Here is a 461,373-nt window from a genome sequence, read left to right on the forward strand (position 1 = left end):
CGCCTCGGCGATGGACTTGTTGCCGAGGGCGTTGATCTCGGCCACGCGCGCGTCCGCCTCGGCCGCCTCGGCCGCCGCCTCGGCGGCCTCCACGTTGGCCTCGGCCTGCGCGAGCTTCGCCCTGGCGCTCGCGTCGTCGAGCACGGCCAGCGTATCGCCGGCCTTCACCTGCTGGTTCTCCGTGAAGAGCACCTGGGCGATGGTCCCGCCCGCCCGCGCCGGGACCGCGATCACCTCGCCGTCCACCTGCGCGTTGTCCGTGCTCTCCACGGTGCGGTGCGTCCACCAGTACCCGCCGCCCGCGATGGCCACGAGCAGCAGGGCGAGCACGAGCGCGGGGGCCTTGCTCTTCGGCTTCGCGGCGGCGCTTCCCTGCGCGGCGGGGGCTTCGGCGACGAGGGCGACGTCGGAGGGAGAGGTTGCAGTGCTCATGCGGGATCCTAAAGGCTACTAACTTTCGCCATAGTATCCACCCCGACCTGTTGAGGCAACAGGAAGTTGCCTTTGCGCGTGCGACAGGCAAGATCTGCCGGGGATCGCTGGTAAGAGGTCTGCCCATGGATCGCGAGAGCGCTGCCCCGTCCGCCCGTCGAAGCCGCCGCACCGAGGGCACCCGCGTCGGTGGGCGCGCGGAGCGCGTTGTGTCGGCCGTGCTGTCGGCGACGCACGAGGAGCTCGGGCGCGTGGGCTACGGCGCGCTGCGCGTCGAGGACGTCGCCGCGCGCTCGGGGGTCGCGAAGACGACAATCTACAGGCGCTGGCCGACCAAGGCGGAGCTCGTCGCGGCGTCCCTGCGCGCGGCGAACGAGGAGCAGGAGCCGCCGGACACGGGCACGCTGCGCGGGGATCTCCTGGCCGCGGTGATGGGGCCCGTGCGGATGTACCAGACGCCGACGGGCCGGGGCATCGTGCGGATGCTCCAGACGGAGCGCGCGGACCCGGAGGTCGAGGCGATCTTGAGGGCCCTGCGCGATCGGAGCCGGCAGGTGCGCAGGGCGCTTGTCGAGCGAGGCATCGCGCGCGGCGAGCTGCCCGCGGGCGTGGACACGGAGCTCCTCCTCGACCTGATCTTCGGCGCGACCCATGGGCGCCTCGTCCACCGCGGCGAGGACGTGAGCGAGGCCTACGCCGCCGCGGCGATCGACACAGTGCTCGCAGGCGCCCGCGCAGGGGCGGCACGCCTGCCGGAAGCGCCACGGCGGCCGTAGCGGGGTCGTGCCGCCGGCGGGCGCCGCGAGCAGCCGAGGCGCCTCTCCTGCTACGACTGCCGCACCGGCAGCTCCACCACGAACCTCGCCCCCTGCCCCGGCGCGCTCTCCACGGTCACCGCCCCGCCGTGCGCCTCGACAACGCTCTTCACGATGGCGAGCCCGAGCCCCGTCCCGTTCCGGCTCTCGTCGGTCGTGAAGAACCTGTCGAAGATCCGCGCCTGATGCTGCGCCGGGATCCCCGGTCCTTTATCGCGCACCGAGATCCTCGCCGTCTTCCCCGCCTCCCCGGCTCCCCCGCCCTCCACGGTCACCACCACCGCCTCCCCGGCCGGCGAGAACCTCACCGCGTTGTCCACCAGGTTGAGCAGCGCCGTCTCCAGGTCCGTCTGCCGCGCCCGCATCAGCCGCCTCGGCATCTCGTACCGCAGCACCACCGGCTTCTCGCGGCTCGTGCACCGCTCGACCACGCGCCCCACGAGCGCCTCCAGATCCAGCACCGTCATCGCCTCGCTCGAGGCCTCGATCCGGCTGAGCTCCAGCAGCCTCGACACGAGCCGGTCGAGCCGCTCCACGTCGAGCTCGATGTTCCGCAAGAAGCGCCGCCGCGCCTCGGGGTCGTCCGCCGCCCCCTCGTCGAGCAGCTCCGCGGCCCCACGGATCGACGTGAGCGGCGACTTGAACTCGTGCGCAACGTCCGCCGCGAAGTCCGAGATGTACCGCAGCCGCGCCCCCAGCCGCTCGTTCATCGCCGCGAACGACGCGCCGAGCTCCCGGATCTCGCCGCTCCCCGAGACAGGCACCTCGATGTCGCGCTCGCCGGCGGCGATGCGCTTGGCCGCGCGCGAGAGCCTGCCGAGCGGCCTCGAGATCGTCCACGCGAGCGCCAGCGTCACGAGGCCCGTGAAGAGGCTCGCGACGACGAGCACCCGGATGAGGCCCGACCGGATCCGGTGCAGCTCCACGAGCACCGGCTGCGTCGAGCGGACCACGTAGACAGCGCCGAGCACCCCGCCGCCGCGCCGGATCGGCTCGGCAAGGAACAGGAAGACAGCCGGCGGCTCCTCCCGGACGCGCGTCCGCGCGGCGCGGCGGCCGGCGAGCGCCTCGCGCACCTCCGGTCGATCCGGGATCTCGGACCAGCCCACGCGCGCGCCCTTGCCGATCGGCTGCACCCGCTCGGCCAGCTCGATGAGGTCGGCCGAGCTCGGGCCGTGGCCGCGATCGCCGCGCGACGGGATGAGCACGGGGCGCGCCGGCTCGGGCCCCTCGGGCGGGCCGTTCGCGTGCGAGTCGGCCACGACAGCGCCCGCCCCGTCGAGGATCCGCACGCGCGTGCGCGTGTGCCGCGCGGCCTGGGTCAGCACGTCGCCGTGCTCCGGCGCGTCGAGCTCGAAGCCCCTGTCGAGCCCCGACGCGAGCATCGCCGCCACGAGGACCGCCTGGTTCGCCATGTCGCGCTCGAGCGAGCCGAGGAGCTGCCGCTCGTAAAGGCGCGCGAACTCGAGCCCCGCCACCGGCACGAGCAGCACCACCAGGTTGACGACGAGCAGCCGGACGCGGATCCGGCCGAGCTCCCGGCGCAGGCGCTCGATCATCGCGCGCATCGTACGCCCCGGCGCCGCGCGGCCCGGCTACGCCCCATTCACCTTGTAGCCGACGCCGTGGACCGTCGCGATCGGATCACCGCCAACTGCCCGGAACTTCGAGCGAATCCGGCGAACGTGGGTATCGATGGTGCGCTCCGTGATCAGGTTGTCGTACCGGTAAGCGCGCTGCATGAGCTGACCGCGCGACAGCACCACCCCGGGCCGCTCGAGCAGGGCGCCGAGCACGCCGAGCTCCGTCGCTGTGAGCGACACGAGCTGCCCGAGGTAGCGCGCCTCGTGGCGGTCGGTGTCCACCTCGATCGGCCCGTGGCGGAGGACCGCCGCGCGCGCCTCCGCCGGCGCGGGCGGCGGCGCCTCGGCCCGCCGCAAGAGCGCGCGCACGCGCGCCACGAGCTCGCGCGGCGAGAACGGCTTCGTGAGGTAGTCGTCGCCGCCGAGCTCCAGGCCGACGATGCGGTCGACCTCGTCCGCGCGCGCCGACAGGAACAGGATCGGCGTCCGGCTCCCGGCGCGCAGGCGCCGGCACACCTCGAGGCCGTCGAGCTCGGGCAGCATCACGTCCAGCACAACGAGGTCGACCTTCCCGGGCGCCGCCGCCTCGATCGCGGCGCGCCCGTCCGCCACCGCCGTCACGGTGTAGCCCTCCTTCTGCAGGGCGTAGAGCAGGACCTCGCGGATGCGCGCCTCGTCGTCGACGACCAGGATGTGCTTGCTCACGTCTCGATCGGCTCCTCGGATGCAACGCCGCCGTGCGCGTCGATGGCCGCGCCGAGGCCCTCCACGCGCGCCCAGACCTCGGACACGATACCACCGACGCCCTCGACCGAGGATCCGGCGAAGCGCGCCAGGACGAGCTGCGTGCGGAGCGCCTGCACGAGATCCGCGAGCTCCTCGAGCGCGCGGGCGTCGCGGTCGCGCATCGCCCGCAGGCGCCGGATGTTCTCGAGGTGCAGGTGCGCCGTCGCCAGCGCGCGCCCGGAGCCCGCGCCGCCGCGCTCGATCTCGGCGACGCGCGCCGCGGCGGCGGCCTCGTCGAAGCCGCTCTGGCGGAGCAGCGCGTCGAGCTCGGCGTGGCGGGCGGCGGCGCGCGCCACCTCGGCCTCGATGCGCGAGGCGGCCTCGCGCGACAGGAGCGCCTCGAACGAGGTGCCCGCGCACGCGCTGACCCCCTCGCGCAGCGCCCCCTGGACGCGCGCGGCGGCCGCGGAGGTGCCCGGGGTGCCGCCGGGCTCCGCGCGGCGCGCTGTGAGCGCGACGGGCGCCCAGATCGGCCAGAGCGGCATGCAGAGCGCCGCGGAGAAGGCGGCGCGGCGGCGCTCGCCGCCGCCGACAGCGCGCGCGGCGCGGTAGACCGCCACGGCGCACGCGAGCCCCGCGATCAGGTACAGGACCGAGAGGTCGCGCAGGCTCATCGCTCGCCCCCCGCCGGCCCGTCGCCCGCGGCGCCCTCCTCGTACGGGGACGGGTAGCCGTACCGGTAGTCGTCCGCATGGGGCGGGCACCCGTCGTCGTAGATCCCGAGCGCGGAGCGGAAGCTCCGGACGAGCGCGTCGGAGAAGCTCCCCTCGCGGGCGCGCAGGAACGGGACCGTCTTCTCGCTCGGCCGCCCCAGGTAGGGCCGGAGGATCCACGCGGCCTGGCCGCCGACCGCGAAGAAAACGGCCATGAACGCGATCGCGGTGAGCACGCGGCCCGGGCCCGCGCCGATCCCGCGCACGAGCACGCCGAGCGCGGCGAGGCCCGCGACGGCGTAGGCGAGCCAGGCGACGACCGAGGAGGCGTGGTACCCGAGCCCCAGGTCGATGAGCAGCCAGAGCACGGGCGCGAACGCGAGCAGCACGAGCGAGGAGCGGCCCGCCGACGCGAGGGCGAGGGCGATGACCGACCGCATCGGCCGGGGGCGGCCGAGGACGGCCGCGAGCGCGTGGAGCGCGGGGGCGCTGAGCGCGAGCGTGATCAGCATCGCGAGCGGCACCTTGATGGCCGCGTAGAGGATCTGCTCCCCGCCGCGGAAGCTGCCGATCACGCCGCCGAACACGGCGGAGCCGAGGGCGATGGCGCCGAGCGACGCGAGCGCGATGGCGCGCGTGTCCCGGTCCTCGCGGCAGCTCGCGGCGATGTCGGAGGGCGCCCGAAGGAGGCGGCTGATGACGGCGGCGCTCACAGGGCACCTGCCTTCAGGATCGGGAGCGTCGCCCACCAGACGCGCAGGGCGAGCGCGACAGCGAACCCCGCGAACCCGAGGAGCGCGGCGCCGTGCCCGGCCAGGAGGGCGAGGCTGCCGTTGCCCCGGAGGGCGGCCCGGAGGTCGCGCAGCAGGACATGGACGCCGAGGACGCCGCCCGCCGCGAGGCCGAGCAGCCCCAGGAGCGCCGCTGTCAGATCCGACCCGCTCGTGACGACGAACAGCGCGGCGGCCGGCGCCAGGCCGCCGAGCACGAGGCCCGTCGCCGCGGCGGCGCGCGCCGTGGCCGAGAGCGCGCGGGGCGGGTCGAGCGGCGCGTCGAAGAGCGTGAGGACGATGAGGAGCGCCGGCACGCCGAGGCCCGCGACGGCGACAACGGCGGCGGGTACGCCGGCGGCGTGCTGGACGAGCGACACGCCGCCCTGCCGCGCGCCGAGCGCCAGGCCATAGAGCGACGCGAGGCCGACGCCGATCCCGAACCGGGACATGTCGTCGCGGAGCAGCGAGGGCGACCGCTCGGCGAGGAGCGCGGCTGTCCAGCCGGGGTGTCCGCCGTGCGCCGTGGGCTCGGCGGCGGCGCCGGTCGAGGAGACGGCCGGAGCGCCGTCACGACGCTCCGCGGGCCCGGGAACGCCGGCTTCCGCGCCGGACGCCGGCGATGATGCGATGGGGAGACAGGGGGCTTGCGCCTGCACGAGGACCTCCGTGGGGGTGAGCGCTGGGCGGCACGCCCGGCGGATCGCGCTGGAACAACCGATCCCGCGCGGTCCGCCTGCCCGCCGCCGCAGGCATCGATGGGAGTACCCCCCACCCGAGGCGCGCCCGCGCCCGCGACGAGGAACAGGCGCGGAGAGGTTGTGGCGAAGTTGTGGCAGGTCGCCCGCAGCGGCAGGGGCGCCCGGCGCACAGGGATCAAGCGCCGCGCCGTGCCTCGGAGAGAGGCCGGCCGCTGTCGGCCTGCAGGCCAGCGTCGCGCGCTGTATGCTCGCCGGATGTCGGTCGCCGTCAAGCTGGGGCCCCAGGCCAGTCTCGCGGAGCTGCTGGCCATCCCGGAGGAGCAGCGCTTTCACGAGATCGTCGACGGCGAGCTCGTTCGCAAGGCGGTGCCCAGCGGCCCCCACGGGAGAGCGCAGCGCGTCCTCGGCGGTCGCATCGGCGATCCTTACGACCGGCGGCCTGGCGGGCGGCTCCCGGGCGGGTGGTGGATCGTCACCGAGACCGAGGTGCTGCTCGAGGAGGAGCAGGTCTATCGACCCGACGTGCTCGGATGGCGGCGCGAGCGGCTGCCCGAGCTGCCGGAGACGACCCCGATCCGGATCCGGCCCGACTGGGTGTGCGAGGTGCTCTCGCCCACCACCGCGCGCAACGATCGGGTGAAGAAGATGCGCGTCTACCAGCGATGCGGCGTACCGCATTACTGGATGGTCGATCCCGAGGACCAGACGCTGATGGTCTACCGGTGGACATCCGAAGGCTATCTGCTGATCCTCACCGCCGAGCGTGGCGAGCGGGTCAGAGCAGAGCCGTTCGTGGAGGTGGAGCTGGACATGGACGCGCTCTTCGGGGACGAGGCCGCGTAGCACCGCTCGACTCGTCGAGGCCCGCGAGCTCGGCGTCCTCGGACACGCGGTTGCCGACGAGGCGGTCGAGGAGCTCTCGCGGCAGCGGGCGCATAGACGCCGTATCGTAATGCCACAGTCGGGCCATAATGTCTCACACCGGCCCCGGCGCGCGCGGGCTTTCCGCTGTTCCGCTTCGGCACAACATCTGCTGAGCCGGCATCCGTGATCATCCATGACGTCCGCTGAGCTCGCGGCCCCGAGCGCAGCCTTGATACCCGATCAGGGGTCCTCGGCGAGACGGCTGATTCCGCTCCACGGCGAGCTCCGCATGCGAGACGCCGACGCGCTCTGGCCCGAGCTGTCCTCGGCCGTCGCGGACATCCACGACGGCACCGTGACGTTCGACCTCACGCGCGTCAGCGTCATGGACGGCGGCATCCTGTCGCTCCTTCTGCACCTGCGCGCCGTGCTCGCGGAGCGGGGCGCGCGCCTCGATCTCTCCGGGGCGAACGAGCGCATCGCGGCCCTCATCGAGCTTTACGGCGGCAACGATCGCGTCGCGCGCCCCGCGCCGAGGAAAGCGGAGGGGCTCGTCGTCCAGGTGGGCCGCGCGACCGTCTCCGTGCTCGCGGAGGCCAGGCTCGTCGTCGAGTTCCTCGGGCAGATGGTGGTCGCCGCCGTCAACGTCGCGCGGCGGCCGAGCAGGGGCAACTGGCACGACACGCTCCCGTTCGTCGAGAAGACAGGCGTCGACGCGCTGCCGATCGTCCTCCTCATCAACACGCTCGTCGGCTTCGTCATGGCATTCCAGGCCGCGAAGCAGCTCGCGGCCTACGGCGCCAACATCTATGTCGCCGACCTCGTCGGCATCTCCGTGACGCGCGAGCTCGCGCCGCTCATGACCGCGATCATCGTCTGTGGCCGCTCGGGGGCCGCCATCGCGGCGGAGCTCGGGACGATGAAGGTCTCCGAGGAGATCGACGCGCTGCGGATCATGGGCTTCGGCACGGTCAGCTACCTCGTCCTGCCGCGCGCGCTCGCGCTCCTCGTCGTCGTCCCTGTGCTGACCCTGCTCGCCGACCTCGTGGGCATCGCGGGCGGGATGCTCGTGGCGTCGACCTCGCTCGGCGTCAGCCGACAGGCCTACCTGAACGAGACGCTGATCGCCGTCCACCCCCTCGACGTGGGGACCGGGCTGATGAAGAGCGCGGCGTTCGCCATGACCATCGCGCTCATCGCGTGCCAGCAAGGGATCGCGACCTCGGGCGGCGCCGAAGGGGTGGGGCGCCGCGCCACGTCGACAGTCGTCGCCTCGCTCTTCTGCATCGTCATCCTCGACACCTTGTTCACCGTCATCTTCAGGGCGCTCGACATATGAGCTTCAGGGCACTCGACCGATGAGCGGACCGATGATCGATGTCGTCGATCTCACCGTGGGCTGGGGCGACGCGCGGCTCCTGGAGAGCGCCTCGTTCCGCGTCGAGCGCGGCGACGTGTTCGCGATCCTCGGCGGGAGCGGGTGCGGCAAGTCGACGACGCTGCGCTTCCTCACCGGGCTCGAGCAGCCGCTCTCGGGCAGCATTCACATCGACGGGATCGGGGCGCCGCGCCTCGGCGAGGGCCGCCCGCCGTTCGGCGTCATGTTCCAGCACGGCGCGCTGTTCGGCTCGATGACCGTCGTGGAGAACGTCGCGCTCCCCCTCCGCGAGTGGACGAAGCTGCCGCCGGACGTTGTGCACGGCATGGCGCGCGCCAAGCTGCGCCTCGTCGGCCTGGAGGGAGCGGCCGACAAGCTCCCCTCCGAGCTCTCCGGCGGCATGAAGAAGCGCGCGGCGATCGCGCGGGCCATGGCGCTCGAGCCCGAGCTCCTCTTCCTCGACGAGCCGTCGGCCGGGCTCGATCCCGTCATGTCCGCCGGGCTCGATGAGCTCATCCTCACGCTGAAGCGCGTCGTCGGCCTCACCGTGGTCGTGGTGACCCACGAGCTACAGAGCATCTTCGCGATCGTCGATCAGTGCATCATGCTCGACAAGGAGACGAGGAGCATCATCGCGCGCGGCCGCCCCTCCGAGCTGCGCGAGAGCGATGATCCGCGGATCCACAGCTTCTTCAACCGCACCCCCGAGGCCACCTGATGTTCTCCACGACGAACTACTTCAAGATCGGTCTCTTCGTCCTCCTCGGGCTGGCCGCCGCCTTCGCGACAGCGGTGGCCTTCGGGGCAAACCAGGTCGAGCGGCAGACGCTCGCCTACGCCACGTACTTCAACGAGTCTGTCCAGGGGCTCGATCTGGGCTCGCCGGTGAAGTACCGCGGCGTGACCATCGGGACGGTCGCCGCGATCGAGATAGCGCCCGATCGGCGGCACGTGCAGGTCGTCGCAGAGCTCGATCTCGAGGGCATCCGGCGGCTCGGCCTCACGGAGACGTCGCCGCCGGGCGAGGCGGGCTCCGTCCGCTTCTCGGTGCCGCCCGACCTCCGGACGCAGCTCCAGTCTCAAGGCATCACGGGGATGAAGTTCCTCGCCATCGACTTCTTCGAGGTCGAGACCACCCCGCTCCCCGCGCTGCCCTTCGAGACGCCGTCGAACTACATCCCTGCGGCGCCGTCCCTCATGAAGAACCTCGAGGACAGCATCGTGCGGGCCGCGGACAGCCTCCCCGAGATGGGACAGCAGATCTCGTCCGCCCTGAATCACATCGACGTCATGCTCGGGCAGCTCCAGGACGAGAACCTGGCGGAGAAGACGGTCGCCACCCTGGCGAACATGAACGAGATGCTGGCCGACCTCCAGGGCACCGTGAAGGGCATCAACCAGGCGAAGATCCCCGAGAAGGCGGCGAGCACCCTCGCCAAGATGGATACAGTCGTCTCGCGGCTCGACGGCGTGCTCCTGCGCTTCGGCGGCGACGACGGGCTCGTCGCGAGCGCGACGCGGGCGACGGACGCGTTCGGCGAGGTCGGCCGCAGCGCCCACGGCACGTCGCGCGAGCTCGACGCGACGCTGCGCGAGTTCCGCGAGGCGCTCGAGGCGGTCCGCGATGTCTTCGAGTCGCTCGACAAGGAGCCCGACATGCTCATCAAGGGTCGCGCCGGAAAGAAGCAGCCGTGAACACAGCAAAGGCGCTCTGGTTCGCCGTGCTCCTGGCGGTCCCGGGCTGCGCGCTCACCTCCAAGGCCGAGCCGCTGGCGGTCCGCTACTTCACCCCGGGATGGCAAGCGTCGTCACGAGCGCCCGATCGCGCGAGCGCGGACGGGCCGCGCCTGCGCCTCGGTCGCATCTCGTCGAGCTCTCACCTGCGCAACCGCATCGTGTACCGCTCCTCCGACGTCGAGGTCGCGATGTACGAGGACCGACGCTGGACGGAGAAGCCGGAGGAGTACGTCCGCCGCGCGCTCGCGCGGGCGCTCTTCGAGGAGCGCCCCCTCGTGCAGGCAGTGTCCGGCGGCGGACCGGCGCTCGACGTCGAGCTGCTCGCCTTCGACGAGGTGCACAGCAACGGCGGCCGCGCCGCGCGCGTCGCGCTCCACTACGCCGTGCAGGACGATCGCACCGTGCTCGACACCCGGAGCATGACGGTCGACGTCGAGGTCCGCGGGGACGTCGAGGATCCCGAGAACATGGCCGCGGCGATGGGCGCGGCGCTCCACGAGATCGCGGAGCGCCTCGCGTCGCTCGTGGCGTCGCGGCTCACCGCCGCCGGCGCGGGCGATGCGCGGGCGAGCGCGTCCCCCTGACGGCCTGACCCGGCCAGGCGCGGGCGCTCGACCTACAGCGCCGGCGCGAGGACGGGTCATCGATCCTCTCGTGGTGTGTCCCTCCTCGCCGGCCAGCCCGCGGCTCCGGCGCGGACGTCCGGGCAGGAGGAGGCGCTGCTCCTCGCCGATGCTGCCCCTGGAGTGCGACGCGCGGAGCGCGTTATCGTGGCGCCCGCAGGGAGACCCACGGCGTGAAGGCGAACAGCGACGCGCCCGCCGGCGACCCCGGCGGGCCGAGCGGGGACGAGGGCCGGACGCTGGAGTTCGCCGGGGACCCCAGCGTCCGCGCGCCTGCCCTGGACCGCGCCGCGGCCCGTGGAGCGCCTTCCGCTGCGGCGCTCGCCACCCCCGTGCCCGCGACCCCGGCTTCCCCCGGCCCACACCTCCCGGGCGACACGACGAGCCAGGCGGCCGAGCACGGCAAGCGCGCCTTCGACCAGCCGACGCGGGAGGACGCCGATCTCGCGGCCATGGTGGGGCGGCGGATCGGCGCGTACGAGATCACCGGGCTGCTCGCGCGGGGCGGCATGGGGATCGTCTTCACCGGGCGCGACACGCGCCTCCAGCGGCCTGTCGCGATCAAGGCGCTCCCGCGGGCGGTCACGGACGATCCCGGGCAGCGCGCGCGGCTGCGGCGCGAGGCCAAGCTGCTCGCCTCGATCTCCCATCCCAACATCGCGACCGTCTACGGCCTGGAGCAGGACGACGCCGACTACCTCGTCATGGAGCTCGTCGTCGGCTCCACGCTCTCGGAGCGGCTCTCCCGCGGCCCGCTCCCGGTGATGGAGGCGCTGCCGCTCGCGCTCCAGATCGGCCGGGGCGTGGAGGCGGCGCACGAGGCGGCGCTCATCCACCGGGATCTCAAGCCCAGCAACGTCCTGCTCACGCGCGACGGCAAGGCCAAGCTCGTCGACTTCGGGATCGCGCGGGCCGTGAAGCCGGACGCCGACGACGGCGCGCCCCCGATGTCGTCCACGACGCTCACGCTGCCGTTCATCATCCTCGGCACGCCGGGGTACATGAGCCCCGAGCAGATCCGGGGCCGCGGCGTCGATCGGCGCGCGGACATCTTCGCGTTCGGGGTGCTCCTCTACGAGTGCCTGACAGGTGAGGTCGCCTTCCCGGGCGAGACCGTGGCGGATCGGCTCGCCACAACGCTCGAGCGCGAGCCCGACATGGCCCTCGTGCCGCCCGAGGTCCCCCCGCGCGTCCTCGACCTGCTGCGGCGCTCCCTCGCGAAGGATCCGGCCCGGCGGCTGCCGGACATCGGCCAGGCCTGCCTGGAGCTCGAGGAGGCGCTGCTCGAGCTGCGTCAGACCCGCGCCACGCTGCCGTCGTCGCCGGCGCATCCCGCGCGCGCCGGCGGCGCCGCGGTCGCCCCCGCGCCCGCCGCCGCCCCCGCGCCCGCCGCGTCGGCCCGCGCCCCTGCCGCCCGCGCCGCCGCGCCGGCCGGTCCTGCCGGCCGTCCTTCAGCCGCGGCGCCTCCGCCCGCCGGCCGCCCCGCCTCCGTCCCTCCCCCGCCGGCCAGCCGCGCCGCCGGCCGCCCCGCCGCCGCCCTCGCGCCCGCCGGCCGTCCCTCGGCCGCTCCGCCCCAGCCCGCCCCCGCGCGCGCCGCGCCCCCTGCTGGCCGCCGGCGGCTCGCGCTCGCCGCGGCCGGCGCCGCGCTCGTCGGCGCCGGCGCCGGCGCCGCGGCCTCGGTCGGGCTCCTGCGCGCCCTGGACGCCCCCGCGCCCGCCGCGCCCGCGCGCCAGTTCGATCTCCTGTACCCGGCCCCCCAGGCGCCGCTGACGAGGCTGCGCCTCGCCGTCGCCGACGACGGCAGCCGCGTCGTCTTCGGCGCGGCGGGCGCGGACGGCGTCTTCGGCCTCTGGTACCGGAACCTCGGGGAAGGGCGCGCGTCGCTGCTCCGCGGCACCGAGGAGGGCTGGGATCCGACCCTCTCCCCCGACGGCGAGTGGGTTGCCTTCTACCGCGGCGGCGAGCTCTGGAAGCGCAGGCTCCTCGGCGGCAACAGCGAGCGGCTCTCCAGCGCCGCGTGGTCGGCGGGCGCCGCGTGGGGGACGGACGGGTTCGTGTCGTTCTTCCCGGAGTGGGGCCGCGGGCTGGCGCGCATCCCCGCGCAGGGCGGCGACCTCCGGTTCGTCACCGAGGTTCGCCCGGACCTCGGCGACTTCGCGCAGGTGCTCCCGTGCGTGCTCCCCGGCAACCGGGCTGTCCTGTTCACCTCCTGGGGCGGCAAGAAGGACACCCGGATCGAGGCGATCGACCTCTCGACCGGCGCCCGCGCCACCGTGGTCCAGAGCGGCTCCACCCCGCGCTTTGCCCGCACGCCGCGCGGCGATCACCTCCTCTGGGAGCGCAAGGGGACGATCTACGCGGCCCGGCTCGACGTCGGCGCCTTGCGGCTCGACGGCCCCGAGCACGCCATCGTGGACGGCGTGCTCACCGACGGCACCGATCACGCCTCGTTCTTCGATGTCTCCGACGAGGGAACGCTCGTCTGGGTGCCCGGCGCGGTCTTCCACGAGGAGAGCCAGCTCGCGTGGCTGGGCGACGACGGCAAGGCGGCGCCGTTCATCGACGATCCTCTTCCCTTCGGCGAGCCGCGCTTCTCGGCGGACGGCAAGAAGCTCTCGGTGATCCTCAAGGAGGACACCTACACGGCCTACGTGCGCGAGGAGGGCCGCGGCATCTTCGATCGTATCGTGTTCGACAACGAGGTCGAGTCGGCCGCGATCTCGCCCGACGGCGCCTGGCTCGCGTTCAGCGGCATGCGCGACGGGCGCTTCGGCGCGTGGGTGAAATCGCTCGCCACGGGCGAGGAGCGCCGCCTTGCCGACGGCCTGGACAATTTCGCTCTCGCGGTCGACTGGTCCCCTGACGGCCGGCACGTCGCCCTGTCGATGTCGCCCGACGGCCGCTCCCCCCGCGACATCCGTGTCTTCTCCGTGGACGACCCCGCCCACCCGCGCGACCTCATCGTGGGCCCGTCCGACGACCGTTACCCTCGCTTCTCCCGCGACGGCCGCTGGCTCGCGTACACATCCGACGAGGCCGGTGTCCGTCATGTCTACGTTGTCTCGTTCCCTGACGGCAAGGTGAAGCGGCAGATCTCGCCCCGCGAGGGCACCGAGCCCGCCTGGGCCCCCGACGGCACGCGGATCTATTACCGCGCCGAGGGAAAGCTGTACGCGGCGCCCGTCTCCCCCGTCGACGCGCGCCCTGTCGGGCCGCCTGTCGTGATCCACGACAGGCCGTTCGGGCAGGCCGATCCGGATCTCCAGAGCTACACCGTGGCGCCGGACGGGAGGATCTTGCTCGTCGCGCCCTCGCCGCCGAGGACGCAGGTGACCCACATGCGCGTGATGCTCGGCTGGGACCAGCGCCTGCCCTGAGCGGCCCGGCCCGCGGGACAGACGGCCAGCGGGACAGAGACATCCAGAGGAGGACAGAACTCGCCGCCTCCCTGCGCTGCCCGAGCGGGCTTGGCCCTGCTTCCCCGTCGCCCGGCCTCATGTCGTTCAAAAATCCACTCCTGATGACAAGCCTGTGGGCGTTCACACGATTGGATTGCATCCAGGGATGACCGCGGTCCACCTCTACCCCTCTTGACGCGACGCACAGGAGAACCGCCTCCAGCCTGGTCATCCCCTGGGCTTGACGAGATCCGCGGGCCGGCCGATTGGAATTGACACATCACATGTGATCGTTCACATTCGAACCGTTAGGATATCCTTTTGCTTCGCTCTCGTGGTCTCGTCGCTTCCACCGAGACCTTCGTCATCTGAACGATATCGGCAGCAATTGCGTTCGCTCTGCCGTCCCGGAAGCGAGCGCCGATCGATGGAACGCGGCGTGTTGAGAGGGGTTTCCGCAGAAGAACACGACCGGCCTCGCCTGCTCGGCGCCTGTCGTGAGCTCTGTACATCGGTCACCACATCGGTCACCGAGAACGATGGCTTCATCATCCGGAGAAGCGGCCGGATGGCAACCGCAGGCTGTGGCGTGAGGCGGCGTGCCATCGAAGGGGACCACGCGCCCCGCTCCGGCGAGCACGATGGTCGTTGCAGCGCTGGTCACCCGAACGGAACTGCCCAGTCACCAGAGGTCAGTCAGGAGACAATGATGACCCTACCGTCATTTTCGATAACCAGCATGACGCGCCGCAGTCGGGTGCTAGGCGCGGCGCTCTGCGTCACGACGCTCCTGCTCGCGGGGTGCACGGGCTCCCTGGGCCACGGCGAGGAGGACGAGAGCCCCAGCCCTGCGCCGAGCGGCGGCGTGGCCCGCGGCATCGACATGCCGGGCGCGCCGCGATACCACCGGCTCGTGCGCCTCACGAACTCGCAGTGGGCGAGCAGCGTGCAGGTGGTGCTGAACGTCGCCCCTCCCTCGTCGCTGGCCGACGGGTTCGAGAAGCCGGTCGCCGGCACGACGGACTTCACGAACAACGAGCACCTGCTGAGCGTGAACCAGCGCTCGTGGAGCGACTACCAGTCGGCCGCGGAGGAGCTCGCCGAGGAGGTGACGGCGTCGGATGATAAGCTCGCCGACGTCTACCCGGGCACGGACGCGGCCGGCTTCATCGAGACCGTGGGGCGCCGCGCGTACCGCCGTCCGCTGACGGACGCCGAGGTCGCCGGGTACACGGCGCTCTTCGAGACAGGCGCGGCGATGTCCGGCACGAAGAGCACCTTCGCCAAGGGCGCGCAGCTCGTGATCCGGACGATGCTCCAGTCGCCGCACTTCCTCTACCGCACGGAGCTCGGCGAGGCGCGCAAGCCGCTCGACGGCTACGAGATCGCGGCGAAGCTCTCGCTCTGGCTGCGCAACGCCGCGCCCGACGACGAGCTGCTCGACAAGGCGCCCACGCTCACGACGCCGGAAGCGATCGCCAAGGTCGCCGAGTCCATGCTGGAGGAGCCCGCTGCGGCCAAGTCCATGCGGTACTTCCATCGCGAGCTGCTCCACTTCGACCGCTACGCCACGATCAGCAAGCTCGGCGTGCCGAGCTACAACGAATCGTTGAACGCGGAGTACGAGGAGAGCGCGTACCTGTTCTTCGAGAAGATCTTCACCGACGGCCTCGGTGTCAGGGACATCCTCACATCGACCAAGGGCTTCGTCGGGCCGGGGATGGCGAGCCTCTACGGCCTGTCGGCGAGCGGCCGCGACATCGTGGAGCGGGACCTCGGTCCCGATCGCGTCGGCTTCTTCTCGCAGCTCCCTTACCTGACGCTGAACGCCCTGAACGACGAGTCGGACTCGATCCACCGCGGCGTCAGCATCAACCTCGACGTGCTGTGCACGCCGCTCGGCGCGCCGGCTCCCAACATTCCGCCGGTCCCGCCCCTCGAGCCCGGGCAGACGAATCGTCAACGCATCACGCAGCTCACCTCCGCCTGCGGTGGCTTGTGCCACAACGAGCTCATCAACCCCGTCGGCTTCGCCTTCGAGCACTTCGACGGCATGGGGCAATACAGGGACGAGGAGAACGGAGGCTTGCCGATCGACAGCAGCGGTGTCTACTCCTTCTCCGAAGGAGCGAAGCCGTTCGCGGATGCCGGCGAGCTGATGCACTACATGGCGGACGGCGAGCAGGCGCACCTCTGCTACGCCAAGAAGCTGGCGAGCTTCGCGCTCCAGCGCGACGTCATCCCGTCGGACTTGCCGCTCGTCGAGACGCTCGCCAAGGTGAGCCGCGGCGCCAGCGGCTCGGTGAAGGAGATGATGCTCGAGCTCGTGAAGGACGAAGCATTCCGTACTCGCGTGGGAGGCCCGCTGTGAACTCCAAGATCGTGACGAACCTCAATCATCCGCACGTCGCGCCCCGGCGCGGCATCAATCGACGCGCGTTCCTGCGCGCCGGCGGCGTCGCCATCGCCCTTCCGTTCCTCGAGGGCCTGCCGTCGCGCTCCGCCTGGGCCGCGGACAGCTCGCCCGTGTTCAGCCTCTACATCGTGGCGGCGTGCGGCGTGGTGGGTAGCAAGTTCTTCCCGGAGAAGACTGGCGCGCTCACGACAAACGGGCTCGCCGCCATGACGGAGAAGGCGACGCACGTGCTCGCGCCTCACGCCTCGAACCTGCTGTTCATCCGCGGGATCAACTTCCCCATGTCGGGCCCCAGCAACTGCGGCCACGCGCAGGGGCTGTGTCAGGCGCTCACCGCGCGCCCGGCGTCAGGCGGCGGCAAGACCGCATCCTCGAGCGGGGTGTCCGCGGACATGGTGATCTCCGAGCTGGTGAACGAGGGCGGCGCCGAGCCGCTCACGCTCTACGCCGGCAACCGGAGGAACGGGTACATCGCCGAGCGCATCTCCTTCAAGGGCGGTGGCTCCGGGCAGGTGCGCTCGGCGGACGACAACCCGTACACGCTCTACGCCAAGCTCGTCGGCCTGACGGGCAACGGTGGAGGCGGTAACAGCGGCACGCAGGTCGCGGATGAGCTCATCCGCAGCCGCAAGAGCGCGAACGACTTCGTGAGGGAGGAGCTGAACAGCCTGATGCGCATGTCGGCCCTGAGCTCCGCGGACAAGCAGCGCCTCCAGCAGCACTTCGACTCCATCCGCGACGCCGAGGTCACGATGGGCGAGATGGGCGGGACCTGCACCCAGGCGGGCCTCGCGACGTCGGAGCTCGAGGCGCTCAAGGGTGGCCTCGCGTTCAAGACGGACGGCATGATCGAGGACGTCGCGAAGCTCCACCTCGAGCTGGTGGCGCTGGCATTCGCCTGCAACTTCAACCGCGTGGCGACGCTGCAGCACGGCGACGGCACGGATCAGACGAAGTATGCGGTGCCGTCGAACGCGTCGCTCGGCTGGCCCTTCCACCACCTCAGCCACCGCGTGCAATCGGACGCGTCCTCGGGCAACAACCCGACGGCCGAGCAAGCGCACGCCGAGATCGACGTGCTCCGCATGCAGACGCTGCTCCACGGGCTCGATCAGTTCAAGGCGCGCGGCCTGTTCGACAAGTCCATCATCATGTGGACGAACCACGTCGCGGACGGCCCGTCGCACAGCTTCCGCAACGTGCCGACGATCATCGCCGGGAGCGGCGGCGGTTACCTGAAACAGGGGGAGTACATCGACGCCGGAAACGTCACGAACAACCGCCTCTTCAACGGCCTCATCGCCGCCGCCGTTCGGGACAAGACCGAGTGGACCGAGAACTTCGGTGAGGGTCAGGGCTCCGGGCCCATCGACGGCATGCTCGCCTGAGCGCCATCGCCGGACGGCGAGCAAGCTCCAGACGAACAGCGAGCTCGGGCGAGCCGGGCGCCGGACGCGGCCGTCGCCGGCCCGTCCGGCCGGCATCTCATCCGATCCAGACCGTTCCGCACCCCCCAGCCAACCCGACGTGCCCGAGGCGTCCGCGCCCCATCGCCCCGAGGCGACGGTCCTTCATGGGCTGGTTCGAGAGACCTCGAATCGCTCAGGTTCCTCGAGGAGCGCCCCGCCGAGGAGCGGTAGCCCTCGGCAGGATGGCTGAGCGCGCCTCGAGGGCTCCAGATTTCCGTCCACCAGCGCCCCGCTGAAAGCGCCGAGCTCGGTGCAGCCGGCCGGCCCGGTCGTGGGCCACGCGTGGTGATCCGCACCGACTTGCGCAAAGCGCACGAGTCGTCGTTCGCGCCTCGAGACCGAGATCGTTGTCGGCTCGACTAGCACCGCAAGCTCGGCGTGCGCTGGCGATGGAGCGGAGCGCGTCGGCGCAGCGTTCGGCAGCGCAGGCGCAGCAGGCCCAGCAGCGGCAGACTCAGCAGCAGGCCTGGCAGCAGCAGGCCCAGCGGGCCGAGGTGCAAGCTCTGCACACGGCTTGGGCTGCCTCGCTGCGCGGCTCGGCGGCTCCGGCATCACGAGCGCCCGCCGTGACGGCGAGGCGCGAACACGCCGTTGTCGTTTGGAATTGACACAGAAAATGTGAGCGCTCACAATGCCTCACCGCTACACTTTCACTGTAATCGTTCACGGTCCAAACCGTCAAATGCAATGATTCCGAACACTTGCAAGGCCGAGCGGGCTTATGAGGCCAAGGGGCGATGGGCTCGTAAGTGCCCGAAATTGCGCATGAACGCTATCCGCCACGTGAACGATCACATGTTGCTCGGCCCTGGATGGGTCGTCATGTGCACCGAGACCTCCGTCCCTCCGATCGATGTCGATCTCGGCCTCGGCCCTCGACCTCGGCACGGATTCCATTCGCTCGACCGTCTCGGACACTGTCGCTGATGAGCCCTTGATGGGCCGGGCTGTGATTGCGGCGGAGCGCCCCAACGAGAAGCGCCGGAGCGTCATCGCCTGAGCGCTCCACGACCTCTGGCAACACCTGACGATTCTTCAGGAGAGCAGCGAGGACCAGGAATGGCCATGATTACAAGATCCCTCCAGCACAAGCTCCTCATCGCGGGACTGCTACTTTGTAGCACGACCGCCATCCCGTCTGAATCCATGGCGGACAACCCCATCGTACAGACCATTTACACCGCCGACCCTGCCCCCATGGTCCACGACGGGATTCTGTACCTCTACACCAGCCATGACGAAGACAGCGCTTCGACGTTCTTCGGGATGAACGACTGGAGAGTATATTCGTCCACGGACATGGTGAACTGGACCGACCGCGGATCACCGCTGAAATACAAGGATTTCAGCTGGTCGAAGGCGGATGCCTGGGCAGGTCAGGTCACCCACAGGAACGGGAAGTTCTATTTCTACGTCCCCACGACGAGCAGGACGCTCAACAGGATGGTCATCGGCGTCGCCGTGTCGGACAGCCCTGTCGGTCCGTTCGAAGACGCCCTGGGGCGGCCGTTGATCACCGCCAATTGCGGCGACATCGATCCGACGGTGTTCATCGACGACGACGGCCAGGCCTATCTCTACTGGGGAAATCCCAACCTGTGCTACGTGAAGCTGAACGAGGACATGACCTCCTACCAGGGAGACGTCGTGCGCGTGCCCATGACCGCGGAGAGCTTTGGAGAGCGCACCGGGAGCGCCGAACGACCGACCCTGTACGAAGAAGGTCCGTGGCTCTACAAGCGCGGTGAGATGTACTACCTGGCGTATCCGGCTGGCGGCATCCCCGAGTACATCGCCTACTCCACGAGCAGCAGCCCCACCGGCCCATGGACGTACCGGGGGGTCATCATGCCCACAGAGGGCGGCAGCTTCACCAATCACCCGGGCATCATCGACTACAAGGACAGCTCGTACTTCTTCTATCACAACGGCGCTTTGCCGGGCGGAGGAGGTTATCACCGCTCGGTGGCCGTCGAGCGATTCACATACAACGCCGATGGTACCATCCCGACGATCACGATGACCGAGGCGGGCCCGCCTGGCGTCGGCACCCTCGATCCGTACGTCATGACGGAGGCCGAGACCATTGCCTGGGGATCCGGAGTCGAGACCGAGGCATGCAGCGAGGGTGGAATGAACGTCACGTCGATTGAAGACGGGGACTACATCAAGGTGAAGGGCGTCGATTTCGGTCCCGGCGCGGCGTCCTTCGATGCAAGGGTGGCCTCGGCGACCAGCGGCGGCAGCATCGAGCTGCGCCTCGACAGCGCGACCGGCACGCTGGTGGGGACCTGCAAGGTTCAGGGGACCGGCGGCCTCCAGACCTGGGTTACGGAGTCCTGCGCGGTCGACGGTGCGACAGGGGTCCATGATCTGTATCTGACGTTCACCGGCGGGAACGGTCCCCTGTTCAATTTCAACTGGTGGAGATTCACTCCGCTCGACGCCTCGGATCCGGCAGGCAGCGGGGGCGGTCCGAGCACGGGTGAAGGGGGAGCGACGGGCAGCGGCGGCTCGGGTGAGGGTGGGAGCGTCAGCAGCGCAGCAACGACCGGCAGCGGCAGCGGCACGGGCGGCGCTGGCGCCGCCTCACCTGACGGCGCCGGCGAGGACGAGGGCGGGTGTGGGTGCCGGGTGCAATCGGGGCCCAGCTCCCCGGCGGGCGTGCTCGCCGCCTTGACCGCGCTGGGCGCGATCGTCGCGCGGCGTCGTGCGCGAAAGGCCGGGCGGAGCGGGGCCGCTGCGAGCTGACAGCGCAGGTGCCCGCAGCGACGATGCAGCGGGCGCGTCCCGGCACGTGGTGAGAGCGCCGGGGTCGGACAGGGTCGCGGTCGGTGCGGCTGGCTTGGAGAGAGCCGGGACAAAGGGGAGCAGGCACGGCGAACGCCGGCCCGAACCGCGCGCCATCGCGTGGGACAGAAGAGCAGAGCGTGGAGAGGATGCGATGAGATCAGTTTTTGCTTTGACAATGTGCGGCTTGCTGGCTGGCTCGTTCGTCACGATGGGCTGCAGCGATGACGACGGCGGGGGCGGGGCCGGTGGAGGCGCCACGACGAGCAGCTCGAGCAGCGCGTCGACGAGCGGTACCGGGAGCGCGAGCGGCACGGGAGGATCGGGCGACGCGGGCGGCGGAGGCGACGCGGGCGACGCGGGCGGCGCGGGCGGCGCAGGCGGAGCGGGCGGCGCAGGCGGCACAGGCGGCGCAGGCGGCGCGGGCGGCGCGGGCGGCGTCGAAGAAGTGGACATCGGTCCCGGTCCGGACGAGAGCTGCTCGGGCTGCGCCCGGCTGGCCGTGCCGCTCACCGAGGTCGACACAGGGACGCTGTTCCAGTTCGACATACCGGAGCTGATCGACCTGACCGGCGCCACCGTCACGTTCCGTGTGAAGGTGTACGCCGGCACCGGCGGCGGCGTGCAGACGTTCGTACAGAATGGAGGCGCACAGGCCTGGATAGGCATCCCCTGGGCGTGGACGGACCTCAGCAGCCTGCAGGAGTGGACAGAGCTCACCATCGACGTCGATGCCGCCGCCGCTGCGGATGAGTCCAAGACGTTCGACAAGGCCCAGGTAAGGCGCATCGGCCTGAGGGTCGACGCAGGTATCTCAGGGCCCTGGGCCAACCCGACCGTTGTCTACGTCGACTCCATCACGGTCACGAGGCCCGGCGGCGACGGCGGCGCAGGCGGCGCAGGCGGCGACGGCGGCGCAGGCGGCGCAGGCGGCGCAGGCGGCGCAGGCGGCATGAGCGGCGACGGCGGCGCAGGCGGCACGAGCGGCGACGGCGGCGCAGGCGGCACGAGCGGCGACGGCGGCGCAGGCGGCACGAGCGGCGACGGCGGCGCAGGCGGCGCGAGCGGCGACGGCGGCGCAGGCGGCACGAGCGGCGCCGGTGGCACGAGCGGCGAGGTGGTCCACGTGTTCGGTCCGTTCGAGTTCACGAGCGATCTGCAGGGGTTGGGGGTCGGTGACTACAGGATGGTGCCAGGCTCGAGGCTGGATCTCCTGGGCGAGTGAACCAGGTTGCCTGTGGCGCTCGCTCTCGCGCTGCTGCGCGGGGCGAGCGCCCGCGCCCGCCTCATCGCCGATCGAGGGAGCGCGCATTTCGGTGCGCCCCTATGCGCGCTCTCAGACGCGGGCTGCAGAGGCGGCGTCCTGCTGCAAGCGGGCGATCAGCGTCACCAGCACATCGAACGACATCACGGCATTCGAGTGCATGGTGTGGAACACCCCGCCATCCACATCCAGGATCTGCGACCGCTCTGCCCAGAGATTGGATGCGACGTCGGCAATGCGTCCGATCGCGATGGACTTCCCCTCGATCGTGAGGTGGCCGCGCGTGTGCTCGATCCTCTGCATCCCTCTGCATCGGGTGGTCCATGTTGCGGGACGCGAACAGGGTCTTGGACAGCGCCACGCTGTCGGGCAGAGCCCGGATGCCAGGCCGCCCTCGCGGGCATGAACTCCCCCGATGAACGACATTCGCGACATCAGCCACGACGAGGCGCGCGTGGCGGAGCTGGTCCGCTCGGCAAGGCGCGTCGCCGTGCTCGCCTAGAGTTCCTGCGGCGGCAAGGTCTGGCCGTATTGGTTACGGCCCCAGCAGTACACGGTACCGTCCGTCGTCCTCCCGCACGTATGACGACCGCCCGCGCGGATCGTGAAGAAGGTCCCCGGTGGGTCGGTGCTCTGCCCATAGTCGTTCAAGCCCCAGCAGTGCACCGTGTAGTCCGTCCTCAACCCGCAGGTGTGCGCTTCGCCCGCCGTGACGTGGAAGAAGGAGCCAGACGGCTCCGTGGCCTGGCCAGAAGTGTTTCTCCCCCAGCAGTCCACCGTGTAGTCAGATTTCACGCCGCAGCTATGATCGCCGCCCGCGCTGACCTGGAAGAAGGAGCCGGCCGGATCCGCCGCCTGGCCCTCTATGCTGTTCCCCCAGCAGTCCACCGCGCCCCCCACCTTCACGCCGCAGGTGTGGTAACCGCCTGCGCTGACCTGGAAGAAGCTTCCCGACGGGACGTCGGTCTGGCCGAATGCGTTGTCCCCCCAGCAGTCCGCCGTGCCGTCGGTCTTCATGCCGCAGGCGTGGGAGTACCCCGCGTCGATGTCGGAGAAGGTTCCAGAAGGCTCGGTGGACTGGCCATGATCGTCCTTCCCCCAGCAGAGCACCCCGCCGAGCGCCTTCAATGCGCAGGTATAGCCGATGCCGCCGGTCATCTCGATGAAGTTGCCAGGGGGCTCCGAGGATTGGTTCAGGTCGTTGCGCCCCCAGCAATCGATGCTGCCATCCGACCTGATACCGCAGCTGTGCTCGTCGCCCGTACCGACGGCCGTGTACATCTTGCTCGGCGGCGCGGACTGCGCCGAGAAGTTGTACCCCCAGCAATACACGCGTCCATCCTCCGCGAGCCCGCAGGTGTGGTTGTTGCCCGCGTTGATATGGGAGAACTTGACAGCAGGCGGCGAGGACTGGCCGTAATTGTTACGCCCCCAGCAATACACCGAACCATCCGCCTTCAGCCCGCAGCTGTGGTCATCGCCCACGCTGACCTGCGTGAAGGTGCCCGTCGGGTCCGCTGCCTCACCATCGGCGCCGGTCCCCCAGCAGTCCACTTCGCCGTTCGTCTTCAGCCCGCACGTGTGGTCCGTGCCGGCGCTGACCTGCGCGAAGCCGGCCGCCTGGTCCGTGGCCCGGCCGCCGGTGTTGTTGCCCCAGCAGTCGACCGTGCTGTCCGTCTTCACGCCGCAGCTATGCCAGTAGCCCGCGCTGACCTGCCTGAAGGTGCCCGTCGGATCCGCGGCCTGGCCTGCGGTGTTATTTCCCCAGCAGTGGACCGTGCCGTTCGTCTTCACACCGCAGTTATGAATCCCCCCCGTGCTGACCTGCTTGTAGGTGCCCGAGGGGTCTGAACCCTGGCCGTCCAAGTCAAGTCCCCAGCAGTTCACCGTGCCGTTCGTCTTCACGCCGCACGTGTGATTCCTGCCCGTGGCGATCTGCCTGTAGGTTCCGGTCGGCTCCGTGGACTGGGCATGAGCGTCGCTCCCCCAGCAGCTCACTGTGCTGTCCGGCCTCAGCGCGCAGGTGTGCTGGTCGCCCGCCGAGACCGCGACCTCGAGGCGACCGAAGATTTCCGAGCTGCCCGGAGCGGACCACGTCGGCCCCCAGCAGGTGATCTTGCCGTCTGTCTGCAGCCCGCAGTGGAGCTCCGTGCCCGGGTTGATCTGCGTGAAAAGCCCCGCGGGCTCCGTGGTGCCCCCCGTGACGCCGTTCCCCCAGCAGTCGACCGTGCCGTTCGTCCTCACGCCGCAGGTGCTGACTTCGCTTGCGGCGACCCGGATGAAGGTGTCCGACGGATTCGCGGGCTGGGGGGTGACGCTGGTACCCCAGCAGAGGACCGTGCCGTTGGTCCTGATCCCGCACGTGTTGGCGATGCCCGCGGTGAGCAGTACAAAGGTATCCGTGGGCAATATCTCGTTGTGCTCGCTCGGGCTCAGGTTCACCCAGTACGCCCCCCAGCAGTCTACCGTGCCGTCCGTCCTCAGCCCGCAAGAATGACTTGAGCCCACGACGACCTGGACATAGGTGGCCGTTGGATCCGTGGCCATGGCAGAAGCACCGAGCCCCCAGCAATGGATCGTGCCGTCCGTCCTGAGCCCGCACGTGAGACTGGAGCCCGCGCTGACCTGGAGGAATGTACCGACCGGATCAGTGGCCCTGCCAAATGCATTATTCCCCCAGCAATGGATTGTGCCGTTCGTCTTCACCCCGCAGCTGTGAGCCCAGCCCGTGCTCACCTGGAGGTACGTACCGGTCGGGTCGGCGTCTGCATCCTCGCCGTCGCCGTAGATCCCCCAGCAATTCACCGTGCCGTCCGGTCTCACCGCGCAGGCGTGCTCCCCATCCACGCTCAGGACAGGCTCGTCGGTCACGGCGTGGATCGCCGTGTCGTCGTCGCGCAACTCTTGTGCGATCGCCGCGACCTCGGCGCCGTCAGCGTCCTGCTCGCTCGCCAGCTCTCCCGCACACCCGAGCAGGGACAGCGCGACGGAGTTCAACGCGAGCCAGGAGCCGATCCTCCGGCCCCCCGCCTTGCGCAGGCTCATGGACAAAGGTCTTCTATTCTTCATCATCATCTTGACATGAATCCTTATTGTGCTCTTTACGATTCAGCGCGGTGAACGCGGCATCTGGCCGCCATGCTGGGTGCGAGGGTTGCGGGCTCACCGCCGGCGCGCCTCGAGGCGAGCTGCCCGCTCCGCGCGAACGGAGCCGAGCCACCTTGGACGCGCGGCGCCTGCCCGCCTTCCTTGCAGCTCCTGCGAGTAAAGCAATTTGCACACCAGCTCATGAAGGGAGCGAACCGAGCGGAATTGCCGAAGTTTGCCTCTGTCAGCGTAGACCCGGCCCGCAGCGTTGCTTTCCTCGGGATCGACGTTGGTCACGAGGTCATCCCCGTGGTCTCTCCCGGTCGCCGGACGGGCCCGCTGAGTCCCGCTCGACCCGGAGCACGGGACCATGAGCGACGTCGACCTCGCCTTCTCGGGCGTGCCAGCGTGCCAGCGTGCCAGCGTGCCAGCGTGCCAGCGTGCTACCAACATGGGGCGACGGCCAGGGAGGCCGCGAGCACGGTCAGGAGGCGGACCAGCTCCGGGGGTACTGACGGACGGCCGCCGAACCGGTGGATCTGCCTCCAGCCCGCGCCCGGCGAGGCCAGGGCCGCCGCGCTGCGCGGCGCGTGGCCAGTCCTACTCGAGCAGCGCGAGCGTTCGCGGATAGGGCTCGCCACCGCAATACTTGTCGAGCGCCGCGAGGAATGTCTCCTTGTCCGGCGCCACGCGAGCGAACAGGGTCATCGACGAGCAGAATTTGACATCATCCGGGATGTCGAAGATGTCGTGCAGCGAACACCCCTCGATCTGGTTCACGAGGCGAGTGCACTCGAGCAATCTCGGGCCGAGCGTCGGGTGCTGCGGATAGCCTTCGGCTTCGGCCTTCGAAGCGATACCATACCTTCTAGCCATGGCGCTGAAACCCAGGCCGTGTAGCTGCGGAAAATGAACCACATCCAGTGGCTGGTCTTACGTCCCCGGCGCAGCTCGGCCAGGACGCGATCATAGACCGGAGCCTGGCGCGTCCACGAAACGTTATAGGTTGTAGGTAACGTCACGCCTTACGCCGAGCGACGGGAACATGCGCGACGGCGCAAAGGGGTGACCTCTGACGGAGCCGCCGGGGGCGCCGCCCTGCCGGCGCCGAGCGGCGCGCTCTCAGCGATGTTCGTGGTGGCGCGCGACGGGCAGATCGCGAAGTTCGGGGGGACCGTCGACAGGTTCCACGACACGAGCGCGTGTCATGGCGGCGTGGGGGGAGTCAGACCAGGAGATGGGACCGGCCAGCCGGTGACGGTCCGAGAGCATGGGTGAGTGGAGGGGACGTTTGCTCGAACGCCGACCCGGATGATCCGGAGTCGCTCGCGCTCGAGCAAACGCTTATTCGGTCATGCGCTCTGTCTGCGAGGCTCCAGCCCCTTACGATGGCTCAACGAAACCCCAGCACTTTCTCGCGTACTCCACCACCACCTGTGCGATCCCATCCTCAATCGACGACACGTCCACGCGAATAAAATCACCCTTGAGCGGCCCACCTGAAGCAAGGATGGTGTATGGGCCGTTGTCGGACAAGCCTCTACCACCATCAATCTTTAGGAGGACCATCGCCCCGTCGCGGCGCATGCGCTCCAAGATCGGGAGAACCACATCGATTCCTTTCCACTGCGCTGGAATTGGACTGAGGCCGAGGCGTCTTGCCACCACTGGAATGAGCTTGTAGTCATCTGTGTCCATTAATATCCTCGCAGTCTAGCCGCGATCTCCTCGATGGTCCTGAGTTCGCGACGCGCCACTTGACCAATAACCGCACGAACCCGGTCATTGGACACACCGCTCATAATACCATTTCGGGTCGCCAATGTCTCGTATACCGCCAGGGCGGTTCTCTTATTTGCGTCGTCGAACATATGCCCCCCAGCGATATCCCTGATCATCGCAGCGGCCTTGTTGAAGAAACCTTGCTGTCGAGCGGCGGCTGCGAGCGCCGCGGATGGGTGCCCCGCAAGGGTCGTCGACCCGCCAAAGCCCCGATTGATCGCTTGGATCTCGTCGACACTTATTCCTCGAGCGAACCCGCCAAGTTCCGGCGCTCCCCTTGCAGCCCTGCCCGCGCTCGAGATCTGTGCGCCCCACCGGGTGACCTGGTTGCCGTAGCGGCGCGCGCCCTCGCCGACCACGCCGGCGACACCCGTGACCGCCCGCGATGAGGTCGCCCCGAAGCTCGCCACGCGGGCGCTCATGGCGGCGAACACGCCGGCCTCGGCCGCCATGCCGTACGTGGCGACCGTCAGCGCGACGTACGAGACGCCGAGCGAGACATTGATCGCGGTGTCGCCGTTCTCCTGCAGCCAGGCGTCGACGCCGTAATCGATGAGCATCCGCGCGACCCTGTCGCCGCCAGCGTACCCCGGCCCGGTGTATTGCGGGCCCGCCGGCGTGGCGCTGCGGTACGAATCCGGCGTCACGTCGGGCAAGCTCGCGCGCGGCTGGAACTGCGGCAGCGGACTGCCGCCCGAGTAGGCCCCGAACGAGAGCTGGATCGGGCTGACGTAGCCGCACAACCAGGCAGGCGGGACCGGTCCCCACGGGCCGCCCGGTGAGTAGCCGGTCGGGTCGGTGAGCGTCGCCGGGTTGTTGTGCACGTAGCTGTAGCGGTGCCTCGCCTGGTCGAAGTACGGATCGCTCACCAGCGGGTCCGGGCTGAGGAAGCGGCGCTGGACCGGATCGTACGCCCGGCCGCCCATCTGGATGAGTCCCAGACGGGCCTGCTCGACGCCCGCGAAGCCGAGCGTCTGCGCCCCCCATGAGCCCGCCCACGCGCTCCCGTCGGCCCCGATACGGCGACCGAACGGCTCGTAGTGGAACCGCTCCGGCGCTGCGCCCGGGGCGAGCGTCTCGTCGAACCGCACGGCGGTGCTCCCGAGCGCGTCGGGTACCACGTAGCTCACGCGGCGGCCGCTGGCGTTGACGATGATGTCGGCCACCGGTCCATCAGGCCCGTGCACGTGATGGATATGGGTCTGGCCGTACCGCTCGTACAGGCCGCCGACGTAGATGCGCTCCAGAAAGCCGAGCGAATCGACCTCGCGGAAGCGCTCGCCGGACGCCGTGTACTGGTAGTACCATGTGGTTCCACCCTGCGTCACCTGTCGCGGCAAGTCGAACGCGTTGTACACGATGGTGCGATTGCCAGCCCGGGTCTGGCGCCCGCGGTGGTCGTAGTCGTACGTCACGCCGCCAGTCGAGTGATCCAGCTTCTGCGGACCAGCGACGCCTCGATCGACGAACTCCTCGAGGACGGTCGCGCCGCTCAGCACCTTCTCGAGGTTGCCGATCCGATCGTACACGAAGCTCCGCGAGAGCGACGTCGCGCCGCGCGTGTTGGTCCACTGCCGCAGCCGGTGCAGCTCGTCGTACCCGAACGTCTCGACGCGGCCCACGACGTGATCCTCGCGCCGCTCGACGTTGCCGTTCGCGTCGGGCGTGTACTCGATGTCCATCAGGTAGTCGCTCGGGCTGCGGTAAGCCTGCAGGCGAGTCGGCTGCCCCATCTCGTCGTACTGGGCCGCGTAGTAGGCGAGCCCGTCGCCGAACTCGCCGGCGCTGAGCGCTCCGTCGGCCGCGCGCTCGGTGATCGTCCAGAGCCGCTCCGGATTCGCCGGATCCGTCACGTCCTCCACCCGCTCCACGTACGCGCCGTCATACACGTTCGCGATCGTGAGGCGTTGCCCGTTCGCCTGCGGGTAGATGGTCTTGATGACCCGACCGTATTCGTCTCGCTCCACGTCGAGATCGAACCATTCGCTCCCATCCCCTTTCCACCACCTGCTGCCGCTGACCCGCCCCGCCTCGTCGTAGCTATACACCACCCGCATGCCGTCGGCGCTGAACTCCTTGTCGAGCTTGCCGGTGCCGTTGGGGGCGTCCCAGGTGAGGGTCACGATGCCGCCGACCGTATTCATCGTGTGGATGCGACCGAGCACATCGCGGTTCATGACCGTCGCGTCGACCGTGCCCGTGCCGCGCTCGGCGCGGCGGATCTCACCGAAGCCGTTGTAGAACAGCCGCGTCGTGCCGGCGTTCGGGTCCTCCTCGCGGATCCTGCGGCCAAGCTGGTCATAGAAGAGCTCGGTCGCATTGTCGTCGGCGTCGCGGGTGATCCCCGGAAGGTCGAACGGCTTGTACACGACCTGCGACGACAGGACTTCCACCCCATCGACGACGGCATACGTCTCGATGAGGCGGCCGTCTTTGTCCACGACCTGGCGCTTCGCGGCGCCCTTGGCGTCGTGGTGAGTCGCCTCGAACTGGCCGGGGTACGTCGTCTCGATCTCGGTACCGCCCGGACGGTCGATGCGGCGCGGGCGCCCGAGCGTGTCGTACCAGTGCTGCGTCAGAGGGGGATTTCCCAGGCCGTCGTTCCAGTTCGAGCGGCCGTGCAGGTACCCGAGCACATTATACGTCATCGTCATCTGCTTGACGTTTCCGTCCATGCCACGGACGGTGCGCATCGTCGGCCGCCCGACCTTGTCGAACACCGTCGAGCGGACGTCCCCGGACGCGGTCGTCGCCGTCACCTCGAGCGTCGGCATCGTCAGGCCCATCCGCTCGGCGTAGGTCAGCTCGACGCTGTCTCCTCCCTCGACCGCCTTCCCGCGCGGGCGCCCGAGATCGTCGTACTGGTACAAGGTCTCGACCCCATCGGGGTTGGCCTCGGCGAGCAGCAACCCGTAGGCCGGATGGTGGACGAACGTGGTCGTGTGCGCGAGCCCGTTCCACTCCCGCGACGGGAAGATCTGCTCACCGGTCCAGTCGTGCCAGTCGACGCCGATGAACCGCGGCTCGACGACCCCCGGTGCGGTCCGCGTCACGCCCGTCACCTGGCCGTAGCTGCCGTACGCGGGATCGCGTTCGTACGTGATCGTCTGCTTGATGTCGTCGTCCGTGCTGGTCGGCTCGATCCACTGCGTGGTCAGCCGTCCCTGCGGGTCGTGCTGGAACCGCACGTGCCGGTAGGACGGCGCGTTGTGCAGGCTCGGTGTCCACGACCGGAAGCGATAGTCCTTCGGCAGATCGACCAGCCACGAGGTCGTGTTCGCCGTCTCGTAGCCGAGCGTGAACTCGCTGCGGACCCCACCCTCGGTCGTCGCGACCTGCGCGATCACATTGCCGTAGTCGTCGAACGTCGGATCGATCGTGCGCATGCGAGGCGCGGACTGGGGGGTCACGACGCCGCCAAGATAGTCCACCATGCCGACGTTCGTCGGATCCCAGACCACCTCGACGTCTTCTTCCCACTCGAGCTCGGTGGTTATCTCCTTGTTGACGACGTAGGTCTGTCCGCCATTGAGAGCACGATACGTCAAGCTGTGATCGGTCTTGACGACGCGCGCGAGCGCCGTCGATTCCGGGAGCTGCTGCCCGAATAGCTCGACGTCGAGGATGAGCGTGGTGGTGAGCGTCGACGAGGGGATGAACGCGAACGGATATTGGGTAACTACGCGGTCCGTGTTCCTGAAGTGAACCTCGCTCTCGACGGCCAGCTCGGGCTCCCACGACCGGATCATCTGGAACCCGAGGAAGCCACGGCCCAGCGCATCGATGTACGGGTAGAAGTACGAGTACCGCGTCCGCCGCTCCGACGGGAAGGCCCACATCGTCGGCTTGTAGGTGGCGTGCTCGGCCACGACGGTGATGCCGCGATTCATGCAGACGACGGGATAGGAGGACGAGCAGTCCGCCGCCGCCGCCGGAGCGTTGGCGCTCTCAAGCACGTCGGACACCATAACCGTCGGCGTATCGTTCCGGTAGACGATGTCCTCGCGCTTCAGGAACGCGCCGTCCGTATCGCGGACGCTGATCAGCAGATCGACGTCAAACGTCGCGATCCCGACGTTCTGCCACTCGTTGAACTGGGGCCAGATCACGAGCTTGCTGTCGGCGCCGCTCTCGATGCCCGCGATGTCGACGCGACCGTCGCCATCGAAGTCGCCGGTGACGACCTTCGCGAGATCTCGGTTGTGGGTCAGCGTCTTGGACAGCGCGTACACCGGCGCCGACGAGTTGGCCAGGGTCTTCGACAGCAGGATCGAGATCGTGTCCGCGTTTTTGTCGTGGAGGACGACATCCTCGCGCCCGTCGCCGTCGATGTCGGCGCGTATCGGGATGAGGTGGCTCGGATACCAGGGATCGGTCGCCGCCAGCCACCGGAGCTCGCGCACCCCGTCTCCGTCGGGGTCCATGTCGGTCGGCTTCGGCCCGGTGGTTCCATCGTGCCATGGGTCATCGCCGAAAGGGAGCGTCTCGGCTGTTCCGTCGGCGCGCAGTCCCACGATCCACGAGTCATACTCCAGCGTGCACGAGGCGCAGTCGTGGTAGCGCAGGTAGCGGACGAAATGCCGCCCGTCGCGGACAGTCGCGTGGAACCAGGTATGATACGCGAGCCGCTGATGCGGTGCGAGCGCGAGCGGCAGAGTCGCCGGCGGACCGAACGTGCCGCCGATGTTGATGTAGATCTCGAAACTTGTCGGCTGATATACCCCGTCGACGGATGCGTCCCACGGTTTGACGATGTCCGGGAGCATGTCTCCGTTGAGGTCAGCGAAGAACAGGTGATCACAGGCCCCGAATATGTCTCCAAAGCGGCACGTCGGGTCGGTGTAGGCGTCAGGGGCGACCGTCGCGGCGTTCGGCGGGAGCACGCCCGGGACGAGCTCGAAGTCCAGGGCGTCCTTGTTCCACCGCCAGATCTCGTAATGGTAGAGCGCCTGGAACTCCGCCGCGGTGTCCGCCTCCTCGATATCCTCCTCGGTCCCGTGCAGCACCAGCACGGCGATCTCGCTCGCGCCGTCTCCGTCGATGTCGACGGGCTGCGACTGCCCCATGAAGCCGATGTTTGACACGTCGAAGGAGCCCGAGAGCGGCAGCTCGCCGGCTCCGATGTGGATGCGGTGCTGGCCCGTGGCATCCTGGTACACCACGTCATCATCACCGTCGCCGTCGACGTCCGCTACCAGCATCGGCGACGCAGGGTCCAGCGGATCACCAGGGAACGACGTCACCTTGTCTTCGAACCGCTCCCCACCGAACTCACTCCACCTGGAGTAGTCGAACTCGCGCGCATACGAGCAGCCGCCCGCCGCCCCGCAGCGCGCCACCGTCGTCAGCCGCGAGTAGCCGGTGTCGGGGCTGGTCTCGTAACCCAGGGAGTAGGTCCATACCGTGGCCTTGGCGTCGGGGTTCGGCGCCTTCATCACGATCGTGTCGACCAGCTCGTCCCAGCGAAACGCCTCGCCGCTCACGCGGCGCGCGATCGGATCGGGGCGTGCCTTGTAGTTGAACACGATCTCGCGCTGCGCCGCGGCGCCGCCGCTGTGAAAGGTGTACTGGATCGACTGGACGAGGGGAGGCGCAGTGTCCTTGTACAGGTAGCGCGCGATGTTCCCGGAGCGATCGTGCTCCTCGGCCAGCGGGAAGCTGTGCACCTTGTCGTCGTTACCATCGGAACTGTATGTCCTTCCGTAGTACCGGATCCGATGATCCTTCAGGTACACCTTCCAGTTGAAATCCGAGTCGCCGAGGCGCACGATCTTGGCGATCATGTCGTTCTCGGTGCGGAACTCGAACGCTCCGATCTGCACCATCAGCGCGCCGTCGAGGCAGAGCCGGTCGCCTTCGGCGGCGATCCCATCGGTCGCGACGATCGCGTCGCACGGGTGGATCGTCGAGAGCCCGCCGACATTCCATCCAACGCCGAGCGGGCCGTTGCCCGAGCGGCTCGAGTACCCGAGAGAGAGCTGCGGCGTCACATCGCCGCGCCCCGGGGGAACCTCGAGCGGCAACGCGTAGTGGTAGGCGCCATCCGCCCCGACCTCGCCAGAGCCCGGCAGGTAGTCGCGCGCGGTCGCCGGCAAGATGTGCGCGGCGGGCGCGAGGTCGGTGAAGACATGCGCGGGGTCGGGCGGGACGTAGGTCTGCTGCTGCCCGACCTGTGCGACCTGCTCGACCTGCGGAATCTTGCTGTCGCCATGACAACCCGCGAAGCTGGCCATCGCGACGCATGAAACCACGAGAGCTGCCGCGGCGCGCGCGCCCACGAGCGCCTCACGCCTCGATGCCATGGAGCGCGTCGAGGATCGCGTCGCGCGCGGCTCGACTCCGGCACCGTCCCGCGAAGCCATGGACGGCTCGGGCGGTCGAATTTTCGATCTTGGTTTGTTACTCATCACAAGACTCTCCTCATCAAGGCACATGCTCATCAAAAGCAAAAACGAGCGAACGGTCACGCATGTGGCCAGTCCACGAACTCTCGCCTCGCTGCGAAGGAGACCCCGCGCAGGCAGATCCCGTCGCACGCCGGCTCGCTCTCACACGGGCCGGCGCGATCCGCGCTCAGGGCAGAGCAGCCTACGTGCCAGCGCTCGAAGCTGTGTCGATCGAGAGGGTCCAGGCGGCGGCTCCTCGCGGACCGTTCCCCGGACGGTACGTGGACGGTCCTCGATCCGCCCGCGGACGGTTCGCCCCCGTGCGCAGGCTGGCGGAGCTACCTCTCGCGCCCCTGTCTCGTAACGACGCTGAGGGATCCCCCCCTTCTGACGCACGAGCTACTCGCTCGGCGCTGCGCGTCCCTCCATCTCCGTGCGCGGAGGTCCCTCCATCTCGCGGTCATGCTCACCCCGGTCGGCTGGCACGTGGCACGTGGCACGTGCCACGTGGCACCGCGACGAGCGGGCGTGCCATCACGCCATCGACGAGCCAGCGGCTCCGGCGCCTCGCGCCGAGCACGCCGTCGCCCATGGTGGCAGCTGCTCCGCTGACCGCGTTCCGAAGCGTCCTTGAGGAAGACAGCCGAGTGCGTAGAGTCGCCTGGCAATGGCGAAACGACGGCTCGAACAGGCAGGTGGTGACGTCCCGAGCACGACGGCGAGGGTGCTCGAGCTGTCAGCGCCGCATGTCGCCTGGCAAGCAAGCGAGGGGGATGCTCGAGCCTGCCGACGTCGTGGATGCGGACGATGTGATCGCCCTTCCGCTGCACTGCAGCGCGCGCCTCACGCAAAAACAGCTCCGTTGCCTGGGCATCGGCGATGCGCCCGGGCAAGAGGAGCGAGGGTCGCCGTTTCGCGAGCGGCGAGCTGCGTCCGGTCGCGCACGGTGTAGATTGACAGTCGTCTGGAGATCCGGACGTTCCTCCAGAAGACAACTGGAAAGGGTCCATGTCATGCACAGAGGTATTCCTCGTGGCCCGCTTGCCCTGTGCCTCGCGCTCGCGTCGGGGTTGTCGGCGCTCTCGTCGCTGCCCGGCTGCGGTGGCAAGGTGTCCATGCCTGGCGATGACGCGGCCGGCGCGGCGGGCGGCTTCCCGGAGACCGGCCCTGGATCGGGCCGCCCCTCGGATCCTCCGCAGCATTGGGTCAAATCCTTCGGCTCACCGTCATCGGACGACGAAGGCGAGATGGCTGGCACCGAGCATCTGGCCGATCTCGCGGTGAACCGAGCGGGCAACATCGTGCTGGGAGGGAATTTCGCCGGGACCTTCGACCTCGGGGCGGGTCCGATCACCAACGTTTCAAGCGTGTGCTCCGGCTTCGTCGCGACGCTCGACCACGACGGCAACGGCCTCTGGAGCCGGGTGTTCGGCAGCCTCATCGGAGCCACGTCGATCAGGGAGGTGGCAACCAACGCCGCGGGCGATGTCTTCGTCGTGGCGACCTTCACCGGCAGCGTCGACTTCGGTGTCGGGCTGCACACAGCGAGCGACCGGTCCCACGACTGGGCGGTCATCAAGCTCGACCAGCGCGGGCACCCGGTCTGGAGCAGGGCTTTCGGCCTCGGGTTCGACGGCGCGGCTCACCTCGCGGTGGATGACGCGGGCAACGTCATCCTGGGCGGCACCCTCTCTGGCACCGTCGATCTGGGCACCGGCCCGGTCACTCCGCCCGGGAATTTTCCGAGCCCGTACGTGTTGAAGCTCGACCCGACCGGCAAGACGATCTGGGCCCAACCGCTCACGGAGGACATCTTCGGCGAGGTGTTCAGCGTCGCCGCCTCTCCCCGCGGGGACATCGCGGTCGCCGGTTGGTTCTCCGGCTCGTACGATTTCGGCTGCGGGCCGCTCGCAGGCACCTTACTCTGGAACTCTCGACATCTCGGGCAGCACCCTGGTCGGGGACCGCAACCGATCAGACATCTTCGTGGCCGAGTTCGCGCCCTGACAGGGCGATCGCGCCCTGATGCGTGTGCGCCCCCGAGCCCGCCTCTCGGAACGCCGTGTGCGGCTCGCCCGGCTCCAGGCGAACGGTGGGGGCGAGGTCGCCGCCATCGAGGCCGACGGCTCGGTGCTCTTCGAGGGCCTGCGCCGCGGCTCCTACGAGGTGCTCGTGGGCTGCGCGCAGCACGTGTCCGAGCCGACCTACGCGGCCCTGGAGGTGGGCGACTCGGACATCGAGGACCTCGTGTGGACCGTGCGCGCCGGGCTGACGATCCGCGGCCGGGTCGTGGACAGCGACAAGAACCCGGTCCGCGCCGCCGTCCGCGCGTACGCGCCCGCGATGATGGGATCCCGAGGGGCCCCCGGAGCGCTCGCCTCGACCGAGGCCGACGGGAGCTTCGCGCAGGCGGGGCTCCCGCCGGGCGATTACCGCGTCTCCGTCAGCGAGGGGCCCCCGGTGCCGCGCCCGCTCGACGCGGAGCCTCCGGGAGTCCGCGCGCGCGTGGAAGCGGGGAAGAGCGCGTCGTGCTCCTCTGCATGCCGTCGGATCCGATGAGCTCGCCCCACGACGCCGCGACGCTCCCGGGGGACGCGCAGCCGGGCGCGGTGACCGACGTGGGGCGCGTCGTCCTGCCGAGGCGCCGCATCAAGCCGGGGGACGAGGGCCCATGGGATCCCCGAAGTCCTGCCTAGCTTCCAACGGGCTGCCTTTCTCGCGCTTGCCTCCGGCCGTGTTTCAACGGCCTGCGAGACGCCACGACGTCACGACGCTCCTCCCTTGGCGCCCAGGGTGACGAGCACCTCGTCCAGCTGGCCGAACGTCTCCTCCATCCCGTCGTACGCCCCCGAGGCCAGGCCAGCATCGCGAGCTTCCTTCGTGCGGTAGAGCTCGTGCAGCACCAGCAGCGTCTTGTCGCCCTTCTCCTCGAGGGTCACCGTCGTCACGGCCCCGTCCTCGCCACTCTCGTCGTTCGTCCAGACGATCCGGGAGTGCGGTGTCACTTCGATGTACTTGCCGAAGAACGCCATCGTCTTCGTGCCGTCGACGCTGAACACGAGGCGGTAGCCCCCTCCAGTACGGATATCCGCATCGTAAGAGAGCAGGGAGCACGGCGCCGACTTCGGTATCCACCACTGCTTGAACAGCGCGGGCGTGGTCCACGCCTGAAAAACGATGCGCGCCGGCGCGTTGAAGGTCCGCCTGACGACGACCTCGCGCTCGGACTTCGGTTCCACGGTGGTGGGGTTCCTGGTGGCGTTGAGCTCACTGTCATTTCTTGCGTTCATCGACCTTCTCCTTCTGTTTCAGTGCCTCGATGACCTTGTCCAGCTCGTCGAAGCGTGAGGCCCAGACCTGTCGGTACCCTTCGATCCAGGCCGTCTCTGCCTCGAGCCGACTCGGGCCGAGCCTGCAGGTCCGCACGCGCCCGACCTTCTCGGTGACGACCAGCCCGGCTCGCTCCAAGACGCCGACGTGCTTCTTCATGCCCGTGAGGGTCATGTGGAACTTTTCGGCAAGCTCCGTGATCGAAGCGTCCGCACGTCCGAGCTGCTCCAGAACGCCGCGCCGAGTTGCGTCGGAAAGCGCGGCAAACGAGGCGTCGAGGCGGGCGACAGAATGCTGAACCATCTGGTTCACATTCTACCCGGCGGGTTCGCCGCACGCAAGGCAAGACCGAACGCGCGCGGCGTCGACGCTGCCGTGCGCCTTCGACGCCAGCAAGGGAGCGGCTCCGATGGGAGCCACCACGGACGATGCGCGCCGCCGACCTCGCGGTAGCCCTCCCTGAGGCGGCCAGGTCCAAGCAGCGATCCCGCGGTCATCAGGATCGCCCCAAGCGGGTTACGGAGGTCGGCGCGCGCTGCGACGCTCCCCGCACGAGCCGATTCTAGTCGACAACGCTGCAAGTTCGCAGGAGGACCCAGACGATGCCCCCCAGAACGGAGAGAAAGACCACGAGCTCGACGGTCCAGCCGATGATGTAGATCAGCCTCGGTGCCCTGATCTCTCGTTCGATGTCGCTCACCTCCACCCTCTCTGGACGTCGCGCGGGCGGGCCAGAGGCCGAGCTCCCCGCTTCCTCTTGCTCGCGCTCGCCGTTCATGGCCATCTTCGTAGCATGCGGCGTCGCCGCCGTACCCGTGCGCGGCCCGACGTCCGGCATCACGCCAACAACCCGACCCAGGTGGGGCAACCCGACGTCCTGGCGGCGGGCCGAGACAGCGAGGGCGTGGACCAGCAGCCAGCGCGATCCAGGCGACCGCTCCGCGCTGCCGGCGTGGGACGAGGGCGCGCGTCCGGCAGGGTGACCCGCACCTGCGCCGCTGGTACGAAGGCCTGCGGCAATCGCCCGCCGCCCGCGGCGCCATCGATGTCCCCCTGAGCTGACACCGTGCGCCTGTCAAGAAAATTTCGTTTCAGCCTCTGGGTCGGAATCGAGTGGACATCATCTCCCCTGTGCGATCTCGCTCGCGTGAGGGAATCCACAAAATTGAGATGTTGGCCGATCTTGGCGTGAGCGAGGTCACCACCGTGAGCTACCGTGGCTGCCTTCAACCACCCGCTTGACGGGCGGGCGGCCGTCCCACAATCCTTGACGTCCACGTCACATGAGCGCTGCGCATGTCACTGCCTCTCGCCCGGCTTCCTTCGCTGGATCTCGTCAAGGGCTTCGTCGCCGTCGGCCGGCGCATGAGCATCACCCTCGCCGCCGAGGACCTGTGCCTGACCCAATCTGCCGTCAGCCGCCAGGTGTCGGCCCTGGAAGAGGCGCTTGGCGTGAAGCTGCTGGTGCGCGGCCACCGGTCGATCCGCTTCACGGCCGACGGCGAGAGGTTCTTCAAGGTGGCCGATATGGCAGTGCAACAGCTTCAGGACGCGATGGCGGCGATACACAAGCGCCACGAGAGGCAGCCGGTGACGATCACCGCCAGCATCGGCGTGGTCGGCCTGTGGCTGTTGCCGCGCCTGGGCGCCTTGAACGAAGAGCTGCCGGACGTGGACGTGCGCATCGCCACCAGCAACAAGCTGATGGACCTGCGCGCCGAAGGCGTGGACATCGCCATCCGCTACTGCGCGCCCAGCGCCGCGCCGGAAGGCGCGGTGCCCCTGTTTGGAGAGACGCTGGTGCCCGTGGCCCATCCGTCGCTGCGCTTGCGCGGCCGGCCGGCGGCCGAGGTGGTCAAGCAGCACGTACTGCTGGAGCTCGACGAGCCGAAGCAGCCCTGGCTGCAATGGAACGAGAAGCTCAAGCTGATGGGGCTGGAACGGCTGAAGCCCCGGGGCATCATCCGCTTCAACCAGTATGACCAGCTCATCCATGCCGCCACCAGCGGGCGGGGCGTGGCGCTGGGCCGCTCGGCCCTCGTCGCACCGCTGGTCAAGGCCGGCAGCCTGGAGGCGCTGGGATGGGACCAGGGGCAGTGGACATCGTCCTACCAGTACTGGCTGGTCCAATCCGAGCCCAGCCCCACGCCCGACGTGCAGCGGGTGTGCCAGTGGATACGCCGCCAGGCCGCCTCGGACACGCATTGACTTGCGTGCCAGGAATGCGAGACCGTCCGAAATCTCACTTGAGGCCCATCGCCGGTGAGCTGAAATGGACGTGTGCCGCGCCCCTGCGGTCCATTCACGAGGAGAAGTCCTTGACGTCCATGGCCTCCCTTCCCGCCACGCTTGCCGCCCCAGCGCCCGCCTCCTCCCCGCGTGGCAGCCGAGGGCCGGCGTTCACGCCATCTCGCCCGCGTGTGCCATTCGTGCGCGGCACGGTGGGCTATCTGAAGCCGGCAGACGCCCGGCCGGTCATCCACCTTGATGACACAGGCCCGGAAGTGCCCCGGGAGAACTTCGAGCACGACCTGCGCGAGGTGCCGATCGTCGACGCGCGCCTCGCGCCCGCCCCGCCCCGCATCCACCACGAGGGCTTCGAGCTGTGGGACGCGCCTTCGCGCCTGCACAACTTCGATGATGATGAGGAGGCGCTCCAGGCCGTCTACTACCCGGAATGCGTGGAGCTGGCCTGCCTCGTCACCGGCGCCTCGCGCGGCTTCGTGTTCGACCACCTGCGGCGAAAGCGCGAGGAAGGCCGCCCGCCCCCCCTGACCTTTGGCCGCAGCGGCGCCGCGAGCGCGGCCGCGGCGTTGGGCCGGGTGCACAACGACTACTCGGAAGACAGCGGCCGCAGGCGCCTGCGCCTGGTGCTCAACGATCCTGAGGCCGCTGCCGCGGTGCGCCGCTACAGCATCGTCAACATCTGGCGCTCCATCGGCGGCGTCGTGAGGGATACCCCGCTGGCGGTGTGCGACGCCACCAGCGTGAACGTGGGTGACCTGGTGCCCGCGGAGCTGCGCTACCCGCGCCGGGTCGGCGAGATCTACCTGTCGCACCACGCGCCCGGCCACCGCTGGGCCTACTTCTCGGAAATGGACACCCACGAGGCGCTGGTCTTCAAGCAGTTTGACTCGCAAGCGAGCGGCACCTCGCGCTTCACGCCCCACGCCGCCTTCGACCTGCCCCACATCCCGAGCGGCGCGCCCTTGCGGCGCAGCATCGAAGTGCGCTGCCTGGTGGTCTACGACTGAACGCCACGAACAGGAGAACCCATGACAAGACAGGTCGAGTGCTGGTTCGACTTCGGCAGCAACTACAGCTACATCGCGATCTCGCGGATCACGCCGCTGGCACGGGATGCGCGCGTCGACATCGTCTGGCGCCCGTTCCTGCTGGGCCCGGTCTTCAAGCGCCTGGGATGGGACACCTCGCCCTTCGTGCTGCAGAAGGAAAAGGGCGAATACGCGTTCATGGACACCGCCCGAGCATGCGCCAGATACGGCGTGCCATGGCGCCGCCCCACCACCTTTCCGCGCGCGGCGGTGCACACCATGCGCGTGGCCGCCGCCTTTGCCGAGCAGCCCTGGGTGGGCGACTACTGCCGGCGGGTGATGCAGCTGAACTTCGCCGAGGACAAGGACATCAACACCGACGAGGTGGCGGCGCAGGTCCTCGATGAGCTCGGGCTGGACGGCCGCAAGCACGTGCAAGAGGCCCAGGCAGAGGCGCGCAAGGCCAGGCTCCGGGCGTTCAGCGAAGAGGCCATCCGCCGCAAGATATTCGGCGCGCCCACCTTCTTCGTCGGCGACGAGATGTTCTGGGGCAACGACAGGCTGGAGGATGCGCTGGCCAAGGCGAGCGCCGGGTGACCCCACGCCCGCCGGGCACGCGGGGCCGCGGTGTTCGCCGGCAACGAGGTGCCGGCCGGCGCCACGCCGATCGCACAGGCCTGCGCCGGCCACCAGCTCGGCGGCTTCTCGCCGTCGCTGGGCGATGGCCGCGCGCTGCTGCTGGACGAGGTGATTGACCGCCACGGGCGCCGGCATCCGGCGACCGCCCCTCATCGATCGGTTTTTTGGCAGGATCCCTGACGCGCGGACCTAGTGCGGTATCGGCGGCGCCACCACGTCGTTGATGCTCTCCACGTTCCCGCCCGCCGGATACCCGTACGAGGCGAAGAAGTCCGTCCCCCAGACAGTGACCCCGAACGCCCCCGCGCTGCTCGCCTCGTGCTGGCTCGTCTCGCACGCCGGGGTCGCGCCGACGAACCCGCGGCTCAGATCGACGTGCGCCACCTCGAACTGCCCGCCGGTCCCGACCGGCTGCCACCCGGTCACCTCGCCGAGGCAGCTCAGGTCCACCTCCGAGAAGCCGCTCGGCCCCTTCACCCGGGTGATCACCAGGTTGGTCGTGCCGTAGGTCGGATCGGTGAAGAACGCATAGCGCTTCAGGAACTGCGCGGGCGGGAGCTGGATGACCCACTCCTCGTCCCCGAGCGCGCACGACTGCCCGGGGAGCGGGATCTCGTCCACGCAGCCCGGCCGCGTCGAGGACGGAGCGCCCGGCATGTAGTGCGTGAGCATGAACGGGTGCTCGCCGTCCTGCGAGCGCACCGAGAACAGCGATGTCGTCTCGAACTCGCTGACCTCCCCCGCGTCCAGGGTCGTCGGCGCGTCCGCGGGCGGCGCCGGATCCCAGGCGAGCGTCGTGCCGTCGGCCACGCCGAGCAGGCGGTAGACGACGCTCTCGGGCTGCAGATCGTGCAGGCGCGACACCACCCCGGCGCCGATGTACTCGCTGCCGAGGGCCCGGATCGGCGCGATCTGCTGGTGGGCGGCGTCCTGCCCGCCCCCGCTCGGCGACGTGTCGGACGGCACCTGCAGGTACGTGTTGCCGGTCCACACCCCGATCGGCTTGCTCGACTGCAGCACGGCGCCGCTCGGGTCCGCGCCCACCCACTGCACGACCTCGCCGGCGCCGAGCGTCACCTGCGTGGCGACGTTGGCCGGCGCGGCCGGCACCCCGCCGCCCTCGGGCAGGGACGCGCGGGGCACGAGCTCCACCGTCGTGTCGTCCTCGGCGGCGACCAGCATCATCCACAGCACGCCGGTGCCCAGCGCGTGCGGCGCCAGGGCGTAGTAGTTGGTGCCCCACGTGCTGCGCGGCAGGAGGAGCGACGCGCTCGGGAGGAAGCTGATCGCCCCGCCGTACGGCATGATGTCGTACGCGGACACGGGCGTATCCGACGCGACCTGGAACGCGGTGCCCACGCCGCTCTTGTGGACCGCCACGTCATCGAGCACGGCGGGGCGCCGCGGACACTCGAGGGTACCGTACGAGGTCGACGTCCCCGGCAGGTGCGAGAGGAACAGCACAGCCACCTCCCCGGGCGGGATCCCCTCCGCGGGCAGCGGCGTGTACGTCGTGCTCGGGCCGATGCCGCTCGGGAGGTACGCGAACCTGGCCGGGTCGAGCGCCTCGCCGGCGCGCTCGACGCGGATCCTGGCGTGGCGAGCCCAGGTGTTCGAGAGGAAGACCGCGTGGCACGCGCCGCTGTAACGGGAGCGGGTGCGCTCGTTCTCGAAGAACGGCGGCGACGGCGCGAGGTAATCGCAGCCGATGGAGCCGCCCGCCTTCGCCGCGGCCTCGCACGCGGGGATGCACCTCCCCTGGTAACACCCCAGCTCGGGCGGGCACGCCTCGAGGACGTTCCCCTCGGCGTCCACGGTGTCTCTCATGTCCGCGGAGCAGCCGCTCGGCGTCACGCCGCCGCTGCCGCTGCTGTCGCTGCCGAGCTCCGGGCCTCCGGCCCCCGAGCTGCCCGGCCCCGGCGCCCCCCCCACGCCGCCCGCGTCGGAAGACGTGGACGGCTTCCCTTGAGGCCCGTTCTGCAGGTCCGACGTGGCGGAGCAGCCGGCGGCGAGCAGGGCTGAGGGCAGCAGCGCAACAAGCGGGTGGATGTGGGGCGACCTCATCCTCTGAAGTCATCGTGTCGCGGGGGACCTGTCAAGCGCGGCGCGGCCCTTGTCGAATGAGGTGTTCGATGGCCTGGCAAGGCTCCCTCAATTTCATCTTCTCGTGTCCCTGACGGAGCGACACGCAGCGCGCCTGCGCGGCGCCGGGTGCAGGCGGCGCGCAGGCGCGTGAGGCTCACCTCAGTTCGAGCGGGTCGGCGCGTACCTGTAGAACTTCTGCGCCCACTCGATGGTCCAGATCGTCGGCTCCAGGTACACGTTCTTGTCCGTGCCGAGGTTCATGCCGCGTGGCAGCCGATGCAGGCGCTGCCCGTGTTCAGGCGGCGGTCCGTGCTGGCCAAGCCGATCCGGCTCGTGATCACGGCGCCGGCGTCCTCCCGGGTGATGCGCGGGTCGCGCACGATGTTCACGAACGCATCGACGCGGTGCTGGTTGAAGCCGCCCCACAGCCGAGCCGGCCCACCTGTGATGGAATGAATGCCCGCCAGCCACGCGCCTGATCACAGCTTGCGTGCGCGTTTGTGGCTCTCGAGAAACACGCGCGTGCTCCACCGATGGCCATGTCCGAACCTGTCCCACATGAGCCCGGAGAGATGCTGCGCGTCCAGGAGAACCGGGCGGCCCCTCGACCGGCCAGGACCGTCACCGGAGAGAGGTGGATCCTGCACTACCCAGCAGCATTCCCGGACATGGGTGGATCTTGCATTGACCGGGACCGCTCCGGGATTGGGTGGATCCCGTGCTGCTCATGTCTGCTCCCGGGCGAACAAAGGGTGGATCCTGTCTCATCCAGGGCTGTTTCGATGATCAAACCGGGCCACCGCCCTCACTGCGCATCTCAGCTTATCGCACCTTCATGAGGGGCAGGCCGGCGCGCGACGCACAATCGTCTTGACGGACACGCCAGTTCCGAACCATAAGTGTCTTCACCGCGTCGCCTTACACCCACAGAACGAACTTATCCGCTCCGCGCAGCGGGTTCATCCTGGACGAGAACAGCACGGGCGCCACGCTCGAGAACAACATCGGCTTCCGCAACGGCGGGTCGTGCATTCGCCTGACGAGGAGCCCGAACGCCGTGATCACGAACAACACCTGCTCCGGCAACGGCATCGACCTTCGGCGCGACGGGCGTCACGCAGTCGAACAACCTGCTCCTGAACGACGGGGCCGCGGCGCCCTTCTTCGCCAGCGCGTCGGGCCTGCTCGACTTCCACGTGGCCGACGGCGCGACGCAGCTCGTCGACGCCGGCACGAGCACCTCGGCCCCCACGGACGACATCGGGTTCGATCCGAGGTGCCTGAAGCAGCAGTCCGGGCAGCCGGTCGCGTGGTGGCAGTACGCGCCCGACTACGCGTACATCGCCAGCGTGGGCGGCGTCGAGGGCTGCTTCCGCCCGGTCGCGCGGCCCCAGGGCTCGGCGCCGGACATCGGCGCCTACGAGCGCCCGAGCGGCGGGTAGAGGCCCGGAGGGTCGCAGGACACGTCGACGTCGCGGTTCGGGATGCCCCCTGGCCCGTCCGGCGGGTGAGCGACCCCTGGAAGGAGCCCGATCGGCCTGCGCAAACGCCACGCCGACCCGTTCCCGGAAGCCCTGGGGCATGCCGGGGCGGGTCGGCGACCCGTCGGGGATACCTCCCGGCCTGCCGGGCGGGTCGGCGACCCGTCGGGGATACCTCCCGGCCTCCCGCACGGGTCGGCGACCCGTCGGGGATACCTCCCGGCCTCCCGCACGGGTCGATCGACGATCAGAAGCGGCCGACGAGGCCGAGGCCGGCGCTGCTCGGGCCGAACGACATGGGCACCGGGACCACGAAGGCCTTGCCGACGTCGTCGCGGACAAGCACCGTCTTCGGCACGAGGAGGCCGGGCAGGAGCAAGGCGGCGCCCGTGATCTGGACGAGCCCGTCGAGGACGAGCGCCATCGTCTCGAGGTCGTCCTGCCGGGTCGTGGCCAGGGTGAGGAACGGGCCCGCGACCGGCACGAACAGCGCCGCGTAGCCCGACGAGCCGCGGTACACGGCGTCAGCGCCGCCGATCGCCGTGAACAGGTAGACGGTCCCGAAGACGATCGCGCCGCTGATCACGAGCCCCTTCCTGACGCGCGTCTCCGGATGATAGCCGGGCGGCACCGGCTCACCCTCCCTCCAGGGGAGCACCTTCGGGCCCGCGGGCGCGACGCCGGGCGCGGCGTGGAAGCCCGGCGGCGGAGGAGCTTGCGGCGCAGGCAGGGGTTGCTGCTGCATGGGCGGCGGCGCGGGCGGCGGGGCGTCGTCCGCGCGCGCCTGCCCGGCGCCGGCGAGGGAGACGATGATCCCGATCGCGACGGCGAGCGGCCCGCGTCGCAGCGACAGTCGATTCCCCACGTCAGCTCGTTCGCGCTCGCGTCCTCGCATGCTCTTCACCTCGCGCCGGGAGTGCCCAGCGAGCGATCGTAGTTCGATCGCCGTCACCTCGAGGCGCGATGCGCCGGGCGCCGGCGCGTTTTTCCCCGACATCGCCGCATGCGGTAGACCCGATGTCAGACGCGCGCCCGCAGGGGCAACATGGCCGGCCACCGTCGCCCGCGACGCGCCGCTGGACAAGCCAGAGGACGTTCGCTAGATTGCACCCCGATGTCGATCCACCGCGCGCCCTCGCTTCGCCCCTGCCTAGGCCTACGGCCTCGGGGGCTGTCCGCGCGCTGCTGACGACGTCCATCTTCGCAGCTCGGCCCCCGCCCGTTGCTTGGCCCGGTGGGGGTTCTCGCGTCGTCGTCGCGACGGCTCCCATCCTCAGCTTTCTGGGAGTCCCGTCATGTCCACGATGCCTGTCCACAAGTACAAGCCTTTTCAGCCCATCCACCTGCCCGATCGGCGCTGGCCCGGCCGCGTGATCGAGAGGGCGCCGCGCTGGTGCAGCGTGGACCTGCGCGACGGCAACCAGGCCCTCGTCGAGCCCATGGGGCCCGAGCGCAAGCTCCGCATGTGGAACGAGCTCCTGCGCATGGGGTTCAAGGAGATCGAGGTGGGCTTCCCCAGCGCGTCGCAGCCCGACTTCGACTTCGTGCGCCGGATCATCGACGAGGGGCTCATCCCGGACGACGTGACCATCCAGGTGCTCACCCAGGCGCGCGCCGAGCTGATCGAGCGCACGTTCGAGGCGATCCGCGGGGCGCGCCGCGCGGTCGTGCACCTCTACAACTCCACCTCGACGCTCCAGCGACGCGTCGTGTTCGGCCTGGATCGCGCGGGCATCGTCGATATCGCCGTGCGCGGGGCGAGGCTCGTGAAGGAGCTCGCGGCGCGCACGCCGGAGACCGAGGTCGTGCTCGAGTACTCGCCCGAGAGCTTCACGGGGACAGAGCTCGATTTCGCGAAGGAGATCTGCGAGGCGGTGATGGACGTGTGGCAGCCCAGCCCGTCGCGCAAGATCATCCTGAACCTGCCGGCCACCGTCGAGATGTCCACGCCCAACATCTACGCAGATCAGATCGAGTGGATGGACAGGAACCTGAAGCAGCGCGACAGCGTCGTGCTGAGCGTCCACCCGCACAACGACCGCGGCACGGCGGTCGCGGCGGCCGAGCTCGCCGTGATGGCCGGCGCCGACCGCGTCGAGGGCACGCTGTTCGGGAACGGCGAGCGCACGGGGAACGTCGATGTCGTCACGCTGGCGCTCAACCTGCTCTCCCAGGGCGTGGATCCGGAGCTCGAGATCCACGACGTCCAGGCGATCAAGGAGACGGCGGAGCACTGCAATCGCCTGCCGGTCCACCCGCGCCACCCCTACGTCGGCGAGCTCGTGTACACCGCCTTCTCGGGCTCGCACCAGGACGCGATCAAGAAGGGCTTCAAGGCGCTGCGCGAGGGCGGGAGCGCGCTGTGGGAGGTGCCGTACCTGCCCATCGATCCGCAGGACGTCGGGCGCAGCTACGAGGCGGTGATCCGCGTGAACAGCCAGTCGGGCAAGAGCGGCGTGGCCTACGTGCTCGAGCACGATCACGGCTACGCGGTGCCGAAGGGGCTCGCGGTCGAGCTGAGCCAGGCCGTGCAGCGCCGGGCGGAGCGGACCGAGGGCGAGGTGCAGAAGGCCGAGATCCTCGCGATCTTCGAGCGCGAGTACGTGAACCGCGGCGGGCCGCTGCGCGTCACCGAGCACCGGAGGAGCGGCCAGGGCGCGGGCGAACGACACGAGTTCCACGTGCAGATACGCGGCGTACCCCACGCGCTGAGCGCCGCAGGCCAGAGCCCCGTCGAGGCGTTCGCGAGCGCGCTCGCGCGCCACGCGGGGATCGCGATCGCGGTGGAGGAGCACGCGGAGCACGCGATCGCGCGGGGCGCAGGCGCCGAGTCCGCGGCGTACGTGGCCCTCTCGATCGGGCGCAAGCGCTGCTTCGGGGCGGGGACGCACCCGAGCGGCGTCATGGCGTCGCTCGCCGCTGTCGCGTCCGCGTGGAACCGCGCGCGGCCGGCCGAGCCGGCGCGGATGGCGCTCTCGCCCGAGTGATCGGCGTGAGCGGGCGCGGCCCGCCGCCGGCGCGAGGCGAGCGGCTGGCCTCTCGCGCGCGGCGGCGTGGGCGGGCGCGGCCGCGCCTGGCGATCGGGCGAGGCCGCGCGCCGCTCACCGCCCGGCGCTGTCGTCGCTGACCAGCAGCGCGGCCGCGTTCTGCTCGATCTCCGCGGCGGTGAGCGCCTTTGCGTAGAGCGCCGCGTAGTACATCGCGCCCGAATACGACCGGCCGCCGAGCTCGCGGTTGCCGAGGACGAGGTGCCGCCCCTCGGCGAGATCGAGCGCCGCGTCCAGCGGGGGCACGCGCTTGTGCATCGCGCAATAGCCGACGATCGGGTCGCTCCGCGGGGCCAGGGCACCGTTGACGTAGAGCCGGACCCGATCCGCCGCGGGCTCCTGGACGGTCGTATCGAGCACGCCGTGCACCACCGCGCGCTCCGGGAGCGCTGCGTCCCACGCGCCGCCGCAGTTCGTGCCGTTCCACCAGAGCTCGATCTGGCCCGGATGCTCGGAGCGGAGCGTGAAGCGACCGGACTCCGTGCCGCTGCCGATATGGACGATGCGCGAGCCGTCGAGGACCACCTCGGCGATGCGGAGCACGGCCTCGATCGTGCCCGTCGTCGACCCGTGCAGCGCGGCGTGGATCTTCGTGCCGTCGATCGCGGCGGAGGCCCGGCTGTCGGCCGCGACCGCCGTCCAGGAGAGCCCGCTGTGCGCAGCGCCGTCGTCCGCGAAGCTCATCTCCGGCCCGTACGTCAGCGCGAGCGGCATCGGCGCCTCCGCGGCGTCCTCGACCTGCGTGGGCGCGCTCCCGGCCTTCGCCTCGTCGAGGAAATACCGCGCGACGAGGCCGTCGTCGGTGAGGCACGACGCGTCGCGCGTGCAGTCGCTGCCGCCGGCGCCGCCGGCCCCCGCGCCGCCCTCCCCGCCCCCGCCGACCCCCGCGCCGCCCTCCCCGCCCCCGCCGGATCCCGCGCCGGAGACGGAGGTCCCGCCGCCTGCGCCGCTGTCCGACGCGCCGGCTGTGCGCGGACCGGCCCCGCCGCCGCCGCCCTCCGCGCTGCTGCTTCCGCCGGCGCCGGAGCCGGGGAGCTCGCCGAGCCGCAACTCGGGGGCGCACGCCGCGAGGAGCAGGAGCGAGACAATCAGCAGGCGCACCGTCATCGGCCGCATCCTACCGTCGCGCGCTCACGGCGATGCGGTTCACTCGCGCGCGCCCGGCGCCGCCTCGGATGGCGACGCGAGCTCGGCGAGGAGCCGCTCCAGCATCGCCTGGGTCACCGGCTTCGTGAGGTGCGCGTCGAACCCGGCGGCGTGGGCGAGCCGCCGGTCGTCGTCCTGGCCATAGCCGGTGAGCGCGACCATCAACGTCGCCCTCGTGGCGCTCTCGCTGCGCAGCGCCCGGGCCACACCATAGCCATTCATGTCCCCCGGAAGGCCGATGTCGCAGAGGATCACGTCGGGCGGCGCGTCGCGCGCGGCGGCGACGCCGTCCGCGCCGCTGTGCGCCACGGACACGGCGTGGCCGCGGCGCTCGAGCAGCATGCGCAGGCTGTCGGCCGCGTCATGGTTGTCCTCGATGATCAGGATGCGCCGCGCGCGGCTCGCGCTCGCCGCCGCGACCGCGGGGCGCAGCGCCTCCGCGGCGCGCGGGGCGGCGACGTCGGCGAGCGGCAGCGTGATCGCGATCTGCGCGCCGCGCCCGACGCCGGCGCTCGCCGCGCGCACGCCGCCGCCGTGGAGCTCGACCACCCCCTTGACCAGCGCGAGCCCGAGGCCCAGGCCGCCGCGGCTGCGGGCGAGGCTCCTGTCGGCCTGCGTGAACGGCTCGAAGATGCGCTCCAGGATCGCCGGATCGATGCCGATGCCGGTGTCCGCGACCTCGACGGCGACGACGCCGCGGCCGCGATCGGGCACCACCGAGAGCCGGACCGAGCCGCGGTCGTCGGTGAACTTGTTGGCGTTCTGGAGCAGGTTCCCGATCGCCTGGGTGAGCCGCGTCGCGTCCGCGCGGATCCATACCGGCGCGGCCGGCAGCGCGAGCTCGAAGCGCACGCCGCGCGCGTCGAGCAACGGTCGATAATCGAGCGCGGCGGCGCGGGCGAGCTCGACGAGGTCGAGGCGATCGGCGGAGAGCGCGATCTTGCCCCGGGAGATGCGCGAGATGTCGAGCAGATCGTCGACCATCCGGGTCATGTGCCCGATCTGGCGATCCATGATGGCGCGCGCGCGATCGATCACCGGCGTGGCCGGGCCCGCGATCTTGAGCAGCTCCACGGCGTTGAGCAGGGGCGCGAGCGGGTTGCGCAGCTCGTGGGCGAGCATCGCCAGGAACTCGTCCTTGCGCCGATCGGCCTCCCGCAGGGCGTCCTGGGTCTGCTTGAGCTCGGCGACGAGCGCTGTGAGCTCCCGCTCGCGGGCGCGCAGCGCCTCCTCGGACGCCCGGCGGTGCGCGATCTCCTGCTCCGCGACCTCGTGCCAGCGCACCCGCTCGATCGCGAGCGCGCATTGCTGGGCGATGGAGAGGACGAACGCGTGGTCGTCCGCGTCGAACGCGCGCGACGCAGGGAAGCAGAAGCCGAGCGAGCCGACGATCCGGGCCTCGACGACGAGCGGGAACGCGACGACGGCGCCCCCGTGCTCCACGCCGTGGACGCTGGCGAGGACCGGATAGCGCGCGTTGCGCTCCTCGCGCGTCGGCACGATGACGGGCGCGCCGAGGCGCGCCGCCTCGGCGACGGGCAAGGGGGAATCGACCGGAACCTCGACCCAGTCCACCTCGGTCTCGATGGGGACCCCCTTGAAGCCGAGGTTGCGGAGCGTGGCGCCGTCGGTCGACAGCAGCGCGACGACGCCCACCTCGGCGTCGAGCGCCGGCATCCCCTGATCGATGATGGTGCCCGCGATCTCGGCCAGGGTGCGGGCCCCCGCGAGCGCCGCGGTGATCGCCTGCAGGCGCTGGAGCCGCTCGACCCCCTGATCGAGGCGGGGCGCGGCGCCCTCGAAGATGGACCGTGCAAGGATGGGCTGCGCATCGAGTGCTCGCATAGAGGCTCCGGGCCGCCGACGAGCGTAGCGCAGACCGGCGCGCGAGCATGCCGGTCGCGCGGAGGTCACGCAGGAAAACACCTTGATACGCGCCAGGTTATTTTTCGCGGCGCAGGCGGATCGTGGCCTGGCCATCTCGTGTCCGTTTCGGCCCGGCGTCGCGCGTGGCGGGGAACGCAGGCCGGAGGAGGTCGGGCGACGCGACAGGGTGGCGGGGAGCGCTGGCTAGAGAGGCGGTCGAGCGCGAGCCGCCGGCCCTCCGGGTCGTTCACGATCCAGGACGGCGGGATGCTCGCGAGGGCGAGGTGCCTGACGAGCGATCTCGGGGGCGGCGGCCCGGGCTCGTCCGGGCCGAGCTGGTAGGCGGTGATGCGCGCCTCGCCCCGCGTGACGAGCGACAGAATTCGAGGGGATTCCTCAGGGACGCCACGCCACGTCCCCTCGCCCGCTTGCGCGGGCGCGGGTTGCGGCGCCTCGCGCAGCGCGCCAGCTTCCGGGCGCGGCCAGCGTGGGCCGACGTGGCGGCGAGGCGCAACGTGCCTGGCCGCAGGCACCCGGAGGAGGGATCGATGAAAGCCGTCTGGAAGGACAAGGTCATCGCCGAGAGCGACGACACCGTGCTCGTGGAAGGCAACCACTACTTCCCCGCGAGCTCGCTCGTGCGCGACCACGTGATCTCCAGCGATCATCACACCGTCTGCCCGTGGAAGGGCACGGCCAGCTACTATTCGCTGCTCGTGGACGGTGAGCTCAACCCCGACGCTGTCTGGTACTACCCCGACCCCAGGCCCGAAGCCGCGATGGTGCGCGACCGCGTCGCGTTCTGGAAGGGCGTGAAGGTCATCGACTGACACGGCAGCGCGCGGCGCGGGCACGCCCGCCCGCCGCGAGATAAGCTCGCGGGCGATGGAACTCACGCCCGCCTTCACCTACCCCGCGCAGGTGCCCGTGCTGCTGCGCCAGCAGGGCTATGCGGTGCTCAGCCCGCAGGGCGTCGCCGAGCTCACGGGCTGCGACCTGCGCGAGCTGCGCGCGCTGCGGCCCTCCTGGAGCGACCTGCCGCCGGACCACTACCTCAAGGACGGCGGGCGCTATCGCAGCCGGCGGCATGCGTGCTTCGTTGTCGAGGGCGGCGCGGCGCGAAGGGCGCCGCACCGCGCGCACTGGCAGCCCGTCGAGTACAACGCGCTGCACGGCGGCATGCACCGGTGGTTCGAGCCGATAGCGCCAGAGGTGGCGGGCCAGCCCGCCTGGTCGTGCCTGCTGGGCGCGCTCGGGCAGGTCGCTTCCGGCCTCAAGGGCGAGCGGCCCTGGTTCGTCGAGGCGCACCAGTTCCGCATCGACACGCAAGGGGGCATCGGCCGCCCCACGCCGGAAGGCGCGCACCGCGACGGCGTGGATCTCGTGGCGGTGTTCCTGGTCGGACGCGAGGGCATCAAGGGCGGCGAGACGCGCGTGTTCCAGGCCGACGGGCCCGCGGGCCAGCGATTCACGCTCACCGAGCCGTGGAGCCTGCTGCTGCTGGACGACGAGCGCGTGATCCACGAGACGACGCCGATCCAGCCCGCCGGCGAGCGCGGCCATCGCGACACGCTGGTGCTGACGTACCGCGCGGGCGGCTTCCAGGGCGACTGAAGCGGCGGGCTCCCTCCGGGGCGACGGCGGCGCGACCGCCCGGCGTGGCACACCCGCGACCGCTGTGTCGCTCCACGCCGGCCCGTCGCAGCGCGAGATCTCTGCTGCACCCGCTGGTACGCGCGTTGCGTTGAGCGCTGGCCGGAGGGACGAGATGCAGAACATGATGGTGGGATTCGGCATGCTCCTCGCGGTCGGGTGCGGCGGGGCGGACCTGCCCGAGGGTTGGGAGGATGCGGAGGCGATCGAGGGCCTCACCCAGAGCGAGTGCATGGCGAGCGCGTACGACGAGACGGTGAAGGAGACGCTCGCGGCGACGCCGGAGCGCGGGGCCGTTCACCTCGACTACGGCGCCGCGCATTTCCGCTGTGAACAGGCGGTCGAAGGGTTCGTCCGGATCGCCGGAGGCAAGGTGGACGTGCTCGTACAGCCGGCCGACATGGACCCGAGCGCCGTCGCCGGATGCGACTGCCGCTACGACATCGGCATGAAGATCAAGGGGCTGAGCAAGGGGACTGTCGGCGTCGATCTGTACCGCCGCTGGGACAACATGAATGAGCCGAACGATCCGGTGAAGATCGGCTCCGCGGATGTCGAGATCCCCTGAGGCTGTGGACGCGGCGACGCTGCGCCCCCACGGAGCGCTGGTCGGACTGGGAGCCTCAGAGCGCATGCAGGCTCAGCGGTGAGCGCGTGGCGCGCAGGCCTGTAAGGCAAGCCCGGACGGAGTCGTCTCGCGCGGGCAGCGACTGCGCGCTGGGCAGCAATCATGCGCTGCCAGAGGGTGCTTCCCTGCCGGCTCAGGGTTGCCCTGCTACCGTCCTTGCCCATGGCCCAACGCAACCATCACCTCCCCCTGCTCGGCCTCCTCGTCCTCTGCGCCTCGTGCAGCCCGAGCGAGAAGCTCGACCCGGCGAGCCAGGTCGAGCCCGCTCCGGGCGACGCGGGCGCGGGGCCGGACGGCGGTGGGAAGGGCAACGACGGCGACCTCTTCGCCGCGCTCCCGGAGATCGCGCCGACCGCCACCGGGCGCGGCGGCGCGGCGGCGACAGTCGACCTCCGCGGCACCCTGGCGGCGATCGAGATCCTGAAGAAGGGCGGTAACGCCGTGGACGCCGCTGTCGCCGCGGCGAGCGTGCTCGGCGCGACAGACCCGTTCTCCTGCGGCGTCGGCGGCGGAGGCTTCATGCTCGTCTACCTCGCCGCCGACAACAAGGTTGTCGCGATCGATCACCGCGAGACGGCGCCGGCGGGGCTCGCCGCGAGCGCCTTCTATGAGAACGGCGCGCCGATCGAGTTCGAGGAGCTCGTGACAAGCGGCCTGTCGGTCGGCGTGCCCGGCACGGTGCGGGGATGGAGCGAGGCGCTCCGCCGGTACGGGACCCTCGGGCTCGACGACGTGCTCCAGCGCGCCATCCGGGTCGCCGAGACGGGGTTCGACGTCGACAGGACCTTCTTCGAGCAGACAGGCCGGAACCTGGCGCGCTTCCAGGCGATCACGAGCAGCAAGGCGCTCTTCCTCGGGCCGGACGGCGAGCCGTGGCCCGTCGGCACCACCTTCAAGAACCCGGACCTCGCGAGGACGTATCGCCTCATCGCCAGGGGAGGAGAGAAGGCCTTCTACGAGGGCGAGGTCGCCGAGGCCATCGTCGCGGCGGTCCGCAATCCCCCGGTCGAGCCCGGGAGCACGCTCACCGTCCGCCCCGGGGTGATCGCGGCCTCCGATCTGCAAGACTACGAGGTCCGCATCCGCCCGGCGATCTCGACGACGTACAGGGACACCACGATCCACGGCATGGGCCTGCCGAGCAGCGGCGGGATCACTGTCGCGCTGGCGCTCAACCTGCTCGAGGGCTTCGATCTCGAGCTCCTCACGCCCGTCGAGGTGCTGCACCGGTACCTCGGCGCCTCGCGCCTCGCGTTCGCCGACCGGGGCGCCTTCCTCGGCGACCCCGAGTTCGTGGAGGCCCCCGTCGCAGGGCTGCTCTCGAAGGACTACGCCGACGCGCGACGGGACCTGATCGACCTGATCAAGGCCCCCACGGAGGCGGCCGCGCCCGGCGATCCGTTCGCGTTCCAGACGGACCCGAGCCCCTCGCCGGGCCGTGGCCAGAGGACGCGGGGCGGGAGCGCCGGCCCGAACGACGCGGACGACAACGAGACGACGCACATCACGATCAGCGACGCGGCCGGAAATATCGTGTCGTATACGTGCACCATCGAGGCCGAGGGCGGCAATGGCATCGTCGTCCCCGGCCACGGCTTCCTGCTCAACAACGAGCTCACCGATTTCAACATCCCGGACGACCCGGCCGCGCCGCACCCGAACGTGGCCGAGCCGGGCAAGCGGCCGCGCAGCAGCATGAGCCCGACGCTCGTGATGAAGGACGGCAAGCCCGAGCTCGCGCTCGCCTCGCCGGGCGGGTCCACCATCATCACGACGGTGCTGCAGATCCTCGTCGGTCAGCTCGACATGGGCTTGCCGATCGACAAGGCGCTCGCGGCGCCGCGCATCTCGCAGCGCAACGCCCGCGACGGCTCGAGCGACGCAGAGACGGCGTTCCTGGGCACGCCGGAGGCCGAAGGGCTCGCCGCCCTGGGACACGTCTTCTCCGATGAGAACACGTCGGGAGGCGAGATCGGCGCGGCCACCGCGCTGCGCTTCCACGGCGATGGCACCGTGACAGCGGTCGCCGAGCCGGTCCGCCGCCAGGGAGGGAGCGCGATGGTCGAGCGGGCGAAGTGAAGCCCCGGGGGCGCAAGCGGCCCTGAAGCCTCCCGGAGAACGAGAGGGCCTGACCAGGACTCCCGTCCTGCGGCCGAGGCGCGCCCGGTCAGGGCCGGGCGCTGTACGGGCAGCCGCCGGACCTCACGGCGGCCGCGACGGGCGCCGCGGCCGCGGGCTCCGCGGCCGCGGTCTCGCCGCGCGCCGCCGGCGCCGCGCGCGCCGCCCTCACCGGCTCGCGCCGCTTCAGGATCATGCGCATCCCGTTCACCGGCTGCAGCGAGATGAAGCCGCGGCAGCGGGGGTCGAAGCCGGGCACCAGCCGGAGCTGATACCGCTGGAGCGCCATCGCCACCATGATCTTGCCCTCGAGCTGCCCCATGAACTCGCCCAGGCAGATGCGCTGTCCGGCGCCGAAGGGGATGAACGCGAGCTTGTCGTCCGCGCTCCGGCGGGTGTTCGCGAAGCGCTCGGGATCGAACCGCAGCGGGTCGCGCCAGAACTCCGGGTGCCTGTGCGTGACCCACGGGACGATCGCCACCGTCGACCCCGCGGCGACGTGGCAGCCGCCGAGGACGTCGTCCTCCAGCGGGCTGCGGAGGATGAACGGCACCGACGGCAGGAGGCGGAGGCTCTCGTTGAAGACCATGGCGAGGTAAGGCATCGACTCGAAGTCCTTCGCCGTCGGGGCCCGGCCGCCGAGCACACGGTCGATCTCGTCGGTGAGCCGGGCATGGACCTCGGGGTGCTGCGCGATGTGGTACAGCGCCCAGGAGGCGGTGACGCTCGACGTCTCGTGCCCGACCATCAGGATGGTCTTGATCTCGTCCCGGAGCTGCGCGCGGTCCATCGTGGCGCCGGTCTCGGGGTCGACCGAGCCCATGAGGCGCACGAGCACGTTGTCCGCGTCGCCGGCGCCGCGCTGGTATCCGTCGATGATGCCGTCGATCACCGTGTGCACGCGCTCCATGGCCCGGCGAAAGCGCACGTGGCTGGGCAGCGGCCAGGACAGGGGCGGGTTGACCAGGGAGTACATGCGCTGGAGCGCGATCGAGAGCGCATACTTGAACGCCTCACGGACGGTGTCCGTGTGCTCTTGCAGCGCAGCGCCGAAGAACGCCTCGCCCGCGATGCCGAACGTCACGTCCATCATGTCGTCGTTGATGTCGCGCTCGAACTCGCCCGGCTGAGCGTCCCAGCGCCGCAGCGCCGCCTCCATGTGGTCCACGATGATGGGGACGAACTTGAGCGTGTTGGCGTGGTTGAACTGCGGTTGCACGTGCCGACGCTGACGCCGCCAGAGCTCGCCCTCGCTGTTCACGAGGCCCCAGCCGAGCACGTGGGCGAGCTCGTGGTATCGCTTGCCCTTGGGGTAGTTCCGGACGTTCGTGCGGAGCACGTGCGCGATGTCGTTCGGGTGAAACGCCATGACGAAGTCCTCGGCGCCGGGCGCCCGAAGGCGCACGACGTCGCCGTACCGCGCGAACAGGTCCTCGTAATGGCGCATGTCGCCGGTCCTGAAATTCGCCAGGTACCGCAGGCTGGCGAGCGGGCCGGGGCCCGGGGGCTGCCGATAGTCATTGGCACTCATGATTCCTCCTTCTCCGCAAGCTGACCCAGGCACACGCGTGATGAAGCCACGTTGACGCAGGCCGAACGCACGCCAGCGCCGGCCGTCGCGGCCGTCAGATGCACAGCGAGCCCCCGCCGTCGACAGTGAGGGTCGCGCCGTTGATCATCCGCGCCCCGTCCGACAGGAGGAGCAGGACGGCGTCGGCGACGTCCTCCTCGGTGCAGAGCCGGCCGCCCGGCGTGCGCGACTCCCAGTACGGGAGGATCCGCTCGTGATCCGGGTAGTTGCTCGTCACGTGGCCGTAGATCGGCCCGGCCGACACGCAGTTGACCTGCACGTTGCGCGGCGCGAGCTCGACGGCGAGCGCGCGCGTGAGCGACTCGACAGCGGCCTTCACGGCGCCCATGGCGCCGAAGTGCTCGAGGTACCGCGACGAGCCGTTCGACGACAGCGCGACGATCCGCCCGCCGCCGTGGCGCTCCATCAGGCGCGCCGCGCGGAGGGCGCACAGGTGGTAGCCGATGACGTTCGTGCGGAACGCCAGCTCCCAGTGCTCGGGGGTCGTCTGCTCGAGCGGGCCGAACCGGCCGTTCGACGCGTTGCTGACAAAGTGGTGCAGCCTGCCCACGTCGCGCGCGATCTCGTCGAAGAGCCGGTCGACGTGCGCGGGGTTGGCGACCGAGCCCCAGACGTGCACCGCGTCGCCGCCGGCGCCGCGGATCTCGTCGGCGACAGCCTCGCCGTCGTCCCGCGAGTGGAAGCTGTTGACCACGACCCGCGCGCCGGCCCGCCCGAGCCTCGTCGCGATGGCGCGGCCCAGCCCGCGGCTCGATCCGGTGACGAGGATCGTCTTGCCGGCGAGCGCGGCCGCGGGGGCCGGCGTCGGGCGCCGCGCGGCGAGCGCCGCCGGGGCGACCGCGTGGCCGTTGGTGTACCTCGCGGGCTCCGCGTGGCCGTTGGCGTACCCGGCGGGCTCCGCGTGGCCGTTGCTATACCGGGCAGGCTCCGCGTGGCCGTTGGCGTACCCGGCGGGCTCCGCGTGGTTGTTGGCGTACCCGGCGGGCTGCGCGTGGTTGTTGGCGTACCCGGCGGGCTCCGCGTGGCCGTTGGCGTACCCGGCGGGCTCCGCGTGGCCGTTCGCGTGCCTGCCGCCGTCCGCGCGGGCCGCGATGGTGCGCGCCAGGAAGGCGCTGACGCTGGCCACCGTGCGCAGCTCGTCGGGCGTCGCCTTGAGCGCCTCCGGGAGGCCGAAATCCGCGCGCAGCGTCGCGAGGATCTCGCCGCGCTTCACCGAGTCGATGCCGAGGTCCTGCTCCAGGTCGGCGTCGGCGACGACGACCTCGTCGGGGTAGCGCGTCATGCGCACGAAGACGGAGCGGACCTGTTCGAGAAGATCATGAGCTTGCATCGTCGATACCTCGTGTTCGTTGAGTGCCATTCATCCAAGAGCGACGACCGGCGGGACCGGGACGGTCGCGACGAGCGCGAACGCACCGGTCAGCACGGCCCGGCCGAAGAACTGCCCGCCGCGCGCGCGCAGCGCGAACGAGCGGATCGAGGGCTGCGCGAGGCGCCCGCCCCCCGGCGGGAACGGGACGTCGATGTCCTGGAACGAGAACCGCGCCGGCAGCGCGAGCGCCCCCGTCTTGTAGAGCGCCTCCTTCGCGCTCCAGAGCAGCGTCTCGAGGGCGGCGCGATCCAGGCCCGCCGCGGCGCCGCGCGCGAGGGCCTCGCGCTCGCGCGGCGTGAAGTGCTCGTCGGCGAACGCCGCCGCGCGCGCCTCGACCCGCTCGACGTCCACGCCGACGGCGCCCGCCGCCGTGACCGCGGCCGCCGCGAGGTCGCCCGCGTGCGAGAGCGACAGCGCGAGCGCCCCGTCCTCGAAGCGCGGCGGACCGCCGCCGGGGCCGGAGACCGCGCAGGCCAGGTAGTCCGCGCGCGGGTGCGACTCCAGCGAGGCCGCGTCCAGCGCGACGAGCGGCGCGCTCCGGCCCGCGGCGAGCTCCAGGCGGAGCCACTTCGCGGCGACCCGCGCGCACGCGGACTGCGCCCGCCGGGCGGCGACGCGCAGGGCGGCGCACGCGCGCCGCTCGCCGGCCGTCAGGTAGGGCGCGAGGCGCTCCGCCGCGCCGGCGTCCGCGCGCACCACGGCGATCGCGAGCGGCGGCGTCACGGCGCCCCCAGCGACAGCGAGGCCGGCGCGCCGTCGACGAACGCGCGCGCGTCCGCGGCCACGCGCCCGATGACGCGCCCCTCGAGCCCCTCGACGTCGAGCAGCACGCCGCCCGCCGGGTCGATCGCCTGCGCCCACGCGCCGAGGACGCGGTCGTCCGCCGCCGCAGGCACCGCCGCGAGGAGCCGGACAGGGCCGCCCGCGTCGCGGAGCGCGAGGTCGTTCGCTGCCGATCCGAAGCGGATCCGGTCGACGCCGGCCGCGGCGCACACAGGGAACGCGCCCGCCTCGTCGCGGCGCAACGTGCCCAGCGTCAGGAGCGCGTCGAGCAGGAGGAACGGCGTCGCGGCCCCGCGCTGCCGCTCGAGGGCGCGGTCGGCCGGGAGGCGGAGCCAACCGGATTTGAGCGCGGTCCCGAGCACGAAGGAGCCGACGTGGTCGAACCAGCCGGCGTGCCGGACCGGCGCGCCGGGGCTCGCGTACGGATCGCGGACCGAGGGGCCCTCGACGCGCCCCGCGTGCCGCGGCGCGAGGCCGTCGCGGCGGACGTGGACCGCGCCGAGCTCGACGACGCAGGTCGCGAAGACGACGTCGGGGCGCAGGACGACGCCCGACCGGTGGACGAAGTCGCCGCGCACCTCGACGGCGCACGCGACGCGGCCGCCCGGGAGCGGCTCGCGGCGCGCCGTCACCGTGCGCACGTCGCGCGCGGCGTCGTCGGCGAGGCGAAGGAACTCGCGGAAGCGCACGTCGCGGACCTCGCGGACGACAGCGGCGCCCTCCGCCGCCGTCGCGAGCGCGTGCCGGACGGCCAGCTCGACGAGGAAGGCGCCGGCCGCTACCGCGCTCGAGCGCGCCCGGTGGTCGGAGAGCCACGGGTCGACGCGCGGGTCGAGCGTCCACGTGCGGCGCGGCGCGACCTCGGGCGAGCCCGCCGCCGCGGCGCGCTCGGGCGCGCCCGCCGGGGCGATGGCCGCCGCGCCCGCCGCCGCGATGCGCGGGGCGAAGCGCTCGATCTCGCTGTCGGTGAGCAGGACCTGGGCCGCGCCCACCGGGCTGTCGGCCGCGAGCTCCAGGAAGAGGCGCCGGCCCTCCTCGGCCTCGATGCCGCGGAGCCCGCGCGCCGCGCCGAGCGCGCTGTACTCGGACCCGGCCGTCATGCCGACGCCGTTCCAGCCGAGCCACGCGATGGTGGACCACGGGCCGGCGTCCGGCTCGGCCGCGAGGCACGCGGCGGCGCGGTTCATCGCCTCGTTGGCCGCGCCGTAGTCGGGCTGCCCGTCGTTGCCGAGCACGCTGAACGCCGACGTGACGAGGTGGACGTGCGGGCGGGCGTCGGGCAGGTGGCGCGCGAGGGCGCGGCGGAGGTGGGAGAGGCCGGCGAGCTTCGTGTCGACGATCCGCTCGAACAGCTCCAGCGACTTCGACGTGAGCCGGCTCGACACCTGGATGCCGGCGCCGTGCACGACCAGGTCGACCCGGCCGTACGCCGCCGCGACGGCGGCGACGGCGCGGTCGACGTCCTCGCCGCGGGTCACGTCGACGGCGTGGTAGTCCACGCTCCCGCCCCGCCCGCGCAGGTGGGAGAGGACGCGGTGCGCCTCGCGCGCCGCCCGGATGCGCGCGTAGCGCTCGCGCAGCGCGGCCATCTTCACGCCCCGCTCGGCGCGCAGCGACTCGGCGTAGAAGTCCCGCTCGTACGCGTCGAGCTCGGCGTCGGTCATCGCGAGCGTGCGCGGCGGGGCGTCCTCGATCCGCGAGCGGCCGAGGAGCACGGCGCGGCAGCCGAAGCGCTCGAGCAGGCCCTCGACGAACTGCGCCGTGATGCCGCGCGCGCCGCCCGTCACGAGCGCGACCGAACCGGCGCCGAGGGGCGGGAGCGCGCGCGCCGGGGGCGCCGACGAGGCGCGGGCGAGCTGGACCGAGTGCCGCGCGCCGCCGAGATCGACCACCTCCTCGGGCACGGCCGGCCGGGCGCGCCGCCACTCGTCGGAGAGCGCGCGGAGCGCCGCGGCGGCGTCCCGCGCGTCGGTGTGGACGACCCGCACGTCGCCGCCCGGCAGCTCGCGCGCCAGCGACTTCACGAAGCCGCCGACCGCGCCGGTGAGCGGCGCGAGCCGCGCGGCCGCGTCCACGGCCCCGACGACGACGGCGGCGAAGGACACCTCGCCGCGCGCGATGGCGTCGTGGTAGCGGCGCGCCGCGCCGAACAGCGCGCGCAGGGCAGGCCTGTACGCGCCGGGCGCGCCGTCGACGAACGCCCGCGCGTCCGCGGCGCGGGTGAGCACGACGACCGCATCGACGTCGTCCGGGGAGAGGGCCGCGAACGACGCGCTCAGCCGCGCCTCGTCGCGGCCGTCGAGCGACGGGATCCCCGCGCCGTCGGAGCCGGCGTCCGGGGCCGCCTCGACGGCGAGCGCGAGGACGCGCGATCCGGCGGGCGCGGCGCGGCGCACGTCCGCCGCGAGGGCCGCGTCCGTGCAGACGTGGACGACGCGCGACGGGACGCGCGCCGCGGGCCCGGTCGCCGGTGCGGGCGCGATCCGGGGGACGAAGACCTGGATCGGCGTGCCGGTCGTGAAGCCCGCGGGCGCGGCCGCCGGCGCGCTCGGAGCCGCCGCGGGAGGCGCGACGCGGCTCTCGCGGCTCGGCGGCGCCTGGACGTCGCTCGACGGCGCGACCCGGACGTCGCCCGGAGGCGCGACCTCGACAGCGCGGGCGTCCGACGGCCAGCGCACGACCGCGGCGCCGCCCGCGCGCGCGTCGCGGATCGCCGCGTGGAGCTCGACGACGCCCTCGGCCCCGCGCAGCCGCGCGCCCGGGCAGAGCGCGCCGCCGGCCGCGAGCGCGCGGCCCGGGGGGCCGCCCTCGGCCGCGTCGGCGGCGACGTGGAGGCGCGCGAGGACCGGCCAGGCGTGGCGCGCGGCCGTGTCCTCGGTGCAGAGCGCGACGAGCAGCGCCGCCTCGCCCACCGGCCGCGGGTCGTCGGTCGCGGACGCGCCGCGCGCGACGTCGTCGCTGAACGCGTTGACGGCCCCCGCGAGCACGACCTCGCAGTCGTCGTCGAGCACGAGATCCGCGGCCGCGAGCGCGTCGAGCAGCGAGGTCGCGGACGTGTCGACGACGAAGTTCGGCCCGCGCAGGCCGAAGACGTTGGCGACGCGCCCGGAGATGATGTTGGGCATGTTGCCCGGCTGCGTGTACGGCCCTGTCGCGGGCGAGCCCGCGCGGAGCGCGTCCACCACGCGGCCCGCGAGCGCCGGGCTCACGCCGCGCGCGCGGAGCGCCCGGGCCACGCGGTCGCCGAAGAGCCGCTCGTTCGCGCGCGCGCCGCGGCCGGTCTTGCCCTCGTGGCCGACGACGACGCCGACGCGCTCGGCCAGGTCGCGCGCGGGCAGCGCCGCGAGCGCCCTCTCGGCGGCCATCACCGCGAGGAGCTGCGCCGGGTCCATGGCCTCGAGGGCGTCCGGGAGCACCCGCGCGCCGGTCGGGAGCCGCAGCGCGCGCTCGTCGAAGGCGAGGGCCTCCGAGGGCGCGTCCGCGGGCGCGCCGCCCGCGCCGGGGAACACGGCCCCGAGCCCGACGACGCACAGCGCGCGGCGCGCGGCGGTGCGTGTCGACGAGCGCTGGGCGGGGCGCCCGGGCCGGTGCTCCTCGACGACGAGGTGGGCGTTGGTGCCGCCGAAGCCGAAGCTGTCGAGCGCGGCGCGCAGGGGGGCGCCGTCCCCGGCGGTCCCCTCCGTCGTCCACGGCGCGGCCGCCGTGGAGATGGCGAACGGCGAGCCCTCGAGGTCGATGCGGGCGCTCGGCGCCTGGAACCCGTGCTGCGGGAAGAGCGTGCGCTCGCGCATCGCGAGCACGACCTTGATGAGCGACGCGACGCCGGCGGTCCAGCCCGTGTGGCCGAGCAGCGACTTGACGCTGCCGAGGGCGATGCGCGGCGCGCCCGCGTCGCCGGCGAACACCTCGGCGAGCGCCTTGAACTCGGTGGCGTCGCCGACAGGCGTGGCCGTGGCGTGCGCCTCGACGTACTGCACGGAGCGCGGCGCGACGCCCGCCCGCGCGTAGGCGCGCCGCATCGCGAGGCTCTGCCCGCGGCTCTGCGGCACGGTGACCGACGGGCTCGGGCCGTCGCTCGAGAGGCCGCTGCCGAGGAGCACGGCGTCGATCCGGTCGCCGCGCGCCGCGGCGTCGTCGAGCCGCTCGAGGACGACGACGGCGGCGCCCTCGCCGAACACGACGCCGTCGGCCGAGGCGTCGAACGGGCGGCTGCCGGTCGCGGAGAGGCCGCCGAACTGCGAGAACTGGCACGCGTTCGTCGGGCCCGGCTGGTAGGCGCCGCCGGCGATCACGACGTCGGCGAGGCCGCGGCGCAGCATCGCGGCCCCGAGGTGCACCGCGTGCATCGAGGAAGCGCAGGCCGCGTCGACGACAACGGTGCGCGCGCCCTCGCCCACGACGTCGCGCACGACGCGCGCGAGCGGCTCGAGGTGGCCGCGGCACGCCGCGCGCCGCTCCGCGTCGAGGCCGAGCTCGCCCGCGAGCGCGTCCACCACGGCCGCGCGGTCCGCCGCGCCCGCGGCGAGGCCGGCGAGCGCCCGCTCGACGCCGAGCAGCAGCGTCGCCTCGTCGTGCTCGATCGAGCCGTCGGCCGTGGACCCGAGGAGGCACGCGATCCGCAGCGGCGCGCGCTCGCGGAGCACGGCCGCGCGCGACCTGGCCTCGGCGAGCGCGCAGGCCAGCATGCGCGCCGTCTTGGGTAGCCGCTCGAGGGCGCGGGCGTCGTAGCCGGTCTCGGCGGCGTACGGACCGAGCGCGTCGACGGTGCCGGTCAGCAGGCTGTAGGTCTTGTCGGCGACGCGGCCGCCGGGGCTCAGGAAGTCGGTCGCGAGCTCCGGGTGTCGCTCGCCGCTGTCGACGATCCCGCACGTGCCGGCGAGGAGCTGCGCGAGGTAGGCCTCGACGCCGCCGGCGCCCGGGAGCACCGCGCCCATGCCGACGATCGCGATCGGCGCGGCGGCCGCCGGGGCGGCGCCGTCGTCCGGCGCGCTCGCGGCGGGCGCCGCGCGGGGGGCGTCGACCGGGAGCGGCGCGACCTCCGTCAGCGCGTGCCCCGCGGCGCGCAGCGCCTCGACGACGCGCCGGTGCTCGGCCACGACGTCCTCGCCGGCGCGGAACGTCGAGATCACGCGCAGGCCGGGCTCCGCGGGCGCGTTCCGCCGGACGAGCGCGGTCAGGGCGCTGCCGCCGCCGCACTCGACGAACGTGCGGCAGCCCGCCGCGTGGAGGTCGCGCACCGCCGCGCCGAAGTCGAGCGGCGTCACGAGGTGCATGGGGAGCAGGCGCGCGGGCGCGAGCGGCCCCTCGCCGTGGTAAACGCGGTCGATCGGCGAGTACGTGGCCAGCGCCGGCCGCGCCGCGCCGGCGCGCGCGAGGGCGCCCGCGAACGGGCCGACCGCCGGCGCGAGCAGGGGCGAGTGGAAGGCGCGGCGGCTCGCGAGCACTGTCGCGCGGAGGCCAGCGGCCGCGAGCCGCTGCTCGAGCGCCGCGATGCCCTCCGCCGTCCCCGAGGCGACCGCCTGGTCGGCCGCGTTGACAACGGCGACGAACACGTCGTCCCGGCCGAGCGCCTTCACCTCGTCGCGCAGGCGATCGGCGCCCGTGTGCGCCGCGAGCATCCGGCCGGGCGGCGCGTCGCGGAGGGCGAGCACCCGCCGGCACACGATCTCGGCGGCGGTCGCGAGGGAGAAGGCGCCGCCCGCGGCGAGCGCGGCGATCTCGCCGAAGCTGTGGCCCGCCACGACGTCCGCCGCGAGCCCGGCGGACCGGAGCAGCGCGACGGCGACGTGGTCCTGGACGAGGATGCCGAGCTGATCGAGGTCGGGGCACGCCTCGAGCGCGGCCCGCGCCGCCGCCTCCTCGCCGGCCACGAGCGCCGCGAGCGACGCGCCGAGCAGCGCGCGCGCCGCCGGCTCCGTCGCGGCGACGGCCTCGCGGGCGGCCGCGAAGCGCGCGTGGAGCGCGCGCAGGAGCCGCAGATCGAACGAGCCCTGGCCTGGCAGGAGCAGCGCGACCTTCGCGCGGCCGCCCCGCGCCGCCTCGCCGTCCCGCGCCGCCTCCGCTCCCCGCTCCGGCGCCGCCTCCGCTCCCCGCTCCGGCGCCGCCTCGCCCGCCGCCCCCCACGCCTTGTGGTGCGGGCGCGACGCGTGCAGCGGTCCGCGCGCGACCTCGACGGCGTGCCGCAGGAGGCGCTCGGGGAAGAGCTCGCGCAGCGCGGAGCCGCCGCGCAGGGCGAGCTCGACGAAGCGCGGGTGCGGCAGGCGCTCGTCGAGAGACCCCGCGTGCATCGTCACCGATCGGGGCAGCGGCGCGAGCTCGTCGCTCGCCGCGGCGACGGCGACGATGCGCTGGTAGCCGCACGCCACGGGCTCGCCGTCGAAGCGCACCGTGCGGAAGTAGCCGTACGCGCTCGAGCGCGTGACGGCGCCGAGGGTCATGAAGATCGCGACGCGCTCGCCCACGCGGACCGGCGCGAGGTTCCGGCTGTATCCCTCGGTGGTGAGCAGCCGGATCGCGGCGCGATCGTCCTCGTAGGGGAGCGAGCCGTCAGCGGCCTCGGCGAAGTAGAGCGTCTCGCGCGCGATGCACTGGAAGCGGAAGTTGGTGAGGTAGTGATGGCTGCCATACGCCATGCTGTCCTCGAACTTCACGCAATAAGGAACGACGAAGAACGCCTCCATGGACCGTCTCCTGGAGGTCCGCCGCGCGCGGCGTCGCACACGCTCGGCGCCGCGCGCGGGCGCGACGTCTCGTGCGACGCTCACCGCTGCGCCGTCCGGACCTTCAAATAGGTGTACCTGCACGTAAACGACCGCGCGCTGACGACGAGCGCACGGCCGCCGGCCTTCCGGGCCGCGGGCGCGCGCAGAGGCGCCACCGCGGCCCGGAAGGCCGGCAGGCCGTTCGATCGTCGTCAGAGCGCGTCGTCAGCGCGCGCCGCGGCCATCAGGGCCCGACGCGCAGCCAGCGCGCCGGGCCGATGAAGCCGCGCCGCGTTGACGAGATAGGTGTACCTGCACCTGTACAGATGTCAAGCAGTCCAGGGCGGCTCGATTTGACGGACTTGCCTTCAACAGTGTATATACACTTTTGTGGTTGAGTTCTCGTCCGCGGCCCGGACCATCGCGAGCCAGTGCGCGCTCGTGCGCGTGCGCCGCGCGTCGCGCGCGCTGACGCGGCTCTACGACGACAGCCTGCGGCCCCTGGGGCTCCAGTCGACGCAGCTCACGATGCTCGTCGCGGTGGCGACGTGCGGCGAGCAGGGCGTGCGGCTCAGCGCGCTCGCGGACGGGCTGGTCATGGATCGCACGACGCTCACGAGGAACCTCGTGCCGCTGGAGAAGGCCGGCCTGCTCCGGGTGGCGCGCGCGCCGGACGACGCGCGCGTCCGCCTCATCCTCCTGACGCGCCAGGGAGAGCGCGCGATCGAGGCGGCGTTCCCGCTCTGGGAGCGGACCCAGAAGCACGTCCGCGAGCGGCTCGGCGCCGGCCGGGCCGACGCGCTCCGCGAGGAGCTCGGCCGCGTCGTCGAGATGGCCACGCGGACCGAGGGGGCGCCGGCGCCGGAGCGACCGACGCAGCCTGCGCGGCCGGGCAAGCGCAGGGCGACGTGACGCGCGCCGGAGGCGCCGCGGCGCCGTCGATCGGCCGCGCGGGCTGACGCGCGCCGCGCCGGAGCGGGCGGGCACCTCCGGCGCCGCGGCGCGCGCCCGTGGAGGGGCTGCGCGGATTGACGGGCAGCTCCGCGGGTTCGAGAGTCGCCGGGCGCGGGCCCCCTCGCGGCGCGCACCAACGAGACAAGGAGGACAGGATGAATTTCGAGGTGGCACCGCTCCCCTACCCCAAGGAAGCGCTGGAGCCGGCCATGAGCCGGGAGACGCTCGAGTTTCATTACGAGAAGCACCACAAGGGCTACATGGCCAAGCTCAAGAGCCTGATCGAGGGCAAGCCCGAGGCGAGCGGGAGCCTTGTCGACGTCGTTCGCGCGAGCTCTGGCGCTGTGTTCAACAACGCAGCTCAGGTCTGGAATCACACCTTCTTCTGGGAGGGCATGAGGCCGAGCGGCGGCGGCCCGCCGCCCTCCGGCGACGTGGGCGAGCTCATCGCGGGGCTCGGCGGCTGGGAGAAGTTCCGCGGCGACTTCATCGCGGCCGGCGTCGCGCGCTTCGGCTCAGGGTACGCGTGGCTCGTGCTCGAAGGCGGCAAGGGCAAGATCGTCGACACGCCGAACGCAGAGACCCCGCTGACGACCGGCGCGGTCCCGCTCCTCACGTGCGATGTGTGGGAGCACGCCTATTACCTCGATCACCGCAACAACCGTCAGCGCTTCCTCGAGGTGTTCCTCGACAGGCTCGTGAGCTGGGACGCCGTCGCCAGGAACCTCCGCGCGGCGCGGTAGCTCGCAGGAAGCGACGCTAGGAGCGCTCCACGCACCGAACGTACGCTTCCTGTTCGGCGTCGCAGGCGCCCTCCTTCAAGGAGGGCAACCCGTCTTCACCGCACTCCCAGGCGCTCGCCGGCTGCCGCGCGAAGCAGGCCAGAGCTACCTGCATCCTGGCGCTGCAAAGCTCCTGTGGTGAACATGGCATCTGTCCCGTGGGGAGCGAATGCTGGGAGCTCGAGCGCTGCGAGGGCACGGTGTGCACCACGATGGAGGCGGCTTGCGCCATCGAGTGCGGAGTCGAGCCGGCCGTCGTGTGGCGAGCCGCCGACCCGGATCAGGTGCGCGCGCCGCGCATGCCGATGCTCGTGAAGCACCTCGGGCAGGACGGCGCGCAGATGGCCGGGCCCGCCCTGGCGGCCGCGGGCGGGCCCGTCGAGGGGTCTTCACCTGGGGAGACAATTCCTTCATCCACGTGACTCAACTCAGTTACAATATCTCCACGGACAACGCGAGCACGGGAGAGACTCCATGGAGAATAGATTCCTTACAACCGCGGCGGCCCTTGTGCTGGCCACCGCGGCGCTTCAGGGCTGCGGTGAATCGGCCCCCGACAACGACGCGAGCGGGGGCGCGACAGCCGGCACGGGCACGGCTGGAGGAGGCGCGGGAGGAAGAGACGCGGGAGGAGGAGACACGGGGGGAGCAGGCACCGGCGGCGACGACGACGCCAAGGAGGAGCCCGACTACGCTGCTGCGTTCCCGCAGGACCGCGTGCCGCGCCTCGACATCACCATCACGCCGGAGAACTGGCAGGCCATGCGCGACGACATGACCGAGCTGGTGGGCGCCTTCGGCGAGGGCGGCCCCGGCGGCCCCGGCGCCGGCCCGCCCGAGGAGCTCTTCGCCGCGTGTGAGGGCCTCGCTGTCGACGACGCGTGCACCGCGCAGCTCTTCGGCAACGAGCTCGCGGGGACGTGCGCCGAGTTCAGCGGCGACCGCCTGTTCTGCATGCCGATGGGCGGTGCGGGCGGCCCGGGCGGCCCGGGCGGCGGCGACGTCGATCTGATCGACGGCACGCCCGTTTACGTCGAGTGCGACGTCGCGAGCGAGGACGGGGTGTGGCGTCACGTCGGCATCCGCTTCAAGGGCAACTCCAGCCTGGCCATGTCGTGGTCGCAGGGCATCTCGAAGCTCCCGCTCCGCCTCTCGTTCGACAAGTTCGAGGACGAGCATCCGGAGATCAAGGATCAGCGGTTCCACGGCTTCAAGAACCTGAGCCTGTCGAACGGCACGATGGATCCGTCGCTCCTGCGCGAGAAGCTCGCCACCGAGATCTTCGGCAAGGCGGGGGTCCCCGTGCCCGCGACCGCGTTCTACCGGGTCTTCATCGATCACGGGGACGGGCCCACCTACTTCGGGCTGTACACCGGGGTCGAGCTCCCCTCGGACAAGGTGTTCCTGAGGACCCAGTTCGGCAACGACGAGGGCAACCTCTACAAGCCCGACGGCGCCGGCGCCACCTGGGCCGCCTGGGAGCCGGACACGCTCGGCAAGGAGAACAACGAGGACGAGGCCGACTTCTCGGACGCACAGGCGCTCTTCGACGCCCTCCACGCGGACCGCGCCGACGCCGCGGCGTGGCGCGCCGGGCTGGAGGCCCGCTTCGACGTCGAGGGCTTCCTGCGCTGGCTCGCCGTCAACACCGTGATCCAGGACTGGGACCAGTACGGCCGGATGCCGCACAACTACTACCTTTACGCGGACACCAAGCGCGACGGCCAGCTCCGGTGGATCCCCTGGGATCACAGCTTCGCGCTCTCGACTGGCGGGTTAGGCGGACCGGGGATGTCCCTCTCGCTCGAGGAGATCACCGACGACTGGCCGCTGATCCGCTTCCTGCTCGACGATCCGGTCTACGCCGAGACGTACCGGGGTTTCGTCGCCCGGACGGCGCAGGTCGAGTACGAGGCTGTCGCCGCCGAGCAGCGCTTCCGCGAGGCGCACGCGCTGATCGCGCCGTACGTCGTCGGCCCGGAGGGGGAGATCGAGGGGCATACCTTCGTGGAATCGGAGGCCTCCTTCAACGAGGCCCTCGACGCGCTGATCGCCCACGCCACCGCGCGCCAGCAGGACGTCGCCACGTTCCTCGGGCAGTGACGCACACAGATCGCTGACACGCGACCGCCGCCTCGCTCGATCGGTTCGAGCCTGTCATCACAGGGAACGCCTTCGAGCGGCGCGGGGCCGTGGTGGCCCGCTCGCCTCCGGGCTGGGCCAGACGATCGCCGGGGTGTCCATCGTGACCTCCCGCGGCCTGTCGCACGCGCGCACCGTCGTGCACTGGATCGCCGTGGGCAGCACCATAACGCGTCGCATCATACCGTGCGCGGATCGAACGTCAGCCGCCCGGACGGCGCGAGCGCGCGGCGGTGCGCCTCCCGCTCGTCCCCGAGGAGCACCGGAGTTGCACTTCTTCAACGTACTTGTTCGGTTGAACCGACAGTGGACCTCCCAGGCGGCTGAGCCGACCTCCGTCGCCGACTTCCATCCTTCGCGCGGTTCAACCGGTTCTTTGTGAATGCTTGCGCGCGTTGACGCGCCCGGCGGCGACGGGTTAAGCCGTGGCCATGGGATTGACCCGCGACGCTGTCTTCTTCGACGCCCTCGCCGAGCACGCGCAGAAGAGCGTCACCGCGAGCGAGCTCCTCCTGGACATGTTCGACAGGCTCCAGGACGCAACCGAAATTGCCAAGAAGATCAAGGAGATCGAGCACGAGGGGGACCGGATTACCCACCGCTGCCTGGCCGCCCTGCACAAGACCTGGATCACCCCGCTCGACCGGGAGGAGATCCACGCGCTGATCACCCGGCTCGACGACGTGCTCGATTGCATCGAGGCCGCCAGCGAGCGCATCGTCCTCTTCGAGATCCAGACCGCGCTGCCGGAGGCGCGCCAGCTCGCGGAGTCGGTGGTGACCGCGTGCGTCACCATGAGCGCGGCGACCAGCTCGCTCCGCGACATGAAGGACCGCGACCGGCTGCTCCAGCTCTGCGTCGAGATCAACCGCCACGAGAACACCGCCGACGCGCACTACCGCGTGGCGCTGGCGGCGCTCTTCAAGCAGGGCAGCGATCCGCTGCTCGTCATGAAGTGGCGCGACATCTACGATCAGCTCGAGAACGCCACCGATCGCTGCGAGGACGTCGCCAACATCATCGAGGGCGTGGTGCTCGAACACGCATGACGAGCTACGTCATCGCCATCATCGTCGTGGCGCTGGTCTTCGACTTCATCAACGGCTTCCACGACGCCGCCAACTCCATCGCCACCGTGGTCTCGACGCGGGTGCTCTCGCCGCGCACCGCGGTGGTCTGGGCCGCGGCCTTCAACTTCATCGCGTTCGCCCTGTTCGAGCCGACGGTCGCCCGCAACATCGCCAAGGGCGTCGAGCCGGCCTTCATCACGCCCAACGTGATCCTCGGGGGCCTCTCCGGCGCGATCGTCTGGAACCTGCTCACCTGGTGGTGGGGCCTGCCCTCGTCGTCCTCGCACGCGCTCATGGGCGGCTTCGCGGGCGCGGCCGTGCTCAGCGCCGGCCGCGTCTCGGTGCTCGACGCGAAGATCTTCGGCATGACCGCGGCGTTCATCGTTGTCGCGCCGCTCCTCGGCTCCTTGGTCGGGTTCGCGCTGATGCGGGCGATCCGGTGGCTCGCGCGATCCTGGACGCCCGGGATGGTCGACACCCGGTTCCGGCGGCTGCAGCTCCTCTCGGCGGCGGCCTACTCGCTCGGGCACGGCGGCAACGACGCGCAGAAGACCATGGGCATCATCACGGCGCTGCTCGTCTCGGCCGGCGTCCAGGATGGCGGCACGGGCATGCAGCCGATGCTCTGGGTGGTGCTGGCCTGCCACGCCGCCATGGGCCTGGGCACGCTGTCGGGCGGGTGGCGGATCGTGAGGACGATGGGGATGAAGATCACCAAGCTGAAGCCCGTGGGCGGCTTCGCCGCGGAGACCGCCGGCGCGGCCACGCTCTTCGGCGCGACCGCGCTCGGCGTCCCGGTGAGCACCACGCACACGATCACCGGCGCGATCGTCGGCGTGGGCGCCGTGGACGGCCGGCTGTCGGCCGTGCGCTGGGGGGTGGCCGGCCGCATCGTCTGGGCCTGGATCTTCACCATCCCTGCCTCGGCGCTGCTCGCCGCCCTCCTCTACGCCGCGGCCCGCGCGCTGACCGGCGCGCCCTGACGCCGCCGCGCCGGCCGGCGCGCCCTCCCCCTCACGGCTCGCCCGGCGGCCGCTCGACGTCGCGCCCGAGCCACGCGCGCGCCAGCTCCCTCACCCGCACGCTCCCCTGCGCCTGCTCGACGTACCGGAGCCTCGCGGCCGCGTCGGGGATCTTGCGGGCGCGCACCTCGACCGCGCGCAGCGCCTGCTCGATCGCGGCGCGCGCGCCCGCCGCGTCCCCGGCGGCGACGTGCGCCTCGCTGACCGCGAGGCGCAGCGGGATCTCGCTGTACCCGAGCGAGCCGCCGAGCGCCTCGAGGCAGCGGAGCCCCTCGTCCGACGCCTGCCGCGCGGCCTCCACGCTCCCTTCCCGGAGCAGCACCTCGATGAGCGTCCGGTAGACGAGCGGCCGGTAAAACCTGTCTCGCTGCAGGATCTCGAGCGCCCTCTCGGCCTCCTTCCGCGCCTCCGCGAGGCGGCCCCGCGCCATCAGCACCCGCGCCAGCGCGCCGTGCGCCGGCCCCATCGTCGCTTCCATGGCGCCGATCTTGATGAGCTGGTCCGCCAGCTCCGCGATCTCGTCGAGCTGCTCCGGCGCGCACCACTCCGCGAGGAGGATCATCAGCCAGACGCGGGCGCTCGAGAGCGCGAAGGCGTCGTTGATGCGCAGCGTGCGCTCCAGCGACTCGCGCAGCTTGCGCTCCGCCTCGGCGCGCTCCCCGAGCTCCGCCATGGCCAGCGCCGTCGAGCTCGCCGCGAACTCGCGCCAGCGCCAGGGGCTCACCTGCGCGAACACCTCCTCCGCGCGCCGCGCGTCCTCGTACGCCTGCCAGGGGTCGTCCCCGAGGAGCCGCAGGAACGTGGAGCGGCTGAAGCGGAGCTGCGCGTGCGCGAGCTGCTCGCCCTCGGGGACGCGCGTCGCGAGCTGCTCGAGGCGCGCCAGGAGGCGCAGCGAGAGATCGCGCATGCCCCAGTGGCTGAGCGCCGTGATCGCCGTCGAGACGGGCATGCAGCACGCCGCCTCGCCCCCGGGCTCGGGCTCGCTGCTCATGATCGCGTTCACGAGCGACTCCAGCTCGCCCGCGAGGCCGAGGTGGCCCGCCATCACGACGAGCCGGCCCACCGCCCTGCTCCAGGCCACGCTGCCCCGCGGCAGCAGCGACAGGGCCTCCTTGCCGATCTCCAGGCCGACCCGCCAGTCCTCGCGCAGGAAGCAGACGTCGAGCTTCATCCCGAGGAGCCGGCCCAGCACGTCGCCGCGCGGCCCGCAGCTCATGCCGCGCTCGACGCGCGCGAGCATCCCGCCGTAATCGTTGCTCCTGTACGACTGCTCGGCCGCGCGCAGGTAGTGGAGCGCGGCGCGCTCGAGCTCCCCGCCGAGGTGCGCGTGCTCGGCGAGCACCATGGGATCCGCCTCCCCCGCCTGCTCCAGGTGCGCCCCGGCGATGCGGTGGCCGACGACGCGATCGTCCGCCGTCAGGAGGCCGTACGCGGCGTCGCGCACCAGCGCGTGGCGAAACCGGTACTCGGTGTCCCCGGGGAACCGGCTGCTCCACTGCGCCTCGACCATCTCGGAGCGGACCAGGCCGTCCATCCAGCGGTCCGCGCCGTCCCCGCCGGTCGACGCGCGCTCCTGGCCGAGCAGGGCGAGCACGCCGCTGCGCCAGAAGGTCTGCCCGAACACGCTCGCGCTGCAGAGCACCTTGCGCGCCTGCGGCTCGAGGCACGACAGCCTCGCCTGGAGCATCGCCAGCACCGTCGCGGGCTGCCCCTCGGTCTTGCCCTCGACCACCGCGCGGATGAGCTCCTCCAGGAACAGCGCGTTGCCGGCGGCCTGCTCGACGATGCGCGCCACCAGGCTGGCCGGGACCTCGGCGCCGAGCACCGCGGTCACCAGCCGCTCGGCCGCCTTCCGGGTCAGCCCGGCGAGCGGGATCCGCTGCACGACCCGCCCCTCCCACAGCTTCGGGAAGGCGTCGTGCACCTCGCGGCGCGCGAACGCCAGCACGAAGAAGGGCCGCTCGCGCAGCTCGAGCAGGGCGGCGTCCACGAGCTTGACCGTGGCCGCGTCGCCCCAGTGCAGGTCCTCCAGCACCAGCAGGCAAGGCCGCGCCGCGGTCTCCGCGCGCAGCAGATCCAGGAAGGCGCGGCGGATCTGCTCGCTCATGATCCTCGGGTCGCCGCGCGCGGCGCGCAGCGAGGCGCTCGGCTGCTCGACCGCGACGCCGCACAGGGCCGCGATGAACTCGCTCACCCGCTCGGCGTCGGCCGGCGCGGCGTGCCGGCCGACGCGCAGGCGGATCTTGGCCTCCTGCGCCGCGGGAGGATCCCCGACCTCGACGTCGCAGAGGCGGCGCAGCGCCTCGCCGAGCAGGCCGTAGGGCGAGCCGGCTGTCATCGGCGCGCCGCTCCCGAACAGCAGCCCGACGCCGGGCGCCCGGGCGCCGAGGCGCCGGAGCAGCTCGTGCCGCAGGCGCGATTTGCCCATGCCGGGCGCCGCGATCACGATCGCGCCGGCCGGCATCGCCTCCTCGATGCACCCCTCGATCGCGCCGAGCAGCATCGAGAGCTCCTGCTCGCGGCCGACGCAGGGCGTCGGGCGGCCGAGCAGCGGGCGCGACTCGTCGACGCTCGCGCGCTCGCCCCGCAGCACGAGCTGCCCGCCCATCGTCGTGACGAGGAAGCGCGACTCGATCAGCCTCGAGCTCAGCTCGTCCAGCCAGATCCCCGGCGCGATCGCCGCGTAGGAGGGCTCGGCGTCGGCCGTCAGCGTCGGCTCCGCCCCCACGCGCAGGAGCGCCACCGCGCGATCGATGGCCTCACCGGCGGGGACCCCGCCCTGGAGCAGCCCGCGGCCGGTGGTCAGCGCGATGCGGGCCTCGGGCCAGATCTGCTGCACCTCGAGGGCGCAGCGGGCGGCCGCCGAGACCTGATCGAGCGCGCTGCTCGACGGCGGCACGATCACGACAAGCGAGCCGTCCGCCAGCCACTCGGCGCGGCCGCCGATCCGCGCGAGCCGGAATCGCACGGCGTCGCGCGTCGGGCGGGCCCACGTCTGGGACGAGGCGGGCGGCAGCGTCTCGCGGGGGTCGCCGGCGGACCGCATCGCGAGGACGACGCTGAGGAGCTGCATCGCCTCGCCGGTGATCGCCCGGGGCGTTGGCGGCGACGCGAGCGAGGGCGCCGGCGCCTCGTCGTCCCACGCCGGCAGCGCCAGGGCGGCGAACTGCTCGCGGAGCGCCGCGGCGTCGCGCGGGCGCCCGAGCGGGTCCTTGTCCAGCATCCGCGCGAGCAGGTCGGCGAGCGCGGGCGGCGTGTCGGGGCGGAGCAGGGAGACCGAGGGGACCTCGTCGAAAAGGATCTTCGCGAGCACGCCCACCAGATCCCGGCCGCCGAACAGGTGCTTGCCGGTCAGGCATTCGTAGACGACGCACCCGAGGGCGAAGATGTCGGTGCTGGGCGCGAGGTCGCGGTCGCCGCGCGCTTGCTCCGGCGCCATGTAGCCGGGGGTGCCGACGAAGCGCCCGGTCCGCGTGAGCGTCATGCCGGCGACCGCGTAGCGCGCGATGCCGAAATCGAGCAGCGTGACCCCGTCGACGCGCTCGTCGCGCAGGAACAGGTTGCCCGGCTTGATGTCGCGGTGAACCAGGCCCCGCGCGTGGGCGACGGCGAGCGCGTCAGCGACCTTCGCCAGCAGCGTCACGCACTCGGAAAGGCGCAGCGGCCCGTGGTCGAGGCGCTCGCCGAGGTCCTTGCCCGACAGCCACTCCATCGCGAGGAACGGCCGGCCGTCCTGGGCCTTCCCGTGCGCCAGGTACTCGACGATGCCAGGGTGCTTGAGGTCGGAGAGGAACCGCGCCTCCCGCAGGAAGCGCTCGGTTTCCTCCGCGCGCTCGGCGTCGGCGTGCAGCAGCTTGAGGGCGACCGGCGCGCCGGTGGTCGTGTCCCGGGCGCGAAACACCTCGCCCATGCCGCCCTTCCTGGCCAGCGCCTCGATCAGGAACCGACCCGCAACCAGAGAACCTTCGAGGAACGACACGAATCGAGCCCTCCACCAGCGGCCACACAGGGCGTGCGGCATGAGCGCCCTGTGCGCGAGCGAGGATACCAACTGGCCGGCCGAGCGGATCGCTTTTTGCTTTGTTGCTCGAGCGGCGTCGCGCTGCGACGACAGGCGCGCAGGTGGACAGCGCTGCGCTCAGGTGTGCGGCTGGCGGCGTGCGCGCACAAGCCCCCAGCGTGCGCGCACGCCGGGGCGCGCGGCGCGGGGACGGGCGCGGCGCGCGCCGCGGCGTGCGGCGCGCGGCATGAACGATGCCTGGCCGCGGGCGCGATGCTCACACAGTGACGGAGGAGCGGCCTCTCATGTCATCCCAGGATGCCGAGTTGCTGCGCGACAGCTTCGAGCTCGTCGTGCAGCGTGATCACGAGTTCCCTCGCCTCTTCTACCGGGTCCTGTTCGAGCGGCACCCGCAGGCGAGGCCGCTCTTCACGCGCAACAGCCCCGGGGCGCAGGGCACGATGTTCGAGCGGACGCTCATGGCCGTGCTCGACCATTACGAGGACGACGCCTGGCTCTCGGAGAAGCTCGCGCCGCTCGGCGCGCAGCACGTGGCCTACGGCGTGACCCCGGAGATGTACGACTGGGTCGGCGAGGCGCTCGTCACGGCGCTCCGCGAGGTGAGCGCCGCGGACTGGACCGAGGCGCACCGCGCCGCGTGGACCAGGGCGTACGGCGTCATCGTCGCCCGGATGCGCGCGGGCGAGCGCGCTCCGGCGCCGATCGCGTGAGCCGCGTGAGCCGAGCCCGGCGGCGCGCGCGGCTCAGCCCTCGCTCACCTCGTCGTCCGGCCCGGCGATGCCGTGGCGCTTCATGAGCCGGTAGAGGGCGAAGCGGTTCTTCAGCCCCAGCGAGCGCGCCGCGCTTGTCACGCTGCCCTGGGCCTCCACGAGCGCGGCCTCGATGTCGGCGCGCCCGAGCGGGGGGCCGGAGTCGGACGGCTGGGGCGGGTTGGAGGACTTGCCGGGCTCCGACCTGGCGCCGACCCGGGGATCCGTCTTCGGGTCGGTCACCTCCGGGCGGAGCGCGGCGCGGACCTCGGGCGTGAGGGCGAGGAAGCTGTCCGGGCTCGACTTGAGGGCAATCCACATGAGCCGCTGCAGCTCGCGCAGGTGGTGCGTGTAGGCGTGGCGGAGGAGCGCCTCGACGAGCGCCGGCGCGATCCGCGGCTCGGCGAGCCGCTCGCCGCGGCGCTCGAAGAAGCGATCGGTCAGCTCCGGGCTCTCGCGCGCGGCGGTGGCGAGCAGGTGCCGCAGGAGCAGCGGGATGTCCTCGCGGCGATCGGGGAGCCCGGGGACGCTCACGGTGATCAGAAAGCGGGCGGAGAAGTCGTGCTTCAGCGACTCGGCCGGGCGGTTCGTCGCCGCGATGACGCGCAGATCCGAGCGGCGCACGCGCGGCTCGCCGAGCCGCTGGTACTCGCCGTCCCGGTCGAGCACGCGCAGCAGGTGGGCCTGCAGGTGCGCCGGGAGCTCGCCGATCTCGTCGAGGAAGAGGGTGCCGCCGTCCGCCTCGCCGATGAGCCCGGGGCGCTCGGGGCTGCCGGCGTTGGGGTAGCCCCTGGCCGTCCCGAACAGCTCGGCGTCGACGAGGCCCTCGGGGAAGGTCGCGGCGTTGCGCGCGACGAACACGCCCGCGCGCCGGCGGGAGAGCGCGTGGATGGCGCGGGCGGCGAGCTCTTTCCCGGCGCCGCTCTCGCCGCGCACGAGCACGTGGTTGCCGGACTGCGCCGCGAACGCGAGGCTGCCGCGCAGCGCCCACACGGCCGGGCTCTCTCCGACGATCCCGTGGGCGTCGGCGTCGCCGAACGAGAACCGCGGCGCCTCGCGGAGCGACTGGATCACCTCGAGGCTCCACCGCCGCCGCACGACGAGCAGCACCAGGGCGTTCTGCAACGTCAGCGTGTCGCCGGCCTTCAGGAGGCCTTGCGTCGCGGGCAGGCCGTTGATGAGGAGGGGGCAGCGCCCGACCGATCGGACCGCGAGCAGCCCGTCCTGGGTGGGCTCGATCTCGAGCTGGAGGCGCGAGATCCGCGGCCCCTCGAGCGGCGGCATCGCGGCCCAGCCCATCGGGCGCTGCCTGTGGAACGTGAGGCGCGGCGCGCCGTCCTGCGACTGCGGCCCGCCGCGGCCGAGCACGCATCGCCCCTCGACGAGCGCCGCCTCCCCCAGGCGGCTCGGCTCCTCGCGCGACCAGGCGATGACCAGGTGAAGGAGCTCCGGGGGCGGCTCCTGGTCGTTCCGGTCCCACAGGAGGCTGGGCTCGGTCAAGGTCGTGGAGGACGTCACGGATGAAAATTCCGGAACGTGAGTTTATCACTTCAGGGGGGCACCGACATCGGTAACGTTCCGGGGCGTCGTGTCAGCCCGCGCCGTACGACGCAGTGTGCGACGCGGGCAGCCGCGCTGCGCGCCGGTCCTGCCCGGCCCTCGGGCGCGGGCGGGGAGGCTGGGTGACGATCTCACGCGCACCCGGGCCGCGCCGTGCGCGCGCCCCTCACGCGCACCCGGGCCGCGCCGGGTGCTCGCTCGACGGCGCGCGCCCGCGCCACGGGCGGAGGGCCCTCGGCTCCTCGCGGCGAACGCCGTTCCTCTCGTGGCGGAGCTTCGATATCACCTCGTAGACAGCGCGCCGGGCGCGGTTCAGCCCGCCGAGCGGCCGGTGCGCCGGCAGGGCGTGCCAGGGCGTGAACGAGAGGTTCTCCTCGAACTCGGCCCGTCCCGGCTGGTCGAGGCGCTGCGCCGGGATCACCATCGTCGCGACCTTGTGGAACGGCGCCACGTCCTCGCTCCAGCGGATCGTCGGGTCCTCGATGGGCGTCCGCGTCGGGTGCGTCTGGAGCTGCACGAGGAAGTCGAACATCCAGTCCCCCCGCTCGAGCTGCCGCGCCACGGCCTGCTTGAGCGCGTCGTCGCCCGGCTCGACATCGACCCAGGGCGCGCCGCAGGGGCGCGGGACGACGGAGAACTTCATCGCCCGCTCCCCCAGCCGGAACGGCGTCTGGCTCCAGTAGCGGGCGTGCAAGGGGTTCTTCAACGGCTTGCGCATGACGGAGAGGTAATTCATGAGCTCGCGCAGCCGGAGGCGGGGCGGGCTGCACGAGAAGAAGAACGAGAGGGGCTTGCCCGCGCTCGTGGCCGTCATGAGCGCGGCGTAGTCCGCCACGCTCCGCGCGAAGAACACGTCCGTGTTCGCCATCAGGAAATCCTGCGTCGTCGCGTCCTTCTCGCCGTCGAGGATCTTCTCCCCCGGGACGTCGAGCAGCTTGATCGACATGCCGCGCGAGTCGCGCCGCATGTCCGACTGGACGCGCGAGGAGGTCGACGAGAAGCGGACCCACGCCGGGTAGACGCGCGGCTCCCGGAAGACGCCTTGCCGGAGCTCGTCGGGCAGGCCGTCATCGATGATGAAATGGGCCCTCACGCAGCCGTTCGACTTCGGGTGCACGCCGCGGAGCGCCGGCGACGCGCCCGCCGGATACGCTCGCTCGTAGCTGCGCTTCATCATCTCGGTGAGCCGTCGAACGCAGTCTTCCTCGCCGGGCGGCGGGCACTCCTCGTTGAGATCGAGCCTCGTGTTCATGACCAGGATCCTCTCTGTCGTTGGGAGCCTCAGGAAGGCCTCGCGACGGCGCGCTCGCGCGCGGGGAGCGCCAGGGGGCCGCTCGCGGGCTTCGCGCCGGACGCGCTCTCCTGCCGCTTGCGGTGCTGCACCTCGTTGCGCAACTGGATGAGCTGCGAGAAGGTGGTGACCCAGAAGGGCGCGCCCAGGGAGAGCATCCCGCACGTAAACGCGAGCCCGGCGAGCCAGAACAGCGTGTCGCGCAGGAGCTGGAGCGCCGTCGGCGAAGCCGCGGGGCTGTCGCCGCGGTACGCGCAGAACCGCTGGACGATCCAGCTCTCTTGCCAGCCGATGCCGAGGCTCGCCTCGTCGAGCAGGGTCGCCGTCTTCTGCATCTCGAGCCGGAAATCCTCGAGCGTGGCGTCGCGGAGCTCGTCCGGCGGGCGCTGCGTGGACGGGCGCTCGCCCAGGCGGTCGGCGGTGATCATCACGGTGTCCGCCTGCGCGACGACCCGCGCGCGCGAGGCGCCGTTCTCGTGGAGCCGGGCGAGCACCCGGAACCCGTCGAAGTTGAAGAGGAGGACCACCATCATCGAGACGAGGAGGGTGAGCTGCCGCGCGCGCTGCTTGAACGTCTGTGACGCCGTCCCTTCGAGGGTGGGAAACCAGCGGCGCACGTAGGCGGAGAACTGCTCGAGCGTGGCGTAGCGCTTCGTCTCGACGGCGCCGCCCTGGCCGCAGCTCACCCAGCGGCCGGGCAGCAGGCGCTCACGCCCTTCCGCGTCGACCGCCACCGACGCGCCGGCGGCGATGGTGATCAGGTCGTCGGCGTCGATGTACTCGACGAGGAGCGCGAGCCGCGCGGGGTCCGACCCGGCCGCGAGCTTCGCGCTGCGCGCGTGCAGGACCGGATCCGCGAGCACCTCGTGCACGAAGCGCATCTCGCAGGCCTCGCTCCTGGAGAGCGCGTCCTGCGCCGGGCGCCCGGTCACCGGGTCGACGACCTCGGGGTCCCTGTGGAACGTGCGGAACCCGTGGATCAGCGATCGCAGCATGTGGATGAGGACGCAGGACCGGTAACGCCCGACGTTGATGATCACCTGCACGACCGCGCTCACGAACAGGCTCGCGGTGAGCATGATCAGCGCGAACGCGAGCGCGGTTTCCAGGAGGGGGAACATGGCTGTGCTCCTTGGGTCCGGTTCGTTCAAAGGGTCTTGAGGTAGTCGACGAGGGCCTCGCGGTCTGCCGGCGGGAGGCCGGTGCCGTACGTGTGCCCCGCGTTGCTGTTGCCCGGGATCGGATCGTCGTTGGCGTCGACGGTGCGGTAGAGGAAGAGCGCGCGCTCTCCCTCCATCGGCTCGGTCGAGAGCCAGCCGACGTTCTGCTCGTCGAAGCGCCGGCTGCCCCGGTGGAACTGCCTCGGCCGGAACGCCTGCGCCTCCTCCGGATCGAGCTCGCCGGGCGGCGCGGGCGGCTTGAGCAGGTCGCCCAGCGTGGGCACCGCGCCGTTGTGGAGGTAGGGGGCGCGCGCCCAGATCCCGTCGAGCGGGCCGGCGAGGTACTCGCCCGCCGCCTGGACCGGGCGGAACGCGTCCTTCTCCCAGAGGTGCCGCCGCTCACCGAACGCGTTGAGCGCGTCGGCGGCCCGCTTCATGAACGCCCTGGAGCGCTCCGGATCGGTCCCCACATCGACGCGCTGCATGTAACGGCTGCCCGCGACCTGCGCGACCGTCCGCGTCTGCCGGTCGTAGAGCCCGTGGCACGAGGCGCAGTGCACGACGAAGAGCGCGCGGCCGCGCGCCGCCCGCTCGGGCGGGGGCGCCGTGAAGGGGTATTCCGGCGCCGGGAGGTCCCGGTCGAGCCAGCGCCCGATCGCGTCGACGTTGTCCTTGTGGAGCGACAGCGCGACGGCGCCGACGCCGATGGCCGAGCCGCGGTTGCGGGCCATGGAGCTCCTTGTGTTGCCGTCGACGTGGTGCCAGGGGCGAATCTCCTCGCGCTGGTTCCACAGCGAGGGGAAGTCGATCTGGGCTGCGGTCCTGTCGTCGGGCGCGCCGAGGACCTCGAGCTTGACCGCGTTGAAGGGGTCGATTCGCCCCGGGCCGTTGTCGGGGCGGAGGTCCATCCAGGCGCTGACAGCCGCGCGACCCCGCTGCTTCAGCTCGGCGAGGATGACCCGGTAGACGAGCTGCTCGCGGACGGTGAGCGGGGGCGCACCTTCCTCGTCGAGCGCGGCGTTGATCTCCTCGATGAGCCGCTCGCCGGTCATGCGCTCGTCCAGGAAGGCGCGCGAGAAGAAGCGCTTGAATCCCTGGAGGTCGGCTGTGTGGTTCGGCATCCCGTCGACATGGGCGACCTCGCCGTCGGCGCTCAGGTACTCGCCGCGGTGGCACCCCGAGCAGTTGATGGCGACGCGCTTCAGCGCAAAGCTGGTGCGCAGCAGCGGGACGTGCAGGGTGGAGTCGGCGAGGACGAGCCCGCGGCCCACCGGGCGCGACGTGTAATAGGTGGTGTCGTCGTCGCCGAAGCCGAAGCGCTCGTAACCGCCCCCCTTGAACTCGTCCTCGAAGATCTTCGGCATCACGCGGAAGATCCAGTAAGGGACTCCGCCGCCGAACTCCGTGCCCGTGGCGCCGTACCGGAAGCACCACACGAGGTCCTCCTTGCAGTCGAGCTTCCTGCCCGGCACGGGCTTCTCTGCGGGGATCGCCCCTTCCGAGGGGAGGTGGAGATCGACCGCGACGGTCGCTGCGAGATGGCGAGGCCGGAAGACAAGAACGGTGAGCAGCGCAACAAAGGTGACGAGGGGGATGCAGAAGGCGGCGTGGCTCGTGCCGATCCAGCCGGCGGCGCCGAGGGTGATTCGCCGGAGCCAGGCGCCGCCCTCGCCGGAGCTCCGGGGGGCGACGTCGAGCTCTCCCGGCTGCGGGGGCGCTGTATCGATCACGGTGCGGGACACCCGGTCGTAATGCCGGAGGGTCCGCGGAGACATGCTGCTCGGAACCAAGCGGTCGTCATCGTTGGGCATCGCGGAGCTCTCCTTGGCGGCACGGGCGAGCCAGGCGTCAGTCCTGCGGGACCGCGCCGGGCGGGTACGCCTCGGCCAGCAGGGGGCGTGGCGACAGCGGGTCGCATCACGCCGCGGGTCAACCTCGGCCCAAGCACGGGGTGGGCCACGGTGTGCGGGGGCGAAATGCCGGAGTTTTTTGGGAAATCCGGCGGTGCGAGCGCACGGGGCGTGCGCGCACGCACGCACGTGCCCGCACGCTCGGTGGACGCCCGGGTCCATGGCCGGACGGCACAGCCCTCCTCTGTCGATGACAGGCCTGAACGGCCGCGGTGCGCCCGCAGGACCGTCGCCTCGTCGATCCCCTGTCCTGGCGCCCCTCCCCTTCCGCGGTGTCCAGCGGCGGCCGGCCGGCGTTCACTTCCTTCGATACGCGCCGGGCGTCGTCCCCGTACGACGCTTGAACGCCGTCGTGAGGTGCCCCTGGTTGGAGAAGCCACAGGCCAGAGCGATCTCGGCGATGGACAGCCGCTCGTCCCGGAGCATTGTCATCGCCCTTTCGATGCGGCGTGAGAGTACGTACTGATAGGGGCTCTGGTGAAAGGCGTGCTTGAACAGGCGCGAGAAGTGGTCCGGCGAGTAGCCGACCAGCGCCGCCAGGTCCACGAGCCCGAAGTTCGAGGAAAGCTCGCCGTCCACGAACTTCTCGATCTGGGTGCGCTGGCTGGCCGAGAGGCTCGCTGTGCGCAGCGCGATCTCCGCCCTGGCCCCCGCTCCGTACCGGGCCGTGAGGTAGGAAGCCAGCGCCAGGGAGAGCGACTGCACGTAGACGGCACCCAGGTACTCCTGCCCCACGGCCTGCGCCTGCAGGCGATGAACCAGGTCGACCACATGGGCGTCGACAAGACCGAACCGCGGGCCACGCTCCGGAACCAGGACGGCGGACGGAGACGAACAAAGAGCCCGCATGGACGCCTCGGGAAAGTTCACCGACGTACACACCGACGGCCGCCCCCGCCAATCGACGCTCTGAAGCGTGGTCTTCCGCGGCAAGAGGTCCATCATGCCCGAGAGCCGCTCGAAGGAATGCTCCCGGACTTCTCCCGAGGTCGGCTCCACGAAGCGAATGTCGACCTGCGAGGGGCCTCCCGCCCAGACCAGGACCGCATCCGACGCGTTCGAGAGGCTCTCGAGCCGGCCGCTCTCGGGCACGTGCCCGATCCGGAGAGGCAGCCCCACCCAGTCCGATCCGGTGAGCGCCGACCCGTACTTCGCTGAAAACTCCGCGGTCATGCTCGGGGTCGCCCCAGAACATCGTCGACGTCGAGGAACAAGGGGTCAAGCCTTTCTTGCACGGATATTGCACCGGGCGTGCCCCAGCGCGCACCTCGGCTGGCTTGCGTCGCGCGGATCCATGTCGCGCGCCGAGATCCTGAAAAGCTACGCCGAGAACTTGAACGACGTCTCCGCGGACGCCTCGTACCGTTCCCCCACTTCCTCGCAGAGGTCGGGCGGGCAGCGTGGAATGGCTCCAAGCGCCGTCGATCTTCTGTTCGAGACGTAAACATTCACCCTATCGGTCAACCATGACCGGGAGCTCTGCATCCATGTTGCCCTTGACCTCTTCGCGCTTCGTCCGCCGTGCTGTCTCTGGCACCTTGGTCCGCGGGATCCCCCTCGCGAGCCTTCTCCTTGTCGGTTCCCTGGCCTGCTCCAGCGCTCCTGATGGGTCGACCGACGGCTCCGGCGGGTCCGGAGGCGCGTCTTCCGGCGGCGCCCCGACGAGCGGGAGTGGGGTCTCGGAAGGCGCCTCGACAACGGGTGGACCGGGCGGCACGGGGACCGTCGGCTCGGGTGGGCAGGCGCCCACGGGGAGCGGCGCGACGGGCACCGGCGGGGACGGCGCCGGTGGGGACCCGTCCGGGGGCGCGACGTCCAGCAGCTCCGGCGGGACTGGGGGTTCTCCCGCAACAGGGTTCCAGCCTTGCCCCGAGACGGGCCCCTGCAAGGTCCTGCCCCTCGGCGACTCGATCACCTTCGGTCTCGGCTTCGACGGCGGGTACCGGGTCGAGCTCTTCCGCCTGGCCCGGCAAGACGGCCACGAGATCACCTTCACGGGCACGCAGGCGATGAACGGCCCCACGATGGTCGATGGCGCGCCGTTCCCCCGCAATCACGAGGGGATCAGCGGAGAGACCATCCAGCAGATCGCCAATCGCGTGCCGACCCCGGCGCTCAGAGACGCGCCGCACATCGTGCTGCTCCACGCGGGCACCAATGACATGGTGCGAGAGGCCAATGGCGCCAACACCCGCCTGGCCGCTCTCCTGGACGAGCTGATCGCCGAGGCGCCCGATGCGCTGATCGTCGTGAGCAACATCATCCCTCTGCCGTTCTCCCCAGGCTCGGTCGACGCGTACAACGCCACCATCCCCGGGCTGGTCGAGGAGCGCGCCAGCGCGGGCGCGCACATCATCTTCGCCGATCAGTTCACGGGTTTCCCCACGTCCGAGCTCGGCGACCAGGTCCACCCCAATCAGGCGGGCTACGCCCGGATGGCGGGCGTCTGGTACGACGCGATCGCCGACTACCTGAGGTGAGCCGGCCCGGGGCCGGAGCTCCACCGTGAGGGGTGGGGCTCTGGCCCGCGTTCGACGCCCGCGCTGTCCATCCGCGAGCTCGCCCTGCGCGTCACGCGCGTCCGTACCGTCGCTGTCCGTGCACCACGACGGCGCGCGCCTCGCGCTCGGCGTCTTGCGCCTTGATGGCCTCGCGCTTGTCGTAGATCTTCTTCCCCCTCGCCAGCGCGATCTCGACCTTGGCCAGACCGCACTTGAAGTACAGCCGGGTAGCGACGGCGGTCATCCCCTCGCGGGCGATCGACAGATCGATGCGCTCGATCTCGCGCCGGTGGAGGAGGAGCTTGCGCGCGCCCTTCGGCAGGTGGCCGAAGGCCGCGCCGGACATCTCGGCGATGCTCACGCCTTGCAAGAACACCTCGCCCCGAGAGACAGTGCAGAACGAGTCGGTCAGGTCGGCCTTGCCGGCGCGGAGCATCTTCACCTCGCTCCCCTTGAGGACGATCCCCGCCTCGAACCGGTCGCCGAGGTCGTAATCGAAGCGCGCGCGCTTGTTGCGCACGATGAGCGTCTCGCCCGGCCTGGCCTTTTCCTTCTGCACGAGGGGACCTTAGCACGACGCGCCCGTGCCCCCGCGACCAGCGCCCGCGGGGCCATGCGGGCTCAACCGCTGAACGCATGCGACACGCTCGCTGCATGAGCAAAATTCACGCCCCGGTGCACTGACCTCTTCCGCGCGGCCGCTGCGGCCGTCAGTCGATGGTGATGTCGACCGGCCCCGCGACGGGGAAGGAGAAGGTCTGCTCCTTGGTCTCCTCTCCGGTCGGGGAGCATTCGCCACCGGAGCAATCTTGCCCGCTCCAGAAGCGAAGGTGCACGGTCAGCGTGCTTGCCTCGATCGCGACGAGCTGGCTGCACAACGCGGGCGAATCGGGTCCTCCTCGGCACTCGGCGGGCAGATCGCGCCGCTCGAAGACCAACCTGTCCCACGTGAGCTCGAGGGTGCTGTTGGGATCGAGGGTGCTGAGCTCCTCCGTGATGCAATCCGCCGGGCCCATGCCGTCGTTCTCCATGTGCCAGCCACAGGTCGACCACCCTGTCAGATAGGGCTGTTTCCGTGGAGCTTCGCCCTCGCTGACGGTGAAGGCTCTGGTGCACTCGCGGTTATCATCGTAGTACACCGGTACGGCCCGCTGGTTCGTGATGCGAAAGACCACATCTCCCGGCGACGCCTGATTCTCGAGATCGCTGCACTGCGCCGCCACCCCGCCGCCCTGGCCGCCGCCGCCCTGGCCGCCGCCCTGGCCGCCGCCGCCCTGGCCGCCGCCGCCGCCCTGGCCGCCGCCCTGGCCGCCGCCGCCCTGGCCGCCGCCGCCGCCCTGGCCGCCGCCCTGGCCGCCGCCCTGGCCGCCGCCGCCGCAGCCGAGAAGTGCAAGTAGCGCAACACCGAGTCCTCTGACAAAGCGCTTGTTCATGAGGAAATGCCATCAGCACGAGTCGTGCCAGGATCCCATCGGCACATTGGCAGCTAAGGGAGCCACAGAACTCGCTGCGCGCATCGGCGCTCGCCGACTTTGGCCCCGCGCGCTCAGTGACCAGGCTGTGCCGGCGTGCGCCAGATGTCACAGCATGCGACACCGTGGATTGACGGAGCGCACGAGCTGGTCAGCATCGCCGCCGATCTGAAGGACGGCGGCGCCCACGGGGCACTTGACCGTATACGCCGTGCTATGGGCGTTGCCGAAGCCGGGGACGGTGTTGGTTGTACCGTCGCTCATCTTCCACGCTTCGACTGTCTGGCACAGCAGTTCGATCCTGTACACAAGCGAGTCGACCCAGATGTTGATCCCGACCAGGACCTGGCTCGCAGGGCAGATCGCGCTGGCCGGCGATCCGCCGTTGCCGCCGGCGGTCACTGTCTGGAAGGCGGTGCCCAGGGTGCCGTCGCCGGCGAGCGGCGCGCAGATCAGGCCAATACTGTCAACCGAGCCGCCGCTCCGGCCGTGGACGCCGACGGCCACGTTGCTGCTCCCACAGGAGACCTCGTACGAGATGTCGACGGCCGCGCCGCCAGCGCCGCCCATTCCCCCAGCGCCGCCGGCACCGCCCATACCCCCAGCGCCGCCCGTGCCCCCGGCGCCGCCCGCACCCCCTGCGCCGCCCGTACCCCCGGCGCCGCCCGTGCCGCCGCTCCCCGCGTCGCCGCCGGCGGAACCACCGGCGCTGCCGGCCGCGCCGCCGCCTGTCGTGCCGGCGGTGCCCGAGAAGTCGAGCCCGTCGACCCCCGAGATCGCATTGCATGCCGCGCTCCCGCACACGAGGGCGAGCGCCGCGGCCGCCACCGTCGCGAGAGTCTCTGTCGTCCGGACTGCTGCGTGCTCTCTCGTCAAAAGCTTCCGTGGCTTGTGATCTGGCAAGGCCCGAAGCTCGCCTGGAGGGCTGGCGCCGGCAAGCTCCCGGTGCCGCAGCGCTGCGGCGGCGCCCCTGGGCGAGGCCGAGCGTGAGGAGCGCGGGGTGGATTCAACCAGGGTGGGTCGGGTGGGCGGCATGAGGTCTCCGCTTCGGGGATCGACGTCTCGGTGCGGGCGGTGGTTGACCATACCTGCGAGGGTTGCCGGAAGGAACCCGATCCGAGAGCTCGCGCTGCCCTCGTCGCGGTGGCCGGGGCCTGGGCCTCGGGCACGCGGCGAGTCGGCCACGCCGCGCGCTTGACAACCCTGCGACGCGCGTTCATACATGACGCCGCGGGCCGACAGTGCTCGGTTTTCGTAACTATAACGGTCCTAAGGTATCGACCCTCGGGCGACCGAGGTGAGAGAGCTGTCGCTCCTCTCCCCGAGAGAAGCGCGGCGTTCCCGCTGCCGTCCCTCCGAGCCTCGGTTCGGAGAGCGGTGAGAGAGGCTACCGAGCACGCCACCTTGTCCGCACCCTCTCTACATCCCCGCGCGCAGCGCGCGAGCAGGCCGCCGGAGGCGCCTGGGATGCCGTCCCCCCCTGGAACGACAAGCCGCGATGGGTGGCGGATGACGGCCGTCACTCCAGCGCGGGAGTATCCCAGTCGATCCATGCCGCCAGATCGGCCGTGGCGACCGGCTGCGGCTCCATCCTTCCATCCGGGTCAGCCGTCCGCGTCAGGTGGGCCCGGATGGCCCTTCTCAGCGGCTCCGCCTGCTCCGGATAGAACCCGCAATGATTGTGCGGGTCCGAGGGCCTGCCGCCGTGATAAGCGACGTTCTTCTCCACGCCGAGCGCCTTGTACACCTCTCCACCGGCCGCGGTGGCCGCGTGCTGGGCGACCGACCCCAGCTCACCGATACGCGAGTTGTCCAGGACGAGCAGCCCGCGCGGCGCGTACATGGCGACCAGCGAGTGCGTGTCTGCCGGGATGACATTCACCTTGTCTCTATAGCTGCCAAAGGCGGTCCCGAACCATCCCTGCGCTTCGCTCCAGGCGGAGCTCAGCGACTGGGCCGGCTTCCCGTTCGGGCCCACCGGGTTGGTGTTCACGACCCGGAACGCGGATACGCCGCCGGTCCCGGACTCCTGCGGGATCCCCAGCGCGATCCGCTCATCGAACGCACCGATGGTGAAGGCGCCCTTCCCCAACCTGGAACAACCGGTAACGCCGATGGCCGTTGGATCGATGATATCGTTCCGCCCCGCATCGCGCTCGTCGACCAGCACGTCGATGATGCGGCTCACGCCCCAGGCCCAGCCGACTTGAGCGCTGGCGCCGGTGTTCCCGTAGATGCTCGAGAACAGGCCGGTTCTGCCCGTCTCGCTCGACATGGCGTTGTTGTTGTAGTTGATCGTCGCGACCCCCTCCTCTGCGAGGAGGGATTTATCCAGGCTCCCCCCGCCCAGCCCGATGATGGCCGGAACGGGGCCGCTCGCGCCGCTCGGCAGGCTCACCGACACGCTGAACTCGATGCTCTTGCCGCCGTGCTCCACGCGCACCGCGATGGAGGTGCTGCTCACCGACCCGGTCACCTTGTCAGGCCGGCCGGGCTTCTCACCGTGAATGTACTTCTCGACGGCTTTCTTCAGCTCGGCCCTGCGGCAGCGCCACTGCGACTTCTTGGACATGCGTGAGCCATCGAGAGACGCGAACAGATCTGGCAGCTTGCTGTTGTTCGCCTCCTCGGGCTCACCGACATCACAGTCCTCGCCATAGAACTCTTGAAAGTCAGGATTGTAGACGCCATCCGCTGTGTCATCGCTGCCACCGGCGCCGTCGCTGCCACCGCTCCCCGTCTGCCCGCCCGTGGCGGGGCTCCCCTCGCCGCCGCTGCTGCTGGTGCTGCCAGCCGCGGAGGCTCCCCCGGCAGCGGCAGCCCCTCCAGCGCCCGAGCTCGCGCCGCCGCTGGACGCGGATGTCCCGTCCGTCGACCCGGGCGCCCCGGTCCCCTCCGCCGGTCCGCAGGCGAACCCCATGAGGGAGAGACCCGCTGCCAAGACTGTCCAATCCGCCGCTCCTGCGCGCGCGAGCTTTGCCATGAGCTCCAATTCCCGCGATCGCGCGTTTCGATCTCCAGTTCAGCGCCGCTCCTCTCGCCTCCAGCACCACCCGCTCAACTCCGCTTCACAGGATCCAGGTGGACTGATGGTTTCTACCTTCAACGCGCCGGGGCACGTGGGCAGCTTCCCGCCCGCGCCTGCCGCCGCCTCCGCCCGCTCGGTCGCCTCGTTGTGCCGGAGCGCCTCCGGCCAGGCCGGCGCCGGACTCAGCATTGCCGCGCTCCAGCCCGCCTGCCACGGGCCCCCGTCCGAGCCGCCCGCCCCGGCATGCAGCGCCGCCGCCTCGTCGAAGCGCCCCTCGATCTTGTGTTGGCATCTTTTCGCAGACTCACCGTACCGGCGGCGGCTGCGCGGCGGCGGCTGCGCGACTGCGCTCGCGGCCTGGCCGGGGTCGCGCCCAAGGGCTGGCCCTCGATCGGCAACGGGAAAACCCCTCCGGGTCGCTGGGGCACCAGATATTGGTGCGAGCCATGATCACGAAGTCGGTTTCCGGGAATAGGAAACAGATAGGCAAGGAGGAGACGTGCGTTCAACTTCACTTCAAACTTTCGCTCTCATCTTAGGATTCGCCGCGGTGGGCTGCTCGGGGGCGGACGATTCATCCGCGGACGCCGGGTCCGGCGGCGGCTCGGCCGGGACGAGCGGCGCGACGACCGGCGGCGCGACGACCGGCGGCGCGACAACCGGCGGCGCGACAACCGGCGGCGCGACAACGGGCGGCGCGACGACCGGCGGCGCGACAACCGGCGGCGCGACAACGGGCAGCGGCACCGGCACGGCCGGCGGCGCGAGCGGGTCGACCAGCGGGGCCACGAGCAGCACGACAACGAGCAGCGGGGCCACGGGCGGACCGGCGACGACAGGGACCGGGGGCTCGGACGCGACCGTGGGCTCAGGAGGCGGCGGGGGCTCGGAGGGGCCCGCTACCTCGAGCTCGACCGGCGGCACGCCGGGCCCGTGCACAGAGCCCGACCGGGAGGTGTGCAGCGACGGCATTGGCATGCATTGCGGCCTCACCTACGAGTACTGGAAGGACCGAGGGGAAGGATGCCTGACCAACACGGCTGACGGCTTCCGCGTAAACTGGAACAACATCAACAACCTGCTGGGCCGCAAGGGCGTGAGGCCGGGCGGGAAGGATCATGTCGTCACCTACGAGGCCGACTACCGGCCCAACGGCAATTCATACCTGGGTGTCTACGGGTGGACGACGAGCCCGCTCATCGAGTACTACATCATCGATAGCTGGGGCACCTGGCGTCCGCCGGGCGGCGAAGGGTTCGTGGGCACCGTCACCAGCGACGGAGGCACCTACGACATCTACAAGACCCAGCGCGTCAACCAGCCTTCCATCGAAGGCAACAAGACGTTCTATCAGTTCTGGAGCGTCCGCAAGGAGAAGCGCACGAGCGGGACCATCACGGTCGCCAACCACTTCGACGCGTGGGAGCGCCAGGGCCTGACCCTGGGGACCTTCTACGAAGTCTCGTTGGTCGTGGAAGGATACCAGAGCAGCGGTAGCGCTGACGTGAAGGTCTCGATCGAGTGAGCGCTGGGCGTGACCATCGCTCCGTCCAGCGGCTACTACTAGAAGACACGACGTAAGCGTTCGCGGGCTGGGAGGGGCTCTGAATCGCCGGCGCCCGGGAACTACGAACGGCGCCTCCCCCGAATGTCATGTGGCAGGTCACGGTGTCCGGCGGCGTGCAGCGACAAGCGGCACGACCGACGGCGCCGGCGACCTGCAGTTCGTGGAGTCAACGCTTTTCCCTTCTCCTCGGCTCATCCAAAGTCGGCGACGATCTTCTCGTAACAATTTTTGACCCGCTTAGCTGCTCGGAAGCCACCTGCCATGCAGCGCGACCAGCCGTTGGCCGGGGCCCATCCGGGTCTTGTCCAGCGGATGCGCGGGAGCATGCACCCGGCATCCAGCGGTCACCAGGAGCACCATGCGAATCAACGATCAGGCAGGCTTGTCCACCGTGTCATTCGGCAAGATCTCGCAACGTACGTTCGGTTTCCTCTCGTGCGCTACGGCCCTCCTGCTAGGAGCCTGCAGCGGCGGCGATATCGACCCCGGAGGCACCGGCGGGACCCCGGACGTGGGCACCCCGGGATCAGGGGGATCGGGCCCGACCCCCTCCGTCACCAGCGGTGGCGCCCCGTCCACCTCCGCCGCGACCACGGGCTCCTCGTCCACCGGAAATGCCGCAGGTGGCACCGGCGGCTCGAGCGGAACGGGCGACGTACACCCGAAAGATCATTGCGTGGACGGCTTCGACCCTCATCCCAGCGACGCGATGATGAAAGACGGTCCGGCGGAGTTCTCCAAGAACGGCCAGATCGATCTCACCGTTCAGCCGGAGGTCATCGCCTGGATGGAGCAGAACGAATGGCAAGCTGCCCACTTCGAGTGGCACAGCATCCGGCGCTGCGGTGCCGGTGGGTTCGGGGGGATGAGCCGGGTCAACATCTGCAGCTCGTCGGTCCCGGTCCCGTCGGACCAGGAGTGTAAGACCACGGGCGATGGCTTCCAGTTCCTCGCCATGCACCGGCACATGATCCAGTCGCTGAAGCAGCTCTGGCCGAACCACGCGGAGCAGTTCGACGGCTTCAAGAAGTTCCCCACGACGGCGGAGGAGGTGCCCCAGCAGTGGAGGGCGGACTTCAGGCCGTGGAGCGCCACGACGCTCGCCAACGCCAAGATCGCCGACGAGATCGACAAGCCGGAGAACCTGAGCCGCTTCCCGGACGAAGGCGCGCTGGGTATGTGGCTCCAGTGCTTCGCCGGCCAGGCCATCCCGGGTTCATCGCAGACGGCCAGCGGCCTGCACGGGGATCTCCACTTCAAATGGGTGCGCTCCAACAACACCGACCACGGCCTCGGCAACCAGTTCACGAACATCGACAACTACATGTTCTGGAAGCTGCACGGCTGGATCGACAACGTCTGGGAGAAGTACCGCGTCGCCAAGGGCTTGTCGCCTACCGACCAGGAGCTGAAGGACGCCGTGGCGGCCCAGTGCTACGAGATGGACGCGATCGCTCGGGTCATCAATCCTGAGCTGACTCCGGATCCGGAAGATCCGCTGCCCACGGAGTCCGGCGTGTTCCACACCACGGTCCGTCCGATCTTCGAGAGCGCGATCCACAAGTGCAGCGGCTGCCACGCTGCGCCATCGACCGGTCCCCAGGCAGGTCTGTCGCTCGGCGGCGACATCAGCTCGGCGGACATCGTGGCGGGCCTCGTCAACAAGCCGTCGCGTGCCGGTGGGCAGTTCAAGCTCGTGGTGCCGGGAGATCCGGAGCAGAGCTGGCTCTACCGCAAGGCCGCAGGGACGGCCGCGACCGCGGGATGCAGGCCTTCCGCCACCGCCAGCTGCAACACGGGCGTCATGCCGCAGTCGGCGGAGAACAAGCCGACCCTGACGAACGCTGAGCTCGCGACCCTCCGCCAGTGGATCCAGGACGGCGCGCCCGCCCCGGCGAAGCCGTAGACTCGCCCCGATCCCCCACGGTCCGCTCGCCCCTGCGCGTGAGCGGCCCGTGGGTGGCAGCTCGCGCAACCCACATCGAGCACGCCGCTGTGCGCTGACGACCTCGGCCGTCTGTCGCGACGATCGGGTCCGACCTGGGGTGCGCTCACGGCACCCCGGCGCGTCCGCCCCCGAGACCGTCGCGGTCAAGGAGACGAGCGCCATGATCGGGCTCGCTGGTTGGGGAGCTAGGCCGATGGGGACGGCCTGGGGTCGGGAGGCGTTCCTGATCGTGATCGCCAGGATCGGTGGGGGGAAGGAGACCCAGGCGCTCCGGAGACGTCAAGCCCCGACGGCGGGACCTGACCTGGGTTGACAGGACGTTCTTTTATGCGCTCCGCCCCCCCTGCGTCGCGCCACCGGGGCAAGCAGGTACATGGTACCTACCGCCCGTCCGTCCGTCGGTGGGCAGGAACCCCTGCCCACCGACGCGGCTCAAGACCCGGTGCTCATCGGATGGACACGTTCACATCAGCAGACCCGCTGCTCTGATACCCTTCCACGACCATCGAGACCTCGTACAGGCTCCCCAGGTTCATCCCCGCGCGCGCCCACGCATCGAAGTGGTTGCCGACAGTGATGGTTCCGCTCGTGCGCTTCGACGTACGGACGCTCCAGTACTGATAGAACGTCGCGTTGCCATCGATGGAAGGCTGGTTGACGCGCTGGGTCCTGTAGATGTCGTAGGTGCCTCCATCGCTGGTGACGGAGCCCATGCGACCCTCACCGCCCGGCGGACGCCAGTTGCCCCAGCTATCGATGATGTAGTACTCCACGAGCGGGCTCCTTGTCCACCCGTAGACACCCAGGTACGAATTGCCGTTCGGCCGGTAGTCGGCATCGTAGGTCACGATCGAGTTCTTCGATCCCGGCCTCACGCCCTTGCGACCCAGCAGGTTGTTGATGTTGTTCCATTCCACGTTGAAGCCGTCGGCCGTATTGGTCTGGCATCCGGTCCCGGAGTCCTTCCAGTACTCGAAGGTGAGGCCGCAGTGGGTGCCCGTTTGATTGGCGCAGACCCGCTGATCGGCAGCCGTGCACGTGCTGCCGCCGCCGCCGGCCCCGCCGCCGCCGCCGGCCCCGCCGCCGCCGCCCGCGCCGCCGCCCGTCCCCGAGCTGCTGCTCGACGACGCGCTCGTGCTGCTGCTCGACGACGCGCTCGTGCTGCTGCTCGACGAGGAGGACGAGGAGGAGGAGGAGGAGCCCGAGGCGCCGGTGCCGCTGACCGATGCGATCGAAGGCCGCCCGGAGCCGCTACCGCAGAACCCCCACTCCGCCGTCTGGCCCGCGGCCAGCGTTCCGTTGAAGCCCACGTTCTTGGCAGTGAACTGCCCGCTCCCCGGCGTGACGTTCACGTTCCACGGCGCGGGGTTCGTCGACCCGTTGAGCGCGACGACAACGCTCCAGCCGGTGACGGCCCTGAGGCCCTTGACCTTCACGCTCGCGCAGTAGCCGCTTCCCCAGTCCGACTGAATTGCGAGCACCGCATCCACCGAGCCGTCCGCGCTAGCCACGCCGGCGCTGAGATCACCGAACTCTTCTTCATCCTCGATGGGTACAGCGTTGCACGCGAGCACACCGAACGCGATCGAAGCCGACATGTAGCCAAGCAGGCGAGTAAAGCTCATTAAGGTTCTCCATGACAGGGTCGGTCGAATCACAGGCTGATTCTCGAGGCAGATTTGTGAAGAAGCGAGACGCCTGCGAGCTCCACCGATCCGTAGGTTAGAGTTCAAGATTTCCGGCAACCGTGCTCTTGATCACGGCTGCATCCGCGGGAGTTTGCCGACGAGATGCCTGGCGTACACCGACGATTATCGGAGATAATATCTCACACGCGGACACCCCGCACGACGGGTGCCTACACCAGAGAAAGTAAGCGCAACCTGGACGCTCAGCCGCAAAAAGCAAGTCATCCGGCAGGTACCCCCCCACCGAGTCGGTCGTTGTGCGTCCGTCGACCGACCCCGGCGGCCGGCCGAGGATGCTCCGGACCGCCGAGGGGGATAGAGTATTCATACAAATGCTGGAGGAAAGTCAAGACTCTTTTCTATCTCCTGGGTTGTTTTGGCGTGCACCGTACAGCCACGTTGCGCGCGTTGGGTCGGACATGGAACCGTGCGCGGTTCGTTCACTCTCCTGGAAAAGCAACGACGTATCGATAATCGGTCCGGGCGTAGACAAGGCCCTCTTCATGCCACACCCGCGAGCGCTCGTCCTGTTCGACTCGGCATCGCCACGCGGCGCGGAGCGGCCTTCCGCGCACCGCCCGGGCTCGGGGCGATCGAGGTCATCCGTTGTCGCGGTGAAACCCCACGAAGAACCGCATTGGACAGTCGGGGTCGACCTGACGCAGCACCTCTGGCACGTCCATATCAGGGCGCGCCGGTTCGAGCAGCGTCTCTCGACCGTTGAGCCCGTCGATGCGATAGCGGAGCCATCCGGAGACAATGTGGTTCACGCCCCACACACCGGGCCTCGTCGCGCCGTTCTTCGCAGGCAGCTCGGGATCGAGCCCTCGTCGAACTCTGCCGTTCGCTCCACGCGACCAGCCCGTCGGGCGCCTCGCGCCGATCGCAGCGCACGCGATCGAGCGCGGAGCGGAGTCATGCGGGGGCAGCGCCGCCGCTCGTGGTCCCGCTACCGCGCCGGGGTGATGGTCACCTTCAGCATCTGGTTGGACGCAGGATACAGATAACCGTCATCGACGGAGCGCACATGGTCCATGGGATCGTCGGCGCCCATCTGCGGCCCGGCCTGGCGCGGCGCCTGATCGGGGCCCACGCCGGGCCACTGGTTGGCCTCGGTGCCCGTGTCCCAGATCGAGACCTGGTCGGAGACATCGCCGCTCACCGGCTCGCCGCTCGCGTCGAACAGCGCGATTCCCTCTTCGCTCGGCGCGAAGAACAGATCGTTCGATTGGCCCAGCATCGACGCGAAGCTCAGCCGCTCGCCGGGCCGCGCGGTCACCGTGAAGCTGAACTTCGCGCCGGGCAGCAGCGGCCCCGGCATCGAGGCGTGCACGGGCGTGTCGTAGACCAGCACCGACGAGATCCCGCTCTCCCCCCCGACCTCGGCCTCCAGCGACTCCGCGAGCGTGGTCGGGTTCCCATCCTCGGCCAGCATCTCGAGGCCCTTGCCCCGGTCCGCCTCGCCCGACCTGAACAGGGGCGCCGCGGCCCCGTGCACCACCGCGACGCCCGGCGCCGCCGGCGAGGTCAGCCCCGCGCGGGGCGTGGCCCGCTCGTGCAGCATCATCGGGTTCCCGTCCTCGGCCTGCGCCTCCAGCCCATCGCCGGGGTTCGCCTGCCCGATCGTGAACAGCGGGTCTTCCATCGTGTGCACCACGAAGAGCCCCGGCGACAGGGGCACGGCGGCCGGCTCCCCGCCCTCGGGCATCAGCGTCCCCACCTCCGACATGTTGGTGATCCGGATCGTGAACTCATTGCCCGGCTCCGGCGTCACCGTCACCTGGAGGACCTCTTCGACCTGCGGGTAGGGATACCCATCCTTGACCAGCCGCACCGTGTTGTCCGGGTCCGGAGCGCCCGTGTTCGCTCCGCCCTGCCGGGGCGCCTGGTTCGGCCCCGCGCCCGGCTCCTCGTTGGCCTCGGTGCCCGCGTCCCACAGGATGACCTGGTCGGTCACGTCCCCGCTCACCGGGTCGCCCGCCTCGTCGTAGAGCGCGATCCCGGCGCCATCGGGCGCATAGAACAGATCATTCGATTGTCCGAACATCGTCGTGAACGACAGCCTGTCGCCCGGCAGGGCGCCGACGCGGAACTCGAAGCTCTTCTCGGGAAAGAGCGGTCCGGGCATGCTCTCGCCCACGGGCGTGTTGAACACGCCGGCCACCCGGTAATCCCGCGCGGGCGTCACGTTCTCGATGGTCACCTCGAAGCGCGCGGCCGCGTCCCCGCCAGCGGGCCCGCCGGCACCTCCCCCGCCCATGCCACCGGCGCCGGTGGTATCGCCTCCTCCGCCATCGCTGCAAGCAGCGGCGAGGGTGAGGACGAGGGGCAGTGCCGACAGCGCGCGACTCCGAATCTTCATGACGATCCTCCAGAAGCGGTGAATGAGATGACGCGACTTGGATCGCCGCCGCGGCGGCGAGCCGCGTGGCAGCGATCGTTCCTCCGACGCGCCCCGGAGACAGGTGCGGCCGCGGGCGCCGGCATGGCGCCCGCCTCGGCCCGCGATGCCCCGCGGCGTGTCGTTCGGTGGTGCTACGCGGCGGGTGCACGTCGGTTTCGCGCCCCCGCACAGGCCTGATTGATCGCGCACGAGAGGAATTTTCCATCTTAACGGAAGACCTCCTCGAGCGCCTGGGCCCTTCGCTTCGGACCCCTCTGCGGCCGGCCCGGCGACGCCGCCCCGCTCCGCACGCCCGCAGCGCCGGCGAAACCGCGGCGCGGCGCGCGCGTAGAGGGGTCAGCGTGGCCGCAGCCTTCGCCCGATCGCCGCGAGCGTGCCCCGAGCGACCGGAGAGATTCAGCAGGATGACGAGAATGCGCGATGAACTCACCCCCTCTTCCCGCCTTCCCTCGTTCCTGCTCAATTGGACGACGGCACCACGGCGGCCACGGGCGGCGCCTCGACCACAGCGATCCAGGAGGGCGAGCGTGAAGAAGATCTCGACAGCGACCCTGCTCCTCGCGGCGCTCGCGATCGCAGGCGCGAGCACCGCTGCGTGCCAGGGAGAGAAGGCGCCCCTCGCGCCCGCCGCGACCGAGCTCGAGGCGCCGGAGGCGAAGGCGCCCGCCGCGGCGACCTTCGCGATCGACAAGGCGGGGAGCAAGGTCGAGCTGATGATGGACGCGCCGAAGGAGAAGACCCGCGGGCGGATCGAGGGCTCCGCCGAGGGGACCTTGCAGGTCGATCCCTCCGACATCACGAGGACGACGGGCCTCATCACGGTCGACCTCTCCCCCCTCGAGCTGCTCCAGACCGAGGTGCTGTCGCCCAAGGTCGCCAGAGAGGCGATGGTGTCGCTGGAGTTCACCGCGGGGGCGACGGCGCCGGCCAGCGCCGCGGCGCCCGCGGATGAATGAGCTCGCCCTGAACGCCGCGATGGATCGGTACGCGTGCGGCGACGCCCGCGCGTTCCCGGAGCTTCACCGCGCTCTTCACGCGCGCCTGTTCGCGTACCTCACGCGCATGTGCAGCTCCACGACGCTCGCGGGCGACCTGACGCAGGAGACGTTCCTGCGGCTGCACCGCGCCCGCTCGACCTTCGCCCCGGGCGGCGCCGTCACCCCGTGGGCCTACGCCATCGCGCGCAACGTCTACCTCGATCACACGCGCGCCCAGCGGCACCGCAGCGCCGAGCGCCTCCCGAGCGACCCGGGCGCGGAGCCGCCGGACACGCGCGGCGCCGACGGCGAGGCCGTCGCGATGGCCTCGCAGACAGCGCGGGCGGTCGAGCGGGTGCTGTCGAGCATCCCGGCGGCGCAGCGCGAGGCGTTCATCCTGCTCCGCTACGAGGGGCTGAGCGTTCAGGACGCCGCGGCCATCCTGGGAGCGACCCCGAGCGCGGTGAAGCTCCGCGCGTTCCGCGCCTACGAGGCGCTGCGGGCCGAGATCGAAGAGCTCCAGCGGGGGCCCGAGGCCGGGACGGGCGCGCAGACCGGCGCGGAAAAGCGCGTGAAGAAGCGCGCGGCGACGGGCGCTGCCGCGGAGCCGGAGCGGAGCGGCCGCCGCGGCAGGGCTCCGGGAGACGTCCGAGGAGGTGCGGATGACGGATGAGCGCGATCTGCTGGAAGGGCTCGAGGACATCCCCGATCCCGCGGCCCACCTTGCCGGCCGCCCGCCGCCGCCCCTGATGGCGGCGCCGGCCGAGCCGTCGCTCACGCGACCCGCGCGCGAGCGCCGCGTCGTGGGCGCGGTCCTCGCCGGGCTCGCCTGGGTCCTGCTCCTGGCCTGGATCGCGGGCTTCCGCGCCGATATCGGCTCGCCCCGGGTCGCGATCCCGCTCGCCCTCTGGGCGTTGCTCGCCGGCCTCGGCCTGGTGCTCGCGCGGACGCCGCGGGCGCGGGGTCTGCCGGCCGGCGTGAGGGCGCTCCAGGCGCTCGTCGCCGCTGTGCCGGTCTGGTTTCTGTCGGCGGCCGTCGCGACGTCGGGCCTCGCCGGCGGTCCGGTGTCCGTGATGTCGCACCTCAGGTGCAGCGCGATAGCCCTCGGCATGGCGCTGCTCCCGCTCACGCTGGCGGCGTTCGTCCTGCGCCGCTCGTTCCTCTCGGCGCCGGCATGGCGCGGCGCCGCGATCGGCGCCCTGTGCGGGCTCGGGGCCGTGATCGGCATCCAGGCGCATTGCTCGTACGACGACCTCCTCCACGTCCTCTTCGCGCACGGCCTGCCGATCGCGGCCGGCGCGCTCCTCGGCGCGGCCGCCGGGGCGCTGCGCGGGCGGGCCTGAGATCACGGATCGGGTGAACTTTCGACAAGGAGCCTTCGATGGGTACGCGTCTGATTCTTGGTTCCCTCGTTTCGAGTGCGACGCTTCTGTTCACCCTCGCGGCGAGCCCGGCGGCCTCCGCGGCGACGCTCTCGGTCGGGCCCGGCAAGACGTACGCGACGCCGTGCCAGGCCGTGTCCGCGGCGGCGGACAACGACGTCATCGAGATCGACGCGGCCGGCGACTACGATGGCGACGTCTGCGCGATCCCCAGGAACGGCCTCACCCTGCGCGGCGTGGGCGGGCGCGCGAAGATCGACGCGGCCGGGAAGAGCTCCGGCGGCAAGGCGATCTGGGTGATCCAGGGCGATGACACAGTTGTCGAGAACATCGAGTTCAGCGGCACCACGGTGCCCGATCAGAACGGCGCCGGGATCCGCCAGGAGGGCGTGAACCTCACGGTGCGCGGGTGCTACTTCCACGACAACGACGACGGCATCCTCGCGGGCGACAAGCAGGGGAGCACCATCCTCATCGAGTACACCGAGTTCGCGAACAACGGATTCGGCGACGGCCAGTCGCACAACCTGTACATCAACCGCGTCGACAAGCTCGTCTTCCAGTACAACTACTCGCACCACGCGAAGATCGGTCATCTGCTCAAGACGCGCGCGCTCGAGAGCCACATCCTGTACAACCGGCTCACGGGCGAGGACGGCAACAACAGCTACGAGATCGACGTGCCCAACGGCGGCAAGACGATCATCCTCGGCAACCTCATCCAGCAGAGCCCGAACACCGACAACGGCGGGGTTATCACCTACGCCGTCGAGGGCGCCTCCAACCCCAGCAAGTCGCTCTTCGTGGTGAACAATACGCTCGTGAACGATCGCCAGAACGGCGGCACGTTCGTGAACATCGCCGACGGCGTCGCGCCGGCGCTCGTCCGCAACAACCTCTTCGTCGGGCCCGGGACGATCGTCACGCAGGAGGATGCGGTGCAGGAGGGCAACGTCCAGGGGGACGCGATGCTCGTCGACAAGGCGGGCTTCGACTACCGCCCGCAGGTGGGCTCGCCGGCCGTGGACAAGGGCGTCGCGCCGGGGCAGGCCGAGGGGTTCGACCTGACCCCCAGGTATCACTACGTGCACCCCGCGAGCGCCGTCGGCCGCATGACTGTCGACACCATCGACGTCGGCGCTTACGAGCTCAACGGCGATGTCGAGGGCGGCGGCGTGGGCGGCGGCGTGGGCAGCGGCGGCGCGGGCAGCGGCGGCGTGGGCGGCGGCGGCGTGGGCGGCGGCGGTCCGGGCGGCGGCACGCCGGGCAGCGGTGGCGCAGGGGGCGACACCTCGAGCGGCGGGAACGACGCCAATGCGGGCGAGGAGGGCGGCTGCGGTTGTCGCGCGGCCGGGTCGGATCGAGGCGCGGGGGCCGGCTGGCTGGCGCTGGCTGCGCTCGCGCCGATCGCCGCGCTCCGCTCGGCACGCCGGCGTCGCGGTTAACCCCTGTCCAGAGAGCAGCAGAGAAGACATCGGACGACCCTGCTCGCCCCTCCGGAGGCCTCTTCGCCTCTCACGCCCAGGCCGTCCAAGCACAGGCCGTGATCCCGGCAAGCCTGTTCCTCGGCCAGGCGCCGTCCTCCACCGAAACTCCACGAGCTGCTCCACCAAGCTCCACGGGTTGCTCATGCCGCTCACCCGTCGTGTGAGCTAGGTTGAAGGCCTCACGCATGGACGGAGGCAAGGCAATGGCAGGAACGACGGACGACGGAGGCGGACGGCGCGGAAACCCTCGGAGGATGGCGATCTGGGGCGCTGCAGCGCTCGTCCTGCTGCTGCCCTTGGTCGCGATGCAGTTCACCGGAGAGGTGGCCTGGGACCTGGCGGATTTCGCCATCTTCGGCGCCATGCTGGCCGGCGCTTGCGGCACCTACGAGCTGGCGGCGAGGGCGACGGGCAACAAGGCGTACAGAGCCGCCGTCGGCGTTGCGCTCGCGACAGCGTTCATCCTCGTCTGGATGAACCTCGCCGTCGGCATCATCGGGAATGAGGAGAACCCCGCCAATTTGATGTATGGCGGCGTCCTCGCCGTCGGGGTCGTCGGGGCCTTCATCGCACGCTTCCGGCCCCATGGAATGGAACGCGCGCTCGTCGCGACGGCGCTCGCTCAGGCGCTGGTCGCCGCGATCGCCCTGATCGCCGGGTTGGGGTACACCTTGATCCTGACGGGGTTCTTCGTCGCGCTGTGGCTCACATCGGCCCGGCTGTTCGGGCAAGCGGCGCGGGAGCGAGCCCCCGCGGGCGCAGCGCCGTAGGTCGACCCGCGCCGTCCGCGTTCGGGCGGCCGCCTCAGCCCGCGCTCTTCGGCGCCTCCGGGGCATGGACGCGGGTCCACGCCTCGCCGTCGAAGCGCGCGACGTCCGTGGGGCCGACGCACCAGAGGACGCCGCCGGCCTGCTCGATCGTGTGAATGTAGCGCAGCTCCTGCTCCAGGCCGGTGCGCACCCGCACGACGCGCCGGCGCTCGAGGTCGTAGCGGAAGAGGCCGAAGTTCGACCCGAGATAGAGGGTCTCCTTGTACATGGCGACGGCGTGGAAGAGGTGCGGGCTCCTCTCCTTCGACACGCTCAGGAAGCCGTCGCGGTGATTGCCGACGAGCAGCGCGCCCTCGTGCCCACACACCCAGATGCGCTGCGCGCTCTCGACGTGAACCGCGTTGAGCCCGCCGATCGACGGCACCACGAGGCGGCGCCACCGCAGGCCGCCCAGGTGATACAGGCTCCCTTCGAGCCCGAGCGGGCCGAGCTGCTGGGCGGCCAGGTAGATGTCGTCCTCCGCTGGCCCCTGGAGGTCGATGGGCCTCACGAGGTCCTTGAAGTCCACGCCGGGCGCCTGGAGGAGGCCCGCGTCCGCGTGCGCCCAGCGGCCGGGAGCGAGCCTCCGGTACACCTGCCCCGCGCTCCCGCAGGCGAACAGGCGGTCGCCGACGCGGCGCAGCGCCGTGAGGAAGCCGTATCCCTTCGACGTCGGCCGGTAGAGCCCGGCCTCCGGGATCTGCTCGAGCGCCGCGCCCCGCGGAGACCAGAGCTCGACCTCGCCGTCCAGGGAGAGCGCGCACAGCGCGACCGCTTCCCCGGGGGCCGCATGCTTCTCCAGCCCGACAGTGAAGAAGCCGGCGTCATGCGCCGTCCACGGCGGGGCGCTGCCCTCGTCGTACAGGAAGAGCCTTGTATGTGGGGTGTAATCCCCCGGCGTGGAGAAGGTCGCCGAGAGATAGACGCTGGAGGCGCTCAGGGCGAGCGCGCCCGTGATCGTCATCGGGGTGTCGCCGGGCTCGTCCGGCATGGCTCGGGGATCCGCGCCGCTCGGGTTCATCTGATCTTGACTCGCTGGGTGGTGTCGACCCCTTGAAACGCCCTGCCCACCTCGCGGATGATCTGGGCAGTACACTCCGGCTTGTACGCGACCGTCACGCGGAGCGACGATCCGATCACCTCGGAGAGCGGGAGGGTGCCGTCGGTCGACTCGCCGGCGGCGACCTTGCTGTTGAGGATGTTGTTCAGGTCCGCGTGGATGGCGTTGTGCAGCGTGCCCTTGATGAAGGCGTTCCCGGGGATGCAGATGGCGGCGCCGTCGTCCTCGGAGATGATCCTGTACGCGGAGCCGTTGCGCGTGCCCGACCGCACGAACTCGTCGGGGACGATGTGGTGCGACTGAGAGCCCTCGCCCGGCAGCAGCTTGCAGATCCTCTTGAGATCGCCGTGCCGCCCCACGAGGCACGGGGGGCGCCTGACCTGGACGTTGCTGTCGAGCCTCGGGGTCGCGCGGGTGCTGAGGCCCATGTCCAGGCCCAGGAAGGGCGTGCGCATCGGCCGATGGTACGGATCGGTGAGCGCGTCCTCGGTGAGGGCCTGGGTCCGCGAGATGCCGACCAGGCCGATGGCGCCGGCGAGCATGCCCCACACCCCCGCGCCGGCGGCCGCTCCGCCGGCCGCCGGGCCGAGGGCGGACAGGGCGCCCGGCGCCGCCCGCTTGGCGGCATCCTCCGCCGCCTTCCTGGCGGCCTCCGCCGCGAGCTGGCGGGCGAGCTGCTCGTCGAGCAGCGCCACCTGCGTCCCCTCTCTCTGTGTCGTGTAGACGCGCCCGAGCGCGTTGGCGGGTGGGTTGCCATCGCCGGGCGTCTCGCCTCGAACGGCTGCGTCGATCTGCGCGCTGGGAGGGAGGGCCACGGCGTCAAGCCTTCACGTTCATCCAGCAGCGATCGCCCCTGCGCACGATGCGCCGGCCGTCGGCGCGGACGTTCGTCGACGCCTCGTGCGCCCACACCTTGCCCTTGTTCACGCCCGACTTGACGCCGCCGCCGGTGCCGGGCTCGTCCCCCTGGACGGTCGGCGCCTGGCTGTGATCGTAGACGTAGCTGGGCTTGCCGTTGAGGTTCACGTTCTCGATGCACTTCATGCTGCCGTCGAAGCTGGCGTAGAGCATGTACGGGACCGGCACCATCGCGCCGCCCACCGGGGTCAAGCACACGTCAGGGGCCATGGTGACCGCGTAGAAGCTGCTGTCCTTTCGAGCTCCGATCGGCATGTTCTTCCTCCGTGCCTCGACTAGGCCTCACCCGTCTGTTTCATGTACCCGAGCGCCAGGAGGCTCGTGCCCTCGACCTCGAGCGACGCCGGGATGCGCGCGCGCCACACGAGCGACAGGCGCATCTGGTCGAGGTCGACGATGACCGTGTCGATGGGCACGGCGGCGAAGCTCACCGCGTCGTCCTTGCCGGTGAGCCGGACGACAACGGCGGCCTCGGGCACGTGGAAGCGGCAGGCCGTGCCCGCGGTCTCGGGCGCCACGCCGGGCGCGCTCCGCGGCAGCAGATTCCACAGCTCCGCGAGCTCGCCGCCAAACAGGTAGTCGCACTGCATGTCGGGGTGCGCGCCGTTCCAGTAGGCCATGTCGAAGTCGGGCGGCATGTACGGCCAGCGCTCGGCGAGCCAGCGATCATCGAAGGTGCCGGCCAGGTTCAGCCGCGGCTGCCACGGCTTGGCGATGACGCCGACCCCGCGCGGCGACAGCTCCGGCACCTCGCCGGCGCGCACCTCGCCCGCCACCATCCTCGCGAAGATCTCCGCCGTGATCCCGGCGCCGGGCGCCTCGATCCGCGGGGCCGGCCAGCGCTTCACCTCGGCCGCGTCGGCGTACCAGCCCTCGAGGAAGCCGACGCCGAGCGGATTGTACGCGCAGGTCGCGTGCGCCACCGGGGCAGCGCCCACCTCCGGGTGCGCCCGGCGCGCCTCCTCGCTCAGCCGGTGCGCGTCGTCGAGCCGCTTCGCGGCGTCGTCGTCGGCGTACACCTTGAGCTGGCCGCCGAAGGCGTGCTCGTAGCGGAGCGGCAGCGCCTCGAAGGGCTCCGGATCCGTCAGCGCCCATCCCTCGTCCTTGCGCTCGAACGAACGCGCCCCGCGGACGGCCAGGCGGTGATCCAGCAGCGTGCAGGCTCCCGCCAGGTTGGGTATCGCGGCCAGGCGCCGGACGCGGACGCGCACGTCCACGCGCGCCACGGCCTCGCCGGCCGGAGCGTGCGCCGAGCCGATCACGATGACGTCGCACCTCGGCTTGCTCTGCGCAAGATCGCTCTCGTACTTGACGCTGCTCCGGTTCATCTCGCCGTGAGCCACATCCGAGACGACGAGCTCCCCCTCGGTGAGGGCGGCGACGTGGGTGATCCTCGCGCCGTCGCTCTCCCCCGCCTCCGGCGCGGCGCGCAGCGCGTAGCTGCCCCGCGCGACGACGACGTGCGATTCGTCGCCCCGAGCGTCGACGACGTCGTACTCCAGCGCAGGAAACGGAGTTCGGTTCTCGAGTTCCATCGCGGCGCGGCAGGATACCCGCCCGCTTCGGGGCGGAGCAAGCAACGCGCCGGGATGCCTGTGGCACCGGCGGGGGGTTCACGGGCTGGCGCGCTCTGTCCCTCGACCGCCATCCGGCGCGGCCGGCGCGCTCGCCTCGCCCTCGCCCGGCGTCCCCGCTGGCTCCTTCTGCTGCTCGACGACGAAGAGGACCCCATCGATCGTGTACCCGGCGACCCGGTTGACGAGGCGGATCGCCACGTGGACGCCGGACACCAGGGTGTTGTGGACGAGCCGGATCCCCTTCACCGGCGTCGCGATCGGAGGGATCTGCTCCAGCAGGTCGAAGGGCAGCTTCGCCGCGTGCTTCTGCAGGCGCTCCACGGCCCGCGAGCCGTTGTCGACCGCATCCTGCACGAGGTCCTTCAGGCCGCGCCACCGCTCCATCACGCCGCCTCCTCGCACCACGCGCGGATCTGCGCGTAGACGCCCGGGTCGCGGGCCAGGCGCAGGTGGCCGAGCGCCGGCATGATCCGCACGTGCTCCTGCGGGAACGGCGAGCACCGATCCCTGGCCACCGCCCTCCCCGTGGCGCTCCTCAGCGAGACGACCGCGTCCCCGAACAGGAGCGAGAGCCGCGGGTCGGCCGTGAGCGCACCGGCGATGAGGTGGTGGCGGACGTGCGGGAGCAGGGGCACGGGGTGGCGCCGGTTCTGGAGCAGGGCGTCCGCGCCGGCGCCCTCCCAGTCCTCTCGGCGCAGGTTGGCATAGGCCAGGTCCTTGATACCGCTGCTGCGGAGGTTCGCGATGTCGGCGATGAGCTTCGTGTACGGATTGTCGATGCGCCCGAGCGCCCACGTGACGACGCTGCCAACGCGCTCCAGAGGGGCGCCGAGGTGCGGTGTGCCGAGATAGAAGGCCCGCTTCAGCACGGGCAGCCACCTCCGCCCCTTGTCGCTCGCCGCGTGCGCGGCGCTGCGCGCGACAAGGCCGCCCATGCTGTGGCCGATGATGGCCAGCTCCTCCACGGGAACGGGATAGCGACGGACGAGCTCCTCGAGGAGGCCATCCAGGACCTCCCCGTTCTCGGAGACGCGGAGGCCGCTGTTGTACCGTACGTAGAGCGGCGTGTAGCCGAGGTCGCGCGCGAGCCGCGATCCGTACGTCTCGCCGTCCGGCATCGTCCAGACGCCCTCGGTGCTCATCAACCCGTGCACGAGCACGACGACGCGCGGCGTGGCCGACGCCGCGGCGTCCGCGGGGAGCGCCGCGGCGAGCGGCACCGGGCGCCCCTCGCGGACGAGCTGCATCGTTGTCTCGAGGCCGTTGGTCGTCCGCCTCAGGTAGTCGCCGAGGAATCCATTGAGGACGGCGATGGCCGATTCCAGGTTGCTTCCCATGCGACGAGCCAGCCCGCGTTCTACCACGGTGCCGCGTCGGGCGCCCCCTCGGAAGCTTCTGAAGACGGTTGGGCCAGGAACAGCGAGCCGGCGCCGTCGCCCGCCGCGGTGCGCTCCGCCGCGCGCGTTCAGCGCGCCAGCGCGGCGGCGGCCTGGCCGCCGGCCGCCCGGCGCAGCGCGAACCGGTTCTCCGGCCGGGGGAGCCCGTAGTGGTCGCGCAGCGTCGTGCCCTCGTATTCGGTGCGGAACAGGCCGCGCCGCCGCAGGATGGGCACCACGTGGTCGACGAACGCCTCCAGGCCGGAGGGGAGCAGCGGCGGCATCACGTTGAAGCCGTCCGCCGCCCCGTGCGTGAACCACTCCTCGATCGTGTCCGCCACCTGCTCCGGCGTGCCGGTGAACGTGCGGTGTCCGCGGCCGCCCCCGAGCCGCGCAAGGAGCTGCCGCACGGTGAGGTCCTCCCGCCGCGCGAGGTCGGTGACGAGGGCGAAGCGGCTCTGCATCCCCCGCACCGCCTTCACGTCGACAACGGGGGGCAGCGGCCTGTCCAGGTCCGCTTCGGTCAGCTCGACGCCGATCAGCCCGGAGAGCTGCTTCAGGCCGTAGGCGGGCACCTGGAGCTCCGCCAGCTCGTCCTCGCGCCGCCGGGCCTCCTCCTCGGTCCCCCCGAGCACGGGCACGATCCCCGGCAGGATCTTCACGAGCGCCGGGTTCCGGCCGAACGCGGCGACCCGCCGCTTGAGGTCCGCGTAGAACACCTGCCCCTCGGCCAGCGTCTGCTGCGCGGTGAACACCGCCTCGGCGTACTGGGCGGCGAACTCCCTGCCATCCTCCGAGGAGCCGGCCTGCACGAGGAGCGGGTGGCCCTGCGGCGTGCGCGGCACGTTGAGCGGGCCGCGCACGCGGAAGAACCGGCCCTCGTGGTCGATGCGGTGGATCCTGTCGCCGTCCGCGAAGCGCCCTGTCGCCTTGTCGCCGATCAGGAAGTCGTCTTCCCAGCTATCCCACAGCTTGAGGCACACATCGACGAACTCGGCCGCGCGCTCGTACCGGTGCCGGTGCTCCGGCACCTCGTCCAGGCCGAAGTTCTGGGCCGCGTCGCTCCCCGCGGTGGTGACGATGTTCCACCCCGCCCGGCCCCCGCTGATGTGGTCTATCGTGGCGAAGCGGCGGGCCAGGTTGTAAGGCTCGTTGTACGTTGTCGACGCCGTGGCCACGAGCCCGATCCGCTCGGTCGCCGCGGCCAGCGCCGGCAGCAGCGCTGTCGGGTCGAGCCGCCCGACGGGCCTGTACCGGATGTCGCCCTGCAGCGCGGGGCCGTCGCCGAAGAAGATCGAGTCGAAGGTGCCTCGCTCGGCCACGCGGGCGAGGTGCCTGTAGTGGGCCACGTCCCACGTGCCGGTCAGGTTGCTCTCGGGGAACCGCCACGCCGACTCGTGGTGTCCTATCGTCATCAGGAACGCATTGAGGTGCAGCTTGCCGGGTCGGCGTGAGGCGGTCACGGGAGACTCCTTGTCCATCGAGCTCGCGGGTACGTGCGGGGTCGGAGCCGCGGAAGGCGCGACGCCATGAACGGCGGATTGCGAGCGCGGGGCGAGGAGCAACTCCCGTACCGCAGGTCGGTCGGGAGCGTGTGCGGAGGCTCGCCGGCGATCGCGCGGCGGCTCTCAGGCGGCGCCGGGGCGAGGCGGGACAGGAGCGCTGCTGTCGCGCTGCTGCTCCAGCAGCACGCCGTGGGGATCCGCTGCTCCGGCGCGCGCAGGGGGCGCGTCCGTCGCGCGGGCCGGCCGGGACGGTGGATCCGTCATCCCTCGCGCGGAGAGCGTGGCGTCCTGACGCCGACCCGCGGCGAGCGCGACGTTCAACCCGGGCAGGTGCGCCGATCCGCGGGCGCCGCGTCGGTGAGCTCGTGTTCGGGCTCGACGACCTCGACGTCCAGCGCCGGGGGCGCGGTCTTGCGGGCGCCCTTCTCGGCGTCGGCCATGCGCCGCGCGTCCTCGGGCGCCTCCACCCAGGGGCGGGTGAAGCGCTCGGGGCGCACCAGCGGCATCGACGGCCGCGGCCCCGCGGTCGCCTGGCGCGCCTCCTCGGCCGCGATCTCCAGCAGGCTCTCGCGGCTGATGCTCACCAGATCGAAGCGCAGCGCCTCGGGCATCGATCCGGGGCGCGCGGGCTGCTGCAGCTCGGCCTCGATCGCGGCCAGGCTCTCTTGGCCCACCGGGGCCGCGCCGAGCCGGATCTCGGGCAGCGACGGCGGCGCGCCGACGAGCTCCCGTGGCGCGCCCGCCGGCGGCGGGGGCGCGTCCCGGAGCAGCACCGGGCGGGCCAGCGAGCGGGGCGGCCCACCGTTGGCGAGGAGGATGAGGCCCGCGACGGCGCTGCGCCTGTGGGCCGGCGGCGGCGGCGGCGGCGGCGGCGGCGCGGCGCGCCTGGAGGGCGGCGGCGGCTCGCAGGGGGCCGCGACAACGCAGGTCGACGGCGGCGGCTCGCGGACCTCGGCGCCCGGGCGGCGCGCCAGGGAAGTCGCCGCCTCCCCGCGCGGGCGCGATCGGGTGCGCCGGTGCCCCGCGCGGACCGGGCGCGGCTCCGCCGTGGCGCCCTCGTCGATGGAGCGAAGGCCGCGCTCGATCGCGGGCAGCACGCCCTCCCGATCCGCCCACGTGGGCATGACGACGCAGAGGATCGCCTCGGCGGCCACGCCGAAGTACACGTCGATGGGCGCCGCGCCCCCGTACGGGACCAGCTCCTCGCGCGGCAGCTCCACATGCCCGAGCCGGCCGCGATCCCCGAGGCTCAGCGCGGCCTCGACGATCCGGCTGCGGCCCTCCTCGGGCATGTCGCTCGGCGCTCGGCGGGTGACGAGCCGCCCCCGCCGGGTGATCACGAACGCGAAGTCTGCCCCCGCAGCCACATGGGTTCGATCCGAGATCGCGTCGAGATCCGCCACGCTTGCATCGTACACGATCGAGAGCAAAGGCGTCCGATGATCGTGGTTGTCGGGGCCAATCCCACCCCGCAAGAGGAGTTGCGGACGCTGGCTGGAAGATTGCCAGTGGAGCGCAAGCTGCGCTCTGGCGCGCCCGGCGTCCGCCGCAAGCACTGCCTCGCTGTGGTCGCGCGCGAGTGCGGCTTCACGAGCTGGGAGCGCGCGCGGCGCGCCCTCGAGGGAGAGCCCGGCGCGCCCGAGCTCGGGACGCTGCTCTACGGCCGGGACGCCGGCGCGCTGCACCACTGGTTCGCGACCCACGACGAGGCGCGCGCCCACGTCGCGGCGCTGCCGGAGGCGCCGCGCAGCTACCTCCTCGCGTACAAGCACCACGTCTTCGTCGCCGACCGGGCGTTCGTCGCGAAGCGCTGCGCGCCCGATCCGGGCGAGCCGGAGCGCGCCGCGCGCGAGATCGCGTGCCTGCGCCACGCGCTCCAGGCGGCGGAAATCTCGCCGCCTCCTGGAGCGCCGGACCGTTTGAGCGCTACCGGTCCTGCGGGGAGCGGCCAAGGGCACGCGGTTGAGTTAACATTTCACCCCGGGCGCTGTCGCGTCCTGCCCGGGCCTGGACCGGACGCCCCTCCTCGCCCGCAAGAGCACCCCCCTCATGGCCGATCTGAACGACCCCGCGCGCCTCACCGAGCTGCATCACGTGCTGATGCACGCCGACACGGACGCCCTCCTCGACACCTGCGTCGCGCGCGCGGCGCAGCTCGCCGGAGCGCCCATGGCGCTCGTGAGCCTGGTGGTCCGGCACATCCAGCTCTTTCGCGCGCACCACGGGCTGCCGCCGGAGCTGTGCGTGAGCTGCGCGACCTCGCGGAGCAACTCCTTCTGCCAGCTCGTGGTGCGCCACGAGGCGCCGCTCGTCATCGAGGACGCGGAGAGCGACCCTCGGGTGCCCAGGGAGCTCGTCGAGCGCTACGGCATCCGCGCCTACGCCGGGGTGCCCCTGCGGGTGCGCGGTCACGTGCTCGGCTCGCTGTGCGTGCTCGACGGCGTGCCCCGCAGCTTCGGGCCGCGCGTTGTCGAGGGGCTCGAGGCGCTCGGCGGCGAGGTGGGGGCGCGGCTCGAGGCGCTGGTGGCCGACGCAGCGCCGCGGAGCAGCGCCACGAACGAGCGCCTCGCCCGGCTCGAGCAGACAGCGCGCACGCTGGAGCACGCGCTCGCGGCGATCGCGCCCGCGATCGCCGCGGCGCACAGCGCGGCGGCGGCGCTGGGGGACGCGCCGCCGGACGCGCCGGGCCCGGACGACCTGAGCGCGGCGGTCGACTGCTACCGCGACATGTTCGCGATCGCGGAGGAGCTGGCCGACGACGCCATGGCCCTCGCGCGCTCCGCCCCGGCCGAGGTGGCCGCCGAGATCGCCCAGGCGACGCGCTCGCTCGCGACGGACATGGTCGAGATAGGCCCGCTCGTCCGCCTCGCCGAGGGCGTGCTGCAGGGCACGCTCGACCAGGGCGCCGCCGCGAGGGCGGCCCACGTCGTGCGGGACGCGTTCGCCGCGCACGAGACGGCCTCCGCCGCCGTGCGACGGATCATCACCACCGCCGCGCGCATGCGGGCCGCGGAGGCGTCATGAAGGGCCGTGCGTACCAGCTCCTCCGCTCCTGCCTCGGCCACCAGGACCCTCCGAGCGCGCGCAGCGCCTTCATCTACGCGCGGGTCATCATGCGCGCGCGCGTCGTGCCCGGCGAGATAACGCCCACGCTCGACGATCCCGAGGTCGAGCGGCGCCTGGAGAGCGCGCTGCAGGAGATCCTCCCGCGCCGAGGGAAGTAAGGGTCGACGGCGCGCCGCTACGCGGCCTGCCGCGCCGGCCGGGCCGCCTGCGGCGCACGGCGGAGGTCGAGGGAGAGGCGGAGCCGGAAGAGCGGGCGCTCGATGAGGTGATAGGACGCCGCGGCGCAGAGCCCAGCCAGGACCAGGTTCTGCGGGAAAGCGGTCCACCAGGCGTTCGAGCGGGCGTCGAGGAAGGGCTGCTGCCAGAGGTAGATCGAATAGCTGGCGACGCCGACGAGGGCGACGGGGCGGCGATCGAGGAAGCGGCCGATAGGGCCGTCGGGGAAGCGCACGACGCGGTCGACCACGAGCGCGACGGCGGAGTTCACGAGGCTGGTGCCGACGAAGAAGGAGAAGAGAGGGTGCTTGCCGCCCGCATGGGCCACGAGCGCGACGAGCGGCACGGCGATGAAGGCGGGTGAGCCGAGGAAGCGGCGGTAAAGCGGCCACCGCCAGAGGGCGTCGCGCGCGAGGGCGAGAGCGCAGCCGGCGGCGAGCGCGTCGACCACGGTGGGGAAGGTCTCGCCGATGCCGGCGTGGGCCGCCGGGAAGGCCAGGTAGGTCGTCACGCGCACGAGCGGCGCGGCGAGCATGGCGAGCGCGGCGACGGCGAGGCCGCGGCGGAATCCGGCGAGGGCGAGGGCCGCGGGCCAGAGCAGATAGAACTGCTCCTCCACGGCGAGCGACCATGTGTGGCCGAGGATCCAGCCGCGATCTGCCGTGTTGTAATTCATGGTGTACGTGGCCGCGTGGGCGACGTCGGACCAGGGCAGCGCGACGACGCCCGCGGCGCGCGCGGCCGCGACGGCGAGCACGAGGGCGTAGAACGGCGGGAAGATGCGCAGCGTGCGCCGCAGGTAGAACGCCGAGAGGGAAATTCGCCCGGTCGCCGCGTGCTCGCGCGCGAGCAGCGTGGTGATGAGGAATCCGGACAGGACGAAGAAGACGCGCACGCCGAGGTTGCCCAGATCGAAGCGCGCGAAGACGCCCGTGTTCCTCGCGAGGTGCGCAATCACGACCATGGTCACCGAGACGGCACGAAGGCCGTCGAGCGACCGGATTCGCCCGCTTTGATCCATGATGTTCCCCCCAGCACGCCGCCCGCCTGGAATCCCATGATGAGATGGGCGAAGACAGCAGGCCAGCGCGATCGAAGTCGCTGGAGAGCCGCGCGCTCGACCGCGACACACGCGAGTGTCCCGCGCGCCCGTGCGGTCGACGGGCTCGACGCCCGGGGCGGGCTTGAACGCGCCCGCGAAGCGTGCGACCGTGGCCGCGGCGCCGAGAAGCGCGATCTGGCCCGCTCCTCGGCACCTGCTCATCGAGGAGGGTTCCATGGCGACGATCGCTGTTCTGCAGTTCTTCCCCGGGTGGCTGCACGCGCAGCAGGGCGAGATCGAGCGCGGGGGGAGGCTCAGGATCGACTACGCAACTGCCCGCCTGTCGCGGTGCTTCACGACGTGGCGCGGCGCCGAGATCGGCGACATCACCGCGGTTGTCCGCTTCCACCCGCGCGGCGAGATCGTGCAGGGGAGCGTCGTCGAGGAGCAGCGGACTCCGGGGGATCCGCCCGGGGCCGTCGTCGCGCACACGCCCGCGCCGCTGGAGATCTCCGTGCCGGACGACGCCACGCACGTGGAGATGTGGTTTCACAACTTCTCTCAGACCAGCGCGCGGTGCGACGCGTGGGACAGCCGCTTCGGCGACAACTACTGGTTCGACGTGGGCGGCCCGCCGCCGCGGGTCCCTGCGCAGCCGGTCGTGTACCGCGCCGGGGCGCAGCAGCGGCCCGAGCTCGTCAACGTGCGCTCCGCCCGGATCTCGAAGGTGAACGCGTTCCCGAGGCCCGCGGGTGGGCCGAGCGTCGGCAAGGACATCCAGGTCCACCTCGACCTCGTGGCGTGGGTCAGCCGCTCGGCGTGGGGCGCGAACGCCTGGATCGACGTCCATGTGTTCGACGGCAGCGACTCGCTCGTCCACGCCGAGACGCTCACGCTGGCGTATACCGGGTGGGGCCCGGTTCAGCAGTACGGCTTCGACGGCAAGCTCTTCCAGGGCTCCACGGCGACGCCGGGCTCGGTGTCACCACGGCCGGACGCGCGCAAGGTGCAATATCGGCTGTACCACGAGATCGACGGCCAGGTGTTCACGGATGGGATCCTGCACCAGGCGGAGCTCCCGGAAGACGCGCTGATCTGAGCTGCCGGTCGTCAGTGGACGCGGGCCGGCGCCGCCGGGACGGGCGCCGCGCCGGGGCACCTGCCGTTGCAGAGCGTCTGTCGCAGGAAGCGCTCGCGGGCGGGAAGGTCCGTGTCGAGGAGGAACGGGGAGAGCCTCCCCGTGCCGTCCGCGCCGCCGGACGTCACGGGCGACACGTGATAGAAGCCATCGAGGCTCGGCTGCTCGGACTCATGGCATCCGTTGCATGTCTGCGTGGCGAACGCGTGGCGCAGCGCCTCGCTGACGCCGGGCACCGTCCAGCGGAAGACCTCGGCGTTGGACTCGCCGCCCAGCATCGCCGCCGGAAAGAGCGCTGTCCCCGCGAGGACGCCGCTCGCGTTCGCGTTGATGAAGCTGGCCAGCGCGCGCGAGACGTCGAGGCTCTCGTCCGGGTTCTGCTTCGTTGTCGTGATCTGCAGCCGTGCCGGGCTGCCGGCCACCAGGTGGAACTCCCTGAGCTGCCACGGCCTGAAGTCGAGCTTCTCGTTCGTGCGGAGCTGCCCGAGCGCGCTCCCGTTGACGCCCGACGGGCTCGCGCCGCGCGCCGTGAACTCGTCGGTGATCATCTGGAGTCGCGCGCCGAGCTCGGGGCCCATGGCGACGGCGCCGAGCGCGTGGAAGCGCTGCGCCCACAGCTCGCGCGACGCGCTCGCCGGGAGCTTGTACTCGAAGATCACGGTCATGGGCGCGCCGAAGCTCCCCTGCTTCAGCCCGAAGACGAAGCGGCCTTCGCCGGCGCCGCCGCCCGACGAGAGATCGACCCGGTTCACGATGGCGAGCAGCTCGAAGGGCGACCGCGAGAGGTCGAGCCGGCCCGTGCCGGGGATCTTCGGCCACGAATCGACCAGGGCGCGCACGGCCGGGCGGTCCTCGACGGGGAAGCCGTTGACGGAGCCGGCCGAGAACCCCGCCGACAGCCACTGCTCGACGAGCGCGGAGGGATCGGCGCCGGGCGACGCGAGCTGCTCCATCAGCCAGCGGAAGCTGAAGTGCCCGCCCGCCGCGCTCGAGGCGCGCTCGCCGCCGACGATCGCGGGGTCGACGATCATGAGCTCCTTGAACGGCGCCACCTCCTCCTCGGCGCTCCGCGGGCAGAACTCCCCCGGCCCGAGCGGGTCGCACGCCGACAGGACGCCGCCGTCGAGCGCGTTGTCGTCGAAGAGCACGTCGGGCGAGTCGAACGCGCTCCCGTCCCGGTGCACCACGCGGTCCATGGCGATGACCGGCGCCGACGCGGTGATCTCGACCCACCCGGCAGAGCGCCTGCTGGCGGCGTCCGTGAACGGCGCGTTGACCCAGCTCGGATCGCCGTACGCGTTGTAGAGGCCGCGCGCGGGGATCTGCCGCGTGAAGAACGTCACGTCGCCCGTGCCGTCCTTTCGCAGGATCCGGACGGTGATGGTCGTGGGGTAATCGTTCGGGTTGTTGACGATGACGTTGCTCCACTGCGTGTGCCCGCTCGTCGTGGGCCAGTTGTTGAGGTAATACGGGGCGAAGAGCTTCCGCGACGTGGCCGTCTGGAGCGGGCCGTCGTCGAGGTCCCTGAGGGGCGCGGACGCCGCATTGCCGTCGCGAAACGTCACCCGGTTCATCCCGAAGACAGGCTGGCTCGACGTGATCTCGACCCAGCCGACGGAGCGGTTGTTCGCGACATCGCTGTTCTGGACGCCGGCCCAGCTCGCGTCGCCGCTCGCGTTCCAGTACCCCATGGCGGGGACTGTCTTCGTGAAATCACCGAGGACCGCGCCGTCCTTGCCCCGCACGACGACCCGGAGGGACGCGGCCGTCGCGCCCGGGTTGTTGACGACGACGCTGGACCACTGCGAGAGCCCGCTGTTCGTTGGCCAGTTCTTGACGAACAGGTTGGCGCGCAGGGTCGTCGACGTCTCCGACGTGAGCGCGTCGTCCTCGACGTGGACGGCCGGCGCGCTGTACGTTGTGCCGCTCCGGAGGGTGAACCGGTTCATCGCGACGACGGGGGCTGTCGAGAGCACCTCGACCCACCCGATCGAGCGCCCGTTCGCCGCGTCGGAGTTCGCGACGCCGAGCCAGCCCGCGTCTCCGTAGGAGTTCCACACGCCCTTCGCCGGGAGGGTGCGGCTGAGCGACGACAGCACGCCGCCGCCGTCGGTCCGGTGGACGCGCACAGTGATCGTCGCGGCCTGATCACCGGGGTTGTTGACGATCAGGTTCGTCCATTGCGTGGCGGCGCCGCCGCCGGCGGGCCAGTTCTTCAGGAACAGGCTCGAGAAGAGCCGGGTGGAGGGCGATTTCACGAACGCCTCGTCGTCGAGCAGGGCGACGGGCGCGTCGAACGTGCTCCCGTCCCGCAGCGCCACCCGGCTCGTGGCCGCCACAGGGACGTCGGAGGCGAGCTCGATCCACCCGATCGAGCGCTGGTTCGCCGGGTCGCTGTCGTCGATGGCCAGCCAGGCCGCGTCGCCGAACGAGCCGTACGCGCCGCGCGCCGGGATTGTCTTCGTGATGACCTCGAGCGGGTATCCCCCGCCGGTCCGGTGAATCGTGATCGTGACCTGCGCGGGGACCGGGTTCGGGTTGTTCACCGTGATGTCGGTCCATTGCTTCCGGCCGTTCGTGTCGGGCCAGTTCTTCACGTAAAGGGACGCGTACTGGCGCGTCACGGTGCCTGTCGCGGCCCTGGCCAGGGCGTCGGCGGCGCTCGCCGCCTGCTCCTGACTCGCCTCCTCGCCCCCGTCCGCGTCTGCGTCGCTGTCCGCCGCGCTCACGCCGCATCCGCCGAGGATCATCGGGATCGCGAGCGACAGCATCATCCGTTTCGTGTGCACGAGCATGCTCCTTGGGGGCTTTGCCCCTCAATGACCTCTCCAGGGAGGAGCGGCGCCGGCGCTCCGCGCCGCGGCGCGGAGGACCTCAGGCGCCCTCTCCTGCCCTGCCGCTGTTCCTGAGGTTCCGGATAGCAACCGATGTACCGCCCTTCGCCGCGCCGCGCGGAGGGGGCGGTCAGCAACGGCTGCGCGGCGACGCGGATCCGCCGCGCGCAACGCTTGCTGAGTCGGCAAACGTTGCCGAGCCTCGCCTGCGAGCTGGCCGGACTGGCCGCGCGCTGGCCGCGCCCTGGCCGCCGGTTGTGAGGGTCGCCCCCCTGAGCGATACTCCGGGCCAATGTGTCCGCGGCCGGACCCGAACCTCGAGACGCAGACGCTCGCCGGCACGTCCGCCGCGCCGACAGGCGTGCGACCCCACCTGCTCGTGATCCAGGGGGGCTCGTCGTCGCGCGTCTGGCTGCCGTCCGGCGGGGCGCTGCTCGTGGGGCGCGCGGCGGAGGCCGATCTCCGCATCGACAGCAGCGCCATCTCGCGGCGCCACGCGCGGTTCGTCGTCGCCGACGGCGAGGTCAGCGTCGCCGATCTCGACAGCCACAACGGCGTCTGCGTCAACGGCGAGCGGATCACGGGGGCGCGGACGCTCCGCCCCGGCGACGTGATCGCCCTCGGCGACGTCGCGCTCATCCTCCGGTGCGAGCCGCCGGCGCGCAGCCGGAGCGCCGTCGACGCGGGGCAGCTCCGCCAGCGGCTCGAGGAGGAGGTCGAGCGCGCGGCCGATTACGGCCGCCCGCTCGCGGTGCTCGCGCTCCTGCTCGGCGACGGGGCGGAGCTCCGCGCCGCGGGCCAGAGGGCGGCGGCCGCTGTGCGGCGCATGGACGTCGTCGCCTGGGGCGGGGACGCGCAGCTCGTCGTCGTCTTCCCCGAGCTCGCCGGCGAGGCCGCGCGGTCGGCCGCGGCGGAGCTCGTGGAGGCGCTCGCCCCGGTCGCGCCCGCCGCACGCGGCGGGTTCGCGTGCCTGCCGGACGACGGCTGCGACGCCGACACGCTCCTCTGCGCGGCCCGCGCCGCCGCCGAGGTCGCGGCCCCGGGCGGCGTCGCCGCGGCCGCCGAGGCCACCGTGCGCCACGTCCTCGGGGACGAGGCGGTGCTCCTCGCCGACCCGGCCATGATCCGGCTCTTCGACCTCATCCGGCGGCTCTCGCAGAGCGACCTGCCGGTGCTCGTGCTCGGCGAGACCGGCGCCGGCAAGGAGAACGCGGCGGCCGCCGTGCACCGCTGGTCGCGGCGCGCTGCCGGGCCGTTCGTGGCGCTCAACTGCGCGACGCTGCCCGAGACGCTCGTCGAGAGCGAGCTGTTCGGCCACGAGCGGGGCGCCTTCTCCGGCGCCGTGGCCGCGAAGCCCGGCCTCCTCGAGCGCGCCAGCGGCGGCACGATCTTCCTCGACGAGGTGGGCGAGCTGCCGCCCGGCGCGCAGGCGAAGCTCTTGCGCGCGCTCGAGGTGAAGCGGATCCAGCGCCTCGGTGACGTGCGCGAGCGCGAGGTCGACGTGCGCATCGTGGCCGCGACGAACCGGGATCTCGAGGCCGAGTGCAAGGCCGGGCGCTTCCGGCAGGATCTGCTGTTCCGGCTCGGCGCCGCCGCGGTCGACCTGCCGCCGCTGCGCCAGCGGCCGCGCGAGATCCCGATCCTGGCGCGCGCGTTCCTCGCCCGGGCGCGCGCGCGGCTCGGCCTGCCCGAGGTCGAGCTGTCCGACGCCGCCCTGCGGGCGCTCGCGGCGCATCCGTGGCCCGGCAACGTGCGCGAGCTGAAGCACGCGATGGAGTTCGCCGCCGCGACGCTCCAGGGCGACGCTGTCGAGGTGTGGGATCTCCCGCCGCGCGTGGCAGGCCGCGCAGCCGAGGAGCCGGCGGCGGCTCTCGGGGCGCTCGCGGCGGCTCCCGGGGCGCTCGCGGCGGCTCCCGGGGCGCTCGCGGCGGCTCCCGGGGCGCCCGCGGCGGCGCCGGGCGCCCCGCGCCGCTTCACGCCGATCGCGGAGGAGGTGCGGCAGCTCGAGCGCCGCCGGATGGAGGAGGCGCTCGAGGTGACGGGCGGCGTGCAGACGCGCGCCGCGGAGCTCATCGGCATGCCGGTCCGCACGTTCGTGCTGAAGATCAAGCAGTACGGCCTGTCGCAGCGGGAGACGAAGCGCCGGCCGTGAGCGTCGCGGCGGAGCGCGCGGATCCGGCGTGGAGCCCCCCGGACGAGTTCGAGGAGTACCGCGTCCTGCGCCCGCTCGGGCGGGGCGCCATGGGGCAGGTGTACCTGGCCGAGGACCGGCTGCTCGACCGGCTGGTGGCGGTGAAGTTCATCGCCGCGGCGTCGCCGTCGGAGACGGCGCGCCAGCGCTTCTTCGCCGAGGCGCGGGCGGTGGCGCGGCTCTCGCACCCCAACGTCGTCGCGGTCCACCGCTTCGGCGAGGTGCGGCGGCGACCGTTCCTTGTCTCCGAGTACGTGCGCGGCACGGGCCTCGACAGGCTCGACAGGCCCCTCCCCTGGGCCGAGGCGCTCTCCATCGGCGTCGGCCTGGCGCGCGGGCTCGCGGCGGCGCACCGGCGCGGCGTGCTCCACCGCGACATCAAGCCCGCGAACGCCGTCCTCTCCCACGAGGGCGAGGTCAAGCTGCTCGATTTCGGCCTGGCGAAGCTCTTGCCTGGGCCGGAGGGCGGCGCGGGTCACGGGCCGGAGGGCGGCGCGGCGCCCCCACCGCCCGCCACGGCGGAGGGCGGCGCGGCGGGCGCGCCCGACGAGGCCGCGACGATGTCCGTGAAGCTGGGCGAGCCCCCGCCGCCGCCGGCCAGGGGCGCCCTGCCAGAGGACGGCGGCGCGACGGCGTCGTTCGCGTCCGGCCCTGCCACGGCGCCGCTCGCGCGGCCGGCGTCGTCGCGCAACGGCGGCGCGCGCACCGGCGGTGACGCCACCCGCGCCGGCGACGCGCCGCCCCCCGGCGCCCCTCGCCCGGAGGGCGCGCCTCGCCAGCCCGAGAGCGTCGTCGGGACGCCGCTCTACATGGCGCCCGAGGTCTGGCGCGGCGAGCCGTCGAGCCCGCGCGCGGACGTCTACGCGCTCGGCGTGCTCCTCTACGAGCTCTGCGCCGGGCGAGCGCCGCACCACGGGGTGCCGTTCGCCGAGCTCCCGCGCGTCGTCCAGGAGACCGATCCGGCGCCCGTCGCCGCCTTCGCGCCCGGCATCGATCCGCGCTTCGCGGCGGCGATCGACCGCTGCGTGGACCGCGACCCCGCGCGGCGCTTCGCGTCCGGCGACGAGCTCCGCGAGGCGCTCGAGCGGCTGCTCGCCCGCCGCGCCGACGCCGCTGTCCCCGAGGGCAACCCGTACCGCGGGCTCCTGCCGTTCGACGCGGAGCACCGCGGGCTGTTCTTCGGCCGCGACGCCGACGCCCGCGCCGTCCTCGACCGGCTCCGGGCGCAGCCGTTCGTGCTCGTGGCGGGCGACTCCGGCGCCGGCAAGTCCTCGCTCTGCCGCGCCGGCGTGCTCCCCGCCGTAACCGAGGGCGCGCTCGACGCGGGCGCCGGCGCGGGCGCCGCCGGGCGCCCGAGCGGCGTCGGGTCGGCTCCCGGGCGCCCAGGCGTCGCGTGGCCGGCCGAGCGCCCGGAAGGCGGCGCGTGGACCGTCGTCTCGACCCGGCTCGGGCGGCGCCCGCTCGCCGCCCTCGCGTCGGCGCTCGCCGGCCTCCCGGGCCTCCCGGGAGGCCTCGCCGACGTCCGCGAGCCCGCGCTCGTCGAGCGGCTCCGCGCCGAGCCGGCCGCCCTCGGGCGCGAGCTCTCGAGGCACGGCCGGCGCGTGCTCCTCTTCGTCGACCAGCTCGAGGAGCTCTGCACCCTCGCGGACCCCGCCGAGGCCGCCCTCGCGGCCGACGCCCTCGCGGCGCTCATCGGCCCGGGCGGCGGCGTGCGCCTGCTCGCGACAGCGCGCAGCGACTTCCTCGCGCGGCTCGGCGCGCTGCCCGGCCTCGGCGACGAGGTCCCGCTCGCCCTCTACCTCCTGCGCCCGCTCTCCCCGGAGCGGCTGCGCGACGTCGTCACCGGCCCCGCCGCCGCCAAGGGCTTCCGGTTCGCCTCCGAGGCGACGGTCGAGGCGCTGGTCCGCGAGGCGGCGCGGCCCCAGGGCGGCCTCGCGCTGCTGCAGTTCACGCTCGCCGAGCTCTGGGACGCCCGCGACGAGGCGCGCCGCGAGATCCCCGCCTCGGCGCTCGACGCCATCGGCGGCGTCTCCGGCGCGCTCGCGCGCCACGCCGACGGCGTGCTCGCCGCGCTCTCGCCCGCGCAGCGCGACGAGGCGCGGCCGCTGCTCGCCGCGCTCGTGAGCCCCGACGGCACGCGCGCGCGGCGGACCGACGGCGAGCTCCTCGGCGGCGGGTCGCTCGCGGCCCGCGGCGGCGGCGCCGATCCGCCGCGCGCGCAGGCCGCGCGCCGCGCCGCGCTCGACGCCCTCGTGCGCGGCCGGCTGCTCGTCGCCCGCGAGGCGGAGGCGGGCGAGCAGAGCGCCTACGAGCTCGCGCACGAGGCGCTCCTCCACGGCTGGGACACGCTGCGCGGCTGGCTCAGCGGCGACGCCGAGCGCCGCGCCGTGGCGCACCGGCTGGAGCGCGCGGCCGCCGAGTGGGACCGCCTCGGCCGCGCCTCCGAGGCGCTCTGGAGCGAGCGGCAGCTCGTCGAGGCGCGCGCCGTCGACCCGGCGGCGCTCGGCCCCCGGGAGGCCGCCTTCCTCTCGGCGTCGCGCCGCGCCGCGCTCCGGCGGCGGCTCGGCCGGTGGGCGGCGGCGCTGGCGATCCCGCTCGTCGCCGGCCTCGGCGTCGCCCTGACGCGCGCCGCGGCCGCGCGCGCTGTCGACCGGGGCGTCGCCGCGCACGCGGCCTCCGCGCAGGCCGCGCTCGCCGAGGCGCGGGCGGCCGGCGCGGAGGCCGAGGCGCTGAAGCGCGGCGCCTCCGGCCGCTTCGGGGCCGGCGACGCCGACGCCGGCGAGGCCGCGTGGCAGCGCGCGCTCTCTGTCTCGGCCGGCGCGGATCGCGCCTACGCGCGCGCGTCCCAGGAGCTCGAGGCCGCGCTGCGCCTCGGCGGCGACAGGGCGGACGCGCGCGCCCTGCTCGGCGACGCGCTGGTCGAGCGCGCCGCGCTGGCCGAGCGCGAGCGGCGCTTCGTCCAGCGCGACGAGCTGATCGCGCGGCTCGCCGCGCACGACGACGGCGGCGAGCGCCGCCGCCTCTGGGACGCGCCGGGCCGCGTCGCCGTTGTCACCTCCCCGCCGGGCGCCGATGTGTCGCTCCGGCGGTTCACGGCGGAGGGCGGCCACCGCGTCCTCTCGGCGCCGCGCGCGCTCGGCAGGACGCCGCTCGACGAGCGCGACGTCGAGCAGGGCTCGCTCCTGCTCACGCTGGCGGCCGAGGGGCGCGCCGAGGTGCGGCTCCCGGTGGTGATCGCGCGGGGCGAGCGCGTGCGCCTCGACGTCGCGCTCCCGCCGGCGGGCGACGTGCCCGAGGGGTTCGTCCACGTGCCGCCGGGCCGCTTCCTGTACGGCATGGGCGAGGAGGGCCAGCTCCGGGGGATGCTCAAGGCGCAGCCGCTCCACGCCGCCGAGACGGGCGCCTACCTCATCGCGCGGCACGAGGTCACGTTCGCCGACTGGATGGAGTACCTGCGCGCGCTGCCCCCGGACGAGCGCGCGCGGCGGACGCCGGCGGCCCACAAGGACTGGCACGTGCTGGAGCTCGCGCAGCCCGCCGGCGGCGCGTTCGAGCTGCTGCTGAAGCCCACGGTCGAGGCGTACCGCGCGCGCGAGGGCGAGCTGCTCCGCTACCCGGGGCGCGCCCGCCGCGCGGCGCAGGACTGGCGCCGCTTCCCTGTCTCGGCCATCTCGTTCGACGACGCGACCGCCTACGCGGCCTGGCTCGACCGGACGGGGCGCGTGCCCGGCGCGCGGCTCTGCACCGAGGCGGAGTGGGAGCGCGCCGCGCGGGGCGCCGACGATCGCGTCTTCCCGGGCGGCGACCGGCTCGAGCCCGACGACGCCAACCACGACGCCACGTACGGCCGCGATCCGCTCGGGTTCGGCCCGGACGAGGTCGGCGCGCACCCCGCCTCGGCGAGCCCGTTCGGGGTGCACGACATGGCCGGCAACGTCTTCGAGTGGACCGTCTCGGCCGACGGCGCCCGCGAGCCCGTGCTGCGCGGCGGGAGCTGGTACGAGAACGCGCTCACGAGCGTGAGCAGCAACCGCGAGGCCTCCGAGCCGACCCTGCGCGACGCCCTCGTCGGGGCGCGGATCTGCGCGACGCCCCGGCCCCACAGCGACTGAGCCGCGCCTGGCGTCGAGGCGGCAGCGAACATCGACAAAGGAATTTTCCGCTGCACATGCACACCGCTGGCGCAGGGCGAGCGCGACCGCCGGGCGCTGGATACGTGCAGCAGCGCACGCCGCGCGGCGCGATGACCAGGTGGTACGTCGCTTGCGAGGACTTGCGGGCACAGGCGCGCGCAGGCGTGGCATCGCGCGCGCCGGCGGGTCGCTCGCGCTGTCGCACGCTCGTGCGCGCGCAGAGCACGGAAAGGTGAAGAGAGCTCGATATGCAAGGTTCCGAGAGGCGTGGGACTCCCTGGCTTGGCGTTTCGACCCGGCGGCGCGGCGGCGCCCGGCGCACCGCTGCGAGATTGAGCTTTTGCGCCGTCATCGCCGCGGGCGCCGCGTGCACAGCGGTGGACGTGGACGTGGACGTGGAGGAGACGCTCGCGGGCGAGAGCGAGCTCGGCGCGAAGGGCCCGGCGAAGGACCCGCCGATCGAGGTGGTCGTGTCGTGGCCGATCGCGATACAGCTCGTTCCGCCGCTCGGAACATCGCTCGCGACGTGCACGCGGCCGCGCTCGAAGCCGGCCGATCCCTCGGTCGACTCGCCCGCTGGCGACCCGATCCTCCAGTCGCCCAACCACCGGTCCCGTAACGGGATCGATCTGCACGGGCGCTGGGATCCCGGCTCGTCGTATGACGAGCTCGAGCAGTCCGAGGTGCCCACGCATTTCCGCCTGGCGGAGATCACGAAGGGCGGCAGGCGCGTCGGCGCCCACGTCGAGAAAGGCAAGCTGATGGGCAGCTTCGATAACGGCGCTCGTCTCGTCGACGCGGACTGGGCCGGCGCCGAGCTGAAGGTCGATCTCCTCTGCGTCGACGGCGGTTGGCAGACGTTCCCCGCGCGCATCGGCGGCGTGAGCGCGACAGGCGATGGCTACGATGTCGAGATCCAGGACCCGGACAGGGCGGAGCGGGGCGAAGCCTCGTGGAGACCGGCGTGTCGCGCGACGCTGGAGATGCCCGAGGCGAGCTGGGCGACTCCCTTCGCCGAGGTCTGGGACGAGCGCGGGACCCGGAGCTCCTCGACGGCTCACTTCACGTTCGCCTGCGCGACGTCGGCCATCATCAAGTGCGACAGGATGGGTTACATCGACGTACCGGACAACGACGACGCGCAGCGCCTCCGGCAGGCGTGCACCCGCATGGTGCGGGCCGACTTCTCCGGCAAAGACCGATCTGCCACGGCGGAAGGGACCCTGATCGACGTCGAGGACAACAGGGGGATCCAGGTCCGTGAGCAGGGGGACCACGTCCCCGTGCTCCCCCTGGAGGCCGTCTGGAGCCCCGACGGCGCGATTTGCCAGAATCACTGGCGCATCGCCGGCCATCCCAACAATTACGGGGGCGCGCCGACGACGTGCTCGGCCGAGGACGCGGCGCTGGACCCCTCTCGCCCCCACCTGATCCGGAGCTGGTCTTGCCGTCCAGGCTCGCTGTGCGAGCGCCAGTACTCCTCGGTGTTCCTCAAGAACTGGCCCGCGCCGGGGGGCCTCACGCAGTGGTCGAACGTCACGGTGGTCAACCCGAACGCCGCGGAGGCCACCGTGAAGCTGACCGTCTTCCCGACCGGCGGGGGGGCGCCGCTCGGCGCCGTGCTGATCAAGATCCCGGCCGCGGGAGCCTACAGCACGTACGGCGATCCGCGCTGGAACGCGATCGACGACGGCGATCTCCTGAGCGATCGCGCGTCAGGGTGGATCGCGCTGTCGTCCGACATGCCCGTCGTGGCGACGCACCGCACCTCGCTCCGCGCCGGGAACACGTGGAACGCGCCCGCCCGGCTCGTCGAGGACGAGCCTTTCCTGACGTCGCCCTCCAGGCGGCTCTTCTCGAGCTACTACCTGAAGAGCTGGCCCGAAGCCGGCGGCCGGACCCAGTGGTCGAACGTCGTGGTGAACAACCCGGCGACAAAGCCGGTATCCATCACGGTGCGGATCCATGGAGTCGACGGCAGCCTCCACGAGCTCGACCGCGCCCTCCCCGCCAGGGGGGTGTGGAACTCGTATGGCGACAGCGACTGGCTGGCCGTGCCCAACACCCCCACGAAGACAGGCGCGCTCGGGTGGGTCGAGATCAGGTCGGACGAGCCTGTCGTCGCGACGAACCGCATCGTTCACCGCGACGGCGCGACGTACGACGCGCCCGTGGCGCTCCTCGACGACGTGGGCTTCGCGGGGGCGACGTCGGCGGCGAAGGAGCTCGCCGCGAGCTCCTTCCTGCGGAACATCCCCGCGACGGGCACGATGACCCAGTGGTCGAGCCTGATCGTCAACAACCCCCATCCGGAGCAGGTGACGCTCACTGTCACGGTGCACCGCAACGGCGGAGGCGCGGCGCTCAGGAGCTTCACGAAGGTCATCCCTTCGTTCGGCGCCTGGAACGCCTACGGCGACCCGGACTGGACGAGCGTCCCGGCCACCGGCAGCGGCGGGCGCTCCGCGGGATGGGTCGAGATCAGCGCCGACCTGCCCGTCTTCGGCACGAACCGGGTGGTCCTGCGCGACGGATCCACCCTGAGCTCGCCGGTCGCCCTGTTCAACGACGAGCCGCTCGTCGCTCCCTCCTCCGACAGCCTGGTCAGCTGGCCTTACATCAAGAACTGGCCCGGCGGCGAGGGGCTGACGCAGTGGAGCGCGCCGGTCGTCAACAACCTGGGCGGGCAGTCCGCGACGATGAGGGTGAAGGTCTGGACGACCGACGGGGACCTTCTCGGCGAGCTCACGCCGACGATCCCCGCGAAGGGCTCGTGGGACGCCGCGACCGATCTGGACTGGGACGCGCTACCGCACACCGACGGGGCCAATCGCCGCTCGCTCGGATGGATGACGCTCATCCCTTCGACGCCGCTGATCGCCACGAACCGCCTCACCTTGCGCGAGGGGACCACGGCGGACGCGCCGATCGTGCTCTACGACGCGACGCCGTTCGTCCGCCCGCGCAACTGAGCGCGACGCTCCCCGTCGACCGCGGGTCGACTATCTCCCCTTCGAGAACGACGCGCCCCACGTCGGCGCCACGTCCAGGAGGATGTCCCTGAAGCGCGGCGGGATGTCCGAGAGATCCGTCATCTGCTGGATCGTGAGCACCTCGTCGCTGCCGAATCCGACGGGGCAGCGCAGCGCCCATGCGATCGCCTCCTCCTTCGAGCTCACCTCGATCAGGTAAAAGCCGCCGACCAGCTCCTTCGTCTCGACGAAGGGCCCGTCGAGCACGGCGCGCTTCCCGCCGGCGATCCCGACGCGCGCGCGGGCCCCGGCGGGGTTGAGCCCCTCGGACGCGATCAGCACGCCGGCCTTCGCCATCTCCTCGTTGTATTTCATGTAGGCCGCGAAGAGCTCCTCGTCCGGAGCCCCCTCCGCCTCTGTCGTCGCCTTGTCGTTCCCGGGTGCTGCGGTGATGATGAAGCGCATCGTCGTGTCTCCTTGGGGTGTCGTGAGGGGCGCCGGACGGTCGTCCCCGCCGGCTGGGCCCTGGCTCCACCGTCACGACGAACGAGGGGGCGCGCGATCGACACGCCGGGGGAGCTTTTTCTCGGTCCCGCCAGGTGTCGGAAACTACACGATTTTCACGCCGGCGAGCGCCGCCGGGCGCCGCGGCCGCGCGGCGGCGGGATCTGCGCGGCGCAACCTCGGTCGGGTCGGGTCGCGGCGCAGGCGGTTGGCGCTTGACATTTCGACACGGGTTGAATCTTCTCCTGAGAAAACCTTTGACGTCCAACCTTCTATCAGGACGACGCCGCATCACGCGTGAGCCGATGCGCGCCGGTCCATAGGTCTGGGAGCATGGATCTATTCCAAGTCTCAGCGGCCCTGCTCTCGCTCGCTGCGATCTTCAGCTATCTCAACCATCGGTTCCTCAGGTTGCCGACAACGATCGGCTTGATGCTGATCGCGATGACCACGTCCATCGCCATGGTGGCCGTCGGCGTGCTGTTCCCGGCCGTGGAGGCGTCGGCGCGGGAGCACCTCTCGGGCGTCGACTTCAACAAGACGTTGATGCAAGGGATGCTCGGCTTCCTGCTCTTCGCCGCGGCACTGCACGTCAACCTCGCGGATCTGAAGAAGCAGCGGCTCGTCATCGGCATCCTGGCGACCGGGGGTGTGCTCATGTCCACGGCGCTGGTGGGCGGCATGACCTACGGCCTCATGACGCTGATGGGCGTGGAGGTCCAGCCGATCTACTGCTTGCTCTTCGGCGCGCTGATCTCCCCCACCGATCCCATCGCGGTGCTCGGCGTCCTCAAGCACGTGGGGGCGCCCAAGGAGCTCGAGATGAAGATAGCCGGGGAGTCGCTCTTCAACGACGGCGTGGCCGTGGTGGCGTTCATCGGGCTCCTGGAGATGGCCTCGGGGACGTCGGGCTTCGACCTGCAGAGGCTCTCGCTCCTGTTCGTCCAGGAGGCGATCGGCGGCGTGCTGTACGGCCTCGCGCTCGGCTTCGTGGCGCTCGCCATGCTGCGACAGGTCGACGACTACAAGGTCGAGGTCCTGATCTCGCTGGCGACAGCGGCGGGCGGGTACGCCCTGGCGTACGCGCTCCACGTCTCCGGTCCGATCGCCATGGTGGTGGCTGGTCTCTTCATCGGGAACGAAGCGCGCGCCGGCGCGATGAGCGAGAAGACCCGCGAACACCTGGACGACTTCTGGGAGTTGATGGACGAGATCCTGAACGCTGTGCTGTTCGTCCTGATCGGCCTCGAGCTCTTGATCATCGCCTTCAACGGTCAGTCCGTCCTCGCGGGGTTGCTCGCGTTTCCTGTCGTGCTCCTGGCGCGGTTCATCGCTGTCGCGCTCCCTGTGAGCCTCATGAAGAGGCGCCGGCCCTTCACCCCGGGCGCGATCCGCATCCTCACCTGGGGCGGTCTGCGCGGCGGCGTCTCGGTGGCCCTCGCGCTCTCGATCCCGGCGAAGCTCGCGGACGGCTCGCTCGTCCACGAGCGCGAGATCGTGCTGTCGATCACCTATGTCGTGGTGGTCACCTCCATCGTGGTGCAGGGCCTGACGATAGGCCCCTTGCTGCGCCGGACGATCGCCGCCGCTGCCGCCCGTGAGCCGGACGAACAGCTCCCCGTGGCAGCCGCCTGACGGGCGCGATGACGACGCGCCGGCTCGGCCGCCGATGCTTGCCCGTCATCGACAACCGGCGCGTTGGTCGTCCGCATGGAGACCGCGCAGCACGATCGCCAGCCCGCCGAAGAACTCCTGGTCCGGGGGCACGCGCCGCGCGTCGCGCGCCGTCGCCGAGAGAAACGGGTACGCCTCCTCGGACAGCGCAGCGAGCTGCGTGGTCCCGGGACCTGATAGCGGTCCGAGGTGTTCGGCCTGCAGCGCGCCGATCACATAGCTGTTCAGGCAGCGAAACGCGATGACCCGCCGCGCTCCGGAGAACCCGGCCTCGGTGAGCACCGCGAGCAGCGCCTCTCCGAACCGGCGCACCCCCTCGGAGCTGTGCCGATGGGCCAGCGTCAGCGGCACCACGGACGGGTGCGCGCGGATGGCGTCGCGCACCCGTTCGACGAGGATCGTCACCCGCTCGCTCCATGCGCCGCGCGCCGGCACCTCGACGTCGACAGCGCCGAGCACCAGGTCGACCACCAGCCGCTCGAGCTGCTCGCGGTCGTTCACGTAGCGGTAGAGCGCCATCGTGCTCATCCCCAGCTCGCTGGCGACCGCGCGCATCGAGAGCGCCGCGAGCCCCTCACGGTCGATGACGGCGAGCGCTGCGGCAGCGATGCCCGGATGGGAAAGCGAGCGCGGGCGCGGCATGGCCTTGACAGCGTACACCGCACGCTCATACTTTGGTAAGTGTACGACGTACGCCTAAAAAGGAAGGAGGGCTGATGTCCAGGCAAGTGAGGCCCGGCGCCATCGTGACCGGACGCGAGCTCGTGAGTGTCACCGGCGTTCCGCTGCGCGTCCCGGACCCGGCGTTCCTGACGCACCTGCAGTTCCGGCGCTTCGCCGGCTGCCCCGTCTGCAACGTGCACCTGCGCTCGTTCGTCCATCGACACGACGAGATCAGCGCCGCAGGCGTTCGCGAGGTGGTGCTGTTCCACTCGCCCGCCGACGAGCTCCGCGAGCACGTGGCCGGCCTGCCGTTCGCCGTCGTCGCGGACCCGGACAGGCAGCTTTACAGCGAGTTCGGTGTCGAGTCCGCGCCCCGCGCGCTGCTCGATCCGCGGGCGTGGTGGCCGATCGTCAGGGCGATCGCGCTCAGCCTCCCGGCGGTCATCGCGGGGCGGCAGCGACTCCCCTCGCGCGATCCGCACGGCGGCCGGCTCGGGCTGCCGGCCGATCTGCTGATCGCGAGCGACGGGCGGGTGCTGGCCGCAAAGTATGGCGAGCACGTCGACGACCAGTGGTCGGTGGACGATCTGGTGACCCTGGCGCGACACGCGACAGCGACGGCGAGCGCGACGACGGCGAGGAGCGCGTCCTCGATCGCTGCGTGAGCGTGGACAGCGCCGATCCCGGACGTCTGATGTTCCTCACGTCGCGACGAGGCCACCGTCGACCGTGAGCGTGTGCCCCGTCATGTACGGGTTGGTCATCGAGAGCTCGATGGCGTGCGCGATGTCCTCCGGCTGCCCGAAGCGCCGGGCCGGGAGGTCCTTCAGTGCACGCAGGGTGTTCTTCACGCCTCCTGCCAGGCATCGCGGGCCCGGCCCTGCGGACATTCCATGCTACTTTGCCTCCCATGCATGACCGTTCGTCCGGCGAGGCCGCCGTGCGGCTCGGCTACGACTCCGAGGCGGCCTTCAGCCGCGCCTTCAAGCAATTCTCGGGCGTGCCGCCGAGCGCCCTGCGGCGGCTGGGGCGCGACGAGGGCTCGCGCGCGTCGCGCGTCGAGGATCCCTGGAGCCCTGTCGCGCGCTCCGATCGTCGCGCGCGCCGCCGGCGCCTCACGCCTGCATCGTGAACGTGGCCAGGATCTCCTGCAGAGAGCTCGGCTCGATCGGCTTGATCAGGTGCATATCGAAGCCAGCCTCCCGCACCCGCCGCCGATCCTGCTCCTGGCCATAGCCCGTCAGCGCGATCATCAGCGAGGGCGAGACGCCCGCGTCCTCCTTCGCGCTCTCCTTCAGCTCCTTCAACGCCCGCGCCACGCCGTATCCATCCATGCCGCCGGGCAGACCGATGTCACACAGGACGACCTCCGGCCGGAACGCGCGGGCCGCCTCCACACCGGCGCGCCCGGACAGGGCGACCTCGACCCGATAGCCGTCCATGGAGAGGAGCGCCTGCAACATCTCGGCGGCGTCCTCGTTGTCCTCGATGATCAGGATGCGCAGCGACCTCGGGTCGACGCCTGGCGGCGGCGCGGCGCGCTCGGGGGACGACTCCGGGTCACGCGAGAGCGGAAGACGGAGGACGATCTCCGTCCCTCGACCGACGCCGGCGCTCTCGGCCGAGACCACGCCGCCGTGGAGCTCGACCAGGCCTTGGACGAGCGCCAGCCCCAGCCCGAGCCCGCCCCGGCTGCGATCCAGGCTCCGGTCGGCCTGGCTGAACGGCTCGAACATGCGCGCCAGCATCGCCGGATCCGTGCCGATGCCTGTGTCGCGGATACGGATGGCCGCGGCGCCGTCCGACGTCGTCGAGAGCATGACCGTCACCCGGCCGCCGGCGTCGGTGAACTTGTTGGCGTTGTGCAGCACGTTGCTGACCGCCTGCGAGAGCCGGGTGGGATCGCCGGAGACCCAGACAGGGCCGTCCGGCAGCTCCAGATCGAGCGACAGGCCGCTCGCCTCGAGCGTGCTGCGGTAGTCCTCGGCTGTCTGCCGGAGCAGCCTGCACAGGTCGCAGCGCTCCTTGCGCAGCGGGATCCTCCCCCGCGCCACGCGCGAGACGTCGAGCAGGTCGTCGACGAGCCGGGCCATGTGCGACACCTGCCGCTCGATCACGCCGCACGCCCGCACGAGCGGCGGTAGCTGCCCGGCGACCCGCCGCAGGATCTCGACCGCGTTGCGGATGGGCCCGAGCGGATTGCGCAGCTCGTGCGCCAGCATCGCCAGGAACTCGTCCTTGCGCTGGTCTGCCTCCTTCAGCGACGCCTCCGCGCATTTCTGATCATGGATATCCGTACAGGTGCCATACCACCGCACGATGTCGCCCTCCGGCCGGCGGACGGGCACGGCGCGGCACAGGTACCAGCGGTGCTCGCGGCCGGCGGCGCTTCCGAAGCGGTATTCGACCTCGTAGGGCTCGCCGGTCGCGACCGCCCGGCGCCACGCGGAGAGGCACCTCTGGCGATCGTCCTCGTGCACGAAGGAGGCCCAGCCCTCACCGGGGGCATCGCCCTCCTTCATGCCGGTGCGCTCGCGCCACTGGCGGTTGCCGTAGTCGATGCTGCCGTCGGGGCCGGCCGTCCACACGACCTGCGGCATCGCGTCGGCGAGCTCCCGGAACCGCGCCTCGCTCTCGCGGAGCGCGTCGTCGCTTTGCTTCCTCTCCGTGATGTCGTGGGCAGCGCTGATGACGAGCCGCCTGCCCGTCGCGTCCCTCCCGAGCGGCGCGCCGCTGAACACCCACGTTCGCTGAGCGCCGCTCGCCGTCGTGACGTTGAACTCGCTCTCGATCGGCCTGCCCTCCAGCCGATAGACGGCATCGATCGCGGCGCGGGCGGCGCCCTGCAGCGGGCCGTGGGCCTTCGCTGTCCACTCCTCGATGGTGGGGATCTGCTCGCGGGTGTACCCGCTGAGGTCGAGCCACGCGCGGTTGACGATGATGATCTGCCCGTCCTCGGCGTGAATCATCATGGGGAACGGAGCCGCCATCACGGCGCGGCGGAGCCGCTCCTCGCTCTCCTGCACCAGGAGCTCCGCGTTCTTCCGCTCGGTGAGGTCGATGATCGAGCCGATGTAGCCGAGGAACTCGCCCCGCGGGCCGAGCCGCGGAGAGGCCGAGTCGACGCACCAGCGGTAGGCGCCGTCGGCGCGGCGCACGCGGAAATCCATCCTGTAGGCCTCGCCCCGCGCCCAGGCCCGCAGGAAGGCCTCCGCCACCGCCTGCCGATCCTCGGGGTGGACGGCATCGAGCCAGCCAAAGCCGAGGGCGTCCGGCTCGGGCTGCCCCGTGAAGTCGATCCAGCCCCGGTTGGTGTAGGTGCAGGACCCGTCGGAGCCCGTGATCCAGATCATGACGGGAGAGTGATCGGCCATGTTGCGGAAGCGCGCCTCGCTCTCGCGCAGGGCCAGCTCCGCGAGCTTCCGGGAGGTGATGTCTCCGATGACGCCCGTCATCCGGATCGGGCGCCCGTCGTGGTCCCGCTGCACCAGCGCGCGGCTGTGGACCCAGCGCTCGCGCCCGCCGGGGTCGACGATGCGGAACTCGCAGGAGTAGTCCGTCTCGCCGCGCAGCGCGCTGTCGACCTGCGCCCGGACAGCGTCCCTGTCGTCGGGGTGCAGCAGCCGGGCGAAGCCGTCCATGCTGCTGCCGAGCTGCGCATCGCTGACACCGACCTGATCGAACACCTCACGCGACCAGAAGATGTGTCCGCTCGGCAGGTCCCACTCCCAGATGCCGAGCTGGCCGCCCGCGAGGGCCAGCCGCAGCCGCTCCTCCCCCTTGCGCAGGCCCTCCTCGGCGCGCCGGCGGACGGTGATGTCGCGACCCGTCTCCAGGACGAGGCGCCGGCGCTCGCCCCCCTCGACGAGCTGCATCCGGCTCTCGAGGACGATCTTCCGGCCGTCGCAGGCCGTGTGCTGGAGCTCGCCCGCCCAGCGGCCTTCGCGCTCGAGCGCCCTCTCGATGTCCGCGAGCGGCACAGGGAACACGGTGGACAGGAGCTCGTGGCTCGACCGCCCGAGGGCGTCACGCGCGGAGAAGCCGTAGAGCCGCTCGGCTCCAGGGCCGAAGTACACGATCCCGCCCGTGCCGCCGTGCTCCCAGACGAAGGCCGCCTCGCTGACCTGATCCAGGAGGGCCGCCTTCAATCGAAGCTCGCCCGCGACCTGCCCCTCCTCGCAGCAGCCGCCCGCCGGGAAGGTCTCGGGTACGAGAGGGCTCGCCGCCCCGCGGTCGGGCCCGCTGCAAGCACGCTCCGGCTTTGCCTTCAGCACGTCGCTCCTTCGGTCGATCTTCTGTCGGCCTTCAGCGCATGCTGCAAGCGCTGCGACGTGTGTTCCTCAGGATGAGGTCCACGGAATGACAGGCAACCTGAGCGGCCCTGGCGAAACGGAGATCAGGCAGCCTGAACCAAGCCGAGCAGACAGGCGCGCTGTGCACCGCGGCCATGTCGCCGCCCGCCTGGTACGGCCAGACGTCTGGCTGCCGGTGGCCAGACGTCTGGCCACGGGTGATGCGGCCCCTCGAGAGCAGAGCGGCGGGTCGGAGGATCATGGGACCGCATCCTGTCGGACGAGGAGGCGGCCACGCACGAGCTGGAGCGTGGTCTCGGCGACACGGCGACCGAGGTGCTCGGCGGTGCGCAGATCCGCCTCCGGGGGCGCGACGTCTGGGCCCTGGTCGACATTCGACTGAGCACCGGCGCCGAGCCAGAAGCCGAGTCGATTCAGATTCTCCTCCGATCCCTTTGTAGAATTGTTCGCGGGCGGCAGACCGAGGCTGACCCAGTGCATGCCGTGCTGGGCGGCGAAGAGGGCGATCTGGATCAGCGTGGCCAGCTTGTCGCCGGACCGGGAGCCCGAGTTCGTGAAGCCGGCGGCGATCTTGTCGCTCCATGCGAATCCCCTGGCCATGACCGCGCGGGACGTCGCTTCCTGGAACGCCTTGAACTGAGCCGTCGCGCTGGCCATGTACGTCGGCGCGCCGAAGATGATCGCCTCGGCGCAGGCCAGATCGTCCCAGCGCGTCTGCGCCTCCTCGACGGTCAGCAGCAGGGCATCGGCGCCCTCCACCTGCTCCACGCCTGCTCTCACGGCCTCCGCCTGACGCCCGGTATGACCGTAGCCGCTGTGATAGATGATCGCGACGCGAACGCTCGGCATGCATCTGCCTCGCGTCGACGCGGGCGGCGCGCTCTGCCGCGCCGTGGAATGGCCCCTGTGCACGCTCACGTACTGCCTCCTTTGCTCTCGCCGCCGGTCGCGGTGGTCGGTTGTCCCGTCTGCTCTGACGAAGCGCGGCGAGGAAAGGTGACCGCCCGGACGATCACATCGCTCCGCGGAGCGGATCGATGACCTCCGCTCTCCCTGGGGCGGCAGCCGCCTACCGGAGGCTCGGCTCGTCGAGCGACGCGGGCCGCGCCGTGTGGATGCCGGTCGGGCTGTTCGACCCGTCGCGCGGCGGGGTGTCGACGACCGCGAGCTGGAGCTGGCGCAGGCGGGTGGGGTCGCCGATGACGTCGATCGCCGCGATGCGGCCGCCGTGGATCGCGACCTCGAGGACGAGTTGCAGTCGCCCGCGCGGTGCGACGGCGATTCCCAGGGCGCCGTTCACGAGGACGGGCCGGGCGAAGCGCGCTCGACCGGCGTTGGTGACCGTCTCCTCGGCCACGCGCCGGGCGCCGCGCACCTCGGTCTCCACCCCTCCTCGCAGCGCGACACGGTCCGCTCGCCGGACGATGTCGGGGGCCAGCACGGCGAGGAGGGCGCTCAGGTCGCCGGCCCGTGCCGCGGCCAGGAAGGCTTCCACCACCTCGCGCTGCCTGGCGAGGTCGGCAGCGGGAGCGGCGGCCACGCCGTGCACGCGGTGGCGGGCGCGGCTCGCCAACTTCTTCGCGGCGGCCGGTGACCGCTCGACGATCTCGGCGATCTCGTTGAACGGCACGGCGAACAGGTCGTGCAGCACGAAGGCGATGCGCTCGGCGGGTCCGAGCGTATCGAGGACCACCAGCAGGGCGAGCCCGACGGCGTCGGCCAGCGCCGCTTCGTCCTCGGGACCGGTCGCGTCGTCGTGGGCGACCACCCGATCGAGATCGGCCAGCTCGGTGAGCTCCTCACGCCGACGCCGGCGTGAGCGCAGCATGTCGAGGCAGACGCGACCGACGATCGTGGTCAACCATCCCGTCACATTGCCGACAGCGCTGGCATCGACGCGACTGGCTCGCAGCCAGACCTCCTGCACCGCGTCCTCCGCCTCGTGCGCTGAGCCGAGCATGCGGAACGCGACCCCCCGCAGATGGCTGCGGGACCGGTTGAACTGCTCGGCCAGCTCGGTCTGGCTGATCATCGGTCACCTTTCGCGCTCGCGGTTCGTCATACCCCCGGCGAGAGGATCACGCAAGATCGACGAGGCGTGCGGGTGTGTCGACCGGCCGGCGCACGACGCCATCAGCCCCCCTGAGCGTTAACAAGATATCACAGGCCGAAGCTCGCCTTGATCGCGTCGAACTCCGCGAAGGCGTCGCTGTTGGCCCTGTACGTTCCGCCCTGCGACGTGAAGAGGGACGAGCCCCATGAACCGCTCTGCGTCGGCTCCCAGAAGAACGTCCCGAGCCCCCTGCCGTCCGGCAGATCGCGCATGATCTGATTGGCCTTCGTGCGCTCGGGGTTGTACTCCGCGATCGCGAACGACAGATCCGGGAATGTCTCGGCCAGGGTATTGAACGTGTTCTCCCATACTTCGGGCTCGCCCTGAAATGCCGTGTAGCAGGAGAGCCCGAGGACGTCGAACGCGACGCCTCGCGTCTTTGCGCTGTTGACCCACCACGTGACGCCGTCGACGTCCTCTGTGTTCTCGACGTGCAGCATGATCTTGATGCTGTCATCGACCTCCTTGACCCCGTCGATGCCTGCCTTGAGCAGGGCGGCCAGGTTGTCCCAGCTCTGGTTCGTCGCTCGCCCCGTGAGGCCCTGCGGATTGACGACCGAATCGTTGCCCCAGCAGTCCGTGCTCGCGGACGGCACATGGATGAGCATGCCCGGCGTGATCTCGTTGCCGATCTGCACCATGTCAGGGCGCGCGCCCGCGCTGACGAGCGCGCCGACGACGTCCCTTGTGTACGCCTTCAAGAGGCCCGTCATCTCGTCGATCGATCGGGCGCTCCGCCAGGCCTCGGGGATGATCTGTTTGCCAGGATCGGCCCAGGTGTCGCTGTAATGGAAGTCGAGAAGGAACCCCATGCCCGCGGCCTTGATCTGCTTGCCGAACTCGACCGTGTGGTCCTCGTCGCAATAGGTCTCCTCCTTCGCGCAATCGCCGCCGGTCCCGAAAGCATACCCGTAGGAAGCGCCTGGATCCACGAACGTCCGGAGCCGGACGTAGTTGAATCCATGATTCTTCAGCAGCTCGAGCATCCCTTTTTCGCTTCCGTCCGTGTCCGTGTACCTCGCGCCTTCATCGACCGCCTCCTGGACGCTGGAGATGTCAGCGCCCAGGATGAAGCTGGGCTCGAACACCGGCATGCCGCCCATTCCGCCCGTCCCGGAGCCGCCCATACCCGCCGAGGTGCTAGAGGACGAGCTCGTCGCGACGGATACGCCTCCCCCGCTCGAGCTCGCTGCCGTCGCGCTGCCGCCGCCTCCGCCCGAGGTGGCTCCCCCCTGACCAGCGCTGCTGGGATCACCTCCCTCCGGGCCTGGCTCGGTGCAGTGACAGAGAAAAAGTGGGATGCACAGCGCGCCAATCGCGGCGCAGGAGGATACGGAGGAGCGAATCGTGGCCTTCATGCCACCATCCTACCCGAGCCCGACCGCCAGCGTCATGCGGCGATCGCTCCGCTCGCCGGCGAGCCATCTCGATGACCATTTGCATCCGGCGCGGTCACGATGCAGCCGCCACGCTCGACGGGCACCAGCCCCCCCGGGTCAGTCCCTCCCCGCGCCGTCGCGCCCTCAGGTCTCTCCCGCCGTGAACGTCGCCGTACCCTCCTGGCCGAACGTGTCGACGCAACGGAGCACGACCTCGGCTCCGACGAGCGCCTCGGGGGCGAAGCGCACCTCGACACGGAGGACCTCGGCCGCGCTGCAATCCACCGCGTCGCTCTTGACGGACATCACCCGATCGATGATCCCGAGCGCCGGCTCGACGATCGCCGCCTGGCTCCGGTCCGGTTGCGAGGCCTCGACCACGCAGTAATCGAGGTTGCCGCGCGTCCGCACCGTGGCGAGGTACGACGTCCCGAGAGGGATCGTCTTGGCCGAAGGGGTGATCTGCGGCGGGCCGCTCACGAGGACGCTCCTCGGCGCGGCCGAGGCGCCGCCGGCGGAGACGGAGAGCAGCGCTGTTCCCGGCGCCGTCGAGGCGAAGTACGCGAGCGCAGCCGCCCTGTCCCCGTCGCGCGCCAGCGTGAGATCGAGCGTGGGGGCCGTGCCCGAGAAGCTCCCCTGGCTCGCGTGCAGCTTGACGGAGGAGCCGGCCGACCTCGCGTCGGCAGCGACCTTCACGATCGCCGCCGCCTGGCCGTCGGCCGGCAGGTAGCACTCGCCTCCCGGCAGCTCGATCGGCAGGAGCTCGAGCCCGGTGACGGACACGCCGGGCGCGTCGCCGACAGGCAGGACGACCGTCCCGATCTCGTGCGGGTTACCGCAGTAGTCCCAGGCGACCACCTCGATCTCGGAGACCCCCTCGCCGGGCGTGCGGCCCCCCTCGAGATCTTGCCGCTCGAGCGAGGCCGACCACGAGGCGAAATTGCCAGCGCCCTTGTTCTCGGCCAGGACGCCCCCGACCATGACGCGATCGATGAGCACGTCCGATCGCAGCGTCCCCTCGATCTTGTGCGGCGAAGAGACGATCACGTCCGACGCGCCGCGGGTGATGGTGCCATCGACGGAGATCGCGGAAGGATCCCCGCAAGGCGACTCCTCGGTGGACGCCACGCAGCTCGGCGCAGAGAGCGCAGAGAGCGTGACCAGCACGAGGCAGCGAGCGCTCGTTCTTCTCGGATCCAGCATGGCTCAGGTCCCCCCCGCGAGCGGCAGGCCCGCCGCCCTGAAGAAGGCAGGTACGAAGTTGATCATGAGGCCGACGTGCGGCGTGAGGCCGAACGTGGTGTCCACCTTGGTCGCGCCGTCGGGAGCGACCCGCCCCGGCCGGAAGCTCTCTTTCGGGGCGTCGTGGCGGTGCACGCCGGCGGCGAGCCCTATCGAGAAGTCGCGCCCGATGGCGAGCTCCGGGCCCACCACCAGGGAGGTAAACGGATTGATGCCTTCCGAGCTGGCGCCGAGGACGCCGAGCCAGGCGCCGAGCCCGCCGCACACCTTCGCCGAGAGCTGCGGCATGTCGCAGAAGAAGTGCGAGTAGCCGAGAAACAGCTCGGCGCTCGTCAGGCCCGATATCGCCCCCTCCCCGGCGGTGACGTCGACATACTTGCGGCCGTCCGCGGCCGTGACGATGTCGACCTGCCGCGCCCACGGCGACCAGCCCAGCCCGAGCGCGACGCGGAGCGCGCCCCGATAGAGGTTCTCCACCACGTAGAAGTGCTTGACCGACTTCACCTGCTTGTCGCCGCTCTTCAGCGTCACCGTGAGCGTCGCGTCCTTGCCCGAGCGAGGCGCGAAGGCCAACCGCGATCGGGGGGGCACGGGGGCGTCTGGCTTCTCCGGTGCCGGGGCGACCAGAGCGGCGCCGAGCGCGTCGCCGACGGGGTGCCCAGCGGGGACGTAGGTCCACGGCGCCATCCCCTGATCCCCGTCCAGCTGGATCTCGGCGTCATGGTCCGAGTGCCACACGTACACCACGATCGGGCGACGCACATGGAGGACATGCCCCACGACCTCGCACGTCTCGCCGGAGCACTTCTCGCCGGAGCCCTCCTCGCCGGAGCCCTCCTCGAACGCCAGCGTCATCACGTAGGGCGAGCTCAGCTCCCTGAAATTGACGCAGATCGCGTAGAACTCGTGCTGCGTCACGAGCTTCTGCTTACGCTCCTCCTGGACCCACCCGGCGCAGTGCTTCTCGAGGTCAAACTGCTTCTGCTTGAGCCTGACGGGGACCCGTCTCCACGCGCCGGCCGGGCCGGAGGTCGCGTCGATCGCCTGGACCACGAGGACCGGCATCTCCCCCCGGGCGACGCTGGCCTCGATCATCTTCTGCAACGCGGGGGGCGGGGTGACCTTGCCGCCTTTGCACGGGACCGACGACCAGTGCCCCGCGTGCACGAAGCACTGGGGCGGTGCGGCCTGACCGATGTCCGAGGGGAGCGTCCAGTCCGGTTTCAGCGCCTGCCCCCCCTCCGCGACGGCCTCTATCTCCACGGAGGTGGTCGGCGATGCGGCGTACGCGGCGGGCGCCTGGAAACGCACGAGGGCGTGCGCGGTCGAGCCGGGGACGCTCACGGCGCGCTCCCAGGAGTCGCGGGAGGTCAGGAGCGCCTCGCAGTTGTGGTTCCCCGCCTTCAGATCGGCCGCCCGCGCGGTGGCGAGATCGAAGAGCGCGACCTGCTTGACGGCGTCGACGTCGAGCTGGCAGGCTTTGCTCGCTCGATCCGCCACGCTGCTCGACAGCGGATACAGCTCGATCGGGCCGCCACCCACGCCCGCGACCTGGAATGAGATACTTTGGTTCCCGACATCTTCGAAAGGCACCGTGGCCACGGCTGGAGGGGACGGCGCCGACGTCACCTGGATAGGGATGGGCGCCGCCGAGGAGTATCGAGGGAGGAGAAGGAGCCCACCTGCGATCAGCACCGCAGGGGAGAGCAAAGACCATCGCATGACGTTCACCTTTCCAGGGCGCGTGCCCTGGTGTTCAGCGGGAATTGCGCCGGATGAGCCGAGGATGAGCCCCGGCGTCAGCCGTTCATGGCGGCCGCCGCAGCGACGGCCTTCGTTGCGTTCACCTTTCCGTGACCGAACCAGAGGCTGAACCCGCGCGCGTCGAAGTGGCCGGGGCGACGCACCTCCGTCTCCGAGTCGATCACGAGGTCCTTGTCGGCCGTCTGGCAGAGGATCTGCCGGACCTGCGTCGCCGTGAGGTCGGGGTTCGCCGAGATCATCAACGCGCACACGCCGGCCACGGTGGGCGTGGCGCTCGAGGTGCCGCCGAAGCGCGACGTGTACCGCGACCCCGGCGTGTATTCTCCCCGTGGCCCTGTCCCCTCGTTGTCCGTCGTGGTGATCCCGCGGCCGCGCACCACGACCCGCTCCAGCTCATCGAAGTTGCTCGACGGCGCGCAGACGCTGACCTGCTCCCCCCAGCACGAGTACGCCGCCCGCGCCTTCAGCGACGTCGAGGCGCTCACCGTGATCACGTCCGGATGAGCGGCGATCCAGCGGTGGATGGGGCCGCTGTAGTCGACGATCCTGCCCTCGGAGGTGCGGAACGTGTACGTCGACTGGTTCTCCGGCTCCTTGATCGGGCAGTTGTTGTTCCCGGCCGCGACGCAGAAGACGAGCCCTCTCCCCCGCCGGCCACCCGAGCGCGCGAGGCGCGCGATGAGACCGTGGAGGTAGCTCGACACGGGGCGGTTCGTGGGCCCGACGGCCCAGGAGCATGAAACGACGTCCGCCTTCGCCGAGATCTTCTCGAACATCTCCGCGAGCTGCGCGTCGCTCATCTGCTTGAGCGGGAAGCGCACGGCGAGGAGCGAGCACCCGGGCGCCACGCCCACCGTGCCCTGGCCGTTGGCCTCGGCGACCGCCACCCCCGCGCAGGGCGTGCCGTGGTAATCGCCCTCGCGCGGCATGACGTCGTCGCGAACATCGAGTTCGCTGTTTCCTCGAAGGACGATGTTGAGGCGGCCGCGGATCTTGTTCGGGGCGTTGAGATCGGGGTGGGTGAGGTCGAACCCGTCGTCGGCGATCGCCACGACCACCTCCCTCGACCCGCGCGTCACCGCCCACGCTCCCAGCACGGCGATGTCCGCGCCCTTCACCAGGTCCGGACCGTCCTCGGGGGCAGCGAGGTGCCACTGATGCCGGAAGAGCGGATCGGTCGGCGCCGGGCTTGACGGCGAGAGGTCGTGGACGATGTTGGGCTCGGCGTACTCGATCTCCTCCCGCTCGGCCGCGGCGTTGGACGCCTTGATCGCGTTCCTGCCGGTCGCGTCGGTGACCCGGACGAGCAGCGTCTCCTCGCCCAGCGCCCGCACGACGTCGAGGCTGTCGTCCCGGAGGATCTGCGCGATCCGCTCGTCCCCGGTGCCGGGCTTGAACTTGAGATAAAACGTGTCGGTGATGATCACCTCGTCTTCAGGCTGACCCGCCGTGTGATACAGGTGGTGGACCACGTGGTCTGTGCGCAGCCGCGCCATGGCGTCGTCGAGCTCGCTCCGGATCTGCAGCTTCACGAGCCCTCCTCCCAGCGACTTCAACGACCCGATGTTCACCCTCGCCTTCTCCGCCGCGCGGAACGCAGACTCGACGTCCGGCGCCCGGAGGACGGCGGTGTCGTCCTTCTTCTCGATGCTGATCTTGTTGCCACCCTGCCAGAAGTGCATCTTCGCCACGCGAACCTCCATCGTCGACGCGAGGTGCGGCTGCTCGGCCGGACGCCTGCTCGACCCGTCGAGGCGCAGTCCGGCGGCGACGCCGGCGCCGCCGCACCCTGCGCGTCTCACCTTGCAATGCGCAGATAGCAATCGCCGCACCAACGCCCAGGGCGCTCACGCCTTGCGCCTTGCCCCTTCTCGTCCTTCTACGTGGCGCTCACCGCAGGCCGGCGATGCCCCCAGCGCGATCCGCTCCGGCGTCCACTCCTCCGGGCAGCGTGTCCGGCGGAGTGGACACGCTGCCCGCTCCGCTCGAGCGGGGCGCTCTTCCGACGCACCAGCCTCGGGCGAGGATCGCATCTTGCAGCGTGCATACGAAGCCTGCAGAGACGACGTCTCGCAGACGCGTAGGGAGCAGGACGAAGATCGAGGTGGTCCCCTGCGGAAAGCGCCGGCGAGAGCGGCGCGTCCGAGCTCCACGCGCCGGCCCTCCCCCCCCACACACCTCCACCACCCTGAGGCCCGATGTACATGTCGTTGGTCATGAAGCTGAATCGTTCACGAAGATCGTCCCTCGCCGGCGCTGCCCTCATGGCGGCCGCATCCACGGCGGTGGCGGCGGGCTGCGGCCAGCAACCTCCGACGGGACCTGTCCTTGTCAACGCGTCGCCCCCCGCGGCGCCGCGCCCCGAGCCGCCGACGCCCGCCGCCCCCCTCGCTCCGGAGGAGAGCGCGGTCACCCCGGTCCCCCGGCCCCAGGCCCCGACGTACAACGGCGGAGGGCTCGAGGAGGTCGCGTACATCGAGGGCCGAGTCCAGGATCTCGAGGGCTCGAAGGATCCGGTGTTCAGGGCGACCGCGCTCTCGAGCGATGGCAACACGATCAAGCTCGCCGTGCAGAAGGTGGCGACCGATCCTTGCGTCCAGGTGCCGCTCTACACGGTGAAGAAGCTGAAGGCGGACGGCAGCGTCGACGAGAAGACGGATCTCTGCGAAGGCGAGAGCTACCCGGAGTCGCCTCGGGAGGCGTGCGACAGCGACTCGGTCCTGACCGGCAAGGCGATCGCCGTCCCGGGCTACTGGGATCGACGCGCGGGAAAGTACCAGACGGAGTGCCCGACAGGACAGTGCCGCTTCACCCTGTCGTGCATCACCGGCTCCGTCGCAAAATGCGTCCACTGGGGGTACGTGCCCGGACGCACCCACGGGACGACACAGCTGCTCCCTTACTTCCAGGCATGCGTTCACGCCTCCCGGGCACACTACCTCGACGGAAAATCCTTCACGTGCAACGGCACGACCGTCGAAATGTTCGACAAACTCGGCATCCAGCGGCCGCGCCCCCAGCAAGGGATGCGCTTCGAGTCCCTCTGGCACAAGGAAGGCCTCGACTGCTTTGCCAAGACGAGGTACGCGCACTGCGATGACGAGCTCGCCGGCGGTCCCAAGCCCGATCCATCGAAATGTCTCGACCCCTCCGGGAAGCCGCCGGAGCTCTGGCCGGAAGACGCCCTCGTCGGGATCTCCAGCCGCCTCCACGAGGCCGCCGATTGCCCGTTGAACTCGAAGCATTGCCCTCGATGAGGTGGCGCGAAGGGCGGGCGCGCGGGCCCGGTATCCGGCGGCGCGGTTCGCTCAGCGTGGAGGGAAGTCGGCGCAGACGCGGAGGCCTATCGTGACGTCCCGGGTCTCGGGCTCGACGACTGTCCGGTTCGGGATCGAGACCGAGAGCTGATCGTAGTACCAGGCGCCCCCGCGGACGATGGCCTCGTCGGGCGCGGCCGCCGACCGGGTCCACTCGTACACATTGCCGGTCATGTCCAGGACCCCGAACGGGCTCTCCGAGGCCGGGTGCGATCCGACCTCGTCCGGGCCGAACGACTGGGGCTTCCGGCCGTAGGTCTCGTCGAAGTTGGCGTCGTCCGGCGCGAGCGCGTCGCCGTGCGGAAACCTGCGATCGTCCGCGCCGCGGGCGGCGCGCTCCCACTCGTGCTCGGAGCAGAGCCGGGCGCCGCGGAGGCGCCCTGTGCGATCGAGCCAGTGAACGTAGGCCTCCGCGTCGGGGAGCGAGATCGCGGCGACGGGGAAGCGCTGCCAGTCCTGGCGCTCACGGAGCGAGCGGCCCGTGAACCAGGCGAGCTCTCCCCGAGGGACCTGCCGGCGAGCGGCGTTGAGCTCCAGCGCGAGCTGCCAGTCGCCGTCAGGGAGGCGCTCGAGCTCCTGCGCCCATTGCCGAGAGCGCGCGCCGGGCGTGTGCTTGTCCCGGAGCGACGGCGGCAGATCGTCGAGGAACCGGATCCACGCCGCATACGTCACCTCGGTCCGCCCGATCAGGAACCCTCCGGTGCGCATCTCGTGCATCGGCTGCGCGGCGAGCAGGCCTCGGCGGAGCTGCTCGACATCGGCGCTCCCGAAGAGGAACCGCCCGGGCGGGACGTAGACATACCCCTCCGGCACTGCGTCGCGCGCCGGCAGATCCACCGCCACGCGGAGCCGCTCCCCGCGGGCGAGCACGAGAGGCCACCTCACCTCGGCGCGCCCCTCGGCGACGAACGTGAGGCGGTAGGAGCCAGGCCCCGGCGTGATGTCGAGATCGTGCAGCGGGGCGCGGCCGAGCGATCCGAGCGGCACCAGGCGGCGAGCGCTCCCCGCGCGTTCGTATCGCTCCAGGCGCACCTCGGCGCCCGCCGGTGACGCCTCGACGGACAGGCGCGGCACGCGCGCGAGGCCGCCTCGCCGTGATCGGTCGTCGTCGTGACCGTCGAGCTGGCGCACGAGCTCGGTGCGCCGCTCGTCGGCGTGAAACAGCTCGGCCAGCCCGATCCTCTCGACGAGGACATCGCCGAGGAGGTCGCGCAGGTCGGGCCGCGCGGGCTCGACCCGGAGGCCGTCGTTGAACAGCTGCTCCGCGCGCGAGAGCGCGTCGTCCGCCCGCCTGGAGGCCTCGATGGCGCTCGCCCACGTGGCCTCTGCCTGCGCCTGCGCGGCCCCGGCGTCCTCCGCGCGCGCCGTGCCCGCGGCGTCGAAGCGCGCGAAGGCCTCGCGGCGCAGCTCGTCTGCCTCCGCCTTCCGGCGCCGTCCATCCGCGAACGCCGTGCTCCCGGCCTCCAGGTATCCAGCGATCGTTCGATCCAGCTCGTGACGTGCCTGGATCCGTAGCCCTGCCGCGGACAGGCCGATCACGAGCGGGACACCCACGATCAGGGCGCGCCGCCACCGGCGCCGACGGGCGGCGATCTTCCGGGAAGTCCGGAGAAACTCGCCGGTTTGCGCCGGGAGCTCGTCCTCGCCGATGACCGCCGCCTCCGCGAGCTGGCGATCGCCCCAGAGCGCCTCCTGGGACCGACCCAGGCGTATCCACTCGGCAGCGGCGGCCGCGACGCGCTCGCGAACCGGGCGCTTCTCCCCGTCGGCGTCGAGCCAGCGGCGCAGCGAGTCCCAGCCCTGGACCAGCGCCTCGTGCGCGACCTCGTAGGCTGTCTCGCCGCTCGCCTCGCTCGCCACCAGCAGCCGCCCCCGGACGAGCGCGTCGATCGACGCGCGCGTGGCCGGGTCGTCGCCGTCGAGCTCCGCATCGGTGCGCCGCGCCCGCATGCCTTCGGGCGTCACGAGCTGGAGCAGCACGCGCCGGGCCGCCCTGCGCTGCTCCGGCAAGAGACGGGAGAGAACGCCGTCTGCGTGGCGCGCGAGGGCGCCGGCGACGCCGCCGATCGCGTCCAGCGCCGAGGCGGTGATGCGAGAGCGCGCGAGATCCCGCGCGTCCCAGAGCTCGGCCATGGCGAACTGGAGCAGGGGGAGACCGCCAGGCGCGCGGATGGCCGACGCCACGAGCTCGTCGACAAGCTCCTCCGGATCGAAGGCGAAGCCCTTGCTCCGGGCGGGCCCGGTGATCGCGGTCCGCATGGCTTCAGGCGAGAGCGGGCGCAGCAGGTAAAGCGCGCGCGAGAGCTCCTCGCCCAGCCCGGGCAGCGCCGCGATGCGCGTGAAGAAGTCGCCTCTCACGGCGGCGAGGACCCTCGCGCCCGTCGCGTTCGCGCTGACCCGCGCGATGACCTCGCCGAACCGCGCCGCCTCTTCAGGGCTGGCCAGCGTGCTCAGCTCCTCGAGCTGGTCGACGAAGATCAACGCGCCCCGCTCCTTGCCGAGCGAGCGCTGGAGGGAGCGCCCGAGCGCGCCCGGATCGTCGTCCGCGCACAGCTCCACCGCCGCCTCGTCGCCCCCGAGGAGCGGAGCGAGCGCAGCCGCGAGGGCGGCGAGCGGTCGCCTCCCCGGGACGAACGACAGCGTGGCGTAGCTGCGGCCGTCGCCGAGGCTGCCCTCCGCCGCGCTCGGCAGCACGCCGGCGCGGCAGAGCGAGGACTTCCCGGTGCCCGAGTCGCCCACCACGACGACCAGCCTCTCGGCGCGCAGGCGATCGAGCACGGCGTGGATCTCCGGCTCGCGCCCGAAGAAGACGCCGCGGTGCTCTGCCTCGAACGGCCGCAACCCACGATAAGGATTGCCGTCGGGCACACCGCCGGCGCGCCTGTCGCCGATCTGCTCGAGCGCGTCGGCGAGCGCGTCCGCCGAGGAGAAGCGGCGCGCCGGGTCGACGTGGAGGCAGCGGCCGATGACGTCGGCGAAGCGCGGATCGACGAGGAGCGTGCCTGCGGTGAGCGGCGCGGGCTCTGCGATGATCCACTCGTCCCAGGAGAGGTCGTCTGGCACGGTCTGGCGCGGCGGTGAGCCCGTGCACAGCTCATAGAGCAGCGCGCCGATCGCATAGAGGTCGCTTCGACAGCTGGCCTGCTCTCCGCTGAGGACCTCGGGGGCCATGTAGAGCGGCGTGCCGATGATCTTGTCCGCCCCGGTGAGCTCCACCGCCGACCGCGACCGGCCCGCCGCCCCCTCGCCGAACGGAGGCGCAACGGCGCCTGGGGTCGAGGTCGCCGAGCCGCTCGACGGCGCGGCGTCTGCCGGTGAGGCCTCTGGCGCGAGCAGCTTGGCGAGCCCGAAATCGAGGAGCTTCACGTCGCCGGATTCGGTGAGCATCACGTTGGCGGGCTTGATGTCCCGATGGAGCACGCCGTGACGGTGCGCGGCCGACAGCGCGCGGGCGAGGCTCAACCCGATCACGAGCGCGCGCTCCCAGGGGACCGGACCGGGGAGCTGCGCGAGCGTCTGGCCGCGGACGAACTCGGTCACGAGGTAGGGACGGCCCTCGAACTCGCCGATACGGTGGACGGCGACGACATTGGGGTGCTGGAGCCGGGCGATCGCGCGGGCCTCCATCGAGAACCGCCGCCGCGCAGGCCCGTCCGGCCGGACGGAGGCGATGAATTTCACCGCGACCGGGCGCTCGAGCAACGTGTCCTCGGCCAGATAGACCTGTCCCATTCCTCCCTGGCCGAGGAGGCGAATCAGTCGATACTCTTCGATGACCTGCGGGGGGCTCCAGCTCGGTCTGATCAGCGGCTGCGCCACACGCCCCTCCGCCGTGCAATGCCCGGTCGCCGCCGTCCCCCGTTCAGCGACGCCGGGTGACCTCCGGCGTCGACGGTCGCCTCCGCTCGCCGTCCGGGGGCGAGGACCGCCGCCGCTCGAGCCCGAAGGCGTGGATGAGGTTGTATGCATGCGAGCGGGCGAGATCCAGCCGCTCCGCGGCCTCGGTGACGTTCCACGTGGTCTCCTCGAGCGTCTTGCGCAGGAGCTGCGCCTGGAATCTGCGGGTCGCTTCCTGGAAGGTGAGCCGCGTGTCGCTCGCGTCGTCCTGGCCGGGGAAGAGATGCCGTATCTCCACCTGGAGCACCTTGTCGGCTGCAGCGAGGATGACGGCCGCCTCGACGGCGTGCGCGAGCTGCCGCACGTTGCCCGGCCACTCCGCTGCCTCGGCCGCGCGCACCGTGCCGGCCGAGAGCCGGAGCGCCGGTAGCCGGTGGACCTCGCACGCGCTCGCGCAGAAACGTTCGGTGAGCGGCGCGATGTCCTCCGGGCGCTCGGCGAGCGCGGGGATACGGATGCTCATGACCTGAATGCGGTAGAAGAGATCCTCGCGAAACTCCCGTCGTGCCACCGCGCCCTCGAGATCCGCGTTCGTCGCGGCGATGATCCTGACGTCGGCGCGGAGGGGCTTCGAGCTGCCGAGGGGGTAGTACTCTCTTGACTGGAGGAGCTGAAGCAGCTTTGCCTGCGCCGAGAACTCGAGCTCGCCGATCTCGTCGAGAAAGAGCGTCCCCCCCTCGGCCGCAGCGACCTTGCCGAGGACTCGCTTTGCGGCCGTCGAGTGCGCGCCCGGCAGCGCCCCGAAGAGCTCGCTCTCCAGCAACGTTGAAGGCATCGCCGCGCAGTTGAGCTCGACGAAGGGCCCGCCCCGTCGAGGGCCATTCTGGTGAATGATGCGGGCGACTTCGGTCTTTCCGGTCCCGGAGGCGCCCGTCAGGAGGACATTGATGTCATGCGGCGCGACCGCCTCGACCCGCTGGAGCACCTTGGCGAGCGCCGCGCTGCGTCCGACCAGCCCCTCCACGCGGAGCGCCTTCCGGAACGGGAGCGTCGGATCCGTCTCGTCCTGTTGCCGCCTGCGGAGCAAGAGCCGATCGGCGAACGCGGCGATATGCGACGCGAACAGCTCGACGTGGAGCCGGTCGTCCTCGGAAAACGGGCCCGAGGGGGTGCGGTCCTGGAGGTACACGACCCCGAGCGGCGGGGCAGCGCCGATCGGCGCGCAGACCACGGCCTCGGTCCGATTTCGCTGGACACTGCCGCGTTTGAAGAAGCGAGGATCCCGGAGCGCGGACTCCGTGACGATCGTTCGTCCGGTGGCGATCGCCTCGGCGATGATACCGAGAGAGAACGCCTCCCGGATCCTCGCGACATCCTCGTCGTAACAGCCCTGCGCGATCCAGAAGCGCGGCGGTCCCTCCGCGTCGCGATCGTCGCGCAGCTCGATGTACCCCCGCTGCGCGCCGGCGAGATCGACGATCAACGCCAGCGCGTCTTCCAGGAACGGCTCAATCTCTGTCCTCCGCCCGAGCTCCAGGAGGCCACGGTAGAAGTCGCGCTCCCTTTGCAGCCTGTCCCCGTCGCTTTGCTCGCACGGCATCCGAGATCATCGTAAACCTTGCCGTGCCTGTAGTGAAGCACCCCCGCTTCAGGGCTGCGCCGCCGCGCCGCCGTGGAGGCGCATGCGCGCGTCAGGTCGCCTCGGGGGCCTATCACACAGGAGCGCACCGCGTGACGAGCATGCTCACCGGAGGGCGGGCAGCTCGGCCGGTCGTTCCCGTCATTCCTCCCCGTCCGCCTCCCTCCGCAGCGCCGCGAGCCTCGACGGCCGCGCCAGCAGCCCGCCGACCGTCTGGTCCGCGACGAGCTCCGCGATCTGCTCCGGCCGGTACCCGAGCGCCGCGCGATCGCTGGCGGCGAGCGGGTGGACGCGCCCCGCCCCCTCGGGCCGATACCAGTTCTGCACGCTCTCGTCCTGGGCCAGCACCGTCAGCGCGCACAGGTAGGCGTCCACCTCGCGGAACGTCCCCTCCCCCACCCCGCGGCCGACAATCGAGGCCACCGCCTCGGTCAGCGCGCGCCGCTCGGCCCAGTACGTCGCGAACGCCGCCGGATCCCGCTCGCTGAAGCGGTGCACCTCCGTGATCTCCAGCGGGAAGCCGCACACAGTCTGCACGTCGAAGCGCACGAACCGCCAGAGCTGCACGTCCGCCGACTCGCCGCCCGCCGCGAGACGCTGCGCATACGAGAGCGGCAGCCGGTTCACCTGCTGCAATATCTCCGCGACGATCAGCTCCTTGCGCCGGAACCAGTAGTACAGCGACGACTGGCGCAGCCCGGCGGTCTCGGCGATCTCGAGCATCGACACATCGACGACCCCGCGCTCCGCGAACAGCCGGCCCGCCACCTCCAGGATCTGCTCGCGCGGCGCCAGCGCGCTCCGCTGCGGCTTCTTGCGCGGCCGACCCATGCGGCGCGGCCCGCCCCCGGCGCTCTGCCCCTCTCCGGCGCTCTGCCCCTCTCCGGCGCTCTGCCCCTCTCCGGCGCTCTGCCCCTCTTCGGCGCTCTGCCGTCCATCGATCTTCCGAGGGGGCATCTCTGTCTTCATCATCCTTCCAGGCTGGCAATCACGTCGTCGCGCTGAGCCATCGGGCCGCGCTCGCGACCTCACGCTATCCGCGCCAGCGCAGCGCTCGGACGGGAATAGTACAAACCGTCAGGATGCCAAGGACGCCAGCGGAGACTGAAAGCAAGAAATTTCTTGCCCTGGCGTACTTGGCATTTCTGGTGTCTCGGCGGCTGTCTTGATCAGCGCGCCGCCCCCGACGCGGCCCATCACCGCGCCCGCGCGGCCGGGAAAAAACGCGCGCACCTTGCATTTTACCCCCGGGAAACAGACCGGAAACCCGGCCCCCGGATAGTCCACTCAGCAGTTTCGATTCTCTATCGAAAGTGAGGCGGGCGATGTCTGAAACGGCCACAACGTACGCCGCGCGCGAGCACGCGCGCGCCCAGGAAGGCAGCGTCGTCGAGACGCAGCCGACGGTACCCAGCACCTCGATCGGCGACCCGCCCCCGGGCGTGGAAGCGCGCGACGTCCTCTGGGACGAGACCCTCGGCGCCGGCGGCTACGCCGCGCGCACCCTCCCGGCCGGCAGCCGGCTCCGGCTCGTCGATATCGAGGGCGACACATGCGTCGCCCTCCTGCTCCACCGGGCCGACCGCCCCATCGAGCGGCTCTGTCTCGCCGACACAGTGAAGCTCCAGTGGCAGGCCTATCCAGGCCCGGGATACCTGCTCCTCTCGGACATGGGGCGCGTCCTCGCCTCCCTCGTCGAGGACACAGCCGGCCGACACGACACCTTCTGCGGCACCTCGCTCCCCGGCGAGATCGCCGCCCGGTACGGCAGCGACGCCCACGGCGGCGCCCTCCGCTCCGGCCGCGAGCGGCTCCTCCTCGCCCTCGCCAAGCACGGCCTCGCCGAGCGGGACCTGCCCACGCCGATCAACCTCTTCAAGGGCGTCCGCGTCGAGGCCGACGGCGCCATCACCTTCCTGCCCGACGCGCCCCGGCCCGGCGCCCACGTGCTCCTCCGCGCCGAGCAGGACGTCCTCGTCAGCGTCGCCGTCGTGCCCCACCGGCTCGACCCGCGCCCCGACTACCGCGCCGGAAAGGTCCGCCTCACCGCCTGGCGCGGCCGCCCCGCCTCCGCCGACGACCCCGTACGCAACGCCACGCCCGAGGCGCGCCGCGCCTTCGAGAACACCGCCGAGGAGCTCGCCCTCGGCCTCCGCAACGGAGGTGCCCGATGATCCCCGCCGCCAGCTACAGGCCCGTCGCCGCCCTGCGCGACCCCGCCCTCGCCGGCCTGCCCGGCTCCCTCGTCTCCGACGAGGTCGTCCCGGCGCGCGCGCCGTGGGCCAGGGTCGTCCGCGCCGGCGAGGTCCTGCGCTTCATCGACATCGAGGGCAACCAGGCCGTCGACTTCCTCGCCTACGTGCTCGCCGACACGGCCGAGCGCTACAGCGCCGCCGACACGATCGTCGCCCAGCGCAACATCTTCCTCACCACCGGCGCGCAGCTCCGCTCGAACCGCGGCCGCGTGATGATGACGATCACCGGCGACACATGCGGCCGCCACGACACGTCGGGCGGCGCCTGCTCGTGCGAGTCGAACACCGTCCGCTACGGCCACCACACAAAGCACCAGCACGCCTGCGTCGAGAACTTCCTCATGGCCGCGGCGCCGTACGGCCTCGGCAAGCGCGACCTCGTCGGCAACATCAACTGGTTCATGAACGTGCCCGTCGAGGCCGACGGCACCCTCGGCATCGTCGACGGCCTGTCCGCGCCCGGGAAGCACGTCGACCTCAGGGCCGAGCTCGATCTGCTGCTGCTCGTCTCGAACTGCCCGCAGATCAACAACCCCTGCAACGCCTTCAACCCGACGCCGATCCGCGCCGTGGTGGTGCGGCCATGAGCGCGGCCGCCGCCCCGCCGTTCCGGCGCGTCCTCGTCGCCAACCGCGGCGAGATCGCGTGCCGGATCCTCCGCACCCTCCGGCGCCTCGGCGTGGAGTCGGTCGCCGTGTTCTCCGACGCCGACCGCGCCGCGCTCCACGTGCGCCTCGCCGACAACGCCGTCCGCCTCGGCGGACAGACGCCCGCCGAGAGCTACCTGCGCCTCGCCGCCGTCGTCGACGCCGCCCGCAGCGCCGGCGCCGACGCCGTGCACCCGGGCTACGGATTCCTGAGCGAATCCGAGGATTTCGCGCGCGCGGTGGAGGACGCGGGGCTCGTCTTCATCGGGCCGACGCCGGCCCAGATGGAGGCCTTCGGGAGCAAGCACCGGGCGCGGCAGCTCGCCGTCGAGGCGGGCGTGCCGCTCCTGCCGGGCACCGGCGTGCTGCGCGACGCGGACCACGCCGCCGCCGAGGCCGCGGCCATCGGCTACCCCGTGCTGCTCAAGGCGAGCGCGGGCGGCGGCGGCATCGGCATGGCCCGCTGCGACGGGCCGGCGGAGCTCCCGGCGGCGTTCGAGCGCGTCCAGCGCCTCGCCCGCGCGAACTTCGGATCGGGCGAGGTCTTCCTCGAGCGCTTCCTCGCCGCGCCCCGGCACGTCGAGGTCCAGATCGCCGGCGACGGCCGCGGGAACGTCCTCGTCCTCGGCGACCGCGACTGCTCGGTGCAGCGCCGCAACCAGAAGGTCATCGAGGAGGCGCCCGCGCCCGACCTGCCCCCGCGGCTGCGCGCCGCGCTCGCGGAGTCGGCCCGCGCGCTCGCGGCGAAGGTCGCCTACCGCAACGTGGGCACTGTCGAGTTCCTCGTCGATCCCGCGCGCGCGGAGCACTACTTCCTCGAGGTCAACACGCGCCTCCAGGTCGAGCACGGCGTGACCGAGCTCTGCACAGGCGTCGACCTCGTGGCGTGGATGCTGCGCATCGCCGCGGGGGACACGGCGTTCTTCGCGGACGGCGACCCGGCGCTGCGCGGCCACGCGATCGAGGCCCGGCTCTACGCCGAGGACCCGGCGCGCGGGTTCCTGCCGAGCGCGGGGCTGCTCACCGAGGTGCGGTATCCCGAGGGCGGGCGCGGGCGCGTGCGCGTCGACGGATGGGTCGAGACAGGCACCGAGGTGTCCGCGCTCTACGACCCGCTGCTGGCCAAGCTCCTCGTGCACGGCGCGGACAGGGCCGCGGCCGTCGCGGCGCTGCGCGAGGCCGTCGGGGAGACGCGGCTCGGCGGGATCGAGACGAACAGGGAGTGGGTCGCCGTCGCGCTCGACCACCCGGACTTCCGCGAGGTCCGGCACCACACGGGGACGTTCGCGGCGCTGCCGTTCCGGCCGCCGACGGTCGAGGTGACAGCGGCGCCGGGCGCTGTGACCGTGCAGGAATGGCCCGGGCGGCTCGGGCTGTGGTCGGTGGGCGTGCCGCCGAGCGGGCCCATGGACGACCTGTCGTTCCGCCTCGGCAACCGCGTCGTGGGCAACCCGGCGGGCGCGGCGGGGCTCGAGTGCGAGGTGCACGGGCCCACGCTGGTGTTCCACCGGCGCGCGCTGGTGTGCGTCGCGGGCGCCGCGATGCGCGTCTTGGTCGACGGGGTCGAGATCGCGCCGTGGACGCCGGTCGAGGTCGCGCCGGGCTCCACCGTGGCCTGCGGGCCGGTGCGGGGGCCGGGCGCGCGCGCGTACCTGCTGCTGCGCGGCGGCATCGACGTGCCGGCGCACCTCGGCAGCCGCGCCACGTTCACCCTCGGCGGCTTCGGCGGCCACGCCGGGAGGCCGCTGCGCCCCGGTGACGTGCTGCGGCTCGGCGAGGACGTCGACGCCGCGATCGACCCGGGCGCGCTGCCGCCCGAGGCGCGGCCGGAGATCGGCAGGTCGTGGGAGCTCGCGGTGCTCGACGGGCCGCACGGGGCGCCGGACTTCCTCACGCGCGAGGGGATCGAGGAGCTCTACGACGCCGCGTGGGAGGTCCACTACCACTCCGCGCGCACCGGCGTGCGGCTCGTGGGGCCCGCGCCGCGGTGGGCGCGCACCGACGGCGGCGAGGCGGGGCTGCACCCGTCGAACCTGCACGACAACGCGTACGGCATCGGCGCTGTCGACCTCACCGGCGACATGCCCGTCATCCTCGGCCCCGACGGCCCGAGCCTGGGCGGGTTCGTCTGCCCGCTGACTGTCGCCGCGGCCGAGCGCTGGAAGCTCGGCCAGCTCAGCGCCGGGGACAAGGTGCGGTTCCGGTCGATCGCGGCCGCCGAGGCCGACGCGCTGGCGCGGCGGAGCGACGCGCTCGTGGCGCGTGGCGGGCCCGCGGCCAGGGCGAACGGGACGAGCGGCGCCTCGGCCCACCACGCGCCGCCCGCGGCGGCGGGCGCCCCGCGGCGGCCGCGCGGCGAGCCGGTGCTCGGGCGCGTGCCGGCGCGCGATGACCGGCCCGCTGTCGTCTTCCGGCAGAGCGGCGACCGCTACGTGCTCGTCGAGTTCGGCCCCCCGGTGCTCGACATCGACCTGCGCGTGCGCGCGCACCTGCTCATGACGCGGCTCGAGGAGCTGCGCGTGCCCGGCGTCGTCGACCTGACCCCGGGGATCCGCTCGCTCCAGGTGCACGTCGACGGGGCGAAGCTCACCGTGCCGCGGGCGCTCGACCTGCTCCGCGAGGTCGAGGCCGACCTGCCCGCCCCGACGGAGGTCCGCATCCCGAGCCGCGTCGTCCACATGCCGCTGAGCTGGGACGACCCGGCCACGCGCGAGGCGATCGCGCGCTACGAGCGCACGGTCCGCGACGACGCGCCCTGGTGCCCGAGCAACCTCGAGTTCATCCGCCGGGTGAACGGGCTGCCCGACATCGCGGCCGTGCAGGAGATCTTCCTCGCGGCGAGCTACCTCGTGCTCGGCCTGGGGGACGTGTACCTCGGCGCGCCTGTCGCGACCCCGCTCGATCCGCGGCACCGGATGGTCACGACCAAGTACAACCCGGCGCGCACGTGGACGCCCGAGAACGCCGTCGGCATCGGCGGGGCGTACCTGTGCATCTACGGCATGGAAGGGCCGGGCGGGTACCAGTTCCTCGGCCGCACCGTGCCCGTCTGGAGCCGCCACCGGCCGTTCCGGCAGACGACGCGCGAGGCGCCGTGGCTGCTGCGGTTCTTCGACCAGCTCCGCTTCCACCTCGTGTCGCCCGAGGAGCTGCTCGAGCTGCGGGCCGACATGGTGGCCGGGCGCGGCGAGGTGCGCATCGAGGAGACGACGTTCGACCTGGGCGCGCACCACCGCTTCCTCGACGACAACGCGGAGGGCATCCGCGCGGCCCAGGCGCGGCAGCGGGCGGCGTTCGACGCCGAGCGCGGGCGCTGGGAGGCGGACGGCGAGTTCGACCGCGTGCGCCGCGCGGGCGCGCGCCTCGAGGGCGCCTCGCCCGCCGCCGAGGACGCGATGCCGGCCGGGATGCTGCCGGTGGCGGCGCCGCTCACCGCGTGCGTGTGGAAGGTCGACGTGGAGCCCGGGCAGCGCGTCGCGGCGGGCCAGCGCGTGGCCGTGCTCGAGGCGATGAAGATGGAGTTCGCCGTGGTGGCGGACGTGGCCGGCGCTGTCGACTGGATCGGCTGCCGCCCGGGCCAGATGGTCAGCGCGGGCCAGGCGCTCGTGGGGGTGTCGGCCGATGCGTGACGCGATCTCGACAGCGGCCCCGCGACGGGGCTGCGACGCGGGGCTCGCGGGCCTCGCGGGCGTCGCGGCGGAGGGCAGCAGCGACGCCGAGGACCTCGCCCGGCTGGGCTACCGCCAGGAGCTGCGGCGGGACCTGGGCAGCCTGTCGGCCTTCGCGGCGGGCTTCTCGTACGTGTCGATCCTGACGACCGTCTTCCAGCTCTTCGTGATCGGGTACGCCTTCGGGGGCACCCGGTTCTTCTGGACGTGGCCGGTGGTCTTCTTCGGCCAGCTCGCTGTCGCGCTCAACCTCGCCGAGGTGGGCTCGCACTACCCCGTGGCCGGCTCGGTGTACCAGTGGGGGCGCCGCGTCTCGGCCGGCTACCCCGGATGGCTCGCGGGGTGGCTGAAGCTCCTCGGCGACGTCGTGAGCGTCGCGGCGGCGGCCATCGCGCTCCAGGCGATCTTGCCGAGCGTCTGGAGCGGGTTCCAGTTCCTTGGAGGCGACCCGTCGCTCACGTCGCGCGACGGCGCCGCGAACGCGGTGCTGCTCGGCGCGGGGCTCATCGTGCTGACGACGGCGATCAACATGGCCGGCGTGAAGGCCATGGCCTGCGTCAACGACATCGGCGTGATGGCGGAGCTCGGCGGCGTCGTCCTGCTGGTCGCGGCGCTGTTCCTGCACGCGGTGCGCGGTCCGGGCGTGGTGCTCGAGCCCGTCTACGGGCCGCCGTCGTCGCTGGGCACGGGGGCGGCCGGGCTGCTCGCGGCAGCGCTCATGCCGGCGTACGTGCTGTACGGCTTCGACTCGGCCGGGGCGCTGGCCGAGGAGACCCAGAACCCGCGGCGGATCATCCCGCGGGCGATCCTGAAGGCGATCGTGGCGTCCGGGGTCGGCGGCGCGCTGCTCATCGTGGCGGCGCTCATGGCGGCGCCGAGCCTCACGGACGGCCGCCTCGCCACGGAGGGCCTGGCCTACGTGGTCCTCAGCGCGCTCGGCCCGACGCTGGGCAAGGTGTTCCTTGTCGACGTGGCGCTGGCCGTGTGCGTCTGCACGCTGGCGATCCAGACAGGCGCCTCGCGCCTGGCCTTCTCGATGGCGCGGGACGGCGCGCTCCCGTGCGCGCCCGCCCTGTCGCGCGTGTCGGCGCGCACGAAGACGCCCGTCGCCCCGGCCATCGTGGTGGGCGCGCTCGCGTGCGGCATGCTCGTCGTGAACTACGGCGAGGCGCAGCTCTTCGTGCTGATCACCGAGACGGCCGTGCTCCTCGTGAACCTGTCGTACCTGCTCGTGACGGCGGGCATGCTCGCCCGCCGGCTGCGCGGGTGGCCCGGCCGCTCCGGGTCCGCGGCCGGGGTGTTCTCGCTCGGGCGGGCCGGGCTCGCGCTGAACGTGGCGGCCGTGGCGTGGGGGGTGGCGCTCATCGCCAACATCGCGTGGCCGCGGCACGACGGCGGCGGGCCCGCGTGGCTGGAGTATTTCCCGCTGATCGGGGTCGCCGGCGCGACGGTCGCCGGGCTCGGGCTGTTCGTCGCAATGCAGAGGCCGCGCGAGGGGGCGATGGCGCCGGGCGGAGAGCAGGGCGTCCTCGCGGAAGGGGAGACGCGACCGGCACAGATTGACCTCCTGACGTAATGCGAGGTCCACGGGCGGGGCGCGGGCCCGGGCCCAGGGCTCCGCCTGGCGCGGGCCCCGCACTTCACGGACACCCGGCGGGTCTTTCCGTACGTCGCTCGCGATCGCTCGGGCCCCCCCTTCAAGATCAAGAAGGGATCCCCTGAGAGTGAGCGGTGAGGCCGTGCTAGGGTGGCGCCCGTGTTGATGGAGGCTGGAGAGACACGCGCATCCCACACTCCGCACCAGGGGCTCGCGTGTCTGCGAGCGGCCGGCCCGGATGGAGATAGCGCATGACCAAGCTCCGCATCTTCCTGGTCGACGATCACCCGATCGTGCGCGACGGACTGAAGGCGTTGATCGAGGCACAACCCGACATGACCGTCGTCGGCGAGGCGGCGGACGGGCTCTCGGCGGTCGAGGCCGTCACGCAGGTCGAGCCAGACATCGTGTTGATGGACATCTCCATGCCGAAGCTCGGCGGGGCGGAGGCGACAGCGCGCATCAAGAAGGCGCGCCCGGCGGTCCAGGTGGTGGCCCTGACGGGCTACGAGGACAAGACCAACGTGCAGCCGGTCCTGCAGGCCGGGGCCTCGGGGTACGTGATCAAGCTGGCGAGGGCCGCGGACCTGGTCCGGGCCATCCACGCCGTGGCCGAGGGGGGCGTGTACCTCGACCCGTCCATGGCGGCGCACGTCCTGTCGAGCGTCGCCGGCCGGGCGATCGGGGACGCCGGCGCGGGCGCCGACCTGAGCGAGCGAGAGAGCGAGGTGATCCGGATGGTCGCCGAGGGGCACGCCATCAAGGAGATCGCCGCCCGGCTCGACCTGAGCGCGCGCACGGTCGAGACCTACAAGGTCCGTGCGATGGAGAAGCTCGGGCTGAAGAGCCGCGCGGACACCGTCCGCTACGCGCTGCAGCAGGGCTGGCTCAGGAGCGGATAGCGCCCGCGCGGCGCGGCCGGCGGGGGAGACGGCGGCCCGCTCGGCGTATGTCCGCGCTCGCGCCGGTGAGCCATGATCTTACCACAGCCCGGGTGCGCAGCGCGGCAGCTTCATGGCCTGTCACGAGCCCGTCGCCAGAAGCAACGAGCCCGACAGACCCAGGGAATAAAGAGGGGCGCCGGCGACATCTCCTGTGTTCCTGCAGACCGCCGAGAACGCCAGGAAGGAAACGGACCATGCCCACGATCGAACCGGTGAACCTCGCGAGCCCAGAGTTCAAGTCGAACGCGTACTCCATCTATGCCCGCCTCCGGGCGGAGGAGCCCGTGCACCGCACGACGCTGCCGGACGGGCGGGTCCTCTGGCTCGTCACCCGCTACGAGGACTGCGTGGCCGCGCTGAAGGACGAGCGCCTCGTGAAGGACTGGAGAGCCATCGGGGTGGACCTGTTCGGCGCGGACGGCGAGCGCATGCTGCTCGAGCGGCACATGCTCAACATGGATCCGCCGGACCACACGCGGCTCCGGGCGATCGTGAACAAGGCGTTCACGCCGCGGCTGGTCGAGGGGCTGCGGGGCCGTATCCAGGCCATCGCCGACGGCCTCCTGGACGACGTGCAGGAGCGAGGGGAGATGGACATCGTCGCCGACTACGCGTTCCCGCTGCCCATCATCGTCATCGCCGAGATGCTGGGCGTCCCCGTCGAGGACAGGCACCGGATCCGGGCGTGGTCGGACGCGGTCATCGGCGGGGTGCCGACCCGGGAGAAGGTCGAGCGCGTGGGGGGGATGATCAAGGAGTTCAAGGACTACCTCCTCGCCATGGTGGAAGAGCGGCGCAGGGCCCCGAGGGAGGATCTGCTGAGCGCGCTCGTTCATGTGGAGGAGGAGGGGGCCGGCAAGCTCAGCGAGAAGGAGCTGCTCTCGATGGTGTTCCTGCTGCTCATCGCGGGGCACGAGACGACGGTGAACCTCATCGCGAACGGCATCCTGGCGCTGCTCACGCACCCGGCCGAGCGAGAGAAGCTGCGGGCGGACCCGTCGCTGATGAGGTCGGCGATCGAGGAGCTGCTGCGCTACGATAGCCCCGTCGAGACGGCGACGTTCCGGTTCGCGCGGGAGGACGTGGAGCTCGGGGGCGCGGTGATCCCGAAGGGGGACGTGGTCGTCGTCGTGCTCGGGTCGGCGAACCGCGACCCGGAGCTCACGCCGTCGCCGGAGGGGCTCGACCTCGCGCGCGAGCCGAACCGGCATATCGCGTTCGGCCTGGGTGTCCATTATTGCCTGGGCGCGCCGCTCGCCCGGCTCGAGGGGCAGATCGCCATCGGGACGATACTCCGCCGGATGCCGGACCTGGCGCTCAAGGTGGCGCCGGAGGCGATCCAGATACGGCCGAGCCTCATCGTGCGCGGGCCTGCCGCGCTGCCTGTGTCGTTCTGATGTAGTGTGCCGGACGGCGGCAGCGTTACCATCTCGGCGTGCACGGCGCGGGTCCGCAGAAGCTCGTCGGCGGCCGGTTCGAGCTCGAGCGCATCGCTGGCAGCGGGGGCATGGGCGACGTCTACCGAGCGCGCGATCGGCAAGACGGAGCGCTTGTCGCGCTCAAGCTCCTGAGGAGCTCGGACGCGCAGCTCGTCGCGCGCTTCCAGCGGGAGGCGCGGCTCCTGGCCGAGCTGCGGCACCCGGCGATCGCGCGCCACGTCGCCCACGGCGTCTCGGAGCAGGGACAGCACTACCTCGCCATGGAGTGGCTCGAGGGTGAGGACCTCGCCGCGAGGCTCGCCCGCGGGCCGCTCGACGTCGACGAGGGGCTCGCCCTCGTCCACCGCGTGGCCGAGGCGCTGGCGCTGGTCCATGCGCGCGGCGTGATCCACCGCGATCTGAAGCCGGCAAACCTGTTCCTGCAGGGCGGCCGGCTCGACCTGGTGAAGATCCTCGACTTCGGGATCGCGCGCGACACGGCGGCGACCGGCGGCCTCACCGAGCCCGGCGAGGCCCTCGGCACGCCGGCCTACATGGCTCCCGAGCAGGTCCGCGGCGAGCTGCACATCGACGCGCGCGCGGACGTGTACGCGCTCGGCTGCATCCTCTTCGAGTGCCTCACCGGCCAGCCCCCCTTCTGGGCCGAGCACGCGTTCGCGGTGCTCGTGAAGGTGCTCTTCGAGGACGCGCCCCGGCCGAGCGCGCTGCGCGCCGAGGTGCCAGAGGCGATTGACGTGCTCACCGCGTGGCTCATGGCCAAGGAGCGCGGAGACAGGCCGGAGGACGCGGCCATGGCCGCCAGCGCGCTCGCGGCGCGCTCGCCGAAGCGCACGACCGTGCCTCCACCCGCGCTGACGCGCCGCGAGCGAGGGCTCGTCAGCGTCGTCCTGGCGAGGGTGGAGGCCCCGCCTCCAGCCGCCACGGGCCCTGGGGCGTGCGCCGAGGCCGCCACGCTCCAGGCGCGCGGGAAAGCCGCGATGCCGACCGTGCCTACGCCGTTGCTGCCGGACCTACGCCGCGCGGCGGCAGAGCACGGCGGCCGCCTCGATCCGCTGCAGGACGGCGGGGTCGCCGCGATCCTCATCGACGCAGCGCCGCCGACCGATCTCGCCGCGCGCGCCGTGCGCTGCGGTCTCGCGCTGCGGAAGCTGTTGCCCGGGACCCGCCTGGCCGTCGCCACCGGCTGGGATTCGCTGGGAGGTGGGCAGCCTGTGGGCCCTGTCATCGACCGCGCGTCAGCGCTGCTCGTCGACGTCGACGCCGGGCTGTCAGGCGGCGTCGACGGCGCGCCGGAAGCGCAGGCCTCGGTGCTCGTGGATGCGGTCACGGCCACCCTTCTCGGGCCGGGCTTCGAGACCGTGCGGGGGCCTCGGGCGCACGCGGTCCTCGGTGAGCGTGACCCGTTCGATGAGGCGCGCACCCTGCTCGGCAAGCCCACCCCGTTCGTGGGGCGCGACCGGGAGCTACGTGCCCTGGAGGACCTGTTCGACGAATGCGCCGGCGAGCCCTGCGCGCGGGCGGGGCTCGTCATGGGGGCGGCGGGGATGGGCAAGTCGCGCCTGCGCCTGGAGCTCGTGCGGCGCCTCAGGGCACGCGCCGAGCCGGTCACGATCTGGGTCGCGCAGGCGGATCCGGCACGCGTAGGGGCCCCCCTCGACTTGCTCGGACAGGTGGTGCGCCGCGCAGCGCACCTCGTCGACGGCGAGCCCCTCGAGCGCCGCCGCGAGCAGCTCGCCGCACGCGTGGCCCGGCATGTGGAGCCGGCCCTCCGGGAGCGGGTGACCGAGTTCCTGGGCGAAATGGTCGGCACACCATTCCCGGATGAGGCGCGCGTACAGCTCCGCGCGGCGCGGCGCGATCCGCTGCTCATGGGCGACCAGGTCCGCCGGGCATGGGTGGACTTCATCGACGCCGAGTGCCGAGCAGGCCCGGTGCTGGTCGTGCTGGAGGACCTGCACTGGGGGGACGTCCCGACCGTGCAATGCATCGACGCGGCGCTGCGCCAGCTCCTGGAGCGGCCGCTGATGGTGCTCGCCCTGGCGCGGCCCGAGGTCCGGGCGACCTTCCCCGCCCTCTGGGCCGATCGGGGCGCGATGGAGATCGGGCTGCCCGAGCTGCCTCGCCGCGCCTGCGAGCGCATGGTGAGGGCAGCGCTGGGCGATCACCCCGACGACAATCACGTGACGGAGATCGTCCAGCGCGCCGCGGGCAATCCGTTCTTCGTCGAGGAGCTCGTGCGCGCAACCGTGGAGGGCCGAGACGCGCGCGAAGCGCCGGAGACGGTCCTGGCCATGGTGCAGGCGCGGTTCAAGGATCTCGACGCCGAGGAGCGGCGGCTGCTGCGCGCTGGAAGCGTGCTTGGAGAGGTGTTCTGGCAGGGCGCGGCGGCGCGCCTGCTCGGGCTCGAACAGGAGCAAGGCGCGGCGCTCGGCGCGCGGCTCGCGGCGCTGGAGCGACGCGAATGGATCGTGCGGCGTCCCGAACCACGGTTCGCCGGCGAGGAGGAGCTCGCCTTCCGTCACGGGCTCGTGCGCGAGGCGGCCTACAGCATGCTGACCGACGTCGATCGACGGCTCGGCCACAGGCTCGCCGGCGCATGGCTGGAGGAGGCCGGCGAGCGCGACGCGCTCGTGCTGGCGGAGCACTTCGAGCATGGCGAGGCGCTCGCGGAGGCCGCCCGGCACTACGAGCGCGCGGCAGAGCAGGCGCTGGAGGCGAGCGATCTCGACGGCGCGCTCGCCCGGGTGGAGCGGGCGTTCGCCTGCGCGCCGGAAGGCGAGGCCGCGGGACGACTCCACGCCCTCGCGGCGACCGTGCACAACTGGCGGGGCACGTTCGCCGAGGCGGAGCGCGCAGCGAAGAGCGCCGTGGCCCTGGTGCCCGCGGGGAGCAGAGCTGCCCACACCGCCCTGGCGATGCTCGCCTGGGCGAGCGGGGCGCTCGGGAAGGTGGAACAGATCGAGGCGGTGGCATCGTTGCTGCCGCGCGACCGGAAGGGCGCGGCGCTCGACCGGGAGTTCCTCCTCGCATGGTACAGCACCACCGTGTCGCTACGGGATCTTGGGCGCCACGCCACGGCCGTAGCCCTCGAGCGAGTCATGGCTGGAGTGCAGCCCGAGCATCTGGAGCCCGGCCTGGCGGGGCACATCTACCTGACGAAGAGCGCAGCAGCGTGCTTTCCGCCCCGCCGACCCGAACTCGCCCTGCGCTTCTCCGAGGCTGCATGGGAGGCCTACGAGCGCGATGGCGCGCTGCGAGACGCATGCCTGACGCGCACGGCCCTCGGCGTGGCGCAGAGGCGGCTCGGTGCTTACGAAGCAGCAGAGTCGACGCTCAAGGAGGCGAAGCGCGTCGCGATCCAGCTCGACCTTTCCTATGTGACCAATACGGCCACTATCCATCTAGGGCATATCGACGTGGCGCGGGGGCAGAGCGCCGCGGCAAGGACGACGGCAGCCCGGGTCATCGAGGAGGCGCGAGCGGTCGGCGATGGCAGGCAAATGGGCCAAGCTCGAGTTCTGCTCGCGCAAGCTCTGATCGAGCTCGGGGATCTCGCACAGGCGTGCGCGCAGGCAACCACCGCGATCGATGAGACGCGGGCGTACCCCGCAACGCAGTCCATCGCGCACGCCACCCTCGCTCACGCCCTGCTCCGAGAAGGGCGCGCCCTCGAGGCGCTCGCGGCGGCGCGAGCAGCGATCGAGATCGTGACGCGCGTCGGAGGTCTCGATGAGGATGAAGCGCTCGTGCACCTCGCCTGGGCCGAGGCGCTCGACGCCTGCGGCGACGAGGCCGCGGCCAGGGCAGCGCTCGCCGCTGCCTTCAATGAGCTGCGCGCCGAGGCGGACGCCATCGAGTCACCCCCGCTGCGCCGCAGCTTCCTCGAAGGCGTGCCGGAGCATGCGCGCATCCGCGCGCTCGCGGAGGCGTGGGGCGTGGCGGGCACGTGATTCCCCGGTTCGATCTCTGAGGGCCACCGCCGCGCACATGGATCGGTTCGCGTCGCCTACCCACCCGGGGGTCGCTTGCCCGGCTGCCGCCAACCTGGGTGGGGTGGTCGGGTCGAGCTGCCAACCCGGGTCGGGTCGGACATGTTACCCTGGCTCGGGTCGCGCACTTCATGCAGGAGACACGCACCATGCGATACATGATCATGTTCAAGGCCGATGCGGACACCGAGGCTGCCGCTCCCGCGTGCATGGTGCTACCCGAGATGGGGCAGCTCATCGAAGAGCTCAAGAACGACGGCGTGCTTGTCGCGACCGAGGGGCTCAAGCCGAGCTCGTCCGGCGCGCGCCTTCGACATTCGGGGGGCAAGGTCAGCGTGATCGATGGCCCCTTTGCCGAGGCCAAGGAGCTCGTCGCCGGGTTCGTGCTGGTCGACGTGGCGTCCAGGCAGGCGGCTGTCGAGCTGGGCGAGCGCTTCCTCCGCGTGGCCGGCGACGGCACGGCCGCTGAGGTCCGCGAGGTGTTCGATGCCCCGCACGACGTCGCCCACGTCGCAGAGCGGTAGGCGCAGCCCCCGGCCCCTTCCGCGTCAGGGCTACACCAGCTGGATCCACGCGCGCAAGATGGCCTCCAGCGCCGCCTGCCGTTCACGGACATCCTTGCTGTCGCTGAACGTCACGAGACAGCGGTCCTTGGCGAGCCACTCCAGCAAGCCCGCCGGGTCCGCGATCTCGACGCCCTTCGTCGCGGTGCCCTTCACCTTGGCTCCCGTGTGGAGGATGATCCGGACGCGGTCCTTCGTGCGCAAGTTGAACGTCGCGAAGTGCTCCGTCGTGCGGAAGCTCGGCGCGTTCCATTTGATCTCCTCACGGATCTCCGGGCTCACGCCGAGGATGATCTGACGGAGGGCCTCGATCTCCTGCTTCAGCGGGTGGTCCAGCTCGCGCAGGAACGCGATGACGGCCGGGCTCGTCTGCGAGCTCCCCGGCGCGACGACCGCGACGGCTCCTCCGGCCGCCTCGCGGCGCGCCGCCCCGGCGGACGGCCCGTTCTTCGCGTTCGCGCGGGGCTTGCGCGGCTTCTCGTCGGTGTTCTTCATGAACGAGTCCTGTCTGCCTGAACGGCGCCGCTAGGCGCCTCGCTGCCGCTCGAGCCGCTCCCGCATCACGTTGGGGATCCTCCCCGCCACCTCGATCGCCCGCTCGAGCGCCGCGCGCGCCTCTTCGTGGCGGCCGCGCCGGGAGAGGGCGCGCGCCCGCGCCTCGATGAGCTCGATCTGCTCCTGCCCCACGGAGAAGCGCGCCGATCGCTCCTCGAGCTCGTCCCACGCCTCGTCGCTCGCGTCCCGCGTCGCCAGGTCGATCATCGACCACTGCACCTCTTCGGAGGGGACCATCCCCATGCCCTCGCGCCCCTCCGCGACGGCCTTCGCCTGCTGGATCTGGATCGCCTCGATGATCTCCCGCGCCCTGTGCTCGTCGCCCTTGTAGAGGAGCAGCCGCGCCAGGAGGAGCTCCACGACCGGCCGCGCCTCGTCCCCTCGGAGGTGACGCTCCAGCGCGACGGCCCGCTCCGCGTGCGGCATCGCCGTGTCCAGGTTACCCATCAGGTAAAGGTACTCGCCGAGGTTGTACTCCCCCACGAGCTCCATCGTCCCGAGACCTAGCTCACGCGACATGGAGAGCAGGCGACAGAGATCCAGGATCATCCCCTCGCTGTCCCCCAGGCATGCGCGCAGGAGTGCCCGGTTGCTGATCGCCGGTCCGAGGTGCAGGAGATCGCCACGGGCCTGGCACATCTGTATCGCCCGATCCAGCGCCGCCCCTGCCTCGTTCAGCTTGCCCAGCCCCTGGTAGATGAAGCCGAGGACGATCAGCGACACGACCAGCGTCTCGTAGCCCTCGTCGCTCAGGGCTTCGGCCTGCGCCGCGGCCGCCTCGAACTCCTGCGCGGACTCCTCCTCGTGGCTCTCCCGGTGCAGGGCGAGAGCCGCCCCCATGGTGAGGCGCGCCGCGAGCGCGGGGGGGAGCTCGCCGACAACCAGCGCCTTCGCTGCCGAGATCCGCTCCCCCAATTGCCCGTAGTCGCCCATCCAGTCGAGCACCGTGGCCTCGTCGAGCAGGATCTCGATCTGCTCGGTCACGTTGCCCTCCAGGACCGCCATCGCGCGCGCGCGCCCGAGATCGCCGAGCGCGTCGTGGTAGCGCCCCAGCCGGTAGCGCATCAGCCCCCGGCCCCGGTACGCTGCCCTGCGCCGCGCGCCGCGGTCCTCGGCCGGCTGCGCGAGCGCCCGGCTGTAGTGCAGCTCCGCCTCGACGTAGGCGTGTCGCGCCCGCGCCCGCTCGGCGAGCTCCACATAGGCCTCCTCCGCGACCTCCGCGAGGCCCGCCTCGGCGGCATGGGACGCGATCTTGAACCGCCGCTGCTCCGGGCTCTCGTGGGCCGCGTCGCGGTGGTATTCGTACGCCGCCAGGTGAATCCGCCGCCGCTCGGCGTCGTCGGCACCGCGCGCGATCGCCTCCCGCACGAGGGCATGGCGGAAGCCGAGTCGGCCCTTCCGATCGGTGGCCAGCACGCCGGCCGTCAGCAGGCGCTCGGTCCCGACGCGCGCGTCGAGCGGGAAGGCCTCGCCCTCGCCGCGCCGATCCAGGAGGCGCAGCACGCCCGCGATCTCGTCGAGCACCACCTCGGCGCCGAGCAGCGAGAGGAGCCGCGCGTGCGCCCCGAGCGCCGCCCCGAGCGCCGCGATCTCGCTCTGCGCGAGCGGGTCGATGAGCGGCAGCACGGGCAGCCGATCGAGCTCATCGGTCGCCAGGTACCACGCGTCGCCCCGCGGGTGCCGCCGCAGGATCCCCTCTCGCTTGAGCCCGTGCACGAGCTCGACGAGCAGCAGGGGCACCCCCTGCGAGCGCTCCAGCAGCCGCTCGATCGCCGACTCCGGCACGTCGCGCGCGGGCAGGAGCAGTCGCCGGCACAGCGCCCGCGCGCTCTCCGGATCGAGCGGCTCGAGCCGCACACGCTCGCGCCGCGCGGCCCGCTCGCCCCAGGACGGGTGCGCCTCCGCGAAGGCGGGGCGCCCCATCGCGCAGATCCACAGCGGCGCGGACGCGTCCGCGAGCGCCGCGTACTCAAGCGCCGCGAGCGTCGCGTCCTGGGCGAAGTGCGCGTCGTCGAGGATGACGACGACCGGCGCGGCGGCCGCGCGCCGGCGCAGGCACTCGCCCGCCGCCCGCACGCGCGCCGAGCGCAGCGCGCCGGGCGCGGCCTGGAGCGCCTTGAGGTCGGGGTAGAGCTCGCCGCCGGTCCGCTCATCCACCCAGCCGAGCGCCATCGCCAGCCCCGAGCCGAGCTCGTCGCCAAGCGCCGGACCGAGCCGCTCCGCGAGCGCCGCACGGACGCCGCTCTGCGGGGGGGCCTCGCCCACGTCGAGCGCCTCGCGCACGAGCTCGTGGAGCGTCGCGTCCGACACGCCGCTCGTCGGCTCCTGTCCGCGCAGCTCGATGAGCTGCGCGTGCGGCAGGAGCGCCCGGAGCTGCTTGCCGAGCTCGACGAACAGCCGGCTCTTGCCGTAGCCGGGCTCGCTGACGACGGACACCACCGTGGGCTGCCGGAGGCGCAGCGCCTCATCCGCGCTGCGCAGGAGCTGATCGAGGACGTCGCGGCGGCCGATGAACGCGTCGGGGCTCGTCGTCTCCCGCGCGTCCTCGTCGCGCGCCTGCTCGTCGGGCCGGCGCCCTGGCCTGCGCTGGTCTCCCGCCGCGAGGGGCGCCTCGGGGAGCGCGGCCACGGCCGCGGGCGTGAGGAACGCGCCCAGCGGGCCGGAAGCGGGCGGCCAGCGGTCGGCGCGCGAGAAGAGCGGGCTCAGGAAGCGCCTCGCCCCGCCCGGCCGGACCTGCACCGACACGGGCGACAGGTCGATCATCACCCGCGCGCACAGCCCTCCTCGCAGCAGCTCGTCGGCCGCGCGCTGCGCGTGCCGCGCGGGGCTCGCCGCGCCCTCGTGCCCGAAGACGGCCACGTAGCGCGAGCCCGAGGCGTGCGCGAGCTCGCCGCCGAGCGCGCGGATCCGGCGCTGCACGGCCATCCGGTCCGCCGCGCCCTCGAAGAACAGGAGCCCCACCGCGCGCCGCTCGGCGCCTGCCTCGGAGCGCGGCCCCTCGCGCTCGCTGGGCGCGAGCTCGTCTCCGAGCGCGCGCTCCAGGGCGGCGCGGAGCTCGGTGGCGCTCGCGAACCGCTCGCCGCGCTCCTTGGCCAGGCAGCGGTGCACCACGTCCTCGATCGCCTGGGACACGGCGACGCGCGACGACAGGCGCGGGGGCCTGCGGCTCTTGTGATCCTCCAGCACCGCCGCGCGAGGCCCCCAGAACGGCGGCCGCCCCGCGAACAGCTCGTACAGGATCACGCCCATCGCGTAGATGTCCGCCCGCGCGTCCAGGTCTGCCCGTCCCGCCGACTGCTCGGGCGCCATGTACTCCGCCGTCCCGATCCCCAGGTCGTCGTCCGGCGCATCGCCGAGGCGACCCACCACCCGGGCGATGCCGAAGTCGATGATCGTCGCCTGCCCCGCGCCATCGACGAAGAGGTTCTCGGGCTTCAGGTCGCAGTGCACGTAGCCCCGCGCGTGCACCGCCTCCAGGGCCGCGAGCGTCGCGAGCCCGAGCCGCGCGGCCTCCTCCACCCGCGGAGCAGGGCGCGACGCAAGGCGCGCGGCGAGCGTGAGCGCCGCGATGCGCTCGAGGACCGCGTACGGAGAGCCGTCGTCCAGCGTGCCCGAGGCGTGCACGGCCGGGGCGTGGGGGGCGCCCACGGCCGAGAGCGCCTCGATCTCGCGCTGGAGCTGCGCGCCTGCGCCGCGGCGGTCGGCGCGCGCGAGCTTGATGGCCACGGGCGGCCCGCCGTCCTCGGGCTCGGCCTCGAAGACGAAGCCGAAGCCGCCCTGCCCCAGCACCCTGCGGGTCCAGTAGCCGGCGAACCGCGGCAGCGACACCGGGACGACCGCGGTGATGTCCGGGGGGCTCGACTCGCCGGGCAGCCGCCGCTCAGACGGCGCGCACTCTGGGCACGATCCCTGGTTCCGCCGTCCGCAGGCCGGGCAGCGCGCGGCCTTCAAGGCCGCGCGTTCCGTCGCTTCGCCTGGCAGGGCTTCCGAACGCATTCATTACCCTACGGGGTCAAGAACGACGTGACCACCACGTCCGTGCGTACCCACGCCGAGGTGGCGGGGTTCTCGAGACAGCCGGCATAGAAGCCGGCATTGGTGTCCACTCTGTTGCACACCGCATCGCATGAGCCCACGATCGTCATGGGACCGCACTGCTGAACGGTCGTGGCCCCGGTCGCGGGGTCGACGCTGAGGTGGCCTGCCGCACAGTCGCGCTGCAGCTGGCGCGCGCGCGCCACGCCGGTCGGCGAGTAGCAGGCCCGCACGTAGGGCGCCGAAGCGAACAGGTTTCCCCAGAACGCCCCCTCCCTCACCGTATAGGCCGCGCGCTCCGAAGGCGACGAGGACATCGACGACTCCGAGTTGCGCAGGGAGATTGTCACATGAGTGCCGTACCAGTTCGTCCGCGCGGCGATGCAGGCCGTGATCTGACGCTGTACATAGGTATCGTTCGCGATGCCACCGGTCGCCCACCAGTGCGCCATCCCGAGATCGCCCCGGTACGCCTCCGTGTGGACGACCCCGGCGCTGTCGGTCCAGGAGAACGAGAACGTCTGGTCCGGGCGCAGCGCACAGCTCACGAGGTAGCGCATGAGCTCTCTCGACAGCGCGCCGTTCGGCCCCGGATTCTTGATGGACGCGAGCGCGGTCGTGCTGAGCGAGGCCGGGTTGAGCGCGTTCAGGTTCAGCCCGTTCAGGTTCAGCCCGTTCAAGTTCAGCCCGTTCGCCTGCAGCGCGTTCGGCAGGTTGCCGTTCTCGCTGATGATCGCGCTCTGGTCCTCCCCGACCAGCTCTTCCGATTCTTCGTCGATCTCTGCGCCGATGCAGGCAACGGTCATCAGAGGAACTGCGCAAAGCCCAACGATTCGTGCACAGGAAAACACCATGATGGTCCCCCTTTCGGTGCTGGGTCCCAGCCTCAAGGTCGAGTAGTGGCAAAGTTTAAGATACCATCTCGAAACGTTCTTGTATACGGCTTTATCGAACTACTGCTCGCCTGAAAAACTATCGTGGGATTGGGAGAGCGCTCGCGGGGGTGGCCTCGCTCGGCGTCTTGCGCCTGATGCCGCTGGTCCCTGGTATCGCCCCCAGCATCTTAGAAATCTGCGAAGTAAGTGAGATGAGCACCATCATGCCTTCTTACACGAAGGTGCGCCCGGATGGCTAGACACTCGGCGCGAGCATCAGGTGAAAACGGTCTCACACCCGGCGAGACGCTGGAGCGGATGGGTCCTGTGTGCGCGGCGCTCGCCTCGGCTCGCACAGCCGGGGATGAGCCGCCCAGATACCGCGGCGAGCGCCATTTCCATCGGCGCGGGTCAGCCGCACCGGGGAGCTGGACGCGCTCGACGCCGCGGCGCCGGCGTCCCCGAGAAAGCTTCAGCGCGGGCGCTCCGGTGGAGCGTATGCCCTGGACGATGCCATTCGCGGCGCATCTCTGACGTTGGGCTTCCGGCGATCCGCAGGGCGGCAACCCGCCTGCCCCGGCGAGACAATGACGAGGTCGCGGAGCAGGCGGGTGTCCAGCGCGCCCGGCGCGGCGCCGCGCGCCCCTGGGCCGCCCCGCCGAGATCGCGGTCGCGCACGGTCTGGAGCGTCGCCCCGAGCTCGTCGACGGCGAGGGCGCGGAACGCCTCGTACCCGCGCAGAAACGCGCCGGCGTACGCGCCGTGGACGTGGCCGAGGCCGAGCGGCAGGGGCCCCTCTTCGCCGCGCCGTCGAGCGCCACGTCGCGGAGCTGCCGGAGCAGGAGCTTGTCCCGGATCTCCTCGGAGAGATCGCGGCGCATGTCGAGGCGCCGCGACGCGACGAAATCAGGGTGGGTGCCGCGCCAGGAGGTGTGCTCCTCGGCGAAGGCGACGATCGCGCGGCGCAGGGCGCGCTCGCGATCGCGGTTGGCCGCGGCCGGGTTGTCCTGCTGGAGCGCGTCGTGCGCGCGCCCCCTGCCCGCGCTCCGCTGGCCTGTGGCTCTTGATCAAGAGGACGACGTCCCGCGCGCGCTTCGCCTCCGGGCGGAGCACGCGCTCGAGCATCCCCTCGCGCTGCGTGAAGGCCACGTAGGGCACCGTCTGCGCCGGGCCGCGCGGCACGGAGATCACGCCTGGACTGCAGCCGGACACGATCACGTTCTCCGTGAATGGCCGTCCGCTCGACGTCGTGATCAGCGCGAAGGAGGCGTACCAAGCGGTGATCGAGAAGACCGACTTCTTCCGCGCCGGCGTCACCGGCCCGGACGGCTTCCCCGATCCGTTCACCGGCCAGATACTGATGCACGGAAACGAGGCAGCGGTGCTCAAGGAGATAAATACAGCGGGTCAACGGCACGACGTTCGTCCCCCACGCGCACCATGACAGCGACGAGAGCCAACCTGTCGCTCGGCGTCCAGAGCCTCGTGAACCGGTTCGACGGAGAGCTCAACACCGTCGAGTTCTTGCTGCCCACGCAGGTGGCGAGCACGCTATGAGGTAACTTCACAAATTGCCGCGTGAGCCTGGCGCTCGACGTGAACCCGGCGGGGCAGGTTCGCCTCGACAACATGGGCTTTCATTGACGCCCGGCCGAGCGTCGAAGGTCCCCGGGCGACAGGGGCCTTCGACGCTCACCCTCGTCCCGTCGCCGAGCCGAGCCGAGCAGACAGGCATTGCGGCGAACGACATGGGGTGCTAGCAAACTGGCCCAGTAGCTTCTGGCACGATGCCCGCCGCGCTCCGGCGCTTGCCAGTACAAGCCGCGCTGGTGCCTGCTGGGCGGACCTCTTGAAGACGGATGGTCTGAACGATGAACCCGAGAACGAACCGTGGACACGCGACTGGGTTCTTTGGCGGCGTGTCGCTGGCAGGGCTCCTGCTCTTGAGCCCGTTCATGATGGGGCAACAGCAGCGAGCAAGGCATGCTTTGCGAATTCCATGAGTTCGACGGCGGGCTGGAGGCCCGTTGCGACGGCGGGGAGCTCGACTGCACGGCGCATCTGCAAGCGCAGTGAGCCGCCGCGGCATCCACAGCACCGTCCGGCGCTTCGACATCTCTGCTTCTTCTGCTTCAAACGACAAGCAGCTCCACTCACATCGATTCCACCGCTGCCGGGGCGCCCGCGAACCCGACGCGGGCTGCGAGGCAGGGTCGCCTCGGCGGCGCCAGACGGCGAGGTTACGTTCCATGATGGCAATCACGATGTTCCAGCGCAGCACCTTGCAGATGGCCTGCGGCGCCGCCGCCTTGCTCGGCGGCGTGCTGCTCGGCTGCGGCGGCGATGAGGTTGACAAGAAGGATCCCATCTACATCGGTGGGACCGGCCCGATCGCGCTCGACGACTTCTTCAACGCGGAGGGCGAGACCTACTGCCGCCTCTCCTATGAGTGCTGCTCTCCCGTTGCCCTCGACAACCCTTTCCTGGCGACCACGGAGGAGACCTGCGCGGAGTTCAGGTCCGTCCTGCAGAACACGACCGCGCTGCCGGTCCTGCGCGCGTCCATCGCGGCAGGGCGCCTCGTCTATCACCCCGACAGGATGCGCGCCTGCATCGATCGGCTGAACGGCGCCCGGTGCGCCGCGACCGATGCCGACTGGCGCTGCCTCATCGACGCGTTCGAGGGGCAGGTGCCGCTCGGAGGAGAGTGCACCATCGAGCACGACTGCGAGAACTGGCACTGCGTCAAGCCGGACTCCGACGCCGACGTCGGCACCTGCGCGCCGTGGGCGCCCGACGGCGCGACGTGCGAGACGTTTGTCGAGTGCGACAGCGGCCGGTGCGACATCTTCGGGAGCGACACGTGCGGGCCGCGGCTCCCGGAGGGGAGCGAGTGCGTCCTGGGTCCCGACTGCGAGACATTGAACTGCGTGGACGAGACGGGGCTGTGCGGGCCATCGCTCGACGACAACGGATGTGTTGCCGACGGGCGGATGCTCGACAACAAGACGCCGGCGGGCAACTGGTACCGCTGAGCGCCCGCCGGCGGCTCGCCGGGTTCAGGGCAGAGGCTCCACCCCCACGGTGACCGGCGCACGGGAATCCCGCCAGGGACACGCAAACCGTCGCCAGGGACACGCAAACCGTCGCCAGGGACACGCAAACCGTCGCCAGGGACACGCAAACCGTCGCCAGGGACACGCAAACCGTCGCCAGGGACACGCAAACCGTCGCCAGGGACAAGGGAACAGGCCCGCGGGCGACTGGCGGTTCGGCGCCAGGGACACGGAAATCACCATCAGGGACGCGAGGTAAGGCGCCAGGGACACCGAGCCCGCCGCCAGGGACAAGACGCAAGGCGCCAGGGACAAGACGCAAGGCGCCAGGGACGTCCCGGAGCGCCTTCGCCTGTCCCTGGGCTGCTCCCACGGCGAGCGGGAGACGAGGCGCTTCGCGCCGCATCGGGGCGTCCCCGTCCCGGACCGGGATGCGGTGGACGACCGTCGTGCCCCCGCCGGGGCCGGCGCGGCGTCCAGCTCGCCGCCGACCAGGCCGCCGGCTCCCGCGTGCCCAGCAGCCCGAGCCGGCTGGCCAGGGCGCGTCGCCGGGTGGCCTGGGCGCGTCGCCGGGTGGCCTGGGCGCGTCGAAGGCGCGCCTCTGCCTCGAGAGAAACGGGTAGCGCTGAAGCCCCGTGTGTCCGTACAATGACGATTTCTTGCACTTCGAATGAGGTGGACAGTGAAAAATACCATCATGGGCAAACGCACGCGCTTTACCGGGCTGCTTCAAGGATCCATCTCGCTCGCCCTCCTCGCCCTGTGCGTTGCCTGTGGCCAGGCACCGGACGGCCAGAACGCGTCAGGCGGTGACACAGCGCCGGTGAATCCGTCCTTGCTCGGGGACGTCGCGTTCTCCACACCGAGCCAGACATTCAGGGATCAGATCCAGGTCGGGATGACAACGACCGTCGACGGGGCCGAGATCCGCTACACGGTGGACGGGCAGCCGCCGACAGCGGCCTCCACGCTCTACACGGGCGAGCCCCTGACCCTCACGGCCACGACGCAGGTCCGCGCGCAGGTGTTCGCGGGGGGCGCCGCGGCCGGCGCGGTGAGCACGGGCCTCTACATCGCGCGCACCATCGACGCGACGTCCGACATTCCCATCATGATCGTGGACGGCTACGGCAAGGGCAAGCCGGGCGACAAGGAAGTCTACTTCGACGCGGCGGTGATGATCTGGGAGCCGGTCAACGGCGTGGCCTCGATCGCCTCGCTGCCCACGATGGCGATGCGCGCTGGCTATCACGTGCGCGGCCAGTCGTCGGCGAACTTCCCGCAGACGCCGTACAAGCTCGAGCTGTGGGACAACGAGGGCAAGGACCTCGACTACAGCGTGCTGGGCATGCCCGCCGACTCGGACTGGGCGCTGATCCCGCCCTACTACGACCGCACGTTGATCCGCAATCCGTTCACCTACGCGCTCGGCCGGGAGATGGGCCTCCAGACGCCGCGCACCGAGTTCGCCGAGGTCTATCTGAACTACGAGCCGCACGCGATCGGTGAAGCGGATTATCAAGGCGTCTACTGGGTCTCGGAGACGATCAAGAACAACAAGGTCCGCACCGATCTCAAGCAGCTCGAGGGGGAGGACCGGGCGCTGCCCGACATCAGCGGCGGCTACATCTTCAAGTTCGACCAGGCGGCCGCCGAGGAGCCGCAGCTCACGTGCACGGGCTCGGAGCCCCTCCCGGGGTTCGGCGGCTTCGGCGGCGGCGGGTGGCCCGGCGGCGGGCCCGGCGGGCCCGGCGGGCCCGGCGGGAACGACGAGAGCGGCACGTGCTGGATCGATCTCGAGGTGGTGGATCCCGATCCCCTGAACGACGAGCAGGCGACATGGCTGACGCAGTATATCCAGCAGTTCCACGACAGCCTCCATCAGACGCCCATCGGCGATTACGCGACGTACATCGACCTGCCGTCGTTCATCGATTACCTGATCATCAGCGAGCTGACGCTCAACGTGGACGCGTACGTGCGGAGCGCCTATTACTTCAAGGATCGCGATCAGAAGCTCAAGGCTGGCCCGCTGTGGGACTACAACTTCGCGCTCGGCGGCGTGGGCGCCCAGAACGCGACGCCACAATCGGCGAGCGACACCGGCTGGCGCTTCAGCGGCCAGAGGAACGTCAACAACTGGTACCAGAAGCTCACCGGCGACCCGGCGTTCATGGCGCAGGTGAGGACGCGCTACACGGCGCTCCGCCAGACGCTGCTGTCCGAGGCCGCGATCGAGCAGCGCATGGATAGCCTGAGCGCGCCGCTGGCGCAGGCCGTTGTCCGCGACTACGCGAAGTGGCCCGTGCCGAGCGTCATCGAGTCGAGCACCGGCTTCGTCGGCGGCCCCACCGTGCCCACGTGGGAGGGCCAGCTCCAGGTCATGCGCGACTTCCTCCTGGCCCGACTCGCCTGGATGGACGCCAACTTGCCATGACGCGGCGCGAGCCGACAGGGGCAGGATCAGACGGGCATGCGGCCGCGCATGCCCGGGAGGGCGACGCGGCCCATCACGGCAAGCGATGCTGCGTCGCGATCATCGATGGCCGTTGGCCGACGACGTCGAACCAGCGCGCGAGGCCGCGCCGGCCGTCTCGCCAGCCTCGGCCGGGCCAGCGGAAATCGAGGTAACCGAGCGCGCAGGCGGCCGAGATCGCGCCGATGTCCGCGAGTCCGATCGACAGCGCTCCGGCGTCACGCTCCAGCCTGTCGAGGCCGGCCTCGATGGCGTCCGCCTGGCGCCGCATGACGCTGCTCGATCGTTCGCTGGACGGGCGATGTTCATCGGCAAAGAGCCGTCCGGCAGCGGCGTTGATGCCGTCCGCGATGCCCTGCCGGAGCAGAGCGCTCCACCGCGCGTCTCCCGCCGCCGGATAGAGCCCCCCGGCCGCGAGGTGGTCCAGGTACTCGCAGACGAGCGCGGACTCGAAGAGCACCTGCCCATCGTCCCGGACCAGCGTCGGGACCTTGGCCAGCGGGTTCAGGGAACGCAGCGCCGCGTCCGACCAGGGATTGACCAGCACGAGGTCGATCCGGTCGCCGAGCTGCAGCTCGTGCGCGGTGACGCGCACCTTGCGGGCAAAGGGGGAAGTGGGAGCGTAGTAGAGCTTCATGGAGGTCCAGCGCGCCGGGAGGCGTGAGCAAGAGCCAACGATTCGAGGAGCCAGCGCGCCCCCGCCGCCCAGGCGCTCGCCGCGAGGGCCAGCGCGAGCGGATCGCTCGAGACGCGGACGCGCGGGTTGCCGTTGTACGCATAGAGAACGACGACCACGCTCGCGAGGATCGCCCACGCGATCCCGCGCGCGCGAGCCCCGGCGTCCGCGCCCGGGCCTCCCTCGCGCGCCGCGCCGCCCTCCCCGCTTCCCCCGCCCCGCCCGCGCCGCGCGCCCCACGCGCGCGCCATCGCGTGGACCACCGCGGGCAGCAGCACCAGCGGCACGAACAGCCGCGACGACGCGTCGAGCTCCGCCTCGTGCTCCACCGATCCCGGCCAGAACGGCTGGTTCGGCCACGCGCGGCGCGGCGCCAGGCCGAGGCCCTCGGCCACGCCCGTCCACGCGCGCAGCAGGCGCCCCGGGTGCTCGGCGATCTCCGCGAGACCCGCACGGTAATACGCGCCCTCGTCGAGGAATGGCCGCGGGAGCTCGCACCGGCGCTCGAAATGGGTCCTGTTGTAATGGGTGCTCACCTCGACGACCTCGCCGCCGGCGGTGGAGCGCACCGAGCGGCACGCCGAGTGCGCGAGGTAGAAGTTCACGCCGCCGTTCGTCGCCACCAGCGCCGGGCGCCCGAGGAGCCAGCTCGTGTGGGCCGACACGGGCGCGATCACGAGCGCGCACGCGAGCAACGTGGCGCCCGCGACGCGGCGATCGAAGCCCGCGCCCCTCGCCGCGCGGAACGCCACCCACGGGAGGAACGCGAGCAGGCTCGGGCGGACGAGCACGGCGAGCCCGAGGACCCCGCCCGCGGCGAGGCCGAGCGCCGCGCGGCCGCGAGCGCGCCCGTGCTCGAGCGCGCGGAGCTCGAGCCACGCGAACAGCAGCAGCAGGAAGGCGAAGGCCGTCTCGGTGAGGACGAAGCCCGCGTAGAAGACGAGCGGGAAGTACAGCGCCGTCGCGAGCCCCGCGAGCGCCGCGACGGCGAGCGAGCGATCGAGGCGGTACGCGAACAGCGCGGTGAGCGCCGCCGTGAGCGCGCCGAGCGCCGCCTGGCACGCGCCGACGAGCGCGAGATCCCCGGGCGCCGCGGCGTGCAGCAGGGCGAGGAGCGCGGGATAGCCGGGGGGCGTGAACGTGTCCCACGCCGCCCGCGCGCGCTCGGTGAGCGCGACGCCCCGCTCCAGGTAAATGGCCATGTCGCCGAAGACGTAGAGCCGGAGCGGGTGCTCCTCGACAGCGAAGCGCCAGCGGGGCACGAGCGCGACGAGCCCGACCAGCGCGGCGAGCGCGGCCGGCGCGCGGGGCGAGCGCAGCGCCGGGGCAGCGCGCGCCCGGACGCCGTCGAGCCGCGCGATCCACGCAGGCAGGCGCCGCATCGCGCCGTCAGGCGAAGCCGAGGCGGCGCAGCGCCACCTGGCGCACCCCGGGGATGCGGAAGCGGTAGATGAACGCGTCGGCGAAGTAATGCGCCATGACGAGCGCGTTGACGACGATCAGCGCCTCCTCGGCCCAGCCGGACGGGAGCGACGGGCGCACCGCGGCGAACGGCGCGATCGCCAGCCCGACGAGGAACAGCGGCGCCATCGACAGCAGCATGAGCGGCCACACCCAGCGGGCCGAGGGCCCCGGCGCGGCGTCGCCCTCCCGGGGGCGCATCATGCGCGCGCAGAGGAAGTAGTATTCGAGCCCGTGGATCGCGCCCCACACGATGCTCCCCCACAGCGGCGCGACGACGGCGAGCGTCACAGCGGCGCCGTGCGTGCCGACGTGCAGCATCTTCGGCGCGCTGCGCGGGCTCGCCCGACCGAGCTCGACGAGCAGCGCGGCCACGAACGCGAGCCACGCCGCGGCGAGCAGGTACGCGGCCGCGTGCGGCAGCATCGCCGGCTCGCGCGGGATCGCCTGCAGCAGCGGGAACATGCGGCCCGGCCCGGAGGGCACGAACAGCCAGGCCACCATCACGACGACAAGGCCGACCGAGACCCAGTGCTGCTGGAGCGCGCGCTCCCGCCCCGAGGGCGCCGGGCGCGAGAGCTGCGCGCCGCGCAGGTTGTAGAGCGACCAGATCCCCTTCGCCTGCGACAGCCGGTGGTGCGTCCCGAAGATCGCGGCCACCGCGAGCGCGAAGTCGGTCCAGTCGGGGATCGCCGCCTTGACGCCGCGGAAGAGCGCCCACGAGAGCGCGAACGTGAGCAGCGAGCCGGCGACCACGATCCTCGCCTGCGAGGGCGTCGCGCGCAGCACGTCCGCGCGGGCCGCCAGCAGCACGAACGTGAGGACGACGTGCGTCGTGTTGCCGAGCACGAACTGCGACCACCAGAGCGCCGTGGACGCACCGTCGCCGCCGCGCGCCGCCCAGAGCGCGGCCACGACGATCCACGGGCCAAGGAAGATCCCGAGATCCAGCGCGGCGCCATGGATCCAGCCGCGCTCCGCGGAGATGGTGTGTGGCAGCGTGGTCATGCCCCTGGCCCGCGCGCGCGATCTCTGCGGAGCCACGGCCAGCGTACACGCCGGGGATCAGGCCAGCAAGGCCCCTCCCCGGCCGGCGCGCCTGACGCGTCGGTCCGTCGATGGAGTCAATCCGTCGATCTGCGCTGGTGTCGCCGCCGGCCTCCGTCAGCCCGCGGACTCGAGCTTGCGCGCCTCGAGGCCGAAGACGCGACAGCAGAACTCAGCCGCCCTCTTGTGATCGCGAGTGTCGACCTCGTGCCAGATCATCGCGCCTGGCTCCTCGATGGCCTGCGCGCCTGTGTGGTTCTTCGGCTCCCAGACGCGCCTCCCGCGCCCTGCGCGGGATCGCATTGCCCCCCTCGCGATCCAGCGCAGGGCGCGCTCGCGATCGAGCCCACATCCGGGGTAATGTCTCGCCATGAGAGCGCCCCTCGTCCGGGTCGGCGCGGCGGCGCTCGCGGCGGCCCCGGAGGACGTGCGCGGCGTGGGTTCTTTCTTCACCCCGCGATGCGCGCCAGGCTCGTATAAGGGACCTGCACGATGAAGATCTCCGAGTACACCGCGTTCGACGCCCTGGGCCTCGCGGAGCTTGTCCGCCGGCGCGAGGTCACCCCCTCCGAGCTCCTGGACGTGGCCTCGGCCGCCATCGAGCAGGTGAACCCTGCGCTCAACGCGGTGATCGGCTCGCTGCGCGACGACGCGGAGCGGGCGCTCCGCGCGGGGCTGCCGCCCGGGCCGTTCACCGGGGTGCCGTACCTCGTGAAGGACCTCGGCATCCTCGTCGCGGGCACGCCCACCGGCATGGGCTCTCGGCTCTTCCAGGGGCTCGTGTCGCCCGCGGACGACGAGCTGATGACGCGCTTCCGGCGCGCGGGGCTCGTGGCGATCGGCAAGACGAACACCCCGGAGCTCGGCCTCAACGTTGTCACGGAGCCGATCGCGCACGGGCCGACGCGCAACCCGTGGCGGCTCGATCGCACGCCCGGCGGGTCGAGCGGCGGCGCCGCCGCGGCGGTGGCGGCGCGGATGGTGCCGATGGCCCACGGCAACGACGTCGCCGGGTCGATCCGCATCCCGTCGTCGTGCTGCAACCTCTTCGGGCTGAAGCCCACCCGCGGCCGCATCCCGACCGGGCCGATCGAGGGCGAGGTGCTGATGGGCTTCGCCACCGATCACGCGCTGACCCGCTCGGTGCGGGACTGCGCGGCGCTGCTCGACGCCATCGCCGGGCCCGACCCGGGCACGCCGTACTTCGCGCCGCCGGCCGCGCGGCCGTTCCTGGAGGAGGCGCGCACGCCGCCGGGGCGGCTCCGGATCGCGTTCACCGACGCGGCCTGGCACGGGGTGCAGGTGGACGACGAGTGCAAGCTGGCCGTGCGCCGCGCCGCGGCGCTGTGCGAGGAGCTGGGGCACGAGGTCGTGCCGGCGCGGCCGGAGATCGACTGGGAGCGCGTCCGCATCGCGTTCCGGATGCTGCTCTCGTACCACGCCCACCTGCTCGATCGCGTCTGCCCGCTGTACGGGCTCACGCCCGGGCGCGACACGGTGGAGGCAACGACGCTCACCATGGCCGAGGCCGGCCGGCGGATGAGCGCCATCGACCTGCACGACGTGCTCGTGGCGCGCGACCAGATATCGCGGCAGGTGGGGCAGTTCTTCACGCAGTTCGACGCCCTGCTCACGCCGACGTTGACGACGCTCCCCATCCCGTCGGGCACGCTCGACGCGAACGACCCGACCCTGAGCGCCGAGGACTGGCTCGATCAGATCTTCGCCTTCGCGGCGTTCACGCCCCTGTTCAACGTGACCGGGAGCCCGGCCATGTCGGTGCCGCTCCACATGAGCGCCGACGGCCTGCCGGTGGGCGTGCAGTTCGCGGGCCGCTACGCGGACGACGCCACGCTGCTGCGGCTCGCGGGCCAGCTCGAGCAGGCGGCGCCGTGGGACCGGCGCCGGCCGCGCGTCTGCGCCGTGTGAGGCGCGGCGCGCGCCGCCCCTGGCAGCGCGGCCGCGCTGGCCGGTCAGTAGGCGCTGTTGCCCGACGTGGTGATGTTGGATGAGCTCACGCCCATGAAGAGCTCTTTGCCGATGGCGCTGTAGCGGGTGTTCGTCATCTTCACGGTGCTGGAGCTGCTGTCCGTCCTGAAGATGGATTCCTTCATCTTCGAGATGTCGCACCTGTCGATGACGACATCGACCTTGAAGCCGGTGCCGCCGTTCTGCCGGATGAACTTGCCGGCGTTCTCCGCCTTGAAGTTCGAGACCCTGAACGTGCTGGCCGCGTTGATCTGGAACACCTTGTCGGCGCCGTTCTTCGCGGAGCCGCCGTTCAGGACCACGGTGCCGGACTTCTTGACCGTCAAGGCGTCCTCGCCGATGTCCTCCCAGACGATGTTCTCGAGCGTGACGTTGCCGTAGGTGTGGATGCCGTCGGCGGCCGGCGCGCCGAGCACGACGTTCCTCAGCTTCGCGCCGTCCTCGAGCTTGAACACCGGCTTCTGCCCCTCGTCCTGGCTGCCGTCCCCGAGCGTCCCGCTGTCGGCGATGAACCGCTTGCCGCCGCCGTCGAACGTCTCGCCGGCCTTCACGACGATCGTCGAGCGCACGACGCCGCCGTCCCCGACCGTCGTGCCGCCGCCCGAGTCGCCGCCGCCCACCGGCACGAGCTCGATGGTATCGATCTTCAGATCGTGGCCGGAAGCGGAAGAGTTCTTGCCCTTGCACGTGAACTTGAACTCGACGTTGCCCGAGAGCGATTTCTCCCCGAGCGTCGCGGTCGTCCAGCTATCGCCCGTGGTGGATGTGTAGGCGTCGAACGACGTCACCGAGGAGCCCTTCACGCTCAGCTCGTACTTGCCGTACACGTTGCGCTTGGCGTACCGGAGGACGATCTTGTACGTGCCCGACGCGACCGAGGTGGAGAACTTGAATGTATCGCCGCTCTGGTTGGCGCGGAACTTCACGTTGTCCGCGTTGTCCTCGATCCTGTCGCCGGAGGAGATCGACCACGACTGGTCTTCGGCCTGGATCTTGACGGCGCTGAGCGCGTCGCTCAGCGAGTCCACCGCGTCCACGTCCACCGCGTCGTCCGCCGCGAGGCAGCCGGCGAGGCCGAGCGACAGCAGCGTTCCCAGAGCACATCTCCATTTCAAGCTCATGATTCCATCCCTCGTTGGCAACCGTTGTACAGCGCGCTCCACCTCGATGCGGCGGCGTGCCGCGCGGGTCGCAGCGCAGCATTGCAACGCTCGCGCCACGGAGCGCCGCCGTCGCCGGCGCGCGAACCGCGCGACTTCACTGCATCATTCCGTGGAGAGGCCGCGCTCCGTCGCCCCCTGGCGAGCGCCGCGCGCGTCGCCGTCACGCGGGAGTGTACACAACGTCAACCGGGCGTTGACACAAGGAGCCCGCCCGCAGCGCGAGAGGCCCGGCGGGCCCGGCCGCGATCGGCAGCGGCGGCGCGAGCATTGCGGAATCACGGTTCAGATTGCCAGCCCGAGCGGAGCGAATCGACGTCAGGCGCGCAGCCCGCCGGCGCAACCTCGGTGATGGTGAGCTGCACCCCAGCCGCAGGAGATCCTGCCTTTTCCGCGGGCAGCGGACCTGTTAAACACGGTTGCGATGGCTGACCTCCCGCCCCCGAGGAAGCACGCCGCCAGCGCCGACGTCGGGCACGCGACCGCCCGCCACCTCGACGAGCACCGCGCCGCGCTGACCGGCCACTGCTACCGCATGCTCGGGTCGGCCGCCGAGGCCGACGACGCCGTGCAGGAGACGATGCTGCGCGCCTGGCGCAGCATCGACCAGTTCGAGGGGCGCGCGTCGCTGCGCAGCTGGCTGTACCGCATCGCCACCCACGTGTGCCTCGACGCGCTGAGCGAGCGCACCCGCCGCGCGCGCCCGATGGAGCTCGGCCCCCCCAACGGGATCGACGGGCCGCTCACCACGCTGCCTTCCTACCGGTGGGTCGAGCCCATCCCCGACGTGCTGGCGCTGCCCGCCGACGCCGACCCCGCCGAGCTCGTGGCCCTGCGCCAGAGCATCCGGCTCGCCTTCGTGACCGCGCTCCAGCACCTCCCGCCGCGCCAGCGCGCTGTGCTGCTGCTGATGGAAGTCCTCGGCTGGCCGGCCGCCGAGGTCGCAGAGACGCTCGACACCTCGGTCGCCTCGGTCAACAGCGCCCTCCAGCGCGCCCGGGCGACGCTCACGACCCGCGACATGTCGGACGCCCACGCCCCGCTGTCCGACGCGCAGTCCGTGCTGGTCGACCGCTACGTCGAGGCGTTCGAGCGGTACGACGTGAACGCGCTCACCAAGATCCTCCACGAGGACGCGACGATGTCGATGCCGCCGTACGCGCTGTGGCTGCGCGGTCACGAGCCGATCCGCTTCTGGCTCCTGGGCCCTGGCGCGGCCTGCCGCGGGTCCCGGCTGGTGCCGACAGCGGCCTGCGGCTCGCCCGCGTTCGGGCAGTACAGGCCCGGCGGCCCCGGGGAGAGCTACAAGCCGTGGGCGCTCATCGTTCTCGAGCTCTCGGACGCGCACATCGTCGCGCTGAACTACTTCCTCGACACGGAGACGCTCTTTCCGCGGTTCGGCCTGCCGCCGGAGCTCCCGCCGGAGCCGCAGGGCGGCGCGCAGGGGCCGCAGGCGCAGGGCGGCTGACGGGCGCGGCGTCGATCTTTCCTGGAGAGCCGTCGATTTTTTTGGACGGGACCGATGAATCCGGCGCCCCGCGGGCGTCAGTAGGTTCGAATTCACCCCACGCTGGAGGCGCACATGACCACGAACCGTTCCCGGAAGCTCTTCGTCAATCTCCCCGTCAAGGACCTGAAGCGATCGGTCGAGTTCTTCACCAAGCTCGGCTTCTCGTTCAATCCGAACTTCACCGACGACAAGGCGACTTGCATGATCCTCAGCGAGGACGCGTACGTGATGCTCCTCGTCGAGGAGCGGTTCAAGGACTTCACCAAGAAGCGTATCTGCGACACCAGCACGTCCACCGAGGGCATCTTCGCGCTGACGGCCGAGAACCGGGCCGAGGTCGACGAGCTGGTGAAGACAGCGATCGCCGCCGGCGGGACGCACGCGGAGGAGCCCACGGATCACGGCTTCATGTACACGTGGAGCTTCTACGACGTGGACGGCCACCACTGGGAGGTCTTCTACATGGACCCGAGCGCCATTCCGCATCCGCAGCAGTGAGCGACGGGCCCGCGGCGGGCGCGCGCCCGCCGCGGCGGCCCTCGCGCCCCTCCAACGCCCGCAGCGCGCCGTTCAGAGCGCCAGCTCGATCTCGTAGCGAGCGAGCCAGTCGTTGAGCACGAGCACCTGCTCCACGCTCGACCGCGACACCTCGTCGACCGGCCCGTCGGTGTCCGCGGCGACGGCGCGGGCGCGGGCCACGTCGACAAGCGGCAACACGGGCGCGTCCCGCTGCGCGAGGAGCGCCGCGAGCTGCGCGCGCAGCGCCCGCGCATACGCGGGGTCCTGGGTCGCGGGGTACGGGCTCTTGCGGCGATCGAGCACCGAGCGCGGCAGGAGATCCCCGGACGCGGCGCGCAAGAGGCTCTTCTCGCGCCCGTCGAAGGTCTTCATCGACCACGGCGCGTTGAACACGTACTCCACCAGCCTGTGATCGCAGAACGGGACCCGGACCTCGAGCCCTGTCGCCATGCTCATGCGATCCTTGCGGTCGAGCAAGAGCTGCAGGAAGCGCGTCAGGTGCAGGTAGCTGATCTCCCGCATGCGCCGCTCCTTCCCCGTCTCGCCCGGCAGGCGCGGGACCTCGGCGATCGCCTCCCGGTAGCGCTCGGCGACGTAGCCCTGGAGATCGAGCCGCTCGAGGAGCTCGGGCGCGAGCAGCGTCGAGACGGAGCTCGAGCTCCTCAGCCTGGTGCGCATGGCGCTCCACGGGAACGTGTCGGCCGCCACGACGTCCGGGTCGTGGAACCAGAGATACCCGCCGAAGATCTCGTCGGCCGACTCGCCGGACAGCGCCACCGTGGAGCGCTCCCGGATGGCGCGGAAGAGCAGGTGCAGCGAAGCATCCATGTCCCCGAAGCTGAGGGGGAGATCCCGGGCGCGCAGCACGACCTCGCGGAGGGCGGGATCGGCGAGCTGGGCCGCGGAGAGCACGATGTTCGCGTGGTCGGACCCGACGTGCCGCTGGACGTCGACGACGTACGGCGCGTCCGGCGTGCTCCGCAGCTCGTCCGCCTTGAAGTTCTCGGCCTGCCCGACGAAATCGACGGAGAACGAGCGCACAGGCCCCGCGTCCGCGAGCGCCCGCTGCGCGAGCGCTGTCACGAGGCTGGAGTCCAGCCCTCCGGACAGGAGCGTGCAGAGCGGCACGTCGGAGATGAGCTGGCGAGCGACGATGTCCTCGAGCAGCCCGCGGACGGCGCCGATCGTCGTCTGGAGATCGTCGGTGTGAGGCCTCGACTCGAGGGCCCAGTAGCGGCGCTCGGTGATCCCACCCCTGCGCACGTGGACGACGTGGCCGGGGCGGACCTCGCGCATGTCGCGGAACACGGCGTGCCCCGGCGTCTTCGTGAAGGCGAGGAGCTCGCGCAGGCCGCCGTCGTCCACGGCCGGCGGGGCGAGCGGGTTCGCCAGGATGGCCTTGGGCTCCGAGCCGAAGAGCGCGCCCGATCCGGTCGGCTGGTAATACAGCGGCTTGATGCCCATCCGGTCCCGGACGAGCAGGAGCTCCTCCGCGCGGACGTCCCAGAGGGCGAAGGCATACATGCCGTTGAGGCGCGCGGGGAAGCCCGCGCCCCACTCCACGTACGCGCGGAGGACGACCTCGGTGTCGCTGTGCGTCCTGAAAGGGTGACCGCGGCCTTCCAGCTCGCCGCGCAGCTCACGGAAGTTGTAGACCTCCCCGGTGTAGATGAGCACGGCCACCGGCTCGCCGTCCTCGTCGGCGATCATCGGCTGTCGGCCCCCCTCGAGATCGATGACGGCGAGCCGGCGGTGGCCGAGGGCCGCGCGCGGGGAGAGCCAGATCCCCTCGTCGTCCGGCCCGCGGTTCTTCATCGTCGTCGTCATCTCGCGCACGACACGGCGCTCCCGCGTCAGATCGCGCGCGTGATCCACCCATCCAGCAATGCCGCACATGGAAAGCCGCCTCCTCTCAGCGCTGCCGCGATCCGGCGGCGGGCTCGACGGCCTCGCCGCGGCGCTCGCGGGCCGCTCGTGGTTCTGCGGCCGAGCGTAGGCAGAGCAGCGGTATCGCGCAACCAGCCTGGCCGGCGCGGCCTTCGGTGAATCAGCCGGATCCCGCGGAGCTCGCCGCGCCTCCTCCGGAGCGCGCGCTCACCCCTTCGCCGGGAGCCACGCGACGATGAGCGACGCGAGCGCCTCCGCGGCGGCGGCCTCGCTCGTCCGCTCGCGGAGCATCTCGCCCGCGATCGCCTCGGCGGCGCCGACGATCCCGACGCAGCGGAGGTGGAGCTCGCGCCTCGGCAGCTTCGCGTACGGGGCGAAGGTGTCCCTGTAGATCGCGACGTACTCGTCGAGCAGGCGCTGCCGGAACGCCTCCATCTCCTCGTCGCCCTTCAGCGCCGCCGTGATCGCGTACCACTCGGGGCCGACCGAGTTGTAACAGCGCATGTACGCGCGGCCCGCAACGCGCGCGACGTCCGCGAGCCGCGCGGGCGCGCGCTCGAGCGCCTCGAACAGCGCCGCGCGCTGCCGCACGTCGATGCGCTCGCACAGCGCGATGAGGAGCCCCGAGCGGGTCCCGAAGTGCTCGTAGGCGATCGGCTTCGTGACGCCGGCGCGCTCCGCCACGCGCCCGAGCGTCAGGGCGTCGGTCCCCTCCTCCCGGACGATCCCGAGCGCCGTCTCGAGGAGCTGCTCGCGCCGCTCGGCCCTGGAGAGCCGCCCTCTGGGTACCTCGCTCATGCAGCCCTCATCTTAGGACCGGCGCCCCCGGCGCGCCTGCCGGTCGCCCCGCCCCCCTGCCCTACCGCGTCGCGCCGCTCGCGGGCAGCTCCCCGCCGCGATGGCGCACGACAAGGGGCTCGTCGCCGGGGATGCGCAGGGGGTTCGGCAGGTACGGATCGAGCTCGCCGGGCTCGAAGCGGCAGAGGCCGATCACGTGCCAGAACGAGCCGCCGATGTCGCCGCCGAGCTTGTAACGGCCGTCGGGGCTGAAGGCGGCCCACCCCTCGGGGCAGGGCAGGAGGATGGCGAGGCAGCTCCCCTGGACCACGTCCCAGAGGCGGAGGGTGCCGTCGGCGGAGGCCGAGGCGAGGAGGTGGCCGTCGGGGCTGAAGGCGACGCCCTGCACGGAGGCGTTGTGGCCCTCCAGGGTGCGGAGGACGCGGCCCCGGCTCACGTCCCAGAGGCGCACCGTCTTGTCCGAGGAGCCCGACGCGAGCACCTGGCTGCGCGGGCAGAACGCCACGCCGCGGACCCCGCGCGTGTGCCCCTCGAGGCAGAACAGGGCGCGACCGCTCCCGACCTCCCAGACGCGCACCGCCCTGTCGTCCGACCCCGACGCGAGCAGCAGGCCGTCGGGGCTGAACGCGACGCCGCGGATCCCGTCGGTGTGCCCCTCGAACGTGCGGATCACGCGGCCCCGGGCGACCTCCCACAGGCGCATGGTCCTGTCGTCCGACCCCGACGCCAGCGTCAGCCCGACAGGGCTCCACGCCACGGTGCACACCCGGTGCGTGTGCCCCTCGAACGTGCGCAGCGGGCGGCCGCTCTCCACCTCCCACAGGCGCACCGTCCTGTCGTCCGAGGCCGACGCGAGCGTCTCGCCATCCGGGCTGAACGCCACGCCGCGGATCGCGTGCGCGTGGCCCTCGATCGAGCGCAGGAGCCGCCCGCGCGCGACCTCCCAGAGCCGGATGGTCTTGTCGTCCGAGGCCGACGCGAGCACCTCGCCCTCGGGGCTGAACGCCACGCTGCGGATCCCGAGCGTGTGCCCCTTGAACGCCCGGATCGCGCGGCCGCTCCCCACGTCCCAGAGGCGCACCGACCTGTCGTCCGAGCCCGACGCGAGCGTGTGCCCATCCGGGCTGAACGCCGCGCCGAGGACCCAGTCGGTGTGCCCCTCGAAGCTGCGCAGCGCGTGCCCCCGCGCGACCTCCCAGAGGCGGATGGTCTTGTCGCGCGACGCCGACGCGAGCGTCTGCCCGCCCTGGCTGAACGCCACGCTGCACACCCCGTGCGTGTGCCCCTCGAACGCGCGCAGCGCGCGGCCCGTCCTGACCTCCCAGAGGCGCACCGACCGGTCCAGCGACCCCGACGCGAGCGTGAGGCCGTCGGGGCTCCAGGCGACCCCGAAGACCCAGTCGGTGTGGCCCTCGAACGCGCGCTGCGCGCGGCCGCCCGCGGCGTCCCACAGGCGCACCGTTTTATCCGACGACGCCGAGGCGAGCGCCTGCCCGTCCGGGCTCCACGCCACGCCGAGCACCCAGTCGGTGTGCCCCTCGAGGCAGCGCAGCGCGTGGCCGCTCCGGACCCGCCACAGGCGCACCGTCTTGTCCGACGACGCCGACGCGAGCGCCTGCCCGTCCGGGCTCCACGCCACGCTGCGGACCCCGAGCGAGTGGCCCTTGAACGAGCGCACCGCGCGCCCGGTGCCGGCCTCCCAGACGCGCACCGTCTTGTCCGAGGACCCCGAGGCGAGCGCCTGCCCGTCCGGGCTCCACGCCACGCTGCGGACCCCGTGGGTGTGCCCCTCGAACGTGCGCAGCGCGCGGCCCGTCCTGACCTCCCAGAGGCGCACCGTCTTGTCCGAGGACCCCGAGGCGAGCAGGAGGCCATCCGGGCTGAACGCCACGCTCATCGCCGCGCCGAGGTGCCCGTGCATCGCCCGGATCGCCTGCCCGGTGACGGCGTCCCAGATCCGGACCGAGCCGTCCTCGTGGCTCGCCGCCAGGAGATCGCCCAGCGGGCTCCACGCCACCGCGTTGCACGGCGAGACAGGCGCCCACATCGGCTCGGCGTCGCGCGGCCGGGGCGGCGCCGCGCCGTCAGCGGCCAGCGACGCGACAGGCACCCCCCGGGCGCCGACGAGCTTGGCGCCGCGGAGCTGCGCGCCCGCGAGGTTGGCGCGGGTCAGATCCGCCCCGACCAGCCGGGCGAACGAGAGATCCGCGCCCCGGAGATCCGCGCCCTCGAGGTCGGCGCCGGTGAGGTCCGCCCGCGCGAGCTGCGCCGCGCCCAGCGACGCGCCGGCCAGCCGGGCCTCGACGAGCGTGGCGCCCCAGAGGTTGGCCTGCGTGAGATCGGCCCGCCGCAGGTCGGCGCAGGCGAGGTTGCACCCGCTCAGGTCCTGCCCGGCCAGGTTGACGCCGGCCGCGTCGAGGTCGTCCAGGAAGGCGCTCCTCCCCTCCTCCGTGTCCGTGTCCTCCTCGTCCCTGGCCAGCCAGCACGCGACGCGCAGGGCGTTGTCCTTCGCGTTCCCCTCGGCCGCCCCGCGGAGCACCCGCTGCGCCCACGCCGCCGCCGCCGCGCGCCCCGCGAGCGACACGAAGAAGTCGACCATGAGCTCGCTCATCTCGTCGGCGCCGAGCGCCGCGCTGTCGCCCGTCTCCTTCACCTCGCGCGCGGCCGCGTCGGCGACGAGCCACTCCAGCGCCGACCGGTGGACGAACGAGAACGCCCCCTCCGCGTCGCGCACGAGCAGCGAGCCCGAGCCGATCAGGTGCTCGATGATCGCGCGGTCGATCGGCGGCGCGTCGGGCGGCTGCGCGCCCCGGATCAGGCTCTCCGGCAGCTCGCCGAGCCCGACAGCGCGCGCGCTCCGGTCCCAGAGCAGCCGCGCCAGCCCGGTCATCGCGGCCCGCAGCGCCTCGCGGGGGATCCCGCGCGGCGCGCCCCGCGGGTTGGCGCGCGCGTGCTCGTGATCGAGCCACTGCTCGACGAGCACCTCGTACAGCTTCGCCGCGGTGATCGTCCCTGTCCGCGCCTTGGCCTGCCGGAGCTTGTCCGGCTCGATCTTCGCGATGAACCCCAGCATCCGCGGGTTCTCCGAGAGCCCGAGCAGATCCTTGACCTCGTGGAGCAGCCGGTAGCGCGCCTCGGCCTCCGCGGGCTCCGGGCTCAGGTTGCCGAGGAAGCGCCGGATCTGCTTCTCCCCGAAGCCCTGGAGCTGCACCAGCCGGTAGCCCCGCAGCAGCTCGGCCCGCCGGGCGAGCTCGCGCTTGATCGGCGGATCGGTGAGGAAGTGCTGCGCGCGGCTGGTCACCACGACCTTCGCGATCCCCTCCGCCGCCTGGACCACCGTGTCGAAGTGCTCGAGCGCGCGATCGTACGTCAGCCGCAGGGCGAGCTCGTCGAAGCCGTCGAAGAGCAGCGCGACGCGCCCCTCGGCCAGCATGTAGCGGAAGGCCCGCAGATCGACGGGCTCGTTCGCGAGCGCGAAGTGCTGCGCGAGGAGCGAGTCGAGCGAGCGCTGCTTCTCGATGCGGCCGAGCTCGATGAGCACCGGCACGAGCGGGTGCCGCTCCCGCGCCATCCGCCGGGCGAGCTCGCGCAGCAGGAACGTCTTGCCGGCGCCGAAGTCGCCGAGCACCAGCGCGAAGCGCCGGTGGGGGGCGTCGAGCAGCCGGAAGAGGGCGTCGATCGCGCTCTCGGTCGCGCTCTTCTCGCGGTCGCCGAGGCTCACGACGGCCGGCTGCTCGACGTAGAGCCACGGCGGGTACGACGGGTCGGACTCGATGCGGTCGGTCTGCCACGCGAGGTACCGGCCGAAGTCGATGAGCCCCTGCGCCTCGGAGAAGCTCTTCAGCACGACGCCGCGGCGCGCCGCGCTCCGGACGAGCTCGGGCGGCGCGGGCGGGTCGGTGTGGATCAGGGTGGAGCGCAGGTACGGGTCCTGCTGCCGGAAGCGGTGCTCGACCTCGGTCACGTACCGCGTGACGAGCTCCTCGGTGATCGACCGTTCGAGCACGCCGATCACGCGGACGTCGACGCGCCGGCCGTCCTGCACGGCGACCTCGAGCGCGCCCGCGAACGGCGGCGGCGCGCGGTGCTTCGTCACTGTCGCCCCGGGGTCGCGGAGGAGCGCCACGCGCTCGACGCGGTCGAGGAAGGCGTCGCGCCGGTCGTGCCTGTCGTCGGAGACGAGGTCCCGCCCGCTCGGGTGGCGCTCGCCGTCGTCGGCCGGCGCCGGCTCGCGCAGATCGGGCGCCGAGGGGCGCTCGAGCCGCGGCTCGGGCGCGAGGTGCTGCTGCAGGAACGCGAGCAGCGCCGCCGCCGAGGCGCGGCAGGCGAACGCGCGCAGGCCGTCGTCGTCGCCGCGGCCTTCGTGGCCGCCCACGGCGCGCATCAGGATCGAGCGCCTCTGGAAGCGCGCCGCGAGGTCGCCGATCGCGGCGCCCTCGGCCTCGAGGCCGAGGGTGCCCGGCACGACGCGCTGCAGCCGGTCCCAGACGCCCGGGTCGCGCGCGGCCGCCGTGAAGCTGGCGATCGCCCCGACGTGCACGCGCAGCGGCGGATCGGCCGGCAGCGCGTCCGGGTAGAGCAGCCGCTCTTCCAGCACCTTCTCGCGCCCCGCCTCGGTGAGGCAGAGCGCGCCGCCCTTCATCGAGACGAGGCCGTCGTGGAGCGCCTCCTGGACCCGCGCTGTCCACCCCGGGCAGGCGCGCCGCCGCTCCGGGTGCGCCACGGGGCTCGGCGCCCCGTCGACCTCGTGCGCGTGGAGCGCGTGAAGGAGCCACCGCCGCTCGGCCGCCCGGGAGGGAGGGCGCGCGCGGGAGAGCGCGGACAGGTCGAGGTCGCGCGCGAGGTAGCCGGCGTCCATCTTCCACGCGGCCTGCAGGTTGAAGGTGCGGAGGTCGTGGAAGAGCTCGGCCTCGTCGCCGGGCTGCGCGGGGCCCGCGGGCGCCGGCTGCGCGCCGCGCTTGCGCTGCTCGAAGCTGTAGAGCTGGTCGGCGACGATCACGTCGCCCGGCGCGACCTTCCTCGGATCGCCGGCGCAGACGCCGCACATCGCGAGGCACGCCGGGTCGAGCTCGGCGACGAGGTGCTGCCCCCGGATCGCGGCTGTGCGCAGCCCCGCCTCGCCGATCCACGCGGCGGTGACCACGAGGGGGCCGCCACGCGCGCTCGGGAGCGCGCGCCGGTGGTAGCGCAGGCCGCCGAGATCGCGGAGCTCGCGCCACCCTTTCTCGCCGCCCTCGCCCTGCGCGAGCACGGCGTCGAGCTCGTCCTTGTGCGCCGTGACGACGAGCACGTCCACGGGCCCGACCTCGCGCTCGGCGCCCGCGTCCATGCCCGCGGCCGCGTCTCGCCGCGCGTTCGCGGCGTAGAGCGCCTTGGCCTCGGAGATCCGCTCGCGGCCCTTCTGGGCGTCGTGCCGCCCGATCGCGGCGAGCGCCTGGGCCGCCACGGCGGAGGCCTCGAGGGCGCGGTCGCCGAGCCGCTCGGCGATGGCGCGCGCCTCGGCGAGCGGCCCCTCGGCCTCGGCGGCGCGGCCCGTGCGCGCCGCGATCGCGAAGGCGCCGATGATCGCGCGCGCCTCGGGCTCCGGGTCGACGATCTGGCGCGCCAGCGCGAGCGCCTCGCGGTAGCTCGCCTCGGCGCGCGCGAGGTCGCCGCCGTCCTCGAGCAGGCCGGCCATCTCGAGCTCGGCGCGCACGCGCACCGCGGGCGGGGCCGCTGGCCGCGCGAGCAGGGCGCCCAGGGTCGCCGCCGCGGCGACGGCGTGGCCCCGGCGCCGCTCGGCCGTTGCCTGGCGCAGGAGCAGCTCCGCCGGAGGCTCCGTCGCGCCGCCGGGGCGGGCGGGGTCGAGCGCGTCGGCGACGGCGCGGAGCGCGTCCGGCGCGGGCTCCTCGACAACGCGGAGCTCGGCGGCGCGGATGGCCCAGAGGTCGGGCGCTTCTTCGCGGCACAGGCTCAGGAAGCCCGGCGGTCCGCACCAGAGCAGCGGGCAGCCGAGGCGGCTCGACAGCGTGTCGCGCCGCTGGTGCTGGTTGAGGCGCCGGAGGCCCTCGCGCGCGGCCGGGGGCGGCGTGTCGGAGCCGACGAGGAGGACGACGCCCCGCGGCTCGGGCTCGGCCCTGGTGAGGGCGGCGACGAGGTCCTCCCAGGTGGCGTCGCGGTCTCGCGGCGCGATCACGAGCGCCCGGCGCCCCTCGCGGGTCAGGAAGTCGCCGAGCGCGCGGGCGACGTCCGGGCCGGGGATCTCGACGGGGAGCAGGGCGAAGCCGGGGGCGCGCTCGAGGGCCCGGAGCACCTCGCGGAAGCTCCCGAGGAACGGCGACGTCGAGGCCGGGAGCGGGGGGGTGGAAGCGCTCATGATGCGGCGTCGAGGCGATCGGCCAGCTCGGGCGCGCGCCCGACGCGCAGCGCGGCGGTGGCGGCGGCGTCGAGGTGCGGCGAGATCGCGGAGATCCCCGAAGGGATCTTCTTCGTCGGCGAGATCAACAAGATGGCCATCCCCCCCCCGGGCGAGACCGGGCCGGGCCGGTCTGGGCCCGCTGCCCACGTCAGACGGGCCATGGTGCGGCCAAAGCCCGGGGGCCTGCAATAGGGCTCTCGCTGGCGCCGACGTAGGTGCGGCACCGGGTGCGTCGGCGGCGCAAAACGGGGCCAGCGCTGTCCTCGTGCGGGCGCTGATCCCGCCGGGCGCCCCACAACATCGGCGCCACCCCGCGGGCCGTGGTCGCGCGTGGTTCCGGCGCGATGACATGCCGCAGAGACAAGCTGTCGCATGCGACCGAGTGTCGCGACACGACGACGCGCACGAACCGATGTTCCGGTTCCATGGGATCGGGCCTTACGGCGGCGAGGATCCATCCTCGCTGGGACGATGACTGAGCTCGCGCTCACAGCGCCTCTCACGGGAGGCGCGGGCGCTACCCGATGCGCAGCTCCCGGATCCTCCGCAGAAGCGCCCGCTTCGAGACCTCGAGCCGATTGACCATCTCCTCGATATCACCGTCGCACTCTCGGTAACAGCGAGCTATCTCCTCGGGCCTGAGATCCCCGGCCCGGCGGACCCGGTGACAGTTTTCCATGAGCGCGTAGAGCGATGTCCGCGAGACGCGGAGCAACCCCGCCGTGGCCTTGAGATCCCACCGGCTCCGGCGAAGCGCGTCGATCAGCTCCTCCTCGGGCACCTCCGAAGGCTTGCGCCAGCCCGGGCCATCGCTCCTGCCGGGGTCGCTCGAGTGGTCCTCTTCGTCGGCGCTCTCCGGCCGCTGCGGCTCCGCGGCCGTCGCGCCGCCAGCCCGCCCGCGGCGCCGGTCCTCGCCCCGTCTGTCGTCGAGCGTAGCCCGCCCGAGCAGACGCTCGAGCGCCGGCCCGCCCTCGAGGCACGCCGCCCCCCGGCTCCCCACGACGAGCTGCCGGATCACGTTCCTGAGCTGGCGCACGTTGCCGGGCCAATCGTACCGCACGAGCCGGGCCATGAGTGACGCCGGCAACCACGGTCGATCGTTCAGGGGGTCGATCGGCCCCGATCGATCGAGCGCGCGCGGGTCGCCGAGCTGCGCGAGCTCCGCGCGCAGGATGTGGAGCGTCAACCGCCCGATATCGTCCCTGCGCTCCCGGAGCGAGGGGAGCGCGATCTCATAGCCGGCGAGGCGGTGAAGCAGCGGTGCCCGGAAGCTCCCGTCGGCGATCTTGGCCTCGAGGTCGGCGTCCGTCGCGGCGATAACGCGGACGCGCGCCCGCCGCGGCTGCTGGGCGCCCACGGCCTGGATCTCGCCTGTCTCGAGGGCGCGGAGGAGCATCACCTGGACGTCGAGCGGCGCCTCGCCGATCTCGTCCAGGAAGAGTGTCCCCTCCTGCGCCAGCCCGAAATACCCCGGCTGGCTGCGCACGGCGCCGGTGTACGCGCCCCGCTCGGCACCGAAGATCTCCGCGGCTGCCAGCGAGGGAGGGATGGCCGCCATGTTCACGGCGATGAACGGTCGCGCGCGGTCGGCACCCGCCGCATGGATCGCCCGCGCCACGAGCTCCTTGCCCGTCCCCGTCTCCCCGCGGACGAGGACCGGCACCGCGAGGTCCGCGATGCGGCGGATGTCCCGGCGCACCTGCTCCAGGAGGTGGCTAGCGCCGACGAGGCCGAGGTCATCGCCAGGCTCTGGCGGGGAAGAGTCCGCCACGTGGAGGAGGAGGACGATCCGCGCCGCGAGCTGGAGGATGACGCCGCGCGCCACCTCCTCCGCGGAGACGTCGCGCCGCCCCTCGAGCGGCTCGCCCTCCACCACGACCGGCGTGCGGCTCGCCGACGCGTCCAACCGGATCTGCCCGCCGGGCAGCGCGATGAGCCGCAGCGGCGCGCGGCTCAGGTGCGTGTCCCCGAGCGGCGCGCCCCCCGCCGCCCCCGGCGGCGAGAACCCGGGCTCCAGCCGCGATACCCCGATCGCGTCCCGGAACCTCAGCTCCCCGAGCGTGCAACGCTCGCCGATGCGCTCGAGGCGCGGATGGCACAGGATGGTCAAGACAGGCACGAGGCCCGAGCGCGCCTCCCTCTCAGGGCACAAGCCGGGGCTCTGGGTCGTCACGCTGCCGAGCGTAGAAATGCCCACCTCTTCTGCGGCCATGCGACACGCGCACTCTATCCGTCAAGGGAAATGACCGCAAGACGGGCCATCGTCTTTCCAGCCGAGCCCAGCAGCAGCCTAACGCACCTTGCCACACATCAAAACCTGCCCGCGTTCGCCCTTTTGATCAGCGCTTCGCCGCTCCCCGTTGACACTCGTGCCGGCGCCCGTGTACCCCTGAGTGGTCGTATGTCTGGCCGCACGATAGGCGGAAAATACGCGCTTGTACGCGAGATCGGCCGGGGCGGAATGGGGGTCGTCTGGGAGGCCTTCGATGAAGCGCTACGGCGGCCTGTCGCACTCAAGCTGATGACGCCTCACACCATCGCTTCGGTCGAGGCCCGGCGGCGCTTCGAGCGAGAGGCGATGACCATCGCCCAGCTCCGCAACGAGCATATCGTCCAGGTCTACGACTACGGCGTCGACGATGGCTCTCCCTACATCGTCATGGAGTTGCTCGACGGCGAGGACCTCGACGCCCGCCTCCAGCCCGACCGGCAGCTCTCGAGCGCGGCGCTCCTCCCCCTGCTCCGGCAGGTGGCCAAAGCGCTGGAGGCGGCGCACGCGGAGGGCATCGTCCACTGTGATCTCAAGCCGGCGAACATCTTCCTCGCCCGGAGCGGGTCGGGCGAGACCGTGAAGCTCCTCGACTTCGGCGTGGCGTGGACGCTCTGCGACGGGCCCGACGCGCCGGAGCGGCCGTGCGGCACGCTCCTCGGGACACCCGCGTACATGAGCCCGGAGCAGGTGCGCGGGGTCGCCCCTCATTTCCTGAGCGATCTCTGGTCGTTCGGCGTCATCGCCTACAGGGCGCTGACTGGCCGCCTGCCCTTCCCGTCGGAGAACATCCAGGAGCTCATCATCGGCGTCTGCACCGACCCGTTCCTGCCCCCCTCGAGCGTCGTCCCCGAGCTCCGGTCCGACGTCGACCGGTTCTTCGAGCGCGCCCTCGCGAAGGACCGGACGCAGCGGTTCCAGTCCGCGCGCGGCCTCGTCGCCGCCTTCTCGGCGCTCTGCAGGGAGGCGAAGGTGCCAGTCAAGATCCTGGTCGTCGACGACGAACCGGACATTCATCTGCTGATGAAGCTCCAGTTCAGACAGCAGCTCCGCGACGGCGTATACGAGCTCGTCTTCGCCGAGCACGGGGAACGCGCGCTCGAGGAGCTCAGGCGGAACCCCGACATCGACATCGTCCTCACGGACATCAACATGCCCGTGATGGACGGGCTCACCCTCCTCGGGCACATCCCCGAGGTGAACCCGATGGCGAAGACCGTGATCGTCTCCGCCTACGGCGACATGGCCAACATCCGGCACGCGATGAACCAGGGCGCCTTCGACTTCCTGTTCAAGCCGATCGATTTCGAGGATCTCGAGGCCACGATCCAGAAGACCATCAGGCACGTCGCGGAGCAGCGCAAGAACGCCCGGTCAGACGAGGAGAACGCGTTGCTCCGGCGGTTCACGAGCGCCTCGCTGGTCGAGCGGGTCCGGGCGCTCGGGCCCTCGGCGGCGCTCGCGAGCGAGGCGAGCGACGCGACCGTGGCCGTCGTCGGTGTCTTCCAGTTCACCCCCGTCACGACGGCGAGGCCCGCCGGCGAGGCCATCCGGCTATTGAACGCCAACTTCGAGGTGATCCTCCCGGAGCTCGTGACCAGGGAGGGAATGGTGGACAAGTTCTTCGGCGACGCAGTGATGACCGTCTACCGAGGGCCGGATCACGTCGACAGGGCGCTCGCGGCGTGCCTTGCTGTCCGCACCCAGCTCGCCGCGCTCGTGCAGCGCGCCGGCGCGGGCTCGCCCTACGCGCAGGGGGTCTGCATCGGGCTCGCCACAGGCCGCGTCCTCTCAGCGGGCGTCGGCTCGCAGGCGTGCGGCCAGCTCGATTACGCGACCGTCGGCGAGGCGGTGGACATCGCGGCCCACCTCGCCAGGGCCGCCCTGCCGGGGGAGATCCTGGCCGACGCCAGGGTGCGCGAGGCCGCCGTCGGGGGGTACGCGTTCGAGCTGGTGGACGCGAGGGACGTCTGGCCGAGAGGTGAGCGAACCACCGTCTACAACGTACACCGGCACGAGCCGCCGGCCCCCCGCCTCGTTGACGCGCCGACGGTGCAGGTGAGATCGTACCAGCCGAACGATCCGTCGCTCGCATGGGCTGAGCGCGCGACGTGAAGGCGCCGCGGGCGCATCGCTCCCCGCGGCCTGCCGTGTCGCCGACATGTCGGCGACGTGTCCGTGAGACCGCGAGGGCACCCGCGCGGCCGGCGGCGTGTCGGCGCCCCCCGTGCCGAGCGCCGTCACGCCCTCGGCGGGCGAGCGCTGGCCGCGGCACGCGCCGTGCAACTCCAGATCACCGTCGACGGGGCTTGCAGGTCATGCGCCGCCGGCACCGGGGCCGTCGCGTCGGGCGCCCGTAGGCTCGCCAGATCGCGCGCCGGGACCGCCCTCGATTTGCGATCGCCTCGCCAGGCCGGCGGCCTTCGGGCGTCGCGTGCACCACGGCCATCGGATGCTCTCGCGCTTGCAGCCCAGACCAGATCTCGGCGACGGCGCGGTCAACACCACCCAACCGAGGCAGACTCAAGGAGACGACGTATGGCAGGCAAGTCCGAATCCGAAAAGTGGTACAAGCTCCTCAAGGACCTGGTGCGCGACGACGGAGACGAGCGACGCGCGCAGGGCGTGGACGCGCGAGGCCGCACGTCTCTCCTCGAGGATTACGCGATCGTCCCCCGCGGCGACCGCCCGCAGCCCGACACCATCGAGCAGTTCTTCGTGGACTATGACAATACCGAAGGGGACAACTTCAACGCGTTCGTCGAGGAGCTGGCCAAGATGGTCGTACGCACGCTGACCAGGCAGGACGTGAACGCGAAAGTGACGCGGAGGGATGTGCCCGATGGCGAGTACTGGCAGGTGCCGGGCCTCTTCAAGTTCCTCCGCGCGCTGAAGAAGGACAAGGACCTGGACAGGCAGTTCCGAACGACCTTCTCCGAAGGCACGGAGGCCGAGAAGCGAGCGTTCCTGAAGCAGCACCTACAGGGCGAGGAGGACGATCCCTATCAGCAGCAGGAGGCCGTGCTCGCGCTCTTCGAAGAGCCCGAGGGCCAGGGGAGCCACGAGCAGATGGTGGTCACCGTGAACAAGATCGTGAGCAGCTTCTACGAGAAATACCGGCTCTGCTGCTGACGGTCGAGGGCGGCGACGGCCAGGTGCAGCGCGTGAGGAGGAGCGGAGGTACAACCATGGCGAGCGCGACATGTCACCCCGGGAACTGCTGATCACCGCCCTCTCCGAGGCGGCGGAGATCGAGCACAGCATCACGTGCCAGTATCTGTACGCCGCGTTCTCCCTGAAGAGCCACCCCGAGGAGGGCGGCGTCGACTGGCCGAGGCTGGAGCGGATCCGCGCGTGGAAGTCCGAGATCCTGAGCGTGGCTCGGCAGGAGATGGCCCATCACGGCCTCGTGTGCAATCTCCTCATCGCCCTCGGCGGGGCGCCGCATTTCGGGCGCGCCCACTTCCCCCACCCCGTCCGTTATTGCCCGCCTTACACCACCTTCGAGCTGCTGCCGTTCTCCGAGGAGGCGCTCGACCGGTTCGCCTGCTACGAGCGGCTCCACGCGCCTCCGCCGGACGGCTGCGCCCCCTCCGGCATGAGGAGCATGGGGGACTTCTACCGGGCGATCCGGGGCGCTCTCGAGCATGCGGATCGCAGCACGCCGAACCTCTTCATCGGCCCGCTGGAGCACCAGATCACGAATCGGGAGCTGCGCATCGGGAAAGGTCAATTCGACGTCGTCCTGGTGCCGGTGACCGATCTCCCGTCCGCTCTGGCGCTCCTCGATCTCATCCGGGAGCACGATCATCATGAGCGGTTCCTGGCGATCCAGCGCGAGCTCGCCGAGCTGAGGCGCCAGGATCCTGCCTTCGAGCCGGCGCGGCCCGTCGCGCGGAACCCTCGAGTCTACCTGCCCCAGGGCGGCTCCGGCACCGCTACAGCGCTCCGTCACCCGCTCACGCGCGCGGCCGCGGAGCTGTTCAACGCGGCGTACGAGGTGATGGTCCTCATGCTGACGCGCATCTACGGCCGCTCGAGCGAGACCGCGGCCGAGGCAGATGGGCTGCTCCGCGTCGCGTTCTTCCCGCTGATGACCGCGGTGATCCGACCCCTCGGCGAGGTCCTCACCCGCATGCCGGTCGAGGACGACGCGGCGGTCACGGCGGGGCCCTGCTTCGAGCTGCCCTTCGGCCTGCCGCTCCAGCCCTCGAAGCGCGGCGCCTGGGTCTTCCTCCACGAACGGCTGGAAACCCTGGCCGCCTCGTCCGCGCGCCTCTCGGCCGAGGTCGGGGCGTCCATCGAGCCGTGGGCGGCCCCCATGGCGCCGCGGCTCGCCTTGCTCCACGAGAACCTCGATCGTCTCGCTCGGCGCTTCGCGCAGCAGATGGGCCTCGAGCGCGAGCCCTCACAGCAGACGATGAAGAGGATGCGCTGAGCGATGCTGATCCTCGACTTCGCAGGCTGGTTCCAGTGCCGATTGCCGACCGATCCCGATCCGACAGACGAGGCACGCGGCGTCAGCGGCTTCACGTTCGCCGTGGCGGGGGAGCCGGACCTGGATCGGATCATCCGATTCCAGCGCCCCGTCGCGCCCCGCACGCACGGCCCGACCGTCGGCGTCCGCGTGACCGCGGTCAGCCTCGACGGACAGCCCATGCCCGACCACCCGCTGGTCGGCGCCGCCGTCGACCTCCTGGGAGAGCCCAAGTTCGAGTCCCGCAACTACGTCCTGCGAGACTCCGCGCAGGGCGCGATCGTCCCGTTTCGCCTCGGGATCTTCGGGGACGGGGTCGAGATCGAGCGCGAGGACGTCCTCTACCCGCCGGATCCGGAGCGGAGGATCCATGAGATCCCGGCGCTCTTTCACGAGCGGCGCGGTTCGTTGATCCCGCTCACGATCGATCGCCTCAAGATCGCCGACGCGACCGGGATCGTCGACCCGCTCGCGTACCGGAGGCGGCGGAAGGCGCTCCTCGAGGCCGATCTCCAGCAGACCGACGATCCGGTCGCGAGGGCGGCGCTCGGCAAGCGCATCTCCGAGCTATCGATCGTCGCCCCCGAGAGGCTCCAGGTCGCGACGCTCATGGTCTACAACGATTATCGATTCGACATCAACGGGCCGACCAGGATCGCCGATGCCACGCGCAGCCTCGGCGTCCAGGTCGACACCACCCGTGACTGGCCCATCGCCTTCTGGATGGGCGCCTGGGACGCCGACGCCCTGTGCGGCTACGTGCGCGGAATGCTTTCCATCCCCCTGCTCTGACAGCGGATGCGCGCAGGCGCCTCCGCGCGGCGGGGCGAAGCGGGTCCGATGGCACGTTCTACCTGGAGGGAGCCATGACTGTCCGTGTTGTTGCGAGGGTCTTCCCGTATCTGATGGCCGGCGCGCTCGGCTGTTACAAGTCCGACGGGGCGCCGACGCCGGCGCCATCGCAGTCGGCGATGTGCGGCTCGTCGTTCCCGTGCGCCGAGGTGCCGAGGCCGGGGAGTAGCGCTGACCGGTCCGCACCAGCTCTGACCCGGTTGCTCTGGGGGACCTTCGTCGCGATCAACTGGCCGGCAGACACGGGCGCCGGACGAGGCATTCGCGCGGACAGGCCCTACACGGACACGACCGGCCCGCGCGTCTGGGAGACCTGGAAGCAGGAATGGGAGAGCTCCCCCAAGAACCTCGACGACTGGGATAGCTACGCCGCGAAGCGCCCGCCGTGCGACTACGTGGAGGAAGAGCCCGGAAACCGGCAGAGCGTCACGGCGGCCGACTGGCCCGGCATCTACAGGAAGTACGGGACCGTGCTCAACCTGATCAACACCGCCTCCCGTGATGATAAGAAGTCCGCTCGGAGGTCCGGCGGGCCGCTCATCGACGGGAACGGCGAGTACGTGCGCTACGAGATCCGATACAACCGCGAGCTGTACGATTGCCTGCACCACGGCGCCGGCGATGGGTGCGTCAACAAGCCCGGCGAACAACTCACCTTTCCGGCGGCGAACGCCAGCAAGGTCGGCGCGATCAGCCTGAAGGCCGCGTGGCGCAAGATGACGCCGATCGAGGAGGCGGAGAAGGGGAGCGTGTACTACATGCGCAGAGTCCTCGTCGTCGAGTTCGAGAGCGCTCCAGGAGAGACGAAGGCGAAGAGCGTCTGCCGCGCTGAGACCATGGGCCTCGTCGGCATGCACATCGTCTACAAGCACGACCACCTGAAGGGCCCTGACGCAGCGAGCCCCTCGAACGCCTGGACCTGGTTCACGATCGAGCACAAGGACAATCCGCCGCCGTGCCCGAAGCGCAGGTCGAAGGGCCGCTCGTCTTCGTTCGGCCGGCCCTGGGACAGCTCGTTCAGCTACCGCCCCGAGCCCAGGACGCCCGAGAGCGCGCCGCCGGCGGAGCCCCAGCCGGTATGGCTCTGCCGGGAGACGGCCACGGACGAGGTCACGGCGGACGAGAACAGGAAATTCCAGGAGATCCTGAGCGCGTACCCGCCGTGGGGCAACTACGAGTTCGTTACCGGCCAGTGGCGGGCCGGCAGCACGGCCAACATCACGAGGATGGCGAACACGATCATCGAGCCGTATGCCCAGCGCGACTCGTGCATGGATTGCCACACGGGCAACTCGCAGAAGACGGATTTCGTCTGGAGCCTCTGCATACAGCGCGATTGGTGCAACCGACGCGACAACCCACGCACGAAGCACGTCACGCGCCTCTTCGCGACGCCTGGGCCCAGCTTGGCGTCGCCCGAGGCCGGCGCCCCGCCGGGTGAGCCGCCCGACGCCTACGCCGTGCCGGATCCGTGGCACTTCGGCGAGGAGTGACGGCGCGCGCCGCCAGCGGTCGCGCCGCGGCGGGACGGACGACGCCCCGCGCGGCGGGGAGCGTACCCTGAAACGAACGTACACGAGGCAATCCATGGGGAGCACGACGGGTTTCCAGGTCGTCGAGAGCCTGCACGCGAGCACGAACTCGCTTGTCTACCGCGCCCAGCGGGAGGAGGACGGGCGTCCGGTCGTCATCAAGATGCTCGAGGAGGCCTACCCGTCACCGGCCAGGATCGCGTGGTTCCGGCGTGAGTACGAGATCACGAGGAGCGTCGCCGACGTCGACGGCGTGATCCGCGCCCACGGCCTGCTCACCGAGCAGGATCGATGGTTCATGGTGCTCGAGGACTTCGGCGGCGCGTCGCTCGCTCGCCACATGCGACAGCGCCGGTTCAGCACGGACGAGGTCCTCGCGCTCGCGCCCGCCATCGTGGACGCCCTCGGGCAGCTCCACCAGCGTCACGTCGTGCACAAGGACGTCAACCCGTCGAACATCGTCCTCAACCGCGACACCGGGCAGATGAGGCTCATCGATTTCGGGATCTCGTCGGTGCTCGCGCGCGAGGAGGCCGCGCTGCGCGCCCCGAGCCGGCTCGACGGGACGGTCGCTTACATGTCGCCCGAGCAGACCGGGCGGATGAACCGGTTCATCGACTACCGTACCGACTTCTACTCCCTGGGGGTCACGCTCTACGAGCTGCTCACAGGGCGGCTCCCCTTCTCCAGCTCTGACCCGCTGGAGCTCGTGCACGCCCACATCGCCAGGCAGCCCACCGCCCCGCACGAGCTCGGTGAGGACGTCGATCCGGCGCTCTCGGCCATCGTCATGAAGCTCCTGAGCAAGAATGCAGAGGACCGCTACCAATCGGCCCACGGCCTGCGGCGGGATATCGAGGAGTACCGGAAGCGACGCGCCCAGGAGGGGCGGGTCGGCTCGATGACCCTCGATCGAGCGGGCGCCTCGGATCGGCTCCAGGTACCGCAGAAGCTCTACGGGCGCGATCTGGAGAGGCAAGCGCTCCTCGAAGCGTTCGAGCGCGTCGCGGCCGGGGCGAGCGAGATGCTGCTCGTCTCCGGATACTCGGGGGTCGGCAAATCGACGCTGGTGCGGGAGCTCTACCGGCCTGTCACCCGACGGCGAGGATACTTCATCTCCGGCAAGTTCGATCAGCTCCAGCGAGACGTGCCGTACGCGCCGCTGCTCCAGGCGTTCCGGGGGCTCTGCCTGCAGATGCTCTCGGAGAGCGACGAACGGATCGCGAGCTGGCGGCGGGAGCTCCTGGCCGTGCTCGGCCCGAACGGCCGGCTCATCACCGAGGTCATCCCGGAGGTCGAGCTGATCATCGGGCCCCAGCCGCAGGTTCCGCCGCTCGGGGCGACCGAGGAGAAGAACCGGTTCCACCTGGTCTTCCAGAGCTTCATCGGGGTCTTCGCGAGGCGGGAGCACCCGCTCGTGCTCTTCCTCGACGATCTCCAGTGGATGGACGGCGCCTCGCTCGATCTGTGCTCCGCGCTCATGTCGGAGCCGGGTAGATATCACCTCTTCATCCTCGGCGCGTACCGCGACAACGAGGTGAGCGCCTTGCACCCGCTCATGCTGTGCCTCGCGAAGCTCCGGGAGGCGGGCGCGGTGGTCCGCGAGATCGCGCTCCGTCCGCTGAGCCTCGCCCACGTCGCCGAGCTCGTCTCGGACACCTTCGACCGCGATCCCGCGGCCACGGCGCCGCTCGCTCAGCTCGCACACGCCAAGACAGAGGGCAACCCGTTCTTCCTGATCGAGCTCCTCAGGCACCTCCACGGCGAGGGGGTGATCCGCTTCTCTCATGACGAGGGAGGTTGGACCTGGAGCGTCGCGCAGATCGAGGCGTGCGGGGTGACCGAGAACGTCGTCGATCTCATGGCGGGCAAGGTGAAGAAGCTCGGTAGCCTGACCCAGCGGGCGCTGGAGCTCGCCGCGTGCATGGGGAGCACGTTCGACCTCCGCACGCTCGCGGCCGTCTCCGATGCGACGCCGAAGCAGACCGCCGCGGCGCTCTGGGACGCCATCATGGAGGGCCTGGTCGTTCCCCTGGACCACAATTACATGCTCACCGGCATGGACGTCGACGGGCTCCTCGACACGGTGAACGTGGAGTACCGCTTCGCTCACGATCGCGTCCAGCAGGCGGCGTACTCGCGCTTCGACGACGAGGCTCGGCGCCGCGTCCACTTCAGGATAGGCAGGCTGTTCCTGGAGAGCACCCCTGTCGAGGAGCTCGGGCGGAGGATCTTCGATATCGTCGATCAGCTCGATCATGGTCTCGAGCACGCGCGCGATCTGGCCGAGCGCGACAAGCTCTCGCGGCTGTACCTCCTGGCCGGCCGCAAGGCCAAGGCGTCCGCCGCATACGGACCTGCGCTGCATTACCTTCGCGTCGGGATACAGCTCCTGAACGCGCCCGGCGCCGTCGGGCCGGCCGCCGTCCCGAGCGTCGACGAGGCACGGGAGAGCTGGAGCCGGCAGCCCCGGCTGAGCCTCGACCTCTTCGACGAGGCGGCCGAGGCCGCGTGCCTGCTCGGCGAGCACGAGCTAGCGGGGCAGTTGAACGACGTCGTCCGCGCGCTCGCCGGTTCGGTGGTCGACAAACTGAGGAGCTACAAGATCGAGATCCAGTCGTACTCCGCGCGCGACCAGCTCCTCCAGGGCGTGGAGGCCGGGTTGCGGGCGCTGCGGCTCTTCGGCGTCGACATCCCCGAGAGGCCCGGCCCGGGTGACATTGGCCGCGCCGCCGCCGAGGCCGCGGCGGCGTGGGCCGGGCGGGACATCGAGGAGCTCGTGGAGCTCCCGGAGATGAATGGGCCCGAGCAGCTCGCGGCCATGGATATCATGGCGCGGCTCTACATCCCGGCGTTCAATGCGGCGCCGGACGTGTTCACGCTCGTCGTCTTCCACGAGGTCATCCTGTCCGTCCGGCACGGGGTCACGGCGAGCTCGTCGCGCGGCTTCTCGGCGTACGGGTTCATCCTGTGCGCGCAGGGCCAGATCGAGCCGGGCTACCGGTTCGGCCAGCTCGCGCTACGGCTCTCCGATCGCTTCGGCGGAGCGGAGAAGTGGAGCGCGCTCTTCATGTTCAACTTCTTCGTCCACCACTGGCGGGAGCACGTCGAGGAGACGATCGAGCCGTTCATGCACGGCTATCGGCTCGCGCTGGAGGCCGGCGATCTCGAGTACGCCGGGCTGAACATCATCGGCGTCACCCTCCAGTCGTTCTGGTGCTGCAAGGAGCTCCCCGCGCTCGCCGAGCGGGCCGCGGAGAACAGCCGTGTCATCCGCCGTCTGAAGCAGGACCTGCCCCAGGAATCGAACGATGTCCACTGGCAGACCATCCTCAACCTGCTGGGACGGAGCGACGATCCTTGCACGCTGACCGGCGAGGCGATGGACGAGGGGCGGAAGCTGCGCTTCTACATGGAGACGGGAAACGTCACAGAGATGGCGTTCCTCCACCTGAACAAGCTCATCCTCAATTATCTCTTCGGCCAGCACGCGCGCGCCGTCGACCATGCGCTCGAGGTCGAGCGGAACGTCGCGGGAATGACGGCGATGATGGGGACCGCGGTCTTCCGCTTTTATGACGCGCTCGCGTTCCTGGCCCGCTATCGGGATCTCGACGAGGCGGACCGGCAGCGCGCCCTCGCGCGGGTGGACGCCGATCTGGACAAGCTGAGCGCGTGGGCCGAGCAGGCGCCGAGCAACTTCGAGCACAAGGTGCACCTCGTCGCGGCCGAGCGCGCCCGGGCCCTCGGCGACATGCTCGCGGCCCGGGAGCTCTATGACCGGGCCATCGCGAGCGCGCGTGAGCACCGGTTCCTCGCCGAAGAAGCGCTGGCCCACGAGCTCGCCGCCGCTTACCATCGCGAGCACGGGTATCGTCACCTCGCGCGCAACTACCTCCGCGACGCCCGCTACACCTACGAGCGCTGGGGAGCGCTGGCCAAGGTGCGGCAGCTCGAGGCGGCGTTTCCGCAGGAGCTCGGGCACGCGGGGGCTCGCGCGGCCGAGGACCGGATCGCGGAGGAGCCGTCCAGCGCGAGCCGCCCGCGGAGCGGGTCCACGGGCGAGCTGGATCTCCTCAGCGTGCTCAAGGCGTCGCAGGCGCTCTCCGGCGAGATCCGCCTCGAGAGGCTGCTCGCGAGGCTGCTCACGACGGTGCTCGAGAACGCCGGCGCGCAGAAGGCGCTTCTCATCCTCGACGAGGGCGGCGAGCTCGTCATCTACGCCGAGGCGGCGGTGGACGCCCCGGAGCCGCGGCTGCTCCACGCCGTCCCGGTGGCCACGAGCGACAACCTGCTCCTCTCCGTGGTCAACCTGGTGGCGCGCCGCGGCAGGCCCGAGGTCGTGAACGACGCCTCTCGCGAGGGCATGTTCGTCGACGAGCCTTATGTGCGGAGGAATGTCACGAGATCGATCCTGTGCATGCCGCTCATCAACCAGGGCAAGCTCACCGCCGTGCTGTACCTGGAGAACAACCTCATCCCCAGCGCGTTCACCTACGAGCGCGTCGAGGTCCTGAACCTGCTCTCGGCCGAGATGGCCATCGCCATCGACAACGCCCGGGTGTACCGCAAACTCGAAGCTGCCCACCAAGCGCTCGAGGGATACAGCCACACGCTGGAGCAGCGGGTCGCGGATCGGACCCGAGAGCTCGCGGAGAGAAACGGCCAGCTTCAGCTGGCGCTGGAGGAGCTGCAGGCGACGCAGAAGGAGCTCATCACGCGCGAGAAGATGGCGTCGCTCGGAGCGATCACCGCGGGGATCGCTCACGAGGTCCGCAACCCGCTGAATTTCATCATCAACTTCGCGCGACTCTCCAGGCAGCTTGTCGGCGAGCTGTCGCACGAGCTGGAGGCGTGGCACGCGACCGCCAGCGCCGAACGCATGGACAACGTCAGGGCGCTCGCCCAGGATCTCTCGAAGAGCACCGCGTCGGTCGAGCAGCACGGCAAACGGGCGAATGAGATTCTGAGCAGCATGCTCCTGCACTCGCAGTCAGGCACCGACGAGCAAGTGGCGACGAACGTCAACGACCTGCTGAACCAGTCGATCCAGCTCACCTACAACGCGATACCCGCCGGAGACACCTCGCCGCGGATCGAGATCATCAGGTCCTATGACGGCGCCATCGAGCCTACGCCCGTGCTGCCGCACCACCTCTGCCGAGCGCTCATCAACATCATCGAGAATGCATGTCACTCGACATGGCAGAAGAGCCAGCAGGCCACGGCCAGGTACACTCCCAGGCTGTGGGTCACCACGGCGAACCGAGAGCGGGAGATCGAGATCAAGATCCGCGACAACGGCACCGGGATCTCCAAAGAGCACGTCGGCAAGATCTTCAACCCGTTCTTCACGACCAAACCGGCGGGCCAGGGCACCGGTCTCGGGCTGTCGCTCGCCTACGATGTCATCGTGCGCAAGCATCGGGGCGACATCAAAGTCGACACGCGGCTCGGCGAGTACACGGACTTCACCATCATCCTTCCGAAGGCCAGGATAGGCCGTTGAAGCCCCCTCGCGAGCCGGTTTCCGCCAGCCGCGAGCGCGCTCGCCGCCCTCAGGTCGCGCTCGCCCGCCCGCCGCGCCGGCGCCGCGCGGCCATCGCGATCGCCGCCGCGCTCAGCCCACCGAGCCCGCCAGCGCAGCCGCCTCCGCCGCGGGGCATCGCGGCGAGGCTGCAGCCCGTGACCTGCTCCGCGCCGCACTCGGGCGAGAACCCGTGCCTCGGGATCGGGTTGCACGCCATCGGGTCGATCTCTGCAGGCGGGAACAGGGCGCAGATCCCGTTGATGTCGTCCTGCTCGATCGAGCGGAACGCGGGCTCGTCGCCGCCGAAGGAGGTGACCATCGTCGCCCCTGCGTGCTTCGTGTGCGAGAGCCCGAGAAAGTGCCCCATCTCGTGGGTCACGACAGCCAGAAAATCGTGGCGCGATCCCCGGGAGGAGCCGCACCCGTCGTCGTCACCGCGGCTCTCCCGATCGAGCGCGATGTCCGGATTGAGCTGGTAGCACGCCGTGTTCATCTCGACGTCCGCGTTGTAGACCTCCCCGTCCACGGTGCTGAAGATCTGCGTCGTCAGCGCGATCTGCTCCGGGTTCCGCGGCCAGCGCGCATCGCGGAACGTGAACACGTTCGCGTTGCCCGCCCGGACGTTGTACTCCACGTCGCCGCACGAGACCTCGCCCATGTACTGCACGGCGAAGCCGGGCTTTCCCCCGCCCGGGCACTCCGCGTTCGCCCAGGTGGCGAACGCCTCGTCCACCGTCCTCCGGATCGTCTCGAGATCGAAATACTTCGAGCCGTCGTCGTCAATGGCGTACCCCATGCACGTGCGATTCCACCGGATGGTCGAGCACGTCCACTTCGCCTCCGGCGGGCTGGTGCACGGCTTGTCGTTGGGCGGCGTCGAGCAGGCCTGGCCCCACTGGCACGTGCTCGGGCAGGTCTCGATCGGATCGCACCGGTAATACGAGGTGACGCAGCCCGGCTTCTTCTGTCCGATCTCCTCGTCCGTGCACTCGGAAGAGACGCACGTCTCCGTCACGCAGTAGGCGCGCGCGCTCGATGGCCACGCGGCGATGCCGGCGGCCGCGAGCGCGGCGACAGTGAATCGGTCCAGCGCAGGCGAGCTCATGCGGAACATGCGGAGAGGAAAGCCCGGGATAGCCTCCGGCGCAAGCGCTCCACGCCTTGCCGGCGGCAAATCTGCCGCGAATGTCTGCGTCCATCGTATCGTGGGCGTCGTGCGGCCTCGCCCCCTCCCGTCCTCGCGAGTACCTCGCCCTCCTCGCCGGCGCCCTGGCCGCGGGCGCCTGTGGGGCGCTCTTCGATCAGGTCACCGCCCTCGTCACCGGTGTTGGCCTCGTCCGCGCCGCGCGCAGCGACCGGTTCTCGTGGCGCGCCTGGCTCCGGAGAGAGCGGGAATGAACCGCCGCGGCCGTGCGTTCCGGCGGCCATGGCGCGACGCGTGATGAGCTGGGTCCTGATCCTGTTCACGGTGGCCCTGGTGGGGTGCGATCATGCGACCAAGGCGGTCGCGCAGGCCGCGCTCGAGCGGCGAGGGCCCCTGTCGATCGTGCCGGGGGTGCTCGACCTCCGCTACGCCGAGAACCGCGACATGGCCTTCAGCCTGCTCCGGGGCATCCAGTCGCCGTCCAAGGTGGCGTTCCTCTTCGCGTGGTCGATGATCGCCCTCGGCGTGGTGCTCCTGGGCTGGTGGCACAGCCGCCGCGCCTCGGTCGCCGAGCAGGCCGGGTACGCGCTCATCGTCGCCGGCGCGATCGGGAACGCGATCGATCGCGCCGTCCGCGGGTACGTCATCGACTTCATCCACCTGCATCGCTGGCCGGTGTTCAACGTCGCCGACATCGCCATCGTGGCGGGCGGGATCCTGCTCGGCATCGTGATGTTCCAGCGTGCGCGCCAGGAGCCGCGCGAGGCGTCCTGAGCCTCTCCGCTGGCGACCCGGCGTCACGCAACCCGCACAGCGCTCGCTGAAATCCCCCTCTTGTGATCGTTCACGCCCCGGTCGGCTCACGCCGTGTCACGGCATGTTGGCGTCCATCCAGGCGAGTCGGGCCAGGAGGAAGTCGTGCATGACCTGGAGCTGCCCCTCCCACGTGGGCTCGGTGGGGCCGCCGACGAAGCCGGTGCTCGACGTGATGATGCTCGACACGGGCCATCTGGCGAAATCGCGGACCGCGGCCCGCTCGAGCGGCGCGCTCAGGGTATCCATGCGCTCCTCGATCGCGGTCTCGGACAGGAGCGTCTCGCGGAGCTCCGCGTAGCGCGTCCGCACCTGCGCCATGAACGCCGGGTCTCCGGTGAGCTTCTGGTACCAGTTGTTGACGTTCCTCCGGCCGCTGAAGCGCCAGCCGGTGTCGCTCGCCGATTGCGGCGTCGCGCTCTGGGCGCCCACGCCGCCGAGCGCGAAGTTGTAGTCCCACAGCGGGCCGGCCTTGAGCTTGTCGTTGCGATCCTTGTGGTAATAGGCGCTCCGCACATAAGCGTCCACGTTGAGCGTCAGCTCGTTGATGATCAGGTAATCGATGAACGACGGCACGTCGATGTACGCCGCGTAATCGCCGATGGGCGTCTGATGCAGGCCGTCGTGGAACTGCTGGATGTACTGCGTCAGCCATGTCGCCTGCTCGGCGTTCAGGGGATCGGGATCCACCACCTCGAGATCGACCCAGCACGTGCCGGCCGGACGCCCCCCGCCGCCGCCAAAGCCGAACCCCGGGAGGGGATCCGAGCCCGTGCACGCGAGCTTCGGCTCCTCGGCGGCCGCCTGGTCGAACTTGAAGATGTAGCCGCCGCTGATGTCGGGCAGCTCCCGGTCCTCCTCCTCGAGCTGCTTGAGATCGGTGCGGACCTTGTTGTTCTTGATCGTCTCCGAGACCCAGTAGATGCCCTGGTAATCCGCTTCGCCGATCGCGTGCGCCTCGTAGTTCAGATAGACCTCGGCGAACTCGTTGCGCGGCGCCTGGAGGCCCATTTCCCGGCCGAGGGCATAGGTGAACGGATTGCGGATCAACGTGCGGTCGTAGTAGGGCGGGATCAGCGCCCAGTCCGAGTCCGAGGGCATGCCCAGCACCGGGTAGTCGAGGTCCTTGCCCCTGTTGTCCCACAGCTCGAGCTTGTACGGCGTCTGCGGAAAGGACCGCGACGACTGGCCGCGCACGTGGTAGCCCGCGCGCATCGCCATCGTGGGCAGCGAGGCCATCGAGGCGACGCCGTCGACCGGTTCCCAGATCATCACCGCCGCGTCGAAGTAGACTTCTTTATCGGTCGGCTTGCCCTTGCCATAGCCGTCCACGATCATGATGGGGATGTCCGATGTCGCGTCGATGGTGCGCGCGATGTAGAGGCCCGTGCTCACCGCGCCCGCCGCGGCGCCCCCCGCGAACGCCTGCGCGCGAACCTGCGTCGTGGCCGTGAAGATCACCGGCTCGCCCGTGTAGAGCGTGGAGGCCACGGTCGGTAGCTGCCCGTCCACCGTATAGCGGATCTCGGCCCCCTCGATGGTCGTTGTCATCCCGACCTGGATCTGGTCCCTGAATGTCTGGCTCGGCGTGGAGAACGCGACATCCCCGATCAAGGGCGAAGTCTCTGACGGGGTGTCATCGCCGCCCGCGCCGCCGGTCCCGCTCGCCTCGCCGCCCGCGCCGCCGGTCCCCGTCGTCGCGCCGCCAGAGCCGCCGGTCCCCGTCGTCGCGCCGCCAGAGCCGCCGGTCCCGGTCGCCTCGCCGCCCGATCCGCCGGTCCCTGTCGTCTCACCGGTCCCTGCCGCGGTCCCGCCGCCCGGGCCGCCAGACGACGCGGAGCCGCCCCCCACCGCGCCTGAGGTGCTCGATGAGCTTGCCACCGTCGCGCCTCCGGCGCCGTCCTGCGGTATCGCCTCCGGTGCTGGGGCACAGGCGACGCCCAGCGCGAGGATCGCGACCGAGATGGATCCGTGAAGCCCGGCAAAGCTTGTGCGTTTACCCAAGATGGTATTTTCCACAGTTAACCTCACCCAAAGTTCAATATCTCGTCATCCTACTGACGCACAGGGTTCCAGCGCTACCCGTTTCTCGCCCGGTGCAGGATGAGGCTCCTTCAATGCGCGGGGGAGTTATTGATACAGCGTCGCTTTCCCAGGAGGACGGAGAACCTCCCCTTCCGCCGGGCGAGCGCGGGCGCAGGGTCCTCGAGCTGGGCGGCTGGACGAGGGCGCGTCCGGGGATCGCCCTCGTGGACGACGCCCGGAGCAACGAGCACAACGGCGGCGCACGCTCGACGATCACGCGCGCTGCGGGCGTCGGAGGAGCGGATCACCGGCCTGCGCAGGCGCAACACGGGTGCAACAGGCGCAACGCTGCGGAGAGCGCTGCTCCCTCGAACCGCCGCTGAAACGAGCTCCGGCCGCGTGCGTCCGGGACTGGCACGAGCCGTGTACTGGCAGAAGGCGCTCCTCGGGGGCGACTCGCCGCCTCGCGAGGCCGAGCCGAGAGGTATGACCATGAAGCGAGTCCTGAAGGGATCCCGATTCCCACAATCGGTTCCGCTCCTGCGGGAGGCGGCGCGCGCCTCGGGGCTCCGGGTGCCGTTAGCCGACGCCGTACCTCACGGACAGCGCGGAGCTGTGTACTCGCCGCTCGGATCGACGTCCCAGAACGCGTCGAGGGTGACCCGGAACCGCACCTCGGACGCGTCGATCGAGAGGATCTCGAGCGTGCCCGGTCCGATCGACCCACCTCCTCCCCCGCACTCGTCCGATCCCGGAGCGTGGGGTTCGCCTGTCACGCTCATCCCGCTGTAGTACATGAGCCCGGGATCCTCCAGGTCGTAGACGCCGACATGCTGGTAGGCGCTCGGCAGCACGAGGCGCATCTCCCAGTGCCCGCCGCAGGTCAGGCGCGCCATCGCCGAGCCGCACGACTCGCCGAGATCCGACACACGCAGAAAGAGATCGTTGGGATCGAGCGCCGCGCCGCCACCCCCGACGCTCGAGCTCGTCCCGACGTCATCCTGGCTCGCCCAGTACTCGTCCCAGAGCACGTCCTGCTGCGCGCGCGTCAGCGCGATGGCCGGCAGCGGATCGCCCGGCACAGCGCCGCCATCCGAGCCGCCGCTGCCCCCGTGTACCGCCGAGTCGTCCTCGCCGGACGGGTCGCCGGGGTCGGTCGCGCCGCCCTCGTTCGTGCCGCCATCGATGAAGGTCACATCGCAGGCGGCCAGCAGGAGCGGCGCCAGGACACAGAGAGTCGAAGTGAGTCTGGTCATCGCGCCCTCCAATGCAGGACCAGCGCCAGCCTGGAGGCGGGGAGAAGCCGCGGCAAACGGCGTCGCGGAGCGGGTGTGTGTGCCACGGTTGTGCCAGCGTGCGCCTTGGCGCGCCGGTGCCGGCAGCCGATTGTGCGCTGGCGCCCCTCGGATGCGCGCCGCTGCGGTGCGGCCGGCGGTCCGGTCGTCCGGTCGCCTGCGCGACCGGGCGACCCTGCGCCAGGAGCGTTACTCGAGGCGCGGCGCCGTCCACCGCATCCACCGGGCCAGGTCGGCCCGCGCCCCGTCGCTCTTCAGCACGTTGGTGTCGCCGGTGCCGCCTCCGACGAGGAACTTCTTCACGTACGCCTCGAGCATCGCCCGCTGCGCGGAGGGGAACTGGCAGTGCTGGTGGCCCCCGAGCTGCCAGTAGCCCATCCTGTCGGGCACGCCGAGCCCCTCCCAGATCGCGTGGGCGATGGACCCGGCCGTGAAGGTGCTGTCGATGCCGAGCCAATCGATCTTGTTGTCGAGCACGAGCAGCGCGCGCGGCGCGACGAGCCCCATGACCATGTGGTGATCGAAGGGGAGGTTGTTCACCCTGCTGCCGAAGTTCGACCCGAAGTTCGCGCGGAACCAGGGCTGCTCGCCGGCCGCGCTCGACAGGGTCTGCACGTTCTCCCCGGCGTTCTTTCCTGCCTGCGAGACGCGCCAGCTCGCCGAGCCACCGGCGCCCGACTCCTGGGGGATCGTCAGCGCGATGCGCTCGTCGAACGCGCCCGCCGTGAGCGCGCCCTTGCCGTTCCGCGAGCACCCCGTCACGGCGATGCGCTTCGGGTCGATGTTGGCTCCCGGGGTCTTCTCCAGCGCGTCGATGATCCGGCTGATACCCCAGGCCCACGCGATCATCGAGCTGGCCGCGTGGCTGCTGCCGTACAGGTCATAGAACTTGCCCGTCCCGCGCGAGCCGCCGCCGCTCTGGGCGCCCATCTCGTTGTTGTTGAAGTCGGCCGTCGCGACGCCGTTCGAGGTGAAGACGCTCTGGTCGAGGTTGTTGCCGCCGATGCCGATGACGAGCGGAATCGGGCCCGAGGGCGCGCCGGCAGGCCGGTTGATGTCGACGCCGAAGGAGATGCTCTTCGATGCCTCGCTGACGTTGACCGTCAGCCTCCTGCCCGAGAACGTACCCGTGACCTTGTCCTTGGACGTCATGGGCTTCGGTCCGGACTCGTACTCCTCGACCTGCGCCTTGATCTCCGCGCGTCGGCACGCCCACTCCGACTTCCTCGTGATCCGCGAACCGCTCACGTTCAGGAACGGATCCTGATGGGTCTCGAAGGCCGGGAGGGACGACGCCGCAGGCAGCGTCGGCCTGGGGCAGCTCGCGCCGCTGTCCTCGACGGCGCCTGAGCCGCCACCGCCGCCGCCGCCACCCCCGCCCCCGCTTCCACCCCCGCCGCCGGAGCCGCCGGCCCCGCCGGAGCCGCCGGCCCCGCCCGCGCCGCCGCCGCCGCCCATCCCCGAGCTGCTGCTCGACGACGCGCTCGTGCTGCTGCTCGACGACGCGCTCGTGCTGCTGCTCGACGACGCGCTCGTGCTGCTGCTCGACGACGCGCTCGTGCTGCTGCTCGACGAGGAGGAGGTGCCCGTTCCGCCGGTGCTGCTGACCGATGCGATCGAAGGCCGCCCGGAGCCGCTGCCGCAGAAACCCCACTCCGCCGTCTGGCCAGCAGCCAGCGTTCCGTTGTGGGCCACGTTTCTGGCAGTGAACTGCCCGCTTCCCGGCGTGACGTTCACGTTCCAAGGCGCCGGGTTCGTCGAGCCGTTGAGCGCCACGACCACGCTCCAGCCGGTGACGGCCCTACGGCCCGTGACCTTCACGTTCGCGCAGTAGCCGCTTCCCCAATCCGACTGAATCGCGAGCAGCGCCTCCACCGAGCCGTCCGCGCTGAGCACGGCGGAGTCGAGCTGGTCGAACTCCTCATCCTCGATGGGCTCGACGGTGCACGCGAGCATGCCGAAAGCCAAAGAAGCGGACATGTAGCCAAGCAGGCGAGTGACGCGCATTAAGATTCTCCAGGATAAGTTCGGTCGAGCCGCAGGCTTCTACTCAAAACGGAGTTGTCAACAAGCAAGGCGCCTGCGAGCTCCACCGAGCCATTGTTAGAGTCCAAGATTCCCGGCGACCGCGCTTTTGATCACGGCTGCATTCGCGGGCCTGTGCCGACCCGATGCCTGGCAACCACGACGCCTGTCGGAGACAGACTCACACGCAGACACCCCGCGCGACGGAGGCCCACATCAGAGAACGAGGGCATCGAGGGGGCTCTCTTCAGGCCACACCCGCTGGAGCTCGTCTCGCGCGACGCTGCGCGGTGCTCGTCCGCCTCCGCGGCGCAGGCGGGCCTGAGCGCTCCGCCGGCCCCCCGGCCGGGCGGATCACCCTGCCTTGCGGTGAAACTCCACGAAGAACCGCACTGGGCCGTCGGGGTCGACGTGGTGCAGCACCTCGGGCACGACGGTCCCGGGGGATCCCGTGTCCAGCAGCATCTCTCGACCGCCGAGGCCGTCGATGCGATAGCGGAGCCGCCCCGAGACGACGTGGATGACGCCCCACACACCGGGCTTTGTCGCGTGGTTCTTTCTCAGGCCGCCCGGGATCGTGCCCTCGTCGAACTCTGCCGTTCGTTTGTACGCGACAAGCCCGTCGGGCATCTCCAGCCGATCGCAGCGCACGCAGTCGAGCTCGGTTCCGAGCATGGACGCGCGGCCCTCGGGCGTGAGCACCCAGGGGCGCAGGAAGAAGGGCGGGTTGTGCCGGACGTGCTGGCCATGGCCACAGCTCAGCTCGGCTATCCAGTCGCTCGCGTCGTCCTGATGGTAGCCCGTCACCGCTCGGCGCATGGCGTCGGTCTACCCGGTCCGGGGCCGGGCGTCACGCCCGCTTCCGTCGACGCGCAGAAACGTCAGCCCGCCGCCCTGCGCGTGTGGCTGGCGCGGCTGCGCGCTCCCCCTGAAGGCTGACATGGAGCAGGCCGAGGTCGAGCTCGGCGAGCTCGGGCGCCGCGTCCACGGGGCCAGGGCGAGCAGCGCGATCACTCGAGGCTCGGCGGCGTCCACTCCATCCACCGGTCCAGGTCGGCCGTCGCCCCGTCGCTCTCGAGCACGTTGGTGTCGTCGGTGCCGCCTCCGACGAGGAACTTCTTCACGTACGCCTCGAGCATCGCCCGCTGCGCGGAGGGGAACTGGCAGTGTTCGTGGCCCCCGAGCTGCCAGTAGCCCATCCTGTCGGGCACGCCGAGCCCCTCCCAGATCGCGTGGGCGATGGACCCGGCCGTGAAGGTGCTGTCGATGCCGAGCCAATCGATCTTGTTGTCGAGCACGAGCAGCGCGCGCGGCGCGACGAGCCCCATGACCATGTGATGGTCGAAGGGGAGGTTGTCCACCTTGCTGCCGAAGTTCGACCCGAAGTCCGCGCGGAACCAGGGCTGCTCACCGGCCGCATGGGACAGGGTCTGCACGTTCTCTCCGGCGTTCTTTCCTGCCTGCGACACGCGCCAGCTCGCCGAGCCTCCCGCGCCCGACTCCTGGGGGATCGTCAGCGCGATGCGCTCGTCGAACGCGCCCGCCGTGAGCGCGCCTTTTCCATCCCGCGAGCACCCCGTCACGGCGATGCGCCGCGGGTCGATGTTGGCTGCCGGGGTCTTCTCCAGCGCGTCGATGATCCGGCTGACCCCCCAGGCCCACGCGATCATCGAGCTGGCCGGGTGATCCTTGCCATACAGGTCATAGAACTTGCCCGTCCCGCGCGAGCCGCCGCCGCTCTGGGCGCCTATCTCGTTGTTGTTGAAGACCGCCGTCGCGACGCCGTTCGAGGTGAACACGCTCGTGTCCAGGGTGATGAAGCCAAAGCCCGCGAGGCTGATGAGGAGCGGTATCGGACCGGAAGGCGCTCCGGCAGGGGCGTTGATGTCGATCGAGAAGGAGACGCTCTTCGCGCCCTCCTTGACGTCGACGGTCAGCGTCTTGCCCGAGAACGCGCCCGTGACGTTCTCCCTGGCGACAGCGGGCTTCGGCCCGGACTCGTACTCCTCGACCTGCGCCTTGATCTCCGCGCGTCGACACGCCCACTCCGACCTCTTCGTGATGCGTGAGCCGTCCAGCATCAGGAACGGGTCGTGATGGGTCTCGTACGCCGGGAGGGACGACGCGGCAGGCAACGTCGGCCTGGCGCAGCGCGCGCCGCTGTCCTCGACGGTGCCGCCCCCGTCGGCGCCGCCGGATCCACTTCCACCTGCGCTCGCGCTTCCTTCATCACCGCCTGTGCCCGCGCCCGGGCCGCTCGCGGCGGAGTCGCTGCTCCCCGTGCTCGGGCCTGCCCCCCCGCCGCCCGCTTCCGACGATCCGTCGGAGGTGCCTGATCCGCACGCCACGAGCAGCGGCAGCAAGGCGGTTCCGGTGAGCAGCTTGAACGTGATCGGTCGAAAGGACATCGCTGGCCTCGCTGGGTCGATAGGGCTCGGCATGGGCGTGCTCGAACGGTCGTCCCGCGTCTTCCCCCACCGGGAACGCCGGACCGCGCTTCGAACACTCTTCTTGCAGCTCGAGATCACATTGTAACTGTCTCGGCGCCGAACCCGATCAAGAAAAATGCAGGGCTGTTAGATACTCGCTTCCTGTCGCAAGAGCAGCGATCCTCGTTGGTTCTCGTCCTTATCCCCACCTCGGCGCCGATCCATGAGCCGCCCCTGTCGTGTGGTCATTCACACGAACACCTCACTCTCCATGACGGGGCGTCCGGTGATACGGAGCATCGAGCCCTATCGCCTCCACGGCGTCGCAGGCGGCCTTCATGCCCACATCCGGATACGCCTCACGGCAGGTCCGGATCGCCTCCGCCCTCTTGCCTTCGTCAAGCAGCGAGCGAACGCGCTCCTGAGCCGAAAGCGGCTCAGGCTCCGGGCGGCATTCCTGGTAAGCCTATCGGGTCACGCTGGAACGGTTCATCGGTCGCCGCCCGCCCCATGCTGCCACGTCGCCCGCCTGCCCCTCCCCGCGGCGCCGCGCGCGCCCTACAGCACCGTGTGACGCGGCCGCAAGCCATGGCCGCCGCTGCATCGTCCGTCGACAGGCGCCGCCGAGCGCCCCGGCGCACCCCTGGACCACACGAGGACTCATGGGACGAACCTTCTCCGAGCTGGACGACGATCTCACCGGCTTCCTCGCCGAGCAGCGCCTCTTCTTCGTCGCCTCCGCGCCCTCGGGCGACGGCGGGCACGTCAACGTGTCGCCGAAGGGGCACGACACCTTCCGCGTCCTCGACCCGCGGACCGTGGCGTACCTCGACCTGACAGGCAGCGGCGTCGAGACCATCGCGCACCTGCGCGACAACGGCCGCATCACGCTGATGTTCTGCGCGTTCTCCGGCCCGCCGCGCATCCTGCGCCTCCAGGGCCGCGGAGAGCCGATCTTCCCCGGAGACCCGCGCTTCGACGCGCTGGCGGGCCTGTTCCCGCCATTTCAAGGCGTCCGGTCGGTGATCCGCGTCGCGCTAGAGCGCATCGCCACGTCGTGCGGCTACGCCGTGCCGCACATGGCGTACGAGGGCGAGCGGGACACGCTGTCGAAATGGGCAGACCGCAAGGGGCCGGAGGGCCTCTCGCGCTACCGCCTCGAGAAGAACACGACGAGCATCGACGGACTGCCGGGCTTACCCGTCCCCGACGACAGACGAACACCCACGCCAACTTCCCGCGCAGCTTCGTCGAGCTCGTGAGCTGCATCGACAACGACGATCCCGACCGCCTCCCGAGCGACGCAAAGCGCATCCCCCTCCAGGCTCCCCCGGAGCACCTGGCGCGGATCACCGAGTCCATCCGCAGCACCGTCGCCAGGCTCGCCGCGTGCCTCGCGCGATTCCAGGGCTTGCACATCCTCGTCTTCGAGACCCCCGACCCCGACGCCGCCGCCCGCCGGCTGAGCGCGGAGGGCGTCCATCACGGGGGCGTCATCACCGTGCGACGCCCGGTGGACACCGCGAACGGGACACGGATGGAGCCAATCCGGCTCCTCGAGCTCGACAGCCCTGCTCCGGACGAGGCGGGGACAGGCAGCGTGGCCGAAGGGAGGATCGCTATCTCGGAGAACCCGGCGGCAGCGCTGCTCGAGGCGCAGCCCGACATCGATCATCCGAACGGCGCGGTGGATCTGGTCGAGTCCGTGCTCTGCGTCGCCCAGGCCGCCCTGCCCGAGGTCGAGCGCCGCTACGAGAGTCGGCGAGGTGAGCCGCCAGCATCGCTCCGGGGCATCACCGATGTCGCGGAGCAGCGCGGCTCCATGTCAGCCGCGCCTTCGAGGATCCGAGCCTGTGCGCCGCGGCGCTCGGCGACCGCCTTCGCTCATTTCACGACGAACTTCGCCGTCGTGAATTTGACTGTCCCGCTGTTGAACTGGGCCTCGATCAACAGCTTGATCTCGTGCAGGTTCCCCAGGGAAAGGCCGAGCCCTTCCCACCGGGTGAAGTGCTCGGAAACAGAGATGGTGCCGCACGTGCGAGCCGTCCGCCGGATGCTGAAATACTGGTCAAACGTTTCACTCGGACCCGTGATGGCCGGCTTGTTCACGCGGGTCTTCTTCCACACGTCGTAGGTCTCGCCATCGGCGGTGAGCGTGCCCACCTCGTCCCGCGGCGTGCCGTCGGAAGAGAAACCCCCCGGCTTTTCGCTCCCCCAATCGTCGAGGATGTAGAACTCGCGAAGCGGGTTGACGGTCCAGCCGTAGATGCCGATGTACGTCAAGCCGCCGTCCTCCTCCGTCTTGGTATGCGCGAACTCCGCCGAGATGGTGCCGATCTGGGTGTGCTTCCGGGTCTGGTTGAAGTCGAGCCCGACGCGCGCCAGGAAGTCCTCGACGTCGTTCCATTCAGCGCTGAACGTGGCGTCGACGCCGTGCACGGTCATGCAGCCCGACCCGCCACCTTCCGCCCAGAGCTCATAACCGTAACCGTTGCCCGCACTGCCTCGGCGGTTGGAGCAATACTCCATGCCTCCGGTCAGGGGTGTCGCTGGCGGGCAGGTTTCCGTGGCGCCGCCCGTGGACGCGCCGCCGTCGCCGGCAGAGCCACCTCCACCCGTCGCTCCGCCTGCACCAGGGAGCCCGCTGCTGCTGCTCGCGCCGCCGCTCCCCGTGACGCCTCCGCTAGCAGGGGCAGCGCCCCCGTCCCCGCCCCCGGCGCCCGGTTGGCCACCGCTCCCGCTCCCGCTGGTGGATCCTGCGATCGATCCGCCGCTCCCGCCGTCGTCCTTCACCTCCCCGGAACCGGAACAGCCCGTGAAGGCCGCGGCAGTCAGGCAAGCGGCGAGGGTACCCAGCGACCAACGAGACGGAGAGAGAACCTGCATCGTTCGAGGATGCCGGGTCCCCACATTTTGATCAAGCGAGGCGAACCGTTTGAACGATAGGTCGTCGTCGGGTTGCCGCACCGGGCAGAAAGTTCGACGACGAACGCATGACAGGCTCGGCGCGGCGGGCCCGCCGCGGACGCGTCTCCGCGTGCCCTCCTCCGGTCGCACATATACTTTGTGCTCAAACTATTTATCGACGTCCGGGGGATGCCTGGCTGTCAAGCACGAACCAGGTTGTGGCGCCGGATCCCCCTCGGTCGACCCTCCAGGAGGATGAGGAAGCTGCCGAGTCCGGCCTCGCCGCGTCGCGCAATGCGCGTCATTCGTCCGCGTCGCGCGGTGGAATCCACCGTGGAGAGACGCCGTGGCGAGACGTCGTGGGGATGCGCCGAGTCGCGCTGGATGGAGTGATTTTCGGCTAGAGGTGCGAGGCGCGCCCGATCTACCCTGGCCGAGGGTCGTCGACTTCCTGCCCGAGCGCATTCGCTCGTGTTCGTCGAGGTGTGTCGTGAGTTTGAGAACGTCTTATCTGGCTCTGGCGGTGGGCTTACTTCAAGCAACTGCCGCCTGCGGGGGGGATGCACCCTCCACAGGCGGCGTGGGCGGCGCGGGGAGCGGCGCGGTCTCCAGCAGCACCGGCGACACCGGCGGCGGCGGCGGGAGCGACTTCGGTGTCGGCGTCGGCTCCAGCAGCGGGGCCGGGGGCGACAGGCCCGACCCCTGCGAGGGCGAGAACCCGCCCGAGGAGTGCAACTTGCCGCAGGAGCCAGCCTGCGGCGACGGCGAGATCAACCAGGCCAGCGAGGCGTGCGACGACGGCAACAGCCTGCCCGGCGACTGCTGTTCCGGTCTGTGCGAGATCGAGCCCTACTGCGAGTGTCCGACCCCCGGCGCGCCGTGCGTGCTGACGATCGCGTGCGGCGACGGCGCCGTCGATCCGGGCGAGTTCTGCGACGACGGCAACACCGTCGACGGCGACGGCTGCAGCGCCGACTGCTACTTCGTCGACCCCTCGTACGTCTGCCCGAAGCCGGGCGAGCCGTGCACGCTGCTCTACGACTGCGGCGATGGCCGCGTGAACGGCTCGGAGCAGTGCGACGACCGCAACAAGACCTCCGGCGACGGATGCAGCGCGACGTGCACGCGCGAGCCGGGCTTCGTGTGCTCGCGGCCCGGCCAGCCCTGCGAGCGCCAGCCCGTCTGCGGCAACGGCGAGAAGGAGAGCGGCGAGCAGTGCGATGACGGCAACACAACGGGCGGCGACGGCTGCTCCAGCCTCTGCCGGCAAGAGTCGTTCTACACCTGCCCCGCCCCGGGCCAGCCCTGCGAGCTGCAGATCCGGTGCGGCGACGGCGCGGTCGACCCCGGAGAGCTCTGCGACGACGGCAACACAACGGGCGGCGACGGCTGCAGCGCCGATTGCCGGGTGCTGGATCCGCTCTTCGCGTGCCCCGACCCGGGTGAGCCCTGCATCCGCCTCTACCGCTGCGGCGATGGCCGCGTGAACAACGGCGAGCAGTGCGAGGACGGCGACGACCCGCCGGCGTCCGGCGACGGCTGCAGCGCGGAGTGCATGCGCGAGCCGGGCTACGTGTGCCCGAGGCCGGGGCAGGCGTGCGAGCTCCTGCCGGTCTGCGGCAACGCGCTCCTCGAGCGCGGCGAGCAGTGCGACGACGGCAATGTCGCGAGCGGCGACGGCTGCTCGAGCCTCTGCCGGCAAGAGTCGTTCTACACCTGTCCGAGGCCGGGACAGCCCTGCGACCTGACGATCCGGTGCGGCGACGGCGTCGTGAACCCGGGCGAGGTCTGCGACGACGGCAACACGGCGAGCGGCGATGGCTGCAGGGCCGATTGCGGCGCGATCGAGGGGCTCTACGTGTGCGCCCGGGCTGGCGAGCCGTGCACCCTCCCCTTCCGGTGCGGCGATGGCCGCGTGAACAACGGCGAGGAGTGCGAGGACGGCGACGACCCGCCCGCGTCCGGCGACGGCTGCAGCGCGACGTGCACGCGCGAGGAAGGGTATCAGTGCAGCCGACCGGGTTATCCGTGCACCCGGCTCCCGGTCTGCGGCAACGGCGCCAGGGAGACGGGCGAGCAGTGCGACGACGGCAACACGGCCGGCGGCGACGGCTGCTCGAGCCTGTGCCGGCAGGAGGCGTTCTACATCTGCCCGACCCCCGGGCGGCCGTGCGAGCTGACGCTCCGGTGCGGCGATGGCGTGGTGAACCCGGGCGAGGTCTGCGACGACGGCAACACGGCGAACGGCGACGGCTGCAGCGCGGACTGCAAGGCGCTCGACGCGTCCTATGCGTGCCCCCGGCCGGGTGAGCCCTGCGTCCTCCTCCACCGGTGCGGCGACGGCCGCGTGAACGGCGCCGAGCAGTGCGACGACGGCGACGATCCGCCGGCGTCCGGCGACGGCTGCACGGCGGACTGCCGGCTCGAGGACGGCTGGATCTGCCGGCCTGGCCAGCCCTGCACGCGGCGGACGTTCTGCGGCGACGGCGTGGTCCAGCCGGGCGAGCAGTGCGACGACGGCGGCAACACGAGCCCCGTCGGCGGCGACGGCTGCACCGCGCAGTGCAAGCTCGAGCTCGGCTGGACGTGCCCGCCGACCGGCGGGCGCTGCACCCCGCCCGCGCCGCCCGTGTGCGGCGACGGCGTCATCGGCGGCACCGAGTCGTGCGACGACGGCCAGGAGCCCCCGGCCGACGGCGACGGCTGCAGCGCCGACTGCCAGCTCATCGAGGATGGGTGGGATTGCTCGCGCGTCGGCTTCCCCTGCAAGACCGTCTGCGGCGACGGCATCAGGATGGGCGCCGAGCAGTGCGACGACGGCGATCTCTTCCCCGGCGACGGCTGCGACGAGACCTGCAAGCTCGAGCCGGGCCGGGTGTGCGACGACGGCGAGCCCCAGGACTGCACGGGTTACTCGTTCTGCGGCGACGCCATCGTCGAGGGCACCGAGGTCTGCGACGACGGCAACAACATGTGGCGCGACGGCTGCACGCCGGACTGCAAGCGGGAGCCGAACTGCCCGGCGGGCGCGTGCCTCTCGGAGTGCGGCGACGGCATCCTCCTGCCCGGCGACGCGACCGAGCAGTGCGATGACGGCAACAACGACAGCGGCGACGGCTGCTCCGCCGAGTGCGAGATCGAGGCCGGCTACGAGTGCGCCGTGGAGACAACCGAGATGCGGCTGCCGATGGTCCTGCGCGACTTCATCGGCTACTGCCCGACGACCAACACCTTCAGCGCCACGGCCAACGGCGCCTGCGACGCCAACCAGAGCGACGCGCTCCGCGGGCACCTCGACTTCGAGATCACCCCCGACGGCGCGCAGATCGACGGCACCGTCCGGACGACGCTCGACGGCGACGGTAAGCCCTTCAACGTCCGCGGGGCCGGCCCGCTCGTGCCGTCGGCCGCGAACGGCTGGACCACGGGGCAGACCAACTTCCAGTGGTGGTACCGGGACAACCCCAACTTCAACAGGACGTTCATCACCACGATCGACCTGCTCGAGACGGGCCCCGGCACCTTCGTGTACGAGCGGGAGCCGTTCTGGCCGCTCGACCTCAACCCGCCCGGCGGGGATCCCGTGCTCGAGAGCCTTGTCGCCAGCGGCCTGGAGCTGCAGCAGAACGGCGACGGAGGCCAGCGGCACAACTTCTACTTCACGAGCGAGGTCCGCTACTGGTTCCAGTTCAACTCGGACCCCGGGGCGCCCGACCCTGTGCTCACGTTCTTCGGTGACGACGACGTCTGGGTGTTCATCAAGAACACGCTGACCGCGGACATCGGCGGCATCCACCAGCGCAACCAGGAGAGCGTGACCATCCTCGACAACGGCGACGCGCGCGTGACCCCCTGCGCCGAGGACAACTGCCCCACGCCGCGCACGCCCCGGGTCATCGACCTGAACCTCGAGGACGGCAAGGTCTACGAGATCGCGGTGTTCCAGGCCGAGCGCCACGTCACCGGGTCGAACTACCAGCTCACGCTGGCGGGCTTCAGCGCCGGCAAGTCGGTCTGCACGCCGCAGTGCGGCGTCGAGCCGCCGGTGGTGACGCCGGGCGAGGAGTGCGACGACGGCAGCGCGAACGGGACCGGCTACGGCAAGTGCAACAACTGCCAGCTCGGGCCGTACTGCGGCGACGGCATCCGGAACGGCCCCGAGGCGTGCGACAACGGCGTCAACAACAGCACGTACGCCAACGCGTCCGGCGCCTGCGCGCCGGGGTGCGTGGCCCCGCCCCGCTGCGGCGACGGCGCTGTCAACGCCCCGTACGAGGCGTGCGACCTCGGCGCCGGCAACACGGCGAGCGGCTACGGCGGCTGCACGACGTCGTGCGAGATCGGGCCGTCGTGCGGCGACGGCACGGTGAACGGCTCCGAGCAGTGCGACGACGGCATCAACGACGGCGCGTACGACACCTGCAACCCGAACTGCACGCGCGCCCCGCGGTGCGGCGACGGCCGCGTCGACGCGGACTGGGGCGAGGAGTGCGACAGCGCGAGCGACCCGAACTGCGTCAACTGCCGGATCCCCGAGCAGTGCGGCAACGGCATCGTGCAGCCGGAGTTCGGCGAGGAGTGCGACGACGGCGTCAACGACGGCGCGTACGGCCGGTGCGGCCCCTCGTGCGTCAGCGGGCCTCGTTGCGGCGACGGCATCGTCCAGGCCGAGGAGGAGAGCTGCGACCTCGGCGAGGAGCGGAACACCGGCGCTTACGGCGGGTGCACGCGCTCCTGCGGCTACGGTCCGTACTGCGGCGACGGCGTCAGGAACGGCGCCGAGGGGTGCGACGACGGCGTGAACGACGGCGCCTACGGCACCTGCAACCCGAGCTGCACGCCGGCGCCGAGGTGCGGCGACAACCGCGTCGACGTGGAATGGGGCGAGGCGTGCGACAGCGCGGCCGACCCGAACTGCGTCAACTGCCAGATCGCCTCGCAATGCGGCAACGGCGTCACGCAGCCGGACCACGGCGAGGAGTGCGACGACGGCGTGAACGACGGCGGGTACGGCCAGTGCGGCCCCTCGTGCGTGTACGGGCCCCGCTGCGGCGACGGCATCGTGCAGCCCGGCGAGGAGCAATGCGATCTCGGCGACGGGCGCAACACCGGCGCCTACGGCGGGTGCACGCCCACCTGCAGGTACGCGCCGTACTGCGGCGATGGCGTCAAGAACGGCACCGAGGCGTGCGACGACGGCGTGAACGACGGCACGTACGGCACCTGCGCCCCGGGCTGCGCGCCGGCGCCGAGGTGCGGCGACAACCGCGTCGACGCGGACTGGGGCGAGGAGTGCGACAACGCGGCCGACCCGACCTGCGCGAGCTGCCGCTTCGCCTCGCACTGCGGCGACGGGGTGGTCCAGTCGCAGTTCGGTGAGGAGTGCGATGACGGCATCAACGACGGCGGGTACGGCCAGTGCGAGCCGAGCTGCCTGCTCGGCCCGCGCTGCGGCGACGCCATCGTCCAGCCCGAGGACGAGGACTGCGACCTCGGCGAGATGAACAGCGGCATCTACGGCGGTTGCACCGTGGAATGCAAGTACGGTCCGTACTGCGGCGACGGCGTGATCAGCGGCGCCGAGACGTGCGACGACGGCGTGAACGACGGCTTCTACGGGAGCTGCCTGCCCAACTGCACCCCGGCGGCGCGGTGCGGCGACAACCGCGTCGACGACGCGTGGGGCGAGCAGTGCGACCCGCCGAACGCGGCGACGGGCTGCAGCAACAACTGCCGCCTCGGCGCGCAGTGCGGCGATGGCGTCGTCCAGGCCGGCGAGCAGTGCGACGACGGCGTGAACGACGGCGGCTACGGCGAGTGCGGCCCGCGCTGCCAGCTCGGCCCGCGCTGCGGCGACGGCATCCGCAACGGCGCCGAGCAGTGCGACGACGGCGACGGCAACAACACCGGCGGCTATGGCAAGTGCGCGCCGGGTTGCGTCTACGGCCCGTACTGCGGCGACGGTCGGCTGCAGAGCCTCTACGAGGAGTGCGACGACGGCAACCGCATGGGCGGCGACGGCTGCAGCCTGACCTGCCAGTTCGACAGCATCCCCAACTGACCCGTCGGCCGCGGGCGCGCGGGGAGCAGGCCTCGACCGAGGCCTGCCCCCGCGACATCGCCGCCCGCGCCTCCGACCTCCCCGCCTCCGACTCCGACCTCCCCGCCACGTCCCCGAAGACGCCGCCCCTCGCGGTCGCCCGCGACCGGTAGGACCTCGAGACCACCCCTCGACCGGCCCCGCCCGCGCGTGACAGGATGGCGCGGCATGGCCGCGGAGGTGGTGGAAGAGACGGTATTCCAGGGCGGGATCAACACCGTGCGCCGGCGCGGCGACAGGGTCCACCGGCCCGCGAGCGCGGCGGCGCCGGCCATCCACCGGCTGCTGCGGCACCTGCGGGCAGCGGGCTTCGACGCGGCGCCGGAGCCGCTCGGGTACGACGACGAGGGGAACGAGGTGCTCTCGTTCCTCGAGGGCGACGTGCACAACCCCCTTCCGGCCGCGCTGCGGACTCCCGATCTCCTGACCTCCGCCGCCACGTTGCTGCGCCGCTTCCACGACGCGAGCGCGACGTTCGTGCCCGGGCCGGACGATCGGTGGCAGCTTCCGGCCCGGTCGCCGGCCGAGGTGATCTGCCACGGCGACATCGCGCCCTACAACGCTGTCGTCCGCGACGGCCGGGTGGTGGGCTTCTTCGACTTCGACGTCGCTCACCCGGGCCCGCGGCTGTGGGATCTGGCGTACGCGGTCTACCGGTTCGCCCCGCTCCACGCGCCGACCAACCCGGACAGCGCCGGCAGCCCGGAGCAGCAGGCGCGGCAGGTGGCCCATTTCTGCCGCGCCTACGGCGTCGAGCCCGGGGCCCCGCTGCTCGACGCCGTCGCCGACCGGCTCGCGGCGCTGCTCGCCTCGATGCGCGCGCGGGCCGAGGCCGGCGAGGCCGCGTCGCTGGCGCACATCGCCGCGGGCCACCCCGCGCTCTACGAAGAGGACATCCGCTACCTGCGGGCGCAGCGCGACGTCCTGCTGCGGGTCTTCGCCGCGCCGATCATCGCAGGGCGAGGAGCGCGTACGCGATCGCCACCGCCTGGATGACCGAGAAGCTCAGGAGGCCGGCCGGCAGGAAGTCGAAGAAGCCGAACCGGATGGGCCTGCCGTCAACGTCCCGCAGGTCGGCCCGCTCGGTGAGCGCCTGCGCGAGCGGGCCCGACGTGGCGGCGGTCAGGAAGAGCGAGCTGCCCGCGCAGACCGACAGGGCGAGGCCGACATAGACGGCGGGGCCCGGGAGCCGCTCGGCCAGCGACTCGGCCACCTCGAGCAGCGCCGCCATGCTCGGGCCCGCCGAGAACAGCCCCGTGAGCACGCCCGCCAGCACCAGGAACACGACGAGCTGGACCGACGGCGCGACCGGCAGCCGCTCCAGCGAGCGCGAGACCTCCTCGAAGAGACCGGTGCGCCGCACCGCCGCGACCATCACGAAGAGCGAGAGCAGGAAGAGCACCGCCTCGATGTCGAGCCCCGTCCTCGCGAGCCTCTCGCCGAGCTTGCGCGCCATGAGCAGCGCCGCGCCGGCGCCGAGCCAGCACACGAGCTCCGGGCCGACGCCGAGCTCCGCGGGCAGGAAGAGCCACGCGGCCACCATGGCCAGGAGCGAGGCCGCCGCCGGCGCGAGGAGGCGCCGGTCGGCGCGCACCCGCCGGTGCAGCGCCTCCATCGCGGCGCGCGTGAGCCGCGCCGAGACGGGGTCGCGCGGCACGCCCGCGGCCGGGCGCACGACGAAGCGCACGACGAGGAGCAGCGCGGCGAGCGCGCAGAGCGTGGCCGGGGCGGCGCGCGCGAGGTAGTCGCCGAACGTCATGCTCCCCCGGCCGAGCAGCAGGATGGCCGGGAAATCGCCGATCGGCGTGGCGGCCCCGCCGAGGTTGCAGGCGACGAGCAGCAGGCCGAGCAGCCAGGAGACGTACCGCTGCCGCGTGCCCATGAGCTTCAGCAGCACGTGCAGCACCGGCAGCACGAGCACGAGCGCCGTGAGGTTGTTGACGACGCCGCTCACGACGTACATCGCGACCGAGAACACGAGCAGGACGCGGAACGGATCGGCGCCGCTCAGCCGCGTCGCCACGACCGCGAGGCGATCGAAGAACCGCGAGGCCGCGAAGATCTGGGAGAGCAGCCCCAGCGTCACCACGATGACGAGCACGTCCCAGGGGACGTCGGCGAGCAAGCGCTGCGTTGTCGCGACCCCGAGCAGCGTCGACGCGAGGCAGGCGAGGGCCGCGCCGCCGGTGACGATGAGCACCCGGCGCGACGGCAGGAGGGCCTGGAGCAGGAGGGCGCCGAGCAGGACGGTGAAGAGGGCGGCCTGGGGCGTCGTCACGTCGCCTCGCGCGCGGGCGTGAGCGCGCGCGGGGGATCCGCGCCGGCGGCGGCGAGCTCGAGCGCGGTCGCGCGCGGGGGCGGCCCCACGAGGCGCGAGAAATCGCCCGGGCTCGTCTCGACCATCCAGCGCGGGTACACCGTCATCGGCTGGCCGAGGATGTCCCAGCCGATCAGCGAGCGGAACTGGGTCCGCACGTCGGGGCCCGAGACGCGCAGCCACGAGGGGCTCACGTGCGCCGCGTGCCCGTCGGTGCCGTAGACGAAGGTGAGCAGCGCGCTCCTCCGCCCGGCCCAGCGCTGGAGCTCGGACAGCCCCACCGGCTCCATGAGCCCGTCGTAGTTCGCGAGCACCCGGCTGAAGTCCGGATCGAGGCCGCCCGCGTCGGTGACGAGGCCCGTGGCGACGCCGGAGAGCCGCGGCACGAGCGCGTCGAGGCAGTCGGCCTCCAGCCCGACGACGAGCAGCCGGGTCACGCCGCGGAGCGCGTCGAGCACGCCCGCCGGGTCGAGCGGCGCCTCGGCGCCGCCGGAGAGCCGCTGCTCGGCGATGAAGTCGAGGACGGGGAACTCGCGCCCGAGCGCGTCGCGGGCCTCGCTGACGAGCGGGGCGCCGCCGGCCTCCATCAGCTCGCGGACGAAGAGCCGCGACGCCGAGCGCATGCCCAGCTCGGCGGCCACCATCCGGAACGCCTGTCCGAGCGCCGGCGGCAGCGCCATCAGGCGGTCTCCGCGCCGCCCGCGCCCGCGCCGGCGCGGGCGCGGGCGAAGAGGGCGTCGAGCAGGCAGACCATCGCGGCGTTGGCGAGCGCGTGGTGCGGCGGGCCGTCGGTGAGGCAGTCGACGAGCGCGGCGAGCTCCGGCGAGCCCTCCGGGGCGAGGCGCGTGAGCGGGGCGAGCGGGAGGGTCAGCGGGTAGTCGTGATCGTCGCCGCGCGCGAGGTGCGGCGGCAGGCGGATCGGGACGGGCAGCGACTCGCCCGCGGGGGCGCCGCCCTCCCCCGGCCCGAGCTCCTCGAGCAGGAGGCCGAGCAGGCAGACCAGCGTGTAGCTCGCGCCGCGGTGATGGACCGGGCCCTCTCCGACGATGCACCGGACGACGAACGCGCGCTCCTCCGCGTCGGGCATCCAGGGGGCGAGCAGCGCGTCGAGCCTCTCGGGCCGGATGAGCGCGGACACCGCGGACGAGGGCAATGGGGCGTGGCGCGGGCCGTGATGAGGGCGCGGGCCGTGATGACGAGGCGGTCGGGGCGGCGGCATGAGAGAGGCTCAGGGTAGCGCCGCGGCGCAGCGCGGATCCAGGCGGAGTGAGCCGGGTCATGGCCCCCGGGCGCCGGAGGGCCGACAGCAGGGTCGGGTGTCATGATCCCATCGCCCGTGCAGACAGCGTATCTTCCGGGCGTCCCCACCTACATCGCTCCTTGAGCTCCTCCTCGCTCCGCAAACGCCGCATCGTCATCCCACGCTCAGCCCGCCTGCCCGCGATGACATCGATTTCGCTCGACGAAGCTGCGGCCTTTCGGCGTAGCGTGGTGTCATGACCCTGCGACGCGATCACGTCCTGTCCTGTACATCGCTCCTGCTCATCGCGTGTGGACTGGCCGGCTGCGGCAAGGCCTCCACGCGACCTGCGGCCGCGCCGGAGGCCGAGGCAGCGCCCGAGCCGATCGCGCTCCGGCGCTCGGCGGACGACATCATCCTCGCGGCGAAGCTGCCGCCCGAGACCGCGCCCCGCGCGTCGCTCGAGATCCACCGCCTCGACGCCTATGCCGTGTGCAACGCGGCGCAGGCGCGCCTCTCGGCGAGCGTGAGCGCGAGCGCGCGCGCCGACGTGGGGGCGGGGCCGAGCGCGCTCACGCTGTCGAGCCTCGTCATCGGCGGCCTCGGGCTCGCGGGCGGCGTCGCCACCACGGTGCTCGCCGCGGGCCTCGAGGCACCGCCGATCCCGTCGCCTGGCTCACCGTCGCTCCCGGACGCGGAGCCGCCGGACGTGGAGGGAAAGACAGGCGTCATCGTGGTGGGCGTCCTCACCGGCGTCGTCGTTGTCGGGGCGGTGGTCGGGACGCTCCTGCTCGCCGGTGGCGACGACGACGAGGACGACGAGCGCAAGCTCAACCTGGGTGTCGGCGGCCCCGGCGTGCGGGGGCTCCGCGACGCCCTCCGCGCCTTCGAGGTCGCGTGTCCGGACGAGCCGGCCGAGGACGCCCTCGCGGCGTGCATCGACAAGGCGCGCGCCCTCCGCAAGACCTGCGCGGCCCAGTGACGCCGCTGGCCGGGGCGGCCGCCGGCGCTCCGCCACGGTGAAGCGCCTCGCCCGGTCAGGGCGCGGGCAGCGCCGGCGCCCGGCGCGCCAGGGGCGAGCTGCTCGCGGCGCGTTCATTTTCAGACCTCATGGCTCCGTGTTTGGGTACGGTGGACGAGCCGTACAAGGACGGTCGCAAGGCCGGACTCCGGGAGACGAGATGAAGCGAATCCACCTGTTCGAGCTGGAAGACTTCCCATGGTTCCCGGGCTGGCTGCGGACGTGCATGACGCGCCTGATCGTGACCATGCACAGGGCGCTGGGCTCGAGCGAGGAGCTGGCCGAGCTCATCGCCAGGGCGCTGAAGGCGTCGGGCTCGTCGCGCATCATCGACCTGTGCTCCGGGAGCGGCGGGCCGATGCCCGACGTCCTGCGGACCCTGAACACGAAGCCTGGTCTCGAGCACGTCACGCTGACGCTGACCGATCTGTACCCCAACACGGAAGCCGCGCGCAGCATCAACAGCCAGGAAGGGAGCAACGTCTCGTACCGGCTCGACCCGCTGGACGCCACGAGGGTGGACGGCGAGACGGCGGGGCTCAGGACGATGGTCAGCAGCTTCCATCACATGAAGCCGGACCTCGCGCGGAAGATCCTGGAGTCGGCCCAGCGGAGCAGACAGCCCATCTGCATCTTCGAGATCAGCGACAACAGCTTCCCGCGCTTCCTCTGGTGGACGGCGCTGCCCGTCAGCTTCGTGATGTGCCTGCTCATCACGCCGCTGGCGAGGCCACTGACCGCGCGGCAGCTCGTCTTCACCTACCTCGTCCCGATCATCCCCCTGTGCTTCGCGTGGGACGGCGCGGTCTCGAACGCGAGGACCTACACGCTCGGCGACCTGGATGAGCTGCTGCAGGGGCTCGGCGACGAGGGCTACCGGTGGGAGAAGGGCGTGATCCGCGGGAAGGCCAGGAAGCTCTACCTGCTCGGCGTCCCGACCCGGGGCGCCGGCGGCGGCTGAGCCGGGCGCTTCGACGCACCTCGAGCACGCCGCGCGCCGGCCGCGCAGCCCGCCCTCACCTGTCGTTCACGGCAGGCTCCGCGCGCGCAGGAGCGGCCTTCGCGTGCCGCTCGATCTCCCGGGCATAGCGCGCCCGCTCCTCGGCGAAGGCGCGCGCGACGGCGGGGCGCTGCTGGAGACGCGCGTGGTACGCGGGGAGCGCCGGCCAGGTCTTCAGATCGACCGGCGTGACCGAGGACCAGTTGAGGATCGTGAAGAGGTAGGCGTCGGCCACCGAGAAGCGGTCGAGCAGGAACTCCCGCCCCGCGAGCCGCCCGGCCACCCAGCCGAGGCGCGACTCGGCCTTCGCGAGCGCGTAGGCCCTCGCCTCGGCCGGCGCCGCCCTGTCCAGGAGCGGCACGTAAAGCGCCTTGTGGAGCTCGGTCCCGATGAACGAGAGCCACTGCTGGAGCCGCGCCCGACCGGGCGGATCCCGCGGCGCGAGCGCGGCATCAGGATACATGTCGGCGATGAGCTGCAAGATCGCCGCGTTCTCGGTGACGAGCTCGCCGCCCTCGATCTCGAGCGCGGGCACGAGCCCGAGCGGGTGGATCGCGCGGTAATCGGCGCCCTCCTCGGTGCGCTTCGTTCGCGGGTCGACCTCGACATACGAGATCTCGGCGCCGGCCTCGTAGAGCGCGATGCGCGCGGAGAGAGAGCATGCGAGCGGGGAGAAATAGAGCTTCATAAACAAGGACCTCCTGACGACACGAAGGTGCCTCTCCGAAGCCTGTGCGTCCAACGCATCGTCGTGATAGGTTCGATGCGTGTCACGCATAAGCGATCTTCCTGCGCCCTCGGCGATGGCGCCTCGCCCCCTGCTCGAGGTCCGCGATCTGGAGCTCGCCCTCGCGCTCTCGGCCGCCGGCACCACGGCGGGCGCCGCGTCGGCGATGCACATCACGCAGTCGGCCGTGAGCCGGGCGCTCGCCCTGGCCGAGGCGCGGATCGGCGCGCGCCTGTTCGAGCGCACAGCGCGCGGGCTCACGCCGACGGCGGCGGGAGAGCGGCTCATCGCCGGCGCCGGGCTCGTGCTCGCGCAGCTCCGGGAGCTCGAGCGGGAGGTCGCGGCGCCGGCCGCCGCGACGACGCGCGTCCGCCTCGTGTGCGAGTGCTACACGGCCTACCGCTGGCTGCCCTCGGCCATGGCGAACCTCCGGCGCAGGCTGCCCCGCCTCGAGGTGGAGCTCGCGGTGGAGCACACCCGGGATCCGGTCGGCGCGCTCGCCCGGGGCGACATCGACGTGGCGCTGCTCACCACCGGGGCGCTGCCGGCAACCCGCGAAGCGCGCGCCGCGCTCGTGGAGCGGCCGCTCTTCTCGGACGAGGTCGTCTTCGTCGTGTCGACCGCGCACCCGCTCGCCGGGCGGGCGTCGATCACGCGCGACAACCTCCGGCAGAGCCCGCTGATCACGTCGAACACGCCGCCGGCCGAGGCGCGCTGGTTCATGACCACCGTCTTCGGACGCCAGAAGCCCAGGCTCGAGTTCCTGCACTTCCCGCTCACCGAGGCCGTGATCGACGCCGCGCGCGCCGGCATGGGGATCGCGGTCCTCTCGGAGTGGATGGCGGACGGGTACCTCGGCGGCGGCGACCTCGCGGTGAAGCGGCTGTCGTCCGGCCCGCTGCGCCGCCCCTGGCGGATCGCGTACCGGCGCGCGTCGGCCGACGCCGCGGAGCGCCTGGTCGCCGCGCTCGAGGGCTCGGCGCCGCGGCTCCACCGGCGCGCCGGGTGAGGCGCGTCGTTGTCGGCTCGAGGGCGCGGCGACGCTTCTGGAAAAAAAAGTCGCGTGGCGTGTCGATCGCGCGGGCCCCCGTTCGTCGCCCCATCGAGGCGGGGGCTCACCCCCGCCGGGTTCATCCCGAAGCCGAGCTTCCAGGACGAGAAGGAGACACGACCATGCGGTTCATGATGCTGATGATCCCGAGGGGGTACGAGAGCGCAGCGCCGGGCACCATGCCGGACGCGAAGGCCGTCGCCGCGATGATGAAGTACAACGAGTCCCTCCAGAAGGCCGGCGTGCTGCTCGCCCTCGACGGCCTCCACCCCCCCTCGATGGGCGCGCGCATCGAGTTTCCCGGGGGCAAGCCCAGGGTGACCGACGGGCCGTTCGCCGAGGCGAAGGAGGTGCTCGGCGGCTACTGGATGATCCAGGTGAAGTCGAAGGAAGAGGCGATCGCGTGGGCGTCGCGCTGCCCCTGCTCGGACGACGGCGTGATCGAGATCCGCCAGGTGCAGGAGTTCTCGGACTTCCCCACCGACGTCCAGGAGGCCGCGGCCAGCTTCCCCGAGATGCAGCGGCAGGCCGCGCGGAACGAAGCGTCGTAGCGTCCGCGCCGGTCCACCGCCGCCCGCTCGATGACCTCGCGCGGCCATCGCCGGTCATCCCTGACAGGTCTCGATTCAACCATCGGCGGAGCGCGCTTCTGCGGCGGATCCACCCTCGGCGATCGGTGGAGCATGTCGACAACGCCGGAGCGCGACACGCGTTCGTGTGAACAAGTGCAAACAGCGCTTGATTAATGTAAACCGCGCTTGAACCGACGAGCCCGAGCCGCATTGATTGGCTGGTGGGAGCCTGGCGCGATGGCCCCCGTCCTGGCGCGCTCGCGGCGAGAGCAAGATTCAGCGATTCGCCCGCGCGGGCGCGCCCCTACACGCGCGCATCGAGGAATATGCTACGATCCATTCACCACACGACACACAAGCTGCTGAGCCGAGGGAGCCTCTTGCTGACGTGCTGGGCGCTGAGCGCCTGCGCCGTCGCCGGGGAGCCTCAGGACGAGGACCCGGTCGAGACAGCCGAGCTCGCGCTGACGCAGGGCTCGGTCCTCGGGTTCGAGGACGTGGCCGACTGGACGGCGTCGGCCGGGACCCTCGAGCCCTCGACGGACCGCACGCAGGGCGCGGCCGCGCTCGGGGTGCGCGACTTCATGTACGCGGAGCTGACGTCTTCGCCGCTCTCCACCCTCTCGGGCGTCACGGACGAGATCACGCTCGACATCCGGATCCCCGAGGCTGCGCCCTGGGGTCAGGTGCATCTGTACGTGAGCAGCCCGTCCCTGAACTTGAACAGGGCCTGGGTGGACCTGGCCTCGCTGGAGAACGTGTCGGCCAACACGTGGAGCACGCTCTCGTTCGACGTGCCGGCCTACCTCCAGAGCGCGCTTCAACAGAGCTACTCGGATCTCCAGATCACGCTGGCGCTGAGCCTGCCGAGCGACGACGGCGCGCTCACCGTGCTCGACAACCTCAACTTCGAGGGGGGCGTACCCGATCCGGCCTGCGACGACGACAGCCCCTACACCCTCGACGTCACCACGGTCCCGGGCTTCGACAGCGTCATCCTCGAGGACATGATGTGCACGTTCCACGCCGTGTACCCGCAGCTCGTGCAGCGCTTCAACCCGGCCGCGGCCACCACGGTGGGCCTGCACATCACCAACGAGCCGGGCATCGCCTGGGCGAGCGACGAGGACACGTTCTACAACCGGCAGTTCATGCTCGGCAACCCGCTGGGCACGGACGTTGTCGTGCACGAGGTCATGCACGTCGTCCAGCTCGGGTACCTGGGCGAGGTCCCCAGCTGGATCGTCGAGGGGGGCGCCGACTACGCGCGTGACGCCTACGGGCTCAGGAACAATGACGCCGGATGGTCCATCCCGAGCGGGTGGACGTACGGGTCGCATTACCTCTTCGGCTACGGTGAGGCGGCCGCCTTCTTCAAGTGGATGGACGCGACGTACCGCGTGGGCCTGCCGCCTGTTGTCGACGCGCTCGACGACATCCTGCGTGCCGGGGCGTACTCGAGCGCCACGTGGGTCGACTTGACGGGCCACGGCCTGGAGACCCTGTGGCAACAGTACTCGAACGGCAACGCTCCGCCGCCTGCCACCTCGGGCATCACCGTGTACGAGAACTCCGGCTTCGGCGGCAGGGCGGTCATGCTCGACCGCGGGGTGTACGACCTGATCGACCTGCGCGCTCGCGCTGTAGCGAACGACTGGATCTCCTCGATCCAGGTGCCCGCCGGCTACACGGTCACTGTGTACTACGACGCGGGGTTCACGGGTACGTCGGTGCAGTACACCTCCGACGCGTCGACCCTGGGCGCGACAAACGACCAGATCTCCTCCATCGTCATCGAGTGACGGCCTCGGGCCCTCATCGCTGAAGCGCTCGCCTGGGGCGCGGACTCCGCCGCGGCCCCCGCCCGCACGAGCTCAGCGCGGCGCCTGGCGCGTGGCCTCCCAGCGCTCCAGCGTGACGACGAGCCGAGCCGCGCCGAGGATGCCGGCCGGGAGCACGATGAGCAGCGAGCAAGGCAACAACGAGAGCAGCGCGAGGCCGAAGCCGAAGCCCATCACAGCGGCGAGGTTCCGGCGCACGAAGGCGACCCGCGCTGCAACGGGCACGCCGCGGATCGACAGCGGGCAGTCACAGAGGTCCCAGGCCCCCGCGAGCGCCGTCACCGCGAGCTGAAGCGGGATGATGACGACGCTCGCCGGCGCGAAGAAAAAGCCCACGACGCCGAGGACGATGAGGATCGGCAGCGTGAAGGCGAGCGCCACGAGCGTCGACTCCAGCGCGCGCCACATGTCCGCGAAGAAGCCGACCTCCGGCCACGCGGGCGCCCCGAGATCGGCCTCGGCCCTGCGCACCATCCGCTCCAGCGCGGGCCCCGAGAGCGGCTTCGCGAGCCCGAACGAGATCGCGAGGGCGGCCACGAGCGCCACCGCGAGCGAGAGGATCCGCAGCACGACCATGAGCGCTGTCCAGAGCGCCCCCGTCCCCGGCTCGCTCACGATGAGCTCGACGAGCGAAGGCGCGAGCTTCACGCCGACGATGGCGAGCACGACAGTGAGCACGAGCGCGAGGCCCGTGGGGACGAGCGCGAGCGGCCAGAGGTCCGGCGTGCGAAAGAGGTAACCGTAGCCGCCCAGCATGGCCTTGAGGCCCGCGCCGAAGCCGGGGCGTTCGAGCGGCACGAGCCCCGCGGGCCGGAGCTGCGCGGGCGCGGTGGGAGAGTCGGGGGTGATCATTCGTCCACGAACGTCTCAGCGGTCGGGCGTCCGGTCAACGGCCCTTTCGTGGCGGCGCGATCACGTCGAGGCGCTGATGGCAGCCTGCCGCCGGGCCGGCGTCCCGGGCAGCGGCGCCGGATGTGCCCGGAGGGTCACTGGACAGACGATCTTCGCGAACGGCGGCATCGTCTGACACAGGAGCGGGCTCACGCCGGCATCACCGCACCGTGATGTCGGGTCTGGGGGGCTCCCTCATGCCGTCGCCGATGTGGAAGCTGGTGTGCGGCGGCTGGTTGTATGTCGCGTTCTGCGCCGACACGTTGGCACGGTACTGCGGATCGTGCATCAGCGTGTAGATGCGGCGCTCGGTGATCTGATCGGTCGTGTAGATGCGCAGGCTGTCGCCGCACAGGAACACGACCTCCTCGCGCCAGTCGCCGAACAGATCGGCGCTGAGCGTCGGCGCCGACTTGGTGCCGTTGATCGAGGTGCAGCCGTTCGCGGTGAAGCCCCGACCTTCGCCGTCGAAGTTCGTGACGGTGTTGCCGTCGAGCAGCTCGCGGCTCTCATCGCCGTCCCACCAGACCAGGAAGTTCACCTGGCGGGGACGGGAGCCGATGCTGCGACCGTTCGCCGCGTTGAACAGGCCGGCTGTGTTGGTCCAGGCCTCGCCTCCGGGGTTGTCGGGGGAGATGTCGTCGGCAGCGCCGCGCCCCGGTCCCTCGCCGTCGCTGTTCGGGCCGCGCCACAGGATCTCGCAGGTCTCTGCATCTCGGAGGAAGTAGGATGGCACGCCGTCCGCTTCGGTCGGCTGAAACACCTCGAGCCCGGGGCGCGAGGGGACCAGGTCGGCGATGTGAAGCGCGTCGCCGTGTCCGTAGAAGTTGACGGCGCACTTGCCCTTGCCGTCAGGGCCGATCGTCGCGGCGCCAGGGATGATCTCCTGCCTCAGGTCGCCGTCCGTATCCGCCGCCATCACGCTGTGAACGCCCTTGCCAGCGTAGGCGCCGTTGCCGTTCGCGGACGAATCGAAGCTCCACAGGAGGCTCAGCTTGCCGTCCCGGTAATTGTACGCTCCGAACGTCGTCCGGGCGTAGTAGCCCCGCTGCATGACGACGCTCGGTTGGCCGGAGTCATCGAGGAACGCCAGCGTGGCGTTGTAGCGATCCGAGCGGTTGCCGTTGTTGTCGCCGAAGCTGCCGCTCGTGATGGGGGCGTGGTACGCGATGGTCGCGAGCTCCGAGCCGTCGACGCCGCTGAAGATCGTCAGATACTCCGGCCCGCTCATGATCTTGCCCGCGCCGTTGCGATAGTCTCGCGCGTCGTCGTCGGCGGCGGCGGGACCTGTGTGCAGGAACGCTCCCTTCCCGTCTCGCGTGCCGGGCGCGGTCTTGACGGCGATCTCGGCGCGGCCATCGCCGTCCAGATCGTACACGACGAAGGGCGTTGTGTGCTCGCTCTCGCGGATGTTGATGCCCAGGTCGATGCGCCACAAGAAGGTGCCGTCGGTGTCGTAGGCCGCGAGCTTGGGCTGGCCGGTGCGGCCGTCTTGCGACGGATCGCGCGGGTTGTTCTGCTCCTTGACCACGAGCTCGTAGTCGCCGTCGCCGTCGAGATCGCCCGGAGAGGCGTCACCGGCTTTGTAATCGCGGGGCGTCCGGAGCGGGATGGTCAGGTAGTTTCGCTCCCACGTGGGTGTGCCCGGGTCCCCGTCACGCGTGTTGGCCGAGTCGCCCTGCTCCGCCCCATCGATCACGGCGCGGACGGTGTATTTCGCGCCTCCGGGGGCGCCCGAGTCGAAGTAGTTTGTCGAGTCGGTGATGGGAGCGTCGTTCACCTTGGTGCCGTCGCGGTAGACGTTGAACCCGATCCCTGGATCCTCGTAGCCCATCAAGCGCCAGCTGATGAAGTTGCCGTCGCCCGAGCGCACGGCGACAACGCCGCGGCACAGGTTCTCCAGCCTGACGTGGCCAGTCGCGGCGGCCGGCGTCACACCGCAGATCGAATCGCCTGGCGTGTCGGTGCCGCCCGTGCCGGGTGCCTCACCGCCCGACGCGCCGCTGGACGCCTGCGCCGACGACCCGCTGGACGCCTGCCCAGACGACCCGCTGGACGCCTGCCCAGACGACCCGCTGGACGCCTGCCCCGACGCGCTGCCCGCGTTCGGAGCGCCACCAGAACCGTCATCGCCCGAATCGGCCCCGCTGCACGCACCCAGGGCTCCCGCCGCGACCAGGGCCATGGTCCCGTATGCAATGCCTCTCATTGTAGTACTCGCCTTTCAAGCCAATCGATAAAAAGCCGGACGCCGACGCTGCCGGAGCGCGGCGCGCGTGAGCTTGTCGCGGATCACTCAGCGACCGAGGGGCCGCCGAGCCGCCGCCACGGAACGTCCGAGATCACCGTTTCCAGAGCTCGACGGGTAGGTGGGATGAGGTGCTGGCTTTCAGTCACCACTCCGAGGCGTCCACTCGCTTTTTTTGGTGGCGCATCCCGGAGCAGCCGCAGGAGCAAAATTTTACAGCCACCACGGACAGCTTATTCGACAAACCATCTTCAACGAAACGCTGAAACTGTTTCCACGTGTCGTCGCTTGTCCGTCGGGGCGCGCTCCTCAAGCATGGAGGACCACACGACGAGGAGACGAGAATGCATCGGTTTGCCCAACTCAAGCTCAAGCTCGCGAGCCTGGCCGCGGGCGCGGCCCTGGCTGCGGGCGCGGCGGCCTGCGGCGACAGCACAAGCCCGGCGCGGCCGCCGCAGTCCACGCTCGAGGTCCATGCCCGGCTCGACGCGACAGGCGTCGGCGGCATCACCCAGATGCCCGACGGCCGGGTCATCATCGGCTTTCACCCGTTCTACAGTCCCGAGGTGCAGGTGGCGCTGCTCAACCCGGACCGGAAGTCCACGACACCGTACCCGAGCATGGAGTGGCAAAGCTGCAAGAACGCCGACAGCCGCTGGAAATCGGACTTCAACGCCTGCCTGGACTGGGTGCTCGGCCTGCACACGGACAAGAACGGCGTCCTGTGGATGCTGGACTCGGCCAGATCCACGGACAAGGCGGCGGGGCGCCCCGCTGGCCTCGTGCCCAAGCTCGTCGGGTGGAACACCCACCAGAACGAGCTCGAGCGCGTCATACCCCTCTCGCCGGAAGCGACGCTCACCGAGTCGCAGCACAACGACTTCGTCGTGGACCTGAAGCACGGCGTGATCGTCATCGCCGACGAGGCCATCGGCGAAGGCTCGGGCGGCGTTGGCGACAAGGCGGCGCTCGTTGTGGTGGACCTCTCCACCGGCGAGAGCCGGCGCCTCTTGCAAGGCCATCACAGCGTGATGCCCCTGAAGGAGCCCATCCGCTGGGACGTGGGCCGGCCCACGAGCGGCGCCGTCGACCTGTACGTGGGCGTCGACGGCATCGCCCTCGACACGAAGAGCGGACGGCACCATGTACACCGGCGCAGCTCTCCCTCACCAGCGCGCTCCAGGCCGACGGGGTGGCCAGGAACAAGCCGCCCTACCTCGTCTATCGCTTCAAGCCCCTGGCGCCGGGCGCGCCGGGCTTCTGAGGCGAAAGCTCGCGGAGCTTCGCCGCGAGGAAATCGACGAGGGCGCGCACCCGCGCCGGCACGAAGCGATGGCTCGGCAGGATGGCGTTCAGCGGATAGTGCTCCCCCTGCCAGCCGGGCAGCAGGCGAACCAGGCGGCCCTCGCGCTGGCCGCGGCCGGCGTGACACCCAGGACCCGCGCCGCCGCCGTCAGCGTCCCGCGGCGGGCTGTCTCCACCAGCACGCGCAGATCGTCGATGTTCTCGATGCTCACGTGGACAGTCTCGCCCGGGAAGCCGCGCGAGGGCGATCGCGGAGCGACGCCGGGGGCGCCCCCCCGGCCGGCGCCTCACCGGGCGCGCCGCCGGCGCTTCAGCGCCATCCAGGCGGCGGCGGCTGCGGTGACGGCCATTCGAGGAAGTCACTTTCCCGTGCTATACCGAGGTCCAATGTCGCGCGGCTCCGACCCGACGCCGAGGATGGCCGACCAGGGCGTGAAAACCACGACGGCGCGGCGGCGCGCGGGATGGGCCGCGGCGGCGACGATCGTGGCCGCGCTCGCGGCGATGCGCTGGGGCGCGGGGACGAGCCAGGACGCCGCTCCGGCGGGGACGCTGGACATCTCGCGGGAACCCGTTCCGTCGCGGTCGCCGACCTTCGTCCAGCGGCTGGACGTCAGCGTGTTCCAGCGCGGCAACCTCCACGCGCACTCCGCCCGTTCCGACGGTGACAGCCCGGCGCAGCTCGTGTTCGCCTGGTATCGAGACAACGGCTACCAGTTCCTCGCGCTGACGGATCACAACAACTACCTCGACGTGACGCGCCCTCCTGCCTCGCAGGTGCGGGATCTCCTGGTCATCCCCGGCGAGGAGGTGACGATGGCCGCCGCGGGGCAGCCGGTGCACGTCAACGCGCTCTGCACGAAGCGGCGGATCGGCGGCGGGACCTTCCGCACCGCGCAGGCCGCTGTCGCCTGGGCGACATCGGAGATCCTGGCGCAGGGGGGCGTGGCGCTCGTGAACCACCCGAACTTCCACTGGGCCCTCGAGGCCGACGACATCGCGTCCGCCGAGGGCGCGCAGCTCGTCGAGATCTTCAGCGGTCATCCGCACGTGCGGAGCGACGGCGACGCCGCCCACACCTCCGCGGAAGAGAAGTGGGAGCGGGCGCTGTCGTCGGGCCAGTCCATCGCCGCTGTCGCCGTCGACGACATGCACTCGCTCACCGGCGCGAACAAGCACGTGCCTCAGGTGGCGCCTGGCACCGGGTGGGTCGAGGTGTTCGCCGAGGAGGCGTCGCAGGAGGCGATCTGCGCTGCCCTGGGCGCGGGCCGGCTCTACGCCTCGTCGGGGCCCAGGCTCACGCGCCTCGCCGTCACGTCGGACACGATGACGCTCTGGGTCGATCCTCCCGACATGATGGTCGAGTTCATCGATCGGTGGGGCGCGCTGCTCGAGGCCACGCCGACGACGGCCGAGGCCGAGATGTCGGGCGCGGCCCACCGCGCGAGCTACCGGCTCCGCGGCCCCGAGCAGTACGTGCGCGCGCGCGTGACGGCGCCGGACGGGTCCCGCGCCTGGACGCAGGCTTACCGGGTCACGCGCTGACCTCGACGCGCCGCGGCCAGGGGGCACGCCGGTAGCGCGGCGCGGCGCGCGCTGCCGGCGGGTGATGGACGCGGCACCGTGGAAAGCAGGGAGAGCGCGCGGGGCCCAGGGCGCGACGCCGCTTGATGAAGCCGGCGCCGTTTTCTACCCTCGCGGGCGCGTGTCTTGGACATCACTCCACGCCGCTCGGCACCGGGCCCCGCGGCTCCCCCGTCTTCCCGCGGGGTGCAGGCGATCGGGCGACGCGCTCGCGCGGTGCGTGTCGTCGGGCGTCGCTGTAGGGCTCGGCGCCGTGGCGGCCGACACAGCCGTGCGCCACGACGCCGCCGGCGTCGCGCTGGCCGGGCACCTCAGGGCCGCCGTGGGCCTCTACGTCGCCGTGGGCGCGGGCGCCGGGCTGGCCGCGTGGGCGCTCGCCACCCTCGTGCGCCTGCTCGCGACGCCGCTCGAGCGGCGGGCGCCGCGGGCCGCCGAGGTAGCGCGGGCGGCGGCCTACGGGGCGCTCGCCGTCGCGGCGCTCTCGAGCACCGCCTTCTGGGCGTTCTCCGGGCGCGTCGCGCACGCCGGCGCGCTGGGCACCCTCGGCCCGTACCTCGCGCTGGCCGCCGCCGGCCTGGCCGCGTTCGCTGTCGCGCTCGTCCACGGCCGCTCCCTGCGCGCGGCGGCCCCCGGGCGCGCGGGCGGCTCCGCGGCGGCGGCGGCGACGGCGGCGGCGCTCGCGATTCTCGGGGCGGCGCTCATGATCGTGGACCTCACCGTGCTCGTGGCCATCTACAGGCGCCTGCACACGGCCCTGGAGCTCAGCGGGGCGGCGCTGCTCGGGTGCGCCTGCTTCTCCGGGCTGACGCGCCTCGCGCGGCGCGCGCGGGCGCGGGCCGCGATCCGCGCGGCCGCCGTGGCCGCCGCTGTGTGGGCGCTCTCCCTCGCGTCGTCGCCCTGGCTGCGAGGCTGGCATGCGGAGGCGCTGGCGCACACGGGCCGAGACCCCGTCTACGTCGGGCGGATGATGCGCCGCCTCGAGCTGGCGCAGGCCCTCCTGCGCGGCGAGGACGGCGCCGGGATGCACGCCAGCCGCCTGGACGAGCTGCGCGAGCGGTACGACGTCGACCAGACGACGCGCGACCCCCGCTGGGACGCGCCCTGGCCCGCTCGGCGTGGCGCGGGCGCCGCCGGCTCGGGGGAGCGCGCGCTCGCGGCCGACTTCAACGTCCTCATCTACTACGTGGACAGCCTCCGCAGCGACGTCGCCTACGACGAGGAGGTGATGCCGAACGCCGCCGCGCTGTCGCGCCAGGCGGTGCGGTTCGAGCGCGCGTACTCGACGGGCTCCGACACGCTGCGCGCGTTGCCCGGGCTGCTCGGCGGCAACTACGACGGCCTGGCGCGCAGCCCGGGCAGCCTGCTGGACCTGGCCAGGCGCCTGGAGATCCCCAGCAGCCTGTTCATCCCCGCCTCGGCGGCGGACTTCATCTCCCTGCTCCTGCCGGCGTTCGCTTTCGACGAGACGTACCGCGTGCCCGACCACGCCCGCGGGGGCGTCTGGGGCTACGGCGCCGATCGGCCGACGGCGGGGCCGATGGTGGACCAGGTCCTGTCCTGGCTCGCCCAGCGCGACTCGCAGCGGTTCTTCGCGTGGGTCTTCAACTTCGACGTCCACAACTGGCACGAGCTCGACAGCGCGTACGTCGAGGGCGCCGCCGAGCGCTACCACGTGCCCGCCGAGGGCCGCTGGAACTGGCGCTACCGGGTGGTCGCGCGGAGCCTGGACGAGCACTTCGGGCGGCTGCTCCGGGGCCTGGAGGAGCTCGGGCTCGCCGACCGCACCGTCGTGCTCTTCGTGTCGGATCACGGCGAGGCGCTCGGCTACCGCGGGTTCTGGCCGCACTCGACGTTCCTGTGGGAGTCGCTCCTGCGGGTGCCGCTGGTCCTGCGCGTCCCCGGGGTCCCGCCCATGGTCGCCGAGGAGGCCGTCTCGCTCATCGACGTGGCGCCGACGATGGCCCGCCTGCTCACCCCCGATCCGCCCATGAACGGCTACCACGGCGAGGATCTGCTCGGCCTCCTCGATCCCGAGCCTCCCCCGCGCCGGCTGCCGTTGCTCGCGGCGGCGGTCTCAGAGCAGCAGATCGCGCGCGTGGGCGTGCTCGATGGGCGCTACAAGCTCGTCCTGCCGCTCGAGTGGGGCGCCCCCGAGCTGTACGATCTGACCGCGCCGGATCCGGACGAGGTCGACGTCTCCGCGGCTCACGCCCGCGAGACGCTGCGGCTGATGGGCGCGCTCCTGCGATCCCCCGTGTTCCTGGCCGCGGAGGCCGAGCTGGAGCGGCCGAAGAGGTGAGCGCCGCGGCGCCTCCCGTCGGGGCGGCGCCTCGGTCAGGCGCGCGCGACGGTCAGTCCAGGCCGGTGTTCTCGGGCGTGCCCAGCATCAGGTTCAGGTTCTGCACCGCCGCGCCGGAGGCGCCCTTCCCGAGGTTGTCGAGGCGCGCCACGACAAGGATCTGGTCCGCGTTGCCGAACACGAACAGGTCGAGGCGGTTCGTGTCGTTGCACCCCTGGGCGCTCAGGTACCCCTCGTCGAGCGCGCTCTGGCCGCCGAGCGGCATCAGCCGGATGAACGGCTCGCCGGCGTAACAGGACGCGTAGAGCGCGTGCACGGCGGCGGGCGTCGCCGGGCGGCTCAGCGCGTCGGCGAACAGGGGCACCGAGACGAGCATGCCCTTGTAGAAGTCGCCGATGACCGGCTCGAAGAACGGCGCCCTGTCGAGCCCGGCGAGGGCGCGCATCTCCGGCAGGTGCTTGTGCTGCAGGGTGAGCGCGTACGGGCGCGGGCCGCTCATCTGCCGGCGGCGCGCCTCGTCGGCCTGCTCGTAGGCCTGGATCGTCTTGCGGCCGGCGCCGCTGTAGCCGGTGAGCGAGCGGGCGACGACGCGGGCGTCCCTGGGCAGGAGGCCCTCCGCGACGAGCGGCGCCACGAGGGCGAGGAAGCCGGTCGCGTGGCACCCGGGCACGGCGACGCGGCGCGCGCCGCGGATCGCGTCGCGCTGCCCGGCGCGCAGCTCCGGGAAGCCGTACACCCATCCGTCGGCCGTACGGTGCGCGGTGCTCGGATCGATGACGCGCGTCCTCGGGTTCTCGATCATCCCGATCGACTCCCGCGCGGCGTCGTCGGGGAGGCACGTGATCAGGACATCCGCCTCGTTGATCAGCGCGCGGCGGGCCGCCGGGTCCTTGCGGCGCTCCGGGTCGATCTCGAGCACCTGGAGGTCGCGGCGACCTTGCAGCCGCTCGCGGATCTGGAGCCCCGTGGTCCCTTCCTGCCCGTCGATGAACACCCGATGCATGGTGGCCGTGTCCATACGCCGGGCGCGCCGCCGGGACCAGCGCCTCGCGCGCCGCCGGCCCAGGCCTCGCGCGGCCCCGGGGCCCGCGCTCCGCGGCGCCCGGGGAAGCAGCGCCCCGCGCGGCCCCGGGAGCAGCGGTTCGCGCCCCGGCTCCCGGGCCTCGCGCGGCCCGGGACAAGCGCTCGGCGCCCCCGCGGCGGCGCCCCGGCGGTCAGGCCTCGCGCGGGCTGCTGCGCGTGTCCTTCAGCATCACGTCGTGGACGCCGCCCTCGTGGATGCTGACAGCGGAGGCCACCGTCAGGCGCGCGCGCATGTAGAGCTCGCGCAGCGAGAGGGCGCCGCAGTTGCACATCGTCGAGCGCACCTTGGCGAGCGTCACGTCGAGGGTGTCCTTCAGCTTGCCGGCATACGGCACGTAGCTGTCGACCCCCTCCTCGAACTCGAGCTGATCCTTCTTCTTGCTGGAGTCGCCGTGGTCGTAGCGCTGCCAGTTGCGCGCGCGGTTGCTCCCCTCGCCCCAGTACTCCTTCATGAACTGGTTGTTCACGCGGACCTTGCGCCCGGGCGCCTCGTCGAAGCGCGCGAAGTAACGGCCCATCATCACGAAGTCGGCGCCCATCGCGAGCGCGATCGTGATGTGGTAGTCCTGGCTGATACCGCCGTCGGAGCAGATCGGCACGTAGATGCCGGTCTTCTGGAAGTACTCGTCGCGCGCCTTGGCCACCTCGATCACCGCCGACGCCTGGCCGCGGCCGATGCCCTTCTGCTCGCGCGTGATGCAGATCGAGCCGCCGCCGATGCCGACCTTCACGAAGTCGGCGCCCGACTCGACCAGGTAGAGGAACCCCTCGCGATCGACGACGTTGCCGGCGCCGATGTAGCCGTGCTTGTAGTTCGACTTCACGAACGCGATGGTCTCGCGCTGCCACTCCGAGTAGCCGTCCGACGAGTCGATGCAGAGCACGTCGGCGCCCGCCTCCATCAGCGCCGGCACGCGCTCGCGGTGATCGCGCGAGTTGATGCCCGCCCCGACGATGAGCCGCTTCTCGCGATCCACGTTCTCGAGCGGGTGCGCCTGGTGCGACTCGTAGTCCTTGCGGAAGACCAGGTATTGCAGGTGCTGCCGCTCGTCGATCACCGGCAGGGTGTTGAGCTTGTAACGCCAGATGAGCTCGTTGGCCTCCTGGAGATCCAGGCCGACCTTGCCGCAGTGGATCGACTTGAACGGCGTCATGATCTCGCGCACCGGCGTGCTGAGCGGCGTCTTGCCGATCCGGTAGTCGCGGCTCGTGATGATGCCGACGAACCGCCCCGTCGGCGTGCCGTCCTCGGTGATCGCGACCGTGGAGTGGCCCGTGCGATCGGTCAGCTCGAGCACGTCGCCGAGCGTCGCGTCGGGGCGCAGGTTCGAGTCGCTCACGACGAACCCGGCCTTGTAGTTCTTCACGCGCCGCACCATGGCGGCTTCCTCTTCGATGCCCTGCGAGCCGTACACGAACGACAGGCCGCCGCAGCGCGCGAGCGCGATCGCGAGGTCGGCGCCCGACACCGACTGCATCATCGCGCTGGTGATGGGGACGCTGATCGTGAGCGGCGCCTGCTTCGGGTCCGGCGGGCTCACGCCCGGATCCGCCTTGAACCGGGCCACGGGGGCCGTCAGGTCGACGTTCGCAGGAACGCAGTCCTTGGTCGTCAGGTTCGGGACGAGCAGGTACTCGCCAAACGTCCTGCTCGGCTCATCGTAGATGAATGCCATGTCGGCTACTAGTGCGGGCTCCCCGGGCTGTCAACGCGACCGGGCGGCCGGCGCGGCGCTGGCGGGCTCAGCTCCGCGGTCAGCGCGGCCCCGGGCTTCCCCCGCTTTCCAGCCCCGTCGCCCTCCTCGCCCCGGCGCCGCGCGGCGCCTGCCGCTCGCAACGGGGCGGGCGGCGCGCAGCCCTCCGCCCGACGCGGCCGCGCGAACATCGATCTTCGCCGAGCTGTCGAGTCCAGAGCGGCTCCGGCCTTCACGCACCGGGGCACGACGCCGGGTGCTAGCCTCGCCGCATGGCCGATGATCTCAGCAAGGACGTGCAGCTCCTCGACAGCGATCTCGTCGCCGTCCGGCGCGATCTGCACCGCCACCCCGAGCTCGGCTACGCCGAGGTGCGCACCTCGCAGCTCGTCGCGGAGCGCCTGCGCGCGCTCGGCCTCTCGGTGCGCACGGGCGTGGCCGGGACGGGCGTCATCGCCGATCTCGAGGGCGAGCGCCCCGGCCGCACCGTGCTGCTGCGCGCCGACATGGACGCGCTCCCCGTCGAGGAGCAGTCGGGCCACGGTTTCCCGTCCGAGACGCGGGGCGTGATGCACGCGTGCGGCCACGACGCCCACGTGAGCGCGCTCCTCGGCGCGGCCACGCTGCTCTCGGCGCGCAGGGGCCGCTTCGCCGGCCGGGTCCGCTTCGTCTTCCAGCCCGCGGAGGAGCTCTCCGGCGGCGCGCTGGGGATGATCGAGGCAGGCGCGCTCGACGGCGTCGACCAGGCGCTCGGCGCGCACGTGATATCGCCCCTGCCCTTCGGCGTGGTGGCGACGCGGACCGGGCCGTTCTTCGCGGGGTACGACGCCTTCGAGATCGCCGTCGTCGGCAAGGCGGGGCACGGCGGGCTGCCGCACATGTCGGTCGATCCGATCTACGCCGCCGCGCAGGTCGTCACAGCGCTCCAGTCGATCGTCGCGCGCGAGGTGAAGCCGGGCGAGCCGCTCGTCGTGAGCATCTCGGCCATCTCCGGCGGGAACGCGGCCAACGTCGTCGTGGAGCGCGTGACGCTCCAGGGCACGGTGCGCTGGTTCTCGCGCGAGAGCCGCGAGCACGCGCTCGAGCGCGTCCAGGCGATCGCCTCGGGCGTGTGCTCGGCGCTGCGCGCCGGGTGCGAGTTCAAGGTGGTGTCGACCTCGCCCGTGACGACGAACGCCGCCGCGCCCGTGGATCTGATCACGGCGGCCGCGCGCGCCACGGGGCGCGCCGACGTCATGGATCCGGGCCCGCTGACGGTCAGCGAGGATTTCTCGGAGTTCACGGACCGCGTCCCGGGCTGCCTCTTCACGGTGGGCGCGGGCGGGCCGACAGCGGCGCCGCACCACCACCACGCCTTCGACCTCGACGAGCGCGCGATCGGGCTCATCGCGGAGATCTTCACCCGCGCCACGCTCTCCGCGCTCCGGCCGGAGTGACGCGGCATGCTGCCGGCGCGATGACGAGGACGCTCCGGACCCTGCTCACGACCTACCGCTTCACGCTGATCCTGCTCGCGTCGATCGCCGTCGGCGCGGGGCTCGGCCTCGCGCTGGGCGAGCGCGCGACGGCGCTCAAGCCGCTCGGCGATCTCTTCCTCAACCTGCTGTTCACCCTCGTCGTGCCGCTGATCTTCTTCTCCATCTCGTCGGCGGTGGCGGGCATGGGCAGCCTGCGGCGCCTCGGGCGCATCGTGACCGCGATGCTGGGCGTCTTCGTCGCGACCGGCCTCGTCGCGTCGTCGCTGATGCTCGTGGCGGTGAAGCTCTACCCGCCCGCGGAGGGGCTCGCGGCCACGCTGCCCGGCGCGCCGGAGGTCGCACAGGTAAGCCTGGGCGACCAGATCGTCGGCGCGATCAGCGTCCCCGACTTCGGCGAGCTGCTCTCGCGCAAGAACGTGCTGCCGCTCATCGTGATGGCCTTCCTCGTCGGCCTCGGGACCACGGCGGCCGGCGAGCGCGGCCAGCCGTTCGCGCGGCTGCTCGCCTCGGTGAACGAGGTGATGCTGAAGGTTGTCGACCTCGTGATGCTCTACGCGCCGATCGGCCTCGGCGCCTACTTCGCCCACCTGGTCGGCAGCTTCGGCCCGGCGCTGCTGACATCGTACGTGCGCGCTCTCGGGCTTTTCTACCCGATCGCGATCGCGTACTTCTTCCTCGCCTTCACGCTGTACGCGTGGCTCGCCGGCCGGGGGCGCGGGGTGAGGGCGTTCTGGAGGAACATCCCGGCGCCGGCGCTCACGGCGCTCGCGACATCGAGCAGCATGGCGGCGATCCCGTCGAACCTCGAGGCGGCGCGGCGCGCCGGGGTGCCCGACGACATCGCCGAGGTGATCATCCCGATCGGCGCGACAATCCACATGGAGGGCTCGTGCCTGTCGGCGGTGCTGAAGACGGCGCTCCTGTTCGGGCTCTTCGGCCGCGAGCTCGGCGGGGCGGAGACCTACATGGCCGTGCTGGGGGTGGCGATCCTGAGCGGCACCGTGATGAGCGGGATCCCCGGCGGGGGGTTCATCGGAGAGCTCGTGATCGTGTCGCTGTTCGGGTTCCCGATGGAGGCGCTGCCGATCATCTCCACCGTCGGCGCCCTCGTGGACCCGCCCGCCACGCTGGTCAACGCCGTCGGCGACAACGTGAGCTGCATGGTGGTGGCGCGCCTCATCGACGGCCCGGGGTGGGGCGAAATGGCGCACGGCTCGCCGCCCGCGACCGACGCGGGCGGCTGACGCCGGTCACCAGCCGGATCCCTCGTCCTCGTCGAGCGCGCCGCCGATCAGCCCGGCCGCGCCGCCGATCGCCGCGCCGCCGGCGCCGCCCAGGAGGCCTCCGATGGCGGCACCCCTGGCGCCGCCTCCGGCGACGTCGCCCTCCTTCGAGGACTCCCTCGTTTCCTTCTCGGCCGGATCCGCATGCTCCTGCTGGCTCGTCGCTGGTGTCGGCTGCTTCTTCTGCTGCTTCTTCATGACGCGCTTAGGAGCAAGCCTCGTACCAGCAGCGACGGCTGGCCGCCGGAGCGGGCGCCCGCAGCTATCTCACTGCAACACGAAGTCGAAGCGCAGGCGCGCTTCATCACAACCGTCGTAAAAGATCAGGTCGGTTCCTTCGGCGGGGGTCGCCGATCCGCCTTGCGGGTGAACGCAGCGGCCGGTCTCGGCGTTTTGCAGGCTCCCACCGGACGTCACGTCGAAGGAGAGGCGTGCCTCGGGACCGCAGTATCCGTTGAGGATCAGGCCAACGTTGTTGTAGGCGGTCCCTTGATTCGGGTGAACACACATTCCGCTCGGAACATGCTTGAGCAAGCCGCTGTCCAGAACCCTGAAGGAAGAGGCGAGCGTGCTGCAGTTGCTCGACAGCACCAGCTGCGTGTCGTTGGCCGGCATCGTGGCACCGCCTTCCGGGGCGAAACATTTGCCGCTGGTGTTCTGCACGATCTTGTACTCGTCCACCGCGGAGCTCAACGCGTAATCTCTCGGCGTGATCTTGGCGAACGCGCGTGGACCGTAGCCGCGGTAGGTGTCATCGGAGGCGATGACGGTCCCGAGCCAGTAGTCGTGAAACCAGTGCAAGTACGAACGGCCGGGAATGCCGGATTTGATGTAGCGATTCCATTCGGATCCATGGAGCGGCCCATCGGGACTGTCGGGAAGCGGGATCCCCTGCTCCTCGTAGAACCCATCGAGGCCGTGCATGGGTTCATGGATGAACACTTCCACAGGCTCGCTGTTGATGGTGGACAGCCAGTCCGAGTCGACCGTATTTTTCCCGTTCACCGTCGTCCACATGGTGTAGTTGGACTCGTAGCTGCTCCCCGGGCCCCACCCCCAGCCCCCCGTCACGCTGTTACCGGGCGTGAAGAACACCTGCACGGTGTCGTAATCGCCTCGCGGCACGAAGCTCTGCACGTCTGGCTGAAGGTTGATGGCCGCCGGCAAGTGATTACCACCCGCGATCGTCAGCGACGTGATGGGATCGCTGGATACGACGCTGGAGCCGTGCCATGCGACCCGGCCGTCGGTGATCAGATCCAGCCAGTAGGCCACCCGATCTTCGAAGGCGACCTGCACCGCGTCGACGACGCTGCTCGGCAGCGAGCCCTGGGTGACACCAGGGACGTTGGTGTTGGGCTTGACGAGGAGAAGCCCATGAAAATCGAACTCCACGCTCGCGAATCGCTCACCGAAGCCGACAGGCTCCAGGTACCAGCGTGCGCTGTCGTTGCAGGTCCCCAGGGTGGGCTGCGCGCTGCCGCTCGGGACAGCGCAGTTGTTCACGTTCGAGCGCACGTGATACAGGGCCGGCCGGTCCACCGTGCGGGCGCGCAGGGTGTCCACGGTCCACTCCGCCGCGGTGCCGCTGCAGCTTCCGAGCACCGCCGTGCTGCTCGACGCGACAAGGCACTGGCCGGTGTCCTCGTGCACAAACCGGTACTTGTTCGTACCGACGCCGACAAGGCGCCAGTGCTGATGGTCGTCGCCCGAGTAATCGGCGCCGACCAGCTGCCCGGTGAAGTCATCGCGGGTCAACGTGCCACGGTCGGCGCGGGACATCAGTCGCCACAGCCCAATCTCGAACTCATCGTCGCCGGCGCTCGTCGGTTCGACGCGCACGCTATGCACATCGAACTCCGTGGTGCCCTGCGTGTCCCGCAGCTCCACCGTGTTGGTACCGGCCAGCAGCGTCACCGGGAACGGGCCGAACTCTTTCCCTGTCGGGCGCGGGCTCTCTGTGGCGGTGGTGGTGATGACGGAGATCTGGGTGCCGTTCAACCAGAGGCTCATCGCTCTGGTCTGCGACAGCACGGCGACCTTCACATAGAGGTCCGCGCCGCCGCCGGCGCCGCCGGCCACGCTCCAGGAAAAGCCGGTATTGTCGTTGAGGTCGACGCCCCAGCTCTCATTCGTGCAGTTCGCGCTGCCCGTGCACCCGCTCACGCCGGGCCCGCCGCTGGACGAGCTCGCAGGATAAACAGCCGCGTGAGCCGAGCCCGCCGCTCCGATCAACAGAAGCGACGCGATCGCCGTCGAGGTGAATGGAAGATGCTTCAATTTCATGCACAAAGATCCTTCTGGACAAAAAAGGATGAGATGCGCGAGCACGACGCCGCCAGCAACGTCACATCGCCCTGTCGTGAATTCCTGCTCGAGCGCGTGGAACTATCGGAAGAAATTCACGAAACAGACATCAACAGGCGAGTATGCTCGCCAGCGTTGAGGGCGCGACGATTATGTCGCCAGCGTGCGCTCTGTCAAGCGTACCCAGGAATTTAGGGTGAGGCAGGCGCTCCGCCAACCGCGTATCGTGATGCCTTTGTGATGGCGTCTCGACGCGGGAGAGGTCCTGGATGGCCTTCCTCACAGGGGCTCTTCCAGGTGGCGCCGGCGAGCACCTCGACCTTGCAGAGTCGAATGCCGAGGTGGACGCGCCCGGGGACCGCTCGAGCGCGAGCTGCCCGGCCGGCGCGCTCCTCGGCGTGCCGGCGGTGCGAGCGGCGGCCTTCAGCCGGGGCAGGACCAGCTTCATGACGCGCTTCGGAGCAAGCCTCGTACCAACAGCGACGGCTGGCCGCCGGAGCGGGGCCGGTCGCCGTTCGGTCAGGTGGGTCGCGCCGGCGGCCGCCGTCTCGACGGGTCGTGGCAGGCGATGCGCGATGAGGTCGCAGTCGCCGCAGCGACGCGCCCGCCGCACGGGCACCCGCAGCTATCTCACTGCAACACGAAGTCGAAGCGCAGGCGCGCTTCATCACAACCGTCGTGGAAGATCAGGTCGGTTCCTTCGGCGGGGGTCGCCGATCCGCCTTGCGGGTGAACGCAGCGGCCGGTCTCGGCGTTTTGCAGGCTCCCACCGGACGTCACGTCGAAAGAGAGGCGTGCCTCGGGGCCGCAGTATCCGTTGAGGATCAGGCCAACGTTGTTGTAGGCGGTCCCTTGATTCGGGTGAACACACATTCCGCTCGGAACGTGCTTGAGCAAGCCGCTGTTCAGAACCCTGAAGGAAGAGGCGAGCGTGCTGCAGCTGCTCGACAGCACCAGCTGCGTGTCGCCGGCCGGTATCAGGGCACCGCTTTCCGGGGCGAAACATTTGCCGCTGGTGTTCTGCACGATCTTGTACTCGTCCACAGCGGGGCTCAACGCGTAATCTCTCGGCGTGATCTGGGCGAACGCGCGAGGACCGAAGCCGCGGTAGGTGTCATCGGAGGCGATGATGGTCCCGAGCCAGTAGTCGCGGTAAAAGTGCAGCCACGAGCGACCGGGAATGAGGGAGACGGCGTAGCGATTCGGTCCAGTTCCACCATCCAGTAGCCCCTCGGGAAGCGGGATCCCCAGCTCCTCGTACAACCCATCGAGTCCGTGCATGGGTTCATGGATGAACACCTCCACGGGCTCGCTGTTGACGGTGGACAGCCAGTCCGAGGCGACCGTGTTTTTCCCGTTCACCGTCGTCCACAGGGTGTAGTTCGAGTAGTAGCTGCTCCCCGGGCCCCACCCCCAGCCCCCCGGCTTGCTGTCGCCGGGCGTGAAGAACACCTGCACGGTGTCGTAATCGCCTCGAGGCACGAAGCTCTGCACGTCTGGCTGAAGGTGGATGGCCGCCGGCAAGTGATTGGGATCATCAACCGAGGTCTTCAGCGACGTGATGGGATCGCTGGATACGACGCTGGAGCCATGCCATGCGACCCGGCCGTCGGTGATCAGATCCATCCAGAAAGCCACCCGATCTTCGAAGGCGACCTGCACCGCGTCGACGACGCTGGTCGGCAGCGAGCCCTGGGTGACACCAGGGACGTTGGTGTTGGGCTTGACGAGGAGGAGCCCATGAAAATCGAACTCCACGCTCGCGAATCGCTCACCGAAGCCGACGGGCTCCAGGTACCAGCGTGCGCTGTCGTTGCAGGTCCCCAGGGTGGGCTGCGCGCTGCCGCTCGGGACAGCGCAATTGTTCACGTTCGAGCGCACGTGATACAGGGCGGGGCGGTCCACCGTGCGGGCGCGCAGGGTGTCAACGGTCCACTCCGCCGCGGTGCCGCTGCAGCTGCCGAGCACCGCCGTGCTGCTCGACGTGACAAGGCACTGGCCGGTGTCCTCGTGCACAAACCGATACTTGTTCGTACCGACGCCGACAAGGCGCCAGTGCTGATGGTCATCGCCCGTGTAATCGGCGCCGACCAGCTGCCCGGTAGAGGCATTGCGGGTCAACGTGCCACGGTCGGCGCGGGACATCAGTCGCCAGAGTCCAATCTCGAACTCATCGTCGCCGGCGCTCGTCGGTTCGACGCGCACGCTATGCACATCGAACTCCGCAGTGCCCTGTGTGTCCCGCAGCTCCACCGTGTTGGTACCGGCCAGCAGCGTCACCGGGAACGGGCCGAACTCTTTCCCTGTCGGGCGCGGGCTGTCCACGGAGGTGGCGGTGATGACGGAGATCTGGGTGCCGTTCAACCAGAGGCTCATCGCTCTGGTCTGCGACAGCACGGCGACCTTCACATAGAGGTCCGCGCCGCCGCCGGCGCCGCCGGCCACGCTCCAGGAAAAGCCGGTATTGTCGTTGAGGTCGACGCCCCAGCTCTCATTCGTGCAGTTCGCGCTGCCCGTGCACCCGCTCACGCCGGGCCCGCCGCTGGACGAGCTCGCAGGATAAACAGCCGCGTGAGCCGAGCCCGCCGCTCCGATCAACAGAAGCGACGCAATCGCCGTCGAGGTGAATGGAAGATGCTTCAATTTCATGCACGAAGATCCTTCTGGACAAGAAAAAGGATGAGATGCGCGAGCACGACGCCGCCAGCAACGTCACATCGCCCTGGTCATGAATCCCTGTTCGATCGCGTGGAACTACGCGAAGGAATTCACGAAACAGACATCAACAGGCGAGTATGCTCGCCAGTGTTGAGGGCGCGACGATTATGTCGCCAGCGTGCGCTCTGTCAAGCGTACCCAGGAATTTAGGGTGAGGCAGGCGCTCCGCCAACGGTGGTTCGGGGCGCCCTCGTGATGGCTCCTCGACGCGGGAGAGGGCCTGGATGGACCGGGGCGCGAAGGCCTCCTCCTGGCCCGCCCGGCCTTGAACGCCTGGAGGAAGCGCCCCTGTGCGTGGCTCCGGCAGCAGGCCCCACGAGAGCCTTACCCGGCCCGAGCGACCCTCGTGGTCCTCGTCCTCACAGAGGTGCTTCCAGGCGGCGCCGGCGAGCACCTCGACCTTGCAGAAGTGAATGTCGAGGTGGCCGCGCCCGGGACCCGCTCGAGCGCGAGCTGCCCGGCGGGCGCGTCGGCGGCGGGGGTATGCGTCGCCGATGGGGGCTCAGCCCGGCCGATTGCGCATGAAGTCCGCCACCTCGCCGAAGCGCTGGTCGAGGAAGCCGTACAGCGGCGCCGGCACGCCGAGCTCCGTCATCGCCGCGCGCATGGAGCGCATCCAGGCGTCGCGCATGGCCACGTCGACAGGGACGCGCATGTGGCGCATCCGCAGCCGCGGGTGGCCGTGCGCGGCGATGTAGTCCTGCGGGCCGCCGAGCCAGCCGATCAGGAAGAGCGCGAAGCGGTCGCGGCTCTCCCGGCACACCTGGCCGCCCTCGTCGCAGACGTGGAGCCGCGCGAGCGCGGGCTCGTCGCGGGCCATGAGGTCGTAGAAGCGCTCCACCAGCCGGCGGACGGCGGGCTCGCCGCCCAGCAGGTCGAACGGGGTCTCGGGCGTGTCGGCCATCGGCAGGCCATCTAGCGAGCCGCCGCGGCGCCGTCAACGCGGGCCCGGGACGCGGCGCGCGGCGCGCGGCCGGTCGAGCGCGCGAGGGCGGGACGCGGCGCGGCCCCTGTCGATCATCGCCGCGGCGCTCGTGCCCGGAGCGGTGCGGTCTCTCTCCGAATCTCACGGAGCTCACCGGGGTACCTTCTCCAGGTTGCAGGCGCGATGGAGCGAAGGAGTTCTCGAGATCAGGTGCGCCGCGCTGGCATCGATCGGACTGAGCTCCTCGAGACCACGCGGTCGAGGCAGAATCACCACTTGCACGACCCCCGTGTCCTGCGCAGCGCGCGACGATGACCTGGTTCCGCGCACCAGGAGTCCGGCCGGGCATCCGACGAGAGCATCAACGTGAAGGCGCCAGGGTACAAAGGCACAAGAGAACCTCAAATTCGTGCATTTTTGCGTCTTCGCGTCCTGGCGGGTTTGCGTCGAGCTCTCTCTCCGCTCGCGAGGCAAAGCCCTGGCAGGATTGAGCCCGTGGATCTCGTTGCGGGTGAGCGGCCGCTGATCCTCGGAGGAGCGGGCGGGGCATGCGCAGGAGAGGGAAAGCGTTGCATAGGACACAGAAAGGGGTGCGCAGGAGGGCGGCGGGGCGGCGCAGGAGACCGCAGGGCTGCGCAGGAGGGGCGCTGTTCCTACTCCGGGAAACGAAGCATCTCGACGGCGTTCCCGTCCTCCCTCGTGATCATCTCGCCGGACCAATCCAGCTCGTGCCGCCCCCGCCCGCCGGCCCCAGCTCGTAGGTGACGACCTTCGGCGACGAGAAGGGGAGCATGGCCGGAACCCAGAGACGAAATATCTCGAATTTGAAGTTGATCGACGAACTGACAGCTATCCTGCGCAACGCGGTCGCGAGCAGCGCATTTACGACCAGCACCCCGAAGCAGACATGAACCGCAGGAGGCCGATTTCACCGACCAATCCACGACGAGACGAGCACCTACGACTGGGAGACAGACCATGAAACGTCGCAGGCCTGCGTCCGATGGAACCGTATTCCTTGTGCCCCTACGCGACGGGGGACATGCGATAGGCGTGCTTGCGCGAGCGACTGGGGAGGGCCATGCTTTCGGCTACTTTGCGCGCGGAGCACATGGGCGTACGCGTCGTGGTCGGCCCTACGTCGTCGAGCTCCGCGCTGGATGTCCGCTGGCGCGCGACAGCCGGACTTCGGTCTGCAGAAGAATCTCACTGGTGAGGGCGAAGCTGGAGCAGGGCGAGCGAGATGGCCTGTTTGAGTCCCAAGAAGCGTGCCTTGGACAATTGTCGTAATCGGCGAGACTGTCCGTATGCTCGACGGCTTGACCAGCGACCCCTGCGCCGATACGTGTTGCCATGGATACGCAGCAAGCCATGGGCCGCGCGGAATGCCGGGAGCGACGCGTCGGTTGACAGGAGTTCTTCGGGCGCGCCGCTCGCCGGTCGGGCCCGCGTTGGGCCCATGCCTCCCGAGGGGGCGCGATCCGTCGTCACGCCTCCCTGAAACTCAGGCGAAAAGCGACGGATCGCGACGGATCGGCGCCGCGGAACAGTCCCGCCAGATGAGTGCACAACGGGAAAGGGTCGACCCCTCCCGCTATACATCGATCAATGCGGGCTCTCCCCCGCGGGCGCATACCCGAGCTTCCTGATCCCGAGCGCCTTCAGCTTGTGCACAAGGGTCCGCAGCGGGATCCCCAGCGCCCGCGCCGCCTCGGTCTGGTTCCAGCCCGCCTTGCGCAGCGCCGCGACGATGACCTCGGCCTCGTGCCGCAGGAGGCGCGCCTTCAGGCCGTCCGCGCCCTCCGGCATCTCGGCGCCCGCCTCCTCGACGTCGCGCGCGGGCTCGTCGCAGGGCGGCGCCGGGGAGACCTGCGCCGCGCGCACGCGCTCGGGCAGGTCGTGCTCGGAGATCCACTCCCCCTCGGCGATGACGACCGCGCGCTCGATCGCGTTGCGCAGCTCCCGCGCGTTCCCGGGCCACGTGTAGCTCTTGAGCAGCGCGAGCGCCCCGGGCGCGACGCCGCGGATCGCCGTGGCGTTCGCGTCGTTCGCCTGTCGCAGGAACCGGATCGCGAACGCCTCGATCTCCTCGGGGCGCGCCCGGAGCGGCGGGAGCGTCAGCGTGATCGTGTTCAGCCGGTAGAGCAGATCGAGGCGAAAGCCGCCGCTCGCGCACATCCCCTCGAGATCGCGGTGCGTCGCCGCGATCACGCGCACGTCGACCTCGATCTCCCGGACCGACCCCACCCGCGTCACCCGCCGCGTCTCCAGCGCGCGCAGGAGCGCCGCCTGCGCCGCGGGCGGCAGCTCGCCGACCTCGTCGAGGAACACAGTCCCTCCGTCGGCCTCCTCGAACACGCCCCGCTGCTGCTGGCTCGCGCCGGTGAACGCGCCGCGCTCGTGGCCGAAGAGCGTGCTCTCGACGAGCTGCTCGGGGATGGCCCCGCAGTTGACGGTCACCATCTTCCGCGCGCTGCGCGGGCCCTGCTTGTGGATCGCCCGCGCGACGACCTCCTTCCCCGTCCCCGTCTCGCCCAGCAGGAGGACGGGGACAGGCGATCGGGAGATCCGCGCGACGACCTCGAAGATGCGGCGCATCGCGGGGCTCTCGGCGACGTACTCGTCCCCAGGCTCGCCGCCGCCGGCGGCGCCGCTGCACTGGCAGGCCCCGGCCTGCGCCACCTGCACCGGCTGATCGCACGTCAGGCCGCGCGTCGCCCGGAAGCAGAGCTCGAGCAGCTTCTCCGCCGACGTCGCCGCGTCCGGGAAGGAGGCGATGCCGGCGAGCAAGGCGGGCTCCCCCGTCGTGGAGGGCGCCGTGAGCGCGCGCGCGAGCGCGAGCGCGGCCTCGGGGCGCGCCTCGGGCAGCAGGATCGCGAGCGTGTCCGGGCTGTAGAGCCCGATCCTGTCCACCGGCCGCAACATCGCCCTGACGCGGGGATAGAACCGGCTCACGTGCGCCCCGGCGGACCGCTCGGCGCGGACCATCACGACGGCGAAGGTGCGGCCGAAGTGCCGGGCGCGCACCACCTCGTCCTCGAGGACGACGCGGAACCGCTCGTGGCTCAGGAGGACGGTCTGCACGCCCTCTTCCGACGAGCACGCGCGGACGGAGACGAGCAGGTTGCCCAGCATGACGTCGTCTCCCGGCCTCACCTCCGCGCGGGCGACCCGCGACCCGCTCACCCAGGTGCCGTTGGTGGACTGCAGATCTTCGACCGTGAGCAGCCCGTTCGACAGCGTGAAGCGGGCGTGCTCGCGCGACAGGCTGCTGTCCTGGATGCGCACCTGCGAGGGGGGCGCGCGGCCGACAACGACAGGGACTCCGGGGCTCAGCAGCACGCGCTCCACGCCCTCGCGGTGGTAGATCAAGAGCGTGAGCTGGCCTCCTGCTGGCTGAGGCCGCCAGATCGCGTCGATGCAGCTGTCCCCCTGGAGCGCGATCGTCGTGTCGGTGTTGCCGTCACGAGGCAAGTCCATGTTTCCTCCCCCGGGAGGATCGTGCCACACAGGAGGCCACGCTCAAGGCACGTCCGGGAGGGCGCCGCAGAAGCCATGAGGCACGGGCTGGCCGGCTCGCTCGCGTCAGCCCGCATCAGGCCGCGCCGGCGACTCCTCCGCGCGCTGCTCGCTCGTCTCCATCTCCTGCGTTTGCTGTATCGTCTGCGTTTGCTGCGCCCTCTGCGTCTTCTGCGTTCCTTGCATCTCTGCACCTGAGGATCGCGGTCCGGCGTCCGTGCGCGACACAGCCTCGCCCGTGCGCCCGCCGCTGCGGGCCCGCCCCGCCGCGCGGATCCGGGCCCGGCCGACGTGCGCTGGCGGCGCGCCTCCGCCGGACGATGAGCGAGGACCACTTTATGAAATGAGGGGCAGCGAGATCGGCCGCCGGAGCATCCGACCGGCCATGGGGTCGAGCTGTCCGGGCACGGGCGCTGGACGAGCTCGACAGCCGCCGTCGTCGCGATGCTCTCGATCGGGCCTTTCGCCCGGAGCGCCCGCGGGGAGGCGGCCGCGATCGGAGGGGCTGCGATGAACGGGGAGACTCTCGCTCCAGGGATGGTATTCCAGAGCCGCTACGAGCTCCTCTCTCTGCTCCGGGAGAGCAGCCTCGGTGCCGTCTACGCGGGGCGGCACATCGCGACAGGACGACCGATCGTCCTCAAGATCTTCCGCCGCGCTCGGGACGGAGATCCCGCGGACGCGGCCGGGGCCGACCGCGCTCGCTTTCTCCGCTTCCAGGAGGAGATGCGCTGTTGCGCGCGGCTCCATCATCCCAACATCGCGCGGCTCGTCGACTGGGGGCAGACGGACGAGGGAGAGCTCTATGCCGTCTCCGAGCTCGTGCCTGGGCAGAGCCTGGCCGAGGTGCTCTCGCAGCAGGGCGCGCTCGCCCCGCAGGAGGCGCGGCACCTCATGCGGCAGGTCCTCGACGCGCTGGCCTGCGCGCACCGGCAGGGCATCGTCCACGGGGCGCTCCGGCCGAGCCACGTGATGGTCGTGCCCTCGGAGGCGCGGCGGGACGCGCGGGTGCTCGACCTCGGCCTCGCCTCGGGCGCGCGGGGCGGCGGCGCCGGCGGGGCCGCCTCGGGCAGCGCGCCCCTGGGCCTGCTCTATGCGGCGCCAGAGCAGCTCCGGGGGCTCCCGCCGACGGCGCGCTCGGATCTGTACGCCTGGGGGCTCGTGTACCTCGAGTGCCTCACGGGCAGGCGCGCGGGCCGGGAGAGCCCACTGGACGGCGCGCCTCTCCGGCGGGAGAGCCGCGGGCCGGTGGTCCGGATCCCCCGCGCGCTCCTCGGGCACCCGCTCGGCGCGATCTTGCGGCAGGCGACCCTCGAGGACGTCGAGGCGCGGGTCGTGACGGCCGACGACCTGCTGCGCGAGCTCGACGCCAGCGAGCCAGGCGGGATCCGCCGGGCAGACCTCTTGGAGCCATGCGCGCCGACCGCCCTGGGAAGAGGCGCCGAGAGGAGCGCGGGAATCAACGCCGGAATCAACGCCGAGAGGAGCGCGGGAATCAGCGCCCAGCAGGGGGAGATCCGGAGCGCCGGGGCTCCGGCGCGGCCGCAGCCGGAGCCGTCCCTGGAGGGCGCGCTCCCCGAGGACGTGGAGACGCCGGAGATCCGAGGGACGCCGGAGTTGCGAGGGCCCCCGCCTGCCCCGGAGGAGGCGCCGACGACGCCGGCGGATCCCGTCGCGGCCTACACGCCCCCGGACGTCGGCGACACCATCAAGCAGTACGAGATCATCCGAAAGCTGGGCCAGGGGGGCATGGGCATCGTGTTCCTGGCCCGCGACACGAGGCTCGGCCGCCTTGTCGCGATCAAGCTCCTGCGCGAGCACAGCGGGCAAGGGATCGGGCGCTTCCTGGCCGAGGCGCGGGCCACGGCGCTCTGCAGGCACGAGAACATCGTGGTCATCCACGAGGTGGACCAGATCCACGGGCACCCCTACCTCGTGCTCGAGTACGTCAAGGGCCGCACGCTGCGCGAATGGATGGCCCAGCGCGAGCACCCCAGCGCGCCCGGGCTGCCCCCCGCGCACACGCCGCCCGGCCCCGTCGCGCCCACCCTCGCCGTCGAGCTCATGATCCCCGTCGTCCGCGCGCTCATCTGCGCGCACGATCTCGGGATCGTGCACCGCGACCTCAAGCCGGAGAACATCCTCCTGGACGACGCCGGGTGCATCAAGGTGCTCGATTTCGGCATCGCCAAGCAGGTCGAGGCCGACGTCGTCTCGATGTTCACGGGCGTGCGGATGGCGCTCGCCGGGGGCGCCTACCAGAGCGGGCAGAGCGCGATCCTCGGCACGCCCCGGTACATGTCGCCCGAGCAGCTCCGGGGCTGGGACATCGACGCGCGCACCGATCTATGGGCCGTGGGCATCGTGCTCCACGAGCTGGTCACGGGGGCGCACCCGCTGGACCCGTTCTCGGCCGGCCGGCTCGTGGAGATCATGAACGTCGATGTCCCCATGCCGTCCGCCAGCGAGCGGCGCGCGGACGTGGGCGCGCTCGACGCCCTCATCGACCGCTGCCTGAAGAAGCGCAAGGCCGAGCGCATCGGCTCGGCCCGGGAGCTGCTCGCCGCGCTCGAGGCGCTCCTGCCCGGCCGGAAGGCGCTCGATCTGGGCGAGGACGAGAGCCCGTTCGCCGGGCTCTCCGCGTTCCAGGAGGCGGACGCCCCGCGCTTCTTCGGCCGCGATCGCGAGGCCGCCGCCCTCGTGACGCGGCTGCGCAACCAGCAGCTCGTGGCCGTCGCCGGGCCGTCGGGGGCGGGCAAGTCGTCGTTCGTGCGCGCGGGCGTGATCCCGGCGCTCAAGCGCTCGGGCAACCGCTGGGAGGCGTTCATCCTGCGCCCGGGGCCCCGCCCGCTGTCCGCGATCGTCGACGTGCTGGTGCAGGTCGCCGAGGCGGAGCCCGCCGGCGCGACGGGCTCGCCCGAGATCCGCGATCACGACGAGCTCATCGCCACGCTGCGCGCCCAGCCGGGCTACCTGGGCGCCCGGCTGCGGGCGCGCTGCCGCCGCGAGGGGAAGCGGCACCGCATCCTGCTCTTCGTCGACCAGTTCGAGGAGCTCTACACGCTCGGCGCCGCCCCGCAGGACCGGGCGGCGTTCGTCGCCTGCCTGCAAGGCGCCGCCGACGACGCCTCGTCGACCCTGCGCGCCGTGCTCGCCATCCGCTCGGACTTCCTCGATCGCATCGCCGACGACCACCACTTCGTGACGGAGGTGACCCGCGGGCTCTCGTTCCTGCCGCCGATGGGGCGCGACGGCCTGCGCGAGGCGCTGACGCGGCCGATCGAGGCGGCCGGTCACCGGTTCGAGAGCGCGGCGATGATCGATCACATGCTGGACACGCTCGAGGGCACGCGCAGCCCCTTGCCGCTCCTGCAGTTCACGGCAGCGAAGCTGTGGGAGGCGCGGGATCGCGAGCGCCGGGTCCTGACGCGGGACAGCTACGACCAGATCGGCGGCGTGGCCGGGGCCCTGTCCGCCCACGCGGACGCGGTGCTCTCCGCGCTGCCGCCCGGCGAGCAGCGGCTGGCCCGGGCCGTGCTCCTGCGCCTTGTCACGCCCGAGCGCACGCGCGCGGTCGTGCGCATGGACGAGCTCCGCGACCTCGCGCGGGACGGCCAGAGCGAGGCCTCCCAGGCGATGGTGCAGGTGGTCCAGCACCTCGCCGGCGCGCGGCTCCTGCTCATCGAGACAGGCGACGAGCGGGAGGGCGCGACCGTGGAGCTGGTCCACGAGTCGCTGATCAGCCGGTGGACGAAGCTCGGGCAGTGGCTCGCCGAGAGCGAGCAGGACGCGGAGCTCCTGGCCCGGCTGCGCGCCGCGGCCCAGCAGTGGGAGACGAGCGGCCGCGCCGAGGGGTTGCTCTGGCGCGACCGCGCCGCGGAGGACGCCCGCGCCTGGTACAGGCGCCGCCGCGACGAGCACGGCGCCGAGTGGCGCGCCGGGCTCGGCGGCCGCGAGGAGGACTATCTCCTGGCCGTCGTGGACCACTGCGAGCGGGCGCGCCGCCTGCGCCGCCGGCTCACCACGGGGGTGATCGCCGCGCTCACCGCGATCGCTGTCACTGTCTCGTACCTGGCGGTCCGCGCCGACCAGCAGGCCACGCGCGCCGATCGGGAGGCGGCGCGGGCGCAGGCCGAGGCCCTGCGCGCGCGCAACGCCACCCGCGTGGCGGCGGCGCGCGAGCTGCAGTCCGATCCCACGAGCGTGCTCGCGATCCTGCGCGAGGTCGAGCCGAGCGACGTGCCGCGCGGGTGGGCCGTCCTCGCGCGGTGGGCGCTGTACAGCAGGATCTCGCGCGCGGTGCTCGTCCACCCGGACGGGGTCCTGGACGCGCACTACAGCCCTGACGGCAAGCGCATCGCCACCGCGTCCTGGGACAAGACAGCGCGCGTGTGGAGCGCCGACGGCATCGGCGAGCCCGTGATCCTTCAAGGTCACGAGGGGCCGGTCGAGTCGGCGGCGTTCAGCCCCGACAACAAGCGCGTCATCACCGCGTCCTGGGACAGGACAGCGCGCGTGTGGAACGCCGACGGCACCGGCGAGCCGCTCGTCCTTCGCGGTCACGAGGACTGGGTCTACTCGGCGGCGCCGAGCCCCGATGGCCAGCGCATCGTCACCGCGTCGGCCGACAGGACCGCGCGCGTGTGGAACGCCGACGGCACCGGCGAGCCCATCGTCCTCCGCGGTCACACGGATCAGGTCTATGAGGCGGCGTTCAGCCCCGACGGCAAGCGCATCGTCACCGGGTCGCAGGACAGGACAGCGCGCGTGTGGAACGCCGACGGCACCGGCGAGCCGCTCGTCCTCCGCGGCCACGAGGATCGGGTCTACTCCGTGGCGTTCAGCCCCGACGGCAAGCGCATCGTCACCGCGTCCTGGGACAGGACCGTGCGGGTGTGGAACGCCGACGGCACCGGCGAGCCCCTGGTCCTCCGCGGCCACGACGATCGCGTCTACTCCGCCGCGTTCAGCCCCGACAACAAGCGCATTGCCACCGGGTCGCAGGACGAGACGGTGCGGCTGTGGAACGCCGACGGCACGGGTGAGCCCTTCGTCCTCCGCGGCCACGACGATCAGATCTACTCCGTGGCCTTCAGCCCTGACGGCCAGCGCGTCGTCACCGCGTCGCACGACCGGGCCGCGCGGGTGTGGAACGCCGACGGCGCCAGCGAGCCCCTGGCCTTTCATGGTCACACCGATCGCATCTACGGCGTGGCGTTCAGCCCCGACGGCCGGCGCGTCGCCTCCGCGTCGCTGGACCGGACCGTGCGGGTGTGGAACGCCGACGGCACCGGCGAGCCCATCGTCCTTCGAGGTCACGACGATGAGGTCCACTCGGTGGCCTTCAGCCCCGATGGCACGCGCATCGCCAGCGGGTCGGCCGACAAGACCGTGCGGGTGTGGAACGCCGATGGCACCGGCGAGCCCATCGTCCTCCGCGGTCACGAGGATCAGGTCTACTCGGCTGTGTTCAGCCCCGATGGCGAGCGCATCGCCGTCGCGTCGTGGGACAGGACCGTGCGCGTGTGGAACGCCGACGGCACCGGCGAGCCCCTGGTCCTCCGTGGTCACGGGGATCGGGTCTACTCCGTGGCGTTCAGCCCCGACGGCAAGCGCATCCTCTCCGGGTCGTCGGACAGCACCGCCCGTGTGTGGAACGCCGACGGCACGGGCAAGCCCCTCGTCTTTCGTGGTCACGACGGCGCGATCAACGCGGTGGCGTTCAGCCCCGATGGCAAGCGCTTCGCCACAGCGTCCTGGGACCGGACCGTGCGGGTGTGGAGCGCCGACGGCACGGGCGAGCCCTTCGTCTTTCGCGGTCACGAGCACTGGGTGCTCGGCGTGGCGTTCAGCCCCGACGGCAAGCGCATCGCCAGCGGATCGCAGGACAACACCGTGCGGGTGTGGAACGCCGACGGCACCGGCGAGCCGCTCGTCCTCCGCGCCTCGGACTCGCCGATCAACGCGGTGGCGTTCAGCCCCGATGGTCACCGCATCGTCACCGCGGCGGACGACAGGGCCGTGCGGGTGTGGACCGATCTCGAGGAGCTCCGCGGCGTCGACGACCCGAAGCTGTGGGCGGCGACGACCTACTGCATGCCCGTCGAGCAGCGGATGGAGCTCTTGCGCGTGCCCGAGGCCGCCGCCAGGGCCAGCCGGGAGGCCTGCCTGCGCCACGTCGAGGCGGCGCGCGCGGCGGCCGTCGGGCCCTAGGCGAGGTCACGCCGCGCGGCCGGCGGCGCGGGGGAGCTCGGGCGCCTTCGGCTTGCCGAAGTGCGCCATCGCCTTCGCGGCGAACTCCCGGCTGAGGAAGCGGGAGAGGAACGCGGCGGCCTTGTTCGCGGCGCCGTGGGCGACCGTCGCGCGGCCGGCCACGAAGGCCGCGAGCCCGACGCTCACCACGTCCTCCGGCCGCGCCCTCCTGCTGGCCCCCGGGACCTCGCCCGAGCGCTGGAAGAACGGCGTCTCGGTCGCGCCGGGGCACAGGGCGAGGACGCGCACGCCGCGCGGGCGGTACTCGCCCCAGAGCGCCGCGCTGAAGGAGAGGACGAACGCCTTCGTCGCCGCGTAGACAGCGAAGTACGGGATCGGCTGGAAGGCCGCCATCGACGCCACCTGGATGACGCCCCCCTTTCGCCGCTCGAGCATGGGCATGAACCCATGCGTGAGCTCGACGAGCGCGCCGACGTTGAGATCGATCTGCTCGCGCTGCGTCGCCAGGGAGAGCTCGTCGAAGGCGCCATACACGCCGACTCCAGCGTTGTTGACGAGGACGTCGACCTCGAGCCCCCTCGCGGTGACGGCGTCGAAGAGGCGCTGCGCGGCGCCCGGGGCGGCGAGATCCGCGGCGATGACATGCGCCTCGCCGAGCTCGGACGCGAGCGCGGCGAGCTTCGCCTCGCTGCGAGCGACGAGGATCAGCGTCGCCCCGCGCCGCGACAGCTCGCGGGCGAACGCCTCGCCGATGCCCATCGAGGCGCCCGTGACGAGCGCCGTCTTTCCCTTGAAATCGAAAGGAGTCATGGCGGAAGGATGGTTTCGGGTGCGCTTGGCGACAATGGGCATCGGTGGTAATCCGATTTCCATCAATGCAAAGCGCAGTCTCTCCGCTCTGGGACGACCTCCGCGTGCTCCTCGCGCTGCATCGCCATCGCAGCTTCCTCGCCGCGGGCAAGGCGCTCGGGGTCTCGACCTCCACCGCGGCGCGGCGCATCGAGGCGCTGGAAGCGGCGCTCGGGCGCCCGCTGGTGCACCGGAGCAACGGGGGGACGTCCGTGGAGCCCGACGCGCTCGATCTCGTGGCGCTCGCCGAGCAGATCGAGAGCGGGCTGCGCGCGATCCGCCGAGACGAGGGGGATGAGGCGCTCTCCGGGACGGTGCGCGTGTCGCTGGCCGACACGATCGTGCAGCCCGTCACGCAGCTCCTCTGCGAGCTCCGCCGGCTGCATCCGGGGCTCTTGCTGGAGATCCTCTCGGAGACGCGGCTCGTCGATCTCGCGCGGCGCGAGGCGGACATCGCGATGCGCTCGAGCAAGTCGTCGTCGCCCGCGGTCGTCCATCGCGCGGTCGGGCGGGCCTCGTTCGGGCTCTACGCCGCGCCGAGCTACATCGAGCGGAGGCTCCGGGGCGGGCGGCTGAAGACGGCCGATTTCGGCCGCCACGATTTCGTCGGCTACGAAGGCATGCCCGGGCAAAGCCCGAAGACGACGTGGCTCATCGCCCACGGGGCAAAGCGCTTCGTCCTGCGGTCGAACTCGCACTTCGCGCTCCTCGAGGCGGCGCTGCAGGGGCAGGGTATCGTGCTCATGTCCGACCCCGCGGCGCGCTCGACGGCGGGGCTCGTGCGGCTCGACGTCGACGCGGAGCTGCCGTCGGCGCCCATCTTCCTCGCGTACCACCGGGAGCTGCGGAACGTGCCGCGCGTGCGCCTGGTGCTCGACGCGCTCGACGCGGCGGTGCGCAGCGCGCTCCGCTAGCGCCCAACGTCCCGGCCCCCTTCGGAGCGTTCACCCACGACTTCCGCCTGCGCTGAATGCCGAGGGAGAGCGCCCCCCTGACGTCCTGAGAGCTCGTGCGGCCGAGAGCACCTCACGGCAGCCGACCTCGTGGCGCGCCCCTCCTGCGCCGAGCTCGAGAGCCCTCAGCCGAGCGCCCCTCCGCCATCGACCACGCTCGCGTGCAGGCCCCGCGCGGGGGCGCGCAGCGTGGGATCGTCGCCGGAGAGCTGGGGCAGCATCGCGACGAACGCCCAGTCCTGCCCGCCCGAGTCCTCGAACGTCAGGTGAACGCGGTCGCCGTCGCGCTCGAACGTGATGGTGAACAGCGCACGGTCGAGCACGGCGTCGTCCGACGTCGTCGTGAACTGCTCCTCGTGGTCCTCCTCGACGAGGAACTCGGCCGACGCCGCCGCGCGAGCCTGCGGATCGTCCACGCGCACCGCCAGCCGCGGCGCGTCGGTGCAGTACACCGCGCCGAGCCCGCGCAACAGCACCTCACGCAGCCACGCGCCGCCGAGATCGAAGCCGCCGCCCCAGAAGAACACAAGGCGATCGACGCTGAGCACGCTCGCCTCGTCGTTGAACAGGCCCTTGAGCAGGAACCGCGACGTCGGGTCGCCCGGCCACGGCACGCCGTGCCGCCGGCCGAACTCGACCAGCGGCGCGGGCACGGCGCCCTCGCTCCACGGCGCGTCGGCGGTCCCCTCGTAGGTGACGTAGTCCGCGACGAGCCGCCGCAGCTCCGCCGCGGCCTGCTCCGCCGCGGCGACCGTCGAGAACTCCGCTGCCTGCATCACGACGTGGCTCATGCGTGCAGTGTATACGATTCCGCGGGGCGACTGACACGACCACATCGTGGTCGTGCGATTCTGTCAACCGAACGTTGGGGCGAGCGGGCACTTGCCTTCGCAAAGGCGTTTGGACCCCCTACCCACACGGGGATGAGCTCGCGGGTACCCGACATCGCGGCGCGCGCGCCGAGGCTTCGATCTAGATTCTCCGGCGCGCGCCACCGCGTCTCGGCGCGCGGGGGACACCTCGATCGGCCCCGGCAGGCGGTCAGGCGTGGAGCCAGGGGCGCAAGCCGAGGTCGCTCCATCGAGAGGCCCAGCCGACGTCAAACACCATGGGACACGCCTCGATCCACGAGCGGATGTCCCATGGGTAGCGGCGCTCCTTCAGCGCGGTGCGGAAGCGGTCGATGTCGATCCGATACCACATCAGGTAGCCTCGCGCGCTCCACAGCCCGACCAAGTAACCGTCGTTCCAGCGGGCGCACGCGCCGTAGATCTGGTACTTTCCTCACGCCCGCGCGAGCCACGCATCGAAGCGAAGCGCTCCAGTTCGCGGGGCCGGGCCGGGGGTGAGCGCGCGGTCGTCGAGCTGCGCGCCGAAGTACCCGGCTGCGGCGTCCGTGACGACCTTGCGCGGATCCTTCTTCGCCGCGAGCCACCGACGGCCCAGCTCGTCGAGGCCGATCGGCTCGGGGCCGGCGAGCTCGACCATGTCGTTCCTGGGCGCCTCCTCCGCAATGGCTGCCAGCGCTGCCGCCACGTCGTCGGCCGCGATCGGCTGGAGGAGGGCAGGCGTCAGCGTGGCCGTGTCGCCCTTCGTCGCAGCGTCGACGATCGCGCTGACGAACTCGAAGAACTGGGTCGAGCGCACGATCGTGTACGGCACCCCTGCCGCGCGGATCGCTGCCTCCTGCGCCACCTTCGCGCGCAGGTAACCGCTCGTCGGCAGGCGGTCGGCCCCCACGACGGAGAGCGCGATGTGGTGGCGAACGCCCGCGGCGGCCTCGGCGGGCAGGATCACACCGGCCGCCCTCTGGAAGAAGCCCATCACTGCATCGGCCTCGAACGAGGGCGCGTTGACGACGTCCACGACGACCTCGGCGCCGCGGACCGCCTCGGCGACGCCGGCGCCGCTCAAGATGTCGACGCCCGTGGACGGCGACGCCGGTGTAACCTCGTGCCCCTTCTCCCGAAGGATCCCGACCAGCTTCTTCCCGATGAGCCCGCTACCCCCGAACACGACGATCTTCATGACGATTCTCCTGGTTCGCGCATCCCGACCGGATGCTCCGCTGCGGGGAGGACCGGACAGCCCGCCGCCTTGTGACAGGTCGGAGCAAGAAAAGTGACGGCGCCCAGAGTCCCTGAAGACTCACCGTCTGCCACCGACCTGTTCGTCGCGTTGCGGCCCCGGCTCCTCGGCATCGCGTATCGGATACTCGGCAGCAGGGCCGAGGCGGATGACGTCGTGCAGGACACCTGGGTCCGCTGGCAGGCGATCGACCCCGCGACCGTGCAGGAGCCGACGGGATTCCTGGTGACCGCCGCCACGCGCCTGGCGATCAACGTGGCCCAGTCCTCGCGTGTCCGCCGCGAGGCGTACGTCGGGCCCTGGCTACCCGAGCCGATCGACACGAGCCCCAGCGCGGAGCTCGGCGCCGAGACGCAGGAAGGCCTTGCCCTGGCCGTGCTCGTGCTCCTCGAGAAGCTCACGCCCACGGAGCGCGCGGTGTACGTGCTCCGCGAGGTGTTCGACTACCCGTATGAGGAAATCGCCGGGATCCTCGATCTCGGCGAGGCGAACGTGCGCCAGCTCTTCGCCCGCGCGCGGAAGCATCTCGCCGGCGAGCGTCGCGCCCCGGTCGGCGTCGAGCAGCAGCGGCGCCTCCTCGAGGGCTTCATCGCCGCCGCGCAGAAGGGAGACCTCTCCGCGCTCGAGCGCCTCTTCGCGGCCGACGTCTCGTCGACCACGGACAGCAACGGACGCGTGCGGATGGCCGCCCGCGTCCCGGTGCACGGCCGCGAGCGCGTCGCCAAGCTCGTCGCTGACTTCGCGAGCCGCTTCTGGCCGGGCACCACCGTCACCTGGCTGGAGACGAACGGCCAGCCGTCCGTCCTCATCCGTCGGGACGGCGTCGCGTTGGCGCTCGCGTCCATCGACGCGTCCGCCGAGGGCATCGAGCGCATCTACTGGGTGATGAGCCCCGAAAAGCTCGCGGCCTTCGTGGCGTCGCGATGAGCCCCGGGGACGATGGGGCACACGTCGCCCTCCGGGCGTTGGTCTGACCCGCGATGTTCTTGCGCCTACGCGGCGTCGCCGAGCGCCTTGCGGCGCAGGACGGTGCTCTTGCAGTACGGCGGCGCGCGGCTCGGGGGAGCGCGCCGGAACGCTTGGCCGCGCGTCGACCGCGGCCGCGTGGTGAGCCCCGCTGTCAAGGAGCCCGGCGCGAGCCCGTGGTCAGACCTCGGAATCCAAGCCCAGAACGCGCACGACCAGACATTGGTCGTCCGTCGACACGACCGTACCACGGACCTTCGCGCCGCGAACGAGCCGTGTCGCGAGCTCGGGCTCGACGGTCTCAAGCTTCGCGACCGCCTCGACCCCGGGCGAGAGACGCAGGTAAACCAGGCTGCTCGAGACGCCGACGATCTCTGCGTCCGAGAACTCGGTCCCCTGCTTCAATCGTGTCGCGAGATCGGGCCACGGGTCGCCCCGGAGCTGCTTGATGCCGAGCAAGATCTTCTGCTCGCCGTGATTGATCAAGAGGAGAATCGCCTCGACGACGTCGTCCTTGCGGTAAAGATCTCTCGGGTTATCGACGCGTATCGTCCACGAGATGTCGCTCCTGTGGGCCATCCCGACGATGCCCTCGATCCCCACGAACACGCCGTAGTCAGTGGTAGAGACGACCTTGCCCGAGATCTTGTCGCCGATGCGGTGTTTGTCCCTGAAGACCACCCAGGGATCGGGAGTAAGCTGCTTCAGGCTGAGGCTGATGCGCTTCGCGCTCACGTCGACATCGAGCACCTGGCACTCGACCTCCTGGCCCAGCTCGACGACATTCGTCGGATGTTTGGCCTTCTTGTCCCAGCTGAGCTCGCTCCGTGGGATGAGGCCCTGGACGCCCGGCTCCAGCTCCACGAAGGCGCCATACTCGACGATCTTGGAGACCCTCCCTCGGACACGGGCGCCAACCGCGTAGCGATCTCCGACATGAACCCAAGGGTCTTCGTGCATCTGCCTCAGACTGAGCTGGACCTTCCTGCGCTGTCGGTTGACCGACTTGACCCTCAGCGTGAGCTCCTGGTTCTTGTGGACGACAACCAAGGGATCGCTGACCTTGGCGTATGACATCTCGTTGACGTGCAACAAGCCGTCGATCCCGCCTAGATCGATGAGAGCTCCATAAGCCACGATACGCTTGACGCGCCCCGTGACGACATCTCCCGGCTGGAGCTCGCTGAGCCGGCGCTGGCGGTTGGCCTCCTTCAGGCTGACGATCACACGTCCGTTCTTCAGATCCACGGTGAGCACCGTCAACGTGAGTTCCTGGCCTACCTCGACCAAGTCGGCAGGGTGCTCGTCCTTGTCATGCAACATCTCGGTGACGGGCAAAAAGACATCGATGTCGCCGAGATCGACGAAGGCCCCGTGCTCCTCCTCGATGCTCTTGACCTTCCCTGTGACGACATCCCCCGGCTTGAACTCACCGAGCCGTCGTAGGTGGTCAGCCTCCACGACGGCCCGCAAGCTGACGGTGACTCGCTCGTCGATCGGGTCCACGGTGAGCACCTTTAACGTGAGCTCCTGGCCCTCCGCGACCACATCGGCAGGATGACCGGAATTGTAATACGATATCTCCGTGTGGTGCAGGAGGCCGTCGATCCCGTCGAGATCGACGAAGGCTCCGAAATTCTTGACGCTCTTGACCCACCCCGTGACGACGGCGCCCGGCTTGAGCTCGCCGAGCCGGCGCTGGCGCTCGACCTGCGAGGCGAGGCGCCTCGAGACGAGCGCACGGCGGCGCGGCGGATCGACATGCAGCAATCGCACCTTGATGTCGCGTCCGATCAAGACCTGGAGATCGGACACTGGATGTCTGTCGATGTCCGCCCTGCGGAGCTCCGCGACAACGCCGTTCCAGAGTCGCACGCTCAGGGCCTCCTTCCTGGACACCCCGATCACCACCGCGTCCACGATCTGCTGGCTCCGGAGCGCGTCCTCGATCTCCGCCCATTGGACGACCTCGTCCCGAGACAGCGGCCTCGCGGCCTCGCGTACTATCCGCCAGCCGTCGGCTGCAGCCTCCTCGCTCGCCGGCACGAGCTCGCGCGGCCTGCCGGCGTTGACGTTCGTGTCGCCCGCGGCCACCGCGGCGTGGATCGCGTGGAGGATCGCGTAGCCCTCCAGGGCCATCTCCTCGTGCACGATCTCGGGCGTGAGCGAGGCGCGCTCGGGCGCGACCTCGCGCATCAAGAGATGGAGAGGGATCTGGAGCCGGCCGGCCAGCGCCCCTCGCCGCTCGGAGAGGTGCTCGTCGACGAGGAACCGAAACACCCGCGCGATATGCGTGGTCGGCAGGTACGAGAGCATCGCCGCGCGAGCCTCGGAGGAGCGGAAGCGCAAGAGGACGCCGCGCGCGTCGCGCTGGGCCCGCTCGAAGAAGCCCGACGACATCGCCTCGGCGAGGGCGTAACGCGACACGGGAGCCATGCAGAAGCGGCGCCCCAGCGCGTAAAGGAGCGACATGTCGAGCCAACCAGGGACCGCCGCCGCGAGCGCGAGGAGCTGGAGCGTGATGGGCTCGAACGCCTCGACCGCCCGCCGACCTCGCGCGCCCCAGTCGACCGCGGCCGAGGCGCGGGGGACGCTGGCTCGACGCTCGGGCTCCAGAGGCAAGCGCACGCCGAGCAGGTGAGACGCCGTGCCGCTATGACGCCACGCCTCGAGCGATCCGATGCCCTCGGGATTGAACTCGACGATCGGGACGCAAGCCGCGCGCGGGTGCTGCGACAGCGGCGCAGGCACACCGGCCCTGAGACGCCCAAGCCCCGATCGAGGCCAGTATTCCTCCGGCCACGGGTGGATCCAGACCGCCGTGGCGCCGCTCGGGAGACTCGTGAGCGCCCTGCCCCACGCGCCGTTGACCATCGAGGCGCCGACCCCGTCGGTGATGAGCACGTACAGGTTGTCGAGGCCGTGACGGAAGGTCGTCTCGAGCTTGACCTCGGCGCGGCCAGGCTCGCCCAGCGGCGCAGACCAGAAGCGGAGCCCGGTCGCGTCGTCGGCGTCGACTTCGAGGAAGCTCTGGCTGGCGAAGCCGCGCATCTGGCCGACGATCGACGCGAGCTGTCGTATTCCAGCGCGCCAGGGGTCGAGCTGACCGGCGGAGTCGACGAGCACGACCATGTTGGTGACGGCGCGCACGCGCGCCCGCACGACGGTCCGCAGGCGCCCTGCCTGACACGTCTGGCAAACCGTCGCCGAGACGTCGAGCACAAGCCGGCTCCGGTCCGTCCCCTTGCGCGCGAGGCGGGTGAGGCTGCGGGTGTAGGCCAGCCGCCTCTCGAGCGGCAACGCCGCGTCAATCTGGAGCGTCAGGCGCGCGCCACCACCTCGGGGAGCCCGCGACGGGCGTACCTCGCGCTGGTCGGCGAACTCGACCTCGATCGTCCGCGGCCGGGGCTCACGCACCAGACGAGCGCTGGTGGCCGCCGGTGATCTAGCCGGCCTGTCCGGCTCTTCGGACCGCGACGGCTCAGCTTTCTGCGGCGGGTCCTCCACGCGGGTTCGTAACCACAAGATCTCGGCGAGATCGCGGGCCGAGAGATCCACGCCCGTCAAGTCGGCTCGCGAGAGGAGCCGGCCGACGACGGCGCCGATCGCGTCGCTCATCGCTTGAGGCCTCCGTAGACCTCGTCCGGATCGGCCTCGAAATGCGTCTGCAGGAAGAGCGCCTGCACGATGACGTCGGTCATCTGATCGTGGTAGCGATGAAACTCTCGCTCGATCAGCTCGTCGGAGATCTCCGGGCCGAGCTGGCTCCGCACGATCAGCGCGAGCGTGGCGTTGTCAGGGCGCTTGAGCTCGAGCTGAACGCAGCGCCGCAAGAAGGCTTCAGGAAAAGAGCGCTCGCCGTTCGAAGTGATCACGACGACCGGGTGATGGATCGTGCGCACCCTGCCGTTGAAGATCGGCACCCGATCCTGCGCGCCCGCGTGATCGTAGGGGAACACGACCTGGTCGTCGCCCGCGCGGACGAGCTCGGGGATGATGAAGACCCCTTCCTCGAAGACGTGCAGCAAGTCGTGAGGGAGGTCGAAGCTCGACTTGTCGAGCTCGTCGATCAAGAGCACGCGAGGGAGCCGCGTCGGCAGGAGCGCGGTGCCGAGCGGGCCGAGGGTGATGTAGTCGCCGATCCGAGCGCTGGGGTCTGTCTGGCTCGCGTGCAGGTGAGCGACGGCATCGTAGATGTAGAGCGCGTCCTGCAGCGTGGATTGAGAGTTCACCTCCCAGCGGAGCGGCGGCCCGAGGCCCAGGCAATGAGCGAGGTTGTAGGCGAGCGACGTCTTGCCGACCCCCGGCGGTCCCGTGACGAGCAACGGCCTCCGGAGCAGGAGCGCCATGTTCGCGCGCAAAAGCTCCGAGTGACCGGCCGAGATGTAGCGAAGCGCGCGCTCCTCGCACGCGCGGACCGTGGCCTCGTCCGTCAGCGGCTCGCGCTCGATCGGCCGGACGTCGGTGCGGCGTCTCCAGGGCGGCGGATCGTCCAGCCATCGCTTCACGACCTGCTCGTCGGTCCGTGCCGTGCCGCCTCTGTATACAAACCATCCATCGTCGGACATACCCGTCTCCCGTGCTCACACGTCGCTTGCCTGTGGGACGTCGTAGGTCGGATCGTCCCAGATCACCGTGCAGCGCTCGCCCGCCCCGCGGCGCTCGGACACCACGTCGAACAGCTCCCAGATCTCTCGACGCTGACCCGTCCCCTGCGGGAAGAAGTGCGCCATCCGCTCCTCGTCCGGCGCGGCCGATAGGAGGATGGCGCAGCCGAAATCGTCGAACGCCTGGACGACAGGCGAGGTCGGGTTTCCTCTGCAGTCCCAGGTCGCCGGGCCAGCGAACAGGCAGTCCCTATCGCGCATCCGCGCGGAGATCTCCGAGGGAATCAGCGGCTCCTCGAGCGCGAGCGAGTTCGCCTCGTGCGCCGCTGGGTGGGCGATCGGATCCTCGACGGCCTTGCCGAGCCTGTGCACCACGATGGGTCGCACGGTCACGCAGCGGACATAGTCGGCGAGCGCTCCAAGCCCGCGCCCGTGCGCTACGAGCTCGTAGGGGTACAGGGCCAGCTCCGATGGCGCCTCGACCTGAAGAACGATACCGCGTCGCGGCAGCTGGCGATCGACCTCGCGCCGTGCCGCCGCGATCGCGTCCAGCGTTGCGCCGAAGATCGCCCCGCCGTCCCGCAGGCGGCGGCGCTCAGGCTTCATACCGACATCGAGGCGAACGACGCGCGGGTGGAGCAGGTACGCCGATCGCAGCAAGAAGGCCTCTGGAACGCTGGGATCTTCGTCGAACGAGAGGCGAACGACGCTCGTGCGGGGTGTGGCGAACGCGGCGGGTTGCGCCCCGTGGCGCTTGAGCCAGGCGGGGACGCCGGCCTCCTCTGCGTGCGCCGCGAGGGCGCGCACGATCGCGCGGGCGAGCTCCACGAGGTGATCGGTCTCGCTGGTCGGGTTGCGCGTCGCCAAGGCGCTCGCGATCCTGAATATCTTGAACTCACGGGGCGCGCGCTCGAATCGCGGCCACTCTGCGGCGAGCACCGGCTGAGCGTACAACGTCGCCGCCCTGATCGTGACGTCGTTCCAGCCGGCCCGGTCGATGGCGTCGGCGAGCTCGCGAGCGCTCCTTTGCCGCTCGTCGAAGGTCTGTGTACGCTGGAGCTCGTCGAGCAAACTCGAAAGCTCCCCCACCGCGTCGAGCTCACGCGCGAGCTCGCGAACCAGCTCGCATGTGGTCGTGAGATCGTCGGCTACGTCTTGGTAGGAGACGCCCTTCAGGTCCCCGTGAGCGGCGATGCTCCCCCACTGGCAGATGGACCCGAACCGGGCAAATCGCGACGGCCGCGCGCGGATGCCGTATCTGCTGAGCTCGATGTGCCATTTGCCGAAGTCTGCGCTTTCGAACGACAGCGCTTTCACCAGCGCGCCGGCGAAGAGCTCGACGAAGGCGCGGAGGCGAGCCATGCCGGTGGACGGGTTGAACCGCGCAAGCTTCTGGACCTGGAGCTCGAGCGCGTCGAGCAGATAGTCCAGGATCCGATCGTTGATGGGAATGCGCGCCGAGGCTCTCCTCGCGCCCGACGGCAGCGGGGTGGTCCTCACTTCGGCGGCGACGGCGCGCCGCGCGGAGACGACACCCACGAAGAGAGCCGAGCCGCTCTCCAGGGCGCTCGCTGGCCGCTCGCTCGGGGTCCTGTCCGAAGCCGGCGGACCCGTCATCGCCGCGCGTAGCGCCTCGAGCTCGCTGGCCACGGGCGTCGGGCCCGCGTAGCTGATGGCGTTATCGATCAGCTGCGCTAACAAGTCAAAGGCTTGGAGCCGCTCGAGCTGCAGCACGATCCCTTCCAGATCGAGCCGAGGGTTGCCCTCTTTGCGGTTCAGCGAGAGGCTCCCGACATCGCCGAGGAGCACCGTTCGCCCATCGAAGTCCAACGCAGGGGGGAGGACCACCAGGAGCTCGACGAGCCTCTTTCTCTGCCTACGCGTGAGCAGCATCACCCCTCCACCGTCCCGCTAACGCGATCTCAACGCCGATAGATGCGCCTCGGCGGCGTGGCTCGCGATTCCCTTGTCGCCCGCGCATGTCATCCTGACGGGGCCCTCCTTTGGGACGTGGCGTGGGAGCCGCTTCACGGAGCGCGCTCGTAAGCGCGCTTGTAGATGGGCCAGCGGGTCTGATCGAGCGACGCGAAGGCGCGCATGGGCTGGACACATTTCTCCCAGATCGGAGGGAACTCTCTCTCGATCGCCGCCTGGGGGCCGTGACGACAGATCACACGATCGAAGCGCTCGGGGCCTCCGAGCTGAAACTGAACCTCGTAGCCGTCGGGCGCTCGCGAGATACGCGAGAAGCCACCAGGGTGGTACGCGAGGCCAAACGCGAAGAGCAGCCGCGAGACGAGGAAGCGGCTGAGTATCGAAGCGCCGAGAGAGAATGGAACCGATTCGAGGCCGCCGAGAACAACCGTGACGTCGTTGCGCAGCCGTTCACGAATGGCGGCGTCGACGCTCGCGTCGAGGACGTCGGCGTACTTCTCGCCAAGCCCCTCATAGGCATCGTAGAGGTGGTCACGGGCGCTGCCAGCGCTCCGGATCTCTCGCGCGACAGCCTCGTGTTCGATGTCGAGGAGCGCCTGTCGGACGGAGCCGAGCTCTTCCGCTCCAACGAAGTCCGCGAGCAGCCGGTCGTGCCGAAAGCCGCGCAGGCGGGCGCGGACCGCGTCGATGAGGCCCCCGTCGCCGGTGCCCGAGATGAAGTAGCGCGCTGGGCTCCGCCGCGGGGACTGGTCGAGGTTATCGTCGTCCCAATACGACACGAAGTCGACCCCTTCGACCCGGCGCTCGAGGCCGAAGCCGACGGCGAGGATCACCGCGGCGACCTCGCGCCGCTTCAGACCGGGGGCGTTCAGCGACACGCGTCGCGGTGCGCCCTGCCCGAGGTCGACGACGCGGGCGCTGAGGAGCACCTCGATCCGGGGCAGCTCCGGCAGCGCCTTCCACTGCCTCTCGAGCTGCTCTACCACCTCGCCGGCCGGCGCGGCCCTCCAGGGGAGCACCGGCACGTCGGCCTCGGGGTGCTCAGCGTCAGGCTCGGGCCAGTCGTAGACGCGCGGATGGAGCCAGCGCTTGGCGTTGCCGCGCAAGAGAGGCAGCAGCTCGTCCCGTTGCTCGACGAGCGTGACCTTGTACCCGAGCCGCGCCGCTCCGGCGGCCGCGGTCATGCCGGCCACGCCCCCGCCCACCACGAGGATCGCGCCGTTCGTCGGCACGATCCTGCGTTCGTGCAGCGCATAGACGAGGTTGAGCGCCCGAACCTGCTGCGAGGCGAGCGTCACGCGGCGCTCGAAGCAACCGAGCACGTAGAGTCCGTCCTCCGCGCGCATCTGCTGGAGCAGCTCGTCAGGCCCTACCGTATGTCGGTCTCGAGCGCTGGTCACCCGCTCGTCCTTCCCTGCACGCCCTCGTGACGCGACGGTTCCCTCGGCCTCCGCGAGCGAGGCCGGGGCCGGGGCTGCGCCTGGAGGCGCGGGGGTCGACGCAGCGATCCGGCCGTCTGCGTCCTCGGGCGTGGCAGCGCCCTGGCCCGTCACCGATGGACGCGCGGGCGATCGCTTCATCGATCGGAGCAGCCCCTCGAGCTCACGGGCCACGGTCGTCCCAGGCACATGGCCGATGGCGTTCTCGACCAGCTCCGCCAGCGCGTCATCAGCGCTGAGCTTCCCGAGCTGTTGCACGATCCCTTCGAGATCGAGCCGAGCACTGCCTTCATCGCGCTGCAACGAGAGGCGCCCGGCTTCACCGAGGAGCACCGTTCGCCCGTTGAAGAGCGACGCTGGTGGGGTGGCCAGTAGCAAATCGACAAGCCGCCTCTTCTGCTCAAGCGAGAGCGGCATCGCTGTCCCCTCGTCGCACGACCGCGATCGCATCCAGCACCCCTGCCTTGAGACGCTTCAGGTCGGCGTGGACAGCGATCCCCTTGTTGCTCAGGTGTGTCGCCTTGTCGCTCTTGTACGTCGCCATGATAGCGCGCTCGCTCGGGATGGCAGGTCGGCCAGGCAGGAGGATGGCCATGCCAATGGTGCCACAAAGCGCGTCGGATGGGAAGAGACGGTCGACGCAGCGCACAAGAGGCTGGAGGTGGCGTCGTGCTGCCGGAGCTCGTCAACGTTTGGCCATTTGACAAGCCCGCTCTGCTGGAGCTCGGAAGGAGCTAGTCTCGCATGACCCGTCCGCGCGGCGGCTGGGTCTTGAAGGTCACTCGTAATCGCTCCTCAGCGCCTCGTAGAACGCGTCGCTCAGGAGGTAATCTGCCCACCACGGCTCGACCGGCTCCGCGCCCCGGCGCTGCTGGAAGAGCACGAGATCGTCCAGCTCGCCGTCGTACCAGCCCCACAGGAAGCGGGCCCGCAGCACGTCCACGTTCCGGCTGCGGAGCTCGGCCACCGCCTCCTCGAGCGACGCCTCGTCGAACTCGTCGACGAGCGCCTCCGCCTCGTCGATGATCTCGGAGAGGTAGGCAAGCCCCTTCTTGGTGACCTCGAACCGCGCCTTGCGGCGGTTGACCTCGACGAAGTCCGCGTTCACGAGCTCCTGGAGAACGTCCTGCAAGGGCGTCAGCTCGGACGGCAGCACGAGGGGCATCTCCATGCCGCCCTCGGCGGGCTTCAGGTCCATCTTCTTCAGCACGTAGATGCCGGCGAAGACCAGCTTCTGCTCGCGCGACACGACCGCATCTCTTCGTCCAAAGCCCATCGACTCACTCCGCGATGTGCCAGGCCTCCGCCTCGAGGCGGATGCGCTGGCGACCGTCTCCATCTGTGTCGAGCCACGTGTCCACGTCCCCGTCGGCGTAGTAGACGGGCGTGCGCCCTGCCGCCTTCGGCGGCCGGATGCGCGCGGCGTGGGGGTTGCACATGGCGAGCACGATCGCCCGCTCGCCGCGGAACGCGGCGGGCAGCCAGCGATCGAGGAACGTCGACAGGAGCACGGTCACCGAGTAGTCCTTCGCGACCTCCTCGACGAAGAACTCGAGCTCCACGTCGTCCGACAGCGCCTCCGGCTCGTCCGCGGCGTGCACCGCCACGATGAGCGCGTCCGTCACCCGCAGCGGCGCGCGATCCGCGCGGCCGTCGAGCCAGACCTCGGCCACCTGGCACCAGCCGAACTGCGTGGACTCCAGGTCCGGCGCGTCCCGGTGCTGTTCGAGGTTGAGGAGCTCCAGCGCCGGACGGCCGTGGAAAGGGAGCTCCGAGATGCTCCGGAGGGGCTGCATCGCCGCGGGAGGCGCGCGCTATGCGACGAGGCGCTCGGGCCTGCGGCTGCGATCGCTGCGGTGAATGCCGAACCGCGAGCCGCCGCCGGACCGACCGCCGCCGATGCTGTTGTAACGCCGCCCGGTCTGCGACGCCTTGCTCTTGTCGACGCCGGACGGGCTCGAGGCGCGGAACGAGTCGCGGTGGGACTGCAGGGCGGACGCGCGGCTCGGCGGCGTTGTGTACGGCTGGGTGTAGACCGGCACGTAGTTCGGGCGGAACGCAGACGACAGCATCGAGCCGAGGAGCATGCCGGACGCGATGCCCATCAACGGCGAGTGGTAGTAGCCGAAGGCGCCGTACCCGGACGTCTGCATCTGCGCGGCGCCTTCGCCCGTCACGTCGCGGCGGATCGTGAACACCTTCTCCGGGTCCTGCACGGCGCCGTCGGTGTTCTTGTCGAAGAACCCGGTGACGACCTGCGTCTTGGCGTCGAGGTCCTGGACGGCGACGCTGATGACCTCGCTCCCCTGGTAGATCTCGTTGACGCGCCGCTCGAAGTCCTCGGGCCCCTCCGCCGTCTTGTACGCTTCGTTGATCTTGTCGAAGTCGAGCTCGACGGTGGTGTTCTCGGTGGTCGCCCACCGCTCGTTGGAACGCTCGGTGCCGCCATTGCCGCAACCAGAGGCCGCCACGGCGAAGGCCGTCAACACCACGACAGGCAGGATGGTCTTCGTTTGCATGTAGTGCGATCTTTCTGGAGCCGTAGGGTGATTCCGTCAAGCGGGCGCGGGAGCTGGCGAGCCGACAGCCACGCGAAGCCGCGTCGCGTCATCGGAGAATCCGCTGTGCCGGGCGCGGATGGCCGGGCGCCCGAAGAGGCCGTCCGCCGGGCGGAGCCAGCGAGCGGCGGCAGGACACAGAAGCAGCCCCGGGGAAGCAAGTGATTTCGTCCGCGTCGACCGCCGTGGCATCCTGATTTCCACCGCGCTCCTGCCCCTCCGCGAGGGCGCGCGTGAGCCTGCCGGAAGGCGCGCGTGAGCCGACCGCATTCGTCCTACATACACCCACACGAACGCTGTTGCAAGCCCTGGCGACGCGGCAGCGCTCGGAGGGACCGGGCGAGGCCGTGCGCCCGTCGACGTCGGCGCGACAGCCGCCCCGAGACACGGGCTCGGGCGCGACGGACCACCGGTTGGGACCACATCGACGCTCGCAGCGAGCGGGCACATCGAGCCGCGGTGGGATGTGGCCATCAGCCAGTCATCGATTGGTGCCAGCGCACACGCGGGTTGCGCGGGAGTCCAGCAGGCATGCGGCGCGCCCCCCGGTGCCGGGACAGGTGCGCGCGCGTGGGCGCTCGACGCAGGAGCGCAGCAGCCGAGCTCGCAGTGGCACGGCCGCTCCGGGCCGCGACGAGCGCTTCCCAGTGGCGGTCCATCGGTAGTAGCCTCGCGACCCGGGCGAGATGCCGAGTCGGCACCGTCTGAATTCACCCAGGAAGGTCCATGGATTCTCACGATTCGGGTCACTGCGCGCAGGAGATCGAGCTGGCCGCGCTCCGCGCTCGCCTGTCCGAGCTGGAGCAAACAGAGCGCGATCTGCGAGCCGAGCTGCGCCGCGTGGCTCAGGACACCGCGGCCCAGATGGAGAGAGAGGCCGACCTGCGCCGCCAGGCCGAGGATGCCGCTGTCTCGAAGCGGCTGGTCGACCATGCCCTCGACGGCATCACCATGACGACCCTGACCGGCGTTGTCACCTACGCAAACCTGGCCTTCAAGGCGATGAGCGGCTTCGCCGACGGGGGCATCGGCAAGCCGCTCTCTTTCTTCTATGCACCCGAGGACTTCGCCCAGCTCTCCAACGTGGCCATGCCCGCCCTCGCGACGGAGGGCGCCTGGCGCGGCGTCCTCAGGATCCGGCGACCGGACGGGAGCACGTGGATGGGGCAGCTCAGCGCCTTCGCGCTCGTGAGCCCGACGGGCGAGCCCACGGGCTTCGCGGCCTTCTTCAGGGACATCACGGAGCAGCTCCGCTACGAGCAGGAGATGCTCGCGCAGATGCAGGTGATCCAGGTGCAGCAGGCGGCGCTCCGGGAGCTCGGCACGCCGCTCATCCCGATCGCCGACGGGGTGATCGCCATGCCGCTCATCGGGACGATCGACAGCGAGCGCGCGCAGCAGATCCTCGAGATCCTCCTGAACGCGCTCGGCGAGAGGCAAGCGGTTGTCGCGATCCTCGACATCACCGGCGTGAAGAACGTGGACGGGGACGTCGCCGCCGCGCTGGTCCGCGTCGCGCAGGCCGCGCGGCTGCTCGGCGCCGAGGTGGTACTCTCGGGCATCCGCCCCGTCGTCGCGCAGGCGCTTGTCGACCTGGGGACCGAGCTGAGAGGGCTCGTCACCTGCGGCACCCTGCAAAGCGGCATCGCCTACGCGCTGGCGCGCAAGGCGCGCCCGATCTCCGCCTGAGCCTCTCTCCGCCGTCCCCGACGGTCCAGCGAGCGCTCGGACGCCGGGCGCGGACAGGCGGCGATCACCGTCCGTCGGCCGCGTTGCGCGCCCGGTAAGCGCGCTGCTGACACGCCCGTGAGCAGTAAGCCCGGGGCCGCCCCGTGGCGGGCTGGGCGATCTCGCCGCCGCACTGCGCGCACGTCGGCCGATCTCCAGGCCGAGGGGCGTCGCCGGATGTTTCGTCACAATCACGCGCCGTGGCGCCTGTTTCATCACGAGTTTCATCACGGTGGCCGGAGCGCGATCGGACGAGCGCCTCGATGCCCTCGAGCACGCGCTGCAGGCCGAACAGGAACACGTCCTCCGTGAAGGGGTGCTCGTCGAAGGCGCCCGAGCGCATCAGCTTCGCCATCGTCGGGAGGCGACCCGGGTCGAAGAGCTTGTCCCAGAAGTACGCGCGCTCGGACCACCACTGCTCGTCGGTGACGCCGGTCTCCCGCTCGGCCTCGACAGCGTCCACCGAGAGCCTCGCCGCGCCCCGGACGTACCCGTCGACGAGGTGGACGGCGGCGATCACCTCGCGGTCGGTGAGGCCGATCCCGCAGACAGCGCGGAGCTCCGCGTCGTACGCCGCCATCCCGTTCGGCCCCATCACGGGGCGCACCGGCGTCACGTGCAAGAACCACGGGTGGCGGTGGTAGAGCGCCCAGTCCGCGAGCGCCGCCGCCTCGAGCTTGGCCCGCCACCCCCCGGGGACGCCGTCGACGAGGGGCAGCTCCCCCGCGACGGTGTCCAGCATGAGATCCAGGAGCTCGGCCTTGCTCGGAACGTACCGGTAGAGCGACATCGTCGTGAACCCGAGCTTCCCGGCGACCCGCTGCATCGACAGCGCCGAGAGCCCCTCGCCGTCGGCGAGCTCGATGGCGGCCCGCACGATCTGATCGAGGCTCAGGCCAGGCTTGGGCCCCCGGCTCGGCCGCTTCCTGACCCCCCAGAGGAGCTCCAGGCTGCGCACGGCGTCGCCGCCGCCGCTGTACTCCGTCGCCGTTTTCCGACGCCCCGGTGGTTTGACAGCCATCCCTCGACTGCGTATAGCACATACACAAACGTGTACGTTGTACACATTTCAAGGAGGCCCGCTTGATGCAGCACGACCCGAGGCGATCGATGCGAACGACGACCCTGCCCCTCCACGCGCGCGGCCTCTCGGCCGTCGTGCCGCTCGCGCTCGCGCTCGGATGCGCGGCGCAGGAGCAGGAGCCGACGCCGGAGCCCACGTTCTGGCAGGACGTCGCGCCGATAACGACGTCCAGGTGCGCCGCGTGTCATCAGGAGGGCGGGCTCGCGCCCTTCCGCCTGGACGACTACACCTCGGCGAAGGCGCGCGCCGGCGCGATCGACGACGCCGTGCAGGGCGGCCACATGCCTCCGTTTCTCGTGACGCACGACGGCTCGTGCGGCGACTTCAAGGACGAGGCGACGCTCACGGCCGAGGAGCTCGACGTCATCCATCGCTGGGCGACCGGGGCGCGCGCCGAGGGCGATCGCGCGGGCGCGCCGCCCGCCCCGCCCGTGCCCACGCTCGAGGGCGGGGTCGACTACATGACGCCGCCGATCACCCCCATGGTCGACCCCGCCGATCCCCTCGCGGCCCACGACGAGTGGAGGTGCTTCCCCGTGGACCCGGGCCTCGACGCGGACCGCTTCATCACCGGATATCAGGTGACGCCCGGGGTCCGGTCCATCGTTCATCACGTCACGGTCTATCGGGTGACGCCCTCGGATCCGTCGCTGGCGGAGGGCAAGACGAACCAGGACGTGATGACGGAGCTCGACGATGCCTCGCCGGACCGGCCCGGCTGGGAGTGCTTCGGCGGACCGGCCGACGAGTTGCCGTTCCAGCCGCTGTTCGCCTGGGCGCCCGGGCAGGACGTGGTCGAGTTGCCCGGCGGCACCGGGGCGCCGGTCTCCGCGAAGGACGTCTTCGTCGTCCAGGTGCATTACAACATCCATGACCACACGGGCGCCTCCTCCGAGGACTCGACGCGCCTCCGGCTCCGCTATGAGGACACCGTGGAGCGGCGCGCCGTGTTCCTCGGCGACGACGGCTTCCTCACGACCCTCTTCGAGCCCGACGGCCCGGACACGCTGCCGCCCGGCCAGCAGGACGCGGCCTATACGTGGCGCAGGACGCGGGCGGAGCTCACGCTCGACCCGGCGCTGCCCCCGATCGAGGTGCTCGGCGTGATGCCGCACATGCACGAGCGCGGGCGCACCTTCGATATACGCGTGACGTCGGGGGCGCAGGAGAGCTGCATCGCGCGCGTGGAGGACTGGGACGTCCACTGGCAGAACGTGTACTGGTACCGCACGCGGCCGCTGCTCGACCCGGGCTCGTCGATCGAGGTGACGTGCACCTTCGACACGCGCGACGCCGAGGCCCCGGTGCTGCCAGGGTGGGGCACGCAGAACGAGATGTGTAACGCGAACATCCTTGTCGCGCTGCCGATGACGCCGTGACGCCGCGACCGCCACCTCGCCCGCGGTCCCGCCGCGGTCGCGCTCAAAAGGCGCCGACTTCGCCGAGCAGCGTCCCGCTCTCGATCAAGTAGACATGGCCATGAGGGGTCGACTCGCCCGCCTCCCAGCGCGATTCGACGGAGAGCTCGAAGGCGCCGCTGCACCCCGCGCAGCCATCCCCCGACCCACCGCCGGCGTACACGTCCGGGAACGGGTTCTCGTCGAAGAGGAAGAACAGGCGGAGGTGCGCGGCCCCGTCGTCGCCGCGATGGAGCGCGCCCCGCTGCTCGTGATCGAGGATGCCGTCGGCGCTCGACAGGCGGCCGAGCACGAGGACCTGCAGGTACGCGTCGGCACACGCGCTGCTGCGGTCGACGTAGGCGACAACCGGCGAGCTCTCGGTGTCGGCGGCGAGGGACCAGCTCACGGCGCTCTTCGTCCCGTTGGCCCACGCCACGTCGAAGCTCCCTGACCCGCCTGTCGCGTCGATGGCCTCCTGGCCGCTCACGCCGAGGGGCGTCGGGTCGGTGAGGCCATGCTCCACGAACTGACCCGCCACCTCCGGGAAGGAGTCGCAGGGATCGGCGGCGATCTCCCCCGTCTGTCCCCCGGCGCTCGCGCACCCCATGAGCAGCCCCACGAGGAGCCAGCAAGCGAGCCGTACGTTCATCGAAGCCTCCATCGCCATCCACTTGCCGCAGCGCAGGGGCCAGCGCAAGCGCATGTAGCGCAGATACGCATTATCTATCGCGCCGATATGCTATCATCGATGCATATATGAGATACAAGAGGGCGCAGTACGATGAGATCGCAAAGGATTTCTGCCGTGCTCTCCGCGGCCGGCGCTCGCAGCGGCAGCTCAGCGTCCGGCTCGGGTACGGCACGAACGTCGCCTTCGGGTGGGAGTCCGGGCGGCGCTTTCCGACGCTCCCGACGCTGCTGCGCGTCGCGGCGTACAACGGCGTCGGCGTCCACCGCGCGCTCTCGGATTTCGTGCGCCAGGAGTCAGCGTTCGGCGCGGGCGTCGCCGTCTCGGACCCGGCCCTCACGGCGACGCTCTTCCAGGTCATCAAGGGGGGCCTGAGCAACGCCGAGATCGGCGCCCGCATCGGGCGCAGCGCGTCCCAGGTGTCGCGCTTCATCGCGGGCACATCCCAGCCCCGGCTCCCCGACGTGCTGGCCATCGTCGACGCGACGACCGACCGGCTCCTCGACTTCCTCGCCCTCTTCGTCCACCCGGGCGAGCTGCCCTCGGTGGCGCGCGACTTCCGCGTGCTCGAGGAGCGCCGCCGGATAGCGACGGAGCTGCCCTGGTCTCACGCCGTCCTGCGCGTCCTCGAGCTCGCGAGCTACGCGGCCCTCCCCTGCCACGACGACGCCTGGGTCGCCGCGCGCCTCCGGCTCCCGGAGGACGAGGTGCGCGCGTGCATCGAGGCCCTGTCGCGGGCGGGCCTGGTCCGATGGCGCGGAGGGCGGTACGCCGCCACGGCCGAGACGGTCGACATGACCCGAGGCGCCGCCGAGCCGCGACAGCGATTGAAATCGCACTGGCTCGACGTCGCCGCGCGCCGGCAGGGCCGCGGCGATCCAGGCCTGTATTCCTACAACCTCGTCAGCGTCGCGCGCCGTGACCTCGAGCGGCTGCGCGCGTTGCACGTGCGGTATTTCCACGAGCTCCGCCAGATCGTGTCGGACTCGCGCGAGCCCGATTGCGTCGCGCTGGTGGCGATGCAGCTCTTCGAGCTCGGCGCGTGAACCCGGGCCGATGAGGCGCTCGCTGGAGCTCAGGGCCGCGATGCGCCCCCGGCGCGGTAGGCGCCCGGAGGGACCCCGACCTCCCGGCGAAACGCGACGTTGAAGGCGGCCTCGTCCCGGTAGCCCACGGACGACGCCACCTCGGCGAGGGCGAGCTCGGGATGGTCTCTCAGCTCCTCCTTCGCCAGCTCCATGCGCCAGCGCGTCAGGTGCCGGAGCGGGCTCTCTCCCACGTGCTCGCGGAACGCGTGAGCGAAGCCTGAGCGGCTCATGCCCGCCTCCCGCGCGAGGGAGGCCACGGTCCACGCGCGCTCCGGGGCCTGGTAGAGCGCGTCCAGGGCGCGGGCGACGCGCGCGTCCGCGAGCGCGGCACGAAAGGAGCCAGGAGGCGCGGGGCGCTCGATCTCCGCCCGGATCGCCTGCAGCAGGAGCAGCTCCGCGAAGCGAGCGGCCATGACCGGCGCACCCGGGCGCCGGCCGCGCACCTCGTCGCGGATGCCGTCCAGCAGCCGGCCGAGGCCGGGCACCGGCTCCCCGGCGCCGCCGTCGATGAGCACCGCCGAGGGGAGCGCGCGGAGGAGCAGCGACCGCCCGGCGCCGGTGAGGCTCATGGCGGCGCACAGCACCACCGTCATCGCGCCGTCGCCCCCGAGTCGACGCCGCACCGACTGCGCGCCCGGCCGAGGAGGCGCCATCCAGCGCTCCTCGTCGGCGACCGGAGCCCCCTGTCGGTGTCGGAGGCAGTGGGGGGCGCCGTGCGGCAGCAGCAGCAGGTCGCCCCGGTCTACATGGAGCTCTCGGCCGTCCAGCTCCAGCCACATCTCGCCCTCGAGGACGTGGTGGAGCAGCACGGCGTCTCGCCGGCCGACGCGGGCCCCCCACGGGGCGCCGAGCTCGATACGGCCGAAGAGGCTGGTCTCGATGCGCACGTGGCGGAGCAGCGCGGTGAGGACATCCGTCATTGGACGATCACAAAAGGCAGATGGACTCTATCACATGGTGACCCCGCCGGGCGTCCACCAGGATCCGGGCACCGACAGACAAGGAGACAGACACATGGACGTTTTCATCACCGGCGCGAGCGGCTACATCGGATCGGCGGTCGCCCGCGCCCTGGTCGCTCGCGGGCACCGCGTGCGCGGGCTCGCCCGCAGCGACGCGTCGGAAGCGAAGGTGCGCGCCAGCGGAGCAGACCCGGTGCGGGGCGGTCTCCATGCGCTCGACGTGCTCGCGCGCGAGGCGGCGGCCGGCGACGGCGTGGTGCACACCGCGGCGACGACGGGAGAGGACCGCGCGGCCACGGACGCCGAGGCGGTCACCGCGATGCTCTCGGCGATGAGCGGCGGAGTCTTCGTCACGACCACCGGGGCGCCGCGAGCGCGCTCCTCGCGCGTGCCCGTACCGGAGGACGATACGGCGAGCCCGGGCGGGCCGCTCGACTGGCTGGCGGCGGCCGAGTCGCGCGTGCTCGATGCGGCGAATGTCCGTGGCCTTGTCGTGCGGCCGCCCATGGTCTACGGCGACGGCGCAGGCCCGGTGGCGACCCTGGTGAAGGGCGCGCGCGCCGCGGGGGTGGCGCGTTATATCGACGATGGCGCAAACCGCTGGTCCACTGTCCACGTGCAGGACCTGGCGGTGGCCTACGCGACGCTGCTGGAGTCGGAGGCGACAGGCGTCTTCCATGCCGCCGAGGCGTCGCCCGAGCCCATGGCGGCCCTCTTCTCGGCGATCGGCGATGCCGCCGGGGTGCCGGCGCGCTCGTGGAGCCTCGCGGAAGCCCAGGCTGCCCACGGGCTCATCGCGGGATTCCTGGCCATCGACGCGGCCCTCGACGCGACAAGGCTGCGCGGCCTGGGCTGGTCGCCGAGGGTCGGAGAGGCGCTCGGGGGGATCTGCGGCGCCCTGCGCAACCCGGCCCAGCGCTACACCGATCTGGGCCGGTCCGACGACCCGACCCGGGTTGCCCTGGAAGCAGGTCGGGGCGAGCGCGCTCTCAGGGCTTGATCTTCGCCTCGAACGCGCGTGTGACGGCCGGCCTCGCCTTGATCGCCTGCTCCCAGCGGGCGAGGTTCGGATACGGCTCCAGGCTGATCCCCATGCGCGCGGCCATGGAGATCCAGGGGAAGGTCGCGATGTCCGCGATCGAGTACGCGTCGGCGAGGTGCTCGGATCCGGCGAGGCGGCCGTCGAGCACCTTGTAGATGCGGTCCTGCTCCTTCTGGTAGCGCTCGATGGCGTAGGGGATCTTCTCGGGCGCGTTGCGAAAATGCCCGAGCTGGCCAAGCATCGGGCCCACCGAGCCCATCTGGAACATCAGCCACTCGATGACGCGCGACCGGCCCGGCTCGCTCGCGGGCAGCAGCTTGCCCGTCTTCTCGGCGAGGTAGATGAGGATCGCCCCCGACTCGAAGACGGTGACCGGCCCGTTCGGGTGGTCGTGATCCACCAGCGCGGGGATCTTCCCGTTCGGGTTGATGCGCAGGTAATCCGGCTGGTGCTGCGCGCCGGACCCGATGTCGATGGGCTTGATCGCATAGGCGATCTCGAGCTCCTCGAGGAGGATGACGGGCTTGTAGCCGTTCGGTGTGGTCCACGTGTACAGGTCGATCATCTGGCTCTCCCTCGTCCCCGCGCCGCGCGCCGGCTCTCCCGGCACCCGTCCGGGTAGCTGCGGCGCATGGTCCCCGGACGCCTCGCGGAGATCAAGCGAAGGCTGAGGGGTTCGCGCAGAGATGACGACTTTCGGCGAGGGCTCGAGAGACGCGATGTGCCTCGACGGCCTTCATGTGACGGCGCTCCGAGGATCGATGTCCTGAACGATCTCGCGCGTGCGTCCACGCAGCCACGCGTGCGCCTTGTGGTTCTCGTAGCGCCTGTGCCAGAGCTGTTCACCGTCATGGCCGATCCAACGAGCCTGCGCGTCTCCCCGACCGCGTTCCTCTCCGGCAACGACGAGAACGCGAAGGCGGTCGTCAGGAGGCTGCTCGGCGATCTGGGGTGGCCGGCGGACTGGATCGAGGATCTCGGAGACGTCACGACCGCGCGCGGCCCCGAGGCGGTCGCCTTGCTCGTCACCTCCGTGGTGTGAAAGCGCGGCCTCGCGCCGTTCGCCTTCGCGCTCGCCCGCTGAACGGTCCTCTGCCGAAGACGAGGACCCCGCTTCAACCGTGGATCGTCTCCGCGTGGCAGAACTCCCTCACCACGCGGCGATCCGCGTCGCTCATGCCCTCATCCACCTTGCGGGCGATCTCCCCGTCGAGCATGAGGCCACGGAACGATCGCGCGAGCTTGAGCTGCGTCTCGTGCGCGACGTTCTGCGCCGTGTAGTCGAGGCCGAACGTCGCCCTGGCGTGCTCCTCGAAGCGCCTCGCCAGCTCGCCGTTGAGCGCCTCGGTGCGCTCCAGGATCTCGCGCATCCGGCGCCGCTCCTGCCGGCTCAGGGCCGGGATCACGTTGTCGAACAGGAAGTGATCGAACTGGACGTGGCGCGCCTCGTCGAGGCCGTGGGCGTGCAGGACCTGGGTGAAGAAGAACGTCCGCTCCGGGTCGAGCGCCCTGAGGCGGCGCTCGAACACGGTGATGATCGACTCGCCGATGTACGCGGAGCAGCAGAGCGCCGAGAGCTTCACGTACGGCGAGTCGTCGCCGTGGTACAGGGCGACCCGCTCGCTGAAGCGGTTGTCGGGACATTTGAAGTCGCGCCCCGACAGGAGCCGGACGTAGCGGTAGAACATGTTGGCGTGCTGGAGCTCCTCCGCGGCGAAGCAGGACAGCGCGTGGTGGAGCTCGAACCCCTCGCCGAGGGGCCCCGCGTCCGACTGGACCTCTGCCATGACGTAGGTCATCACCGCCGAGACGTGGCGCTCTATCTCGGCGAGCTGCGCGAGCTCCTTGGCCACGTAGGCGACCGCGCCCGCGCGGTGCCCCGGCGCGTCGAACGCCACGCCCGAGATGAAGTCGAGCTCCTCCGGGCGGATCTGCGCGGGCCAGGCGAGGCCGCTCGGGTGCATCGTCCGCAGGTGAGCGTCTCGATTGATGTCGTGCAGCTCGGAGCGCATGTCCCTCACCCCTCCCCTCCAGGTTCGAGCCCGATGAAGCTCAGGGCGTTGTAGATGGTGCGGCGCGGGTCGAGGATCGCGCGGCGACCGTGCATCACCCGGGTGTTGTCGATCAGCAGCACGTCGCCGTCCTGCCAGGCGACATCCATGGTCACCGCCTCCGTCACCCGGACCACCTCGCCGAGGAGCGACGGCGGGATCGCCTCGCGATCGGCGAACGTGATCCTCGGCTTCTCGTAGTTGTAGGACGGGCCCAGGATGCTGTTGGCGAAGGCGATGCGGTCGGAGAACAGCGTCTCCCTGGCGGCCGGCACCTGGAACTCGTAGTAGATCGCCCCGTCGTCGCAGGGCCGGATCACCGTGCCGGGGCGGCCCTCGGCGAGCGAGAGCAGGTCGTCGACGGTGATGTCCTCGATCGCCTTCTTCCCTTGCAGCGCGTGGTAGACGAAGCCCTTCCACTTCGCGGCCTCGACGCGGCGGCTGTACACGATGTCCCTGTCCAGGAAGGCCCGCTGCGCGGCCGGCGCGAGCGCGTCCCACACCCTGTAGCCGTCGCACACCGTCGTCTCCGAGCCGACCGAGGCCGCCTTCTCGCAGAAGAACCAGCAGAGGTGCGGCATGAACGGGCTGTTGCCGTTCTCGCAGTGGAGCCCGACGGCATCGAGCCCGGCGTCGACCTTCTGCGCCACGCCGCCGTGGAGCGACCGGGCCGGGTCGAGGGTGATCCGCGCGCTCATGCGCCGCACGAGCCGCGAGAACTCGCGCAGGCTGACGTCGAAGCCGCGCAGCAGGAGGAAGCCGGCGTCCGCCAGCATCTCCATCGCGATGGACCTGTCGAGGACGTCGAGCGGCGTGCCCCGCTCCGCGGTGATGAGCGCGCCGTCGCCGTGCGCATGGCTGGTCTTCGTCGTCACGCAGGACATGAGCTCTCCTCGAGGCCGAGCTCCAGCGTCACGCGCTTCCAGAGCTCGGCGCGGATGGGGCGGCCGGTGATGGTGAAGCAATGTCGGTGAAGCTCAGGGGTGCTCTTCAGGACGACGATCTCCGCTGCCCGCTCCACCTCGGACAGGTGCCGACGGCCGAAGTCGTCGATCGCGGCCCGGGCCGCGGCCGGATCGACGTGATCCTCCACGAGGAAGAGGCCGTGTATCTTCTCGAGGCGATCGCCGAAGATGACCGCCTCTTCCACGAAATCGAGCGACCTGTACCGCGACTCGACCCACGCGGGGGAGACGTTCCTCCCGCTGGCCGTGATGATCAGGTTCTTCTTCCGGCCGGTGATGCGGACGAAGCCGTCGCCGTCGATCTCGGCGATGTCCCCCGTGTGCAGCCAGCCCTCCGGGTCGACGACGCAGCTCGACGGGTCGGCCGAGGTGTAGCCGGCGAACAGGGAAGAGCTCCTGATCAAGAGCTCGCCGTCTGCCCCGAGCTTGACCTCCACGTGCTCGAGCGGCCTCCCCACCGTCCCGATCCTGGTCTTCCCGGGGACGTTCCACGTCGCGACGGAGGAGTTCTCGCTCAGCCCGTAGCCCTCGTAGACGGGGAGCCCGCGCCGGGCGAGGCGGGAGAGCACGTCCGGCGCGATCGGGGCGCCGCCGCAGCCGATGAACGCGGGCTCGTCGCGGCCGAAGAGCTGTTGGAACAGGGCCTCGCCGCGCTTGTCGGTCGCCTGGCAGGAGCCGTCGATCGCCTCCACCATGGCCGGCGGGAGCGTCATGGCCGAGGGGCGCGCGAGCCGGAGATACGGCAAGATCGCCTTCGCTGTCGTCCCCGGGGTGCCGAGGAGCAGCGATGGCGGCGAGAGGAGCACCAGCGTGCCGCCGTCGCTCAGCGTCATGTAGATGCCGGTGACCTGCTCGATGAGCAGGCTCAGGGGCACCATCGACAGGTACCGCGCGTACGTGCCCGGCCGCACCTCGCGGCGCAGCGCCTCGACGAGATCGTCGACGCCGAGAGCCCGGATCTTCACGCCCTTCGGCGCGCTGGTGGTGCCCGACGTATGGATGATCTTGCAGATGAAGTCCTGACGCCGGCGGGGCGTGAGGTCCCTCGGCCCGCCGCGCCGGCTCAGCGCGTCGACGTCGACGGGGACGCACCTCGGGGCCGCGACGCCGGCCTCGGCCCACGCGCGCAGCCTGGCCTGCCCAGGCCCGTCGACAAGGCAGAGATCGACGTGCTCCAGCAGGCTCCTGGCCTGCGCCGCCGAGAACGCGAGCGGGATCGGCACCTCGACGGACCCGCTGAGCAAGAGCGCCAGATCGGCCGCGACCCACTCCGGCGAATTGGCCATGACAAGCCCTACCCGCAGGCCGCCGCCGGCCGCGCCCTGCTTGTCGATCAGCCAGGCTCGCAGCGCGGAGACCGCGTCGAGCATCTCGCGCCATCGATGGCTGCGCCGCGCGCCGGGTGCGGCGTCCAGCACCTCGACCATGACGGCGTCCGGCCGCGCTTCGCCCACGGCGACGATGTGGTCAATGAGCCTCATGGTAGCGCTCCGCCCTCCTGTGCTCTTCCAGCCGGAGGTCGAGGGCCGCGAACCTGTAGCGGCCCGTGTTGCGAGAGAACATCTCCGCGATCGCCTCGAGCCTGATGAAGCCGGTCTGCGGCCGCCGCTCGTAATAGCTGCCCCACCTGTCCTGCGCTCCGGCGCCGAGCCGGGCGACGTCCGCGCCCTGGATGGGCTGGAAGTTGAGGCCAACGGCGTCGAAGATGAGCTTCAGGTTCGCCGTGATCGTGCAGAGGATGTATCTCTTGCCAAGGCACCAGGCGAGGATCGGCACGACGCGGATCAGCTCTGTCCCGGCGCGGTGCTCGACGGACGCGAGCGAACCGACCTCCACGATCTCGTCGCGGCCCACCGGCCGCCGCTCCATCGCGGAGAGGGTCTGCTCGATCGGCTCGTCGATGTACTGCTCCGAGAAGAGGCGGGCGCCCGAGCTGAAGGTGATCCCGGCGCAGGCGACCACCTTCGGCGCGCCGGCGCCGAGGCCCTGATCCGTGGCGCAGACGATGAAGCAATCCGGGCTGGGCTGCACCTCGGCGCCGAAGGAGCGCCGGTACTTCTGGCGAACCAGGTCGACGGCCTGGCCAAAGGCGTCGCTCGGCTCGAACGAGACATTGATGTGCATGCAGAACATCCTTTCGATTGCGATCGACCTACGTGGTCAAGCGCTCGCCGCGGCCAGCTGCAATGCACGATCCATCTGGCCATCGTCCGTCTCCCTCCGCGCTTTCGCCGGGCGCCGGCGCGCGCCTCTCGCTCGCGTGGCCCGGGCGTCGGCCGGGGCCATCAGCGCCTATCCCGCCGGCGTTTGCGCGAGTGCGCAACGCGGGTGAGCAAGGCCCGGGCGGCGGGTCCGCCGACGAGATGGCCCGTCCGGGCTCCCGATCCGGCCGGCGGAGCCCAGGCGTCGTGCCGGCGCGATCCTGCCGGATCATCGGCCGCCGCGCCGCGCATTCCCGGTCAGAAGGTCATCGACGCCGGCGCCATGACGGCGAAAGTCCCGCAGGGCTCGACAGCAGCTCGGCCCGAGCTCGCGCCGCTCGGCGCCGAGCGGGCGCTGGCGCCTCGCGACTCGGGCACAGGCGTTGCTCAATCACCTGGACGACGGCGACGTACAGCGAGGCGATGGCCTCATGAAGCGAGAGCCCTCGTGGCCAGAGCGTCCTCGGACGAGGCCCGGCTCTCGCTTCTCGTCGACCACACACGAACCACGCCCGACAGGAGCACTCCATGGATTCATTGAGCACCCCCGAAGTTTCCCGCGTCCTTGCCCGGATCTACAGCGAGGCGGACAGCACCGATCCGGCCGTCTTCGACCACATCATCGCCGAGATCGAGAGGACAGGTGGGCCGAAGAGCGCCCAGTACTGGGCGAAGGAGCTCGACAAGGCCTACATGCCGGTCGCGCCGGAGGTCGGTCGCCTCCTGTACATCCTGACGAGGGCTCGCCGGCCGCGGCTCGTCGTCGAGTTCGGCACGTCGTTCGGCATCTCGGCCATTCACCTCGCCTCCGCGCTCCGCGACAGCGGCGCGGGGCGGCTGGTCGCCACGGAGCTCAACCCGATCAAGGCCGCGAGGGCCCGCGAGAACCTGCGCTCCACGGGCCTCGCCGATCTGGTCGAGCTCCGTGAGGGCGACGCGCTTCAGACGCTGACGCAGGGGTTCGAGGGGGGGATCGACATGGTCCTGCTCGACGGATGGAAGGAGATCTATCTCCCCGTGCTCCAGCTCCTGGAGCCGCACCTGAACCCTGGAGCGCTCGTCATCGCGGACGACACGACGGTGTACCCGGAGTCCGTGACGCCTTATCTCGAGTACGTCCGGAAGGAGGGCAACGGCTATCTCTCCGTCGCCGTGCCGCTCGACGACGGGCTGGAGCTCTCCTTCGTCACGAGCGCCGGGCGCGTCCAGTAGGATAAAGGTCTGCTGTTCGCGCGCCTCGGACGTCGGCGCCACCCGCGGCGGCTCAGCTCAGGACGAGGTACGAGTCGCCGAACTCGTGGCAGAGGTAACCTGCCTGCTCGGCGTGGGCGTGGGCGCGGTGGAGCAGCGGGGCCGGCGCGAACGCCTCGAGGAGCCGGAAATGGCTCTCCGTCGGGTCGTGCACGCCGGTGAGCAGCCCATCGACGATCCTCGGCCGGAAGCCGTGATGAAGGACGAGATCGGTGACGCCCGGGCCGGCCCGGAGCTCCCCTCCGTGCTGGGCAGCGCAGCCCTCGAGGGCGCGCGTCACCGTCGTCCCCACCGCGATGACCCGGCGCCCGCCCGCCCTGGCCTCACGCACCGCGGCCACCGTCTCGTCGGGGATCTCGAAGCGCTCCGGCAGGGGGAGCTGGGCGTCGAGCGCCTCGTCGCCGGTCGACGAGATCCCGGCCGCGTGGGTGACCCACGCGATCTGGACGCCGCGGCGGATCAGCTCGAGCAGGAGGCCCCACACGAGCGGCCGCCCGGCCGAGGGGAGCTCGGCGCAGAGCGGTCGGCTCGCATACAGCGTCTGCGCGTGCCAGAGCTCGATGGGGCCATCGAGGTACGCATACTGGATCGGGCGGCCCCGGCGGTAGAGCGCCGACCAGAGCGCGGCGCCCCGCTCGCGAAAGGCGATCTCGACGAGGCGCGCCGAGGCCGCGGAGACGCGCTCGACGACGGCCGCGAGGTCGTCGCCGAACGTCACGGCGTCGCCCGGGCCGAGCGCGGGCGGCGCCGGGCGATCCTCGGTGCGCGTGCGCCAGTCGCCGGCGCCGAACAGGAGGGCTGAATAGCGCCCCTCGGACAGCTCGCCGATGAGCCGCACTTCCACCGTCTCGCCGCGCTCGGTCGCGCCGTGCAGCGACGCGGGCAGCGTGGCGCCGTCGTTGACGACCAGGAGATCGCCCGGCTCGAGGAGCACGGGCAGGTCCGCGATGCGCGCGTCGCGCAGGCGCCCGAGGCGCGGGTCCACGTGGAGGAGGCGCTCCTCCAGGGGGCTCTGGCGAGGCCATGCGGCGGGGCTCATGGCGCCTCCGGGAGGCTCGCGGCCTCGAGGCGAGCGCCGCTCGGCACCTCGCCCGCGCGGGCGACCAGGCCGACGATCCGGCGAGCGACGTCCGCGGGGTTGGCCAGCGTGCTCGGGTCGGCGTCGGGGATGGCTTCGGCGTGCATCCGCGTGTCCATCTCGCCGGGATCCACCGCATAGAACGAGACGCCCGTGCCCTCGAGCTCCGCGGCCCACGTGCGCGAGAGGTGGTCGAGCGCCGCCTTGGAGATGCCATAAGCGCCCCACCGCGGATAGGCGTTCACGGCCGCGTCCGAGCTGATGTGGACGACGACCCCGCGCCGCCGGAGCGCCATCGAGCCGGCGATCACCTTCGTGAGGCGGAAGGGGCCGACGACGTTGACCTCGAGCACGCGGCCGAGATCCTCGCACTCGGTGTCGAGCAGGATCGAGAGCGGCGTCTTGCCGAGCGTGCTCGCGTTGTGGATGAGCAGGTCGATGGGCCCGACAAGCGCCGCCGCCGCGCCCGCGATCGCGTGGGTCTGCCCCTTGTCGCCGATGTCCGCCGCGAGCGCGTGCGCGACCCCGCCCTGCGCGGTGATCTCGGCCGCCACCGCCTCGAGCGGCGCGCGCTCGCGCGCGACCAGCACCACCTTCGCGCCCCGCCGGGCGAGCTCCCGCGCGAGCGCGGCGCCGAGCCCGCGGCTCGCCCCCGTCACCAGCGCGGCCCGCGGCGCGAACGGCCCGGCCCCGGCGGCGCGGGGGAGCGACGTCTGCGAGCTCGCCTCGGCCTGGATGAGCGCATTGCTTCCGGTCGATTCGTTGTTCATCGTGGCTTCCTCCTCGACCACAGGCTAATCCGCGCTGGCTCACCTGTTGGAGATGGCTCCAATTCCTTGGAAACGTGCTAATCTCCGGGCATGGACCAGGACGCGGAGCTCGCGGGGAGGCTCGCGAAGAACATCAAGCAGCTGCGGGAGGCCCGTGGGCTGACGCAGCAGCAGCTCGCCAAGCTCGCCGGCGTGCCGCGGGCGACGTGGGCGCACCTCGAGTCAGGCGCGGCGAACCCGACGCTCGGCGTCCTGCACCGCGCCGCCGCCGCGCTCCAGGTCTCGATCGAGGAGATGCTCTCTGCCCCTCGCGCGACATGCCAGCTCTACGCGCGCGACACGCTGCCCACGCGCTCGCCCGGGCAGGCGCTCGTCCGCAAGCTCCTGCCCGACCCGATCCCGGGCATGGAGATGGATCGCATCGAGATCCCGCCGGGCGGGCGGATGACGGGCGTCCCGCACACCCCGGGGACGCGCGAGTACCTGACGTGCGAGTCGGGGGAGATGCTGCTCGTGGTGAGCGGCGAGCGGTTCACGCTCGGCTCGGGCGATGTAGCGGTGTTCCGCGGCGATCAGCGCCACTCGTACCACAACCCCAGCAAGCAGCCCGCGGTCGGCTACTCGGTCGTCGTCCTGGCGCGGGTGCTCTGAAGGAAAGGCGCGCTCCACTGGCGATGGCTGCCTGCGCGACAAATCCCTCACGTCTCACCCCTCACCTCCTCGTCTGGCGTGCGAACGCGGACGCCAGACGGGAGATGGGAGATGGGAGATGGGAGACGGCTTTTAGCGCTTCCTTCGCCCGGCGAGCGCCGCGCACGCGAGCAGCGCGAGCGCCGCGACCCCGGGACTCCCCGCGCCGCCGGATCCACCCGCAGCCCGGAAGCTGCACCCGCTGTCCTCCGCCTCGCCGTCGCCGCCGCTGCCGCCCGCGCCCGCGTCGCTGCCGCCCGCGCCCGCGTCGCTGCCGCCCGCGCCCGCGTCGCTGCCGCCCGCGCCCGCGCCGCTGCCGCCCGCGCCGCCGCCGCCGCCGCCCGGCCCCATCCCGGAATCGCACGTCCCCCCGGGATAGACGTCCGCCTCGGTCCACGCCGGCTCGGGCGGCGCGCCGAGGCCCGGCTGCACCGTGTCCGGGTCCTTCCGGTAATAGCAAGGCTTGCAGGCGTGCACGGCCTCGCCCGCGGCGTTCCCGGCCGCGTCGATCGCCGTGGCCCGGAAGCAGAACGCCTCCGGGGCAGCGGCGCCGTCGAGCACGTCGGTCGTCCGGCTCAGGGCCACTGTCAGCGCCGCGGCGTTCATGAGCCTGCTCTGCGACATCACGGGATCCGTGAACGTGTCATCCAGGAACGCCTCGATCGTGGTGATCACGGGGGCCTCGCCGCTCCCCGCGATCTCCCCCTCGACAGTGACCCACCAGGAGAGATCGCTGTCCACCTGGCAGTCTCCGCCGCTCGACTTGAAATCGGCGTGATCGTGAACATCGAACGACACCCCGCTCGGCCCCGCAGGAGCGTCCGCGTCCGCGGCGCCGGCGGTGAGCTCGATCCGGGTCGGCCCGCACGGCTCCGCCGCCCTGCAGAAGTCGCCCTCGATCACGATCGCCTGCCCCTCGCCGGGCGGCGGATCGATCCGCGCGACGAGGCTGTACCCCAGAGACGGCAAGTCCGTCACCGCCACGAGGCTCGCCGGCTCGCCGCCGACGGTCACCGACACAGCGTCCAGCGAGATCGAGTACCCATCGAAGAAGATCGCGGCGTTCGCCGGGAGCGACCCGCCGCTCTCCGGAAGCGTGCCCGTCAGACCCGGCAGCGGAGGGCTGCACGCCTCCGCGCTCGACTCCATCGCTGCCGTGCAGAGCAGCGCCGCGATGATCCCGGAAGTCCATGAAAGATAATTCGACATGGACGTGAGCCTATCAAGGTTGGGCCCGGATCAGGGAAACCGTCTGGACGCCAGGGAGGCCAAGAGAACCAGACCTTTCTTCTCTTGGCCTCCTTGACGCCCAGCCGGATCCATCCTCCGCGCGCGTGCGCCGAGCTAGACGGCCGCCAGCACGGCGTCCGCCCGGTGCTTGACGTAGTGCTCGACGGCCTCGGGCAGCGTCGGCAGCGTCGCGCGGCGGCTGCTGTGGAGCCCTCCCTGGCGGGGAAGGTTCGCCCGGAGCCCGAGCGTGTGCGCGGGGCAGGGGTGCACCGCCCGCGAGGGCAGGCCGAACGCGTCGCACATCAGCTTCGCCCACGAGGCGAAGCTGAGGACACCGTCGTTCGCGAGGTGCCACACCCCCTCGGCCTGATCGATCGCGAGGTCCAGGCACGTGTGCGCCAGGTGCGGCAGGTAGGTGGGGGACACGAAGAGATCGTCCGCCGCGCGGAACGGCTCGCCGCGCCGGATGACCGAGAGCGCGAGCGCAGCGAAGCTGCGCGCCTCGAACGGCCCGAACAGGCTCCCCGTGCGGACCACCAGCGCGCTCGGCAGGGCCTCGAGGACGCCCCGCTCGCCCAGCGCCTGCGCCTCGCCGAACGCGTTGATCGGCGCGACCGGATCATCCTCGACGTAGGGGGCGGGCTTGCTCCCGTCGAACACGAAGGACGACGAGAACATCAGCAGCTTCGCTCCGTGGCGCCGGCACGCCTCCGCCAGCAGGGTCGGGCCGACAACGTTGGCGCGGCGGCACGCCTCGATCTCGTCCTCGGCCTCGTGCACGCGCGTGTAGCCCGCCGCGTTGATCACGAGCCACGGGCGGACCTCCGCGATCGCGCGCTCCAGGGCCGCCGCGTCGGCGATGTCGAGCTCGCTGCGCGTCATGGCCCGGACATGGATGCGGCGCTCCTCGCACGCGCGCGTCAGCGCCGCGCCGAGCGAGCCGCCCGCGCCGGTGATCAGGATCGGCCGCTCCCGCGGCCGGCAGATGGTCCGCGTGGTCGAGCGCGGCGCGCCGTAGAGCAGCCGCTCGTCGCGGCGCCACCACCCCGGGACGTCGACGAGCGGGTGCTCGGACCAGCCGGTCTTCGCGAGCTCCTTCGCGACGGCCGCGAGCGCCGTGGGCCGCGGCGCGGGCCCGCGCACGTCGAAGACCCCCGGCTCGTAGTGGCCGCGCGCCTGCGTGACGAGGCTGTCCCAGTCGTACGCCCCGAAGGCGGACCACAGCGTCACCGCCAGCACGTCGGCGCCCTCCGCGCGCGCCGCGTGCGCGCCCTCCCACGCCTCGACAAGCCAGCGGATCTGCTCCTCCGGCGTGCACCCGACGTGGACCTCGGTGATCGCGATCGGCGTCTCGTAGCGCTGCCACACCTCGCGCAGCACGCGGTGGTGGCCGAAGATCCCTTCCTCCCGGACCCGCACCGCCTCCACGTCGGCGTACGCGTCGCGGCCGTTCCCGCCGTGCGTCCAGGAGGGGTACCTGTCGAGCCGGTGATCGAGGAACCTGTCGCTCGTCAGGTAGTAGTTCACGCCGATCACGTCCGGCGGGCACGGCGCCGCCACGAGCCGCGCGAGATCCTCGTCGGCGACGCCGCAGTCGCGGAGGTGCCGGTGGAGCGGGTGCGCGGCGTCCACGCGCCCGTACAGCAGATCGAGGCTCAGCCAGCGCCGGTGGTTCTCGAACGCGGCCTGGTAGGCGAGCCCGGGCGTGCTGGCGACCGCGCCGAAGTCCTCGGTCTGCACGAGGCGCGCGTCCGGGCGCGCCCGCCGGATCGCGCGCATCGCGGCCGCTGTGGTGCGCGTCTCCACGAGCAGCGCGCGCAGGAGCGAGGCCGAGTCCCGGCGGTGCGGGTACCAGTGCCCGTAGAGCGCGCTGAAGCGCGCGGTCGTGAGCGGCTCGTTGACAGGCGTGTAGTCGCGCACCCAGGGGTACCGCTCCGCCACCGCGCCCGCGAACTCCTCGAGGCCGGCCACGAAGCTGTCCTCCATCAGGCTGGTCCACGGCGGCCCGCTCCCGTGGTGCACCAGCCCGACGATCACGTCGATGCCGAGCTCCTTCAGCCGGTGGAGCCGCTCGTCTGCCCAGGAGAAATCGGCGCTCCGGAGACCGTTCGGGGCCGTGCGCTCCCACAGCACCGGGTACCGGACGGCCTTCACGCCGAGCTCCGCGAGCAGGTCCAGATCCGCGATACGATCGTGGTGGCCGGTCCGCTCGAGCTGGTTGAAGTACCGGTCGCCGACGCGGTTGACCGTGCACTCGACGCCAGCCCAGAGCGCGATCCCGGAGCGCTCCCTCATCAGACGGGCCCTCCTACCAGCACCGTCGCCCGGCGGTTCGGCGTGCGCGCGTAGGCGTCGACGACGGCCCGCCCCACCTTCGCCGCGCTCCCGCGCTTCACGAGGGCGACGATCGATCCGCCGAAGCCGCCGCCGGTCAGCCGCGCGCCGAAGACGTCCGGCTGCGCCCGCGCGCTCTCGACAAGGGCGTCGACCTCGGGCACCGACACCTCGAAGTCGTCGCGCATCGAGCGGTGCGACGCGTCGAAGAGCTGGCCCAGGCGGCGCAGGTCCCCGGCGCGGAGCGCGGCCACGGCGGCGAGCACCCGGGCGTTCTCGGTCACGACGTGGCGCGCGCGGCGGTCGAGCGGCGCCGGGAGCGACGCGATCCGCTGCTCGGCGGCGGCGTCGACGTCCCTGAGCTGCGGCACGCCGAGCGCCGCGGCCGCGCGCTCGCACTCCGCGCGCCGCGTCTTGTAGTCGCCGCTCGCGTGCTGGTGCGCCAACCCGGAGTTCACGACGAGCAGCTCGGCCTCGGCCGGCAGCGGGACGCGCTCGAACGCGAGCGTCCTCGTGTCGATGAAGAGCGCCGTGCTCTCGTCGGCGAGGCTCGCGGCCATCTGGTCCATCGTCCCGACGGGCGCGCCCACGAAGTCGTGCTCGGCGGCGTGCGCGATGCGCGCGATCTCCACGTCGTCGATCGACAGATCGAGCATCGCGCGCAGGGCGCGGGCGAGCGCCACGAGCAGCGACGCGCTCGACGACAGGCCGCTGCCGAGCGGCACCGACGACTCGATGCGCGCGTCGAAGCCCGGGATCGAGGCGCCGCGCCCGCGCAGGACCGCGGTGATCCCCTGCACGTAGTCGACCCAGTTGCCGCGGCGCGACTCTTCTCCGGCGCGGAACGAGAGCTGAGCCACGCCGTCCACGCCGTCCACGCCGTCCACGCCGTCCACGTTCAGCGTCGCGACCCGGACGAGCCCGTCGTCCCGCGGCGCGATCTCGATCCGCGTCTTCTGCGGGATCGCGGTCGGCAGCACGTACCCGCCGCTGTAGTCGGTGTGCTCGCCGATCAGGTTCACGCGCCCCGGCGCCTCGGCCCTCCGCTTCGCCGGGCGGCCGAAGATCGCCTCGAATCCTCGTCCCGGCGCCGTCATCGCTGCGCCCCCATGTCCACCAGCCCGGGCATGTCCGCCAGCGCCGGCATGTCCGCCATCCCGCCGTCGCTCAGCGTCGACGGCGTCTCGTTGGGGCCGACGAACGGCATCCCCTGCGTCGCGGCCGCCATCTGATGCAGCGGGAACTTCGGCGTGCGGTCGGCGTAGAGCAGCCCGTTCGCCTCCTGATACGTGTCGGCGAACTGCGTGTAACAGAAGCCGGCCAGCAGCTCGAGGGAGTTGATCACCTTCATCAGCTTAGTGTAGCGCTCGGCGAACTCGTCCGAGGTCCTGCACGCCGAGTATCCCCACGTGCCGCCGTTTTCGCCGCCGCTCGTCGGCGCGACCGCGATCCCGCCGAACTCCGACAGCACGATGGCCGTCTCGTGGTTGACCGACGGGTCGAGCACGAGGGCGCGGCCCCCGGGCCGCTCCCGCTTCAGCAGCTTCGGGACGACGTCGTGCGCGAAGTAGCGGCGGGCGATGCGCTCGGGCGACGGATCGTAGTCGTGGATCCCGATGATGTCGGTCGCCACGCTCTCCCACCCGTCGTTGCCGATGACCGGCCTCGTATAGTCCATCGACCGGGTGAGGTGGTAGAGCGCCTGCACGTAGTGCCGCTCGTTCGGGTTGTCCGGCAGGTTCGGGACGCCCCACGACTCGTTGAACGGCACCCACGCGATGATGCACGGGTGGCTGATGTCGCGCCGGATCGCCTCGAGCCACTGCCGCGCGAGCCGATCGATCGACTTGCGCGTGTGCCGGTAGGCGCTCGGCATCTCCTCCCAGACGAGCAGCCCGAGCCTGTCCGCCCAGTACAGGTACCGCGGGTCCTCGATCTTCTGGTGCTTCCGGGCGCCGTTGAAGCCCATCTGCTTCGTGATCTCGACGTCGCGGCGGAGGGCCTCGTCGTCCGGGGCCGTGATCCCTGTCTCGTTCCAGTAGCCCTGGTCGAGCACCATCCGGAGCACGTACGCCCGCCCGTTCAGGAGGAAGCGGTCCCCGCGGACGGCCACCGATCGCAGCGCCGTGTAGCTCTTCACCCTGTCGATCGTCGTCCCCGACTGGTCGTAGAGGACGATGTCGGCGTCGATCAGCGTCGGGCGCTCGGGGCACCACAGTAGCTCGTTGCGGAAGTCGTCGATGCCCGGATCGGAGAGGGTGATGCGCCGGTGGACCTCGCCGGCCACGACCGTGTACTGGTCGTTCGCGATCGTCACGTCGCCGACGCGCAGCCGCACCCCGACGCGCGCGCCCTCCACGGGCGCGTTCGCGACCCGGACCTCGACAGCGATCTCCCAGCGCTCGAGGTTCGGGGTCCAGCGCAGGTACTCGACGTGCATCTTCGGTACGCGCTCGATCCACACCGTCTGCCAGATCCCCGTCGTGCGCGGGTACCAGATGGAGTGCGGCTCGAGCTTCCAGTCCTGCTTGCCGCGCGGCTTCGCGAGGTCGCTCGGATCGTCGTGGGCCTGCACCACGATCGAGACGCTCTTGCGCCCCCGCGCGAGCTCGGTGATGTCGAGGCTGAAGGGCGTGTAGCCGCCCTCGTGCTCCCCGGCGAAGCTGCCGTCGAGCCACACCCTGGCCACATAATCCACGGCCCCGAAGTGCAGGATCAGCCGCTCGGACGGCTCGATCTCCGGCACGTCGACCTGCCTCCTGTACCAGCAGGCCTTGTAGAAGCCGGTCTCCCCGACCCCGCTCCGCGGCGTCTCCGGGGCGAACGGCACCTCGATCGTCCTGTCGAAGCGCGCGTCCGCCGGGGAACACCAGTCCGCCCGCGGATCGAGCGCGAACTCCCACGTCCCGTTCAGCGAGATCCAGTCCCCTCGCCTGAGCAAGGGTCGAGGGTAGCCGCGGGCGCCGCCGCCGATGTCCGTGCTGTCGGCCGGCGGCGGCGCCGAACCTGGGATGCCGATCTGTGCGAGGTGCTGTCGAGGCATGGGTCTATCAGGCGGCGACGGTGACGGCTGCTCCGTCGAGCTTCGCATCGCGGAGGTGGTCGAAGGTGGCGAGGGCCTGACCCACCACCTGGTCCATGTTGTAGTACCGGTAGGTCGCGAGCCTCCCGACGAAATGCACGTTCGGCGTCGCGTCGGCAAGCGCCTTGTACTTCCGGTAGACCTCCGCGTTCTCGGGCCGCGGCACCGGGTAGTAGGGGTCGCCCTCGGAGGTCGGGAACTCGTAGACGACGCTCGTCTTCGGGTGCTGCTGTCCGGTGAGGTACTTGAACTCCGTGATGCGGGTGTACGCGTGCTCGTTCGGGTAGTTGATGACGGCGCCCGGCTGGAAGACCTCCTTGTCGTGCGTCTCGAACTTGAAATCGAGGGAGCGATAGGGAAGCTTCCCGTAGCGGTGGTCGAAGAAGGCGTCCACCGGCCCTGTGTAGATCATCTCCCTGAAATTCACCTCGTTCATGATGTCGCGGGAATCGGTGTTCAGCACGACGCGGATCTTCTTGTGATCCAGCATGTTCTCGAACATCCGCGTGTAGCCGCGGAGCGGCATCGCCTGGAACTCGTCCGTGAAGTACCGAGAGTCGTAGTTCGTGCGCGCCGGCACGCGCGACGCGACGGCGGCGTCGAGCTCGGACGGGTCGAGCCCCCACTGCTTCCGCGTGTAGTTGCGGAAGAACTTCTCGTAGAGCTCCCGGCCCACCTTGCTGACGACCGCGTCCTCGGAGGTGCGGCAGTGCTTGATCGGCTCGGCGACGCGCGTGAAGAACGCCTCGACCTCGGCGGGTGAGTAGCTGGTTCCGTAGAGGGCGTTCACCGTGTCGACGTTGATCGGGAACGGCACGAGCTTGTCGTCCACGTGCGCGAGCACGCGGTGCTCGTACGGGCGCCACTCCGTGAACTGCGACAGGTAGCGGAAGATGCGCGGCGACGCCGTGTGGAAGATGTGGGGACCGTACTTGTGGATGAGGACCCCGGCGTCATCGTAGCAGTCGTACGCGTTGCCGCCGATGTGAGGCCGCTTGTCGCACAGGAGGACCGATTTGTTCATCTGCGACGCGAGGCGCTCTGCGAGCACGCTGCCTGCAAACCCAGCACCTACGATCAGATAGTCGAACACGGTACATTCCCCTCCGTCCGGACCGCCGCCGGACGCTTGGCTTGGAGTGCGTCTGTCATGAGCCTGGACATCGAGCGCCACGTCTTGTCCCAGGACGTCGCGCTCACCATCTCGTCCGCGATCGCGAGGCGCGCCTCGGTGGGCTGCGCGAGCGCCGCCTCGACGGCCGCCACGAACGAGGGGGCATCGGCGATGTGGACCGCCTTCCTGTCGCCGTAGGGCGTGACCACGTCACGGATGGCGGTGGAGACGACCGGCTTGCCCGCCGCGAGGTACTCGAGGGTCTTCGTCGGGCTGATGAACCGGGTCGCCTCGTTGAGCGCGAACGGCATGATGGCGACGTCCCAGCCGCCGAGGTAGGCCGGAAGATCCTGATATGACTTCTGGCCGAGCCAGTGGATGTTCGGCCGCCGGGGCAGCGAGGCGGGGTCGATCTTGACGACCGGCCCGAGCATCACGATCTGGAAGTCCGGCCGCTCCTCGGCCACGCGGGCGACGAGGTCCACGTCGAGCCGCTCGTCGATCACGCCGAAGAACCCGAGGCGCGGCCTGGGGATGTCGCGCTGATCGTCCGGATCCGTCGCCGCCCCGCGCGCCGCCGCGAAGTGGGCCGCGTCGACGCTGCTCGGGAAGGCGTGCACGGACGGGTGGTGGGCGCGCTTCGCCTCGTAGATGCTCTGGCCGCCCGTGAACACGAGGTCGGCGCGCGCGAAGAGCTCGCGCTCGCGCTCGCGGAGCATCGGCGGCGCGCCGCGGAAGGCGGAGAGCTCGTCCATGCAGTCGTACACGACCAGCGACGGCTCCACGTCGGCGGCGATCGGCAGCGACATCGGCGTGTAGAACCACAGGATCGGCTGCCGGATGTCCTGCTCCTTCACGAGGGAGTTGAGCAGGCGGCGCTGCTGGGCGAGGCCCTCCTCCTGCTCGGTGCCGTGGGTCAGGCGCGGCACAACGACGGTGAGGTTGGCCTCGATGTGTCTTGTCTCGAGCCTTGGGGGTCCGTCCTGGAACACCGGCTCTTCGACGAAGTACACCCGCTTCTCCTGCGCGAAGCGGCTCATCAAGTGGTTCGGTCGCTGGAAGACGAAGTTCCAGCGCAGGTGCGACAAACAGATGAGATCGGGCCCGGCCTGCTTCATCTTGTCTCCAATTTGTGGGAAAGGGTACGTAGGCGCGCCGGAGTTTTAGCAAGTAGCGGGCCGACGACGCGACTCAGCCATCGACGGAGATGCGGCGATCGAGGCGTGAAACGCTGCCCCTGGAAGCGCGGCAATCCGCACCATGAGCTGCGCAGAGCACTGAACAGCACGCGTTCCGCGCGCGCTGTCATCGCTGGACGCCGCGAAGGACGAACCTGCCACAGATGGGGCAAATTGCGCCGCAGATCGGGCGTTTCCTGCTGGTCCTTCACAAAGGACGCAAGGTTGATGCAACCGAGAGCGCCGGATACACGCTGGGCGTTGCCCTAAGGGAAACACCGCAGAAGCACCGCCGGGGGCATGAAGGCACTCGACCTCTCGGCTGCGCGCTCCGCGCGATGGAAGAGCGCTCGACTGGAGGGAATGCACGCCGCTCCTGGATCGCCGAGGAGGGCGCGCGCCGCGCCTACCGCTCTCCTGGCAGCATCCACTTGTACTCGACGCTGGGGCGCCACGCGGCGAGCAGCGCGAGCAGCTCCTCCGCGTCGTCCGCCACCTGCAGCACGGCGCGGTGGCCCGACTTCATGAACTGCTCGGACACGACGTGATCCAGAAAGGCGGTCAACGGGCGGTAGTACCCCTGGACGTCGAGCAACCCGACCGGCTTCTCCTGGGAGCCGAGCTGCGTCCATGTCCACACCTCGAACAGCTCTTCCAGCGTCCCGATGCCTCCCGGCAGGGCGATGAAGGCGTCGGACAGCGCCGCCATCTTCGCCTTGCGCTCGTGCATCGTCTCGACGACGTGGAGCTCCGTCAGCCCCCGGTGCTCGATCTCTCGCTGGTTGAGGAAGTGGGGGATCACGCCTGTCACCTCGCCGCCGCGCGCGAGCGCCGCGTCGGCGATCGCGCCCATGAGCCCCACGCGGCCTCCCCCGTACACAAGCCCTATCCCGCGCGCCGCCAGGAGCTCCCCGAGCCGCACGGCCGCCTCGCGGTAGGCCGGCGACGCGCCGGGATTCGACCCGCAGTAAACGCAGATCCTCGAGAGTGTCCTCATGGCCCGAGCCTACGCCGCCAGGCGCGCTCGTTCCAGCGGCGATCCCCGGGATGCCGGCGCCTGTCGACGCCTGTCTCTGGCGGAACGTGGTGGCTTGAGCCCGCGCGGACCGCGCCGCGCACGAGCGCGGCGCGGCGCCGAGTCGGGACGCTTATTCCTTGTCGAGCTTGCCGACGAGGCTGAGCGTGAAGAACGCGCCCATGTACTTGAAGTGCGGGCGCACCTGCATGTCGACCTTGTACCAGCCGGCGTTCCCCGGCACCTCGGTGACGATGATCTTCGCCTTGCGGAGCGGCCTGCGCCCGCGGGTCGCGGCGGAGACGACGTCCTGATCGGCGACGTACTGGCCGATCCAGTCGTTCAGCTCCTTCTCGAGGTCGGCCCGCTCCTTCCAGGTCCCGATCTGCTCGCGCTGCAGCACCTTCAGGTAGTGCGCGATGCGGCACATGATGAACATGTACGGGAGCTGAGTCCCGAGGCGGTAGTTCATCTCGGCCGCCCGGCCCTCCTCGCTCTGCCCGTAGAACTTGGGCTTCTGCGTGGAGTTGGCCGAGAAGAAGCAGGCGTTGTCCGAGTCCTTGCGGAACGTGAGCCCGATGAACCCCTCCTCGGAGAGCTCGAACTCGCGCCGCTCGGTGAGCATGATCTCGGTCGGCACCTTCGTCTGGATCTCGCCCATCGCCTCGTACTGGTGGAGCGGCAGGTTCTCCACCGAGCCGCCCGCCTGCGGGCCGATGATGTTCGGACACCAGCGGTACTTGGCGAAGCTGTCGGCGAGCCGGGTCGCGAAGGCGTACGTCGCGTTACCCCAGCAGTACGCGTCGTGCTTGCCGACCACCTCCTCTTCGTAGTTGAACGCCTTCACCGGGACGGTGTTGGCGCCGAACGGCAGGCGGAGCAGGAAGCGCGGCATCACGAGCCCGACGTAGCGCGCGTCCTCCGTCTCGCGGAACGCGTTCCACTTCGTGTACTGCGGCCCCTCGAAGATCGCCTTCAGGTCCTTCAGGTTGGGCAGCCCCATGAAGTCCTTGAGGCCGAAGAACTGCGGGCCGGCCGCCGCGATGAACGGCGCGTGCGACATCGTCGCCACGGCGGCGCACTTCTGGAGCAGCGCGATGTCCTGAGGTCCGGGCCCGAACTCGTAGTTCGCGATGATCGCGCCCACCGGCTTGCCGCCGAACTGGCCGAACTCCGCCGAGTAGACGAGCTTGTACAGGCCGCTCTTCGGCACCTCGGGCGCGTCCTCGAAATCGGCGAGGAGGTCGTCCTTGGAGCAGTTGAGCATCTCGACCTTGATGTTCTCGCGAAAATCGCAGCGGTCGATCACGAACTTGAGGCCGCGCCAGGCGGACTCGAGCTTCTGGAAGCTGGGGTGGTGGAGGATCTCGTCGATCTGCCGCGAGAGCTTGACGTCGATCTCCGCGATCAGCGCGTCGACGAAGGCCTTGTCGACCTTCTCGCCCTCGCGCCGCGGGGCGACGAGCTCCGAGATGAAGGCCTGCACGCCCCTCTTGGCGATCTCATACCCCTCGTCGCCGGGCGTCATCTTCGTCTCGGCGAGGATCTCGTCGAGCAGGGACCCTCCCTCGAGGGTCTGGACGCCTGCGCTCCCCGCGACCTGTGTCTCTGTCGCCATCGCTCACTCCCCTTCCTTGTCGAGCCCGAGCTCGCTCACGATCTTGTTGCGCTGGGCCGGGTCGCTCAGGATCTGCTGGATCTTGTTGCGGAACGCCTTCTCGTTCCCGAGCGGGCCCTTCAGGGCCGTCAGCGCGGCGCGCAGGTCGAGCAGCTTCTTGAGCTCCGGCACCTGGTTCGCGATCGCCTCGGGCTCCATGTCGCTCAGCCGGCGGAACTTGAGGTTGACCGTGAGCTCGCTGTTCTCCTGCTCGGAGAGGACGTCCTTGACGTTGAAGGTGAGCCCGAGCTTCTGCTCGCTCATGACCTTCTGGAAGTTGTCCTTGTCCACGTTGATCGGCTTGCGGTCCTCGAGGGGCCGCGGATCCGGGCGCTGCGTGTAGTCGCCGAGCATCAGGAGCTTCAGCGGCAGCTCTACGTCTTCCTTCGCGTTCCCCGTGGCCGGCTTGTACGTGATGTTCACGCGCTCCTTCGGCGCGACCGATCCCTCTTTCATCGCAGGCTCCTTTCCCCGTCGGCAGCGGGCGGAGCGCCCGCAGGCCACACGAGCATAGACCAAAACCCCCACCCATCGGGCAAGCTTCTCGGCGCGATGCGCATCGGGCCTCGCATGCGCCTCCTCAGGCCTCCAGCGAAAGTTTCAGGGCGAGCGCAGCGTCGAGCTGGCAGACGCGCTCGAAGCAGAGCGCCTCCTTCGCCTTGGCTTCCGGCGTCGCCTCGTAGCCCTGGTTCAGCACGCGGTAGCATGTGTGGAGCGCGGCGTAGAGCTCCGCGCAGAGATCCGGCTGCCACGTCGTGAGTCGGTGGTGCTCGACGATCTGCTCCAGCGCCTCGAGCTGCGCGCGGGCCACGAGGAACTGGGACAGCTCGATGTTGATCTGGGCCATGGCGAGCCGCACGCGGAAGCGGTCCAGCGCCGACGGAGCCGCGGCCGCGGCCTTCTCGAGGAGCGCCATCGCGTCGATGGGCTGCTGGTTCGCGACGAGCCCGCGCGCCTCGGACAGCGGCTTGTCGAGGTAGCTCCGGGGCCGCGCCGGGGCCGCGGCGCCGTTCCCCCCGCCGCCGATGGCGGCCGCCACCTCGTTCGAGAGCCAGGCCTGCGTCTCGCTGTCGGCGAACGGCGTCCCGTCCCTGAACTGGAGGTTGGGCAGCAGCGGCGCGCGGAGCACCAGGGTGCCCACCTCGACGAGCACGGCCCGCCGGGCCTCGGCGTAGTCCTCGCCGAGCTGCTCGAGCGCGTTCGCCGCGTACCGGTGCGGATCGAGCCAGAGGGGGTAGTTCTGCGCGTACTCGTCGGCGATCGGCAGCAGGTCGGCGAAAGCGCCCTGGCTCGTGAGCGCCGGGAGCGTCTGCAGCACGTGCTCGGGCGGCGGCGGGATCGCCGTCTTGCCGTTCGGGGATGCGGCGCCCGGGTCGTCGAGGAGGTCGACCCAGAGCCCGACCCGGAGGACGCGGTACGCGGCTGCGCGCTTCGGATCCGCGGCCCGGAGCGCGTCGCCCGCGCGCGCGAGCAGCAGCGCGCAGCGCCCGAGGGCGGTGAGCGCGGAGTCCTCGTCGACGATCGCCTCGACGCTGAGCGCCGGGTCCGCCGTGCCGACGACGGCCGGCGGCGTCGACGGCGGGGTGACGACAACGGCCGTGACCGCCGGCGCCTGGACGATCGCTGCCTCGGCCTTGGGCGGCTCCACCTTCGGCGGCGGCGGGGGCGGCGGAGGAGGAGGCGGCGGCGCCTCTGCGGGCAGGCTTGCGACGAGGCTCCGGAGCGCGTTCCGGAGCGGGCCCATCCCGCCGTAGGCTTCGCCGAGCTTGTCGCTGAGGTCGGTGTCCACAGCGCGGCTCACCTGCTCGAGGGCGTTCACCACGTCGCGATCCGCGGCGGTGGGCGTGATGCCGGTGAGCGCCGCGGCCGCGATGTCGCCGAACCAGGAGCACAGGTTGCCGCGCGCCTTGGGCCGCTTGAGCGCCGGGTACATCGTGTCCCAGAACGCGCCGTTCAGCTCCTGCACGAGCACCAGCCCGTCGAGCAGGCCGGGGAGCTTGTCGAGCTGCGCCTTCGCCGCCCCGTAGTAGAGGGCGACGCGGAAGTCCTTGGATTTGTCGCTCAGGATCTCGTCGGCGCCGCTCGCGATGCGCCCCCAGTCGACCTTGCCGCCCGCGAGCGACTGCAGCTTATCGACCTCGTTCTTGAGGGCCTCGAACGCTTCGTCGTACGTGACGTCTACGCCGACGCCTCCGTGGATGGGCGCGAACAGCGCCTCGATGCGCGCCTTGGATTGGTTGATCGCGTCTTCAGCGGCCATGGGTCGCGCAGGATATCAAGACGTCCCGAGCGTGGACGGCGAATTCGAGGCAACCGTACGCTGGCGGACGCGGTGACCGACGCGCCGGTTCGGGGGTCGGCGCTCGGGCATCGGTCAGCCGAGGGACTCGAGGAAGCTATCGAGCGACAGGTCGGTCCGTGCGACGAGCGCGTCGAGCTCCGGTCCGAGGGCGTGTCGGGAGACGTGCTCCTCGACCGACGGGGGACCGCAGAGGTCGGCGATGTGTTCGGCCTGGGTGGTGGGCGCGATCATCTCGCGGAACGAGCCGACGTGGGGTGACCCGAGGTGGAGGAGCAGGGTGCGCTGCGGCGTCCAGAACGCGTTCATCAGCGTGCGTCCCCATTTTGACAGGCGGAGGGTCATGTCCATCCACACGGCGGCGGCGTAGGCGTCGCCCGCGCCGAGCGGCAGCCGGAGCGCGAGCCCTGTCCTCGGGAGCTCCTGTCCGCGGAACGGCGTCACCGACTCGAGGATGTTCTGCAGCACCCAGAAGCGGCTCGCGTCGGTGCCGAACCCTGCGTCCCAGAGCGCCTTCATCGGCTGGGTTTTCAGCCATGCGCGGTAGTTGGCGTACGACGCGTCGGCGTCGTCGAGCGACGGCGGGACGATCTGCGAGACGCGGTGGAGGAACGCGTCGACGGGCATGTTGCGGCCGCTGGTGGCGACGTCGTGCGCGGCGGCGAGGAGGGGGAACAGGGTGATGGGCAGCGACGGGCCGGCCGAGACGAGCTGGTCGTAGTCGTACGAACCGAACACGACGATCGGGTAGAGCCGGCCTGCGTTGTCGCCGCTGGCGGCCCATGCGCCCACGAGCCCGCGTCCGGGCGGCTCGTCGCCTTTCGGGTCGCCGTGGAAGACGAAGAGCCCCAGCGCGGTCTGGTAGTACCCGTCGAAATGGGGTCCCATGGCGCGTCGGGCGAAGTCGATGGCCGCGCCCAGCCAGCGGTCGAATGCGGCGAGCTCTTCTCCGCCTGCGTTCAGCCGGATGAAATCGCCCGTTGCGGGCAGCTTGCCGAAGCAGCCGATCTGCGGCGGAGCGGCAGGGCCCTTCTTGCGGCGCCAGAACATGACGGCCTGAGAGTGAACCACGAACGGCGCACTGAGCGCTACCACCTTCCCGATGGCGACGGAGCCGGGTGGGGAGGGAGGGGCTGCACGGGCGGGGGGCCGGCGGGGGCCCCTCCCGTGAACTCAGCGACAGCAGTCCGGATCCACCGCCCCTTCCCTCTTCATTCCGTCACAAAGAGCCGGCGGGGGAGGGGGTGTCGTGCGGGGGGCTGGCGGGGTAGGGCCCCGCGAATCCGAGCGCCGGCCCGCATCGCAGCGTCTCCCTCGTAGCCCACGTCTCTCCGTTCCCATGGCAACAGCCACCACAAGGCGCGAGTTCGCGGGAGGGGCCCCCGCCGGCCCCCCGCACGACACCCCCTCCCTCGCCGGCTCCGTTGCTGTTCGGATCACCCTTTGCCGAAGCGATCGCCGATGCTGGGCGGGCAGTTGGTCGCCCGGAAGAAGCTCGTCGGGAACGGATGGTTCCCGCGGGTCGGCCGGATCTCCATGGTCACGGTGACCGGCGGCGCCGTCATCTGCCACGTCACCGTGAAGAGCTCGTCGTTGTCTTTCTGGGCGGTCGTGGTCCCGGCCTCGAAGAGCCGGAAGATCCCCCACGGCCCTTCGCGCACGAGCTCTTCGTCGAGCCCGCCCGCGCCGCGCACCTGGATCCTCGCGCCCTTCGCTCCGTCGCCGGGCCAGTTGAAGGTGTGCCAGAACTCCTTCTCGTTGCGATAGAGCCTCTTCTGGCCGTCGACCTCGAAGATCACCTCGCTCACGATGGGGCTGACCGTCTTCATGTTGATGTGGAAGACGACCTTGGGCTCCGCGCCGCCGCTGCTGCCGAACAGCGCGTCGGTGATCTCGTTCGAGCGCCTCAGGCAGTTGTAGAGGTTCGCGCTGAACGGCGTGAACGGCTTCGCCGCCTGCGGCTGCCCCGACAGGTGCGACTTCGGGAAGTACTCGTGCCCGACCTGGTAGTGGAAGCCCTTGAGGTACGTCTCGTAGAAGCCCCAGAGCACCCCTTCCTTCGGCTTGAAGAACGCCATCGCGTCCTCGAGCGAGGCGTCGCGCGACGAGGCGAGGTTGAACGGGTAGCGGTCCTTGATCTTGTCGCGGTAGTGCGGCCAGACCTCGACCTCCCAGATCCCGCTCGCCGCGCCGCCGGCGCGCCGCACGACCGCCTTGTACGCCTGCCGGAGGGGGTTCATGAGCAGCGGCTCCATCAGGCGCTGCCCGGTCTGGTCCATCGAGAGGAGCAGCCCCTGGGCCTCCTTCACCGCGTCCTGGAACGCCTCCGTGGCCCTCGAGGTGTCCGCGTCCGGCGGCCCGTCCTCGACGACGCTCATCTCGCCCGCGAGCCGCTCGAGGTGGCCCACGTACTGGTTGAGCTTGGGCGGCGGCGGCGGCGGCTGCCCCTCGACCGCCGGCCCCGACACCCCGAAGCTGGCCATCGACTCGAACTTGTCGGGCACCGGGTCGTAGTGCTCGCGCCGGTTGCTGCCCGGGATCAGCTGGTCGATCCGCGCGCCCGTCCGCCGGTCGACCTTCTGCACGATCATGTCCTTCGCCTTGTCGATCAGCCCGCCGTCCGCGGTCAGCACGCTCGGCTTCTCGTCCTTCGCGAACTGCGTCTCGTCCGAGAGCCGCTGGAGCAGCCGCCTGTAGGGCCAGTCGGGCGTGGAGAGGACCCTGAACTCGTGGATCGCGTCCCGGTTCGTCTTCGGGACGTCGACCTGGATGTCGCGGAAGAACGCCTCCCACTGCGCGATGAACGCGTTGTCGTAGTCCTGCCGGACGCGATCGAGCTCCTTCTGGATCTGATCGCCCGTACGCTTCTCGTCGTTCGACAGCGGGAGCACCCAGAGCTCGCGCTCGAGCTCCTTCCTCCCCTCCTTGAGCGACTCGATCACCTGCGCGTGCCCCTTGGCCGTGTAGGGCCCCTGCACCTCGAACCACGTCCCGGTCCGGTTCTTCTGCGCGCTGTGGATGACGGTCAGCACCTCGGGCCGGTCCGCGAACATTTCGTTGAGGGACACCGGCGGGTACTTCAGGTTCTCCGGCGTGTTCGGCCCCGACTCGTCGTACTTCTCGTCGATCAGCTTCGTGACGAACTGGTCGTAGTAGCGCTTCGTCGGATCGACCCGCAGGAGGTCGGCGCGCGCCCTGTCGATCAGCGTCGTGTTCAGCTCCTCGGCCTCGAGCTTCGTGCGCCGCACGAGGTCGATGTAATAGGCGACGTGCGGCGTGAGCCGCTCCTTGAGGTCGCTCTCGGGCAGGTCGGTCCAGGGCTTCAGGACGTCGGCCCAGACCTGGACCAGCCGCGCGGTCTGCCACCGCGCCACCTGGTCATCCATGTACCCCTGGTGCTCTTTGCCGAGCAGGAGGTAGCTGCGCAGGGCGTTGTAGCCCTCGAGGAACTCCCCGTCGCGCACCCGCTCGAGCTTCGCCTCGAGCTGCGCCTTCGCCGGGCCGACGAACCCCTGCTTCAAGCTCTTGATGTACTGCGCCAGCGTCGGGGGAAAGAGCTTGTCCCCCTGGAACATGAACCAGCCGTGGTCGATCGGCGTGTTCTCGACGTAGCGATCGAGCTGCCCCACGTGCCCCTGCAGCTTGTCGAGCTTGTCGATGTTCGCGGGCACGTTCGGCGGGGTGCCGCTCCTCCCCGACCAGTCCACGAACGCGATCTCGTCCGAAATGCGCCGCGTCTCGGCGACGAGCGCCTTGTTGTTGAAGTACGAGATCACCGCCGGCAGCAGGAACAGGATCGCCACGATCGCCGCCGCCGCCGCCACGAGGATCCGCTGGAGCCGCCGCCGCCGGAGCTCGGCCTCGGTGCGCGCCGCGAGGTCCTGATCGGGGAAGACGACGTTCGTGAAGACGTCGTGCAGGAAGAAGCTCTTCGACTCCTTCGGGATCGCGGCGTCCTCCTCGCCCTCGCCGAGCCCCGCGCGCAGCCCGAACGCCCGCCCCATCGCCCCGACCACGCGGTCGAGCGGGCGCCCCTCCTGGACGCCGCTCGTGAAGTAGAACCCGCGCAGGATCGGCGCCGGCGCCGCGCCGGCCCCGGGCGCGAACGCCGACGCGATGAAGTCCGAGAGGTTGCGCTTCACCGCCGCGAACTCGAGCGGGAACTGGTAGCTCTTCTCCTTCACGTCGCGGTTGCGCTCGCCGATGAGCCGCTTCGTCAGCCGCGCGTGGAGCTTCTCGACCAGGATGTCGAACTCGCGGTCGAAGATCTTGCCGGGCTCGTCCTTGTTCTCGTCGAGCCGGATCGTGGCGCCCCAGGGCTGGCCGCGCTCGCTCTTCTTCAGGTCGCCGAAGTACTCGGTGAACCCCGCCACGAGGTCGCTCTTCGTGAAGAGCACGTAGACCGGCAGCACCATGTGCAGCGTCTGCTGCATCTCGTCGATGCGCGCGCGGACCTTCTTGGCCGTCTGGTCGATCTGGTCGTCGCTCGCGTCGAGCAGCTCGCTCAGGCTCACCGCGACGATGATGCCGTTCAGCGGCTTGTGCTCGCGGTACTGGAGCAGCAGCTCGAGGAACGCCATCCACTCGTCGTGGTCGTCGCTCTCGGTCGTGTACCGGCCGGCGGTGTCGAGGAGGATCGCCTCGTTCGTGAACCACCACTCGCAGTTCCGGGTGCCGCCGACGCCGCGCACGCCCGTGCGCTCGGGATCGATGTACGGGAAGACGAGCCCCGAGTGCCGGAGCGCGGTCGTCTTGCCGGCGCCGGGCGGGCCGACCATCACGTACCAGGGCAGGACGTAGAGCGCGTCAGCGCCGCGCTTGCCCCCGCCGAGCTTCGAGGCCTTGAGCGCGGCGATGCCCTCCTGCATCTGCCGGTTGAGCTCCTGGATCTCCGCGCGCCGCTCCGGCTTCGCGTTGATCACCTGCTCCTGCGCCTGCTGCGCGATCGCCTTCTCGAGCGCCCGCGCGGCGCGCGCCGCGCGGATGCGCCGGTAGACCGCGAGCCCGACGAGCAGCGCCACGATGGCCGCCGTCGCGGCGAGCGGGATCTCGATCGGGAACGCCTCGGTCCCCTCCCCTGCCCCGGGTCGCAGCATGAACCACACTCCCCACACGGCGGTGAGGAACAGGGCGCTCAGGATCCACAGCCACATCGGAAGTCTCCCTCGGGAACAGCAGAGGACGGGCGAAGCCGCCTAGGTACCTGTGCTGATGAGCTTCTTGATCTGGTCGGCGACGTCCTCCGCGTCCGAGGCCACGACGAGCCGGAGCACGATGACCACGAGGACCGCGAGCACGAGCAAGCCGAGCGCGATCGCCAGATAGGGCAGCTCGCGGCGCACCGCGCCGGCGCCGCCGTCCTTGCGCTCCGCGTTCGGCGCGAGGACTTCCCCGCCTCCTTCGCTGACCGCGACGTAGTTGCCCACCCCCTCGACGACAGCGCCGAGGCCCTCCTGCTGGCGCAGACGATATTTCCCCTGGAAGCCGAGGGCCAAGCACAGGAAGTAGATTTGCGCGACGTGGTTTCTGCCGCGCTGGCCGTAGAGGTTGTCGAGGTTCGTGAAGAACCCGTCGCCGGCCGTGTTGAGCTGGAAGAACTGGAACTGCAGCGGGTTCTGGAGCCACTGCGTCCTGCCCGGCCAGTTCGAGTTGAAGATCACCTCGTCGGCGAAGGCCGCGAGCGCGAACTTCGCGTCGATCATGTCCTGCTCGGGGATGCGGGCCTCTCGCCCGTTCTGCATCATCGTGTCGAACAGGCCGAGGACACGCCGCTGGAGGATGTCCGGCGCCGGCAGATCGCGCGAGTTCCTGAGCTGCAGGATCAGCGAGAGCACGTCGGAGCAAACAAAATACATCGTCTGCGAGAGGCTCATGGGCTCCTCACCCGGGAGGGATGGCCGGGCACGATCACTTCCCTGCCGGGACCGCGATCAACCGGAGGTCGACCTTCTGCGGTTCGATGGGCTGATAGATGGCGATCGTGCCAGAGCCGAGGATGTCGTTCCAGTAATCGCCGGCTTGGTCGACGCGCAGGTAAACGAGCCCCGGCTTGACCGGGATGGCGCCCGGCGGCCGGTACTCGATCGCGACGCGCACGCCGGGCGTCGCGGAGTGCAGGATGTGCCCGATCTGGGTCCACGATCCGATCTTGAGCAGGCGAGGGAGCCGCTCGCGCAGCGTGCCCTCGTCCGCCCCCTTCGCTTCGAGGAACATCTCGTGGCTGCGCGGCAGCTTCGGGTCCTCGAACCTGCCGAGGTACATGCCGTCCTCGCGCTTCTCCAGCGGCACGATGACGAACTGATCCGTGATGAGCCCGCTGATGAGCGTGACGGCTCGGTCGAACATCGGATCGAAGACGCCCTCGAGATCGAGGTAGTTGAACTTGGGGATCGTCGTCGGATCGCTGTCCGCCGCCGAGAAGGTGCAGAGCTCGCCGATGAGCGAGCCGAGGACGATGTAACCCTGCTCCGGGTGCGCGGCGCCGTGGTCGACGAGGTGCGACACGATCGGGATGTACGAGTTCAGCGTGTGGAGCAGCCAGAACTTCGTGATGTCCGACGCCTGGAAGTCGACCGAGGCCGCGGTGCGCATGCGCCGCCCCTCGACGAGCGACTTCTGCTTGCCGACGAGCGCCGAGAGCACCCGCCGCAGGCCGGACATGATGTGGTCCGACGTGTTGATGCGGAGGACCGACGGGATGAAGCTCTTCCGGAGGACGATCGCGCCAGCGCGGTCGCGGACGAGCTGCGCGATCCGCACCGTCTGGTAGGCGTCGCGCGGCTCGGTGCCGAAGATGAGCCGCAGGTTGGCGCGGGCCCAGGTGACCGACGTGTCGTTGCGCCCGGAGTTCACGTCGGGGACCGTCGTCTGCGACGCCACGAACCGCTGAGCCGGCCCTGCCTTCGCCGGATCCAGGCTGATGTTCGCGGCGGTCTCGCGCAGGTTCGGGATCCCGAGGAAGACGTCGAGCGACTCCAGCGCAGCCGGAAAGACGCCCTCCAGCGGCCGCGCCTCGACCTGGTCCTCGCCGCGGTCGCCGATGAAGAACGGCGTCCCGTCGGGGAAGACGCCGTGACATTTGACCACCTTGAACTGCCCGGCCGAGAGCGCGCGCTCATCGAACTGCGCGGACGTGATGCCCCAGTCGTAGCCCACGACGGCGTGGAGGCGCGCGTGGACCAGCGTCTCGTGGTACAGGTCCGACTGCTGAAGATGCTGAGGGGTCATGAAGAGCCCCTCGGTCCAGACAGGCTTACGCGGGTGGATCATGTCGCCCGTCCAGTCTTATCAGATGTGCCGTGCGCCGCGGCGCGAAAGCTGGCCGCGCGCGGGGCGCCGCGACGCCGCGGCGCGCGCGTGGATCGAGCGTCGCCGCGACGACCGCACCGAGGACGACCGGGGCGCTCCATGCCTCTACTTCCCCGTCGAGGCGGGCGCCTCCGGCGCGGCCACCTTCTTCGGCAGGCTGAGCCGGCGCACGGCGCTCGCGTTGGGGAACATCGACTCGTCGAACTCGACCCCGTTGTCGATCTTGGTCGAGTCGATGAAGAACGCGACCCGCGGGTCTGCCACCGGCGGCCCCGCGTCGGACTCGCGCCCGCCGCACTGCGCCTCTCCGGGCGGGAGGGGGAACTCGTAGAACGTCTTCCAGCTATTGCCCTTCGGGCTGTGGAACAGGGCGGCGCCGACGAGGTGGCTCGCGTCCGGCAGGCGCTCGAACTTCACCTCGACGAGGTCGTTCGGGAAGACCTCGACCTCGTCGACCTTGGCCAGGTCATCCTCGAGCGTCTCCTTGTCGCGGAGCAGGATCTGATCGTACGTCGCGTTCTCCATGCGCGCGCTGCTCTTGAGCTGGTAGAGCCGCACGACGACGGGCCGCGGGTTGCCGTTCTCGTTGGGGTTGATGTTGTCGGACGCGTAGATCGAGAGCGTCACGATCTGGACGTCGCACGGCTCTGGCGCCGCGGGTGGCGGCGCGGCGGACGTGCAGCCCGCGATGGCGACGGGCGCGGCGGCGCCCAGGAAGGCGGCGAAGGTCGCGGCCGCGACCTTCGCCAGGGTCGCCCCGCGGGGGAGCGACGCCGGCGCCCGTCGGGGCCCTGGCCGGCGGGCCGCACCCTCCCCTTCCGGTTCCGGTTCCGGCGAGGGCGAGCGCAGCTCCCCGATCCACATCGAACGCTGTCGGAGCTTGGCGAACGCGACCATGCTCCACCCAATTTATGCGGAGTCCCGCGGCCCGTACAACTTTCGGTGCGCAGGGGGCGTCGATCAGTCCGAGAACGCGATCGTGAAGTTCTTCTCGGCGTCGACCCCGATCTGGAGCCGCTTCGGGAGCGACCCCTCCGCCATCTTCTCGAGGACGGCGACCGAGAGCTGCGGCAGGAGCGACGCCCGGAGGATGTGATCGATGTTGCGCGCGCCCGTGTCGACCTCGGTGCAGCGCGCCGCGATCGTATCGACGAGCGCGTCCGAGTACGACGCCTCGATCCGCTGGCTCTTGCGCAGGCGGTCGACGAGCGCGTCGAGCTTGAGCCGCGTGATCTCGCCGAGCGCGTCCGGCGAGATCGGCAGGTACGGCACCGTGGTCATGCGGGCGAGCAGCGCCGGCTTGAAGTGCGCCGAGAGCGTAGGCTTGATCGCCTCGACGATCTCCTTGATGAACTCCCCGTCCGCGTCGAGCCGCCGCGCCGGGTCCTCCTCGCGCGCCGCGATCGTCATGTTCGTGATCTTGTCGGTCGCGAGGTTGCTCGTGAGGATGATGACCGTGTTCTTGAAGTCGACGAGCCGCCCCTCGCCGTCGCTCAGCATGCCCTTGTCGAACACCTGGTAGAACAGGTTCATCACGTCGGGGTCGGCCTTCTCGACCTCGTCGAGGAGCACGACCGTGTAGGGCCGCTGGCGCACGGCCTCGGTGAGCATGCCGCCCTCGCCGTAGCCGACGTAGCCGGGGGGCGAGCCGATGAGCCGGGAGACCGTGTGCTTCTCCTGGAACTCGGACATGTTGATGACCGTCATCATCCGCTCGCCGCCGAACATGAGGTCGGCGATCCCGAGCGCGGTCTCCGTCTTGCCGACGCCGCTCGGCCCGACGAGCAGGAACACGCCCTGCGGCGTGCTCAGCGGCTTCAGGCCCGCGCGCGCGCTCCGCAGCTCCTTGGAGATGCTCACGATGCCGTGCGTCTGCCCCTTGATCCGCCGGGTCAGCCGATCCTCCATCTCGAGGAGCGCCTTCACGTCGTCCTGGACCATCTTGCCGACGGGGATGCCCGTCCATGCCGCGACGACGCTCGCGACCATCGCCTCGTCGACGTCCGGCCGGACCAGCGGCACCTCGCCCTGGCTCTGCTTGAGCTCGTCGAGGGCCTTGACCACCTCGCGGCGCGCGGCGTCGCGCTCCTCGTTCGTCTTGGCCTCGTCCATCTTCTTGCGGGCGTCGATGACCCGCTGCGTGCCCGCCGTCTCCTTCGCGTACGCGGCGCGCACCGTCTCGAGCTCGGTCTTCGCCTTCGCGAGCCTGTCCTTCAGCGCGCCGACCCGCTCCTGATCGATGTGCACGCCCCTGTCGCGATCCCGCTCGAGCGCGCTGAGCTCGGTCTCGGTGTTCACGATGAGGATCTCCGCGTCCTCGACCGCGGCCGGGCGTTGCTGCAGCGCGACCTTCACGCGGGCCGCGCAGGTGTCGAGCAGGTCGACCGCCTTGTCCGGGAGCTGCCTGCCGGTGAGGTAGCGCGCCGACAGCCGCACGGCCGCGGTCACCGCCTCGTCCTGGATGATGACGTTGTGGGCCTGCTCGAACTTCGGCCGCAGCCCGCGGAGCATGACGACGGCCGCCGGCTCGCTCGGCTCGTCGACCTTGACCGGCTGGAAGCGCCGCTCGAGCGCCGCGTCCTTCTCGATGTACTTCTTGTACTCGCTCCACGTCGTCGCCGCGATCGTCCGGAGCTCGCCGCGGGCGAGCGCCGGCTTGAGCAGGTTGGCCGCGTCGCCGCCGCCCTGCTGCCCGCCCGCGCCGATCAGCGTGTGCGCCTCGTCGATGAAGAGGATGATCGGCTTCGGCGACCCCTTCACCTCGGCGATCACCTGCTTCATCCGGTTCTCGAACTCGCCCTTCACGCCGGCGCCCGCCTGGAGGAGCCCCATGTCGAGCCCGAGGATGTCGACCCCTTGGAGGAGCGGCGGCACCTTCGGGTTCTCCGGCGTGCTCTCGACGATGAGCAGCGCGAGCCCCTCGACGAGCGCCGTCTTCCCGACGCCCGCGTCGCCGACGATGATCGGGTTGTTCTTGCGCCGGCGCGCGAGGATGTCGATGACCTGCCGGATCTCCCGCTCGCGGCCGAAGATCGGGTCGATCTGCCCTGCGCGCGCCTTGCCCGTGTAGTCGACGCAGAACTTCGCAAGCGCCGAGTCGGGTCCGGCGCTCGCCATCCCTGCCGGTAGTTTCCCCGCCCCGGGCGCGCCCGCGGACGCCGCGGCGGCCTCGGCCTCCTCCTTCGAGCCGGAGACGATCTTGGGGAGGTTGTTCTTGAGATCGTCTTTCGAGATGCCCTCGAGGTAAGCGCCGATGCTGCTCACTGAGTAGCGGGTCGGCTGCTGGACGAGGCGCTGGAAGAGCACGCCGCTCCGCACCCGCTGGTAGCCGTACTCCATGGATCCGACCAGATAGGCGTCCTGCATCCACTCGAGCATCGTCGGCGAGAGCACTGGCCTCCCGGCGTTGCCCTTCCTCAGCTCTTCCAGGCTGCGCTGGAGCGCCGCGCGGAGGTGCGACGGGTCGAGATCATAGTGGGATACGAGAAACGCGATGTCGGAGTTCGCGTCGTCGAGCAGCGCGAGGAGCAGGTGCTCGAGGGTGACCTCGTAGTGGCGCGCGTTGACACACTGGCCAATCGCCGCCTCGAGGGCTGAAGTGCAGTTCTTGGTGAGTCGCTTGACGATGGCCTTGGTGTCGACGAGCTGCATGCGCGGCATGCTAACCGAGGCGCGCCCTCGTCCGAAAGCGCCGTCGTCAGCCTCGCCCTTTGCGCTTCTTCTCCGGGGCCTCCGGGGCGCGGCCCTCGGCCCCGCCGGCCTCGCCGCGTTCGCGCGCGGGCGGCTTGGCCCCGCCGCGGGTCACCTCGCTGCGCGGCGCGGCGTCGTCTGGGCGCTTGTCGTCCTTCGCCTGCGCGGCGTGCGCCTCGCCGGCGGACGCGCGGTCCACCATGTCGGGCCGTATCCGCAGCTTCAGCAGGGCCCCGACGCGGAGCTTCTGGTCCGGATCAATGCCGTTATCGCGCGCGACGTCCTCGACGTCTATGACGAACTGCCGCGCCACGCCGATCAGCGTGTCGCCGGGCCCGACGCGGTAGAGCATCACCTCGCGCTTCGCCTGCCCACGCGCGGGCCTCGACCGCAGCGGGGCGCGGCCCGCCTCGTCTTCATCGGTCGGACCGCCCGCGCCGTCGTCGAGCGACGCCGTGGCCACGGGATCGCGCATCGAGCGCCGCTTGCGGCCCGCGGCGCGATCGTCGTCGGCCGTATCCAGCGGGTCGGCCGTCCGCTTCCGCGGCTTCGGGAGGAGCGAGAGCAAGCTCTCGTCGTCGCGATACCCCTTGCGAGGCGCGAAGTCGCGTCCGCCGAGCAGGTCGACGGGATCGAGGATCGACGTGTCGTCGGTGGAGAGCAGCTCCGTGGAGAGCATGGCGGGCAGCGCCGCCTGCGCGCGGGCCAGCGTGTCCGACGGGAGCATCACGAGGAAGTCCCCGCGGCCGGGCGGCACGCGGTCTCCCAGGATGTCGGGGTTCAGCTTCCGCAGCGTCGAGGTAGCGACGCCCGCCGCCTTGGCCAGCGTCTTGAGCGGCGTCCCGGGCGGCGCCGCGATCTCGGCGGCGTCGACCGGCCGGCTCACCTCGACCTGCTCGAAGCCGAACCGCTCCAGGTTGTTCGCCACGATCGCCGCCGCCCCGATCTTCGGCACGTAGGCCGCCGTCTCCGACGGGATCGCCTGCTGGCGCGCCAGCTCGTTGAAGTCGGACGTGCCGTACCGATCGATCCGGTCGAGGAGCTGCTCGTAGCCCATGTTGTAGGCCGCGAGCGCGAGGTCCCAGCTCCCGAAGCGCATGTAGAGATCGCGCAGGTGGTGGGCAGCCGCCTGCGTGGCGAGGCGCGGGTTCTTCCGCTGGTCGAGGTGCCGGCTCTGCTGGAGCCCGTAGACGGCCCCGGTGGCGGGCATGAACTGCCACAGCCCGACGGCGCCTGCCGGAGACTTCGCCGTCGGGTCGAAGCCGCTCTCGATCATGGCCACCCAGATGAGATCTTCCGGCAGCCGCCGGTCCCTGAGCTCGGCCTGGATCACCTCCTGGTAGCGCCCGCTGCGCTTCAGCCACGTCTCGAACATGTTCCGCCCGCGGTCGGTGCGCGTGAAGAAGCGGACGTACTTGAGGGTGCGGCGCGACACGGCGAGCCGGAGGTCCGGCAGTTGCAGCCTCGAGAGCGCCTCGGCGCCGGCCGCGTCGAGGTCGTCCACGTCGTCGGCGTAGCTGCCCTCGGCGGAGAACGCGCGCGGCGGCCGCGAGTAGCTCGGCCGCTCCAGCTCGCAGGAGGCGCCCTCCCGCGCGTCGTGCCCCGTCATGTCGCGCAGCCGCGACAGCTCCCGGGACTCGCTCCCCGGCGGCGCCGCCGTCGCGCCGAGCCCGCGCGCCGGCGGCGCGTACGTCGGCGGCGCGTACGTCGGCGGCAAGGCGGCGAGCGCCGCGGCCGTGATGGGCGCCGTGGTCCGCGCTCCGCCCACCTGGTAGGTCGACACCGCCGACTGGACCGACGAGATCGCCGACTGCGGCGCCGCCATCCCGACCCCGTAGCCAAACGCCAGGGCCGAGACCATGGGAGGGATCTTATCGACGAGGCTCATGTGTGGTTTAAGGTCGCACCATGTAGGCAAATAGGTCAACAAACCCACCGCGCGCGGGGGCGCCGGCTGCCGCGGGTAGGCGGTCGGGGGTCGCGTCGGGGGACCGCGTGGCGCGGAGCGACGTCAGGCACTCCCGTGCGGAGGAGCGGGTCTGCTAGTCTGCACGCATGCCGGCGGCGCTCTCGGCCCGCGTGTCCGACACCCAGGCCAACCAAAGCTTCGACGCTTCGTTCGAGCGCTTCCCTGTCCGGATCGGCAGGAACCAGCTGAACGATCTTCACATCGACCGGCCGTACATCTCCCAGTTTCATGCGGCGGTGGACGTGGACGTCCGCGATCGCCGGATCCTCGTCCGCGACCTCGGCTCCACGAACGGGACGATGTTCGCGGGGCACCGGCTGGCGCGCGACACGTCGGTCGACGTGAGCAGCCAGCCGGAGATCACGATCGGCCCGATCCAGATCCGGCTCGCGATCATCGAGGCGCCGCTGAAGGCCGAGAGCCCGAACGACGGCACGCTGCTCGGCACGAGCGGCGAGCACCTCTCCGCGCTGCTCACGCCGCAGAAGCGCGCCGCGCCCGGCGGCGAGGACCCGTACCTGCGTCAGGTGGTCCCGTACCTGGAGGCGTACCGAACCGCGTGGGCCGCGGTCTACCGGATGATCTGGGATCACCTCGCGCGGCTCCCGCCCGACGCGCGCCAGAGCTACCTGCGCCGGCTGGGCGAAGAGCACCCGAGCGTCCTCGCGGAGCGCGATTTCCAGAAGATCTCGCAGTACTACGGCGTCGACTACCGCACGCTCGGCGAGCTGGCCCCGGCGAACGCCGCGTTCGCGGCGCTCTCGGAGCTGGCGAGCGCCCTCTCGCCCGGCACGAAGCCCCCGGACGACGTCGCGGGCATCGTCAACTTCGCGCGGCGGCTCCGCGACACGATGGAGGTCTTCCTGAAGTGCTTCGTGAGCTTGCGGGACGGCTACCAGACGTTCGAGGCCGAGGTGCTCGCGCGCGATCGTTCCGCGGAGACCGACAAGGTCGCGACCGTGAAGGACGCGAAGGCGCTCGGCACGGTGCTGCTCACGCCCGAGGGGGGCGCGGACGCCGCGCGCCAGCTGCAGGAGATCTTCGCCGACGTGATGAGCCACCAGATGGCGCTCCTGAGCGGCGTGATGGGGGGTGTCCGGTCGTTGCTCGTGAAGCTCGCGCCGAAGACGCTCGAGGAGAAGCTCGAGCGCGAGGGCAAGAAAGGCGGGCTGTTCTCGAACAAGTACGAGGAGCTCTGGCGGCTGTACGAGCGCCGCCACGGCGACTACTCGGGCGAGGACAAGGAGACGTTTCGGGAAATATTTGGCGAGCAGTTCTACCGGGCGTACGCTGCGACCGCCGCAGAGGACTACGTGTCATCCGGCGAGTCGGGAGGCCGGAGCATCGTCCGCTTCCCCGTCTCTGGGAATCCGAACAAACGGTAGCGCCCCTCAACGGCGGGGCTTCATGCGGCGAGCCGCGCCTTGGGCTCGCCGATCTTCGCCGGTGGCGCAGCCGAACGCGAGGCGCCGTTCATGCGAATCAGGGAGAAAGTCGTAGCAGCAGGTTGTCTGGCCGTCGCCGCGTGCCTCCTCGCCCCCGGCGAGGCGGCTGCGCAGACGACGGTACGCCGCGATGAGAGCTGGGCCACGGTCTCGGATGTGAGCCTCGTGCTGGGGACATCGGTCGTCTTCCTGATGCCGCGCGTCTACTACAGCGATCCGGAGGCCACGGTCGGCTGGAAGGGGCGCTGGCATTTCTCGGTTCTGGCGCCTGCCATGACCATGACGGCGCTGACGCTGCTCGTGGACCTGCCGATCAAGGGCGCGATCGAATCGCCGCGCCGGGGTTGTGGGATTGACCAGACGAAGACGGCCGTGTCCGACTCGAACTGCGAGTCCTTCGGCGGCCCTTCCACGCACGCATTCGCCTCGTGGGGCGCGACGGGCGCTGGCACGGGCATCTTCCTGGTCGACACGTTCCGTTACTCCTCTGGCCGCTTCAACGCCGGTGGCTTCATCGGCAATGTGGCTTTCCCTCTCACCGCCTCGGTGGTCACCTCGATCGCCCGCAGCGTCGCCCCCGAGGGCACGCGACCGCACGAGCACGCCGGTCAGATCGCGATCGGCGGCGTCACCGGCTTCCTCAGCGGTCTGGCCGTCGGCACGGCCTACGCGATGTTCCAGCGCCCGAACTGCGGTTACGGCAACGCCCTGTTCTGCTGGTAGCCGCCTCGCCTCGCCTCGCCGGCGAGGCTGTGACCTCGCTGGCGACGACACCGCCGCCCCCTCGTCGGACAGCCCTCCTCCAGCTTCGGCACAACGTCACGCCCTCGAGGCGGCGCCCCCCTCCATCCCCCCGATGGAGCGGCCAGGAGGCCGGAGGGGGGAGCGCGGGGGGGCGGGCGGGCACGGGCCGATGTCCGAGCAGATCCACGCGCGGCGCGTCCGCGCCTCGCTCGGGCGAGCCGCGCGTCCTGCGCGTTCGGCGGGCCCCCGCCCGCCCCCCCGGCTCCCCCCTCCGGCCCCTTGCCGCCGCTGCCGTTCTAGTCCTGTCCGACGACGCGCTCCCAGAGCGGATCGTTCGACGAGAAGAGCGTGTCCCGCTCCACCCGGAGGAAGCGCTGGAACTCGACGCGGCGGAGCTCGCGGTCGCTGTCGCGGTTGCCGTCCTCGTACTTCACGATCTTCACCCGCACCTGCTCGAGGAGCTGGATCCCGTTCGGCTTGTACGAGACGTCGGTGCGCAGCATGTAGCGGGCGTAGAGCCCGCGCTCCGTGACCGAGGGGACCACCGCGGTCCGCTCCAGGTCGACGGAGGCGGCCTCGATCAGCCGCCCCCTCCGCGCGAGGTAGAAGTGGGCTCGTTGCCGGCAGTCGTCGGGATCGGGGCAGCTCTTCGTCTCGGCCACGACGAGGTTGTCGTTACCGAGGCGCACCGGCGACAGCTTGGTCCCCTTCGCCGGCGCGCGGAAGCTGCCGACGCCGTAGACGTCCGCGCGATCGCCGGCCGCGCGCACGAGCGCGACGAGGCCGCCCTCGTCGCCGTTCTCGAACTTGAGGACGCGCACCCAGATCGCGCGCAGCCCCTCCGGCCCCGAGCGGATCTCGACCTCGTCAGGGTCGATCTTGCGTGGCCAGCCGGATTTCGAGATGCCGCCGCGCAGCGTCTCGTTGGCGAACACGTAGTGGCCGGTGCAGTCGACGTCGGTCGGCCCGATCCCGCGCTCCTCGCTGTAGCTGGGGACGACGATCCCCAGCCACTGATCGGCGTCGAGGGTGCGGACGGCGGCCCTGTCGCCCGCCGCGCGCCGCGCGGGCGGAAGCTGGGCGGTGCACACCGGGATCGGGTTCTGCTTGCGTGTCTGCAGCTCGCCGTGAGGCTGCTCGGGGTACGATCCGCAGCCCGTGAGGGCGGCGGCGAGCCCCAGGCCGACGACAGAGCCGAAACGAACGATGCTCACGCGCCCTTCGTATCATGCAAGGCCTCGCCGAGGCGAGTTCGCGACCGAACGCGTGGCCGGCCAGCGTGTGGCCTGCCTGCCCCGCTCGCCGGCCACACGCTGGCCGGCCACCCATTGGCCGGCCAGCCGCGTTGGCCGGCCAGGCCACCTTGTTCTCCATCTCGGCTGTCGCGCCCACCTCAGGATCGAGCCGTCGCATCGCTCATTGTCACGTCGCGCACAGTGTCCGCGGCTTCGCAACGCGCTGGACACGGCCATGCCTCCCCATCGAAGCGGTGTCACGCCGACGGAATATTTCGGCCATCGGGAACCAAGGGGCGCTCAGCGCACCCGCTGTTCTGGGACACAAAAGTCTTGACGCTCCCATATAGGGAGTTACCTTCTGGACTCCCTGCGACGAGCAGGGATAGAGATACGATGAGAGTCTTATCTCTAGTATCCAGACTCCTACTCCCGACGGGACGGACCGTCTGCCAGCGCGCAATGGGGCGTAGACTGAGCCCAGGCGGCGAGACCTTGAAGGAAGAGGCATTTGATCATGGCGTTGCAAGCTCATCTTAAGCTGAAGGGTGTCACGCAGGGTGCGATCGACGGTTCGGTCACCCAGAAGGGCCGCGAGAAGTCGGTCGCCATCATCGCGGTGCAGCATCAGATCGTGAGCCCGCGTGATCCGGCGACCGGAATGCCGAGCGGGAAGCGCCAGCACAAGCCCTTCGTGATCACGAAGGAGCTCGACAAGGCCACCCCCCTCCTCTACAACGCCTTGGTCAACAACGAGAGCATCTCGGAGTGGGAGCTCAAGTTCTACACGCCGGGTACCCAGGCGTCGAAGAACATCGGCAAGGAGCAGAACCACTACACGGTCAAGCTCACGAACGCGACCGTCGCGAGCATCGACTTCTACATGGAGAACACCCGCCGGCCCGACGCCCGGGAGATCCCCGAGTACGAGAAGATCGCCTTCACGTACCAGAAGATCGAGTGGTCGTACGACGACGGCGACGGCGCCCGCCAGGCGGACGACGACTGGGAGGCGCCGAACCAGTAGCGCCTAGCGGCTGAGGTCTCGTCGCACCGGGCGGCCTTCGGGTCGCCCGGTTGCGTTTGTCGTCCTGATCTGGGGTGCCAGGGGGCCTCAAATCAGGCATGGCCATCACGCGCAGCAGGATCAGAATGTTGGCATGCCCCTCCACGCCTACCTCAGACTCGTCGGCGCAAGACAAGGGGAAATCAGGGGTTCCGTCACGCAGAAGGGGCGTGAAGGTAGCATCCTGGTGACTGAGGTGTTCCACTCGCTTGTCGGCCCGCGCGACCCAGTGACCGGGCGCCCGACAGGCAAGCGGATGCACAAGCCATTCATCGTCACGAAGGATCTCGACCGGTCCACCCCGCACCTCCTCGACATCCTCAGCCACAACGAGAACATCCCGCACTGGCAGCTCCAGTTCTACCGGTCGGTCGCGATCGGCGTCGAGCGGCCGGTCTTCACGGTCCAGCTCACGAACGCGAACATCTCGAGCATCCAGTTCCACGTCTTCAACGTGAGGAACCCGGCGCTGGCGCGGGTGCCCGAGCAGGAGGAGGTCGCGTTCACGTACCAGAAGGTCATCTGGACCTGGAACGACGGGGGCCTCTCCGCGGAGGACGACTGGCTGACGCCCCGCTGAACGGGCGGGCTTCCGCTCGAGGCGCGAGCTGATCTACGATTGCGCCGTGGCCGGCGCATCGCTCCTTACCCGCATCATGCACGCTGCCGACCCGCATTCGACGGAGCGGCACACGTACAGGGATCACGACCTGGAGTCGGCGATCCTGGCGCACCTCGGGCACATGCTGAATACCCGCCAGGGCAGCTCGCTGACCTGCCCGGACTACGGCCTCATGGAGGTGTCCGAGGTGCTGCACGAGTTCCCCGAGGCGATCGGCCTGGTGCAGCGCTCGATCAAGAACTGCATCCAGACCTACGAGCCACGGCTGAAGAACGTCCAGGTCCGGCACCTGCGCAGCGACGCGACCCAGGCCATGGTCCTCGAGTTCGAGATCACCGCGCAGATCCAGTTCTCCGACGGCAGGCGCCAGGCGCTCCGGCTCGGCGCCGCGGTGGACCAGAGCGGCAACGTCCGGATGACGTAGGGTCCATCGGCCGCCGGGGCGCTCGGCGGTTGACACGCCTCGGCCCCGGCGGTCGACTGGCGGTGGCGAGAGGATGTTCAACAAGTACTACCAGGACGAGCTCACCTACCTGCGCGATCTGGGGCGGGAGTTCGCCGCCGCCTATCCCGGGATCGCGCCCATGCTCGCGGAGCGCGGCGGCGACCCCGACGTCGAGCGGCTGCTCGAGGGCGTCGCCTTCCTGACCGGCAAGATCCGCCAGAAGCTCGACGACGAGCTCCCCGAGGTGATCCACTCGGTCGCGTCGCTGCTCTTCCCGCACTACCTCCGTCAGATCCCGGCGACGTCGATCATCGAGTTCACGCCGCTGCCGAACGTCGTGCGCGAGAAGCTCGTCGTGGCCCGGCACGCGGAGGTCGGGTCGGTGCCGGTCGACGGCATCTCGTGCCGGTTCCGCACGACGCAGGACGTCGAGCTGGTCCCGCTCGCGGTCGAGGACGTGCGCGTCGACACGGGCGCGCAGCTCGCGCAGACGCTCCGCGTCGAGCTTCGCCTGACGGGGGGAGCCGCGCTGTCGAGCCTGTCGCTCTCGTCGCTGCGCTTCTACATCCACGGCGAGCGCCGGCTCCAGGACGACCTCCGCCTCTGGGTCGGCGCGCACGTCGACACCGTCGCGCTCGCCGCGGTCGACGCCGCGGGTCGCGACACGACGATCGCGTCGCTCCCCGCGCGCGCCGTGCGGCTCACCGGCTTCACCGACGAGGAGGCGCTGATCCCGTACCCGAAGACCGTGTACCCCGGCTTCCGCCTGCTCCAGGAGTTCTTCACGCTGCCGCAGAAGTTCGCGTTCTTCGAGGTGACCGGCCTCCAGGCGCTCTCGGCGGAGCGGATCTCCGACCGGTTCGCGATCCTGCTGCAGTTCAAGGACGGGCTCCCGCCGGGGACGCGGGTCGGCAAGGAGAACCTCCGGCTGTTCTGCTCGCCGGTCGTCAACCTGTTCGAGCACACGAGCGATCCGATCAAGCCCGAGGCCACCAAGCACGAGTACCTCTGCCGCCCGGCGGGCGCGGCGCCCTCCGCCTTCGAGATCCACAGCATCGACAAGGTCGTCGGGATCGCCCGGCGCACGAGCCAGCGCGTCGAGATCCCCTCGTTCTTCAGCTTCCAGCACGAGCTCGATCCCGAGGCCGCCGCGCGGACCATCTTCTATCAGGCGCACCTCCGCCCCGCCGCGATCGGCGACGGGATCGACATGTACCTGTCGTTCGGCTCGCCGCAGGACGCGGGGGCCCTGCCCGAGTTCGACGTGATCAGCATCGAGGCGACGAGCACGAACCGCCGCCTGCCGGCGCAGCTCAGGGTCGGCGATCTCCGGGTGCCGACGGCGACCTCTCCCGCGGTGGCGAGCTTCACCAACCTCGCCGGCGTCACCGCGCCGCTCCCGCCGCCCATCGGGCGCGAGCTGCAGTGGCGCGTGCTGGCGCACATGGCGATGAGCTACCGATCGATCACCGAGCTCGAGGTGCTCCGGGCGACGGTCGATCTCTACAATTTTCAGGCGATCGTCGACCGCCAGGCGGCGCGCGCCAACCAGCTCCGTCTGGCCGCGATCAAGTCGATCCGGGTGCGGCCGACGGATCGGCTGTACCGCGGAGCGCCCGTGCGCGGCGTGGCGGTCGACGTCGAGCTCGATGAGGGCGGGTTCGTCGGCGAGGGGGAGATGTACCTGTTCGCGAGCATCCTGAACGAGATGCTCGGGTCCTACGTCTCGCTGAACTCGTTCACGCAGCTGACGGTCACCGGCACGAACACACGCGTGGTGCACAAATGGGAGCCGAAGAGCGGCAGCCTGACCCTGATCTGAAGGCCGCTGCGTCGAGAGGCGCCGCGAGCGCCGACCCCGCCGCGCTGGAGACGCTCCGGCGCTTCGAGGCGACCGCGCCGCGCTTCTCGTACTATCGCCTCATCTACCTGCTCGAGCGGCTCTTCCCCGCCGCGCCGCCGGTGGGCCAGCTCGGGCCCGTGCAGGACGAGCGCATCCGGCTGCGCGGCGACCCGTCGCTCATCTTCGCGTCGAGCGACGTGAGCGAGCTCGCGATGGTCAAGTCGCCGGACGCGGTGCAGCGCGCGCGCGTCTCGACCACGTTCCTCGGCCTGTACGGCTCGGTGTCGCCGCTGCCGGCGTACTTCATCGAGCAGATCGCGCTGGCCGACTACCAGGGCGGGCCGCAGCCGATCCGCGAGCTCCTCGACGTCTTCCATCACCGGCTCCTGTCGCTGCTCTACCGCGCGTGGACAAAGTACCGGCTGCCCGTCACCTACCGCAAGCAGGGCGCCGATCCGTTCTCGCGCCGCATGCTCTGCGCGGTCGGGCTCGACGGGTTCCGCGACTACGAGACGCCGCTCGATCGCTTCTTCTTCCTCCGCTACGCGCCCATCCTCGCCTCGAAGTCGCGCTCGGCGCGGAGCCTCGAGACCGTGCTGTCCGAGATGCTGGGGAACATCGACGTGCGCATCGAGCAGTTCGTCGGTCACTGGACGAAGATCGAGAAGCCGTTCAGGAACAAGCTCGGCGTGATGAACCACCAGCTCGGCGAGAGCCTGACCCTGGGGCGCTACGTGTTCGACGGCTCGGGCCGCTACAAGGTCGTGCTCGGCCCCGTCGGCTACGACGAGTACCTCTCCTTCTTGCCCGGGGGCCACCGTCAGGAGCTCGTCCGCGGCATCATCGAGACGTTCACGCCGGGCATCCACGACGTGATGCTCGAGATCCACGTGGACACGGAGGAGGCGCCGCGGTTCCAGCTCGGCTCGCCGCGCGCCGCGACGCTCAAACGCACCGCGTGGATCGGCGGCTCTGCGGCGGAGCGGCTCGTGATCACGATCCCGCTCGACGACAAGCACCTCGCGGGCAGCGACGATGCGGACGACGAGGACCGGGGCGAACCCCCGCCGATGTGAGCGAGCTCGAGCGGAGCCGGAGCAGCGCGCCGCGAGCGCGACGCGCAGCGCCGGTGAGCGAGGTAGCGGCGCGCCCGATGGCCGTGAGCGCGCCCGGTGTCAGCGAGCGCGGACGCGGCTCCCGAGGGTCAGTAAACGGTGAGGCTCTGCAGCGCGGCCGTGATCTCGTCGGCGTTCGCGTCGATGTTCTGGTGGTGCACGATCTGCACGAGCAGGATGCGGCGCGGGCTCCGGATGAGGATCTCGTGGGCGAACGCCTCGGAGACGGGCTTCGAGGGGATCTTCGCCTTGACGACGTAGCTGCGCCCCTGCGTGTTCGCGGTCGCCACAGGCGCGCGACCGGAGAGGATCTCGGCGCCCTGCTCCTCGAGGTCGGCCTCGTAGCGCTTGAGCACGTCGGGCCACGGATCCTCGGGGCTGTCGATGCGCTCGTAGATCGAGAAAAGGAACTGGCGCGGGGACTGGTACGTGATGAACCGGCGCTCGGGCGTGTAGTCAGCGCCGCCGACGTTCCAGTCCATCGGGCGGCTCATGCGGACGTCGCCGTTCATGAGGCCCACGCCGATTCTGCGGGGCACACGCTCCGTGGCCGGGGCATCGAGCGGCGGGAAGTACACCTCGAAGCTCGAGTCCTTGCTGAGGAGGCCGGCCGCGCCGTGCAGGTAGAAGACGTCGTCCTGCCTGGGCGCGCTGGGCGACCCGCCGCAGCCTGCGAGCAGCGCGATCGCGGCGACGGCCGCGCAGGACGCTCCAGCGCGCCGTGGGGTGGCTGCGAGCGGACGCCTGGCGCGGAGGGCGGGGGCGTGCGCGAGCATCGGCATTCCGGGGTGCCTCATCGGCCGAACTCTAGGCCAGCGGGGGCGCGCCAGCCAAATGTTCGCAGAGGAGTTTGCCCTCGAGGCGTCCCGCATTGAATGATTGCCCGGCCCGGGTAGCGCTGCGCCCGCCGATCGAGGCGGCGCTCCAGGTGCCGCGAGAGAGCCATGTCGAACGAAAGCAAACCGAGCCGCAAGGACGCGCCCGCCGGAGCACCGGCGGCGAGCGCGCCGAGCCCCCCCCGCAGCATGAGCCCCGATCGCGAGCGTCCGGCGCCCAGCCGCCGCGCGCCCCGACGCCCTGCGCTGGCAGCGGCCCTCGCGCTTGCGCTGGGGGTCCCGGCGTGCAGCGGCATCGACGCCGGCGTCGAATACCCGAGCGACCTGCCCGACATCGACAGGTACCTCTTGACACCCGAGAACGGCGCCGATCCGTCGCTCACGCTGGGCGAGTTCAAGGTCGGCCCCGAGACGTGCCAGGGCGTCGACACGCACCCGGTCACCCAGAAGCTCTCGCCCGACGACCTCACCCGCTTCCTCGCGGCGCAGGGCGCCGGGAGCATCGCCCCGAAGCAGGCGCGGTCGAACCTGTACTGGTTCGACTTCCCGTCGAGCGACAAGTCGTTCGTCCGGCTGCGCCTCGCGGTGCTCGAGGACCCGAAGCACGCCACGCAGGATCTCCACGACGCGGTGCTGCAGCACGGTCCGGGCTGGTGGGGCGTCCGCCGCTCGAACCTCGCCGTGCTCGCGCCGAAGGCGGGCCTGAGGGAGGCGATGGCGTTCGCCATCAAGTACAAGCTCGTCTGCTGGGGGGTGTTCACGTACGCGGGCCACGACGACGCGTACGTCGTCCCCGGGCCGTACGCCGAGCTGTGAGCCTCCGCCGCCCGCGCGCGGGCGGCGGAGGCGCACGCCGGTGTCGCTGCGGGCGACCTCTGCGAGTCTGGCCTACCCGCAGGGAGACCGCGTAGACTGCGCCCATGCGCCGTTACGTCTTGCTCGCCGCCGCCGTCGCCCCGCTCCTCGCCGTGACCGCAGCCGTCTCTGTGCCCGGTTGTGGCGAGGAGTTCGAGAACATCTGCGTGTTCCTCGACGACTCGAGCAGCTGCTATCACAAATTCCGGGTCGATACGTCAGATCAGTGCTGGCCCTCGAACGAGAGCTCACCAAGCGGCACCTTCGCAAGCCGAGAGACGCTCGACGTCTGCTTCCTGGATGGTGGCGGGCAAATCGTCTTCGATCCGCCTCTTGACATTACCGCGTTCCCACCGACAAGCGTCGCGTTCAAGCGCCTCGATGCCCAAGCAACCGAGTGCGGTTCTGTCACGCTCTCTGGCGAATTCAGCTACTCGGTGACCGTTCAGGTGCCCTGCACCGCCGAGGACGTGGACGCTGGCGCGAAAGAGTGCGCGGATGCCGATACCGACAGCACCAGCAAGATCGGCAGGACCATCGCACTGGCGACTCCAGAGGGTAGGGACACCCTCGACGTGAGTTGCGCTGACGGGACATCGCACCACTTCAATCGCGCCGACATCCAGGAGTGCGCGGATAGAGGACAAGACAAGCTGCAGCCTCGAGCCGTGCTGGAGGCGAGCCCTGGCAACCAGCCTCCGCCGGAGGCCGACCCGGCGGCGCCGGAGACGGTGGAGACCTATGGGGGGTTCATCAAGCTCAGCATTCACTACCCGCAGAGCGGGGCGACGGTGGAGGTGAAGGAGAACGATAAAATCGTGAAGCAGGTCTCCGAGGGCCCTGCAGTGATCGAATACTTCAATTGCCGCATCCCGCCTCCTGCGCCGATCTGCGCGAATGGTCAGAAGGACGGCCTCGAGACCGACGTAGACTGCGGAGGCACGCTTTGCGGCAGGCGGTGCGACGATGGTCAATCGTGTGCTGTGAATGGAGATTGCGCAGGAATGCCATGTGCGCTCGACAGCAGCGGATTCCTCAAATGCCAGGCGCCTGACAGCAGCAACGCAGGTGCTACCACGGGCGGCGGCGCCGGTGCCGACGGCTCGGGTGGCGCAGGCGGACAGTAACCCTGGTTGGTATCAGGCCGAGGCGTCGATCGGCTACCGCCTGCCGGGCCGCACCGCTGGCCACGCGCAGCCGACAGGATCGCTCTGGGCTGGCCACCTCGACTTCTACGCCAGAAGCATTGCAGCTCGCCCGCCGAGGCGCCCCTCTCTTCCGCTGCAGGCGCAGAGCTGCCTTTGGGTCGAGGCGGGACGCTTCAGCTCACGCCACCAGCACCTTCACCACGAACGTCGTGCTCCCGAGCCGTAGCCGATCGTTGTCGCGGAGCTGCCGGCGCTCGCCCTGCGCGAGGCGCTGCTCGTTGACGAAGGTGCCGTTCCGCGAGCCGTCGTCCTCGATGAAGACCTGGCCCGTCGTCGGGTCCGCATGGAGCGACGCATGACGGGAGGAGGCGCTCGCGTCGGCGAGCCCGATCCCCGTCCCCGGGTCCGCCCCGGCGCGCCCGATCTGGGTGCGGCCGCTGTGGATCGGCCAGAAGCTGCCGCCCGGATCGTTCTGGAACGTCACGATGAAGCCGACGAGGACGCGCGACGGCTGCGCCGACACCTGCGGTGCCACGCCCGGCATCGCGCCCTGAACCACCGGCGGCGCGACGATCGCCGGCGCCCTGACCTGGACCGCCGCGGGCACCCCGCCCTGCACCAGCGGCGGCGGCGCCATCGCGCCTCCCTGCACCAGCGGCGGCGGCGCCACCAGCCCCGGCGTCGCCGCGGGCACCCCGCCCTGCACCAGCGGCGGCGGCGCCACCGCGCCTCCCTGCACCAGCGGCGGCGGCGCCACCAGCCCCGGCGTGACCATCGGCGGGGGCGCGACCATCTGCGGGGGCGCGCCGAACACCGGCGCCTGCGACACGGGCTGCTGCCCCATCGCGCCGCCGAGGGCCGCGCCGGGCACCATGCCCGGGATCGGCGACGCAAGCGGCGGCTGGGCAGGCGTGACCCCCGGCGTGTTCACCGGAGGAGACGACGGCTGCGACGTGAGCCCCGCCGAGGGCGCTGCGCGCGCCCACGGAGAGACCGGGAAGGGAGCGTCGGCGCCCGTCGAGAACGGGATGGCGCCGCCAGGCGAGGCAGGCGCAGCAAGGCTGCCCCCGAGCCCGACCGGCTGGGGCGGAGGCGGATAGGCGCCCTGCCCGCCCCCCATCGCGCCGTAGCCCGGTGACACCGGCTGCGGCACCGCGGCGCCGTAGCCGGAGACGCCCGGCTGCCCCGGGTAGCCCGGAGGGCCTGGCTGAGCATAGGCGCCCCCCGCCTGCACCGGCGGCGGCGCGACCGGAACAGAGGCTCCGGGAGATGCGCCGGCCACGCTCGCGCCACACATCGAGCAGGCAGTGTCGGTCTCCTTGAGCATCCACGCGCAATTCGGGCACGGCCTCATGCGTCGACGAGGCTACCGATTCGCTTGACATCCGTCGAGACGAAAGGCCGACGGCAGGAGCGCGCGCAGCGCGCATGGTGAGCGCGGATGCTGTGATGCGCGGGTGGTGCGACGCGATGCAGGTGTCGTTCGGTGAAGCGGAGGCGTGATGCGAAGCCAGGGCGCCGCGCGCACAGCGGCTGAGAGGGCGAGACGCCGCGCGCACAGCGGGCGCCATCGCGCCCACGACCCTCTTGACGAAAAAAAGCGCCGCGCGTTCAAGCCGCGCGGCGCCCTCGGAGACAGGTCGCTCAGCGATCAGTTGCTGGCGATCGAGCTCTTCTCCGACTTCTCGAGATCCTTCTTCTCGCCGTCCTTCGACTCCTCGGCCACGGGCGCGGGCTCGGGCAGCCGCTCGAGCGCGGCCTCGAGGACCTGCTCCATCCGGCTGACGAAGAAGAACTGCAGCTCGTCCACGACCTCCTTCGGGACCTCCTCGAGGTCCGCCCGGTTGCGCTCGGGGACGATGATGCGCTTGATACCGGCGCGGTGCGCCGCGAGCACCTTCTCCTTCAGGCCGCCGATCGGGAGCACCCTGCCGCGGAGCGTGATCTCGCCCGTCATCGCGACGTCGTGGCGGACCTTGATCCCGGTGAGGAGCGAGACGAGCGCCGTGAACATCGTCACACCCGCGCTCGGCCCATCCTTGGGCATCGCGCCGGCGGGGATGTGGATGTGCAGGTCGCTCTTCTCGAGGAAGTCCTTCGCGATGCCGTACCTCGCCGCGTTGCTGCGCACGAAGGACAGCGCCGCCTGCGCCGACTCCTTCATCACGTCGCCGAGCTGGCCGGTGAGCTGGAGCTTGCCCGTGCCGTACATCCTCGTCGCCTCGATGAAGAGGATCTCCCCGCCGACGCTCGTCCACGCGAGGCCCGTCGCGACGCCGGTCTCGGCGGTGCGCTCGGCGACCTCGCTCGTGTACTTCGCCGAGCCGAGGAACTCGTGCAGATCGTCCTCGTTGTCGACGCGCCGCTTCTGCGTGTCGCCCTCCGCCACCTTCACCGCCACGCCGCGGATGACGCCCGCGATCTGCCGCTCGAGCGAGCGGACACCGGCCTCGCGCGTGTAGTGATCGATGATCTCCTCCAGCGCCTTGTCCGTGACCTCGAGCTGCTCGGTCGTGAGCCCGTGCTCGGAGAGCTGCTTCGGCAGCAGGTGCTGCCGCGCGATCGCGAGCTTCTCCTTCCGCGTGTAGCCGGGGATCTCCAGGATCTCCATGCGGTCGCGGAGAGGCGGCGGGATCGGATCCGCCACGTTCGCGGTCGCGACGAACATCACGTGCGACAGGTCGTACGGGATCTCCAGGTAGTGATCCGCGAACGTGTTGTTCTGCTCCGGGTCGAGCACCTCGAGGAGCGCCGCCGAGGGGTCGCCCCGGAAGTCGTGCCCGATCTTGTCGACCTCATCCATCATGAAGACCGGGTTGATCATCCCCGACTTCTTCATGCCCTGGATGATCTGGCCAGGGAGCGCGCCGACGTAGGTGCGCCGGTGGCCGCGGATCGCCGCCTCGTCGTGCACGCCGCCGAGCGAGACGCGGTGGAACTTGCGGCCGAGGGCGCGCGCGATGCTCCGGCCGAGCGAGGTCTTGCCGACGCCGGGCGGACCGAGCAGGCAGAGGATCGGCCCCTTCTTGTCCTGCTTCAGCTTACGGACCGCGAGGTACTCGAGGATGCGCTTCTTGACCTTCTCGAGGCCGTAGTGATCCTCGTCGAGCACCTTGCGGACACTGCCGATGTCGAGGTTGTCCTGCGTCGACTGCGTCCAGGGCACGTCGAGGATCCAGTCGAGGTACGTCCGCACCACGGTGTACTCGGCCGAGCCGACCTGCATCGTGCGCAGCCGCTTGAGCTGCTTCTTCGCGACCGTCTCCGCCTCGGTCGGCAGGTTCGCCTTCGCGATGCGATCCTCGAGGCCGTCGAGATCGCCCTGATCGCCGTCGTCCTCGCCGAGCTCCTCCTTGATCGCCTTGAGCTGCTGGCGCAGGACGTACTCGCGCTGGTTCTTGCCCATCTCCTCCTTGATCTGGGAGTTGATGCGTTCGCGCATCTTCAGGATCTCGAGCTGCCGGGTGAGCAGCCGGAGCACCTTGCGGATGCGCTCCTTGACGTCGATCGTCTCGATGAGCTGCGCCTTCTCCTCGACCGGGGCGTCCAGGTTGGCCGCGACGAGATCGGCGAGCGCGCCGGGCGCCTGGATGGAGTCGATGAGCGAACCCGCCTCGCGCGGCAGCTCGGGCATGAGCTGGATGACCTGCTTCGCGATGTCGCGCAGGCTCATCGCGAGCGCCTCGGCCTCGACGTCCTCCGTCGCGGGCTCGTCCATGCGGCGGATCTTCGCGCGCAGGTACGGCGTGTGGGCGGTGACGCTGTCGAGCCGGATCCGCGTCAGGCCCTGCAGGATCAGCGAGTAGTTGCCGGAGCTGTGCTTGAGCGCCTTCAGCACGCGGGCGGCGCAGCCCATCGGGTACAGGTCTTCAGCCCCGGGATCGTCGGTCGACGGATCGCGCTGGGCAAAGATCGCGATGACCGGGCCGGGGAGGTTGTCGACATCCTCGACCAGCGCGACCGACTTCTCGCGGCCGACATCGAAGGGCGCAACGGCGCCCGGGAACAGGACCGCATTGCGAATCGGCAGGACCGGCAGCTCGTCGCCGAAGACGACCTCTTCTTCGGAGCGCGGCGGCATCGGCGGGTTCTTTTTCTCGGACATGGCGATCTCCTCTAGGCACCCGACCGGGGGAGGTAAACCCCTTCATGAACCTGCGGCCGGGCCGCGCGCTCGACGCGCGCCCCGGTCATCTTGGCTTGCATCCAGACGGATGAGACTCGTGCGACGCGGAGCCCTGCTGGCGTGAAGACAGCCCGCGAGGCTACGGGAGCTCACCATAGACACGGCGCATGCCGCGTGCCACAGCCCTGGCCATTTTTTTGAATGAGGATACGCTGCGGTCAGCTCCGACCTGCAGCGCTCGCCCGTTGGGCGACGCGGCGCAGGATCCCCCGCGGCGGATGCGCGGCGGAGAGGACCGATCGCCGGAGCCCTCGCTGAACGATGATCGATCCCCTGCTCGGCCTCGGCGCGCTCGCGCTCGCGATGCTCAGCCTGCCAGCGGCGCCCTCCCTCGATCCCGGGCCCAGCGCGGCGTGCCCGGCGGACATGCGGCTCGTCACCGGCACGCACCATGACGATGTGCAGCATGTCTGCGTCGAGCCGGTCAAGAGCGGCAAGGCGACCCACTGCTTCGCTTACTGGGAAGACATCACCGCCGAGGAGGGGCCGGCGATCGAGATCTCTGTGTGCATGGACCAGTTCGAGGCGCCGAACCAGCGAGGCGCGAAGCCGCTCGTGATGCAGTCGTTCGAGATGGCGACCGCCTGGTGCGCGGCGCGCGGCAAGCGCGTGTGCGCCGAGCAGGAGTGGGAGCTCGCGTGCGAGGGCCCCGAGCGGCGTCCGCTCGTCTATGGCTGGCGCGTCGACAGGGCGGTCTGCAACAGCGGCAAGGCCTGGCGGCAGGTCAACGAGCGGAAGCTCGGCGCCTCCGGCGAGGTCGCGCAGCGCGAGGTGGAGCGGCTCTGGCAAGGCGCCCCGAGCGGCACCTACCCGGGGTGCGCGTCGGCCTTCGGCATCTTCGACATGATGGGCAACGTCGAGGAGTGGGTCGCGTCGCGCCGCGGGCGCCGGTGGCCAGGCGCGCTCATGGGAGGCTTCTGGGCCAAGCCGTGGACGGGGTGCCGCGGTACGAACGACGCGCACGACCCGAAGTTCGTGTTCTATGAGACGGGCTTCCGGTGCTGCGCGGACCCGCGCCCGACGTCGGTGCCGAGCGCGGCGACACGCGGTGGCGAGGAAGAGCGCGGCGGTCCGCCGGCGACGCGGCCCTGACGCCGCGCCGCCGCGGCGGAGCTCGCCGCGAAGAAGACGGCCAGGAGGCGCGCAGCTCCTGCTAGAGCTAGGGCGTGCGCGCGCTCTTCTTCGGAACCCCCGCCATCGCCGTGCCCTCGCTCGAGGCGCTCGCGTCGGTCGCCAACGTCGTCGGCGTCGTCTGCCAGCCGGATCGGCCGGCCGGGCGCGGGCTCGAGCTGAAGGCGCCGCCGGTCAAGGTGAAGGCGGGGGAGCTCGGCATCCCGGTGGTGCAGCCCGAGAAGATCCGCACGCCCGAGTTCGCCGCGTGGGCGCGGGACGCCGCGGCCGACGTCGCGCTGGTGATCGCCTACGGGCGCATCCTGCCGAGGGCGGTGCTCGAGGCGCCGCGGCGCGGCTGCATGAACCTGCACGCGTCGATCTTGCCGCGCTACCGCGGCGCCGCGCCGATCACGTGGGCGATCGTCGGGGGCGAGGCGGAGACGGGCATCTCGCTGATGCAGATGGACGAGGGCATGGACACGGGGCCGGTCTACGCGGTGCACCGCACGCCGATCGGCCAAGGTACGACCGCCGATGAGCTCGCGGTCGAGCTCGGCGCGCTCGCGGCGCGCGTCGTGCGCGAGGACCTCCGCCGCGCTGTCGACGGTGAGCTCGAGCTGACGCCGCAGGACCACGCCGCGGCGACGCACGCGCCGCTCCTGAAGAAGGAGGACGGGCGCATCCGGTGGGACCGGAGCGCACGGCAGGTCCACGATCACATCCGGGGGATGACCTCGTGGCCAGGCGCCTTCACGACGATCGAGGGCAAGGCGCTCAAGGTGCTGGCGGCGCGCGTCGAGAGCGAGGCCGCGCACGGCGAGGCGCCGCCGGGGACGGTGGTGATGGCCGCCCGCGGCGTCGTGATCGTCGCCTGCGGATCGGGCGCGATCCAGATCCTGCGGGCTCAGGCCGAGGGACGGAAGCCGCTCGCGGCCGCGGATCTCGTGGCCGGGCGGACGCTGCAGACGGGGATGGTGCTCGGTCGCTGAGCCGTGGGCGCGACGCGCCTCCGGCGCTCCGGCGTCACGGCCCTGCCGGGTGCCATATCGTCTTCATCTCGACGAACCGCTCGATCCAGCGGGGCGACGTCGCCGCCCTGTCGTCGAACCACGCCGCCTCGTCGAGCGCGCGGGCGCGCACCCGCTTGACCGTGGCGGCGGCCGCCTCCTCGAGGCGCCTTTGCAGGGCCGCGTCCACGCCGTGCAGATCGAGCGCCGCGACCTCCATGTGCGCGGCGAGGTGCGGCAGCACCTCCGCGAGCTGGCCGGTGAGGATGTTGACGACGCCGCCCGGGAGATCGCTCGTGGCGAGCGCCTCGCTGAAGACAAGGGGCGTGCGCGGATCCACCTCGCTCGCGAGCACGACGCAGGTGTTGCCGCCGGTGATCACCGGCAAGAGGGAGCTCGCGAGGCCGAGGAGCGCCGGGCGCGGCGGCGCCGCGATGACGACGACCCCCATCGGCTCGGGCACCGTGAAGGTGAAGTGCGGGCCGGCGACCGGGTTCAGGCTGGCGAAGAGGCTCTGGTACTTGTCGGCCCAGCCAGCGTAGGCGACCGCGCGATCGATCGTCGACAGGACCTCGCGCTCCGCGGCGCCGGCGTCGAGCCCGCCGCGCTCGAGCGAGGCCGCGAGCTCCGCGCGCCGCGCCTCGAGCATCTCGGCGAGGCGGTAGAGGATCTGCCCGCGGTTGAAGGCCGAGCGCGACGACCAGCCCCCGAGCGCGCCGGCGGCCGCGAGCACCGCGTCGCGCCCATCCTTGCGGGACGCGCGCGGAATGTTCTCGACCGCGCCCGCGCCGCCGTGATCGCGCACCTGCGTGTACCTCCCGGATTCCGAGCGCACGAACGCGCCGCCCACGAACATCTTGTACGCCTTGCGCACGCCGACCCGCGCGCCCGCCTCGCCCGCCGTTGCGTCGGCCGCGCCGGCGCCAGCGCCGGTCGACGCGCGTCCCTCGTTGCCGCTCCTGTCCTGGTTGCCGAGCGCCATCAGTCCACCTCGAGGTAGGCGAGCAGCCCCTGGCGCCCGCCCTCGCGGCCGAAGCCGCTCTCCTTGTAGCCGCCGAACGGGGCGCTCGGGTCGAACTTGTTGAAGGTATTCGCCCAGACGACGCCGGCGCGCAGGCGCTGCGCGACCCAGAAGCTCTTCGAGCCCTTGCCGGTCCAGACGCCGGCCGACAGCCCGTACATCGTGTTGTTCGCCTTCTCGATCGCCTCCTCGGGCGTGCGGAAGGTCAGGATGGAGAGCACCGGGCCGAAGATCTCCTCGCGCGCGATCCGGTGCGACTGCGCGACGCCCGTGAAGAGCGTCGGCGCGAACCAGTAGCCGCGCGGAGGGAGCGCGCAGCTCACCGAGAAGCGCGCGGCCCCCTCGCGCTCGCCCGCCGCCACGAGCTCCTGGATCTTCTCGAGCTGCGCCCGCGAGTTGATGGCGCCGACGTCCGTGTTCTTGTCGAGCGGGTCGCCCACGCGCAGGGTCGCCATGCGCTCGCGCAGCTTGAGGAGGAGCGCGTCGTGGATGCTCTCCTCGACGAGGAGGCGCGAGCCCGCGCAGCAGACGTGCCCCTGGTTGAAGAAGATGCCGCCGATGATCCCCTCGACGGCCTGATCGAGCGGCGCGTCCTCGAAGACGATGTTCGCGGCCTTGCCGCCGAGCTCGAGCGTGAGCTTCTTGCCCGTGCCGGCGAGCGCGCGCTGGATGCGCTTGCCGACCTCGGTCGAGCCGGTGAACGCGACCTTGTCGACGCCGGGGTGGCCGACGACCGCGGCGCCCGTCGCGCCGGCGCCCGTGACCACGTTGACGACGCCGGGCGGGAGGTCGGCCTCCTCGATGATCTTCGCGAGCAGGAGCGAGGTGAGCGGCGTCGTCTCGGCGGGCTTGAGGACGCAGGTGTTCCCCGCCGCGAGGGCCGGGGCGAGCTTCCACGCCGCCATGAGGAGCGGGAAGTTCCACGGGATCACCTGGCCCGCGACGCCGAGCGGGCGCGGGTCGCGCCCGGGGAAGGCGTGGTCGAGCTTGTCGGCCCAGCCGGCGTAGTAGAAGAAATGCGCGGCCGCGAGCGGGAGATCGACGTCGCGGGACTCCTTGATGGGCTTGCCGCCGTCGAGCGACTCGACGACCGCGAGCTCGCGCGACTTCTCCTGGAGGGCGCGGGCGATGCGGTAGATGTACTTGCCGCGATCGAGCGGGCGCAGGCGCGACCAGTGCTTCTCGTACGCGGCCCGGGCCGCCTGCACGGCGAGGTCGACGTCCCGCTCGGAGGCCTCGGCGAACTCGCAGAGCTTCTCCTCGGTCGACGGGTTGACGCTGTCGAGGTAGCGACCCGACTCCGGAGCGCGCCACGCGCCGCCGATGAAGAGGTCGTACCGCGGCGCGATCTTCACGTGGTCGCGCCCCTCGGGCGCCGGCGCGTAGCGCCACGCGTCGCCGAACACGATGGCCGCGTCCGCGGCGGCGTCGCGCGAGGGGCCCGCGTCCCGAGCGGCGATCGTCTCCGGGGGCGCGCCCCCGTCGCCGCCTGCAGCGGCGGTGCTCATGTCGCTCATGCCGCGCACTCTACGCCCGCGGCCGCTGGTTGAACATCGGAGCGGGCGTGGCCGCGCGCGGCAGGCCGGATCGCGCGCGGCGGCAGCGCCGGGTCAGTCCTTGCTGAAATAGTCGCCGCCCTGGTAGGCGCCCGTCCGCTCCTTCTCGAGCTGCATGAGCACGTCGTTGAGGAGCGTCGACGCGCCGAAGCGGAACAGGTCGCTCGTGAGCCAGGCGTCGCCGAGGGTCTCCTTGACCATGACGAGGTAGTGGAGCGCCTGCTTCGCCGTGCGGATGCCGCCGGCCGGCTTCATCCCGATGCGCCGGCCGGTCGCGTGCGCGTGATCGCGGATCGCCTCCAGCATCACCAGCGTCACCGGGGGCGTCGCCGCCGGGGTGATCTTGCCGGTCGAGGTCTTGATGAAGTCGGCGCCGGCGAGCATCGCGATGCGGCTCGCCTTGCGGACGCGGTCGTAGCTCCCGAGCTCGCCTGTCTCCAGGATCACCTTGAGGTGCGCGTGCCCGCACGCCTCCTTGGTGGCGGCGATCTCGTCGTACACAGCGGCGTACTCGCCGGAGAGCAGGGCGCCGCGGTCGATCACCATGTCGATCTCGTCCGCGCCGAGCTCGACCGCCTGGCGCACGTCGGCGAGCTTGACCTCGAGCGTCGACAGGCCGCTCGGGAACGCGGTCGCCACACTCGCCACCTTGACGGACGAGCCCTCGACCGCTCGCCTGGCGACCGGCACGAGCTTGGGATAAACGCACACCGCCGCACACGAAGGGATGTCCGCGCGCTCGTGGGGTCGAAGCGCCTTCTGGCAGAGCTGTTGGACCTTTCCCGGCGAATCTTTTCCTTCGAGGGTGGTGAGGTCCATCATGGAGATGGCGAGCTTGAGGCCGGCGACCTTGGCCGGCCCCTTGATGCTCCTTTTGCCGAGCCCGGCTGCGCGCTCTTCCACCATGACCTTATCCACGGTAGGCGAAGAGAAATCGGGGTAGGTGATCCCCCTGCCCTGGCGCACCGCACCGTCGGCGGCGCCGCGCTCGCTTCCGAAGATCGCCATCGGTCTCGTCTCCTGTCGGCGCAACGTATCAGAAGCGTCGGATCGATCCTACCGAGTGCGTGCTAACGTGGCGCTCTGATGAAGAGACGCTTCCCGACTGCCCTCGTATTTGTCGTTGTTGCTGTCGTCTTTGCCTTTGTCTCGCTGCTCGGGTGCGGTGCGGCCGAGCGACCCGATGGTGGACAAGGGCTACTCCCGATCGGCGCCCCAGCGCCCGACGTGTTCGCCGCCGATCAGCACGGTGCGATCCAGCGGCTGTCGGACCAGCGGGGTCGGGCCGTGGTCGTGTACTTCTATCCGAAGGACGGGACGCCCGGCTGCACGGAGGAGGCGTGCGCGTTCCGCGACGCGTGGGATCGCTTCAAGCAGGCGAACGTCCAGGTCCTCGGCGTGTCGTCCGACACGCGCGAGTCGCACGAGGCGTTCGCGACCGAGCACAGGCTGCCGTTCCCGATCCTGGTCGACACCGATCACACGTGGGCCACCGCGTTCGGCGTGCCCATGCGGCTCGGGACGGTGGCGCGCGTGACCTTCCTGATCGATCCCGACGGCAAGATCGCCAAGGTGTATCCGGACGTGGATCCGGGGGTGCACGCCGAGGACGTGCTGAAGGACGCCGCGCAGCTCACGGGCGCCGCGCTCCCGGTGGCGCCTGCGGCGCCTGGCAGCGCTGCGCCGGCCGGGTCGGGCGACGCGGCGCCGGGCGCTGCGAGCGCGGCGCCGGGCGCTGCGAGCGCGGCGCCGGGCGCTGCGAGCGCGGCGCCTGCGGGAGCGGCAACGGGCACGCCGGTGCCGGTGGCGACCGGGGCCATCCTGCCCCCCGCGGCCCCTGCGGCGCCGACGCCGGCGAAGCGGTGACGGCGCGCGGCGCGGGATTGAAACCGCGCGGCGTGGAGCAGAGCCGGGCGCGCGCCGGGCGGCGGGCGCGGTGCGCGCGGGGGGTTGACGGGAGCATCCGCACGGGCGAGCACGCGCGTGGTGCGTAGGTCGTCGGACACCTGGAAGGTCAACGGGCTGGAGCTGTGCGTCCATCGCTTCCGCGACGAGGGCGCGCGGCCGACCGGCCTGACGTTGCTGCTGCTCCACGGCTTCCTCGACGCAGGGAGCACGTGGGACCTCGTGGCCGAGCCGCTCGCGCGGTCAGGGCACGACGTTGTCGCGCCCGACCTGCGCGGCTTCGGCCGGAGCGCGCGCGTGGGCGCAGGCTGCTACTACTATTTCCCCGACTACATCGCGGACGTCGCGGCGCTCGTCGATGGGCTCGCGCCGGCGCGGCTCGGCGTGGTGGGCCACTCGATGGGCGGCGCGGTCGCCGTGTACTACGCCGGTGCGTGCCCCGAGCGCGTCGAGCGCCTGGCGCTGCTCGAGGGCATGGGGCCGCCGGCGAGCGCGCCCGAGCTGGCGGTCACGCGCATGGAGACGTGGCTGCGCGCGATGAAGGGGCTCGAACGGGCCCCGAGGCGGCTCTCGTCGATGCAGGACGCGCTCGCGCGGCTCGTGGCGAACCACCCGCGCGTGCCGCGCGAGGTGCTGGCGACGCGCGCGCCGCTGCTCACGCGCGAGGAGCCGGACGGAGGGCTCGCGTGGGCCTACGATCCGGTGCACCGGACGACATCGCCGTTGATGTTCCAGGTGGACGCGTTCAAGGCGTTCCTGGAGCGCATCGCGTGCCCCACGCTGGTCGTGAGCGGCGGGCCGCACGGGTGGCACCCGCCGGACGAGGCGGAGCGGGCGGCGCGGCTCCCGCGCGCGGAGCACGTCGAGCTGCCGGAGGCCGGGCACATGATGCACTGGTCGGCGGCGGAGGAGCTGGCGGAGCGGCTGGGGGAGTTCTTCGGAAGAGGGAGCGCGGACCGGGGAAAGCCGGGGAACGTGACGGGGAAGGTGGGGCTGCCCGGGGGCGAGAATAAAAGCGCTTGACTTGGCAGGGCGAGTGGGTAATCTGCGCGCCTCCTCAACGCGAGGCGTGCCACCTTAGCTCAGTGGTAGAGCAACGGTTTCGTAAACCGTAGGTCTCGGGTTCAAGTCCCGAAGGTGGCTCCAGGCACAAGCAGCGACGATTCGCACGAAAGGCGACCGTTCCGCGCACTACCGCGAGAGACGGAGTTCCCTTCCGGATCGTGGACCCACGAGACGTCGCGACGGCGCCAAACGGCTTGCGGCGCCGGACGGGGGTGCCTTCTGGAGGCAGGGCGCCGAGCTTACTCCCCGGGCGACGCCCCTGGCGCCATGTGAGGTTCGATCCCACACCGGACGCGAAGCGTCTCCGCGGCTTGCGCGCTCGATGAGCTCATTGAATAGCGCCATCCGACACAGGATCACCTCATCGCTCAACTCGATGCGTTCATCCAGCGTACGCGGGGTTTCCTCGTCCGCGATCTTCAAGCAGCCTTCTTCCACCTTCCCGGGATTCGAGCGGGGTGGCATTCCAGATGAGCCCTTCGATCCAGCGGCTGTGTTCCGCGCCGCTCGCCGTGCCGGCTCGTCCAAGGATCGAGCGCGGCTCGCGCATAGCCCACATCACGAAGGCGTGAAGCGTAGCGACTATCGCCTGCAGATCATCATCGTGCGTCAACCCGCCCGCAATCGGTAGGTCCGTGCGCTTTGCGAGGCGTGACGCCCAAGTCCTGACTGCCGCGGCGGAGGTTCGCCGCTCGCCGGGGAGCGGGGCAAGGCGGAAGCTGCGCCAAGGGAGCGTCGGGAAGCACTCCATCACGAGGTAACCGCGCTCTGCTCGCTGAGGCGGCAGCGAACCATCATTGGCGGGCACCACGCGCGGCATGGCCAGGAGATGTCTTCTCCCCTTGAACAGCGCACCATCCTGCGCGTGCTGCACGCGATCTTCCAGATCGGAATCCGATGCAGACCGGAGGCTGTCCGCACCTGCCGGCAGCGCCCACGCCCTACATCGTCAGCACCAGCTTGCCCACCGTGCTCCCTGACTCCAGCGCCTGGTGCGCCTCTCCTGCCCTCTCCAGCGGGAACGTCGCCACCGGCGGCGGCGCGAGGCGCCCCTCCTCCAGCCAGCCCACGAGCCGGTCCATGGCCTCGCGCAGCATCTCCGTCTTGTGGAACAGGTACGAGAGGTTGAAGGCGAGCACGCTCTTGTTGTCGTTGCAGAGGTCGAGCGGGTTGAAGCGCGGCATCCGCACGAAGTCGAGCGCGAGCTTGGGGTAGCTCGGGCGGCCGCCCTGCCGCGGCAGCATCGTATGAAAGCCGTACACGACGAGCTTCCCCGCCGGCGCCAGGTGCCGGTAGCTCTGCCGCAGCGTCTCGACGCCGTTCGCGTCGAGGACCACGTCGTAGCCCTCGGGCGCGAGCCGCTCCGCCGCAGCCCAGAGCGGCTCGCGGCTCTTGTCGATCACCGCGTCGGCGCCGAGGCGCTGCGCCGTCTCGACCTTGTGCGCGGCGCCCACGACGCCCACCGCCCGGCAGCCGGCGATCTTGCCGAGCTGCACGAGCGCGCCGCCCACGCCGCCGGCGGCCGAGTGCACCAGCACCACCATGCCCGGCCGCAGCCGCAGGAGCTCGTACAGCGCGTAGTACGCCGTCATGAAGACCGCCGGGAAGCCGGCCGCCTGCTCCGGCGTGAGGCGCGCCGGCCGCGGGTAGACCTGGTGCCGCGGGACCGCGACGCGCGAGGCGTACCCGCCGAAGCGGGTCACGGCGAAGACAGGCGACCCTGGCTTGATATCGGAGACGCCCTCGCCGAGCGCGGCGACGGTGCCGGCGATCTCGAAGCCGGGGGTGATGGGCCAGCCGACGTACTTCTTCGCGGACTCGTAAAGACCCATGCGGACGACGCAATCCGCGTAGTTGACGCCCGCTGCCTGCACGTCGACGAGCACCTCGCCGCGCGCAGGGCTCGGATCGGGGTGCTCCTCGACGCGGAGCTTGTCGTGGCTGCCTGGCTCGTGGACGACGATCTTGCGCATGGACACCTCCCCTGGAGAGTGTCGCTTCACCGCTGCAACGGCACGAGGAGATTCCCCGCGCCACGACCGGCCCGGACGCTCCCCCCGCCCCGTGCTAGACCGCCGCCCCGCATGCGCATCGCGCTCGTCTACCCGCCGACCTGTGACCCCACCGCGCCGTACCTCGCGGTGCCGATGCTGACCGGCTTCCTGCGCGCGAACGGCGTGGAGGTGCTGCCCGTCGACGCGAACGTCGAGGCCTTCGACGCGCTCCTCACGCCCGAGACCATGGCCGGCCTCCGCGACCGCCTCGAGGCGCGCCTCGGCGAGCTCGACCGGCGCCCCGCGCTGCCGCACGCCGATCAGCTCGAGTACCTCGCGCTCGCCCGCGCGCGCGGCGACGCGCACGCCGTGCCGGGCGCTGTCGACAGCGCCAAGGCCACGCTGCGCTCCAGCGACGGCTTCTACGACCCCGGCGCCTACGCCAGCGCTGTCGCGACCATCGAGGCGGCGCTCGGCGTCGTCTCCGCCACGCACCACCCGCTCAAGCTCGACTTCACGGCGTACCGGACCCCGTTCGGCCTGCTCTCGATGGACGAGATCGCCCGGTCGAGCCAGCCGGAGCACGACCCGTTCGACGGCTGGGTGCAACAGACGCTCGTGCCCCGGCTCCGCGACGCGCGCGCCGACATCGTCGGCCTCTCCGTGTGCTTCCCGGGCCAGCTCCAGCCCGCGTACGCGTTCGCGCACAAGATCAAGCAGGCGCTGCCCGGCGTGCACGTCACGTGCGGCGGCCCCGGCGTCACGCAGATGCTCCTCCGGCTCTCGGGCGAGCGGCTCGCGCGCGCCCTCGGCCCGTTCGACTCGGCGTGCCTGTTCGAGGGCGAGCACACCCTCCTCGCGCTCGCCCGCGCGCTCGATGAAGGGCGGCCGCTGCGCGACGTGCCGAACGTCGTCGTGCGCGACCGCCTGCTGGGCGCGCGCTGGCTATCGGGGCACGGCATGGAGGACCTGAAGGCGCTCCCGCCGCCCGACTTCGACGGGCTCCCGCTCCACGCCTACCTGGCGCCGGCGCTCGTGCTCCCGTACGACCCCACGCGGGGCTGCTACTGGGGCAAGTGCACCTTCTGCCACTACGGCCTCGCCGAGGTCGGCACGGCGGCGTACCGCGAACGCGCCGTCGAGACCATCGTCGCGCACCTCGGGGCGCTCGCGGCGCGGCACGGCACGCGCCACTTCTACCTGTCGCAGGACTCGGTCGCGCCGAAGACGCTGGTGAAGATGTCGCAGGCGATCATCGACGCCGGCCTCGACGTCCGGTGGGCGACCGACCTCAAGCCGGAGAAGTACCTCACCAAGGAGCGCGCGGACGTGCTGCGCCGCGCGGGCGCCGTCGCGTGCGCGCTCGGCGTCGAGTCCGCGTCGCCGCGCGTCCTCGGCCTCATCGACAAGGGCGCGCCCGTCGAGGTCGTCTCCGACGTGATCGACCACCTCGCGTCCGCGGGCGTGGCCGCCGAGGCGATGTGCTTCACGGAGTTCCCCACCGAGACGCACGCCGAGGCCGTCGCGACGCTCGACTTCCTGCGCGCGCGGCGCGAGGCGCTCGCGGTGTACATCGTCGGCGAGTTCGGGCTCACGCACGGGTCGCTCGTCGCGCAGACGCCGGAGCGATTCGGTATCGACGAGGTGTTCGAGCTCGAGGGCGACGAGCTCGGGCTGGGCCTGTTCTTCGTCCCGCGCGAGCCGTGGAAGACCGACGCAGAGCGCGCCGACGTCGACGAGCGGCTCGCCGACCTGTCGCGCGGCTGGACCCTGCGCACCTATCCCTGGGCCGGCGCCGTGTCGACAGCGCACACGATCCTCCAGTACGACCGCTTCGGGCCCGGCGTCTTCCGCGACCGCGCGGCGCGCCGCCCCACCGACGGCGTCCCCGGCGCCGAGCCCATCGAGCGCGGGCTGCGCTTCGATCCGCGCGCGGCCGAGCACGCCGAGGCGCGCGAGGCCGAGATCTGGGCGACGCTCGTGCACGAGGAGCGGCGCGTGGGGCGCGACGCCTACGCGGCGCTCGCGCGGTCGCTGCCGCCGCTCCGACCGAGGCCGGTGCGCGTCAGGTTCGTCGCGGGCGCCGCGCCGGCGGTGACGTCGGGGCGACGGCCGTCGCACGCCACGAGCGCGGCGCGCTGAGCGCCCCGAGCGGCGCCGTGGACGGGGGCTATCCCGTGCCCTGACGCCGTGGGTCGTTCGGAGATCCTCAACGACGGTGGCTGACCTCGACGAGCACACCGCCGGGAGCGCGCGTGTAGAAGGCCGGCCCGCCGCGGACATCTCGCAGCGGGGAGACGACCCCGGCGCCGGCCGCCGTCATCCGCTCATGGGCCTCGTGGACCGCGGCCTCGCTCTCGAGAAGGAAGCCGACGTGGAACTGGGCCGGATAGCTGGTCGGATCGTCGGCGCGCAGCCGGCTGATGACGAGCGTGAAGCCGGCCTCGTCCTGCAGGATGGCGAGGGCGTCGCGCCCCTTCTCCCGCTGGCAGCGAAAGCCGAAGAACCGCTCGAAGAACTCGCTGGTCTCCCGGACGTTGGATACGCAGAGATCGAGATGGTTGAGGTGCATGTCGGGTCCTTTCAGGTGGATGAAAGGTCGGGCCCCGCCATGCGCGAGCGCTCCGGCGCCGACGTGTGCCGGCGCGCGCTCTCGCAAGATGCTGGTGATGGATGTGCTCGCCCATGGACGCCCGACCAGAGCGCAGCACAAACTGCGCCCTGCTCGTCGTGGGTCCTGGCGCTGGTGCGTCGGACAGAGCTTCCTTGCGGAAGTGACCGGGGCTCACCGAACCGGTCCGCCTTTTTCGACGTGTCCCCATGAAAGCGCATGGAAAGGAACGCGTCAAGCAGCGCGCCCCCACGGGCTCGGCCCCATGACGCGCGAAGGCCCAGCACCGGCATCTGCTGGCGCTGGGCCCTGGGCTCCTCGCAGGAGGATGAGCGGCACCGTCACCGCGCGCACCGCGCTCTCCGGAGCCGACTCATCGCAACGGCTACACCGCCGGCGCCCCGCTCCCGCCGGCCGCCTGCGCGCGCGCCCGCTTGCGCACCTGGATCTCGGGCGACTCGGCCACGGCCATCCCCACGAGGCGCATGCCCTCCAGGAAGTGCCGTACCCCGATGCGGACCAGATCCGGGCTCGCCGTCCCCACGTCGGGATACCCTCGCCCCTCGGCGTCGGGCTGCACCTTGCCCCAGTTCGCGAACAGCCGGCCCCACGGGCTCTCGAGCACGGGCGCCATCTTCTCCTTCGCGTAGCGCGGGTACCAGAACATGTCGTGGTACGTGACCGACGCCACGTAAGCCCAGGGCGCGAGCCAGGTCTTGAGCGACCACTCCACCGGCTTCTTGAGAGGGCCCCAGTAGATGCGGTGCTGGTTGCGCGAGGCGAACGTCATCTCCTTGAACGGCCCGTCGAAGTTCCAGTTCTCGTTCGCCGCGTCCAGGTCGCCCACGAGCTCGATGTCGCGCACGTCGCCCGTCCCGAGGCCGAGGTCGTGCGCGAGGCGCACGAACTTGCAGTCGCGCATCGGGTCGAACCCCATCAGCTTCGCCGCCACCGCGTCGATCGCCACCTGGTCCGCCGACGCGAGCAGGACGTTCTTCACGTGCGGCACCATGCACCGCGGCCCCGGGCCGTCGCCCGCGAAGGTCCCGTCCATCACCGCGAACACCCCGCGGTGGATCTTCTTCTGGATCATCAGGAGATCCACGAGCGTCTCGTGGATGACCGGGTGCGTCCAGTGCCGGTGCTCGTTGAGCAGGCCGCCGAAGGCGTTCTTCATCGCGCCCGTCGTCGTCGTGAAGATGTGGGTCTTCACCGTCGGCAGGTGGATGATGTTCTCGCCGATGAAGCGCTTCGGGATCGAGAACCCCTTCGGGTACACCTCGTTCAGACAGAGGAACTTCTTCCGCAGATCGCCGACCGCATCGCCGATCGGGATCCACTCCTCCCCCTCGTACAGATGCACGTTGCGCAGGCCGTGCGCCTGCACGACGTCGACCTGCTTGTTCTCGCGCTCACCCAGGTGGGCGTCGATGACGACTGTACGGTTGTGGCACGCGTGGATCAGGTCCTTCGAGTACCCGTCCTGCGTCATCGCCCGGATGACGCCCTCCAGCTGCCAGGGCGTCGTGGACGAGCTCGGGTAGAAGAAGTGCCAGGAGATGTTCACCTTGAGCGCCGTGTCGGCGTCCTTGGCGACCACATCTTGGTAGCCGGCCAGGTTCATCAGCCGGTGGTAGTCCGAGAGCACCGTCGCGGGGGACGTGCGGATGACAGCAACCTTCGATTTCGGCATGGCCACGCCCTTATAGCCCGTCCGGAGACGCCCGATCCGGGAAGTTGTGGGGCGTCCGCGTGCAGCCTTCGTGCAGCGCCGCCCACACCGAGCCGCGGCGCGCGGCCGCGTCCGGCGCCGCACAGGTCCACCCTGTCACGATCGAGGCATCATGCCCCACAAAAAGGGCGCCGCTCGCGCGCCCGGACGGAAGCGGCGGCGCCGAGCTCGTCACCCCGCGGCCGCGTCCGGCCCGGAAGGCCGCGGCGCGCGCCGGCCGCCAGCCTCTGCCACGCTTCGGCACGGGGGGTGCAATCCGGCCATGAGAACTCGCGTTGAGGTCGTCTCCACGAAAGACACCGGCTCGACGCCCTGAGACCCCTTGGAGGACATCATGCTCGGTTGGACTGTCACCTTCTTCATCATCGCAATCATCGCCGCCATCTTCGGTTTCGGCGGTATCGCCGCGAGCGCCGCGGGCATCGCGAAGATCCTGTTCGTGGCCTTCCTGGTGCTCGCCGTGATCTCGCTCGCGCTCGGGCGCCGCGTCCCTTCGTGACGCACGCCCTGCGCAAAAGGACTGGGTGAAGCCATGAGCAACGCATCTCAACCGCCGAACGGAGAGCCCTGGCGGCCCGGCGTGCCGCAGCCGATCATGAGCCCCCCCGGCGAACAGCCGGAGGACCCCGGCTCGCCCGGGCGCACGTCGCCGGACCGTGAGATCCATCTCCCGGGCACGACGGAGCAGCCCACGCCCGGAGGGGCTCCGGAGAAGCACCAACCCGAGGTGCCGGCGCCCCCGCACACGCACGAGATCCCCGATCCGTCGCCCTACGAGGTCCCGCGCCACGACTTCCCGCGCGCGTGACCGCACGGAAAGGGGAGCGACCGGAGGGCCGGAGCCCCGCCCCGCGGGGACGACGATCGACAGCGCCCGCCGTCCAGCAGACGGCGGGCGCGCTCGTGCCGGGGGCCCCTGCCCCGCGTGGGACGGCGCGCGGCCGGCTGCCGCGCCCTCAGGGAGATCTCCAAGATACCATCGGGTCTCCCCGGATTTGTCGGCTGGTTGGTCTCGCGGAGCTGCGATGCTGACCTCTATCCCTAGCTGATCGCCATGCCCGAAGATCCCACCCTCCCTCCCGTGTCCAGCGCAGCCGTCCCGCACCGGCAGGGCCGCTTCCGCCGGGCCCTCGCCCGCGCGGCCGCCGTGTCGGCCAGCGTGATCGGCCTGGGAGGCGTGTTCGTCGCGGCGACGGCCGTGGGCGCGGTCGTTCACCTGAACGTCGCCTCGACGCGCGACCTCACAAGGCAGCTCGTCAACGACATCCTGCGATCCAGCCTGGAGGGGCAGATCGAGATCGCGCACATCGACCGCCTCGGCCTCTTCACCGCCGATGTCTCCACCGTCACCGTGCGCCACCCCAGCGGGACGGAGCTCCTGCGCGTCAGCGGTGTCCACGCCGACTTCAACGCGCTCGCGATCGTGAAGGAGCTCCTCCTCGGCGACGGGGACCTCGCCATCACCATCCCCCTCGTCCGGGTCGGCGACGTGGACGCCCTGCTCGAGCAGGACGAGCAGGGCGCGCTCACCCTCGCGCAGGCGTTCACGCCGAAGCCGTCGGAGGAGCCGCCCGCCGAGGGCGGGCGGCCGCTCCGCCTCGAGCTCTCGCGCATCCTCCTCGACCGCGCCGCGGTCCACGGCACGGTCGCCCCCGGGAGCCCCATCGACGCGACAATCGAGAACCTCGCCGGCGCGATCGTCGTCGCGGACCAGAGCCGCTACGCGATCGAGCGCGTACGCATCACCGAGCGGCGCCTCCTGCCGGTGCCGATCGAGGCGACCAGCATCGCCGGCAACGTGAGCGTCCCCGCGGACGCGCCGATGGAGCTCACCGCGCGGCTCGAGGGGAGCGTCGGCGCGATCCCGATCACGGCCGAGGGGACGCTGAAGGACGAGCGCCTCTCGGCGCGGGTCTCGTCGGCGCGCGTGACGCCCGAGGCGGCGCTCGCGATCGATCCCGGCGTGCCGCTCGCGCGGCCGGTCTCGGTCCTGGTCACCGCCGACGGGGAGCTCTCGGATCTCTCGGTCACCGCGCGCGTCACGGTCCTCGATCCGCTGGTCACCGACGACGCCGTGACAGGCGAGATCACCGCCCGCGCGCGGCTCGACGCGCTCGATCCGAAGCGCATCAAGGCCGAGATCCGGATCACCGAGCTCGATCCGCGCGCCTTCGTCGGGGCGGCGGCGCCGGCCGCGCGGGTGAGCGCGGAGGCGCGCGGCGACATCACCCTCGACGAGGAGGGCGGGCCTCGCATCGTCGCCGAGGCGAAGACGGAGCCGTTCGTCGTCGTGGGCCAGCGCGTCCCGGCGACCGAGGCGCGCGCGACCTTCGAGCGCGGCGCGCTGCGGGCCGCCGCGACGATCCACGAGCCCGGCGCGCCCATCGAGGCGAACGTCGCCCTCTCGAAGGAGGGCGAGATCCAGTTCGAGGCGCGCAGCGAGATCCCATCGCTCAGCGCGGTGCGGCACGTCCCGAGCGGCATCCACGGCAGCGCCGCGCTCCACGTCGAGGGCGCGCTCAAGAACGACGCGCTCGACGCCAGGGCGACCGTGCGCGTCGCCGGGCTCCGCGTCGGGCCCGATCTGCAGCTCGGGCGAGGCGAGATCAGGGCCAAGGCCGCCGGGCCGCTCGACAAGCTCACGATCGAGGGCGCGTTCCGGGGGGCGGACCTCCGCGCGCAGCAGTACGCGTTCGACAGCGTCGCCGCGAGCGCCGCAGGCCCGGTCACCGCGCCGCGCGTGCGGGTGTCGCTGGCCAGCGCGGAGCGCCGCATCTCCGCCTCCGCCGACCTCGACATCCCGGGGAGCCAGGCGCGGCGGATCCGCGTCGAGGTGAAGCGCGGCGAGGACGAGATGGTCGCGCAGGCGGCCCGCGTCGCGTGGGACCGCGGGATCGCCGTCCGCGACCTCGCCCTGCGCGGCGACGGCGTCGGAGAGCTCCAGGGGAGCCTGTCGCTCGTCGGGGACGAGATCGAGGGCGACCTCCGGGGCACGGCGATCGACCTCCAGCGCATCGCGGACGTCGCCGGCGTGCCGCTCGGGGTCGGCGGCCTCGCCAACCTCGACGTGTCGATGCGCGGCCGCGGGAAGCGCCGCGCCGGGCACGTGCTGGTCGAGCTCGAGGACGGCTCGGTCCCGGGTATGGCGCCGCGCCTCTCGATGAACATGACAGCGCGCATCGAGGGCGAGGCGCTGAAGGCGGACGGCCTGGTCCGCCTGATCGCGCCGCCCGAGCCCCCGCCCGCGCAGTCCCGGGAGGCCGACCGGCAGGGCGCGACGCCCGGCAAGCCGTCGGCCACGGTCGGGGACCTGGCGGAGCGCCCGAAGGCGCCGCCGCCGCCTGTGTGCCGCGGCGCGATCGCGCGCGTCCTCGTCGACGGGAGCGCGGCGAACGTGCGCGGGTCGCTCCTCTCGGAGCGCACATGGCAGACGGTCACGGGCTCGGCGCGGATGGAAGCCGACGCGTGGCAGCTCGGGTGCCTCGCCCAGGCATCGCCGGTGCCGGTCGCCCTGAGCGAGCTCGCGGGCCGGCTCACCGCGCGCCTCGCTGTGGTGCGCGAGGCCGGAGAGCGGTTCCCGTCGGTGCGGAGCCTCTTGATCCGCACCGAGGGCCTGCGCGCGGCGGGGCCCCTCGACGAGAAGACGGGCGCGCCGGCGTGGGTGTCGAGGAAGCTCGACGCGCGGATCGCCGGCGACCTCGACGCGAAGACGGGCGACGCCCACGTCACGCTCTCGGTGTTCGATCGCCGGATCGTGGCGGAGCTCTCGGCCGCGTTCGACGCCGATCTCCCGGCGCTCCTGGCCGATCCGGCGGCGGCGCTCCCGCGGATGCCGATCGCGGCGCACTTCCATGTGCCGCGCCGAAAGCTCAACGATCTCACCGAGCTGGCCGCCTTGGGGAAGCGGACCCCGGTGCTGTCCGGCGCCGCGGGGGTCGACGTGTACTTCGCGGGGACGATCGCCGAGCCCAGGCTCGTGGCCCGCGCGACGGCGGCGAACGTGGGCGGCGTGGGGGGCCCCTCGCCGCTCGGCAAGCTCCGGCTCGACACGCTGCTCGTCTACGACGGGCGCAACGCCGCGCTCGACGCGTACGCGTTCCGCGGCCCGCGCACGTACATGACCGCGAAGGCGAAGCTCGGCGCGAACGCGGCCGCCCTCATGGGCGACGCCCCGGGCGCCCCGCTCTTCAGCGAGGGCAACCTCGAGGCGAAGATCGCGGACCTGCCGCTCGCCGAGATCCCCGTCCTCGCGGACATGCAGGTCAGCGGCCAGGCGCGCGGCGAGGTCACGGTGCGCGGCCTCTTCGGGGCGGCGCCCGAGGTCGCGGCGCGCCTCCAGTTCCCGGGCCTGAAGCTCGGCCCCGACGCGCAGTACGAGACCGCCGAGGTGTCGCTCGACATCCCGCCGCCCGGCGACGGCGGGCGCACAGCGGCCGTGGCCGGCGTGCGGCTCGTCGGGCGCGACGGCGGCCGTCTCGAGGCGAAAGCGGAGACGCCCGTGACGTGGGAGGCGAACGCGATCCCGACGATCACGGACGATCAGAACGCCGAGGTGTCGCTGTCGGTCGACCGCTTCCGGCTCGCGGCGGTGGAGCCGTTCGTTCAGGGCACGGTGAACCGGCTCGACGGCACCCTCGACGGCGACGTGCGGCTCGGGCTCGGCGAGCACGCGGGCTTCACCGGCCAGATGCGCCTCACCAAGGGCCTCGTCCACGTGGCCACGATCGGCCAGCCGTTCGAGAACGCCTCGTTCCGCGTCACAGCGAGCCCCTCCGGCGAGCTGCGCATCGAGGACATCCGCGCCGAGGCAGGCGGCGGCCTGGTCCGCGGCGGAGCGACGCTCCAGATGGAGGGGTTCGCCTTCAAGAGCGCCCGCGCCGAGCTCGAGATCCCGAAGGGCCGCGATCTCCCGATCGCGCTGGAGGGCGTCCCGCTGGGCGACGTGCGCGGCAAGGTGGTGCTCGCGGCGCAGCAGCGGGACGAGCAGATCGCCGTCCGCGTCGACGTGCCCACGCTCAACCTGACGCTGCCGCCGACGATCGGGCGGAGCGTGCAGCCGCTCGACGAGAACGAGGACATCGTCACCTCGGCGCCGCTCAGCCAGGAAGAGTACGAGGCGCGGCGCGCGCCGGCCGAGCCGACGGACGCTCCGAAGAAGGACGCGGGCGGCACCCCGCTCGTCATGGAGGTCCACCTGGGCGGGATCGGCATCGAGGGCGACATGGTGCAGGCCTCGCTGGCCGGAGATCGCGCGCACCCGCTCCGCATCACGGTCGCGGGGGAGACGAAGATCGAGGGCAACGTGAACATCGTCTCGGGGAAGCTCGAGGTGATCGGCAAGGAGTTCGAGATCGAGCCGGGCGTCGTCGCGCTGCAGGGGGATCCCTCGAACCCGTACCTGAACGTGAAGGCGTTCCACGACACGCCGGAGGGGACCCGCATCTACATCGACTACGTGGGCGAGCTGAACCCGATCACCGAGGAGAAGATCACCTTCCGCTCGGAGCCCCCGCGCCCGGAGAACGAGGTCATCGCGGAGCTCCTGCTCGGCAAGGCCTACGCGGAGGGGACGCTGGCGGGCGGCACGTCCACCGAGGAGCCCGGCTCCGGCGGCGGCAGCAACGCCGCCGGCGGGGTCGCGGCCGGCGTGGGCACCGGGCTCGCGTCCGCGCAGATCAACATGATCCTCCAGAGCATCGGCCCGCTCCAGAACTTCGAGACGCAGCTCGACACGACCGACGAGGGCGCGCTGAAGACGACCGTGGGCTACCAGCTCGGACAGCAGGTGACCGCGAGCGCGAGCTACGAGGCGGGCGCGACGGGGCAGGGGGAAGGGACGGGGACGTCGCGCAGCGGCAGCTCCAGCGGCGCTCGGGCCCGCACCGAGGTGAGCCTCGAGTGGCGCTTCCGCCGCAACTGGTCGGTGCGGGCCGGGATGGCGACGGGCGAGCAGGCGGGGACGACCCTGGATCTGCTCTGGAAGCACCGGTACTGAGCGCCTGCCGCGCAGGGCGCGCCCTCGTCCGTCAGGACGGCGCGCCTCCTGCGCGGCGCCGGCTCAGCCCTTCACGCAGATGCCGCCGCAGTCCGCGCCGATCGGCGGGCTGCAGTCGTCGCCCGGATCGTCGACGCACACGAGCCCCTCGGGGCACGGGAATCCGGCGATCCCGCCGCACATCGTGGGCTTCGGCTCGACGCAGAGCCCGCCGCAGTCCGCGCCGCCGTGCTCCGGGTCGCAGTCGTCGCTCGGGTCGTCCACGCACTCCAGCCCCTCGGGGCACGGCAGCCCCGCGAAGCCCCCGCACATCGTCGCGGTGGGCTTCGGCTCCACACAGACGCCGATGCAGTCCGCGCCGCCGTGCTCCGGGTCGCAGTCGTCGCTCGGGTCGTCCACGCACTCCAGCCCCTCGGGGCACGACAGCCCCGCGAAGCCCCCGCACACCTGCGGCGGCGGATCGTCGACGCACACGCCTGGGCAGTCGGCCCCGCCGTGCTCCGGGTCGCAGTCGTCGCGCCGGTCGTCCACGCACGCCAGGCCCTCTGGACAGCTCGTCCCAAGGAACCCTCCGCACGACTCCGTCTCCTGCGGATCCTGCGTTTCACCCGTGTCGCCGTCGTCCTCCTTCGCGCAGCCCATGAGTCCGATCACGATGAACAAGAAAGCCAGTCCCTTGTGGCGCATCAGTACCTCCGCGTTGTGCTCGTCCGAACCCCGCTGCGGCATCCGGACGATGACCGCGCGGCAACCCTGGCGTGCGGGCGCCGCCGCGGAGAACGCCCCCGGCGACCGCCAGACCGCCAGCAGGAATGCTGCGGCCTGCGCTCGCCCGCAGAGCGTCCTTCGAGACGGCTTCCCATCCTCGCGCCCACCTTCAAGCAGCTTCGGTGCCACTGGAACGCGCCGCATTTCGCCCGGGGATCCCCCTCTCCAAGGCGGCGCACCGCGCGATCGCGGTGTCTCGTTGTGTCTCAAATGTGTCTCAGCTGTGCCAACGGCCTGGCTGGAGGGTGAGCCGGCCTCCGGGGCGGAGGTGCTCTCTCCTTGTGCGCTGGCGGCGCCTGCACTCCGCGCGCCGCCAGCGCACGAGGTCGCGACGAGCGACCGCCGCCGGCGTCAGAGCGCCGCGTCGAGCCGTTCGAGCACGGCCCTCATGACCGGCAGGTAGCCGTGATCAGGCGATGAGGTGTCCGCGATCTGCGCCGGGCAGATCGAGCCCGCGACCCCTTGAGCCCCGAGGCTCTGGAGGAGCTGCAGCTCGCGGAGGCCCGGGTATGCCTTGGCCTTGACCTGCGTCATCGTGCGCGGGAGGGGCTCTGCCGGGTCGTTCGTGCCCTCGGGCATGCACAGCGGGTTGTCGATGGTGGCGCCTGGAATCGCCCTGCAATCGCAGCTCTGGGCAGCTCCCTCGCAGGAGCGCTCCTCGACGTCGAAGATGCAGGCGTACTGGAGATCGCCAGTGCTCCCCGGCGGGATCGTGTACTCGCGGCCGTTGATCGCGTTCCATCCCGTCTGGTGCGGCTGGATGATTCCATCACCGGTGATCGGGTTCGCGCCCGAGCGGGGCGCCCTCGACTCGATCATGAACGGGTCCGCGGGCGCGACGTGGTTCGCCGGATCGCCGAGGGCGATCTCCCAGGTGCTGTCGAAGCCGCCGTCCACCGGGGCGCCGAGCTCGGCGGCATTCTTGAGCCCGCCGACCGGGTTGCCTTCCGCGTCGAGGCCGTCCACGAGATCGGGGACGCCGGCCGCGTTCTGGCGCGCGAGGTCCTGCCACGGCACCCCGACGATCCCCGTGAACACGACGTGCTGCGGCCCTCGAGTTCGCGTGTTCCCGTCCGCCGGATCCAGATCCGAGAAGATCGGGTTCGGCACGGTATCTCCGTTCCGCGTCGACACGGTGGGCGACGTCAGCGCCTCGGTGTACCGCTCGATCGGGTAGAGGAAGTCGTACCCGAAGCGGCGCTTCTGATCCCAGCACCGCAGGTTCACCGGGTCTTCCTCCGCGGAGAGCCTCGCGGGATTGCCGTCCGGGCCCGTGCAGGTCGGGTCCGCGGGGCAGCCGTCCTGATTCTGCGCGCAGGACCTGCAGCACGGGTCGTTCGGGTTGATGGCGCACTCGCTCCGCGGCCGCCACAACCTGAAGTTGTTCCTCGTCTCGGCGACCAGGTAGTTCCTGCCGTCGTCCCTGATCGAGCAGTCGTTCTCGTCGGACAGCATCACGACGAGCAGGAGCGAGTCCGGCCGGAGGAACTCCCTCCGCTGCTGCAGGACGGTGACGTCGATCCCTGAAGGTACGGCGACGTCGTCATCCAGGATCATCGTCTGGTACGGCTCGGGGTCGACGAGGAAGCGGTAGAAGCTCTCCAGCGGCGCCTCGAAGCCGCACCCCGCCTGCCCGACCCCCTGGATGATGTTGCCGAGCTTGCCGGCGAGCGCGACAGGGTCGGAGTCCCCTGCGGGCGTGCGGCTCCCGGCCGCGTCCCACACGAGAAAGCCCTTGTCGAGGTAGGTGGGGAGATCGTTCCCCGCCACCCCTGGATCGGAACGCGCGAGGAGGTGGGCCATGTCGGCGTTGGAAGCGGACGTCGTCGGGGCGCAGGCGCCCGACCCGTGGCCGCCGAGGCTGGTGCTGATCACGCCGATGTGCATGTCGCTCACGGGCGTTCGCGCGCGCGAGGTGCCTTCCGGGCATGGATCGAGCCCGCTCGCTGGCTGCTGCGTCTCCGCCACCGGGTGGCCGGCGCCGTCCACGCAGCGCGGGTTGGTGATGTCGAACACGAGGTCGGCGGCCGCCGACCGCAAGATCTGCTGCTTGTCCGCCATCGATCCGGAGTTGTCGACCACGAAGAGGAGATCGACCTTGTCGGGCGTGAACTGCGGTGGATCCCAGCCGCCGCCCTCACCGCCGGAGCCGCCGCTGCCGCCCTCACCGCCGAAGCCGCCCTCACCGCCGAAGCCACCGCTGGTGACGCTGGTGACGCTGGTGACGCTGGTGACGCTGGAGCTGCTGCCGACAACCGAGCTCGAGGCGGTGGTGGGGTCGAGTCCGTCGAGCGAGACCTCGAGCTGACACCCGACGACCGAGGCGGCGCTCAGGACGAGAAAGGGCAACAGGGTTCGTGACATCTTCAATGACATGGTTCCTCCTTGTGCGGGGCCTGGAGGCGCCGCCGAAGACCGATCGTGACAGGGCATGAAGGGACGCACGGGCGCCTTCCCATTTCAAAAAGAGCGCGTGTTGGTTTGACGAGGATCCGGAGGACCGGCGCGACGGCGTGAGGCCTCGCTGCGCCCGCGGTCCCCGTGATCGCAGGGGTCAGAGCGCCGAGGAGAGCCGGTCGAGCACCGCGGTCATGACCGGCCGATAGCCGTAGTCGGACGACGAGGCGTCCCATGTCTGCGCCGGGCAGATGGAGCCCGCGACGCCCTGCTCCCCGAGGCTCCGGAGGAGCTGCAGCTCACGGAGGCCCGGGTACGCCTTGGCCCGCTGCTGTATCGGACCCCTGTCGCCGGGATCGTCGAGGTCGTTCGTGCCTTCCGGCTCGCACAGCGGGCTGTCGTTCACCCCGGTCAGGGTCTCGCGGCAGTCGCAGCTCTGGGCGCTCCCGTCGCAGGAGCGCTCGTCGGGGAGGTCGAAGATGCAGGCGTACTGGAGGTCTCCCGTGCTCCCCGGCGAGACCGTGTACTCGCGACCGTTGATCGCGTTCCACCCCGTGGCGTCCGGGTGGACGAGCTGATCGCCGGTGATCGGGTTCGCGCCCTCGCGGGGCGCCCTCGACGCGATCATGAACGGATCCGCGGGCGCGACGTGGTTCGCCGGATCGCCGAGGACGATCTCCCAGGTGCTGTCGAAGCCGCCGTCCACCGGGGCGCCGAGCTCGCCTACGTCCTTGAGCCCGCCGACCCGGTTGCCCTCCGCGTCGAGGCCGCCCACGAGATCGGGGACGCCGTCCGCGTTCCTGCGCGCGAGGTCCTGCCACGGCACCCCGACGATGCCCGTGAAGACGACGTGCTCCGGCCCTCGAGTTCGCGTGTTGTCGTCCTCGGGATCCAGATCCGAGAAGATCGGGTTCGGCACGAGGTCTCCGTCCCGCGCCGGCACGATGGGCGACGTGAGCGCCTCGGTGTACCGCTCGATCGGGTAGAGGAAGTCGAACCCGAAGCGGCGCTTGTGGTCCCAGCACCGCAGGTTCACCGGATCGTCCTCCGCGGAGAGCCTGGCAGCGTTGCCGTCCGGGCCCGTGCAGGTCGGGTCCGCGGGGCAGCCGCTCTGATCCTGGGAGCAGGACCTGCAGCACGGGTCGTTCGGGTTGATGGCGCACTCGCTCCGCGGCCGCCACAACCTGAAGTTGTTCCTCGTCTCGGCGACGAAGTAGTTCCTGCCTCCGTCCTTGATCGAGCAGTCGTCCTCGTCGGACAGCAGCACGATGAGCAGGAGCGAGTCGGGCCGGAGGAAGTCCCTCCGCTGCTGCAGCACCGTATGGTCGATCCCTGTCGGCACCGCGGTCTCGGTCTCGATGGCCACCGTCTGGTACGGCTCGGGATCGACGAGGAACCGGTAGAAGCTCTCCAGCGGCGCCTCGAAGCCGCACCCCGCCTCTCCGACCCCCTGCACCATGTTGCCGAGCTTCGTTGTGAGCGTGATCGGGTCGGAGTCCCCTACGGGGTCATGGCTCCCGTTCACGTCCCACACGAGAAAGCCCCTGTCCTGGTAGGTCGGCAGATCGTTCCCCGTCACGCTCGGATCGGAGCGGGCGAGGAGGTGAGCCATGTCGGTGTTGGAGGGGGAGGTGCTCGTCGAGCACGCGCTCGCCCCGTGGCCGCCGAGGCTGCTGCTGATGACGCCGATGTGCATGTCGTACACGGGGGTATGCACGCGCGCTGAGCCTTCCGGGCATGCGCTCAGCCCGCTGCCGGGTCGAGCGCGCACCGAGCCTGTCGCGTCCACGCAGGGCGGGTTGGTGATGCCGGAGACGAAGTCGGCGAGGGCGGGGCGCAAGATCTCTTGCTTGTCTGCCATCGAGCCGGAGTTGTCGACCACGAACAGGACATCGACCTTGTCCGGCGTGAACTCCGGGGGATCCCAGCCTCCTGCACCTGTGCTGGTGCTATGGCTGGTGCCGGAGACGGGGCTGTCGAGGCCGCCCGTCCCGCCGCTGCCCCCGCCTTCTCCCCCGACGCCCGAGCTCGCGTCTGCCCCGCCGAGCGACACATCCACCCGACATGCTGCGAGCGCGACGGCGCCCAGGATCAGGCAGGGTGGCAGGCTTCGCGAGAGCTTCGATGACATGATGCCTCCTTGAGCGGCGCCGAGAGGCGCAGCGGAAGATTCGGTGTGGCAGAGCGTGAAGGGAGGCACGCGCGGCTTTCCATTTCAAAAAATCATCTTCGTGCGACGAAGGTCCGGAGGACCGGCGCGCCGCCCTGCGGCCGGGCGGCGTCGTCCGGCCGCCGTTGTCAGAGCGCGGAGGAGAGCCGGTCGAGCACCGCGTTCATGATCGGCCGGTAGCCGTAGTCGGGCGACGAGGCGTCCGATATCTGCGCCGGGCAGATGGAGCCCGCGACGCCCTGCTCCCCGAGGCGCTGGAGGAGCTGCAGCTCGCGGAGGCCGGGATAGGCCTTGGCCCGCTCCTGCGTCGTCTCCCGGTTGCCCGGATCTTCCAGGCCGTTCGTGCCTCCCGGCTTGCACAGCGGGCTGTCGTTCACCCCGGTCACGCTCTCGCTGCAGTCGCAGCTCTGGGCGTTCCCCTCGCAGGAGCGCTCGGTGAGGAGGTTGAAGATGCAGGCGTACTGGAGGTCTCCCGTGCTCCCCCGCGGGATCGTGTACTCGCGGCCGTTGATCGCGTTCCACCCCGTGGCGTCCGGGTGGACGAGCTGATCGCCGGTGATCGGGTTCGCGCCCGCGCGGGGCGCCTGCGACTCGATCATGAACGGGTCCGCGGGCGCGACGTGGTTCGCCGGATCGCCGAGGACGATCTCCCAGGTGCTGCTGAAGCCGCCGGGCACCGGGGCGTCGAGCTCGGCGGCGTCCTTGAGCCCGCCGACCGGGTTGCCTACCGCGTCGAGGCCGCCCACGAGATCGGGGACGCCGTCCGCGTTCTGGCGCGCGAGGTCCTGCCACGGCACCCCGACGATGCCCGTGAAGACGATGTGCTGGGGCCCGCGGGTCCGCGTGTTGTCGTCCTCGGGGTCCAGATCCGAGAAGATCGGGTTCGGCACGAGGTCTCCGTTCCGCGCCGGCACGGTGGGCGACGTGAGCGCCTCGATATAGCGCTCGATCGGATAGAGGAAATCGAACCCGAAGCGGCGCTTGTGGTCCCAGCACCGCAGGTTCACCGGGTCTTCCTCCGCGGAGAGCCTCGTGGGGGAACCATCGGCGCGCGTGCAGGTCGGGTCCGCGGGGCAGCCGCTCTGATCCTGGGAGCAGGACTTGCAGCACGGGTCGTTCGGGTTGATGGCGCACTCGCTCCGCGGCCGCCACAGCCTGAAGCCATTCCTCGTCTCGGCGACGAGGTAATCCCTGCCTCCGTCCTTGATCGAACAATCGTTCTCGTCGGACAGCATCACGATGAGCAGCAGCGAGTCCGGCCGGAGGAAGTCCCTCCGTTGCTTCAGCACCATCTGGTCGATCCCAGTGGGCACGGCGGCATCCTCCTGGAGCTCTATTGTGACGTATGGCTCGGGATCGACGAGGAAACGGTAGAAGCTCTCCAGCGGCGCCTCGAAGCCGCATCCCGCCTGCCCGACCCCTTCCACGATCGCGCCGAGCTTGGTGGCGAGCTCGACCGGATCGGAGTCGGCTGCGGGGCCGTGGCTCCCGGCCGCGTCCCACACGAGAAAGCCTCTGTCATGGTAGGTTGGCAGATCGTTCTCCGTCGACTGCGGATCCGAGCGCGCGAGGAGGTGGGCCATGTCGTTGTTGGAAGGGGACGTCTCCGGGGGGCAGGCGCCCGACCCATGGCCGCCGAGGCTGCTGCTGATGACGCCGATGTGCATGTCGTTCACGGGGCTTCGTGCGCGCGAGGAGCCTGTCGGGCATGGGCTCAACCCGCTCGCGGGCTGTGCGCTCGCTGGACGTCCGCTCGGTTCGAGGCAAGGCGGGTTGGTCATGCCAGTGACGACATCGGCGAGCGCCAGGCGCAGCACTTCCTGCTTGTCCGCCATCGACCCGGAGTTGTCGACCACGAACAGCAGATCGACCTTGTCCGGCGTGAACTGCGGCGCGTCCCAGCCTCCCGTACCGCTGCTGCTGCCCGTGCCGCTGCCCCCCGAGCTCGAGCTGGCGCCTACCCCGCCGAGCGACACCGCCACCTGACATCCTGCGAGCGCGATGGCGCCCAGGACGACCCAGGACGACAAGGACCGTGAGAGTTTCGGCATCATGGCTTCTCCTTTGAGCGGAGCCGCGGGGCGCCCCGAGCACCGGTCATGACGAGCATGAAGGGGCGCTCACGCCGCCCCCCATTTCAAAAAACACCTTAGCCCAACAAATCGGCGAGCCCCCCGCGGCCCCGCAATCCCCCCTCTCTCTCTCCCCCCCACCCCCCTTCACGCCCCCCCTCTGCGGCCTCAGAGCGGGGGGCTCCCGCACAGGAGACGGGCCCAGATCGGCGTTTTCGGCGCGCAGGCGTACTCCTGTACGCCGAGCACCGAAAACGTCGATCTGGGCCCGTATCCGAAGCGGGAGCCCCCCGCTCTAGCGGGTGAAGGCTTGGAGGCGAGAGACGTGGGGGCTTGAGGGGTAGGCGAGGAGGAATGCCGATGCGCGCTGCGCGGCTGCGGCGCGCTGGCCGCTGTCCCAGAGCGCCTCGATGGTGAGCGCCTCGCGTTCCTGCGCGAGCGCGCCGCCAGGGAAGCGGAGCCGCGCTTGTTCGACGATCACCAGCGCGCCGGCGGCGTCGCCGCGCCGGAGGGCCGCGCGCGCGTCGCCGAGGAGCGTCAGCTCCTCGCGCAGCCGGCTCTCCCGCAGCGCCGCCGGGGTGGACGCGCCGTCCGCACCGACGGCGGCGCCCGCGGCGTCCGGCGCGGGTGCCGCCCCTGTGCCTTCTGCCGCGGTTGCGGGCGGCGGGCTCGCGGCGGGCTCGCGCCGCGGCGTCTCCGGCTTCGGAGGCGCCGCGGCCGCGCGGGGCGCCGTCGGGACGGCGGCCGGCACCGCCGCCTCGGCGCGCGGCCGCGGCGCGACCCGCGCAGCCGCCTCGGCTGGCACCGCCGCCTCGGCTGGCACCGCCGCCTCGGCCGGCACCGCCGCCTCCGCCGGCGCCGCCGCCTCCGCCGGCACCGCCGCCTCGGCGGGCGCCGCAGGCCTTCGGCTCGCCTGCAGCGCCGTCGGCGCGGCAGCCGGCGGCGCGACAGCCGGCGCGGCCTCGACGACCTGCGCCGGCGGCGCGGCGCTCGGCGGGGCCACGACCGCATAGCCCGCGAGGAACAGGCCCCCGCAGGCGGCGCCGAGCAGCATCGACTTCACGATGCCCGCGGTGCCCGCCACGGCCGCCGCGCCGGCGGCGCCCGCCGCGCCGGCAGCGCCGGCGAGACCACCGCCGCCCGCGGCCGCAGCCGCCACCTTGCCCGCCGCCGACGCGGCCACCGCGACCTTGGCCGCTGGCGCGGCGACCGCGACCTTGCCCGCCGACGCGGCGGCGGCGACCTGGCCCGCGCCGCCTGTCCCCAGGCTGCCCGCGCTCGCCGCGCCGCCCGCCTGGGCCGAGAGCGCCCCTCCCCCGGCGCCCTGAGCCCCGCCGAGCGTGGCGGCCCCGGCGGCGAGGCCGAGCTGCGCGGCCATCGCGGCCCACACCCGCTCTTGCTCTCCGTCGGGCGGGTCCACGGGCGCCGCCGCGCGGAGGAGCTCGCGCTCCACCTCGAGCGCGCTCCCGTCGGCGTCGATCCAGCGCATCGGATCGCTCATCGCTCCCCTCCCGCTTGCTTCCAGACGGGTTGCCGCTCGACCCCCGGCAAGGGAAGAACGTTCGACGCCGGCCCCCGCGCGGCCGGCGCGCGCTCCGCGGCCGAGATCCCCGCGTCGACGGCCGCTGCCTTCAGCACGGGCTGCGACTTCGTGACCGTCGTCCCGCCCACGCGGAACTGGTCGCGCGCGTTCAGGCGCGCCACCGCGCGGCGGAACGCGTCGCGCGCGAGGCGGAGGCGCGAGTAGACAGTCCCCAGCGGGACGTCGAGCAGCTCCGCGACCGCCTCGCCGCCCATGCCGTCGAGCTCGAACAGCGTGAACACGGCGCGCTGCTCGAGGGGCAGCTCGTCGAGGATGGCCTCGAGCCGCTCGATCGCCTGCCGCCGCTCCGCCTGCGCGCCGACGTCGGCGCGGTCGTCGGCGCAGTCGAGCAGCGGCTCGTCGTCGTGGGCGCGCCGTCTCATGTGCGCGAGCTTGCGCCGGTCGCGGGCGACGTGAAAGCAGATACTGTACAGCCAAGTCGTAATTTTCGACCGACTCTCGAACTCGGGAAGCCGGCGGTGGACGACAAGGAACACGTCCTGGACCGCATCCGCGGCGTCGCTCTCGGGCACGCCGAGCCGGCGCAGCGAACGCCACACGAACCGAAAGTGCTGCGCATAGACCTCTCCGAAGGTCATCCTGTCCTGCCGCTTCTCGTCATGCTCGCCCCCTCAGTGGAAGGTCGCCTGGTTGGCCATCAGGGAATCGACACGTCGGATCAGAAAATCGAAACGCGGGCGCCCAGCCCCACGAGCAACCCCACCGGGGAAGGGTCGAGCACGGCGTCCGTCGTGACCGGCGCGCCGGCCTCGCTGTCTGCGCGGCGGTCGACCGTGAAGCGCGCCCGCGCGACCGGCGCGAGGAGCGTCGCGCGCGCGGACCAGCCCAGCGCGCGGGCGCCGAAGAGCGGCCCCTCGGCGATGGCCGAGGCGCCCAGGGCGAACCAGAGCGCGGAGTCCTCGCGGTTCGGGGTGAACCCCCTGCCCGCGCCGTGGACGGCGCCGAGCATCGACGCCGCGCAGGCCGAGAGCCGGACCTCGTCGAGCTCTCCGGCGATCGTGGCGCAGCCGCGGGCCGTCGCGGCGACGAGCCCGATGGAGGCGACGCCCGGCTCGACATCGATGTCCTGGCGCGGCAGCCACACAGCGCCGAGCCCGGCCGACCACGCGCGGCGCCGCAGCGAGACGCCGCCCATGGCGGCCGCCCGGAACGGGTCGAGCATCCCCACCGTCCCCGCGGCGCCGAGCTCCGCCGAGACATCCCAGGACCGCGGCTGACTCGGGGGGGGCGGCGGCGCGGGCCTGCGCGCGGGCATGACCGGCGCGGGCGCGGCAGGGGGCGGCGCCGGCGCGACCGGAGGGGGCGGCGCGGGCGCTGGCTCGCTGTCGAGCAGGATGGCGATCGTCAGGGCCAGCGCCTCGACGAGCTCGCCGCAGCTCGCCCCCGCCTCGGACGAGAGCTGCCGGGCGCGGCCGTCGGCCTGGAGGACGGCGGTGTAGGTGGTCTCGGTCCGGAGAAAGTGGACCTCGTACTCGGGCACGGCGCTCGCCGCGCTGCCGGCGCCCGGAGGAGCGGCGCCGGCGCTCGATGGGGCATCCCCGGCGGGCGATGGCGCGGGAGCGGAGGCTGCCTGGAGGCCGCCGGCAGCCGCCGGGGCGCCGCCTGCGACAGCCGGGGCGTCGCCTGCGACAGCCCGGGCGTCGCCCGCGGCTGCCGGGGCGTCGCCTGCTACCGGCAGGGTGCTGACAGGGTCGAGGGCGGGCTGCTTCATCACGCGCTCGACCGCGGCGGCCAGCGACGGTGCGTCGGGGCAGTCAGCCGCCGACGGCGCCCGGTGAACGGCGAGCCGCGGGCGCTGCGGGGCCGCCGAGGCGACGCGCAGCGAGCCGAGGGAGAGGACGCACAGGGAGAGGACGCTGAGCGCGCCCCGAAGCGAGGAACGAGGGCAGGTCACGGGGAGGCCTCCCAATTATCGCAAGGAGCGGGGCAAGCGAAGTTAGGACGCGCAGATGCCGACGAGCTTGGGCCGGCGCGCGGCGATCGCGGGGCCGGCGCGCCCGACCGCTCCGCCCCCGGCGGGCTCGCGAGGTCGGGATGCTGCTGCGCTGCCGGGCCGCTCCGCGCTCTCCGGTGCGCCGCGGGATCGGATAGAGTGCCGACCATGAACTCCTACGATCTGATCACGTGCGCGAGCTGCTACGGCGAAGGCGAGATCAACACGGACTCCGGACCCTACCTGTGCAAGGACTGCAACGGGAACGGCCGCATCTTTCCGACCGGCGAGCAGATCGAGGAGCGCATCCGCGAGATCGAGGTCGAGCTGGAGCGCCACCCGCTGCAGGCGCGGCCGGAGAGCCGCTGGCTCGTCTTCGAGCTGCGGCGCACGCGCAAGCTGCTCTGGCAGATCCGGTCGCTCTGCGAGGAGGCGGAGAGCGACGCGGAGCAGCCGATCCTCGTCAAGGTCCGCGACCTGGCCGACGCGGCCGTCGCCCCGAGGAGCCCCGCGCTGCCGCGCGAGATGCTCCCGGAGGACGGCTGACGCCGGCTCCGCCGACGCGCCGCGCCCGCGCGGCCGCGGCGCACGTGGGTGCGAACGCGACGCGCGCTGATCCGGTGCCCTCGCTCTACCCTTCCCTCCTCGGCGCCGCGTGGTCTGCGCTCGCGCCGCCGGTCCAGCGCCTCCACGCGGGCGGCGCGCGCGCTCGCGGTCGCTTCCGCGTGCGCCGCGGCCGCGCGCTCGCGGCGCGCCTGCTCGCCGCCCTGCTGCGCATGCCGGAGGCAGCGGAGGACGTCGCCGTGACGCTCGCGGTCGAGCCGCGGGCCGACGGCGAGCGGTGGATCCGCACCTTCGGGGCTCGCCTGCTCCGCTCGACGCAGTGGCGCTCGGGCGATCTGCTGGTGGAGGCGCTCGGCCTCGTCCAGTGCTGGTTCCGGCTGCGCGCCGAGGGCGGCGCGCTCGTGTTCGAGCAGGTGCGGTCGACGATCGGGCTGCGCGGCTTCGGGCTGCCGCTGCCCCGCTGGCTCGCCCCGCGGGTCGAGGGCCGCGCCGAGGCGCTGCGCGACGAGGTCCAGGTGGACGTGCGGATCTTCGCGCCCGTCGCCGGGCTGCTCGTCGCCTACGAGGGGCGCGTGGCGCGCGGCGGAGACGACGAGGCGGCCTCCGCGCGCGCCGGCGAGGCAGCCTCCGCGCGCGCCGGCGCGCCGGCGCCCGGGTCGAGCCCGTGATCACAGCGCTCGTCCTGTTCGCCGTCCAGGGCGCGCTCGGCGCGTTCGACACGCTCTATTACCACGAGTGGCGCGCGCGCCTGCCCGGCGGCGTGCCCGGCACCGCGCCCGAGCTCGTCCTCCACGCCGTCCGCGACCTCGTGTACGCGGTGCTCTTCGCCACGCTGCCGTTCGTGCGCTGGGAGGGGCTCGCCGCGTGGGCGCTCGCGGCGCTCCTCCTCGCGGAGATCGCGATCACGCTCCGCGATTTCGTCGTCGAGGACACGGTCCGGCGGCCGCTCGGCGGGGTCTACCCGGGAGAGCGGGTGATGCACGCCGTGATGGGCATCGTCTACGGCGCCGCCCTCGCGCACCTCGTCCCCGAGCTCTGGCGCTGGGCGCTCGCCCCCACCGGCTTCTCCCGCTGGGAAGCGCCCCTCCCCCTCCGCGTGCTCCTGCCGGCGATGGCCGCGGGCGTGCTGCTGTCGGGGCTGCGCGATCTCGGCGCCGTCTACGGGCCTCGCTGGCTCCGCTTCCCCTGGGGGCGCGCGTGATCCGCCGCGCGGCCGCCGTCAGCCCTTCACCGCGCCGGCCGTGAGCCCCGCGAGGATGCGGCGCTGGAAGACCAGCGTCAGCACGACCAGCGGCACGGTCACGACGATGGAGGCCGCCATGGTCTGCCCCCAGGGGATCTCGTAGAGCCCGCTGGTGGCCGTCGAGAACGCCTGGATCGCGTACGTCACCGTGCGCTTGTCCGGCGTCTGGGTGAACGAGAGCGCGAACAGGAACTCGTTCCAGGCGGCGATGAACGCGAGGATGCCTGTCGTCGCCATCCCAGGGACCGAGAGCGGCAGCATGATCTTCGTGAACACCTGCCAGGGCGTCGCGCCGTCGACGTACGCCGCCTCCTCGACCTCGCGCGGGATCGCCTTCAGGAAGCCGGTGAGCACCCAGACAGTGAACGGGAGCGTGAAGATGAGGTACGTCAGGATCAGCGCGGGGAGCTGGTTGTAGAGCTTGAAGAAGTTGACCATCTCGAACAGGGCGCCGAGCACGGCGATCTGCGGGAAGATGGTCATCGCCAGGACCGCGTAGAGCACGACGCTGCGCCCGCGGAACCGGAACCTGCCGAGGGAGTAGGCGGCGAGCGAGCCGACCGCGAGCGAGAGCGCCGTGACCGAGACGGCGACGATCACGCTGTTCAGGAGCGCCGTCTGGAACTGCCCGTCCTCCAGCACCGCGCGGTAGTTGTCGAGCGTCACGCGATCGGGCCAGTAGCGGACCGGGGTCGTGAACAGCTCGCTGTCCGGCTTGATCGAGGAGACGAACGCCCAGACGAACGGGAAGACGGTGAACACGACGACCGCGGCGACGAGCAGGTAGAACAGGACGCGCAGGGCGACCTGCCCGCCGCTGCGACGGTGCCCGCCGCCCGAAGCTCCGGGAGAGCCATCCATCTCAAGCCTCCTCCGCGCGGAACACCGCGAGATAGATCATGATGAACACGGCGATGACCAGGAACAGCGCGACGGAGATGGCCGAGCCGTACCCGATGTCGGAGATGCTGACCAGCGTCTGCTGGGCATAGGTGGCCATCGTCTGCATGTCCGGCCGGTTGCCGAACATGACGTAGAAGACGTCGAAGACCCGGAGCGCGTCGAGCGTGCGGAAGATGAGCGCCACGAGGAGCGACGGCTTGAGGAGCGGCAGGGTGATGCGGGTGAACTGCTGGAGCGCCGTCGCGCCGTCCACCCGGGCGGCCTCGTAGAGGTCGCCGGGGACGAGCTGCAGCCCGGCGAGCAGGAGGAGCGCCATGAACGGCGTCGTCTTCCAGATGTCGATGAGCGCCACCGCCCAGAACGACAGGTCCGGATCGGCGAGGAACGCGATGTTCCGATCCACGACGCGCAGGCGGTTCACGAGGATGTCGTTGAAGACGCCGTAGACGTCGCTGTACATCCACTTCCACATCTGGGCCGAGATGACGGTCGGTATCGCCCAGGGGATGAGCATGGCCGCGCGCACCGCGGAGCGCCCCTTGAACTGCGAGTTGACGATGAGCGCGATGGCGAGGCCGAGGGCGAGCTCGCTCAGCACGGTGACCACCGTGAAGAGGACGGTGAGCAGGACCGCGTCGTGAAAGTAGCTGTCCCGCGCGAGATCGACGTAGTTCTGCGCCCCGACGAACGCCGCCGGCTCCCCGGTGCCGAGCCGCGCGTTCGTGAAGCTCAGGTAGAACGTCTGGACGAGCGGGTAGAGGGCGATGAAGCCGACGACAACGAGCGTCGGCAGGAGAAAGAGCCAGGCGATCGTGGTCCGCCGCTTCTCGAGCGACGCGCCGCGCGCGGGGGTCGCCTCGATCGTGGCCTTCGGGTCAGCCGGCGTGCTCATGCAAAGCTCCGTTCTCGAGGGGCGGTGTGGCCGGAAGGTCGCGCCAGCGGCGCCGCGGCGGCGAGGGAGCGCGCGGCCGCCGGAGGCGCGACCTCCGCGGCGGTTACCTGAGCGTGCGCGTGAGGCGCTGCTCCACCTGGCCGAGCACCGCCTTCGGATCCTTGCCCTGCAGGACCTCGCTCACCCCCTGGAAGAAGGCGATGGATGCCTCATTGTAGCGCGGGCCGGTGCTGTTCGAGGGGCGCGGCACCAGCCAGAGGTCCTTCGCGCTCTCCAGGAAAGGCATCGCCTTCACCACCTCCGGATCCTCGAGCGCCGATCGGACCGTCGGGATGAGCGACGCCGCGAGCGCGCGGAACTTCTGCCCTTCCGGGCTCGCCAGGTAGCGGACGAGCTCGATCGCCGCGTCCTGCTGCTGCGAGAATTTCGAGACGGCGAGCTGCCAGCCGCCGACCGCGGCGGCGCTCTTCTGGCCGGGCTCGTGCGGCAGCGGGGCCACAGCGAACTTGCCCTTGATCGGCGACTTCTCGGCGTTGCCCGCGGAGTACGCGTAGGGCCAGTTGCGCATGAACGCGGCGTTCCCGCTCTGGAACGTGTTCCGGGCGTCCTCCTCCTCGTAGCTCGTCACGCCGGCGGACGAGATCGAGCCCACCCAGCCCCTGGCGCGCGCGAGCGCCTTCTGCGCGTTCGGGTTGTTCACCGTGATCTTGCCGTTCTCGATGATGGCGCCGCCGCCGTGCGAGGCGATCCACTCCAGCGCATTGCAGGTCAGCCCCTCGTACGCCTTGCCCTGCCAGACGTAGCCGATGAAGTTCGGGTTCTGCGCCCGCTCCCCGTCCTGGATCTTCTTCGCCATCTGCTCGAGCTCGTCCCACGTCTCCGGCGGCTTCGAGTAGCCGTGCTTCGTCAGCAGGTCGGTGCGGTAGTAGAGCAGCCCGAAGTCGGTGAACCACGGCATCGCCACGAGCTTGCCGTCGATCGTGTTGTTCTGGACGATGCTCTCGACATGCTGCTTCGCCGCCTCGCCGAGCTTCCCGGTCAGATCGGCGAGGTTCTGCGCGAACGCGCCGGGCCAGATGACGTCCAGCATCATCACGTCGACGTCGCCGGACTGCGCCTGGAACAGGCGCTGGTAGACGGAGTAGGTCTCGGTCGCGCCCTTCGGCCGGGGGATGATGGTCACCTGGATGCCGGTGTCCTGCTGGAACTGCTGGATCATCGTCTTGTCGAGCTCGGCGCCGACGCCCACGGACTCGCCGTAATACTTGAGCTTGGCCCCCGCGTATTTCTTCGCCTCGGCGGCGTTCGGCACCGCGGGCGGCTGCGCCTTGATCGCCTTCTCGCCCGGCGCCTCCGCGACCGCGGCCGCGGTCGAAGCGGCGGCGCCAGGGCGGCTCTCGCCGGAAGGCGGGCTCTTGTCGCCGCCGCGGCAGGCGCACAGACCGACGAGGAGGAGGAGCAGCGCGGTGGGGCGCCATGCGCGGAGGTCATGCTGCCGGGTGAGGTCCATCGCAGGATCCTTTCTGAGCTCAGTTCCAGGGAATTTGCACGGTTCCGAGGGCCCCTCGGTGCTGTCGAGACGCGCCGCTCACGAGCGCCGCGAAGGATGAGGCCCCGCGGCAGCATCGAACAGATACGCGCTCGGGGGCAAGCGATCGCGCCGCCTGTCCGCGACGGGTTCGCGGTCGGGAGGCGCCTGATCACGGATAAGGACGAAGCCTTACCGCTCTGCTCGACGCGCCACGCCGCAGCGAAGCGGGCGCGAGACGCATGCGCGTCCGCGCCGCGCGCACGCGCGACGCGGACGCGAAGGCGCGACGCGAAGGCGAAGGCGCGACGCGAAGGCGAACCGCGTGCGCGTTGCCCGAAGGGCGGACTCGCAACGGTGCGCGAGCGGGGTTGCACGAAGGCGGGGCGCACGCGCGTTGCGCGACGCGAGGCGAGCGGATCGCGCGAGGTACGACGCGCGCGTCGCGCGCCGGCGAGCGCGCACGCGTTGCGCGAACGGCGGAAGCGCGCCGGAGCGCGCAGCTTTCGCGATGAATCGCCGTCTCACGCGCCCGGCGCGCCGGCTGCTTTGCGCTTGCGGAGCCCATCCGGAGGCGGTAGAGCCGACGCTGTGCGGCCGGCGCTCGCGATCCGGCATGGTGCCGCGGGCGCACGGCCTGCTGGCTCCAGACTGCTCCTGCCGAGCAGGACGAGCCCGAACCGGCCTGCGCAGGCTGTGAATGACCCCCCTGACGCTCTCCTCTCCGGCCGATGCCCCCCGCCAGGCGGCACGGCTGGTCGCCCGCACCGTCCGGCTCGACGCTGACACGCTCGCGAGGATGCCCGGCGGCATCTCGTCGCTCGCCGGGGACAGCGCGCGCGTCTGGATGCACCCCAGCGCGCAGCTCATCGCGCACGGGGTCGCCGCCCGCCTGGAGCTGCCGCACGGCATCGAGGGCGGCGTCGCGTGGATCCAGGAGGTGCTCTCGTCGATCGGCGCGACCGACGCCGTGGGCCGCCCTGGCTGCGGCCCGGTGGCGCTCGGAGCCCTGCCCTTCGACCGGACGGAGCCGGCCGCGCTCGTCATCCCCGCCCAGCTCGTCGGCGCGGCCCCCGACGGGACCGCGTGGGTCACCACCATCGGCGAGGGCGCCGCGCCCGCGCCGCACCTCGAGCGGGCCGAGGGCCACCGGCGCTCGCCCGACAGCTTCACGCTGAAGTCGGCGGTCCCGCACGACGAGTGGTGCGGGCGCATCGCGCGCGCCGTGGCCGACATCCAGCGCGGGGACCTCTCCAAGGTCGTCGTCGCGCGCGCTGTCGACGTCGAGGCGAACCGGCCCATCGTCGTCGAGGAGGTCCTGCGCCGCCTGACCGCGCTGTACCCCTCGTGCGCGATCTTCCACTTCGACGGCTTCCTCGGCGCGAGCCCGGAGCTCCTGCTCTCGCGCCGCGCGCGCGCCGTCTCGTCGCACCCGCTCGCCGGCACCTACGCTGTCTCCGCCGACGTCGACGCCGACCGCCGGTTCTCCGAGGTCCTCCGGAGGTCGGCCAAGGACCAGCGCGAGCACCGCTTCGTGGTCGAGGCCGTCGCCGCCGCGCTCGCGCCGGAGTGCGCGTCGCTCGACGTGCCGGGCGAGCCGTCGATCCTGAGCCTCCGCAACGTGATGCACCTCGGCACGTCGATCCACGGCCAGCTCAACGAGGCGGCGCCGGACGCGCTCACGCTCGCCGCGCGGCTGCACCCGACGCCTGCCGTGTGCGGCACGCCGCGCGACGCCGCGGAGGCGTGGCTCGGCGCGCACGAGGGCATCCGGCGCGGGCTCTACGCCGGGCTCGCGGGCTGGGTCGACGCGCGCGGCGACGGCGACTGGTTCATCGGTATCCGCAGCGCCACCGTCGACGGCGCCCGCGCGCGGATGGTCGCCGGCGTCGGGGTCGTCGCGGGCTCCAGCCCGGAGGCCGAGCTCGTGGAGACGCAGCTCAAGCTGCAGGCCATGCTCGCGGCCCTCATCCGCCCCTGATGCCGGGGCCGCGCTGGCGCCTCCTCCACGCCGGTCCCGCGCCGGCTCGCCCGCGTTGACGGCCTCCGCGAGGGCCCCCAGGGGAGCTTCGCCGTGAAGACACTCCTCATCGACAACTACGACTCGTACACCCACATCCTCGGGCAGTACCTCTGGGAGGTGAACGGCGAGGAGCCGATCATCGTCAGGAACGACAGCCTCTCGCTCGCCGAGATCAGGGACCTCGATGTCGACAGCATCGTCATCTCCCCCGGCCCCGGCCGCCCCGAGCGCCGGGCCGATTTCGGCGTCTGCGCGGAGGTGATCGAGGCGCTCGCCGACACGCCGATCCTCGGGGTCTGCCTCGGCCACCAGGGGCTCGCGGCGCGCTTCGGCGGTCGCGTCCGGCACGCGCCGCGGGTGATGCACGGCAAGGTCGCGGAGGTCGAGCACGGCGGCGCCGGGCTGTTCGAGGGCGTGCCCAGCCCGTTCAAGGTGGTGCGCTACCACTCGCTCATCGTCAGCGACGACGACCTCCCGGCCGAGATCGAGGTGACCGCGCGGACGCGCGGCGACGGGCTCATCATGGCCCTCAAGATCAAGGACCGGCCGTTCCACGGCGTGCAGTTCCACCCCGAGTCGATCGGCACCGAGTACGGCAGAAAAATCCTTAGCAATTTCCGTGAGATCGCCGCGCGCGCTGCGCGCGCCGCGCGCCCAGGGGAAGCGGCGGCGGCGCGCGCGCCCGCGGCCGCGGCTGGCGACCTGGCGCGCGCGTCGGGGCGCGGCCGCGTGCGTCACGTCCGGCTCCCCTGGGTCGACCCGGAGCGGACCTTCGCCGGGCTGTTCGCCGCGGCGCCGTACGCGTTCTGGCTCGACTCGAGCGCGCCCGGGAGCGACGGCCGCTTCTCGTTCATGGGGAGCGCGGCCGAGGCGATCGAGAGCCACGGCGCCGCCGTGACGCGCTGGAGCGCCGGCGGCCCGGGGGGCCTGCTCACCCCGGCCCTGTCCGAGGGGAGCCCGTTCGCGGCGTTGCGGCGGGAGCTCGCGTCCGTGTCGCTCGAGCCGAGCGGCCTTCCGTTCCCCTTCACCTGCGGGCTCGTCGGCTACCTCGGCTACGAGCTCAAGGAGCACCTCGGCTTCGGCGCGTCCGCCCACCCGCGCCGCGCGCTCCCCGACAGCGCGATGATGATCGCGCGGCGACTCCTGGCCTTCGACCACGTCGAGCGCGCTGTGTACGCGTGCGCGATCGACGCGGGCGAGCCGCCGCCGATCGCCGCGCCGTCGCCCTCGTGCGACGCGTGGCTCGACGACGTCGCGGCGCGGCTCCAGGGCCTCCCGGACCTCGCCGAGCCGGCGCTCCCGCCCGTCCCGGAGGGCTTCGCCGCGGGCCTCGCGCTGTCGCAGCGCCTCTCGCGCAGGGAGCACCTCGACGCCGCGCGGGCGATCCTCGCCGAGATCCACGACGGCGAGACGTACGAGGTGTGCCTCACCAACGAGTTCCACGTGCGGACCTCGCTCGATCCGCTCGCGCTCTACCGCGTCCTGCGCCGCACGAACCCCGCGCCGTTCTCGGCCTACCTCAGGCTGCCGGGAGGCGCGGTGCTGTCGTCGTCGCCGGAGCGGTTCCTCTCGGTCGATCGGGCGCGGCGCGTGCGCAGCGAGCCGATCAAGGGGACGCGGCCGAGGGGCGCCACCGAGGAAGAGACGCAGGCCCTGCGCCGCGATCTCGCGACGAGCGACAAGGACCGCTCCGAGCTGCTCATGATCATCGACCTGGTCCGCAACGACCTCAGCCGGGTGTGCGCGATGGGATCGATCGAGGTCGAGGAGCTGATGCGGGTCACGGAGCACGCGACCCTGCTCCAGCTCTCCTCGGTGATCACGGGCGCGCTGCGCGAGGGGCGCGGCGCGCTCGACGCGCTCGAGGCGTGCTTCCCCGGCGGATCGATCACGGGGGCGCCGAAGCACCGGACGACGTCGATCATCGACGCGCTCGAGCGGCGCACGCGCGGCGTGTACACGGGCGCCATCGGGTACCTCGCCTTCGAGGGTCCCATGGATATGAACATCGCCATCCGGACGCTCGTCGCCGACGCCGAGGGGGTCAGCTTCGGCAGCGGCGGCGCGGTCGTCGCGGAGTCGAGCCCCGAGGCCGAGTACGAGGAGGTCCTCGTCAAAAGCTTCCCGCTGCTCCGCGCCGTCTACCTCGCCGAGCGCGCCGCGGACGCCGATCGAGCGTCCGCGCAGGGCGCGCATCGCCCGCGTCCGCCGAGGGCATCGCGCGGATGACGTGCCTGACGAACGCTTGCCCGCTGCGAAGAAGCCGGTGCCGCGCGCATGCCGCACCGCATATACTCGCCGCGCAGGAGGAGACGCGGTCTTGAAACGAGAGAGCAACGTTACGCGGAAGGGAGTCGCGGTGCGGCGGGTGGTCGAGGAGCTCGCCGTCGACGGCGCGATCCAGCCCATCGTGGAGGCGCTCGACAGCCACCTCGGCGTGGTCCTGGCGTCCAGCTACGAGGTTCCCGGCCGGTACACGCGATGGGACATCGGCTTCATCGATCCGCCGCTCGTGCTCGTCTCCCGGGGCCGCGACTTCCGGTTCACCGCGCTGAACGAGCGCGGGCGCGTGATCCTCCCGGCCATCGACGAGGCGCTCGGGGATCTCGACGCGGTCGCGGCCATCGAGCGCCGCGGGGACGAGGTGGTCGGCGCCGTCCGGCCGCCGGGCGAGCGGGTGCCCGAGGAGCTGCGCAGCCGCCAGCCGTCGATATTCTCGGTGCTGCGGCGGCTCATCGAGCTGTTCAGCGCCCCGGGCGATCCGCTCTTCGGGCTGTACGGCGCGTTCGCGTACGACCTCGCCTTCCAGTTCGAGCCGATCCGGCTCCGCCTCGAGCGCCCGGCGGATCAGCGGGATCTCGTGCTCTACCTGCCCGACGAGGTCGTCGCCGTCGATCACCGCCGCGAGCGCGCGACGCGCACGCGCTATGAGCTCACGTGCGGCGATCGCTCGACCGAGGGGCTGCCGCGCGAGGGCGCGGCGCGGGCCTATGTCGGCGCGGATCGCGCGCCGCAGAACGAGTACGCGCCGGGCGAGTACGCCGAGCTCGTCCGGCTCGCGCGCGAGTCGTTCAAGCGGGGCGATCTCTTCGAGGTCGTCCCTGGCCAGACGCTCTACGAGCCCTGCCCGGTGCCGCCCACCGAGCTGTTCTACCGGCTGCGCGAGCGCAACCCGGCGCCCTACGGCTTCCTGATGAACCTCGGCGAGTCCGAGTACCTCGTCGGCGCCTCGCCGGAGATGTACGTGCGGGTCGAGGGCGATCGCGTCGAGACGTGCCCGATCTCCGGCACGATCCCGCGCGGCAGCGACCCGATCGCCGACGCGGCGCAGATCGCGCGCCTGCTCGCGTCCGCGAAGGACGAGTCGGAGCTGACGATGTGCACGGACGTCGATCGCAACGACAAGTCCCGCATCTGCGTGCCCGGGAGCGTCCGCGTGATCGGGCGCCGGCAGATCGAGATGTACTCGCGGCTGATCCACACGGTCGATCACATCGAGGGCCGCCTGCGCGAGGGGTTCGACGCGCTCGACGCGTTCCTGGCGCACACATGGGCGGTCACGGTCACCGGCGCGCCGAAGGCCTGGGCCATGCAGTTCATCGAGGATCACGAGCGCTCGCCGCGCGCGTGGTACGGGGCCGCGGTCGGGATCGTCGGCTTCGACGGCAGCATGAACACGGGGCTCACGCTGCGCACGATCCGGGTCAAGGACGGCGTGGCGCAGGTCCGGGTGGGCGCGACGCTGCTCTACGACTCCGATCCCGACGAGGAGGAGCGCGAGACGCACGTGAAGGCGTCGGCGCTGCTCGACGCGATCCGGAGGCCGCGCGGCGTCCCCGCGCAGGCGCCGGCGGCGCTCGGCGCGGCGCCGGGGGCCGGCCTCAAGGTGCTGCTCGTCGATCATCAGGACTCGTTCGTGCACACGCTGGCGAACTACTTCCGGCAGACGGGCGCCGAGGTGGTGACGCTCCGCGCCGGCTTCCCTCACGGCGAGCTCGACAGCTATGCGCCGGACCTCGTTGTGCTCTCTCCCGGGCCGGGGACGCCGAGCGACTTCGATCTCTCGGGGACGCTGTCGGCGCTGCTCGAGCGGCGGCTTCCCGTCTTCGGGGTGTGCCTCGGCCTGCAGGGGATGGTCGAGCATTTCGGCGGCAAGCTCGGCATCCTCGACTACCCGATGCACGGCAAGGCGTCGAAGGTGCGCGTGCTCGGCGGGCGGCTCTTCGAGGGGTTGCCGCGCGAGTTCCACGCGGGGCGCTACCACTCGCTCTACGCGCTGCGGGACGCGCTGCCGCCATCGCTGAAGATCACGGCGGAGACCGAGGACGGGGTCGTGATGGCGATCGAGCACGCGGAGCTGCCGATCGCGGCGGTGCAGTTCCACCCGGAGTCGATCCTGTCGCAGGACGACAACGTGGGGCTCCGGCTGGTGCGGAACGCGGTGACCGAGCTGCGGCGGGCTGGCGGGCGGTGACGCGCGAGGGGGGTCCGGGTCGCCCGGCCCCGTGAAGGGGGGAGTCCGCCGCGCCGCGGACTCCCTCTCACGGGGCCTACCGTGGAGCCGCTGAGGACCCGCTCGGTATCGGCCCTCCCCGCGCGCCTCGCAACGCGAAAGCGCCTGACCGCGCTGAGACCACAAAATGAAAAAGCGCCGCCGGGGCCTCGGGGGGGGAGAGGCCGCGCCAGCGACGCTGCATTGTCTTAATGCACCGGGCATGCCACGGCGCGTTTCTTTGATTGCCGGGCAATTCGCATGGATGTCCGGGGCGATTGTTTCGCTTCTGCAAGGACGGAGCTGCACTCCTGCAAATGCGCGGCTCCGCGGCGCCCGGGGAGCGCTCAGGTGGACTGCTGCGAATTCTCGCTCCGCCGCATGAAGACACCCTTGCTGTACGCCATGAAGAACCCGAGCCGCATGGCGTTGCGTTCCGTGGGGATGCCGGGGCTCGCGCTGATGCACGCCAGGGGACAACCCCTGTCGCGCACCCGCTCCAGCCGACGGACGATGAGCGCCTGCTGGATGCCGCGCTCGCGGAAGCGGGGGAGCACCGAGGCGCCGAAGAGCGCGGCGCCCTCGCCGGAGACCTCCACGCAGCCGCCGCCGGCAGGCTCGCCGTGGATGAGCGCCAGGTACGAGTCGCAACCCGGGTGCGCGACGAGGCGGCGGGTGACATCGAAGAGCGCCGGCGTGATCGGCTCTCCCTCGGGGCGGAAGCCGCTCGTCGAGACCTCGATGAACACCCGGACCTGCGCTTCGTCCGCGGGGTCGACGCGCACGATCTCGAGCCCGTCGGGGCCGCCGTGCGTCAGCAGCGCGCGGAGGTCCTCGTCCGTCGCGATCTCGCGCGCCAGCACGTTCTCGAACTCGCGCAGCACGAAGCCCCGCTCGGCGAGGCCGCGCACCAGCGACTCGTGCGCGAACGGACAGACCTGGATCTGCGGCTCCGCGCCGCGCGTCGTGTAGAACGCGACGAGCCGATCGAGCTCCTCGGTGGAGACGGGACCGTCGAGCCCGAGCCCCACGGCGAAGTTGCCCCAGGAGCCCTCGCCATCAAAGGCCATCCACCCGCCCGCGACGGGCTCCGCGCAGGCGACAACGGCGGCGGTGCCGAGCGCCAGGCGGCGCTCCTCGATCCGGGCAATCTCGGCGTACGACAGCTTCGGCATGGGTGCACCTCATCGGCGAGCAGGATGGCGTGAGAAGGAGCCCTCCATCCTAGTCCGACCCGCCCGCGGGCGGCCGCGCGACGACGACAGCGGGCGGCCGCGCGACGACAGCGGGCGGCCGCGCTACGCCGCCGACCGGGCGGCGCGCTCCGCGGCCGCCGTCCGGGGCTCCCGCGCCGCGCGATCTACGCTCGCGTGTGCGCGGGCGATGTGGCTATGCTGCGCCGCCATGAGCAGGATCTTCCGTTCCCTTCCCCCGGCCGGCACCCACCTCGGCATCGCCTTCTCGGGCGGGCTCGACACGCGCTGCGCGGTGGCGTGGCTGACGCGCAACGGGCTCAAGGTGCATGCGTACACCGCCGATCTGGCGCAGCCGGACGAGGACTCCCCCGGCGACATCCCGCCGATCGCCCTGCAGCACGGCGCGGTCTCCGCGAAGCTGGTGGACTGCCGCGAGGCGCTCGTCCGCGAGGGCATCCTCGCCATCCAGTGCGGCGCCTTCCACCTCTCGACGGGCGGCAAGAAGTACTTCAACACGACGCCGCTCGGCCGCGCCGTGACCACGACCGCGATCGTGCGCGCGATGCGCGACGACGACGTCCACGTCTTCGGCGACGGCAGCACGCACAAGGGCAACGACATCCAGCGGTTCTATCGCTATGGCATCTTCGTCGACCCCTCGCTCCAGATCTACAAGCCCTGGCTCGACCCGAAATTCGTGGGTGAGCTCGGCGGGCGCAAGGAGATGAGCGAGTACCTCGAGCGCCACGGGCTGCCCTACCGCATGGGGACGGAGAAGGCTTACAGCACCGACGCCAACGTGCTCGGCGCGACGCACGAGGCGAAGGACCTCGAGCGCCTGGACACCGGGATCAAGATCGTCCACCCGATCATGGGCGTCGCGTCCTTCCGGCCGGAGGTCGCCATCGAGGCCGAGACGGTGACGCTCGGCTTCGAGCGCGGCGTCCCGGCCACCATCAACGGCAAGCGCTTCGGCTCGCTGTTCGAGCTGTTCGTCGAGTGCAACCGCATCGGCGGCCGCCACGGGCTCGGCATGAGCGACCAGATCGAGAACCGGGTCATCGACGCGAAGAGCCGCGGCATCTACGAGGCGCCGGGCATGGCCCTCCTCCACGCCGTGTACGAGCGGCTGCTGTCCGCGATCCACAACGAGAACACCCTCGACGTGTACTTCACCCAGGGCCGCCGCCTCGGGCGGCTGCTCTACGAGGGCAAGTGGTACGACCCCGAGGCGATGATGCTGAAGGACGCGCTCTCGCGCTGGATCGCGCCCGGCGTGACCGGCGAGGTGACGCTCGAGCTGCGCCGCGGCGACGACTACAGCATCACCAACACGCGCGCCGACTACATGGCCTATGCGCCGGACAAACTCTCGATGGAGAAGGTCGAGGAGGCCTACTTCACCCCCGAGGACCGCATCGGCGCGCTCGAGCTCCAGAACCTCTCGGTGACGGACAACCGCCAGTTCCTGATCCACCTCATCGAGAGCACGCAGGCCCTCGGCCCGGGCGGCGCCCCCGCCATCGGCGAGCTGCTCGGCGGCGACAAGCCGAAGCAGTGACCGGCAGGCGAGCCCCTGCCTGACCGGCGAGGTTGCGCCCGGCCCGCGCCTGGGTCACCAAGAACGGGCAAACCCCGGCCCGCCCCGAGCGGCGCCGGCCCAGGGAGGTGGTCATGAAGACGCTCATCATCCAGGCACTCGCCGCGGGCATCGCGGTCCTCGTAGGAACGAAGCTCATGCCTGGCGTGCGCATCCGCAAGACAGGGACGGCGCTCGTCGTCGCCGCCGTGTTCACGCTCCTCAACCTCCTGCTCGGATGGCTCGTGAAGTTCCTTGTCGCGGTGGCGCTCCTGCCCGCCGCCATCGTCACGCTCGGCCTGGCCTACCTCTTCTTCGGCCTCCTCGTGAACTCCGTGCTGCTCTGGGCGACGGACAAGCTGATCGACGATTTCGAGATCCGCGGCTTCGGATCGCTCTTCGGCACGGCCGCCCTCATCTCCTTCGCCGGGTGGCTCCTGCCGCGCATCCTCTGAGCTCCACCGGCCGGGAGTCGAGCGCTCCTGCGCCTCCATCCTCATCACGCCGGCCGCGGCGGACTCCTCATCTCCTCGATCCTGTCACAGCGCACCTGCCCACGTCGCTCGTGCTCTGCTCAGCCTCCACGGACATCGTGGTCCGTCAGGGGGTCCGGCGAGGGCAGCGCGGTGGTGGGCGCCTTCCGCGCGCGCGGCGCGCCACGCGCGCGCGGACGCCCGCGGCCCCGGCCGGCCGCGGCGCGTCCTCGTCGGTGCCCTACCAGCGCTGGTGAATCACAGGCCGGAGCCGGCGGTCGTAGATCTCTCGGATCTTCGCCATCGTCTCCTGCGGCAGCGCGGGCAGGTCCGCGGCGCTCGCGTTCTGGTCCACCTGATCAGGGCGCTTCGCGCCGGGGATGACGCACGTCACCGCGTCCTGCATGAGGATCCACCGCATCGTCCACGCGCCCATGCTCACGCCGGGGGGCACGAGCGGGCGGAGCTCCTCGACGATCTCGAGGCCCAGGTTGTAGTCGACCCCAGAGAACGTCTCGCCCTTGTCGAACGCCGCGCCCTCGCGGTTGAAGCTGCGGTGATCGTCGGCGGCGAACTTCGTCGCGGCGCTCATCTTCCCGGTGAGCAGCCCCGAGGAGAGCGGCAGTCGCGCCAGGATCCCTACCTGCCGGCGCTCCGCCTCCGGGAAGAGCAGCTCGGCCGGGCGCTGCCGGAGCACGTTGTAGATGATCTGCACCGACTGCACGCCAGGGTACTCGATCGCCTTCAGCGCCTCTTCCACCCGCTCGACGCTGACGCCGTAAAAACGGATCTTGCCCGCCTTCACCAGCCGATCGAGGACATCGAACACCTCGGGCCGATAATAGACGTCCGTCGGCGGGCAGTGCAGCTGCACCAGGTCGATCGCCTCCGTCTCGAGGTTCTTCAGGCTGCGCTCGACGAAGGCCGTCAGGTTCTCGCCGCTGTAGCTGGCCACGTTGTGGGGGCTCAGCCGCCGGCCCGCCTTCGTCGCGATGACGATCTCCTCGCGCCGCTCCCGCCGGAGCCGCGCGAGCAGCCGCTCACTCCGGCCGTCGCCGTACACGTCCGCGGTGTCGAAGAAGTTCACGCCGCGCTCGACGGCCCGGTGCAGCGAGGCGAGCGACTCCTTGTCGTCGACGTCGCCCCAGGTGCCCCCGATCGCCCAGGCACCGAAGCTCACCCTGGAGACGCGGAAGCCCGTTCTGCCAAGAGATCGATATTCCATGGCGGCGCATACAACCAGATTTCTCCGCTCGCGGCGAGCGCGCCGTGCCCGCGATCAGTCGGGCTCTACCTCGCGGCGGCGGTGCGCTCGCTTGCTGCGCTCGACGAGCGCGACGAGCTCCTCGCGCGTGACCCCGAGCCGCGCCGCGGTCCGCTGCGCGAGCGAGGTCCGGGCCACCCCGCGGACGAACTGGTACGTCGGCCACTGCTGCGCATCGAGCTCGACCTGCAGGAACACGAGCCCATCGACAGGCCGCTCCCGCTCGAGCCGCGCCGCGAGCTCCAGGAAATGCGTCGTGATGAACGCCTGAGGGCGGAGCTCCCCGAGGAGCGAGATCACGAGCTGGAATATCTCCTCCCCCTCGGACGGGTTCGTGCCGGAGCAGAGCTCGTCGAGCACCACCATGTCGCCGACCTGCATCGCCTCGAACAGCGACCGGATGCGCAGGAGCTCCATCCCGAGGCGCCCCTCGCTCTGGTCCGCCTGCGCCTGCTCGATCAGCGACACGAACAGCCCGTGGCACGGCGAGAGGCGGGCCTCCGCGGCCGGCACGAAGAAGCCCGCCTGCCCCAGCATCTGCGCGAGCGAGAGCGCCTCGAGCAGCCGCGTCTTCCCCCCGGAGTTCGGCCCGGTCACGATGACCGTGGCGTCGTGGCGCTCTGTCGCGATGTCGCACGGCACGATGCTCGCCGCGCTCGCGAGCAGGAGCGGGTTGAACAGCCCCCTGAGCTCGCGCGCTGGGGCCTCGTCGCGCGCGCCGCCTGGCCAGGCGAGCTCGGGCAGGCAGACGGAGAGCCCGGCCGCGCGGGCGCGATCGCGCAGCGCGAGGCCCGCGAGGTAGAACTCGAGATCTCCGAGGAGCTGGACGAGCGCGACGAGCTCGTCCTCGACGCCCTCGAACACGCTGTTGACATAGCGGGTGAGCAGCTCGTCGTCGCTGAACCTGTACCCCCGCCACAGCATCACGAGCTTCGTGACGACGCGCCCGATCGGCGACTGGTAAAAGCGGTTCCCGGCGTTCTCGCGGATCGACAGCGCGCGGAGATCGCGCACGTGGCCGTCGGGGCCGACGCGGATCCGGACATCCAGCGTCGCGAGCTCCTCGTCGTACGCGAGCAGGTCCGCGAGGCGGCGGTACGCCTCCGTCTCGCGCACCGCGGCGCCGAACGCGCGGAGCCGCGCGAGGCCGGATCGGGCGCCCGCGAACCCGTCGGCCAGCGCGTCGAGCGCCTCCTTCGCGGCCACGAGGATGTCCAGCCGGCGCCGGCTGCCCTCCCGGCGGGAGATCGACATCGTCTCGAGCTGGCCCACCCAGCGGCGGAGCGCCGCGTACGCGCGGCCGAGATCGCGGCGCAGCGCCTCCGACCCGGCGAGCTCCCGGAACACGTCGCGCCGGAGCTCGACGGTGTCGCTGTCGCTCGGCGGCTGGGAGAGCGCGCGGCCGAGCAGCGCCGGGCTCGGGATGTACGTGCGCCCCTCGCTCGCGAAGTGGAGGCAGCCCACGATGAGCTCCTGCAGGAAGACGTGCTGCGCGAAGCGCGCCGGGTCCCACGTCGACGCGGGCAGCGACGCCGACTCGATGTGCCGGTCGAACGCGCCCGCTGGGGCGCCGCCCGCGAACGCGAACGTCAGCGACTCCTTGACCGCGCGCGCGTCGACCCGGAGCGCGGGCCGGTGCGAGAGCAGGTCCGGCGCCGCGCGCTGCCCGGGCAGGGCGTCCGGCAGGACGGGTTCCGGCGACGCCGCGCTCACGGCCTCGAGCCTACGATGCGTCGGGCCGGAGCGCTCGTCCGGAGTCCGTTGCCGCCGCCGCCGCGCGGTGGCCAGGGGAGTTCTCGGCATGGCCGTGCCGACACGCGCGCCGCGCGGTTGTTCCCGAACGGCCGAGGGCGACCGAGTTCATGGCACGACGTCTGCCTGGGTGGACGGCCGGAGAGGCACCATGAGTTACCGCTGCACGATGAGCAGAATACGCTGGTTCTCCGGCCCCACCATCCTCGCGCTCGCCCTCTTCGGCACCGCCTGCAGGAGCGAGAGCGAGAGAGCCGAAGGAGCGGTCCGCGAGCCAGGGGACCAGACCGGCGACAGGGCCGCGCCGCCCGATGGCCAGCGCCAGCCGCCCGGACAGGACGGGCGCGATCAGGCCGAGCGGCTGGGCGACAAGGCCGAGCAGCTCGCCCGGGAGGGCCAGGAGCTCGGCAAGGAGGCGCGCGAGCAGGCGGACAAGGTGAGTGAAAAGGCCGAGCAGCTCGCCGAGCGAGGGCGCCAGGTGGGCAGCGAGGTCAGCAACCAGATGAACAGGGTCGGCGAGCAGACAGGCGCGCTCAAGAACGACCGCGGCCAGGCCGGGCGCGAGCAGACTGGCGCCCAGGCCGGGCGCGAGCAGACTGGCGCCCAGGCCGGGCGCGAGCAGGCAGGCGCCCAGGCCGGGCGCGAGCAGACTGGCGCCCAGGCCGGGCGCGAGCAGGCAGGCGCGCTCAAGGACGACCGCGGCCAGGCCGGGCGCGAGCAGGCCGGGCAGCCCGCGGCGCCCAGGGACCACGCCGCGCCGCAGCAAGGTGGCCAGCAAGGAAGGGAGGCGCAGCAGGGTCAGGCTGGCGGCGCCAGGGACAAGGGGCAGCCCGGGAACGCCGTGGCGAGCGCGCGCGACGCCTGGACGCAGGCGGCGAAGGACGACGACTATCAGGTCAGCTTCAACCGCGACGGCTCCGTCGTCGCCACCAAGGAGGCCAAGGGCTCGGACAAGCGGCCGCCCGACGAGGCGCTCCGCAACGCGGTGGGCGGCAAGCTCGCGAACAGCGATCACGAGGCGGTGAAGAAGCTCAGCGTGACAGTGCGCAACGGGGTCGTCACGCTGCAGGGCAACGTCGCCAGCGTCAAGGAGGCGACCGAGGCGGTGAAGGAGGCCATGGACGCCGATGGCGTCACCAAGGTGATCTCCTACATCCACAACGAGTCATGACCGCCGGCGGTCGAGGCGGCGCTCCCCCGGACAGGGCTATTTCGCGTAGTTCGTGGGCCGCAGCTTGACGGAGCGCTCGACGGTCTCCGCGGGCGCGAGCGTCAGCATGATCGTCTCATCGAAGCAATCGGACCTCGACACGACCACGACCTGTGTCCCCACGGGCAGCTCGGTCTTGAGCGGCGTCTTGCCGAGCGTCTTGCCCTTCCAGCTCACGATCGCGTCCGGCGGGTCGCTCGCGATCGCCACGCTCGCCTTGGGGACTTCGTCGGGCTTCTTCTCGACAGCCTCCGTGACCGCCGCCTGGGGCGCGGCCGCGGCGGCCGCGGCGGGCGCGGCGACGGGCGCGCGCTGGCTCGCGGCATAGAGCGCGCCTCCGGCCACCGCGGCCAGCGCGATCAGCCCGGACGCTCCGACAAGGAACCCGCGCCGCGAGGGGGGCGCCGGCATCGCTGTCGCGCGCAGGCTCACCGAATCGCTCACGGGCGTCCTCGGCCGCTCGATGCCCGAATGCCGCGCGAGGCCGGAATACCGCTCGGCGCCCGAATGCGGCTCGACGCCCGGGTGGCTCGGCTCCCCGATAAAGGGGAGCCGGCTCGCCGACCCCGAGCCCGAGCGCGAGCTCGACGGCCCCATCGCGATACCGATGCCGCTGAGCGTCACCGGGCCGGAGGGCTCGCTCAGGCCCGACGTCCTGGCCACCCGCTCGATCTGCGCCTTGATCTGGTGGCGAATCGTCGCCCTGCTCTCCGCGTAGATCCCCCGCATGCACGCGCCGAGGAACTCGCTGCGGACGTCCTCGCCCGACCATTGCAGGTAGCTCTCGATCACATCGCACATCTCCTGCGCGGTCGAGAAGCGCTTCGACGGCTCGCGCTCGAGGGCCTTCGCGGCGATCTGGTCGAGCGCGATCGGGATCCCCGGGACCACCGTCGACAGCCGCGGGAGCTTCCCGAGGAGGAGCTGGTGCATCACGCTGATCTGGTCGCCCTCGAACAGGCGTCGCCCGGCGAGGAGCTCCCACAGCACGACGCCCACGGCGAAGATGTCCGCCCGGCGATCCACCGACTTGCCCGCCGTGACCTGCTCGGGCGCCATATAGGTCAGCTTGCCCTTGAAGGTCCCGCTCTCGGTGCGGGAGGAGTTGACCGCGGCCTTGGCCACGCCGAAATCGACGAGCTTCACCGCGCCGTCGTACGTGATGAAGATGTTGTGCGGAGAGACGTCGCGATGGACGATGCCGAGCGGCTTGCCGTCGAACTCGCAGAGCTCGTGCGCGTAATGCAGCCCGCGCAGCACCTCGGCGACGATCCGGAGCCATGTGGCGCGCACCAGCCCGCCCGTGCCCGGCTCCCGGTCGACGGCCGATTTCATGACGCGCTTGAGCGGCTGCCCGTCGAGGTACTCCATCACGATGAAGTAGCCGTCCTGATCGCTGCCGACCTCGTAGGTCTGGACGACGTTCGGGTGGTTCATGCGCGCCGAGAGCTTGGCCTCGTCCATGAACATGAGGACGTGTCGATCCTCTTCGTCGGCGAAGCTGCGAAGCCGCTTGACGACGACCAGCTTGTTCACCGAAGCCGGCCCGTGCGCCATCGCGAGGAAGACGTCGGCCATTCCGCCGCGGCCGAGCTTCGCAATGGGGCGATATCGGCCGAGCCCAAGCTGTGTCGGCGTGTCCCTCAAGATCGACGCTCCGTGTTCTCCGGTCACACCCACCTCAGTATGCAAAATTCAATAATTGCGCGTCCAAGTCAATACTCAATACGAAGAGTTTCGGTTGTTGTCGCTGAGGCAACATGCCCCGATGGCATGAAGGGCCGGGAATCGTGCGTATAAGAGCGAGACGAAACGACATCCGAGCACAGCCGCTCACGCGGCGTTCGGCGGTTCACAGCGCAGCGCCGCGCCGCGTGCTGCGCCGCGCGCGCTCGTCTCACCGCTGCGCGTGTTGGCCGGATCTGCCGGAGAGGCGCCGCGCAGGCCGGCGTCAGGTCGACGGCGCTGCGGACGCGGGTTCGCTGCGGGCGGTGGATGAAAGGTAACAAAGGCTACGCCACGTGCAATCCACCACAGGTGGTTCCCGTGGAAAATCGTGCGGCCTTGCGCCTTCCACGGCTTCCAGGGCTTCCACCCTCGGGCCGGTCCGGTGGCAGAGCGTGATCGGCGCCGGGCTCGGCAGCGGGGTCGGGCCGGCGGCGCGCGTGCTGCCGCTCAGCGGCTCACAGCTTCCAGAGCGCGCAGCCCCAGTGCACGCCGGTGCCGAGCGCGAGCACCATGGCGAGCTGCCCCTTCTTCACCCTGCCAGCGCGCATCTCCTCGTCGAGGAGGATGGGCACGGTGGCGCCGCTCGTGTTGCCGAACCGGTCGATGTTGCTCGGGAGCTTCTCGACGGGCACGCCGAGATCCTTGCGGATGTGCTCGTTGATCCGGCCGTTCGCCTGGTGCGCCAGGAACACGTCGATGTCCTCGATCGTGACGCCCTGAGAGGCGCAGAGCTCCCGCGCGGTCGCCGGGAGCTTGGTCACCGCGAACTTGAAGAGCTCGCGGCCGTCCATGCGGGGGATGTGCGCGTCGTCCTCGAACGACCCCTGCTTCCAGTACGGGCGCGAGCGGAAGCCGCCGCCCGGAACGAAGAGGAGCTCGGCGAAGCGCCCGTCGGAGCATATCTTGTTGGCGCGGAGGCCCGCGTCCCGGTCGGTCGCGCGGAACACGAGCGCGCCGGACCCGTCCCCGAACAGGACCGCGAGGTTCCGGTGGCGGTCGGCGCGCGCCCGCGCCTCCGGCGTCGCGGACCTGCCGTTCTTCGGGTCGAGCGCTCCCCAGTCCTCCCAGGGCATGAAGCCGGCGTGCGCCTCCGCGCCCACGAACAGGACGGTCTTCGCGGCCCCGGTCTGGATGAGCCCGTCGACCGTCTGGAGGCCGAACAGCATGGCGGCGCACTGCTGCCGGATGTCGAGCGCCGGGACGCCGGGAATCCCCAGCTTGGCGCCGAGCAGCGCCCCCGAGCCGGGGAAGATGTAGTCCGGCGTCATCGTGGCAAAGAGGATGTAGTCGATCTCCGACGGTGAAATGCGGGCGGACTCGATGGCGCGCTTCGCCGCCTCGCACGCCAGATCGCTCACCCCCACGCCGTCCGGCGCGTAATGCCGCTGGCGGATGCCGGAGCGCTGGTAGATCCACTCGTCGGAGGTCGTGATTACCCGCGCGAGGTCGTCGTTGGTGACAGGTTCGCCGGGCACGTGGTGCCCCGTCCCGATGATCTCAAATCCCATCTTTGCCACCGGGATGCCTTACTCGAACCGCACGCCCGCGGCGACGGGGATCCGCACCGGAGCGCGCGCGAAACGGGCGATGCCACGGCGCGGCGAGCGGCCGGCGGAACGCGCCCGCGCCCGCGTTCCTGACCTCGCCGGCGCGGTGCGCCCTGCTTGACGGCCGCCGGCGCTCCGGATAGCCTGGCGCCCTTCCCGACGGCGGGACGCGTGCGCCAGCCGCAGCGTACGCCGGCTGCCCGCTGGGTCAAAGGGGCGCCGCGCTCAGCGCCGCCGGCGAGCGGCCCAGCTACAGATGGGGCAACTCGCCGGGTCGTGGCGCAGCGCCGGGCAGTGCTCGCGGCCGAAATAGATGAGCTGCAGGTGGAGCTTGTTCCACTGCTCCGGAGGGAACGTGCGCTTGAGATCGCGCTCCGTCTCGACCACGTTCTTTCCGGACGACAGCCCCCAGCGGAACGCGAGCCGGTGAATGTGGGTATCGACAGGGAAGGCGGGGTGGCCGAACGCCTGCGCCATGACCACCGAGGCCGTCTTGTGGCCGACCCCCGGCAGCGCCTCCAGGGCCTCGAACGAGGCGGGGACGACGCCGCCGTGCTCGCGCGCGATCCGCTCGCTCAGCGCCTTCAGGTTCTTCGCCTTGGTGGGCGCGAGCCCGACCGTCCGGATGAGCCGGGCGATCTCCTCGACAGGCACCTCCGCCATCTCCGCGGGCGTCCGGGCGCGCGCGAGGAGCGCCGGCGTCACCGCGTTGACCATCTTGTCCGTCGTCTGGGCGCTGAGCATCACCGCGACGAGGAGCGAATACGGATCCTCGTGGACGAGCGGAATGGCGGGCTGCGGGTACAATCGATCGAGGACCTCGCCGATCCTCGCGGCTTTCTCGGCGCGCTTCACGGCGTGTCAGGGCAGCTCGTAGAACGAGAGGAGATCGCCGAACTCCTCGTCCGAGAGGACCTCGAGAGAGAAAGGCGGCATCTGCCCGCCGTAGCCGAGGAACCCCCCATGCCGGACCTTCTCGACGAAGACCAGCAGCCGATCGGCCTCCGTGTACTCGCCGAGCGGGTGCTCGTCGAGCGTCTGATCTGGCAGCGCCGGAGCGCGCGCGACGAGCCTCCCCTCCCCCGAGCGAGCGCGGCCGTGGCACGAGGCGCAGGCGCGCTCGTGGATGAGCTCGCCGTTCTTCGGGTCCCCGGGCGGCGGCTGGCCCAGCGCGAACACAGGCGTGAAGCGGACGGCATCGGCCGCCGCGCCGTCGCCGGGCAGCGACTCCAGGTAGGCGTACATGGCCTGGGCGGCCTCGTCGTCGGCGGTCCAGGGCAGGTCCTTCGTCATGAAGTAATAGAGGCAATGGTTGATCGCGGCGAGGAGATCGACCTCCTGCCCGCCCCAGTAATGCGGGCGATTCACCGCGCCGGCGAGCGGGGCCCCGGGGAGCATGGCGTCCCCCGCCTCGCCGGGGATGGCTTCATGACAGGTAGCGCACGAATAACGATTGAAGCTCGTCTCCGCGACGGACGGGTCGCGGAAGAGCGCCGCGCCGTGCTCGACGGCGGTCGCGTCGACGATCTTCGTCTCGGGATCGCCCGTGCATCCGCAGACGCCACAGGCGAGCGCCGCGCAGGCGAGCGCGGCCGCGAGGCCTTTGGGCGCCCTCACGGCGCCTCCGCCGCGACGCGCGCGAACGCGTCGGGATAGAGGCCCACCTGGGTGTCGCTGCGCGTCTCCAGCGTCGCGGGGTCGAGCCGGAGCACCCGGCCCGGGGTGGTGGTCTGATCCCCCTCGCAGACGACGAAGAGCCCGTGCTCCTCGTCGAGGTCCGCGAGGTGCGGCCTGAAGCATTCCCCGGAGAGCTGCCGGGAGACGGCCTCGCTGTTCCCCGGGTCCACGCCGACCAGCGTGATCGCGTCGGGCACCTGCGTCGGCACGTAGATGCGGCTCCCGTCGGCGGTCCACGCGACGAAGTAGGGCGCGCCGAAGAAGGGCATCGTCAGGGAATCGTCGAACGTCTCCGACGCGACATCGAAGAAGCGTACGTCCCTGCTCTTCGTGTTGCTCACGGCGATGGTCTTCTGATCGGGCGACATCGCGGCGGCGTAAGGCCCGTAGGACGGATCGGGGCTGCGGGACGGGCTCGGCCCCACGGGCACCCGCTTCACCTCGGCGGTGGGGTCCGTGAGGTCGACGATCGCGAGGACGTCCTCGCTATAGCAAGCGACGTAGGCGCGCGCGCCGTCCGGGCGCGAGAGGACGATCCCGTGGGCGGCCCTGCAGACCGGGATGATCACCGGCTCGGCAGAGCCCGAGAGGAGGACCTGCTGGGGATCGATCACCGCGAGAGACGAGCGCTGCGCCTCGATGTCGCCGGGGTTGTCGATCACGCGCTTGAGATCGAAATGAGAGACGACGAGGCGGCTGCCGTCCTCGGAGATCACGAGATCACCCGGGTTGGTCTCGACGCGCACCTGCCCGAGGACGCGCATGTCGTCGAGCGCGAGCTTCTGGACATAGCCTGACATCACGCTCTCGCCGTGGGTCGCGTGGGGGCCGATCGTGCCCGCGAGGGCAGGATACGAAAGCGCGACATAGACGGCGTCCCCCGAGGGGTCCACGGCCACGTGATGAGGCCCGTCGATCGTCACGGGATCGCGGCCCACGGGGTGAACGCCGAACCGCTCTCCCGTCGCGAGCGAGACGAGGGAGATCGTGTCAGAGAGGCTATCGCTCACCACGCCCATTCCCCCCTCGGGGATCTCGATCGCGGGGCGCCGGTTCGGGTAGGCGTCCCCCTCGTACGCATCATAACGGGTCTCGATGATGGGATCGGGCTCGCCGCAGCTCGCCAGCGTCGCCGCCGCGAGCGCGCAGCCCAGGAATCGCGAAAGGACCATGGATGACCTCGGGAGAGCGCCCGGAGCCCGGACGCGCCGCATCCTAGCAGCAGCCGGCGCGAGGGCCGCGACATCGCCCTACCATGGCTCAGCCCGCTCGTACGCATCCGCGTGACGCCTGCGACGTCCTGCCGCAGGGCGTGAGATGCACCACGCTCGCTCGGGACACCCCTCGTGCCCTCCATCGGCGCCCGCCGTCGACAACGCCGCTACCGCCAGGGTGAACATTTCTCGATCGGGTTGATCAGGCGCTGTCGTGTTGTCATGTAAGGAAGCGATGATCCAGACACGAGCTGTGGGCGCCAGCGCGGCAGAGCACGGCAGGCCGCCGATCCCGCGCGTGCGCCGGGGCCGCCCCGCGGCGCTCTTCTTCCTTGCGCTCGCGATCGCGGCCTGCGCGTCGGAGGAGTCCGTCGCGCCAGCGCCCCTCCCTGCGCCGGAGCCGCTGCCGGCGCTCCGCGGCGCGCCGCCCTTGACGACCGATCGCACCTTGGTGCCGCGCTCCGCGGTGCTCGATCCGCCGGAGAGGAACCCCGCTGTGCCGGCGGAGATCGAGGCGCTGCTCGCGGCGGGCTACGGCGAGGTCGAGGTAGGGCCGGGGCAGCCGCTCGCGCCGGCCACGCTCGACGGCGCCCCGCCGCCGCCGCAGGGCCCGCGGCCGAGGCGCCTCACGCGCTTCGTCCACCTCGCCGACACCCAGCTCGCCGACGACGAGTCGCCCGCCCGGCTCGCGATCTTCGACGGGCCCGGCCCCTTCGCGTCGGCGTTCCGCCCGCAGGAAGGGCACGAGTGCCGGATCCTCAACGCCGCCGTCCGCACGATCAACGCGCTCCACCGGAGCACGCCGATCGACTTCGTCCTGCTCGGCGGCGACAACGCCGACAGCGCGCAGACGAACGAGATCTCGTGGTTCACCGCCATCCTCGACGGCGCCGAGCGCGTCGAGTGCGACTCCGGCGCCGACGACGACCCGGTGCAGGGCCCGGGCAACGATCCCAAGGACCCGTTCTTCGCCGAGGGGCTGCTCGTGCCGTGGCGCTGGGTGACCGGCAACCACGACGTCCTGCACCAGGGGAACTTCCCGGTGGACACCCGCGCCGAGCTACCCATCGGGAGCACGTCGGACGGCGGGACGCGCGACTGGTCGCTCCCCGGCGGCCCGGTTGTCACCGGCGAGGTCATCCCCGACCCGCAGCGGGCATTCCTGAGCCGGCCCGCCCTGCTCGATCAGCTCGCGGCGTCCGGCGACGGGCACGGGATCGGGCCGGACACGCGCGCGTACGGCAAGGCGTTCTACGAGTTCGACGTGGAGGACACGCCCCTGCGCGTCGTCGTGCTCGACACGGCCGCCGAGACCGGCGGGCCGGGCGGCGTGATCGTCCAGGACGACGTCGATCGGTTCATCGAACCGGCGCTCGACCGAGCGCAGCGCGACGGCAGGTGGGTCATCCTCGCCTCCCACCACGCGTCGCGCCTGCTCGGCGACGGCTCGTTCGCGGGGACGGGCGCGCCCACCGTGCCCGGCGCGCTCACCCCCGACGCATGGCAGGCGTTCGTGGGCCGCTACGACAACGTGCTGCTCCACCTCGCCGGCCACACGCACGTGCATCGCGTCACCGAGGTGAGGCCGAGCGGCGGGCACGCCTACTGGGAGCTCGAGACCTCCGCGCTCGCCGACTACCCGCACCAGGTGCGCGTGATCGAGATCTGGGACGAGGACAACGGCCACCTCGCCATCCGCGGCGTCGCCCTCGACTACGCCGTCGACGACGACCCTGTCGCCGCCGAGGGGCGCCGTCGCGCCGTCGTGGACGTAACCTCCGGCTTCGGCCGCGACGGCAGCGGCGACCCCTCGTGGCGCAACGTCGAGCTCTCGATCGAGCGGCCGGACTGACGGCGCGCCGCCCCCTGGGCGGCGACCGCCGCGGCTCATCCCCTGTCGAGCAGCGGCACCGTCTCCCTCAGCTCGATCGACAGCGGCGGGTCGCTCCCCCGGCGGAGCGCGACCGCCATCGTGTGCCGCGCCGACGGCCGGTAGAGCGCGAACTGCCAGGCCGCGCGGTCGTCGTCGAGCCGCGGATCGAACGAGATGCCGATGGTCGGCCCGTCGTCCAGGTGGAACGAGAAGCGGTCGAGCGGGATCGCGAGCCCCATCCCGCGCGCCTTGATGTACGACTCCTTGAGCGTCCAGTACTCGAAGAAGCGCGCCCGCTGCAGCTCCGGCGGCTGCGCGCGCAGCGCGCGCACCTCGGCGGGCGAGAAGAACCGGTCGGCGATCTCCGTCGCGCTGCTCGCGCGCTCGGTGTCCTCGACGTCGACGCCCACGTCGCGGTCCAGCGCCACCAGGCAGGCGATGAGCCCCTGCGTGTTCGACAGGTTGAACCGGAGCGGCGGCACGCCCGGCGGGCCCGCGATCTCGGGCCGGCCAAATTCGTTCCGGACGAACGTCCACGCCTCGGGCGCGACGTCCGCGTACTTCGAGAGGACCGTGCGCACGAGCGCCCGCGTCAGCAGGTACTCGTGCCGGTTGCCGGCGAACAGGAAGCGCGCCTGCTGGGTCGCCTCGTCCGGCGCCATCAGCCGGTGGTACGCCGCGAGCAGGGCCTCGTCGCGGACCGCGTCGGAGAAGACGTACCAGAGGTGCGCGGCGCCAGGACCGATCTCGAGCATCTATGCCTCCGGCCGCGCCGCGGCCGCCGGTCCCGGCAGGATCTCCCTCAGGCACCTGTCGGCGGTGCGGTCGGCGGGGCGCTGGCGCGGATAACCAAACGATACCTCCTCGAAACGAACACCATCGATCCAGTCGGTGCGCGGGATGTGGAGGTGGCCCGACACGACCACGCGCGCGCGGAACCTCGTGTGCCAATCGTGCGTGCGCCGCGTCCCGCACCAGATCGAGAAGCGCGGGATGCGCGGCAAGCGCACGAGCTCCTCGCGCAGCGGGAAGTGGTTGATGAGCACCGTGGGGCGCCCTCCGATCGCGGCGAGTCGAGCCTCCGTCTGCGCGAGGCGAGCCCGGCACCACGCCGGCCGGCTCTCGTACGGGGCCGGGTCGAGCAGCTCCTCGTCGCTGCAGAGGATGCCGCTCTCCACCGCCCACGCCACCGCGTCGCGCTCGGGCACGTCGGCCGGTCGGAAGCTGTAGTCATAGAGCAGGAACAGCGGCGCGAGGACGTGCGGCCCGCCCTCGCCCTCCCAAACCACGTAGGGGTCCTCCGGCGTAATCACGCCGCGGCTCCGGCACAGCTCGACCAGCCGATCGTACCGATCCTGCCCGCGCGGCCCGCCGCGCTCACTCGGCATCGTATAGAGCTCGTGGTTGCCCGGCGTCCACACGAGCTGCTTGAACCGCGGGCCCAGCGTGTCGAGCACGTAGAGCAGGTGCTGCTCCGTCTCCCCGAGGTCCCCAGCGAGGATGAGCCAGTCGTTCGGCCGCGGCGTGACGCGCTCGATGGCCCACCGGTTCTCCGCATAGCCGACGTGGAGATCACTGAGTGCGAAGAGCTTCATCCTAACGACTCGTCGCCGGCGGCCGAGCCAGCGGGCCGGCCAGCCCCACCCACAGACCACGGGCGACGTCGCGCGTCCACTGCCGAGCGCCGCCGCCCTCCCCCCGTCCGGCCCCGGAGCGGGGGACCACGCCCCCGAGCCACGCTCAATTTTATGCCCGATTTACGCCCGATTCCGCCGGAGCTGGCGCGGCGCATTAACTAGGGCTCCAATCCTTGTGCCACATGTGCTACGCGCGTGTGAAGTCAGCACCATGCCTCTGCCCCAACGACAAGGTCTTTACGATCCGGCTTTCGAACACGACGCATGCGGTCTCGGATTCGTCGCCACGCTCCGACGTGAAGCGACGCACGAGGTCGTTTGCCAAGCGCTCGAGATCCTCGAAAATCTAACCCATCGCGGCGCCGCTGGCTGCGACCCCTGCACCGGCGACGGCGCGGGCGTCCTCCTCCAGATCCCGCACGAGCTGTTCGCCGCGTCCCTCGCGGCCCTGGGCATCGCGCTGCCTGCTCCCGGCGACTACGCGGTTGCGACGGTGTTCTTCTCGCAGAGCCCGGCGCGCCGCCGCCAGTGCGAGGCGATCCTCGAGGCCGCCGTCGTGCACCACGGCCAGCGCGTCCTCGGGTGGCGCGACGTCCCCATCGACGACGGGGCGATCGGCCCGGTCGCGCGCGACTCGCGCCCCGCGATCCGCCAGCTCTTCATCGGCAGGGTCGCGCCTCGCCAGTCGTTCGAGCAGGTCCTCTATGCGATCCGCAAGCGCGCCGGCCGCACGGCGCACGCCGACGACTTCTACATCGCCTCCTGCTCGTCGCGCACGGTCGTCTACAAGGGCCTGATGCTCGCGGAGCAGGTCTCGGCGTTCTACCCCGACCTCTCCGACAAGCGCACCGTGTCGCGGCTCGCGATGGTGCACTCGCGCTTCTCCACGAACACCTTCCCCACGTGGGAGCGCGCGCACCCGTACCGGGTCATCGCGCACAACGGCGAGATCAACACCGTCCGCGGCAACACCGCGTGGATGAGCGCCCGCGAGGCGCTGCTCAAGAGCGATGTGTTCGCGAACGCGATCGAGGACTTCAAGCCGATCATCCGCCCGGGCGGGTCCGACTCGGCGGCGCTCGACAACGTCGTCGACTTCCTGCTCGCGAGCGGCCGGTCGCTCCCGCACGTGATGATGATGCTCGTGCCCGAGGCCTGGGCGCTCGACCCGGACATGTCGGCCGAGAAGAAGACCTTCTACGAGTACCACGGCTGCCTGATCGAGCCCTGGGACGGCCCCGCGGCGCTGTGCTTCACCGATGGGCGGCTGATCGGCGCGACGCTCGACCGCAACGGGCTGCGCCCCGCGAAGTACGTCGTGACGAGCGACGGGCTCGTCGTGCTGGCGAGCGAGTTCGGCGTGCTCGACATCGAGCCGGCGCGCGTCATCCAGAAGGGGCGGCTCCAGCCGGGCAAGATGTTCCTCGTCGACACGAGCGAGGGTCGCGTCGTCAGCGACGACGAGATCAAGCGCCGCGTCGCGACGCAGAAGCCGTACGCGGCGTGGGTCGCCGAGAACAAGATCGACCTGCGCGCCCTCGAGGACGTGCCGAGCCTCTACACCGTCCCCCACGCGGAGCTCCGGACCCTGCAGCAGGCCTTCGGCTACACCGAGGAGGATCTGCGGATGATCCTCGCGTCCATGGCCACGCTCGGCGAGGAGCCGGTGGGGTCGATGGGCATCGACATCCCGCTCGCCGTCCTCTCCGAGAAGCCCCAGCTCCTCTTCCGCTACTTCAAGCAGCTCTTCGCCCAGGTCACGAACCCGCCGGTCGACCCGCTCCGCGAGGAGATCGTGATGTCGCTCGTGAGCTGCGTCGGCGGCGAGGGCAACCTCCTCGAGGAGACGCCCCGCCAGTGTCGGATGCTCGAGCTGCCGCACCCGATCCTCACCCAGGACGATCTGTCCAAGCTGCGCAAGAACGTCTTCCCCGACTTCCGGGCGGCGACCCTGCCGATGTACTTCGCTGTCGACGGTGACCCGGAGGACAACCTGCGCACCGCGCTCGCGAAGCTGTGCAAGGACGCGAGCCGCGCGATCGCCGACGGCGCGAGCATCCTCATCCTCAGCGACCGCGGCATCGACGAGACGCTCGCCCCGATCCCGAGCCTGCTGGCGATGGGCGCCGTGCACCACCACCTCATCAACGAGGGGACGCGCACGCGCGCCGGCATCATCGTCGAGACCGGCGAGGCGCGTGAGGTCGGTCACATGGCGCTGCTCATCGGCTACGGCGCGGGCGCGGTGAACCCGTACATGGCGTTCGAGTCGATCGCGGCGATGTGCCGCGACAAGACCCTCGGCGACCTCTCGCCGTCCTCGGCGAGCTCGCGGTACGTGAAGGCGCTCAAGAAGGGCATCCTGAAGATCATGTCGAAGATGGGGATCAGCGCGCTCTCCAGCTACCAGGGCGCGCAGATCTTCGAGGCGATCGGCATCGATCAGATCGTCATCGACGCGTACTTCACCGGCACGGCGTCGCGCGTCCGCGGCGTCGGGCTGCGCGAGATCGCCGAGGAGACGCTCGCGCGCCACCAGGCGGCGTACGGCGAGCGGGCGCGCGCGCACCTCGACGTCGGCGGCCACCACCACTTCCGCGTGTTCGGAGAGCGGCACCTCTGGACGCCGCAGTCGGTCTCGACGCTCCAGCGGGCGGTCCGCCTCAACGACGCGAAGAGCTACGGCGAGTACGCGGCGGTCATCAACGAGCAGCAGGAGCACCCGATGTCGCTCCGCGGCCTGTGGGACTTCAAGCCCGCGGGGCCGCCGGTGCCGATCGAGGAGGTCGAGCCCGCCGCATCGCTGGTCAAGCGCTTCGCCACGGGCGCGATGTCCTTCGGGAGCATCTCGGCCGAGGCGCACGAGACGCTCGCCATCGCGATGAACCGCATCGGCGCGCGGTCGAACACGGGCGAGGGCGGCGAGGACCCGTCGCGCTTCCTCCGGCTCTCGAACGGCGACTCGAAGCGCAGCTCGGTGAAGCAGGTCGCCTCGGGGCGGTTCGGCGTCACCGCCGAGTACCTCGTCAACGCCGACGAGCTGCAGATCAAGATGGCGCAGGGGGCCAAGCCCGGCGAGGGCGGCCAGCTCCCGGGCCACAAGGTCGACGCGGTGATCGCGAAGGTGCGCCACTCGACGCCCGGCGTGACGCTGATCTCGCCGCCGCCGCACCACGACATCTACTCGATCGAGGACCTCGCGCAGCTCATCTTCGACCTGAAGAACATCAACTCGAAGGCGCGCATCAGCGTGAAGCTCGTCGCCGAGGCCGGCGTCGGCACGATCGCCGCGGGCGTCGTGAAGGCGCACGCCGACGTCGTGCTGATCAGCGGCGACTCGGGCGGCACCGGCGCCTCCCCGCTCACGTCGATCCACCACGCGGGCGTGCCGTGGGAGCTCGGGCTGGCCGAGGCGCACCAGGTGCTCGTGATGAACGGGCTCCGCGGCCGCGCCATCGTGCAGACCGACGGCAAGCTGATGACCGGCCGGGACGTGGCGTTCGCCGCCTTGCTCGGCGCCGAGGAGTTCGGCTTCTCCACGGCGCCGCTCGTCGCGGCGGGCTGCATCATGATGCGCAAGTGCCACCTCAACACCTGCCCGGTCGGCATCGCCACGCAGGACCCGGAGCTCCGCAAGAAGTTCACGGGTGCGCCGGAGCACGTCATCAACTTCTTCTTCTACGTGGCGGAGGAGCTCCGGCAGATCATGGCGAGCCTGGGCTTCCGCACGCTGACCGAGATGGTCGGGCGCTCCGACTGCATCGTGCAGCGGCGCACCGGGCTCCACGCGAAGGCGAGGAAGATCGACTGCTCCGAGGTGCTCTACCGCCCGAAGGAGGCCCTCACGAGCCCGACCCACTGCGTCGAGCTGCAGGATCACAAGATCGACCGGGTGCTCGATCTCAAGCTGATCGAGCAGGCGCGCGCGACCATCGACGGCGGCCCGCCTGTCGTCATCGAGACCCGCGTGCGGAACTCGGATCGGACGCTCGGCGCCATGCTGAGCGGCGAGATCGCGCGCCGCCACGGCGGCGCCGGGCTGCCCGAGGACAGCATCGTGGTGAAGTGCGCCGGCAGCGCCGGCCAGAGCTTCGGCGCCTTCGCCTCGCGCGGCATGACGATCGAGCTCGAGGGCGACGCGAACGACTACGTCGGCAAGGGCCTCTCGGGCGGCGTCGTGGCGGTGCGCCCGCCGCGCGAGGCGCCGTTCAAGGCGGACGATCAGGTCATCGTCGGCAACGTCGTGCTCTACGGCGCGACGGGCGGCCGCGCGTTCTTCAACGGCCGCGCCGGCGAGCGCTTCGCGGTCCGGAACAGCGGGGCCACCACCGTCGTCGAGGGCGTGGGCGACCACGGCTGCGAGTACATGACGGGCGGCACCGTGATCATCCTCGGCACCACCGGCCGCAACTTCGGCGCCGGCATGAGCGGCGGGCTCGCCTACGTCTTCGACGAGGACGCGCTGTTCGAGGCGCGCTGCAACAAGGAGATGGTGGCGCTCGAGACGATGACAGCGGCCGACGCCGAGTCGGTGCGGGCGCTGCTCGAGGAGCACGTGCGGCGGACGGGCAGCCGCAAGGCGACCGAGCTGCTCGACGCCTGGCAGGCCGTCCTGCCGAAGTTCGTGAAGGTCGTCCCGAGCGAGTACCGGCGCGCCCTCGAGGCCGCTTCCGCGCCCGCGACCAACGGGGCGGACGCGACCGACGGGATCGTGTCCCTCCTTTCACCCTCCACCCCCTACGTTTCCACTGGACGTTACATCCCCGCCAACGCGGGTCCCGCGAGCACGGGAGAGAGGTCGGCCGCCCATGGGTAAGGTACGAGGCTTCCTCGAGATCCAGCGGGTCGACATCAAGAAGCGGCCCGTCTCCGAGCGTTTGAACGACTGGCAGGAGTTCGAGCTCCCGATCCCTGACCCCGAGCTGCGCGATCAGGCAGCGCGGTGCATGGATTGCGGCATCCCGTTCTGTCACGACGGCTGCCCGCTCGGGAACCTGATCCCCGACTGGAACGATCACATGTTCCGCGAGCGCCTCCCCGAGGCGATCGCGGCGCTCGACGCGACGAACAACTTCCCCGAGTTCACCGGGCGCGTGTGCCCGGCGCCGTGCGAGGCGGCGTGCGTGCTGAACATCGAGGGCACGCCTGTCACGATCAAGAACGTCGAGCGCGGCGTCGCCGATCGCGCGTTCGAGCGGAACCTGATCGTGCCGGTCATCGCGAAGCAGCGCACGGGCAAGAAGGTCGCCGTGATCGGATCGGGGCCCGCCGGCCTCGCGGCCGCGCAGCAGCTCGCGCGCAAGGGGCACGACGTGACCCTCTTCGAGCGCGACGACCGCATCGGCGGCCTGCTCCGGTATGGCATCCCCGATTTCAAGATGGAGAAGCACCTCATCGACAGGCGCATGGAGCAGATGCAGGCCGAGGGGGTGACCTTCCGCACGGGCGTGCACTGCGGGGTCGACATCACCGGCGACGCGCTGCGCGAGCAGTACGACGCCATCGTGCTCTGCGGCGGGGCGCGCCGGCCGCGCGACCTGCCGGTGCCGGGCCGGGAGCTGAAGGGCGTCCATTTCGCGATGGATTTCCTGACCCAGCAGAACAAGCGGGTGGCCGGCGACGTGATCCCGGAGAGCGAGGCGATCCTCGCGACGGGCAAGCGCGTGGTCGTCATCGGCGGCGGCGACACCGGCTCGGACTGCCTCGGCACGAGCCACCGCCACCGCGCGGCGCACGTCACGCAGCTCGAGCTCCTGCCGCGCCCGCCGGAGCAGCGCTCCCTGACGAACCCGTGGCCGGCGTGGCCGCTCATCCTCCGCACGTCGTCCTCGCACGAGGAGGGCGGCGAGCGGGACTGGTCGGTGTCGACGACGGCGTTCCTCGGGGACGAGCGCGGGCACGTCCGCGCGCTCAAGGCGACGCGGGTGATCCTGGAGGGCGGGAAGTTCGTGCCCGTCCCGGGGAGCGACTTCGAGATCCCGTGCGAGCTCGTCCTGCTCGCGATGGGCTTCGTCGGCTCCGAGCGCGAGGGCCTGATCGAGCAGCTCGGCGTGGCGATGGACCAGCGCGGCAACGTGAAGGCCCCGGGCGGGCGCACGAGCGTGGAGGGCGTCTTCGCCGCGGGCGACATGTCGCGCGGCCAGAGCCTCGTCGTCTGGGCGATCGCGGAGGCGCGCAAGGCCGCGGAGGCGGTCGACGCGTACCTGATGCAGCCGGCGAAGCGCCGGCTGTCGCTGGCGGCGAGCTAGGGCTCGTCCGTGCGCGCGCTGGTCTGGGACGGCACTGTCGCGCGCGTCGTCGACCGCGAGCCCCCCTCGACCACGGCCGGCATGGCCGTGGTCGAGGTGCGGTGCGCGGGCATCTGCAACACGGATCTCGAGATTGTCCGGGGGTACATGGGCTTCCATGGCACGCTCGGGCACGAGTTCGTCGGCGACGTCGTGGACGGGCCTGCCGCGTGGCGGGGTCGCCGCGTGGTGGGAGAGATCAACTTCGCGTGCGGCCGCTGCAGCACGTGCGCGCGCGGGCTGGGGCGGCACTGCCCGGCGCGCACGGTGATGGGCATCGTCGGCGCGGACGGCGCGCTGGCGGAGCGCGTCGCGGTGCCCGTCGCGAACCTCCACGCGGTCGACGACCGCATCGACGACGAGGAGGCGGTGTTCACGGAGCCGCTCGCGGCGGCGTTCGCGATCCTGGAGCAGGTGCGCGTGGCGCCGGGCACGTCCGCGCTCGTGTTCGGCGACGGGAAGCTCGGCCTGCTCATCGCGCAGGTGCTCCAGCAGGCGGGCGCCCGCGTCCTCGCTGTCGGCAAGCACGAGGAGAAGCTCGCCTTGCTGCGCGCGCGGGGCATCGCGACCGAGCTCCTTCTCGCCGAGGCCGCGGGCGAGGCGGACGCCGGCGCTGCGCCTCGGCGGGGCGCGTGGGCAGGCGAGCCGGCCGAGATCGTTGTCGAGGCCACGGGCTCGGCCGAGGGGTTCGCGAGGGCGGTCCGCGCGACCCGACCGCGCGGCACGCTCGTGCTGAAGAGCACGGTGGCCGGGCTCTCCAGCGTCCACCTCGCCGAGCTCGTCGTCCATGAGATCACGGTCGTCGGGTCTCGCTGCGGGCTGTTCGAGCCCGCGCTGCGCGCCCTCGAGGACCGCAGCATCGACGTCCGCTCCCTTGTGTCGGCCCGGCTCCCGCTCGAGCGCGCCGCGGACGCGCTGCAGGCCGCGGCGGCGCCAGGCGCCCTCAAGGTGCTCGTCACGCGCTGAGCTCGGCGCCGCGCTCTCCGGCAGCCTGGACCTCGGGCAAGGAGACCCGCGCGGCGCGTGCTTCGCCCTCGGCGAAATCGGCCATCGCTCGACGCCGGGCCTGTGTTCTACGCAACACATGCGGACGAATATTCTTTATTTCTATTTTTACCAGGGAGGCACCACATCCCATGGGCTCGCCCGTCCGATCGCGCGCCACCGGTCCATGAACTCCGTGCAGTGCGGTGGCTACCTCTCATGCACCTCGTGCATCCACGCACGCATCCGCAGAACGATGGAATTTCCCATCGCGCAGGGGAATGCACGCCACCACGGATCGCCGGCTGCGATGTAGCGACATGAGCTGACCGAACCAGACGCAGAGAACCTCCGTGTCTTCGTGACGAAATTCCCCGGCAGCCGTAAGCCACATGAGCAAACCCGAGCAAACCCGAGCAAACCCGAGCAGCCGTGAGCAGCCGCAGGCCTCTCGCGGAAGGCGCCTGCTCGGCGCCGCGCGCCGGGACGCGGGTTGCGGGCCCCTCGGAGCGCGTCGCGAGAGAATTTCACGCAGCTAACTGGAATAGATCCTGGTAGGAGTCGCACGTTGCGGCAGGGATCAGGAGCAGCGATGAGCGCCAAGGACAGCCCACACCACCACGGCCGTCGAGCCGACGATCTGCGCGAGGCGCGGCAAGCAAGGGAGAGCTGGGAACAGCAGAAGCTACGGGAGTTCGGCCTCGATGACGTCGAGGGCGACGCGTCGATGTTCTGTCTCCATTGCCGTCGTGAGATGCTGGAGCGGCTCGCGCGAGCGCAGGCGCGCGGCTCTGTGCTCTTCGATATGGTCAGGCTTCAGGGCCTGAGCCCGCTCCCTCCGCGCGAGGTTGAGCCCGAGGCCGAGGGCCTTGCCGGTCGCGCTCCCGAGCTCTTCCACGGCCCGGGCGCCATGCTCCCGCGCAGGCGCCTCGCCTCGTGGCTCGTCCTTGCGGCCGTCGCGATCGGCGCGCTGGTGCTCTGGGCGGCGCTCGCGGCCCAGGGGCCTTGAGGGCGAGCGCCGCTCGCGTCGCCTGCGTTTCCGGGCAGCGGAGCGCTCAGCCGGCCCGGCGGAACAGCCCGGAGATGAACCGCGAGGGCGGCGGGACCTGCCGCGGCCGCCACGCCGACGCGGCCACGATGGATACCCCGTTGCGCATGAGCAGGAGCGCCGGCTCGTCCGTCCGGACGTCGAACCCCTGGTTCAGGCGGAGCCCTCCGCGCACCAGCGGCTCGTGGGGCGAGACGCGCAGCGGCTCGAAGCCGTTCATGCGGAGGCGGCGCTGCCAGGCGCCCCGGCGCTCGTGCCGCTCGACCCGCGCCGCCCCCTCCCCCACCACAACGTTCATCACCTCCTGCCCGAAGAAGACCTGCTCGATGGTCTCGCGCGCGGCGATGTGCGGCGGGAGCAGCGCCTCGAGCGCCTGGAATACCGCATAGTAATGGGCGATCGCCTCGGACAGCCGCGGGAGGAACTGGAGCGCGTTGTGCTCCACGTCCGGCTCGACGAGCGTCAGCACGCGCGGCGACAGCCCGCGGATCCTGGTGAGAATTGTGTCGCGGTTCGCGGTCGGGTGCACCGACGCGTCCGGCACGTGGTGCAATGCGAAGGCGGCGTTCACGGCGATGGGCGCCGCGGAGCGCGCCGCGATACGGGTCCAGTCGACGCGCTCCACCGAGGAGGCGACGCCGTGGAACTCGAAGGGGACGTTCAGCCGCTCCGCCCAGCCCCCGATGAACGCGCCCGCCCAGCGCAGCCGCTGCTCGGGATCAGGGCCCCGGCACGGCAGGTCGATCCCGGTGAGGCGGACCCGCGGCGGGCCGCCCGGGCGCGACGCCAGCCGATGTAGCAGGAAAGGCCACTGCGTCCCGCCGCCGACGCCGATGTCGATGACATGGACCTCGTCTTCACCCTGGAACGCCTCGACGATGGCCGCGTTGGCGCTGAGGTAGCCGAACCGGATGAGCGGCGTCGCGTGCACGAGGAGCTGAAACGCCGCGAGCATGTCCCGCGGACCGGCGCTGCGCAGGTACAGGTTGCCATCGCCGGAGCGATCTCCGTCCAGGCGGGCGAGCAGCGCCCGGCCGAACACCCCCGAGATGCGCTCCGAGGCATCCCCCGTATCGGGCTCTGTCCGGAGGATGCCCTCCACGAGGGCCCGCGCGCGCTCGTGATCTCCCACGTCGATCGCCTCGCCCGCCGCCAGGAGGCGGCTCAGGAACGGCCGACGTCGGGAGTGCGTCTGCCGGGTTCCCGAGCTCGGTTGCTGCCCTGCCCCGGGACCCGAGGCGGCGCCGCTCGCGGGCCCCTCGATGTGCGTTCCCGGGCCTACAGGCGCCTCTTCGGACGATGCGTATCTACGGATCGCGGTCATGGTGTCCAGGGCTGTTCAACCAGGAGGCCCGCCGTCCTGGCTGGGCTCTCCGCGATCAGCCGATTTCAAGCGCGAACGCATGACGTCGACCACCTCGCAGGAGCCGGGGGTTTCAATGTTTGCTGACGTCGTTGCGGGATAGCCCGACGGCGAGCAGGGGAGCAGGCGCTCCGCTGCGGAGCGCACGGGCGGGGCCACGAAGCGCGGCGCCCGCCCATGACGCGGTAGGATCGGAGCTCGCACGAGGGCTCGAGAGGCAACTCCCTGTACCTGTTCATCGATGAAGCCGCCCGCTCGGTCAAGCCCAAGATGGCCTTGTTGCGTCGCGCCCCCTTCCTCGTGTCCCTCGCGCCACGCGAGCCTCCTGGCGGCAGACGTAGGCGCTCGTGGGCGTCCGACGGGGGCGCCGCGGCCCCGCCGCAGGTGGATATCCCCCGACGCGCGACACGCGCGGACTCGAGCACGCGGGCCGCGCGACGCGAGACGCGCGCGCCGACTCGAACACACGGGCCGCGAGACGCGCGCGTGGACTCGAACACACGGACCGAGCGCGAGGCGCAGCATACCGGGCACATCACCGCAGCTCTCTTCATGGCGCGTCGCGATGGCGCACCGCGCGCTTCGACCTGGCGCGCCGCGCGCGCCGGACACGTTGACTTGACCGTGACCGTGACAGCACCTCGCCGGGGACGAGGCTTACACACCCTATTACATCCTGCATAACGGGGCCTGTAAAGACCCTGTACATGCCATAAGGTCGAATCGAGCCTGGCGCCGCGTCGCCGGATGAAGGCAACCCTGCGACGACCGGGCTCGTCATCGCTGAGAGAGCGCGCCGTCGCATAGGCTCCAATGACGTGGAGGGACTCAGCGGTCGCTGGAGGCAATGTATGGAACGGCCGCCCTGTCGGGCTCAACCGCCTACGCCCGGCGCGACTTCGTCATCCGACCGAGGCGAGGCGAGCAAACGCTGCCAGCGAGGCGGCGCGGACATTGACCCGCTTGTGTGCTTGTGCATACGTCGACGGGCACGTCTCAGTCGTTATCGGGCAGCTCGCCCCCTTCGGCGAAATGTGAACGATCCACGCCATTCTTCTCCAGCCAGCGTCGAATTCGGTTCCTGTGCACGCCGAGCCTGCTGGCCGCGCGAGACACATTGCCTCGCTCGAGGCGAAGCGCCCCGGCGATCTCATCTTCGGGCGGCGCCTGGCTCGCGCGCGCCGGCGTCGGTCGAAGATCGCTCGATGTCTGCCGGGCGTGCGCGTCGAGCGACTCCGGGCCGAGCCCGACGCCCGCGAGCGGGTCCAGATCCTTGGCCTCGACCGATGGGCGCCCCTCGTCGAGCGCGCGCGTCACCGCGCGCCGCGCCTCGCCCACGAACTCGCGCAGATTCCCTGGCCAGCGGCGCAGCGCGCACGCGATGATCAGCGAATGGTGAATCGTCGGCGTCGCGCCGTGCAAGGCCGCTCCGACAGCCTTCGCGCATTGCGCGAGCAGCCAGGGGATCTCCTCGATCCGCTCGCGAAGCGGCGGGAGCCGGACCTCGGGACGGCCAATGCGATAATAGAGGTCGTCACGGAAGCGGCCCTGGGCGACGCGGGCGCGCAGGTCGTGCGTCGCTGCGCAGATCCTGATCTGCACCGGGTGAGGCGCGACAGCGCCGAGCTCGAGCACCTGCCGCGTGTCGATCGTGCGCAGCAGCTTCGCCTGGACCGCCGCGTCGAGCTCCGCCACCTCGTCGAGGAAGAGCGTGCCTCCGTGGGCGGCCTGCACGTAGCCCTCGGTGTCGTGCGTCGCGCCGGAGTAGGCGCCGCGGCGGGCGCCGAACAGGAGCCGCTCGGCCAGCCCCTCCGGGATGGCCGCGCAGTTGACGGCCACGAACGGGCCGCGCGCCTGCGGCCCCGCCTCGTGGTAGGCGCGCGCCGCGAGCTCCTTGCCCGTGCCGCTCTCGCCCGTCACGAGGAGGCTGTCCCCCGCCGCCGCCGCGCGCACGATGGTGTCGTAGGTCTGCTGGAGCCTGGGCCCGAGGACGCTCTCCTTCTCGATGCGCACGCCCCCGCGCGCGAAGCACCGGATGTCCGGCAGCGCGAGGAACACCGACGTCCCCGCGCCGACGACCTGGATCGCCTCCCGCCGGACCTCGCCGCGGATGGGCTCGCCGTTGACCGAGGTGCCGTTGGTGCTGCCGAGGTCCTCCACGGTCCACGCGGTCCCGTCGTACGCGATGCGCGCGTGCCGCCGCGACATCAGCGAGTCGTCCATGAGGGGCACGCCGCCCACGCCACCGCGGCCCACCACGACGGCGCCGCCGTCCAGCGGGATCGGCGCGCATCGCGGCTGATTCCCCGAGAAAATCAGCACGATGCCGGGCACGGGCTCGGCAACCGAGGGCTCGGGGGGAACCGAGACGCGGACAGTGGAGTGGTCCATCAGGAGCTATCTTACCCGTTCAAGAACCTGGCCGGCCAGTGGCCGGCCACTTACACGACGTTCATGGTTTCCCTGGGCGCAAGTCCCGAGAAATCCAGCTCGCCCCGATCGCCAGGTTCGGCACAAGTTGTGCTTGTTTCCTCGGTATGGTGGCCTCTGCACGAGCTCGCATCCATCGGGACCGGGGGTCTGCCCTCGAGGTGAACATGGGTTCCGGCCGCAACATCGACGAGGCGGGTCGTCGCTCACCCCGGCGCCTGCACACATCCCGCACCCTGCCGAGCTTCCCCACCCACCCCGGCCTCCAGAGCATCACCGGCCTGCGCGGCGCGCTCGAGTTCCTGGAGTGGCCGGCGTCCGAGTGGACGATCAAGGACCTTCAGGACTGGTTCGTCGACCACCTCGTGACCCCGGGCCTGATGAAGCGCCCGCAGATTGTGCGCGAGCCCGGCGCGACGCCCGTCATGCTCGATCCGCGCGCCGACGGCGGCAGCAACCTAGAGGAGCTGATCTACAAGGCCCGCGGCCGCGTCATCACGGCCCTGCGGGGGCTCATCGCGCCCGTCGCCGACGATCGATTCCTGAACGCGGCGATCTACGGCGGCAGGGTCCGCCGGGCCGCTGTCGGCGGCCGTCCCGTCTGGGTCGCCTCGCCCCGCGAGATCGACTTCCTCGGTGACATTGTGCTCAGCTTGCTCGCTGCCGACATCCTGCTCGATCGCGAGTTCTATCGCGCACACCTCTGCATCTGTGAGGTGTGCGGGAGGGTGTCATTCAAGGACAGCCCGGACGCGCGCGGCGTGTGCGGCGAGCACCGGAGCCACGTGTCCGGCTTCACGCCGCGGGTGCGCTGAGCGTTTGCGGCGGAGCCGCAATGCTGGGGACGACGAAGGCCGGCTGAAGAGCCGGCCTTCGCCATTGTGCGTGAAGCAGATCCGGTCCGCCCCGAGCGACCGTGTGAGATGGGGCGGACGGCGCGGCCTCACTCGGCGTCGAACGAGACCCAGGCGCCCGTCGCCCAGGTGTCATCGGCCTTGAAGGCGCCGATATAGGCCGCCTCGGCGTCGAAGAAGCCGTCGTCGGGCGGGGTCGCTGCGTTCTCGGTGAGTGTGGCCGCCGGGCGCAAGTCCGGCGTGGCCGCGAAGCAGTCGGCGAGCTCCGGATCCTCGACGCTGTTGGTCTCCTCGCCCTCGAACCACGCGACCTCGTCCACGCCGCCGTCGTCATCGTCGTCGAGCTTCGACTCGGTGGACTCGTTCACGTCGGTCTCCTCGTAAGCGATGTTCGCCTCCGCGTTGACGTTGCCCGAGATGATGGAGCTCGCGAGCTCCACCTCGGTCCCTTCGTTCCTGAGATCCAGGCCCGCCTCGAAGCCGGTCACGATCGTGTTGAAGATATGGGCCTTGGTCCCGCGGCGGAGCAGCATGCCGTACTGCTGCTTGTCGACGTCCTTGTCCTTGCCGCACAGGGTCACGTTGTAGATCGTCGGCTCGCTGACTGGAGTGTTCTCGGACCCATCCGCGTCATTGTCGCCCTCGAAGCCGTTCGTCTCGTCGGCGACCGTGGGGTCCTGCTGGAGGGCAAGGAACTGGAGCTTCCCTGTGTAGCCGAGGTCCCAGTCGAAGCCGTCGTCGCCGTTCTGCGCGCAGAGGAGGTGCTTCGCGTTGACGGTGCCGCCGAAGAACTCGAAGCAGTCGTCGAGCGTGTGGTGCACCATCACATGGTCGACCGTCGTCCCGGAGCCCACGCCGGCGAACGTGAGGCCGTTCACCTCGTTGTCCTGAGAGAGCAGGATCCCGCTGAACTCGATGCGGACGTACTCGAGGACACCGCTGTCGTCGTCCGCCACATCACCGCCGTACTCGACGCCGACGATGCCCTCGACCTCCGCCTTGCCGCCAGGGACGTTGATGGGGGCATTGCCGAGCAGCATGACGCCGCCCCAGTCGCCCGCGGAGCGCTCGCCCTCCGGGCTCTGGCTCGTGAACACGATCGGCTTGTCGGCGGTGCCCTTGGCGTCGATCTTGGCGCCCGGCTTCACGACGAGCGTCGCGAGGCTCTCCTTGTCGCCCATGATGGTCGTGCCGGGCTCGATGGTGAGGGTGGCGCCTTCCTCGACGAGGATGACGCCCTTCATGAGGTAGCAGTTATCAGCGCTCCACGTCGTGTCCGCCTCGATCGCCTCGGTCACCTCCACCGGCTTGGCGCAGTCTGGGCCAGCGCCGCCACCGCCATTGCCGCCGTCGCCGCCACCGCCGTCGCCGCCGCCGCTGGTCGTCGACGGCGTGCTGGCCGGGCTCGGCCCGCCCTCGTCATCGCCGCAAGCGGCAACCATCGCGACGGCGAGCGCCGACGCGCAAACCAAGGCAATTCTCGATGTCCTCATGGTCTTCTTACCTCCAGGGCGAAGCTAGTCCGCACTGGCAACATCGTGGATGTCGCCACGTGACGATTGGGTGGCATATGGTCAATAAGTCAGTGCCGCGCTCAGGGTAACGGTCGTACCAACGTGGTAGTCGAGCACGATGTTGTCGTCCGTGCTCTCCTTGCCCTGCGTGACGCGGACGGGAGCATCGATGAGGTTCTCGCCGGCCAGCTTCAGCTCGACGTGCTCGCCGAGGCGCTGCGCGACCGTGACATCGATCTGGTGCCGCGGCTGCTCGTACTCGTCCGGCATGTTCTTCCCCACCGTCCGGAGCCGGGCGCCGAACACGTTGTAGAGGAGCCGGGCGCTCGTGCCGGTCGACTCGCCGCTGTAGTCGAGCCCCAGGTTGACGACGAAGGGGGATTGCCCCTGGAGCGGGTGCGTCGCGGTGCTCTGGATCGCGATCCCTCCCTCGTCCGGCTCGGGGTTGATCTCGACCTCCGAGGTGGCGAGCGTGACATTGCCGAGCACGGTGACGTCCCGCAGGAGCGGGTCGATGAAGTCCAGGCTCTTCCTGATCTCGAGCTCGAGACCCGCGACATAGCCGCTGTCCCCGTTCGCCCAGCTCAGCCTCCCCTTGCCGCTGCTGGGCTTGATGATCTCCTCGATCGGGTCCTCGAAGTGCTTGTAGAAGATGCTGGTCGCCACCACCTCGCCGGTGGTCGGGAAGAGCTCGAACCGGAGGTCGCCGTTCACCACGCGCGTCCGTTCCAGGTCGGGATTGCCTTCCACCTCCCGCGCGCTGTATCCTGGCTGGGACAGCGCCGGGCTGAGCTCGATGAGCTGGGGTCGAGCGAGCGTCCTGGTCACGCTGAACCTGAGGTTCGACTTCGGGCTCGTCTTGAACACGAGGCTGGCCGCGGGCAAGACATCCACGTCCTTGTTGTCGATATTCTTCTCGGCATCATCCGGGACATCCATCGACAGCATGGAGGCCTCGATCCGGGCGCCGAGGATCGCCCGGAGAAACCGCGTGATGTGGGTGTCGGTCATCACGTAGCCCGCGTAGAGATCGGTGCTGGCCGTGTAGTCGTCCGTGTCGCGTGTGGTCTCCTCCAGCTCGAAGAGGGTGCCGATGTTCTCGTCCGAGAACAGCGGGCCCGGCTCCTGTCGCAGCACGGTCGTGTCGGCGAGCCGGAGCGTCTTGAACCGGAACCGGCGCGCGTCGAACTCACGCTTTCGGAAATTCAGCAGGCCGCCAAGCTTCAGGCGGGTCGGGGCGTCTCCACGGATGAGCGGCAGCGCGTAAGAGAGCTGCCCGCCGTAGTTCGTGTCTGCCAGATCGATGAAGACGTGCGATCCGCTCAGCGTGCCGTCGTCCCAGGACCAGGCGCCGCTCGTGTCGTCCCTGGCGTAGACGTTCTCCCTCGCGTCGGGCTCGTCCGAGGTCGCCCGGGAGACGGACGCCTTCCAGTCGAGCGTGCCGTTCCCGAGCGCCGCGATGCGATGCTCCCCCGAGAGCTGGCCCAGGGTGAGCGCCCGGGAGACGAAGCGCTGCAGCGTGTCGCGGTACACCGCCCCGCCGCTCTCCTCGATGACCTCCCTTGACTGAAGCGCCACGTCGTCCGACGAGCGGCTGTGGAGCGCGGTGAGCATCACCTTGTGATCCCGATCGGGCGTGTAGGTGACGCTCGCGAAGCTCCCCCAGGACACCTGATCACGGATGCTGTCCACCGCGGAGTCGTTGAGCTGCCTCAGGCCGCTCTCGCTCGTGGGATCGAACGCGTAAGTCCGGCTGATCTCGTCGGCGCGCGGGGCGAACTTCCGGCCATAGCTCAGCGTGGCGAGGTAGCCGAGGCGCTGCTCGCCGCGGAGCTTCAGGGTGTCACCGACGACGACGCTGCCGCTCCCGTTCGGCGGCGTGAACGACCGGCGGGTCGCCATCGACGAGTTGATCGCCCTCCCGTAGACCGCGATGTCGTCCCTCGTGATCAGCGCGCCGTCCGGCCGGCGGATCCCGCGGGCCACCTTGTACTCGGGGATCTCGCCGGGCAACGCGCGCGCGCCGTCGTCGATCCCGAGCCAGTCGGTGCTCGATCCGGAGTAGGTCAGGCGATCTCGAAACGTGCTGTGGGTGTTCGCAGCAAGCGAGAGCGATGCCTGGAGGAGGAACCTGGTCGGGAGCTCGCGCGTGTTGATCTGGACCGAACCGCCCACGAAGTCGCCGGGGACGTCGGGCGTGAACGTCTTGACGATGGTGATGTCGCTGAGGACGAGCGAGGGGAAGAGATCGAGCGGGACGGCCTGCCGGTCGGGCTCGGGGCTCGGAAGCGGCGCGCCGTTCAGCAGAGCGTTCGTGTAGCGATCGCCGAGGCCGCGCACATAGACGTACCTGCCGTCGATCACGGTCGCGCCGACGACGCGCTTCGCGGCCTCCGCGGCGTTGCGATCGGGCGTCTTCGCGATCTCCTTCGCGCCGACGGCGTCGCCCACGTGGGGCGCGTTCTTCCGGATGAGGAGCTGCGCCGCGACGCTCGCCCGCTCCGGCTCGAACTCGACCTCGACGACCTCCTCGACCTGCTGATCCGGATCGAGGCCGACGTCGACCTGGACCACCTGCCCGGCGGTCACCCGCACGTCCTGCACGCGCTGAGGCTTGTACGCCTCGTACCAGACCCGCAGCTGGTAGCTCCCTGGCGGGAGCTCCAGGCGATACCGTCCGTCGAGATCCGCGATGACCTTGAGCTTCGTCCCGATGACGGACACCTGGGCGTCGAAGACGGGCTCCTTCGTGGCGGAGTCCGTGACGACGCCCCATACGACGCCTTTCCCGGCGGAGGGTGGGCGCGCCGGGCTCGGCTCGTCGAGCCCGGCGGCGTTCTCCGCCGCCGGGGCGTCGGCCGGGATCCCCGCGCCTCCAGGCGGCGGCGCGGCCGCGCCGGGCTCGCCCTGGGCGAGGGCCGTGGCCCCCCAGCACAGCGGTGCCACGAGCGCTGCGACTACCCCTGAGATCCTTCTGCGAATCATGCAACTGTCCCTTCACGCCCCGAGATCGGGCGCGCCTGTCGATCCGATGGTCGGGCGCACCTGCGCCCTTCGATGAGGAGAGCGGGGAGCCAGCTCCCCGCCGCCCTCGCGCGTGCACCGCGCCGCGATCGCGCCCTCGGGCGCAGGCGCCCGTGCGCGCCTCGTCAGCGGCTCATCGGGGCTGAGCTCCGCTCAGCGCCCGGTCTTCTCTGTCAGGACGGCGATCGTCTTCGCCCCGCCCATGCGCGCGGCGTCCATGGCCTCCACCGCGATCGCGTAGGCGGCCTCGTCCTCCGCGTCGAAGTAAAGCACGTCGTCCGAGCGCGCCGCGAAGATGCGGGCGAGCCGCTCCTTCAGCTCGCCGCGCTGCACCTCGGTCTGGTTGACGCGGAGGACGCCGCGCTGGTCCACCGTGAGCACCACGGGCCTGCTGGCGTCGTCGGGAGGTGGCTCGAGCTTCGCTGTGTCGTCTTTCCTGGGCAGGTTCAGCCAGAACTGCTTCGCGAGCAGCGGCGTCACGACCATGAAGATGATGAGGAGCACGAGCACCACGTCGACGAGCGGCGTCACGTTCATGCTCGGCGCGACGCCGCCTTTCCTGCCTCCGCTCTGCGGACCGCTCATCCCCACGGCGTCATCCCTCCTCCGGCTGCTCGGCGACCCCGCCGCCCCGCTGGCTCACCTGCAGCGAGATGCCGGCGAAGCCGACCTCCTGACACAGCGCGAATGCCTCCCGCACGCGGCCGTAGCTCACGGAGGCGTCGCCCTTGATGACCACCCGGCGCTCCGGCGCCGCGGCGCGGATGGCCCGCAGCCGCTCGCCGAGCGACCGGAGGTCGGCGACCGCCTCCTTCTCCAGGTACACAGCGCCGGCGCCGGTGATCGTGACATAGATGGGATCGAGCTTCGATCTCGACTTCGGATCCGGCTGAAACACCGCCGGGAGCTCGACCCGCTCGCCGTGCTCCATCTGGGGCGCGATGACCATGAAGATGATGAGCAGCACGAGCACCACGTCGACGAGCGGCGTGACGTTGATGTCGGGCTCAGGCTGCTGCCGACCGGAGCGCTTGCTCTCCACTTGAACGCCCATGCTCGTTCTCCATCTCGTCGATGAGCTCACCCGCGCTGCGCTCGAGCGCGAGCTCGAGCGCGGCGATCCGGGTGGTGAGGTAGTTGAAGCAGAGCACCGCCGGGATGGCGACGCCGAGCCCGAGCGCGGTCACGATGAGCGCCTCGGCGATGCCGGCGCTCACGGCGCCGAGGCCACCAGAGCCGGTGGATGCGATGGTCTGGAAGGCGGTGATGATGCCGATGACGGTGCCGAGCAGCCCGACGAAAGGCGCCACCGAGCCGACCGTGGCGAGGACCGAGAGGCCGCGGCGCAGATCGGCCGAGATCGCCTCGCGGCGCCGCGACACCTCGCGGCGCGCGAGCTCCACCGGGGGCACGCCGCCCTCGCCGGCGTCGAGGGCGCGCTGGAACCGGCGCACCGCCGCCGCGACGACCCGGGCGAGCGCCGATCGCTCGTACTGGCCTGCGATCTCCACGAGCCGCGCGGTGTCCCACGCCTCCATCACCGGCCGCGCCTCGCTCGCGAAGCGCCGGGTCTCGGCCGCCTGGCGCGCGAGGGCGATGAGCCGCTCGACCACGACAGCGACGCTCGCCAGCGCCATGAGCACGAGGGCGAACGCGACGAGCTTGCTCAGGAGCCCCATGCTCGCCCAGATGTGCCCGAGATCAAACTGCATCATGGCTAACCTCCTTCGTTCCTCGCGCGAGAGGCCGCGTGCGCGGCCGTGCGCTGAAAATCATCGCTTCGCCTTGAAGCGGAATGGCACCGTCCGCCAGACGGACACCGGCCTCCCATCGGAGATCGCCGGCTTGTAGCGGCACGCCTTCATCGCCGCGAGGACCGCGTCATTGAAGAGGGGATGGCCGCGGACAATCGTGACATTCGTGACCTCGCCCGTCTCGGTGACCACGAACCGGACCGCCACCATTGCTTCCACCCCCGCGCTCAGCGCAGCTTCGGGAGGGACGGGCGGCGCGCAGGAGAGCGCGACCGGCGGCGTCGCGTTCTCGGGCAGGTGGATCGGCCCTCTCGGCTGCGGAGGAGGAGGCGGCGGCGCAGGAGGCGGCGGCGGCGCCGCTACCCCAGCCGTCCCCATCCCGCCGGGGATCCCGCCGGGCACGCCACCTGGCGCACCGCCGGGCTCTCCGTACGTGTCGTCGTCGCTCGGCGTGGCCTCGCTCGGGTCGGCCTCGGGCGGCGCCTCCTTCGGTACAGCGCTCGGCGCGACAAGCGCCGCTCGCCTGGGCGCCGCAGCGCGAGGCGCCGGAGCCTCCGCCGCCGGCGGCGGGGGCGGAGGCGCCGCGGCGACGGGAGGCGCCTCGGGGATGCGGGCGGCGAGCTTGACGTCGACGACGTCCTCCTCGGGCGGAGGAGGCCTGATCGCGCCGCTCAGGCGGGCGGCGGAGAGCGCGATGCCCGCGAACAGCAGGAGACCCGCCGCGTACCCGATGGCGAGCCGCTTCGCTCGCTCAGGATCGGCCTCCCCCGCATTCCACGTCTCAAGGTGCATCGAAGCTCCCGGCGCCCTCTGGCGCGAACACCGGAGCACCGCCTGATCTCACGAGAGGGACAGGAGGGCTTTCTCGGTGTGGCCCGTCGTGTGAGCCGATGTCCGTACGGTAGCTCGATCGCGTTGCGGCAGGATGACGGGGAGGCAACGATTGTCGTGGATCTCCCGATACCGCGCTCAGGCGCTGCGGCTCTCGGGCACCTCGGGCGACGCGGCGAATCGATATCCGATGCCGCGGACGGTCTGGATGTAATCGCCCGCGCGACGCAGCTTGTCGCGCAGCCGCTTGACGTGGGTGTCGACGGTCCTCGTCGTGATGCTCACGTCGATGCCCCAGACGCCGTCGAGGAGCGCGGTGCGCGTCTGCACGCGCTCGCGCGCCTCGTAGAGCGCGACGAGGAGCTTGAACTCGAGGAGCGTCAGCTCGACCTCCTCGCGCTCGACCCACACGCGATGAGCGCCCTCGTCGATCCGCAGGCACCCGAACTCGATGCACCGGTCCCCTGCCCCGGAGGACCTGGCGCGCCGGAGAACGGCCTGCACCCGCAACACGAGCTCCCGGACGCTGAACGGTTTGACCACGTAATCGACGGCGCCGAGCTCGAAGCCGACGATGCGATCGACCTCTTCTCCGCGCGCCGAGACGATCATCACGGGGATCTGCTGGGTGCCTTCGCCCTGCTGGAGCGCGCGGCACACATCGGTCCCGGAGATGTCGGGCAGCGTCAGATCGAGCAGGATGAGATCGGGTCGCTGGTCCATCGCCAGCCGGACCGCTTCACCGCCCTGCCCCGCGAGGAGCACCTCATGCCCGGCCTGCCTGAGGTTGTAATCGAGCACCTTCTGGAGCGCCGGCTCGTCCTCGATAACCAAAATCCGCGCCATGCTGGATAGCGCATGTACCCGAGCGATGTGACGGACCGATGACCGAACAGCAACAGCGACGTGCGGCCGAGCTCGGCAGGCAACACGGTGCCCCCGTTGCTCTCGATTCGCGTGGAGATGGCCCGACGCGCGTGAGACGCGGCCAGCGGCGCGCGTCGCCGACGCGGCGCGGGCACGGCGACGCGCGTCGCCGACGCGGCGCGGGCACGGCGGCGCGCGTCGCCGACGCGGCGCGGGCACGGCGGCGCGCGTCGCCGACGCGGCGCGGGCACGGCGGCGCGCGTCGCCGACGCGGGCATGGCGGCTGCGAAAGGTCGCACGGGCGGGGCGGGATGCGCTATTCTCGTCGCGATGCTGCGGACCTTGCGACTCATCGCGGCCGACGTGCGCCAGAAGGCGACATGGTGCTACGGCAGCGATCCATTGCCGACGATCCTGAAGACGCTGGCGACCGACGGCACGGCGGCGATGGTCCTCTACAGGTTCACGCAGGCCGCGCGTGCCCACCGGATGCCTGTGCTCGAGATGGTGCTCAACAAGGCGACCAACCTCGCCGGCGGCTGCGTCATCGGGCGTGGCGCGGATTTCGGGCCGGGCTTCGTGCTCATTCACTCGAACGGCGTCGTCATCAACGGCAATGTCCGCGGCGGCTCGAACGTGCTCATCGAGCACCAGGTGACGATCGGCGCCGATCGGCGGCAGACTCCGGTGCTCGGGAGCGACCTCTTCATCGGCGCGGGCGCGAAGATCGTCGGCGGCGTCACTGTCGGCGACGGCGCCCGGATCGGCGCCAACGCCGTGGTCGTGCACGACGTCGCGCCCAACACGACGGTCGTCGGCATCCCCGCGAAGCCGGTGCAGCGGCGCGAGGACCGAGCGGCCCAGGCCGCCGCGCGGCCGACCGCGCCGAACGCCGAAGAGACGAACGGCTCGCAAAGCTGACCCGCGCCGCCCGCGCCTGAGGTCAGCGGGGGGCGCGGGCGAGGAGCTCTTGCCTGAGCTGCGCGATCTCGTCGCGGAGCGGGCCGATGAAGTCGGCGCTCAGCGTCCGGTTCCGCCCCTCCATCGCGCGCGCCGTGTGCCACTTGCTGAGCGCGAGGCGCGCGCCGGCGCGGATGAAGCTCCGCCCTGTCGCGCCGCGCCAACCCAGGGTGCACCGGAGCCGGCCGATCGGCGAGCAGACGAGCTCGAGCTCGTCCTGGGTCAGCATGCCGAGCGCCACCTCGTCGCGCAGGTGATCGCGGATCACCCAGCCCTTGCGGATCACGAGCGCCACGATGATGCCGAAGAACGAGGCGACGAAGCACAGCCAGAGCAGGAGCCACGGCATGAAGAGGTCCCCCATCGCGCGACCCAGCGCGGTCGGGAGGAAGTTCCACACCGCGTGGAGCGCGACGCCCAGCAGGTAGCCGCCGATCGGGGCCGCGACGCGCACCCACGTCTTCGACGACTCCCGGGCGAGCCCGAAGCCGATCCCGGTCATCGACGTGAACAGCGGGTGAAGCCAGGGCGTGAACACGCCTCGCAGGACGAAGGTGCCGGCGAGCACGTCGCTGCCCTGCATCGAGGCGCGCGCGTAATAGAGGACGTTCTCCACCGCGGCGAAGCCGAGCGCGCAGAAGGTGGCGTAGATGATGCCGTCGACGATGCCGTCGAACTCCCGGCGCAGGAAGTAGAAGAAGCCGAACACGCCGAGCCCCTTGAACAGCTCCTCCGCGAACGGCGCGCTGACCGATGCGCTCACGAGCTCTCCCAGCGGCTCGCCGAAGCTGCTGGAGACGCCGACGTGAACGCCGGTGTTGATCAGGATCGAGAAGCCGGTCGCCGCGAGCGCGCCCCAGAGGAACGCCATCAGCAGGCACCACCACGGCTCCGGATCGTACCGATCGATGATCATCGGGACGAACAGGTAGATGACGAGCGGCGGGAACGCGAAGAGCGCTCCGACGACCATGGCGCTCAGCATGCTCCCCCCGGACCCGAGCACGCCGAAGAGCGTGAAGATCACGTTGAGGACCGTGCCGGCGATGATGCCGTTGGCCCAGAGCCACAGCCCGGCGATGCGCCGCCGCCGGTCCGGGTCGGGCCTCCGCGCGACCCGGACGACCGCAGGGTAGCCGGCGGGGGAATGCGCGTACGCCGGGTGCCTGGCGCCGTGCGGAGCGGGCCCCGCCATGGGGCGCGCGGGGACGCCGTACTGCGCGGGAGCGCCGTGCTGCGGCACATGCCCCTGCGCCTGCATCGGCGAGCGGCCCGGCGGCCCGTGGACGTGCGGCCCCTGTCCGTAGCCCTGCGGCGGCTGCCCGTGGCCCTGCGGCCCCTGCCCGTAGCCCTGCGGCCCCTGCCCGTGGCCCTGCGGCCCCTGCCCGTAGCCCTGCGGCGGCGGCCCATGGCCCTGCGGCCCCTGTCCGTAGCCCTGCGGCGGCTGCCCGTGGCCCTGCGGCCCCTGTCCGTGGCCCTGCGGCGGCTGCCCGTGGCCCTGCGGCCAGTGCGGCGGCTGAGCCGAGGGGACATGCCCTGCGCCGCGCGCCGGATACCCCGGGGAGACCTGCGCGCCGGCAGGGTGGGCGTGCTCGCCCGGGCGCTCCGCCGGCCGGGGTTGCTGCGGCACGCCGGGGAACTCGGGACGGTGTCCAGGGGGGTTGTTCATGGCTCGAGCGCGCTCGCGATGTCCTCGTGACAGCGGGGAACCGTGCAGCCGCGACGAACGCCCACCCCACGCAGGGAGTCGCCAGCAACCGCCACGATCCGCGGCGGGCAACGGCCGTCTCGGACCCGTCGTCCACAAGCATCGGATCGAAGCGTCACGCGATATTTCTACCACGGCGCGGACGCGCCGGGCATACATCCCGGAGGCACAGGCGCGTCGCGCGGCCGCGACGAGCGCTGGCGCTGTGACGCTCCGCTTCCTCGATCCGACGCGGGCTGACGCGAGCTGATGGCGGTGGCACCGGCAGCGGATGCTGTCCGGCGCGGGCGAACGGTGCGTGGCGGGATGGCGTCAGGGGCGGACGACGCGCGTGCCGGGCGGGGGCGTGAAATCGAACTCGCCCTTCGTGACAGGCTGGTTGACGATCGGCGACGAGAAGTCGAACCGGTTCCGGTTGCCCTGCGCGTCGAGGATCAGCACGCGGCGGACCTGGTTGGTCTGCCCGTCGACGTAAAGAAGCATCTTCTGGTAGGCAGGGGTCGCCTCCTTCGGCGTCCCCTCGAGCACATAGCCGCCCTCGAACTTCATCTGCGCAGGGTCGAGCAGGCGCAGCGAGAAGTCCTTGGTGAGCTGCCCCTTGCCCATCAGGAACGCGAGCGCCGCCGGGTACTGCGAGCCCTTCACCGGCGTCTCGAACATCTGCTCGTTGTCCTTCTCGTAGACCTTGATCGTGACGCCGTCGGAGATGACGCGGTTTCCGTTCGGCGCGTCGTAGATCCAGCTCATCTTGCCGGGCTTCTCGAAGGTCACCTTGCCCGTGGAGACCTTCTTCACGTCCTGGACCTTGATCGTGTACGTCTGCGTGAAGGTCGCCTTGAAGGTCTTCGTGGAGTCGTAGAACTGCTGGACGCGCCTGCCGAGCTCTTCGGCGGTGGGGCCCGCGGCCTGGGACTCGCCGGCGGTCGCCATCACGACCGTGAGGGGCGCCGTCAGCCCGATGAGGCACGCGGCGGCGAGGCGGTAAAGTGAGGTTCGCGTCATCCTTCCCGATCTCCTTTGATGTCCAGAGGCGTGTCGCCTCCGCGCTCCGTGAGACAGGGGCGCCGGTGGTGATCGCCGGCTCCCCCGGCGGCCGCCGCCCTCGCTGAAGACGGGGCGCGCCGCACCGTTTTCATTTTGGACGCGGCGCGGGCGCGTCCGATGCAGCCTCCATAGCACACGCCCCCCGGCGCCACGCTCAGGCCAGGCGCGCCCGGCGCGGCCGGGACCGGGACGGGGCGGGGGCGCCGGAGGCCGCCAGCGCGGCGGCGAAGCCCGCGGCGCTGAGGTGCGTCATCGCGATGGCGAGCGCGTCGGCGGCGTCCGGCCGCGGGGGCGCGGCGAGGCGCAGGACCGCGGTCATCACCTGCGCCACCTGCGCCTTCTCGGCCGCTCCCCGGCCGACGATCGTCCGCTTCACCAGCGCCGGCGCGTACTCCGAGATCGGCACGCCCGCCCGCGCCAGCCGGAGCAGCACGACCCCGCGCGCGTGGCCGAGCTTGGCCGCGCTCTGCGCGTCCTTCGCGAAGAACAGGCTCTCCACCGCCGCCGCGTCGGGCGCGTGCGACGCGATCACCTTGCCGAGCTCGTCGTCGATCTCCACCAGCCGGGCGGCGAACGTCCCGCTCGTGTCGATGTCGATGACGCCGTGCGCGACGTGCTCGATCCGCGTGCCGTGCCGCACGAGCAGGCCCCAGCCGAGGTGGCGCGACCCGGGATCGATGCCGAGGACCCTCATGGGCTCAGCACGCCCCGTGCGACGGCGCCGCGACGCGGGTGGGGAAGCCCGGCGCGCGCTCGACCTCGCCGCGCTCGGCCGCCTCCAGCGCGCGCCGCGGGAAGATCTTGTGCGGGTTGAGCAGGCCCTTCGGATCGAAGACGGCCTTGATCCGCTTCTCGATCGCGATGAGCTCCGGCGACTGCTCGAGCGCGAGGAAATCGGCCTTCGACGTGCCGATGCCGTGCTCGCCGCTCAGCGTGCCGCGCATGCCGATCACCGCGCGGAACAGGCGCGAGAGCGCCGTCTCGACCTGGGGAACGAGCTCGGGGTCGTTCCAGAGCAGGTTCACGTGGAGGTTGCCGTCGCCGGCGTGCCCGTACGTCAGCATGCGGACGCCGGTCGCCGCCGAGATCTCCGCGACCTCGTCGAGCAGCGCCGGGATCTTGTCGCGCGGGACCACGACGTCCTCCGAGATCTTGTGGCGCGCCATCGCGCGCGTCGCCAGCGAGAGCTGGCGGCGCGCCTCCCAGAGCCTGTCGCGCTGCGCCCTGTCCTGCGCGACGAGCACGTCGAGCGCCCCCGCGTCCATGCAGACCTGGCCCACCCGCTCGGTCTGGAGCTCGCAGTCCGCGGGCTCGCCGTCGACCTCGATGATCAGCATCGCGCCCGCCCGCTCGTCGACCCCGACGCCGCGCGCCCGGACCGCCTCGAGCGTCGGGCGGTCGAGCAGCTCGAGGCAGCGCGGGACGACGCCGGCCGCGACGAGCGCGCTCACCGCGCGGCCGCTCGCGCGCACGTCCGGGAACAGGCAGAGCATCGTCATGACCGACGGGGGCTTCGCGATGAGCCGGAGCGTCGCCTCCGTCGTGATCGCCAGCGTGCCCTCGCTGCCGACGAGCAGCGCCGTGACGTCGTAGCCCGTCACGCCCTTCACCGTGCGCCGGCCGGTGCGGAGGCGCGTGCCGTCGATGAGGATCGTCTCGAGGCCGAGCACGTAGTCGCGCGTCGCGCCGTACTTGAAGGCGCGCGGCCCGGCGGCGTTCTCGGCGATGTTGCCGCCGAGCGCGCACATCTTGAGCGAGTTCGGATCGGGCGGGTAGAAGAGCCCCTCGGCCTCCGCCGCCGCGTGCAGGTCGGCGAGGATGACGCCCGGCTCGACGACAGCGACCTGCTCCTCGCGGCTGATCTCCTTGATGGAGTTCATGCCGATCGTGGCGATGACGATCCCGCCGCCCACGGGCACCGCGCCGCCCGACTTGCCGCTGCCGGCGGCGCGCGGCACGACAGGCACCTCCGCCTCGCTCGCCGCCCGCACCGCCTTCTCGATGTCGGCCGGCGACGACGCGAGCACGACCGCATCCGGGCTCACCGGCGGCTGATCCGACTCGTCCCCCGCGTAGGCAGCGCATCCATCGGCCGACGTGATGACCTTGGAGGGCCCGAGCGCGCGCTCGAGGAGCCGGCGCGCCTTGTCGACGGCCGACGCCGACGGGCGGGAAAATGTAGGGTGAAGTCGCATGACCTTGGTCCGCTCACCTTACCGCGGATCGCCCGGCGATGCTGCGGGATCCGCGCGAGTGGGCCCGGGGGTGGGGCCGTCAGAGCAGATCGAGAAACGCGAGGAGCGCCTCGATCGCGCCGGGGTCGAGCGCGGCGAGGCCCTCGCCCGCGGGCGCGCCGTCGTGAAAGAAGGCGCCCGGCGCGGCGGCGGCACCCGCGCCGCCCGGCGCGGCGAAGCGCGCCCGCTCGAGCACGTCGCGCAGCGTGCTGGCCGAGCCGTTCGTGAAGTACGGCCGCTTCTTGTAGAGCCGCCGGAGCGACGGCACCCGCGCGCCCTCCTCGTGCACGTACGGCACGACGCCGGTCTTCTCGTACCCGGCCCTCCCCCACACGATCGCCCCCTCGGGCGCGAGCACGAGCTGCTCCCAGCGCTCGAACGGCACCTCGGAGCCGGGATCGTCGCTGCGGAGCACCGGCGCGTGGCAGCGCGCGCAGCGGTCCCGGAACACCCGCGCGCCGTCGCGCTCGAGCGGGGTGAAGGCCGAGCGGCCGAGGACGGCGGGGTTCGCGCGGTGCGAGAGCGCCATGAGGAAGCTCACGAGCGCGCGGCGGAGCGCCTCGGGCGGCAGCTCGGCGCGCTCGGCGTTGAAGACCCCGAGGTCGGCGAGCCACGGCGCGGCGTCGCTCGAGAGGGAGAACCACGGGTCGTGGCCGCTCAGCGCGCCGGCGACGCGGAACTCGTTGTCCGCGACCGTGGTGAGATCCGGATCGAGGGCGCGCGAGAAGTGGGGGCGGTTGTTGAACAGGCCGAGCAGCGGCTTGGTCGTGGCGCGCACGTCGCCGCGGCCTGTGTGGTGCGTGCGGCCGTCGATGTAGCCCTCGAAATGGCACGTCTCGCACGTGAACCGGCTGAGCGGCCCGTCGGTCCTGTTCCAGGGAGCCATCAGCGACGTGAAGAAGAGCGCCTCGCCGAGGCGGACCTCCTCGGCGCGGGCGTCGTCGCCGCCGTCGTGGACCGGCCGCTTCTCGATCGCGCCGCCCGCGTCGAGCAGCCACGCGTCGAGCAGGGGGTTCGCGTAGGCGAAGGCGCCGTCGCCGAGCGCCACCATGGCGGCGACGCCGGGGACCAGCGGGCGGGTGGAGACCTCCGGCGTGGGCGAGAGGCCGGCGTGCGAGGCGCGGAAGAGGAGCTCGGCGCGGCGATCGCCGCCATAGCCGGTCGCGATCACGCGCACGTCGGCCGCGCCGGGGACGGCCGAGAGCGCGATCGCCTTCGGGGTGAGGACGCCGTGCTCCGAGACGTTCACCGCCGAGAGCCGCGTCACCTCGGGCCGGACGCCCGCGGCGACGCGGTAGAGGAAGACGAACGAGTCGATGTAGCCGAACGAGCCGCCGGTCCGGTCGAGCGGGTGATCCTCGACCCCGCCCGCGGCGAGCAGGAGCCCGCCGCCCTCGGTCTCGATCGCGTCGAAGCTCCAGAGGGGGCCGTCGTGACGGATGCGCGCCGCGCCGCCGGGGAGCGGGCGGCCGTCCACGCCGACAGGGAGCACGACGAGCGTGTGGTCGAGGAGGCAGGCGACGATGAGGTGGCGCGCGAGGCGCACGACGCGGAATGGGCCGGCGCCGATCGGCTCGTCCCAGCGCTCGACGTCGAGGCGCCCGCCGGCGCCGGCGGGGCCGGGGCGCAGCGTCAGGAGCGCGCCGGCGCGCTCGTCGAGCGCGTAGAGGAGGCCCTCGGGGCCGGCCGCGAGGTCGCGGATGCCGTGGACGCCCGCGAGCTCGACGCGCCCGGCGGGCTCGAGCGAGGCGCCGCGGACGGCGTAACGGAAGAGCGCGGGCGACGCCTCGCCGCTCGCGAAGACGTCGCCGGAGGGCACGACAGCGACCCCCGTCGGCGAGGCCGGCGCGGGCGCGCGGGAGAGCTCGCGCAGCGACGCGTCGAGCAGGACGAGCGCGTCGCGGCCGCGGAGCGGCGAGAGCAGCGCAGGCGCGCCCGGCGCGGCGGGGCGGCCCCGCGGATCCACGGGGCGGAGCGCGATCGGGTCGGGCCCGAGGAGGCGGTCGGAGCTGGGCAGGCGGGAGAAATCGGCCGCGGCGCGGCGGGACGACTCGAACTGCCGCAGCGGCTCGAGCGGATCCGGTCCGCCGCCGCGGGCCGGCGACGCGGGGCGGCCGTCGCAGGCCAGCGCAGCGAGGCCGAGCGAGAGCGCAAGCGCGAGGCGCGTCGCGTCCATGCGTCGAGGGGACAGGGCGGCGGCGCGCGCGGCCGCGCGGATCACCAGCCGCCGGTGCTCGCCGGCTTGGCGGTCTCGACCGGCGCCGCCTTCGCGGGCTCGGCCTTGGGCGCGGGCGTCGCCGCCTCGGCCGTTGTCGCCGGCTTCGGCGGCTCGGGCGTCACCTGCTGGGGCTTGTCCTCGCAGCCGAAGAGACACGCGGCGCCGAGCGCCACGAGCACCGTCAAGACATTCTTCATGGGCTCCTCCTGAACGAGGGGGCAAGCCAACCACATCCGCCGGGCGCTCGGAAGATCGGAAGAGGGCGCGCGGTCCACATCGCGCCAGGGCGGCGCGACGCAGGGGTGACCTAGGCGGGCGGCGCGTCGGCGGCAGCGCAGTATCCGGCGTAGATATCGACGCTGCCGCTCGCGCCGCGCTCGCCCTCGTTGCCTTGCTCCGGCGCGGCGCGCGCGCCGCCCGCCGCGGCAGCAGACGCGCGCAAGCATTGGTAATCTTTCAGCTTATCGGAGTCGACGTACCAGTACTCGGCCGCCGCGCGCACGCGGCCCTCGGCGCGCATCGCGAGCGCGTACGCGGCGTCGCGCAGCCGGCGCGCGCGCCGCGCCTCGGGCGAGAGCGTCCTGTCGTCGAGGAGGCGGGAGAGGAGCGGAGCCAGCGCCCCGAGGCGCGCGGCGGCGTCCGCCTCGCCGCGCGGGGCCTGCTGGAGGGCGCCGCCGTGCTCCGCGCAGAGCGCGAGCAGCTCGGAGACGCCCTGGATCAGCTCCGCGTCGCCTCGGGCGCGGATCAGCGAGACGCGCCGCTGGCCCTCCGGGTCGCTCCTGAAGTGGAGGTCGAAGAAGCGCAGCAGCGTTCGCCGGTGCTGGTCGGCCTCGTTCGCGGGCTGCTCGACGCCCGTCGCCGCCCTCCGCGCGCCCCGCTGCGTCGCCTGCCAGCGCGACTGCGTGAGGCGCAGAAGCTCGATCTTGTCGCGGAAGCCGCGGATCTCGCCGCGCGTGAGCGGCGGGTCGTCGCCCGCGAACGGCGCGCGGATGAGGTCCGCCGCGTCACGCTGCGCGGCGCGCTGGAGCCGGCTCAACCAGGCAACCTGGGGCGCGAGGCTCCCGGGGAGGAGGAGCAGCACGTCACCGAGCGACTCGGCCTCTCGGGTGAGCTCGGCCTCGCGGGCGCCCGTGAGGTGGTGTCGCGGCGCCGGGCGAGGAGATCCCGGGAGCGCGGGCCTCGCGTCGTCAGGTGTTCTGCGCTTCTTGCCGTTCCTGGACGGCGTGGAGGACGTCCTCGGTGCCACTCGAGCCTCCTTGCCGGGGCGGGCCCCCTGCATTTCCGGCTCAGGGGCGCAGCCGGAATCTCGAGCGTTACCATCGCGGCGCGGACGATCGCCAGGGGAATCGAGTCGTTCGCGGGTGACGACCGAGGGAGCAAGCGTGTTATCGCCCGTCAGCGGTTGATATCGTGCTCAATCGCTGTCACCGCGGATCGGAGAAGAGGTCCTGTCGAGGGGGCAGCGGCGCCGGCCGCGCCGGCTTCGCCGCGGGCTCGACGGCGACGTTGAGGCCCATGGGCTGGCCAGCGCCGCGCTGGCGTTGGCGGCGAAGCCGTAGCTGCCCCTCAGGACGCGCTCCGCTCAGAGCTTGCCCTCGATCCACACGCTCCCGGGGCCGACGCCGACGCGCGCGCTCCAGGGCGCGCCGCCGGTCGGCCCGCGCGCGGCCGCCGTCCCGGCGGGCGGCGCCGAGGGGGCGGTGATCCAGAGGATCGCCCCGCCAGCGGCGAGGACCGCCCCGGCGATGAACACAGCCGTCCCGATGTTGCCCTTCATGACCGCATCGTCACGCAGGTCGAGGCCCCGCTGGTCGACGCACTCGCCCGCCGCGTTGCAGTGGCCGCCCTCGGTGGCCTCGTCGAAGGTCGACTTGGCCATGAAGCCGAGCGCCGTGCCCACGCCGAGGCCGACAACGCCGAGCCCCACCCCCACGATGCCGATCGGCTTGCGGATGCTCCCGCCCTGCGGCGAGGGCGCGTCGGCTGGCGGGCCGGCCGGGGGCGGCGCGGCGATCGCCCTCGGCGCGACGTCCGTCCTCGGGGCGGCGCTCGACGCCGGCGCGCGCTCGAGCGCCGGCACGGTGACGCTCACGACGCCCGGCTTCTCGACCGCGATCGTCGTCTCCCAGGGGCTGCGCCCGGGCGCCGCGGCGGCGACCCGGTGCTCGCCGGGGTCGAGCGGCACCGCCGTCCCCCAGAGCGCGCGCCCGACGGGGAAGCCGTCCCGCGTGAGCTCCAGGCCGGCGACCGCCGCCTCGGGGGGAACCACGATCTGCAGGCGCGAGAGCCGCGGCTCGAGCGCGGCGGCCCGGGCGCGCGCCACCCGCTCGCGCTCCATCTGCCCGGCCGACAGCGAGGCGGCCGCGACGTCGCGAAAGCCGATCCACGCCGTCGCCGTCTTGCCGATGCGCTCGTAGCAGTCCGAGAGGTTGAAGAGGGTGCCGATGCCGGGGTCGATCCCGTGGCTCTCCGCGAACTTCGGGCACGCCTCGGCGTGCTTGCCGGCGGCCATCAGCGCGCGCCCCTCGTCGAACAGCGCGACAGCGGCGGCGCGCTCCTCCCGGGTGGGCTCCGCGGCGCGCGCGACGGGCGCGAGCGCGGTCAGCGCGGCGAGCGTCGACAGGAGCGCGAGCGCTCGGCGCGGCGCGCCGCCGGTCAGGGGCGCGCTGGAGGCCGACGCGCGGCGGGCGGCCTCCGGACAGGTGCTCGACAGACGACGATGGCAGAGCAAGACGGGACCTCGCTTGGGCTCACGGGATGTCATCGCGGATCGGAGAAGAGCTCGTCCTGCGGGCGGGTCGGCGTGGGCCGGGGCTTCGGCGACGGCCGCGCCGGCGGCCGCGTCCCCCGGATGGACGCGGCGGGCTGCGGCGCCGCAGCTCCGCTCGCCGCCGGCTGGACCGTCACGGTCGACGCCGGCTGCGCCGTCTCGGTCGACGCCGGCTGCGCCGTCACGCTCGAGCCTGCCGGCGGCACGGGGCCCCCGTCGAGGAGCTCGGGGGGCTTGCCGGCCGTGAGACCGGTCGCAGGCGGCGCCTCGCCCTGCGGCGGCGCCTCGGGCGCGGACGAGGGAGCCCCGGAGGCGGAGGGCGCGACGCCGGGCGCAGGGGGGCGGAACGCGAACCACGCGAGCCCCGCGGCGCCGAGGACCGCCGCGGCGATGCCCGCCGCGATCCCGAGGGCGCGCGCCCCGGAGCGGCGCTTGCCCGACGAGGCGCGCGTGCCGCCCCAGGAGCGATCCGTGGCCGCGCCGTCGGACAGGACCGCCGTGGGCACGCCCCACGCGGCCTCGGCCGGCGCGCCCCGCCCGCTCGAGCTGCCGCCGGCGTGCGGCGCCGCGCCGAGAGGCCCGGGCGCCGTGGAGAGCGGGCGCCGCGGCGACGCGAGCGCGCGGCCGCCGTCGGCGGCCCCGTCCACCGCCGAGTCGCGGCGGATCCGCAGCACGCGCGCGGCGCGCTCGGCCAGGTGCTGCGCGTGCGGGGGCGCGAACGGGGCGAGCTCGGCGGCGAGCTCGGCGATGTTGCCGAAACGATCGGCGGGGCTCTTCTGCAAGCAGCGCTGGACCGCCCAATCGAGCCGAGCGGGCACGTCGGCGCGCAGGGCGACGCTCCGCGGCGGCCCCTCCAGGATGCGGTCGTAGATCTCCATCACGGAGTCGCCCCGGAAGGGAACGGCGCCCGTGAGGAGCTGGTAGAGGATGGCGCCCATCGACCAGACGTCGGCGCGCGCGTCGACGTTCTTCGAGGAGACCATCTGTTCGGGCGCCATGTAGAGCGGCGAGCCCAGCATCGCCGCGCTCTCGGTCATGTCGTGCTCCTTGGGCGCCGTGGTCTCGGCCCCGAGGGCCATCTTGGAGATGCCGAAGTCGATGACCTTGATGAGCGGGCTTCCGTCGGCCCGATGGCTCAGGAACAGGTTGCCCGGCTTCAGGTCGCGATGGATGATGCCCAGCGCGTGCGCCTCCGCGAGCGCCTCGCACGCCTGAAGCAGGTAGTCGCAGGCGAGCTCGACAGGCAGCGGCCCGCGGTCGCGCAGGAGGGCCTTCAGGTCGGTGCCCTCGAGGTACTCCATCACGAGGTACGGCTCGCCGCGCGCGAGCGTGCCGACGTCGTACACGCGCGTCACGTGCTCGCTCCGGATGCGCGCCGCGGCCTGTCCCTCGCGCAGGAAGCGCGCCACGAGATCCGCCCGCTCGCGCGCCTGCGGCAACAGGAACTTGATGGCCACCCGCTCGCCGAGCAGGAGATGGCGGGCGGCGACGACCACGCCCATCCCGCCCTCCCCGAGGACGCGCTCGACCTCGTACTTCTCCGCGAGGACGTCCCCCATGCTCACCGGTGCGACCATGCACGCCCTCGCTCTGGCTCCTCGCTAGTATCAAAACAGGGAGTGCGCCACAACGCGAGCTTTCCTGGAAAGGAAGCCGGAAAGCCGAGTTGTGCCCGCCGCTCCGCGGAGCGCCTCGCGCGGGCTCGCCGGACGGCGGCGCGGCGACACCGCGGCAATGGCGCGGCTCGCAGCGACGCGGCGAGCCGTTCGGGTTCGCCAGGGGCGCCCAGCGCCTGTATATGCATGCCGCAATTTCACCATGACCACCGAGCCGACCGATCCCCTCGTCCTCGCGCGCGAGCTCCTCGAGCAGCGGCAAACCTCTGAACCGACCGACGCGACGGCCATGACGCTGGCCACGGCGGACGCGTCGGGGCGCCCCTCGGCGCGGATGGTGCTGCTGAAGGGCATCGACGATCGCGGGTTCGTGTTCTTCACCAACCACGCGAGCCGCAAGGCGATGGATCTCGAGGCGAACCCGTTCGCCGCGCTGTGCATCCACTGGGCGAGGGCGGCGGAGCAGATCCGGGTGGAGGGCCGCGTGGAGCGGATCAGCGACGCGGAGTCGGACGCGTATTTCGCGACCCGCCCCCGCGGCAGCCAGATCGGCGCGTGGGCGTCGCGGCAGAGCGCGCCGCTGCCCTCGCGCGAGCGGCTCATCGAGCGCGTGCGCGAGATCGAGGCCCGCTTCGAGGGGCAGCCGGTGCCCCGGCCGGCGTTCTGGGGCGGCTACCGGGTCGTGCCGGAGCGCATCGAGATCTGGCGCGGCCAGGAGAGCCGGCTGCACGACAGGCTGGTCTACCTGCGCGACGGCGGCGGCTGGCGCGTCGAGCGCCTGTACCCCTGATCGCGGCGGCGCTACGCGCCCGTCACGCGGCGGCGGCTCGCCTTGCGCTCCTTGAGCCGCTCGATCACCGCGACGAGCTTCGGGTCGTCGCGGCGCCGCACGTCGAGCCGCATGCCCTTCAGCGCATTGCAGCGGCCGCACGCGAGCGCCAGGTTGTCGAGCGCGTCCGTGCCGCCGTGCGTGCGCGGGACGATGTGCTCTATCGTCGCGCGCTGGATCGGCTCGCCGTCGAGGCCGACGACGACGTGCGACAGGCAGTGGATGCACTTGCCCGCCCACGCCGCCTGGCCGCGGATCTCGGTGCGCTCGAACGTCGCGTCGGTCGCCACGATGTCCAGGATCAACCGGCGCCGCGCGGCCTTCACGGCGCTCGATCGTAGCCTCACGCCGCCGGCCTCGCACGCGGTTCGCGCCGGGCCGGCAGGTGGGCTATGGAGCCCCGGAGCCGGCGCGCGCCGCGGGGGGCAGGCGGCCGGGGCGCGGCCGCTGTCCGCGCGCCCCGCGACGCGCGCGCGGGAGGAGCCATGAAGTCGAAGACCGACTATTTCTACTTCGAGACGAAGGCCAAGCGCGAGCTCATCAACGTCACCGACCGCGTCGCGGCCGTCGTCGCCGCGAGCGGCATCCAGGAGGGCATGGTCCTCGTGAGCGCCATGCACATCACCGCCGGCGTGTTCGTGAACGACAACGAGCCGGGCCTCTGGGAGGACATCTGGACGTGGCTCCAGGAGCTCGCGCCCGAGGGGCCCGACTACAACCACCACAGGACCGGCGAGGACAACGGCGACGCCCACCTCAAATCGATCCTCGTGCACCACCAGGTGATCGTGCCGATCACCGCGGGCAAGCTCGATCTCGGGCCGTGGCAGCAGATCTTCTACGCGGAGTTCGACGGCAAGCGGCGCAAGCGCGTCGTCGTCAAGGCGATGGGGGAGTGACGCCGCCGGCGGCCTGGCCCGCGGCGGGACGGGCGGTGCCGTGCTCCCTCGCCCCGCGCTGCATGAGCGAGGCGATCGCGCCGAGCGCGTCGGACCAGGCCTGATGGTGCGCCGGGGACCAGGCAGCGCCGGCGACCTCGGACATGGCGGTGATCAGCGCGTCGGCGACCCAGGGGTACATCTCGTCCGTGACGCCGTAGTCGACGTGCTTGGCCCCCATGGCCATCAGCTTCTCCTCGAGCCAGGACGCGTCCTCCAGCCGGTCGAGGACCGCGACGAGCGCCTCCGCGAGCATCTTCTCCTGGTGCTCCTGGCTGTTGCGCCCGAAGAGCGGCTTCACCTGCGGGTAGCGCGAGAACAGGATCCCGTAGAAACGGTGCGTGAGGTTGGGCTCCCTCTCGAGCACGAGCTCGAAGCTCTCCCGCAGCAAGCCAACGTTCAGTCCCATGACATACCTCCCAGCGGTCGCTGCGCCGCGCGCAGGCCGCCTTCCATCATCAATTCGCGCATGATCAATTCGCGCGTCGTCAATTCGCGATCAGCTCACGTCAGGTGACGTCGGATTCACCAGCTTCACCGTCTGATTCGCCCGTCGCCCGCAGACCTCGCACGGCCCATGCCAGAGGCGCCTCGCCGGTGAACCGCGCCGATCCCGCGGGATCGGCGCGCCCGGCGGCCGCGGCTGTCTCCCCGGGGAAACCCGGCCTGGTGCCGCGCGCGGCCCGCCCGGCCGCCGATCGCGCGCGGCCGCCCGGCCGTCGATCGCGCGCCCCGACCGCGCGCAGACCCGCCTGCGCGCTTGCCTCGCCCGACCCCGCGGTGTTTCCTGCCGTGGTTACGCTGTCTCCGGCGGTGGTTTCCGGCAGGAAACCGCCGCCGCCCCCGTCTCCCCGAGGAATCCTCGTGACCCTGCTCGACGCCGTGCTCAGCCTGTCCGAAGCGCCCGCCAGGGACGAGGCGCTGCAGCGCATCCTGCGCGCGCTCGCGCGGGCGACGGCGGCGGACGCGCTGTCGGTGCTCACGGCCGCGGAGGACGGGTCGGTCGGCGTCGCCGCGCAGATCGGGCTGTCGCCGGCCGCCCTGGGGCTCAGCTTCCTGCCCGCGGAGCACCCGCGCCTCCGCCGGGCGAGCCTGGCGGCCGGGCCGATCCGGTTCCTCGATCCGAGCGAGCCCGACCCGTACAGCCGCTGGCTGCTCGGCAACACCGGCGAGATCCACCCGATCCACGCCTGCATGGCCGTCCCGCTCCGCGTGCAGGGCCGCCTCGCCGGGCTGCTCACGCTGGACGCGTGCGATCCCCAGGGCCTCCGCGGCTTGGGCGACGAGGACGCGCGCGTGTTCGCCGGGCTCTGCGCCGGCGCGCTGCGGCTCGACGGCGGCGCCGGGCTGGCCCTCGCCGCGGGGGCGCGCCGCGCGGCCGACCCCGCGCCCGGCGGCGGCGCGCAGCCCGGCCGCTCGGCCGTGATGCGGCGGGTCGAGCGCGAGATCGCGGTGCTCGCCCCGCTGTCGGTGCCGGTGCTCGTCACGGGCGAGACGGGCGTGGGCAAGGAGCTCGTCGCCCGCGCGCTGCACGAGCGGTCGCCCCGGGCGGGCCGGGCGCTCGTGATCGTCAACTGCGCGGCGATCCCGGCGCAGCTCGTCGAGTCGGAGCTCTTCGGCCACCGGAAGGGCGCCTTCACCGGCGCGACGGCGGCGCGCGCCGGCAGGTTCGAGGCGGCCCACGGCGGGACGATCTTCCTCGACGAGATCGGCGAGCTGCCGCTGGCAGCGCAGGCGCAGCTCCTGCGCGCGCTGCAGGAGGGGGAGATCCAGCCCGTGGGCGAGGACCGGGCCCGCCGCGTCGAGGTGCGGGTCGTCGCGGCCACGAACCGCGATCTGCGGCGGGAGGTCGCCGAGGGGCGCTTCCGCGCCGATCTGTTCCACCGGCTCTGGGTCTACCCGATCTGCGTGCCCCCCCTGCGCGAGCGGCGCGAGGACATCCCGGCGCTCTGCGAGCGCTTCGCCGCGGAGATCGCGGCCGAGCTCGGGGCCGCGCGGGTGGACTTCACCGAGCCGGCCCTGCGCGCGCTCACCCAGGCCGCCTGGCCGGGCAACGTCCGCGAGCTCAAGAACGCGGTGGAGCGCGCCGCGCTGCGCCGGACGGTGGCCGAGGGCGCCGGCGCCGCCGGCAGGGCGCTCGTCCTCCGCCGCGAGGACTTCGACGCCGGCGACGCGGACGCGCACGGCGCGCCGCGGATCGAGCTCCCCGAAGAGCGGCTGTGGCTCGCGGGCGCGCCGCCGCCGGAGGCGCCCGTGGAGCCGCTTGTCGAGGCGCTGGAGCGCGCGCGGCGCGAGGCGTTCGCGCGCGCCTTCCGGGCGGCCGACGGCAACGCCGCGATGGCCGGCCGGCTGCTCGGGGTGAGCCGATCGTTCGCCTACAAGGAGGCGGTGCGGATCGGGCTCATCCCTCCGCCCGAGCCGCGCCGGCGCTGAGCCGCCCGGGAGAGCCCCCGCCCCTTCAGGGGGCGGCGCTCAGCGCCCCGGCTCCTGGGCGCCGATCCCTTCCAGCGGCACCCGCGCGAGCGCCGTGTAGCGCGCGCCCTTCGGGGTGAGCTCGCTGTGGTAGACGATGATCTCGTCGACCCGGGTCTCGCCGAAGTCGACGTCGCCGATCGCCTGGGCGCACGCCTCGAGCGCCGGATCGCCGCGCGGGTCGCGCGAGCGGGCGAGGGTGAGGTGCGGCTCGAACGGCCGGTCCTCCGGCACGTAGCCCGTCGACATCGAGAGCGTCTGCTCGAGGTCGCGGTGGATCGAGGTGAGGGCGCGGACATCGCCGCCCACGCCGAGCCAGAGCACGCGCGGCCGGCGCCGCGCGCCGAACGCGCCGCCCTTCTCGATGCGCAGCGTGAGCGGCCTGTGGAAGGCGGCGACGCTCCCGGCCGCCGCGATGACGAGGGGCAGGCGCTCCTCTCCTATCTCGCCCATGAAGGCGAGCGTGACATGCAGCCCCGCAGGCTCCACCCACTTGGCGGACGGAGCCCGGGGCGAGAGCTCCCGAAGGAGATCTCCAGCCTTGGCGAGGAGCTCGGCTCCCGGATCGACAGCGACGAAGACGCGCACAGCTCACCTACGCCCGACTACCACCCACAGACTTCATTCTTGTTCTGCTCCTTGAGCCATCTCCGGAGCGGCTCGAAGTACTCGAGCATCGCGCCCGGATCGGCCTCGCTCTCGCCGGTCATCGCCTGCATCGCCTCCTGCCAGGGGCGGCTCGCGCCGAGCGACAGCATGGCGCGCAGCTTCTCCCCCGCGGCCTTGCTGCCGTGGATCGAGCACGTGTGGAGCGGCCCCGTGTGCCCGGCCGCCTTGCACAGCGCGCGGTGAAACTGGAATTGATAGATGCTCGCGAGGAAGTAGCGCGTGTACGGGACGTTCGCCGGGACGTGGAACTTCGCGCCCGGGTCGAAGTCGGCCTCGCTGCGGGGCACCGGCGGCGCGACGCCCTGGTACCTCAGCCGCAGCGCCCACCACGCCTGGTTGTAGTCGGCCGGCCTCGTCTTGCCCGCGAAGACGTCCCACCGCCACTGGTCGATGAGCTTTCCGAACGGGAGGAACGCGATCTTGTCGAGCGCCTTCTTGAAGAGGAAATTGATGAGCCCCTTCTCGTCCTCGGGCACCCTGTCGACGAGCCCCAGCGTCTTCAGGTAGGCCGGCGTCACGGAGAGGGCCAGCGTGTCCCCGATCCCCTCGTGGAAACCGTCGTTGGCGCCGGACTGGAACAGGACCGGGAGCTTGTAATACTGATGATAATAGTAGATGTGGCCGAGCTCGTGGTGGATCGTGATGAGATCCTCCTCGGTCGGCTCGACGCACATCTTGATGCGGAGATCGTCCCGATCGCCCACGTCCCAGGCGCTCGCGTGGCAGACGACCTCGCGATCGACCGGCTTCTTGAGCAGCGACCGCTCCCAGAACGTCGCGGGCAGCGGGTCGAACCCGAGCGAGGTGAAGAACCGCTCGCCGAGCGAGACCATCTGCTTCTCGTCGAGCTTCTTCGCCTTGATCTTCCGCGTCACGTCGAGCGACGGCTGGCCCTTGTACGGCTCCATGAGCGCGTAGATGTTCGACCAGTCCTGCGCCCACATGTTGCCGAGCACGTGGGCCGGGATCGGGGCCTTGTCGCCGATCCTTTCCTTCCCGTGGATCGCGCGCAGCCTGGCGCGCACGTGGCAGTGCAGCTCGTCGTAGAGCGGCTTCAGCTTGCCCCAGAGCCGGTCGGTCTCGGCCTCGAACGCCTCGGGAGACATGTCGTATCCGGCGCGCCAGAGCGCGCCGACGTCCGGAAAGCCGATCTCCGCAGCCCCCTTGTTGCCGAGGGCGACGTAGCGCTCGAACTTCGGCCGGAGCGGCGGCGCGATCGCGTGCCAGCCGGCCCACGCCTCGAGCAGCTCGTCCCATCGACGGCTGGTCCTGAGGACCTCGGAGAGATCGTTGAGCGCGAGGCACTTCGGCGCCGCCGCGCCCGCGGCCGCAGCGCCGCCCCGGGCCGCGGCGCCGCCCGCCGCGCCCGCCGCCTGCCCCAGCTTGCCCTCGGGGCAGTACTTGCCCTTGCCGTACAGGCTCGTCATCTCGACCGAGAGCGCGGCGAGCTCCGCGCGCTCCGCCGGGTCGCTCGGGGCCGGCAGGGTGGTCGAGACCTTGAGGAGCGTCCACTGGCGCGCGAGATCCGCGGGCAGCGCGAGCCCGTCGAAGCGCGTCGCCGCCTTCATCGTGCGGTTGAGGTACTCCATGCTCGCCTCCTCGGCGGAGGCAGAGAGCGCGTCGGTGTCGTCCGTGAGGAAGGTCTGGTTGACCCACGCCGCGCGCCCGCCCTGGAGCCGGAGCGCGCGCAGGTCCCTGTCGACGCCGGCCAGGAAGGCCTGCGCCTCGGCCACGGTGGGGGGCGCGGCCTGCCGGGGGGCGGCCTGGGGCGGCGGCGCCGCGGGCGCGGCCAGCGCCGGGGGCGCCTCCTGGCCGGGGGACGGCGGCGGCGCGGCCGGTGACCCGGCGCCGCTGCAGGCCGAGCCGAGCCCGAGCGCGACCACCATCACGGGGCGCAGGGCGGCCGTCCGGGCGAGGGCATAGCGGACCACGGGCCCTTCATACACGCCGGACCGTGCCGAGGGAACCGGGAGCGACGTGCGATCGACGCGGCTCGACCCCGCGGCGCCCTCCCCGCGACCAGGACGAACCGCCCGCGGTCACGGCTGCCAAGCGGCCGTGAAGTGCCGTTAGAATGGCGACCCACCATGAGGAATGCTCTCGCGCCCAGGGCCACGACCTCCAGCGAGCCTCCGCCTCGCCGCCTCCGCCGCCCCGGCCGCCGCCTCGCTTGCCAGCGCGCATGGCGAGGATCGCGGCCCGAAGGCCCGGAGCTGCTCCCGCTCGCGTCGCCCGGCGGCGACGCGGAGCGCCTCGATGCGTCGCGCCGCGACGTCCAGGTCCGGCGCGGGCCGATGCCCGGCCGCGAGGCGCGCGCCGTGACCCTGCGCGCGCCGGGCGGCGGCCATGAGTGAGCTCGAGAACTTCTCCTACCTGATCCCCGGCGAGCTCGCCGGCATGGCGTACCCCCACGCGGCGCGGGCGCTCGAGGAGCTCGCGGAGCTCGGCTTCCGCAGCGTCGTGTCGCTGTCGCGGCGGGCGCCGCCGCCCGAGGCGCTTGGATCGCTCGTGCACCTGCACTGCCCCCTCGCCGACTTCACGCGCATCCCGAGCGTGGACCTGCTGCGCGCCGTGGCGTTCCTCGACAGGGCGCCGCGGCCGATCGCCGTGCACGGGGAGGGCGGCGTGGGGCGCACAGGCGTGGTGCTCGCGTGCCGCCTCGTGTCGCTGGGCAGCTCGGCGGCCAACGCGGTCGCCGAGGTGCGGCGCGCGCGGCCCGGCTCGATCGACGATCCGGAGCTCGAGGCCTCGGTCGAGGAGTTCGAGATCTTCTACCGGAGCGATCACGACCAGGCCACGCCGGCGCCGTTCAACTTCGCGCCCGCGTCGGCGCTCGACCGCGTCGTGCACGGCGCGGAGCGCCCCGGCTTCGGGATGGCGATGTGGTCGGCGTCCGGGATCCGCTCGTCCATCGTCCCGCCGCCGATCTCCGCGGCGAACCCCGATCCGAGCGACGCGCCCGTGGAGGCGTGGCTCGGCTTCATGGCGCGGCAGGGCGTCCGCGAGGTGCTCTGCCTGCTCGACGAGGGGGAGCTGGCGCTGCACCGGATCCCGCTCCTCGGCCGCTACCAGCGCGAGTTCCTCCGCGTGACGCACGTGCCGCTCGAGGGGGGCGCGATCCCCACGGCCGAGTCGCTGGAGCGCGCGCTCGCCGCGCTCCGGCGCGCGGAGGCCGCCGCCGCGCCCATCGTCGTGCACTGCGCGTCCGGCGACGGCCGCGCGGGCGTCGTGCTGGCGGCGTGGCTGCGCGCGCGGCACGGCCTCGCCCCCGAGGCGGCGATCGCGGCGGTCCGGGAGCACGCGCGCTACTTCGGCGCGCGCCGCGAGCCGCTCAAGGCAGGGCCGGCGGTGCGGGACCTGCTCGCGAGCGTGCCGGCGCAGGGGTGAGCGCGCGCGGGTCAACGCGCGCGCCGGGCGTCAGGCGGCGGCGCGGAGGCCTGCCTGCGGCTGTCGATGGTCGCGGTACAGGCGGCGGACGAACGCGCCCGCTGGCTCGTCGCGGAGCGCCTCGACGAGCCCGCGGAGGCCGGCCGGCAGCTCGCCGGGCGGCGGGAGCGGCACCGGGTGGTGCTCGGGCGCGAGCACCGGGGCGGCGAGCGCGGCGAAGGAGAGATCGGCGGCCGTGAACCGGTCGCCGACGAGGAACGGGCGGCCGTCGCGCAGGCGCTCGTTCACCATGTCGAGCACCGCGCGGAGCTTGCCCAGCGAGCGCTCGGCGGAGGCGGCGTCGATGCGCATCGCGCGCCGCATGATCGCGCGCGCGACAGGGAAGTAGGCGCGGAAGGCGCCGCGCCCGAACCACCAGGGGAGCGCCGCGCCGGCGGCCGCGCGCGCGTGGAAGGACCGGCCCATCACGAGGAACGCGGCGTCCTCGTCGGGCAGGAGGTGAAAGTAAACGACGCGGCGGGTCGCGGGGCCGAGGTCGCGATCGAAGCGCTCCTCGAGCGCCTCGACCTCGGCGCGGAGCGCGTCGGGCGCGCCGGGGAAGAGCGCGTGCTCCGACGGCAGGAACGCGTCGGCGTGGCGGACGATGTCGGTCGAGTCGGGGATCGCGCCCGCCCGCGAGAGGAGCACCGGCACGGAGCGGTGCCCGCCGGCGCGCAGCGCCGGGAGCGCGTGGGCGAGCGGGAGATACGCGTCCTCGCGGTACGGCACGCCGGCGCGGTCGAGCGCCCACCGCGCCTTCTCGCAGTAGTGGCTGAAGGGGATGGTGATGAGGCGGAAGGGCGCGTCGGCGCCGGGCTCGGACATGAAGACCTCCAGGCGCGGCGCGGGTCGATGAGGGCGCCGCCGCGCGCCTCAGCGCCGGATCTCGAAGAGGTGGGTGCCGTACGCGGGGAGCTCGACGCCGAGGCCGCGCGACAGATCGACGAGCTCGTCGCCGTCGCGCGGGTGCTCGGTGCCGGTCATGAGGTCGACCAGGAGGACCTTGCGGCCGGCGATGCCGGCGATGTCGAGCGGGATGCGGCACCCGGCGCGCGACGGGGCGAAGTTGACGACGGCCACGAGCGGCGCCGCGCTCCGGGGCGCGCCGCAGGCCGGGAGCGGCTCCCACCGGTAGGCGACGAACGCGTCGGCGCCAGGGCCCCGCGGGGTGAGCGTGGCGAAGCTGCCGGTGCGCAGGATGGGGCGGCGCACGGCCGAGAGCAGCCGCTCGTGGAAGGCGAGGCAGGCCTGATCGACAGGCTCCTCGGGGGCGCGCGCGAGGTGCAGCGAGGCGCGCACCGTCCGGCCCTCGAGCTGGCCGTGGTGGATGAAGCGCATGCCGGGCACCGTCGCCGCGATGAACTCCGCGGCCCTGCGCCGGTCGGGCGGGAGCACGGCCGCGATGCGCGGCTCGTCGTGGTGCTCGATGAACCGGACGCTCCGCCGCTGGTAGTCGGGCGTCGCCGCGAGGTGGCCGCGGACCGAGGAGGCGGAGGCGTGGCTCAGCCTATCGTAAAGGCTCTTGTCGAAGGTGTAGTCGAACCCGAGCATCTGCAGGCGCCACTCGAGGTCCCAGAACGCCTCGGCGATGAAGACGAAGCTCGGGTGGTCGCGGCGGACGGCGTCGATGGCCTCGGCCCAGAACTCGCCGGTGGCCTCGGCCTTCCGCTCTGCCGGCGGCCGCTTCGACCACGTGCGCCGGAAGACGTCGTCGAGCACCAGCATCGCCATGTCGCAGCGCACGCCGTCGCAGCGCGACGCGACGCTGCGGAGCGCCTCGATGGAGAGGGCGCGCGTCGACGCGAGGCGGTAGTCGAGCTGGGCGGTGTCGGGCCACGGCGGGGTGTAGGGGTCGCGCCCGCTGAGCGGGGCGCCGTCGTCGCCGGCGACGAAGCACTCCGGCTTCTCCTTCACCCAGTGGTGATCGCGCGCGACGTGGTTGGGGACGAAGTCGAGGAGGAGCCCGATGCCGCGCGAGGCGAGGCGCCGGCGCAGATCCGCGAGCGCCGCGTCGCCGCCGAACGCGGGGCTCACCTCGTACCGCGCGACAGCGAACGGGGAGCCGACGACGTCGGCCTCGGTCCAGTCCGGCAGCACGCGGTCGTACTCGGCGCGCAGGTCCGGGTTCGTGAGCGCGAAGCGCGGGCCCTCCTGGCCGAGCGTCCAGACGCCCATCAGGTACACGTAATCGACGCCGAGCGCGGCGAGCCGGTCGAGCGCCGCGTCGGGCACGCTGGCGAGCGTCACCCTCGCCTTGGCGGCGCGCGAGAGCTCATGGAGCCAGACTCGCGCGAAGATCGCGTACAGCAGGGGGTGCTGGTGGGCGGGAACTAGGGAGCTCATCGATTGGATTGGGGACGGCGGGCCCGCGAGGAAGTCGTGGGCAGGCGGCGTCGCGAGGATTGTCGGCGCGCTCGGGTGGTCCCCGCAAGGGCGATCGCGAGGTGCGCGCGCCGTCGAAGCGAGGCCCGCGCAACGTCCAGCACAGAGGGTGCCGCGCCGCAGGCCAGTCCGCCCGGGCTGCTGGCGCAGGCGAGGACGATCGGCGCGCGCGGCGCGAGTCCGGGCGCGGCGCGTGGTCGGTGAGGTGTGTCCGGCGAGGCCGGTTCGGTGAGGTGTGTCCGGTGAGGCGTGCGTGCGGCGCGGCGCGCGGCTAGCCGCGGCGAGCGCGGCGCCTTCGGGCGAACGCGGCCGCGGCGCCCAGGGCGACGAGCGGCAGCGCGAGGGGCGTCGCGGCCTCGGCGGGCGCGAGCCGGCAGCCGCAGCCTCCCTGCTTCGGGTCCACCGGGGGCGGCGCCTCGTCGGGCAGGGCGTCGCCGGAGGGCGCGTCGGCCTCGGCGGCGTCGGACGCAGGCTCGCTCGCCGCGTCCTCCTCCGTGGCGGGCTCATCGCCCTTCTCGGCGTCGGCCTTGCCCGCCGAGGTGTCCTTCTTCTTCTTCTCGCCGGTGAAGACGATCGCGCGGCGATCGATGACCTCGTTCTCGCCCTGGAGGGTGATCCTCTGCTTCTGCCCCATCTGCACGCCGTCGCTCGCGCGCTTGATCACGAGTTCGTACTCGCCGGCCTCGAAGCCGCGATCGCGCCGCAGGACGAAGTCGAACTTGGTGATCGAGAAGACCTTGCCGCTGCCGTCGGAGAAGCCGACATCCATGCTCTCGTTGATCGCCTGCTGGTTCTGGAGCGGGATCTTGTTCAGGATCGGCTTCTCGGGCGACTGGTCGGTGAGCGCGCGCTCGTAGTGCACCGTCGGCGTGAACGAGAACAGCATCGGGATGTGCCCGAGGTGCGGCGTCCCTCCGTAGTTGATCGTCATCTTGAGCTTCCAGCGGCCGCCGTCCTCCTTGGGGGAGCGATCGGCGAGGGTGACGGTGCCGGCCGCGTGCGCCGCTGTCGCGGGCAGCCACGCTCCGAGCAGGGCGAGCGCGACGGCGACGACGCGCGCGAGCAAGAGCCCGCGGCCGCCGTCGAGGCGGCGCGCCGCGCCGGGGCCGGCGTGGGCGGGGCGAGCGTGAGATCGCGCGGCGCGCTGACGCCGCGCGCCGAGCTGGGACAGGTGACCGGTTCGAGGTCGGGCGGTTCGCATGCGGAGCACGCTACCAGGGATTTCGTGGAAACGAGGCACGTACGCGCGCGCCGGCGGCGCTCGGAGGGCGCGGGCCGGCGGCGCGGAGGCAGGTGCTGGGCGGCGGCGCGCCGGCGGCGCGCCGGGGAGGCTCAGTCGGGGAACCAGAGCAGCGCGTCGGAGGTGGGCTTGTAACAGGCCTGGCGCCCGGCCTCCTCGTTGTCCGTGCAGCTGGCGTTCTCCAGGCAGTCGATGATCTCGTAGCGGCCGGCGGCGTTGTAGATCGTGGTGAACATCGCGCGCTGGGCCGACTCGAGCTTGCTGAACCCGGCCTTGCAGGTCTCGACGGGGATGCGCTCGCAGCGGACCATGCGCGCGCAGCGGGAATCGATGACGGGCTTCGCCGCCGGATCGTCCGGGTTGATGTTGACGGCCACCTCGTCGTTGCACTCCAGGATGATCTGGCTCCTGTCCGGCGAGCTCTCGGTGGCGGCCTCCATGCGGCGCGAGAAGCAGCTCGTCATCGCGCGGAGGTAGGTGGGCGAGGAGGTCGGGTAGGCGGCCTTGCACGCGTTCATGTGCTCCCAGTTGGCGCCGGCGCGCTGCAGCCTGGCGAGGGCGGCGCACCACTCGGCCTGGGCAGCGATGACGCCGTCGCGGTCAGGGAAGTTGGTGGGGCGCTCGGAGCACGCGAACAGCAGGCCGAGCATCGACGCGGCCGCCGCGATCGGCAGGGCCAAGGATCGAAGGGCGGGCATGGGGGCGACCCTAGCACGAGAGCCCCGCCGGCGCGGAGTTCCCGGGGACGCGTCGGGGTCGGGGCCGGCCCGGATGCGCCAGGTCAGGGCCGCTCCGGCACGATCTCGCAGCGGAGCCGCGCGCCCGCGCCGCGGAGCGCGGCGCCCCCGCCGGGGCCGAAGACCGCGACGAGATCCGGCGAGCCCCTCGTCGAGGCGCGCACCTCGATCGCCTCGACGCAGAGCGCGCCGCTGTCGCCGGCGAGCAGCGCCACGGCGGGGGCGCCCTCGTCGAGCAGCGGGGCTCCGCTCCTCGAGGCCACCCGCAGGGCGGCGGGCAGCTCGGCGACGAACCTGTGCGACGGCCGCGCGCCGCCGCAGCCGCCGGCGCCTATCTCGCGGAGGGACGCGAGGGAGCCGAGCGGCTCGAGCGGGCCGACCTGACCGCGGGCGACGTCGAGCGGCCCGGCGAACACGTCGCCCGAGGCGACGGCGTAGCCGACGAGGGCGAAGCCGGGCGCGTCGAGCCGCCGGCCGAGGGTGAGCCGGACGCCCGCCACGTCGGGGACCGGCGCGAGCCCGGCGATCGTGAGCGTGGCCCGCGGCGTGGCGAGCAGGAGGCTCCGCTTCGCGGCGTCGAAGGCGAGCAGGTCGCCGCCCGGCAGCTCGGCCGCGGCGGCGATCGAGCCAGCGTGGTCGAACGGCAGCAGCGCCGGCCGCGCGGCGCCCGCCCGAGCGCGGAGGCCGCGCGGGCCGCTCCGGTCGCGGAAGAGCAGCAGCAGATCCGCGGGCGCGCTCGCGCCAGGCGCGAGCAGGACGGGGACGGCATCGCCGGACGGCGCGGCGAGCGAGCCGGCGCGGAGCGACAGGCGGCGCGGGGCGGCGGTCGCGAACGGCGGGAACACGCTCGCGGTGAAGACGCCGGCGCGGAGCGCGCCCAGCGGCGAGGACGGGGCGGTCCACAGCGAGACGACCGGGGGCGCGGCGTCGGGGGGCCGGGGCGCCGCGGGATCGCCGGGCGCCGGGGGCGCGCGGCGGGGCACCGGGAGCGACGATGGGGACGGGAGAGACGGGGCGTCGTCGTCGAGGCGGCAGGAGACGAGCGGCGGGGGCGCGGCGCGGAGCGCGGGGCCGGCGGCCGGGGCGTAGGGCGGCGGCGCGCGGCGCGGCGGCGGAGGGCCGCCCCAGCCGAGGCGGACGAGGCCGTGGTCGCCCATGGCGCAGCCGATCGGAGAGCAGGCGAAGGGGGCGCCCTCGTCGAACGGCGGCTCGATCTGGCGCGCCGGCGGGCCCTGGACGGGGCGCCACGATCGGCCGCCGTCGGTCGACTCGAAGAAGGCCGGCGGCTCGTCGGCGGTGGCGGCGAGCGCGAACCGCCCGCCGGCGACGACGTGCGCGACGGCGGCCGGGAGGGGAAAGACAGTGACGCCGCCGCGGGCGTCGATGCGCAGGCCGGCGATGCGGCCGCCGAGGCGGCGCGAGAGAAGGCGGGGGGGGAGCGCCGGCGCCTCCGCGTCGGGCAGCGCGTCGCCGGCAGGCGAGGCGGCGTCGGCCAGGTGGAGCCAGCCGCGCACGGCGCCGTCGTCGTCCTCCCAGAAATCGGTGTCGACGAGGCGCGGCGACGCGAGGGCGTCGGGGGGCGCGGGGAAGGCGCCGCCCGCGAGCGCCGGGTCGCGCTCGCGCACGCGGATCACGCGGACGCCCTCGGGAGCGCCCGCGGGGCCGCTGTCGCGCGCGCGCGCTGCGGGAGGCCGCGCGGGCGGCGCCTCGCCTTGCCCATCGCGCGACCGCGCCGCTGGCCCGCCCGGCGCCTCCAGGACGAGCGCGGTGACGGTCCCGCGCTCGCCGGGGATCCAGCGGTAGAGGCCGCGGGCGTCCTCGCCCTCGACGCGCCGCTCGACCCAGCGGCCGCCGCCGGCGCGCACGCACACGCGCGCGACGTGGTCCTCCGCGGGCTCGCCGCGCGACGCGCCGGAGCGCGGCTCGCCCGGCAGCGGCAACGGCGCGGAAGGCCACGGCGACCGCTCGCCTCGCGGCGCGGCGTCGTCCGGGAGCTCCGGGAAGTCGTGGAGCCCCGGCGGCGCGCTGCCGCACCGGCCGGCGAAGGCGAGGCGGCCGCTGTCGTCGCCGAGGAACGCGCCCCGCGAGGCCGCGAGCGGATCGGGGTCGCGGCCGCGGGGCGGAAACGTCGCCTCCAGCCGCGGCGCGGAGAGCGCTGCCTCGAGGCGCAGCACGTGGGCGGCCTCGTGCGCGCACGCGAGCAGGACGTCCTCGCCCGCCCGGAACGGCTGGCAGCGCGCGTAGCGCGGGTCGAGGCCCGCGATCTCCGCCGCGGCGATCGGCCGCGCTGTCGCCGCGGCGAGGACGGAGAGGACGCCGTCGCGCGCGACGAGCAGCCTGCCGCCGGGGAGGAGCGCGCCTGTCGCCGCGGCCAGCGCGACGACGTCCGGGGCGAGCGCGCGGATCGAGGGGGCGTCGCGCAGCGGGTCCGTCGCCGGCGGGAGGTGGAGCGCGGGGCTCCGCCGGGAGCGCGGGGGCGCGGGCGCCGCGGGCGCGAGGCCCGCGGCCGTCAGGTGGAGCGCGGGGGTGCCCGCCGGTCCGAGGAGCGCGACAGCGTCGCCGCGCTCCTCGAGGAGCGTCGTGGCGAGCCCGCGCTCCTCGAGGACGTCGGTCCAGGTGGCGCCCCCGTCGAGCGTGACCGAGGCGCGGCCGAGCAGGTCGAGGCGCGCGGCGCGGCGGGCGTCGACGGCCACGGCGTCGACGACCCCCGCGGCGCCGAAGCGGCGAAGGGAGAGCGTGGCCGGGTCGACCTCGAGGAGCCCACGGTCGGTGCGCAGGAGGATCGCGCCGAGGTACGGCCGCGCGCCGCCGGGCGCGCCGATGTCGGCTATGGGCGCGAGATCGCCGAGGAAATCGCCGGCACGGTAGGCGCGCGCCTCGGACCAGAGGACGAACCCTCCCCCGAGGCGCGCCGGGAGCGACCGGAACCCGCGGAGCAGCTCGGACGCGGGCGCGGCGGCGAGCACGACGCCGCCGTCGAGGCGCACGCGGACCCCCTCGTAGAGCGCCGGCTCCGGGCGGGGCGAGGGAGAGCCGTCGCCGGGATCGGCGGCGTCGAAGAGGGCGCCGGTGCCCTCGGTGAGGACGTAGCGCGCCGGAGCGAGCGGCGGCGGGTCGGCGGGCGTTGCGGCTGGCGGGGCCGGCCGCGGCGCGCGCTCCGGCGCGGCGCTGCACGCGGCGGCGAGGGCGAGCGCGAGGAGGGCGCCCGCGCGGGAGGGCATCGCGGCGGCGGCGGCGCGCCCTCCGGATGAGCTCACGCTGCGCATGGGGGACGGCCGGAAAGTACACCGCCACGCGCCCCCGGTGAACCGCCTCAGCGCACGACCGCCTTGCAGAGCACCGGCTGCCGCACCTCCTGGCCGTGCAGGGCGAGAACGAGCATGCCTCCGCCGGCCCCCTGCGGCGGGTCGCTCCGCGCCGGCGCGGCGCTCGGCCCCCCGGGGGCGGCCCGCGCGCGCGCGCCGGGCGGCGCCGCGGGCGGCGGCCCCGCGAAGCGCGCAATGACCTTCTTCACGGTGCCGGTGAGCTCGTAGAAGCCGAGGTCGATCTCGTGGCGCTCGTCCCGCACGTTGAGCTCCACGGCGTCGAGGCACGCGCTCTCGCGCGACCACCGGATCACCGCGACGCCCCCCGTCGCGGCCTCGGTGACCCCCGGCAGCGCGCCGGGCACGAGGCCGATCTCCGCGTCGAACGACAGGACAACGCGCGCCTCCCCGCGGCGGGGCGCGCACGACGGCGCGCTGCCCGCGGCGAGCTCGCCGAGCGGCGCGAGCGCCTCCTCCGGGCCCAGGGTGCCGAGCTCCGGATCGACAGGCGAGAGCACCGCGCCGCCGGACCCGGTGACCGCCACGACGACGGGCGCGCCGTCGCGCGCCCCCGCGCCGTACGCGAAGCGCGCCTGCTGCGCGCTCGCCGGCGACGCGCGCGCGGCGCGCTGCACGCGGAGCTCCCGGAGCGCGGGCGCAGGCGCGCCGCCCCCGCGCGGCGCGCTCGCCGGCGACCCGCCGCGAAGATCGACAGCGCTCACCGCGAGGCCGTCGTGCCGGGGGCCCAGGAACACCGCGCGATCGCCGAGGTCGACGCCGACCGCGCGATACGGAACGCAGCCGCCGATCGGCCGCGTCACGCGCGCGGCGTCCAGCACGCCGGCGAGGCACGCCTCCCTCGGGCCGGCCGCGACCGGGGCCACGCGCCCGTCGCGATCGATCATGAGCCCTATCGACGCCTCGTACGGGCGGAACTCGAGCTGCGCCAGGCCGGCGCTCGTGAGCGGCACGGCGGCGCGGCGGATCTCCGCGCGCAGGTCGAGCGGGGCGATCCAGGCGAGCTCCGCGTCGGCGAAGGGCGCCGGCAGCGCGCCGCCGAAGGGCGGCAGCGTCAGCACCCCGAGGGTGCCTAGCCGCAGCGGGCTCGCCCCGCGCAGGGGCGCCGCGGCGACGGCGCCGAACCCGGACGACTCCGGGACGCGCGCGGCGGCGAGCGGCCCCGCGAAGCTGCAGTCGAGGCGCGCGACGGGCTCGAGCCGCATCGGCCGCGCCGGCCCGTCGCGATCGCGCGGCGCGCGGCCGGGGGCCGGCTCCGCCGCGGGCGCGTCGGCCGGGGACGCCGCGCCGGCGCGCGGGACCGACCCCCATCCGATCCGGAGGAACGGACCGACGCGGCAGCCCACCACGGAGCACTTCTCGACGTGCGCGGCCGCGCCGCCCGGCGGCGGCGCGACGGGCGCCCACCGCGCTCCGCGATCGATCGTCTCGAAGAGGCGGCCGTCCTCCGTCTCGACGAGGGCGAAGGGCCCGGACGCCTCGAGCGCTGTCGCGCGCGCCGGGAGCGGGCGGCGGCGCACCCGGCCGGCCGCGTCGATGGCGACAGGCGCGAGGCGCGCCGCCTGGTCCTGCACCGGGAGCCAGCCCTCGACGGTGTGGTCCGCGAGCACGGCGAGCGCGCGGGAGAGCAGCTCCGGCCGCTCGCCGTACCGGGGCCCCTGGGACAGGGAGAGCGGGGGCTCGCCCCGCGCGAGCCGCACGACGCGCAGCGCGCCGCGCACCTCGACGCGCTCGGCGTCCCGCAGGGACGCGCCGGGGCGCGCGACGAGGGCGACCGCGCCCCCGCCGCGGCGCGGGATCCAGGCGAGCACATCGGTCGCGTCCGCGGGGTCGAGGCGGTGCTCGACCCAGGCGCCCGGGCCGCGGCGCACGCAGAACACCGCGCTCCCCTGCGTCGAGCCGCCGGCGAGCGCCGCGCGCGCGATCGCCCGGAGGTCGATGCGCGGCCTCGGCAGCCCCTCGCAGGGCCCGACGTAGCCGAGCGACTCGCCGTCGACGCCCACGAAGCGATCGACCTCCGGCTCCGCCCCGGGCCGCAGCTCGAACGCGCGCTCGATCCGGAGCGCGCGCGGCGCGCGGGCGTCGCCGGAGATGTCCACCACGCTCGCCCGATCCGGGCCGGCGCAGACGGCGAGCAGCGCGTCGCCCGCGCGGAACGGCGCGCACGCGCCGCTGCCAGGCGGCAACGGCGCGCCGGACGAGGCGCGCCCGGTCGCGAGGTCGACGCGGCCGACGAGGCCCTCCGCGGCGACAGCGGCGCCGCCGTCGGCGAGCGGCAGGCCGGCGTCGACGGCGGCCGCGAGCAGCGCGAAGGGCGCGCGGTCGGGCCACGCGGCCTCGACGTCGGCCGGTGGCTGCGCGCGCGGCGCGCGGAGCTCGCCGACGCGGCCGCTCGCGTCGACGGCGCGCTCGAGGCCGTCGTCCAGCGAGACGACGATCTCGTCGCCGCGGGCGTCGACCGAGACAGCGCCGCCGAGCGCCGCGGTGACGTCGCTGTACGAGGTCCCGGCGTCGAGCGTGAGGAGCGCGCGCCCGAAGACGGTGAGGCCGAGCGCGCGGCGCTCGCTGGCCGCCGCGGCAGCGACGAGGGACGGCAGGCCGAGCGGCCGCAGCGCGCCGCGCGCGCCGTCGACGGCGAAGGCACCGGCGGACGTGATCAGGCCGACGCCGCCGAGCCACGGGAACACGCCGACAACGTCGCCGGGCAGGGGGGCGAGCGCGCGGAGCTCCCCGGAGAAGCTGGCCGCCGTGTAGATCTCCTTGCTGCTCCAGAACGCGTAGCGCGGCCCGGGCGGCGCGCTGGCGTGAGCCCAGGCGGGGAACGCGGCGCCGCCGGCGAGCTCCGGGCTGTCGGCGCCGAGAGGCACGATCCGCGCGACGCCGTGCAGCTCGGCGCGCCGGCCGTTGACGACCACGCGGTCGACCTCCTGGCCGCGCTGGACCACGCGCTCGACGAGGCCCGGCGCCGGCTGCGCGACGTACCGGGCGGGGCCGAGCGCGACGGGCGGGGCGGCGGCGAGCGCGCGCTCGGGCGGATCGAGCGCGCCGGGCCGCGCCGCCGCCGGCTCGGCCGCCCCGCAGGCCGCGAGCGCCGGCGCGGCGAGGAGCGCGAGCGGGCCGAGCGCGCGGGAGAGCGATCGCGAGGGGGCGCTCAACGCCGGTACTTCTGGGGCCTGTTGGCGACCGGGTTCGGGGGGGTCATGGCGAGCCTCGGGAGGCGCGAGTGTACCCGTTCTGCGCCGCCGGAGCGGCGGCGCGGGCGGATACCGGCGGGCAAGGAGAGGCCCCTCACTCGTCCGCTGACCGACCGCCGACGAGGCACGCCAGCCGCTGCGTCATCTCCCCGGTCCGCAGCGCGCCCTCTCCGCCCCCGGTCCCCTGCCCGCGCGGCGCCGTCCAGCGCGCGATCAGCGCCGCGCCCGCGGCGGCCTCCCCGCGCCGGCGCGCGTCGGCGACCGCGACGTGCAGCGCCTCGAGGCAGACGCGCTCCCGCCCCCAGCGCACCTGCGCGAGGCCGCGATCCCCGAGCGAGACGGCGGGCAGCGCCCGCCGATCCAGGCGCAGGGCGCCCCCCGGATCGAGCGTCACGAGCGCGCGCCACGCGCCCGCCATCGCACGGCAGCGCGCGTCGCTCGCGGCGGTCAGCGTCGACCAAGGCGCGAGCGCCGCCGCCTCGCCGGCCGTCCCCGCGACGCTGTCGAGCACCGCCACCCCGGCGGTCTCCAGGGCGACGCCGTCGAGCACCAGCACGCCGATGGCGCCGTCGTCGCGCCGGGCGAGCGCCATCGGCCTGCCGCGCAGCTCCTCGCGGTCGAGCCCCACGACGCGCGCGGGCTGCCGGGGCTCCGGCGTGTGCTCCTCGACGGCCACGCGGCGCCGGAGCTCGCCGAGCACGAGGGCGCGGCCAGGACCGAGCAGCAGGCCAGGCGCCTGGCCCAGCGCGCCGTCGAGCTGACCTCGGCGCGGCTCGAACGCCGGGAGCACCCGCGCGCCATCGGGGCCGAGGAGCAGCTCGCTCGCCTCTGCGACGACGAGCAGCGCTACCTCGCCGTCCGCGGCGAGCAGCGGCACCGAGCCGGCGCGCTGCGCGCCGCGCCGGAAGCTCGGCGCGAGGTCGGTCGCGTTCCGCCGCAGCACCTCGCCGCGCAGATCGAGCGGCGGGCGAAACAGCGCGCTGTGGGTCCGGATCGGCGCCGCCCTCGGGCCGCCCTGCCCCGCCGCCGCGCCGCCTCTTCCCGGCGCCGCGTCGCCCTGCGCCGCCGTCGCGTCGCCCTGCCCCGCCGCCTCGTCGTCGGGCCGCATCGCCATCCCGGGCGGCTGCCGGTCGCGCCCTGGCTCCGCCGCGTCCGCGACGATCTCGAGCGCCTCTCCGTACGGCGTCGACACGCTCCACCGCTCCGCGCCGGCCGCGGGAGCGGCGCCCGGGAGCGGCGCCGGCAGGCCGACAGGCGCGCACGACAGCGCCGGCAGCCCGGCCGGCGGCTCCTGCGGATCGCCGTCGCCGGCCGTCGCCGCGCCGCCCGCGGCCGGCGCGGGCCCGGCGACGGCCGGCGACGGATCGCCCGCGCCCCAGCCGAGCCGCACCACGCCGGACAGCGCGCAGCCGAGCGCGGAGCACGCGCCCTGGAACGACGACGGCGGCACCGGCGAGCGCCCGGCGGCGCGCCACGTCCGGCCGTGATCGCGCGTCTCGTGGAGCTCCCCGCCGCGCGTGACGAGCACGCCGTGATCGCCGGTCACCACCATCCCCGCCGGCTCCGGCGGCAGCGCGTGCGCCGCGACCTCCCCGCCCCGCGCGATCGTGATCCCCAGGCTCGCCTGCCCGACCGGATCGGGCCACTCGACCGACGACAGCCACCCGTCGACCCCGCCGCCCTCGCGCGCGCGGAAGCGTTTGTCGACGAGCACCCGCGACGCGCCGCGCGAGGGCGGCGTCCAGTACCAGCCGGGCTGATCCCCCTGGAGCCGCACCACCCGCGCGCCCCCCTCGTCGCGGGCGCGCGGCGCGCCGACAGGCGCCGGCAGCGCGTCGCGCTCGCCGCGCAGCAGCGCGACAGCGCTCCCGTCCCGGCGCGGCGCCCAGCCGACGAGCGCCTGCCCCTCGCCGACCTCGATCGCGTGCTCGACCCAGGCGCCCCGGCCGCGCCGCACGCAGATCCTCGGGTGGATCACGGCCTCGCCGTACCGGCGATCGCGCTCCTCGTCGCTGACGAGCCGCGGAGACGCCCCGCACCCGCCGACGAAGCCGAGCGCGCCGCCGTCGTCCGCCGCGAAGAACCCCTCGTCGGTGAAGGCGCGCTCCACGCGCGGCGGCTCGCCGCGCTCCGAGCGCAGGACGTAGCTGCCGTAGCGCTCGTACTCGTCCCACGCGCACAGGAAGAGCAGCCCGTCGTCCGCGCGGATCGGCGCGCACCCCAGCCCGTCCGGGAACCAGCCGGCGAGCCGCTCGCGCGTCGCGCCCGTCCGCGCGTCGATCCTCGCGACGCCGGCGTCGATCACCCCGAGCGCGGTCCCGTCCGGCAGGAGCGCGCCGGCGGCGACCGCCGCGACGGCCGGCGTGATCTCACGCTGCGCGGGATCCGCGCGCCCGCCCGCGAAGCGGAGCTGGAACGATCCGCCCGACCACGACGAGATCGCGCGGAGATCGCCGTCGGGCCTGCCGAGCGCGCCGTCCGGCAGGACGGCCGCGCGCCCGAGCGCCGTCTCGAGCCACAGCGCGCCCGGCGCGACGCCGATGGCGCGCGAGGCGACCCCGATCCGCCGGCCGGCGTCGATCCACGTGCGGCCGCCGTCCGCCGTCGTCGCGGCGCGGCCGAACACGTCGAGGCGCACAGCGCGCGCCGCGTCCAGCGCCGCGAGATCGTGGATGGCCGGCGCCTCGAGCGCCCGGCCGCGATCCTCGCCCGGCAGGACCGCCCGCGGCCTCTGCTCCGTGAAGACCACGACGCCGTGGAGCCCGTTCCGCGCGCCCCGCACGGCGCCCGCGCCCCCGCCGAGCGCCACCTCGGCGAGCGGCCCCGTGAAGCCGCGCGACCGGAACGCCCTGCCCCGGCTCCAGTGCAGGAAGCCCCCGCCGAGGTGGGGCGCGATCGCGAGCGATCCAACGATGGGCTCGCCCGCCGCCCACAGCGCGGCCTCCCACGCCGCCGCCACGACGCGCCCGCCCGCGTCGAGCTCGAGCCGCGCCCCGCCCGCGACGACGCGATCCACGACGGCCGCTTCCGGCCCGTCATGCGTCACGCGGAACACCGCGTCCGTGATCTCCTGGATGTAGCGCGCCCCCGCCGGGCCAGCGCCGACCGCGTCGCCCGCGCCCATCGCGCCCCACGCGCCCGCCGCCCCCGACACGCCTGACACACGCGCCCGCCGGGCAGGCCCGGCCGCGCCGTCCGCCGGGCTCGCCTCGGGCCCGAGCGCGCAGCCGGACACGACGACGACCGTGAGCAGACCAAGCGCGCGCGCCACCATCAGGGAAAGCACGACGGTATCTGCTGTACCGTCCCCGTCCAGGGCCGATCCACCTCGACAGCGCGACGCCCGCGCGCTCTCTCCGCGGCGCCGTCGTACGCTGCGGCCCGCGGCGCGCCGCGCCCGCCCCGAACGCCCGTGCCCACCGCTCGCCGACCCCGCCGACCCACGAAAGAAGAGCTCCTCGCCGCCGCCGGCAAGACGGTGCCGGACGTCATCGCGCCCGACCTCCTCGTCCTCTTCTGCGGCATCAACCCCGGCCTCTACACGGCCGCCGTCGGGCACAACTTCGCCCGCCCCGGCAACCGCTTCTGGCCGGCGCTGCACGCGGGCGGCTTCACCGATCGCGTGCTCTCGCCGTCCGAGGAGCGCGAGCTGCTGAAGCTCGGTTACGGGATCACCAACGTCGTCGAGCGGGCGACAGCGTCGGCCGACGAGCTGTCGCCCGAAGAGCTCGCCGCGGGCGGGGTGAGGCTCGCGGCCAAGGTGCGGCAGTACCGCCCCCGCTTCCTCGCCGTGCTCGGGATCGGCGCCTACAGGAGCGCGTTCGGGCGGCCCCACGCCGCGCCCGGCCCGCAGCCCGAGACGCTCGGCGCGACGAGGCTCTGGGTGCTGCCGAACCCGAGCGGCCTCAACGCCAGCTACCAGCCGCAGAAGCTCGCCGAGATGTTCCGCGCCCTGCGCTACGCTGTCGCGCCCGCCCCTGCCCCGCCGTGAGCCGCGCCGCGCGCCTGCCCGGGCAGCGCGCCTCCGGAAAGGTGGTGATCCGAGAGCCGCGGTCGCGCCATATCCGTCCTGCGCCGACTCGACCCCTCGCCGTGACGCGGACTCGTCGACCGTCGCATCGCCGCGCCGACAGGCGGTCTCCCTGGCGCGCACTCCCCCTCCGCGCGCGGGGCGCCTACTCGGGCAGCGCGCTCTCCTCTTCCTGGGGCACCTTCGCGCGCGCGTTGTGGGCCTCTTCGCGGAGCGCCGCGAGGCCGGGCGGCCCGTCGGTCGGCTGCGCCACGCGGTTGCTCACCGCGGCGAGCCACGCCATCGGCGAGTCGTGCGTCCGCGGCGTGACAAGGAGGACTCCGCGCGACGCGTACCGCGAACAGCCGTCCTCGCACACAGGGAGGACCAGACGGAGCCCGCCGCCGCCACCTCGGCTCACGAGCGGCGCCACGCGCATCTCCGCCGGCGGCGGGGCCATGGTGGACATCACCGCGCGCTCGATCAGCGCCTTGATCGTCCTTCCAGATGTTCCAGGCGGCTCCGGAGCCGGCATCGCCGCGCGATCCGCCGCGTCAAGCCGGCTCGGCGGCAGCGCGAAGAGCCCCGCGCCGTCGGCCGCCCTCGCGAGCGGAGGCGGCAGCACGCCGGCGAGCGCGCCCACGAGACAGGCCAGCTTGAGTTCGAATCGCATGGGTGATCCCTCGACAATCTCTCGATCGGTCGTCCAGTCCCCACGTCCAGCAGGCCCCATGCCAGCCACGGGCGGCCGGCTGCTGCGGCGCGGCCCGACGCGGCGCCAGCCGACGTCGTCCGCCGCGCGAGACGGTTCGCCACGGCGCGGCGATGACAGCCACGTCCGGCGCCGCCGGGCCGCGGAAGCTGGAGAATTCGACCCGGCCGTGCGAGCGCCGCTTTCGCTTGCCAGACGGTCCGGGCGCCGTTAACCGTCATCGTTATGCCCGACCGCAAGCCGGGGCTGAGCCCGCAGATCATGAAGGCCTCGCTCCCGCCTGGCGCCCCGCTCCCCTCCGCGTCCTCCAAGCCCTCCACGCCGTCCGAGCCCGTCGCGAGCATTCTGCTCGTCGACGATCACCGCGCGAATCTCCTCGCCCTCGAGGCCGTGCTCGATCCGCTGCGCCAGCGGCTCGTCACCGCGCAATCGGGCGAGGAGGCGCTCGAGCACCTCACCCGCGAGGAGTTCGCGCTCATCCTCATGGACGTGAAGATGCGCGGTATCGACGGCTTCGAGACGGCCGCCCGCGTGAGGGGGCTCGATCAGGCGAGGCACACCCCGATCATCTTCATCTCGGGGCTGCCGGAGGACGAGGACCGGCTGTATCGCGGCTACGCGCAGGGCGCTGTCGATTATGTCGTCAAGCCGTTCAATCCCGACATCCTGCGCGCCAAGGTGGCCGTCTTCGTCGAGCTGCACCGCAGGGCCGAGCAGATCAAGCGGCAGGAGGCGGCGCTCCGCCAGCTCGAGCGGCAGGCGAGCGACGAGGTGTTCCGGCGCATCATGGACACGAGCATGATGGGCCTGCTCTTCAGCGACTACGAGGGGCGCGTCATCGAGGCGAACGACAGCTTCCTCTCCCTGGTCGGCTACACCCGCGAGGACCTCAAGGAGGGGCTCCTCCGGTGGCAGCAGCTCTCGCCGCCCGAGTACGAGCACGTGCACCACGACGCGGTGAGCGAGCTGAGCGCCCACGGCGTCACGAGGCAGTTCGAGAAGGAGTACATCCGCAAGGACGGCAAGCGCGTGGCGGTCCTCGTCGGCTCGGCCCGGATCGAGACGCAGCGGCGCAACCTCACCTACGTGCTCGACATCAGCGAGCGCAAGCGCGCCGAGGCGAACGTCAGCCTGCTCGCCGGCGCGGGCGAGATCCTCTCGTCCTCGCTCGATTTCCGCGAGACGCTCGGGCAGCTCGCGCGGCTCGTCGTGCCGCTCCTCGCCGACTGGTGCGCGGTGGACATCCAGGCGCAGGACGGCGTCATCCAGCGCGTCGCCGTCCTGCACACCGACCCGGCCAAGGTGGCTTTCGTCCGGCAGATCGAGGACCGGTACCCTGTCGATCCCACGTCGCCGAGGGGCGTGCCGAACGTGCTCCGGACCGGCCAGACCGAGTGGATTCCCGAGGTCACGGACGCGCTGCTGGTCTCGATCGCCCGGGACGAGGAGCACCTGCGGCTCGCCCGCGAGCTCGGCCTCCGCTCGTCGATGGTGGTGCCGCTGGCGGCGCGCGGGCGCGTCCTCGGCGCGATGACGCTCGTGCACGCGGAGTCGGGCCGGCGCTACTCGAAGGCCGACGTGCAGTTCGCCGAGGAGCTCGCGCGGCGCGCGGCGCTCAGCGTCGACAACGCGCTCCTCTTCGAGCGCGAGGTCACGGTGCGCAAGGAGGTCGAGACGCTCGCGGAGGAGCTGAAGCACAGCGAGGCGCAGTTCCGTCTGCTCGCCGAGACGATGCCGCAGCTCGTGTGGACGAACCGCCCGGACGGCCACCACGAGTATTTCAACCAGCGCTGGTACGACTACACGGGGCTCACCCCCGAGGACACGGGCGGCGAGGGATGGAGCCGGATCATCCACCCCGAGGAGCACGAGCAGGCGATCGCGACCTGGCGGCAGGCGCTGCGCACGGGCGAGCCGTACGAGAACCAGAGCCGCCTCCGGCGCGCGGACGGCGCCTACCGCTGGTTCATCGGCCGGGCGGTCGCCGCGCGCGACGGCGCGGGCCGCATCATCCGGTGGTTCGGCACCTACACGGACATCGACGATCAGAAGCGCGCCGAGGAGGAGCGGCAGCGGCTCGTCCAGGCGCTCGAGCGCAGCAACAAGGAGCTCGATCAGTTCGCCTACGTCACGAGCCACGACCTCAAGGCGCCGCTGCGGGGCATCGCCAACCTCTCGCAGTGGATCGAGGAGGACCTGAGCGACAAGATGACGGCGGAGAGCCGCAAGCAGCTCGACCTGCTCCGCGGGCGCGTCCACCGGCTGGAGAACCTGATCGACGGGATCCTGAGCTACTCGCGCGCGGGCCGCGTCCGGGAGAAGCCCGAGGCGATCGACGTCGGCAAGCTCCTCCGGGAGATCGTCGAGCTGCTCGCGCCCCCGCCGGAGACGCGGGTGGAGATCGCCCCGGACATGCCCGTCGTTGTCACCGAGCGCGCGCCGATCCAGCAGACGTTCCTGAACCTCATCAGCAACGCGCTGAAGCACGCCGGGCGCGCCGATCCGGAGGTCCGGATCTCCGCGCGCGACGCCGGCGCGTTCTGGGAGTTCTCGGTCTCCGACAACGGCTCTGGCATCGCCCCCGAGTACCACGATCGCATCTGGGGCATCTTCCAGACGCTGAAGGCGCGGGACAAGGTCGAGGGCACCGGCATCGGGCTGTCGGTCGTGCAGAAGATCGTCCATAGCAAGGGCGCGCGCGCGTGGGTCGAGTCCTCGGTCGGCGCCGGCGCCACGTTCCGGTTCACCTGGCCGAAGCTCGAGGCGCGGGAGCCTTCCTCGCCCGGATGATCCCCGGGTAGGCCGCGCGCGCGGCCGGCGGCGCGGGGCGCGGGCGTGCGGCCTGGGCCGCGCCGGGCGCCTGGACACCACGTTCACGGGCCCGGCACGAAGCTTGAACACACCTCCTCGGACCAACAAGCGGCTCGATGCGAGGCGAGCGCCGGCGAAGGCGGGATGGTGAGCTGCGGCGCCTTCTCCTCTGGCGGCGTGTCCCGCAGCTCGCGCCGCGGACCTCGGAAGGAGGGTGTTCGTGATGTCGACGTTCAAACTGCCCAGGAGTCTCCTGGGCGCGCTGGCTGTGTCTCTTCTGTCTGCGTGCGCCGCGCCCCCGGCGCCGGCGCAATCGGCCGTCGCGGAGCCGAGGATGCCCAACCCGGGCCCGGACGGTGTCTACAAGGTGGAGTGGCCTGATCTGAGGGAGGGCGAGGATCGGTTCATCGGGCTCACGCTCGGGGCGGACATCGCCGATGTATGCCGGCTTCCCAAGACGAACTTCGCCTTCGACTCTGCCGAGCCGTTGCCACAGGAGCACCTGGAGCTCCGGGCGGTCGTCGACTGCCTGCGCTCCTCGAACCTGAAGGACGCGAGGATAGAGCTCGTGGGCCGGGCCGACCCCCGTGGCACGCCGGCGTACAACCAGGATCTCTCGCTGCGCCGCGCCCAGCGGGTGAAGGAGATCCTTGTGGCGGAGGGCATCCCTGCGGCCCGCGTCACGGTGCGCGCGACGGGCGCCGCCGAGGCGGTCGGCACGCAACCGATGTATTCCTATGGCTACGACCGTCGCGTCGACGTCGTGCTCCTCGGCGTCGTCCATTCCCCCCTTTGAGCGGGACGCGCCCGCGGCGGATACGGGCCCATCTCGACGTTTTCGGTGCTCGGCGTACTGGAGCACGCCTGCGCGCCGAAAACGCCGATCTGGGCCCGTCTCCTGTGCGGGCGCGCCCCGCTCGGCGGCGGGGGGGCTCGGCGATTTGATCGGCGGGGGGGCTCGGCGGGGGGGACGCGCTGATGAAGCGGGCTGCCGGGCGGGGCACGCACTCCATCGTTCTTCCGGACTAACCTCTTTCCGTTTGCGGCGGCGCTCGGGCGACGCGGGGGCGTTCTGGTACGGGAGGCGCGCGATGCACCGGGGCGCGCCACGACAGATGTGGCATTTCGTCACGCGGGCGTCACGGGGTGGGCGACTGATGCGGGGACAAGCGGGCCGTACAGCGAGATCCGAGGGTTGGTCCGGAGCCTGCAATGCATGCCGTCACGAACCGGCGGACGTCAGGTCCGTCACAAGGAGACAAGAGCCATGACGAACCGACTGAATGACGCTGTGGGGACTGCAAAGGGTGTGTACGAGACGGCGGCTGTCGGCGCGGTTGGCGCTGCCACGACCGCCAAGACGACGGCGTTCGACGTCGCCAAGGCGGTCGCCGGGATCGCCGCGACGATCGGGGCGCTCGGCTTCGACGACGTGCTCGGCTGGGTCGGGCTGGCGCGCAGGCGCAGCCCGCTCGCGACCCTCGCGTACTTCGGCGCCGGCGTCGCGGTGGGCGCAGGCGTGGCCGTGCTGCTCTCGCCGACGTCCGGCGAGGCGCTCCGCCGTGACATCCTGACCCGCCTCGACGGCCTGAAGCGCCAGGCGACCCGCGGGGTCGAGCAGGCCGAACGCCAGGTCGGCGGCGCGGTCGACGCGGTGAAGGGCGCTGTCTCTCCGTCCGAGACGGGGAACTCGCACTACGGCATCGAGGGCGGGCGGCAGGGCGGCGAGAGCGGTCACCACCTGAGCTGAGGCGCTGGACGTGTGGCTCGAAGCCATCATCACGCGGGAGGATCTCGTCCAGATTCTGGGCGAGTTCCTCCCCGTGAAAATCCATCTGGACGATGACGAGAAGACCGACCGCTGGCTCTACCTGGGCAAGCCGACCGAGATCACGCTGGTCGAGGACATGGGCCTGCGCGTCAACTGTCCTGCGGAGCTGAAGTGGTCTTTCCCGGTCGTGAGCCCCACCGTCAAGCTCGATGAGCTCAAGGTCCTCATCTCCCCTGAGATTGTCGAGAAGAACAGTGGAAACGTCCTCGCGTTCAACGTCGAGCTCGAGGAGGCCGACATCCGCGGCATCCCCTCGATCATCGACCACACGATCATGAAGGCCGTCAACTCGGCGCTCGCGAACAAGAAGCCTGAGTGGAACTTCACGAAGACGCTCACGCACACCGTGGGTCTCCCTTCCAACCTCGAGCCGATCGATGGGCTGCACATCGGGGTCGCCTGGGGCAAGCGTCGCATCAGTCAGGACGCGCTCGTGCTCGTGGTCTCCTTCAAGCTCAATTTCGTGCGCAGCGATTGAAGCTCCGCCGCACGGCGAGCCAGGAACGCCCCGCCCCGGTCCCGCCGGGGCGGGGCGTTTCGCTTGCGCCGTCATCAAGCCGGGTCGTCCGCGCAGAATAGCCATGAGCCCTCCGGCTCTGCCGGAGGGCTCATGGCTCCCGCGAGTCTGCCTGTCCCCTGCCCCGCGCGACGAGCTCCCCCTGGGCCGGGCTGCCGGTCACCCGATCTGCGGGGCCAGGTGGATCCTCCCGAGCCGCCCCCCGCGCCCCCGCGTGAGCGCCCCCGCGATGTCCGAGTGCTTGACGAGCCCCAGGTAGCTCTCCCCGTCGAACACCGCCACCACCGGCGTGTTCTTCTCCACCATCTTCCGCCCCACCTCGTCGAGCGGCACGTCCGCCGCCACCCTGGGCACGTCGCACCGCATGATCCAGGCGATGAACGACCCCTCCTCGCCGGAGGCCAGCGCGCGCATCACGTCCGTTCGCGTCACGATCCCGATCACGCGGTCCTCGTAGACCACCGGGAAATCCGGCTCCTGGCTCGCCAGGATGCGCCGCGCGGCGTCGCCCACGAGCTCGCCAGGCCAGAGCTGGACCGCCCTCCCCTCGACGAGCGGACGGCGCTCGGCCACCTCGACAGGCGCCATCACCGCCTGCGCCGCGCTCCACTCCCGCCGCGCCCCCAGGAAGAGGAGCGCCGACAGCGCCGCGATCAAGAGCTGACCGCCGAACAGCGCGATGAAGAACAGCGCCGCCGCCATCGCCTGACCGAGCGTCGCCGTCATCGAGGTCGCGAGCCAGGTGCCCGTGAGCGGCGAGAGCGCCTCGCGCAGCACGCGGCCGCCCTCGAGCGGCAGCGCCGGCAGCAGGCCGAGCGTCGCGATGCCGAGGTTCGCGCTCGCGACCCACACGAGCGCCGTCTCGCGCGAGGGCGCCTCGGCGGCCTGCAGCACCGACGCCCACCGGAGCCCCTCGGCCCCGCCCTGC

At 71.6% G+C, this 461,373-nt stretch carries 330 protein-coding genes, 1 tRNA gene and 6 pseudogenes (2 of these 337 cut by a window edge); 140 read left to right on the top strand and 197 right to left on the bottom strand.

The window, feature by feature from the left end; genetic code table 11:
- On the bottom strand, positions 1–432 hold the beginning of the coding sequence (locus WMF42_RS24555; protein ID WP_437685078.1) for an HlyD family secretion protein. 804 nt of this gene lie to the left of the window's left edge; 432 of the gene's 1,236 nt are visible here — the first part of the coding sequence; the start codon lies at positions 430–432; its stop codon lies beyond the left edge, outside the window.
- Positions 433–557: 125 nt separating this feature from the next.
- Between WMF42_RS24555 and WMF42_RS24560 the strand changes: the two genes are divergently transcribed.
- Positions 558–1,208, top strand: coding sequence for a TetR/AcrR family transcriptional regulator (locus WMF42_RS24560; RefSeq protein ID WP_081427098.1), 651 nt, complete (start codon positions 558–560; stop codon positions 1,206–1,208).
- A gap of 50 nt (positions 1,209–1,258) precedes the next feature.
- Here the strand turns inward: WMF42_RS24560 and WMF42_RS24565 are convergent, their stop codons facing one another.
- The 5 genes from WMF42_RS24565 to WMF42_RS24585 are packed head-to-tail and all read right to left on the bottom strand — an operon-like array spanning position 1,259 to position 5,698.
- Positions 1,259–2,806, bottom strand: a complete 1,548-nt coding sequence (locus tag WMF42_RS24565) for a sensor histidine kinase (RefSeq protein ID WP_437685080.1) — start codon at positions 2,804–2,806, stop codon at positions 1,259–1,261.
- 36 nt (positions 2,807–2,842) lie between these two features.
- Positions 2,843–3,535: a response regulator transcription factor gene (locus WMF42_RS24570; protein WP_061611377.1), complete on the bottom strand. Its 693-nt coding sequence runs from the start codon at positions 3,533–3,535 to the stop codon at positions 2,843–2,845.
- Positions 3,532–4,230 carry a hypothetical protein gene (locus WMF42_RS24575; protein WP_437685083.1) on the bottom strand — a complete coding sequence of 233 codons (699 nt, stop codon included), beginning with the start codon at positions 4,228–4,230 and terminating at the stop codon, positions 3,532–3,534. Before WMF42_RS24575 ends, WMF42_RS24570 begins: the two co-directional genes overlap by 4 nt.
- Entirely contained in the window at positions 4,227–4,982 is a 756-nt protein-coding gene (locus tag WMF42_RS24580; RefSeq protein ID WP_437685085.1) for a hypothetical protein, read from the bottom strand. Before WMF42_RS24580 ends, WMF42_RS24575 begins: the two co-directional genes overlap by 4 nt.
- Positions 4,979–5,698, bottom strand: a complete 720-nt coding sequence (locus WMF42_RS24585; RefSeq protein ID WP_437685086.1) for a hypothetical protein — start codon at positions 5,696–5,698, stop codon at positions 4,979–4,981. Before WMF42_RS24585 ends, WMF42_RS24580 begins: the two co-directional genes overlap by 4 nt.
- A gap of 297 nt (positions 5,699–5,995) precedes the next feature.
- On the opposite strand from WMF42_RS24585, the gene WMF42_RS24590 reads away from it, so the two are divergent.
- The 10 genes from WMF42_RS24590 (at position 5,996) to WMF42_RS24635 (ending at position 21,640) form a co-directional block, all read left to right on the top strand.
- Positions 5,996–6,583, top strand: a complete 588-nt coding sequence (locus WMF42_RS24590; RefSeq protein WP_437685088.1) for a Uma2 family endonuclease — start codon at positions 5,996–5,998, stop codon at positions 6,581–6,583.
- Positions 6,584–6,797: 214 nt separating this feature from the next.
- Complete coding sequence (locus WMF42_RS24595) at positions 6,798–7,943, top strand: ABC transporter permease (RefSeq protein WP_437685090.1); 1,146 nt, start codon at positions 6,798–6,800, stop codon at positions 7,941–7,943.
- Positions 7,944–7,962: 19 nt separating this feature from the next.
- Entirely contained in the window at positions 7,963–8,700 is a 738-nt protein-coding gene (locus tag WMF42_RS24600; protein WP_437685092.1) for an ABC transporter ATP-binding protein, read from the top strand.
- Positions 8,700–9,677 (top strand): MlaD family protein, encoded by a 978-nt coding sequence (locus WMF42_RS24605; protein ID WP_437685094.1) that lies wholly within the window; start codon positions 8,700–8,702, stop codon positions 9,675–9,677. The genes WMF42_RS24600 and WMF42_RS24605 overlap by 1 nt, the downstream gene beginning before the upstream one ends.
- Positions 9,674–10,303, top strand: a complete 630-nt coding sequence (locus WMF42_RS24610; protein WP_437685096.1) for an ABC-type transport auxiliary lipoprotein family protein — start codon at positions 9,674–9,676, stop codon at positions 10,301–10,303. The genes WMF42_RS24605 and WMF42_RS24610 overlap by 4 nt, the downstream gene beginning before the upstream one ends.
- 212 nt (positions 10,304–10,515) lie before the next feature.
- Positions 10,516–13,719, top strand: coding sequence for a protein kinase domain-containing protein (locus WMF42_RS24615; protein ID WP_437685098.1), 3,204 nt, complete (start codon positions 10,516–10,518; stop codon positions 13,717–13,719).
- 760 nt (positions 13,720–14,479) lie between these two features.
- The gene (locus WMF42_RS24620) at positions 14,480–16,111 is read left to right on the top strand and encodes a DUF1592 domain-containing protein (protein ID WP_437685100.1); all 1,632 of its coding nucleotides are present in this window, start codon (positions 14,480–14,482) and stop codon (positions 16,109–16,111) included.
- Positions 16,108–17,544 (top strand): DUF1552 domain-containing protein, encoded by a 1,437-nt coding sequence (locus WMF42_RS24625; RefSeq protein ID WP_061607895.1) that lies wholly within the window; start codon positions 16,108–16,110, stop codon positions 17,542–17,544. Before WMF42_RS24620 ends, WMF42_RS24625 begins: the two co-directional genes overlap by 4 nt.
- A gap of 1,140 nt (positions 17,545–18,684) precedes the next feature.
- A complete protein-coding gene (locus tag WMF42_RS24630; protein ID WP_437685102.1) occupies positions 18,685–20,376 on the top strand; it encodes a glycoside hydrolase family 43 protein in 1,692 nt (563 codons plus the stop codon).
- Between the two features lie 217 nt (positions 20,377–20,593).
- Complete coding sequence (locus WMF42_RS24635; RefSeq protein WP_437685104.1) at positions 20,594–21,640, top strand: hypothetical protein; 1,047 nt, start codon at positions 20,594–20,596, stop codon at positions 21,638–21,640.
- A 111-nt stretch (positions 21,641–21,751) separates the two neighbouring features.
- Here the strand turns inward: WMF42_RS24635 and WMF42_RS24640 are convergent, their stop codons facing one another.
- From WMF42_RS24640 to WMF42_RS24660, 5 genes and pseudogenes are all read right to left on the bottom strand, one after another.
- Positions 21,752–21,982 carry a hypothetical protein gene (locus tag WMF42_RS24640; protein WP_437685105.1) on the bottom strand — a complete coding sequence of 77 codons (231 nt, stop codon included), beginning with the start codon at positions 21,980–21,982 and terminating at the stop codon, positions 21,752–21,754.
- 195 nt (positions 21,983–22,177) lie between these two features.
- Positions 22,178–24,724, bottom strand: a complete 2,547-nt coding sequence (locus WMF42_RS24645) for an RTX toxin (RefSeq protein WP_437685107.1) — start codon at positions 24,722–24,724, stop codon at positions 22,178–22,180.
- Between the two features lie 642 nt (positions 24,725–25,366).
- A pseudogene (locus WMF42_RS24650) lies at positions 25,367–25,788 on the bottom strand (DUF1810 domain-containing protein).
- 361 nt (positions 25,789–26,149) lie between these two features.
- Positions 26,150–26,464 (bottom strand): hypothetical protein, encoded by a 315-nt coding sequence (locus WMF42_RS24655; RefSeq protein WP_063815929.1) that lies wholly within the window; start codon positions 26,462–26,464, stop codon positions 26,150–26,152.
- The gene (locus WMF42_RS24660; protein ID WP_437685110.1) at positions 26,464–33,015 is read right to left on the bottom strand and encodes an RHS repeat-associated core domain-containing protein; all 6,552 of its coding nucleotides are present in this window, start codon (positions 33,013–33,015) and stop codon (positions 26,464–26,466) included. The genes WMF42_RS24655 and WMF42_RS24660 overlap by 1 nt, the downstream gene beginning before the upstream one ends.
- Positions 33,016–34,998: 1,983 nt before the next feature.
- Between WMF42_RS24660 and WMF42_RS24665 the strand changes: the two genes are divergently transcribed.
- On the top strand, positions 34,999–35,493 hold the full coding sequence (locus tag WMF42_RS24665) for a carboxypeptidase-like regulatory domain-containing protein (protein ID WP_061611359.1): 495 nt from the start codon (positions 34,999–35,001) through the stop codon (positions 35,491–35,493).
- Entirely contained in the window at positions 35,490–35,630 is a 141-nt protein-coding gene (locus WMF42_RS24670) for a hypothetical protein (protein ID WP_155798825.1), read from the top strand. The genes WMF42_RS24665 and WMF42_RS24670 overlap by 4 nt, the downstream gene beginning before the upstream one ends.
- A 69-nt stretch (positions 35,631–35,699) precedes the next feature.
- Here WMF42_RS24670 and WMF42_RS24675 read toward each other — a convergent pair whose 3' ends face one another.
- The 3 genes from WMF42_RS24675 to WMF42_RS24685 all read right to left on the bottom strand — a co-directional run bounded on the left by WMF42_RS24675 (position 35,700) and on the right by WMF42_RS24685 (position 36,964).
- Positions 35,700–36,224, bottom strand: a complete 525-nt coding sequence (locus tag WMF42_RS24675; RefSeq protein WP_233562320.1) for an SRPBCC family protein — start codon at positions 36,222–36,224, stop codon at positions 35,700–35,702.
- Complete coding sequence (locus WMF42_RS24680; RefSeq protein ID WP_061611361.1) at positions 36,208–36,567, bottom strand: ArsR/SmtB family transcription factor; 360 nt, start codon at positions 36,565–36,567, stop codon at positions 36,208–36,210. The genes WMF42_RS24675 and WMF42_RS24680 overlap by 17 nt, the downstream gene beginning before the upstream one ends.
- A 259-nt stretch (positions 36,568–36,826) precedes the next feature.
- Positions 36,827–36,964 carry a hypothetical protein gene (locus WMF42_RS24685; RefSeq protein WP_199694067.1) on the bottom strand — a complete coding sequence of 46 codons (138 nt, stop codon included), beginning with the start codon at positions 36,962–36,964 and terminating at the stop codon, positions 36,827–36,829.
- Between the two features lie 596 nt (positions 36,965–37,560).
- Between WMF42_RS24685 and WMF42_RS24690 the strand changes: the two genes are divergently transcribed.
- The 4 genes and pseudogenes from WMF42_RS24690 to WMF42_RS24705 all read left to right on the top strand — a co-directional run.
- Positions 37,561–38,472: a LysR substrate-binding domain-containing protein gene (locus WMF42_RS24690; protein WP_061611363.1), complete on the top strand. Its 912-nt coding sequence runs from the start codon at positions 37,561–37,563 to the stop codon at positions 38,470–38,472.
- Positions 38,473–38,705: 233 nt separating this feature from the next.
- A complete protein-coding gene (locus WMF42_RS24695) occupies positions 38,706–39,518 on the top strand; it encodes a CmcJ/NvfI family oxidoreductase (RefSeq protein ID WP_437685114.1) in 813 nt (270 codons plus the stop codon).
- A 21-nt stretch (positions 39,519–39,539) separates the two neighbouring features.
- Positions 39,540–40,136 (top strand): 2-hydroxychromene-2-carboxylate isomerase, encoded by a 597-nt coding sequence (locus tag WMF42_RS24700; RefSeq protein ID WP_061611365.1) that lies wholly within the window; start codon positions 39,540–39,542, stop codon positions 40,134–40,136.
- A gap of 12 nt (positions 40,137–40,148) precedes the next feature.
- Positions 40,149–40,313, top strand: a pseudogene (locus WMF42_RS24705) (protein adenylyltransferase SelO family protein); the annotation flags it as partial.
- Positions 40,314–40,367: 54 nt separating this feature from the next.
- On the opposite strand, the gene WMF42_RS24710 reads toward WMF42_RS24705, so the two are convergent.
- Together WMF42_RS24710 and WMF42_RS24715 are read right to left on the bottom strand one after the other, a co-directional pair.
- Positions 40,368–42,242, bottom strand: coding sequence for an IgGFc-binding protein (locus tag WMF42_RS24710; protein WP_437685116.1), 1,875 nt, complete (start codon positions 42,240–42,242; stop codon positions 40,368–40,370).
- A 278-nt stretch (positions 42,243–42,520) separates the two neighbouring features.
- The gene (locus tag WMF42_RS24715; RefSeq protein ID WP_437685118.1) at positions 42,521–42,652 is read right to left on the bottom strand and encodes a hypothetical protein; all 132 of its coding nucleotides are present in this window, start codon (positions 42,650–42,652) and stop codon (positions 42,521–42,523) included.
- Positions 42,653–43,227: 575 nt separating this feature from the next.
- Here WMF42_RS24715 and WMF42_RS24720 point away from each other — a divergent pair.
- Positions 43,228–43,341 (top strand): annotated as a pseudogene (locus WMF42_RS24720) (hypothetical protein); the annotation flags it as partial.
- A 118-nt stretch (positions 43,342–43,459) separates the two neighbouring features.
- The gene (locus WMF42_RS24725) at positions 43,460–43,705 is read left to right on the top strand and encodes a hypothetical protein (RefSeq protein ID WP_061611368.1); all 246 of its coding nucleotides are present in this window, start codon (positions 43,460–43,462) and stop codon (positions 43,703–43,705) included.
- A gap of 286 nt (positions 43,706–43,991) precedes the next feature.
- On the opposite strand, the gene WMF42_RS24730 is transcribed toward WMF42_RS24725, so the two are convergent.
- A complete protein-coding gene (locus tag WMF42_RS24730) occupies positions 43,992–44,609 on the bottom strand; it encodes a hypothetical protein (protein ID WP_437685120.1) in 618 nt (205 codons plus the stop codon).
- Positions 44,610–45,039: 430 nt separating this feature from the next.
- Between WMF42_RS24730 and leuA the strand changes: the two genes are divergently transcribed.
- A complete protein-coding gene (gene leuA / locus WMF42_RS24735) occupies positions 45,040–46,731 on the top strand; it encodes a 2-isopropylmalate synthase (RefSeq protein ID WP_061611370.1) in 1,692 nt (563 codons plus the stop codon).
- Between the two features lie 114 nt (positions 46,732–46,845).
- On the opposite strand, the gene WMF42_RS24740 is transcribed toward leuA, so the two are convergent.
- The gene (locus tag WMF42_RS24740) at positions 46,846–47,898 is read right to left on the bottom strand and encodes a LamG-like jellyroll fold domain-containing protein (RefSeq protein WP_437685123.1); all 1,053 of its coding nucleotides are present in this window, start codon (positions 47,896–47,898) and stop codon (positions 46,846–46,848) included.
- Between the two features lie 39 nt (positions 47,899–47,937).
- The gene (locus WMF42_RS24745) at positions 47,938–49,782 is read right to left on the bottom strand and encodes an ATP-binding protein (protein WP_437685125.1); all 1,845 of its coding nucleotides are present in this window, start codon (positions 49,780–49,782) and stop codon (positions 47,938–47,940) included.
- A 569-nt stretch (positions 49,783–50,351) separates the two neighbouring features.
- Between WMF42_RS24745 and WMF42_RS24750 the strand changes: the two genes are divergently transcribed.
- The 4 genes from WMF42_RS24750 (at position 50,352) to ggt (ending at position 54,163) form a co-directional block, all read left to right on the top strand.
- Positions 50,352–50,633 (top strand): DUF427 domain-containing protein, encoded by a 282-nt coding sequence (locus WMF42_RS24750; RefSeq protein ID WP_061605822.1) that lies wholly within the window; start codon positions 50,352–50,354, stop codon positions 50,631–50,633.
- Between the two features lie 55 nt (positions 50,634–50,688).
- Positions 50,689–51,417, top strand: coding sequence for a 2OG-Fe dioxygenase family protein (locus WMF42_RS24755; RefSeq protein ID WP_061605820.1), 729 nt, complete (start codon positions 50,689–50,691; stop codon positions 51,415–51,417).
- Positions 51,418–51,580: 163 nt separating this feature from the next.
- Positions 51,581–52,024: a hypothetical protein gene (locus WMF42_RS24760; protein WP_437685128.1), complete on the top strand. Its 444-nt coding sequence runs from the start codon at positions 51,581–51,583 to the stop codon at positions 52,022–52,024.
- A 222-nt stretch (positions 52,025–52,246) separates the two neighbouring features.
- Positions 52,247–54,163, top strand: coding sequence for a gamma-glutamyltransferase (gene ggt / locus WMF42_RS24765; protein WP_437685129.1), 1,917 nt, complete (start codon positions 52,247–52,249; stop codon positions 54,161–54,163).
- 88 nt (positions 54,164–54,251) lie between these two features.
- Here the strand turns inward: ggt and WMF42_RS24770 are convergent, their stop codons facing one another.
- The 4 genes from WMF42_RS24770 to WMF42_RS24785 all read right to left on the bottom strand — a co-directional run bounded on the left by WMF42_RS24770 (position 54,252) and on the right by WMF42_RS24785 (position 64,628).
- Positions 54,252–55,733, bottom strand: coding sequence for a cytochrome P450 (locus WMF42_RS24770; protein WP_437685131.1), 1,482 nt, complete (start codon positions 55,731–55,733; stop codon positions 54,252–54,254).
- A 94-nt stretch (positions 55,734–55,827) separates the two neighbouring features.
- Entirely contained in the window at positions 55,828–57,123 is a 1,296-nt protein-coding gene (locus WMF42_RS24775; protein ID WP_437685133.1) for an SDR family oxidoreductase, read from the bottom strand.
- 30 nt (positions 57,124–57,153) lie between these two features.
- Positions 57,154–57,888: a 4'-phosphopantetheinyl transferase superfamily protein gene (locus WMF42_RS24780; RefSeq protein WP_437685135.1), complete on the bottom strand. Its 735-nt coding sequence runs from the start codon at positions 57,886–57,888 to the stop codon at positions 57,154–57,156.
- A complete protein-coding gene (locus tag WMF42_RS24785; RefSeq protein WP_437685136.1) occupies positions 57,885–64,628 on the bottom strand; it encodes an SDR family NAD(P)-dependent oxidoreductase in 6,744 nt (2,247 codons plus the stop codon). The genes WMF42_RS24780 and WMF42_RS24785 overlap by 4 nt, the downstream gene beginning before the upstream one ends.
- Before the next feature lie 411 nt (positions 64,629–65,039).
- Between WMF42_RS24785 and WMF42_RS24790 the strand changes: the two genes are divergently transcribed.
- The 6 genes from WMF42_RS24790 (at position 65,040) to WMF42_RS24815 (ending at position 70,580) form a co-directional block, all read left to right on the top strand.
- Positions 65,040–65,561 (top strand): MarR family winged helix-turn-helix transcriptional regulator, encoded by a 522-nt coding sequence (locus WMF42_RS24790; protein WP_061606923.1) that lies wholly within the window; start codon positions 65,040–65,042, stop codon positions 65,559–65,561.
- 197 nt (positions 65,562–65,758) lie between these two features.
- The gene (locus tag WMF42_RS24795; RefSeq protein WP_061608266.1) at positions 65,759–66,346 is read left to right on the top strand and encodes a superoxide dismutase; all 588 of its coding nucleotides are present in this window, start codon (positions 65,759–65,761) and stop codon (positions 66,344–66,346) included.
- Positions 66,347–66,543: 197 nt separating this feature from the next.
- The gene (locus tag WMF42_RS24800) at positions 66,544–66,807 is read left to right on the top strand and encodes a hypothetical protein (protein ID WP_061608265.1); all 264 of its coding nucleotides are present in this window, start codon (positions 66,544–66,546) and stop codon (positions 66,805–66,807) included.
- A 52-nt stretch (positions 66,808–66,859) separates the two neighbouring features.
- The gene (locus WMF42_RS24805; protein ID WP_437685139.1) at positions 66,860–68,488 is read left to right on the top strand and encodes a CotH kinase family protein; all 1,629 of its coding nucleotides are present in this window, start codon (positions 66,860–66,862) and stop codon (positions 68,486–68,488) included.
- A 470-nt stretch (positions 68,489–68,958) separates the two neighbouring features.
- On the top strand, positions 68,959–69,576 hold the full coding sequence (locus tag WMF42_RS24810) for a DUF47 domain-containing protein (RefSeq protein WP_061608263.1): 618 nt from the start codon (positions 68,959–68,961) through the stop codon (positions 69,574–69,576).
- The gene (locus tag WMF42_RS24815) at positions 69,573–70,580 is read left to right on the top strand and encodes an inorganic phosphate transporter (protein ID WP_061608262.1); all 1,008 of its coding nucleotides are present in this window, start codon (positions 69,573–69,575) and stop codon (positions 70,578–70,580) included. Before WMF42_RS24810 ends, WMF42_RS24815 begins: the two co-directional genes overlap by 4 nt.
- Positions 70,581–70,611: 31 nt before the next feature.
- On the opposite strand, the gene WMF42_RS24820 is transcribed toward WMF42_RS24815, so the two are convergent.
- Positions 70,612–74,598, bottom strand: coding sequence for a serine/threonine-protein kinase (locus tag WMF42_RS24820; protein WP_437685142.1), 3,987 nt, complete (start codon positions 74,596–74,598; stop codon positions 70,612–70,614).
- Between the two features lie 326 nt (positions 74,599–74,924).
- Between WMF42_RS24820 and WMF42_RS24825 the strand changes: the two genes are divergently transcribed.
- On the top strand, positions 74,925–75,350 hold the full coding sequence (locus WMF42_RS24825; protein WP_437685144.1) for a globin domain-containing protein: 426 nt from the start codon (positions 74,925–74,927) through the stop codon (positions 75,348–75,350).
- A gap of 33 nt (positions 75,351–75,383) precedes the next feature.
- Here the strand turns inward: WMF42_RS24825 and WMF42_RS24830 are convergent, their stop codons facing one another.
- The 5 genes from WMF42_RS24830 to WMF42_RS24850 all read right to left on the bottom strand — a co-directional run bounded on the left by WMF42_RS24830 (position 75,384) and on the right by WMF42_RS24850 (position 82,483).
- Entirely contained in the window at positions 75,384–76,889 is a 1,506-nt protein-coding gene (locus tag WMF42_RS24830) for a sigma 54-interacting transcriptional regulator (protein WP_233561472.1), read from the bottom strand.
- A gap of 226 nt (positions 76,890–77,115) precedes the next feature.
- Positions 77,116–78,201 carry a catalase family protein gene (locus WMF42_RS24835; RefSeq protein WP_437685146.1) on the bottom strand — a complete coding sequence of 362 codons (1,086 nt, stop codon included), beginning with the start codon at positions 78,199–78,201 and terminating at the stop codon, positions 77,116–77,118.
- A 29-nt stretch (positions 78,202–78,230) separates the two neighbouring features.
- Entirely contained in the window at positions 78,231–79,361 is a 1,131-nt protein-coding gene (locus tag WMF42_RS24840; RefSeq protein ID WP_437685148.1) for a hypothetical protein, read from the bottom strand.
- 26 nt (positions 79,362–79,387) lie between these two features.
- Positions 79,388–81,211 carry a hypothetical protein gene (locus WMF42_RS24845; RefSeq protein WP_061608256.1) on the bottom strand — a complete coding sequence of 608 codons (1,824 nt, stop codon included), beginning with the start codon at positions 81,209–81,211 and terminating at the stop codon, positions 79,388–79,390.
- Positions 81,212–81,607: 396 nt separating this feature from the next.
- Positions 81,608–82,483 (bottom strand): helix-turn-helix domain-containing protein, encoded by an 876-nt coding sequence (locus tag WMF42_RS24850; RefSeq protein WP_061608255.1) that lies wholly within the window; start codon positions 82,481–82,483, stop codon positions 81,608–81,610.
- A gap of 365 nt (positions 82,484–82,848) precedes the next feature.
- On the opposite strand from WMF42_RS24850, the gene WMF42_RS24855 reads away from it, so the two are divergent.
- The gene (locus WMF42_RS24855) at positions 82,849–83,790 is read left to right on the top strand and encodes an SGNH/GDSL hydrolase family protein (RefSeq protein ID WP_267888079.1); all 942 of its coding nucleotides are present in this window, start codon (positions 82,849–82,851) and stop codon (positions 83,788–83,790) included.
- 91 nt (positions 83,791–83,881) lie between these two features.
- On the opposite strand, the gene smpB is transcribed toward WMF42_RS24855, so the two are convergent.
- From smpB to WMF42_RS24880, 5 genes are all read right to left on the bottom strand, one after another.
- On the bottom strand, positions 83,882–84,370 hold the full coding sequence (gene smpB / locus WMF42_RS24860; protein ID WP_061608254.1) for an SsrA-binding protein SmpB: 489 nt from the start codon (positions 84,368–84,370) through the stop codon (positions 83,882–83,884).
- 151 nt (positions 84,371–84,521) lie between these two features.
- On the bottom strand, positions 84,522–85,244 hold the full coding sequence (locus WMF42_RS24865) for a hypothetical protein (protein WP_437685152.1): 723 nt from the start codon (positions 85,242–85,244) through the stop codon (positions 84,522–84,524).
- Between the two features lie 147 nt (positions 85,245–85,391).
- Positions 85,392–86,111: a hypothetical protein gene (locus tag WMF42_RS24870; protein WP_061608823.1), complete on the bottom strand. Its 720-nt coding sequence runs from the start codon at positions 86,109–86,111 to the stop codon at positions 85,392–85,394.
- 691 nt (positions 86,112–86,802) lie between these two features.
- Positions 86,803–87,855 (bottom strand): glucuronyl esterase domain-containing protein, encoded by a 1,053-nt coding sequence (locus tag WMF42_RS24875; protein WP_437685154.1) that lies wholly within the window; start codon positions 87,853–87,855, stop codon positions 86,803–86,805.
- Positions 87,856–88,827: 972 nt separating this feature from the next.
- Positions 88,828–89,130, bottom strand: a complete 303-nt coding sequence (locus tag WMF42_RS24880; protein WP_437694460.1) for a hypothetical protein — start codon at positions 89,128–89,130, stop codon at positions 88,828–88,830.
- A gap of 157 nt (positions 89,131–89,287) precedes the next feature.
- Here WMF42_RS24880 and WMF42_RS24885 point away from each other — a divergent pair, with 157 nt between their 5' ends.
- Together WMF42_RS24885 and WMF42_RS24890 are read left to right on the top strand one after the other, a co-directional pair.
- On the top strand, positions 89,288–89,836 hold the full coding sequence (locus WMF42_RS24885; RefSeq protein WP_081426550.1) for a glycoside hydrolase family 11 protein: 549 nt from the start codon (positions 89,288–89,290) through the stop codon (positions 89,834–89,836).
- A 751-nt stretch (positions 89,837–90,587) separates the two neighbouring features.
- Positions 90,588–91,784, top strand: a complete 1,197-nt coding sequence (locus tag WMF42_RS24890) for a hypothetical protein (RefSeq protein WP_437685156.1) — start codon at positions 90,588–90,590, stop codon at positions 91,782–91,784.
- Positions 91,785–92,272: 488 nt separating this feature from the next.
- Here the strand turns inward: WMF42_RS24890 and WMF42_RS24895 are convergent, their stop codons facing one another.
- The 3 genes from WMF42_RS24895 to WMF42_RS24905 form a co-directional block, all read right to left on the bottom strand.
- Complete coding sequence (locus WMF42_RS24895) at positions 92,273–93,424, bottom strand: glycoside hydrolase family 11 protein (protein WP_437685158.1); 1,152 nt, start codon at positions 93,422–93,424, stop codon at positions 92,273–92,275.
- Positions 93,425–94,113: 689 nt separating this feature from the next.
- Positions 94,114–94,284 carry a hypothetical protein gene (locus WMF42_RS24900; protein WP_437685159.1) on the bottom strand — a complete coding sequence of 57 codons (171 nt, stop codon included), beginning with the start codon at positions 94,282–94,284 and terminating at the stop codon, positions 94,114–94,116.
- A 179-nt stretch (positions 94,285–94,463) separates the two neighbouring features.
- A complete protein-coding gene (locus tag WMF42_RS24905) occupies positions 94,464–95,876 on the bottom strand; it encodes a spondin domain-containing protein (RefSeq protein WP_437685160.1) in 1,413 nt (470 codons plus the stop codon).
- 569 nt (positions 95,877–96,445) lie between these two features.
- On the opposite strand from WMF42_RS24905, the gene WMF42_RS24910 reads away from it, so the two are divergent.
- The 5 genes from WMF42_RS24910 to WMF42_RS24930 all read left to right on the top strand — a co-directional run bounded on the left by WMF42_RS24910 (position 96,446) and on the right by WMF42_RS24930 (position 100,534).
- Complete coding sequence (locus tag WMF42_RS24910; protein ID WP_437685162.1) at positions 96,446–96,874, top strand: hypothetical protein; 429 nt, start codon at positions 96,446–96,448, stop codon at positions 96,872–96,874.
- Positions 96,867–97,568 (top strand): RNA polymerase sigma factor, encoded by a 702-nt coding sequence (locus tag WMF42_RS24915; RefSeq protein ID WP_437685163.1) that lies wholly within the window; start codon positions 96,867–96,869, stop codon positions 97,566–97,568. The genes WMF42_RS24910 and WMF42_RS24915 overlap by 8 nt, the downstream gene beginning before the upstream one ends.
- Positions 97,558–98,238 carry an NrsF family protein gene (locus tag WMF42_RS24920; RefSeq protein ID WP_061611237.1) on the top strand — a complete coding sequence of 227 codons (681 nt, stop codon included), beginning with the start codon at positions 97,558–97,560 and terminating at the stop codon, positions 98,236–98,238. Before WMF42_RS24915 ends, WMF42_RS24920 begins: the two co-directional genes overlap by 11 nt.
- Before the next feature lie 38 nt (positions 98,239–98,276).
- Positions 98,277–99,722, top strand: a complete 1,446-nt coding sequence (locus tag WMF42_RS24925) for a right-handed parallel beta-helix repeat-containing protein (RefSeq protein WP_437685166.1) — start codon at positions 98,277–98,279, stop codon at positions 99,720–99,722.
- A 296-nt stretch (positions 99,723–100,018) separates the two neighbouring features.
- The gene (locus WMF42_RS24930; RefSeq protein WP_434041066.1) at positions 100,019–100,534 is read left to right on the top strand and encodes a hypothetical protein; all 516 of its coding nucleotides are present in this window, start codon (positions 100,019–100,021) and stop codon (positions 100,532–100,534) included.
- Between the two features lie 34 nt (positions 100,535–100,568).
- On the opposite strand, the gene WMF42_RS24935 is transcribed toward WMF42_RS24930, so the two are convergent.
- The 8 genes from WMF42_RS24935 to WMF42_RS24970 form a co-directional block, all read right to left on the bottom strand.
- The gene (locus tag WMF42_RS24935; RefSeq protein WP_437685167.1) at positions 100,569–101,564 is read right to left on the bottom strand and encodes a hypothetical protein; all 996 of its coding nucleotides are present in this window, start codon (positions 101,562–101,564) and stop codon (positions 100,569–100,571) included.
- A gap of 26 nt (positions 101,565–101,590) precedes the next feature.
- Positions 101,591–102,448 (bottom strand): hypothetical protein, encoded by an 858-nt coding sequence (locus tag WMF42_RS24940; protein ID WP_061611240.1) that lies wholly within the window; start codon positions 102,446–102,448, stop codon positions 101,591–101,593.
- Between the two features lie 4 nt (positions 102,449–102,452).
- Complete coding sequence (locus WMF42_RS24945; RefSeq protein WP_061611241.1) at positions 102,453–102,806, bottom strand: DUF4150 domain-containing protein; 354 nt, start codon at positions 102,804–102,806, stop codon at positions 102,453–102,455.
- A 20-nt stretch (positions 102,807–102,826) separates the two neighbouring features.
- Positions 102,827–104,086 (bottom strand): DUF2169 family type VI secretion system accessory protein, encoded by a 1,260-nt coding sequence (locus WMF42_RS24950; protein ID WP_437685169.1) that lies wholly within the window; start codon positions 104,084–104,086, stop codon positions 102,827–102,829.
- A 78-nt stretch (positions 104,087–104,164) separates the two neighbouring features.
- Positions 104,165–104,512 carry a hypothetical protein gene (locus WMF42_RS24955; protein WP_437685171.1) on the bottom strand — a complete coding sequence of 116 codons (348 nt, stop codon included), beginning with the start codon at positions 104,510–104,512 and terminating at the stop codon, positions 104,165–104,167.
- Positions 104,512–105,465: a lipase family alpha/beta hydrolase gene (locus tag WMF42_RS24960; RefSeq protein WP_437685173.1), complete on the bottom strand. Its 954-nt coding sequence runs from the start codon at positions 105,463–105,465 to the stop codon at positions 104,512–104,514. The genes WMF42_RS24955 and WMF42_RS24960 overlap by 1 nt, the downstream gene beginning before the upstream one ends.
- 128 nt (positions 105,466–105,593) lie before the next feature.
- The gene (locus WMF42_RS24965) at positions 105,594–106,985 is read right to left on the bottom strand and encodes an LLM class flavin-dependent oxidoreductase (protein ID WP_437685175.1); all 1,392 of its coding nucleotides are present in this window, start codon (positions 106,983–106,985) and stop codon (positions 105,594–105,596) included.
- Between the two features lie 341 nt (positions 106,986–107,326).
- Positions 107,327–108,412, bottom strand: a complete 1,086-nt coding sequence (locus WMF42_RS24970) for a hypothetical protein (RefSeq protein WP_437685177.1) — start codon at positions 108,410–108,412, stop codon at positions 107,327–107,329.
- A 646-nt stretch (positions 108,413–109,058) separates the two neighbouring features.
- Between WMF42_RS24970 and WMF42_RS24975 the strand changes: the two genes are divergently transcribed.
- Both WMF42_RS24975 and WMF42_RS24980 read left to right on the top strand, forming a co-directional pair.
- Positions 109,059–110,033: a GAF domain-containing protein gene (locus WMF42_RS24975; protein WP_061607957.1), complete on the top strand. Its 975-nt coding sequence runs from the start codon at positions 109,059–109,061 to the stop codon at positions 110,031–110,033.
- Entirely contained in the window at positions 110,030–110,233 is a 204-nt protein-coding gene (locus WMF42_RS24980) for a hypothetical protein (RefSeq protein ID WP_061607958.1), read from the top strand. Before WMF42_RS24975 ends, WMF42_RS24980 begins: the two co-directional genes overlap by 4 nt.
- Before the next feature lie 17 nt (positions 110,234–110,250).
- Here WMF42_RS24980 and WMF42_RS24985 read toward each other — a convergent pair whose 3' ends face one another.
- The gene (locus tag WMF42_RS24985) at positions 110,251–111,570 is read right to left on the bottom strand and encodes an acyltransferase family protein (protein WP_437685179.1); all 1,320 of its coding nucleotides are present in this window, start codon (positions 111,568–111,570) and stop codon (positions 110,251–110,253) included.
- Here WMF42_RS24985 and WMF42_RS24990 point away from each other — a divergent pair.
- Positions 111,569–112,432, top strand: coding sequence for a DUF6209 family protein (locus WMF42_RS24990; protein WP_061607962.1), 864 nt, complete (start codon positions 111,569–111,571; stop codon positions 112,430–112,432). The genes WMF42_RS24985 and WMF42_RS24990 overlap by 2 nt on opposite strands.
- Positions 112,433–112,443: 11 nt before the next feature.
- On the opposite strand, the gene WMF42_RS24995 is transcribed toward WMF42_RS24990, so the two are convergent.
- Complete coding sequence (locus WMF42_RS24995; RefSeq protein WP_437685181.1) at positions 112,444–115,260, bottom strand: hypothetical protein; 2,817 nt, start codon at positions 115,258–115,260, stop codon at positions 112,444–112,446.
- A gap of 337 nt (positions 115,261–115,597) precedes the next feature.
- Between WMF42_RS24995 and WMF42_RS25000 the strand changes: the two genes are divergently transcribed.
- From WMF42_RS25000 to WMF42_RS25010, 3 genes are all read left to right on the top strand, one after another.
- Entirely contained in the window at positions 115,598–117,457 is a 1,860-nt protein-coding gene (locus WMF42_RS25000; RefSeq protein ID WP_437685183.1) for a sigma 54-interacting transcriptional regulator, read from the top strand.
- Entirely contained in the window at positions 117,454–121,608 is a 4,155-nt protein-coding gene (locus WMF42_RS25005; protein ID WP_437685185.1) for an nSTAND1 domain-containing NTPase, read from the top strand. The genes WMF42_RS25000 and WMF42_RS25005 overlap by 4 nt, the downstream gene beginning before the upstream one ends.
- Positions 121,609–121,961: 353 nt before the next feature.
- Complete coding sequence (locus WMF42_RS25010; protein ID WP_437685187.1) at positions 121,962–124,601, top strand: ADYC domain-containing protein; 2,640 nt, start codon at positions 121,962–121,964, stop codon at positions 124,599–124,601.
- Positions 124,602–124,631: 30 nt separating this feature from the next.
- Here the strand turns inward: WMF42_RS25010 and WMF42_RS25015 are convergent, their stop codons facing one another.
- Positions 124,632–125,066, bottom strand: coding sequence for a YciI family protein (locus tag WMF42_RS25015; RefSeq protein ID WP_061607861.1), 435 nt, complete (start codon positions 125,064–125,066; stop codon positions 124,632–124,634).
- 372 nt (positions 125,067–125,438) lie between these two features.
- Here WMF42_RS25015 and WMF42_RS25020 point away from each other — a divergent pair, with 372 nt between their 5' ends.
- Positions 125,439–126,740: a cation:proton antiporter gene (locus tag WMF42_RS25020; RefSeq protein WP_437685189.1), complete on the top strand. Its 1,302-nt coding sequence runs from the start codon at positions 125,439–125,441 to the stop codon at positions 126,738–126,740.
- Positions 126,741–126,785: 45 nt separating this feature from the next.
- Here WMF42_RS25020 and WMF42_RS25025 read toward each other — a convergent pair whose 3' ends face one another.
- Positions 126,786–127,421, bottom strand: a complete 636-nt coding sequence (locus tag WMF42_RS25025; RefSeq protein WP_061607868.1) for a TetR/AcrR family transcriptional regulator — start codon at positions 127,419–127,421, stop codon at positions 126,786–126,788.
- A gap of 74 nt (positions 127,422–127,495) precedes the next feature.
- On the opposite strand from WMF42_RS25025, the gene WMF42_RS25030 reads away from it, so the two are divergent.
- Entirely contained in the window at positions 127,496–128,107 is a 612-nt protein-coding gene (locus WMF42_RS25030; RefSeq protein WP_061607859.1) for a peroxiredoxin-like family protein, read from the top strand.
- A 36-nt stretch (positions 128,108–128,143) separates the two neighbouring features.
- On the opposite strand, the gene WMF42_RS25035 is transcribed toward WMF42_RS25030, so the two are convergent.
- Positions 128,144–128,293: a hypothetical protein gene (locus tag WMF42_RS25035; RefSeq protein ID WP_155798321.1), complete on the bottom strand. Its 150-nt coding sequence runs from the start codon at positions 128,291–128,293 to the stop codon at positions 128,144–128,146.
- 59 nt (positions 128,294–128,352) lie between these two features.
- On the opposite strand from WMF42_RS25035, the gene WMF42_RS25040 reads away from it, so the two are divergent.
- Positions 128,353–128,574 (top strand): helix-turn-helix domain-containing protein, encoded by a 222-nt coding sequence (locus WMF42_RS25040; RefSeq protein WP_437685192.1) that lies wholly within the window; start codon positions 128,353–128,355, stop codon positions 128,572–128,574.
- On the opposite strand, the gene WMF42_RS25045 is transcribed toward WMF42_RS25040, so the two are convergent.
- The 7 genes from WMF42_RS25045 to WMF42_RS25075 all read right to left on the bottom strand — a co-directional run bounded on the left by WMF42_RS25045 (position 128,558) and on the right by WMF42_RS25075 (position 140,055).
- Positions 128,558–131,716, bottom strand: coding sequence for a PAS domain S-box protein (locus WMF42_RS25045; RefSeq protein WP_437685194.1), 3,159 nt, complete (start codon positions 131,714–131,716; stop codon positions 128,558–128,560). The two genes, WMF42_RS25040 and WMF42_RS25045, sit on opposite strands and share 17 nt — an antisense overlap.
- Before the next feature lie 276 nt (positions 131,717–131,992).
- Complete coding sequence (locus tag WMF42_RS25050; RefSeq protein WP_437685196.1) at positions 131,993–132,604, bottom strand: flavodoxin family protein; 612 nt, start codon at positions 132,602–132,604, stop codon at positions 131,993–131,995.
- Between the two features lie 220 nt (positions 132,605–132,824).
- Positions 132,825–133,787, bottom strand: coding sequence for a sigma-70 family RNA polymerase sigma factor (locus WMF42_RS25055; RefSeq protein WP_437685198.1), 963 nt, complete (start codon positions 133,785–133,787; stop codon positions 132,825–132,827).
- A 128-nt stretch (positions 133,788–133,915) separates the two neighbouring features.
- Positions 133,916–134,995, bottom strand: a complete 1,080-nt coding sequence (locus WMF42_RS25060; protein ID WP_437685200.1) for a glycosyl hydrolase 53 family protein — start codon at positions 134,993–134,995, stop codon at positions 133,916–133,918.
- Positions 134,996–135,391: 396 nt separating this feature from the next.
- Entirely contained in the window at positions 135,392–136,450 is a 1,059-nt protein-coding gene (locus WMF42_RS25065) for a hypothetical protein (protein WP_437685202.1), read from the bottom strand.
- Between the two features lie 3 nt (positions 136,451–136,453).
- A complete protein-coding gene (locus tag WMF42_RS25070; protein WP_437685204.1) occupies positions 136,454–138,031 on the bottom strand; it encodes a hypothetical protein in 1,578 nt (525 codons plus the stop codon).
- Between the two features lie 257 nt (positions 138,032–138,288).
- Positions 138,289–140,055, bottom strand: coding sequence for a S8 family serine peptidase (locus WMF42_RS25075; RefSeq protein ID WP_437685206.1), 1,767 nt, complete (start codon positions 140,053–140,055; stop codon positions 138,289–138,291).
- Positions 140,056–140,469: 414 nt separating this feature from the next.
- Between WMF42_RS25075 and WMF42_RS25080 the strand changes: the two genes are divergently transcribed.
- Positions 140,470–141,510, top strand: coding sequence for an ADYC domain-containing protein (locus WMF42_RS25080; protein WP_437685207.1), 1,041 nt, complete (start codon positions 140,470–140,472; stop codon positions 141,508–141,510).
- A gap of 51 nt (positions 141,511–141,561) precedes the next feature.
- Here WMF42_RS25080 and WMF42_RS25085 read toward each other — a convergent pair whose 3' ends face one another.
- From WMF42_RS25085 to WMF42_RS25095, 3 genes are all read right to left on the bottom strand, one after another.
- Positions 141,562–145,389, bottom strand: a complete 3,828-nt coding sequence (locus tag WMF42_RS25085; RefSeq protein WP_437685209.1) for an nSTAND1 domain-containing NTPase — start codon at positions 145,387–145,389, stop codon at positions 141,562–141,564.
- A gap of 43 nt (positions 145,390–145,432) precedes the next feature.
- Positions 145,433–147,007 (bottom strand): sigma-54-dependent Fis family transcriptional regulator, encoded by a 1,575-nt coding sequence (locus WMF42_RS25090; protein WP_081426422.1) that lies wholly within the window; start codon positions 147,005–147,007, stop codon positions 145,433–145,435.
- Between the two features lie 180 nt (positions 147,008–147,187).
- Entirely contained in the window at positions 147,188–148,003 is an 816-nt protein-coding gene (locus WMF42_RS25095) for a TetR/AcrR family transcriptional regulator (RefSeq protein ID WP_437685211.1), read from the bottom strand.
- 368 nt (positions 148,004–148,371) lie between these two features.
- Here WMF42_RS25095 and WMF42_RS25100 point away from each other — a divergent pair, with 368 nt between their 5' ends.
- The 8 genes from WMF42_RS25100 (at position 148,372) to WMF42_RS25135 (ending at position 162,109) form a co-directional block, all read left to right on the top strand.
- Complete coding sequence (locus tag WMF42_RS25100) at positions 148,372–149,220, top strand: urea amidolyase associated protein UAAP1 (RefSeq protein ID WP_437685213.1); 849 nt, start codon at positions 148,372–148,374, stop codon at positions 149,218–149,220.
- Positions 149,217–149,888, top strand: a complete 672-nt coding sequence (locus WMF42_RS25105; protein ID WP_437685215.1) for an urea amidolyase associated protein UAAP2 — start codon at positions 149,217–149,219, stop codon at positions 149,886–149,888. The genes WMF42_RS25100 and WMF42_RS25105 overlap by 4 nt, the downstream gene beginning before the upstream one ends.
- Complete coding sequence (gene uca, locus WMF42_RS25110) at positions 149,885–153,577, top strand: urea carboxylase (protein WP_437685216.1); 3,693 nt, start codon at positions 149,885–149,887, stop codon at positions 153,575–153,577. The genes WMF42_RS25105 and uca overlap by 4 nt, the downstream gene beginning before the upstream one ends.
- Positions 153,570–155,192 (top strand): amino acid permease, encoded by a 1,623-nt coding sequence (locus WMF42_RS25115; RefSeq protein WP_437685218.1) that lies wholly within the window; start codon positions 153,570–153,572, stop codon positions 155,190–155,192. Before uca ends, WMF42_RS25115 begins: the two co-directional genes overlap by 8 nt.
- Positions 155,193–155,464: 272 nt before the next feature.
- Complete coding sequence (locus tag WMF42_RS25120; protein WP_437685220.1) at positions 155,465–156,115, top strand: response regulator; 651 nt, start codon at positions 155,465–155,467, stop codon at positions 156,113–156,115.
- Between the two features lie 236 nt (positions 156,116–156,351).
- Positions 156,352–157,554 (top strand): cytochrome P450 family protein, encoded by a 1,203-nt coding sequence (locus tag WMF42_RS25125; protein ID WP_061610462.1) that lies wholly within the window; start codon positions 156,352–156,354, stop codon positions 157,552–157,554.
- A 38-nt stretch (positions 157,555–157,592) separates the two neighbouring features.
- Entirely contained in the window at positions 157,593–161,546 is a 3,954-nt protein-coding gene (locus WMF42_RS25130) for a protein kinase domain-containing protein (RefSeq protein ID WP_437685222.1), read from the top strand.
- 188 nt (positions 161,547–161,734) lie between these two features.
- Entirely contained in the window at positions 161,735–162,109 is a 375-nt protein-coding gene (locus WMF42_RS25135) for a YciI family protein (RefSeq protein WP_061605382.1), read from the top strand.
- A gap of 30 nt (positions 162,110–162,139) precedes the next feature.
- Here the strand turns inward: WMF42_RS25135 and WMF42_RS25140 are convergent, their stop codons facing one another.
- From WMF42_RS25140 to WMF42_RS25150, 3 genes are all read right to left on the bottom strand, one after another.
- Positions 162,140–162,643: a DUF1801 domain-containing protein gene (locus WMF42_RS25140; RefSeq protein ID WP_437685225.1), complete on the bottom strand. Its 504-nt coding sequence runs from the start codon at positions 162,641–162,643 to the stop codon at positions 162,140–162,142.
- Positions 162,644–162,673: 30 nt separating this feature from the next.
- The gene (locus WMF42_RS25145; protein WP_437685227.1) at positions 162,674–166,531 is read right to left on the bottom strand and encodes a protein kinase domain-containing protein; all 3,858 of its coding nucleotides are present in this window, start codon (positions 166,529–166,531) and stop codon (positions 162,674–162,676) included.
- 176 nt (positions 166,532–166,707) lie between these two features.
- Complete coding sequence (locus WMF42_RS25150) at positions 166,708–167,544, bottom strand: hypothetical protein (protein WP_437685228.1); 837 nt, start codon at positions 167,542–167,544, stop codon at positions 166,708–166,710.
- 1,294 nt (positions 167,545–168,838) lie between these two features.
- Here WMF42_RS25150 and WMF42_RS25155 point away from each other — a divergent pair.
- The 3 genes from WMF42_RS25155 (at position 168,839) to WMF42_RS25165 (ending at position 173,106) form a co-directional block, all read left to right on the top strand.
- Entirely contained in the window at positions 168,839–169,057 is a 219-nt protein-coding gene (locus WMF42_RS25155; protein WP_437685230.1) for a hypothetical protein, read from the top strand.
- Positions 169,058–169,862: 805 nt separating this feature from the next.
- Positions 169,863–170,648: a hypothetical protein gene (locus WMF42_RS25160; RefSeq protein ID WP_155798068.1), complete on the top strand. Its 786-nt coding sequence runs from the start codon at positions 169,863–169,865 to the stop codon at positions 170,646–170,648.
- A 703-nt stretch (positions 170,649–171,351) separates the two neighbouring features.
- The gene (locus WMF42_RS25165; RefSeq protein ID WP_437685232.1) at positions 171,352–173,106 is read left to right on the top strand and encodes a CotH kinase family protein; all 1,755 of its coding nucleotides are present in this window, start codon (positions 171,352–171,354) and stop codon (positions 173,104–173,106) included.
- A 73-nt stretch (positions 173,107–173,179) separates the two neighbouring features.
- Here WMF42_RS25165 and WMF42_RS25170 read toward each other — a convergent pair whose 3' ends face one another.
- From WMF42_RS25170 to WMF42_RS25185, 4 genes are all read right to left on the bottom strand, one after another.
- Entirely contained in the window at positions 173,180–173,782 is a 603-nt protein-coding gene (locus WMF42_RS25170; protein ID WP_437685234.1) for a glutathione S-transferase N-terminal domain-containing protein, read from the bottom strand.
- Positions 173,779–175,203, bottom strand: coding sequence for a hypothetical protein (locus WMF42_RS25175; RefSeq protein WP_437685236.1), 1,425 nt, complete (start codon positions 175,201–175,203; stop codon positions 173,779–173,781). The genes WMF42_RS25170 and WMF42_RS25175 overlap by 4 nt, the downstream gene beginning before the upstream one ends.
- A gap of 7 nt (positions 175,204–175,210) precedes the next feature.
- A complete protein-coding gene (locus WMF42_RS25180; RefSeq protein WP_437685238.1) occupies positions 175,211–176,290 on the bottom strand; it encodes a hypothetical protein in 1,080 nt (359 codons plus the stop codon).
- 156 nt (positions 176,291–176,446) lie between these two features.
- Positions 176,447–176,632 carry a VOC family protein gene (locus tag WMF42_RS25185; RefSeq protein ID WP_437685240.1) on the bottom strand — a complete coding sequence of 62 codons (186 nt, stop codon included), beginning with the start codon at positions 176,630–176,632 and terminating at the stop codon, positions 176,447–176,449.
- Positions 176,633–176,821: 189 nt separating this feature from the next.
- Here WMF42_RS25185 and WMF42_RS25190 point away from each other — a divergent pair, with 189 nt between their 5' ends.
- On the top strand, positions 176,822–178,258 hold the full coding sequence (locus WMF42_RS25190) for an amidase (RefSeq protein ID WP_061607559.1): 1,437 nt from the start codon (positions 176,822–176,824) through the stop codon (positions 178,256–178,258).
- Positions 178,259–178,302: 44 nt separating this feature from the next.
- Here WMF42_RS25190 and WMF42_RS25195 read toward each other — a convergent pair whose 3' ends face one another.
- Both WMF42_RS25195 and WMF42_RS25200 read right to left on the bottom strand, forming a co-directional pair.
- Positions 178,303–178,944, bottom strand: coding sequence for a pectate lyase (locus WMF42_RS25195; protein WP_437694338.1), 642 nt, complete (start codon positions 178,942–178,944; stop codon positions 178,303–178,305).
- Between the two features lie 3 nt (positions 178,945–178,947).
- Positions 178,948–179,439 (bottom strand): annotated as a pseudogene (locus WMF42_RS25200) (pectate lyase); the annotation flags it as partial.
- A gap of 463 nt (positions 179,440–179,902) precedes the next feature.
- Here WMF42_RS25200 and WMF42_RS25205 point away from each other — a divergent pair.
- Positions 179,903–180,946 (top strand): sigma-70 family RNA polymerase sigma factor, encoded by a 1,044-nt coding sequence (locus tag WMF42_RS25205; protein ID WP_061607560.1) that lies wholly within the window; start codon positions 179,903–179,905, stop codon positions 180,944–180,946.
- 114 nt (positions 180,947–181,060) lie between these two features.
- Positions 181,061–181,486: a VOC family protein gene (locus tag WMF42_RS25210; RefSeq protein WP_061607561.1), complete on the top strand. Its 426-nt coding sequence runs from the start codon at positions 181,061–181,063 to the stop codon at positions 181,484–181,486.
- A gap of 72 nt (positions 181,487–181,558) precedes the next feature.
- Here WMF42_RS25210 and asnB read toward each other — a convergent pair whose 3' ends face one another.
- The 5 genes from asnB to WMF42_RS25235 all read right to left on the bottom strand — a co-directional run bounded on the left by asnB (position 181,559) and on the right by WMF42_RS25235 (position 192,708).
- Positions 181,559–183,403, bottom strand: coding sequence for an asparagine synthase (glutamine-hydrolyzing) (gene asnB / locus WMF42_RS25215; protein WP_437685242.1), 1,845 nt, complete (start codon positions 183,401–183,403; stop codon positions 181,559–181,561).
- A gap of 198 nt (positions 183,404–183,601) precedes the next feature.
- Positions 183,602–184,192, bottom strand: a complete 591-nt coding sequence (locus WMF42_RS25220) for a TetR/AcrR family transcriptional regulator (RefSeq protein WP_061607563.1) — start codon at positions 184,190–184,192, stop codon at positions 183,602–183,604.
- A gap of 61 nt (positions 184,193–184,253) precedes the next feature.
- A complete protein-coding gene (locus WMF42_RS25225; protein ID WP_437685245.1) occupies positions 184,254–190,547 on the bottom strand; it encodes a pentapeptide repeat-containing protein in 6,294 nt (2,097 codons plus the stop codon).
- Positions 190,544–190,687, bottom strand: a complete 144-nt coding sequence (locus WMF42_RS25230; protein WP_437685246.1) for a hypothetical protein — start codon at positions 190,685–190,687, stop codon at positions 190,544–190,546. The genes WMF42_RS25225 and WMF42_RS25230 overlap by 4 nt, the downstream gene beginning before the upstream one ends.
- 419 nt (positions 190,688–191,106) lie before the next feature.
- Positions 191,107–192,708 carry a sigma 54-interacting transcriptional regulator gene (locus WMF42_RS25235; RefSeq protein WP_437685248.1) on the bottom strand — a complete coding sequence of 534 codons (1,602 nt, stop codon included), beginning with the start codon at positions 192,706–192,708 and terminating at the stop codon, positions 191,107–191,109.
- A 342-nt stretch (positions 192,709–193,050) separates the two neighbouring features.
- On the opposite strand from WMF42_RS25235, the gene WMF42_RS25240 reads away from it, so the two are divergent.
- The 6 genes from WMF42_RS25240 (at position 193,051) to WMF42_RS25265 (ending at position 205,228) form a co-directional block, all read left to right on the top strand.
- Positions 193,051–194,973: a protein kinase domain-containing protein gene (locus WMF42_RS25240; protein ID WP_233561104.1), complete on the top strand. Its 1,923-nt coding sequence runs from the start codon at positions 193,051–193,053 to the stop codon at positions 194,971–194,973.
- A 423-nt stretch (positions 194,974–195,396) separates the two neighbouring features.
- Positions 195,397–195,990: a hypothetical protein gene (locus WMF42_RS25245; protein WP_437685250.1), complete on the top strand. Its 594-nt coding sequence runs from the start codon at positions 195,397–195,399 to the stop codon at positions 195,988–195,990.
- Between the two features lie 70 nt (positions 195,991–196,060).
- The gene (locus WMF42_RS25250) at positions 196,061–197,296 is read left to right on the top strand and encodes a ferritin-like domain-containing protein (RefSeq protein ID WP_061606183.1); all 1,236 of its coding nucleotides are present in this window, start codon (positions 196,061–196,063) and stop codon (positions 197,294–197,296) included.
- 3 nt (positions 197,297–197,299) lie between these two features.
- Positions 197,300–198,127, top strand: coding sequence for a hypothetical protein (locus tag WMF42_RS25255; RefSeq protein ID WP_437685252.1), 828 nt, complete (start codon positions 197,300–197,302; stop codon positions 198,125–198,127).
- Between the two features lie 74 nt (positions 198,128–198,201).
- On the top strand, positions 198,202–199,680 hold the full coding sequence (locus WMF42_RS25260; protein ID WP_199693501.1) for a hypothetical protein: 1,479 nt from the start codon (positions 198,202–198,204) through the stop codon (positions 199,678–199,680).
- A 94-nt stretch (positions 199,681–199,774) separates the two neighbouring features.
- On the top strand, positions 199,775–205,228 hold the full coding sequence (locus tag WMF42_RS25265; RefSeq protein WP_437685255.1) for a trifunctional serine/threonine-protein kinase/ATP-binding protein/sensor histidine kinase: 5,454 nt from the start codon (positions 199,775–199,777) through the stop codon (positions 205,226–205,228).
- Between the two features lie 49 nt (positions 205,229–205,277).
- On the opposite strand, the gene WMF42_RS25270 is transcribed toward WMF42_RS25265, so the two are convergent.
- Positions 205,278–206,354, bottom strand: coding sequence for a matrixin family metalloprotease (locus WMF42_RS25270; protein ID WP_437685257.1), 1,077 nt, complete (start codon positions 206,352–206,354; stop codon positions 205,278–205,280).
- A gap of 80 nt (positions 206,355–206,434) precedes the next feature.
- Between WMF42_RS25270 and WMF42_RS25275 the strand changes: the two genes are divergently transcribed.
- Together WMF42_RS25275 and lspA are read left to right on the top strand one after the other, a co-directional pair.
- Positions 206,435–206,647, top strand: coding sequence for a hypothetical protein (locus WMF42_RS25275; RefSeq protein WP_437685258.1), 213 nt, complete (start codon positions 206,435–206,437; stop codon positions 206,645–206,647).
- Between the two features lie 28 nt (positions 206,648–206,675).
- Positions 206,676–207,167 carry a signal peptidase II gene (gene lspA, locus WMF42_RS25280; RefSeq protein WP_437685260.1) on the top strand — a complete coding sequence of 164 codons (492 nt, stop codon included), beginning with the start codon at positions 206,676–206,678 and terminating at the stop codon, positions 207,165–207,167.
- Positions 207,168–207,263: 96 nt separating this feature from the next.
- On the opposite strand, the gene WMF42_RS25285 is transcribed toward lspA, so the two are convergent.
- The 6 genes and pseudogenes from WMF42_RS25285 to WMF42_RS25310 all read right to left on the bottom strand — a co-directional run bounded on the left by WMF42_RS25285 (position 207,264) and on the right by WMF42_RS25310 (position 214,959).
- On the bottom strand, positions 207,264–209,087 hold the full coding sequence (locus WMF42_RS25285; protein ID WP_437685262.1) for a CotH kinase family protein: 1,824 nt from the start codon (positions 209,085–209,087) through the stop codon (positions 207,264–207,266).
- 740 nt (positions 209,088–209,827) lie between these two features.
- Complete coding sequence (locus tag WMF42_RS25290; RefSeq protein ID WP_437685264.1) at positions 209,828–210,487, bottom strand: hypothetical protein; 660 nt, start codon at positions 210,485–210,487, stop codon at positions 209,828–209,830.
- A 228-nt stretch (positions 210,488–210,715) separates the two neighbouring features.
- Positions 210,716–211,984: a glucuronyl esterase domain-containing protein gene (locus tag WMF42_RS25295; RefSeq protein ID WP_437694340.1), complete on the bottom strand. Its 1,269-nt coding sequence runs from the start codon at positions 211,982–211,984 to the stop codon at positions 210,716–210,718.
- Positions 211,985–212,182: 198 nt separating this feature from the next.
- Positions 212,183–212,533 (bottom strand): annotated as a pseudogene (locus tag WMF42_RS25300) (cellulose binding domain-containing protein); the annotation flags it as partial.
- 372 nt (positions 212,534–212,905) lie between these two features.
- Positions 212,906–213,370, bottom strand: coding sequence for a DUF3565 domain-containing protein (locus WMF42_RS25305; protein WP_061611233.1), 465 nt, complete (start codon positions 213,368–213,370; stop codon positions 212,906–212,908).
- Between the two features lie 191 nt (positions 213,371–213,561).
- Positions 213,562–214,959: a glucuronyl esterase domain-containing protein gene (locus tag WMF42_RS25310; RefSeq protein WP_437685266.1), complete on the bottom strand. Its 1,398-nt coding sequence runs from the start codon at positions 214,957–214,959 to the stop codon at positions 213,562–213,564.
- Positions 214,960–215,642: 683 nt separating this feature from the next.
- Here WMF42_RS25310 and WMF42_RS25315 point away from each other — a divergent pair.
- Together WMF42_RS25315 and WMF42_RS25320 are read left to right on the top strand one after the other, a co-directional pair.
- Entirely contained in the window at positions 215,643–216,242 is a 600-nt protein-coding gene (locus WMF42_RS25315) for a pyridoxamine 5'-phosphate oxidase family protein (RefSeq protein ID WP_061605845.1), read from the top strand.
- Positions 216,239–216,646 (top strand): annotated as a pseudogene (locus WMF42_RS25320) (VOC family protein); the annotation flags it as partial. The gene WMF42_RS25315 and the pseudogene WMF42_RS25320, both read left to right, overlap by 4 nt.
- A 218-nt stretch (positions 216,647–216,864) precedes the next feature.
- Here WMF42_RS25320 and WMF42_RS25325 read toward each other — a convergent pair.
- Complete coding sequence (locus WMF42_RS25325) at positions 216,865–217,425, bottom strand: glycoside hydrolase family 11 protein (RefSeq protein ID WP_437694342.1); 561 nt, start codon at positions 217,423–217,425, stop codon at positions 216,865–216,867.
- A gap of 1,042 nt (positions 217,426–218,467) precedes the next feature.
- Here WMF42_RS25325 and WMF42_RS25330 point away from each other — a divergent pair.
- Together WMF42_RS25330 and WMF42_RS25335 are read left to right on the top strand one after the other, a co-directional pair.
- On the top strand, positions 218,468–223,948 hold the full coding sequence (locus WMF42_RS25330; protein WP_437685269.1) for a DUF4215 domain-containing protein: 5,481 nt from the start codon (positions 218,468–218,470) through the stop codon (positions 223,946–223,948).
- 207 nt (positions 223,949–224,155) lie between these two features.
- A complete protein-coding gene (locus WMF42_RS25335) occupies positions 224,156–224,983 on the top strand; it encodes a phosphotransferase enzyme family protein (protein WP_437685271.1) in 828 nt (275 codons plus the stop codon).
- Here the strand turns inward: WMF42_RS25335 and WMF42_RS25340 are convergent.
- Genes WMF42_RS25340 through WMF42_RS25350 form a run of 3 tightly spaced genes read right to left on the bottom strand, consistent with a single transcriptional unit; the run spans position 224,937 to position 227,442 of the window.
- Positions 224,937–226,265 carry an SLC13 family permease gene (locus WMF42_RS25340; RefSeq protein WP_061605849.1) on the bottom strand — a complete coding sequence of 443 codons (1,329 nt, stop codon included), beginning with the start codon at positions 226,263–226,265 and terminating at the stop codon, positions 224,937–224,939. The two genes, WMF42_RS25335 and WMF42_RS25340, sit on opposite strands and share 47 nt — an antisense overlap.
- On the bottom strand, positions 226,262–226,984 hold the full coding sequence (locus tag WMF42_RS25345; RefSeq protein WP_437685273.1) for a hypothetical protein: 723 nt from the start codon (positions 226,982–226,984) through the stop codon (positions 226,262–226,264). The genes WMF42_RS25340 and WMF42_RS25345 overlap by 4 nt, the downstream gene beginning before the upstream one ends.
- Entirely contained in the window at positions 226,984–227,442 is a 459-nt protein-coding gene (locus WMF42_RS25350) for a hypothetical protein (RefSeq protein WP_061605851.1), read from the bottom strand. The genes WMF42_RS25345 and WMF42_RS25350 overlap by 1 nt, the downstream gene beginning before the upstream one ends.
- A 358-nt stretch (positions 227,443–227,800) precedes the next feature.
- On the opposite strand from WMF42_RS25350, the gene WMF42_RS25355 reads away from it, so the two are divergent.
- Both WMF42_RS25355 and WMF42_RS25360 read left to right on the top strand, forming a co-directional pair.
- The gene (locus tag WMF42_RS25355) at positions 227,801–228,526 is read left to right on the top strand and encodes a transcriptional regulator (protein ID WP_437685275.1); all 726 of its coding nucleotides are present in this window, start codon (positions 227,801–227,803) and stop codon (positions 228,524–228,526) included.
- Positions 228,527–228,725: 199 nt separating this feature from the next.
- The gene (locus tag WMF42_RS25360) at positions 228,726–229,526 is read left to right on the top strand and encodes a hypothetical protein (protein ID WP_061605853.1); all 801 of its coding nucleotides are present in this window, start codon (positions 228,726–228,728) and stop codon (positions 229,524–229,526) included.
- Between the two features lie 55 nt (positions 229,527–229,581).
- Here the strand turns inward: WMF42_RS25360 and WMF42_RS25365 are convergent, their stop codons facing one another.
- Positions 229,582–230,253, bottom strand: a complete 672-nt coding sequence (locus WMF42_RS25365) for a glutathione S-transferase N-terminal domain-containing protein (RefSeq protein ID WP_437685277.1) — start codon at positions 230,251–230,253, stop codon at positions 229,582–229,584.
- 115 nt (positions 230,254–230,368) lie between these two features.
- Between WMF42_RS25365 and WMF42_RS25370 the strand changes: the two genes are divergently transcribed.
- The 3 genes from WMF42_RS25370 (at position 230,369) to WMF42_RS25380 (ending at position 233,717) form a co-directional block, all read left to right on the top strand.
- Entirely contained in the window at positions 230,369–231,301 is a 933-nt protein-coding gene (locus tag WMF42_RS25370; protein WP_437685279.1) for a LysR family transcriptional regulator, read from the top strand.
- Between the two features lie 164 nt (positions 231,302–231,465).
- Entirely contained in the window at positions 231,466–231,894 is a 429-nt protein-coding gene (locus WMF42_RS25375; RefSeq protein ID WP_061605856.1) for a YciI family protein, read from the top strand.
- Positions 231,895–232,295: 401 nt separating this feature from the next.
- On the top strand, positions 232,296–233,717 hold the full coding sequence (locus tag WMF42_RS25380) for a basic secretory protein-like protein (protein ID WP_437685281.1): 1,422 nt from the start codon (positions 232,296–232,298) through the stop codon (positions 233,715–233,717).
- A 72-nt stretch (positions 233,718–233,789) separates the two neighbouring features.
- Here the strand turns inward: WMF42_RS25380 and WMF42_RS25385 are convergent, their stop codons facing one another.
- From WMF42_RS25385 to WMF42_RS25400, 4 genes are all read right to left on the bottom strand, one after another.
- Positions 233,790–234,608 carry an EI24 domain-containing protein gene (locus WMF42_RS25385; protein ID WP_061605858.1) on the bottom strand — a complete coding sequence of 273 codons (819 nt, stop codon included), beginning with the start codon at positions 234,606–234,608 and terminating at the stop codon, positions 233,790–233,792.
- A gap of 199 nt (positions 234,609–234,807) precedes the next feature.
- A complete protein-coding gene (locus WMF42_RS25390; RefSeq protein ID WP_437685283.1) occupies positions 234,808–236,583 on the bottom strand; it encodes a rhamnogalacturonan lyase in 1,776 nt (591 codons plus the stop codon).
- 865 nt (positions 236,584–237,448) lie between these two features.
- Positions 237,449–237,730: a hypothetical protein gene (locus WMF42_RS25395; RefSeq protein ID WP_437685285.1), complete on the bottom strand. Its 282-nt coding sequence runs from the start codon at positions 237,728–237,730 to the stop codon at positions 237,449–237,451.
- Between the two features lie 517 nt (positions 237,731–238,247).
- A complete protein-coding gene (locus tag WMF42_RS25400) occupies positions 238,248–238,412 on the bottom strand; it encodes a LysR family transcriptional regulator (RefSeq protein WP_155798012.1) in 165 nt (54 codons plus the stop codon).
- 175 nt (positions 238,413–238,587) lie between these two features.
- Here WMF42_RS25400 and WMF42_RS25405 point away from each other — a divergent pair, with 175 nt between their 5' ends.
- Positions 238,588–239,745, top strand: coding sequence for a CehA/McbA family metallohydrolase (locus WMF42_RS25405; protein WP_437685287.1), 1,158 nt, complete (start codon positions 238,588–238,590; stop codon positions 239,743–239,745).
- A 292-nt stretch (positions 239,746–240,037) separates the two neighbouring features.
- Positions 240,038–242,083, top strand: a complete 2,046-nt coding sequence (locus tag WMF42_RS25410) for a sulfatase-like hydrolase/transferase (RefSeq protein WP_437685289.1) — start codon at positions 240,038–240,040, stop codon at positions 242,081–242,083.
- 52 nt (positions 242,084–242,135) lie between these two features.
- Here the strand turns inward: WMF42_RS25410 and argC are convergent, their stop codons facing one another.
- Together argC and WMF42_RS25420 are read right to left on the bottom strand one after the other, a co-directional pair.
- Complete coding sequence (gene argC, locus WMF42_RS25415) at positions 242,136–243,086, bottom strand: N-acetyl-gamma-glutamyl-phosphate reductase (RefSeq protein WP_061613321.1); 951 nt, start codon at positions 243,084–243,086, stop codon at positions 242,136–242,138.
- 211 nt (positions 243,087–243,297) lie between these two features.
- Entirely contained in the window at positions 243,298–244,842 is a 1,545-nt protein-coding gene (locus tag WMF42_RS25420; protein ID WP_061613317.1) for an IMP dehydrogenase, read from the bottom strand.
- 290 nt (positions 244,843–245,132) lie between these two features.
- Between WMF42_RS25420 and WMF42_RS25425 the strand changes: the two genes are divergently transcribed.
- A complete protein-coding gene (locus WMF42_RS25425; protein ID WP_437685292.1) occupies positions 245,133–246,296 on the top strand; it encodes a M20 metallopeptidase family protein in 1,164 nt (387 codons plus the stop codon).
- A gap of 20 nt (positions 246,297–246,316) precedes the next feature.
- On the top strand, positions 246,317–247,582 hold the full coding sequence (locus WMF42_RS25430) for a dicarboxylate/amino acid:cation symporter (RefSeq protein ID WP_437685294.1): 1,266 nt from the start codon (positions 246,317–246,319) through the stop codon (positions 247,580–247,582).
- Between the two features lie 6 nt (positions 247,583–247,588).
- On the opposite strand, the gene WMF42_RS25435 is transcribed toward WMF42_RS25430, so the two are convergent.
- The 5 genes from WMF42_RS25435 to WMF42_RS25455 all read right to left on the bottom strand — a co-directional run bounded on the left by WMF42_RS25435 (position 247,589) and on the right by WMF42_RS25455 (position 257,051).
- Positions 247,589–247,819 (bottom strand): hypothetical protein, encoded by a 231-nt coding sequence (locus tag WMF42_RS25435; RefSeq protein ID WP_437685296.1) that lies wholly within the window; start codon positions 247,817–247,819, stop codon positions 247,589–247,591.
- Between the two features lie 69 nt (positions 247,820–247,888).
- Positions 247,889–249,907 (bottom strand): hypothetical protein, encoded by a 2,019-nt coding sequence (locus WMF42_RS25440; protein WP_437685298.1) that lies wholly within the window; start codon positions 249,905–249,907, stop codon positions 247,889–247,891.
- Positions 249,908–250,558: 651 nt separating this feature from the next.
- Positions 250,559–252,577, bottom strand: coding sequence for a hypothetical protein (locus WMF42_RS25445; RefSeq protein ID WP_437685300.1), 2,019 nt, complete (start codon positions 252,575–252,577; stop codon positions 250,559–250,561).
- 571 nt (positions 252,578–253,148) lie between these two features.
- A complete protein-coding gene (locus WMF42_RS25450) occupies positions 253,149–253,550 on the bottom strand; it encodes a group II truncated hemoglobin (RefSeq protein WP_061605999.1) in 402 nt (133 codons plus the stop codon).
- Positions 253,551–255,176: 1,626 nt separating this feature from the next.
- Positions 255,177–257,051, bottom strand: coding sequence for a sigma 54-interacting transcriptional regulator (locus WMF42_RS25455; RefSeq protein WP_437685303.1), 1,875 nt, complete (start codon positions 257,049–257,051; stop codon positions 255,177–255,179).
- Positions 257,052–257,600: 549 nt separating this feature from the next.
- On the opposite strand from WMF42_RS25455, the gene WMF42_RS25460 reads away from it, so the two are divergent.
- Positions 257,601–263,303: an nSTAND1 domain-containing NTPase gene (locus WMF42_RS25460; protein WP_437685305.1), complete on the top strand. Its 5,703-nt coding sequence runs from the start codon at positions 257,601–257,603 to the stop codon at positions 263,301–263,303.
- A 6-nt stretch (positions 263,304–263,309) separates the two neighbouring features.
- Here the strand turns inward: WMF42_RS25460 and WMF42_RS25465 are convergent, their stop codons facing one another.
- Positions 263,310–264,113 carry an SDR family NAD(P)-dependent oxidoreductase gene (locus tag WMF42_RS25465; protein WP_434041174.1) on the bottom strand — a complete coding sequence of 268 codons (804 nt, stop codon included), beginning with the start codon at positions 264,111–264,113 and terminating at the stop codon, positions 263,310–263,312.
- Between the two features lie 65 nt (positions 264,114–264,178).
- Between WMF42_RS25465 and WMF42_RS25470 the strand changes: the two genes are divergently transcribed.
- Positions 264,179–265,066, top strand: a complete 888-nt coding sequence (locus tag WMF42_RS25470) for a LysR family transcriptional regulator (protein ID WP_437685307.1) — start codon at positions 264,179–264,181, stop codon at positions 265,064–265,066.
- A gap of 164 nt (positions 265,067–265,230) precedes the next feature.
- Here WMF42_RS25470 and WMF42_RS25475 read toward each other — a convergent pair whose 3' ends face one another.
- From WMF42_RS25475 to WMF42_RS25485, 3 genes are all read right to left on the bottom strand, one after another.
- Complete coding sequence (locus WMF42_RS25475) at positions 265,231–265,896, bottom strand: hypothetical protein (protein ID WP_437685309.1); 666 nt, start codon at positions 265,894–265,896, stop codon at positions 265,231–265,233.
- 250 nt (positions 265,897–266,146) lie between these two features.
- On the bottom strand, positions 266,147–266,308 hold the full coding sequence (locus WMF42_RS25480; protein ID WP_155798033.1) for a hypothetical protein: 162 nt from the start codon (positions 266,306–266,308) through the stop codon (positions 266,147–266,149).
- A gap of 81 nt (positions 266,309–266,389) precedes the next feature.
- Positions 266,390–267,133, bottom strand: a complete 744-nt coding sequence (locus tag WMF42_RS25485) for an SDR family oxidoreductase (protein WP_061605993.1) — start codon at positions 267,131–267,133, stop codon at positions 266,390–266,392.
- 93 nt (positions 267,134–267,226) lie between these two features.
- On the opposite strand from WMF42_RS25485, the gene sigJ reads away from it, so the two are divergent.
- Positions 267,227–268,120 carry an RNA polymerase sigma factor SigJ gene (gene sigJ / locus WMF42_RS25490; protein ID WP_437685311.1) on the top strand — a complete coding sequence of 298 codons (894 nt, stop codon included), beginning with the start codon at positions 267,227–267,229 and terminating at the stop codon, positions 268,118–268,120.
- Between the two features lie 219 nt (positions 268,121–268,339).
- On the opposite strand, the gene WMF42_RS25495 is transcribed toward sigJ, so the two are convergent.
- The 4 genes from WMF42_RS25495 to WMF42_RS25510 form a co-directional block, all read right to left on the bottom strand.
- The gene (locus tag WMF42_RS25495) at positions 268,340–271,777 is read right to left on the bottom strand and encodes a S1 RNA-binding domain-containing protein (protein WP_437685313.1); all 3,438 of its coding nucleotides are present in this window, start codon (positions 271,775–271,777) and stop codon (positions 268,340–268,342) included.
- A complete protein-coding gene (locus WMF42_RS25500) occupies positions 271,774–272,667 on the bottom strand; it encodes an AAA family ATPase (RefSeq protein WP_061605990.1) in 894 nt (297 codons plus the stop codon). The genes WMF42_RS25495 and WMF42_RS25500 overlap by 4 nt, the downstream gene beginning before the upstream one ends.
- 75 nt (positions 272,668–272,742) lie before the next feature.
- Positions 272,743–274,659 (bottom strand): hypothetical protein, encoded by a 1,917-nt coding sequence (locus WMF42_RS25505; protein ID WP_437685315.1) that lies wholly within the window; start codon positions 274,657–274,659, stop codon positions 272,743–272,745.
- 134 nt (positions 274,660–274,793) lie between these two features.
- Positions 274,794–276,101: an FAD-dependent oxidoreductase gene (locus tag WMF42_RS25510; RefSeq protein WP_437685317.1), complete on the bottom strand. Its 1,308-nt coding sequence runs from the start codon at positions 276,099–276,101 to the stop codon at positions 274,794–274,796.
- Between the two features lie 228 nt (positions 276,102–276,329).
- Between WMF42_RS25510 and WMF42_RS25515 the strand changes: the two genes are divergently transcribed.
- A complete protein-coding gene (locus WMF42_RS25515; RefSeq protein WP_437685319.1) occupies positions 276,330–276,515 on the top strand; it encodes a hypothetical protein in 186 nt (61 codons plus the stop codon).
- A gap of 25 nt (positions 276,516–276,540) precedes the next feature.
- Here the strand turns inward: WMF42_RS25515 and WMF42_RS25520 are convergent, their stop codons facing one another.
- The 4 genes from WMF42_RS25520 to WMF42_RS25535 all read right to left on the bottom strand — a co-directional run bounded on the left by WMF42_RS25520 (position 276,541) and on the right by WMF42_RS25535 (position 278,659).
- The gene (locus tag WMF42_RS25520) at positions 276,541–276,735 is read right to left on the bottom strand and encodes a hypothetical protein (protein WP_061605986.1); all 195 of its coding nucleotides are present in this window, start codon (positions 276,733–276,735) and stop codon (positions 276,541–276,543) included.
- Between the two features lie 183 nt (positions 276,736–276,918).
- Positions 276,919–277,389 carry a hypothetical protein gene (locus tag WMF42_RS25525; protein WP_437685321.1) on the bottom strand — a complete coding sequence of 157 codons (471 nt, stop codon included), beginning with the start codon at positions 277,387–277,389 and terminating at the stop codon, positions 276,919–276,921.
- 31 nt (positions 277,390–277,420) lie between these two features.
- Complete coding sequence (locus WMF42_RS25530; protein ID WP_061605984.1) at positions 277,421–277,936, bottom strand: hypothetical protein; 516 nt, start codon at positions 277,934–277,936, stop codon at positions 277,421–277,423.
- Between the two features lie 18 nt (positions 277,937–277,954).
- Positions 277,955–278,659 (bottom strand): hypothetical protein, encoded by a 705-nt coding sequence (locus WMF42_RS25535; protein WP_437685323.1) that lies wholly within the window; start codon positions 278,657–278,659, stop codon positions 277,955–277,957.
- A 765-nt stretch (positions 278,660–279,424) separates the two neighbouring features.
- On the opposite strand from WMF42_RS25535, the gene WMF42_RS25540 reads away from it, so the two are divergent.
- Complete coding sequence (locus WMF42_RS25540) at positions 279,425–280,387, top strand: PAS domain S-box protein (RefSeq protein WP_061605982.1); 963 nt, start codon at positions 279,425–279,427, stop codon at positions 280,385–280,387.
- 64 nt (positions 280,388–280,451) lie between these two features.
- Here the strand turns inward: WMF42_RS25540 and WMF42_RS25545 are convergent, their stop codons facing one another.
- Positions 280,452–281,447 carry a TetR/AcrR family transcriptional regulator gene (locus WMF42_RS25545; RefSeq protein ID WP_437685325.1) on the bottom strand — a complete coding sequence of 332 codons (996 nt, stop codon included), beginning with the start codon at positions 281,445–281,447 and terminating at the stop codon, positions 280,452–280,454.
- Between the two features lie 89 nt (positions 281,448–281,536).
- Between WMF42_RS25545 and WMF42_RS25550 the strand changes: the two genes are divergently transcribed.
- Positions 281,537–282,889, top strand: coding sequence for a hypothetical protein (locus tag WMF42_RS25550; protein WP_437685327.1), 1,353 nt, complete (start codon positions 281,537–281,539; stop codon positions 282,887–282,889).
- 43 nt (positions 282,890–282,932) lie between these two features.
- On the opposite strand, the gene WMF42_RS25555 is transcribed toward WMF42_RS25550, so the two are convergent.
- Positions 282,933–283,559, bottom strand: coding sequence for a hypothetical protein (locus WMF42_RS25555; protein ID WP_061606000.1), 627 nt, complete (start codon positions 283,557–283,559; stop codon positions 282,933–282,935).
- A 107-nt stretch (positions 283,560–283,666) separates the two neighbouring features.
- On the opposite strand from WMF42_RS25555, the gene WMF42_RS25560 reads away from it, so the two are divergent.
- Positions 283,667–284,644 carry a DUF4423 domain-containing protein gene (locus tag WMF42_RS25560; protein WP_437685329.1) on the top strand — a complete coding sequence of 326 codons (978 nt, stop codon included), beginning with the start codon at positions 283,667–283,669 and terminating at the stop codon, positions 284,642–284,644.
- A 29-nt stretch (positions 284,645–284,673) separates the two neighbouring features.
- Here WMF42_RS25560 and WMF42_RS25565 read toward each other — a convergent pair whose 3' ends face one another.
- The gene (locus tag WMF42_RS25565; protein WP_061606869.1) at positions 284,674–285,606 is read right to left on the bottom strand and encodes an AraC family transcriptional regulator; all 933 of its coding nucleotides are present in this window, start codon (positions 285,604–285,606) and stop codon (positions 284,674–284,676) included.
- A gap of 94 nt (positions 285,607–285,700) precedes the next feature.
- Between WMF42_RS25565 and WMF42_RS25570 the strand changes: the two genes are divergently transcribed.
- A complete protein-coding gene (locus tag WMF42_RS25570) occupies positions 285,701–286,648 on the top strand; it encodes an NAD-dependent epimerase/dehydratase family protein (protein WP_061606868.1) in 948 nt (315 codons plus the stop codon).
- Here the strand turns inward: WMF42_RS25570 and WMF42_RS25575 are convergent.
- Entirely contained in the window at positions 286,638–287,255 is a 618-nt protein-coding gene (locus WMF42_RS25575; protein ID WP_061606867.1) for a glutathione S-transferase family protein, read from the bottom strand. The genes WMF42_RS25570 and WMF42_RS25575 overlap by 11 nt on opposite strands.
- A gap of 285 nt (positions 287,256–287,540) precedes the next feature.
- On the opposite strand from WMF42_RS25575, the gene WMF42_RS25580 reads away from it, so the two are divergent.
- The gene (locus WMF42_RS25580) at positions 287,541–287,732 is read left to right on the top strand and encodes a hypothetical protein (RefSeq protein ID WP_437685331.1); all 192 of its coding nucleotides are present in this window, start codon (positions 287,541–287,543) and stop codon (positions 287,730–287,732) included.
- Between the two features lie 73 nt (positions 287,733–287,805).
- Here WMF42_RS25580 and WMF42_RS25585 read toward each other — a convergent pair whose 3' ends face one another.
- From WMF42_RS25585 to WMF42_RS25600, 4 genes are read right to left on the bottom strand one after another with little or no spacing between them, the layout of a single operon-like run.
- Entirely contained in the window at positions 287,806–288,702 is an 897-nt protein-coding gene (locus WMF42_RS25585; RefSeq protein WP_061606866.1) for a diiron oxygenase, read from the bottom strand.
- Between the two features lie 5 nt (positions 288,703–288,707).
- The gene (locus tag WMF42_RS25590) at positions 288,708–289,625 is read right to left on the bottom strand and encodes a TauD/TfdA family dioxygenase (protein WP_437685333.1); all 918 of its coding nucleotides are present in this window, start codon (positions 289,623–289,625) and stop codon (positions 288,708–288,710) included.
- Positions 289,613–291,187: an AMP-binding protein gene (locus WMF42_RS25595; RefSeq protein WP_437685335.1), complete on the bottom strand. Its 1,575-nt coding sequence runs from the start codon at positions 291,185–291,187 to the stop codon at positions 289,613–289,615. Before WMF42_RS25595 ends, WMF42_RS25590 begins: the two co-directional genes overlap by 13 nt.
- Positions 291,174–291,830: a thermostable hemolysin gene (locus tag WMF42_RS25600; protein ID WP_437685337.1), complete on the bottom strand. Its 657-nt coding sequence runs from the start codon at positions 291,828–291,830 to the stop codon at positions 291,174–291,176. Before WMF42_RS25600 ends, WMF42_RS25595 begins: the two co-directional genes overlap by 14 nt.
- A 605-nt stretch (positions 291,831–292,435) precedes the next feature.
- Between WMF42_RS25600 and WMF42_RS25605 the strand changes: the two genes are divergently transcribed.
- Positions 292,436–293,119 (top strand): O-methyltransferase, encoded by a 684-nt coding sequence (locus WMF42_RS25605; protein ID WP_434041196.1) that lies wholly within the window; start codon positions 292,436–292,438, stop codon positions 293,117–293,119.
- A 52-nt stretch (positions 293,120–293,171) separates the two neighbouring features.
- Here WMF42_RS25605 and WMF42_RS25610 read toward each other — a convergent pair whose 3' ends face one another.
- Together WMF42_RS25610 and WMF42_RS25615 are read right to left on the bottom strand one after the other, a co-directional pair.
- Complete coding sequence (locus WMF42_RS25610; protein WP_437685339.1) at positions 293,172–294,197, bottom strand: S-adenosylmethionine:tRNA ribosyltransferase-isomerase; 1,026 nt, start codon at positions 294,195–294,197, stop codon at positions 293,172–293,174.
- Positions 294,194–295,006: an SDR family NAD(P)-dependent oxidoreductase gene (locus WMF42_RS25615; RefSeq protein ID WP_437685341.1), complete on the bottom strand. Its 813-nt coding sequence runs from the start codon at positions 295,004–295,006 to the stop codon at positions 294,194–294,196. Before WMF42_RS25615 ends, WMF42_RS25610 begins: the two co-directional genes overlap by 4 nt.
- A gap of 90 nt (positions 295,007–295,096) precedes the next feature.
- Here WMF42_RS25615 and WMF42_RS25620 point away from each other — a divergent pair, with 90 nt between their 5' ends.
- The gene (locus tag WMF42_RS25620; RefSeq protein WP_437685343.1) at positions 295,097–295,657 is read left to right on the top strand and encodes a helix-turn-helix domain-containing protein; all 561 of its coding nucleotides are present in this window, start codon (positions 295,097–295,099) and stop codon (positions 295,655–295,657) included.
- Between the two features lie 132 nt (positions 295,658–295,789).
- Here the strand turns inward: WMF42_RS25620 and WMF42_RS25625 are convergent, their stop codons facing one another.
- From WMF42_RS25625 to WMF42_RS25705, 17 genes are all read right to left on the bottom strand, one after another.
- Positions 295,790–296,905, bottom strand: coding sequence for a hypothetical protein (locus WMF42_RS25625; RefSeq protein WP_437685345.1), 1,116 nt, complete (start codon positions 296,903–296,905; stop codon positions 295,790–295,792).
- 135 nt (positions 296,906–297,040) lie between these two features.
- Entirely contained in the window at positions 297,041–299,221 is a 2,181-nt protein-coding gene (locus WMF42_RS25630; protein WP_437685347.1) for a family 1 glycosylhydrolase, read from the bottom strand.
- Positions 299,221–300,357 carry a galactokinase gene (gene galK, locus WMF42_RS25635; protein ID WP_437685349.1) on the bottom strand — a complete coding sequence of 379 codons (1,137 nt, stop codon included), beginning with the start codon at positions 300,355–300,357 and terminating at the stop codon, positions 299,221–299,223. Before galK ends, WMF42_RS25630 begins: the two co-directional genes overlap by 1 nt.
- Positions 300,354–302,303 (bottom strand): glycoside hydrolase family 2 protein, encoded by a 1,950-nt coding sequence (locus tag WMF42_RS25640; RefSeq protein WP_061606853.1) that lies wholly within the window; start codon positions 302,301–302,303, stop codon positions 300,354–300,356. Before WMF42_RS25640 ends, galK begins: the two co-directional genes overlap by 4 nt.
- Before the next feature lie 7 nt (positions 302,304–302,310).
- The gene (gene glf, locus WMF42_RS25645; protein ID WP_437685352.1) at positions 302,311–303,393 is read right to left on the bottom strand and encodes a UDP-galactopyranose mutase; all 1,083 of its coding nucleotides are present in this window, start codon (positions 303,391–303,393) and stop codon (positions 302,311–302,313) included.
- 26 nt (positions 303,394–303,419) lie between these two features.
- On the bottom strand, positions 303,420–304,574 hold the full coding sequence (locus WMF42_RS25650; protein ID WP_061606851.1) for a glycosyltransferase family 1 protein: 1,155 nt from the start codon (positions 304,572–304,574) through the stop codon (positions 303,420–303,422).
- Positions 304,575–305,040: 466 nt separating this feature from the next.
- A complete protein-coding gene (locus tag WMF42_RS25655) occupies positions 305,041–305,631 on the bottom strand; it encodes a TIGR00730 family Rossman fold protein (protein WP_437685354.1) in 591 nt (196 codons plus the stop codon).
- A 151-nt stretch (positions 305,632–305,782) separates the two neighbouring features.
- Positions 305,783–307,267, bottom strand: coding sequence for a type VI secretion system contractile sheath large subunit (tssC, locus tag WMF42_RS25660; RefSeq protein ID WP_061606849.1), 1,485 nt, complete (start codon positions 307,265–307,267; stop codon positions 305,783–305,785).
- A 3-nt stretch (positions 307,268–307,270) separates the two neighbouring features.
- Positions 307,271–307,762 carry a type VI secretion system contractile sheath small subunit gene (gene tssB, locus WMF42_RS25665; protein WP_061606848.1) on the bottom strand — a complete coding sequence of 164 codons (492 nt, stop codon included), beginning with the start codon at positions 307,760–307,762 and terminating at the stop codon, positions 307,271–307,273.
- 124 nt (positions 307,763–307,886) lie between these two features.
- Positions 307,887–309,566: a type VI secretion system protein TssA gene (tssA, locus tag WMF42_RS25670; protein WP_437685357.1), complete on the bottom strand. Its 1,680-nt coding sequence runs from the start codon at positions 309,564–309,566 to the stop codon at positions 307,887–307,889.
- Between the two features lie 114 nt (positions 309,567–309,680).
- The gene (gene tagF / locus WMF42_RS25675; RefSeq protein WP_233561231.1) at positions 309,681–310,676 is read right to left on the bottom strand and encodes a type VI secretion system-associated protein TagF; all 996 of its coding nucleotides are present in this window, start codon (positions 310,674–310,676) and stop codon (positions 309,681–309,683) included.
- 365 nt (positions 310,677–311,041) lie between these two features.
- Positions 311,042–314,758 carry a type VI secretion system membrane subunit TssM gene (tssM, locus tag WMF42_RS25680; RefSeq protein WP_061606845.1) on the bottom strand — a complete coding sequence of 1,239 codons (3,717 nt, stop codon included), beginning with the start codon at positions 314,756–314,758 and terminating at the stop codon, positions 311,042–311,044.
- A 42-nt stretch (positions 314,759–314,800) separates the two neighbouring features.
- Positions 314,801–315,478, bottom strand: coding sequence for a DotU family type IV/VI secretion system protein (locus WMF42_RS25685; protein WP_061606844.1), 678 nt, complete (start codon positions 315,476–315,478; stop codon positions 314,801–314,803).
- 34 nt (positions 315,479–315,512) lie between these two features.
- On the bottom strand, positions 315,513–316,874 hold the full coding sequence (gene tssK, locus WMF42_RS25690) for a type VI secretion system baseplate subunit TssK (protein WP_061606843.1): 1,362 nt from the start codon (positions 316,872–316,874) through the stop codon (positions 315,513–315,515).
- Between the two features lie 144 nt (positions 316,875–317,018).
- Positions 317,019–317,810 (bottom strand): type VI secretion system lipoprotein TssJ, encoded by a 792-nt coding sequence (tssJ, locus tag WMF42_RS25695; protein ID WP_061606842.1) that lies wholly within the window; start codon positions 317,808–317,810, stop codon positions 317,019–317,021.
- Between the two features lie 63 nt (positions 317,811–317,873).
- Positions 317,874–320,573 carry a type VI secretion system ATPase TssH gene (tssH, locus tag WMF42_RS25700; RefSeq protein WP_155798175.1) on the bottom strand — a complete coding sequence of 900 codons (2,700 nt, stop codon included), beginning with the start codon at positions 320,571–320,573 and terminating at the stop codon, positions 317,874–317,876.
- Between the two features lie 37 nt (positions 320,574–320,610).
- Complete coding sequence (locus tag WMF42_RS25705; RefSeq protein ID WP_061606840.1) at positions 320,611–322,491, bottom strand: lytic transglycosylase domain-containing protein; 1,881 nt, start codon at positions 322,489–322,491, stop codon at positions 320,611–320,613.
- A gap of 167 nt (positions 322,492–322,658) precedes the next feature.
- On the opposite strand from WMF42_RS25705, the gene WMF42_RS25710 reads away from it, so the two are divergent.
- Positions 322,659–323,957 (top strand): type VI secretion system-associated FHA domain protein, encoded by a 1,299-nt coding sequence (locus WMF42_RS25710; protein ID WP_061606839.1) that lies wholly within the window; start codon positions 322,659–322,661, stop codon positions 323,955–323,957.
- 39 nt (positions 323,958–323,996) lie between these two features.
- On the top strand, positions 323,997–324,740 hold the full coding sequence (locus WMF42_RS25715) for a hypothetical protein (RefSeq protein ID WP_233561230.1): 744 nt from the start codon (positions 323,997–323,999) through the stop codon (positions 324,738–324,740).
- A gap of 317 nt (positions 324,741–325,057) precedes the next feature.
- Here WMF42_RS25715 and WMF42_RS25720 read toward each other — a convergent pair whose 3' ends face one another.
- Positions 325,058–325,975 carry a hypothetical protein gene (locus tag WMF42_RS25720; protein WP_434041214.1) on the bottom strand — a complete coding sequence of 306 codons (918 nt, stop codon included), beginning with the start codon at positions 325,973–325,975 and terminating at the stop codon, positions 325,058–325,060.
- 538 nt (positions 325,976–326,513) lie between these two features.
- Here WMF42_RS25720 and WMF42_RS25725 point away from each other — a divergent pair.
- The 5 genes from WMF42_RS25725 (at position 326,514) to tssG (ending at position 331,048) form a co-directional block, all read left to right on the top strand.
- On the top strand, positions 326,514–327,023 hold the full coding sequence (locus tag WMF42_RS25725) for an Hcp family type VI secretion system effector (protein ID WP_061613250.1): 510 nt from the start codon (positions 326,514–326,516) through the stop codon (positions 327,021–327,023).
- Positions 327,024–327,156: 133 nt separating this feature from the next.
- Positions 327,157–327,642 (top strand): type VI secretion system tube protein TssD, encoded by a 486-nt coding sequence (tssD, locus tag WMF42_RS25730; RefSeq protein ID WP_061613249.1) that lies wholly within the window; start codon positions 327,157–327,159, stop codon positions 327,640–327,642.
- A 46-nt stretch (positions 327,643–327,688) separates the two neighbouring features.
- Complete coding sequence (gene tssE, locus WMF42_RS25735) at positions 327,689–328,108, top strand: type VI secretion system baseplate subunit TssE (RefSeq protein ID WP_061613248.1); 420 nt, start codon at positions 327,689–327,691, stop codon at positions 328,106–328,108.
- Positions 328,109–328,181: 73 nt separating this feature from the next.
- Entirely contained in the window at positions 328,182–329,951 is a 1,770-nt protein-coding gene (tssF, locus tag WMF42_RS25740; RefSeq protein ID WP_061613247.1) for a type VI secretion system baseplate subunit TssF, read from the top strand.
- Positions 329,915–331,048, top strand: a complete 1,134-nt coding sequence (gene tssG, locus WMF42_RS25745; RefSeq protein WP_437685364.1) for a type VI secretion system baseplate subunit TssG — start codon at positions 329,915–329,917, stop codon at positions 331,046–331,048. Before tssF ends, tssG begins: the two co-directional genes overlap by 37 nt.
- A 128-nt stretch (positions 331,049–331,176) precedes the next feature.
- On the opposite strand, the gene WMF42_RS25750 is transcribed toward tssG, so the two are convergent.
- Positions 331,177–331,884: a hypothetical protein gene (locus WMF42_RS25750; protein ID WP_233562694.1), complete on the bottom strand. Its 708-nt coding sequence runs from the start codon at positions 331,882–331,884 to the stop codon at positions 331,177–331,179.
- 147 nt (positions 331,885–332,031) lie between these two features.
- Here WMF42_RS25750 and WMF42_RS25755 point away from each other — a divergent pair, with 147 nt between their 5' ends.
- Both WMF42_RS25755 and WMF42_RS25760 read left to right on the top strand, forming a co-directional pair.
- On the top strand, positions 332,032–332,739 hold the full coding sequence (locus tag WMF42_RS25755) for a hypothetical protein (RefSeq protein ID WP_233562693.1): 708 nt from the start codon (positions 332,032–332,034) through the stop codon (positions 332,737–332,739).
- Between the two features lie 104 nt (positions 332,740–332,843).
- Positions 332,844–333,905 (top strand): hypothetical protein, encoded by a 1,062-nt coding sequence (locus WMF42_RS25760; RefSeq protein WP_061613244.1) that lies wholly within the window; start codon positions 332,844–332,846, stop codon positions 333,903–333,905.
- A gap of 199 nt (positions 333,906–334,104) precedes the next feature.
- Here the strand turns inward: WMF42_RS25760 and WMF42_RS25765 are convergent, their stop codons facing one another.
- A complete protein-coding gene (locus WMF42_RS25765; protein WP_437685367.1) occupies positions 334,105–335,208 on the bottom strand; it encodes an FHA domain-containing protein in 1,104 nt (367 codons plus the stop codon).
- A 369-nt stretch (positions 335,209–335,577) separates the two neighbouring features.
- Positions 335,578–338,031: an endopeptidase La gene (lon, locus tag WMF42_RS25770; protein ID WP_061611340.1), complete on the bottom strand. Its 2,454-nt coding sequence runs from the start codon at positions 338,029–338,031 to the stop codon at positions 335,578–335,580.
- Positions 338,032–338,373: 342 nt separating this feature from the next.
- Between lon and WMF42_RS25775 the strand changes: the two genes are divergently transcribed.
- Complete coding sequence (locus WMF42_RS25775; RefSeq protein WP_437685369.1) at positions 338,374–339,204, top strand: formylglycine-generating enzyme family protein; 831 nt, start codon at positions 338,374–338,376, stop codon at positions 339,202–339,204.
- A gap of 74 nt (positions 339,205–339,278) precedes the next feature.
- Entirely contained in the window at positions 339,279–340,214 is a 936-nt protein-coding gene (gene fmt / locus WMF42_RS25780) for a methionyl-tRNA formyltransferase (protein ID WP_061611338.1), read from the top strand.
- Between the two features lie 34 nt (positions 340,215–340,248).
- Here fmt and WMF42_RS25785 read toward each other — a convergent pair whose 3' ends face one another.
- The 3 genes from WMF42_RS25785 to deoC all read right to left on the bottom strand — a co-directional run bounded on the left by WMF42_RS25785 (position 340,249) and on the right by deoC (position 343,817).
- Positions 340,249–341,088 (bottom strand): aldehyde dehydrogenase family protein, encoded by an 840-nt coding sequence (locus tag WMF42_RS25785; RefSeq protein WP_437694344.1) that lies wholly within the window; start codon positions 341,086–341,088, stop codon positions 340,249–340,251.
- 125 nt (positions 341,089–341,213) lie between these two features.
- Complete coding sequence (locus WMF42_RS25790) at positions 341,214–342,770, bottom strand: aldehyde dehydrogenase family protein (protein WP_233562315.1); 1,557 nt, start codon at positions 342,768–342,770, stop codon at positions 341,214–341,216.
- Between the two features lie 93 nt (positions 342,771–342,863).
- Positions 342,864–343,817, bottom strand: coding sequence for a deoxyribose-phosphate aldolase (deoC, locus tag WMF42_RS25795; protein ID WP_061611336.1), 954 nt, complete (start codon positions 343,815–343,817; stop codon positions 342,864–342,866).
- A gap of 78 nt (positions 343,818–343,895) precedes the next feature.
- Between deoC and WMF42_RS25800 the strand changes: the two genes are divergently transcribed.
- The 4 genes from WMF42_RS25800 to WMF42_RS25815 all read left to right on the top strand — a co-directional run bounded on the left by WMF42_RS25800 (position 343,896) and on the right by WMF42_RS25815 (position 346,410).
- A complete protein-coding gene (locus tag WMF42_RS25800; RefSeq protein ID WP_437685371.1) occupies positions 343,896–344,675 on the top strand; it encodes a peroxiredoxin in 780 nt (259 codons plus the stop codon).
- A gap of 120 nt (positions 344,676–344,795) precedes the next feature.
- Positions 344,796–345,737, top strand: coding sequence for an alpha/beta fold hydrolase (locus tag WMF42_RS25805; RefSeq protein ID WP_437685372.1), 942 nt, complete (start codon positions 344,796–344,798; stop codon positions 345,735–345,737).
- A 48-nt stretch (positions 345,738–345,785) separates the two neighbouring features.
- Positions 345,786–345,860, top strand: a tRNA-Thr gene (locus WMF42_RS25810).
- A 250-nt stretch (positions 345,861–346,110) separates the two neighbouring features.
- Positions 346,111–346,410, top strand: a complete 300-nt coding sequence (locus tag WMF42_RS25815; protein ID WP_437685374.1) for a hypothetical protein — start codon at positions 346,111–346,113, stop codon at positions 346,408–346,410.
- Between the two features lie 310 nt (positions 346,411–346,720).
- Here the strand turns inward: WMF42_RS25815 and WMF42_RS25820 are convergent, their stop codons facing one another.
- Positions 346,721–347,752: a synaptic vesicle VAT-1 family membrane protein gene (locus WMF42_RS25820; protein ID WP_437685376.1), complete on the bottom strand. Its 1,032-nt coding sequence runs from the start codon at positions 347,750–347,752 to the stop codon at positions 346,721–346,723.
- A 111-nt stretch (positions 347,753–347,863) separates the two neighbouring features.
- Between WMF42_RS25820 and WMF42_RS25825 the strand changes: the two genes are divergently transcribed.
- A complete protein-coding gene (locus WMF42_RS25825) occupies positions 347,864–349,915 on the top strand; it encodes a B12-binding domain-containing radical SAM protein (RefSeq protein ID WP_437685378.1) in 2,052 nt (683 codons plus the stop codon).
- 67 nt (positions 349,916–349,982) lie between these two features.
- Here the strand turns inward: WMF42_RS25825 and WMF42_RS25830 are convergent, their stop codons facing one another.
- Together WMF42_RS25830 and WMF42_RS25835 are read right to left on the bottom strand one after the other, a co-directional pair.
- Entirely contained in the window at positions 349,983–350,345 is a 363-nt protein-coding gene (locus tag WMF42_RS25830; RefSeq protein ID WP_061611319.1) for a VOC family protein, read from the bottom strand.
- 424 nt (positions 350,346–350,769) lie between these two features.
- Entirely contained in the window at positions 350,770–352,077 is a 1,308-nt protein-coding gene (locus tag WMF42_RS25835; protein ID WP_437685380.1) for a DUF362 domain-containing protein, read from the bottom strand.
- A 373-nt stretch (positions 352,078–352,450) separates the two neighbouring features.
- On the opposite strand from WMF42_RS25835, the gene WMF42_RS25840 reads away from it, so the two are divergent.
- From WMF42_RS25840 to WMF42_RS25850, 3 genes are all read left to right on the top strand, one after another.
- Positions 352,451–352,615 (top strand): DUF1328 family protein, encoded by a 165-nt coding sequence (locus tag WMF42_RS25840; RefSeq protein ID WP_081426868.1) that lies wholly within the window; start codon positions 352,451–352,453, stop codon positions 352,613–352,615.
- Between the two features lie 33 nt (positions 352,616–352,648).
- Entirely contained in the window at positions 352,649–352,924 is a 276-nt protein-coding gene (locus tag WMF42_RS25845) for a hypothetical protein (RefSeq protein WP_434041230.1), read from the top strand.
- A 246-nt stretch (positions 352,925–353,170) separates the two neighbouring features.
- Positions 353,171–358,111, top strand: coding sequence for a translocation/assembly module TamB domain-containing protein (locus WMF42_RS25850; protein ID WP_437685383.1), 4,941 nt, complete (start codon positions 353,171–353,173; stop codon positions 358,109–358,111).
- Between the two features lie 63 nt (positions 358,112–358,174).
- On the opposite strand, the gene WMF42_RS25855 is transcribed toward WMF42_RS25850, so the two are convergent.
- The 7 genes from WMF42_RS25855 to WMF42_RS25885 form a co-directional block, all read right to left on the bottom strand.
- Entirely contained in the window at positions 358,175–358,798 is a 624-nt protein-coding gene (locus WMF42_RS25855; protein WP_437685385.1) for a hypothetical protein, read from the bottom strand.
- 432 nt (positions 358,799–359,230) lie between these two features.
- Entirely contained in the window at positions 359,231–361,255 is a 2,025-nt protein-coding gene (locus tag WMF42_RS25860) for a hypothetical protein (protein WP_437685387.1), read from the bottom strand.
- 178 nt (positions 361,256–361,433) lie between these two features.
- Positions 361,434–363,335, bottom strand: coding sequence for a hypothetical protein (locus tag WMF42_RS25865; RefSeq protein ID WP_437685389.1), 1,902 nt, complete (start codon positions 363,333–363,335; stop codon positions 361,434–361,436).
- A gap of 239 nt (positions 363,336–363,574) precedes the next feature.
- The gene (locus WMF42_RS25870) at positions 363,575–365,500 is read right to left on the bottom strand and encodes a hypothetical protein (RefSeq protein WP_437685391.1); all 1,926 of its coding nucleotides are present in this window, start codon (positions 365,498–365,500) and stop codon (positions 363,575–363,577) included.
- 313 nt (positions 365,501–365,813) lie between these two features.
- Positions 365,814–367,019, bottom strand: a complete 1,206-nt coding sequence (locus WMF42_RS25875) for a hypothetical protein (RefSeq protein ID WP_437685393.1) — start codon at positions 367,017–367,019, stop codon at positions 365,814–365,816.
- Positions 367,016–367,699, bottom strand: a complete 684-nt coding sequence (locus WMF42_RS25880) for an RNA polymerase sigma factor (protein ID WP_061613349.1) — start codon at positions 367,697–367,699, stop codon at positions 367,016–367,018. The genes WMF42_RS25875 and WMF42_RS25880 overlap by 4 nt, the downstream gene beginning before the upstream one ends.
- 80 nt (positions 367,700–367,779) lie before the next feature.
- The gene (locus tag WMF42_RS25885; RefSeq protein ID WP_437685395.1) at positions 367,780–369,015 is read right to left on the bottom strand and encodes a hypothetical protein; all 1,236 of its coding nucleotides are present in this window, start codon (positions 369,013–369,015) and stop codon (positions 367,780–367,782) included.
- 207 nt (positions 369,016–369,222) lie between these two features.
- Between WMF42_RS25885 and WMF42_RS25890 the strand changes: the two genes are divergently transcribed.
- The 3 genes from WMF42_RS25890 (at position 369,223) to WMF42_RS25900 (ending at position 370,819) form a co-directional block, all read left to right on the top strand.
- Positions 369,223–369,600, top strand: a complete 378-nt coding sequence (locus WMF42_RS25890) for a hypothetical protein (RefSeq protein ID WP_061613347.1) — start codon at positions 369,223–369,225, stop codon at positions 369,598–369,600.
- Between the two features lie 74 nt (positions 369,601–369,674).
- Positions 369,675–370,286 (top strand): DUF4166 domain-containing protein, encoded by a 612-nt coding sequence (locus WMF42_RS25895; RefSeq protein ID WP_437685397.1) that lies wholly within the window; start codon positions 369,675–369,677, stop codon positions 370,284–370,286.
- Positions 370,283–370,819 (top strand): hypothetical protein, encoded by a 537-nt coding sequence (locus tag WMF42_RS25900; RefSeq protein WP_061613346.1) that lies wholly within the window; start codon positions 370,283–370,285, stop codon positions 370,817–370,819. Before WMF42_RS25895 ends, WMF42_RS25900 begins: the two co-directional genes overlap by 4 nt.
- A gap of 18 nt (positions 370,820–370,837) precedes the next feature.
- Here WMF42_RS25900 and WMF42_RS25905 read toward each other — a convergent pair whose 3' ends face one another.
- The 3 genes from WMF42_RS25905 to WMF42_RS25915 form a co-directional block, all read right to left on the bottom strand.
- Complete coding sequence (locus WMF42_RS25905; RefSeq protein ID WP_061613345.1) at positions 370,838–371,722, bottom strand: carbohydrate ABC transporter permease; 885 nt, start codon at positions 371,720–371,722, stop codon at positions 370,838–370,840.
- Position 371,723: 1 nt separating this feature from the next.
- Positions 371,724–372,656: a carbohydrate ABC transporter permease gene (locus tag WMF42_RS25910; protein WP_081427127.1), complete on the bottom strand. Its 933-nt coding sequence runs from the start codon at positions 372,654–372,656 to the stop codon at positions 371,724–371,726.
- 103 nt (positions 372,657–372,759) lie between these two features.
- On the bottom strand, positions 372,760–374,166 hold the full coding sequence (locus WMF42_RS25915; protein WP_061613344.1) for an ABC transporter substrate-binding protein: 1,407 nt from the start codon (positions 374,164–374,166) through the stop codon (positions 372,760–372,762).
- A gap of 718 nt (positions 374,167–374,884) precedes the next feature.
- Here WMF42_RS25915 and WMF42_RS25920 point away from each other — a divergent pair.
- From WMF42_RS25920 to WMF42_RS25930, 3 genes are all read left to right on the top strand, one after another.
- Complete coding sequence (locus WMF42_RS25920; RefSeq protein ID WP_437685400.1) at positions 374,885–376,165, top strand: isochorismate synthase; 1,281 nt, start codon at positions 374,885–374,887, stop codon at positions 376,163–376,165.
- A 93-nt stretch (positions 376,166–376,258) separates the two neighbouring features.
- Positions 376,259–378,436: an aminodeoxychorismate synthase component I gene (gene pabB, locus WMF42_RS25925; protein ID WP_437685402.1), complete on the top strand. Its 2,178-nt coding sequence runs from the start codon at positions 376,259–376,261 to the stop codon at positions 378,434–378,436.
- A 91-nt stretch (positions 378,437–378,527) separates the two neighbouring features.
- Positions 378,528–380,681 carry an anthranilate synthase component I gene (locus tag WMF42_RS25930; protein WP_437685404.1) on the top strand — a complete coding sequence of 718 codons (2,154 nt, stop codon included), beginning with the start codon at positions 378,528–378,530 and terminating at the stop codon, positions 380,679–380,681.
- Between the two features lie 365 nt (positions 380,682–381,046).
- On the opposite strand, the gene WMF42_RS25935 is transcribed toward WMF42_RS25930, so the two are convergent.
- On the bottom strand, positions 381,047–381,874 hold the full coding sequence (locus WMF42_RS25935) for a GNAT family N-acetyltransferase (RefSeq protein WP_437685406.1): 828 nt from the start codon (positions 381,872–381,874) through the stop codon (positions 381,047–381,049).
- Positions 381,875–382,103: 229 nt separating this feature from the next.
- Here WMF42_RS25935 and argG point away from each other — a divergent pair, with 229 nt between their 5' ends.
- Complete coding sequence (gene argG, locus WMF42_RS25940; RefSeq protein ID WP_061610793.1) at positions 382,104–383,456, top strand: argininosuccinate synthase; 1,353 nt, start codon at positions 382,104–382,106, stop codon at positions 383,454–383,456.
- A 113-nt stretch (positions 383,457–383,569) separates the two neighbouring features.
- On the top strand, positions 383,570–383,929 hold the full coding sequence (locus WMF42_RS25945) for a phage holin family protein (RefSeq protein WP_061610792.1): 360 nt from the start codon (positions 383,570–383,572) through the stop codon (positions 383,927–383,929).
- 259 nt (positions 383,930–384,188) lie between these two features.
- Here WMF42_RS25945 and WMF42_RS25950 read toward each other — a convergent pair whose 3' ends face one another.
- Together WMF42_RS25950 and WMF42_RS25955 are read right to left on the bottom strand one after the other, a co-directional pair.
- Complete coding sequence (locus tag WMF42_RS25950) at positions 384,189–385,172, bottom strand: aldo/keto reductase (RefSeq protein ID WP_061610791.1); 984 nt, start codon at positions 385,170–385,172, stop codon at positions 384,189–384,191.
- A gap of 54 nt (positions 385,173–385,226) precedes the next feature.
- Positions 385,227–386,924 carry a MutS-related protein gene (locus WMF42_RS25955; protein ID WP_061610790.1) on the bottom strand — a complete coding sequence of 566 codons (1,698 nt, stop codon included), beginning with the start codon at positions 386,922–386,924 and terminating at the stop codon, positions 385,227–385,229.
- 208 nt (positions 386,925–387,132) lie between these two features.
- Here WMF42_RS25955 and WMF42_RS25960 point away from each other — a divergent pair, with 208 nt between their 5' ends.
- A complete protein-coding gene (locus WMF42_RS25960; RefSeq protein WP_437685410.1) occupies positions 387,133–388,134 on the top strand; it encodes a BON domain-containing protein in 1,002 nt (333 codons plus the stop codon).
- Positions 388,135–388,170: 36 nt separating this feature from the next.
- Here the strand turns inward: WMF42_RS25960 and WMF42_RS25965 are convergent, their stop codons facing one another.
- The 5 genes from WMF42_RS25965 to WMF42_RS25985 all read right to left on the bottom strand — a co-directional run bounded on the left by WMF42_RS25965 (position 388,171) and on the right by WMF42_RS25985 (position 394,297).
- Positions 388,171–389,853 (bottom strand): protein kinase domain-containing protein, encoded by a 1,683-nt coding sequence (locus tag WMF42_RS25965; RefSeq protein WP_437685412.1) that lies wholly within the window; start codon positions 389,851–389,853, stop codon positions 388,171–388,173.
- A 503-nt stretch (positions 389,854–390,356) separates the two neighbouring features.
- Complete coding sequence (locus WMF42_RS25970; protein ID WP_061610787.1) at positions 390,357–391,409, bottom strand: 3-oxoacyl-ACP synthase III family protein; 1,053 nt, start codon at positions 391,407–391,409, stop codon at positions 390,357–390,359.
- 264 nt (positions 391,410–391,673) lie between these two features.
- Positions 391,674–392,303 carry an endonuclease III gene (gene nth / locus WMF42_RS25975; protein ID WP_061610786.1) on the bottom strand — a complete coding sequence of 210 codons (630 nt, stop codon included), beginning with the start codon at positions 392,301–392,303 and terminating at the stop codon, positions 391,674–391,676.
- A 6-nt stretch (positions 392,304–392,309) separates the two neighbouring features.
- Entirely contained in the window at positions 392,310–393,065 is a 756-nt protein-coding gene (locus tag WMF42_RS25980; protein WP_061610785.1) for a c-type cytochrome, read from the bottom strand.
- The gene (locus tag WMF42_RS25985; RefSeq protein ID WP_437685414.1) at positions 393,062–394,297 is read right to left on the bottom strand and encodes a YncE family protein; all 1,236 of its coding nucleotides are present in this window, start codon (positions 394,295–394,297) and stop codon (positions 393,062–393,064) included. Before WMF42_RS25985 ends, WMF42_RS25980 begins: the two co-directional genes overlap by 4 nt.
- Before the next feature lie 277 nt (positions 394,298–394,574).
- Here WMF42_RS25985 and WMF42_RS25990 point away from each other — a divergent pair, with 277 nt between their 5' ends.
- Complete coding sequence (locus WMF42_RS25990; RefSeq protein WP_437685416.1) at positions 394,575–396,191, top strand: metallophosphoesterase; 1,617 nt, start codon at positions 394,575–394,577, stop codon at positions 396,189–396,191.
- Positions 396,192–396,226: 35 nt separating this feature from the next.
- Here WMF42_RS25990 and WMF42_RS25995 read toward each other — a convergent pair whose 3' ends face one another.
- Together WMF42_RS25995 and WMF42_RS26000 are read right to left on the bottom strand one after the other, a co-directional pair.
- Entirely contained in the window at positions 396,227–396,967 is a 741-nt protein-coding gene (locus tag WMF42_RS25995; RefSeq protein WP_061610782.1) for a 4'-phosphopantetheinyl transferase family protein, read from the bottom strand.
- Positions 396,968–397,807 carry a metallophosphoesterase family protein gene (locus tag WMF42_RS26000; protein ID WP_061610781.1) on the bottom strand — a complete coding sequence of 280 codons (840 nt, stop codon included), beginning with the start codon at positions 397,805–397,807 and terminating at the stop codon, positions 396,968–396,970.
- 253 nt (positions 397,808–398,060) lie between these two features.
- On the opposite strand from WMF42_RS26000, the gene gltB reads away from it, so the two are divergent.
- From gltB to WMF42_RS26020, 4 genes are all read left to right on the top strand, one after another.
- Positions 398,061–402,665, top strand: coding sequence for a glutamate synthase large subunit (gene gltB / locus WMF42_RS26005; RefSeq protein WP_061610780.1), 4,605 nt, complete (start codon positions 398,061–398,063; stop codon positions 402,663–402,665).
- Positions 402,658–404,097 (top strand): glutamate synthase subunit beta, encoded by a 1,440-nt coding sequence (locus tag WMF42_RS26010; protein ID WP_061610779.1) that lies wholly within the window; start codon positions 402,658–402,660, stop codon positions 404,095–404,097. Before gltB ends, WMF42_RS26010 begins: the two co-directional genes overlap by 8 nt.
- A 9-nt stretch (positions 404,098–404,106) precedes the next feature.
- On the top strand, positions 404,107–405,102 hold the full coding sequence (locus tag WMF42_RS26015) for an MDR/zinc-dependent alcohol dehydrogenase-like family protein (protein WP_437685419.1): 996 nt from the start codon (positions 404,107–404,109) through the stop codon (positions 405,100–405,102).
- Positions 405,103–405,712: 610 nt separating this feature from the next.
- Positions 405,713–406,129, top strand: coding sequence for a hypothetical protein (locus WMF42_RS26020; RefSeq protein ID WP_061610777.1), 417 nt, complete (start codon positions 405,713–405,715; stop codon positions 406,127–406,129).
- Positions 406,130–406,175: 46 nt separating this feature from the next.
- Here the strand turns inward: WMF42_RS26020 and WMF42_RS26025 are convergent, their stop codons facing one another.
- Together WMF42_RS26025 and WMF42_RS26030 are read right to left on the bottom strand one after the other, a co-directional pair.
- The gene (locus WMF42_RS26025; RefSeq protein ID WP_061610776.1) at positions 406,176–407,492 is read right to left on the bottom strand and encodes a GRAS family protein; all 1,317 of its coding nucleotides are present in this window, start codon (positions 407,490–407,492) and stop codon (positions 406,176–406,178) included.
- A gap of 1,035 nt (positions 407,493–408,527) precedes the next feature.
- Positions 408,528–409,922 (bottom strand): sigma 54-interacting transcriptional regulator, encoded by a 1,395-nt coding sequence (locus WMF42_RS26030; protein WP_061610775.1) that lies wholly within the window; start codon positions 409,920–409,922, stop codon positions 408,528–408,530.
- Between the two features lie 206 nt (positions 409,923–410,128).
- Between WMF42_RS26030 and WMF42_RS26035 the strand changes: the two genes are divergently transcribed.
- Positions 410,129–410,776, top strand: coding sequence for a hypothetical protein (locus WMF42_RS26035; RefSeq protein ID WP_061610774.1), 648 nt, complete (start codon positions 410,129–410,131; stop codon positions 410,774–410,776).
- A 128-nt stretch (positions 410,777–410,904) separates the two neighbouring features.
- Here the strand turns inward: WMF42_RS26035 and WMF42_RS26040 are convergent, their stop codons facing one another.
- From WMF42_RS26040 to WMF42_RS26070, 7 genes are all read right to left on the bottom strand, one after another.
- Positions 410,905–412,308, bottom strand: a complete 1,404-nt coding sequence (locus WMF42_RS26040; RefSeq protein WP_063815905.1) for a hypothetical protein — start codon at positions 412,306–412,308, stop codon at positions 410,905–410,907.
- A gap of 81 nt (positions 412,309–412,389) precedes the next feature.
- Entirely contained in the window at positions 412,390–415,275 is a 2,886-nt protein-coding gene (locus tag WMF42_RS26045) for a TonB-dependent receptor domain-containing protein (RefSeq protein WP_437685422.1), read from the bottom strand.
- A 231-nt stretch (positions 415,276–415,506) separates the two neighbouring features.
- Positions 415,507–415,944, bottom strand: coding sequence for an ExbD/TolR family protein (locus WMF42_RS26050; protein WP_434041264.1), 438 nt, complete (start codon positions 415,942–415,944; stop codon positions 415,507–415,509).
- A gap of 4 nt (positions 415,945–415,948) precedes the next feature.
- A complete protein-coding gene (locus tag WMF42_RS26055) occupies positions 415,949–416,407 on the bottom strand; it encodes an ExbD/TolR family protein (protein WP_061610770.1) in 459 nt (152 codons plus the stop codon).
- A complete protein-coding gene (locus tag WMF42_RS26060) occupies positions 416,361–417,068 on the bottom strand; it encodes a MotA/TolQ/ExbB proton channel family protein (RefSeq protein ID WP_081426803.1) in 708 nt (235 codons plus the stop codon). Before WMF42_RS26060 ends, WMF42_RS26055 begins: the two co-directional genes overlap by 47 nt.
- A gap of 57 nt (positions 417,069–417,125) precedes the next feature.
- On the bottom strand, positions 417,126–417,899 hold the full coding sequence (locus WMF42_RS26065) for an energy transducer TonB (protein ID WP_437685425.1): 774 nt from the start codon (positions 417,897–417,899) through the stop codon (positions 417,126–417,128).
- Positions 417,900–418,076: 177 nt separating this feature from the next.
- Positions 418,077–418,784: a response regulator gene (locus tag WMF42_RS26070; RefSeq protein WP_061610768.1), complete on the bottom strand. Its 708-nt coding sequence runs from the start codon at positions 418,782–418,784 to the stop codon at positions 418,077–418,079.
- A 351-nt stretch (positions 418,785–419,135) separates the two neighbouring features.
- On the opposite strand from WMF42_RS26070, the gene WMF42_RS26075 reads away from it, so the two are divergent.
- Positions 419,136–419,726: a serine O-acetyltransferase gene (locus WMF42_RS26075; protein WP_061610767.1), complete on the top strand. Its 591-nt coding sequence runs from the start codon at positions 419,136–419,138 to the stop codon at positions 419,724–419,726.
- Between the two features lie 22 nt (positions 419,727–419,748).
- Here WMF42_RS26075 and WMF42_RS26080 read toward each other — a convergent pair whose 3' ends face one another.
- The 9 genes from WMF42_RS26080 to WMF42_RS26120 form a co-directional block, all read right to left on the bottom strand.
- Positions 419,749–421,434 carry a PrsW family intramembrane metalloprotease gene (locus WMF42_RS26080; RefSeq protein WP_437685428.1) on the bottom strand — a complete coding sequence of 562 codons (1,686 nt, stop codon included), beginning with the start codon at positions 421,432–421,434 and terminating at the stop codon, positions 419,749–419,751.
- 351 nt (positions 421,435–421,785) lie between these two features.
- Complete coding sequence (locus tag WMF42_RS26085) at positions 421,786–422,475, bottom strand: LolA family protein (RefSeq protein ID WP_061605816.1); 690 nt, start codon at positions 422,473–422,475, stop codon at positions 421,786–421,788.
- A gap of 196 nt (positions 422,476–422,671) precedes the next feature.
- A complete protein-coding gene (gene ruvC / locus WMF42_RS26090) occupies positions 422,672–423,211 on the bottom strand; it encodes a crossover junction endodeoxyribonuclease RuvC (RefSeq protein WP_434041271.1) in 540 nt (179 codons plus the stop codon).
- Between the two features lie 4 nt (positions 423,212–423,215).
- Positions 423,216–424,712 (bottom strand): FAD-binding oxidoreductase, encoded by a 1,497-nt coding sequence (locus WMF42_RS26095; RefSeq protein ID WP_437685430.1) that lies wholly within the window; start codon positions 424,710–424,712, stop codon positions 423,216–423,218.
- Positions 424,713–424,791: 79 nt separating this feature from the next.
- Positions 424,792–426,927: a hypothetical protein gene (locus WMF42_RS26100; RefSeq protein WP_437685432.1), complete on the bottom strand. Its 2,136-nt coding sequence runs from the start codon at positions 426,925–426,927 to the stop codon at positions 424,792–424,794.
- 41 nt (positions 426,928–426,968) lie between these two features.
- Positions 426,969–427,166: a hypothetical protein gene (locus WMF42_RS26105; protein WP_437685434.1), complete on the bottom strand. Its 198-nt coding sequence runs from the start codon at positions 427,164–427,166 to the stop codon at positions 426,969–426,971.
- Positions 427,167–427,276: 110 nt separating this feature from the next.
- Entirely contained in the window at positions 427,277–428,215 is a 939-nt protein-coding gene (locus tag WMF42_RS26110; protein WP_437685436.1) for an ATPase, read from the bottom strand.
- A 336-nt stretch (positions 428,216–428,551) separates the two neighbouring features.
- On the bottom strand, positions 428,552–429,700 hold the full coding sequence (locus tag WMF42_RS26115) for a hypothetical protein (protein ID WP_437685438.1): 1,149 nt from the start codon (positions 429,698–429,700) through the stop codon (positions 428,552–428,554).
- Positions 429,701–429,729: 29 nt separating this feature from the next.
- Positions 429,730–431,298: a protein kinase domain-containing protein gene (locus tag WMF42_RS26120; RefSeq protein WP_437694347.1), complete on the bottom strand. Its 1,569-nt coding sequence runs from the start codon at positions 431,296–431,298 to the stop codon at positions 429,730–429,732.
- A 259-nt stretch (positions 431,299–431,557) separates the two neighbouring features.
- Between WMF42_RS26120 and pdxH the strand changes: the two genes are divergently transcribed.
- The gene (pdxH, locus tag WMF42_RS26125) at positions 431,558–432,145 is read left to right on the top strand and encodes a pyridoxamine 5'-phosphate oxidase (protein ID WP_437685440.1); all 588 of its coding nucleotides are present in this window, start codon (positions 431,558–431,560) and stop codon (positions 432,143–432,145) included.
- Positions 432,146–432,156: 11 nt separating this feature from the next.
- Here the strand turns inward: pdxH and WMF42_RS26130 are convergent, their stop codons facing one another.
- Positions 432,157–432,531, bottom strand: a complete 375-nt coding sequence (locus WMF42_RS26130; protein WP_437685442.1) for an HNH endonuclease — start codon at positions 432,529–432,531, stop codon at positions 432,157–432,159.
- A gap of 138 nt (positions 432,532–432,669) precedes the next feature.
- Between WMF42_RS26130 and WMF42_RS26135 the strand changes: the two genes are divergently transcribed.
- On the top strand, positions 432,670–433,083 hold the full coding sequence (locus WMF42_RS26135; RefSeq protein WP_437685444.1) for a secondary thiamine-phosphate synthase enzyme YjbQ: 414 nt from the start codon (positions 432,670–432,672) through the stop codon (positions 433,081–433,083).
- Here the strand turns inward: WMF42_RS26135 and WMF42_RS26140 are convergent.
- Positions 433,064–433,531, bottom strand: a complete 468-nt coding sequence (locus WMF42_RS26140) for a globin domain-containing protein (RefSeq protein WP_061605342.1) — start codon at positions 433,529–433,531, stop codon at positions 433,064–433,066. The two genes, WMF42_RS26135 and WMF42_RS26140, sit on opposite strands and share 20 nt — an antisense overlap.
- A 455-nt stretch (positions 433,532–433,986) precedes the next feature.
- Between WMF42_RS26140 and WMF42_RS26145 the strand changes: the two genes are divergently transcribed.
- Positions 433,987–435,555: a sigma 54-interacting transcriptional regulator gene (locus tag WMF42_RS26145; protein WP_437685446.1), complete on the top strand. Its 1,569-nt coding sequence runs from the start codon at positions 433,987–433,989 to the stop codon at positions 435,553–435,555.
- A gap of 39 nt (positions 435,556–435,594) precedes the next feature.
- Here WMF42_RS26145 and thpR read toward each other — a convergent pair whose 3' ends face one another.
- Together thpR and WMF42_RS26155 are read right to left on the bottom strand one after the other, a co-directional pair.
- On the bottom strand, positions 435,595–436,182 hold the full coding sequence (gene thpR / locus WMF42_RS26150) for an RNA 2',3'-cyclic phosphodiesterase (protein WP_061611171.1): 588 nt from the start codon (positions 436,180–436,182) through the stop codon (positions 435,595–435,597).
- 17 nt (positions 436,183–436,199) lie between these two features.
- The gene (locus tag WMF42_RS26155; RefSeq protein ID WP_437694349.1) at positions 436,200–438,149 is read right to left on the bottom strand and encodes a M2 family metallopeptidase; all 1,950 of its coding nucleotides are present in this window, start codon (positions 438,147–438,149) and stop codon (positions 436,200–436,202) included.
- Between the two features lie 201 nt (positions 438,150–438,350).
- Between WMF42_RS26155 and WMF42_RS26160 the strand changes: the two genes are divergently transcribed.
- Both WMF42_RS26160 and WMF42_RS26165 read left to right on the top strand, forming a co-directional pair.
- Positions 438,351–438,617: a hypothetical protein gene (locus tag WMF42_RS26160; RefSeq protein WP_061609413.1), complete on the top strand. Its 267-nt coding sequence runs from the start codon at positions 438,351–438,353 to the stop codon at positions 438,615–438,617.
- On the top strand, positions 438,610–439,650 hold the full coding sequence (locus WMF42_RS26165) for a phosphatase domain-containing protein (protein WP_061609414.1): 1,041 nt from the start codon (positions 438,610–438,612) through the stop codon (positions 439,648–439,650). The genes WMF42_RS26160 and WMF42_RS26165 overlap by 8 nt, the downstream gene beginning before the upstream one ends.
- 30 nt (positions 439,651–439,680) lie before the next feature.
- Here the strand turns inward: WMF42_RS26165 and WMF42_RS26170 are convergent, their stop codons facing one another.
- From WMF42_RS26170 to WMF42_RS26200, 7 genes are all read right to left on the bottom strand, one after another.
- Positions 439,681–440,514, bottom strand: a complete 834-nt coding sequence (locus WMF42_RS26170; RefSeq protein WP_061609415.1) for a glutathione S-transferase family protein — start codon at positions 440,512–440,514, stop codon at positions 439,681–439,683.
- A gap of 48 nt (positions 440,515–440,562) precedes the next feature.
- Positions 440,563–442,032 carry an alpha-amylase family glycosyl hydrolase gene (locus WMF42_RS26175; RefSeq protein ID WP_061609416.1) on the bottom strand — a complete coding sequence of 490 codons (1,470 nt, stop codon included), beginning with the start codon at positions 442,030–442,032 and terminating at the stop codon, positions 440,563–440,565.
- 310 nt (positions 442,033–442,342) lie between these two features.
- Complete coding sequence (locus WMF42_RS26180; RefSeq protein ID WP_155798541.1) at positions 442,343–443,272, bottom strand: MYXO-CTERM sorting domain-containing protein; 930 nt, start codon at positions 443,270–443,272, stop codon at positions 442,343–442,345.
- A 131-nt stretch (positions 443,273–443,403) separates the two neighbouring features.
- Positions 443,404–444,009 (bottom strand): hypothetical protein, encoded by a 606-nt coding sequence (locus WMF42_RS26185; RefSeq protein ID WP_061609418.1) that lies wholly within the window; start codon positions 444,007–444,009, stop codon positions 443,404–443,406.
- 83 nt (positions 444,010–444,092) lie between these two features.
- Positions 444,093–447,305, bottom strand: a complete 3,213-nt coding sequence (locus tag WMF42_RS26190; RefSeq protein WP_437685450.1) for a hypothetical protein — start codon at positions 447,303–447,305, stop codon at positions 444,093–444,095.
- Positions 447,306–447,361: 56 nt separating this feature from the next.
- A complete protein-coding gene (locus tag WMF42_RS26195) occupies positions 447,362–450,526 on the bottom strand; it encodes a hypothetical protein (RefSeq protein WP_437685452.1) in 3,165 nt (1,054 codons plus the stop codon).
- A gap of 133 nt (positions 450,527–450,659) precedes the next feature.
- Positions 450,660–453,851 carry a hypothetical protein gene (locus WMF42_RS26200; RefSeq protein ID WP_437685454.1) on the bottom strand — a complete coding sequence of 1,064 codons (3,192 nt, stop codon included), beginning with the start codon at positions 453,849–453,851 and terminating at the stop codon, positions 450,660–450,662.
- A gap of 192 nt (positions 453,852–454,043) precedes the next feature.
- On the opposite strand from WMF42_RS26200, the gene mug reads away from it, so the two are divergent.
- A complete protein-coding gene (mug, locus tag WMF42_RS26205; protein ID WP_061610180.1) occupies positions 454,044–454,556 on the top strand; it encodes a G/U mismatch-specific DNA glycosylase in 513 nt (170 codons plus the stop codon).
- A gap of 184 nt (positions 454,557–454,740) precedes the next feature.
- On the opposite strand, the gene WMF42_RS26210 is transcribed toward mug, so the two are convergent.
- On the bottom strand, positions 454,741–455,247 hold the full coding sequence (locus WMF42_RS26210) for a hypothetical protein (protein WP_437685456.1): 507 nt from the start codon (positions 455,245–455,247) through the stop codon (positions 454,741–454,743).
- Between the two features lie 264 nt (positions 455,248–455,511).
- Between WMF42_RS26210 and WMF42_RS26215 the strand changes: the two genes are divergently transcribed.
- The 4 genes from WMF42_RS26215 (at position 455,512) to WMF42_RS26230 (ending at position 460,406) form a co-directional block, all read left to right on the top strand.
- Entirely contained in the window at positions 455,512–458,076 is a 2,565-nt protein-coding gene (locus WMF42_RS26215; protein ID WP_233561990.1) for a PAS domain S-box protein, read from the top strand.
- Positions 458,077–458,431: 355 nt separating this feature from the next.
- Positions 458,432–458,893 carry an OmpA family protein gene (locus WMF42_RS26220; RefSeq protein ID WP_437685458.1) on the top strand — a complete coding sequence of 154 codons (462 nt, stop codon included), beginning with the start codon at positions 458,432–458,434 and terminating at the stop codon, positions 458,891–458,893.
- A gap of 471 nt (positions 458,894–459,364) precedes the next feature.
- Positions 459,365–459,847, top strand: coding sequence for a YtxH domain-containing protein (locus WMF42_RS26225; RefSeq protein ID WP_061610182.1), 483 nt, complete (start codon positions 459,365–459,367; stop codon positions 459,845–459,847).
- 10 nt (positions 459,848–459,857) lie between these two features.
- Complete coding sequence (locus tag WMF42_RS26230) at positions 459,858–460,406, top strand: hypothetical protein (protein ID WP_061610183.1); 549 nt, start codon at positions 459,858–459,860, stop codon at positions 460,404–460,406.
- 198 nt (positions 460,407–460,604) lie between these two features.
- On the opposite strand, the gene WMF42_RS26235 is transcribed toward WMF42_RS26230, so the two are convergent.
- Positions 460,605–461,373 carry the 3' portion of a CBS domain-containing protein gene (locus tag WMF42_RS26235; protein ID WP_061610184.1) on the bottom strand. The gene runs 353 nt beyond the window's last position, so 769 of the gene's 1,122 nt are visible here — the last part of the coding sequence; its start codon lies off the right edge, out of view; the stop codon is at positions 460,605–460,607.

The organism is Sorangium sp. So ce176, from assembly GCF_051519835.1.
GTDB classification, from domain to species: domain Bacteria; phylum Myxococcota_A; class Polyangia; order Polyangiales; family Polyangiaceae; genus Sorangium; species Sorangium cellulosum_G.

Excerpts from the sequence above, each read along its gene's own strand:
- WMF42_RS26055 (WP_061610770.1), bottom strand. The coding sequence starts at position 416,407 with ATGGGCGTTCAAGTGGAGAGCAAGCGCTCCGGTCGGCAGCAGCCTGAG.
- WMF42_RS26100 (WP_437685432.1), bottom strand. The coding sequence starts at position 426,927 with ATGGACGCGACGCGCCTCGCGCTTGCGCTCTCGCTCGGCCTCGCTGCG.
- WMF42_RS25170 (WP_437685234.1), bottom strand. The coding sequence starts at position 173,782 with ATGAAGCTCTACTACGCTCCCACTTCCCCCTTTGCCCGCAAGGTGCGC.
- WMF42_RS24595 (WP_437685090.1), top strand. The coding sequence starts at position 6,798 with ATGACGTCCGCTGAGCTCGCGGCCCCGAGCGCAGCCTTGATACCCGAT.
- WMF42_RS24840 (WP_437685148.1), bottom strand. The coding sequence starts at position 79,361 with ATGTTCCCCCTCCTGGAAACCGCGCTCGCGTTCGCGCTGATCATGCTC.
- WMF42_RS26185 (WP_061609418.1), bottom strand. The coding sequence starts at position 444,009 with ATGCCCGCCCTTCGATCCTTGGCCCTGCCGATCGCGGCGGCCGCGTCG.
- WMF42_RS24755 (WP_061605820.1), top strand. The coding sequence starts at position 50,689 with ATGGAACTCACGCCCGCCTTCACCTACCCCGCGCAGGTGCCCGTGCTG.
- WMF42_RS24965 (WP_437685175.1), bottom strand. The coding sequence starts at position 106,985 with ATGGACAAGGAGTCTCCCGTGACCGCCTCACGCCGACCCGGCAAGCTG.
- WMF42_RS24950 (WP_437685169.1), bottom strand. The coding sequence starts at position 104,086 with ATGGAACTCGAGAACCGAACTCCGTTTCCTGCGCTGGAGTACGACGTC.
- pdxH (WP_437685440.1), top strand. The coding sequence starts at position 431,558 with ATGACCACCGAGCCGACCGATCCCCTCGTCCTCGCGCGCGAGCTCCTC.
- WMF42_RS25440 (WP_437685298.1), bottom strand. The coding sequence starts at position 249,907 with ATGAAATTGAAGCATCTTCCATTCACCTCGACGGCGATCGCGTCGCTT.
- WMF42_RS25625 (WP_437685345.1), bottom strand. The coding sequence starts at position 296,905 with ATGTCGAATTATCTTTCATGGACTTCCGGGATCATCGCGGCGCTGCTC.
- WMF42_RS24710 (WP_437685116.1), bottom strand. The coding sequence starts at position 42,242 with ATGAGGTCGCCCCACATCCACCCGCTTGTTGCGCTGCTGCCCTCAGCC.
- WMF42_RS25530 (WP_061605984.1), bottom strand. The coding sequence starts at position 277,936 with ATGCAGCCCCTCCGGAGCATCTCGGAGCTCCCTTTCCACGGCCGTCCG.
- WMF42_RS26025 (WP_061610776.1), bottom strand. The coding sequence starts at position 407,492 with ATGACCGCGATCCGTAGATACGCATCGTCCGAAGAGGCGCCTGTAGGC.
- WMF42_RS26135 (WP_437685444.1), top strand. The coding sequence starts at position 432,670 with ATGAAGTCGAAGACCGACTATTTCTACTTCGAGACGAAGGCCAAGCGC.
- WMF42_RS26000 (WP_061610781.1), bottom strand. The coding sequence starts at position 397,807 with ATGAAGCTCTTCGCACTCAGTGATCTCCACGTCGGCTATGCGGAGAAC.
- WMF42_RS25095 (WP_437685211.1), bottom strand. The coding sequence starts at position 148,003 with ATGCCCCCTCGGAAGATCGATGGACGGCAGAGCGCCGAAGAGGGGCAG.
- WMF42_RS25575 (WP_061606867.1), bottom strand. The coding sequence starts at position 287,255 with ATGATCGACCTGTACACGTGGACCACACCGAACGGCTACAAGCCCGTC.
- WMF42_RS24835 (WP_437685146.1), bottom strand. The coding sequence starts at position 78,201 with ATGAACACGAGGCTCGATCTCAACGAGGAGTGCCCGCCGCCCGGCGAG.
- WMF42_RS24560 (WP_081427098.1), top strand. The coding sequence starts at position 558 with ATGGATCGCGAGAGCGCTGCCCCGTCCGCCCGTCGAAGCCGCCGCACC.
- WMF42_RS26105 (WP_437685434.1), bottom strand. The coding sequence starts at position 427,166 with ATGAAGAATGTCTTGACGGTGCTCGTGGCGCTCGGCGCCGCGTGTCTC.
- WMF42_RS24700 (WP_061611365.1), top strand. The coding sequence starts at position 39,540 with ATGACAAGACAGGTCGAGTGCTGGTTCGACTTCGGCAGCAACTACAGC.
- WMF42_RS25520 (WP_061605986.1), bottom strand. The coding sequence starts at position 276,735 with ATGGCCATCCTCCTGCCTGGCCGACCTGCCATCCCGAGCGAGCGCGCT.
- WMF42_RS25275 (WP_437685258.1), top strand. The coding sequence starts at position 206,435 with ATGTCTGCGTCCATCGTATCGTGGGCGTCGTGCGGCCTCGCCCCCTCC.
- WMF42_RS24680 (WP_061611361.1), bottom strand. The coding sequence starts at position 36,567 with ATGGTTCAGCATTCTGTCGCCCGCCTCGACGCCTCGTTTGCCGCGCTT.
- lspA (WP_437685260.1), top strand. The coding sequence starts at position 206,676 with ATGGCGCGACGCGTGATGAGCTGGGTCCTGATCCTGTTCACGGTGGCC.
- WMF42_RS24655 (WP_063815929.1), bottom strand. The coding sequence starts at position 26,464 with ATGGACACAGATGACTACAAGCTCATTCCAGTGGTGGCAAGACGCCTC.
- WMF42_RS25205 (WP_061607560.1), top strand. The coding sequence starts at position 179,903 with ATGGCTGACCTCCCGCCCCCGAGGAAGCACGCCGCCAGCGCCGACGTC.
- WMF42_RS25970 (WP_061610787.1), bottom strand. The coding sequence starts at position 391,409 with ATGGGATTTGAGATCATCGGGACGGGGCACCACGTGCCCGGCGAACCT.
- WMF42_RS25620 (WP_437685343.1), top strand. The coding sequence starts at position 295,097 with ATGGACCAGGACGCGGAGCTCGCGGGGAGGCTCGCGAAGAACATCAAG.
- WMF42_RS24845 (WP_061608256.1), bottom strand. The coding sequence starts at position 81,211 with ATGCCCAACGATGACGACCGCTTGGTTCCGAGCAGCATGTCTCCGCGG.
- argG (WP_061610793.1), top strand. The coding sequence starts at position 382,104 with ATGAGCAGGATCTTCCGTTCCCTTCCCCCGGCCGGCACCCACCTCGGC.
- WMF42_RS25950 (WP_061610791.1), bottom strand. The coding sequence starts at position 385,172 with ATGGAATATCGATCTCTTGGCAGAACGGGCTTCCGCGTCTCCAGGGTG.
- WMF42_RS25455 (WP_437685303.1), bottom strand. The coding sequence starts at position 257,051 with ATGGACTTGCCTCGTGACGGCAACACCGACACGACGATCGCGCTCCAG.
- WMF42_RS25945 (WP_061610792.1), top strand. The coding sequence starts at position 383,570 with ATGAAGACGCTCATCATCCAGGCACTCGCCGCGGGCATCGCGGTCCTC.
- WMF42_RS25470 (WP_437685307.1), top strand. The coding sequence starts at position 264,179 with ATGCAAAGCGCAGTCTCTCCGCTCTGGGACGACCTCCGCGTGCTCCTC.
- WMF42_RS25460 (WP_437685305.1), top strand. The coding sequence starts at position 257,601 with ATGAACGGGGAGACTCTCGCTCCAGGGATGGTATTCCAGAGCCGCTAC.
- WMF42_RS26070 (WP_061610768.1), bottom strand. The coding sequence starts at position 418,784 with ATGGCGCGGATTTTGGTTATCGAGGACGAGCCGGCGCTCCAGAAGGTG.
- WMF42_RS24930 (WP_434041066.1), top strand. The coding sequence starts at position 100,019 with ATGGCGATCTGGGGCGCTGCAGCGCTCGTCCTGCTGCTGCCCTTGGTC.
- galK (WP_437685349.1), bottom strand. The coding sequence starts at position 300,357 with ATGACGGCGCCGGGACGAGGATTCGAGGCGATCTTCGGCCGCCCGGCG.
- tssM (WP_061606845.1), bottom strand. The coding sequence starts at position 314,758 with ATGTGGCTGTGGATCCTGAGCGCCCTGTTCCTCACCGCCGTGTGGGGA.
- WMF42_RS24935 (WP_437685167.1), bottom strand. The coding sequence starts at position 101,564 with ATGCCGGACGAGCCCGGCGACACCCCGATGACGATCACGGGCGCGCTC.
- WMF42_RS24925 (WP_437685166.1), top strand. The coding sequence starts at position 98,277 with ATGGGTACGCGTCTGATTCTTGGTTCCCTCGTTTCGAGTGCGACGCTT.
- WMF42_RS25760 (WP_061613244.1), top strand. The coding sequence starts at position 332,844 with ATGCGCCGTTACGTCTTGCTCGCCGCCGCCGTCGCCCCGCTCCTCGCC.
- tssC (WP_061606849.1), bottom strand. The coding sequence starts at position 307,267 with ATGGCGACAGAGACACAGGTCGCGGGGAGCGCAGGCGTCCAGACCCTC.
- WMF42_RS26120 (WP_437694347.1), bottom strand. The coding sequence starts at position 431,298 with ATGGGGGACGTCCTCGCGGAGAAGTACGAGGTCGAGCGCGTCCTCGGG.
- WMF42_RS26165 (WP_061609414.1), top strand. The coding sequence starts at position 438,610 with ATGAGTGAGCTCGAGAACTTCTCCTACCTGATCCCCGGCGAGCTCGCC.
- WMF42_RS24920 (WP_061611237.1), top strand. The coding sequence starts at position 97,558 with ATGACGGATGAGCGCGATCTGCTGGAAGGGCTCGAGGACATCCCCGAT.
- WMF42_RS25755 (WP_233562693.1), top strand. The coding sequence starts at position 332,032 with ATGTCGAACGAAAGCAAACCGAGCCGCAAGGACGCGCCCGCCGGAGCA.
- WMF42_RS25580 (WP_437685331.1), top strand. The coding sequence starts at position 287,541 with ATGGCCGATCCAACGAGCCTGCGCGTCTCCCCGACCGCGTTCCTCTCC.
- WMF42_RS25475 (WP_437685309.1), bottom strand. The coding sequence starts at position 265,896 with ATGAGCCACGTCGTGATGCAGGCAGCGGAGTTCTCGACGGTCGCCGCG.
- WMF42_RS25265 (WP_437685255.1), top strand. The coding sequence starts at position 199,775 with ATGGGGAGCACGACGGGTTTCCAGGTCGTCGAGAGCCTGCACGCGAGC.
- WMF42_RS24985 (WP_437685179.1), bottom strand. The coding sequence starts at position 111,570 with ATGGAACCCTCCTCGATGAGCAGGTGCCGAGGAGCGGGCCAGATCGCG.
- WMF42_RS25615 (WP_437685341.1), bottom strand. The coding sequence starts at position 295,006 with ATGAACAACGAATCGACCGGAAGCAATGCGCTCATCCAGGCCGAGGCG.
- WMF42_RS25775 (WP_437685369.1), top strand. The coding sequence starts at position 338,374 with ATGATCGATCCCCTGCTCGGCCTCGGCGCGCTCGCGCTCGCGATGCTC.
- WMF42_RS25430 (WP_437685294.1), top strand. The coding sequence starts at position 246,317 with ATGACGAGGACGCTCCGGACCCTGCTCACGACCTACCGCTTCACGCTG.
- WMF42_RS26215 (WP_233561990.1), top strand. The coding sequence starts at position 455,512 with ATGCCCGACCGCAAGCCGGGGCTGAGCCCGCAGATCATGAAGGCCTCG.
- WMF42_RS26140 (WP_061605342.1), bottom strand. The coding sequence starts at position 433,531 with ATGGGACTGAACGTTGGCTTGCTGCGGGAGAGCTTCGAGCTCGTGCTC.
- WMF42_RS24975 (WP_061607957.1), top strand. The coding sequence starts at position 109,059 with ATGGCCGATCTGAACGACCCCGCGCGCCTCACCGAGCTGCATCACGTG.
- WMF42_RS25305 (WP_061611233.1), bottom strand. The coding sequence starts at position 213,370 with ATGCGCCGAGCGGTGACGGGCTACCATCAGGACGACGCGAGCGACTGG.
- WMF42_RS24760 (WP_437685128.1), top strand. The coding sequence starts at position 51,581 with ATGATGGTGGGATTCGGCATGCTCCTCGCGGTCGGGTGCGGCGGGGCG.
- WMF42_RS25240 (WP_233561104.1), top strand. The coding sequence starts at position 193,051 with ATGGGGGTCGTCTGGGAGGCCTTCGATGAAGCGCTACGGCGGCCTGTC.
- WMF42_RS25090 (WP_081426422.1), bottom strand. The coding sequence starts at position 147,007 with ATGCCGTGCGAGCAAAGCGACGGGGACAGGCTGCAAAGGGAGCGCGAC.
- WMF42_RS24630 (WP_437685102.1), top strand. The coding sequence starts at position 18,685 with ATGGCCATGATTACAAGATCCCTCCAGCACAAGCTCCTCATCGCGGGA.
- WMF42_RS24645 (WP_437685107.1), bottom strand. The coding sequence starts at position 24,724 with ATGAGCCTGCGCAAGGCGGGGGGCCGGAGGATCGGCTCCTGGCTCGCG.
- WMF42_RS25850 (WP_437685383.1), top strand. The coding sequence starts at position 353,171 with ATGCCCGAAGATCCCACCCTCCCTCCCGTGTCCAGCGCAGCCGTCCCG.
- WMF42_RS24865 (WP_437685152.1), bottom strand. The coding sequence starts at position 85,244 with ATGAACAAGCGCTTTGTCAGAGGACTCGGTGTTGCGCTACTTGCACTT.
- WMF42_RS25990 (WP_437685416.1), top strand. The coding sequence starts at position 394,575 with ATGATCCAGACACGAGCTGTGGGCGCCAGCGCGGCAGAGCACGGCAGG.
- WMF42_RS25785 (WP_437694344.1), bottom strand. The coding sequence starts at position 341,088 with ATGTTCGTGGGCGGCGCGTTCGTGCGCTCGGAATCCGGGAGGTACACG.
- WMF42_RS25485 (WP_061605993.1), bottom strand. The coding sequence starts at position 267,133 with ATGAAGATCGTCGTGTTCGGGGGTAGCGGGCTCATCGGGAAGAAGCTG.
- WMF42_RS26065 (WP_437685425.1), bottom strand. The coding sequence starts at position 417,899 with ATGCACCTTGAGACGTGGAATGCGGGGGAGGCCGATCCTGAGCGAGCG.
- WMF42_RS25360 (WP_061605853.1), top strand. The coding sequence starts at position 228,726 with ATGAAGCGAATCCACCTGTTCGAGCTGGAAGACTTCCCATGGTTCCCG.
- WMF42_RS25855 (WP_437685385.1), bottom strand. The coding sequence starts at position 358,798 with ATGCGCCACAAGGGACTGGCTTTCTTGTTCATCGTGATCGGACTCATG.
- WMF42_RS25535 (WP_437685323.1), bottom strand. The coding sequence starts at position 278,659 with ATGCAAACGAAGACCATCCTGCCTGTCGTGGTGTTGACGGCCTTCGCC.
- WMF42_RS24850 (WP_061608255.1), bottom strand. The coding sequence starts at position 82,483 with ATGACCGCGGAGTTTTCAGCGAAGTACGGGTCGGCGCTCACCGGATCG.
- WMF42_RS25115 (WP_437685218.1), top strand. The coding sequence starts at position 153,570 with ATGCGTGACGCGATCTCGACAGCGGCCCCGCGACGGGGCTGCGACGCG.
- WMF42_RS26010 (WP_061610779.1), top strand. The coding sequence starts at position 402,658 with ATGGGTAAGGTACGAGGCTTCCTCGAGATCCAGCGGGTCGACATCAAG.
- WMF42_RS25365 (WP_437685277.1), bottom strand. The coding sequence starts at position 230,253 with ATGAAGCTCTATTTCTCCCCGCTCGCATGCTCTCTCTCCGCGCGCATC.
- WMF42_RS24980 (WP_061607958.1), top strand. The coding sequence starts at position 110,030 with ATGAAGGGCCGTGCGTACCAGCTCCTCCGCTCCTGCCTCGGCCACCAG.
- WMF42_RS24775 (WP_437685133.1), bottom strand. The coding sequence starts at position 57,123 with ATGCAAGCTCATGATCTTCTCGAACAGGTCCGCTCCGTCTTCGTGCGC.
- WMF42_RS24575 (WP_437685083.1), bottom strand. The coding sequence starts at position 4,230 with ATGAGCCTGCGCGACCTCTCGGTCCTGTACCTGATCGCGGGGCTCGCG.
- WMF42_RS25220 (WP_061607563.1), bottom strand. The coding sequence starts at position 184,192 with ATGAGCGAGGTACCCAGAGGGCGGCTCTCCAGGGCCGAGCGGCGCGAG.
- WMF42_RS25915 (WP_061613344.1), bottom strand. The coding sequence starts at position 374,166 with ATGGACCTCACCCGGCAGCATGACCTCCGCGCATGGCGCCCCACCGCG.
- tssG (WP_437685364.1), top strand. The coding sequence starts at position 329,915 with ATGGGAGCCGAAGAGCGGCAGCCTGACCCTGATCTGAAGGCCGCTGCG.
- ggt (WP_437685129.1), top strand. The coding sequence starts at position 52,247 with ATGGCCCAACGCAACCATCACCTCCCCCTGCTCGGCCTCCTCGTCCTC.
- lon (WP_061611340.1), bottom strand. The coding sequence starts at position 338,031 with ATGTCCGAGAAAAAGAACCCGCCGATGCCGCCGCGCTCCGAAGAAGAG.
- WMF42_RS24770 (WP_437685131.1), bottom strand. The coding sequence starts at position 55,733 with ATGAGTGCCAATGACTATCGGCAGCCCCCGGGCCCCGGCCCGCTCGCC.
- WMF42_RS25890 (WP_061613347.1), top strand. The coding sequence starts at position 369,223 with ATGAACTCCTACGATCTGATCACGTGCGCGAGCTGCTACGGCGAAGGC.
- WMF42_RS25420 (WP_061613317.1), bottom strand. The coding sequence starts at position 244,842 with ATGGCATTCATCTACGATGAGCCGAGCAGGACGTTTGGCGAGTACCTG.
- tssD (WP_061613249.1), top strand. The coding sequence starts at position 327,157 with ATGCCCCTCCACGCCTACCTCAGACTCGTCGGCGCAAGACAAGGGGAA.
- WMF42_RS24620 (WP_437685100.1), top strand. The coding sequence starts at position 14,480 with ATGACGCGCCGCAGTCGGGTGCTAGGCGCGGCGCTCTGCGTCACGACG.
- WMF42_RS24605 (WP_437685094.1), top strand. The coding sequence starts at position 8,700 with ATGTTCTCCACGACGAACTACTTCAAGATCGGTCTCTTCGTCCTCCTC.
- uca (WP_437685216.1), top strand. The coding sequence starts at position 149,885 with ATGAGCGCGGCCGCCGCCCCGCCGTTCCGGCGCGTCCTCGTCGCCAAC.
- WMF42_RS25310 (WP_437685266.1), bottom strand. The coding sequence starts at position 214,959 with ATGTCCTTTCGACCGATCACGTTCAAGCTGCTCACCGGAACCGCCTTG.
- WMF42_RS26020 (WP_061610777.1), top strand. The coding sequence starts at position 405,713 with ATGAGCGCCAAGGACAGCCCACACCACCACGGCCGTCGAGCCGACGAT.
- WMF42_RS25465 (WP_434041174.1), bottom strand. The coding sequence starts at position 264,113 with ATGACTCCTTTCGATTTCAAGGGAAAGACGGCGCTCGTCACGGGCGCC.
- WMF42_RS25600 (WP_437685337.1), bottom strand. The coding sequence starts at position 291,830 with ATGCACATCAATGTCTCGTTCGAGCCGAGCGACGCCTTTGGCCAGGCC.
- WMF42_RS26225 (WP_061610182.1), top strand. The coding sequence starts at position 459,365 with ATGACGAACCGACTGAATGACGCTGTGGGGACTGCAAAGGGTGTGTAC.
- WMF42_RS25995 (WP_061610782.1), bottom strand. The coding sequence starts at position 396,967 with ATGCTCGAGATCGGTCCTGGCGCCGCGCACCTCTGGTACGTCTTCTCC.
- WMF42_RS25705 (WP_061606840.1), bottom strand. The coding sequence starts at position 322,491 with ATGAGCCTCGTCGATAAGATCCCTCCCATGGTCTCGGCCCTGGCGTTT.
- WMF42_RS24810 (WP_061608263.1), top strand. The coding sequence starts at position 68,959 with ATGGGATTGACCCGCGACGCTGTCTTCTTCGACGCCCTCGCCGAGCAC.
- WMF42_RS25640 (WP_061606853.1), bottom strand. The coding sequence starts at position 302,303 with ATGCCTCGACAGCACCTCGCACAGATCGGCATCCCAGGTTCGGCGCCG.
- WMF42_RS25935 (WP_437685406.1), bottom strand. The coding sequence starts at position 381,874 with ATGCCGAAGCTGTCGTACGCCGAGATTGCCCGGATCGAGGAGCGCCGC.
- WMF42_RS25395 (WP_437685285.1), bottom strand. The coding sequence starts at position 237,730 with ATGACGCGCTCGAGCTCGTTCTGGTGGGTGTTCCACCCGACGAGCTTG.
- WMF42_RS25605 (WP_434041196.1), top strand. The coding sequence starts at position 292,436 with ATGGATTCATTGAGCACCCCCGAAGTTTCCCGCGTCCTTGCCCGGATC.
- WMF42_RS25650 (WP_061606851.1), bottom strand. The coding sequence starts at position 304,574 with ATGAAGCAGGCCGGGCCCGATCTCATCTGTTTGTCGCACCTGCGCTGG.
- WMF42_RS25025 (WP_061607868.1), bottom strand. The coding sequence starts at position 127,421 with ATGCCGCGCCCGCGCTCGCTTTCCCATCCGGGCATCGCTGCCGCAGCG.
- WMF42_RS25830 (WP_061611319.1), bottom strand. The coding sequence starts at position 350,345 with ATGCACCTCAACCATCTCGATCTCTGCGTATCCAACGTCCGGGAGACC.
- WMF42_RS24945 (WP_061611241.1), bottom strand. The coding sequence starts at position 102,806 with ATGCCGATCGGAGCTCGAAAGGACAGCAGCTTCTACGCGGTCACCATG.
- WMF42_RS25630 (WP_437685347.1), bottom strand. The coding sequence starts at position 299,221 with ATGAGGGAGCGCTCCGGGATCGCGCTCTGGGCTGGCGTCGAGTGCACG.
- WMF42_RS26160 (WP_061609413.1), top strand. The coding sequence starts at position 438,351 with ATGAGGAATGCTCTCGCGCCCAGGGCCACGACCTCCAGCGAGCCTCCG.
- tssB (WP_061606848.1), bottom strand. The coding sequence starts at position 307,762 with ATGAAAGAGGGATCGGTCGCGCCGAAGGAGCGCGTGAACATCACGTAC.
- WMF42_RS25590 (WP_437685333.1), bottom strand. The coding sequence starts at position 289,625 with ATGTCCTGCGTGACGACGAAGACCAGCCATGCGCACGGCGACGGCGCG.
- WMF42_RS25325 (WP_437694342.1), bottom strand. The coding sequence starts at position 217,425 with ATGACCGTGCACGGCGTCGACGCCACGTTCAGCGCTGAATGGAACGAC.
- WMF42_RS25125 (WP_061610462.1), top strand. The coding sequence starts at position 156,352 with ATGCCCACGATCGAACCGGTGAACCTCGCGAGCCCAGAGTTCAAGTCG.
- WMF42_RS26175 (WP_061609416.1), bottom strand. The coding sequence starts at position 442,032 with ATGAGCTCCCTAGTTCCCGCCCACCAGCACCCCCTGCTGTACGCGATC.
- WMF42_RS24895 (WP_437685158.1), bottom strand. The coding sequence starts at position 93,424 with ATGTCGGCTTCGATCGCGTTCGGTGTGCTCGCGTGCAACGCTGTACCC.
- WMF42_RS25405 (WP_437685287.1), top strand. The coding sequence starts at position 238,588 with ATGTCGCGCGGCTCCGACCCGACGCCGAGGATGGCCGACCAGGGCGTG.
- WMF42_RS25655 (WP_437685354.1), bottom strand. The coding sequence starts at position 305,631 with ATGAGGACACTCTCGAGGATCTGCGTTTACTGCGGGTCGAATCCCGGC.
- WMF42_RS25245 (WP_437685250.1), top strand. The coding sequence starts at position 195,397 with ATGGCAGGCAAGTCCGAATCCGAAAAGTGGTACAAGCTCCTCAAGGAC.
- WMF42_RS24805 (WP_437685139.1), top strand. The coding sequence starts at position 66,860 with ATGGAGAATAGATTCCTTACAACCGCGGCGGCCCTTGTGCTGGCCACC.
- WMF42_RS25960 (WP_437685410.1), top strand. The coding sequence starts at position 387,133 with ATGAGCAGAATACGCTGGTTCTCCGGCCCCACCATCCTCGCGCTCGCC.
- WMF42_RS25595 (WP_437685335.1), bottom strand. The coding sequence starts at position 291,187 with ATGAGGCTCATTGACCACATCGTCGCCGTGGGCGAAGCGCGGCCGGAC.
- WMF42_RS25250 (WP_061606183.1), top strand. The coding sequence starts at position 196,061 with ATGTCACCCCGGGAACTGCTGATCACCGCCCTCTCCGAGGCGGCGGAG.
- WMF42_RS24740 (WP_437685123.1), bottom strand. The coding sequence starts at position 47,898 with ATGACGGTGCGCCTGCTGATTGTCTCGCTCCTGCTCCTCGCGGCGTGC.
- WMF42_RS26170 (WP_061609415.1), bottom strand. The coding sequence starts at position 440,514 with ATGTCCGAGCCCGGCGCCGACGCGCCCTTCCGCCTCATCACCATCCCC.
- WMF42_RS25140 (WP_437685225.1), bottom strand. The coding sequence starts at position 162,643 with ATGAAGAACACCGACGAGAAGCCGCGCAAGCCCCGCGCGAACGCGAAG.
- WMF42_RS25800 (WP_437685371.1), top strand. The coding sequence starts at position 343,896 with ATGAAGAGACGCTTCCCGACTGCCCTCGTATTTGTCGTTGTTGCTGTC.
- WMF42_RS25835 (WP_437685380.1), bottom strand. The coding sequence starts at position 352,077 with ATGCCGAAATCGAAGGTTGCTGTCATCCGCACGTCCCCCGCGACGGTG.
- WMF42_RS25190 (WP_061607559.1), top strand. The coding sequence starts at position 176,822 with ATGAAGATCTCCGAGTACACCGCGTTCGACGCCCTGGGCCTCGCGGAG.
- argC (WP_061613321.1), bottom strand. The coding sequence starts at position 243,086 with ATGCATCGGGTGTTCATCGACGGGCAGGAAGGGACCACGGGGCTCCAG.
- WMF42_RS24750 (WP_061605822.1), top strand. The coding sequence starts at position 50,352 with ATGAAAGCCGTCTGGAAGGACAAGGTCATCGCCGAGAGCGACGACACC.
- WMF42_RS26030 (WP_061610775.1), bottom strand. The coding sequence starts at position 409,922 with ATGGACCACTCCACTGTCCGCGTCTCGGTTCCCCCCGAGCCCTCGGTT.
- WMF42_RS25870 (WP_437685391.1), bottom strand. The coding sequence starts at position 365,500 with ATGATGCCGAAACTCTCACGGTCCTTGTCGTCCTGGGTCGTCCTGGGC.
- WMF42_RS24825 (WP_437685144.1), top strand. The coding sequence starts at position 74,925 with ATGTCATCCCAGGATGCCGAGTTGCTGCGCGACAGCTTCGAGCTCGTC.
- WMF42_RS25375 (WP_061605856.1), top strand. The coding sequence starts at position 231,466 with ATGCGGTTCATGATGCTGATGATCCCGAGGGGGTACGAGAGCGCAGCG.
- WMF42_RS25425 (WP_437685292.1), top strand. The coding sequence starts at position 245,133 with ATGGCCGATGATCTCAGCAAGGACGTGCAGCTCCTCGACAGCGATCTC.
- WMF42_RS25840 (WP_081426868.1), top strand. The coding sequence starts at position 352,451 with ATGCTCGGTTGGACTGTCACCTTCTTCATCATCGCAATCATCGCCGCC.
- WMF42_RS25260 (WP_199693501.1), top strand. The coding sequence starts at position 198,202 with ATGACTGTCCGTGTTGTTGCGAGGGTCTTCCCGTATCTGATGGCCGGC.
- WMF42_RS24890 (WP_437685156.1), top strand. The coding sequence starts at position 90,588 with ATGATGAAAGACGGTCCGGCGGAGTTCTCCAAGAACGGCCAGATCGAT.
- WMF42_RS25825 (WP_437685378.1), top strand. The coding sequence starts at position 347,864 with ATGCGCATCGCGCTCGTCTACCCGCCGACCTGTGACCCCACCGCGCCG.
- WMF42_RS25905 (WP_061613345.1), bottom strand. The coding sequence starts at position 371,722 with ATGGATGGCTCTCCCGGAGCTTCGGGCGGCGGGCACCGTCGCAGCGGC.
- WMF42_RS25105 (WP_437685215.1), top strand. The coding sequence starts at position 149,217 with ATGATCCCCGCCGCCAGCTACAGGCCCGTCGCCGCCCTGCGCGACCCC.
- WMF42_RS25545 (WP_437685325.1), bottom strand. The coding sequence starts at position 281,447 with ATGGCTGTCAAACCACCGGGGCGTCGGAAAACGGCGACGGAGTACAGC.
- WMF42_RS25445 (WP_437685300.1), bottom strand. The coding sequence starts at position 252,577 with ATGAAATTGAAGCATCTTCCATTCACCTCGACGGCGATTGCGTCGCTT.
- WMF42_RS25685 (WP_061606844.1), bottom strand. The coding sequence starts at position 315,478 with ATGAGCCTCTCGCAGACGATGTATTTTGTTTGCTCCGACGTGCTCTCG.
- WMF42_RS25030 (WP_061607859.1), top strand. The coding sequence starts at position 127,496 with ATGTCCAGGCAAGTGAGGCCCGGCGCCATCGTGACCGGACGCGAGCTC.
- WMF42_RS24795 (WP_061608266.1), top strand. The coding sequence starts at position 65,759 with ATGAATTTCGAGGTGGCACCGCTCCCCTACCCCAAGGAAGCGCTGGAG.
- WMF42_RS25710 (WP_061606839.1), top strand. The coding sequence starts at position 322,659 with ATGCCGGCGGCGCTCTCGGCCCGCGTGTCCGACACCCAGGCCAACCAA.
- WMF42_RS25435 (WP_437685296.1), bottom strand. The coding sequence starts at position 247,819 with ATGAAGAAGCAGCAGAAGAAGCAGCCGACACCAGCGACGAGCCAGCAG.
- WMF42_RS25175 (WP_437685236.1), bottom strand. The coding sequence starts at position 175,203 with ATGCGGCGCCTGCCTGCGTGGATCGCGCGGCTCGACGGCGTCCGGGCG.
- WMF42_RS25270 (WP_437685257.1), bottom strand. The coding sequence starts at position 206,354 with ATGAGCTCGCCTGCGCTGGACCGATTCACTGTCGCCGCGCTCGCGGCC.
- WMF42_RS25385 (WP_061605858.1), bottom strand. The coding sequence starts at position 234,608 with ATGATCACCCCCGACTCTCCCACCGCGCCCGCGCAGCTCCGGCCCGCG.
- WMF42_RS25225 (WP_437685245.1), bottom strand. The coding sequence starts at position 190,547 with ATGAGCGCTTCCACCCCCCCGCTCCCGGCCTCGACGTCGCCGTTCCTC.
- WMF42_RS25040 (WP_437685192.1), top strand. The coding sequence starts at position 128,353 with ATGCATGACCGTTCGTCCGGCGAGGCCGCCGTGCGGCTCGGCTACGAC.
- WMF42_RS25480 (WP_155798033.1), bottom strand. The coding sequence starts at position 266,308 with ATGTGGTATCGGATCGACATCGACCGCTTCCGCACCGCGCTGAAGGAG.
- WMF42_RS24960 (WP_437685173.1), bottom strand. The coding sequence starts at position 105,465 with ATGGGAAGCAACCTGGAATCGGCCATCGCCGTCCTCAATGGATTCCTC.
- WMF42_RS25100 (WP_437685213.1), top strand. The coding sequence starts at position 148,372 with ATGTCTGAAACGGCCACAACGTACGCCGCGCGCGAGCACGCGCGCGCC.
- WMF42_RS25790 (WP_233562315.1), bottom strand. The coding sequence starts at position 342,770 with ATGAGCGACATGAGCACCGCCGCTGCAGGCGGCGACGGGGGCGCGCCC.
- WMF42_RS24785 (WP_437685136.1), bottom strand. The coding sequence starts at position 64,628 with ATGGAGGCGTTCTTCGTCGTTCCTTATTGCGTGAAGTTCGAGGACAGC.
- WMF42_RS26155 (WP_437694349.1), bottom strand. The coding sequence starts at position 438,149 with ATGGTGGTCGCGCTCGGGCTCGGCTCGGCCTGCAGCGGCGCCGGGTCA.
- WMF42_RS26060 (WP_081426803.1), bottom strand. The coding sequence starts at position 417,068 with ATGATGCAGTTTGATCTCGGGCACATCTGGGCGAGCATGGGGCTCCTG.
- WMF42_RS25555 (WP_061606000.1), bottom strand. The coding sequence starts at position 283,559 with ATGAACGTACGGCTCGCTTGCTGGCTCCTCGTGGGGCTGCTCATGGGG.
- tssJ (WP_061606842.1), bottom strand. The coding sequence starts at position 317,810 with ATGGTCGCGTTCGCCAAGCTCCGACAGCGTTCGATGTGGATCGGGGAG.
- WMF42_RS24885 (WP_081426550.1), top strand. The coding sequence starts at position 89,288 with ATGCATTGCGGCCTCACCTACGAGTACTGGAAGGACCGAGGGGAAGGA.
- WMF42_RS24745 (WP_437685125.1), bottom strand. The coding sequence starts at position 49,782 with ATGCGAGCACTCGATGCGCAGCCCATCCTTGCACGGTCCATCTTCGAG.
- WMF42_RS25185 (WP_437685240.1), bottom strand. The coding sequence starts at position 176,632 with ATGCGATCCCGCGCAGGGCGCGGGAGGCGCGTCTGGGAGCCGAAGAAC.
- WMF42_RS25015 (WP_061607861.1), bottom strand. The coding sequence starts at position 125,066 with ATGCGCTTCATCATCACCGCAGCACCCGGGAACGACAAGGCGACGACA.
- WMF42_RS25180 (WP_437685238.1), bottom strand. The coding sequence starts at position 176,290 with ATGACCACGCTGCCACACACCATCTCCGCGGAGCGCGGCTGGATCCAT.
- WMF42_RS26095 (WP_437685430.1), bottom strand. The coding sequence starts at position 424,712 with ATGCGACTTCACCCTACATTTTCCCGCCCGTCGGCGTCGGCCGTCGAC.
- deoC (WP_061611336.1), bottom strand. The coding sequence starts at position 343,817 with ATGGCGATCTTCGGAAGCGAGCGCGGCGCCGCCGACGGTGCGGTGCGC.
- WMF42_RS25315 (WP_061605845.1), top strand. The coding sequence starts at position 215,643 with ATGGGACGAACCTTCTCCGAGCTGGACGACGATCTCACCGGCTTCCTC.
- WMF42_RS25135 (WP_061605382.1), top strand. The coding sequence starts at position 161,735 with ATGCGATACATGATCATGTTCAAGGCCGATGCGGACACCGAGGCTGCC.
- WMF42_RS25000 (WP_437685183.1), top strand. The coding sequence starts at position 115,598 with ATGTGTCCGCGGCCGGACCCGAACCTCGAGACGCAGACGCTCGCCGGC.
- WMF42_RS25540 (WP_061605982.1), top strand. The coding sequence starts at position 279,425 with ATGGATTCTCACGATTCGGGTCACTGCGCGCAGGAGATCGAGCTGGCC.
- WMF42_RS24565 (WP_437685080.1), bottom strand. The coding sequence starts at position 2,806 with ATGATCGAGCGCCTGCGCCGGGAGCTCGGCCGGATCCGCGTCCGGCTG.
- WMF42_RS25065 (WP_437685202.1), bottom strand. The coding sequence starts at position 136,450 with ATGCTGGATCCGAGAAGAACGAGCGCTCGCTGCCTCGTGCTGGTCACG.
- WMF42_RS26080 (WP_437685428.1), bottom strand. The coding sequence starts at position 421,434 with ATGAACAACCCCCCTGGACACCGTCCCGAGTTCCCCGGCGTGCCGCAG.
- WMF42_RS24675 (WP_233562320.1), bottom strand. The coding sequence starts at position 36,224 with ATGAACGCAAGAAATGACAGTGAGCTCAACGCCACCAGGAACCCCACC.
- WMF42_RS26040 (WP_063815905.1), bottom strand. The coding sequence starts at position 412,308 with ATGAGGACATCGAGAATTGCCTTGGTTTGCGCGTCGGCGCTCGCCGTC.
- WMF42_RS26210 (WP_437685456.1), bottom strand. The coding sequence starts at position 455,247 with ATGCGATTCGAACTCAAGCTGGCCTGTCTCGTGGGCGCGCTCGCCGGC.
- WMF42_RS25120 (WP_437685220.1), top strand. The coding sequence starts at position 155,465 with ATGACCAAGCTCCGCATCTTCCTGGTCGACGATCACCCGATCGTGCGC.
- tssK (WP_061606843.1), bottom strand. The coding sequence starts at position 316,874 with ATGATCCACCCGCGTAAGCCTGTCTGGACCGAGGGGCTCTTCATGACC.
- WMF42_RS25210 (WP_061607561.1), top strand. The coding sequence starts at position 181,061 with ATGACCACGAACCGTTCCCGGAAGCTCTTCGTCAATCTCCCCGTCAAG.
- WMF42_RS25230 (WP_437685246.1), bottom strand. The coding sequence starts at position 190,687 with ATGGCCATCTTGTTGATCTCGCCGACGAAGAAGATCCCTTCGGGGATC.
- WMF42_RS26220 (WP_437685458.1), top strand. The coding sequence starts at position 458,432 with ATGCCCAACCCGGGCCCGGACGGTGTCTACAAGGTGGAGTGGCCTGAT.
- ruvC (WP_434041271.1), bottom strand. The coding sequence starts at position 423,211 with ATGAGGGTCCTCGGCATCGATCCCGGGTCGCGCCACCTCGGCTGGGGC.
- WMF42_RS25150 (WP_437685228.1), bottom strand. The coding sequence starts at position 167,544 with ATGACCGTTGCCTGCATCGGCGCAGAGATCGACGAAGAATCGGAAGAG.
- WMF42_RS25160 (WP_155798068.1), top strand. The coding sequence starts at position 169,863 with ATGATGGCAATCACGATGTTCCAGCGCAGCACCTTGCAGATGGCCTGC.
- gltB (WP_061610780.1), top strand. The coding sequence starts at position 398,061 with ATGCCTCTGCCCCAACGACAAGGTCTTTACGATCCGGCTTTCGAACAC.
- WMF42_RS24670 (WP_155798825.1), top strand. The coding sequence starts at position 35,490 with ATGAGCTCGCCCCACGACGCCGCGACGCTCCCGGGGGACGCGCAGCCG.
- WMF42_RS24990 (WP_061607962.1), top strand. The coding sequence starts at position 111,569 with ATGGCGACGATCGCTGTTCTGCAGTTCTTCCCCGGGTGGCTGCACGCG.
- WMF42_RS25985 (WP_437685414.1), bottom strand. The coding sequence starts at position 394,297 with ATGGTCCTTTCGCGATTCCTGGGCTGCGCGCTCGCGGCGGCGACGCTG.
- tssF (WP_061613247.1), top strand. The coding sequence starts at position 328,182 with ATGTTCAACAAGTACTACCAGGACGAGCTCACCTACCTGCGCGATCTG.
- WMF42_RS24635 (WP_437685104.1), top strand. The coding sequence starts at position 20,594 with ATGTGCGGCTTGCTGGCTGGCTCGTTCGTCACGATGGGCTGCAGCGAT.
- WMF42_RS25255 (WP_437685252.1), top strand. The coding sequence starts at position 197,300 with ATGCTGATCCTCGACTTCGCAGGCTGGTTCCAGTGCCGATTGCCGACC.
- tssH (WP_155798175.1), bottom strand. The coding sequence starts at position 320,573 with ATGCCGCGCATGCAGCTCGTCGACACCAAGGCCATCGTCAAGCGACTC.
- WMF42_RS24905 (WP_437685160.1), bottom strand. The coding sequence starts at position 95,876 with ATGAAGATTCGGAGTCGCGCGCTGTCGGCACTGCCCCTCGTCCTCACC.
- WMF42_RS24640 (WP_437685105.1), bottom strand. The coding sequence starts at position 21,982 with ATGCAGAGGATCGAGCACACGCGCGGCCACCTCACGATCGAGGGGAAG.
- WMF42_RS24590 (WP_437685088.1), top strand. The coding sequence starts at position 5,996 with ATGTCGGTCGCCGTCAAGCTGGGGCCCCAGGCCAGTCTCGCGGAGCTG.
- WMF42_RS25290 (WP_437685264.1), bottom strand. The coding sequence starts at position 210,487 with ATGACCAGACTCACTTCGACTCTCTGTGTCCTGGCGCCGCTCCTGCTG.
- WMF42_RS24600 (WP_437685092.1), top strand. The coding sequence starts at position 7,963 with ATGAGCGGACCGATGATCGATGTCGTCGATCTCACCGTGGGCTGGGGC.
- WMF42_RS25060 (WP_437685200.1), bottom strand. The coding sequence starts at position 134,995 with ATGGGCGGCTCCGGGACGGGCGGAATGGGCGGCATGCCGGTGTTCGAG.
- WMF42_RS25845 (WP_434041230.1), top strand. The coding sequence starts at position 352,649 with ATGAGCAACGCATCTCAACCGCCGAACGGAGAGCCCTGGCGGCCCGGC.
- WMF42_RS25515 (WP_437685319.1), top strand. The coding sequence starts at position 276,330 with ATGGCCGATGGCGTTCTCGACCAGCTCCGCCAGCGCGTCATCAGCGCT.
- WMF42_RS25875 (WP_437685393.1), bottom strand. The coding sequence starts at position 367,019 with ATGAGCGATCCGATGCGCTGGATCGACGCCGACGGGAGCGCGCTCGAG.
- WMF42_RS25055 (WP_437685198.1), bottom strand. The coding sequence starts at position 133,787 with ATGATCAGCCAGACCGAGCTGGCCGAGCAGTTCAACCGGTCCCGCAGC.
- asnB (WP_437685242.1), bottom strand. The coding sequence starts at position 183,403 with ATGTGCGGCATTGCTGGATGGGTGGATCACGCGCGCGATCTGACGCGG.
- WMF42_RS26075 (WP_061610767.1), top strand. The coding sequence starts at position 419,136 with ATGCTGCGGACCTTGCGACTCATCGCGGCCGACGTGCGCCAGAAGGCG.
- WMF42_RS25550 (WP_437685327.1), top strand. The coding sequence starts at position 281,537 with ATGCGAACGACGACCCTGCCCCTCCACGCGCGCGGCCTCTCGGCCGTC.
- WMF42_RS25355 (WP_437685275.1), top strand. The coding sequence starts at position 227,801 with ATGACCCTGCGACGCGATCACGTCCTGTCCTGTACATCGCTCCTGCTC.
- WMF42_RS25560 (WP_437685329.1), top strand. The coding sequence starts at position 283,667 with ATGAGATACAAGAGGGCGCAGTACGATGAGATCGCAAAGGATTTCTGC.
- WMF42_RS25860 (WP_437685387.1), bottom strand. The coding sequence starts at position 361,255 with ATGTCATTGAAGATGTCACGAACCCTGTTGCCCTTTCTCGTCCTGAGC.
- WMF42_RS25570 (WP_061606868.1), top strand. The coding sequence starts at position 285,701 with ATGGACGTTTTCATCACCGGCGCGAGCGGCTACATCGGATCGGCGGTC.
- WMF42_RS25080 (WP_437685207.1), top strand. The coding sequence starts at position 140,470 with ATGAAGCTGAATCGTTCACGAAGATCGTCCCTCGCCGGCGCTGCCCTC.
- WMF42_RS25725 (WP_061613250.1), top strand. The coding sequence starts at position 326,514 with ATGGCGTTGCAAGCTCATCTTAAGCTGAAGGGTGTCACGCAGGGTGCG.
- WMF42_RS24690 (WP_061611363.1), top strand. The coding sequence starts at position 37,561 with ATGTCACTGCCTCTCGCCCGGCTTCCTTCGCTGGATCTCGTCAAGGGC.
- WMF42_RS25910 (WP_081427127.1), bottom strand. The coding sequence starts at position 372,656 with ATGAGCACGCCGGCTGACCCGAAGGCCACGATCGAGGCGACCCCCGCG.
- WMF42_RS25820 (WP_437685376.1), bottom strand. The coding sequence starts at position 347,752 with ATGCGCAAGATCGTCGTCCACGAGCCAGGCAGCCACGACAAGCTCCGC.
- WMF42_RS26180 (WP_155798541.1), bottom strand. The coding sequence starts at position 443,272 with ATGCGAACCGCCCGACCTCGAACCGGTCACCTGTCCCAGCTCGGCGCG.
- WMF42_RS25585 (WP_061606866.1), bottom strand. The coding sequence starts at position 288,702 with ATGCGCTCCGAGCTGCACGACATCAATCGAGACGCTCACCTGCGGACG.
- WMF42_RS25880 (WP_061613349.1), bottom strand. The coding sequence starts at position 367,699 with ATGACCTTCGGAGAGGTCTATGCGCAGCACTTTCGGTTCGTGTGGCGT.
- WMF42_RS25335 (WP_437685271.1), top strand. The coding sequence starts at position 224,156 with ATGGCCGCGGAGGTGGTGGAAGAGACGGTATTCCAGGGCGGGATCAAC.
- WMF42_RS26035 (WP_061610774.1), top strand. The coding sequence starts at position 410,129 with ATGGGTTCCGGCCGCAACATCGACGAGGCGGGTCGTCGCTCACCCCGG.
- WMF42_RS25345 (WP_437685273.1), bottom strand. The coding sequence starts at position 226,984 with ATGGCGCTGCCGCCGGCGCTCGGACAGGCGTTCCGGATGGTGGCCGCC.
- WMF42_RS25495 (WP_437685313.1), bottom strand. The coding sequence starts at position 271,777 with ATGAGCGACGCGATCGGCGCCGTCGTCGGCCGGCTCCTCTCGCGAGCC.
- WMF42_RS25565 (WP_061606869.1), bottom strand. The coding sequence starts at position 285,606 with ATGACGGATGTCCTCACCGCGCTGCTCCGCCACGTGCGCATCGAGACC.
- WMF42_RS26085 (WP_061605816.1), bottom strand. The coding sequence starts at position 422,475 with ATGACGCGAACCTCACTTTACCGCCTCGCCGCCGCGTGCCTCATCGGG.
- leuA (WP_061611370.1), top strand. The coding sequence starts at position 45,040 with ATGTCCACGATGCCTGTCCACAAGTACAAGCCTTTTCAGCCCATCCAC.
- WMF42_RS25610 (WP_437685339.1), bottom strand. The coding sequence starts at position 294,197 with ATGAGCCCCGCCGCATGGCCTCGCCAGAGCCCCCTGGAGGAGCGCCTC.
- WMF42_RS25050 (WP_437685196.1), bottom strand. The coding sequence starts at position 132,604 with ATGCCGAGCGTTCGCGTCGCGATCATCTATCACAGCGGCTACGGTCAT.
- WMF42_RS24875 (WP_437685154.1), bottom strand. The coding sequence starts at position 87,855 with ATGTCCAAGAAGTCGCAGTGGCGCTGCCGCAGGGCCGAGCTGAAGAAA.
- WMF42_RS24815 (WP_061608262.1), top strand. The coding sequence starts at position 69,573 with ATGACGAGCTACGTCATCGCCATCATCGTCGTGGCGCTGGTCTTCGAC.
- WMF42_RS25295 (WP_437694340.1), bottom strand. The coding sequence starts at position 211,984 with ATGGGCGGCGGCGGCGGCGCGGGCGGGGCCGGCGGCTCCGGCGGGGCC.
- WMF42_RS25750 (WP_233562694.1), bottom strand. The coding sequence starts at position 331,884 with ATGAGGCACCCCGGAATGCCGATGCTCGCGCACGCCCCCGCCCTCCGC.
- WMF42_RS24955 (WP_437685171.1), bottom strand. The coding sequence starts at position 104,512 with ATGGAGCGGTGGCGCGGCCTGAAGGACCTCGTGCAGGATGCGGTCGAC.
- WMF42_RS25020 (WP_437685189.1), top strand. The coding sequence starts at position 125,439 with ATGGATCTATTCCAAGTCTCAGCGGCCCTGCTCTCGCTCGCTGCGATC.
- WMF42_RS24915 (WP_437685163.1), top strand. The coding sequence starts at position 96,867 with ATGAATGAGCTCGCCCTGAACGCCGCGATGGATCGGTACGCGTGCGGC.
- WMF42_RS25920 (WP_437685400.1), top strand. The coding sequence starts at position 374,885 with ATGACCCCCCTGACGCTCTCCTCTCCGGCCGATGCCCCCCGCCAGGCG.
- WMF42_RS25505 (WP_437685315.1), bottom strand. The coding sequence starts at position 274,659 with ATGCTGCTCACGCGTAGGCAGAGAAAGAGGCTCGTCGAGCTCCTGGTG.
- tssA (WP_437685357.1), bottom strand. The coding sequence starts at position 309,566 with ATGGCCGCTGAAGACGCGATCAACCAATCCAAGGCGCGCATCGAGGCG.
- WMF42_RS25370 (WP_437685279.1), top strand. The coding sequence starts at position 230,369 with ATGGCGCCTCGCCCCCTGCTCGAGGTCCGCGATCTGGAGCTCGCCCTC.
- WMF42_RS25450 (WP_061605999.1), bottom strand. The coding sequence starts at position 253,550 with ATGGCCGACACGCCCGAGACCCCGTTCGACCTGCTGGGCGGCGAGCCC.